This is a genomic window from Planobispora longispora (assembly GCF_016863135.1).
Lineage (GTDB): Bacteria > Actinomycetota > Actinomycetes > Streptosporangiales > Streptosporangiaceae > Planobispora > Planobispora longispora.
Window position 1 is genome coordinate 110,994 of the sequence record NZ_BOOH01000019.1, and the last position, 441,025, is coordinate 552,018.

449 protein-coding genes, 6 tRNA genes and 1 pseudogene (1 of these 456 running past the window's edge) are annotated in these 441,025 nt (G+C 70.9%); 162 read left to right on the top strand and 294 right to left on the bottom strand.

Annotated features, from left to right (window positions below; all coding sequences use genetic code 11):
• From rplO to Plo01_RS11695, 38 genes are all read right to left on the bottom strand, one after another.
• Positions 1 to 57, bottom strand: partial view of a 50S ribosomal protein L15 gene (gene rplO / locus Plo01_RS11510; RefSeq protein ID WP_203890533.1) — the start only. The gene continues 399 nt to the left of window position 1, outside the view; the window shows 57 of its 456 coding nt (coding positions 1-57); it begins with the start codon at positions 55 to 57; its stop codon lies beyond the left edge, outside the window.
• 2 nt (positions 58 to 59) lie between these two features.
• Positions 60 to 242 (bottom strand): 50S ribosomal protein L30, encoded by a 183-nt coding sequence (gene rpmD, locus Plo01_RS11515; RefSeq protein WP_068921178.1) that lies wholly within the window; start codon positions 240 to 242, stop codon positions 60 to 62.
• A gap of 3 nt (positions 243 to 245) precedes the next feature.
• A complete protein-coding gene (gene rpsE / locus Plo01_RS11520; RefSeq protein ID WP_068921177.1) occupies positions 246 to 878 on the bottom strand; it encodes a 30S ribosomal protein S5 in 633 nt (210 codons plus the stop codon).
• A 58-nt stretch (positions 879 to 936) separates the two neighbouring features.
• Positions 937 to 1,320 carry a 50S ribosomal protein L18 gene (rplR, locus tag Plo01_RS11525; RefSeq protein WP_203890534.1) on the bottom strand — a complete coding sequence of 128 codons (384 nt, stop codon included), beginning with the start codon at positions 1,318 to 1,320 and terminating at the stop codon, positions 937 to 939.
• Between the two features lie 2 nt (positions 1,321 to 1,322).
• Positions 1,323 to 1,865: a 50S ribosomal protein L6 gene (gene rplF, locus Plo01_RS11530; RefSeq protein WP_203890535.1), complete on the bottom strand. Its 543-nt coding sequence runs from the start codon at positions 1,863 to 1,865 to the stop codon at positions 1,323 to 1,325.
• A gap of 17 nt (positions 1,866 to 1,882) precedes the next feature.
• Positions 1,883 to 2,281 (bottom strand): 30S ribosomal protein S8, encoded by a 399-nt coding sequence (gene rpsH, locus Plo01_RS11535; RefSeq protein ID WP_184942297.1) that lies wholly within the window; start codon positions 2,279 to 2,281, stop codon positions 1,883 to 1,885.
• 144 nt (positions 2,282 to 2,425) lie between these two features.
• Positions 2,426 to 2,611 (bottom strand): type Z 30S ribosomal protein S14, encoded by a 186-nt coding sequence (locus tag Plo01_RS11540; RefSeq protein ID WP_012887844.1) that lies wholly within the window; start codon positions 2,609 to 2,611, stop codon positions 2,426 to 2,428.
• A gap of 2 nt (positions 2,612 to 2,613) precedes the next feature.
• The gene (rplE, locus tag Plo01_RS11545) at positions 2,614 to 3,183 is read right to left on the bottom strand and encodes a 50S ribosomal protein L5 (RefSeq protein WP_203890536.1); all 570 of its coding nucleotides are present in this window, start codon (positions 3,181 to 3,183) and stop codon (positions 2,614 to 2,616) included.
• Positions 3,183 to 3,476, bottom strand: coding sequence for a 50S ribosomal protein L24 (gene rplX, locus Plo01_RS11550; protein ID WP_203890933.1), 294 nt, complete (start codon positions 3,474 to 3,476; stop codon positions 3,183 to 3,185). The genes rplE and rplX overlap by 1 nt, the downstream gene beginning before the upstream one ends.
• Positions 3,477 to 3,485: 9 nt before the next feature.
• Entirely contained in the window at positions 3,486 to 3,854 is a 369-nt protein-coding gene (rplN, locus tag Plo01_RS11555; protein ID WP_068896541.1) for a 50S ribosomal protein L14, read from the bottom strand.
• A 207-nt stretch (positions 3,855 to 4,061) separates the two neighbouring features.
• Positions 4,062 to 4,337, bottom strand: coding sequence for a 30S ribosomal protein S17 (gene rpsQ / locus Plo01_RS11560; RefSeq protein WP_203890537.1), 276 nt, complete (start codon positions 4,335 to 4,337; stop codon positions 4,062 to 4,064).
• A complete protein-coding gene (gene rpmC / locus Plo01_RS11565; RefSeq protein ID WP_203890538.1) occupies positions 4,330 to 4,566 on the bottom strand; it encodes a 50S ribosomal protein L29 in 237 nt (78 codons plus the stop codon). The genes rpsQ and rpmC overlap by 8 nt, the downstream gene beginning before the upstream one ends.
• Positions 4,566 to 4,985, bottom strand: coding sequence for a 50S ribosomal protein L16 (gene rplP, locus Plo01_RS11570; protein WP_067130055.1), 420 nt, complete (start codon positions 4,983 to 4,985; stop codon positions 4,566 to 4,568). Before rplP ends, rpmC begins: the two co-directional genes overlap by 1 nt.
• 2 nt (positions 4,986 to 4,987) lie before the next feature.
• Complete coding sequence (gene rpsC, locus Plo01_RS11575; protein ID WP_068921170.1) at positions 4,988 to 5,836, bottom strand: 30S ribosomal protein S3; 849 nt, start codon at positions 5,834 to 5,836, stop codon at positions 4,988 to 4,990.
• Positions 5,836 to 6,189: a 50S ribosomal protein L22 gene (gene rplV / locus Plo01_RS11580; RefSeq protein WP_068921169.1), complete on the bottom strand. Its 354-nt coding sequence runs from the start codon at positions 6,187 to 6,189 to the stop codon at positions 5,836 to 5,838. The genes rpsC and rplV overlap by 1 nt, the downstream gene beginning before the upstream one ends.
• Before the next feature lie 38 nt (positions 6,190 to 6,227).
• A complete protein-coding gene (gene rpsS / locus Plo01_RS11585) occupies positions 6,228 to 6,506 on the bottom strand; it encodes a 30S ribosomal protein S19 (protein ID WP_030451498.1) in 279 nt (92 codons plus the stop codon).
• Between the two features lie 11 nt (positions 6,507 to 6,517).
• The gene (rplB, locus tag Plo01_RS11590; protein WP_203890539.1) at positions 6,518 to 7,354 is read right to left on the bottom strand and encodes a 50S ribosomal protein L2; all 837 of its coding nucleotides are present in this window, start codon (positions 7,352 to 7,354) and stop codon (positions 6,518 to 6,520) included.
• A 102-nt stretch (positions 7,355 to 7,456) separates the two neighbouring features.
• Entirely contained in the window at positions 7,457 to 7,756 is a 300-nt protein-coding gene (gene rplW, locus Plo01_RS11595; RefSeq protein WP_203890540.1) for a 50S ribosomal protein L23, read from the bottom strand.
• Positions 7,756 to 8,403: a 50S ribosomal protein L4 gene (gene rplD / locus Plo01_RS11600; protein WP_203890541.1), complete on the bottom strand. Its 648-nt coding sequence runs from the start codon at positions 8,401 to 8,403 to the stop codon at positions 7,756 to 7,758. Before rplD ends, rplW begins: the two co-directional genes overlap by 1 nt.
• The gene (gene rplC, locus Plo01_RS11605; protein ID WP_203890542.1) at positions 8,400 to 9,053 is read right to left on the bottom strand and encodes a 50S ribosomal protein L3; all 654 of its coding nucleotides are present in this window, start codon (positions 9,051 to 9,053) and stop codon (positions 8,400 to 8,402) included. The genes rplD and rplC overlap by 4 nt, the downstream gene beginning before the upstream one ends.
• A gap of 14 nt (positions 9,054 to 9,067) precedes the next feature.
• Positions 9,068 to 9,376 carry a 30S ribosomal protein S10 gene (gene rpsJ / locus Plo01_RS11610; RefSeq protein WP_012887830.1) on the bottom strand — a complete coding sequence of 103 codons (309 nt, stop codon included), beginning with the start codon at positions 9,374 to 9,376 and terminating at the stop codon, positions 9,068 to 9,070.
• 336 nt (positions 9,377 to 9,712) lie between these two features.
• On the bottom strand, positions 9,713 to 10,906 hold the full coding sequence (gene tuf / locus Plo01_RS11615; protein ID WP_203890543.1) for an elongation factor Tu: 1,194 nt from the start codon (positions 10,904 to 10,906) through the stop codon (positions 9,713 to 9,715).
• Between the two features lie 90 nt (positions 10,907 to 10,996).
• Positions 10,997 to 13,090 (bottom strand): elongation factor G, encoded by a 2,094-nt coding sequence (fusA, locus tag Plo01_RS11620; protein ID WP_203890544.1) that lies wholly within the window; start codon positions 13,088 to 13,090, stop codon positions 10,997 to 10,999.
• 36 nt (positions 13,091 to 13,126) lie between these two features.
• Positions 13,127 to 13,597, bottom strand: a complete 471-nt coding sequence (gene rpsG / locus Plo01_RS11625) for a 30S ribosomal protein S7 (RefSeq protein WP_203877424.1) — start codon at positions 13,595 to 13,597, stop codon at positions 13,127 to 13,129.
• 3 nt (positions 13,598 to 13,600) lie between these two features.
• The gene (gene rpsL, locus Plo01_RS11630; protein WP_012887826.1) at positions 13,601 to 13,972 is read right to left on the bottom strand and encodes a 30S ribosomal protein S12; all 372 of its coding nucleotides are present in this window, start codon (positions 13,970 to 13,972) and stop codon (positions 13,601 to 13,603) included.
• A gap of 605 nt (positions 13,973 to 14,577) precedes the next feature.
• Positions 14,578 to 18,462 (bottom strand): DNA-directed RNA polymerase subunit beta', encoded by a 3,885-nt coding sequence (locus Plo01_RS11635; protein ID WP_203890545.1) that lies wholly within the window; start codon positions 18,460 to 18,462, stop codon positions 14,578 to 14,580.
• Positions 18,463 to 18,488: 26 nt separating this feature from the next.
• Positions 18,489 to 21,959 carry a DNA-directed RNA polymerase subunit beta gene (gene rpoB / locus Plo01_RS11640; RefSeq protein WP_203890546.1) on the bottom strand — a complete coding sequence of 1,157 codons (3,471 nt, stop codon included), beginning with the start codon at positions 21,957 to 21,959 and terminating at the stop codon, positions 18,489 to 18,491.
• A 534-nt stretch (positions 21,960 to 22,493) separates the two neighbouring features.
• Positions 22,494 to 23,009, bottom strand: coding sequence for an Rv1363c family protein (locus Plo01_RS11645; RefSeq protein ID WP_203890547.1), 516 nt, complete (start codon positions 23,007 to 23,009; stop codon positions 22,494 to 22,496).
• Positions 23,006 to 23,488 carry an Rv1363c family protein gene (locus Plo01_RS11650; RefSeq protein WP_239316167.1) on the bottom strand — a complete coding sequence of 161 codons (483 nt, stop codon included), beginning with the start codon at positions 23,486 to 23,488 and terminating at the stop codon, positions 23,006 to 23,008. Before Plo01_RS11650 ends, Plo01_RS11645 begins: the two co-directional genes overlap by 4 nt.
• A 251-nt stretch (positions 23,489 to 23,739) precedes the next feature.
• Positions 23,740 to 24,741 carry an ABC transporter ATP-binding protein gene (locus Plo01_RS11655; RefSeq protein ID WP_203890548.1) on the bottom strand — a complete coding sequence of 334 codons (1,002 nt, stop codon included), beginning with the start codon at positions 24,739 to 24,741 and terminating at the stop codon, positions 23,740 to 23,742.
• Positions 24,742 to 24,936: 195 nt separating this feature from the next.
• Positions 24,937 to 25,332 carry a 50S ribosomal protein L7/L12 gene (gene rplL / locus Plo01_RS11660; RefSeq protein WP_203890549.1) on the bottom strand — a complete coding sequence of 132 codons (396 nt, stop codon included), beginning with the start codon at positions 25,330 to 25,332 and terminating at the stop codon, positions 24,937 to 24,939.
• An 85-nt stretch (positions 25,333 to 25,417) separates the two neighbouring features.
• Positions 25,418 to 25,942 carry a 50S ribosomal protein L10 gene (gene rplJ / locus Plo01_RS11665; RefSeq protein WP_203890550.1) on the bottom strand — a complete coding sequence of 175 codons (525 nt, stop codon included), beginning with the start codon at positions 25,940 to 25,942 and terminating at the stop codon, positions 25,418 to 25,420.
• 355 nt (positions 25,943 to 26,297) lie between these two features.
• A complete protein-coding gene (locus Plo01_RS11670) occupies positions 26,298 to 27,131 on the bottom strand; it encodes an SCO4651 family lipoprotein (RefSeq protein WP_203890551.1) in 834 nt (277 codons plus the stop codon).
• Positions 27,132 to 27,277: 146 nt separating this feature from the next.
• Positions 27,278 to 27,991 carry a 50S ribosomal protein L1 gene (gene rplA / locus Plo01_RS11675; RefSeq protein WP_203890552.1) on the bottom strand — a complete coding sequence of 238 codons (714 nt, stop codon included), beginning with the start codon at positions 27,989 to 27,991 and terminating at the stop codon, positions 27,278 to 27,280.
• A gap of 91 nt (positions 27,992 to 28,082) precedes the next feature.
• Positions 28,083 to 28,514 carry a 50S ribosomal protein L11 gene (rplK, locus tag Plo01_RS11680; protein WP_203878953.1) on the bottom strand — a complete coding sequence of 144 codons (432 nt, stop codon included), beginning with the start codon at positions 28,512 to 28,514 and terminating at the stop codon, positions 28,083 to 28,085.
• Between the two features lie 116 nt (positions 28,515 to 28,630).
• Complete coding sequence (nusG, locus tag Plo01_RS11685; protein ID WP_203890553.1) at positions 28,631 to 29,494, bottom strand: transcription termination/antitermination protein NusG; 864 nt, start codon at positions 29,492 to 29,494, stop codon at positions 28,631 to 28,633.
• A gap of 85 nt (positions 29,495 to 29,579) precedes the next feature.
• Positions 29,580 to 29,828: a preprotein translocase subunit SecE gene (gene secE, locus Plo01_RS11690; RefSeq protein WP_203890554.1), complete on the bottom strand. Its 249-nt coding sequence runs from the start codon at positions 29,826 to 29,828 to the stop codon at positions 29,580 to 29,582.
• Positions 29,829 to 29,903: 75 nt separating this feature from the next.
• Positions 29,904 to 29,976 (bottom strand) — tRNA-Trp (locus tag Plo01_RS11695).
• A gap of 347 nt (positions 29,977 to 30,323) precedes the next feature.
• On the opposite strand from Plo01_RS11695, the gene Plo01_RS11700 reads away from it, so the two are divergent.
• On the top strand, positions 30,324 to 31,532 hold the full coding sequence (locus Plo01_RS11700) for a pyridoxal phosphate-dependent aminotransferase (protein ID WP_203890555.1): 1,209 nt from the start codon (positions 30,324 to 30,326) through the stop codon (positions 31,530 to 31,532).
• Between the two features lie 73 nt (positions 31,533 to 31,605).
• Here the strand turns inward: Plo01_RS11700 and Plo01_RS11705 are convergent, their stop codons facing one another.
• From Plo01_RS11705 to Plo01_RS11715, 3 genes are all read right to left on the bottom strand, one after another.
• Entirely contained in the window at positions 31,606 to 33,612 is a 2,007-nt protein-coding gene (locus tag Plo01_RS11705) for an ATP-binding protein (RefSeq protein WP_203890556.1), read from the bottom strand.
• 172 nt (positions 33,613 to 33,784) lie between these two features.
• On the bottom strand, positions 33,785 to 34,786 hold the full coding sequence (locus Plo01_RS11710) for a Stk1 family PASTA domain-containing Ser/Thr kinase (protein WP_203890557.1): 1,002 nt from the start codon (positions 34,784 to 34,786) through the stop codon (positions 33,785 to 33,787).
• On the bottom strand, positions 34,783 to 35,283 hold the full coding sequence (locus Plo01_RS11715) for a SigE family RNA polymerase sigma factor (RefSeq protein ID WP_203890558.1): 501 nt from the start codon (positions 35,281 to 35,283) through the stop codon (positions 34,783 to 34,785). Before Plo01_RS11715 ends, Plo01_RS11710 begins: the two co-directional genes overlap by 4 nt.
• A gap of 131 nt (positions 35,284 to 35,414) precedes the next feature.
• On the opposite strand from Plo01_RS11715, the gene Plo01_RS11720 reads away from it, so the two are divergent.
• Complete coding sequence (locus tag Plo01_RS11720) at positions 35,415 to 36,440, top strand: adenosine deaminase (protein ID WP_203890559.1); 1,026 nt, start codon at positions 35,415 to 35,417, stop codon at positions 36,438 to 36,440.
• A 93-nt stretch (positions 36,441 to 36,533) separates the two neighbouring features.
• On the opposite strand, the gene Plo01_RS11725 is transcribed toward Plo01_RS11720, so the two are convergent.
• From Plo01_RS11725 to Plo01_RS11735, 3 genes are all read right to left on the bottom strand, one after another.
• Positions 36,534 to 37,109 carry a hypothetical protein gene (locus Plo01_RS11725; RefSeq protein WP_203890560.1) on the bottom strand — a complete coding sequence of 192 codons (576 nt, stop codon included), beginning with the start codon at positions 37,107 to 37,109 and terminating at the stop codon, positions 36,534 to 36,536.
• A gap of 370 nt (positions 37,110 to 37,479) precedes the next feature.
• On the bottom strand, positions 37,480 to 38,016 hold the full coding sequence (locus Plo01_RS11730; RefSeq protein ID WP_203890935.1) for an RNA polymerase sigma factor: 537 nt from the start codon (positions 38,014 to 38,016) through the stop codon (positions 37,480 to 37,482).
• A gap of 110 nt (positions 38,017 to 38,126) precedes the next feature.
• On the bottom strand, positions 38,127 to 40,280 hold the full coding sequence (locus Plo01_RS11735; protein ID WP_203890561.1) for an ATP-binding protein: 2,154 nt from the start codon (positions 40,278 to 40,280) through the stop codon (positions 38,127 to 38,129).
• A gap of 370 nt (positions 40,281 to 40,650) precedes the next feature.
• Between Plo01_RS11735 and Plo01_RS11740 the strand changes: the two genes are divergently transcribed.
• The 6 genes from Plo01_RS11740 (at position 40,651) to Plo01_RS11765 (ending at position 46,855) form a co-directional block, all read left to right on the top strand.
• Positions 40,651 to 41,361 carry a class I SAM-dependent methyltransferase gene (locus tag Plo01_RS11740; RefSeq protein WP_239316171.1) on the top strand — a complete coding sequence of 237 codons (711 nt, stop codon included), beginning with the start codon at positions 40,651 to 40,653 and terminating at the stop codon, positions 41,359 to 41,361.
• 229 nt (positions 41,362 to 41,590) lie between these two features.
• The gene (locus Plo01_RS11745; RefSeq protein WP_203890563.1) at positions 41,591 to 42,124 is read left to right on the top strand and encodes a hypothetical protein; all 534 of its coding nucleotides are present in this window, start codon (positions 41,591 to 41,593) and stop codon (positions 42,122 to 42,124) included.
• A gap of 259 nt (positions 42,125 to 42,383) precedes the next feature.
• The gene (locus Plo01_RS11750; protein ID WP_203890564.1) at positions 42,384 to 43,073 is read left to right on the top strand and encodes a response regulator transcription factor; all 690 of its coding nucleotides are present in this window, start codon (positions 42,384 to 42,386) and stop codon (positions 43,071 to 43,073) included.
• A complete protein-coding gene (locus Plo01_RS11755; RefSeq protein WP_203890565.1) occupies positions 43,073 to 44,479 on the top strand; it encodes a sensor histidine kinase in 1,407 nt (468 codons plus the stop codon). The genes Plo01_RS11750 and Plo01_RS11755 overlap by 1 nt, the downstream gene beginning before the upstream one ends.
• A 32-nt stretch (positions 44,480 to 44,511) precedes the next feature.
• Complete coding sequence (locus Plo01_RS11760) at positions 44,512 to 46,386, top strand: acyl-CoA dehydrogenase family protein (RefSeq protein ID WP_203890566.1); 1,875 nt, start codon at positions 44,512 to 44,514, stop codon at positions 46,384 to 46,386.
• A gap of 298 nt (positions 46,387 to 46,684) precedes the next feature.
• Positions 46,685 to 46,855 (top strand): hypothetical protein, encoded by a 171-nt coding sequence (locus Plo01_RS11765; RefSeq protein WP_203890567.1) that lies wholly within the window; start codon positions 46,685 to 46,687, stop codon positions 46,853 to 46,855.
• Between the two features lie 221 nt (positions 46,856 to 47,076).
• Here Plo01_RS11765 and Plo01_RS11770 read toward each other — a convergent pair whose 3' ends face one another.
• The 5 genes from Plo01_RS11770 to Plo01_RS11790 form a co-directional block, all read right to left on the bottom strand.
• Entirely contained in the window at positions 47,077 to 48,222 is a 1,146-nt protein-coding gene (locus tag Plo01_RS11770; protein WP_203890568.1) for an acetyl-CoA C-acetyltransferase, read from the bottom strand.
• A gap of 214 nt (positions 48,223 to 48,436) precedes the next feature.
• Complete coding sequence (locus tag Plo01_RS11775; RefSeq protein WP_444980759.1) at positions 48,437 to 50,680, bottom strand: rhamnogalacturonan lyase family protein; 2,244 nt, start codon at positions 50,678 to 50,680, stop codon at positions 48,437 to 48,439.
• Between the two features lie 395 nt (positions 50,681 to 51,075).
• A complete protein-coding gene (locus tag Plo01_RS11780) occupies positions 51,076 to 52,611 on the bottom strand; it encodes a DUF2079 domain-containing protein (RefSeq protein WP_203890569.1) in 1,536 nt (511 codons plus the stop codon).
• A gap of 86 nt (positions 52,612 to 52,697) precedes the next feature.
• Positions 52,698 to 53,573 (bottom strand): class F sortase, encoded by an 876-nt coding sequence (locus Plo01_RS11785; RefSeq protein WP_203890570.1) that lies wholly within the window; start codon positions 53,571 to 53,573, stop codon positions 52,698 to 52,700.
• 13 nt (positions 53,574 to 53,586) lie between these two features.
• Complete coding sequence (locus Plo01_RS11790; RefSeq protein ID WP_203890571.1) at positions 53,587 to 54,474, bottom strand: hypothetical protein; 888 nt, start codon at positions 54,472 to 54,474, stop codon at positions 53,587 to 53,589.
• A 284-nt stretch (positions 54,475 to 54,758) separates the two neighbouring features.
• On the opposite strand from Plo01_RS11790, the gene Plo01_RS11795 reads away from it, so the two are divergent.
• On the top strand, positions 54,759 to 55,178 hold the full coding sequence (locus Plo01_RS11795) for a hypothetical protein (RefSeq protein WP_203890572.1): 420 nt from the start codon (positions 54,759 to 54,761) through the stop codon (positions 55,176 to 55,178).
• A 90-nt stretch (positions 55,179 to 55,268) separates the two neighbouring features.
• Here Plo01_RS11795 and Plo01_RS11800 read toward each other — a convergent pair whose 3' ends face one another.
• The 3 genes from Plo01_RS11800 to Plo01_RS11810 all read right to left on the bottom strand — a co-directional run bounded on the left by Plo01_RS11800 (position 55,269) and on the right by Plo01_RS11810 (position 59,106).
• On the bottom strand, positions 55,269 to 56,825 hold the full coding sequence (locus Plo01_RS11800) for a phospholipase D family protein (RefSeq protein ID WP_203890573.1): 1,557 nt from the start codon (positions 56,823 to 56,825) through the stop codon (positions 55,269 to 55,271).
• A 91-nt stretch (positions 56,826 to 56,916) separates the two neighbouring features.
• On the bottom strand, positions 56,917 to 57,777 hold the full coding sequence (locus Plo01_RS11805) for a class F sortase (protein ID WP_203890574.1): 861 nt from the start codon (positions 57,775 to 57,777) through the stop codon (positions 56,917 to 56,919).
• A 15-nt stretch (positions 57,778 to 57,792) separates the two neighbouring features.
• Entirely contained in the window at positions 57,793 to 59,106 is a 1,314-nt protein-coding gene (locus Plo01_RS11810; protein ID WP_203890575.1) for a hypothetical protein, read from the bottom strand.
• A 292-nt stretch (positions 59,107 to 59,398) separates the two neighbouring features.
• Here Plo01_RS11810 and Plo01_RS11815 point away from each other — a divergent pair, with 292 nt between their 5' ends.
• From Plo01_RS11815 to Plo01_RS11830, 4 genes are all read left to right on the top strand, one after another.
• A complete protein-coding gene (locus Plo01_RS11815; protein WP_203890576.1) occupies positions 59,399 to 60,544 on the top strand; it encodes an acyl-CoA dehydrogenase family protein in 1,146 nt (381 codons plus the stop codon).
• A gap of 93 nt (positions 60,545 to 60,637) precedes the next feature.
• Entirely contained in the window at positions 60,638 to 62,686 is a 2,049-nt protein-coding gene (locus Plo01_RS11820) for a methyl-accepting chemotaxis protein (RefSeq protein WP_203890577.1), read from the top strand.
• Between the two features lie 90 nt (positions 62,687 to 62,776).
• The gene (locus tag Plo01_RS11825) at positions 62,777 to 63,274 is read left to right on the top strand and encodes a DUF2975 domain-containing protein (protein ID WP_203890578.1); all 498 of its coding nucleotides are present in this window, start codon (positions 62,777 to 62,779) and stop codon (positions 63,272 to 63,274) included.
• The gene (locus Plo01_RS11830) at positions 63,274 to 63,504 is read left to right on the top strand and encodes a helix-turn-helix domain-containing protein (RefSeq protein WP_203890579.1); all 231 of its coding nucleotides are present in this window, start codon (positions 63,274 to 63,276) and stop codon (positions 63,502 to 63,504) included. Before Plo01_RS11825 ends, Plo01_RS11830 begins: the two co-directional genes overlap by 1 nt.
• On the opposite strand, the gene Plo01_RS11835 is transcribed toward Plo01_RS11830, so the two are convergent.
• A complete protein-coding gene (locus Plo01_RS11835) occupies positions 63,494 to 64,018 on the bottom strand; it encodes a hypothetical protein (protein ID WP_203890580.1) in 525 nt (174 codons plus the stop codon). The two genes, Plo01_RS11830 and Plo01_RS11835, sit on opposite strands and share 11 nt — an antisense overlap.
• Before the next feature lie 214 nt (positions 64,019 to 64,232).
• On the opposite strand from Plo01_RS11835, the gene Plo01_RS11840 reads away from it, so the two are divergent.
• A complete protein-coding gene (locus Plo01_RS11840) occupies positions 64,233 to 64,394 on the top strand; it encodes a hypothetical protein (RefSeq protein WP_203890581.1) in 162 nt (53 codons plus the stop codon).
• 43 nt (positions 64,395 to 64,437) lie between these two features.
• Here the strand turns inward: Plo01_RS11840 and Plo01_RS11845 are convergent, their stop codons facing one another.
• The 5 genes from Plo01_RS11845 to pdxH form a co-directional block, all read right to left on the bottom strand.
• Positions 64,438 to 65,214: an alpha/beta fold hydrolase gene (locus tag Plo01_RS11845; RefSeq protein ID WP_203890582.1), complete on the bottom strand. Its 777-nt coding sequence runs from the start codon at positions 65,212 to 65,214 to the stop codon at positions 64,438 to 64,440.
• 190 nt (positions 65,215 to 65,404) lie between these two features.
• Positions 65,405 to 67,636: an ATP-binding SpoIIE family protein phosphatase gene (locus tag Plo01_RS11850; protein ID WP_203890583.1), complete on the bottom strand. Its 2,232-nt coding sequence runs from the start codon at positions 67,634 to 67,636 to the stop codon at positions 65,405 to 65,407.
• A 120-nt stretch (positions 67,637 to 67,756) separates the two neighbouring features.
• Positions 67,757 to 68,461 (bottom strand): iron-dependent transcriptional repressor DtxR, encoded by a 705-nt coding sequence (locus Plo01_RS11855; protein WP_203890584.1) that lies wholly within the window; start codon positions 68,459 to 68,461, stop codon positions 67,757 to 67,759.
• Positions 68,462 to 68,696: 235 nt separating this feature from the next.
• The gene (locus Plo01_RS11860; protein ID WP_203890585.1) at positions 68,697 to 69,944 is read right to left on the bottom strand and encodes an MFS transporter; all 1,248 of its coding nucleotides are present in this window, start codon (positions 69,942 to 69,944) and stop codon (positions 68,697 to 68,699) included.
• A 78-nt stretch (positions 69,945 to 70,022) separates the two neighbouring features.
• Positions 70,023 to 70,676, bottom strand: a complete 654-nt coding sequence (gene pdxH, locus Plo01_RS11865) for a pyridoxamine 5'-phosphate oxidase (RefSeq protein ID WP_203890586.1) — start codon at positions 70,674 to 70,676, stop codon at positions 70,023 to 70,025.
• 169 nt (positions 70,677 to 70,845) lie between these two features.
• On the opposite strand from pdxH, the gene Plo01_RS11870 reads away from it, so the two are divergent.
• Together Plo01_RS11870 and serC are read left to right on the top strand one after the other, a co-directional pair.
• Positions 70,846 to 71,952 (top strand): citrate synthase 2, encoded by a 1,107-nt coding sequence (locus Plo01_RS11870; RefSeq protein WP_203890587.1) that lies wholly within the window; start codon positions 70,846 to 70,848, stop codon positions 71,950 to 71,952.
• A gap of 176 nt (positions 71,953 to 72,128) precedes the next feature.
• Positions 72,129 to 73,238 (top strand): phosphoserine transaminase, encoded by a 1,110-nt coding sequence (gene serC, locus Plo01_RS11875; protein WP_203890588.1) that lies wholly within the window; start codon positions 72,129 to 72,131, stop codon positions 73,236 to 73,238.
• Positions 73,239 to 73,356: 118 nt separating this feature from the next.
• Here serC and Plo01_RS11880 read toward each other — a convergent pair whose 3' ends face one another.
• Complete coding sequence (locus Plo01_RS11880; RefSeq protein ID WP_239316173.1) at positions 73,357 to 73,941, bottom strand: anthrone oxygenase family protein; 585 nt, start codon at positions 73,939 to 73,941, stop codon at positions 73,357 to 73,359.
• Positions 73,942 to 74,041: 100 nt separating this feature from the next.
• On the opposite strand from Plo01_RS11880, the gene Plo01_RS11885 reads away from it, so the two are divergent.
• Positions 74,042 to 74,665 carry a TetR/AcrR family transcriptional regulator gene (locus Plo01_RS11885; protein ID WP_239316175.1) on the top strand — a complete coding sequence of 208 codons (624 nt, stop codon included), beginning with the start codon at positions 74,042 to 74,044 and terminating at the stop codon, positions 74,663 to 74,665.
• 2 nt (positions 74,666 to 74,667) lie between these two features.
• Here Plo01_RS11885 and Plo01_RS11890 read toward each other — a convergent pair whose 3' ends face one another.
• The 8 genes from Plo01_RS11890 to Plo01_RS11925 all read right to left on the bottom strand — a co-directional run bounded on the left by Plo01_RS11890 (position 74,668) and on the right by Plo01_RS11925 (position 82,689).
• Entirely contained in the window at positions 74,668 to 75,330 is a 663-nt protein-coding gene (locus tag Plo01_RS11890) for a rhomboid family intramembrane serine protease (RefSeq protein ID WP_203890590.1), read from the bottom strand.
• Between the two features lie 236 nt (positions 75,331 to 75,566).
• Positions 75,567 to 76,364 carry a crotonase/enoyl-CoA hydratase family protein gene (locus Plo01_RS11895; protein ID WP_203890591.1) on the bottom strand — a complete coding sequence of 266 codons (798 nt, stop codon included), beginning with the start codon at positions 76,362 to 76,364 and terminating at the stop codon, positions 75,567 to 75,569.
• Positions 76,365 to 76,372: 8 nt separating this feature from the next.
• The gene (locus Plo01_RS11900; protein ID WP_203890592.1) at positions 76,373 to 77,146 is read right to left on the bottom strand and encodes an SDR family NAD(P)-dependent oxidoreductase; all 774 of its coding nucleotides are present in this window, start codon (positions 77,144 to 77,146) and stop codon (positions 76,373 to 76,375) included.
• Positions 77,147 to 77,363: 217 nt separating this feature from the next.
• Positions 77,364 to 77,702 carry an STAS domain-containing protein gene (locus Plo01_RS11905; RefSeq protein WP_203890593.1) on the bottom strand — a complete coding sequence of 113 codons (339 nt, stop codon included), beginning with the start codon at positions 77,700 to 77,702 and terminating at the stop codon, positions 77,364 to 77,366.
• Between the two features lie 211 nt (positions 77,703 to 77,913).
• On the bottom strand, positions 77,914 to 78,645 hold the full coding sequence (locus Plo01_RS11910) for an energy-coupling factor ABC transporter ATP-binding protein (protein WP_203890594.1): 732 nt from the start codon (positions 78,643 to 78,645) through the stop codon (positions 77,914 to 77,916).
• Position 78,646: 1 nt separating this feature from the next.
• Positions 78,647 to 79,423 (bottom strand): cobalt ECF transporter T component CbiQ, encoded by a 777-nt coding sequence (gene cbiQ, locus Plo01_RS11915; protein ID WP_203890595.1) that lies wholly within the window; start codon positions 79,421 to 79,423, stop codon positions 78,647 to 78,649.
• An 82-nt stretch (positions 79,424 to 79,505) separates the two neighbouring features.
• The gene (locus tag Plo01_RS11920; RefSeq protein ID WP_203890596.1) at positions 79,506 to 80,549 is read right to left on the bottom strand and encodes an energy-coupling factor ABC transporter permease; all 1,044 of its coding nucleotides are present in this window, start codon (positions 80,547 to 80,549) and stop codon (positions 79,506 to 79,508) included.
• A gap of 229 nt (positions 80,550 to 80,778) precedes the next feature.
• Complete coding sequence (locus Plo01_RS11925) at positions 80,779 to 82,689, bottom strand: glycosyltransferase family 2 protein (RefSeq protein ID WP_203890597.1); 1,911 nt, start codon at positions 82,687 to 82,689, stop codon at positions 80,779 to 80,781.
• A 298-nt stretch (positions 82,690 to 82,987) separates the two neighbouring features.
• On the opposite strand from Plo01_RS11925, the gene Plo01_RS11930 reads away from it, so the two are divergent.
• The 4 genes from Plo01_RS11930 (at position 82,988) to Plo01_RS11945 (ending at position 88,064) form a co-directional block, all read left to right on the top strand.
• Positions 82,988 to 83,341: a YciI family protein gene (locus Plo01_RS11930; RefSeq protein ID WP_239316253.1), complete on the top strand. Its 354-nt coding sequence runs from the start codon at positions 82,988 to 82,990 to the stop codon at positions 83,339 to 83,341.
• Positions 83,338 to 84,600, top strand: a complete 1,263-nt coding sequence (locus tag Plo01_RS11935; protein ID WP_203890599.1) for an RNA polymerase sigma factor — start codon at positions 83,338 to 83,340, stop codon at positions 84,598 to 84,600. Before Plo01_RS11930 ends, Plo01_RS11935 begins: the two co-directional genes overlap by 4 nt.
• A 165-nt stretch (positions 84,601 to 84,765) precedes the next feature.
• Positions 84,766 to 87,171 (top strand): MASE1 domain-containing protein, encoded by a 2,406-nt coding sequence (locus Plo01_RS11940; protein ID WP_203890600.1) that lies wholly within the window; start codon positions 84,766 to 84,768, stop codon positions 87,169 to 87,171.
• 98 nt (positions 87,172 to 87,269) lie between these two features.
• Entirely contained in the window at positions 87,270 to 88,064 is a 795-nt protein-coding gene (locus tag Plo01_RS11945; protein WP_203890601.1) for a maleylpyruvate isomerase family mycothiol-dependent enzyme, read from the top strand.
• A 67-nt stretch (positions 88,065 to 88,131) separates the two neighbouring features.
• On the opposite strand, the gene sigJ (Plo01_RS11950) is transcribed toward Plo01_RS11945, so the two are convergent.
• The gene (sigJ, locus tag Plo01_RS11950) at positions 88,132 to 89,067 is read right to left on the bottom strand and encodes an RNA polymerase sigma factor SigJ (RefSeq protein ID WP_203890602.1); all 936 of its coding nucleotides are present in this window, start codon (positions 89,065 to 89,067) and stop codon (positions 88,132 to 88,134) included.
• A 227-nt stretch (positions 89,068 to 89,294) separates the two neighbouring features.
• Between sigJ (Plo01_RS11950) and Plo01_RS11955 the strand changes: the two genes are divergently transcribed.
• On the top strand, positions 89,295 to 89,678 hold the full coding sequence (locus Plo01_RS11955) for a DoxX family protein (RefSeq protein ID WP_203890603.1): 384 nt from the start codon (positions 89,295 to 89,297) through the stop codon (positions 89,676 to 89,678).
• Between the two features lie 31 nt (positions 89,679 to 89,709).
• Here the strand turns inward: Plo01_RS11955 and Plo01_RS11960 are convergent, their stop codons facing one another.
• The 4 genes from Plo01_RS11960 to cysS form a co-directional block, all read right to left on the bottom strand.
• The gene (locus Plo01_RS11960) at positions 89,710 to 90,096 is read right to left on the bottom strand and encodes a nuclear transport factor 2 family protein (protein ID WP_203890604.1); all 387 of its coding nucleotides are present in this window, start codon (positions 90,094 to 90,096) and stop codon (positions 89,710 to 89,712) included.
• 144 nt (positions 90,097 to 90,240) lie between these two features.
• Positions 90,241 to 90,313: transfer RNA gene (locus tag Plo01_RS11965), tRNA-Thr, on the bottom strand.
• A gap of 99 nt (positions 90,314 to 90,412) precedes the next feature.
• Positions 90,413 to 91,384, bottom strand: coding sequence for a 23S rRNA (guanosine(2251)-2'-O)-methyltransferase RlmB (gene rlmB / locus Plo01_RS11970; RefSeq protein ID WP_203890605.1), 972 nt, complete (start codon positions 91,382 to 91,384; stop codon positions 90,413 to 90,415).
• A 113-nt stretch (positions 91,385 to 91,497) separates the two neighbouring features.
• Complete coding sequence (gene cysS / locus Plo01_RS11975) at positions 91,498 to 92,898, bottom strand: cysteine--tRNA ligase (RefSeq protein WP_203890606.1); 1,401 nt, start codon at positions 92,896 to 92,898, stop codon at positions 91,498 to 91,500.
• A gap of 90 nt (positions 92,899 to 92,988) precedes the next feature.
• Between cysS and Plo01_RS11980 the strand changes: the two genes are divergently transcribed.
• Positions 92,989 to 94,479, top strand: a complete 1,491-nt coding sequence (locus Plo01_RS11980; RefSeq protein ID WP_203890607.1) for a DUF2637 domain-containing protein — start codon at positions 92,989 to 92,991, stop codon at positions 94,477 to 94,479.
• Positions 94,480 to 94,889: 410 nt separating this feature from the next.
• Here Plo01_RS11980 and Plo01_RS11985 read toward each other — a convergent pair whose 3' ends face one another.
• The 4 genes from Plo01_RS11985 to Plo01_RS12000 all read right to left on the bottom strand — a co-directional run bounded on the left by Plo01_RS11985 (position 94,890) and on the right by Plo01_RS12000 (position 96,769).
• Positions 94,890 to 95,156, bottom strand: coding sequence for a GlsB/YeaQ/YmgE family stress response membrane protein (locus tag Plo01_RS11985; protein ID WP_203890608.1), 267 nt, complete (start codon positions 95,154 to 95,156; stop codon positions 94,890 to 94,892).
• 93 nt (positions 95,157 to 95,249) lie between these two features.
• Positions 95,250 to 95,537 carry a GlsB/YeaQ/YmgE family stress response membrane protein gene (locus Plo01_RS11990; RefSeq protein ID WP_203890609.1) on the bottom strand — a complete coding sequence of 96 codons (288 nt, stop codon included), beginning with the start codon at positions 95,535 to 95,537 and terminating at the stop codon, positions 95,250 to 95,252.
• A gap of 165 nt (positions 95,538 to 95,702) precedes the next feature.
• Complete coding sequence (ispF, locus tag Plo01_RS11995; RefSeq protein ID WP_203890610.1) at positions 95,703 to 96,188, bottom strand: 2-C-methyl-D-erythritol 2,4-cyclodiphosphate synthase; 486 nt, start codon at positions 96,186 to 96,188, stop codon at positions 95,703 to 95,705.
• A 98-nt stretch (positions 96,189 to 96,286) separates the two neighbouring features.
• Entirely contained in the window at positions 96,287 to 96,769 is a 483-nt protein-coding gene (locus Plo01_RS12000; protein ID WP_012887713.1) for a CarD family transcriptional regulator, read from the bottom strand.
• A 259-nt stretch (positions 96,770 to 97,028) separates the two neighbouring features.
• Here Plo01_RS12000 and Plo01_RS12005 point away from each other — a divergent pair, with 259 nt between their 5' ends.
• Positions 97,029 to 97,619, top strand: coding sequence for a copper chaperone PCu(A)C domain-containing protein (locus tag Plo01_RS12005; protein WP_203890611.1), 591 nt, complete (start codon positions 97,029 to 97,031; stop codon positions 97,617 to 97,619).
• A 203-nt stretch (positions 97,620 to 97,822) separates the two neighbouring features.
• On the opposite strand, the gene Plo01_RS12010 is transcribed toward Plo01_RS12005, so the two are convergent.
• Positions 97,823 to 98,512 carry a response regulator gene (locus Plo01_RS12010; protein ID WP_203890612.1) on the bottom strand — a complete coding sequence of 230 codons (690 nt, stop codon included), beginning with the start codon at positions 98,510 to 98,512 and terminating at the stop codon, positions 97,823 to 97,825.
• Positions 98,509 to 99,690, bottom strand: coding sequence for a sensor histidine kinase (locus tag Plo01_RS12015; protein WP_239316255.1), 1,182 nt, complete (start codon positions 99,688 to 99,690; stop codon positions 98,509 to 98,511). Before Plo01_RS12015 ends, Plo01_RS12010 begins: the two co-directional genes overlap by 4 nt.
• Positions 99,691 to 99,857: 167 nt before the next feature.
• Between Plo01_RS12015 and phoU the strand changes: the two genes are divergently transcribed.
• Positions 99,858 to 100,532, top strand: a complete 675-nt coding sequence (gene phoU, locus Plo01_RS12020) for a phosphate signaling complex protein PhoU (protein WP_203890614.1) — start codon at positions 99,858 to 99,860, stop codon at positions 100,530 to 100,532.
• A gap of 133 nt (positions 100,533 to 100,665) precedes the next feature.
• Here the strand turns inward: phoU and Plo01_RS12025 are convergent, their stop codons facing one another.
• The 3 genes from Plo01_RS12025 to mshA form a co-directional block, all read right to left on the bottom strand.
• Complete coding sequence (locus Plo01_RS12025; protein WP_203890615.1) at positions 100,666 to 101,409, bottom strand: phosphoglyceromutase; 744 nt, start codon at positions 101,407 to 101,409, stop codon at positions 100,666 to 100,668.
• A gap of 27 nt (positions 101,410 to 101,436) precedes the next feature.
• Positions 101,437 to 101,925, bottom strand: coding sequence for a type III secretion system chaperone family protein (locus tag Plo01_RS12030; RefSeq protein ID WP_203890616.1), 489 nt, complete (start codon positions 101,923 to 101,925; stop codon positions 101,437 to 101,439).
• A 75-nt stretch (positions 101,926 to 102,000) separates the two neighbouring features.
• The gene (gene mshA / locus Plo01_RS12035; RefSeq protein WP_275415382.1) at positions 102,001 to 103,284 is read right to left on the bottom strand and encodes a D-inositol-3-phosphate glycosyltransferase; all 1,284 of its coding nucleotides are present in this window, start codon (positions 103,282 to 103,284) and stop codon (positions 102,001 to 102,003) included.
• A gap of 97 nt (positions 103,285 to 103,381) precedes the next feature.
• Between mshA and Plo01_RS12040 the strand changes: the two genes are divergently transcribed.
• The 12 genes from Plo01_RS12040 (at position 103,382) to Plo01_RS12095 (ending at position 112,781) form a co-directional block, all read left to right on the top strand.
• Positions 103,382 to 104,125, top strand: a complete 744-nt coding sequence (locus tag Plo01_RS12040; RefSeq protein WP_203890618.1) for an SDR family oxidoreductase — start codon at positions 103,382 to 103,384, stop codon at positions 104,123 to 104,125.
• Positions 104,126 to 104,241: 116 nt separating this feature from the next.
• Positions 104,242 to 105,042, top strand: a complete 801-nt coding sequence (locus tag Plo01_RS12045) for a class I SAM-dependent methyltransferase (RefSeq protein WP_203890619.1) — start codon at positions 104,242 to 104,244, stop codon at positions 105,040 to 105,042.
• 49 nt (positions 105,043 to 105,091) lie between these two features.
• Positions 105,092 to 105,622: a GNAT family N-acetyltransferase gene (locus tag Plo01_RS12050; protein WP_203890620.1), complete on the top strand. Its 531-nt coding sequence runs from the start codon at positions 105,092 to 105,094 to the stop codon at positions 105,620 to 105,622.
• 51 nt (positions 105,623 to 105,673) lie between these two features.
• A complete protein-coding gene (locus Plo01_RS12055; RefSeq protein WP_203890621.1) occupies positions 105,674 to 106,030 on the top strand; it encodes a BlaI/MecI/CopY family transcriptional regulator in 357 nt (118 codons plus the stop codon).
• On the top strand, positions 106,027 to 106,953 hold the full coding sequence (locus tag Plo01_RS12060; RefSeq protein WP_203890622.1) for a M56 family metallopeptidase: 927 nt from the start codon (positions 106,027 to 106,029) through the stop codon (positions 106,951 to 106,953). The genes Plo01_RS12055 and Plo01_RS12060 overlap by 4 nt, the downstream gene beginning before the upstream one ends.
• Positions 106,954 to 107,130: 177 nt before the next feature.
• Positions 107,131 to 107,658 carry a helix-turn-helix domain-containing protein gene (locus Plo01_RS40925; RefSeq protein ID WP_203890623.1) on the top strand — a complete coding sequence of 176 codons (528 nt, stop codon included), beginning with the start codon at positions 107,131 to 107,133 and terminating at the stop codon, positions 107,656 to 107,658.
• Between the two features lie 3 nt (positions 107,659 to 107,661).
• Positions 107,662 to 108,129: a hypothetical protein gene (locus tag Plo01_RS12070; protein ID WP_203890624.1), complete on the top strand. Its 468-nt coding sequence runs from the start codon at positions 107,662 to 107,664 to the stop codon at positions 108,127 to 108,129.
• 218 nt (positions 108,130 to 108,347) lie between these two features.
• Positions 108,348 to 109,172, top strand: a complete 825-nt coding sequence (locus Plo01_RS12075; RefSeq protein WP_239316178.1) for a ferric reductase-like transmembrane domain-containing protein — start codon at positions 108,348 to 108,350, stop codon at positions 109,170 to 109,172.
• A 100-nt stretch (positions 109,173 to 109,272) separates the two neighbouring features.
• The gene (locus Plo01_RS12080; RefSeq protein WP_203890625.1) at positions 109,273 to 109,614 is read left to right on the top strand and encodes a DUF2516 family protein; all 342 of its coding nucleotides are present in this window, start codon (positions 109,273 to 109,275) and stop codon (positions 109,612 to 109,614) included.
• Positions 109,615 to 109,688: 74 nt separating this feature from the next.
• Complete coding sequence (locus Plo01_RS12085; protein ID WP_203890626.1) at positions 109,689 to 110,240, top strand: GNAT family N-acetyltransferase; 552 nt, start codon at positions 109,689 to 109,691, stop codon at positions 110,238 to 110,240.
• Positions 110,241 to 110,344: 104 nt separating this feature from the next.
• Entirely contained in the window at positions 110,345 to 111,361 is a 1,017-nt protein-coding gene (locus tag Plo01_RS12090; protein WP_203890627.1) for a LacI family DNA-binding transcriptional regulator, read from the top strand.
• Between the two features lie 10 nt (positions 111,362 to 111,371).
• Positions 111,372 to 112,781 carry a serine/threonine-protein kinase gene (locus Plo01_RS12095; protein WP_203890628.1) on the top strand — a complete coding sequence of 470 codons (1,410 nt, stop codon included), beginning with the start codon at positions 111,372 to 111,374 and terminating at the stop codon, positions 112,779 to 112,781.
• Between the two features lie 88 nt (positions 112,782 to 112,869).
• On the opposite strand, the gene Plo01_RS12100 is transcribed toward Plo01_RS12095, so the two are convergent.
• A complete protein-coding gene (locus tag Plo01_RS12100) occupies positions 112,870 to 113,256 on the bottom strand; it encodes an STAS domain-containing protein (protein ID WP_203890629.1) in 387 nt (128 codons plus the stop codon).
• 348 nt (positions 113,257 to 113,604) lie between these two features.
• Here Plo01_RS12100 and Plo01_RS12105 point away from each other — a divergent pair, with 348 nt between their 5' ends.
• The 5 genes from Plo01_RS12105 to Plo01_RS12125 all read left to right on the top strand — a co-directional run bounded on the left by Plo01_RS12105 (position 113,605) and on the right by Plo01_RS12125 (position 125,279).
• A complete protein-coding gene (locus tag Plo01_RS12105; RefSeq protein WP_203890630.1) occupies positions 113,605 to 115,887 on the top strand; it encodes a glycoside hydrolase family 6 protein in 2,283 nt (760 codons plus the stop codon).
• A gap of 365 nt (positions 115,888 to 116,252) precedes the next feature.
• The gene (locus Plo01_RS12110; RefSeq protein WP_203890631.1) at positions 116,253 to 119,195 is read left to right on the top strand and encodes a glycoside hydrolase family 48 protein; all 2,943 of its coding nucleotides are present in this window, start codon (positions 116,253 to 116,255) and stop codon (positions 119,193 to 119,195) included.
• Between the two features lie 113 nt (positions 119,196 to 119,308).
• On the top strand, positions 119,309 to 121,843 hold the full coding sequence (locus Plo01_RS12115; RefSeq protein ID WP_203890632.1) for a glycoside hydrolase family 9 protein: 2,535 nt from the start codon (positions 119,309 to 119,311) through the stop codon (positions 121,841 to 121,843).
• A gap of 143 nt (positions 121,844 to 121,986) precedes the next feature.
• On the top strand, positions 121,987 to 123,552 hold the full coding sequence (locus Plo01_RS12120) for a cellulase family glycosylhydrolase (RefSeq protein WP_203890633.1): 1,566 nt from the start codon (positions 121,987 to 121,989) through the stop codon (positions 123,550 to 123,552).
• A gap of 98 nt (positions 123,553 to 123,650) precedes the next feature.
• Positions 123,651 to 125,279 (top strand): endo-1,4-beta-xylanase, encoded by a 1,629-nt coding sequence (locus tag Plo01_RS12125; RefSeq protein WP_203890634.1) that lies wholly within the window; start codon positions 123,651 to 123,653, stop codon positions 125,277 to 125,279.
• A 54-nt stretch (positions 125,280 to 125,333) separates the two neighbouring features.
• Here the strand turns inward: Plo01_RS12125 and Plo01_RS12130 are convergent, their stop codons facing one another.
• From Plo01_RS12130 to Plo01_RS12140, 3 genes are all read right to left on the bottom strand, one after another.
• Positions 125,334 to 126,494 (bottom strand): NAD(P)/FAD-dependent oxidoreductase, encoded by a 1,161-nt coding sequence (locus tag Plo01_RS12130; RefSeq protein WP_203890635.1) that lies wholly within the window; start codon positions 126,492 to 126,494, stop codon positions 125,334 to 125,336.
• Positions 126,495 to 126,539: 45 nt separating this feature from the next.
• Entirely contained in the window at positions 126,540 to 127,439 is a 900-nt protein-coding gene (gene sigJ / locus Plo01_RS12135; protein WP_203890636.1) for an RNA polymerase sigma factor SigJ, read from the bottom strand.
• A 133-nt stretch (positions 127,440 to 127,572) separates the two neighbouring features.
• Positions 127,573 to 128,256 carry an SGNH/GDSL hydrolase family protein gene (locus Plo01_RS12140; RefSeq protein ID WP_203890637.1) on the bottom strand — a complete coding sequence of 228 codons (684 nt, stop codon included), beginning with the start codon at positions 128,254 to 128,256 and terminating at the stop codon, positions 127,573 to 127,575.
• 426 nt (positions 128,257 to 128,682) lie between these two features.
• Between Plo01_RS12140 and Plo01_RS12145 the strand changes: the two genes are divergently transcribed.
• Positions 128,683 to 129,189 (top strand): hypothetical protein, encoded by a 507-nt coding sequence (locus Plo01_RS12145; RefSeq protein ID WP_203890638.1) that lies wholly within the window; start codon positions 128,683 to 128,685, stop codon positions 129,187 to 129,189.
• Here Plo01_RS12145 and Plo01_RS12150 read toward each other — a convergent pair.
• A complete protein-coding gene (locus tag Plo01_RS12150; protein WP_203890639.1) occupies positions 129,147 to 130,184 on the bottom strand; it encodes a neutral zinc metallopeptidase in 1,038 nt (345 codons plus the stop codon). The genes Plo01_RS12145 and Plo01_RS12150 overlap by 43 nt on opposite strands.
• 131 nt (positions 130,185 to 130,315) lie before the next feature.
• On the opposite strand from Plo01_RS12150, the gene Plo01_RS12155 reads away from it, so the two are divergent.
• The 3 genes from Plo01_RS12155 (at position 130,316) to Plo01_RS12165 (ending at position 135,644) form a co-directional block, all read left to right on the top strand.
• A complete protein-coding gene (locus Plo01_RS12155) occupies positions 130,316 to 131,980 on the top strand; it encodes a DUF2207 domain-containing protein (protein ID WP_239316180.1) in 1,665 nt (554 codons plus the stop codon).
• Positions 131,981 to 132,089: 109 nt separating this feature from the next.
• Complete coding sequence (locus tag Plo01_RS12160; RefSeq protein ID WP_203890640.1) at positions 132,090 to 134,747, top strand: ATP-binding protein; 2,658 nt, start codon at positions 132,090 to 132,092, stop codon at positions 134,745 to 134,747.
• A 90-nt stretch (positions 134,748 to 134,837) separates the two neighbouring features.
• Complete coding sequence (locus Plo01_RS12165) at positions 134,838 to 135,644, top strand: class I SAM-dependent methyltransferase (RefSeq protein ID WP_203890641.1); 807 nt, start codon at positions 134,838 to 134,840, stop codon at positions 135,642 to 135,644.
• A gap of 84 nt (positions 135,645 to 135,728) precedes the next feature.
• Here the strand turns inward: Plo01_RS12165 and Plo01_RS12170 are convergent, their stop codons facing one another.
• Positions 135,729 to 136,679 (bottom strand): asparaginase, encoded by a 951-nt coding sequence (locus Plo01_RS12170; RefSeq protein WP_275415376.1) that lies wholly within the window; start codon positions 136,677 to 136,679, stop codon positions 135,729 to 135,731.
• Between the two features lie 72 nt (positions 136,680 to 136,751).
• On the opposite strand from Plo01_RS12170, the gene dtd reads away from it, so the two are divergent.
• The gene (dtd, locus tag Plo01_RS12175) at positions 136,752 to 137,177 is read left to right on the top strand and encodes a D-aminoacyl-tRNA deacylase (protein ID WP_203890643.1); all 426 of its coding nucleotides are present in this window, start codon (positions 136,752 to 136,754) and stop codon (positions 137,175 to 137,177) included.
• Between the two features lie 114 nt (positions 137,178 to 137,291).
• Here the strand turns inward: dtd and ygfZ are convergent, their stop codons facing one another.
• From ygfZ to Plo01_RS12195, 4 genes are all read right to left on the bottom strand, one after another.
• Positions 137,292 to 138,275, bottom strand: coding sequence for a CAF17-like 4Fe-4S cluster assembly/insertion protein YgfZ (gene ygfZ, locus Plo01_RS12180; RefSeq protein ID WP_203890644.1), 984 nt, complete (start codon positions 138,273 to 138,275; stop codon positions 137,292 to 137,294).
• Positions 138,276 to 138,381: 106 nt separating this feature from the next.
• The gene (locus Plo01_RS12185) at positions 138,382 to 138,795 is read right to left on the bottom strand and encodes a Fur family transcriptional regulator (protein WP_203890645.1); all 414 of its coding nucleotides are present in this window, start codon (positions 138,793 to 138,795) and stop codon (positions 138,382 to 138,384) included.
• A 484-nt stretch (positions 138,796 to 139,279) separates the two neighbouring features.
• Positions 139,280 to 139,585, bottom strand: a complete 306-nt coding sequence (locus Plo01_RS12190; RefSeq protein WP_203890646.1) for a DUF2470 domain-containing protein — start codon at positions 139,583 to 139,585, stop codon at positions 139,280 to 139,282.
• A gap of 125 nt (positions 139,586 to 139,710) precedes the next feature.
• Positions 139,711 to 140,217, bottom strand: a complete 507-nt coding sequence (locus Plo01_RS12195) for a heme-binding beta-barrel domain-containing protein (protein ID WP_203890647.1) — start codon at positions 140,215 to 140,217, stop codon at positions 139,711 to 139,713.
• Between the two features lie 90 nt (positions 140,218 to 140,307).
• Between Plo01_RS12195 and Plo01_RS12200 the strand changes: the two genes are divergently transcribed.
• Positions 140,308 to 140,670 carry a DsrE family protein gene (locus tag Plo01_RS12200; protein WP_203890648.1) on the top strand — a complete coding sequence of 121 codons (363 nt, stop codon included), beginning with the start codon at positions 140,308 to 140,310 and terminating at the stop codon, positions 140,668 to 140,670.
• A gap of 85 nt (positions 140,671 to 140,755) precedes the next feature.
• On the opposite strand, the gene Plo01_RS12205 is transcribed toward Plo01_RS12200, so the two are convergent.
• From Plo01_RS12205 to Plo01_RS12220, 4 genes are all read right to left on the bottom strand, one after another.
• Positions 140,756 to 141,475, bottom strand: a complete 720-nt coding sequence (locus Plo01_RS12205; RefSeq protein WP_203890649.1) for a type 1 glutamine amidotransferase — start codon at positions 141,473 to 141,475, stop codon at positions 140,756 to 140,758.
• Positions 141,465 to 142,757 carry a MurT ligase domain-containing protein gene (locus Plo01_RS12210; protein WP_203890650.1) on the bottom strand — a complete coding sequence of 431 codons (1,293 nt, stop codon included), beginning with the start codon at positions 142,755 to 142,757 and terminating at the stop codon, positions 141,465 to 141,467. Before Plo01_RS12210 ends, Plo01_RS12205 begins: the two co-directional genes overlap by 11 nt.
• A gap of 81 nt (positions 142,758 to 142,838) precedes the next feature.
• On the bottom strand, positions 142,839 to 145,811 hold the full coding sequence (locus Plo01_RS12215; protein WP_203890651.1) for an ATP-binding protein: 2,973 nt from the start codon (positions 145,809 to 145,811) through the stop codon (positions 142,839 to 142,841).
• Between the two features lie 196 nt (positions 145,812 to 146,007).
• A complete protein-coding gene (locus Plo01_RS12220; RefSeq protein ID WP_203890652.1) occupies positions 146,008 to 147,987 on the bottom strand; it encodes a hypothetical protein in 1,980 nt (659 codons plus the stop codon).
• A 166-nt stretch (positions 147,988 to 148,153) separates the two neighbouring features.
• On the opposite strand from Plo01_RS12220, the gene Plo01_RS12225 reads away from it, so the two are divergent.
• From Plo01_RS12225 to Plo01_RS12235, 3 genes are all read left to right on the top strand, one after another.
• Positions 148,154 to 148,807 carry a hypothetical protein gene (locus Plo01_RS12225; RefSeq protein ID WP_203890653.1) on the top strand — a complete coding sequence of 218 codons (654 nt, stop codon included), beginning with the start codon at positions 148,154 to 148,156 and terminating at the stop codon, positions 148,805 to 148,807.
• 76 nt (positions 148,808 to 148,883) lie between these two features.
• Entirely contained in the window at positions 148,884 to 149,555 is a 672-nt protein-coding gene (locus tag Plo01_RS12230) for a hypothetical protein (protein ID WP_203890654.1), read from the top strand.
• Positions 149,552 to 150,877, top strand: coding sequence for a hypothetical protein (locus Plo01_RS12235; protein WP_203890655.1), 1,326 nt, complete (start codon positions 149,552 to 149,554; stop codon positions 150,875 to 150,877). Before Plo01_RS12230 ends, Plo01_RS12235 begins: the two co-directional genes overlap by 4 nt.
• 12 nt (positions 150,878 to 150,889) lie before the next feature.
• Here the strand turns inward: Plo01_RS12235 and Plo01_RS12240 are convergent, their stop codons facing one another.
• From Plo01_RS12240 to Plo01_RS12280, 10 genes are all read right to left on the bottom strand, one after another.
• Entirely contained in the window at positions 150,890 to 152,188 is a 1,299-nt protein-coding gene (locus tag Plo01_RS12240; protein ID WP_203890656.1) for a hypothetical protein, read from the bottom strand.
• Positions 152,189 to 152,421: 233 nt separating this feature from the next.
• Positions 152,422 to 152,724 (bottom strand): DUF1416 domain-containing protein, encoded by a 303-nt coding sequence (locus Plo01_RS12245; protein ID WP_203890657.1) that lies wholly within the window; start codon positions 152,722 to 152,724, stop codon positions 152,422 to 152,424.
• Complete coding sequence (locus Plo01_RS12250) at positions 152,724 to 153,563, bottom strand: sulfurtransferase (protein WP_203890658.1); 840 nt, start codon at positions 153,561 to 153,563, stop codon at positions 152,724 to 152,726. The genes Plo01_RS12245 and Plo01_RS12250 overlap by 1 nt, the downstream gene beginning before the upstream one ends.
• Positions 153,564 to 153,578: 15 nt before the next feature.
• Positions 153,579 to 153,977 carry a DUF4395 domain-containing protein gene (locus Plo01_RS12255; protein WP_203890659.1) on the bottom strand — a complete coding sequence of 133 codons (399 nt, stop codon included), beginning with the start codon at positions 153,975 to 153,977 and terminating at the stop codon, positions 153,579 to 153,581.
• A 61-nt stretch (positions 153,978 to 154,038) separates the two neighbouring features.
• Entirely contained in the window at positions 154,039 to 154,122 is an 84-nt protein-coding gene (locus Plo01_RS41290) for a putative leader peptide (protein ID WP_373871681.1), read from the bottom strand.
• A gap of 157 nt (positions 154,123 to 154,279) precedes the next feature.
• Positions 154,280 to 154,708, bottom strand: coding sequence for a TlpA family protein disulfide reductase (locus Plo01_RS12260; RefSeq protein WP_203890660.1), 429 nt, complete (start codon positions 154,706 to 154,708; stop codon positions 154,280 to 154,282).
• Positions 154,709 to 154,842: 134 nt separating this feature from the next.
• Complete coding sequence (locus tag Plo01_RS12265; RefSeq protein WP_203890661.1) at positions 154,843 to 155,694, bottom strand: zf-HC2 domain-containing protein; 852 nt, start codon at positions 155,692 to 155,694, stop codon at positions 154,843 to 154,845.
• Complete coding sequence (locus Plo01_RS12270) at positions 155,691 to 156,203, bottom strand: sigma-70 family RNA polymerase sigma factor (RefSeq protein ID WP_275415377.1); 513 nt, start codon at positions 156,201 to 156,203, stop codon at positions 155,691 to 155,693. Before Plo01_RS12270 ends, Plo01_RS12265 begins: the two co-directional genes overlap by 4 nt.
• Before the next feature lie 72 nt (positions 156,204 to 156,275).
• Complete coding sequence (locus Plo01_RS12275; protein WP_203890663.1) at positions 156,276 to 156,956, bottom strand: LmeA family phospholipid-binding protein; 681 nt, start codon at positions 156,954 to 156,956, stop codon at positions 156,276 to 156,278.
• Between the two features lie 119 nt (positions 156,957 to 157,075).
• Positions 157,076 to 157,327, bottom strand: a complete 252-nt coding sequence (locus tag Plo01_RS12280) for a MoaD/ThiS family protein (protein ID WP_203890664.1) — start codon at positions 157,325 to 157,327, stop codon at positions 157,076 to 157,078.
• 271 nt (positions 157,328 to 157,598) lie between these two features.
• Between Plo01_RS12280 and Plo01_RS12285 the strand changes: the two genes are divergently transcribed.
• Entirely contained in the window at positions 157,599 to 158,312 is a 714-nt protein-coding gene (locus Plo01_RS12285; protein ID WP_203890665.1) for a response regulator transcription factor, read from the top strand.
• A gap of 223 nt (positions 158,313 to 158,535) precedes the next feature.
• Here Plo01_RS12285 and Plo01_RS12290 read toward each other — a convergent pair whose 3' ends face one another.
• A complete protein-coding gene (locus Plo01_RS12290; protein WP_203890666.1) occupies positions 158,536 to 160,335 on the bottom strand; it encodes a bifunctional metallophosphatase/5'-nucleotidase in 1,800 nt (599 codons plus the stop codon).
• 226 nt (positions 160,336 to 160,561) lie between these two features.
• Here Plo01_RS12290 and mshD point away from each other — a divergent pair, with 226 nt between their 5' ends.
• Positions 160,562 to 161,467: a mycothiol synthase gene (gene mshD / locus Plo01_RS12295; RefSeq protein ID WP_203890667.1), complete on the top strand. Its 906-nt coding sequence runs from the start codon at positions 160,562 to 160,564 to the stop codon at positions 161,465 to 161,467.
• Between the two features lie 277 nt (positions 161,468 to 161,744).
• Complete coding sequence (locus tag Plo01_RS12300) at positions 161,745 to 161,948, top strand: hypothetical protein (RefSeq protein WP_203890668.1); 204 nt, start codon at positions 161,745 to 161,747, stop codon at positions 161,946 to 161,948.
• A gap of 176 nt (positions 161,949 to 162,124) precedes the next feature.
• On the opposite strand, the gene Plo01_RS12305 is transcribed toward Plo01_RS12300, so the two are convergent.
• The 3 genes from Plo01_RS12305 to dcd all read right to left on the bottom strand — a co-directional run bounded on the left by Plo01_RS12305 (position 162,125) and on the right by dcd (position 164,581).
• Positions 162,125 to 163,129 (bottom strand): inorganic phosphate transporter, encoded by a 1,005-nt coding sequence (locus tag Plo01_RS12305; protein ID WP_203890669.1) that lies wholly within the window; start codon positions 163,127 to 163,129, stop codon positions 162,125 to 162,127.
• Positions 163,130 to 163,747 (bottom strand): DUF47 domain-containing protein, encoded by a 618-nt coding sequence (locus Plo01_RS12310; RefSeq protein WP_068920980.1) that lies wholly within the window; start codon positions 163,745 to 163,747, stop codon positions 163,130 to 163,132. It abuts the gene before it with no gap.
• A gap of 258 nt (positions 163,748 to 164,005) precedes the next feature.
• Entirely contained in the window at positions 164,006 to 164,581 is a 576-nt protein-coding gene (gene dcd / locus Plo01_RS12315) for a dCTP deaminase (protein ID WP_203890670.1), read from the bottom strand.
• A 112-nt stretch (positions 164,582 to 164,693) separates the two neighbouring features.
• Here dcd and Plo01_RS12320 point away from each other — a divergent pair.
• From Plo01_RS12320 to Plo01_RS12330, 3 genes are all read left to right on the top strand, one after another.
• Positions 164,694 to 164,767: transfer RNA gene (locus Plo01_RS12320), tRNA-Gly, on the top strand.
• 158 nt (positions 164,768 to 164,925) lie between these two features.
• Positions 164,926 to 165,255 (top strand): DUF6247 family protein, encoded by a 330-nt coding sequence (locus Plo01_RS12325; RefSeq protein ID WP_203890671.1) that lies wholly within the window; start codon positions 164,926 to 164,928, stop codon positions 165,253 to 165,255.
• Positions 165,256 to 165,501 (top strand): hypothetical protein, encoded by a 246-nt coding sequence (locus tag Plo01_RS12330; protein ID WP_203890672.1) that lies wholly within the window; start codon positions 165,256 to 165,258, stop codon positions 165,499 to 165,501. It begins immediately after the preceding gene.
• Between the two features lie 334 nt (positions 165,502 to 165,835).
• Here the strand turns inward: Plo01_RS12330 and Plo01_RS12335 are convergent, their stop codons facing one another.
• Positions 165,836 to 166,636 carry a tyrosine-type recombinase/integrase gene (locus Plo01_RS12335; RefSeq protein WP_239316183.1) on the bottom strand — a complete coding sequence of 267 codons (801 nt, stop codon included), beginning with the start codon at positions 166,634 to 166,636 and terminating at the stop codon, positions 165,836 to 165,838.
• Between the two features lie 156 nt (positions 166,637 to 166,792).
• Here Plo01_RS12335 and Plo01_RS12340 point away from each other — a divergent pair, with 156 nt between their 5' ends.
• Positions 166,793 to 167,035 (top strand): hypothetical protein, encoded by a 243-nt coding sequence (locus Plo01_RS12340; protein ID WP_203890673.1) that lies wholly within the window; start codon positions 166,793 to 166,795, stop codon positions 167,033 to 167,035.
• A gap of 506 nt (positions 167,036 to 167,541) precedes the next feature.
• Here Plo01_RS12340 and Plo01_RS12345 read toward each other — a convergent pair.
• Positions 167,542 to 168,057 (bottom strand): hypothetical protein, encoded by a 516-nt coding sequence (locus Plo01_RS12345; protein ID WP_203890674.1) that lies wholly within the window; start codon positions 168,055 to 168,057, stop codon positions 167,542 to 167,544.
• A gap of 410 nt (positions 168,058 to 168,467) precedes the next feature.
• Here Plo01_RS12345 and Plo01_RS12350 point away from each other — a divergent pair, with 410 nt between their 5' ends.
• The 6 genes from Plo01_RS12350 (at position 168,468) to Plo01_RS12370 (ending at position 171,748) form a co-directional block, all read left to right on the top strand.
• Complete coding sequence (locus Plo01_RS12350) at positions 168,468 to 168,920, top strand: ASCH domain-containing protein (protein WP_203890675.1); 453 nt, start codon at positions 168,468 to 168,470, stop codon at positions 168,918 to 168,920.
• Positions 168,921 to 169,069: 149 nt separating this feature from the next.
• Positions 169,070 to 169,333: a hypothetical protein gene (locus Plo01_RS12355; protein ID WP_203890676.1), complete on the top strand. Its 264-nt coding sequence runs from the start codon at positions 169,070 to 169,072 to the stop codon at positions 169,331 to 169,333.
• A gap of 373 nt (positions 169,334 to 169,706) precedes the next feature.
• A complete protein-coding gene (locus tag Plo01_RS40200) occupies positions 169,707 to 169,844 on the top strand; it encodes a hypothetical protein (protein ID WP_239316185.1) in 138 nt (45 codons plus the stop codon).
• A 394-nt stretch (positions 169,845 to 170,238) separates the two neighbouring features.
• Entirely contained in the window at positions 170,239 to 170,361 is a 123-nt protein-coding gene (locus tag Plo01_RS40205; protein WP_239316261.1) for a hypothetical protein, read from the top strand.
• 444 nt (positions 170,362 to 170,805) lie between these two features.
• On the top strand, positions 170,806 to 171,171 hold the full coding sequence (locus tag Plo01_RS12365; protein WP_239316187.1) for an ACT domain-containing protein: 366 nt from the start codon (positions 170,806 to 170,808) through the stop codon (positions 171,169 to 171,171).
• Between the two features lie 115 nt (positions 171,172 to 171,286).
• Positions 171,287 to 171,748, top strand: a complete 462-nt coding sequence (locus tag Plo01_RS12370; protein ID WP_203890679.1) for an SRPBCC family protein — start codon at positions 171,287 to 171,289, stop codon at positions 171,746 to 171,748.
• A gap of 214 nt (positions 171,749 to 171,962) precedes the next feature.
• Here the strand turns inward: Plo01_RS12370 and Plo01_RS40930 are convergent, their stop codons facing one another.
• Both Plo01_RS40930 and Plo01_RS12375 read right to left on the bottom strand, forming a co-directional pair.
• Positions 171,963 to 172,094 (bottom strand): hypothetical protein, encoded by a 132-nt coding sequence (locus Plo01_RS40930; protein WP_275415378.1) that lies wholly within the window; start codon positions 172,092 to 172,094, stop codon positions 171,963 to 171,965.
• A 13-nt stretch (positions 172,095 to 172,107) separates the two neighbouring features.
• Positions 172,108 to 172,533: a DUF4259 domain-containing protein gene (locus tag Plo01_RS12375; RefSeq protein WP_203890680.1), complete on the bottom strand. Its 426-nt coding sequence runs from the start codon at positions 172,531 to 172,533 to the stop codon at positions 172,108 to 172,110.
• Between the two features lie 214 nt (positions 172,534 to 172,747).
• On the opposite strand from Plo01_RS12375, the gene Plo01_RS12380 reads away from it, so the two are divergent.
• Both Plo01_RS12380 and Plo01_RS12385 read left to right on the top strand, forming a co-directional pair.
• On the top strand, positions 172,748 to 173,347 hold the full coding sequence (locus Plo01_RS12380; protein WP_239316189.1) for an NUDIX domain-containing protein: 600 nt from the start codon (positions 172,748 to 172,750) through the stop codon (positions 173,345 to 173,347).
• Positions 173,348 to 173,515: 168 nt separating this feature from the next.
• Positions 173,516 to 174,016 carry a GyrI-like domain-containing protein gene (locus Plo01_RS12385; RefSeq protein ID WP_203890681.1) on the top strand — a complete coding sequence of 167 codons (501 nt, stop codon included), beginning with the start codon at positions 173,516 to 173,518 and terminating at the stop codon, positions 174,014 to 174,016.
• Between the two features lie 153 nt (positions 174,017 to 174,169).
• Here Plo01_RS12385 and Plo01_RS12390 read toward each other — a convergent pair whose 3' ends face one another.
• A complete protein-coding gene (locus tag Plo01_RS12390) occupies positions 174,170 to 174,955 on the bottom strand; it encodes an alpha/beta fold hydrolase (RefSeq protein WP_373871679.1) in 786 nt (261 codons plus the stop codon).
• 229 nt (positions 174,956 to 175,184) lie between these two features.
• Here Plo01_RS12390 and Plo01_RS12395 point away from each other — a divergent pair, with 229 nt between their 5' ends.
• The 7 genes from Plo01_RS12395 to Plo01_RS12425 all read left to right on the top strand — a co-directional run bounded on the left by Plo01_RS12395 (position 175,185) and on the right by Plo01_RS12425 (position 181,898).
• A complete protein-coding gene (locus Plo01_RS12395) occupies positions 175,185 to 175,982 on the top strand; it encodes a class I SAM-dependent methyltransferase (RefSeq protein ID WP_203890683.1) in 798 nt (265 codons plus the stop codon).
• 326 nt (positions 175,983 to 176,308) lie between these two features.
• The gene (locus Plo01_RS12400; protein ID WP_203890684.1) at positions 176,309 to 177,697 is read left to right on the top strand and encodes an MFS transporter; all 1,389 of its coding nucleotides are present in this window, start codon (positions 176,309 to 176,311) and stop codon (positions 177,695 to 177,697) included.
• A gap of 101 nt (positions 177,698 to 177,798) precedes the next feature.
• On the top strand, positions 177,799 to 178,533 hold the full coding sequence (locus tag Plo01_RS12405; protein WP_203890685.1) for a J domain-containing protein: 735 nt from the start codon (positions 177,799 to 177,801) through the stop codon (positions 178,531 to 178,533).
• A 217-nt stretch (positions 178,534 to 178,750) separates the two neighbouring features.
• Entirely contained in the window at positions 178,751 to 179,455 is a 705-nt protein-coding gene (locus Plo01_RS12410; RefSeq protein WP_203890686.1) for a hypothetical protein, read from the top strand.
• Positions 179,455 to 180,174 (top strand): thymidylate synthase, encoded by a 720-nt coding sequence (locus tag Plo01_RS12415; RefSeq protein ID WP_203890687.1) that lies wholly within the window; start codon positions 179,455 to 179,457, stop codon positions 180,172 to 180,174. The genes Plo01_RS12410 and Plo01_RS12415 overlap by 1 nt, the downstream gene beginning before the upstream one ends.
• Entirely contained in the window at positions 180,077 to 180,835 is a 759-nt protein-coding gene (locus Plo01_RS12420) for an HAD-IA family hydrolase (RefSeq protein WP_203890688.1), read from the top strand. Before Plo01_RS12415 ends, Plo01_RS12420 begins: the two co-directional genes overlap by 98 nt.
• 91 nt (positions 180,836 to 180,926) lie before the next feature.
• A complete protein-coding gene (locus Plo01_RS12425; RefSeq protein WP_203890689.1) occupies positions 180,927 to 181,898 on the top strand; it encodes a 2-hydroxyacid dehydrogenase in 972 nt (323 codons plus the stop codon).
• A gap of 185 nt (positions 181,899 to 182,083) precedes the next feature.
• Here the strand turns inward: Plo01_RS12425 and Plo01_RS12430 are convergent, their stop codons facing one another.
• Both Plo01_RS12430 and Plo01_RS12435 read right to left on the bottom strand, forming a co-directional pair.
• Positions 182,084 to 182,476: a type II toxin-antitoxin system VapC family toxin gene (locus Plo01_RS12430; RefSeq protein WP_203890690.1), complete on the bottom strand. Its 393-nt coding sequence runs from the start codon at positions 182,474 to 182,476 to the stop codon at positions 182,084 to 182,086.
• Positions 182,476 to 182,739: a CopG family transcriptional regulator gene (locus Plo01_RS12435; RefSeq protein ID WP_203890691.1), complete on the bottom strand. Its 264-nt coding sequence runs from the start codon at positions 182,737 to 182,739 to the stop codon at positions 182,476 to 182,478. Before Plo01_RS12435 ends, Plo01_RS12430 begins: the two co-directional genes overlap by 1 nt.
• 115 nt (positions 182,740 to 182,854) lie before the next feature.
• Here Plo01_RS12435 and Plo01_RS12440 point away from each other — a divergent pair, with 115 nt between their 5' ends.
• On the top strand, positions 182,855 to 183,508 hold the full coding sequence (locus Plo01_RS12440; protein WP_203890692.1) for a Pr6Pr family membrane protein: 654 nt from the start codon (positions 182,855 to 182,857) through the stop codon (positions 183,506 to 183,508).
• 66 nt (positions 183,509 to 183,574) lie between these two features.
• Here Plo01_RS12440 and Plo01_RS12445 read toward each other — a convergent pair whose 3' ends face one another.
• The 3 genes from Plo01_RS12445 to Plo01_RS12455 form a co-directional block, all read right to left on the bottom strand.
• Entirely contained in the window at positions 183,575 to 185,800 is a 2,226-nt protein-coding gene (locus tag Plo01_RS12445; protein WP_239316191.1) for a heavy metal translocating P-type ATPase, read from the bottom strand.
• 150 nt (positions 185,801 to 185,950) lie between these two features.
• Positions 185,951 to 186,229, bottom strand: coding sequence for a heavy-metal-associated domain-containing protein (locus Plo01_RS12450; protein ID WP_203890693.1), 279 nt, complete (start codon positions 186,227 to 186,229; stop codon positions 185,951 to 185,953).
• Between the two features lie 160 nt (positions 186,230 to 186,389).
• The gene (locus tag Plo01_RS12455) at positions 186,390 to 187,400 is read right to left on the bottom strand and encodes a DUF8832 domain-containing protein (RefSeq protein ID WP_239316193.1); all 1,011 of its coding nucleotides are present in this window, start codon (positions 187,398 to 187,400) and stop codon (positions 186,390 to 186,392) included.
• A gap of 169 nt (positions 187,401 to 187,569) precedes the next feature.
• Between Plo01_RS12455 and Plo01_RS12460 the strand changes: the two genes are divergently transcribed.
• Positions 187,570 to 188,115 carry a type 1 glutamine amidotransferase domain-containing protein gene (locus Plo01_RS12460; protein ID WP_203890694.1) on the top strand — a complete coding sequence of 182 codons (546 nt, stop codon included), beginning with the start codon at positions 187,570 to 187,572 and terminating at the stop codon, positions 188,113 to 188,115.
• Between the two features lie 105 nt (positions 188,116 to 188,220).
• On the opposite strand, the gene lipB is transcribed toward Plo01_RS12460, so the two are convergent.
• Together lipB and Plo01_RS12470 are read right to left on the bottom strand one after the other, a co-directional pair.
• Positions 188,221 to 188,856: a lipoyl(octanoyl) transferase LipB gene (gene lipB, locus Plo01_RS12465; RefSeq protein WP_203890695.1), complete on the bottom strand. Its 636-nt coding sequence runs from the start codon at positions 188,854 to 188,856 to the stop codon at positions 188,221 to 188,223.
• A gap of 124 nt (positions 188,857 to 188,980) precedes the next feature.
• On the bottom strand, positions 188,981 to 189,187 hold the full coding sequence (locus Plo01_RS12470; RefSeq protein ID WP_203890696.1) for a PspC domain-containing protein: 207 nt from the start codon (positions 189,185 to 189,187) through the stop codon (positions 188,981 to 188,983).
• Positions 189,188 to 189,487: 300 nt separating this feature from the next.
• Here Plo01_RS12470 and Plo01_RS12475 point away from each other — a divergent pair, with 300 nt between their 5' ends.
• Both Plo01_RS12475 and Plo01_RS12480 read left to right on the top strand, forming a co-directional pair.
• Entirely contained in the window at positions 189,488 to 191,044 is a 1,557-nt protein-coding gene (locus tag Plo01_RS12475) for a M28 family metallopeptidase (RefSeq protein ID WP_239316195.1), read from the top strand.
• Positions 191,045 to 191,218: 174 nt separating this feature from the next.
• The gene (locus Plo01_RS12480) at positions 191,219 to 192,721 is read left to right on the top strand and encodes a M28 family metallopeptidase (protein WP_203890697.1); all 1,503 of its coding nucleotides are present in this window, start codon (positions 191,219 to 191,221) and stop codon (positions 192,719 to 192,721) included.
• Positions 192,722 to 192,884: 163 nt separating this feature from the next.
• Here the strand turns inward: Plo01_RS12480 and Plo01_RS40935 are convergent, their stop codons facing one another.
• Complete coding sequence (locus tag Plo01_RS40935) at positions 192,885 to 193,019, bottom strand: hypothetical protein (RefSeq protein WP_275415379.1); 135 nt, start codon at positions 193,017 to 193,019, stop codon at positions 192,885 to 192,887.
• Positions 193,020 to 193,132: 113 nt separating this feature from the next.
• Here Plo01_RS40935 and Plo01_RS12485 point away from each other — a divergent pair, with 113 nt between their 5' ends.
• The 6 genes from Plo01_RS12485 (at position 193,133) to Plo01_RS12510 (ending at position 198,468) form a co-directional block, all read left to right on the top strand.
• Positions 193,133 to 193,330, top strand: a complete 198-nt coding sequence (locus tag Plo01_RS12485) for a hypothetical protein (protein ID WP_203890698.1) — start codon at positions 193,133 to 193,135, stop codon at positions 193,328 to 193,330.
• A 115-nt stretch (positions 193,331 to 193,445) separates the two neighbouring features.
• Positions 193,446 to 193,862 carry a CBS domain-containing protein gene (locus Plo01_RS12490; RefSeq protein WP_203890699.1) on the top strand — a complete coding sequence of 139 codons (417 nt, stop codon included), beginning with the start codon at positions 193,446 to 193,448 and terminating at the stop codon, positions 193,860 to 193,862.
• 199 nt (positions 193,863 to 194,061) lie between these two features.
• Positions 194,062 to 194,514 carry a DUF6098 family protein gene (locus tag Plo01_RS12495; protein WP_239316263.1) on the top strand — a complete coding sequence of 151 codons (453 nt, stop codon included), beginning with the start codon at positions 194,062 to 194,064 and terminating at the stop codon, positions 194,512 to 194,514.
• A gap of 182 nt (positions 194,515 to 194,696) precedes the next feature.
• Complete coding sequence (locus tag Plo01_RS12500; protein WP_203890701.1) at positions 194,697 to 195,545, top strand: undecaprenyl-diphosphate phosphatase; 849 nt, start codon at positions 194,697 to 194,699, stop codon at positions 195,543 to 195,545.
• Between the two features lie 203 nt (positions 195,546 to 195,748).
• Positions 195,749 to 197,428, top strand: a complete 1,680-nt coding sequence (locus Plo01_RS12505; RefSeq protein WP_203890702.1) for an ATP-binding protein — start codon at positions 195,749 to 195,751, stop codon at positions 197,426 to 197,428.
• A gap of 302 nt (positions 197,429 to 197,730) precedes the next feature.
• A complete protein-coding gene (locus Plo01_RS12510; protein ID WP_203890703.1) occupies positions 197,731 to 198,468 on the top strand; it encodes a flagellin in 738 nt (245 codons plus the stop codon).
• A gap of 98 nt (positions 198,469 to 198,566) precedes the next feature.
• Here Plo01_RS12510 and Plo01_RS12515 read toward each other — a convergent pair whose 3' ends face one another.
• The gene (locus Plo01_RS12515; protein ID WP_203890704.1) at positions 198,567 to 201,128 is read right to left on the bottom strand and encodes a glycosyl hydrolase family 18 protein; all 2,562 of its coding nucleotides are present in this window, start codon (positions 201,126 to 201,128) and stop codon (positions 198,567 to 198,569) included.
• A gap of 173 nt (positions 201,129 to 201,301) precedes the next feature.
• The gene (locus tag Plo01_RS12520) at positions 201,302 to 202,273 is read right to left on the bottom strand and encodes a hypothetical protein (RefSeq protein WP_203890705.1); all 972 of its coding nucleotides are present in this window, start codon (positions 202,271 to 202,273) and stop codon (positions 201,302 to 201,304) included.
• A gap of 73 nt (positions 202,274 to 202,346) precedes the next feature.
• Here Plo01_RS12520 and Plo01_RS12525 point away from each other — a divergent pair, with 73 nt between their 5' ends.
• Positions 202,347 to 202,961, top strand: a complete 615-nt coding sequence (locus tag Plo01_RS12525; RefSeq protein ID WP_203890706.1) for a TetR/AcrR family transcriptional regulator — start codon at positions 202,347 to 202,349, stop codon at positions 202,959 to 202,961.
• 34 nt (positions 202,962 to 202,995) lie between these two features.
• The gene (locus Plo01_RS12530; protein WP_203890707.1) at positions 202,996 to 205,680 is read left to right on the top strand and encodes an ATP-dependent RNA helicase; all 2,685 of its coding nucleotides are present in this window, start codon (positions 202,996 to 202,998) and stop codon (positions 205,678 to 205,680) included.
• A 41-nt stretch (positions 205,681 to 205,721) separates the two neighbouring features.
• Here the strand turns inward: Plo01_RS12530 and Plo01_RS12535 are convergent, their stop codons facing one another.
• Positions 205,722 to 206,426 carry a hypothetical protein gene (locus Plo01_RS12535; protein WP_203890708.1) on the bottom strand — a complete coding sequence of 235 codons (705 nt, stop codon included), beginning with the start codon at positions 206,424 to 206,426 and terminating at the stop codon, positions 205,722 to 205,724.
• A gap of 305 nt (positions 206,427 to 206,731) precedes the next feature.
• On the opposite strand from Plo01_RS12535, the gene Plo01_RS12540 reads away from it, so the two are divergent.
• Positions 206,732 to 208,096 carry an amidase gene (locus tag Plo01_RS12540; RefSeq protein ID WP_239316197.1) on the top strand — a complete coding sequence of 455 codons (1,365 nt, stop codon included), beginning with the start codon at positions 206,732 to 206,734 and terminating at the stop codon, positions 208,094 to 208,096.
• Between the two features lie 118 nt (positions 208,097 to 208,214).
• Here Plo01_RS12540 and Plo01_RS12545 read toward each other — a convergent pair whose 3' ends face one another.
• From Plo01_RS12545 to deoC, 3 genes are all read right to left on the bottom strand, one after another.
• On the bottom strand, positions 208,215 to 209,117 hold the full coding sequence (locus tag Plo01_RS12545) for an aldehyde dehydrogenase family protein (RefSeq protein ID WP_373871682.1): 903 nt from the start codon (positions 209,115 to 209,117) through the stop codon (positions 208,215 to 208,217).
• Between the two features lie 347 nt (positions 209,118 to 209,464).
• Positions 209,465 to 210,889 (bottom strand): aldehyde dehydrogenase family protein, encoded by a 1,425-nt coding sequence (locus tag Plo01_RS12550; protein WP_203890710.1) that lies wholly within the window; start codon positions 210,887 to 210,889, stop codon positions 209,465 to 209,467.
• Between the two features lie 4 nt (positions 210,890 to 210,893).
• Positions 210,894 to 211,832, bottom strand: coding sequence for a deoxyribose-phosphate aldolase (gene deoC, locus Plo01_RS12555; protein WP_203890711.1), 939 nt, complete (start codon positions 211,830 to 211,832; stop codon positions 210,894 to 210,896).
• A gap of 92 nt (positions 211,833 to 211,924) precedes the next feature.
• Between deoC and Plo01_RS12560 the strand changes: the two genes are divergently transcribed.
• The 3 genes from Plo01_RS12560 (at position 211,925) to Plo01_RS40940 (ending at position 215,496) form a co-directional block, all read left to right on the top strand.
• A complete protein-coding gene (locus Plo01_RS12560) occupies positions 211,925 to 212,134 on the top strand; it encodes a hypothetical protein (protein WP_203890712.1) in 210 nt (69 codons plus the stop codon).
• A 158-nt stretch (positions 212,135 to 212,292) separates the two neighbouring features.
• Positions 212,293 to 212,460, top strand: coding sequence for a hypothetical protein (locus tag Plo01_RS12565; RefSeq protein WP_203890713.1), 168 nt, complete (start codon positions 212,293 to 212,295; stop codon positions 212,458 to 212,460).
• Positions 212,461 to 212,604: 144 nt separating this feature from the next.
• Complete coding sequence (locus Plo01_RS40940) at positions 212,605 to 215,496, top strand: helix-turn-helix transcriptional regulator (RefSeq protein ID WP_203890714.1); 2,892 nt, start codon at positions 212,605 to 212,607, stop codon at positions 215,494 to 215,496.
• Between the two features lie 62 nt (positions 215,497 to 215,558).
• Here Plo01_RS40940 and Plo01_RS12575 read toward each other — a convergent pair whose 3' ends face one another.
• Positions 215,559 to 216,041 (bottom strand): MarR family transcriptional regulator, encoded by a 483-nt coding sequence (locus Plo01_RS12575; protein ID WP_203890715.1) that lies wholly within the window; start codon positions 216,039 to 216,041, stop codon positions 215,559 to 215,561.
• 90 nt (positions 216,042 to 216,131) lie between these two features.
• Between Plo01_RS12575 and Plo01_RS12580 the strand changes: the two genes are divergently transcribed.
• Positions 216,132 to 216,527, top strand: a complete 396-nt coding sequence (locus Plo01_RS12580; RefSeq protein WP_203890716.1) for an HGxxPAAW family protein — start codon at positions 216,132 to 216,134, stop codon at positions 216,525 to 216,527.
• Positions 216,528 to 216,552: 25 nt separating this feature from the next.
• On the opposite strand, the gene Plo01_RS12585 is transcribed toward Plo01_RS12580, so the two are convergent.
• The 8 genes from Plo01_RS12585 to Plo01_RS12620 form a co-directional block, all read right to left on the bottom strand.
• Positions 216,553 to 217,122 (bottom strand): TMEM165/GDT1 family protein, encoded by a 570-nt coding sequence (locus Plo01_RS12585; protein ID WP_203890717.1) that lies wholly within the window; start codon positions 217,120 to 217,122, stop codon positions 216,553 to 216,555.
• A 322-nt stretch (positions 217,123 to 217,444) separates the two neighbouring features.
• Positions 217,445 to 218,485 carry a UDP-N-acetylmuramate dehydrogenase gene (locus Plo01_RS12590; protein WP_203890718.1) on the bottom strand — a complete coding sequence of 347 codons (1,041 nt, stop codon included), beginning with the start codon at positions 218,483 to 218,485 and terminating at the stop codon, positions 217,445 to 217,447.
• A 181-nt stretch (positions 218,486 to 218,666) separates the two neighbouring features.
• Positions 218,667 to 219,038, bottom strand: coding sequence for a hypothetical protein (locus tag Plo01_RS12595; protein WP_203890719.1), 372 nt, complete (start codon positions 219,036 to 219,038; stop codon positions 218,667 to 218,669).
• Between the two features lie 63 nt (positions 219,039 to 219,101).
• Positions 219,102 to 219,530 carry a MaoC family dehydratase gene (locus Plo01_RS12600; RefSeq protein WP_203890720.1) on the bottom strand — a complete coding sequence of 143 codons (429 nt, stop codon included), beginning with the start codon at positions 219,528 to 219,530 and terminating at the stop codon, positions 219,102 to 219,104.
• A 1-nt stretch (position 219,531) separates the two neighbouring features.
• Entirely contained in the window at positions 219,532 to 219,978 is a 447-nt protein-coding gene (locus Plo01_RS12605; RefSeq protein ID WP_203890721.1) for a MaoC family dehydratase N-terminal domain-containing protein, read from the bottom strand.
• A gap of 426 nt (positions 219,979 to 220,404) precedes the next feature.
• Complete coding sequence (gene rpmG, locus Plo01_RS12610; RefSeq protein ID WP_030921771.1) at positions 220,405 to 220,569, bottom strand: 50S ribosomal protein L33; 165 nt, start codon at positions 220,567 to 220,569, stop codon at positions 220,405 to 220,407.
• 79 nt (positions 220,570 to 220,648) lie between these two features.
• Positions 220,649 to 220,722 (bottom strand) — tRNA-Met (locus Plo01_RS12615).
• Positions 220,723 to 220,918: 196 nt separating this feature from the next.
• Positions 220,919 to 220,994, bottom strand: a tRNA-Thr gene (locus Plo01_RS12620).
• 235 nt (positions 220,995 to 221,229) lie between these two features.
• Here Plo01_RS12620 and Plo01_RS12625 point away from each other — a divergent pair.
• Complete coding sequence (locus Plo01_RS12625; protein WP_203890722.1) at positions 221,230 to 221,865, top strand: hemerythrin domain-containing protein; 636 nt, start codon at positions 221,230 to 221,232, stop codon at positions 221,863 to 221,865.
• 93 nt (positions 221,866 to 221,958) lie between these two features.
• Here Plo01_RS12625 and Plo01_RS40220 read toward each other — a convergent pair whose 3' ends face one another.
• Complete coding sequence (locus Plo01_RS40220; protein ID WP_239316201.1) at positions 221,959 to 222,156, bottom strand: hypothetical protein; 198 nt, start codon at positions 222,154 to 222,156, stop codon at positions 221,959 to 221,961.
• Complete coding sequence (locus tag Plo01_RS12630) at positions 222,098 to 225,382, bottom strand: ATP-binding protein (RefSeq protein WP_239316203.1); 3,285 nt, start codon at positions 225,380 to 225,382, stop codon at positions 222,098 to 222,100. Before Plo01_RS12630 ends, Plo01_RS40220 begins: the two co-directional genes overlap by 59 nt.
• 225 nt (positions 225,383 to 225,607) lie before the next feature.
• On the opposite strand from Plo01_RS12630, the gene Plo01_RS12635 reads away from it, so the two are divergent.
• Positions 225,608 to 225,931 (top strand): hypothetical protein, encoded by a 324-nt coding sequence (locus Plo01_RS12635; protein ID WP_203890723.1) that lies wholly within the window; start codon positions 225,608 to 225,610, stop codon positions 225,929 to 225,931.
• Between the two features lie 145 nt (positions 225,932 to 226,076).
• Here the strand turns inward: Plo01_RS12635 and katG are convergent, their stop codons facing one another.
• Positions 226,077 to 228,308, bottom strand: a complete 2,232-nt coding sequence (katG, locus tag Plo01_RS12640) for a catalase/peroxidase HPI (RefSeq protein WP_203890724.1) — start codon at positions 228,306 to 228,308, stop codon at positions 226,077 to 226,079.
• A gap of 34 nt (positions 228,309 to 228,342) precedes the next feature.
• Positions 228,343 to 228,780: a Fur family transcriptional regulator gene (locus tag Plo01_RS12645; RefSeq protein WP_203890725.1), complete on the bottom strand. Its 438-nt coding sequence runs from the start codon at positions 228,778 to 228,780 to the stop codon at positions 228,343 to 228,345.
• Positions 228,781 to 228,987: 207 nt separating this feature from the next.
• Between Plo01_RS12645 and Plo01_RS12650 the strand changes: the two genes are divergently transcribed.
• Both Plo01_RS12650 and Plo01_RS12655 read left to right on the top strand, forming a co-directional pair.
• Complete coding sequence (locus Plo01_RS12650) at positions 228,988 to 230,661, top strand: GGDEF domain-containing protein (protein ID WP_203890726.1); 1,674 nt, start codon at positions 228,988 to 228,990, stop codon at positions 230,659 to 230,661.
• A 165-nt stretch (positions 230,662 to 230,826) separates the two neighbouring features.
• Positions 230,827 to 231,132 (top strand): hypothetical protein, encoded by a 306-nt coding sequence (locus Plo01_RS12655; RefSeq protein WP_203890727.1) that lies wholly within the window; start codon positions 230,827 to 230,829, stop codon positions 231,130 to 231,132.
• Positions 231,133 to 231,265: 133 nt separating this feature from the next.
• Here the strand turns inward: Plo01_RS12655 and Plo01_RS12660 are convergent.
• Together Plo01_RS12660 and Plo01_RS12665 are read right to left on the bottom strand one after the other, a co-directional pair.
• Positions 231,266 to 231,350: transfer RNA gene (locus Plo01_RS12660), tRNA-Tyr, on the bottom strand.
• 400 nt (positions 231,351 to 231,750) lie between these two features.
• Positions 231,751 to 232,161, bottom strand: coding sequence for a GntR family transcriptional regulator (locus Plo01_RS12665; protein WP_239316204.1), 411 nt, complete (start codon positions 232,159 to 232,161; stop codon positions 231,751 to 231,753).
• Positions 232,162 to 232,530: 369 nt separating this feature from the next.
• On the opposite strand from Plo01_RS12665, the gene Plo01_RS12670 reads away from it, so the two are divergent.
• The 10 genes from Plo01_RS12670 to Plo01_RS12715 all read left to right on the top strand — a co-directional run bounded on the left by Plo01_RS12670 (position 232,531) and on the right by Plo01_RS12715 (position 242,137).
• Complete coding sequence (locus Plo01_RS12670; protein ID WP_203890728.1) at positions 232,531 to 233,763, top strand: helix-turn-helix domain-containing protein; 1,233 nt, start codon at positions 232,531 to 232,533, stop codon at positions 233,761 to 233,763.
• Between the two features lie 61 nt (positions 233,764 to 233,824).
• On the top strand, positions 233,825 to 234,109 hold the full coding sequence (locus tag Plo01_RS12675) for a hypothetical protein (RefSeq protein WP_203890729.1): 285 nt from the start codon (positions 233,825 to 233,827) through the stop codon (positions 234,107 to 234,109).
• A gap of 474 nt (positions 234,110 to 234,583) precedes the next feature.
• Entirely contained in the window at positions 234,584 to 234,745 is a 162-nt protein-coding gene (locus Plo01_RS12680) for a hypothetical protein (protein WP_203890730.1), read from the top strand.
• A 541-nt stretch (positions 234,746 to 235,286) separates the two neighbouring features.
• Positions 235,287 to 236,720, top strand: coding sequence for a hypothetical protein (locus Plo01_RS12685; RefSeq protein ID WP_203890731.1), 1,434 nt, complete (start codon positions 235,287 to 235,289; stop codon positions 236,718 to 236,720).
• Positions 236,721 to 236,737: 17 nt separating this feature from the next.
• Positions 236,738 to 236,899 carry a hypothetical protein gene (locus tag Plo01_RS12690; RefSeq protein WP_203890732.1) on the top strand — a complete coding sequence of 54 codons (162 nt, stop codon included), beginning with the start codon at positions 236,738 to 236,740 and terminating at the stop codon, positions 236,897 to 236,899.
• Entirely contained in the window at positions 236,889 to 238,334 is a 1,446-nt protein-coding gene (locus Plo01_RS12695; RefSeq protein WP_203890733.1) for a hypothetical protein, read from the top strand. Before Plo01_RS12690 ends, Plo01_RS12695 begins: the two co-directional genes overlap by 11 nt.
• A 37-nt stretch (positions 238,335 to 238,371) precedes the next feature.
• Entirely contained in the window at positions 238,372 to 240,633 is a 2,262-nt protein-coding gene (locus Plo01_RS12700; RefSeq protein WP_203890734.1) for a hypothetical protein, read from the top strand.
• A gap of 472 nt (positions 240,634 to 241,105) precedes the next feature.
• Positions 241,106 to 241,483 (top strand): hypothetical protein, encoded by a 378-nt coding sequence (locus Plo01_RS12705; protein ID WP_203890735.1) that lies wholly within the window; start codon positions 241,106 to 241,108, stop codon positions 241,481 to 241,483.
• Positions 241,480 to 241,773 carry a hypothetical protein gene (locus Plo01_RS12710; protein WP_203890736.1) on the top strand — a complete coding sequence of 98 codons (294 nt, stop codon included), beginning with the start codon at positions 241,480 to 241,482 and terminating at the stop codon, positions 241,771 to 241,773. Before Plo01_RS12705 ends, Plo01_RS12710 begins: the two co-directional genes overlap by 4 nt.
• Positions 241,688 to 242,137: a type II toxin-antitoxin system PemK/MazF family toxin gene (locus Plo01_RS12715; RefSeq protein WP_239316206.1), complete on the top strand. Its 450-nt coding sequence runs from the start codon at positions 241,688 to 241,690 to the stop codon at positions 242,135 to 242,137. Before Plo01_RS12710 ends, Plo01_RS12715 begins: the two co-directional genes overlap by 86 nt.
• Before the next feature lie 191 nt (positions 242,138 to 242,328).
• Here Plo01_RS12715 and Plo01_RS12720 read toward each other — a convergent pair whose 3' ends face one another.
• The 26 genes from Plo01_RS12720 to Plo01_RS12845 all read right to left on the bottom strand — a co-directional run bounded on the left by Plo01_RS12720 (position 242,329) and on the right by Plo01_RS12845 (position 263,514).
• Positions 242,329 to 242,523: a hypothetical protein gene (locus tag Plo01_RS12720; RefSeq protein WP_203890738.1), complete on the bottom strand. Its 195-nt coding sequence runs from the start codon at positions 242,521 to 242,523 to the stop codon at positions 242,329 to 242,331.
• A gap of 111 nt (positions 242,524 to 242,634) precedes the next feature.
• Positions 242,635 to 243,402, bottom strand: a complete 768-nt coding sequence (locus Plo01_RS12725) for a peptidoglycan recognition protein family protein (RefSeq protein ID WP_203890739.1) — start codon at positions 243,400 to 243,402, stop codon at positions 242,635 to 242,637.
• 9 nt (positions 243,403 to 243,411) lie between these two features.
• The gene (locus Plo01_RS12730; RefSeq protein WP_203890740.1) at positions 243,412 to 243,912 is read right to left on the bottom strand and encodes a hypothetical protein; all 501 of its coding nucleotides are present in this window, start codon (positions 243,910 to 243,912) and stop codon (positions 243,412 to 243,414) included.
• 14 nt (positions 243,913 to 243,926) lie between these two features.
• Positions 243,927 to 244,250 carry a hypothetical protein gene (locus Plo01_RS12735; protein ID WP_203890741.1) on the bottom strand — a complete coding sequence of 108 codons (324 nt, stop codon included), beginning with the start codon at positions 244,248 to 244,250 and terminating at the stop codon, positions 243,927 to 243,929.
• On the bottom strand, positions 244,247 to 244,672 hold the full coding sequence (locus Plo01_RS12740; protein WP_203890742.1) for a hypothetical protein: 426 nt from the start codon (positions 244,670 to 244,672) through the stop codon (positions 244,247 to 244,249). The genes Plo01_RS12735 and Plo01_RS12740 overlap by 4 nt, the downstream gene beginning before the upstream one ends.
• Positions 244,669 to 244,995 carry a hypothetical protein gene (locus tag Plo01_RS12745; RefSeq protein WP_203890743.1) on the bottom strand — a complete coding sequence of 109 codons (327 nt, stop codon included), beginning with the start codon at positions 244,993 to 244,995 and terminating at the stop codon, positions 244,669 to 244,671. Before Plo01_RS12745 ends, Plo01_RS12740 begins: the two co-directional genes overlap by 4 nt.
• Positions 244,996 to 245,000: 5 nt before the next feature.
• Entirely contained in the window at positions 245,001 to 245,489 is a 489-nt protein-coding gene (locus Plo01_RS12750; protein WP_203890744.1) for a hypothetical protein, read from the bottom strand.
• Between the two features lie 9 nt (positions 245,490 to 245,498).
• Positions 245,499 to 247,361, bottom strand: a complete 1,863-nt coding sequence (locus Plo01_RS12755) for a hypothetical protein (RefSeq protein ID WP_203890745.1) — start codon at positions 247,359 to 247,361, stop codon at positions 245,499 to 245,501.
• Positions 247,361 to 250,648: a phage tail tape measure protein gene (locus tag Plo01_RS12760; RefSeq protein WP_203890746.1), complete on the bottom strand. Its 3,288-nt coding sequence runs from the start codon at positions 250,646 to 250,648 to the stop codon at positions 247,361 to 247,363. The genes Plo01_RS12755 and Plo01_RS12760 overlap by 1 nt, the downstream gene beginning before the upstream one ends.
• A complete protein-coding gene (locus Plo01_RS12765; protein WP_203890747.1) occupies positions 250,645 to 250,920 on the bottom strand; it encodes a hypothetical protein in 276 nt (91 codons plus the stop codon). The genes Plo01_RS12760 and Plo01_RS12765 overlap by 4 nt, the downstream gene beginning before the upstream one ends.
• A gap of 32 nt (positions 250,921 to 250,952) precedes the next feature.
• Positions 250,953 to 251,426 carry a hypothetical protein gene (locus Plo01_RS12770; protein WP_203890748.1) on the bottom strand — a complete coding sequence of 158 codons (474 nt, stop codon included), beginning with the start codon at positions 251,424 to 251,426 and terminating at the stop codon, positions 250,953 to 250,955.
• Between the two features lie 37 nt (positions 251,427 to 251,463).
• Positions 251,464 to 251,892: an HK97 gp10 family phage protein gene (locus tag Plo01_RS12775; protein ID WP_203890749.1), complete on the bottom strand. Its 429-nt coding sequence runs from the start codon at positions 251,890 to 251,892 to the stop codon at positions 251,464 to 251,466.
• 9 nt (positions 251,893 to 251,901) lie between these two features.
• Complete coding sequence (locus Plo01_RS12780; RefSeq protein WP_203890750.1) at positions 251,902 to 252,306, bottom strand: hypothetical protein; 405 nt, start codon at positions 252,304 to 252,306, stop codon at positions 251,902 to 251,904.
• 58 nt (positions 252,307 to 252,364) lie between these two features.
• Positions 252,365 to 253,093 carry a hypothetical protein gene (locus Plo01_RS12785; protein WP_203890751.1) on the bottom strand — a complete coding sequence of 243 codons (729 nt, stop codon included), beginning with the start codon at positions 253,091 to 253,093 and terminating at the stop codon, positions 252,365 to 252,367.
• Between the two features lie 3 nt (positions 253,094 to 253,096).
• Positions 253,097 to 253,318: a hypothetical protein gene (locus Plo01_RS12790; protein ID WP_203890752.1), complete on the bottom strand. Its 222-nt coding sequence runs from the start codon at positions 253,316 to 253,318 to the stop codon at positions 253,097 to 253,099.
• Between the two features lie 11 nt (positions 253,319 to 253,329).
• Positions 253,330 to 253,776 (bottom strand): hypothetical protein, encoded by a 447-nt coding sequence (locus Plo01_RS12795; RefSeq protein ID WP_203890753.1) that lies wholly within the window; start codon positions 253,774 to 253,776, stop codon positions 253,330 to 253,332.
• Entirely contained in the window at positions 253,773 to 254,771 is a 999-nt protein-coding gene (locus Plo01_RS12800; RefSeq protein WP_203890754.1) for a hypothetical protein, read from the bottom strand. The genes Plo01_RS12795 and Plo01_RS12800 overlap by 4 nt, the downstream gene beginning before the upstream one ends.
• Positions 254,768 to 255,055, bottom strand: a complete 288-nt coding sequence (locus tag Plo01_RS12805; protein WP_203890755.1) for a hypothetical protein — start codon at positions 255,053 to 255,055, stop codon at positions 254,768 to 254,770. Before Plo01_RS12805 ends, Plo01_RS12800 begins: the two co-directional genes overlap by 4 nt.
• Complete coding sequence (locus tag Plo01_RS12810) at positions 255,055 to 255,459, bottom strand: hypothetical protein (RefSeq protein ID WP_203890756.1); 405 nt, start codon at positions 255,457 to 255,459, stop codon at positions 255,055 to 255,057. Before Plo01_RS12810 ends, Plo01_RS12805 begins: the two co-directional genes overlap by 1 nt.
• A gap of 73 nt (positions 255,460 to 255,532) precedes the next feature.
• Positions 255,533 to 257,989 (bottom strand): phage major capsid protein, encoded by a 2,457-nt coding sequence (locus Plo01_RS12815; protein WP_203890757.1) that lies wholly within the window; start codon positions 257,987 to 257,989, stop codon positions 255,533 to 255,535.
• 59 nt (positions 257,990 to 258,048) lie between these two features.
• On the bottom strand, positions 258,049 to 258,612 hold the full coding sequence (locus tag Plo01_RS12820) for a hypothetical protein (protein ID WP_203890758.1): 564 nt from the start codon (positions 258,610 to 258,612) through the stop codon (positions 258,049 to 258,051).
• A gap of 10 nt (positions 258,613 to 258,622) precedes the next feature.
• The gene (locus tag Plo01_RS12825) at positions 258,623 to 260,071 is read right to left on the bottom strand and encodes a hypothetical protein (protein WP_203890759.1); all 1,449 of its coding nucleotides are present in this window, start codon (positions 260,069 to 260,071) and stop codon (positions 258,623 to 258,625) included.
• A gap of 136 nt (positions 260,072 to 260,207) precedes the next feature.
• Positions 260,208 to 260,435, bottom strand: coding sequence for a hypothetical protein (locus Plo01_RS12830; RefSeq protein WP_203890760.1), 228 nt, complete (start codon positions 260,433 to 260,435; stop codon positions 260,208 to 260,210).
• 11 nt (positions 260,436 to 260,446) lie between these two features.
• Positions 260,447 to 262,222: a terminase large subunit gene (locus Plo01_RS12835; RefSeq protein ID WP_203890761.1), complete on the bottom strand. Its 1,776-nt coding sequence runs from the start codon at positions 262,220 to 262,222 to the stop codon at positions 260,447 to 260,449.
• A gap of 6 nt (positions 262,223 to 262,228) precedes the next feature.
• Positions 262,229 to 262,708, bottom strand: a complete 480-nt coding sequence (locus tag Plo01_RS12840; protein WP_203890762.1) for a phage terminase small subunit P27 family — start codon at positions 262,706 to 262,708, stop codon at positions 262,229 to 262,231.
• A gap of 149 nt (positions 262,709 to 262,857) precedes the next feature.
• On the bottom strand, positions 262,858 to 263,514 hold the full coding sequence (locus Plo01_RS12845; protein WP_203890763.1) for an AAA family ATPase: 657 nt from the start codon (positions 263,512 to 263,514) through the stop codon (positions 262,858 to 262,860).
• Between the two features lie 404 nt (positions 263,515 to 263,918).
• Here Plo01_RS12845 and Plo01_RS12850 point away from each other — a divergent pair, with 404 nt between their 5' ends.
• Positions 263,919 to 264,209, top strand: coding sequence for a hypothetical protein (locus tag Plo01_RS12850; protein ID WP_203890764.1), 291 nt, complete (start codon positions 263,919 to 263,921; stop codon positions 264,207 to 264,209).
• Positions 264,210 to 264,393: 184 nt separating this feature from the next.
• Here the strand turns inward: Plo01_RS12850 and Plo01_RS12855 are convergent, their stop codons facing one another.
• Entirely contained in the window at positions 264,394 to 264,708 is a 315-nt protein-coding gene (locus Plo01_RS12855) for a hypothetical protein (RefSeq protein WP_203890765.1), read from the bottom strand.
• 10 nt (positions 264,709 to 264,718) lie between these two features.
• Positions 264,719 to 264,937 (bottom strand): hypothetical protein, encoded by a 219-nt coding sequence (locus Plo01_RS12860; protein ID WP_203890766.1) that lies wholly within the window; start codon positions 264,935 to 264,937, stop codon positions 264,719 to 264,721.
• A gap of 99 nt (positions 264,938 to 265,036) precedes the next feature.
• Here Plo01_RS12860 and Plo01_RS12865 point away from each other — a divergent pair, with 99 nt between their 5' ends.
• On the top strand, positions 265,037 to 265,246 hold the full coding sequence (locus tag Plo01_RS12865; RefSeq protein WP_203890767.1) for a hypothetical protein: 210 nt from the start codon (positions 265,037 to 265,039) through the stop codon (positions 265,244 to 265,246).
• A 59-nt stretch (positions 265,247 to 265,305) separates the two neighbouring features.
• Here Plo01_RS12865 and Plo01_RS12870 read toward each other — a convergent pair whose 3' ends face one another.
• The 18 genes from Plo01_RS12870 to Plo01_RS41295 all read right to left on the bottom strand — a co-directional run bounded on the left by Plo01_RS12870 (position 265,306) and on the right by Plo01_RS41295 (position 273,423).
• Positions 265,306 to 265,929, bottom strand: coding sequence for a hypothetical protein (locus Plo01_RS12870; protein WP_203890768.1), 624 nt, complete (start codon positions 265,927 to 265,929; stop codon positions 265,306 to 265,308).
• A gap of 28 nt (positions 265,930 to 265,957) precedes the next feature.
• Positions 265,958 to 266,380, bottom strand: a complete 423-nt coding sequence (locus tag Plo01_RS12875; protein ID WP_203890769.1) for a hypothetical protein — start codon at positions 266,378 to 266,380, stop codon at positions 265,958 to 265,960.
• Positions 266,377 to 266,820 (bottom strand): YkgJ family cysteine cluster protein, encoded by a 444-nt coding sequence (locus Plo01_RS12880; protein ID WP_203890770.1) that lies wholly within the window; start codon positions 266,818 to 266,820, stop codon positions 266,377 to 266,379. The genes Plo01_RS12875 and Plo01_RS12880 overlap by 4 nt, the downstream gene beginning before the upstream one ends.
• Positions 266,817 to 267,419: a winged helix-turn-helix domain-containing protein gene (locus Plo01_RS12885; RefSeq protein ID WP_203890771.1), complete on the bottom strand. Its 603-nt coding sequence runs from the start codon at positions 267,417 to 267,419 to the stop codon at positions 266,817 to 266,819. Before Plo01_RS12885 ends, Plo01_RS12880 begins: the two co-directional genes overlap by 4 nt.
• A complete protein-coding gene (locus Plo01_RS12890; protein ID WP_203890772.1) occupies positions 267,412 to 267,759 on the bottom strand; it encodes a hypothetical protein in 348 nt (115 codons plus the stop codon). The genes Plo01_RS12885 and Plo01_RS12890 overlap by 8 nt, the downstream gene beginning before the upstream one ends.
• Entirely contained in the window at positions 267,752 to 268,300 is a 549-nt protein-coding gene (locus Plo01_RS12895) for a hypothetical protein (protein WP_203890773.1), read from the bottom strand. The genes Plo01_RS12890 and Plo01_RS12895 overlap by 8 nt, the downstream gene beginning before the upstream one ends.
• A 7-nt stretch (positions 268,301 to 268,307) precedes the next feature.
• Entirely contained in the window at positions 268,308 to 268,637 is a 330-nt protein-coding gene (locus tag Plo01_RS12900) for a hypothetical protein (RefSeq protein ID WP_203890774.1), read from the bottom strand.
• Positions 268,638 to 268,806: 169 nt separating this feature from the next.
• Complete coding sequence (locus Plo01_RS12905; RefSeq protein ID WP_203890775.1) at positions 268,807 to 269,307, bottom strand: RusA family crossover junction endodeoxyribonuclease; 501 nt, start codon at positions 269,305 to 269,307, stop codon at positions 268,807 to 268,809.
• Positions 269,304 to 270,431, bottom strand: a complete 1,128-nt coding sequence (locus tag Plo01_RS12910; RefSeq protein ID WP_203890776.1) for a hypothetical protein — start codon at positions 270,429 to 270,431, stop codon at positions 269,304 to 269,306. Before Plo01_RS12910 ends, Plo01_RS12905 begins: the two co-directional genes overlap by 4 nt.
• A 116-nt stretch (positions 270,432 to 270,547) precedes the next feature.
• Positions 270,548 to 270,808, bottom strand: coding sequence for a WhiB family transcriptional regulator (locus Plo01_RS12915; RefSeq protein ID WP_203890777.1), 261 nt, complete (start codon positions 270,806 to 270,808; stop codon positions 270,548 to 270,550).
• On the bottom strand, positions 270,805 to 270,993 hold the full coding sequence (locus Plo01_RS12920; protein ID WP_203890778.1) for a hypothetical protein: 189 nt from the start codon (positions 270,991 to 270,993) through the stop codon (positions 270,805 to 270,807). Before Plo01_RS12920 ends, Plo01_RS12915 begins: the two co-directional genes overlap by 4 nt.
• 121 nt (positions 270,994 to 271,114) lie before the next feature.
• A complete protein-coding gene (locus Plo01_RS12925) occupies positions 271,115 to 271,291 on the bottom strand; it encodes a hypothetical protein (protein WP_203890779.1) in 177 nt (58 codons plus the stop codon).
• Positions 271,282 to 271,911, bottom strand: coding sequence for a hypothetical protein (locus Plo01_RS12930; RefSeq protein WP_203890780.1), 630 nt, complete (start codon positions 271,909 to 271,911; stop codon positions 271,282 to 271,284). The genes Plo01_RS12925 and Plo01_RS12930 overlap by 10 nt, the downstream gene beginning before the upstream one ends.
• On the bottom strand, positions 271,895 to 272,098 hold the full coding sequence (locus Plo01_RS12935; RefSeq protein ID WP_203890781.1) for a hypothetical protein: 204 nt from the start codon (positions 272,096 to 272,098) through the stop codon (positions 271,895 to 271,897). The genes Plo01_RS12930 and Plo01_RS12935 overlap by 17 nt, the downstream gene beginning before the upstream one ends.
• Entirely contained in the window at positions 272,095 to 272,355 is a 261-nt protein-coding gene (locus tag Plo01_RS12940) for a hypothetical protein (protein WP_203890782.1), read from the bottom strand. The genes Plo01_RS12935 and Plo01_RS12940 overlap by 4 nt, the downstream gene beginning before the upstream one ends.
• On the bottom strand, positions 272,352 to 272,942 hold the full coding sequence (locus Plo01_RS12945) for a DUF6197 family protein (RefSeq protein ID WP_203890783.1): 591 nt from the start codon (positions 272,940 to 272,942) through the stop codon (positions 272,352 to 272,354). Before Plo01_RS12945 ends, Plo01_RS12940 begins: the two co-directional genes overlap by 4 nt.
• 80 nt (positions 272,943 to 273,022) lie before the next feature.
• Entirely contained in the window at positions 273,023 to 273,247 is a 225-nt protein-coding gene (locus Plo01_RS12950) for a hypothetical protein (RefSeq protein ID WP_203890784.1), read from the bottom strand.
• Positions 273,244 to 273,423: an excisionase family DNA-binding protein gene (locus Plo01_RS41295; RefSeq protein ID WP_373871683.1), complete on the bottom strand. Its 180-nt coding sequence runs from the start codon at positions 273,421 to 273,423 to the stop codon at positions 273,244 to 273,246. The genes Plo01_RS12950 and Plo01_RS41295 overlap by 4 nt, the downstream gene beginning before the upstream one ends.
• Before the next feature lie 128 nt (positions 273,424 to 273,551).
• Between Plo01_RS41295 and Plo01_RS12960 the strand changes: the two genes are divergently transcribed.
• From Plo01_RS12960 to Plo01_RS12975, 4 genes are all read left to right on the top strand, one after another.
• Positions 273,552 to 274,025 carry a helix-turn-helix domain-containing protein gene (locus tag Plo01_RS12960; protein ID WP_275415383.1) on the top strand — a complete coding sequence of 158 codons (474 nt, stop codon included), beginning with the start codon at positions 273,552 to 273,554 and terminating at the stop codon, positions 274,023 to 274,025.
• Positions 274,026 to 274,249: 224 nt separating this feature from the next.
• Complete coding sequence (locus Plo01_RS12965; RefSeq protein WP_203890787.1) at positions 274,250 to 274,444, top strand: hypothetical protein; 195 nt, start codon at positions 274,250 to 274,252, stop codon at positions 274,442 to 274,444.
• Between the two features lie 95 nt (positions 274,445 to 274,539).
• Positions 274,540 to 276,096 (top strand): recombinase family protein, encoded by a 1,557-nt coding sequence (locus tag Plo01_RS12970; protein ID WP_203890788.1) that lies wholly within the window; start codon positions 274,540 to 274,542, stop codon positions 276,094 to 276,096.
• 30 nt (positions 276,097 to 276,126) lie between these two features.
• Entirely contained in the window at positions 276,127 to 276,621 is a 495-nt protein-coding gene (locus Plo01_RS12975) for a YajQ family cyclic di-GMP-binding protein (RefSeq protein WP_239316211.1), read from the top strand.
• Between the two features lie 279 nt (positions 276,622 to 276,900).
• Here the strand turns inward: Plo01_RS12975 and Plo01_RS12980 are convergent, their stop codons facing one another.
• On the bottom strand, positions 276,901 to 277,851 hold the full coding sequence (locus Plo01_RS12980; RefSeq protein ID WP_203890789.1) for a hypothetical protein: 951 nt from the start codon (positions 277,849 to 277,851) through the stop codon (positions 276,901 to 276,903).
• Positions 277,845 to 278,303 (bottom strand): RNA polymerase sigma factor, encoded by a 459-nt coding sequence (locus tag Plo01_RS12985; protein WP_307837378.1) that lies wholly within the window; start codon positions 278,301 to 278,303, stop codon positions 277,845 to 277,847. Before Plo01_RS12985 ends, Plo01_RS12980 begins: the two co-directional genes overlap by 7 nt.
• 393 nt (positions 278,304 to 278,696) lie before the next feature.
• On the opposite strand from Plo01_RS12985, the gene Plo01_RS12990 reads away from it, so the two are divergent.
• From Plo01_RS12990 to Plo01_RS13005, 4 genes are all read left to right on the top strand, one after another.
• The gene (locus Plo01_RS12990; RefSeq protein ID WP_203890791.1) at positions 278,697 to 279,743 is read left to right on the top strand and encodes a hypothetical protein; all 1,047 of its coding nucleotides are present in this window, start codon (positions 278,697 to 278,699) and stop codon (positions 279,741 to 279,743) included.
• 21 nt (positions 279,744 to 279,764) lie between these two features.
• Positions 279,765 to 280,340: a pyridoxamine 5'-phosphate oxidase family protein gene (locus tag Plo01_RS12995; RefSeq protein WP_203890792.1), complete on the top strand. Its 576-nt coding sequence runs from the start codon at positions 279,765 to 279,767 to the stop codon at positions 280,338 to 280,340.
• Between the two features lie 105 nt (positions 280,341 to 280,445).
• Positions 280,446 to 280,721, top strand: coding sequence for a sigma factor (locus Plo01_RS13000; protein ID WP_239316213.1), 276 nt, complete (start codon positions 280,446 to 280,448; stop codon positions 280,719 to 280,721).
• Between the two features lie 273 nt (positions 280,722 to 280,994).
• Positions 280,995 to 281,159: a hypothetical protein gene (locus Plo01_RS13005; protein ID WP_203890793.1), complete on the top strand. Its 165-nt coding sequence runs from the start codon at positions 280,995 to 280,997 to the stop codon at positions 281,157 to 281,159.
• Positions 281,160 to 281,205: 46 nt separating this feature from the next.
• Here the strand turns inward: Plo01_RS13005 and htpX are convergent, their stop codons facing one another.
• The 7 genes and pseudogenes from htpX to Plo01_RS13040 all read right to left on the bottom strand — a co-directional run bounded on the left by htpX (position 281,206) and on the right by Plo01_RS13040 (position 290,165).
• Positions 281,206 to 282,057 carry a zinc metalloprotease HtpX gene (gene htpX, locus Plo01_RS13010; RefSeq protein ID WP_203890794.1) on the bottom strand — a complete coding sequence of 284 codons (852 nt, stop codon included), beginning with the start codon at positions 282,055 to 282,057 and terminating at the stop codon, positions 281,206 to 281,208.
• A gap of 282 nt (positions 282,058 to 282,339) precedes the next feature.
• The gene (locus tag Plo01_RS13015; RefSeq protein ID WP_203890795.1) at positions 282,340 to 284,214 is read right to left on the bottom strand and encodes an NADH-quinone oxidoreductase subunit N; all 1,875 of its coding nucleotides are present in this window, start codon (positions 284,212 to 284,214) and stop codon (positions 282,340 to 282,342) included.
• Positions 284,211 to 286,019: a complex I subunit 4 family protein gene (locus Plo01_RS13020; protein ID WP_239316215.1), complete on the bottom strand. Its 1,809-nt coding sequence runs from the start codon at positions 286,017 to 286,019 to the stop codon at positions 284,211 to 284,213. Before Plo01_RS13020 ends, Plo01_RS13015 begins: the two co-directional genes overlap by 4 nt.
• A gap of 115 nt (positions 286,020 to 286,134) precedes the next feature.
• On the bottom strand, positions 286,135 to 288,072 hold the full coding sequence (locus tag Plo01_RS13025) for an NADH-quinone oxidoreductase subunit 5 family protein (RefSeq protein WP_203890796.1): 1,938 nt from the start codon (positions 288,070 to 288,072) through the stop codon (positions 286,135 to 286,137).
• 302 nt (positions 288,073 to 288,374) lie between these two features.
• Positions 288,375 to 288,656, bottom strand: a pseudogene (nuoK, locus tag Plo01_RS13030) (NADH-quinone oxidoreductase subunit NuoK); the annotation flags it as partial.
• 1 nt (position 288,657) lies between these two features.
• Positions 288,658 to 289,197: an NADH-quinone oxidoreductase subunit J family protein gene (locus Plo01_RS13035; RefSeq protein ID WP_203890797.1), complete on the bottom strand. Its 540-nt coding sequence runs from the start codon at positions 289,195 to 289,197 to the stop codon at positions 288,658 to 288,660.
• The gene (locus Plo01_RS13040) at positions 289,194 to 290,165 is read right to left on the bottom strand and encodes a 4Fe-4S binding protein (protein WP_203890798.1); all 972 of its coding nucleotides are present in this window, start codon (positions 290,163 to 290,165) and stop codon (positions 289,194 to 289,196) included. The genes Plo01_RS13035 and Plo01_RS13040 overlap by 4 nt, the downstream gene beginning before the upstream one ends.
• Positions 290,166 to 290,408: 243 nt before the next feature.
• Here Plo01_RS13040 and Plo01_RS13045 point away from each other — a divergent pair, with 243 nt between their 5' ends.
• On the top strand, positions 290,409 to 291,728 hold the full coding sequence (locus tag Plo01_RS13045) for a serine/threonine-protein kinase (RefSeq protein ID WP_203890799.1): 1,320 nt from the start codon (positions 290,409 to 290,411) through the stop codon (positions 291,726 to 291,728).
• A gap of 9 nt (positions 291,729 to 291,737) precedes the next feature.
• Here Plo01_RS13045 and nuoH (Plo01_RS13050) read toward each other — a convergent pair whose 3' ends face one another.
• The 5 genes from nuoH (Plo01_RS13050) to Plo01_RS13070 form a co-directional block, all read right to left on the bottom strand.
• Positions 291,738 to 292,691 carry an NADH-quinone oxidoreductase subunit NuoH gene (gene nuoH, locus Plo01_RS13050; RefSeq protein WP_203890800.1) on the bottom strand — a complete coding sequence of 318 codons (954 nt, stop codon included), beginning with the start codon at positions 292,689 to 292,691 and terminating at the stop codon, positions 291,738 to 291,740.
• Positions 292,684 to 293,229, bottom strand: a complete 546-nt coding sequence (locus Plo01_RS13055) for an NADH-quinone oxidoreductase subunit C (RefSeq protein ID WP_239316217.1) — start codon at positions 293,227 to 293,229, stop codon at positions 292,684 to 292,686. The genes nuoH (Plo01_RS13050) and Plo01_RS13055 overlap by 8 nt, the downstream gene beginning before the upstream one ends.
• Positions 293,226 to 293,747, bottom strand: a complete 522-nt coding sequence (locus Plo01_RS13060) for an NADH-quinone oxidoreductase subunit B (RefSeq protein WP_203890801.1) — start codon at positions 293,745 to 293,747, stop codon at positions 293,226 to 293,228. Before Plo01_RS13060 ends, Plo01_RS13055 begins: the two co-directional genes overlap by 4 nt.
• A 22-nt stretch (positions 293,748 to 293,769) precedes the next feature.
• Positions 293,770 to 294,141, bottom strand: coding sequence for an NADH-quinone oxidoreductase subunit A (locus Plo01_RS13065; RefSeq protein WP_203890802.1), 372 nt, complete (start codon positions 294,139 to 294,141; stop codon positions 293,770 to 293,772).
• A gap of 85 nt (positions 294,142 to 294,226) precedes the next feature.
• A complete protein-coding gene (locus tag Plo01_RS13070; RefSeq protein ID WP_203890803.1) occupies positions 294,227 to 295,576 on the bottom strand; it encodes a glutamate-1-semialdehyde 2,1-aminomutase in 1,350 nt (449 codons plus the stop codon).
• Between the two features lie 314 nt (positions 295,577 to 295,890).
• On the opposite strand from Plo01_RS13070, the gene Plo01_RS13075 reads away from it, so the two are divergent.
• From Plo01_RS13075 to Plo01_RS13090, 5 genes are all read left to right on the top strand, one after another.
• Positions 295,891 to 297,357, top strand: a complete 1,467-nt coding sequence (locus tag Plo01_RS13075; RefSeq protein WP_203890804.1) for a polysaccharide deacetylase family protein — start codon at positions 295,891 to 295,893, stop codon at positions 297,355 to 297,357.
• Between the two features lie 81 nt (positions 297,358 to 297,438).
• Positions 297,439 to 297,528, top strand: a complete 90-nt coding sequence (locus Plo01_RS41300; RefSeq protein WP_373871680.1) for a putative leader peptide — start codon at positions 297,439 to 297,441, stop codon at positions 297,526 to 297,528.
• 205 nt (positions 297,529 to 297,733) lie between these two features.
• Complete coding sequence (locus Plo01_RS13080) at positions 297,734 to 299,581, top strand: 2-oxoacid:acceptor oxidoreductase subunit alpha (protein ID WP_203890805.1); 1,848 nt, start codon at positions 297,734 to 297,736, stop codon at positions 299,579 to 299,581.
• Positions 299,582 to 299,636: 55 nt separating this feature from the next.
• Positions 299,637 to 300,620 (top strand): 2-oxoacid:ferredoxin oxidoreductase subunit beta, encoded by a 984-nt coding sequence (locus Plo01_RS13085; protein ID WP_373871685.1) that lies wholly within the window; start codon positions 299,637 to 299,639, stop codon positions 300,618 to 300,620.
• A gap of 516 nt (positions 300,621 to 301,136) precedes the next feature.
• Positions 301,137 to 302,099, top strand: a complete 963-nt coding sequence (locus tag Plo01_RS13090) for an NAD-dependent epimerase/dehydratase family protein (protein ID WP_203890807.1) — start codon at positions 301,137 to 301,139, stop codon at positions 302,097 to 302,099.
• A 39-nt stretch (positions 302,100 to 302,138) separates the two neighbouring features.
• Here the strand turns inward: Plo01_RS13090 and Plo01_RS13095 are convergent, their stop codons facing one another.
• Positions 302,139 to 303,365, bottom strand: a complete 1,227-nt coding sequence (locus tag Plo01_RS13095) for an acyltransferase family protein (protein WP_203890808.1) — start codon at positions 303,363 to 303,365, stop codon at positions 302,139 to 302,141.
• A gap of 10 nt (positions 303,366 to 303,375) precedes the next feature.
• The gene (locus Plo01_RS13100) at positions 303,376 to 304,182 is read right to left on the bottom strand and encodes a 2OG-Fe(II) oxygenase (RefSeq protein ID WP_203890809.1); all 807 of its coding nucleotides are present in this window, start codon (positions 304,180 to 304,182) and stop codon (positions 303,376 to 303,378) included.
• Positions 304,183 to 304,319: 137 nt separating this feature from the next.
• On the opposite strand from Plo01_RS13100, the gene Plo01_RS13105 reads away from it, so the two are divergent.
• The 7 genes from Plo01_RS13105 (at position 304,320) to Plo01_RS40945 (ending at position 312,538) form a co-directional block, all read left to right on the top strand.
• Complete coding sequence (locus tag Plo01_RS13105) at positions 304,320 to 305,267, top strand: glycosyltransferase family 2 protein (protein WP_203890810.1); 948 nt, start codon at positions 304,320 to 304,322, stop codon at positions 305,265 to 305,267.
• Between the two features lie 149 nt (positions 305,268 to 305,416).
• On the top strand, positions 305,417 to 306,733 hold the full coding sequence (locus Plo01_RS13110) for a nucleotide sugar dehydrogenase (protein ID WP_203890811.1): 1,317 nt from the start codon (positions 305,417 to 305,419) through the stop codon (positions 306,731 to 306,733).
• Positions 306,723 to 307,997, top strand: a complete 1,275-nt coding sequence (locus tag Plo01_RS13115) for a glycosyltransferase family 4 protein (RefSeq protein ID WP_239316219.1) — start codon at positions 306,723 to 306,725, stop codon at positions 307,995 to 307,997. The genes Plo01_RS13110 and Plo01_RS13115 overlap by 11 nt, the downstream gene beginning before the upstream one ends.
• Positions 307,990 to 308,940, top strand: coding sequence for a glycosyltransferase family 2 protein (locus Plo01_RS13120; RefSeq protein ID WP_203890812.1), 951 nt, complete (start codon positions 307,990 to 307,992; stop codon positions 308,938 to 308,940). Before Plo01_RS13115 ends, Plo01_RS13120 begins: the two co-directional genes overlap by 8 nt.
• Positions 308,937 to 309,479 carry a dTDP-4-dehydrorhamnose 3,5-epimerase family protein gene (locus tag Plo01_RS13125; RefSeq protein ID WP_203890813.1) on the top strand — a complete coding sequence of 181 codons (543 nt, stop codon included), beginning with the start codon at positions 308,937 to 308,939 and terminating at the stop codon, positions 309,477 to 309,479. Before Plo01_RS13120 ends, Plo01_RS13125 begins: the two co-directional genes overlap by 4 nt.
• Before the next feature lie 12 nt (positions 309,480 to 309,491).
• Positions 309,492 to 310,421: a hypothetical protein gene (locus Plo01_RS13130; protein WP_203890814.1), complete on the top strand. Its 930-nt coding sequence runs from the start codon at positions 309,492 to 309,494 to the stop codon at positions 310,419 to 310,421.
• A 329-nt stretch (positions 310,422 to 310,750) separates the two neighbouring features.
• Positions 310,751 to 312,538: a DUF4082 domain-containing protein gene (locus Plo01_RS40945; RefSeq protein ID WP_203890815.1), complete on the top strand. Its 1,788-nt coding sequence runs from the start codon at positions 310,751 to 310,753 to the stop codon at positions 312,536 to 312,538.
• Positions 312,539 to 312,619: 81 nt separating this feature from the next.
• Here Plo01_RS40945 and Plo01_RS13140 read toward each other — a convergent pair whose 3' ends face one another.
• Positions 312,620 to 313,969, bottom strand: coding sequence for an O-antigen ligase family protein (locus tag Plo01_RS13140; protein ID WP_203890816.1), 1,350 nt, complete (start codon positions 313,967 to 313,969; stop codon positions 312,620 to 312,622).
• A gap of 26 nt (positions 313,970 to 313,995) precedes the next feature.
• Complete coding sequence (locus Plo01_RS13145; protein ID WP_203890817.1) at positions 313,996 to 314,715, bottom strand: hypothetical protein; 720 nt, start codon at positions 314,713 to 314,715, stop codon at positions 313,996 to 313,998.
• Positions 314,716 to 314,876: 161 nt separating this feature from the next.
• Between Plo01_RS13145 and Plo01_RS13150 the strand changes: the two genes are divergently transcribed.
• Positions 314,877 to 315,758: a DUF6492 family protein gene (locus Plo01_RS13150; protein ID WP_203890818.1), complete on the top strand. Its 882-nt coding sequence runs from the start codon at positions 314,877 to 314,879 to the stop codon at positions 315,756 to 315,758.
• 36 nt (positions 315,759 to 315,794) lie between these two features.
• On the opposite strand, the gene Plo01_RS13155 is transcribed toward Plo01_RS13150, so the two are convergent.
• The 10 genes from Plo01_RS13155 to Plo01_RS13200 form a co-directional block, all read right to left on the bottom strand.
• Positions 315,795 to 316,910: a YveK family protein gene (locus tag Plo01_RS13155; RefSeq protein WP_203890819.1), complete on the bottom strand. Its 1,116-nt coding sequence runs from the start codon at positions 316,908 to 316,910 to the stop codon at positions 315,795 to 315,797.
• 199 nt (positions 316,911 to 317,109) lie between these two features.
• The gene (locus Plo01_RS13160; RefSeq protein ID WP_203890820.1) at positions 317,110 to 317,991 is read right to left on the bottom strand and encodes a glycosyltransferase family 2 protein; all 882 of its coding nucleotides are present in this window, start codon (positions 317,989 to 317,991) and stop codon (positions 317,110 to 317,112) included.
• Positions 317,988 to 319,589: a lipopolysaccharide biosynthesis protein gene (locus Plo01_RS13165; RefSeq protein WP_203890821.1), complete on the bottom strand. Its 1,602-nt coding sequence runs from the start codon at positions 319,587 to 319,589 to the stop codon at positions 317,988 to 317,990. Before Plo01_RS13165 ends, Plo01_RS13160 begins: the two co-directional genes overlap by 4 nt.
• A gap of 64 nt (positions 319,590 to 319,653) precedes the next feature.
• A complete protein-coding gene (locus tag Plo01_RS13170) occupies positions 319,654 to 320,658 on the bottom strand; it encodes a hypothetical protein (RefSeq protein ID WP_239316221.1) in 1,005 nt (334 codons plus the stop codon).
• 1 nt (position 320,659) lies between these two features.
• Complete coding sequence (locus Plo01_RS13175) at positions 320,660 to 321,928, bottom strand: DUF4910 domain-containing protein (RefSeq protein ID WP_203890822.1); 1,269 nt, start codon at positions 321,926 to 321,928, stop codon at positions 320,660 to 320,662.
• Positions 321,925 to 322,944, bottom strand: coding sequence for an NAD-dependent epimerase/dehydratase family protein (locus Plo01_RS13180; RefSeq protein WP_203890823.1), 1,020 nt, complete (start codon positions 322,942 to 322,944; stop codon positions 321,925 to 321,927). The genes Plo01_RS13175 and Plo01_RS13180 overlap by 4 nt, the downstream gene beginning before the upstream one ends.
• A gap of 13 nt (positions 322,945 to 322,957) precedes the next feature.
• Entirely contained in the window at positions 322,958 to 323,605 is a 648-nt protein-coding gene (locus tag Plo01_RS13185; protein ID WP_203890824.1) for a PIG-L deacetylase family protein, read from the bottom strand.
• Positions 323,605 to 324,423, bottom strand: a complete 819-nt coding sequence (locus Plo01_RS13190; protein ID WP_203890825.1) for a sugar phosphate nucleotidyltransferase — start codon at positions 324,421 to 324,423, stop codon at positions 323,605 to 323,607. The genes Plo01_RS13185 and Plo01_RS13190 overlap by 1 nt, the downstream gene beginning before the upstream one ends.
• On the bottom strand, positions 324,420 to 325,625 hold the full coding sequence (locus tag Plo01_RS13195) for a class I SAM-dependent methyltransferase (RefSeq protein ID WP_203890826.1): 1,206 nt from the start codon (positions 325,623 to 325,625) through the stop codon (positions 324,420 to 324,422). The genes Plo01_RS13190 and Plo01_RS13195 overlap by 4 nt, the downstream gene beginning before the upstream one ends.
• Before the next feature lie 98 nt (positions 325,626 to 325,723).
• Complete coding sequence (locus tag Plo01_RS13200) at positions 325,724 to 326,647, bottom strand: phytanoyl-CoA dioxygenase family protein (protein WP_239316223.1); 924 nt, start codon at positions 326,645 to 326,647, stop codon at positions 325,724 to 325,726.
• A gap of 73 nt (positions 326,648 to 326,720) precedes the next feature.
• On the opposite strand from Plo01_RS13200, the gene rfbC reads away from it, so the two are divergent.
• Positions 326,721 to 327,344 (top strand): dTDP-4-dehydrorhamnose 3,5-epimerase, encoded by a 624-nt coding sequence (rfbC, locus tag Plo01_RS13205; RefSeq protein WP_203890827.1) that lies wholly within the window; start codon positions 326,721 to 326,723, stop codon positions 327,342 to 327,344.
• On the opposite strand, the gene rfbD is transcribed toward rfbC, so the two are convergent.
• The 5 genes from rfbD to Plo01_RS13230 all read right to left on the bottom strand — a co-directional run bounded on the left by rfbD (position 327,305) and on the right by Plo01_RS13230 (position 333,723).
• The gene (gene rfbD / locus Plo01_RS13210; protein WP_203890828.1) at positions 327,305 to 328,147 is read right to left on the bottom strand and encodes a dTDP-4-dehydrorhamnose reductase; all 843 of its coding nucleotides are present in this window, start codon (positions 328,145 to 328,147) and stop codon (positions 327,305 to 327,307) included. The genes rfbC and rfbD overlap by 40 nt on opposite strands.
• A complete protein-coding gene (gene rfbB / locus Plo01_RS13215) occupies positions 328,144 to 329,103 on the bottom strand; it encodes a dTDP-glucose 4,6-dehydratase (protein ID WP_203890829.1) in 960 nt (319 codons plus the stop codon). Before rfbB ends, rfbD begins: the two co-directional genes overlap by 4 nt.
• Complete coding sequence (locus Plo01_RS13220; protein WP_203890830.1) at positions 329,100 to 330,167, bottom strand: glucose-1-phosphate thymidylyltransferase; 1,068 nt, start codon at positions 330,165 to 330,167, stop codon at positions 329,100 to 329,102. The genes rfbB and Plo01_RS13220 overlap by 4 nt, the downstream gene beginning before the upstream one ends.
• A 2-nt stretch (positions 330,168 to 330,169) precedes the next feature.
• A complete protein-coding gene (locus tag Plo01_RS13225) occupies positions 330,170 to 331,624 on the bottom strand; it encodes a sugar transferase (protein ID WP_203890831.1) in 1,455 nt (484 codons plus the stop codon).
• 443 nt (positions 331,625 to 332,067) lie between these two features.
• Positions 332,068 to 333,723 carry a polysaccharide biosynthesis tyrosine autokinase gene (locus tag Plo01_RS13230; protein WP_203890832.1) on the bottom strand — a complete coding sequence of 552 codons (1,656 nt, stop codon included), beginning with the start codon at positions 333,721 to 333,723 and terminating at the stop codon, positions 332,068 to 332,070.
• Positions 333,724 to 333,939: 216 nt separating this feature from the next.
• Between Plo01_RS13230 and Plo01_RS13235 the strand changes: the two genes are divergently transcribed.
• Together Plo01_RS13235 and Plo01_RS13240 are read left to right on the top strand one after the other, a co-directional pair.
• Positions 333,940 to 335,040: a GNAT family N-acetyltransferase gene (locus tag Plo01_RS13235; protein WP_203890833.1), complete on the top strand. Its 1,101-nt coding sequence runs from the start codon at positions 333,940 to 333,942 to the stop codon at positions 335,038 to 335,040.
• Positions 335,037 to 335,957 carry a polysaccharide deacetylase family protein gene (locus Plo01_RS13240; protein ID WP_203890834.1) on the top strand — a complete coding sequence of 307 codons (921 nt, stop codon included), beginning with the start codon at positions 335,037 to 335,039 and terminating at the stop codon, positions 335,955 to 335,957. Before Plo01_RS13235 ends, Plo01_RS13240 begins: the two co-directional genes overlap by 4 nt.
• A gap of 9 nt (positions 335,958 to 335,966) precedes the next feature.
• Here Plo01_RS13240 and Plo01_RS13245 read toward each other — a convergent pair whose 3' ends face one another.
• Positions 335,967 to 337,106, bottom strand: coding sequence for an SdiA-regulated/phytase-like domain-containing protein (locus Plo01_RS13245; RefSeq protein ID WP_203890835.1), 1,140 nt, complete (start codon positions 337,104 to 337,106; stop codon positions 335,967 to 335,969).
• 159 nt (positions 337,107 to 337,265) lie between these two features.
• Between Plo01_RS13245 and Plo01_RS13250 the strand changes: the two genes are divergently transcribed.
• The 5 genes from Plo01_RS13250 (at position 337,266) to Plo01_RS13270 (ending at position 344,925) form a co-directional block, all read left to right on the top strand.
• Complete coding sequence (locus tag Plo01_RS13250; protein WP_275415380.1) at positions 337,266 to 338,153, top strand: glycosyltransferase family 2 protein; 888 nt, start codon at positions 337,266 to 337,268, stop codon at positions 338,151 to 338,153.
• Between the two features lie 15 nt (positions 338,154 to 338,168).
• Positions 338,169 to 339,461 carry an O-antigen ligase family protein gene (locus tag Plo01_RS13255; protein ID WP_203890837.1) on the top strand — a complete coding sequence of 431 codons (1,293 nt, stop codon included), beginning with the start codon at positions 338,169 to 338,171 and terminating at the stop codon, positions 339,459 to 339,461.
• On the top strand, positions 339,458 to 340,996 hold the full coding sequence (locus Plo01_RS13260) for an oligosaccharide flippase family protein (RefSeq protein WP_203890838.1): 1,539 nt from the start codon (positions 339,458 to 339,460) through the stop codon (positions 340,994 to 340,996). The genes Plo01_RS13255 and Plo01_RS13260 overlap by 4 nt, the downstream gene beginning before the upstream one ends.
• Positions 340,997 to 341,037: 41 nt before the next feature.
• Entirely contained in the window at positions 341,038 to 341,913 is an 876-nt protein-coding gene (locus tag Plo01_RS13265) for a sulfotransferase family protein (RefSeq protein WP_203890839.1), read from the top strand.
• Between the two features lie 159 nt (positions 341,914 to 342,072).
• A complete protein-coding gene (locus Plo01_RS13270) occupies positions 342,073 to 344,925 on the top strand; it encodes a fibrinogen-like YCDxxxxGGGW domain-containing protein (RefSeq protein ID WP_203890840.1) in 2,853 nt (950 codons plus the stop codon).
• Between the two features lie 1,087 nt (positions 344,926 to 346,012).
• Here the strand turns inward: Plo01_RS13270 and Plo01_RS13275 are convergent.
• From Plo01_RS13275 to Plo01_RS13295, 5 genes are all read right to left on the bottom strand, one after another.
• Positions 346,013 to 346,432, bottom strand: a complete 420-nt coding sequence (locus Plo01_RS13275) for an SgcJ/EcaC family oxidoreductase (protein WP_203890841.1) — start codon at positions 346,430 to 346,432, stop codon at positions 346,013 to 346,015.
• Between the two features lie 581 nt (positions 346,433 to 347,013).
• On the bottom strand, positions 347,014 to 347,565 hold the full coding sequence (locus Plo01_RS13280) for a glycosyltransferase (RefSeq protein WP_203890842.1): 552 nt from the start codon (positions 347,563 to 347,565) through the stop codon (positions 347,014 to 347,016).
• A 13-nt stretch (positions 347,566 to 347,578) separates the two neighbouring features.
• The gene (pssD, locus tag Plo01_RS13285) at positions 347,579 to 348,028 is read right to left on the bottom strand and encodes a PssD/Cps14F family polysaccharide biosynthesis glycosyltransferase (protein WP_203890843.1); all 450 of its coding nucleotides are present in this window, start codon (positions 348,026 to 348,028) and stop codon (positions 347,579 to 347,581) included.
• Positions 348,025 to 349,290: a hypothetical protein gene (locus Plo01_RS13290; protein ID WP_203890844.1), complete on the bottom strand. Its 1,266-nt coding sequence runs from the start codon at positions 349,288 to 349,290 to the stop codon at positions 348,025 to 348,027. Before Plo01_RS13290 ends, pssD begins: the two co-directional genes overlap by 4 nt.
• Positions 349,291 to 349,342: 52 nt before the next feature.
• On the bottom strand, positions 349,343 to 350,734 hold the full coding sequence (locus Plo01_RS13295; RefSeq protein WP_373871686.1) for a sugar transferase: 1,392 nt from the start codon (positions 350,732 to 350,734) through the stop codon (positions 349,343 to 349,345).
• 336 nt (positions 350,735 to 351,070) lie between these two features.
• Between Plo01_RS13295 and Plo01_RS13300 the strand changes: the two genes are divergently transcribed.
• Positions 351,071 to 352,663, top strand: a complete 1,593-nt coding sequence (locus Plo01_RS13300; RefSeq protein ID WP_203890846.1) for a CBM96 family carbohydrate-binding protein — start codon at positions 351,071 to 351,073, stop codon at positions 352,661 to 352,663.
• Positions 352,664 to 352,712: 49 nt separating this feature from the next.
• On the opposite strand, the gene Plo01_RS13305 is transcribed toward Plo01_RS13300, so the two are convergent.
• From Plo01_RS13305 to Plo01_RS13315, 3 genes are all read right to left on the bottom strand, one after another.
• A complete protein-coding gene (locus tag Plo01_RS13305) occupies positions 352,713 to 353,075 on the bottom strand; it encodes a hypothetical protein (RefSeq protein ID WP_203890847.1) in 363 nt (120 codons plus the stop codon).
• 91 nt (positions 353,076 to 353,166) lie between these two features.
• A complete protein-coding gene (locus Plo01_RS13310) occupies positions 353,167 to 353,790 on the bottom strand; it encodes a GntR family transcriptional regulator (RefSeq protein WP_203890848.1) in 624 nt (207 codons plus the stop codon).
• A complete protein-coding gene (locus tag Plo01_RS13315; protein ID WP_203890951.1) occupies positions 353,787 to 354,659 on the bottom strand; it encodes a DMT family transporter in 873 nt (290 codons plus the stop codon). The genes Plo01_RS13310 and Plo01_RS13315 overlap by 4 nt, the downstream gene beginning before the upstream one ends.
• Positions 354,660 to 354,832: 173 nt before the next feature.
• Here Plo01_RS13315 and Plo01_RS13320 point away from each other — a divergent pair, with 173 nt between their 5' ends.
• Positions 354,833 to 355,180: a barstar family protein gene (locus tag Plo01_RS13320; protein ID WP_203890849.1), complete on the top strand. Its 348-nt coding sequence runs from the start codon at positions 354,833 to 354,835 to the stop codon at positions 355,178 to 355,180.
• On the opposite strand, the gene Plo01_RS13325 is transcribed toward Plo01_RS13320, so the two are convergent.
• On the bottom strand, positions 355,090 to 355,431 hold the full coding sequence (locus tag Plo01_RS13325; protein ID WP_203890850.1) for a hypothetical protein: 342 nt from the start codon (positions 355,429 to 355,431) through the stop codon (positions 355,090 to 355,092). The genes Plo01_RS13320 and Plo01_RS13325 overlap by 91 nt on opposite strands.
• 183 nt (positions 355,432 to 355,614) lie before the next feature.
• Between Plo01_RS13325 and Plo01_RS13330 the strand changes: the two genes are divergently transcribed.
• Both Plo01_RS13330 and Plo01_RS13335 read left to right on the top strand, forming a co-directional pair.
• Entirely contained in the window at positions 355,615 to 357,783 is a 2,169-nt protein-coding gene (locus tag Plo01_RS13330; protein WP_203890851.1) for a sensor histidine kinase, read from the top strand.
• On the top strand, positions 357,780 to 358,136 hold the full coding sequence (locus Plo01_RS13335) for a DUF742 domain-containing protein (protein WP_203890852.1): 357 nt from the start codon (positions 357,780 to 357,782) through the stop codon (positions 358,134 to 358,136). Before Plo01_RS13330 ends, Plo01_RS13335 begins: the two co-directional genes overlap by 4 nt.
• An 88-nt stretch (positions 358,137 to 358,224) precedes the next feature.
• Here Plo01_RS13335 and Plo01_RS13340 read toward each other — a convergent pair whose 3' ends face one another.
• Positions 358,225 to 358,716, bottom strand: a complete 492-nt coding sequence (locus Plo01_RS13340) for a GNAT family N-acetyltransferase (RefSeq protein ID WP_203890853.1) — start codon at positions 358,714 to 358,716, stop codon at positions 358,225 to 358,227.
• A gap of 145 nt (positions 358,717 to 358,861) precedes the next feature.
• Between Plo01_RS13340 and Plo01_RS13345 the strand changes: the two genes are divergently transcribed.
• The 3 genes from Plo01_RS13345 to Plo01_RS13355 all read left to right on the top strand — a co-directional run bounded on the left by Plo01_RS13345 (position 358,862) and on the right by Plo01_RS13355 (position 360,803).
• On the top strand, positions 358,862 to 359,476 hold the full coding sequence (locus Plo01_RS13345) for a GNAT family N-acetyltransferase (protein WP_203890854.1): 615 nt from the start codon (positions 358,862 to 358,864) through the stop codon (positions 359,474 to 359,476).
• A gap of 184 nt (positions 359,477 to 359,660) precedes the next feature.
• The gene (locus Plo01_RS13350; RefSeq protein WP_203890855.1) at positions 359,661 to 360,101 is read left to right on the top strand and encodes a MarR family winged helix-turn-helix transcriptional regulator; all 441 of its coding nucleotides are present in this window, start codon (positions 359,661 to 359,663) and stop codon (positions 360,099 to 360,101) included.
• A 132-nt stretch (positions 360,102 to 360,233) separates the two neighbouring features.
• Positions 360,234 to 360,803, top strand: coding sequence for a dihydrofolate reductase family protein (locus Plo01_RS13355; RefSeq protein ID WP_203890856.1), 570 nt, complete (start codon positions 360,234 to 360,236; stop codon positions 360,801 to 360,803).
• Positions 360,804 to 360,868: 65 nt separating this feature from the next.
• Here Plo01_RS13355 and Plo01_RS13360 read toward each other — a convergent pair whose 3' ends face one another.
• Entirely contained in the window at positions 360,869 to 361,321 is a 453-nt protein-coding gene (locus Plo01_RS13360) for a hypothetical protein (RefSeq protein WP_203890857.1), read from the bottom strand.
• Positions 361,318 to 361,791, bottom strand: a complete 474-nt coding sequence (locus tag Plo01_RS13365) for a hypothetical protein (protein WP_203890858.1) — start codon at positions 361,789 to 361,791, stop codon at positions 361,318 to 361,320. Before Plo01_RS13365 ends, Plo01_RS13360 begins: the two co-directional genes overlap by 4 nt.
• A gap of 45 nt (positions 361,792 to 361,836) precedes the next feature.
• Between Plo01_RS13365 and Plo01_RS13370 the strand changes: the two genes are divergently transcribed.
• Positions 361,837 to 362,853: a helix-turn-helix transcriptional regulator gene (locus Plo01_RS13370; RefSeq protein WP_203890859.1), complete on the top strand. Its 1,017-nt coding sequence runs from the start codon at positions 361,837 to 361,839 to the stop codon at positions 362,851 to 362,853.
• Here the strand turns inward: Plo01_RS13370 and Plo01_RS13375 are convergent.
• Positions 362,831 to 363,811, bottom strand: a complete 981-nt coding sequence (locus Plo01_RS13375) for an aldo/keto reductase (RefSeq protein ID WP_239316226.1) — start codon at positions 363,809 to 363,811, stop codon at positions 362,831 to 362,833. The genes Plo01_RS13370 and Plo01_RS13375 overlap by 23 nt on opposite strands.
• Before the next feature lie 61 nt (positions 363,812 to 363,872).
• Here Plo01_RS13375 and Plo01_RS13380 point away from each other — a divergent pair, with 61 nt between their 5' ends.
• On the top strand, positions 363,873 to 364,733 hold the full coding sequence (locus Plo01_RS13380; protein WP_203890860.1) for a LysR family transcriptional regulator: 861 nt from the start codon (positions 363,873 to 363,875) through the stop codon (positions 364,731 to 364,733).
• Positions 364,734 to 364,801: 68 nt separating this feature from the next.
• On the opposite strand, the gene Plo01_RS13385 is transcribed toward Plo01_RS13380, so the two are convergent.
• Positions 364,802 to 365,368, bottom strand: a complete 567-nt coding sequence (locus tag Plo01_RS13385) for a hypothetical protein (RefSeq protein ID WP_239316228.1) — start codon at positions 365,366 to 365,368, stop codon at positions 364,802 to 364,804.
• Between the two features lie 225 nt (positions 365,369 to 365,593).
• Here Plo01_RS13385 and Plo01_RS13390 point away from each other — a divergent pair, with 225 nt between their 5' ends.
• A complete protein-coding gene (locus Plo01_RS13390; protein WP_239316230.1) occupies positions 365,594 to 366,802 on the top strand; it encodes a sensor histidine kinase in 1,209 nt (402 codons plus the stop codon).
• A complete protein-coding gene (locus Plo01_RS13395; RefSeq protein WP_203890862.1) occupies positions 366,799 to 367,401 on the top strand; it encodes a response regulator transcription factor in 603 nt (200 codons plus the stop codon). Before Plo01_RS13390 ends, Plo01_RS13395 begins: the two co-directional genes overlap by 4 nt.
• Positions 367,402 to 367,407: 6 nt before the next feature.
• Here Plo01_RS13395 and Plo01_RS13400 read toward each other — a convergent pair whose 3' ends face one another.
• Positions 367,408 to 369,978, bottom strand: a complete 2,571-nt coding sequence (locus Plo01_RS13400) for an AfsR/SARP family transcriptional regulator (protein ID WP_203890863.1) — start codon at positions 369,976 to 369,978, stop codon at positions 367,408 to 367,410.
• A gap of 81 nt (positions 369,979 to 370,059) precedes the next feature.
• Here Plo01_RS13400 and Plo01_RS13405 point away from each other — a divergent pair, with 81 nt between their 5' ends.
• Positions 370,060 to 370,560: a carboxymuconolactone decarboxylase family protein gene (locus Plo01_RS13405; protein WP_203890864.1), complete on the top strand. Its 501-nt coding sequence runs from the start codon at positions 370,060 to 370,062 to the stop codon at positions 370,558 to 370,560.
• A 122-nt stretch (positions 370,561 to 370,682) separates the two neighbouring features.
• Here Plo01_RS13405 and Plo01_RS13410 read toward each other — a convergent pair whose 3' ends face one another.
• From Plo01_RS13410 to msrA, 4 genes are all read right to left on the bottom strand, one after another.
• The gene (locus tag Plo01_RS13410) at positions 370,683 to 371,351 is read right to left on the bottom strand and encodes a DNA alkylation repair protein (RefSeq protein WP_203890865.1); all 669 of its coding nucleotides are present in this window, start codon (positions 371,349 to 371,351) and stop codon (positions 370,683 to 370,685) included.
• 143 nt (positions 371,352 to 371,494) lie between these two features.
• Positions 371,495 to 371,860 (bottom strand): Clp protease N-terminal domain-containing protein, encoded by a 366-nt coding sequence (locus Plo01_RS13415; RefSeq protein WP_203890866.1) that lies wholly within the window; start codon positions 371,858 to 371,860, stop codon positions 371,495 to 371,497.
• A gap of 688 nt (positions 371,861 to 372,548) precedes the next feature.
• Positions 372,549 to 372,878 carry a hypothetical protein gene (locus tag Plo01_RS13420; RefSeq protein WP_203890867.1) on the bottom strand — a complete coding sequence of 110 codons (330 nt, stop codon included), beginning with the start codon at positions 372,876 to 372,878 and terminating at the stop codon, positions 372,549 to 372,551.
• Positions 372,875 to 373,537: a peptide-methionine (S)-S-oxide reductase MsrA gene (gene msrA, locus Plo01_RS13425; protein ID WP_203890868.1), complete on the bottom strand. Its 663-nt coding sequence runs from the start codon at positions 373,535 to 373,537 to the stop codon at positions 372,875 to 372,877. Before msrA ends, Plo01_RS13420 begins: the two co-directional genes overlap by 4 nt.
• A gap of 157 nt (positions 373,538 to 373,694) precedes the next feature.
• Here msrA and rarD point away from each other — a divergent pair, with 157 nt between their 5' ends.
• A complete protein-coding gene (gene rarD / locus Plo01_RS13430) occupies positions 373,695 to 374,609 on the top strand; it encodes an EamA family transporter RarD (protein WP_203890869.1) in 915 nt (304 codons plus the stop codon).
• An 89-nt stretch (positions 374,610 to 374,698) separates the two neighbouring features.
• On the opposite strand, the gene Plo01_RS13435 is transcribed toward rarD, so the two are convergent.
• The 19 genes from Plo01_RS13435 to Plo01_RS13525 all read right to left on the bottom strand — a co-directional run bounded on the left by Plo01_RS13435 (position 374,699) and on the right by Plo01_RS13525 (position 394,598).
• The gene (locus Plo01_RS13435; protein ID WP_203890870.1) at positions 374,699 to 375,109 is read right to left on the bottom strand and encodes a MarR family winged helix-turn-helix transcriptional regulator; all 411 of its coding nucleotides are present in this window, start codon (positions 375,107 to 375,109) and stop codon (positions 374,699 to 374,701) included.
• Between the two features lie 87 nt (positions 375,110 to 375,196).
• Positions 375,197 to 376,189: a polyprenyl synthetase family protein gene (locus tag Plo01_RS13440; RefSeq protein ID WP_203890871.1), complete on the bottom strand. Its 993-nt coding sequence runs from the start codon at positions 376,187 to 376,189 to the stop codon at positions 375,197 to 375,199.
• A gap of 14 nt (positions 376,190 to 376,203) precedes the next feature.
• Positions 376,204 to 377,760, bottom strand: a complete 1,557-nt coding sequence (nuoN, locus tag Plo01_RS13445) for an NADH-quinone oxidoreductase subunit NuoN (RefSeq protein WP_275415381.1) — start codon at positions 377,758 to 377,760, stop codon at positions 376,204 to 376,206.
• Positions 377,757 to 379,313, bottom strand: a complete 1,557-nt coding sequence (locus Plo01_RS13450) for an NADH-quinone oxidoreductase subunit M (protein ID WP_203890872.1) — start codon at positions 379,311 to 379,313, stop codon at positions 377,757 to 377,759. Before Plo01_RS13450 ends, nuoN begins: the two co-directional genes overlap by 4 nt.
• A complete protein-coding gene (nuoL, locus tag Plo01_RS13455) occupies positions 379,313 to 381,169 on the bottom strand; it encodes an NADH-quinone oxidoreductase subunit L (protein ID WP_203890955.1) in 1,857 nt (618 codons plus the stop codon). Before nuoL ends, Plo01_RS13450 begins: the two co-directional genes overlap by 1 nt.
• A 70-nt stretch (positions 381,170 to 381,239) precedes the next feature.
• Entirely contained in the window at positions 381,240 to 381,536 is a 297-nt protein-coding gene (nuoK, locus tag Plo01_RS13460; RefSeq protein ID WP_203890873.1) for an NADH-quinone oxidoreductase subunit NuoK, read from the bottom strand.
• Positions 381,533 to 382,438 carry an NADH-quinone oxidoreductase subunit J gene (locus tag Plo01_RS13465; RefSeq protein ID WP_203890874.1) on the bottom strand — a complete coding sequence of 302 codons (906 nt, stop codon included), beginning with the start codon at positions 382,436 to 382,438 and terminating at the stop codon, positions 381,533 to 381,535. Before Plo01_RS13465 ends, nuoK (Plo01_RS13460) begins: the two co-directional genes overlap by 4 nt.
• On the bottom strand, positions 382,431 to 382,946 hold the full coding sequence (nuoI, locus tag Plo01_RS13470) for an NADH-quinone oxidoreductase subunit NuoI (protein ID WP_084780859.1): 516 nt from the start codon (positions 382,944 to 382,946) through the stop codon (positions 382,431 to 382,433). Before nuoI ends, Plo01_RS13465 begins: the two co-directional genes overlap by 8 nt.
• Positions 382,933 to 384,297, bottom strand: a complete 1,365-nt coding sequence (gene nuoH, locus Plo01_RS13475; RefSeq protein WP_203890875.1) for an NADH-quinone oxidoreductase subunit NuoH — start codon at positions 384,295 to 384,297, stop codon at positions 382,933 to 382,935. The genes nuoI and nuoH (Plo01_RS13475) overlap by 14 nt, the downstream gene beginning before the upstream one ends.
• Positions 384,294 to 386,717 (bottom strand): NADH-quinone oxidoreductase subunit G, encoded by a 2,424-nt coding sequence (locus Plo01_RS13480; protein ID WP_203890876.1) that lies wholly within the window; start codon positions 386,715 to 386,717, stop codon positions 384,294 to 384,296. Before Plo01_RS13480 ends, nuoH (Plo01_RS13475) begins: the two co-directional genes overlap by 4 nt.
• Positions 386,714 to 388,000: an NADH-quinone oxidoreductase subunit NuoF gene (gene nuoF, locus Plo01_RS13485; RefSeq protein WP_203890877.1), complete on the bottom strand. Its 1,287-nt coding sequence runs from the start codon at positions 387,998 to 388,000 to the stop codon at positions 386,714 to 386,716. The genes Plo01_RS13480 and nuoF overlap by 4 nt, the downstream gene beginning before the upstream one ends.
• A complete protein-coding gene (gene nuoE / locus Plo01_RS13490; RefSeq protein ID WP_239316232.1) occupies positions 387,997 to 388,773 on the bottom strand; it encodes an NADH-quinone oxidoreductase subunit NuoE in 777 nt (258 codons plus the stop codon). Before nuoE ends, nuoF begins: the two co-directional genes overlap by 4 nt.
• Positions 388,770 to 390,095 (bottom strand): NADH-quinone oxidoreductase subunit D, encoded by a 1,326-nt coding sequence (locus Plo01_RS13495; protein WP_203890878.1) that lies wholly within the window; start codon positions 390,093 to 390,095, stop codon positions 388,770 to 388,772. The genes nuoE and Plo01_RS13495 overlap by 4 nt, the downstream gene beginning before the upstream one ends.
• Positions 390,092 to 390,781 carry an NADH-quinone oxidoreductase subunit C gene (locus tag Plo01_RS13500; RefSeq protein ID WP_203890879.1) on the bottom strand — a complete coding sequence of 230 codons (690 nt, stop codon included), beginning with the start codon at positions 390,779 to 390,781 and terminating at the stop codon, positions 390,092 to 390,094. The genes Plo01_RS13495 and Plo01_RS13500 overlap by 4 nt, the downstream gene beginning before the upstream one ends.
• Positions 390,778 to 391,329, bottom strand: a complete 552-nt coding sequence (locus Plo01_RS13505) for a NuoB/complex I 20 kDa subunit family protein (RefSeq protein WP_203890880.1) — start codon at positions 391,327 to 391,329, stop codon at positions 390,778 to 390,780. The genes Plo01_RS13500 and Plo01_RS13505 overlap by 4 nt, the downstream gene beginning before the upstream one ends.
• 4 nt (positions 391,330 to 391,333) lie before the next feature.
• Positions 391,334 to 391,693 carry an NADH-quinone oxidoreductase subunit A gene (locus tag Plo01_RS13510; RefSeq protein ID WP_068920773.1) on the bottom strand — a complete coding sequence of 120 codons (360 nt, stop codon included), beginning with the start codon at positions 391,691 to 391,693 and terminating at the stop codon, positions 391,334 to 391,336.
• A gap of 121 nt (positions 391,694 to 391,814) precedes the next feature.
• A complete protein-coding gene (locus Plo01_RS13515) occupies positions 391,815 to 393,092 on the bottom strand; it encodes a geranylgeranyl reductase family protein (protein WP_203890881.1) in 1,278 nt (425 codons plus the stop codon).
• Positions 393,093 to 393,356: 264 nt separating this feature from the next.
• On the bottom strand, positions 393,357 to 393,563 hold the full coding sequence (locus Plo01_RS40240) for a DUF397 domain-containing protein (protein WP_239316234.1): 207 nt from the start codon (positions 393,561 to 393,563) through the stop codon (positions 393,357 to 393,359).
• Positions 393,564 to 393,725: 162 nt separating this feature from the next.
• Positions 393,726 to 394,598, bottom strand: a complete 873-nt coding sequence (locus tag Plo01_RS13525; protein ID WP_203890883.1) for a helix-turn-helix domain-containing protein — start codon at positions 394,596 to 394,598, stop codon at positions 393,726 to 393,728.
• Between the two features lie 505 nt (positions 394,599 to 395,103).
• On the opposite strand from Plo01_RS13525, the gene Plo01_RS13530 reads away from it, so the two are divergent.
• Positions 395,104 to 395,616 (top strand): hypothetical protein, encoded by a 513-nt coding sequence (locus Plo01_RS13530; protein WP_203890884.1) that lies wholly within the window; start codon positions 395,104 to 395,106, stop codon positions 395,614 to 395,616.
• A 159-nt stretch (positions 395,617 to 395,775) separates the two neighbouring features.
• Here the strand turns inward: Plo01_RS13530 and Plo01_RS13535 are convergent, their stop codons facing one another.
• Complete coding sequence (locus Plo01_RS13535) at positions 395,776 to 396,504, bottom strand: demethylmenaquinone methyltransferase (protein WP_203890885.1); 729 nt, start codon at positions 396,502 to 396,504, stop codon at positions 395,776 to 395,778.
• 78 nt (positions 396,505 to 396,582) lie between these two features.
• On the opposite strand from Plo01_RS13535, the gene Plo01_RS13540 reads away from it, so the two are divergent.
• Positions 396,583 to 397,833, top strand: coding sequence for a hypothetical protein (locus Plo01_RS13540; protein ID WP_203890886.1), 1,251 nt, complete (start codon positions 396,583 to 396,585; stop codon positions 397,831 to 397,833).
• Here the strand turns inward: Plo01_RS13540 and Plo01_RS13545 are convergent, their stop codons facing one another.
• Entirely contained in the window at positions 397,834 to 398,031 is a 198-nt protein-coding gene (locus tag Plo01_RS13545; protein ID WP_203890887.1) for a DUF4229 domain-containing protein, read from the bottom strand.
• Between the two features lie 260 nt (positions 398,032 to 398,291).
• On the opposite strand from Plo01_RS13545, the gene Plo01_RS13550 reads away from it, so the two are divergent.
• Complete coding sequence (locus tag Plo01_RS13550) at positions 398,292 to 398,531, top strand: BldC family transcriptional regulator (RefSeq protein ID WP_012887349.1); 240 nt, start codon at positions 398,292 to 398,294, stop codon at positions 398,529 to 398,531.
• A 90-nt stretch (positions 398,532 to 398,621) separates the two neighbouring features.
• Here the strand turns inward: Plo01_RS13550 and Plo01_RS13555 are convergent, their stop codons facing one another.
• Positions 398,622 to 398,861, bottom strand: a complete 240-nt coding sequence (locus Plo01_RS13555) for a hypothetical protein (protein ID WP_203890888.1) — start codon at positions 398,859 to 398,861, stop codon at positions 398,622 to 398,624.
• Positions 398,862 to 398,871: 10 nt separating this feature from the next.
• A complete protein-coding gene (locus tag Plo01_RS13560; protein WP_239316236.1) occupies positions 398,872 to 399,630 on the bottom strand; it encodes a hypothetical protein in 759 nt (252 codons plus the stop codon).
• 185 nt (positions 399,631 to 399,815) lie between these two features.
• Here Plo01_RS13560 and Plo01_RS13565 point away from each other — a divergent pair, with 185 nt between their 5' ends.
• The gene (locus Plo01_RS13565) at positions 399,816 to 400,127 is read left to right on the top strand and encodes a PLD nuclease N-terminal domain-containing protein (RefSeq protein WP_239316238.1); all 312 of its coding nucleotides are present in this window, start codon (positions 399,816 to 399,818) and stop codon (positions 400,125 to 400,127) included.
• A gap of 68 nt (positions 400,128 to 400,195) precedes the next feature.
• Here the strand turns inward: Plo01_RS13565 and Plo01_RS13570 are convergent, their stop codons facing one another.
• The 7 genes from Plo01_RS13570 to Plo01_RS13600 form a co-directional block, all read right to left on the bottom strand.
• Positions 400,196 to 403,747 carry a serine/threonine-protein kinase gene (locus Plo01_RS13570; RefSeq protein ID WP_203890890.1) on the bottom strand — a complete coding sequence of 1,184 codons (3,552 nt, stop codon included), beginning with the start codon at positions 403,745 to 403,747 and terminating at the stop codon, positions 400,196 to 400,198.
• A 61-nt stretch (positions 403,748 to 403,808) separates the two neighbouring features.
• Positions 403,809 to 404,840, bottom strand: a complete 1,032-nt coding sequence (gene ccsA / locus Plo01_RS13575; protein WP_203890891.1) for a cytochrome c biogenesis protein CcsA — start codon at positions 404,838 to 404,840, stop codon at positions 403,809 to 403,811.
• On the bottom strand, positions 404,830 to 406,407 hold the full coding sequence (gene resB, locus Plo01_RS13580) for a cytochrome c biogenesis protein ResB (RefSeq protein ID WP_203890892.1): 1,578 nt from the start codon (positions 406,405 to 406,407) through the stop codon (positions 404,830 to 404,832). Before resB ends, ccsA begins: the two co-directional genes overlap by 11 nt.
• Positions 406,407 to 407,141 carry a cytochrome c biogenesis CcdA family protein gene (locus tag Plo01_RS13585; protein ID WP_203890893.1) on the bottom strand — a complete coding sequence of 245 codons (735 nt, stop codon included), beginning with the start codon at positions 407,139 to 407,141 and terminating at the stop codon, positions 406,407 to 406,409. The genes resB and Plo01_RS13585 overlap by 1 nt, the downstream gene beginning before the upstream one ends.
• Positions 407,142 to 407,179: 38 nt before the next feature.
• Positions 407,180 to 407,764: a TlpA family protein disulfide reductase gene (locus Plo01_RS13590; RefSeq protein ID WP_203890894.1), complete on the bottom strand. Its 585-nt coding sequence runs from the start codon at positions 407,762 to 407,764 to the stop codon at positions 407,180 to 407,182.
• A 56-nt stretch (positions 407,765 to 407,820) separates the two neighbouring features.
• Positions 407,821 to 408,459 carry a histidine phosphatase family protein gene (locus tag Plo01_RS13595; RefSeq protein ID WP_203890895.1) on the bottom strand — a complete coding sequence of 213 codons (639 nt, stop codon included), beginning with the start codon at positions 408,457 to 408,459 and terminating at the stop codon, positions 407,821 to 407,823.
• A gap of 12 nt (positions 408,460 to 408,471) precedes the next feature.
• Positions 408,472 to 409,548, bottom strand: coding sequence for a LysR family transcriptional regulator (locus tag Plo01_RS13600; protein WP_203890896.1), 1,077 nt, complete (start codon positions 409,546 to 409,548; stop codon positions 408,472 to 408,474).
• Positions 409,549 to 410,378: 830 nt separating this feature from the next.
• On the opposite strand from Plo01_RS13600, the gene Plo01_RS13605 reads away from it, so the two are divergent.
• The gene (locus tag Plo01_RS13605) at positions 410,379 to 410,849 is read left to right on the top strand and encodes a hypothetical protein (RefSeq protein ID WP_203890897.1); all 471 of its coding nucleotides are present in this window, start codon (positions 410,379 to 410,381) and stop codon (positions 410,847 to 410,849) included.
• 744 nt (positions 410,850 to 411,593) lie between these two features.
• Here Plo01_RS13605 and hemL read toward each other — a convergent pair.
• The 7 genes from hemL to Plo01_RS13640 all read right to left on the bottom strand — a co-directional run bounded on the left by hemL (position 411,594) and on the right by Plo01_RS13640 (position 419,460).
• A complete protein-coding gene (gene hemL, locus Plo01_RS13610) occupies positions 411,594 to 412,892 on the bottom strand; it encodes a glutamate-1-semialdehyde 2,1-aminomutase (protein WP_203890898.1) in 1,299 nt (432 codons plus the stop codon).
• A gap of 75 nt (positions 412,893 to 412,967) precedes the next feature.
• A complete protein-coding gene (locus tag Plo01_RS13615; protein ID WP_203890899.1) occupies positions 412,968 to 413,612 on the bottom strand; it encodes a bifunctional DNA primase/polymerase in 645 nt (214 codons plus the stop codon).
• Between the two features lie 209 nt (positions 413,613 to 413,821).
• Positions 413,822 to 414,808 carry a porphobilinogen synthase gene (hemB, locus tag Plo01_RS13620; RefSeq protein WP_203890900.1) on the bottom strand — a complete coding sequence of 329 codons (987 nt, stop codon included), beginning with the start codon at positions 414,806 to 414,808 and terminating at the stop codon, positions 413,822 to 413,824.
• Between the two features lie 18 nt (positions 414,809 to 414,826).
• Entirely contained in the window at positions 414,827 to 416,407 is a 1,581-nt protein-coding gene (locus Plo01_RS13625; protein WP_203890901.1) for a bifunctional uroporphyrinogen-III C-methyltransferase/uroporphyrinogen-III synthase, read from the bottom strand.
• Entirely contained in the window at positions 416,404 to 417,276 is an 873-nt protein-coding gene (gene hemC, locus Plo01_RS13630) for a hydroxymethylbilane synthase (RefSeq protein ID WP_239316240.1), read from the bottom strand. Before hemC ends, Plo01_RS13625 begins: the two co-directional genes overlap by 4 nt.
• Before the next feature lie 35 nt (positions 417,277 to 417,311).
• Positions 417,312 to 418,619 (bottom strand): glutamyl-tRNA reductase, encoded by a 1,308-nt coding sequence (locus Plo01_RS13635; protein ID WP_203890902.1) that lies wholly within the window; start codon positions 418,617 to 418,619, stop codon positions 417,312 to 417,314.
• Positions 418,620 to 418,752: 133 nt separating this feature from the next.
• Positions 418,753 to 419,460, bottom strand: coding sequence for a redox-sensing transcriptional repressor Rex (locus tag Plo01_RS13640; protein WP_203890903.1), 708 nt, complete (start codon positions 419,458 to 419,460; stop codon positions 418,753 to 418,755).
• A 207-nt stretch (positions 419,461 to 419,667) separates the two neighbouring features.
• Here Plo01_RS13640 and Plo01_RS13645 point away from each other — a divergent pair, with 207 nt between their 5' ends.
• Entirely contained in the window at positions 419,668 to 419,916 is a 249-nt protein-coding gene (locus tag Plo01_RS13645) for a glutaredoxin family protein (protein WP_203890904.1), read from the top strand.
• 62 nt (positions 419,917 to 419,978) lie between these two features.
• Here the strand turns inward: Plo01_RS13645 and Plo01_RS13650 are convergent, their stop codons facing one another.
• Positions 419,979 to 421,565 (bottom strand): antibiotic biosynthesis monooxygenase, encoded by a 1,587-nt coding sequence (locus Plo01_RS13650; RefSeq protein ID WP_203890905.1) that lies wholly within the window; start codon positions 421,563 to 421,565, stop codon positions 419,979 to 419,981.
• 226 nt (positions 421,566 to 421,791) lie between these two features.
• Between Plo01_RS13650 and Plo01_RS13655 the strand changes: the two genes are divergently transcribed.
• The 3 genes from Plo01_RS13655 (at position 421,792) to Plo01_RS13665 (ending at position 424,208) form a co-directional block, all read left to right on the top strand.
• Positions 421,792 to 422,436: a sigma-70 family RNA polymerase sigma factor gene (locus Plo01_RS13655; RefSeq protein ID WP_203890906.1), complete on the top strand. Its 645-nt coding sequence runs from the start codon at positions 421,792 to 421,794 to the stop codon at positions 422,434 to 422,436.
• Positions 422,437 to 422,534: 98 nt separating this feature from the next.
• A complete protein-coding gene (locus tag Plo01_RS13660; protein WP_203890907.1) occupies positions 422,535 to 423,227 on the top strand; it encodes a DUF5667 domain-containing protein in 693 nt (230 codons plus the stop codon).
• A gap of 114 nt (positions 423,228 to 423,341) precedes the next feature.
• Positions 423,342 to 424,208, top strand: a complete 867-nt coding sequence (locus tag Plo01_RS13665; RefSeq protein ID WP_203890908.1) for an HAD family hydrolase — start codon at positions 423,342 to 423,344, stop codon at positions 424,206 to 424,208.
• A 159-nt stretch (positions 424,209 to 424,367) separates the two neighbouring features.
• Here Plo01_RS13665 and Plo01_RS13670 read toward each other — a convergent pair whose 3' ends face one another.
• The 7 genes from Plo01_RS13670 to Plo01_RS13700 all read right to left on the bottom strand — a co-directional run bounded on the left by Plo01_RS13670 (position 424,368) and on the right by Plo01_RS13700 (position 430,493).
• Positions 424,368 to 425,408: an alpha/beta fold hydrolase gene (locus Plo01_RS13670; RefSeq protein WP_203890909.1), complete on the bottom strand. Its 1,041-nt coding sequence runs from the start codon at positions 425,406 to 425,408 to the stop codon at positions 424,368 to 424,370.
• Positions 425,409 to 425,621: 213 nt separating this feature from the next.
• Positions 425,622 to 426,542, bottom strand: coding sequence for a lysophospholipid acyltransferase family protein (locus tag Plo01_RS13675; RefSeq protein WP_239316243.1), 921 nt, complete (start codon positions 426,540 to 426,542; stop codon positions 425,622 to 425,624).
• Between the two features lie 111 nt (positions 426,543 to 426,653).
• Positions 426,654 to 427,679, bottom strand: coding sequence for an NAD-dependent epimerase/dehydratase family protein (locus Plo01_RS13680; protein ID WP_203890911.1), 1,026 nt, complete (start codon positions 427,677 to 427,679; stop codon positions 426,654 to 426,656).
• Between the two features lie 23 nt (positions 427,680 to 427,702).
• A complete protein-coding gene (locus tag Plo01_RS13685; protein WP_018654693.1) occupies positions 427,703 to 427,801 on the bottom strand; it encodes a 30S ribosomal protein bS22 in 99 nt (32 codons plus the stop codon).
• Positions 427,802 to 428,015: 214 nt separating this feature from the next.
• Positions 428,016 to 428,219, bottom strand: coding sequence for a helix-turn-helix domain-containing protein (locus Plo01_RS13690; RefSeq protein ID WP_026214222.1), 204 nt, complete (start codon positions 428,217 to 428,219; stop codon positions 428,016 to 428,018).
• A gap of 322 nt (positions 428,220 to 428,541) precedes the next feature.
• A complete protein-coding gene (locus tag Plo01_RS13695) occupies positions 428,542 to 429,333 on the bottom strand; it encodes a phosphatase (RefSeq protein WP_203890912.1) in 792 nt (263 codons plus the stop codon).
• The gene (locus Plo01_RS13700) at positions 429,330 to 430,493 is read right to left on the bottom strand and encodes an acetoin utilization protein AcuC (RefSeq protein WP_203890913.1); all 1,164 of its coding nucleotides are present in this window, start codon (positions 430,491 to 430,493) and stop codon (positions 429,330 to 429,332) included. Before Plo01_RS13700 ends, Plo01_RS13695 begins: the two co-directional genes overlap by 4 nt.
• A 157-nt stretch (positions 430,494 to 430,650) precedes the next feature.
• On the opposite strand from Plo01_RS13700, the gene Plo01_RS13705 reads away from it, so the two are divergent.
• Positions 430,651 to 431,841, top strand: a complete 1,191-nt coding sequence (locus Plo01_RS13705; protein ID WP_203890914.1) for a sensor histidine kinase — start codon at positions 430,651 to 430,653, stop codon at positions 431,839 to 431,841.
• 62 nt (positions 431,842 to 431,903) lie between these two features.
• Positions 431,904 to 432,563 carry a response regulator gene (locus Plo01_RS13710; protein WP_203890915.1) on the top strand — a complete coding sequence of 220 codons (660 nt, stop codon included), beginning with the start codon at positions 431,904 to 431,906 and terminating at the stop codon, positions 432,561 to 432,563.
• 29 nt (positions 432,564 to 432,592) lie between these two features.
• On the opposite strand, the gene Plo01_RS13715 is transcribed toward Plo01_RS13710, so the two are convergent.
• Both Plo01_RS13715 and Plo01_RS13720 read right to left on the bottom strand, forming a co-directional pair.
• A complete protein-coding gene (locus Plo01_RS13715) occupies positions 432,593 to 432,880 on the bottom strand; it encodes a hypothetical protein (RefSeq protein ID WP_239316245.1) in 288 nt (95 codons plus the stop codon).
• 137 nt (positions 432,881 to 433,017) lie between these two features.
• Positions 433,018 to 433,434, bottom strand: coding sequence for a RelB antitoxin-like protein (locus Plo01_RS13720; RefSeq protein ID WP_203890916.1), 417 nt, complete (start codon positions 433,432 to 433,434; stop codon positions 433,018 to 433,020).
• Positions 433,435 to 433,660: 226 nt separating this feature from the next.
• On the opposite strand from Plo01_RS13720, the gene Plo01_RS13725 reads away from it, so the two are divergent.
• Entirely contained in the window at positions 433,661 to 434,689 is a 1,029-nt protein-coding gene (locus tag Plo01_RS13725; RefSeq protein WP_203890917.1) for an ABC transporter ATP-binding protein, read from the top strand.
• Complete coding sequence (locus tag Plo01_RS13730; RefSeq protein WP_203890918.1) at positions 434,686 to 435,432, top strand: ABC transporter permease subunit; 747 nt, start codon at positions 434,686 to 434,688, stop codon at positions 435,430 to 435,432. Before Plo01_RS13725 ends, Plo01_RS13730 begins: the two co-directional genes overlap by 4 nt.
• Before the next feature lie 131 nt (positions 435,433 to 435,563).
• Here the strand turns inward: Plo01_RS13730 and Plo01_RS13735 are convergent, their stop codons facing one another.
• The 5 genes from Plo01_RS13735 to Plo01_RS13755 form a co-directional block, all read right to left on the bottom strand.
• Complete coding sequence (locus tag Plo01_RS13735; protein ID WP_203890919.1) at positions 435,564 to 436,748, bottom strand: ABC transporter permease; 1,185 nt, start codon at positions 436,746 to 436,748, stop codon at positions 435,564 to 435,566.
• Positions 436,745 to 437,500 (bottom strand): ABC transporter ATP-binding protein, encoded by a 756-nt coding sequence (locus Plo01_RS13740; RefSeq protein ID WP_203890920.1) that lies wholly within the window; start codon positions 437,498 to 437,500, stop codon positions 436,745 to 436,747. Before Plo01_RS13740 ends, Plo01_RS13735 begins: the two co-directional genes overlap by 4 nt.
• On the bottom strand, positions 437,497 to 438,915 hold the full coding sequence (locus tag Plo01_RS13745) for an efflux RND transporter periplasmic adaptor subunit (RefSeq protein WP_203890921.1): 1,419 nt from the start codon (positions 438,913 to 438,915) through the stop codon (positions 437,497 to 437,499). Before Plo01_RS13745 ends, Plo01_RS13740 begins: the two co-directional genes overlap by 4 nt.
• A 94-nt stretch (positions 438,916 to 439,009) precedes the next feature.
• The gene (locus Plo01_RS13750) at positions 439,010 to 440,251 is read right to left on the bottom strand and encodes an MFS transporter (protein ID WP_203890922.1); all 1,242 of its coding nucleotides are present in this window, start codon (positions 440,249 to 440,251) and stop codon (positions 439,010 to 439,012) included.
• 90 nt (positions 440,252 to 440,341) lie between these two features.
• Positions 440,342 to 441,019, bottom strand: coding sequence for a response regulator (locus Plo01_RS13755; RefSeq protein ID WP_275415385.1), 678 nt, complete (start codon positions 441,017 to 441,019; stop codon positions 440,342 to 440,344).
• Between the last annotated feature and the right edge of the window lie 6 nt (positions 441,020 to 441,025).

Sequence of the window (441,025 nt, forward strand, 5' to 3'; positions counted from 1 at the left end):
GTTGGCGCCGGGGGCCGGACGCAGGTGGTGGATGCGGAGCGGAGTGTTCTCTGCCATGTCTAGTCGACCTCTTCCACGGTGACGAGGTGCGACACCACGGAGACCATGCCGCGGATCTCCGGGCGGTCCTCCTTGACGACGACGTCACCGATTCGCTTCAGACCGAGCGAGCGCAGCGAGTCACGCTGGTTCTGCTTGCCACCGATCTTCGAGCGGACCTGAGTGATCTTCAGACGCGCCATCGACTAGCTCACCGCCTTGGCGGCCGCGGCCTCGGCGAGACCCTCGGCGCGAGCCTTGAGCATCGCCTTGGGAGCGACGTCCTCGATCGGCAGGCCGCGGCGGGCGGCGATCTCCTCGGGGCGGCTGAGGCCCTTCAGAGCGGCCACCGTGGCGTGCACGATGTTGATCGGGTTGTCCGAGCCGAGCGACTTGGACAGAACGTCGTGGATGCCGGCGCACTCCAGCACGGCGCGCACCGGGCCACCGGCGATGACGCCGGTACCGGGCGAGGCCGGACGGAGGAAGACGACGCCGGCCGCCTCTTCACCCTGCACGATGTGCGGGATGGTGCCCTGGATGCGGGGCACCTTGAAGAAGTGCTTCTTGGCCTCTTCGACGCCCTTGGCGATGGCGGCGGGGACTTCCTTGGCCTTGCCGTAGCCGACACCGACCAGGCCGTTGCCGTCACCGACGACAACCAGGGCGGTGAAGCTGAAGCGACGACCACCCTTCACGACCTTGGCCACTCGGTTGATCTTCACGACGCGCTCGATGTACGAGACGCCCTTGTCAGCGTTGCCACCGCGGCGGTCATCACGACGACCCTCACGCCGCTCGCCACCGGCGGCGCCACCGCGACGCGGAGCTCCAGCCATCAGTGGTTCCTCTTCTCATTCATAAGACGGGCCATTTGCGATCCTCGGGACGGAGTCATCAGAACTCCAGCCCGCCCTCGCGGGCGCTGTCCGCCAGGGCCGCGATGCGGCCCGCGTAGCGGTTGCCACCGCGGTCGAAGACGACGGCGGTGATCCCGGCAGCCTTGGCCCGCTGAGCGAGAAGCTCGCCGACCTGCTTCGCCTTGTCGGTCTTGACACCCTCGGCCGTGCGCAGAGCGCTCTCCATGGTGGAGGCGCTGACCAGCGTGTGGCCCTGGGAGTCGTCGACGATCTGCACGAACAGGTGCCGTGCGGAGCGGTTGACGACCATGCGCGGACGCACGGCCGTGCCGACCACCTTCTTGCGGACGCGGGTGTGGCGACGGGCCCGCGAGACGGCGCGGGCGGCCGTGTGCTTGCCGAACGCAGTCTTGCCAGCCATGCCTACTTACCAGCCTTTCCGACCTTGCGGCGGACAACCTCGCCCTGGTAACGCACGCCCTTGCCCTTGTACGGGTCGGGCTTGCGCAGCTTGCGGATGTTCGCGGCGATCTCGCCGACCTTCTGCTTGTCGATGCCGTCCACGTGGAACAGGGTCGGCTTCTCGACGCGGAAGGTGACGCCCTCGGGGGCGTCCACGATCACCGGGTGGCTGAAGCCCAGGGCGAACTCGAGCTGAGTCGGGCCCTTGGCCTGCACGCGGTAACCGACACCCACGATCTCCAGGGTCTTCGTGTAGCCCTGGGTCACACCCGTCACCATGTTGGCGATCAGGGTGCGGGACAGGCCGTGCAGCGCACGGACCTTGTTCTCGTCGCTGGGACGGGTGACGGTGACGACACCGTCCTCGCCCTTGGCGACCTCGATCGGCTCAGCGACCGAGTGAGAAAGCGTGCCCTTCGGGCCCTTGACCGTGACATTCCGGCCGTCGATGGTGACATCGACACCGCCCGGCACGGGGATGGGCAGCCGTCCGATTCGCGACATGCTGTTCTACTCCCCTCTTACCAGACGTAGGCGAGGACTTCCCCGCCCACTCCACGCTTGCCGGCCTGCTTGTCGGTCATGAGGCCGGCGGACGTCGAGATGATCGCGACGCCCAGTCCGCCCAGGACTCGGGGCAGGTTGTCCTTCTTTGCATAGACCCGCAGGCCGGGCTTGGAAACCCGGCGCAGGCCCGCGAGCGACCGCTCACGGCTCGGCCCGAACTTGAGCTCCACCACGAGGTTCTTTCCGACCTTGGCGTCCTCGACGCTCCAGGCCTGGATGTAACCCTCCTGCTGGAGGATCTCGGCGATGTGCGCCTTGATCTTCGAGTACGGCATGGCCACGGTGTCGTGGTAAGCCGAGTTCGCGTTTCGCAGACGCGTCAGCATGTCTGCGATCGGGTCGGTCATCGTCATGGCCGGTGGCCTTCCTCACCGCGGTTTCCCCAGGGGACCTTCGGTGCGGTCATGGGCGCCGTGAGGCGGCGCCCGGTGAATACAACTTCTCGTGTGCGGCTGGCACCGCGCGGGCCCGGGGAAAACGCCGGGCCCGCGCGGAGACTACCAGCTCGACTTGGTGATGCCGGGCAGCTCGCCCCGGTGCGCCATCTCGCGGAAGCAGATGCGGCACAGGCCGAACTTCCGGTAGACGGCGCGGGGACGACCACAGCGCGAGCACCGGGTGTAGGCCCGGACCTCGAACTTGGCCTTGCGAGCAGCCTTGACCTTGAGCGAAGTCTTCGCCATGATCAGGCCTCCTTGAAGGGGAAGCCGAGGTGCTTCAGCAGCGCCCGGCCCTGGTCGTCGGTCTTGGCGGTGGTCACGACCGTGATGTCCATACCACGCTGCCGGTCGACCTTGTCCTGGTCGATCTCGTGGAACATGACCTGCTCCGTGAGACCGAAGGTGTAGTTGCCGTTGCCGTCGAACTGCTTCGGCGACAGGCCGCGGAAGTCGCGGATGCGGGGAAGCGCCAGGGACAGCAGACGGTCCAGGAACTCCCACATGCGGTCGCCGCGCAGCGTGACGTGCGCGCCGATCGGCATGCCCTCACGCAGCTTGAACTGCGCGATGGACTTGCGGGCCCGGACGACCGCCGGCTTCTGGCCGGTGATGGCCGTGAGGTCACGGACGGCGCCCTCGATCAGCTTCGAGTCGCGAGCCGCCTCGCCGACGCCCATGTTCACCTTGATCTTGGTGATCGTGGGGATCAGCATGACGTTCTCGAACCCGAAGTCCTCCTGCATCTTCGCGATGATCTCTTCGCGGTAACGCTGCTTGAGGCGGGGGAGCGTGCGCTCTTCGGAAGTCGCGGTCATCAGTTGTCCTCACCCGTCTTGTCGGCCTTCTTCTCGGCCTTCTTCTCGGCGGGCTTCTCGTCATCCTTGAGCTTCTTGACGTTGCTCACGTGGATGGGGGCCTCCATCGTCTGCACGCCGCCGGTCTTGGCGCCGCGCGGACCCTGGAGGGTCTCCTTGGAGTGCTTCTTGATCATGTTGACGCCCTCGACCACCACGCGGTCCTCGCGCGGGTAGGCGGCGATCACACGGCCCTTGGCACCCTTGTCCTTGCCGGCGATGACCTGGACCAGGTCACCCTTCTTCACATGCAGCTTCGGCATTTACAACACCTCCGGCGCGAGCGAGATGATGCGCATGAACTTCTTGTCACGCAGCTCGCGGCCGACCGGACCGAAGATACGCGTGCCACGGGGGTCACCGCTGTCCTTGATGATGACCGCCGCGTTCTCGTCGAAGCGGATGTAGGAGCCGTCGGGCCGGCGACGCTCCTTGACGGTGCGCACGACGACAGCCTTGACGACGTCACCCTTCTTGACGGTGCCGCCGGGAATGGCGTCCTTCACCGTGGCGACGATGATGTCGCCGATACCCGCGTAGCGCCGACCCGAGCCGCCGAGCACGCGGATGCAAAGGACTTCCTTCGCACCCGTGTTGTCGGCGACCTTGAGTCGCGACTCCTGCTGGATCACGTCTACTCCTGTGTGTCTCGCCGGTTCTCGCCCCTCGGGGCGAGCCTTGCGGAACCTACTGTGGTCTTTTTCCCTCGACGACAGCGCCCGGATGACCCGGAACCGCCGCCGCGGGCGGTGCGAGGGCGGTCCCCGGCGGGGAACCCTCACACCCTTGGACACCGTCATGGGGGGTGGACCGAGGCCACCCCCCACGAGGCGCGTTCTTTACTTGGCCTTCTCGAGGATCTCGACGACCCGCCAGCGCTTGCTGGCCGACAGCGGCCGGGTCTCCATCAGAAGGACGCGGTCGCCGACGCCGCAGCTGTTGGCCTCGTCGTGCGCCTTGTACTTGGTCGTCCGGCGGATGACCTTGCCGTACAGCGGGTGCTTGACGCGGTCCTCGACAGCGACGACGACGGTCTTGTCCATCTTGTCACTGACGACCAGACCCTCGCGGGTCTTGCGGTAGCTCCGCGTGGTCTTCTCAGTTGCCTCAGCCATCGATCGACTCCTTCTCAACCGTCACAATGCCGAGCTCGCGCTCACGCATCACGGTGTAGATACGGGCGATCTCGCGGCGGACGGCGCGCAGCCGCCCGTGGCTCTCCAACTGGCCGGTCGCGGCCTGGAAGCGGAGGTTGAACAGCTCCTCCTTGGCTTCCTTCAGCTTCTGGACCAGGGCGTCCTGGTCCTCAGCCCGCAGCTCACCGGCGGTCAGGCCCTTAGCCATCACGCCTCACCCACTTCACGCTTAACGAACCGGCACTTCATCGGGAGCTTGTGCATCGCGCGGCGCATGGCCTCGCGGGCCACGGGCTCGGCGACACCGGACAGCTCGAACATGACGCGGCCGGGCTTGACGTTGGCGATCCACCACTCAGGCGAACCCTTACCGGAACCCATGCGGGTCTCGGCCGGCTTCTTGGTGAGCGGGCGGTCGGGGTAGATGTTGATCCACACCTTGCCGCCACGGCGGATGTGCCGGGTCATGGCGATACGAGCCGACTCGATCTGACGGTTGGTCACGTAAGAGTGCTCAAGCGCCTGAATGCCGAACTCGCCGAACACGACACGGGTGCCGCCCTTGGCGGCGCCGCTGCGGTCGGGCCGGTGCTGCTTGCGGTGCTTGACCCTGCGCGGGATCAGCATGGTCAGCTCCCTTCAGCACCCGGCTGCGCAGCCGGGCCGGTCTCGGGGGCAGCCTGCGAGGCCGCCTCGTTCCTGGGGGCGCGGTCGCCACGGCCACCGCGACGGGGACGGTCGCCACCGGCGCCGCCACCGCGACGGGGACGGTCGGCGCCGCCACGACGGTCGTCGCGCTCACGACGCTGGCCCGCACGGGCGCCGGCGGCGGCCGCCTCGCGCTCGGCGCGGCTGGTCGGAGCCTCACCCTTGTAGATCCACACCTTCACGCCGATGCGGCCGAAGGTGGTACGGGCCTCGTACAGGCCGTAGTCGATGTCCGCGCGGAGCGTGTGCAGGGGCACGCGGCCCTCGCGGTAGAACTCCGAGCGGGACATCTCGGCGCCGCCCAGACGGCCGGAGCACTGCACCCGGATGCCCTTGGCGCCGCTCTTCATGGCCGACTGCATCGCCTTGCGCATGGCACGGCGGAACGAGACACGGCTGGACAGCTGCTCGGCCACGCCCTGGGCGACGAGCTGCGCGTCGATCTCAGGGTTCTTGACCTCGAGGATGTTCAGCTGGACCTGCTTCTTGGTCAGCTTCTCGAGGTCACCGCGGATCCGGTCCGCCTCGGCGCCGCGGCGGCCGATGACGATGCCCGGACGGGCGGTGTGGATGTCGACCTGAACCCGGTCGGTGGTCCGCTCGATCTCGACCTTGGAAATGCCGGCCCGCTCCATGCCCTTCTTCAGCATGCGGCGGATCGCCACGTCCTCGGCGACGTACGACTTGTAGAGCTTGTCGGCATACCACCGGCTCTTGAAGTCGGTCGTGATGCCGAGGCGGAACCCGTGCGGGTTGACCTTCTGACCCACTAGCGGGTCCTCCCCTTCGGCTCGCGGGACTCCACGATCACGGTGATGTGGCTCGTCCGCTTGTTGATCCGATAGGCACGACCCTGGGCGCGCGGACGGAACCGCTTCAGCGTCGGGCCCTCGTCGACCCACGCACGGCTCACGAAGAGCGTGTCGCGGTCGAGATTGAAGTTGTGCTCCGCGTTGGCAATGGCGCTGGACAGCACCTTGTACACGGTCTCGCTCGCCGCCTGGGGAGCGAACTGCAGCACGGCCTGCGCCTCCGAAGCGGGCAGCCCGCGAATGAGGTCCACCACACGGCGGGCCTTCATGGGCGTGTGGCGCGCGAACCGCACCTGAGCCCTGGCTTCCATCGCTTACTCCTCTTAACCTTCTGCTTCGTTTAAGGCGCTTACCGCCGGCTGCGGCGGTCTTCCTTGACGTGGCTGCGGAACGTCCGCGTGGGGGCGAACTCGCCGAGCTTGTGACCGATCATCGACTCGGTGACGAACACCGGGACGTGCTTGCGGCCGTCGTGAACGGCGATCGTGTGACCGAGCATGTCGGGCACGATCATGGAGCGCCGCGACCACGTCTTGATGACGTTCTTGGTGCCCTTCTCGTTCTGGGCGTCCACCTTCTTCTGAAGGTGGTCGTCCACGAAGGGGCCCTTCTTAAGACTACGTGGCATTTCGGCTGCTCCTACCGCTTCTTCCGCTTGGTCCGACGACGGATGATCAGGCGGTCACTGGCCTTGTTCGCCGCACGGGTCCGGCCCTCGGGCTTGCCCTTCGGGTTGACCGGGTGGCGACCGCCGGAGGTCTTACCCTCACCACCACCGTGCGGGTGGTCGACCGGGTTCATCGCGACACCGCGGACGGTGGGGCGCTTGCCCTTCCACCGCATACGGCCGGCCTTACCCCAGTTGATGTTGCCCTGCTCGGCGTTGCCGACCTGGCCGATGGAGGCCCGGCAGCGGACGTCGACCTGGCGCATCTCGCCGGACGGCATACGCAGCGTGGCGTACTGGCCCTCCTTGGCGAGCAGCTGGATCTGCGCACCGGCGGACCGGCCCAGCTTGGCGCCACCGCCCGGACGGAGCTCCACCGCGTGGATGAAGGTACCGGTCGGGATGTTGCGCAGCGGGAGGCAGTTACCCGGCTTGATGTCGGCCGTGGGACCGTTCTCGATCTTGTCGCCCTGCTTGAGGCCGGTCGGGCAGAGGATGTAGCGCTTCTCCCCGTCGGCGTAGTGCAGCAGCGCGATCCGGGAGGTGCGGTTCGGGTCGTACTCGATGTGAGCGACCTTGGCCGGGATCCCGTCCTTGTCGTGGCGCCGGAAGTCGATGATCCGGTAGGTGCGCTTGTGGCCGCCGCCCTGGTGGCGGGTGGTGACCCGGCCGTGGACGTTACGGCCGCCCTTGCTGTGCAGGGGAGCAAGCAGCGACTTCTCGGGCGTGCTGCGGGTGATCTCGGAGAAGTCCGAGACACTCGAGCCGCGGCGACCCGGAGTCGTCGGCTTGTACTTACGGATGCCCATCTTTTTCGTTCATCCTTCGTCGGTTAATCCGGCCGGAGCCCCTCGCCGTACGGCGAGCCATGCGGCGAGGGGCCTCCGACGCGTCACTTACTGCAAGCGGTCTCAGCCCTGACCGAAGATGTCGATACGGTCACCCTCGGCCAGGCTCACGATCGCGCGCTTGGTGTTCGGGCGCTGGCCGTAGCCGAACCGGGTCCGCTTGCGCTTGCCCTGGCGGTTGATGGTGTTGACGCTGGCCACCTTGACGCCGAAGATCTGCTCAATCGCGATCTTGACCTGCGTCTTGTTGGCCGTCTTCCGCACCAGGAACGTGTACTTGTTGTGCTCGTCGATCAGGCCGTAGCTCTTCTCGGAGACAACCGGCTTGATGATGATGTCGCGCGGGTCGGCGATCTTCTCCATCAGGCGTCTTCCTTCCCGCTCTTGCTCAGGCGCGCGACGACCTTGTCGTACGCCTCCTGAGTGAAGACGACGTCGTCGTGGCAGAGCACGTCGTAGGTGTTGAGCTGCCCCGCGTCCAGCAGGTGGACCTCGGGGGCGTTGCGCAGGCTCAGCCAGGTGAGCTCGTCACCCTCGTCGACGACGACGAGGACGCTGCGAGCCTGCGTGATCTTGCGCAGCGCCTCGATGGCCACCCTGGTCTTCGGGGTCTCGCCGGTGACCAGACCGCTGACCACGTGGACGCGACCGCCGTTCGCCCGGTCCGACAGGGCGCCGCGCAGGGCGGCGGCCTTCATCTTCTTGGGGGTCCGCTGCGAGTAGTCGCGCGGGACCGGACCGTGGACGGTGCCACCGCCGGTGAACTGCGGAGCGCGGGTCGAACCCTGACGGGCGCGGCCGGTGCCCTTCTGGCGGTACGGCTTCTTGCCGCCACCGCTGACCTCGCCACGGGTCTTGGCCTTGTGGGTGCCCTGCCGGCGAGCGGCGAGCTGGGCCACGACCACCTGGTGGATCAGCGGGATGTTGACCTTGGCGCCGAAGACGTCTTCGGGAAGGTCGACCGAGCCGGCCTTGGCGCCGCTGGCGTCGAGGACGTCAATGGTGCTCACTTGGCAGCCCCCTTCTTGGCAGCGGTACGGATGAGGACCAGGCTGCCGTTGGCGCCGGGGACCGCACCCTTGATGAGGATGAGGTTCTTCTCGACGTCCACGGCGTGGACCTTCAGGCTCTGGATGGTGGTCCGGGCGTTGCCCATCCGACCGGCCATGCGCAGGCCCTTGAAGACGCGACCGGGGGTGGCGCAGCCGCCGATGGAGCCCGGCGAGCGGTGCTTGCGCTGGGTGCCGTGCGAGGCGCCCAGACCGCCGAAGCCGTGCCGCTTCATGACACCGGCGAAGCCCTTGCCCTTGCTCTTGCCCGTCACGTCGACGAACTGACCGGCCTCGAAGGCGTCGGCCAGGATCTCCTGGCCGAGGGTGTACTCGCTCGCGTCCTCGGTACGGATCTCCGTGAAGTAGCGACGCGGGGTGATGTCGTGCTTGCGCAGGTAGTCACCGAGCGGCTTGTTGACCTTCCGCGGGTCGATCTGCCCGAAGCCGAGCTGAACGGCGGAGTAGCCGTCCTTTTCCGGAGTGCGGACGCGGGTCACGACGCACGGACCAGCTTCGACGACGGTCACCGGGACCATCCGGTTGTCCGCGTCGAAGACCTGGGTCATGCCGAGCTTCTTGCCCAGGACGCCCTTGATCTGCTTAGCCATGTCTGTGCGTTCCCTCAGAGCTTGATCGAGATGTCAACGCCGGCGGGGAGGTCGAGTCGCATGAGCGAGTCGACCGTCTTCGGCGTCGGGTCGATGATGTCAATCAGCCGCTTGTGCGTGCGCATCTCGAAGTGCTCGCGGCTGTCCTTGTACTTGTGCGGCGAGCGGATGACGCAGTACACGTTCTTCTCCGTCGGCAGCGGAACCGGGCCCGCGACCTTAGCGCCAGTCCGCGTCACCGTCTCGACGATCTTCTTGGCCGAGCTGTCGATGACCTCGTGGTCATAGGCCTTGAGCCGGATGCGGATCTTCTGTCCCGCCATAATGGCCTCGGTGTCCTTCGCTGTCGTCTGAAAAAGTTACATGCGGCCGGTGGCCGCTATATGAAGGGGCGATTCAGCTCCGCCTTGCGGCCCCGCGGTCCGTCCTTCGACGTCCCGGCCGCGCCCGGCTCGGCTTCCTCTCCCTTTGCTGTCCCACGTAGCAGACGCTGATGATCTGCGCTTTCTTCCGTGATCTGGCAGTTAGTTCGGTCACTTTCACAGCCGAACCGACTGCGAGATCACGGTTCGTGGGGTCGCGCCGGGGACCCGTGCGGGTCCCCGCGTGGTGCGGCGGCCGGCCCTCCTGGGAGGGCCGGCCGCCACTCCGCGGTCGAACTACTTGAGGATCTTGGTGACGCGGCCCGCGCCGACGGTCCGGCCACCCTCACGGATCGCGAACTTGAGGCCTTCCTCCATCGCGATCGGCTGGATGAGCTGGACGGTCATCTCGGTGTTGTCACCGGGCATGACCATCTCGGTGCCCTCGGGCAGGTTCACGACACCGGTCACGTCAGTCGTACGGAAGTAGAACTGCGGACGGTAGTTGTTGAAGAACGGCGTGTGGCGGCCGCCCTCGTCCTTGGACAGGATGTAGACCTGAGCCTCGAACTCGGTGTGCGGGGTGGTCGTGCCCGGCTTGATGATGCACTGGCCGCGCTCGACGTCCTCACGCTTGATGCCGCGCAGGAGCAGACCGACGTTGTCACCGGCCTGGCCCTCGTCGAGCAGCTTGCGGAACATCTCGACGCCGGTGACCGTGGTGGTGGTCTTGGCTTCCTTGATGCCGATGATGTCGACGGTCTCGTTGACCTTGACGATGCCGCGCTCGATACGGCCGGTGACGACTGTGCCACGGCCGGTGATCGAGAAGACGTCCTCGATCGGCATCAGGAACGGCTTCTCGGTCTCACGAGTCGGCTCGGGGACGTTGTCGTCCACAGCGGTCATCAGCTCGATGATGCTGTCGCCCCACTTCTGGTCGCCCTCGAGGGCCTTCAGAGCGGAGACGCGCACGACCGGCAGGTCGTCGCCGGGGAACTCCTGAGCGGAGAGGAGCTCGCGAACCTCGAGCTCGACGAGCTCCAGGATCTCCTCGTCGTCCACCATGTCGGCCTTGTTCAGGGCGACGACGATGTAGGGGACGCCGACCTGGCGGGCCAGGAGGACGTGCTCCTTCGTCTGCGGCATCGGACCGTCGGTGGCGGCGACCACGAGGATCGCGCCGTCCATCTGCGCCGCACCGGTGATCATGTTCTTCACGTAGTCGGCGTGACCGGGGCAGTCCACGTGGGCGTAGTGGCGCTTCTCGGTCTGGTACTCGACGTGCGCGATGGAGATCGTGATGCCACGAGCCTTCTCCTCGGGCGCCTTGTCGATCTTGTCGAACGGGGTCGCCTCGTTGAGCTCAGGGTAACGCTCGTGGAGCACCTTGGTGATCGCCGCGGTCAGAGTGGTCTTGCCGTGGTCGATGTGCCCAATGGTGCCGATGTTTACGTGCGGCTTGGTCCGCTCGAACTTGGCCTTGGCCACTGGTCTGTCTCCTTAGAGATTCTGACTTGACTTTCGTCTTTTCACTCGGGTCCGGGAAGCCGGCCCCTTCCGGGGCCGGCGGGCGATGAACTACTCGCCCCGGACCTTCGCGACGATCTCCTTGGCGATGTGCTGAGGCACTTCCGCGTAGGAGTCGAACTGCATGCTGAAGCTCGCCCGTCCCTGCGTCTTGCTACGCAGATCACCCACGTAGCCGAACATCTCAGAGAGCGGCACGAGCGCCTGGACGACACGGGCGCCGGCGCGCTCGTCCATCGCGCGGATCTGTCCGCGGCGACCGTTGAGGTCACCGATGACGTCACCCATGTAGTCCTCGGGCGTGGTGACCTCGACGGCCATCACCGGCTCCAGGATTACGGCGTCCGCCTTGCGCGCGGCCTCCTTGAAGGCCATCGAGCCAGCGATCTTGAAGGCCATTTCGGACGAGTCCACCTCGTGGTAGGCGCCGTCCTGCAGGGTGACCTTCACCCCGACCATGGGGTAGCCGGCGAGAACACCGAACTCGGCGGCCTCCTGGGCGCCCGCGTCGACCGACGGGATGTACTCCCGCGGGATGCGGCCACCGGAGACCTTGTTCTCGAACTCGTACCCGTCGTTGCCCTCGCCCAGCGGCTCAATGTCAATGATGACCTTGGCGAACTGGCCGGAGCCACCGGTCTGCTTCTTGTGAACGTAGTCGACCTTCTCCACCTTGCGGCGGATGGTCTCGCGGTAGGCCACCTGCGGCCGGCCCACGTTGGCCTCGACCTTGAACTCGCGGCGCATCCGGTCGACCAGGATCTCCAGGTGCAGCTCGCCCATGCCCCAGATGACCGTCTGACCGGTCTCCTCGTCCCGGCGGACCTGGAAGGACGGGTCCTCCTCGGCCAGCCGCTGGATGGCGGTGCTGAGCTTCTCCTGGTCACCCTTGGTCTTGGGCTCGATCGCGACGTTGATGACCGGGGCCGGGAACGTCATCGACTCCAGGACGACCGGGTGAGCCGGGTCGCACAGGGTGTCACCGGTGGTGGTGTCCTTCAGACCCATGACGGCGACGATCTGACCGGCGTGCGCGGACGGGCGCTCCTCGCGCTTGTTCGCGTGCATCTGGTAGATCTTGCCGATCCGCTCCTTCTTGCCCTTCACCGAGTTGATCACGCCGGTGCCGGTCTCGAGCGTGCCCGAGTAGACGCGGATGTAGGTGAGACGGCCCAGGTGCGGGTCGCTCATGATCTTGAAGGCCAGCGCGGAGAAGGGCTCCTTCACGTCCGCGTGACGCTCGATGACCTCTTCCTCGTTGTTGACCGCGTGGCCCTTGAAGGCCGGGATGTCGGTCGGCGCGGGGAGGTAGGCGACGATCGCGTCGAGCAGCGGCTGCACGCCCTTGTTCTTGAACGCGGTGCCGGTCAGGACCGGGTTGATGGCGCTGGCCAGCGTGGCGCGGCGGATGGCCGCCACCAGCTGCTCCTCGGTGGGCTCGACGCCCTCCAGGAAGAGCTCCATCAGCTCGTCGTCGTTCTCGGCGACGGTCTCGACGAGCTTGTCACGCCACTCGCGGGCGGCCTCGGCGTGGTCCGCCGGGATGTCCACGGTCTCGTACATCTCGCCCTTGGCCGCCTCGGCGCTCCAGAGCAGACCCTTCATCTTGACCAGGTCGATGACGCCCTTGAAGCCGGCCTCGACGCCCCAGGGAAGCTGGATGACGGCGGGGGTGGCGTTCAGACGGCTGACCATCATGTCGACGCAGCGGTGGAACTCCGCGCCGACCCGGTCCATCTTGTTGACGAAGCAGATGCGGGGCACGCCGTAACGGTCGGCCTGACGCCACACCGTCTCGGACTGCGGCTCGACACCCGCCACACCGTCGAACACGGCGACGGCACCGTCGAGGACGCGCAGCGAACGCTCGACCTCAATGGTGAAGTCGACGTGACCCGGCGTGTCGATGATGTTGATCGTGTGGCCGAGCCATTCACAGGTGGTGGCAGCGGAGGTGATGGTGATACCACGCTCCTGCTCCTGCTCCATCCAGTCCATCGTGGCTGCGCCCTCGTGGACTTCACCGATCTTGTAGGTGATGCCGGTGTAGAACAGGATGCGCTCGGTCGTCGTGGTCTTGCCCGCGTCGATGTGGGCCATGATGCCGATGTTTCGGACCTTGGCCAGGTCAAGCGTGGTGGCCACTTCTCTCGCGTCCTCGTCGTCTCGTCGAACCCGCTGTTACCAGCGGTAGTGGGCGAAGGCCTTGTTGGACTCGGCCATCTTGTGGGTGTCCTCGCGCTTCTTGACCGAGGCGCCGAGGCCATTGCTGGCGTCGAGCAGCTCGTTCATCAAGCGCTCGGTCATGGTCTTCTCACGGCGGGCGCGGGAGTACTGCACCAGCCAGCGCAGGGCCAGGGTGGTGCTGCGCGCGGCGCGCACCTCGACCGGGACCTGGTAGGTCGCGCCGCCGACGCGGCGGCTGCGAACCTCAAGGGTGGGCTTGACGTTGTCCAGCGCGCGCTTCAGAGTGACGACCGGGTCGTTGCCGGTCTTGTCCCTGCAGCCCTCCAGAGCGCCGTAGACGATCGACTGCGCGATGGAGCGCTTGCCGTCCAGGAGCACCTTGTTGATGAGCGCGGTGACCAGCGGCGAGTTGTGGACCGGGTCGGCCATGAGCTGGCGACGGCCAGGAGAACCCTTGCGAGGCATTCCTTACTTCTCCTTCTTCGCGCCGTAACGGCTACGGGCCTGCTTGCGGTTGCGGACACCCTGGGTGTCGAGCGAGCCACGGATGATCTTGTAGCGAACACCCGGCAGGTCCTTAACACGACCACCGCGGACGAGCACGATGCTGTGCTCCTGGAGGTTGTGACCGACACCCGGGATGTAGGCCGTGACCTCGATGCCGTTGGTGAGCCGGACACGCGCGACCTTGCGGAGGGCGGAGTTCGGCTTCTTGGGGGTCGTGGTGTAAACGCGCATGCAGGTGCCGCGTCGCTGGGGGCTGGCCTTGAGCGCCGGGGTCTTGGTCTTTGTGACCTTGTCCTGGCGGCCCTTGCGGACCAGCTGCTGAATCGTAGGCACCGCGTCTCCGTTCGTGCTTGCCGGTAATCGAAATGTGGTGCTTTTCGCAGGTACTGCCGGTGTCATGACCTGCGCTTTTTCCATTCGCTCCGACCCACGCGGTCGGGCGTGTCGCGCTCTTGTCGCGTCACTTCCGAGCTCAGCCGGTCCAGCGAAGGAAGGCCATACGGCGTCTTCGTCGACTCCTTATCGGGAACCTGCCGACACGCACGCATGAGAGCCCATGAAGCCACGGGCACGAAGGGAAACACTACCTATTCCCGCGCAGCACGTCAAAACAGCCGCACCACCGGATGCCGTTGTCAGCGTCCGTGCTCGTGTTGTCGTGGCTCCCGCGGCCGGTTTTGCGGCCGACCGCTGTGGGCCCGGATCAAGTTTACCCGTTGCGGCCCGGTTCTCCGTCCGTTCTCGGATAACAGCTGCCTTTCATCACCTGAAACTCTCGTGACATAAAGCCGAAGCCGCAAAGTCGCGGTCACGGCGGTCAACGCGAACGGCGCCTGAATCCCCTCGGGAATCCAGGCGCCGTCGAGAGCGCGTTAAGAGGTGTCAAGCGGATCCTTGCCGTGGCGCGGATCCGCCCGCCCTCTCAGAACCGCCGGCGATCAGCGGTTGTACTGACCGAAGTCGTACTCCTCCAGCGGCACGGCCTCACCCGAGCCCGAGCCGAAGGTGTAGTCAGCGGCGGAGCCGTCGTAGCCGCCGACGGTGTACATCGCGGCCTTGGCCTCCTCGGTGGGCTCGACCCGGATGTTGCGGTACTGCGGCATGCCGGTACCGGCCGGGATGAGCTTGCCGATGATGACGTTCTCCTTGAGACCGAGCAGCGAGTCCGACTTGGCGTGGATCGCCGCGTCGGTGAGCACCCGGGTGGTCTCCTGGAAGGACGCCGCCGACAGCCAGGACTCGGTCGCCAGCGAGGCCTTGGTGATGCCCATGAGCACCGGACGGCCGGAGGCCGGCGTGCCCTGCTCGGCCACGCACTCGCGGTTCATCCGCTCGAAGCGCGGACGCTCGACCAGCTCGCCGGGGAGCATGTCGGTGTCGCCCGACTCCAGGACGTTCACCCGCTTGAGCATCTGGCGCACGATGATCTCGATGTGCTTGTCGTGGATCGACACGCCCTGCGAGCGGTAGACCTGCTGGACCTCGGCCACCAGGTGCAGCTGCACGGCCCGCGGGCCGAGGATGCGCAGCACCTCGTTGGGGTTGACCGCACCGGCGATCAGCTGCTGGCCGACCGTCACGCGCTGCCCCTCGGAGACCAGCAGGCGCGAACGCATCGACACCGGGTAGGCGATCTCGTCGGAGCCGTCGTCCGGAACGATGACGATCTTGCGGGTCTTGTCGGTCTCGTCGATGCGGACCCGGCCCTCGGCCTCGCTGATCGGGGCGACACCCTTGGGGATGCGCGCCTCGAAGAGCTCCTGGACACGGGGCAGACCGTGGGTGATGTCCGCACCCGCCACACCACCGGTGTGGAAGGTCCGCATGGTCAGCTGGGTGCCCGGCTCACCGATCGACTGGGCGGCGATGATGCCGACGGCCTCGCCGACGTCCACCAGCTTGCCGGTCGCCAGGGAGCGGCCGTAGCAGGTGGCGCAGACACCGATCTTGGCCTCGCAGACCAGGGCGCTGCGGGTCTTGACGGTCTCGATGCCGGCCTCGACCAGCGCGGTCACGTGGGTGTCGTTGATGTCGACGCCCCCGGTCGCGATGATCTTGCCGTCCACCTCGACGTCCTCGGCCAGGATGCGGCCGTGCACGTTGCTCTCGGCATTCTCCGCCTTGACCAGGTTGCCCTGGGCGTCGCGCTCGCCGACGTGCAGCGGGACCGAGCGGTCGGTGCCGCAGTCGATCTCGCGGACGATGACGTCCTGCGCGACGTCCACCAGACGACGGGTCAGGTAACCCGAGTCGGCGGTCCGCAGCGCGGTGTCCGCCAGACCCTTCCGCTGACCGTGGGTGGAGATGAAGTACTCCAGCACCGACAGGCCCTCGCGGAACGAGGCCTTGATCGGACGCGGGATCGTCTCACCCTTGGTGTTGGACACCAGACCGCGGATGCCGGAGATCTGGCGGACCTGCATGAGGTTTCCTCGGGCGCCCGACTGGACCATCATCCAGACCGGGTTGTTCTTCGGGAACGCCTTCTGCATGTCCTCGGTCACGTCACTGGTCGCGTGCGTCCAGATCTCGATGAGCTCCTGACGGCGCTCCTCGTCCGTGATGAGACCCCGCTCGTACTCGCGCTGGACCTTGTCGGCCCGGCGCTCGTACGACTCCATGATCTCGGCCTTGTTCGGCGGCGCGACGACGTCCTCGATCGAGATCGTGACACCGGCGCGGGTGGCCCAGTAGAAGCCGGCGTCCTTGAGCGCGTCCAGCGCCGTGGCGACCTCGACCTTGGGGTACTTCTCCGCCAGCTCGTTGACGATGACCGACAGCTGCTTCTTGCCGACCTGCATGTTGACGAACGGGTAGTTCCCGGGCAGCGTCTGGTTGAACAGGCACCGGCCCAGGGTGGTCTCCAGGCGGTACGGGTCGCCCTGCTCCCAGCCCTCCGGAGGCGTCCAGCCGCGCGGCGGCGGGACGTCGCCCTTCATCCTGATCTGGATCTTGGCCTGGATGTCCAGCTCGCGCCGGTCGTAGGCCATGAGGGCCTCGGCGACCGAGCCGAAGACCCGGCCCACGCCGGCGCCCTCGCCGTCGTCCTTGATCGTGGTCAGCGAGTAGAGGCCGATGATCATGTCCTGGGTGGGCATGGTCACCGGCTTGCCGTCGGCCGGCTTCAGGATGTTGTTGGTGGACAACATCAGGATGCGGGCCTCGGCCTGCGCCTCGGCCGACAGCGGCAGGTGCACGGCCATCTGGTCACCGTCGAAGTCCGCGTTGAACGCGGTGCAGACGAGCGGGTGGATCTGGATGGCCTTGCCCTCGACCAGCTGCGGCTCGAAGGCCTGGATGCCCAGGCGGTGCAGGGTGGGCGCGCGGTTGAGCAGCACCGGGTGCTCGGTGATGACCTCTTCGAGGACGTCCCACACGACCGGACGGGCACGCTCCACCATGCGCTTGGCCGACTTGATGTTCTGCGCGTGGTTCAGGTCGACCAGGCGCTTCATCACGAACGGCTTGAACAGCTCCAGCGCCATCTGCTTGGGCAGACCGCACTGGTGCAGCTTCAGCTGCGGGCCGACGACGATGACCGAACGGCCGGAGTAGTCGACACGCTTGCCCAGCAGGTTCTGGCGGAACCGGCCCTGCTTGCCCTTCAGCATGTCGCTGAGGGACTTCAGCGGGCGGTTGCCGGGGCCGGTGACCGGACGGCCGCGACGGCCGTTGTCGAACAGCGCGTCGACGGCCTCCTGGAGCATCCGCTTCTCGTTGTTCACGATGATCTCGGGGGCGCCGAGGTCGAGCAGACGCTTGAGGCGGTTGTTGCGGTTGATGACCCGGCGGTACAGGTCGTTCAGGTCCGAGGTCGCGAACCGGCCACCGTCGAGCTGCACCATCGGGCGCAGGTCCGGCGGGATGACCGGGATGCAGTCGAGGACCATGCCGTTGGGCGAGTTACGGGTGTTCAGGAACGCGGAGACGACCTTGAGACGCTTGAGCGCGCGGGCCTTCTTCTGGCCCTTGCCGCTGCGGATCGTCTCGCGCAGGTTCTCGGCCTCGGCGTCGAGGTCGAAGTTGGACAGGCGCTCCTGGATGGCCTGGGCGCCCATGCCGCCGCGGAAGTAGCGGCCGAAGCGGTCGCGCATCTCGCGGTAGAGCAGCTCGTCGCCCTCGAGGTCCTGGACCTTGAGGTTCTTGAAGCGGCTCCAGACCTCGTCCAGCCGGTCCAGCTCGCGCTGGGCCCGGTCGCGGAGCTGACGCATCTCGCGCTCGGCGCCCTCGCGGACCTTGCGGCGCTGGTCGCCCTTGGCCCCGGCGGCCTCGAGCTCCGCCAGGTCGGCCTCCAGCTTCTTCTGCCGGGCCTCGATGTCGGCGTCGCGGCGCTGCTCGACGTGCTGCCGCTCGACGGAGATCTTCGCCTCCAGCGAGGGCAGGTCACGCTCGCGCAGGTCCTTGTCGACATGCGTGATCATGTAGGCCGCGAAGTAGATGACCTTCTCCAGGTCCTTCGGGGCCAGGTCGAGCAGGTATCCCAGGCGGGACGGGACGCCCTTGAAGTACCAGATGTGCGTGACGGGCGCGGCCAGCTCGATGTGGCCCATCCGCTCACGGCGCACCTTGGCACGGGTCACCTCGACGCCGCAGCGCTCACAGATGATGCCCTTGAACCGGACGCGCTTGTACTTGCCGCAGTAGCACTCCCAGTCCCGGGTCGGACCGAAGATCTTCTCGCAGAAGAGTCCGTCCTTCTCGGGCTTGAGGGTCCGGTAGTTGATGGTCTCGGGCTTCTTCACCTCACCGTGCGACCACTGGCGGATGTCGTCAGCCGTCGCCAGGCCGATCCGAAGCTCGTCGAAGAAGTTGACGTCCAACATGTGTTTTCCCCTCCTCAGCTTCTAGATCAGACCTCTTCGACACTGCTCGGCTCACGCCGGGACAGGTCGATGCCGAGCTCTTCCGCGGCGCGGAAGACGTCCTCGTCGGTGTCCCGCATCTCGATGGACATGCCGTCGCTGGAGAGCACCTCGACGTTCAGGCACAGCGACTGCATTTCCTTGATGAGGACCTTGAACGATTCGGGGATGCCCGGCTCGGGGATGTTCTCGCCCTTGACGATGGCCTCGTAGACCTTCACGCGGCCCAGGACGTCGTCGGACTTGATCGTCAGCAGCTCCTGGAGGGCGTAGGCGGCGCCGTACGCCTCCAGCGCCCACACCTCCATCTCACCGAAGCGCTGGCCGCCGAACTGCGCCTTACCACCCAGCGGCTGCTGCGTGATCATGGAGTAGGGGCCGGTCGAGCGAGCGTGGATCTTGTCGTCGACCAGGTGGAGCAGCTTCAGGATGTAGATGTAGCCGACCGAGATCGGGTGCGGGAACGGCTCGCCGGAGCGGCCGTCGAACAGCTGGGCCTTGCCGTTCGGGCCGACCATGCGCCCGCCGTCCCGGTTGACCAGGGTGTTGTCGAGGAGACCGATGATCTCCGCCTCGTGGGCGCCGTCGAAGACCGGGGTGGCGACGTTGGTGCGCGGGGCGACCTCGCCGAAGCCCTTGTCCCGCAGACGCTCGGCCCACGCCTCCTCGATGCCGGAGATGTCCCAGCCCCGTGCGGCGATCCAGCCGAGATGCGTCTCCAGGACCTGGCCGACGTTCATTCGGCCGGGGACGCCGAGCGGGTTGAGGATGATGTCGACCGGGGTGCCGTCCTCCAGGAACGGCATGTCCTCGACCGGCAGGATCTTGGAGATGACACCCTTGTTGCCGTGGCGGCCGGCGAGCTTGTCACCGTCGGTGATCTTGCGCTTCTGGGCCACGTAGACGCGGACCAGCTCGTTGACGCCGGGGGGGAGCTCGTCGCCCTCCTCGCGGCTGAACACGCGCACACCGATGACCTTGCCCTGCTCACCGTGCGGCACCTTCAGGGAGGTGTCGCGGACCTCGCGGGCCTTCTCACCGAAGATCGCACGGAGCAGGCGCTCCTCCGGGGTCAGCTCGGTCTCGCCCTTGGGCGTGACCTTGCCGACGAGGATGTCGCCGGGGACGACCTCGGCGCCGATCCGGATGATGCCGCGCTCGTCGAGGTCGGCGAGGACCTCCTCGGAGACGTTGGGGATGTCCCGGGTGATCTCCTCGGGGCCCAGCTTGGTGTCACGGGCGTCGACCTCGTGCTCCTCGATGTGGATCGAGGACAGGACGTCGTCCTGGACCAGGCGCTGGGACAGGATGATCGCGTCTTCGTAGTTGTGGCCCTCCCACGGCATGAACGCCACCAGGAGGTTCTTGCCGAGCGCCATCTCGCCGTTGTCCGTGCAGGGGCCGTCGGCGATGACCTGGTTGACCTCGATCCGATCGCCCTCCGCGACGATCGGCTTCTGGTTGAAGCAGGTGCCCTGGTTGGAACGCTTGAACTTGGCGACACGGTAGGTCGTGCGGGTGCCGTCGTCGTTCATGACCGTGATGTAGTCGGCGGAGACCTCCTCGACCACACCGGCCTTGTCGGCGTTGATGACGTCACCGGCGTCGGTCGCGGCGCGGTACTCCATGCCGGTGCCGACCAGCGGCGACTCGCTCTTGAGCAGCGGCACCGACTGGCGCTGCATGTTGGAGCCCATGAGCGCGCGGTTGGCGTCGTCGTGCTCGAGGAAGGGGATCATGGCGGTCGCGACGGACACCATCTGGCGCGCCGAGACGTCCATGTAGTCGACCTCGCCGGCCCGCAGGGACTCGAACTCCCCGCCCTTGCGGCGGGCGAGGACGCGGTCCTCGAGGAAGGTTCCGTCGGGGCCGATCGGCGTGTTCGCCTGGGCGATGACGAAACGGTCCTCCTCGTCGGCGGTGAGGTAGTCGACCTGGTCGGTGACCCGGCCCTCGACGACCTTCCGGTACGGGGTCTCCACGAAGCCGAAGGAGTTGACCCGGCCGAAGGAGGCCAGCGAGCCGATCAGACCGATGTTCGGGCCTTCCGGCGTCTCGATCGGGCACATGCGGCCGTAGTGCGAGGGGTGCACGTCACGGACCTCGAAGCCGGCCCGCTCACGGGAGAGACCGCCGGGACCCAGCGCGGACAGACGGCGCTTGTGCGTCAGACCGGCCAGGGGGTTGGTCTGGTCCATGAACTGCGACAGCTGGGAGGTGCCGAAGAACTCCTTGATCGACGCCACGACCGGGCGGATGTTGATCAGGGTCTGCGGCGTGATCGCCTCGACGTCCTGGGTGGTCATCCGCTCGCGGACGACGCGCTCCATACGGGCCAGGCCCAGGCGGACCTGGTTCTGGATGAGCTCGCCGACGGTGCGCAGACGACGGTTGCCGAAGTGGTCGATGTCGTCGGTCTCGACGACGATCTCACGGCCGCCGGCGCCCGGCATCGAGATCTCGCCGGCGTGCAGCCGGACGATGTACTCGATGGTGGCGACGACGTCCTCTTCGGTCAGCGTGCCCTGCGTGATCTCCGAGTCGACCCCGAGCTTCTTGTTGATCTTGTAGCGGCCGACCTTGGCGAGGTCGTAGCGCTTGGGGTTGAAGTACAGGTTCTCCAGCAGGGTCTGCGCCGACTCACGGGTCGGGGGCTCGCCCGGACGCAGCTTGCGGTAGATGTCGAGCAGGGCGTCGTCCTGGCCGGCCGTGTGGTCCTTCTCCAGGGTCGCGCGCATCGATTCGTACTGCCCGAAGCGCTCGAGGATCTGCTCGTTCGTCCAGCCGAGCGCCTTGAGCAGGACCGTGACGGCCTGCTTGCGCTTGCGGTCGATGCGGACGCCCACGCTGTCGCGCTTGTCGATCTCGAACTCGAGCCAGGCGCCGCGAGAGGGGATCACCTTGCAGCCGTACAGGTCCTTGTCGGAGGTCTTGTCGATGCTGCGATCGAAGTAGACGCCCGGGGACCGGACCAGCTGGGAGACCACCACGCGCTCGGTGCCGTTGATGATGAACGTGCCCTTGCCGGTCATGAGCGGGAAGTCGCCCATGAACACGGTCTGGCTCTTGATCTCACCCGTGGTGTTATTGATGAACTCCGCCGTGACGAACATCGGGGCGGAGTAGGTCATGTCCTTGTCTTTGCACTCATCGACTGAGTACTTCGGCGGCTCAAACCGATGGTCCCGGAACGACAGGGACATGGTTCCGGAGAAGTCCTCGATGGGACTGATCTCCTCGAAGATCTCTTCGAGACCCGACTGGGCCGGAACGTCCTTGCGCCCGGCCTGGCGAGCCGCCTCGACCCGCCCCTTCCACTTCTCGTTGCCGAGCAACCAGTCGAACGACTCGGTCTGCAGAGCGAGAAGATCAGGAACTTCGAGCGGCTCCTGAATGCGTGCGAACGACACACGACGGGGACCAGCGGGTACGGCGGAGGCGTTGCGCGAGGCTGCCAACAGATGTCCTTCCGAGGGCTCGCGGCGGACTGACTACACGCACGCCAGACGACCATGCATCAGAGCACCAAAAGAAGCGGGTCGTCAAAGGGCAGCGCAAAGGGGCAGTGTAGCCGAACGGCACACGCCTGTCCACCCCGGTCTCGCTGCATGCTCCACGTTGGTCGCAGCATCGCCCGTCCGCGCCGAAACGTCAAGCCCGGAAGCCGACATTCCAGCTGAAACTCCAGCTCAAGGCTGGGAGTTTTCCCGCCGATTGACCTGCGCACGCCACCGGGTTCAGGACGTTACCCCAACCCGGGACGGTCACACCCGTCAGCCGGCGGTTCGAGCGCCAACCGGTAACCGGTCGACGATCGACGCTGCCATGGCCGATGTACCCCCGGTCAAACCTTCTTCAAACACAGCCTTTGCTAACAATTATATAACGCGCCACACCATGACTCCCTACCCGCAAGGCGGCGCCGCCTACCAGCACCCCCCGAATCGCGGCCCGTCAGCGTCGCCATCGACACAGCGTCGCCGTAAGAGCAGTCACAGGGGCGGGGCGGCTCCCAGGAGTGTGGAGAGCTCCGTGACCAGCCAGCGGGAGCCGTCCCGGACCATCACGAAACGGACCCGTCCCCGGGTCACCTGCCGCCGGGGCTGATCCTCCCCCGCCGGGGTCCTGGCGGTGTTCATGTTCACGAACAGCAGCACCTCGGCGTGGTCCGGCCCCGCCGACTCCACCGCCGCCTCCACGACCGTCGCCGACTGCACCAGCCGCTGCTGCCGGGCCGGCGGCCCCATGGTCGCGGCGAGCCGCCGGTAGTGCTCGGCGAGCCCTCCGGTGGTGTATCCCCCGGCCCGCGCGAAGTCCTGCTCGATCGTGCGGTAGTCGTAGGACAGCATGTCGGCGGCGAAGGAGCGGGCGGCGGCGAGCGCGTCCCGCCCCGCGTCCTCACCCGCGCGCAGCCGGCCGAGGTCGGCCAGCATGACTCCGACCGCCGCCGCCAGCACCAGCGCCACGAGGCTCAGCACCCCGGTGACCAGCAGGGAGGCGCGCCTCATGGGACCAGCTCGGCCTTCGACACGAGCCACGTCCCGCCGGTCCTGGTCACTTCCATGCGCCACCGGTGGAAACGCTCCTGCGGGGGGCTCTCACTCCCCTCCCACCTGATCACCGCGTCCCCGGCCACCAGCACCCGCGCCGTGTCCCCCTCCAGCGCGACCAGCCCGACGGCGCGCAGCGCGCCCGTCTGGACGACCTTCTCCTCGGCCGTGGTCTGTCTCAGGGTGGCGGCGTTCCTGGCGTACTCGGCCTTGGCCGGCCCGGTGGAGGAGGCCAGGACGCGCGCGATGTCGGCCTCGACGGTCCGGTGGCTCACCGACAGGAGGTTGACCGCGTGCGCGCCCGCCGCCCGCAGCACCGCCGCGCGGTCGTCGTCGGCCGCCTGGGCGTCGCGCAGGTCTCCGCCCACCCAGAAGGCCGCCGCCGCGAGGCAGGCGATCAGCAGGCCCGGCAGCCAGGGCAGGAGTCTCCTCAGCACGCTTCGATCTTCCAGCTCGGCTGTCACCGTCACGGTCGATCACCATCAACCATAGCGAACGGGATCGATCAGCACCGATGGAACATCGAACTCATCTCCTGGCGGAGATGCGCCGCGTCATGCGGGAACGCTCTTCGTCACACCGTGTCCTCCGCCCCGGGACACGGGGGAAGGCCGGGGACGGCGGTGGGACGAAGCAGGGAGAAGCGGGAAACGGGGGAAAGGGGTCGGGAAGGCCGGAGGCCCGGCTGTCACCGGACGCCGTTGAGATGCGCCTCGACGAGGCGGGGATACTCCTCCAGCCAGTTGCGGCCCCGGTCGTCCACGAAGGAGTTCACCGGCGGGATGACGCCGTTGGCGGCCAGCCACTCGCCCGGCGGGCGCTGCGTGCGCCGGATCCGGTTCTCGCTCGGCATGAGCTGCGGCGGGATGGGCGGCAGGCCTCCCGGGTCGTGACCCAGCTGCGCCTCGGCCTCCAGCTCGGAGACGTCCTTCTCCTCCGACATGCCGATCGGGCCGTGCCTGCGCGCGTTGAGGAACTGCCGCACCACCGGCTCGTCACTGGAGAGCAGCATCTCGCGAGGACCGAACATGATCAGCTCGCGCCGGAACAGCAGTCCGATGTTGTCCGGGACCGTACGGGCGGTGTTGATGTCGTGCGTGACGATGAGGAAGGTGGCCTCGATCTCCGCGTTGAGGTCCACGATCAGCTGGTTCAGATAGGCCGTGCGGACCGGATCGAGACCGGAGTCCGGCTCGTCGAACAGGATGATCTCGGGGTCGAGGACGAGCGCCCGGGCCAGGCCCGCCCGCTTGCGCATGCCTCCGGAGATCTCGCCGGGAAGCTTGCCCTCGGCGCCGATCAGGCCGACGAGCTCCATCTTCTCCATGACGATCTTGCGGATCTCGGTCTCGCCCTTCCTGGTGTGCTCGCGCAGCGGGAAGGCGACGTTGTCGAAGAGGTTGAGCGAGCCGAAGAGGGCGCCGTCCTGGAACAGGACGCCGAACAGTCTCCGCAGCTCGTAGAGCTTGTCCTCGCCGCAGTTGGCCAGGTCGTGGCCGTCGATCCAGATGTGGCCCCGTTCGGGCCTCAGCAGGCCGACGAGGGACTTGAGGAAGACGGACTTGCCGGTGCCCGAGGGGCCGAGCAGGACCGAGATCTCACCCGCCGGGAGCGTCAGCGTGACGTCCTCCCAGATGACCTGCCTTCCAAACGACTTGGTCAGTCCCTCGACCACGACTTCGACGCCCACGTGCAGTCCTCCAGAAGACCGGTGCACCACCGTAGTGACGATCGCCCCGAGCGGACCGGATTCCCAGGCGATCCGGCGATCGTTACAACACGGTTATGAGACTAGCCGTCCAACAAGTGGGCGAGGAAGGGCCCGGACACGCAAGAAGAGCGGGCCACCGGCACCTGGTGGACCCGCTCTTCCCGGCGTAGCGAACTACTTGACGGTGACGGTGGCGCCGGCGCCCTCGAGGGCAGCCTTGGCCTTCTCCGCCTGCTCCTTGTTGACCTTGCCGTCGAAGACCGGCTTCGGAGCGCCGTCGACCAGGTCCTTGGCCTCCTTCAGGCCCAGGCTCGTCAGGGCGCGGATCTCCTTGATGACCTGGATCTTCTTGTCGCCGGCGGCCTCGAGGATGACGTCGAACTCGTCCTGCTCCTCGGCCTCCTCAGCGGCGCCACCGGCGCCACCGGCGGCCGGGGCGGCGGCAACGGCGACCGGAGCGGCGGCCTTGACGTCGAAGGTCTCCTCGAAGAGCTTCACGAAGTCGGACAGCTCGAGGAGGGTCATCTCCTTGAACGCGTCGAGCAGCTCGTCGTTGCTGAGCTTCGCCATGATTTCCTCCGTATGGATCTAGCTGGTTAAAGAATCGGGACCGCGGTTACGTATGCGCTAATCCCCTGCGACCGCTTGCGCGGACCTACTCGCCGGCCTCGGCGCGCTTGGCGCGCAGAGCCTCGGCCAGCTGAGCCATGTTGGTGGGCAGCGCGTTGAAGACGGCGGCCGCGTGGCCCTGCTTCGCCTTCATGGCGCCGGCCAGCTTCGCGAGGAGAACCTCACGCGACTCGAGGTCGGCAAGCTTGCTGATCTCGGCCGGGGTCATCGCCTTACCGTCGACGACACCGCCCTTGATGACCAGGAGGGGATTGGCCTTGGCGAAGTCACGCAGACTCTTGGCAGCCTCGACCACGTCGCCGTCGACGAACGCGATCGCCGACGGACCCGCGAGCAGGTCGTCGAGCTGGTTGATCCCGGCCTGGTTGGCCGCGATCTTGGTCAGCGTGTTCTTCACCACGGCGAACTGCGCATTCCCACCGAGAGCAACGCGCAGCTGCTTGAGCTGAGCGACGGTGAGACCGCGGTATTCGGTCAGAACAGCAGCGCCAGAGCCTTCGAAGCTGCTCTTGAGCTCGGCAATGGACGCCGCCTTGTCCGCCTTCGCCATGGGCCTCCTTCCAGATGTACCCGCCGGGAAAGGCCCACAAATGACAACAGCCCCGGGCGCAGGCGCACGGGGCTCACACGAGGACAGTCAGAACGATCCCAATGAAAACTCACATCACACCTGCGCGGGCCGTCCACTGAGTGGATCCTTAGGCCGTCTGACATCAAGTCAGACGACGACCGGCGGTCTTCGGCGTTGACAGCTTACGCCCCGTCAGAGGATTGACCAAATCGGGGGACGGCCGTGCCCTGTCCCGGGGACCGACGGGACCGACGGGGCCGGCGAGCCGCTCTTCTCATGGGTACGGCCCGCACCCCGGCCGGACATCCCGGGGTGCGGGCCGTACCACGACCGGTCAGTTCCCGCCGGGGTTCTTCGGCAGGTCGCCCACCTGGTCGGCGGGCGGGGCCGTGATCGTCGCGGCCTCGTTGAAGTTCCTGAAGTGCGCGGCCATCGAGAACGACGTCCCCTGCTCGGACCCGCTCAGCGTCACCTTGCGCGGCAGGTACTGGGCGTCGGCCCACAGGTCGAACTTCACGTTCTTGGCGTGCGAGAACTGGTCCTGGAGCCGCTCGCGCTCCTGCGGGGCGAACGCCTGGACCGCCTCGGCGAGCGGGAAGGTGCCGCTGTAGTGGGTGGTCTCCACCCCGCCGACCGTCTCGGTGCCGACCGCCTTGACGTCCTTCGACGCGGTCAGCAGCTTGACCGTCCCGGCCAGGTCGAACTGCCGGGCCTGGTCCATGAACTGCCTGATCTCGGCCTGTCCGCCGGTGTCCAGGTCGCCGACCGACACCTTCACCCACGGCTTCGTCGCCCCGGCCAGCTGGGTGAGCAGCTCGGACTTCACGTAGACCGTCTCACCCAGCAGGATGGCCCGCGCCCCTCCGGGCACGTTCCGCCCGCCGAAGGAGATCACGTCCAACGTGATGTCGGTCGCCAGCTCCGGCTTGCTCTGGTAGACCATGCTGCCCTGGATCTTGCCGGAGTCCTCGGGTCCTCCGGTGGCCTCGACCACCACGTCGGCGGAGTAGGAGGTGACCTCCTCGGCCTTCTGGGCGCTCTCCTGGACCGCCTCGGCCGCCGCCAACTTCACATTCCCCAGGGGCACCACGTCCCCCTGGGCTCCGCATCCCGTGACCGCGACCAGCGCAGCCGCCCCCAGTGCCAGCGCGGGAGCCAATCGACGCATCCGCCTCACCCCTTCACATCCCCCGATTACTTGTCTCTTCGAGACTATGCGGGCGGGGAAGAACTCGCCTCGTCCATGGGAACGATAAAGGGCCTCAGCCGAATGGCCATTCGGCTGAGGCCCTTTGACGTCTGAGGACTGAGAGATCAGGCCTCGAGCTCCGCGGTCAGCGCCCGCGTCAGGTTCGGGTCGACCGGGATGCCGGGGCCCATGGACGTGGAGAAGGTGACCTTCTTGAGGTAACGGCCCTTGGCCGCCGACGGCTTGAGACGCAGCACCTCGTCGAGGGCGGCGGCGTAGTTCTCCACGAGCTGACGGTCGTCGAAGGAGACCTTGCCGATGATGAAGTGCAGGTTCGCGTGCCTGTCGACACGGAACTCGATCTTTCCGCCCTTGATGTCGGTGACGGCCTTGCCGACGGCCGGGGTCACGGTGCCGGTCTTGGGGTTCGGCATCAGACCACGCGGACCGAGCACGCGGCCCAGGCGGCCGACCTTGCCCATGAGGTCCGGGGTGGCGACGACGGCGTCGAAGTCGAGGCGGCCCTTGGCCACCTCGTCGATCAGCTCGTCGGCGCCGACGATGTCGGCGCCCGCGGCGCGGGCCTCCTCGGCACGGTCACCGGTCGCGAAGACCAGGACCCGGGCGGTCTTACCGGTGCCGTGCGGGAGGTTGACGGTGCCGCGGACCATCTGGTCCGCCTTGCGCGGGTCGACGCCCAGTCGCAGAGCGACCTCGACGGTGGCGTCGAACTTGGTGACGGTGGTCTCCTTGGCCAGCTTGGCCGCCTGGGCCGGGCTGTACAGGTTCTCGCGGTCCACCTTGGCCGCGGCGTCGTTATGTGCCTTGCTGCGCTTCACTTGCTCACTCCTGATCTGAGTGTCCGTGGTGCGGGCCAGCGCCTGGCCCTCCCACTCGATTCGAGGTCTGTGCCGCCGGAGGCCGGGACGGCTAGTCGGCGATGGTGATGCCCATCGACCGGGCGGTGCCGGCGATGATCTTCTCGGCGGCCTCGATGTCGTTGGCGTTGAGGTCCTGCATCTTGGTCTCGGCGATCTGGCGCAGCTGCTCACGGGTGAGCTTGCCGACCTTGTCCTTCTGCGGGACGGCCGAGCCCTTCGCCACACCGGCGGCCTTCTTGATCAGCTCCGGCGCCGGGGGCGTCTTCGTGATGAAGGTGAAGCTGCGGTCCTCGAAGATGGTGATCTCGACGGGGATGATGTTGCCGCGCTGGGCCTCGGTGGCAGCGTTGTACTGCTTCACGAAGTCCATGATGTTGACGCCGTGCGGACCGAGGGCGGTACCGACCGGCGGGGCGGGCGTGGCCTGGCCAGCGGGGAGCTGGACCTTGACCAGGGCCGCGATCTTCTTCTTAGGAGGCATGAGATTTTCTCCGGGTCCTCATCGGATTGATGCGGTTCCCCGCAGAGACGGGGAACATGTCGGAGGCCGTGCTTCGCGAAACACGGCCACCGAACGTCTTAGTTTATGCGACGACGTCAGATCTTCGAGACCTGGTTGAACGAGAGCTCGACCGGGGTCTCGCGACCGAAGATCGACACGAGCACCTTGAGCTTCTGCGACTCGGCGCTGATCTCGCTGACCGTCGCGGGCAGGGTGGCGAACGGGCCGTCCATGACGGTGACGGACTCGCCCACCTCGAAGTCGACGGTCGCGGCCGCGGCCTTGACGGTCGTCTTCTTGGCCTCCTCGGTGGGCTCCGGGGCCAGCAGCTTGGCGACCTCGTCGATGCTCAGCGGGCTCGGCTTGTTCGACAGACCGACGAAGCCGGTCACGCCGGGGGTGTTGCGCACCGCGGACCACGACTCGTCGGTGAGCTCCATGCGGACCAGCACGTAGCCCGGCAGCACCCGCTCCTTGACGAGCTGACGCTTGCCGCTCTTCACCTCGGTCACGTGGTGCGTGGGCACCTCGACCTGGAAGATGTAGTCCTCCATGTTGAGGGACTGCGTGCGGGTCTCGATGTTGGCCTTCACGCGGTTCTCGTAACCGGCGTAGGAGTGGATGACGTACCACTCGCCGTACTGACCGCGCAGATGGCGCTTGAACTCCTCGACCGGGTCGACGTCGGGGAGGACGTCACCGTCCTCGTCGACGGCGCCGACCGGGGCCTCCTCGGCCTCGGCTCCGGCCTCTTCCTCGTCGGACTCTTCGTCGCCGACCTCATCGACGTCGACCGCTTCGTCATCGGCCTCTTCATCGCCGACCTCATCGACGTCGGTCTCATCGACATCGGTCTCGCCGGACTCGTCGAGCGAGCCCTCCACGGCGTCGATGGCCTCTTCCGGCTCGCCCTCCCACTCGTCGCGGGACTCGCCGGCCGGCTGTGAAGACTCGGACACGGTGGCTCTTTCTCTTTCCGTCGATGGGCTGACTGGACTTGCGGAGGGGCTGGGTTCGCGGCGGGGCGGCCCGCCGGGCACCGGCTCAGGATCCGCCGAAGATCCTCAGCACGCCCTCGGTGAACAGCGCATCGAGCCCGGACACGATCCCGACCATGATCAGAACGAAGACCAGGACGATGATGGTGTAAGAAATGAGTTCCTTGCGCGTAGGCCAGATGACCTTACGCAGCTCAGCGACGATCTGCCGATAGAAAAGGGCGGGAGAAGTGCGCTTGGTCTTCTTCTCACCGCTCGGCTTGTCTGCGGTCTCGCCGCGCGTGTCGATCGCCACAGTCCTCACCTGATCCGTCGTATCCAACGCATAACAGCGGCGCGCTAGACGCCCTGATGCGCGGACCGCTCTTCGCAGGGCACGAGGGACTCGAACCCCCAACCGCCGGTTTTGGAGACCGGAGCGCTACCAATTGCGCCAGTGCCCTAAGACATGAACCACCATACCCCGGTTGACCCGAAGTTTGTCCGTGGCTCACCAGCCAGGCCGACGATCACGCATTCGACGGCGAGGCCACGCCGGAGTCTACGTGGGAATGAGCGCCACGTCGAACCGGGGGCGATTCCCCAGGTCAACCGCCCTTTCCGCAGTACACGCGGCGTGTCGAACATATCCCTTGAAGCACTACATGACATCAAAAAGGATCACGAAATACCTGGAGAGATCTCCGGTGGCTCCCCGGAAGGCGGGAGCGACACCCGGGCGACACCTCCGGGATGTCCGGATGACGGATAAGCCGGGGAACCCCGCGACGGTTCTGTAACCATGGAGGGCATGACCCGTCCTCGCATCTCCGCGCGCATCTCCGCGATCTCCGAGTCCGCCACGCTCGCCGTGGACGCCAAGGCGAAGGCGATGAAGGCGGCGGGCCGTCCGGTCATCGGCTTCGCCGCCGGTGAGCCGGACTTCCCGACCCCGGACTACATCGTCGAGGCCGCCGTCGAGGCGTGCCGGACTCCCCGGTTCCACAAGTACACGCCCGCCGGCGGTCTCCCCGAGCTCAAGCAGGCCGTCGCCGACAAGACCCTCCGCGATTCCGGCTACCGGGCGGAAGCGGCCCAGGTGCTGATCACCAACGGCGGCAAGCAGGCGGTCTACGAGGCCTTCGCCACGCTGCTGGACCCGGGGGACGAGGTCCTGGTCGTCGCGCCCTACTGGACGACCTACCCCGAGGCGATCAAGCTGGCCGGCGGCGTCCAGGTCGACGTCGTGACCGACGAGACCACCGGTTACCTCGCGAGCGTGGAGCAACTGGAGGCCGCCCGCACCGACCGCACCAAGGTCCTGCTGTTCGTCTCCCCCTCCAACCCGACCGGCGCGGTCTACACGCCGGAGCAGGTGGAGGCGATCGGCCGCTGGGCCGCCGAGCACGACCTGTGGGTCGTCACCGACGAGATCTACGAGCACCTCACCTACGGCGACGCGAGCTTCACCAGCATCGCCACCGCCGTCCCGGAGCTGGGCGACCGGGTCGTCATCCTGAACGGCGTCGCCAAGACCTACGCGATGACCGGCTGGCGGGTGGGCTGGCTCATCGGCCCGAAGGACGTCGTCAAGGCCGCGACCAACCTGCAGTCGCACGCCACCTCCAACGTCTCCAACGTGGCCCAGGCCGCCGCCCTGGCGGCCGTCACCGGCGACCTGTCGGCCGTGGCGCGGATGCGCGAGGCCTTCGACCGCCGCCGCCAGACCATGGTGCGCATGCTCAACGAGATCCCGGGCGTGGTCTGCCCCGAGCCGAAGGGCGCATTCTACGTCTACCCCTCGGTCAAGCAGCTGCTGGGCAGGGACCTCGGCGACGGCAGGCGGGCGCAGACCTCTTTGGAGCTCGCCGAGATCATCCTGGAGGAGACCGAGGTCGCCCTCGTCCCCGGCGAGGCGTTCGGCACCCCCGGATATTTCCGCCTGTCCTACGCGCTCGGCGACGACGACCTCGCCGAGGGCGTGAGCCGGGTCGCCAAGTTCCTGTCCGGGACGCGCTGACCCCGGAACGCTTCACGGGCACGCCGACGTACGGCCCGTGCCCTCGACGGGCCCGGGCCGGCACGGCCCGGGCTCAGCCGTCTTCCGCGGGCGTCCGGCCGCCGGTCGCGGCGACGCCCTGCAGCGCGTATTCCACGGCGGTCGGCAGATCGGTCGCGCGGCCCTGCTCGACGAGCCGTTCGTACTCCTTCTCGTCCGTACGGCCGCGCAGCCTCGCCTCGGAGCGGTCGAGCACGCCGGCGAGCATGGACGGGCACCTGAACCCCGCCGTGACGGTTCCCCGGGCCCGGGACGCCGCGCCGAGCAGGACCGTGGCGAGCGCGTCGTCACCGTCGTCCTCGGCGATCGCGGCGAACGTCTCGATCCCCTCGACGAGGGCGATCGTGTCGTCGAACAGCCGGGCCCCGCGCAGGGACTCCCGGACGGAGGCGGTGGCGGCCGTGGTGTTGCCGAGGATCCGCTCGGCCTGGGCCAGCAGCAGGTCGAGGCGGGCGAGGGTCCAGTAGTCGCCGCAGGAGCCGCAGAGCTCCCGGCCCTCGTGCAGCACGGACACGGCCTCCTCGTACCGCTCGGCGAGCATCAGGGCGGCGGCCACGACGATGTAGGTGGGCAGGAACCCGGCGACCAGGTCTCCGGCCGAGCGGTGGCCCACCCTGGCTTCCTTGATGAGCCGCATGGCCTCGGCCAGGTCGCCCCTGGCGACGGCCAGATGGGCCTGGAAGTGGCTGATGTAGGCCGTGGCGTCCCACTCTCCGGGGCCGGTCGCGCACTGGGCGAGGGTGCGTTCGGCGCTCTCCAGGTCACCGTGCTGGATGAGCATCCAGGTGTAGACCCACAGGGCTCTGCTCCGCTCGGGCCCCGGCTCGCGCTCCAGGTCCAGGCCGCGCTGGAGGAGCGCGTACCCGGTGTCGTGCCGGCCGCAGCAGTTCCACAGGAACCACAGGCAGGCGATCAGGTCGAGGCCCCGGCGCACCTCCTCGGGCCGGCTGTAGCAGTATTCGACGGCCAGGCGGATGTTGGGCAGGTCGGGCTGGAGCCTGCGGCACCAGCCGAGCTGGTCCTCGCGCCAGCCGCGGGCCGCCTGGTAGGAGAGGGCGAGGAAGTGGTCCCGGTGGCGGCGGCGGGTCTCGTCCGTCTCCCCCAGCTCGTCGAGGCGGGCGGCGCCGTACCGGCGCACGGCGTTGAGCAGGCGGTAGCGGACGCCGCGGTCGTCCTGCTCGCGGATGAGGACCGAGCTGGACGTCAGGTCGGACAGCGCGTCGAGGATCTGCCCCCGGGTGAGGTCGCCGGCGGCGCAGACGTGCTGGGCGGCCGCGGCGTCGAAGCCTCCGGAGAAGACCGACAGGCGCGCCCACACGAGGCGCTCCTCGACGCCGCACAGCTCGTGGCTGAGGCCGAGCGTGTCGCACAGGGCGCCGTGCCGGGGGGAGGCGGGGTCGGGGGTGGCCGCCGCCCGTTCGATGGCCAGCGGGAGGTTGTCGAGCCGCCGGCAGAGGTCGGCCGGGTCGGCTCCGCCCAGCTTGTCCCCGGCGAGGGTGATGAGCAGGTCGACGGCGTCGGCCGTGGACAGGGCCTCGACCGGGTAGACGTTCTCGTGGGGGAAGCCCAGCGGCTGCCTGCTGGTGGCCAGGATGCGCACCCCCCGCACCTCGCGCAGGAGGCGGTCCACCAGGATGCCCGCGGTGTGGGCGACGCGGTCGCAGCCGTCCAGGACGATCAGGCCGGGGTTGACGCGGAGACTGTCGACCACGGTCTCCAGCGCGGGCAGGCGGGACCGCCCGCGGGCGCCGTTCGCGCTCTTCCCCGCGGGCGCGCCCGGCCGCTCCCGGCCGTCGCTCCCGCCGTCGAAGGCCGCCGCGAGGGATTCGCTCAGCGCGACGATGTCGTCCGGCGTCTCGGACAGGTCCACCACGTGGACGTATCCCGGGGACTCCCGCTCCAGGGGCTCGGCCAGGCGCAGCGCCAGGCGGCTCTTGCCGGTGCCGGCGGCGCCGGTCAGGGTGACATGCCCCGCCCTTCCGAGCAGGCCGCAGATGTCAGCCAGCTCCGTCTGCCTGCCGACGAAGACGTCCGCTTCCATAGCAGCCCCGGCGTCGTCCCAACTGTTCGTGTTCCCACCGTCGCACGGATGCACGTGTCCACGAAACCCCATCGACGATTTTCCCCGTGTTTTCAGGCTTTGCGGGACTTCGCGGGCCCGGTACGGCTCCCGCCGCCCGGACGTGGGAGCCGTACCGGGATCGCCGGGGAGGTCACTTCTCGGGCGTGACCCCTTCGACGATCCTCCTCATCTCCGCCTGGGCCTCCCGCTCGCCGAGCCGGTCGAAGTAGTCGGGGCTCATCATGATCTCGACCACCAGCCCCTTGCGCTCCGTCCAGATCGCGGTCGGAGTGCCGCTCTCCTCGATCCTGCCCACGGCCTCACCGGTGCGGACGATGTAGACCCGCTTCCCGTCGATCGTGACGGGTTCGGCCCCCTGGTCGCGGTAGCCCCTCATCCGCGCGGTCGTCCGGGCTGCGGCGTCACCGTGGTAGACGACCGCCTGGACGCTGTACATCCCGGGATCGAGGCCGGGCTCCGCCCACGAGGTGCTGTAGCTCGTCGTGCCGAAGCCGTCCTTGACCGACCACTCGCCCCACTTCAGGCCCTCGGGCAGGTGGGCGAACTCGACGCCGCCGAACTTCCGGCCGTCGCCCAGATCCCCGAGGTCCTGCGGCATGGGCGCGTCCTCGCCCTCGGACGGGTCCGGGGTCGGGGTCGGGCGCTCCGCGGGAATCTCGACCACGACCAGCGTGACGGTCCGCCCCTCCCCGACCTTCTCGCCGGCGGCGGGATCCTGCCGCGCCACCTGCCCGGCGGCTCCCCCGTCGCCCTCGACCGCCGCGGCGAGCCCCGCCTGTTCCAGGACGGCGACGGCCTTGTCCGCCGACAGGCCGACGACCTCCGGGACCGTCACCTCCCGGACCGCGACGGCCAGCGAGTCGGAGCCGGTCCGGGAGGCGGGCCCGGCCACCGAGGACGGCGGGCCCGCGTTCACCGCCAGGTAGACCGGGACCGATCCGGCGATCGCGACGGTGACCAGCGCGGCGCCCGCCGTACGAAACCAGATCCTGCGCGTGCGGTGGCGGTCGCGGACCGCCCCGGCCATCCCCGGCCCGGCGTGCACGCCGCGGACGTGCGCCTCCATCGCGTCGGCCAATTCGCGGGCGACCTGCCCGTCCGGCAGGCCCGTCCGATCGTCGCCGCGGTTCATCCCAGCACCCCTTCCCGTGTTCCCATGCGTTCGCGAATCCTGGCCAGCCCCCGTGCGGCCTGGCTTTTCACGGTCCCGGCCGAGCAGCCCATGAGCGCGGCGGTCTCCGCCTCCGACAGGTCCTCCCAGTAGCGGAGCACCAGCACCGCGCGCATCCGCGCGGGCAGCCTCCGCAGCTCCGCCACGAGGGCGTCGCGGAGGTCCAGGTCCGGAGAGTCGGCCGGAGTGTCCGGCGGCCGGGCGAAGGTGATCTCCCGGATCACCTTGCGGCGGCGGGAGACGCTGATCGCCGCGTTCACCACGACCCTGCGGGCGTAGGAGTCGGGATTGTCGTGCCGGATCCTGCTCCAGTGGCGGTAGACCTTCTCCAGCGCGTTCTGCACCAGGTCCTCGGCGTCGTGCTGCGACGCGCCGCAGACCAGGATCGCGGTGCGCAGCAGCGCCGTACTCCGTGCGGCCAGGAACTCGTCGAAGGCCGCCTCGTCTTCTTCCGTCATCAGCGAGGTCCCCTTTCGCCCTCCCCAACGCGTGAGCGCCCCGCCGGGTTGAGAGGCCGGAGACGGGAATCACCGGAGAATCGCCGGGGAGTCGGCCGCGGGTGACGGGGGAGGTACGGCAGCATATGGAAATGCCACGTCCCCTCAGCGACCTTCCCAAGGCACACCTGCACCTGCACTTCACCGGTTCCATGCGGCACTCCACCCTGGTCGAGCTGGCCCGGGAGCAGGGCCTGCACCTTCCGGACGCGCTGGAACAGAACTGGCCGCCCCGGCTCCGGGCGACCGACGAGCGGGGCTGGTTCCGGTTCCAGCGGCTGTACGACATCGCGCGCTCGGTGCTGCGGCGGCCGGACGACATCTACCGGCTGGTGCGGGAGACCGCCGAGGACGAGGCGGCCGAGGGGTCGCGGTGGCTGGAGATCCAGGTCGACCCGTCCGGGTACGCCCAGCGGTTCGGCGGGCTGACGGCCACGCTGGAGTTGATGCTGGACGCGGTGGACCGCGCCGCCGGGCACGCGGGCATCGGGATCGCGGTCGTGGTGGCGGCGAACCGGACCCGGCACCCGCTGGACGCCAGGACGCTCGCCCGCCTCGCGGTGCAGTACATGGACCACGGCGTGGTCGGGTTCGGGCTCTCCAACGACGAGCGCCGGGGCCGGGCCCGCGACTTCGACCGGGCGTTCCGGATCGCCCGGGGGGCGGGGCTGCTGGCCGTCCCGCACGGCGGGGAGCTGCTGGGCGCGGCGAGCGTGGCGGAGTGCGTGGAGGAGCTGGGGGCCGACCGGGTGGGGCACGGGGTGCGGGCGGCGGAGTCGCCCCGGCTGATGGAGCTGCTCGCGGAGCGGCGGATCACCTGCGAGGTCTGCCCGATGTCGAACGTCGGGCTGGGGGTGGCCGAGCGCGCCGAGGACGTGCCGCTGCGGCGGTTGTTCGAGGCGGGGGTGCCGATCGCGCTGGGCGCCGACGACCCGCTGCTGTTCGGCTCGCGGCTGCTGGCCCAGTACGAGCTGGCCAGGGGGGTGTACGGCTTCGCCGACGCGGAGGTGGCCGAGCTGGCGCGGCAGTCGGTCCGGGGGTCGGCGGCGCCGGAGGCGGTCCGGAAGGAGCTGCTGAAGGGGATCGACGACTGGCTGGCGACGGGGTCACTGGACTGACCGCGCGTGACGCCCGAGAACCCGGGATCGGGCTCAAGTCGGGGCCGGGGTCGCGGTCGGGGTCGGGGTCGCGGTCGGGGTCGCGCTCGGGGCTCACTGGACTGACCGGGCGATCTCTCGGGCCCTTTCCCGGTCGGTGACGCCCTCCAGGCGGAGACCGACCCCGCCGCGCTGCCAGACGAGGGTGGGGCCGGACAGCCGGGTCTCGACCGGCAGCCCGCCCGCCCGGGGCAGGTAGGTCAGGCCGTGCTTGGCCGGGACCCACTCCGCCCGCGAGCCGTCCACGGTGGTCTCCTCGGGCCAGGGAGGGCCCAGCTCCTTTCGGAAGACGACCTCCAGCGTGCCGTCGTACTGGTCCAGCCTGATGCCGGGCCACACCATCGAGACCACCCTGCCGCGGTCGCTGATCCTGACCTCGTCCGGCTCCCCCAGCTCCGCGGGGACGACGATCGGGAACACCACCTGCCGGCGGGCTTCCTCCAGCGTCGTCGTGCCCTCCATGGGCAGCGGCCTCGGGCTCCCGGACGGCAGCGGCCCGGGATCACCGATCCGCAGCTCGATCCCGGCGAACTTCAGGATTTCGACCACGGCGGCCCGTCCGACGGGGGTGGCCCCGAAGAACAGGGCCACGAGGAGGGCGACCGCCGAGACCACCACGCGCCGCCGCACGCGGGCGCCGGACCGCGCCGTACGCCATGCCCGCCGTACCGGCGCGGGAAGGAAGCCCCGGGAGCGGCGGGAACGTTGCGCGGGACGCGATGGCCCGGGACCCGATGGCGCGGGATGGGACGGGTCCGCGGGACGCGATGGGGCGGGACCCGAGGACACCGGACGGGACGGGTCCGCAGGACGCGATGGCCCGGGATCGGATGGGTCGGCGGGAGGAGACGGATCCGCCGGAGCGGGGGTGGCCTCCGGGTGGGGGGAGAGGGCTTCGAGGCGTGCGCGTACGGCGCGAGCCGTGGCGGCCGGAGGCGGGACGGGGATGTCCAGGGACTCGCCGAGCGCGAGGAGCTGGACCTCGAGGTCGTCGGGTTCGTCAGTCGAGGCCACGGTCCACCTCCTCACGCAGACGGGCCAGGCCGCGGGAGGTCCGCGACTTGACGGTTCCGACGGGCAGGTCGAGCACCTGGGCGGTCTCGGCCTCCGACAGCTGCAGGAAGTACCGGCAGACGACGGCATGACGTTCCCGTTCGGGAAGCGTACGCACCGCGTCCAGGAGCCGGGCGCGGCGGTCGGTGGCGACGGCGGCGTTCTCGGGGTCCGCCGGGTCCGCGGGATCCGAGGCTCCCGGCCGGTCGAGTCCGGTGATCTTGACGGTGAGCTCGGCCCGGCGGCCGCGGGCGCGGGTCAGGTTGTGGGTCTCGTTGGCGACGATCCGCAGCAGCCACGGGCGGAAGGGCGCGTCCCGGCGGAATGTGTCCAGGTGGCGGTAGGCCTTGACGAACGCCTCCTGGACCACGTCCTCGGCCTCGTCCCCGGCACCGAGCATCGCCGCGGTCCGGTGCGCGAGCGCGCTGTAGCGGGTGACCAGCGCCTCGTAGGCGGACAGGTCACCGGCCAGGGACCGGGCGATCGCCTCGTCGTCGTCCGTCTCGGGGCTCCTTCAACTGCTCTGAACAGATTCCTCCGCCCGATGTTCTGACAGATTCCACCGCATGGGAGCCCTCCAGCGGAAGTCCCGGATCATGCCCCGGGAGGGCGGTTCCCGAGACTCGGGCTCCGGGAGGCGTCCGGCTCCGGGAAATAGCCGAGGGCGTAGGCCACCGCGGCGTCGGGGTCGTCGTCGCGCCCCTCGGCGAAGGCCGTGTCGTAGCCGTCGTCGCCGAGCAGCTGGCGGGCGGTGCGCTCGGCCACGGTCCTCGGCTCCGACATGCTCTCCGAGCCGAACCCCCGCAGCCCGAACGTCGTCCACAGCCGCATGCCCGAGCCCTGGAGCCGTGCCGTACGGTGGCCGTCGCCCCGGACCGCGGCGATGATCGCGAGCTGGTCGAGGGCGAGCGCGACCCCGGTGGTGTCCCGGAGCCGCCACTTGGCGTCGAGGCACTGCCGGGCGGCGCACTCGGCCTCCTCCACCCGCCCCAGGCCGAGCTGGGCGATGGAGAGCACGTAGTCGCCGTAGGCCCGGGCCCAGCGCTCGCCGTGGCCGTCGCACAGGCGCTGGGTCTCCTCCAGCACCGTGATGGCCTTGCCGAAGTTCCCCTGCCAGGTGGCCGCCATGGCCACGGTCACCATGGCGAGCGGCTCGCCGACAGTCATGATCTTCGCCTTCCGGAAATGCTCTCGCACCTGCTCGATGCTGGGTTCGACCTCGTCGAGCGCTCCGATGCACAGGGAGCGGGTGGCCAGCCGGAGCTGGGCGTGCCCCGCCGCCGCGTAGTCGCCCCAGTCGAGGGCGGCGGCCAGCGCCGCCTCGGCCCGGTGGCGGCCGGACTCCAGGTCTCCCTGGGCCATGGCCACGCAGCCGTCGGCCCACAGGAGCTTGGGCAGGCTGGGGTCGGTGATGGGCGCGGCGTCGATGGCCCGCTTCATGTAGTAGCGGCCCTCCTGCATGCGGCCGAGGCAGAACCAGAGGATCCAGAGGGTCCCCGCGAGCTCGATGGACAGGGGGTTGGACGGGGGGTCGGAGTCGAGGGCCAGCCGGAGGTTGGTGATGGAGAAGTTGAGGCTCCTGGCCCATTCCTCCTGGTCGGGGCCGTACCAGTTCTCGTCGGCCCGGCGGGCGAGGTTGAGGTAGTAGTGGCGGTGCCGCAGCGCGAGCCGTCGTTCGTCGCCGAGCCGGGCCAGCAGCTCCCTGCCGTACTCCCTGACCGTGTCGAGCTGCCGGTACCCGCCGGGGACGGGGATGAGCAGCGAACTCTTCACCAGGTCGGCCAGGGTGTCCGGCACGTTCGGCAGGTGCTCGTCGCCGCAGACCCAGACGGCGGCCTCGGCGTCGAAGGGCCCGGCGAAGACCGACAGGCGCGACCAGAGCAGGCGCTCCTCGCGGCTGCACAGGTCGTGGGTCCAGCTGACGGCCGTGCGCAGCGTCTGGTGGTGGGAGACGAGGGCGCGGTTGGCGGAGAGCGCGGCGAACCTGCCGTCCAGGCGCTCGGCGAGCAGGTCCGGGGGCAGGGTCCGCAGCCGCCCGGCCGCCAGCTCGACGGCGAGGGGGATGCCGCCCAGACGCCGGCAGATCCGTACGGCGGCCCGCAGCCCGGCCTCGTCCTCGGCCAGACCGGGCGCCGTGGCCGCCGCCCGGTCGAGGAAGAGGCGGAGCGCGTCGTTCCCCTCCGGTCCCCGGGCGCCCCCTGCGGAGCTCACGGGGCTCGTGGAGCTCGCGGAGCTCGCGGAGCTCGCGGAACTCGGGACTGCGAAGGGCTCGACGGGCAGGACCGCCTCCCCGGGCAGGCCGAGGGGCTGGCGGGAGGTCGCGACGATGCGCACGCCGGGGGCCCTGGCCAGGATGGCGGCCACCAGTTCGCGGCAGGCGGGCAGGAGGTGCTCGCAGGTGTCGAGCAGCAGCAGGAGCTTCTTGCCCGCGAGGAACTCCACGAGCAGCTCGTGCTGGGGGCGGGCGGACTCCTCACGGAGTCCGAGGACGGCGGCGACCGTGTGGGGAAGCAGGTCGCCGTTGCGTTCGCCGGACAGTTCCACCAGCCAGGCGCCGTCCAGGTAGGAATCGCGGCGTTCCTCCGCCACTTTGGCGGCGATCCGCGACTTTCCGACGCCTTCGGCGCCGACGATAGTGACCAGAGACGTTTCGGCCAGCAGTTTGGCCAGCTCCCTGATTTCGGCCTCACGGCCGACGAAGGTGCTCGTCTCCGCAGGGAGGTTCCCCCGCCACCATGGATTCGGCATTCGTTCGCGCTCCTTCCACGTGACAGCCATAACACCTGGCCAGAGTCACGCCCGGGGACGCCGGGGGGTCGCGGGTAGGAATTTTTACACCCACGGTATAAATCTCGTCACACAATGAGGCCGGAGTTCCTCTCTCCCCCTTTAAAAAACATGAGCCGGCCACATTTAAAAGTTCAATCAACTAGAAATAACAATAAAAGGTGATAAGTCCGATCCTGGGGCCTCGCTGCCGGGTCTTCATGATCAGAGGGAAGTTCGATGAACCGTGTCGAAGGAAGGGCCACTAGACTCTGCCTGTCCATAACCGTGGCCGACGCGCCACGGCCCTCCGCGAGCTGGACGGAAGCGCATGTCTGGGTATGACCGTGTAGTGCAACCCGCGGCCGGTGACGGGGCCCTGGAGAACCACCTCGGTGGCGACGAGGCCAAGAACTACCGGCAGTACGAGTTCGACATGGTCGCCCCGCACGTGGGCCGCTCCCTGTTGGAGATCGGCTCCGGCCTGGGCCACTTCGCCGAGCAGTTCCTGCCGCGTCTGGACCGGCTGGTGGTCAGCGACTTCGACCCCTACTGCGTGGAGCAGCTCACCAAGCGCTTCGCCGACCACGACGACGTCGACGTGCTGCAGTTCGGCCTGCCGACCGAGATCCCCATCGGGGAGAAGGTCGACACCGTCGTCATGATGAACGTCCTGGAGCACATCGAGGAGGACGTCGAGGCCCTGCGCTCGCTCGCCGCGGTCACCCTCCCCGGCGGCCGGATCGTCATCTGGGTCCCCGGCTACATGCAGCTCTACGGCGACTTCGACCGCAAGGTCGGCCACGTCACCCGCTACACCCCGGCCACGCTGCGCAGCACGGTCTCCAAGGCCGGGCTCGACATCGACGTGCTCAAGCCGATCAACTTCCTGGGCGGCATCGCCTGGTGGGCGGCGGTCCGCCGCGGAGGCGTCGGCTACCCCGACCCCCGCCTGGTGAAGATCTACGACCGCACGGTCGTGCCGACCACCCGCTTCATCGAGCGCTTCATCCGCCCGCCCTTCGGCCAGACGGTCTTCTGCGTGGCCCGCGTCCCCCACTGACGCGCCTCCGGCGCGCCCCGCCGGGCGCGCCGGACTCTTCCCGGCATCCCCTTCCCGGTGGACTCTTCCCGCCGGCTCCCTTCTCACCGGCCCCCTTTCCGCCGCGCCCTCACGCCGGCCTTCCGCCGGGCTCTCATGAAGTTCCCAGGTTTCTCCTCCGATGCTCCCAGCGCCGGACGGTTGCCTGATCGGCACCTCCCGCCGGGGAGGCACCCTCACAAGGAGCATCATGAAGAGGAAACTGGCGCTCGGCGCCGCCGCCGTCACGGCGTCGATCATGTTGACCACCTCCGGCGCCTGGGCCACGGAGAACGCCGCCCCCGTGCCGTCCGGGGTGACCGCGATCGCCGACGAGCTGCTGAAGGCCGACTCCACGCTGCGCGGGCCCGGCCTGCGCACCCACTACAACCTCTGGGTGGTCGGGATCCACGGGCAGGCCACGGTCCGCGACAAGAAGCAGGTGTTCATCAACTACACCTGGCAGCGCGGCGTCATCACCGCCAAGGCCGACGGCCGGCTGACGGTCAAGAGCAAGGACGGGCTCTACCGGAACTGGAATCTCGACCCGACCACCCGGTTCCGCAGGCTCGGCGCGCCCGCCGACCTGTCCAAGCTGGTGGTCGGGGACGGGGTCTTCGTGATCGGCGTCCCGACCGCCACCGACCCCACGGCCGCGGCGGTGTTCGTGCCGCGCAACCGCGCCGTCCTGGAGCAGCCGGCCACGCCGGGCACGCCGACCACTCCGGCCACTCCGGGCAGCTGATCGGGGGGCGGTGGGGGCCCCGTTGAATGCGCCGGGGTCCCCACCGCTTCGCGCGTCCCCGCGGCGCAGGGGAAGCCCGCGGGGACGCGAGTCCGCCCGTCGGGGCCCGCGGGGACGTGAGGATCCGCCCGGTGGAGGGGCGCGGGAGCGCGGGATCCGCCCGGTGGAACCGGGACGGGTTCCCGGCTGAACGGAGGACGCCCGGGGACGGCTCCGAGGGGAGCCGCTCCTGCGGGAATTAGGTAAGAATTGGCACCCCATGAGCGAGATATCCGTCCTTGTGGTCGAGGACGACCCCAACATCCGTGACATCGTCGAGGTCACCCTGCGGTTCCACGGGTTCCGCGTGCGGGGCGTGACCACCGGCGCAGACGCCCTGGCCGAAGTGGACCGTGATCCGCCCGCTCTGGTCGTGCTGGACGTGCTGCTGCCCGACATCGACGGGTTCGAGGTGTGCCGCCGGATCCGCGCGGCGGGCCGGCACACCCCCGTGATCTTCTTGACCGCCAGGGACACCACGTCCGACACCGTGCACGGTCTCACGCTCGGCGGCGACGACTACATCACCAAGCCTTTCTCCGTGGAAGCCCTCGTCGCCCGGGTCCGGGCGGTCCTGCGCCGGACCTCGGCCCCCGCGGGGGAGGCCGGCGGCGTGCTCCGGGTGGCGGACCTGGAACTCGACGAGTCGCGCTGGCAGGTGCGGCGGGCCGGAGTCGCGGTGGACCTGTCCCCCACCGAGTTCCGGCTGCTCGCCTTCCTGATGGAGAACCGGGGCCTGGTCCTGACCAAGCGTCAGCTGCTGGAGCACGTCTGGGGCTACGGCGGCCCCTCCCAGGTGGTCGAGACCTACATCTCCTACCTGCGCCGCAAGCTGGACCCGCTGGGTCCGCCGCTGATCCACACCCAGCGCGGAATCGGCTACACGCTGCGCGCACCCCAGGTCTCCTGATGTCCCTGCGCGCCCGCCTGCTGACGGGCCTGCTGACGGTGAGCACGGCCCTGCTGCTCACGCTCTCCGGCGTGAGCGTGCTCGTCCTGCACGAGCACCTGCTCCAGCGGGTCGACGGGCAGCTCCGCGCGGCCACCGCCACCGCCGCCAAGCGGATCGCGGCCGCTCCCGGCGGGCCGCTCTCGCAGACGCTGACCGGCTCCACCTACGCGGTGGCGGTGATCAGCCTCGCCACGGGACGCGCCCGGCTGGTCAACGGGGACGCCCCGGAGACCACGGTCGTCCCGCACCTGGTGGAGCGGCTGGGCCGCGACCGGCTGAAAGGCTACGCGGCGGCGCAGGAGCGCTTCGACCTCGATCCGACGGGCGAGTACCGCCTGATCGCGCGGGTGGCCAAGGCCCGTCAGGGCAACCGGCTGGTGGTCGTGGCGGTCTCGCTGGAGTCCGTCGAAGACCCGATCCGCCGTCTCGTCATCACCGAGCTCCTGACCGGCGGCCTGCTCATCCTGCTGCTCGCCCTCATCGGCCGCATGCTGATCACCCGCGGGCTGACCCCGCTGGCGCGGATCGCCGGCGCGGCCTACGCCATGGCCAGCCACGGCGATCTGTCCGTCCGCATGCCCGAAGGGGCCTCCGAGGTCGGGCGGCTCGGGGCCGCGGTCAATCTCCTCCTCGAACGGATCGCGGGCGCCTTCAGGGACCGCCAGGCGTCGGAGGAGCGGGTCCGCCGCTTCGCCGCCGACGCCTCGCACGAGCTGCGCACGCCCCTGTCCACCATCCGGGGGTACGCCGAGCTCTACCGGACCGGCGCGCTGGGCGCCGAGGACCTGCCGCGCGTCATGGGCAGGATCGAGGACGAGGCGACCCGGATGGGCGAGCTCGTCGGGCAGATGCTGGAGCTGGCCCGGCTGGACCGGAGCGCGGCGCTCCAACCGGCCGAGACGGATCTGGCCGACGTGGCGCGCGACGTGGCCGCGGACTGCGCGGCGGTCGACCCGGACTCGCTGGTCGTCGTCGACGCCCCCGCCGCGCTGCCGGTCGTCGCCGACGAGGCGCGGATCCGCCAGGTCCTGGTCAACCTCCTGGCCAACGTGCGGGCCCACACCCCCCGGGGGACCGTCGCCACCGTACGGCTCGCGCGGCCGTTCGAGGGCACCGTGCTCGTCGAGGTCCACGACGACGGACCGGGCATGTCGCGCGAGCAGGCGGCCAGGGCCTTCGACCGTTTCCACCGGGGCGAGGAGCGGGTGCGGGAGGGCGCCGGCCTGGGGCTGTCGATCGTCAAGGCCATCGCCGAGGCGCACGGCGGCCGCTGCTGGATCACCTCGGCTCCCGGCGCGGGCACATGCGTGCATGTGGCGCTTCCCGATCGCCCGCCCTTTCTCGGGGCCCCCGCCCGGGCGTAACGTCGGTTGCATCCGCGCCCGAGGAGGTCACGATGACCGAGTACGCCAAGGCACGCGAGGTGGCCGAGCAGGCCCGCGAGAAGGAGTGGGTCCGGCCCAGCTTCGGCAAGCAGCTCTTTCTCGGTGATTTCCGTCTCGACCTGGTCCACCCCGCCCCGGCGCTGGCGGAGGAGGAGGCCAAGCGGGGCGAGGAGTTCCTGCGCTCCCTGCGGCGCTTCCTGGACACCCGGGTGGATCCGGCGCTGATCGAGCGGACCGCGCAGATCCCGGACGAGGTGGTCAAGGGACTCGCGGCGCTGGGCGCGTTCGGGATCACCATCGAGGAGGAGTACGGCGGGCTGGGGCTCAGCCACCTCTACTACGGCCGGGCCCTGATGCTCGCGGGCTCGTACTGCGGGGCGATCAGCACCCTGATGTCGGCGCACCAGTCGATCGGGGTGCCGCAGCCGGTGAAGCTGTTCGGAACCGAGGAGCAGAAGCGCGCCTTCCTGCCCCGGTGCGCCAAGGGGGAGATCTCGGCCTTCCTGCTGACCGAGCCGGACGTCGGCTCCGATCCCGCCCGGCTGGGGACCACGGCCACGCGCGACGGCGACGACTACGTGCTCGACGGCGTCAAGCTCTGGACGACCAACGGGGTCGTGGCGGGGCTGCTGGTGGTGATGGCCCGGACCGGCTCGGGCATCTCCGCGTTCGTGGTCGAGGCGGACAGCCCCGGGATCACCGTCGAGCGGCGCAACGCGTTCATGGGGCTGCGCGGCATCGAGAACGGGGTGACGCGGTTCCATCAGGTCCGGGTGCCGGCCGCCAACCTGATCGGCCGCGAGGGGCAGGGCCTGAAGATCGCGCTGACCACGCTGAACACCGGCCGCCTGTCGCTGCCCGCCTCCTGCGCCGGGAACGCCAAGTGGGCGGCGAAGATCGCCCGCGAGTGGGCCGTGGAGCGGGTGCAGTGGGGGCGCAGGATCGGCGAGCACGAGGCGGTGGCCCGGAAGGTCGCCTTCATCGCCGCCACGGCCTACGCCCTGGAGTCGGTGATGGACCTGACCTGCCGGATGGCCGACGACGAGAGCAACGACATCAGGATCGAGGCCGCCCTGGGCAAGCTGTACGCCACGGAGATGGCCTGGCGGGTCGCCGACGAGCTGGTCCAGATCCGGGGCGGGCGCGGCTACGAGACCGCCGAGTCGCTGGCCGCGCGGGGCGAGCGCGGCGTCCCCGCCGAGCAGCTCCTCCGCGACGTGCGGATCAACCGGATCTTCGAGGGGTCCACCGAGATCATGCAGCTGCTCATCGCCCGCGAGGCGGTGGACACGCACCTGTCGGCGGCCGGGGACGTCATCGACCCGTCGGTGACGGGCCGCGACAAGGCCCGCGCCGTCGCCCGCGCCGGCGGCTTCTACGCCCGCTGGCTGCCCACCCTGGTCGCGGGCGCGGGCGCCCGGCCCGGGGCCTACGCGGAGTTCGGGCCGCTGGCCCGGCACCTGCGCTACGTGGAGCGCGCCGGCCGCAAGCTCGCCCGCTCCACCTTCTACGGCATGTCGCGCTGGCAGGGACGCCTCGAACACCGGCAGGGTTTCCTCGGCAGGATCGTGGACATCGGCGCCGAGCTGTTCGCGATCACCGCGACGTGCGTGCGCGCCCGGGAGGAGGCGGCCGATCTGGGGTGCAGGCCCACCGAGCTGGCGGACGTCTTCTGCCGCCAGGCGCGGCTGCGCGCCGACGCGTCGTTCCGGCGGCTCTGGGTCAACACCGACGCCCGTGACGTACGGCTGACGCGGTATCTCCTGGACGGGCGCTACGCCTTCCTGGAGGAGGGCATCCTCGACCCCTCGATCGAGGGGCCGTGGATCGCCGCCGCCGATCCCGGCCCGTCGGCCGTGGAGAACGTGCACCGGCCGATCCGCTGATTTCCCGGATGTGTGGGTACGGTCCGCGCCCCGCCGTACCCACACCCTCTCTCCGCCTGCCGGATGACTCGGAACGGACAGGTCCTCAAACGGCAGGACATTAAATGGCTTGCACGGTCCGGGACCCGCGGCATACCGTCGACGGCATGTGGATTAACTCCTAGGAAGCCGGCGTCGATCAGCCCACGCTGATCCGCCCGCGCTCAGCCCTCCGGCCCCGTTCGTCTGACGCGGCAGCTGAGTTCTCCGGCACGGCCCTGCGCGGCGCCGCGTCGTCACCGATCCAAAGGAGTCCCATATGCGAACCCGCTCAGGCAAGAAGCGTTCCGGGAAGAACAAGCCCGGCGCCACCGATCTCCCGCTCCCCGAGTGGGCCATGCCAGCAGCGCCCCGGCAGATGCCCAAGCCGCACCTGCCGATGAGGCCGACCCAGCAGCCGCGCCGGATCCCCGGCAAAGGCGGCCGCTAGAGCGCGTCCCGCGGACGCCCGCGACGGCGGGGATCCGCGGGGACGCGCCGAAGAGCGGACGCCGCGGTCCCGTCCACTACCGGGACCGCGGCGTCCGCCTTCCTCTCAACGGGTGACACCGGAAGCCCGCCGGTTCCGGCGCCACCCGTCGCATCGCGGCGGCGCGGGGAACGCGGCCGGCGATCCGGCCCGCGAGCCCCGACGCCGCTCGGGGGATGCGGTCAGAGCCGCTCGATGATGGTGACGTTGGCCTGGCCGCCGCCCTCGCACATGGTCTGCAGGCCGTACCGGCCGCCGGTGCGCTCCAGCTCGTGCAGGAGCTTGGTCATCAGGATCGCGCCGGTGCCGCCCAGCGGGTGGCCCAGGGCGATCGCGCCGCCGTTGGGGTTGACCTTCGCCGGGTCGGCGCCGATCTCCTTGATCCACGCCATCGGGACCGGGGCGAACGCCTCGTTGATCTCGGTGGCGTCGATGTCGTCGATCGACAGGCCGGAGCGCTTCAGCGCCTTCTGGGTCGCCGGGATCGGCGCGGTCAGCATGTAGACCGGGTCGTCGCCGGTGAGCGCCAGGGTGACGATGCGGGCGCGCGGGGTCAGGCCGTGGTCGCGGACCGCCTGCTCGGAGGCGATCAGGATCGCGCCGGAGCCGTCGGAGATCTGCGAGGAGGTGGCCGCGGTGATCTGGCCGCCCTCGCGCAGGGTCTTCAGCCCCGCCATCTTCTCCAGCGTGGTGTCCGCGCGCGGGCCCTCGTCGTCCTCGACGCCGTTGATCGGGGCGATCTGGTCCTTGAAGTAGCCGTTGGCGATGGCCTTGGCCGCCCGCTGGTGGCTCTCGTAGGCGAAGCGCTCCAGCTCCTCCCGCTTGAGGTCCCACTTCTCGCACATGAGCTCGGCGCCGCGGAACTGGGAGATCTCCTGCTTGCCGTACCGCTCGACCCATCCCTCGCCGAACGGGAAGGGCATGCCCTTCTCCAGCGCGGCGGTGATGCTCGACCCCATGGGGACGACGCTCATGGACTCCACGCCGGCCGCGACCACGAGGTCCTGGGTGCCGGACAGGACGCCCTGGGCCGCGAAGTGGATCGACTGCTGGGAGGAGCCGCACTGGCGGTCGATGGTCACGCCGGCGACGTTCTCCGGCAGGCCGGCCGAGAGCCAGGCGTTGCGCGCGATGTCCATGCTCTGCGGGCCGAACTGCATGACGCAGCCCATGATCACGTCTTCCACCGCGGAGGGGTCGACGCCCGTACGGTCGATCAGGGCCTTGAGCGTGTGCGCGGCCAGATCGGTGGGGTGGACGGTGGACAGGCCGCCCTTCTTCTTTCCGACCGGGGTACGGACCGCCCCGACGATGTACGCCTCTGCCACAGTGCCTCCTGGGTTCCGTCCCTACTCAGACCGGACGATGCAAACCGAGCATTATTCGGTCAGTAGGAGGTTACAACAGAACATACGTCTACGCCCTCCCCGGGGAGGATGATTGTGATTGCCGTAACACTCACCTCCGCGCGGGAGACGGAAGGTCCCCGCCCGGTGGCGCCGGACGGGGACCGTGACGGCCGCGGAGGTCGTCAGAGCATGGTCAGCGCAGGTAGACCTTGGGCTGCGGCGGGGCGGACATGCCGGAGCCGATGAAGAAGCTCGGGTGCGGCGGCTGGTTGTAGGCCGTGTTCTGCCAGGCGACGGCGACGCGGTACTGGGTGTCGTGCATCAGCGTGTGGACGCGCCGGTCGGTCTGGTGGGGCGTGCTGTAGATCCGCAGGGCCGTGTTGTCGCCCGTCGGCCAGACGACCTCCTCGCGCCAGTCGCCGAACAGGTCGCCGGAGAGCGACGGGGTGGACTTGGTGCCGTTGTTGGAGTGCACGCCGGAGGCGGTCAGCAGCCGGGTCTCCCCGCCGGTGCCGTACTTGTCGACGCGGGTGGCGTCCACCAGCTCGCGCACCGGGTCACCGTCCCACCAGGCCAGGAAGTTGATCGAGGAGGGCTCGCGGCCCAGGGACGCGCCGGTGGTGCTGCGCAGGGCGGTGTCCCGCGCCGACCACGACTCCGCTCCCGGGCTCCCGGCCCAGACGTCGGCCGAGACGCCGCGGCCGTTGTCGCCGCCGGAGGCGGTGGACCACAGCACCTGGCCGGTGCGGGCGCTGGCGAACCACGAGCCGGGCTTGGAGGAGTCCTCGCTGACCTTGAAGTACTCCAGGCCGGCCCGGGAGGGGTCCAGGTCGCCCAGGTGGGCCGCGTCGCCGTGGCCGTGGCGGGTGTTCCACAGCGGCGCGCCGTCGTCGTCGATCGCGGCGGCGCCGAAGACGATCTCGTCCCGGCCGTCGGCGTCCACGTCGCCGATCGTGAGGCTGTGGTTGCCCTGCCCGGCGTAGGTCGTGTCGCCGTTGGAGTCGAAGGTCCAGCGCTTGGTCAGGGCGCCGTCGCGGAAGTCCCAGGCGGCGATCACGGCGCGGGTGTAGTAACCGCGCGACATGATCAGCGAGGGGCGCTGCCCGTCCAGGTAGGCCGTCCCGGCCAGGAAGCGGTCCACCCGGTTGCCGTAGGAGTCGCCCCAGGAGGAGACGGTCCCGCGCGGCGGGTCGTAGTTCACGGTGGACACCGCGGCGCCGGTCCGGCCGTTGAACATGGTCAGGTACTCCGGCCCGGCCAGGACGTAGCCGGAGGAGTTGCGGTGGTCGGCCGAGGACGAGCCGATCACCTTGCCGGCGCCGTCCCTGGTGCCGTCGGCGGTTTTCATGGCCACCTCGGCCCGGCCGTCGCCGTCGTAGTCGTAGACCTGGAACTGGGTGTAGTGCGCCCCGGCGCGGATGTTGCGGCCCAGGTCGATCCGCCACATCCGAGCGCCGTCGAGCCGGTAGGCGTCCACGTAGACGTTGCCGGTGTAGCCGGACTGGGAGTTGTCCTTGGCGTTGGACGGGTCCCACTTCAGCACGAACTCGTACTGGCCGTCGCCGTCCAGGTCGCCGACGCTCGCGTCGTTGGCGGCGTAGGTGTAGGCGACCCCGTCCGGCGTGGTCCCGCCGGACGGCGCCTGGACGGGCACGTCCAGGTAGCCGTTGCCGAAGCGCAGCGACGGCTCGGAGGCGGCCTGCTCGGCGCCGCCGACCACGGCCCGCACGGTGTAGACCGCGTCGGCGGCGGCGCCGGCGTCCAGGTGGTTGGTGGAGCCGGTGATCGGCGAGGAGTTGACCTTCGTGCCGCCGCGGTAGAGGTTGAAGCCCGTCGAGGCGGCCTCGGTGCCCAGCAGCCGCCAGGACACGAGGTTGCCGGTGCCGGACCGCACGCTGATCAGGCCCCGGTTCAGGTCCTCCGCCTGCCTGGCGCCCGCCGGGATCGTCGTCGGGGACGCGGTCGGTGTCGCGGTGGGCGTGGCGGTGGGGGTGACGGTGGGCTTCACGGTCGGTGTCGCGGTGGGCGTGGCGGTGGGGGTCGCCGTGGGCGTCGCCGTCCCGGTGCAGGCGACCCCGTTGAGCTCGAACGCGGCCGGGACGGGGTTGGCGGAGCCGTTCCACGACGCGTTGAACCCGAACGCGACCGTGGCGCCGGTGGCGACGGCCGCGTTGTATCCCACGTTCTCGGCGCTCACCCGGGCGCCGCTCTGGGCCACCGTGGCGCTCCACGCCTGGGTGATCTGCTGGCCCGCGCCGAAGGCCCAGTCCAGGGTCCAGCCGTTCACCGCGGCGCCCAGGTTAGTGATCTTCACCTCGCCGGTGAACCCTCCTCCCCACTGGGAGGACACCGCGTAGTCCACGCGGCAGCCCGCGGCCGCGTGGGCCGCCGGACTCCAGCCGCCGAGCATCGCGCCCGCCGCCACGACGGCCGTCACGGCGCCCGCCGCCCGGCGGGGCCGGGAGGCTGAACGGTTTGAATGTCTCACTTCGAGCTCCGATCTCAGCTGTCCGGGGAGCCGGTGGCGGGAACTCGGGGTCCCCTCCGCTCCGGGTGGCCGGAACCGCGGCAGCGTCCTCTTCCGGGAGGCCGTACGGCGGGCACGCGGATCCTCGCGGACCGCAGGAGGATGGGGTGTAAGCGCTTTCCAAGCGCTCAGACCGTAGAGCATTTCCGACAAAGGCGTCAATCTAGGAAACAACCGACTCCTGTGCCCCAGGTCGCCCGGAAGGGAGGAAGCCGAGGTCAGCCAGGACTCCCTCACGGAGGAGACCGGACATTCGGGAACGGGGAGGCTGAAACTTTCAGGAGGGCCGGTTCAGCGCGGCGCTCTCAGGAGGGCCGGTTCAGCACGACGTAGCCGTCGCGCTCGTAGACCTTGCGATAGCCCTCCTGCAGGGCCTGCTCGACCCGCTGCCGCTGGGCGTCGTGGGTGGGGAAGGGGAAGGTCCACCGGTCGACGTCGGCCACGATCCACGGCGCGCCGTACGCGCTCGGCCCCCACAGCAGCACGGTCGTCCGCGAGGTGAGCGCCGGGCCGGCGTGGTTGACGGCCTCCACCAGCACCCCGTCCGGAACCTTGGCCACCGCCTCCCGGGCCGCCGCGACGTGCGGGTCGCCCTCGTAGAAGGACCACTCGACGAGATTGCCCAGCGCGAACCGCGGGATCAAGGTGATCCCGATCACGCACACGGCGATCGCCCAGGGACGGCCGAGGTCCCGGCGCGGGTTCCGGCCGCCGTCCCTCTCCCGGAGCCGCCTGCCGAGCCGGTCCACCCCGTCCACCGCGGCGCAGAACAGGATCGCCACGATGAAGGCGTTGTAGTGGTGTTCCGGCCCCCACCACTGCGGGCGGTCGGCCAGGAACCGCTCGGCGACCAGCGGGAGCGCCACCAGGACCAGCGGGGACAGCAGCGCGGTCAGCAGCACCGGCCAGAGCAGGAAGGCCAGCGTGTCGACCTTGATCTCCGGGCTGACGAACTGCCACAGCGCGCCCAGCGGATCGCGCGCGAGGCCGAGGGCCACCTCGCCCAGGCTCTGCCCCCACCTGCCGTAGGCCCAGTGGAAACCCGCCTCGCCCGATCCCGCCATCGGCATCAGCACGCTGCGGATCATCACCAGCGCACCCAGGGAGAAGACCACGAACGCGGCCCCGAGCAACCGCCTGCGCGTGAGGAAGAGGTAGACGCCGAAGCCCGCCACGAGCAGGCCCATGTCCTCCTTGACCAGCAGCAGGCCGAGCGCGGCCACCACCGCCGGCGGCATCCGCCCGGCGTCGGACCGCTCGATCATGATCGCGCTCAGCAGCGGGACGAAGGCCGCCTCGTGGACGTCGAACCCGGCGGCCTGCGCCACGGGCCACGACACCGCGTACGCCGCCGCGACCAGGTAGGCGCTCCCGGCGCCGAGGCGGCGCTCGGCGTAGCGCCAGATCGGGATCGCGGCCAGCGCGAACAGCACCGCCTGGGCGATGATCAGGGTCTCCGGCCCGTCGTGGATCCAGTACAGCGGGGCGAACAGGGCGACGATCGGCGAGAAGTGGTCGGCGAGCTGGACGAAGTCCATCCCCCGGCCGTAGAACATGCCGACCGAGGGCTCCAGCGGCGGGCCGAAGCCCGCGTAACCGCTCACGGCCTGGTCGAAGATGACCAGGTCGAAGGTGCTGGCGCGGAAGGTGGCCAGTTTGACCAGGCCGAGGACGGCGTAGGCGGTCGCGGCGAGCACGACGATCAGCAGGAGCGGCGGCGTCTGCGGCAGGTTCCACCATCCCCGCGACCGGCCCCGAGAGGTCTCCGCCGCGTCCCCGGCCTCCTCGACGGTCCCGGTCTCCCCGAGGTCCCCGGTCTCCTTGACGGTCTCCGACTTCATGGCGGTTCCGGATCCCCCGATCGCTCCGGTCTTCCCGAGCCCCTCCGCCTCCCCGGGCTCGCCGGTCCCGGAAACGGTGTCCGCGCTCATGCCCGGCGGGTGCTCGTCATCGTGGCATAGGCGATCACGTTGTCCGTGTAGTGACCGGTCGAGCGGTTGTAGGTCCCGCCGCACGTGATCAGGTGGAGCTGCGGGCTGGGCGACTCCCCGTACACCCGCTGCGTCGGGAACACCGACTTGTCCGCCTGCTCCAGCCCGCCCACGGTGAACACCGCGATCATCCCGTCCTGCCGGTGCACCTCGATGACGTCACCGTTGCGGATCTCGTGGAGGCGGCTGAACACCGCGCTCCCCGTCCGCGTGTCCTTGTGTCCCAGCATGATCGACGGCCCCGCCTCCCCCGGCGTCGGCCCCTCCCGGTACCAGCCGGCGAGGTTGGCGTTGTTCACCGGCGGCACCTCGATCGCGCCCTGCCTGTCGAGCCCCACGGATTTGATCGGCGCGTTGACTCCGAGACGCGGGATGACCAGGCGCACCGGGGTCGAGGGCTGCATCGCCGGGGCCGCCGGAAGAGTCGGCTGCGGCGGAGGCACGTTCGCGGGCGCCTGGAAGTACGGGTCGGCGGGCGCGGCGGTGTTCTGCTGCTGCGCCCGCGGCGGCAGCGCGGTCCGCTGATCCGCCAGGCCGTACTCCTCGGGCGAGGAGACCATGAAGATCAAACCGATCAGCACCGTGATCACTCCGGCGACGGCCGCCAGCACCAGCACGGAGCGCAGGACCCGCCCGCCGCCGGCCGGATCCTCGTACGGCTCGCCGTACCCGGGCGGCGAGTACCCCGGCGGAACATACCCGGGCCCTCCCGGAGCGGCCTGCCGGTAACCGGGCCGAGGGTACGGCTGACCGGGCCTCCCGTGTCCCGCGGGCGGCCCCGGCCACCGGCCGTCCGGCGTCGGTGTGGTCATCGCCGGGCTCCGGTCAGCCTCGCGCCGCCGTACGGCGCCGCAGTGCCAGCCCGCCGATCGCGGCCCCGCCCACCATCAGCGCCCCGGCAAGCATGATCACCCGCGCGTCCGGACCGGCGTCCCCGCCCCCGCCCGTGGAGGCCCCGCCGTCGGGCGTCTTGTCGATCTGGCCCGTCCTCGTCCTGGTGGCCCTCGCCGTCACGGTCTCGAAGACGGTGACCGTCGGCTTCACCGACGGGGTGGGCGTGGGTGTGGGCGTCGTCGGAGTGCTGCTCGGCGTCGTGCTGCTGCTGGACGACGTGGACGGCTTCACCGTGATCCGCAGCGCCGCCGCCGACGCTTCCGCAGTCGCGACCGTGCACTCGTACAGCTCACCATCGGTGTCGGACGCGTTCGTCGGCGCCAGGTAAAGCGAGAAGTTGTCCGGCTGCACGGCGATGACGCCGGTCGCCGTCGGGGTCATCGTGATCAGCAGATTCGGCGGCTGGAGCGTGGCGCCCTGCGATATCGAGGCGGCGGCTCCGGTGGCCGCGACCGAGCGAAGCTCAGAGGGGACGATCGTGGGGCTGGAGGTGATCAGGACATCGGCGTCGGCGACGAGCTTCTCGGTGTTGGGAATCGCCGAGGGCGCGGTGAGACCGCTCGGCGAGGCACTGGGACCGATCTTCCAGGTCGCGACGACCGTAGAGCTCGGCACCGGAGCGGTCGGTCCCGTCAACTCCATTTGGATCTTGTAGGTGGCGCTTACACCCGCTTCCGTCTCACAGGTGTAGGTGACCGGCACGGGCGCCGCCGCCATTGAGGCGAGCGCCGGAACGGCTCCGAAGATAAGTCCCGCACCCACCGCTCCGATGGCTGCCGTCTTGGCCATGACGCGCCGTCGCGTCTTGGACTTCAGCACGGTCTGTCTCCATTTCAGTGCGGTTGACCGGCCGGGGACATTACCCGCAATTCCAGCCAATGGTCACGGTCCGCCCTAGATCTTACGGAGACATCCCTAGAAGCGGGAACCCGTTAGTAAAAGGGGCATAGATTATCTTCTGCCCCAGAAGATCACCATGAGGGGGGATACGGGTGGTCCAGCAAAGCCCCTTCCCCGATTCAAGGAACGATCAGCGCCGGAGTGGTGACGGAGAGACCGGGAAGGAGCCCGACCACCGGTCCCGCCGATCACTGTGAGGAACCATGAGGCTCCTGGCCCGCCCGCACCAGATCCTGCCGCGCCTGGCCGCCGGCGCACTCATCCTGAACTCGGGCCTGACCAAGGGCTCCGTCGACAAGGAGACCGCGGCGCAGCTCCACGGGATGGCCGCGGGCGCCTACCCCTTCCTCAGGAACATGGACCCGAAGGAGTTCGTCCGGCTGCTGTCCAAGGCGGAGATCGCCCTCGGGGTGGCGCTGGCGATCCCGCTGGTGCCCTCGGCGGTGGCGGGCGCCGCGCTCACGGCCTTCGCGGGCGGGCTGTTCGGTCTCTACCTCAAGACCCCGGGCATGCGTGAGAAGGGCAGCGTGCGCCCCACCCACCAGGGCATGGCCCTGGCCAAGGACGTCTGGCTGCTCGGGATCGGCGCCGGACTGGTGGCCGAGGCGCTCCGCCGCGACTGATCCGGACCGGCCGCGACCGGCCCGGCCCCCGTCCCGTTCCGCCCGGGGCGGGGGCCGGCCGCGTCCCGACGGGAACGGCACGGGAGGAGGTCAGAAGTTCTTCGACCTCCGCAGGGCGGGTGGCCGTCCGTCGGGGTCCACCGCGAGCCGGTACATCGGCATCGCCAGCACTCTGCGCCACCGGCCCAGCTCCGGCTGCGCGTGCGGGCGCAGCCGTCCCGGCGGCCTCGCGCCCTGGCATCCTCCCCGGTGCCAGGCGTCGAGCGCGTCCGCCGAGCGGGCGAACGCCTCGAAGGCCTCCTTCGGGTCGCACAGGTCGTCCACGTCGGCGGGGTCGCGGTCCAGGTGCTCGGCGGCGAGGGCGAGGCGCAGCTCGCGGGCGTACCTGCGGGCTCCGGCGGGCGGGCGGGGATCGGGCTCCTCGTCGATCACCGCGCAGCTCAGCTCCGAGTCGTAGGTCCACGACCGCAGGTTGACGTTGTCCGAGCCGACCGCCGCCCACACGTCGTCGACCACGCACACCTTCGCGTGCACGTACACCGGCGTGCCCTCGTGGTTCTCCAGGTCGTAGACCGCGATCCGGTCGCCGCCCGCCTGCTGGAGCCTGGTGAGCGCGTCGGCCCTGCCGATCAGGCTGGCCGGCCCGGCGAGCCAGCCGTCCTGGTCGGGGTGGCGCGGGACCACGATGACCATGCGGAGCTCCGGTTCCCGCTCCAGCGCCTCGGCGAAGGGCTCGATCACCTCGGTGGACCACAGGTACTGGTCCTCCAGGTAGACCAGCGAGCGGGCCGCCCGCAGCACCTTGTGGTAGGCCCTGGCCACGCTCCGCTCCCCTTTCGGCGCGAACGGGTAGGCGCTGCGCCGGTAGGGATAGGTCCGCAGAAGCTGTACGGCGTGCGTGCCCACGGGCTCGGGAGGCGGTCCCGGCTTGGGCAGCGGCGGCACGTCGTCCATCCGCTCGAAGTGGTCGCGCAGCCGCTTGATCGGATGGCGGGTCTCGGGGGCGGGGTCCTCCCAGCGCTCGCAGAAGACCGTCTCCACCTCGGCCACGGCCGGTCCCTGGATCATCACCTGGACGTCGTGCCAGGGCGGCCGGTCGCCGTACGCCTTCGGCATGGCGACGGTCTGCGGGTCGCCCCGGTGCTCGGCGTCGTCGCGGCGGCTGTGGCACAGGTCGATGCCCCCGAGGAAGGCCACGTCCTCGGCGGAGTTCTCGTCGTGCCGCAGGATGACGAACTTCTGGTGGTGCGAGCCGCCCCGCCGTACCCGGGTGTCGAGCAGGCACTGGCCGCCGGTGGCCTCGATGTCCTCGCCGAGGTGCCGGTTCTCCTCGGAGCTGAAGCGCAGCGCGTCCAGGTGCGAACGCCAGATGAGCCCCCTGACCAGCGCCCCCCTGTCCGCCGCCTGGGCCATCACCTGCGCCACCCCGGGGCCGTCGTCGGTGAGCCGCTCGTCGGGGTCGCCGCGCCAGTCGGCGAACAGAAGGAGATCGTTCTTGGTGAGCCGGTCCACGCGGGCCTTGAGCTCGGCGAAGTAGGCGGCGCCGTGGATGAGGGGACGGACGAGGTTCCCGGTCGTCCAGGCGCCGAGCCGTGTCGCCGGGTTGTCCCGTTCCTCCTCCGTGAGGAACCAGTCGTCGAGTCTCACCCAATCTGGCTACCCGGCCATCGCTCCGGCATTCCCCCTCAGTACGGACATCCCACCGTGAAGAGATGCGCCGCCCGTCACTGCCGCCCCCTCAGGTGCGGCGAGTGGCGGAGAGGGTGGCGTAGACGATGATGTTGTCGGTGTAGTGGCGGGTCTTGGGGTTGTAGACGCCGCCGCAGGTGATCAGGCGCAGAGTCGCCTCACCCGTGTTGCCGTAGACCCGCTTGGACGGGAAGGTCGACTTGCTGACCTGCTCGACCCCGTCCACGGTGAACTCCACGACCGCCCCGTCCGTGCGGGACACCTTGATCTTGTCACCGCGCCTGAGCTCCTTGAGGCGGCTGAAGACGGCGGCCCTGCCGTGGGCGTTGACATGCCCGAGGACGACCGAGGGGCCCTGCTGCCCGGGGATGGGGCCGTGCTTGTACCAGCCCGCCAGTCCCGGCTTGCTCAGCGGGGGCGTCTGGACCCGCTGCCTGGCGTCGACCCCGAGGGACATCAGCGAGGTCATCACGCCGATCTTCGGAATGGCCAGCTTCCTGGGCATGACGCGGGTGCCGGTCTTGAGCGGCTCCGGCGGCATCACCACGGGCAACGGCGGCGGAGCCGTGGGCGCGGCGGCGGTGAGCACCTCCGTCCCGCCCGGCCCGACCTGTTCGGGCAGGGGCGCCGGGTCCTGCCCCTGCGGCTGTCCCGGGTTCACCTGCTGCCCCTGCTCCGGCGCGTTCTCCAGCGGCATGGTGGCCGCCAGCGGAGCCGGGGGCCCGTAGGGCTCCTCCTCGGCGGGCGGGGCGAGATAGGCGAGCAGCCCCGCCATGACCAGGCCCACGCCGGCGAGCGACCCGGCCACCAGGAGTCCCGGGAGCAGCATGCCCTTGCGCCTGCCGCCGGGTGGAGGGGTCGTCTGCCCCTGATAGGGGTCCGGCGCGCCGTACGAAGGCCCTTGATACATCCTCGCCGCTCCCGTCTACTCCCGGCCGCCCGCGTGGGACGCCCGGCTCCGCCTGAGCGCCACTCCGCCGAGCACGCCGCCGAAGATCATCGCTGATCCGGCCCCGACGAGAACGAATCCCGGCGTCTGCTCGGGACCCACGCCGGTGTCGGCTCCGCCGTCCGGGACCAGTGTGACCTGGGGCGTGGTGGGCGTCGCCCGGGTGGGCGTGACGGTCGCGGTCACGGTGACGGTCGGCTTGGGCGTCGTCCCCGCGGCGGACGAGGAACTGCTCGCGGAGGAACTGCTGCTGGCGGAAGAGGAACTGGAGGCCGAGGGCGACGAGCTCCTCGTGGGAGTGCTCGTGGCGGTGCTCGTGGAAGTGGGCGAGGAGCTCCCCGTGGGGGTCGAGGTGTTCGAGATGGTGACGTCCACGGACACCGGGTCGCTGATGAGCGTGCAGGTGGCCCGGTACTGCGACGGCGGGCTCGCCAGCTCGTCGGTGATCACACGGAAGGCGTCGAGCTGCGCCCACTTGTCCTGTTCGTCGTTCACGACCTGGACGCGGTGCTTGCCGTAGGGGAGGCCGCGGAGGCTCCACAGCGTCAGTCCGCCCTTGTTGGCGAAGTTCGTCGGGGTGCCGTCGTCTTCCTTCGAGGCGTCGACGTAGGCCGGCGTGGTCTCCTTGCCGTCGACGTAGAACCGGACCCTGCCCGCGCGGTAATCACGCTGGGCGACGTACTCGATCCCGGTTCCGGTGAACTCCAGGGCGGCCCTGGAATCCTTCTGCGTCGCGCGGTGGATGTCGTGGTGGTGGTTGCCGTGGTGCGCGTCCTGGTCGTTGAGGTCCTGCCAGTCGCCGGTCTCGTACTGCACCCGCGGGTCGTCGTCGTTGACCATGACCTCGCCGGCCGGGGGCGTGAAGTCCACCACCAGGGTCTTCGGCGTGACCTTGACCTTCGTCGCCCGGGTGGTGTGCGCCGCGTCGGAGATCCCCTTGGGGAGTTCCAGCGGGGTGTCGGGCCGGAGCGGGCCGGACTGCTCCAGGGCGCCGGTCGGCTTGAGCACGCCGTACCAGCCGCCGGAGAGCTCCACGTCTCCGGTGACGGTGACCTTGCCCTTGGGCGCGAAGAAGTCGGGGGAACCGAACTTGGTGCCGTCCATGTAGGCGATCGACCAGTCGACGCCGAGCGGCTGTCCGACCGTGAGCGTCGTCGGGATCGAGAGCGTGGTCCGGAGGTTCACCGGCCCGTTCTTCGCGACTCCGCCCGTGCACGTGTAATCGACCACCAGGTCGACGTTGTTCGCGGCGGCCGTGCCGGAGGACAGGACGACCAGTGCGCCGCTCAACAACCCCAGGGCCGAAACCGCGACCGCTCCGCGGAGCCCCGCTCCCCACCGCACCACTGGACACTCCGCTCGCGAGGGCCTGGCCACAAAAGTGGCCATTTGATCACAACCGGTCAGGATCGTACTGGTATGCGGAGGTTGTCGGCAGAGGTTCGGGAGACTCTCAGGACACTGTGGCGGAGTTGTGATCTCAGTCCGGCCCGAAGTCCTGCGCAGTCCCGGCGACCTCCTATACCTCTCGGTAACAGAATCGTATTCTGGTAAGCGAGACCTGACGCTCTGGAGGCAGTCAATGCAGCGAGACCTCTTCGACGAGGAGCACGATCTCTTCCGCGAGACCGTGCGCGAGTTCCTGGCCCGGGAGGTCGTGCCGAACCACGACCGGTGGGAGAAGGACGGCATCGTCCCCCGCGAGGTGTGGAAGAAGGCCGGCGAGATCGGCATGTTCGGCTTCGGGGTGCCGGAGGAGTTCGGCGGGGCGGGGATCACCGACTTCCGGTACAACGCCGTGATCGTCGAGGAGATCATCCGGATCGGAGCCTCGGGACTCGGCTTCTCCCTGCACAACGACGTCATGGCGCCGTACTTCGTCGAGATGACGAACGACGAGCAGAAGGCCCGCTGGCTGCCCGGGTTCGCCGCCGGGGAGCTGATCACGGCGGTCGCGATGACCGAGCCGGGGGCGGGCAGCGACCTGCAGGGGATCCGGACCACCGCCCGCCGGGAGGGCGACCACTACGTCGTCAACGGCCAGAAGACCTTCATCACCAACGGCATCAACGCCGACCTGGTCGTGGTCGTGGCCAAGACCGACCCGGAGCAGGGCGCCCGGGGCACCTCGCTCCTGGTCGTCGAGCGCGGCGCGGAGGGCTTCACCCGGGGCCGCAACCTCGAGAAGATCGGCATGAAGGCCCAGGACACCGCCGAGCTGTTCTTCGAGGACGTACGGGTCCCGGCCGCCAACCTGCTCGGCGATCAAGAGGGGCAGGGCTTCTTCCAGCTCATGGCCAACCTGCCGCAGGAGCGCCTGTCGATCGCGGTGGCCGCCGTGGCCGCCGCCGAGACCGTCCTGGCGATGACCGTCGAGTACTGCAAGAGCCGCAAGGCGTTCGGGCGGAACATCGGCAGCTTCCAGAACACCCGGTTCGTCCTGGCCGAGCTGGACACCGAGGTCGAGATCGCCCGGCACTACCTGGACAAGTGCATCCGCGCCCTCAACGCCAGGCAGCTCACCGTCGTGGACGCCGCCAAGGCCAAGTGGTGGACCACCGAGCTGCAGACCAAGGTCATCGACCGCTGCCTCCAGCTCCACGGCGGGTACGGCTACATGATGGAGTACCCGGTGGCCAAGGCCTGGATCGACAGCCGGGTGCAGACCATCTACGGCGGCACCACCGAGATCATGAAGGAGATCATCGGCCGCTCCTTCGGGTTCTGAGGATCTGCCCCGGAGCCTCCATCCCGCCTTCCCGCGGAGCACGGGGTGGAGGCTTTGACTAATGACCGGCCCTCGCCGCCCGATATCTGTGTCGTGAAACTCAGACGTCTACGAGCGGGCTCTCCCCTGGCGGGGGTCCTCGTCCTTGTGGTCGTCGCGCTCGGTTTCCTGGCTCACCGCCAGCTCACCGTCACCGCGTTCGACCGGGTCGAGGCCGACCGGGTGGCCCAGGAAGCGCAGCGGGTGCGTGTCGCGCTGGACTACGAGACCCGGTCGCTCAGCGACTACGGTGCCGCCAAGTCCATCTGGGACAGCTCGTTCACTGACGTGCGCACGGCCGACCCGTCCACCTTCGCGGCGGACTTCCCGCCGCGCGACATCCAGCGCATCTCCGGCGTGGACGGTGTCGTCAGCACCGGCCCGGACGGCATCGTGCGGGCCGGCGGGCTGGTCGGGACCGGGGCGGGCTTCGACCCGCTCCCCCAGGAGCTGGCCCGGCCCGCGCTGCTGAAGCAGCTCTTCGACATCGAGGGCGAGGCGGGATCGGCTCGCTGCGGCGTCGTCCGGACGTCCACCACGGCCTTGCTGTACTGCGGTTTCGCCAGCTATCCGGGGAACGGGGCCGGCGAGCCCGCGGGCGGCCTCATCTACTTCAGGGCCCTGGACCAGACCCGCCTCACCGCGCTCGGCGACCAGGTCGACCTGCCGGTGACGCTGGCCGACCGGGCGCACGCGCCCGGCGACCACTCGCTCACGCTGCCCAGCCGGCTGGGGGACCTGAAGGTCACCACGGACGTGCTCGACGAGCACCGCGTCAGCGTCGACATCGCCCTGCCCACCGTGGGAGGACCCGCGATCGTCCTGGAGACCGTACGCGACCGCCCGGTCCACAGGACGGCGACGGAGGTGTCGCGCAACGTGCTCGCGCTGATCGTGGTCGCGACGGCGGCCCTGCTCGGAGCGGTGACGACGCTGGTGCGCCGGAGGATCAGGCAGCAGGTGGGAACGGTGCGCCGTGCCGCCGAGGCCGCCATCGCCTCCGGCCACCGCGCCCTGCGCGAACGATCCGACGACCGCGGCGAGATCCGCGCCCTGGAGACGGTCATCGACACCATGCTCGACACGATGGCCAAGCAGGACGCGGCCCTGGAGCGCGCCAACGCCGCCCGGGAGGAGCAGCAGCGCGCCTCGTACGCCCAGCGCCAGCTCAACGAGCAGCAGGCCCGCCGCCGCGCCCAGGAAGTGATCAACGCCAACATCTCGACCATCATGAGCGAGCTCCGCGTGGTGGCGGACGCGACCGCCGAGCTCCTCGGTGTGGCGGGCGCCGTCGACAGGCAGGTCTCCACGACCGACGCCCTCACCAGTCGCATCATCGAGCAGGCGCGCAGGGCCAGCGACTCGACCACGCAGCTCGAGACGAGCCTGCGCAAGGTGGAGGGGGTCGCCCACATCATCTCCAGCGTGGCCGCGCAGACCCATCTGCTGGCGCTCAACGCCACCGTCGAGGCCGTCCGCTCGGGTGAGACCGGCAAGGGCTTCAACGTCGTGGCCCAGGAGGTCAAGGAGCTGGCCACGGCGACGACCCAGTCCACCGACGAGATCACCGCCATCATCCGGTCGCTGGAGCAGAACACCAGCGCCATGGCGGGCGCGCTCACCGGGATGACCGGCGGCGTCGTCGACCTCGACGAGGCGGTCGCCCAGGTCAGCACCATCGTCCAGGAGCAGCACTCCAGCGTCGGCCTGCTCAGGGAGTACCTGGAGCGGGCGATCCACCGGATCTCGACCATGGAGGACCTGACCAAGCAGCTCGAGCGCCGCGGCGACCCGCGCGTGGCGGTCAGCGGCGCGACCCAGCTCCGTCTGGGCGGTCAGAGCTACCCCGTCCAGCTGCTCGACCTGAGCGTCTCCGGGACGCAGTGCACCACCGTCCAGGACGTCCCGCTCCAGCCGGGAGACCTCGTCGCGATCGACATCCCGCTGCTGGGCGAGCGCCCCGTGAAGCTGCGCGCCGGAGTGGTCCGCTGCCGGAAGAACGACGGCGTCACCGAGATCGGCCTGTGCTTCACCGATGTCTCGCCCGCCGCGGCGAGCAGCATCAACCAGTACGTCATGGCGGCGCTCTTCGAGCAGGCCTGACCGGAGACCGGGAAACCGGCCGACCCCGCTCCTTGCTCCATCTATCGATTATCGATAGATTTAAATCGTAGTTCGATCGATGGAGGAGTGATGGGAAAGCTGACCGTGTACGCGCTGCGCGCCGTGCTCGCGCTGCTGCTCGCCGGTTCGGTGTTCGTCCAGGCGGTGATGGTGCCGCTGTTCGCCGCCGACCTGGAGATGCTCAAGCCGGAGTTCGCGTACCTGCGCCTCCCGCTCATCGCGATCCCGTTCCTGGGCATCGTGACGGCCGAGGTCATCCTGGTCTGCGTCTGGCAGCTGGTGACGATGGTCCGGCGCGGGACCGTGTTCTCCCACGCCGCCTTCCGGTACGTGCACATCGTGATCGGCGCGCTCGTGGCGGCCGCCCTCCTGGTGTTCGCGCTGGCGGTCGTCCTGGCCCCGGGCGACCCCGTCGCCCCCGGCATCGTCCTGTTGATCTGCGGGGTCTCCCTTGCGATCCTCGGGGTCGCGCTCATCGTGCTCGTGCTGCGGATGCTGCTCGCCCAGGCCGTCGCGCGCGACGCCGAGGCGACGCAGATGCAGGCCGAGCTGGACGAGGTGATCTGATGCCGATCGTCGTCGACATCGACGTGATGCTGGCCAAGCGGAAGATGTCCGTGGGCGAGCTCGCGGACCGCGTCGGGATCACACCCGCCAACCTGGCGGTGCTCAAGAACGGCCGCGCCAAGGCGGTGCGCTTCACGACGCTCGCCGCCCTCTGCGAGGTGCTCGAGTGCCAGCCGGGAGACCTGCTGCGCTGGGAGGACGGGCAGGATCCGGCCGGGGTCAGTTCCTGACGATCTCCTCGATCTCCGTGGCCAGGTCGTCCTGGATCGACACCTTGGCGTAGAGGGAGACCCCCGACTTCAGGGCCTTCTTCAGCTGGTCGACACTGCACTTGTGCGGGATCGCCCCGGTGTCGCAGATGCTCCCCTGCGCGTCGAGCACCACGGTGAACGGCGTCAGCGTGGCCTCGTACGCCGCGGCGTCGTCGCCCTCCACCTTGATCGAGTCCGCGCCCTTCAAGGTGACCAGTCCCGTCACGTCCCTGTCGGCCCCGCTGTCCCGGAGACTGCTCGGGGCCGCCTCCGAGCGCGTCGTCTCGGGCGCCGGGGACTCCGGGACGGCGGATTGCGAGGCGTCGGGCGTGGCGGCCGAGGACTCCTGGGCGGTCGGCTGCGGGGCCTGGGACGCGGCGGCCGAGGCCGAGGGGGCGGCCTCGGTCCCTCTCTGCTCCGCCGAGCAGGCCGCCAGGCCCACCGTGAGAGCGGCCGCCAGCAGGACGCGGGTTACCTTCAGAGCTCCGTTCACGGGCTCACCATCCCACGGATGCCGGTCAACACTCACATCACGCGCAACAGCGGCATCCACGGCATCCCGGGTCGCGCAGCTTCTCCCGCCCGCCATCGGGCGGGCCCGGGACTCCCGTCACCGGGCCCGTCCGGGATTCGCCCGCCGCCGCACGGCGCATGCGGCGGCCGTACCGCGCATACTGGTCAGCGAAGGCTCCCCCGAGGCGGTGACGATGGACAGCGGACTGATCCTGCTCGTCTTCCTGGCGTTCCTGTTCGCCTGGGGGCTGAACCGGGTGCGCCGGGCCTTCCGGTTCGGTCCGGTCGCCTACGCGGGCGTGATGATCGTTTTCATCATCGTGATGCTCGCCGTCTGGGGCCAGACCATGCGCTGACCCCCTCCCCGGGAGAGGCTCCACGGGGCGTTCTCCAGGGCTTCTACAGGGCGGAGGCCTCCAGCAGCACCCGGGCGATCAGCTCGGGGTCGTCGCTCATCGGCACGTGCCCGCACCCCTTCAGCAGCTTCACCCGCTGCCCCGACCACTTCGCGGCCCGTACGGCCTGCCGCCGCAGCAGCAGCCGGTCGTGCTCGCCCCAGGCGATCGTGATCGGCGTCTTCGGCGGCGCCGGAGGCATCAGCCCGGTGAACGAGTCGAGGGTCTCGTCGAACCCCACGGCACCGCGCAGGGCCTCTCCCGCGGCGAGGACGGCCTCGTCGCTCATCCTGCCCGGGTGGGCCACCATCACCCCGGTGGACAGCGCCTTGGCGATCGGGTTGCGCACCGTCAGGTCGGCCCGCTCCGGCGGGGTGGCCAGGGCCAGCCCCCTGGTCGCCCGGAGCACGCTCTGCGCGTAGACGAGCTCTCCGCGGGTCCAGAAACCCGCCGGGGAGAGCGCGCACGCCGTACGGACGACGCCGCGGGAGGCGAGCTCCAGCGCGACGTAGCCGCCCAGCGAGTTGCCCGCCACGTGCGGCTCGCGGAGTCCGAGCATCGTGCAGAAGGACTCGACCGCGTCGGCGAGCGTCTCGGCGGTGTACGGCGTGCCGGCGGGCAGCGGCGGCGAGACGCCGAAGCCCGGGAAGTCGACGGCGATCACATCACGCTCGGCGGCGAGCCGGTCGAGCACCGGCAGCCATCCCTGCCAGTGGTGCCCGATGCCGTGCAGCAGGACGAGGGGCGGTCCAGCCCCGCGCCGTTCGAAGGCCAGCTCCATCCCCCCACTCAAGCACCGATCGGGACAGCGGCCTAGTGTCTCGTCACCATTCACCGGCGTCCCGCCGCACCCGGGCGCCCGCCGCGCACGGGCGCCCGCCGCGCACGGGAGGCCGACGGAGTCCGGCCGGCCCCGGCCGGAGCCGCCGGGACCCGGTGAGGCTCAGGAACCCGGGGACGCCGGTGAGAGGTCAGCGGGACTTGGTGGGGATCTCGAACCAGACGGCCTTGCCCTCCGTGGTGGGGCGGGAGCCCCAGCGCCTGGCGAGCTGGTCGACCAGGTAGAGGCCGCGGCCGCCCTCGTCGTTCTCGCCCGCGCTGCGGATGCGGGGCAGGCGCAGGTCCTGGTCGAAGACCTCGACCCAGACGGACTCCCCGCCCCGGCGGAGCCGGAGCGTGAACTCCTTCTCGGCGATGATCTCCTCGTCGAAGCCGGGGACGTCCCAGGAGTCCTCGAACCCGCCCAGCATGCCGCCGTCCACCACCAGTTCCCGGCGCGGGACGCTGGCGCTGGCGGCGTGCAGCACGACGTTCGTGACCACCTCGGAGACGAGCAGGCAGGCCAGTTCGGCGCGTTCTTCCGGGACGTTCCAGCCGGCGAACGCCTCGGCCGCCATCCGCCGGGCCTCGCTCACCATGATCGGCTGAGCCGAGAAGGTGCGCTCTTCGACGTCGAGGTCGGTGGCCGACGACCTGACCACCAGGATGGCCATGTCGTCGTCGATCTCCCCGGGCACCGCGACCGTCGCGGCCTCGGCGATGCTCTCCACCGAGGTGTCGGAGGCCTCGACGAGCTTGTCGCACAGGAGCGAGAGCGTCTCCTCGTCGCTGAGCGGCGTCTCGCCGGAGTCGCGGGCGGGGCGGCGGTCCACCAGGCCGTCGGTGTAGAGCAGCAGGGAGGCCCCGGGCGGGAGCGTCCGGGTCTCCTCCTTGTAGACCAGGTCGGCGTGCATGCCCTTGGCCCGGACGCCGAGCGGCTGGCCGACCTCCTTGATGTCGAGCTCGACGCAGGAGCCGTCCACGAGGAGCAGCGGCGGGGCGTGCCCGGCGTTGGCGAAGGACAGCTGGCGCGACCAGGCGTCGTAGACGAGGTACTGGCAGGTGACGATCGGGGGGACGCTGATGTCGGCGCCGCTGTCGTCCTGCTCGGGTGTGGCGATGATGCGGGTCCACTCGTCGAGCCGGGCGAGGATCTCCGCGGGCGGCTTGTCGTCCTGGGCAAAGGCGCGCAGCGCGGCGCGCAGCTGTCCCATGACGGCGGCCGCCTTGGCGCCGCGGCCCTCGACGTCGCCGATGACGATGCCGACCCGGCCCGCGGACAGGGGGATCACGTCGTACCAGTCGCCGCCGACCTGGGTCTGGATGCCCTGGCCGTGCGAGGCCAGCGGAGCGGCCGGGAAGTAGCGGACGGCGATCTCCAGCCCGTCGAGCTGGGGCAGCTCGCGCGGGAGCAGGTGCTTCTGGAAGGACTCGGCGGTGTGCCGCTCCTCCTCGAACAGCAGCGCGTTGTCCACGGCCAGCGCGACCCGGGTGGCGATGGCGCCGACGAAGTCCCGGTCGAAGGTGTCGTAGTGCGGGCTGCGCCGGTCGGTCAGGTTGGACAGCCCGAGGTACATCAGCCCGAGGGTCTCGCCGCGCACGCACAGCGGCGCGACGATGGCGGAGGTCAGGCCGACCTCGGCGGCCAGGCGGGTGCTGCCCTCGCTGGGGCTGGGGTAGTTGGTCTGGGCGAAGTCCTCGACCAGGATGGTCTCCTGGCGGCGGAGCGCGGTGTCGGCGTAGTGGCCCGCCGGGTAGCGGATCTCGGCGCCGAGCGGAGCCCAGGTGTCGGGGGGCGGGCTCCAGCCCTGCACGTGGGTGGAGACCCTCCGGGTGAGCCGGTCGCCCTCCATCAGCTCGATGAAGCAGTGGTCGGCGAACTGCGGGACGAGCATCTCCGCGACGCGCTTGAGCGTCTCCTCGACGTAGAGCGAGCCGGCCAGCCGCTCGCCGATCCGCTCCAGCAGGCCGAAGCGGTCTTTCTCCCGCTCGTTGCTGCGCATGGCCTCGCGGGCCGTGATGACGATCCCCGTCACCGACCCCGAGGGGTGCCGCAGCGGCACGGCCTGGGCGCGCACGTAGAGCATCGTCCCGTCCGCGCGCTTGACGTCGAAGGTGCCCTCCCAGACACCGCCCTTGAGAACGTGCTTGGCCAGCTCGACGGCGAGCGGGTTCTCCTTTTCCAGGATTCCGAGAGTGAAGCCTTCGGAATCGCCCGGCCCCTGGGGGCCGGGACGGCCGAACAGCTTCTCGGCGAACGGGTTCCAGTAGAGAAGGTTGCTGAAGCGGTCGGTGACGACCACCGCCATCTCAGCCTGATCGAGGACGGAACCCGCCGATAGATGGTCGGCGGCATCCTCTGACAGATCCCCCCACCGCTTCATCCGTTGACCACCCCTCGGGGACGGCTGTGCGCAAAGCGAACCACGGTTGCTCCTGCTGCAGTCTCGGCATGGGAGTGGAGGGTCTCCCGTGTGGGATCCAACCAAGCAGGAGCACGCCGGTCAGCGCGTGGCGACGAAGACGTGGGCAGCGGTTTCCCGCGGCAGGACCGCAACAGAGTTGCCCGTCTCATCGTCACCCGTCACCCGCACACCGTCGTCGCTCGCCGCGAGCGTCACCTCGCGTCCGGGTTGTATCCCAACTTGCTTGAGTTTAAGCATCACAGCGGGATCGCTTTGCACTTGTTCGCTAATTCGACGGACGACGACGGGTATATCCCTGGGTCCGGCCACGTCGGCCATGGAGGGCAGGGTCTCCCCCTCGGCCCCGGCGATGCCCGGGACGCCGAGTTCTTCCAGGCCCGGAATGGGATTGCCGTGCGGGTCGCGGGTGGGATTGTTCAGCAACGTGACCAGGCGGGCCTCGACGGACTCCGACATCACGTGCTCCCAGCGGCACGCCTCGATGTGCACCTCCTCCCAGGGGAGGCCGATCACCTGGGTCAGCAGGCATTCGGCGAGGCGGTGCTTGCGCATGACGCGGGTGGCGAGCGTGCGCCCCAGCTCGGTCATGGTCAGGTGCCGGTCACCCTCGACCCGGACCAGGCCGTCTCGCTCCATCCGCGCGACCGTTTGGCTGACGGTCGGGCCGCTCTGCTGGAGCCGCTCGGCGATTCGCGCACGCAGAGGGACGATTCCCTCTTCCTCCAGCTCGAAAATCGTGCGGAGGTACATCTCCGTGGTGTCGATCAGGCCGTGTGCGGTCAAGGCTCCTCCCGTCCTATCTCGATGTTACGTCCATGTCCTGCGCCGGTCTGCCGTCCGTACGGTCATGACGGACTGGAAAGTCCCATACGGCCACGCCCGACCGGAAAGTCTCAGACCCCGGACCGGAGTCTCAAATCGAAGCTCGAACTCCGACCCTATTGGGAGAATCACCCGCGGTGACCCACGACGGCAAAGGACACCAACACCGCGACGGCGTAGATCCTTCCCTACCTGCTCAAACCGCACGTGAAGCCGAGGAGTACTTTCTGAACGCCGGTACGGCCAGCCCCGCGGCGAGCACCGCGACCGCGCACGCCAATCCTCCGCCGACCCATGACGCGGTGGCGCCGAGCCAGGTCGCCACGGCCCCGGCGCGCAGATCGCCCAGGCGGGGGCCGCCGGCGACCACCACCGTGAACACCCCCTGCATCCGCCCGCGCATCTCGTCGGGCGCGTGGGTCTGCAGGATCGTCTGCCGCCACACCGCCGAGATCATGTCCGCGGCCCCGCCGACCGCGAGCAGGGCGACCATCAGCCACAGCTCCCGGGCGAGTCCGGAGGCGGCGACGCTGAGCCCCCATACGGCGATCGTGATCGTGAGCGCCAGGCCCTGGCGCCGTACCCGGCCGACCCAGCCCGACAGCAGGCCGCCGAGGACCGAGCCGATGGCGATGCTCGCCGTCAGCCAGCCGAACGCGATCGACGAGCCGCCGAAGCGCTCGTCCGCGATCTCCGGGAAAAGCGCCCTGGGCAGCGCGAACGCCATGGCGATGATGTCCACGACGAACGACATGAGCACCACCCGGTTGCCGGCGATGTAGCGCAGGCCGTCGGCCACCGAGCGCAGGCCGGGGCGGGTCGTCTCGCCCAGGGGCGCGAGCCGCGGCAGCCGTACCGCGGCGTAGAAGCCCGCGCCGAACAGCACCGCGTCGACGAGGTAGACCAGGGCGAAATCGCCCCGGGCCAGCACGACGCCCGCGATCAGCGGGCCGATCACCGAGCCCAGGCTCCAGACCAGGAAGTTGAGCGTGTTGGCCGCCGGGACCAGTTCCACGGGGAGCAGCCGGGGGATGATCGCGACCCGGGTCGGGCTGGTGACGGCGAATCCGGTGGCGTGCACGGCCACCGTCGCCAGCAGCAGGCCGACGCTCGCCACGCCGAGGACCGTCTGGAGCAGCAGGGCGAGCGTCCCCGCCCAGGCGACCAGGGCGGCGCGGATCAGCAGCTTGCGCCGGTCGACCGCGTCGGCGACCGCCCCGCCCCAGAGCCCGAAGACGACCAGCGGGATGAGGTTGGCCGGGCCCAGCATGCCGACCCAGAAGGACGAGCCGGTCATCTCGTAGATCTGCTTGGCGACCGCCGTCGAGGTGAGCTGGAAGCCGATGAACGACACGCCCTGGCCCGCCCAGAGCCGACGGTAGGCGGGGGTGCCGAGCGGCCGGACGTCCACCAGGTGCCTGCGCAGGGAATCCGCCAGCCCCACGATCGCTCCCTCCACCGACCGGATACATCGGATATTTCGGAAAACACATGATCTCAGGGGGGAGCGAGCCGGAGGACGTCAGGGGGCCAGGCGCTCGACGGCCCAGGAGCCCCCGGAACGGCGGTAACGCAGGCGGTCGTGCATGCGGTCGAGCTGCCCCTGCCAGAACTCCACCTCCGCCGGCACGACCCGGAACCCGCCCCAGAAGTCCGGCACCGGCGGTTCCTCCGGCCAGCGGGCCGCCAGCCGGGCGTACCGCTCGTCCAGTTCCTCCCGGGAGCCCACGACCGCCGACTGGCGCGACGCCCAGGCGCCGATCCGCGAGCCGTACGGCCGCGACCGGAAGTAGGCGGCCGACTCCTCGCGCGGGATCCGCACCACCGAGCCCTCCACCCGCACCTGGCGGCGGATGGAGTGCCAGGGGAACAGCAGGCTCGCCCGGGGGTTCTCGGCCAGATCACGGCCCTTGCGCGACTCGTAGTTGGTGTAGAAGACGAATCCGTCGGCGTCATAGCCCTTCAGCAGCACGGTCCTGGCCGTCGGCCGGCCGCCCGCCGAACAGGTCGCGACGATCATCGCGTTCGGCTCGGGAAGCCCGGCGTCCACCGCCTCCGCGAACCAGGCGGCGAACTGCGAGATGGGATCGGATGCGAGATCGGCCTCCAGCAGGGGAAGACCCTCGTAGGTACGGCGAAGCCCCGCCAGCGACGGCGGGCGCGAGGTGGCGTCCACGAAACGGTATTGTCGCGTGTTTGACGGAGAGCCTGCGCACCGCCCCTCACCTGGGGCTATCGCGTTCAGGCGGGTCCGGTGACACGCCACCGCGACCCAGCGGGTTGAATATGACCCGCCGGTATCTCGACATCAAGGCTTTGACTTCAAGAAAGGGAGGCGGCCGAGAATGTCCGACTTCAAACCCGGGCTCGAAGGCGTCGTAGCTTTCGAGACGGAGATCGCGGAACCGGACAAAGAAGGGGGCGCCCTCCGCTACCGGGGCGTCGACATCGAAGAGCTGGTCGGCCGCGTCTCGTTCGGCAACGTGTGGGGCCTGCTCGTCGACAACAAGTTCCAGCCGGGCCTTCCCCCGGCCGAGCGCTACCCCATTCCTGTCCATTCCGGTGACATCCGCGTCGACGTGCAGAGTGCGCTGGCCATGCTGGCCCCTCACTACGGCTTCCGGCCGCTGCTCGACATCGACGAGGATGAGGCGCGCGACAACCTCGCGCGCGCAAGTGTGACCGCCCTCAGCTTCGTCGCCCAGTCGGCGCGCGGCCAGGGCCAGCCCGTGGTCCCGGAGAAGCGGGTCGACGAGGCCGAGAGCATCGTCGAGCGCTTCATGGTCCGCTGGCGGGGCGAGCCCGACCCCAAGCACGTCAAGGCCATCGACGCCTACTGGGTCTCCGCGGCCGAGCACGGTATGAACGCCTCCACCTTCACCGCCCGCGTCATCGCCTCCACCGGCGCCGACGTCTCCGCGGCGCTGAGCGGCGCGGTGGGCGCCATGTCGGGCCCGCTGCACGGCGGCGCCCCGGCCCGCGTGCTGCACATGATCGAGGGTGTCGAGCAGGTCGGCGACGCCAAGAAGTACGTCCAGGGCGAGCTCGACAAGGGCCAGCGCCTCATGGGCTTCGGCCACCGCGTCTACCGCGCCGAGGACCCGCGTGCCCGGGTGCTGCGCCGTACCGCCAAGGAGCTCGACGCGCCGCGTTACGAGGTCGCCGCCGCGCTGGAGAAGGCCGCCCTGGAGGAGCTGCACGCCCGCAAGCCCGACCGGGTGCTCGCCACCAACGTCGAGTACTGGGCCGCGGTCATCCTGGACTTCGCCCAGGTTCCCTCGCACATGTTCACCTCGATGTTCACCTGCGCCCGCACCGCGGGCTGGGCCGCTCACATCCTGGAGCAGAAGCGCACGGGCAGGCTCGTCCGCCCCAGCGCCGACTATGTCGGCCCGGCCCAGCGTTCGGTCCACGACGTCCCCGGCGCCGCCGAGATCCTCGGCGACGCCTGACCGTTCCCGGAACGGCCTGACCGCCGTCCGATCCCGGTCCGATCCGGCCCGGCGCATCCGGCCGGAACGGCTGCCGCGCGGTTCCCCGCGCGGCAGCCGTTCCGCATTTCAAGCACGGATGTCTCAAACCCCGGACCCAGGTCTAGTCCAATGAGCGGGCTTAGTAGGCTGGCCAGGTGGCTGACATCGTTATTCCCTCAGACCTCAAGCCCGCCGACGGCCGTTTCGGCTGCGGGCCCTCCAAGGTGCGCCCCGAGCAGCTGGCGGCGCTGGCCGCCTCCGGCTCCTCCGTCCTGGGCACCTCTCACCGCCAGAAGCCGGTGAAGTCGCTCGTCGGACGCGTCCGGGCGGGCCTGTCGGAGCTGTTCTCCCTGCCCGAGGGATACGAGGTCGTCCTCGGCAACGGCGGCACCACCGCGTTCTGGGACATCGCCGCCTTCGGGCTCATCCGGGAGCGGTCGCAGCACCTGCACTTCGGCGAGTTCTCCTCCAAGTTCGCCTCCGTGGCGGCGAAGGCCCCGTGGCTGGGCGACCCGTCCGTCATCAAGTCCGAGGTCGGCAGCCACCCCGAGGCCGTCACCGAGGCGGGCGTGGACGTCTACGCGCTCACCCACAACGAGACCTCGACCGGCGTCGCCATGCCCATCAAGCGGGTCGGCGAGGAGGGCTCGCTGGTGCTCGTCGACGCCACCTCCGGCGCCGGCGGCCTGCCCGTCGACATCAGCGAGACCGACGTCTACTACTTCGCCCCGCAGAAGAGCTTCGCCTCCGACGGCGGCCTGTGGATCGCCCTGATGTCCCCGGCCGCGCTGGCCCGGGTCGAGGAGATCGCGGGCAGCGGGCGCTACATCCCCGAGTTCTTCAGCCTGCCGATCGCGATCGACAACTCCGCCAAGGACCAGACCTACAACACCCCGGCGGTCGCCACCCTCTTCCTGCTCGCCGAGCAGATCGAGTGGATGAACGGCAACGGCGGCCTGGCCTGGACCACCGCCCGCACCGCCGACTCGGCCGGCCGGCTCTACACGTGGGCGGAGAAGACCTCCTACACCACGCCGTTCGCCGGTCCGGAGTTCCGCTCCGATGTGGTGGGCACCATCGACTTCGCCGACGGGGTGGACGCCGCCGCGGTGGCCAAGACGCTGCGCGCCAACGGCATCGTCGACACCGAGCCCTACCGCAAGCTCGGCCGCAACCAGCTGCGCATCGCGATGTTCCCGTCCGTCGACCCGGCCGACGTCGAGGCGCTGACGCACTGCATCGACTACGTGGTCGAGCGGCTCTGACAGCCCCTGTACGGCTCCTGTCAGGCCCGGGAAGGCCCGCCCTTCCCGGGCCTGACTCATTGCGGGCCGCACGCTCCACGGGCCCTACAGCGCCGCCCGCACCCCTTCCCCGCCTCTCTCAGCGCTCCGGCCGCGCGGTGTGCCGGCCGTGCAGCATCAGCGCCCGGACCAGGCAGGCGAGCGCCGCGGTCGAGGCGACCGTCCGCGTGGTGTTCCAGGCCGTCCACACCCCCTCGTAGGAGGCGCGCGCCGCCGCCGGGTCGGCGAGGGAGGCCGGGTCCCCGGCCGCGGCGAGCTGCTCGTTGAGCGGCACGTTGACGCCCATGGTGATGCCGAAGGCCGCGCCGTACAGCACGAGCGCGGCGACGACCCAGCCGAGCACCGGCCGCTGCGCCCGGCCCAGGTGCAGTGCGGCGGCGACGGCGGTCACGAGCAGCGCGCCGAAGAAAGCGGGCGCGAACCAGACATTGCGCACGGTCGCGTTGATCCACTGCATGGAGTCGATGAAGGTGCGGTCGTCGACCCGGGCCAATCCGATCATGACGGAGCAGGCGTAGGCGTAGAAGAACCCCGCGATGAGTCCCATCAGCGTCGTCGCGGAGGCCAGCGTCCAGCCGCGCACGCGCCCGGCGGTCCGGCTCGGGGAGGGGGCGGTCGTGATCGTGGCCGTGGTCGTCTCGGTGGACGACGGGGTGAGCGGCATGGGAGGCCTTCCGGTGGAGCGGCTAAAATCGAACCATCGAGTACGTTTTAAACCGTACCCGATGGTTCGATTAAGAGCGAGCGCACATCCAGGAGAGACCGTGACCGGACAGAGCCGCCGGGGCCGTCCCCGCTCGGGCGAGCAGGCCGCCAGGCGCCGGGCGGCGCTCGACGCCGCACTCGCCGAACTCGTCGAGCACGGCGTGGAGGGCATGACCATGCAGGCGGTGGCGGCCCGTGCCGGGTCGTCCAAGGAGAGCCTGTACACCTGGTTCGGCAACCGCCAGGGAATGCTCGCGGCGCTGATCCAGCGGCAGTCCGAGCAGGTCAACGCCGCGGTGACGGCGGCGCTGGAGCGTCCGTCCGAACCGCGCGCCACCCTCACCGCCATCGCGGAGAACCTGCTCGCCCTGCTCGTCGGCGACGCCTCGGTGGCGCTGAACCGGGCGGCCATGGCGTCGGGAGAGCTGTCGGAGCTGCTGCTCCGGCACGGCCGCCACAGCACCGGCCCGCTGGTCGAGGACTATCTCGGCCGGCTGGCCGCGGAAGGGCTGCTGCGGATCGACGACCCGGCGGAGGCGTTCCGGCTCCTGTACGGCCTGGCCGTACGCGACCTGCAGATCCGGGTGCTGCTGGGCGAGCGCCCCCCGTCGGCGGACAGCGTCCGCGCCGACGCCCGAACCGCCGTCGACCGTTTCCTGGCCCTCACCGGCGGAGGCCGGTGAGGTCAGTAGGGGGAGATCCGGGGGCGCCTGCGGCGCAGGACCCAGGCGGCGAGGACGCCGCCCACCAGGCCGAACAGGTGGCCCTGCCAGGAGACCCCCTCCTGGGTGGGCAGCACGCCCCAGATGATGGAGTAGTAGGCGATGGCGACGCCGACGCCGATCACGATGTCGAGGGCGCGGCGGTCGAACAGGCCGCGCGCCAGGACCAGGCCGAAGTAGCCGAAGACCAGGCCGCTGGCGCCGACCGTGATGTAACCGGGTTCGCTGGTGAGCCAGACGCCCAGGCCGCTGACCAGGATGATGATCAGACTGGCCCCGAGGAACCGGCCCAGGCCGCGCAGGGCGGCCAGGAAGCCGAGGACCAGCAGGGGCACGGAGTTGGCCATCAGGTGGGCGAAGTCGGCGTGCAGGAACGGGGCGACCGGGATGCCGCCGAGGCCGCTGACGTCCCACGGGCGCGAGGCGTCCCACGCCTCGATGCCGTAGGCGTCGAACTCGCCGGGGAGCACGTAGTCGGCCACCTCGATCGCCCACATGCCGGACACGAGCAGGATCACCAGGAGCGCCGCGCCCAGCGCGCCCGCCGCCAGGCTGCCCGCGGTACGGCGCAGGTGCGCGCCGGAGAACCGGTTGGAAGGATTCATCCCGGTCGGGTAGTCGCTCATGCACACTCCTGGCCTCATGGAGCCGCCACGTGAAGGTCACGTGCCCGTGTCGCACGCGCCCACACCTTCACCGTACGTACACCCGCCGGGAAACGCGCCGGGCGCGACCCTGAGGGATCGCGCCCGACATGCCGGAAACTTCGTAAGACCATTCCCGCCGGCGGAACACCCGCCCCGCCGGCGGCGACGGCCGGGAAGGATCGGCGGTCACGACACCCGATGGCCGGGAAGGGGCGTCACTCGCCCTTCCACTGCGGAGCGCGCTTCTCGGCGAAGGCCGCCGCGCCCTCCATGGCGTCCTTGGAGCCGAACACCGGGTTGATGATCTCTCCCTGCTTCTTGAACATCTCGTCGAGGCTCCAGTCGGCGGACTCGACGATCACCCGCTTGGTCGCCGCCACCGCCAGGGGGGCGTTCGCAGCGATCTTCTTGGCGAGCGCGACGGCCGTGGCCAGCGCCTCGCCCGCGGGCGTGACGTAGTTGACCAGGCCGACCTCGTAGAGCCGGGAGGCCGGGAAGTGATCGCCGGTCAGGGCGATCTCCATGGCGATGTGGTACGGGATCCGCTGCGGCAGCCGCATCACACCGCCCGCCCCGGCGACCAGGCCGCGCTTGGGCTCGGGCAGCCCGAACTTGGCCTCCTCGGAGGCGACGATGATGTCGCAGGACAGGGCCAGCTCGAAACCGCCGGCCAGGGCGTAGCCCTCGATCGCGGCCACCATGGGCTTCTTCGGCGGCGCCTCGGCGATGCCGCCGAAGCCCCTGCCCTCGACGACCGGGAAGTCGCCGGTCAGGAAGCCCTTGAGGTCCATGCCCGCGCAGAACGTGCCGCCCGCGCCGGTCAGGACGTAGGCGGAGACGTCCTTGCGCTCCTCCAGTTCGTCCAGCGCCGCCGCGACGGCCCGCGCCACGACGCCGTTGATGGCGTTCTTGGCCCTGGGACGGTTGATCGTGATGACGGCGACGCCGTCCTCGACCTGGACCAGGACCTCGTCACCGGCTCCGGAGGCCGGCGCGGAAGTCGACTCGGACAAGGTGACTCCTACTTGGGCTGGAAGCGGATGCCGCCGTCGAAGCGGATGGTCTCGGCGTTCATGTAGTCGTTCTCGATGAGCGCGCGGACCAGGTGGGCGAACTCCGAGGCCTGTCCCATGCGCTTGGGGAAGACGACCGGGGCGACCAGCTTGGCCTTGAACTCGTCGGAGTTGGGCGAGAAGCCGTAGATCGGGGTGTCGATGATGCCCGGGCAGATCGTGTTGACCCGGACGCCGACGGCGGCCAGGTCACGGGCGGCCGGGACGGTCATGCCGACGATGCCGCCCTTGGAGGCCGAGTACGCCACCTGGCCGGTCTGGCCCTCCAGCGCCGCCACGGAGGCGGTGTTGATGACCACACCGCGCTGGCCGTCCTCGTCGACCGGCTCGGTCTTGGAGATGGCGGCGGCGCCGATGCGCATCAGGTTGAAGGTGCCGATCAGGTTGACGTCGATGACCTTGCGGTAGGAGGCCAGGTCGTGCGGCGAGCCGTCGCGGTTGACGGTCCGGGTGGCCCAGCCGATGCCCGCGCTGTTCACCACCACGCGCAGCGGCTTGCCGGTGGCCACCGCGGCGTCCACGGCCGCCTGCACCTGCTCCTCGTCGGACACGTCGGTCTTGACGAAAACCCCGCCGAGCTCGTCGGCGAGCGCCTTGCCGCGCTCCTCGTTCAGGTCGGCGATGACCACGGTCACGCCATGCGCGGCGAGGTCACGGGCCGTGGCCTCACCGAGGCCGCTGGCACCACCCGAGATGATTGCTACTGCTCCGTTCAGGTCCATGAGCGGACTTTAACGCGGATACCGAATGAAGTTCTACTCGGGGTGGGCCAAATCTCCCCCACCCGGAGTGAGCCGGATCTCTACCGCTCAGGCCGGGAACGGGCCCGCGCACCAGGATTCCCCCGGGCCTGCTGTTGACTCCTCGGAGCGGGCGCGTCACTGCCCGGCCGGCCGGTAGAGCGGGCGTCGCCGCGGCCGGCCGGTCGCCCGGGCCGGCTCAGAGCGCTTCGACGGCCGCGCCGACGTCGGGATAGACCTTGATGCGGCGGTCGAGGCCGGTCGTGCGCAGGATCCGCGCCACCGGCGCCTGCGGCGCGGCCAGGCAGACCCCGCCGCCCTGGCCGGTCGCCAGCCGCCAGGCCTCGATCAGCACGGACAGCCCGCTGGAGTCCATGAACGACAGGGAGGTCAGGTCGAGGACCAGCCGGGATCCGTCGAGCTTGATGGCGTCACGGACCTCGTCGCGGAGGAAGGGCGCGGTGAACAGGTCGAGCTCTCCCTCGACCGCCACCACCACGGCGTCGCCGACAGCCCGGCGAGCCAGCCGTAGCTTCATCAGTCCTCCTCGCGGCCATGAGGCAGACCTAACTTTACTTCGCCCTCACCGTATGCGAGACCGGACGGCTTCGCGATCAATCCCGGATCATAAAGGAAGGATCATGTCCATAACCCCGCCCGTCACTCCCGGATGACCCGGGGAATCGCGCGGCGGCCGCCCCGCGTGCGGCGGGCCGGCGGTCCCGGGACTCAACCGGCGGTCCCGGGACTCAGCCGGCGGAGAAGCCGTACGGCAGTTCCAGCCGGTGCGCGGCGAGCAGCTCGGCGTCGGCGAGGATCTCCCGGGTCGGCCCGTCGGCCGCGATCACCCCGCCGGACAGGATGAGCGAGCGCTCGCACAGCTCCAGCGCGTAGGGCAGGTCGTGGGTGACCATCAGCACGGTCACGTCCAGGCTCCGCAGGATCTCGGCGAGCTCGCGGCGCGAGGCGGGGTCCAGGTTGGACGAGGGTTCGTCCAGGACGAGGATCTCCGGCTCCATGGCCAGCACGGTCGCCACCGCCACCCGGCGGCGCTGCCCGAACGACAGGTGGTGCGGGGGCCGGTCGATCGCCTCCAGCATGCCCACCCGCTCCAGCGCCGCCTTGACCCGCTGGTCGAGCTCCTCGCCGCGGACGCCCATGTTGGCCGGGCCGAAGGCGACGTCCTCCCGGACGGTCGGCATGAACAGCTGGTCGTCCGGGTCCTGGAAGACGAGGCCGACCCTGCGCCGGATCTCCTTGAGCGAGCCCTTCGCGACCGGGAGACCGGCCACGGTCACGGTGCCGTGCCCGGCGGTCAGGATGCCGTTGAGGTGCATGACCAGGGTGGTCTTGCCCGCGCCGTTCGGCCCGAGCAGCGCGACCCGCTCGCCGCGCTCGATGCGCAGGTCCACGCCGAACAGCGCCTGCGTGCCGTCCGGGTAGGCGTACGCCAGCCGGTCCACCTCCAGCGAGGCCGTCATGTCACCATTCCCCCGTCTTGAGCAGCACGCTCCCGAGCAGCACCGCGAGCGCCGCGCCCGGAAGCGTACCGGCCGCCAGCCACTGCCGCGCCGAGGCGGTCAGGTCGTGGATCACCGGCATCGACCCGGTGTAGCCGCGGCTCAGCATCGCCAGGTGGACCCGTTCGCCCCGCTCGTAGGAGCGGATGAACAGCGCCCCGGCCGAGCGCGCGACCACCGGGATGTGCCGCACGTCCCGCGCCGTGAACCCCCTCGACTCCCTGGCCACCCGCATGCGGCGCATCTCGTCCAGGATCACGTCCATGTAGCGGAGCATGAACATGGCGATCTGCACCATCAGCGGCGGCAGCCGCAGCCGCTGGGCGCCCAGCAGCAGCATCCGGGGCTCGGTCGTGGCCGCCAGCAGGACGCTCGCGACCACGCCGAGGGTGGCCTTGGCCAGGATGTTCCAGGCCGCCCACAGGCCGGGCAGGCTGAGTGAGAGTCCCGCCACCGAGATTCGCTCCCCCGTCCCGACGAACGGGATCGCCAGCGCGAACAGCACGAACGGGACCTCGATCGCCATCCGCCGCAGCACGAAGCCCGGCGGGATCTTCGCGAGCAGCAGCACGCCCGCCAGCAGCAGCGCGTACGCCGCGAAGGCCGCGAACCACTCGCGGGGCGTGGCCACCACGGTCACGACGAACCCGACGACCGCCGCGAGCTTGCACTGCGGCGGGAGCCGGTGGGCGGGCGTGTCGCCCGCCCGGTAGAGCTGGTGGTGATGGCCCGCGCTCACTGAACGTCCTCTCCGGCAGGTGCTTCGGCCCCGAGACCCGTCCGGATGACTCTCGCGCCGGGAACCGTCCCGTTCAGCGCCGTCAGACCGTCACGTCTTCCCGACCGCCCTCGCGGCCGGCTTCCCGGTCGCGGCGGCGGGCGGCGTAGCCGACGGCTCCGGCGACGATCAGCGTGATCCCCACGCCGACCACCCCCGTGACACCGACCGGGATCCCGCCCACGTCACCGTAGTCGGCCAGCAGCCACGAGCCGAACGCGTGGTCGGTGGCCTGGCCGAGGAAGCCCTCGTCCTCGGCCACCTTCTCCAGCCCGTCCGGGTCGCCGGAGGCGAAGAAGGAGACCACGCCCGCCAGGACGAGCGTGACGCCGACGCCCGCCAGCAGGAACGGGCGCGACCGACCGGCCGGGGCCGTGACGCGCTCCTCGCGCTCCGGGACCACGGTGACGTCTCCGTCGGGACCGCGCAGCACCAGCGGGGCGGCCAGCCCGTGCGCGCCGTACACCAGGTCGGGCCGGGCGGCGAGCACGGTGGCGACGGTGACCGCGGTGATCAGCCCTTCGCCGATGCCGATGAGCACGTGCACGCCGCCCATCGCGGCGGCGACCGTGCCGATCTCGATGGGAGCCGTCCCGCCCACCCAGAACAGCAGCGTGAACGCCAGCGCCGAGGCGGGCACCGAGACCAGCGCGGCGGCGAACGACGCGGCGGTGATCGCGGCGCGGCCGTTCAGGCTCCGGGTGATCAGGCGGAAGACGCCCCAGCCGGTCAGGACGGTGACCAGGCCCATGAGCGTGATGTTGACGCCCAGCGCCGTCAGGCCGCCGTCGGCGAAGAAGATGCTCTGCACCAAGAGGACCACGGCCATGCACAGCACCGCCGTGTACGGCCCGACGAGGATCGCGGCGAGCGCTCCGCCGAGGAGGTGGCCGCTCATCCCGGGGAGGACCGGGAAGTTGAGCATCTGGACGGCGAAGACGAAGGCGGCGACCAGGCCGGCCATCGGGGCGGTCCGGTCGTCGAGCTCGCGGCGGGCGCCGCGCAGGCAGACCGCGGTCCCGGCGGCGGCGACGGCCCCCGCTGAGATCGAGACGGCAGCGGTGAAGAAGCCATCGGGAACGTGCACAACAAGCCTCCGAGGTGCGGATATGACCCTTACTTTAGGCCATGGACTTGTTATTGCAATCGATGGGCATTAGCGAATGGATTGCCCCAAGTGAGAAAACGCAGGTCAGCGAGGGGTAAGACGGGAGTCAGCGGGAGACCAGGACAGGGGCCGCCGAAGGCCCGGACGGAAACCGCCGGAAGGTCAGGGCGAGGGCCGCAGGAAGATCAGGGTGGAAACCGCCGGGAGGTCAGGGCAGGAAGCGGCGGAGGAACGCCTTCGGGGTGACGGTCCGCACGATGACGCTGAGCCGTCCCTTCCCCGCCGTGGCGTACGGCTTGACGGTGCGCAGCACCACCCCCCGCCACCACGTGCGCGGCGGCGCGACCAGCTCCGCCTCCGCCTCGATCCGGAACCGCGCCGGCGGCCCGCCGAGGTCCAGTTCCAGGTAGGCGTCCCAGGTGCCGGGCCCCAGCCGCCCGAACGCCTGCCGCGCCGTGAACCCCCCGCCCGCCCGGGCCGCGACCGGCACCCGCCGCTCCCGCCCGGAGCTGCGCTCCCGCCACACCAGCCGGCGCACGGCCCGCGCGTCGGGGGTGATCGCCCCCATCGTGATCTCACCGTCGAGGACCAGCCGGTGCCCGGCCGCCCAGCGGGAGCGGGCCAGCCGTACGACGCCGGACGGGGTGACCACGTGACCGCCGATGTCGACGCTGAGGTTGCCGTAGGGCCGGGTGAAGTACGGCAGGGCGATCACGCCGCCGATCATCCGGGGCGCCGGGCGGGCGATCTGCCCGTCGCGGTCGGCGCCGAGCCGTGCCGTGCGGACGACCCCCTCGCACTCGACGGCCACGTGGACGTCCCAGACCCCGGGGGAGAGCACGCCCAGGTCGAGCACCCCGGCGAACGCCTCCCCCTGCCGGATCACCGGGACGGTGACGTCGTCCTGCCCCTCGGACGCCTGCCGGGGGCGCAGGACCAGCGTGACGGCCCCGGTGACGATCTCGGGGTGGCGGTCGGGCTCCAGGGCGTCCAGCGCCACCCGGCCCGTGACGGCCAGCCTCGTGTCGCCCTCGTCCCAGCGCAGGCCCGTGAGCTCGCGGCGCACCACGGCCAGCTCGATGTGCGCCAGCCGTACCAGGCGGTCGATGTCCTCCAGCGCGGCGATCCGGCTGCGGTCCACGGCGCCGAGCCGGTCGCGCACCCCGTCGGTCATCCAGCGGTCGCACATGTCGGCCACCTCGGCCGCGATCTCCTTGCGCTCGACCTCGCCGGCCTCCAGGAAGGGCCGGCCGAGGCGGGCGAAGGCGTCCATCCGGAAGTGGCGCCGGAGCAGGTGGTCGCGGAGCGGGCCGGGCCGCACGTGGCCGACCATCAGCTCGATCGGCTTCTTGATCATCCGTAGCCACGAGAGGGCGTCGCGGCTGGCCGGGCGCTGCATGATGCTGGTCCCGTCGGGCCTGTCCACCAGGTGGTAGCAGTCGTAGTCGGCGACCACGGAGATCACGCCGGCGTGGCAGTAGGCGTGGGTCGTGAAGACGATGTCCTCGCCGACCAGGAGGCTCTCGTCGAAGCGGATCCTGTGCCGCTCCAGCATCTCCCGGCGGAACAGCTTGAAGCAGCTCAGGCTGTTGTAGACGGCGCTGTCCTCCAGCGGCGCCCGGTCGACGCTCTCGTTGAACATGGAGACCGGGGCCCTGCGGCCGTGCCCGACGATCTTCCCCAGGACGATGTCGGAGCCGTTGCGCTCGGCCATCGCGAGCATGCGCTCCAGCGCCTCGGGGCCGAGATAGTCGTCCGCGTCGCAGAAGAACACGTATCTGCCCCGGGCCAGGGAGAGCCCGGTGTTGCGCGGGCCGCCCGCCCCGCCGGAGGCCTCCTGGTGCACGACGCGGATGGTCCTGGGGTGGCAGGAGGCGTACAGGTCGGCCAGCTCCGAACCGCCGTCGACGGAGCCGTCGTCCACGACCACGATCTCCATGCTGACCCGCTGGATGAGCAGCGAGGTCAGGCACCGGTCCAGATAGGCGCGGCAGTTGTGGACCGGGACGATCACGCTGACGTCGATGCCGGTCCGGGCGGCGACCTCGACCAGGGCGCCCTCGCCGGACTTCGCGCCGCCGGGTCCCGCGCCGGCCCGATGGAGGATCGCCCGCGTCATCGCCACACCCTCCGTCGACTACTTTCCGCTTCCGCTGAGCATCAGTATGTGACGAAGAGATGCCGCTGCGTGGCCGGTTCGGCTTGTTGGTTCTCCTCCGTTCACCCGGAGGTTGCCGTAGTTGGGGAAAAACAGATGGTTCGCCAGGTTTCTCCCTCGAACCGGCCGGTGCCGCCGGATCACGGAACATCTAAATTCTTCCGAGGCGGATGTCGAGGACGCGTCACCGGTTCCGACCCACCGGTGAGAGCCGCCCCGGCCCGGGGCCGGCGCTGCAAGGAGGAGAACCGTGAAGTACATGCTGCTGATCTACAACCGTCCCGGTTTCGCGGAGGAGCTGTCGGAGGCCGAGCGCGACGAGCTGTTCGGCGGGGTGGACGCGCTCATGAAGGAGCTCACCGAGTCCGGGGAGCTGATCGGCGGCGAGGCCCTCGCCGACCCCTCGCAGACGAAGACCGTCCGGGTGCGCGACGGCGTGCCGGCGGTCACGGACGGGCCGTACATCGAGGCCAAGGAACAGTTCGCCGGGTACATCATGGTCGACTGCGAGACCCCCGGGCGCGCGGTCGAGATCGCCGCGCGCTGGCCGGACGCCAAGCGCTGGGCCATGGAGGTCCGGCCCCTCATGCAGCAGTCCGGGACGGAGATGTGAGAGCCGACGACCGCGTCGAGGACCTGCTGCGCGCGCTGGCGCCGCAGGTTCTCGGCGCGCTCGTCCGCCGCCACGGGCAGTTCGACGCGTGCGAGGACGCGGTGCAGGAGGCGCTGCTGGCCGCCGCCGTGCAGTGGCCCGAGGAGGGCATGCCGGACAACCCGCGGAGCTGGCTGGTCACGGTCGCCTCCCGGCGGCTGATCGACCAGTGGCGCGGCGAGCACGCGCGCCGGGAACGCGAGGTCGCCGTCGCGACGCGGGAACCGGCCGACCTGTCGGTCGTGCCCGCGCCCGGCGAGGAGCGCTCCCCCGGCCAGGACGACACGCTGACCCTGCTGTTCCTGTGCTGCCATCCCGCGCTGTCGCCCCCCTCCCAGGTGGCGCTCACCCTGCGCGCCGTCGGCGGCCTGAGCACCGCGGAGATCGCCCGCGCGTTCCTGGTCCCCGAGGCGACCATGGCCCAGCGCATCAGCCGGGCCAAGCAGCGCGTCAAGGCCGCCGGCGCCCGCTTCGCCATGCCTCCCCAGGCCGAGCGGGAGACCCGGCTACGGGCCGTGCTGCACGTGCTCTACCTCGTCTTCAACGAGGGCTACACCACCACCTCCGGCCCCGACCTGCAACGCGCCGACCTCACCGGCGAGGCGATCCGCCTCGCCCGGGGCCTCCGCCGGATGCTGCCGGACGACGGCGAGGCCGCCGGGCTGCTGGCGCTCATGCTGCTCACCGACGCCCGGCGCCCGGCCCGCACCCGCCCCGACGGGGCGCTGGTCCCGCTCGCCGAACAGGACCGCGCCCTGTGGGACCGGGCGATCGTCGCCGAGGGGATCGAGCTGATCACCGAGACGCTGGCGCGGGCCCCGTTGGGGCCGTACCAGCTCCAGGCGGCCATCGCCGCGGTCCACGCCGAGGCCCCGCGCGCCGAGGACACCGACTGGCCGCAGATCCTCGCGCTCTACCGGCTGCTGGGCCGCATCGCGCCCAACCCCGTGACCACGCTGAACGAGGCCGTCGCGGTGGGGATGGTGCACGGGCCGCGGGCGGGGCTCGACCTGCTGGAGACCCTGACGGCCGACGACCGGATGACCGGCCACCACCGCCTCGACGCGGTCCGCGCGCACCTGCTGGAGATGGCCGGCGACCACGAGGCCGCCCGTACGGCGTACCGCTCGGCGGCCCGCCGTACCACCAGCCTGCCCGAGCAGCGCTACCTGGAGACCCGGGCCGCGCGGATGGCCGAGGCCGCCCGTACCGATTCGTAAGCGTGTCGTGCCACCCCGTAACGGCTGATTTCATGCCTCGCTTCCCGGCCCGGAGTAAGCTTGCCGTGCGGTCCGGGACGCCACGGTTCCACGACGATCCCGGCCCGGGACCGCGAAGGACCGAAGGGAAGCCCCGACCCTCGGGTCCGGCGCGAGGAGCTTTCTATGCTTCGCCACGGTGTGGCGTATCTCGGCAAGGTCGTGCCGCTGGCGATCCTCTACGCCGTGACCGCCCAGACCGTCTTCGCCCTGGCCTCCGTGCACACCAGCATCTCCCCGATCTGGCTGCCGAGCGGCCTGGCGGTGGCCGCCGCCGTCCTGTACGGCTACCGCGCGCTTCCCGCGATCCTGCTCGGGGCGTTCGCCTTCAACGCCTCCACCGACATCCCGCTCTGGGTGGCCGCGCTGATCGCCGCGGGCAACACCCTGGAGGCGGCCGCGGCCGGATGGCTGCTGCGCCTGTCCGGCTTCCGCCGGCCCGCCGACCGGATCCGCGACGTGCTGGCCCTGGTCGGGCTCGCCGGCCTGGCCGCGACGGCGGTGAGCGCCACCGTCGGCGTCACGGCGCTGTGGGCCGGCGGCGTCATCCCGGCGGCCGAGGCGGTCTCCTCGTGGATCCTGTGGTGGTTCGGCGACGCGATCGGCGTGATGACACTGACGCCGGTGCTGCTGGTGGCCTGGGCGCGCCGGCGACGGTGGCGCCGGCCGAGCCGGACCAGGACGGCCGAGGCGGGGTTGCTCTCCCTCGCGCTCCCGCTGGCCACCTGGCCCGTCCTGGGAGCCGGGCGGCTGACCCTCGTCGTGCCGGTGCTGCTGTGGGCCGCGATCCGCTTCCGGCTGGTCGGCGCGAGCCTGGCCTGCCTGTTCACCACCGCGGTGGTGATCTACGCGGCGGCGCGCGGGGTGGGGCCCTTCGTGCAGCTGTCGTCCCCGGGCACCTTGCTGACCACCCAGAACTACACCATGGTGCTGATCGCCACGAGCATGCTGGTGGCGGCGATCATCACCGAGCGCGAGAGGGCGACCGCGGCGCTCCACGCCCAGCAGGAACGCACCCGCTCGATCATCGCCACCGCCCGCGACCCCTTCTTCGGCTTCGACGCCGACGGCGTGGTCACCGACTGGAACAGCAGCGCGGAGACGACCTTCGGCTGGCCGGCGCGGGAGGCGATCGGCCGCCCGCTGACCGACCTCATGATCCCGGCGGACGTCCACCGCGAGCGCTTCCCGGAGGCGATGACCGCCGCCGAGGACCGCATGGAGATCCTCGCCAGGCACCGCGACGGCCGGCCCCTGCCGGTGGAGCTCACCGTCTGGTGCGTCGAGTCCGCCGGTCACCGGCACTTCAACGCCTTCGCCCGGGACATCGCCGAGCGCAAGCAGTTCGAGCGGGACCTGGCCACCGCCCGCGACCAGGCGCTGGAGGCCTCCCGGCTCAAGTCGCAGTTCCTGGCCACCATGAGCCACGAGATCCGCACCCCGATGAACGCGGTCATCGGCCTGGCCGCCGTCCTGCTGGCCGGCCCGCTCGGCCGCGAGCAGCGCCGGCAGCTGGAGGGCATCCTCACCGCAGGGCAGACCCTGCTGGCCATCATCAACGACATCCTCGACCTGTCCAAGATCGAAGCCGACCAGCTGGTGCTGGAGGACGGCGACGTCGACCTCGACGTCCTCGTGCACGACGTCGTCGGGCTGTTGTCGGCGACGGCCGGGGCCAAGGGCCTCGCGCTGGGCGGCTCGTGCGGCCCGGAGGTGCCCGCCGTCCTGCGCGGCGATCCCACCAGGATCCGGCAGATCCTGCTCAACCTCGTCGACAACGCGGTCAAGTTCACCCCGGAGGGAAGCGTGACCGTCCACGCCGGCCTCACCGGCGCGGCCCCGGACGGCAGGCTGGAGGTCCGGATCGAGGTCGCCGACACCGGCATCGGCATCCCCGAGGACAAGCGGGAGCAGCTGTTCGACCCGTTCGTCCAGGCCGACGCCTCCACCACCCGGCAGTACGGCGGCACCGGCCTGGGCCTGGCCATCTCCCGCCGGCTCGCCCAGGCGATGGGCGGCGACCTGCGGGTGTCCGGACGTCCCGGCCGGGGCAGCGTCTTCACCTGCACGATGTCGCTGGCCCCGGCGCCCGCGCAGGAGCCGCCCGGCGCGGAGGACCCCGTCCCCGCCGCGCCCGTCCACCGCTCCCGGCTCCTGCTCGTGGAGGACAACGAGCTCAACCAGATGGCGGCCATGGAGGTGCTCGCCATGCTCGGCTACCACGCCGATCTCGCGACCAACGGCGAGGAGGCCATCGCGATGACGGAGAAGACCGAGTACCAGGCCATCCTGATGGACTGCCAGATGCCCGTGATGGACGGCTACACCGCCACCACCGTGCTCCGCCGGCGGGAGGGGGCCGCCCGGCGCACCCCCATCATCGCGCTGACCGCCGGCGTCTTCGCCGAGGACCGCCGGCGTTGCCTGGCCGCCGGCATGGACGACTTCATCGCCAAGCCGTTCGACTACACCGAGCTCGCCGCCACCATCGCCCGCTGGACCGGCCGCCCCGACGGCCACCCCGTCCCATGACCCCGGGGGCCCCTACCTGTCCCAGAGAGCGCTGATCGGCAGGCCGCGGAGGCCACCTCATCCGTCCGGGTCCGCGGTACGGGTGACAGAGTGAGGGAATGGACCATGTCTCTCATTTCCACCGGGAGATCCGAGCGTTCCAGGCCGCGGCGCGCCGGGCGGCCGACACCGGCGAGGCGCCCCCCGTGCCGTCCTGCCCCGGCTGGTCGGTGTCCGACCTCGTCATCCACCTGGGCGGGGTGCACCGGAGCGTCGCCCGTGTCATCAGAGAACGCCTCGCGGAGCCGCCGGACTTCGCCGATCTCGCCGCCCTCGGCCTGCCCCCGGACCTCGACGGCTGGCCCGACCCGCAGAACGCCCCCAACCTCGGGCCGGTCCCGGCGAACCTGCTCACCTGGTTCGCGGAAGGGGCCGCCGGTCTCGAAGAACAGTTCAGGGACACCGACCCCGGCGAGCCGGTCTGGACCTGGTCGGCGGAGCGGACCGCCGGGTTCTGGCTGCGGATGCAGACCATCGAGGCGGCCGTGCACCGCTGGGACGCCGAAGGGGCGGTCGGGACGGCGCTCCCGGTGGACGCCGAACTCGCCGCCGACTCCGTCAGCCAGACCTTCGAGGTCATGGCCCCGGCCCGCCGGGCGTTGCGGCAGGCCCCGCCGGGACGGGGCGAGCGGTACCGGTTCCGGCGGACCGACGGCGCGGATGTCTGGACGGCGCGCTTCGAGGGCGACGACGTCCGGCTCGTGGAGGACGGCGGGCCCGCCGACGTGGAACTGGCCGGTACGGCCTCGGACCTGATGTTGTTCCTCTGGCGGCGGCTCCCGGCGGAGCACCTCGACGTGAGCGGTGACGAGGCCGTGCTCGACCGCTACTTCACCCTGGTCCCGCCCGTGTGACCGGACCGGTCCGGGTCCGGCGGGCGGGGAAGGCTGACGGGCGGGGAAGGCCGGTCTGTCGTAGGGATCAGCCCGTCGTCCAGGGCCGGAGCTTCTCGGGATTCCGTACCCCCCAGATGTGCGTGATCCGGCCGTCGGCGACCTCGAACGCCATCACCCCCTCGGTGACGCCGTTCTGCTGGATCACCAGACCGGGCCGGCCGTTGACCGTGCGCTCCAGAAGCGTCAGCCCGGGCACCCGGCCGGCGATGTTCCTGGCGTAGCGCGCGATCTGCTCGGCCCCCTCGATCGGGTGGAGCGCGGCGCTGACCAGGCCGCCGCCATCGGCGATCATCGTGGCGTCGGGGGCGAGCAGGCCGATGAGGGCGGCGATGTCCTTGGTCTCCCAGGCCTGCTTGAAATCGCGGACGACGTCGGCCTGCCGGGCCGTCGGAGCCGCGGGCGTCTGGGCCGCGCGGATGCGGCGGCGGGCCGAGGAGGCGAGCTGGCGGCAGGCCGCCGGGGTCCGGCCGACGATCTCGGCCACCTCGGCGAAGGAGTAGCGGAAGACATCGTGCAGGATGAACGCCACGCGCTCGGCCGGGGTCATCGCTTCGAGCACGACCAGGAACGCCATGGTGATCGACTCATCCAGAGTGATGCGGTCGGCCGGGTCCGCCCCCGCGCCCTCCGATCGCCCGGGGCGCCACTCCGCCGGGTCGGGCAGCGGCTCGGGGATCCAGGCGCCCACGTAGCGCTCGCGCCGCGCCCGGGCCGAGCCGAGCAGGTCCAGGCAGATGCGGCTGGCGACCGTCGTCAGCCAGGCGCCCGGGGACGCGATGGCCTCCTGCTGCTCCCGGGACATGGCATACCAGCGGGCGTAGGTCTCCTGTACGGCGTCCTCGGCCTCGGCCAGAGAGCCGAGCAGCCGGTAGGCGAGATTGATCAGTTGACGCCGCTCGCTCATGATCGCGCTCAGGCTCGGATCGAGCTGATCCGCTCCGGACTCGGACGGGGTGGTCATGACCTCACTGGCTCCCTCGATCGCATCCGCTCTCACCCGATCGACGAGACAGCGCACCGGAATGTGAGGCCGGCCGCGCCGCCTCACATTTCCGGCGATCGTTTCGTCGTACTGCCGGGGCGAGCCCATCATCCGGCTGACAGGCCCGCCCCGGCCACCCCCGCGTGGGACGCGATCACCGCTCCGGCGCCGAACCGGAGCCGCGCACCCCGACAAGGAGAAACCTGATGAACCTCGCTCTGTGGATCGTCGCCGGACTGCTGGCCACCGCCTTCCTGGCCGGCGGCGTCATCAAGCTGGTCACTCCCAAGGAGAAGCTGGCCGCCACCCCCCTCGGGGGATGGACCGAGGACTTCAGCGCCGGCGCCGTCAAAGCCATCGGGCTCCTCGAGTTCCTGGCGGCGGCGGGCCTGATCCTGCCCGCCGCGCTCGGCGTCGCGCCGGTTCTGGTGCCGCTGGCCGCCGTCGGCCTGGTGCTCCTGATGGTCGGCGCGATGATCACGCATCTCCGCCGTCACGAGACCAAGGTGATCGTGGTGAACCTGGCCTACATCGCCCTGGCCGGCTTCGTGGCGTGGGGCCGCTTCGGCCCCCACCCCTTCATCGGCTGACCGGGGACGGCACGGCCGCGTCACCCGCTCATCAGGCCGGACTGGCGTGGGCGGCCAGGATGCGCCAGCCGTACTCCTCGGTGTGGACCCAGGTCCGGGTGTAGCGCAGCCGCCCGGCGAACGGCTCACCCGCGAAGGAGCCCTCCAGCGTGCCGAGGAAGCAGGTGACCCCGGTGTTCCCCGCGACCAGGACGGTGAGCTCCTCCTGAGCCACCTTCGTCATGACCTGCGTGCGCGAGCGGTGGTTCTCCAGATCGAGCTGCTTCGCCCCCGGGTGGCACCGGCCGTCCGGGGGTCCGGTGAAGACGAGCTCGTCATGGAGCAGCCGGTCCAGCTCCTCGACGTCTCCGGCGAGCTGCGCCGCCTGCAGCCGCTTCTCGGCCTCGTGCAGTTCGTCCGTCAGAGCGCGATCAGCCATGATGCTCCTTTCCCACCGGCGTCGTGGTCGGCGTCCCAGCGATCCTCGCCTGTCAGCAGAGGTGTTAGCAAGATCGCGGTTTCGTCCGGGCACGAAGAAGGCCCCTGACGGCGTCGCGCCTGATCAGGGGCCTTTCTCATTGCGAGCCGACGAGGGGAATCGAACCCCTGACCTACGGTTTACAAGACCGTTGCTCTGCCGATTGAGCTACGTCGGCGTGGCCGCCTGACGAGTGTAGTCGGCTTACACCCCGGACGTCACCGCGTAAAGCCCGCGCGCCGTACGGAAATGTCAGAAAGAGCTTACGGCGGAGGAGTCAGCGCTTGCGGTGGCGGGCCACCTCGTACAGGGCGATGCCGGCGGCGACGCCCGCGTTGAGGGACTCGGCCGCGGCGTGCATGGGAATGCGGACGACCAGGTCGCAGGACTCGCGGACGAGGCGGGACAGGCCCTTGCCCTCCGAGCCGACGACCACGACCAGGGGGCCGTCCAGGAGGTTGGCGTCGCCGACGTCGATCCGTCCCTCGCCGTCCAGGCCGATCACGAACAGGCCCGCGTCGCGGTACTCGCGCAGGGTCGCGGTGAGGTTGCTCGCCCGGGCGACGGGCATGGTCGCCAGCGTGCCCGCCGAGGTCTTCCAGGCTCCGGCGGTCACCCCCGCGGAGCGGCGGGCCGGGACGACCAGGCCGTGGGCGCCGAAGGCGGTGGCGGAGCGGGCGATGGCGCCGAGGTTGCGCGGGTCGGTGACGCCGTCGAGGGCGACGATCAGCGGCACCTCCGCGGCGTCCTGGGCCTGCTGGACCAGGTCGTCGGGGTGGGCGTAGTCGTAGGCGGGGATCTGCAGGGCCACGCCCTGGTGCACGCCGCCCTCGGTCAGCCGGTCGAGCTTCTCCCGGGTGACCTCCAGCATCGCGATGCCCCGGTCGCCGGCGATGCGCATGGACTCCTTGACGCGGTCGTCGTTGTCGATGCGCTGCGCGACGTAGAGGGCGTTGGCTGGCACACCGGCGCGGAGCGCCTCGACGACCGGATTGCGCCCGCCGATGTACTCCGGCGCGTCCTCGCTGCGCCGGGTCCGGGCCGGAGTGCGCGGGGAGGACGACCGGCCGGTCCGCTCCTCGCGCTCGATCCGCTCGGTGCGGGCCTTGTCCTTGAACCAGTGCCGCATGTGCGCCGGCGGGGTCGCCCCCTTGCCCTCCAGGCCACGGCGGACGTTGCCGCCCGTGCCCTTGGTCGGACTCTTCTTCTTCGCGGGCCGTCCGGCCCCTTTACTACCCCCACCAGCCATGGTCACTAGGGTACGGCCTGCCCGCCGCAGCACCGGACGCCTCCCGGTGAAACCGGACGGCGGGAAGGCACGCGACGGCGCGTCCTCCCACCGCCCGGTCCCGTCCGGCGGTCCTACTTCGCCAGCTCCCAGCGGGGACCCTGCGGGGTGTCCTCCACGACGATCCCGGCCCCGGCCAGCTGGTCGCGGATGGCGTCGGCGGCGGCGAAGTCCTTGCGGCCGCGGGCCGCCTGGCGCTGCTCCAGGGCCACGGCGACCAGGGCGTCCACGGTCGCGCGCATCCCCGCGCCGTCGCCCCCCGAGGAGCGCCACTGCTCCGAGCGCGGGTCCAGGCCCAGCACGTCGAGCATGTTCTGCGTCTCGGCCAGCAGCCGGGCCACCTGCTCCTTGTCGCCCCGCGCGAGCGCCACGTTGCCCTCGCGGACCACCTCGTGCACGACGGCGAGCGCCTGGGGGGTGCCCAGGTCGTCGTCGAGCGCGTCGGTGAACGCCTGCGGCAGCGGGGCGTCGGCGTCCACGTCGTGGATCATCTCCGCGGCGCGGGTGACGAAGCCCTCGATGCGCTGGTAGGCCGCGGCGGCCTCGAACAGCGCCTCCTCGGAGTAGTCGATGGAGGAGCGGTAGTGGGGGGCGGCCAGGTAGTAGCGGAGCTCGACCGGGCGGATCTTCTTGGTCACATCGGGGATCAGCAGGGAGTTCCCGAGCGACTTGCTCATCTTCTCCGCGCCGATCTTGAGCATGCCGTTGTGCATCCAGTAGCGGGCGAAGCCGTCGCCGGCCGCCTGCGACTGGGTCAGCTCGTTCTCGTGGTGCGGGAAGATCAGGTCGACGCCGCCGCCGTGGATGTCGAAGGTCGCCCCGAGGTATTTGGTCGCCATGGCCGAGCACTCCAGGTGCCAGCCGGGACGGCCGCGGCCCCAGGGGGTCGGCCAGGTCGGCTCGCCGGGCTTCTCGCCCTTCCAGAGCGCGAAGTCACGCGGGTCGCGCTTGGCCGAGTCGGTGTCGGTGTCACCGGCCGCCCGCATGTTCTCCAGCTTCTGGTTGGACAGCGAGCCGTACCTGTCGGCGTAGGAGACGACGTCGAAGTAGACGTCACCGCCGGCGGCGTAGGCGTGGCCCGCCGCGATCAGCCGCTCCATCAGCTCGATCATCTCGGGGACGTGGCCGGTGGCGCGCGGCTCGACGGTCGGCGGCAGGCAGCCGAGCACCTGGTAGGCCCAGGTGAAGGCGCGCTGGTTGCGCTCGGCGACCACGAACCAGGGCACGCCCTCCTCGGCGGAGACCCTGATGATCTTGTCGTCGATGTCCGTGACGTTCCGGCAGAAGGTGACGTCGTAGCCGGAGCGCGTCATCCAGCGGCGCAGCACGTCGAAGTTGACGCCGGAGCGGATGTGCCCGATGTGCGGCGGCGCCTGAACGGTGGCACCACACAGGTAGATCGACGCCCGGCCGGGCTCCACCGGAACGAACTCACGGACCGTACGCGTGCTGGTGTCGTAAAGGCGCAGACTCACGGAAGCAAGGCTAATGCCTGGCGACATCTTCCCGATCGGGATTCGGAGCACAGATCATGCGGGGTGCCGATTCTGTACGCTCGAAGGGTCATGGACGTGAAATCCCCCGCGGCGGCAGGCCCGGTCTCCCGCCCGACTCCAGCCCTGCCCGCCCCCGCCGAGCCGGGCCGGGCCGCCGTCGCCCTGCGGCACGCGGGCATCGCCCTCGCCGGCATCGGCGTGGCCGCCCTCACCGGGGCGGCGTGCATGCTGTCCTTCGAGGACCTGCGCGGTCTCGCCGTCCTCGGCGAGGCCCGGCCCGACCTCGCCTACCTCTATCCCGCCGGCTTCGACGCGCTGCTCGTCGTCGCGATGATCAGCGTGCTGCTGCTGCGTGGCGGGCGCTGGCCGGTCCGCCTGCAGGCGGGGCTCGTCCTCGTCCTGCTGCTCGCCGGCGCGGTCGCCGCCGAGGTGGTCACGGCCATGCGGATCGCGGTGCAGGCCCGGCCGGCCGCCCTCACGGTGGCCGTCGCCCCCTGGGTGATGCTGGCGGTGGCGCTGTGGCTCTGGCTTCTGCTGATCAAGCACGCCCAGGCCCGGCGGACCGCTCTGGACTCCCGTCAGGCCGGTGCGGGTCACGGGCACGACATCGTCCCGTTCCCCGACGCCGCCATGCCGACCGCGGAGTACCCGCGTCCGGAGGCGCCCGCGGGCTCGGCGGTCCCCGGTCCCCGCCTCCCGGCGCAGCCCGCGCTCGACCCGCAGGCGGCCCCGCCGATGGAGTCGGCCCCGCACCACGATCTCCCGGCGGTCCCGGTGGTCGGTCCCACGCCGGCGCCGGAGACGCCCGAGGTCGACGATCTGCCCGAGCCCGCCGGAGCCCGCGATCCCGGTCCGGCCCCCGGTCCGGCGGATCCGGTGGAGACCGTGACGCCCGCCGCGGCGGCCGGGGCTCCCGAGGCCGTACGGCCCGGGCCTGCGGAGCGCCCGGAGCCGGTGGAGCCCACGGGATCCGCGTGGCCTGAGCCCGTGGAGCATGTGCGCCCCGGGTCCGCGCAGCCCGTGGAGCCCGCACCGCCTGCGGAGCCCGTACGGCTTCCGGAGTCCGCGGAGCCCGTGCGGCCCGCGGCCGCCGCGGCGAAGGAGCCGGACGCGCCGGTGCGCTGGGGCGACCTGACCCGTCCCGTCCGGGGTGACCTGCTCGTCCATCCTCCCCGCCCCGCCGCTCCCGACCCCGGCCACGAGGGCCGGATCAGCGAGCGGGTGGAGACCTGGGGAGCGGCGACGGAGCCCGTCACGACCTCGGCCGGGACCCCGCGCCACGAGGAGGCCGAGAGCTCCGGGCACGGCGCTTCCACGCAGCCGATGCGGGTGGTGACCGGCGACTCCCCCGATCCGGCGCTCGGTTCCGACTCCCCCGATCCGGCTCCCGGCTCCGACCTTCCGGATCCGGCGCACGGTTCCGAGGCCGCCGACCTGGAGGAAGCGGCCTCCGATCCGCAGGAGGGGGCTTCCGACCGGCGTCCTCCGTACAGCGGCGACGACGCGGTGGCGCCGCCCTCCAGCCGCGTGCGCAGCACCCCCGTCCCCCCGGAAGAGTGACGGCTTCCCCGGAAAAGCGAGACGCCCTGCCCGCCCGATGAGGGCCGGCAGGGCGTCGATCGTTCGGGGCTGTTCCGGTGAGAACGCTCGGAGCCGCACGGTACGGCGCCCGGCGTATCCGCGATCGGCCGTTCGACCGGTGGGTGATCGCTTCCATCGCCTGGGCGGCCTTGCCCGTGACGACGGCCGGGCGAGCGCCCGGCCGTGGTCCTGGTGCCGGAGACGGTGCTCCGGCGGCACACCCGGTGGGTCAGCTCCGGGGCCTCGGAGGAGCTGACCCGGTTCTCGGGTGCGACCTTTCACCGGTCATGGACCGGCCCGCAGTTCTCGCTCACACTTGGTGAGCGGCGCCCCACTGCGGGCCGGCGATTTGCTCACCTCAGGGTCCGTTCCGATAACCCTGTCGCAGGTCACACCCTGGAACGGCGCAGGCCGGCGACCAGGCCGACACCGACGACCGCCAGGACGACCTGCATCACGAGTTCGATCCAGTCGATGCCGTCCGTCGTGGCGACATTGAGCACCTGGGCGATGGCGGTACCGATGAGCGCCGCCACGATCCCGACGACGATGGTCAGGATCCAGCCGATCGGCTGCCTGCCGGGAAGCAGGAGACGACCGATGGCGCCGACGATCGCGCCGATGACGATGGCGCCGAGAATGGATGCGATGGTCATATCAACCTCCCCGTGAGGGTGAGACCTTCACTCTCACGGGGAGTCGGCTACCCCCTGCACCACGGATATTCCTGGAAACCGCAAATTTCCAGGTCATCCGAGATTTCTGTCGGCCCTTCCCGTCCGACCGGGGCGCATCTGAGTGACGAGCAGCACCCCCGCCACCGCGAGGGCGAGCTGGAGGATGTGCTCCCACCAGTCGATGCCGCTCGTGTTCGCGATCCCCAGGGCTCCCGCGATGAGGGTCCCGATGAGTGCTGCGGCGATGCCGACGATGAGCGTCAGCGCGATGCTGATGCTCTGCCTTCCCGGAATGACGAGGCGCGCCAGCGCTCCGACGATGGCTCCGATGACGATCGCGGAGACGATCGATCCAATCATGTCCAGCTCCCCCCATGACGAGGACATGTCATTAGGGAGCTACCCGGACATTCGCAAAGTATCCGCCCCAAAAGGGGCGACCCGTACCGCGCCAGGAGAACGGGTCGCCTCCTCGGGTGCTGCGACGGGCTTTCCGCGCCGCCCGCCGGGGTGCTCGCGCACCCCTTAGGAGACGCCCGGTTCCTGATTCGGGTTGACGCCGACCAGGATCGCCGTGGCGATGGCCGCGACGCCCTCACCGCGGCCGGTGAGGCCCAGGCCGTCGGTCGTGGTGGCGCTCACGCTCACGGGTGCGCCCACGGCCTCGCCGAGGACCTTCTCGGCCTCCGTACGGCGGGGCGCCAGCTTCGGGCGGTTCCCGATCACCTGGACGGCCACGTTGCCGATCTCGAAACCGGCCGCCCGGACCTGCCGGGCGGTCTCCTCCAGCAGTGACACGCCGGAAGCCCCGGCCCAGCGGGGATCGGCGGTGCCGAACAGGCCGCCGAGATCACCGAGGCCGGCGGCCGACAGCAGGGCGTCGCACATGGCGTGCGCGGCGGCGTCACCGTCGGAGTGACCGGCCAGCCCCGTCTCGTCCGGCCAGTGCAGACCTGCCAGGTGCAGCCGCCGACCGGATGCGAAAGGGTGGACGTCGGTTCCGACGCCCACCCGTGGAAGTGTCGTGTTCAGGAGTCGAGCACCTCTCTCGCACTCTCAGCGGCCCGGAACCTCACCCGGACGCCGGGAGTTCGGCGCTTCGCCGGATCTCAGGAGTTGAGAACCTCGTCGAGCAGCGCCTCGGCCTTGTCCTCATTGGTCTTCTCGGCGAGGGCGAGCTCACTGACCAGGATCTGCCGTGCCTTGGCGAGCATGCGCTTCTCGCCCGCGGAGAGCCCGCGCTCCTTGTCCCGTCGCCACAGGTCGCGAACGACCTCGGCCACCTTGTTGACATCACCGGACGCCAGCTTCTCAAGGTTGGCCTTGTAACGGCGTGACCAGTTCGTGGGCTCTTCGGTGTGAGGCATGCGAAGCACGTCGAAGACGCGCTCAAGACCTTCCTGCCCGACCACGTCGCGAACTCCGACGAGTTCGGCGTTGTCAGCAGGCACCTGGACGGTAAGGTCGCCCTTGTCGACCTTGAGAACCAGGTAGGTCCTTTCCTCACCCTTGATGGTTCGGGTCGTGATCGCCTCGATCCGAGCAGCCCCGTGGTGGGGGTAGACGACAGTGTCGCCGACCTGGAAAGTCATGTGACAAGTACCCCTTCCGCTGTACTCCAGAGTACCACGTATCCACAGGCTCCCGGAACAGTGAAATCACCATAACTGCAGGTCAAAGCCGCGTTTTAAGCCTTGACAAGTGCTCAACTGTGTGAATCGAGAGGTAAAAAACAGCGATGACCTGGGGGACGCGTTCGTCCCCGATCAGGCGGGTCGCCGGAAAACCCGGGAAAGTCCACGGATAGGGTTGGCCTGTCCTATCTCTTGTGTGACAAGGAGAACTCGTACCGTGACCCGCAACAACCGTCACTGGGCGGTAGCCGCCGCCGCGTTTCTCGCAGCCGCCCCGGCTCTGGCGGGCTGCGGCACCGGCTTCGACGCGATCACCGCCCAGCCGTACACGCCCACCGAGGCTCTGAGCGTCAAGGTCGAGAACAAGGACCTCAAGATCTCCCAGGCGTACTTCCTGGGCCCGGACTCCGGCGGATCCCTGCCCGCGGGCGGAAGCACCCCGCTCTACCTCTACATGGTCAACACCGGTCCGCAGGAGGACCGCCTCGTCGGCGTCGGCGTGGACCCCGCGCTGGGCACCGCCAAGGTCCCCGCGCCCGTCCCGCTGCCGGCCCTCGGCAAGCAGGCCGCCGTCGTCGGCCGGCCCACGCCCTCGATCGTGATCGAGCAGCTGAAGAAGCCGCTCAGGGGCGGCGAGTCGATCCGGGTCCAGCTGCAGTTCGAGAAGGCTGGCATCGTCTCGCTGCACGTCCCGGTGGTCACCCGCAGCCGCGAGTTCACGCAGCTGCCGGCCGTCCCGGGCGCCTCCGCCGCCCCCACGCCGACTCCCACCCCCACGGTGGACGTGGAGGGCGAGGGCGGCCACTGAGCGCGGCGGCCACCCGGCCGCCGGGAGCGGTCACCGCGCTGCGCCGGAGGCGGCCCGCCGCGAGCGCGGCTCCGGAGAACACCGAGGGGGTGTGCGGCTCACACGAGCCGCACACCCCCTCTTCGCGTCCGGAGCCTTCGTGTCCTGAGCCGTCGCGTCGTCCTGAGCCGTCGCGTCGTCCATGGCCTCCGCGTCCGGGAGGGTCACTCCTCCACGGGGTCGAACTTGTAGCCCAGGCCGCGGACGGTGAGGATGCAGCGCGGGTTGGAGGGGTCGGCCTCGACCTTGGCGCGCAGCCGCTTGACGTGGACGTCCAGGGTCTTGGTGTCACCCACGTAGTCGGCGCCCCAGACCCGGTCGATGAGCTGGCCCCGGGTGAGCACCCGGCCGGCGTTGCGCAGCAGCACCTCCAGCAGCTCGAACTCCTTCAGCGGGAGCTGCACCTGCTCGCCGCGGACGGCGACGATGTGCCGGTCCACGTCCATCCGGACCGGCCCCGCGCTCAGCACGGCCGACTCCACCTCCTCCACGTCGCCCTGGCGGCGCAGCACCGCGCGGATGCGGGCCACCAGCTCGCGGGAGGAGAACGGCTTGGTCACGTAGTCGTCGGCGCCGAGCTCCAGTCCGACGACCTTGTCGATCTCGCTGTCCTTGGCGGTCAGCATGATGACGGGCACGTTCGAACGCTGCCGGAGGGAGCGGCAGACCTCGGTGCCGGGCAGGCCGGGCAGCATCAGGTCGAGCAGCACCAGGTCGGCGCCGCTGCGGTCGAAGGTGTCGAGCGCCTCGGGCCCCGTGGCCGCCACCGCGACCTCGAACCCCTCCTTGCGCAGCATGTAGGACAGGGCGTCGGAGAACGACTCCTCATCCTCGACGACAAGAACGCGGGTCACTGCGCGGCCTCCATGGGGGTTGCGATGGTGCTGGGTGATGCGGAAACCGCCAGGCCGCCGAAGGCCGGCAGGCGGAGGGTGAACGTGGAACCGGAGCCTTCCTTGCTCCACACCGTGACGGCCCCGTTGTGGGCGGCCGCGACATGCTTGACGATGGCGAGACCGAGGCCGGTGCCGCCGGTGGCGCGCGAGCGGGCGGCGTCGACGCGGAAGAACCTCTCGAAGATCCGTTCCTGGGCGCTCTCCGGGATGCCGATCCCCTGGTCGCTCACGCTGACCTCGACGGAGTCGCCCGCAGGACGTGCGCTGATCACGACGCGGGTGTGCTCGGGGCTGTAGGCGACCGCGTTGTCGATGAGATTGCGCAACGCGGTGACCAGGAGCTCCTCGTCGCCCCAGACCTGCAGGCCCTCGGTGCCGCCCGCGACGAGCGCGATGTCCTTGGACGCCGCCGTGGTGTTGCAGCGGTCGATGGCGTCGTGCACGGCCTCGTCGACCTGGACCGGGCCGGGTGTGGGGATGGGCTCGGCCCCCTGGATCCGGGACAGGGTGATGAGGTCCTGGACCAGGTACGTCAGGCGGGCGGCCTCATGCTGCATGCGCCCGGCGAAACGGGTGACCGCCTCCGGGTCGTCGGCGGCGTCCTGGATGGTCTCGGCCAGCAGGCTCAGCGCGCCCACGGGCGTCTTGAGCTCGTGGCTCACGTTGGCCACGAAGTCGCGGCGGACCGCCTCGACGCGGTGGTACTCGGTCTGGTCCTCGGCCAGCACGAGCACCTGCCCGTAGGAGCCCAGCGGGGCCACCCGGACCGCGAAGTTGGTCGCCTCCTGGCCGAACTTGTGCCCGGGCACCTCGATCTCGCTCTCGCGGATCTCGCCGTCCCTGCGCACCTTCCTGGCCAGCGCCAGCAGCTCCGGCGCCACCAGGCGATCGCCCTTGACCAGGCCGAAGGCCCGCGCGGCCGAGCTGGCCCGCAGCACCCGGTCCTCCCGGTCGAGCACGACCGCCGAGGACGGCAGGACCGCGAGCACGGAAGCCACCCCCGGAGGCAGCGCGCCCGGCTCGATGTCGTCCACCGGGGTCACCACCCTCGGCCGGCCCACGTTCTGGCGGACGACCAGCATGGTCAGAACCCCCACCGCGAAACCGGCCAAGACGAAACCGGCCAGCGCGGCCAGGCTCGCCGTCAGCTCATTCACGTGGCCCTCCTGTCGGATTCACGTCCTCGATGGTAGGCAAGGCTTTCCCCTTTCGTGACCGCGCAGAAGGGCATGACCACCGCTTTCCCGCAAAGTTCACTTCGTGGTCGAAGTTCGTTCACTGACGCGCGCGTACGGTGAGTGCCATGCGTGACGCCTACCACGAAGAACTCGACGCCCTCACGATCAAGCTGGTCGAGATGACCCGGCTCGTGCGCTCGGCGATCTCCAGGGCCACCACCGCCCTGCTGGACGCCGATCTCGAACTGGCCGAGAGCGTCATCTCCCGCGACGCGGAGGTCGACCGGATCTTCGCCGAGGTCGAGGCGTCGATCTTCGAGCTGATGGCCCGGCAGCAGCCGGTGGCCGTGGACCTCCGAATGATCATCACGGCCCTGCGGATGGGCACCGACCTGGAGCGGATGGGCGACCTCGCCCAGCACGTGGCCAAGGTCGCCCGGCTGCGCCACCCCGACTCGGCGATCCCGCCGGAGCTCCGCGCGACCATCCTGGAGATGGGCCAGATCGCCGAACGCCTGGTCACCAAGACCGGCAGCTGCATCGCCTCACGTGACGTGGAGACGGCGCTGGAGCTGGAGCACGACGACGACGCCATGGACAAGCTGCACCGCAAGCTGTTCCGGGTCCTGATGGCGCCCGACTGGAAGCACGGCGTCGAGCCGGCCATCGACGTGACGCTGATCGGCCGCTACTACGAGCGCTACGCCGACCACGCGGTCCGCGTCGCCCGCGACGTGGTCTACCTGGTGACCGGCTCGCGTCCCCATGGCGACGCCAACGCGTCGCTGCTCGGGGGCTAGTAACCGGCGCCTTCCCTCGACGGGCCCATGGCGACGTCGACGCGTCGCTGCTCGGGGACTGATCCCGGAAAGCTGAAGAGGGCGCCCTTCCTGGGGAGGGCGCCCTCTTCCGTGTCCGTACGGCGGTGCGGGGTTACTTGCCCTGGTTGGCCACGGCCTCGATGGCCGCCTTGGCCGCCTCGGGGTCGAGGTAGAGGCCGCCCTTGGCGACCGGGCGGAAGTCGGCGTCCAGCTCGTACAGGAGCGGGATGCCGGTGGGGATGTTGAGCCCGGCGATCTCGTCGTCGCCGACCCCGTCCAGGTGCTTGACCAGGGCGCGCAGCGAGTTGCCGTGCGCGACCACCAGGACGGTCCGGCCCGCCGACAGGTCGGGGACGATGCTGTCGTACCAGTACGGCAGCATGCGCTCGACGACGTCCTTCAGGCACTCCGTCTTCGGCATCAGCTCCTTGGGCAGCAGCCCGTAGCGGGCGTCGCCGGCCTGGGAGAACTCGTCCTCGTCGTCGATCGGCGGCGGCGGGACGTTGTAGGAGCGCCGCCAGAGCATGAACTGCTCGTCGCCGAACTGCTCGCGGGTCTGCGCCTTGTTCTTGCCCTGGAGCGCGCCGTAGTGGCGCTCGTTGAGCCGCCAGGACCGGGTCACCGGCAGCCAGAGCATGTCGGCCGCCCCCAGCGCGAGGTTCGCCGTCTGGATCGCGCGGGTCAGCAGCGAGGTGTGCACGACGTCCGGCCGGATCCCGGCCTCCAGCAGCAGCTTCCCGCCGCGCCGCGCCTCCTCCTCGCCCTTTGCCGAGAGCCCCGCGTCCACCCATCCGGTGAACAGACCCTTGGCGTTCCACTCGCTCTCACCGTGCCGCAGCAGCACCAAAGTCGCCATGCGCCCAAGCCTAGCGAGCGGCGCGGATCAACCACGCTCCGCGTCGGGGTCAGCGAAGCGGGCGAACGCCTGGAGGTTGGCGAGGGACTCGCCGCGCTTGGCCCGCCACTCCCACTCCTTGCGGATGGAGGAGGCGAAGCCCAGCTCCAGCGCCCGGTCGAAGCCCTCGTCGGAGTAGGTGAGCACGCAGCCGAGCAGCCGGTCGACCTCCTCCTCCGAGACCGCCGCCAGCGGGACGCGCCCCACCAGGTAGACGTCGCCGACGGGGTCCAGGGCGAAGTGCACGCCGTACATCGTCCCGTTCTTGGTCAGCAGCCAGCGGTAGAAGGCCTCGTGGTTCTCGTCGGGCTGGCGGCAGAAGAACGCCTCCACGTTCAGGGCCTGGTCGCCGATGATCAGCCAGGTCATGGTGGCGAGCTTGTGCTGGCCGGGGAGCTTCGCCAGGAAGGCCCCCGGCCGGGGCTCCTCGTAGGAGATCTCCGCGCCCTTGAGCGCCGCCTCGATCACTTCGCGCATGGACTCACCCTACGAGGAGCCCCCCGGGCCCGGCGAGGATCACCCGACCCCGGGGGTTCATCGCGATCGGGGGCTTCAGGAGTTCACCGCGATCGGGGTCCGGTACAGGTGCGCCATGGCCTCGGCGTAGACGTCGGCGAGCCGGGCGGCGGTGACCGACCAGCCGAAGCCCGCGGCCCGGGCGACGGCCCCGGCCGCCAGCTCCTCGCGCCAGGCGGGTTCCCGGACGAACCGGCCGAGCACCTGGGCCCAGTCGTGCGGGTCGTGCCCCTCGACGAGCACCCCCGACGCGCCGTCGCACACGGCGGTGCGCAGACCGCCCACCGAGGCGGCGGCGACCGGGGTCCCGCAGGCCTGGGACTCCAGGGCGACCAGGCCGAACGACTCGTTGTGCGACGGGACGACGGTCACGTCGGCCGCGCGGTACCAGTCGGCCAGCTCGTCCTGGGGCGCAGGGGGGACGACCCTGACGATGTCGGAGATCCCCAGCTCCACGGCGAGGTCGGTCAGATAGGAGGGACGGGCCAGGCCGTTGCCGCTGGGCCCGCCCACGCAGGCGACGACCAGCTTCGAGCGGAGCGAGGGGTCGTCGACGAGCATCCGGGCGGCGGCGCGCAGCAGCACGTCCGGGGCCTTGAGCGGCTGGACCCGGCCCACGAACAGCAGCATGTGGGCGTCGCGGGGCAGTCCCAGCCGGCGCCGGGCCTCGTCCCCGGAGGAGGGCCGGAAGACCGCGAGGTTCACGCCGGGGTTGACGACCTCGATCCGGCCGGGTTCGGCGCCGTACAGCTCGGCGAGCTCCCTGGCCTCGGTCGGCGTGTTGGCCACCAGCCGGTCGGCGATCTCGACGACCTGTTCCTCGCCGAAGACGCGGGCGGCGGGCTCGGGCCTGTCGTCCTCGGCGAGCAGGAGGTTCTTCACCTTCGCCATGGTGTGCATGGTGTGCACCAGCGGGACGCCCCAGCGTTCCTTGGCCAGCCAGCCCACCTGGCCGGAGAGCCAGTAGTGGGAGTGGATGACGTCGTAGCGCCCCGGGTCGTACATCGCCTCGGTGCGCAGCACGCCGGACAGGAACGCGCACAGCTGCCCGGGGAGGTCGCCCTTGTCGAGCTCCTCGTACGGCCCGGCGGTGATGTGCCGGACCGAGACGCCCGGGGCGATCTCCGCCAGCGGAGGCAGGTCCCGCGCCGTCTGCCGGGTGAAGATCTCGACCTCGATCCCCAGCTGGGCCAGCCGTTTGGCCGACTCCACGATGTAGACGTTCATCCCACCCGCGTCCCCGGTCCCCGGTTGATCCAGGGGGGACGTGTGCATGCTGATCGTCGCGACCCGGCCGACCCGTCGCCGCTTCACCGACACCACCTCCGAGACGGGACAACTACTCACACCTTCGCGACATTCCCGACATATGGGCGGCCAGGTCCGGTAGCGCCCGAGCCTGGCAGGATGGCGAGCCATGAAGAAGACAGCTGTGGTGACGGGTGCCAGCAGCGGAATCGGCGAGGCGACCGCCCGCCGGCTGGCCGCCGAGGGCTTCGACGTGATCGCGGCCGCGCGCCGGCGGGACCGCCTGGACGAGCTGGCCGCCGAGGTCCCGGGAATCCGGCCGGTGATCCTGGACGTGACCTCCCAGGAGTCGGTGGAGGAGCTCGCCTCCGGCCTGGACCGCTGCGACGTGCTGGTCAACAACGCCGGCGGCGCGATCGGCCTGGAGCCGGTGGCCACCGGGAAGGTCGCCGACTGGCAGCGGATGTACGACGTCAACGTGCTCGGCTCGCTGCGCGTCACCCAGGCGCTGCTGCCCAGGCTCATCGCCTCCGGCGACGGGGTGCTGGTGATGCTGACCTCGGTGGCCGGCCTGGTCTCCTACGAGGGCGGGGGCGGCTACAACGCCGCCAAGCACGCGCAGACCTCGATGACCGAGGTGCTCCGGCTGGAGCTGTGCGGCGAGCCGGTCCGCATCGTCGAGATCGCGCCCGGCATGGTCCACACCGAGGAGTTCTCGCTGAACCGCTTCCGCGGCGACGCGGACCGGGCCGCGAAGATCTACCAGGGCGTTCCCGACCCGCTCTCCGCCGACGACGTGGCCGACGCCATCTCCTGGTGCGTCACCCGCCCCGCCCACGTGAACATCGACCGCCTCGTCATCCGCCCCCGCGCCCAGGCCGCCCAGCACAAGATCCACCGCGTCACCTCCTGACGGGGACGCCGCGTCGGCCCGGGAGGCGGACCCGGTTCCCGGTGACGCCCGCGGGCCGCGCCTCCCGCGAGCGCCGCCCCGGTTCCAGGAGTCCCGGAACCGTCCGACAATGGGGGATGCGCTCCAGGAGGCCGGTCGGCGAGATCACCAGGGGGACGACCGGCCACAACCGGCTGCGCCGGTCCGACCGCTGGATCACCTTCGTGCACGGCCCGCTGCTGCGCTCCGCCGACCGCCCGCTGATCGTGGACCTCGGCTACGGCGCCTCGCACATCACGACGCTGGAGCTGTTCCGCCGGATCCGCCGCGTGTCCCCGGACGCCGAGGTCGTCGGGATCGAGATCGACCCGGCCAGGGTGGCCGCCGCCAGGCCGTACGAGACCGAGGGGCTCTCGTTCCGGCTGGGCGGCTTCGAGCTGCCGGTGGACCGGCCGCCGCTGATCGTGCGGGCGTTCAACGTGCTGCGGCAGTACGGCGAGGCCGAGGCGTGGCACTACTGGGACCTGCTCAGATCCCGGCTCGCGTCCGGCGGGATGATCGTGGAGGGGACGTGCTCGGAGGTCGGCCACCGCGCCGTCTGGACCGCGCTGGACGCCTCCGGGCCGCGGACGCTGACCCTGTCGGCCCGCTTCGACGCCTTCGAGCGCCCCTCCGACCTGGCCGACCGCCTGCCCAAGACGCTCATCCACCGCAACGTGCCCGGCGAGCCGATCCACGCCTTCCTCCGTGACTTCGACCACGCCTGGGCCGTCAGCGCCCCGCTGGCCTCCTACGGCGTACGGCAGCGCTGGGTCGCGGCGGTGGAGGCGCTCGCCGCGACCTGGCCGATCCCCCGCCGCCCCCGGCTCGGCGGCCGGTCCCGCTGGCGGCTGGGCGAGGTGACCGTGTCCTGGGACGCGATCGCCCCGGCCGGGTGAGGCGGCCCCCTCCGTGCCCGCGTCACGCCCCCCGCTAAGGTCTCTGATCATGTCCCAACTGCGCTTCGTGACGGACCCCGAGCTGACGCCCGAGCTCGTCGACGAGCTCGTCGAGGTCTGGACCGACGTGAGCAACGCGGGCGGCGCCGTCGGGTTCGTGCCCCCGGTGACCACCGCCGACGTCCGCCCGACCGCCGAGGCGGCCTTCGCCCGCTGCGGCGGGCCCGACCACCTGCTCGTGGGGTTCGACGCCGACGGCCGGGTCGCCTGCTCGCTGATCCTCTCCGACACCGGCTCCGCGCTCCGCTCCCACTGGCGCTGGATCCTGCGCGTGATGGTCCACCCCAAGCACCAGGGCCGGGGCTACGGGGGACAGCTCATGCGCGCCGCCGAGGACTGCGCCCGCGACCTCGGCCTTGAGGCCCTCCAGCTGACGCTGCGGGGCGGCACCGGCGTGGATGCGTTCTACGCCCGCCACGGGTACGTCGAGGTCGGCCGCGTCCCCGGGGCGATCCGCGTGGCCCCCGGCGACGACCGCGACGAGGTCTACATGCTGCGCCGCATCGAGCGCGCGTCCTGAACTCGACAGCCCGTAGTACTACCCGTCGTGGTAGCAAGTTAGTCTGGAGATGTGAAGGGTCTCGGCGAGCTTGAACGCAGCATCATGGATATCATCTGGGCGCAGCCCTCGGCCGTGACGGCCCGCGAGGTGGGGCGCCTCATCGCGGACCGGGATCTGGCTCCCACGACCGTGATGACCGTGCTGGACCGGCTGACCCGCAAGGGCTTCCTGGAGCGCACCCGCGACGGGCGCGCCTGGCGCTACGCGCCCAAGGAGAGCCGCGACAGCTATGTCGCCGAGCTTATGCTTGAGGCGCTCGACCTGACCGGTGACCGGTCGGCCGCTCTGACTCGCTTCGCCCAGGCCGTCTCCGGCCCCGAGGCCGAGATCCTGCGGAGAGCCTTAATGGAGCTGGAGGAAGAGTGATCACCGCGGCGGCCCTGGCGCTCCTCGCCCTGGTCTGCGCGGTGGGGGCCTGGCGGCTGGTCCGGGCGCGGTGGACCTACCGCGCCCCGCACGTCGCCATCGTCCTGTGGCAGGCGCTGGGGGTGACCTGGGGGCTGGCCGGGACCGGCGCGCTGCTCGCCTACGCCCTGGAACCGTACAACCTGGGCGTGCTCCGCGGCCTGCACGCCTTCGCCGCCTCGGCGGTCGAGGGCGGGTACGGCCAGCCGGAGCCGTACGACCTGCCGCGGATCTTCGCCCTCATCGCCGGGCTGACCGCGCTCAGCGTGCTGATCGTGGTGCTGCTCGCCGCGGGCGCGCAGACCTTCCGCGCCCGGCGCCGCCACCGCACACTGCTGGCCCTCATCGCCCGCGAGGACCCCGAGGTCCCGGGCGTGCGGGTGGTCGACCACCCGGGCGCGGCCGCCTACTGCGTGCCCGGCCTCCGCTCCCAGGTGGTGGTCAGCGAGGGCACACTGCAGCTGCTGTCGGCGGCGGAGCTGACCGCGGTGCTGGCCCACGAGACCGCCCACGTCCGCGAGCGGCACGACCTGGTCCTGCTCCCGTTCGCGGCGCTGCGCAGGGCGCTGCCCTGGTCCCGCACGGTCGAGGACGCCCAGCGCGAGGTCGGCCTCCTGGTGGAGATGGCCGCCGACGACGTCGCCCGGCGCTACTGCTCGCCGCGCCGCCTGGCCACCGCCCTGCTCCGCTTCGGGACCGCCGGCGCCGTCCCCACCCCGCACGGGGCCCTGGGCGCCCTCACCCCCGCCTCGGCCGTGATGGCCAGGGTCGAGCGGCTGGTCACCCCCGGCCCCCGGCTGCCCCGCCGGATCCGCTACTCCATCGTGGCCTTCTCCCTCGCCCTGACCGCCTCCGCCCCGCTGCTGTGGCTGATGCCCCACTGACCGGACCGCCCCGCTGACCGGACCGCCCCGCTGACCGGACCGTCCCACCGGCACGGCGTCCCCCGGCCCCCATGCTCCGTCGGTCCCCGTCCGATCCTCCGGCGAACACACCTCCATTGCTTGCAGCTGTTATCCAGCGCGTTTGCAACTGCAAGCACCGTGAGGCAGAATGCCGCTATGGCACTACCCAAGGTCGGCTCGATCGGCGAGTACATCCGCGAGCAGCGCACGCAGGCGAAGATCTCCCTGCGCCAGCTGGCCGCGGCCGCCGGGGTCTCCAACCCCTACCTCAGCCAGATCGAACGCGGGCTGCGCAAGCCCAGCGCGGAGATCTTGAACCAGATCGCCAAGGGCCTGCGAATCTCCGCCCAGGCGCTCTACGTTCAGGCGGGTCTCATGGAGGACCGCGAGCCGGACAGCGACGTGCTCGCCGCGATCAGAGCCGACGGGTTCATCACCGAGCGGCAACGCCAGGTGCTGATCGACATCTACGAGTCGTTCCGCAAGGAGAACCGGGCCGAGGCTCCGGACGAGAACGCGCAGACCGCCAAGAACGCGCATTCCGCACCGGAGCCCCGTGAGCGTGACGCCGGCTCCCCGCCGAACGACGAGGCGCCGCTGCCCGAGGAGGTGTTCGCCGGGTTCGAGCCCGATCCGGCGTCCTCGGTCAACGGCCACGTCACACCGGAAACGAGGGAAGGTTAACCCATGACCCTGGCCACCGAGGTCAAGAAGCTGACAGAGTCCAAGCCGTTCTACGCCGTCGCCGGCGCCGGCGACTTCGCCGTGGAGAAGATCCGCGAGCTGCCCGAGCAGATCCAGAAGCTGCAGAGCCGCCGCGGGGACCTCCGCGAGGCCACCAAGGACCTGCCCGAGCGGGCCCGCAAGTTCGCCGACCGCGCCGAGGACTACGCCAAGCAGGTCGGCGGCCGGGCCGAGGAGTACGCCCGGGAGTTCCCCGAGAAGGCCCGGGACTACGCCGACCAGCTGACCACCAAGGCGAACGAGCTCTACGAGGACTTCGCCGCGCGCGGCCGCAAGGTCGTCTCCAAGGTGAGCGGCGAGGCCGCCAAGGAGCTGGAGGACGTCTCCCACGCCGCCGAGCCCGCGATCGCCGCCACCCCCAAGCGGAACGCCCGCGCCAAGGCCGCCCCCAGGACCACCGCGAAGGCCTGACCGGCCCGCGCGGACCGTCCCCGCGTCCCGAAGACCCGTCCCGGCGCCGCCGGGGCGGGTCTTTTCCAAGGCCGTGTTCAAGGGCCGTGTTCAAGGGCCGTGTTCAAGGGCCGTGTTCAAGGCCACGCTCAGGGATCGCGCTCAAAGATCACGCAAGTGATGCTTAACAGACCCATAAGAGACCGCTGACCGGGCAAAACATCCCATAACGTACTCCCGTGTCCAGCATCGCAGGGCCCCCGCTCGAGGGCCGGATCCCGGCCGTTCACCACCCCGCGCCCGCCCGTCCCGGGCCCTTCCGCCTCCGCGTCCCCTCACCGCCCGGCCTCGGCGCGGGCGCGCCCTCCCGCCTCCGGTTGCCCGCCCTCGCCCGTCTCCACGTGGCCGGCGTCTTCGTCGAGAGACCCGGCGTGATCTCGGTCTACATGGTCGGCGAGAACCTCGGCGCCCTGCCGTTCGAGCCCGGTCAGTCCTTCCGCTGGCACTTCCTGACCCGGCGGCTCTGGCAGACCTCGCTCGCGCTCCCGCTCTCCGCGCCGATCTGGGAGGACACCCTCCGCGTCACGGTCCGGACGCTCGGCGGCCGGGCCCGCCCGCTGCGGCGGCTGCGGCCCGGGACCCGGGTCGTGGCCGTGGGGCCCTTCGGCGGGCTGACCGGGCGGAGCCGTACCCGCAGGAAGGTCCTGCTGCTGGCCGCGGGGATGGGCGTCGCCCCGCTGCGGGCCCTGTTCGAGACCCTGCCCGGCGGCCCCGGCGACGTCACCCTCGTGTACCGCGCGCGGTCGTCCACGGACCTGCTCTTCACCCACGAGCTGGAGGCCATCGCCCAGCGCCGGCAGCGCTACCTGCACTACCTCCTCGGACCCGAGGACGGCCCCGGCGGCCCGCTCACCCCCGGCCGCCTGCTGGAGCTCGTCCCCGACCTCGCCGAGCACGACGTCTACCTGTGCGGCCCCGCCGAGATGACGGCGGCGTCCGTCACGGCGCTGCTCGCGGCCGGGGTCCCCCGGGAGCGCATCGGCGCCGAGCGGTCCGCCGGCTAGGGATCGGCGGGCCCATCCCCCGCGGGGCGGGAACCTGCCGATACGCACCCGGCATCGCCTAGGCTGATGGATACCACTGAGGCGAGCGGTTGGAGTGACGATGTTGGGCGGGATCGGCACCGCGTTGGACCTGATCTTCTGGATCCTGAGCATCATCGCGTTCGGCATGTCCGCCTGGGCGCTGTTCCACGCCCTGCGCACCCCCGCCCGCGCGTTCGCGGTCGCGGGCAAGCAGACCAAGAAGCTGTGGACGATCATCCTGAGCCTCTCGACCCTGTTCTCCTTCGCCTCGGCGGTGGGTTACTTCGGGATCGGCCTCGGCCAGCTCAACATCTTCGCCATCGCCGCCGTCATCGCCGCCGGGATCTACCTGGCCGACGTGAAGCCCGCCGTCGGCGACTCCGGCAAGGGCGGCAACTCCGGCCCCTACGGCCCCTGGTGAGACGGCGGGTCCCGCGTGCGGACATCTGGTAATGGATTTGCCCCGATCCACCGGGACCGATAGAACACCGAGTGATGTTCGCCAGCAAACCCACCCTCTCCGGTGAGCGCGTGACGCTCCGGCCCGTCGGCCCGCAGTACGTCGACGGCCTCTGGGAGCTCGTCAACGACCCGGAGATCGCCCGGCTGACCGGCTCGCACGGCGTGATCGACCACACGGCCACCAAGATCTGGTACGGCTCCCGCCACGAGCACGCCGACCGGCTGGACCTGGCGATCTGCGCCGCCGAGGACGACTCCTACGTCGGTGAGATCGTGCTCAACGACCTGGACGCCGCGAACCTCTCCTGCAACCTGCGGATCGCGCTGATCGGCCCCCGGGTGTTCGGCAGGGGGTACGGCACCGAGGCGATCCGGCTCGTGCTCGACCACGCCTTCGCCACCACCGACCTGCACCGGATCGAACTGGAGGTCTACTCCTTCAACGAGCGGGCCGCACACGTCTACCGGAAGATCGGTTTCGTCGAGGAGGGCGTGCGCCGGGACGCGCTGCGCTGGGACGGCGAGTGGCACGACGCGATCATGATGTCGATCCTCGCCCCTGACTGGAGAGTCAGAGTAATCTGACAGACATCGAGTGATTTTCTGGAAACATCTTTTGACGCCCCCGAAACAATGCTACGTTCTCTGGGAGCGCTCCCACCTGCACGACTTTTAGGTGTGGAGGAACTATGCCCGAGCTGCCTACTCTTGCCCAGGTCGCCGCTGCAGCAGGTGTCTCCCCGGCCACGGCGTCCCGGGTTCTTACCGGCTCTGTCAGAGTCACCACCTCGACGCGCCGTCAAGTGCATGACGCGATCTCCAAGCTCGGTTACGTCCGGCACCGCGCTCCGCGAGGCGGTTCAGGACGCCGCTCCGACCTGACCGTGGCCGTGGTCGTCTGCGAGCCCGCCCAGCGATTGTTCACCGAGCCGTTCTACGCCCGGGTGATCACCACCACGGAGGAGGTCCTGGCCGCCCACGGCATCCCGCTCACCGTGATGACCGCCGCCTCCACCGCGTCCACCGTCACCACCCCGCAGCTCGTCTCCGGCGCGGTCGACGGCGTCCTGCTGGTCGGCGCGCGGGAGCGGCACCCGCTCGTGGTGACGCTGGGCGCCTCCGGCATCCCGGTGCGCTGCGTGGGCCGGCCGCCGGACGGCGTCGAGCTGCCCTACGTGGACATGGACAACTACGACGGAGGCAAGCAGGCCGCCGAGCACCTGCTCCTCGGCGGGCGGCGGGCCATCGCCGCCATCGCGGGACCGCCCGGGCTGCCGGCGGCCCGGGACCGCCTGGAGGGCTTCACCAGGACCCTCACCCAGGCCGGGATGGCGGGCGTCCCGGTGGCGTACGGCGACTTCACCCACTCCTCCGGCGTGCACGCCGTGCAGTGGCTGCTGCGCAGGATGCCGCACCTGGACGCCGTCTTCGCGGCCTCCGACGTGATGGCCGCCGCGGCGGTGCAGACCCTGCGCCGCGCCGGGCGCCGGGTGCCCGACGACGTGGCCGTGATCGGCTTCGACGACGCCCCGATCGCCCGGCGCGCCTCTCCCACGCTGACCACCGTGCGCCAGCCCGTGGAGGAGCTCGCCGCACTCGCCGCCCGGCTGCTGCTGGGCTCGATGGGCGCCGATCCGGGCGCCGCCAAGCAGGCCGGGGCCAATCCCACGTTACCGACGGAGCTGGTCGTACGTGAGTCGGCCTGAGCCTCGCGGGTTGCGCGCGGGGGACGTGCTCACCCGCAGATACCGGCTGATGGAGCCGATCGGCAGGGGCGGCATGAGCGTCGTCTGGCGCGCCTTCGACCAGTCCCTGCAGCGGACGGTCGCGGTCAAGGTGCTGGACGCCGACCTCGGGGCGGATCGGGAGCCGATCCGCCGCGAGGCGCGGGCCACCGCCCGGCTCATCCACCCGGACGCGATCGAGGTGTACGACTACGGGGAGACGATCACCACCCAGGGCCGCCTGGCGGCCTACGTGGTGATGCGGCTGCTGGAGGGGCGCCCGCTGGCCGAGCGGATCGCCGAGGGGCCGCTGCCCTGGCCCGAGGCGGCGGAGGTGGCCCGCAGGGTGGCCACCGTCCTGGCCGCCGCCCACGAGCGGGGCATCGTCCACCGGGACGTCACCGCCGAGAACGTGCTGCTGACCTCGGACGGGGCCAAGCTGCTCGACTTCGGCATCGCGGCCCTCGCCGGGGAGGAGGACGACGAGCAGGCCAGCGAGTCCGGCACGCCGCCCTACGTGGCGCCCGAACGCCTGATCCGCACGGGCGCCCATCCGGCGAGCGACGTCTACTCGCTCGGCGTGCTGCTGTTCGAGATGCTCACCGGCGGCACGCCGTACCCGGAGCAGACCTGGGAGGAGATCGAGCAGGCCCAGCGCGAGGGGCCGCCGCCCGCCGTCGACGTCCCGGGTCTGCCGCGCGAGATCGCGGAGCTGTGCCGGCGCTGCCTGGCGCACGGCCCCCGGTCCCGGCCGCGGGCCCAGGAGGCGGCGGCCGTCCTGGAGAAGGCCCTGGCCCGGAACCAGGCCAAGGACCGGGCGGGCTCCCACGCCTGGGTGGCGCTGGCCGGGTCGGTGGCGGTGGCGGCCCTCATCGCGGGCGTCGTCTTCTGGCTCCCCGCGGGCGGGCTCCCGGGCGGGTGGCCCCCCTCCGCCGTCGCCTCCGGCTCGACCTCGCACCCGCAGCCCACGGCGGAGTCCGGCTCCCCCGCTCCCACCTCCCCCTCTCCCGGGCCGGGCGTCGGCAGCGCGCCGCCCACCGGCGGACCGGAACGGGAACGGTCCGACGAGCCGACGGGCCGGCGGGCCACGGAGCCCGAGGCCACGCCGGAGGCGACGCCGACGGTCCTGCTGGAGACCGTGGGGTCGTCCGAGCCCACCCTCGACCGCAGCGTCCGGCTCTTCAACGCCCTGCTGGCCAAGGGGGAGAAGACGGGTGAGATCCGCCCGGACGTGGCCCTCGACCTGCGGCAGGTGCTGGCCGAGAGCGTCTGCTGCGGCGGCGACCTGGCCCGGGTCCAGCAGAAGATCGCCACCCGCTACCGCGAGGGGGCTCTCTCCGACCGGCTCCGGGCGGCCCTGAACAGCCAGCTCCTGGAGGTCGGGCGCGCCCTGAGGCGCTGACCCCGCGCTCCGGCACGTGCCGGTACGGCAGCCGCCGGCTCCGCTCCGCGGCGGCCTGCCGTACCGGGAGCGGACAGGGCGTGCGGGGTCAGGCGACCGTGGGGGGCGGGGTGGGGCCGGCGGAGCGCCGGACGGGCGCGTGGCGCAGGGAATCGTCGAGCGTCGCGTCGATGGGGAAGGCGTCGCTGAGCCGGGTGAGCTCCAGGAGCCGCTGGAGGAAGCCCCGGACTCCCGCCAGGCGCAGCCAGCCGCCCGCCTCGTAGGTCCGGCGCAGCCCCGCCAGGAGCAGCCAGACCCCGGTGGAGTCGCAGAACTCGAGCTCCGACACGTCGGCGATGATGTGGACGTGACCGTCCGCCAGCAGGTCCGTGAACGCCTGATCCAGGAGGGGAGCCGAGACCTTGTCCAGATCTCCGGCCACCGAGACGACCACGCAGGTGCGGTAGTGAGTGACCTGGATAGACAGCTTCGTCATGGTTCGCCTGCCCTAGGAGCCTGGCCGCGGGAACGGTGTTGTGGTTCGACAGGCGCGATGGCCGGTTAAGGCCAACGTACAGGGACGATCAAGGGGAAACAGCCCCGGACTCCCGACAATACGAGAATACTTGCCGCGCGTGTCTGTCCTCACTCCCGGGAGCCTCTCCTCCATGCCCGGACCCACCGCTCACAGCCGAGGTCTTTCATGGTCATGGGCAAGATTCCCACGGAATAAACACCATATGACCATCATAAAGATGGTGGAAGCTAGATGAAGCAGAAAAAACCCTCACATATGACCATGGACTGTCCTTTATGATCCTTGTCGAGTTTCGACGGGGGGAACATGGAGGCTTTGCGGGACGGCGACCCGCGCCGGGTGGGGTCCTACGCCCTTCTCGGCAGGCTGGGCCAGGGGGGCATGGGGCTGGTCTATCTCGCCCGTGACGAGGCGGGCGCCCAGGTGGCGGTCAAGGTGCTCCACCGGCACCTGACCGAGGACCCCGACTTCCGCCGGCTCTTCCGCCGCGAGGTCGCCGCCGCCCAGCGGGTCGCCCGGTTCTGCACCGCGCCGGTGCTCGCCGCCGACGCGGACGGGGACCCGGCCTACCTGGTGACGGAATTCGTCCCCGGCCCCAGCCTGGAGCGGGCGGTCCAGACCGGCGGCCCGCTGACCGGCTCCAGTCTCGACGGGCTGGCGGTCAGCATCGCGGTCGCCCTGCGGGCCATCCACGGCGCGGGCATCGTGCACCGCGACCTCAAGCCGTCCAACGTGCTGCTCTCCCCGGTCGGCCCGCGGGTCATCGACTTCGGCGTGGCCCGGCTGGCCGACAACCGCAGCCAGGTCAGCAGCGTGCTGGTGGGCACCCCCGGATACATGTCGCCGGAGCAGGTGAAGGGGGAGCCGATCACCGCCGCCTCGGACGTCTTCGCCTGGGGCGGCGTGATGGTCTTCGCCGCCACCGGGCACGGCCCGTTCGGCACCGGGGCCGTGCCGGCGCTCCTGTACCGGGTCGCCCACGACGAGCCCGACCTGACCGGGATACGCGGCCCCCTCCTCCCGCTCGTCGCCGCCGCCCTCGCCAAGAACCCCGCCGACCGCCCGACCCCGCAGAACCTGCTCGACGCGCTCAGCGCGGGCTCCGAGGCCCTCCCCGTGGGCCCCGGCGGGCTCGGCGCGGGCCCCGCGGTTCCTCCCCCGGGTCCCGTGAACCCGGGGACGACGGGCCCGGGAGCGCCCGCCGCGGCGGGCGGGCACGTGACCCTCCCGAACGCGGCGGCCGCCGGCCAGGAGGCCCGGACCGGCGGGACCGCGGGCGCCGGAAGAGACCGCGAACCCACCCTCGGGCGCGCCCTCACGACGTTCGGCCGCCGCCGCCCCTGGGTGAGCGCGGGGGCCGTGACGGGCGCCGTGGCCGCGACGGTCGCGGTCGTCATCGCGCTGCAGTCCGGCTCCGCGGGGGACGCCGCCCCGTCCGTGTCGTCCCCCGTCCCCTCGGGTACGGCGGCGCAGGCGAGCGAGCCCGTCGCCGCCCCGCCGTCCCCCTCCGCCTCGACCCCGCCGTTGAGCGCCTCGGGCCCCAACCCCCTCGACGAGGGAGGCGTCCGCCTCTTCGCCCAACCGGACGGCGACGCCGCCCGGCAGGCGAAGCTCTGGGCCGCGGCCGGGCGGGCGAAGGACGCGGAGCTGATGACCGCCCTGGCCGAGACCCCCCAGGCCATCTGGCTGAAGGGCCCCGCCGACAAGGCCCGCCGTACCGTCTCCGCGACCGTGAAGCTCGCCGCGAAGGAGAACTCCGTCCCGGTCTTCGTCACCTACAACATGCCGTTCAAGGACTGCCGCCCGCCCGGGCCGGCCGGAGGCGCGACGGATCCCGCCTCCTACCGCTCCTGGATCGACCAGGTCGCCGAGGGGATCGGCGACGCGCGGGCCGTGGTGATCCTGGAGCCGCAGAGCCTCGTGAACGTCCCGGGGACCGCCGAGTGCGACCTGGGAGGCCCCACGGGCGCCGAGGACCGGTTCGGCAACCTCTCCTACGCCGTCGGCAAGCTCGGCGCGCTGCCCCGCACCGCGGTCTACCTCGACGGCAGCTTCGAGAAGTGGCCCAGCCTGGAGGAGATGGCGCACCGGCTCGTCAGGGCGGGGGTCACCGAGGCGGACGGTTTCTTCCTCAACGCCAGCGGCTACCAGCCCACGGCGGGACTCGTCGACTACGGCGGCCGGCTCGCCAGATGCGTCCACGTCCAGGTGACGGAGGGGACGGAGGACTGCCTCGACGCGGAGATCGCGGCGGCGCCGGACGACCCGTCCGCGCTCCCGCACTTCGTGATCGACACCAGCCGCAACGGACAGGGCGAGTGGGTGCCGGACAAGGAGTACGCCAAGCCGCAGACCTGGTGCAACCCTCCCGGGCGCGGCGTCGGCCTCCGGCCGACCACGTCGACGGACTCCGAGCTGGTGGACGCCTACCTGTGGATCTCCATGCCCGGCCACTCGAACGGGACGTGCACGCGCGGCACCGACGGCCCCGAGGACCCGGTCTACGGCACGGAGCCCCCGGGCGGCGGGGAGTGGTGGCCGGAGCTGGCCCTGGGCCGCGCCGAGCTCGCCAGCCCGCCCCTGCGCTGAGTCCCGGCGAAGCTCCGGGACGTTCGGAAGCCCCCGGGAAGCGGGCGCCCCAGCCTCTCGAAAGCCCCGGTTCCCAGAGGCTGCCGGCTCTCGTGGACCCCGTCTCCCCGGCGGTCCCCGGCCCTGGAAGCGCCGCCCCGCCTGAAAGTTTCAGATTCCGGAAAACCGCCGTGCCGGTCGCAACCGCCTGACCGGCACCGGAGGGAAACCCCCGCGTAACCGGGAACTCATGCCATTGACATCCGCCCGGCACTCTCCAGAATCCTCTTTTGGGAGCGCTCCCACAGCCCTTCATCCTTGCTTGATCTAACGCGATGCCTCTACCAGCGGAATCGCAACGGGTCACCCCTGGAGGATCTTTTCACATGCATCCGTACCCCATGAGAGCGGGAGCGCTCCCACGGACGAAGAGGCGGAGGCGCGTCGCCGCGCTGGCGCTGCTCAGCCTGACGTCCGGGATGTTCACCGCTCTCGCCGCCTCCCCCGCGCACGCGGCCGTCTCCTGTGACGTCGTCTACTCGACGAACGACTGGCAGGGCGGATTCACCGCCAACGTGACCATCAAGAACCTGGGCGACCCGCTGGACGGCTGGACCCTCGGCTTCGACTTCCCGACCACCACCCAGAAGGTGGTCCAGGGCTGGAGCGCGACCTGGGCGCAGACCGGAGCCTCCGTCACCGCCAAGAACCTCGACTGGAACCGCCGGATCCCCACCGGCGGCTCGGTCGGCATCGGCTTCAACGGCAGCTGGTCCGGGAGCAACCCCAAGCCGGCCGCCTTCACGATCAACGGACAGACCTGCGGCGGCGACCCGGGCAACCAGGCCCCCAGCGTCAAGATCACCAAGCCGGTCGCGGGGGCGTCCTTCACCGCGCCCGCCACGGTGGAGATCACCGCCGACGCGGCCGACGCCGACGGCACGGTGGCCAAGGTCGAGTTCTTCAACGGCAGCACGCCGCTGGGCACCGACACCAGCGCGCCGTACTCCTACAACTGGACCGGCGTGGCGGCGGGCGACTACTCGATCACCGCCAGGGCCACCGACGACAAGGGCCTGACGAAGACCTCCGAGCCGGTCGGGATCAGCGTGAAGACCGACACCACGCCCGCCGTGGTCGTCACCCCCGCCACGCTCGCCGTGCCCGAGGGCGGCGACGCGAACCTGTCGGTCAAGCTCTCCAAGGCCCCGGCGGCGAACGTCACCGTGACGACCGCGCGCAGCAGCGGTGACGCCGATCTGACGGTGGACACCGGCGCCTCGCTGACCTTCACCCCGGCCGACTGGAACACCGCCCAGACGGTGAAGATCAAGGCCGCCGAGGACGCCGACACGACCTCCGGCAGCGCCGAGTTCACCGCCACCGCCACCGGGCACACCGCCGCGAAGTCCACCGCCACCGAGGTCGACAACGACACCCCCGGCGGCGACAACGAGTACGTCAAGCGCTTCACCACGATGTACAACAAGATCAAGGACCCGGCCAACGGCTACTTCTCCCCCGAGGGCGTGCCGTACCACTCGGTCGAGACGTTCCTGGTCGAGGCCCCGGACCACGGGCACGAGACCACCTCCGAGGCCTACAGCTACTACCTGTGGCTGGAGGCGGCCTACGGCAAGGTGACCGGCGACTGGAGCAAGTTCAACGACGCCTGGGCGTCGATGGAGAAGTACATCATCCCGGCCACGGCCGACCAGCCGACGAACTCCTTCTACAACCCCTCCAAGCCCGCGACCTACGCCGGCGAGTGGGACGACATCAAGCAGTACCCGTCCAAGCTGGACGGCGGCGTCAGCGTCGGCGTGGACCCGATCGCCAACGAGCTGAAGACCGCCTACGGCACCAGCGACGTGTACGGCATGCACTGGCTGCTCGACGTCGACAACACCTACGGCTTCGGCCGCTGCGGCGACGGCACGACCAGGCCCGCCTACATCAACACCTACCAGCGCGGCCCCGAGGAGTCGGTCTTCGAGACCATCCCGCAGCCGTCCTGCGACACCTTCAAGCACGGCGGCAGGAACGGGTTCCTGGACCTGTTCACCGGTGACTCCTCCTACGCCAAGCAGTGGAAGTACACCAACGCCCCCGACGCCGACGCCCGAGCCGTCCAGGTCGCCTACTGGGCGCACACCTGGGCCAAGGAGCAGGGCAAGGAGTCGCAGATCTCCGCCACGGTCGGCAAGGCCGCGAAGATGGGCGACTACCTGCGCTACGCGATGTACGACAAGTACTTCAAGAAGCAGGGCTGCACCAGCACCTCCTGCCCGGCCGGCACCGGCAAGGACAGCTCCGCCTACCTGCTGAGCTGGTACTACGCCTGGGGCGGCGCGATCGACACCTCCGCGGGCTGGGCCTGGCGGATCGGCTCCAGCCACAACCACTCCGGTTACCAGAACCCGATGGCCGCCTGGGTGCTGTCCAGCGTGGACGCGCTCAAGCCCAAGGGGGCGACCGCCGTACAGGACTGGAGCACCAGCCTGAAGCGGCAGCTGGAGTTCTACCGCTGGCTGCAGTCGACCGAGGGCGCGATCGCCGGCGGCGCGACCAACAGCTGGCAGGGCCACTACGCCGCCCCGCCGTCGAACCTGCCGACCTTCTACGGCATGGCCTACGACTGGCAGCCGGTCTACCACGACCCGCCGTCCAACCAGTGGTTCGGCTTCCAGGCCTGGTCGATGGAGCGCGTGGCGGAGCTGTACTACGCCACCGGCAACGCCGACGCCAAGGTCGTGCTGGACAAGTGGGTCAAGTGGGCCACCGACAACACCACGATCAACGCCGACGGGACCTACCAGATCCCCTCGACGCTGGTGTGGACCGGCCAGCCCGACACCTGGAACCCGGCCAGCCCCGGCTCCAACGCGAACCTGCACGTCAGCATCCGCGACTACACCACCGACGTGGGCGTGGCCGGCTCCTACGCCAAGGTCCTGATGTACTACGCGGCCAAGTCCGGCGACACCAAGGCGCGCGACGTCGCCAAGGGTCTGCTCGACGGCATGTGGAAGAACAACCAGGACCCCAAGGGCGTCTCGACCACCGAGACGAAGGCCGACTACAACCGCCTCGACGACCCGGTCTACGTCCCGGCCGGCTGGACCGGCAAGATGCCCAACGGCGACGTGATCGACAGCAACTCCACCTTCCTGTCCATCCGGTCCTTCTACAAGAACGACCCGGACTGGCCGAAGGTGGACGCCTACCTGAAGGGCACCGGCCCCGCGCCGACCTTCACCTTCCACCGGTTCTGGGCCCAGGTCGACGTGGCCGTGGCCCTGGCCGAGTACGGCCGGCTCTTCCCCTGACCTGACCGGCCCGCGAGACCCCGGGGCACGGCGGTACCCCTGACCTGCCGCCGCGCCCCGGGCACCACCCTTCTCCACGAGAGGCACGTCCTACTCCCCGAGAGGCACCCCCGATGAAGAAACCCCTGGCGGTGCTCGCCCTGACGGCCCTGACGGCCGTCCCGGCGCCCGCCGTCGCCTCCGCCGCCTCCGGCCCCTCCGCCTCCGCGGCGGCGACGTTCAACTACGGCGAGGCGCTGCAGAAGTCCATCTGGTTCTACGAGGCCCAGCAGTCCGGGAAGCTGCCGAGCTGGAACCGCGTCTCCTGGCGCGGCGACTCGGCCCTCGACGACGGCAAGGACGCCGGGCTCGACCTGACCGGCGGCTGGTACGACGCGGGCGACCACGTGAAGTTCGGCCTGCCGATGGCCTTCACCACGACCGTGCTGGCCTGGGGCGCGGTGGAGTACCGCGACGCCTACGCCGACTCGGGCCAGCTCACCCACCTGCTGAACAACCTGAAGTTCGTCAACGACTACTTCATCAAGGCGCACCCCTCGCCGAACGTGCTCTACGGGCAGGTCGGCCACGGCGGCCGGGACCACGCCTGGTGGGGCCCGGCCGAGGCGATGCCGATGGACCGGCCCGCCTACAAGATCGACGCCACCTGCGGCGGGTCGGACCTGGCCGGTGAGACGGCGGCGGCGATGGCGGCCTCGTCGATCGTCTTCCGCCCGACAAATCCGACTTATGCTGACACGCTGGTGAAGCACGCGCGGGAGCTCTACACCTTCGCCGACACCGTGCGGAAGAAGTACAGCGAGTGCATCACCGACGCCCAGGGCTACTACAACTCCTGGAGCGGCTACAACGACGAGCTGGTCTGGGGCGCGATCTGGCTGCACCGGGCCACCGGCGAGGCGTCCTACCTGACCAAGGCCGAGTCGTACTACGACACCCTCGGCACCGAGCCGCAGTCCACGACCAGGTCCTACAAGTGGACGATCGCCTGGGACGACAAGTCCTACGGCGCCTACGTGCTGCTGCACAAGCTCACCGGCAAGCAGCGCTACCTCGACGACGCCAACCGGTGGCTGGACTACTGGACGGTCGGGGTCAACGGGCAGCGGGTGAACTACTCGCCGGGCGGGCAGGCCGTACTCGACCGGTGGGGGTCGCTGCGCTATGCGGCCAACACCTCGTTCGCGGCGCTCGTGCACGCCGACTCGATCACCGACACCACCCGTAAGACGAGATATCACGACTTCGCGAAGCGGCAGATCGACTACGCCCTCGGCGACAACCCCCGCAACTCCTCCTACGTGGTCGGCTTCGGCGCCAACCCGCCGAAGAACCCGCACCACCGCACCGCGCACGGCTCCTGGACCGACCAGCTCACCAACCCGGTCGAGACCCGGCACACCCTGTACGGCGCGCTCGTCGGCGGCCCGCCCTCGCCCGACGACGCCTACACCGACAAGCGCGACGACTACGTGATGAACGAGGTCGCCACCGACTACAACGCGGGCTTCACCGGCGCGCTGGCCCGCCTCTACAAGGAGTACGGCGGGACCCCGGCGGCGAACTTCCCCGTCGAGGAGACCCCCGACGGCCCCGAGATCTTCATCGAGGCCGGGGTGAACGCCGCCGGGAGCACCTTCACCGAGATCAAGGCGATCGTCCGCAACCAGTCCGCCTGGCCCGCGCGGAACCTGACCGACGGCTCCTTCCGCTACTACTTCACCCTCGACGGCGACACCGCCGCGAGCCAGATCACGGTCTCGTCCGCCTACAACCAGTGCTCGGCCCCGACCGGCCCGACCCTGCTGTCCGGCAAGACCTACTACGTCACGATCAACTGCTCCGGCACCTCGATCTCCCCCGCCGGCCAGTCGCAGCACCGGCGCGAGGTCCAGTTCCGCATCGCCAGCTCCGGGACCTGGGACCCGTCCAACGACTGGTCGTACAAGGGCGTGTCCACCACGCCGGGCTCGACCCCGGTGCGGGTGGACAACATCACGGTCTACTCCGGGAGCACCAAGATCTGGGGCAACCCGCCCGGCGACGAGCCGCCGCCCGAGGACGACGAGATCGCGCCCTCGAAGCCCGGCAAGCCCGCCGTCTCCGCGATCACCGGCAGCACCGCCCGGCTGACCTGGACGGCCTCCACCGACAACGTGGGCGTCACCGGTTACGACGTCTACCGGGGCTCCGCGAAGGTGGGAACCGCCTCCGGGACCTCCTTCGACCTGACCGGGCTGTCCCCCGCGACGCCGTACACCGTGCACGTGGTGGCCCGGGACGCCGCGGGCAACTCCTCCGAGGCGTCGGAGAGCACCTCGTTCACCACGACCGACGCCCCACCCGGCGGCTGCTCGGCCGTCTACAAGGTGACCAACTCCTGGCAGGGCGCCTTCCAGGGCGACGTCACCGTCACCAACCAGGGCAGTTCCGCCGTCAAGGGCTGGACCGTCACCTGGAAGTTCGCGAACGGCCAGGTGATCAGCCAGCTCTGGAACGGCGCGCACACCCAGACCGGCGCCGACGTCTCCGTCAGGAACGTCGCCTGGAACGGCGGTCTGGCCCCGAACGCGTCGGCGTCGTTCGGCTTCACCGCGAGCCAGAGCGGCACCAACGCCGTCCCGACGGTGACCTGCACCGCGAGCTGACGCCCCGCTGAGGAACACCCCGGGAAACACCCTCTCCCAGAAACACCCTCTCCCAGAGAACACCCCACAAGCCCCGGCCGGGCGTAGCGGACCCCTCCGCCCGGCCGGGCCCCCTCCCTGAAGGCTCCCTCCTGAGGTAGGTCATGAGAGCACGACTCACCATCGCGGCGCTCGCCGCGACCGTCGCCTCGGTCTTCGTCGCGGCATCCCCCGCCCACGCCGACACCGGCATCCACGTGAGCGACGCGAAGATCGTCGAGGCCGACGGCACACCGCTCGTCATGCGCGGCACCTCCCACGCGCACACCTGGTACCCGTCCCAGACGAGCTCCTTCGCCGGGATCAAGTCCCTGGGCGCCAACGCCGTACGCGTGGTGCTCAGCGGTGGCCGGTGGACCGCCAACAGCGCCGCCGACGTGGCGAACGTCGTCTCGCTGTGCAAGCAGAACAAGCTCATCTGCGTGCTGGAGAACCACGACACCACCGGGTACGGCGAACAGAGCGGCGCCTACACCCTCGACCAGGCCGTGAACTACTGGATCAGCGTGAAGAGCGCGCTGGAGGGCCAGGAAGACTACGTCATCGTCAACATCGGCAACGAGCCGATCGGCAACAACGCCGTCACCCCGGACTGGACCACGGCCACCGCAGGCGCGATCAAGCGCATGCGGGAGGCCGGGTTCGACCACGCGCTCATGGTCGACGCCCCCAACTGGGGCCAGGACTGGCGCTTCGCCATGCGGGACAACGCCAAGACCGTCTTCGCCGCCGACCCGGACCGCAACACGATCTTCTCGATCCACATGTACGGCGTGTTCGACACCGCGGCCGAGGTCACCGACTACCTCCAGGCGTTCCAGACCGCCGGGCTGCCCCTGGTCATCGGCGAATTCGGGTTCAACCACTCCGACGGCGACCCCGACGAGGACACGATCATGGCCCAGGCGCAGGCGCGGGGCCTGGGCTACTTCGGCTGGTCCTGGAGCGGCAACGGCGGCGGCGTCGAGTATCTCGACCAGGTCACCAACTTCAACGTGAACGCGCTGACCACCTGGGGGCAGCGCCTGTTCAACGGTCCCAACGGCATCGCGCAGACCGCCGTCGAGGCCAAGATCTACGGCGGGGGCGGCGACCCGGACACCGAGGCGCCCACCCGGCCCGGCAAGCCCGCCGCCTCCGCCGTCACCTCGACCGGGGCCACCCTGACCTGGACCGCCTCCACCGACAACCGGTCCGTCGCCGGTTACGACGTGTACCGGGGCGCCACCAAGCTCGGTTCCTCGGTCACGAACTCGCTCGCCCTGACCGGCCTGAGCCCGGAGACGGCCTACACCGTGCACGTCGTCGCCCGCGACGCCGCCGGGAACGTCTCCGCCGCCTCCGAGACCGCCTCGTTCACGACCACCTCGACCCCGCCGAGCGACTGCGCGGCCGCCTACAAGCTGGTCAACTCCTGGCCGGGCGGCTTCCAGGGCGAGGTCACGGTCACGTGCGCCGCCGCCGTGACCTCGTGGAAGACCACGCTGACCTACCCGGCGGGCGTGAAGGTCACGCAGAACTGGAGCTCGGCCCTGTCGGCCTCCGGCACCGCCTTCACCTTCTCCAACGCCGCCTGGAACGGCTCCGTCCCGGCCGGCGGCTCGACCACCTTCGGCTTCATCGCCTCCTGGACCGGCACGGGCGCCCCGCCCGCGCCCGTCGTCTCCTAGTCCCGAGGGGGTGCGGCCCGCGCCGTACCCCCTCCCCTCGGCCGGTTTCCGAAAGTTTCTGTCTACAGCCGAACATTTCTGTCTCAGGAAGGGACCCCATGTCCAGACTCCGCAGAGCGCTCCTGACCGGGGCGCTCACCGTCCTGCCGGTCGCGACGGTCCTGCTGCCCGCCGTACCGGCCCACGCCTCGGACACCCTGCGCGCGCACGCCGAGGCGCGCGGCAAGTTCATCGGCACCGCCGTGGCGACCTCACCCCTGGCCAACGAGAGCGCCTACCGCACCATCGCCGCCTCGGAGTTCAACCAGATCACCGCCGAGAACGCGATGAAGTGGGACGCCACCGAGCCCAGCCAGAACCAGTTCACCTTCAGCGGGGCCGACCAGATCATGGCCTTCGCCGAGGCGAACGACCAGCAGGTGCACGGCCACACGCTGGTCTGGCACAGCCAGACGCCGAGCTGGGTGCAGAACCTCGGCGCCGACGCCATGCGCTCGGCGATGCAGAACCACATCGCCAGGGTCGCCGGGCGCTACGCGAGCAACCCCGTCCTGAAGTCCTGGGACGTGGTGAACGAGGTCTTCGAAGAAAACGGCAGCATGCGGAACTCGTTCTGGTACCAGAAGCTGGGCGACAGCTACATCGCCGACGCCTTCCGGTACGCCCGCGCGGCCGACCCCGACGCCGAGCTCTGCATCAACGACTACAACGTCGAGGGGATCAACGCCAAGAGCACCGCCATGTACAACCTGGTCAGGACGTTGAAGGCGCAGGGCGTGCCGATCGACTGCGTGGGCCTGCAGAGCCACCTGGCCATCCAGTACGGCTTCCCCGGCCAGGTCCAGGAGAACATCCAGCGCTTCGCCGACCTCGGGGTGAACGTCCGGATCACCGAGATCGACATCCGGATGCAGATGCCCAGGGACGCGACCAAGGACGCCACCCAGGCCACCTACTACACGAACATGGTCAAAGCCTGCCTGGCGGTGACGCGGTGCACCGGCATCACGATCTGGGGCTTCACCGACAAGTACTCCTGGGTCCCCGACACCTTCTCCGGCCAGGGCGCGGCCCTGATCTACGACGAGAACTACGGCAGGAAACCCGCCTACACCGCCGTCCACGACGCCCTGGCGGGCGGGACCACGCCGGACGACACCACGCCGCCCTCCACGCCGGGCAAGCCGGCCGCCTCGGCGGTCACCGCCACCGGGGCCACCCTGACCTGGACGGCCTCCACCGACAACCGCGCCGTCACCGGCTATGACGTCTACCGGGGCGCCACCAAGCTCGGCTCCTCGGCCACGAACTCCGTCACCCTGACCGGGCTGACCCCGGAGACCGCCTACACCGTCCACGTCGTCGCCCGCGACGCCGCCGGCAACACCTCCGCGAACTCCGAGAGCACCACCTTCACCACCACCGCGGGCTCCGGCACCGGCTGCACGCCGGCCTACCGGGTGGTCAACTCCTGGCCGGGCGGCTTCCAGGGCGAAGTCAAGATCACCTGCGCCGGTCCCGTCACCTCGTGGCGGGTCACGCTGACCTACCCGGAGAGCGTGCGGATCACCCAGAACTGGAGCTCGACCCTGAGCAGCTTGGGCACCGCCTTCACCTTCTCCAACGCCGCCTGGAACGGCTCCGTCCCGGCCGGCGGCTCGACCACCTTCGGCTTCATCGCCTCCTGGACCGGCACGGGCGCCCCGCCCGCACCCGTCATCTCCTGAGGCATCTCCTGAGGCCGGTACGGCGGGCGGCCCGGTCCGGGCCGCCCGCCGGGCTCAGGTGAGGCCCGGCACACGGCCGATGGCGGCCGGGTGGCGGGCGCCGAAGCGCAACGTGCGGACGGTGGAACGCACCACCTGCTCCTTCACCCACGCCGCCGCCCGTCCCGTCAGCACGAGATCCCGCGGCTCGTCCTCGCGGCTCAGGACCTGGATCAACCCGTCCCCGCGGCCGAGGCTGACGCACTTGAGCCAGTACCGGAACCGCAGCGGTCCCGGCCGGTCGCCGCGCGCCTCGCGCAGCAGCGTCCCGGCGGCCTGGGACCCGGTCGGCATCGCGGTCGCGCACGCCATCCGCAGCCCGGCGCACGCGTCACCGGCCACGACGACCTCCGGATGGGAGACCGACCGCAGCGCCTCGTCGACACGGACGCGCCCCGATGCGTCCAGTTCCAGGCCCGCCTCCGCCGCGAGCCCGGTGTTGGCCGCCATCGCCGACGCCCACACCACGACGTCGGCGTCGATCGCGTCGGGCGACTCCACGGCCGTGCCCTCCTCGACGCGCACGCCCAGCCGCGCCAGCGCCGCCCGCACGTGCGCCCGTCCCCTCCCGGAGAGGTCGGGGCCGACTCGTCCCGCGGTCAACAGCCGTATCCGCCACTCCGGGTGCGCTTCGGCGAGTTCGGCGGCCATCTCGATCCCCGTCAGGCCGCCGCCGACCACGGCCAGCCCGCCGGGGCGGCCGGACAGCGCCGCCGCGAGCCCGGCGGCGGTCTCGGCGGTGTACACACGTGCCCCGCCCGGGCTCGCGGTGCGGCTGCCGAGGGCGTACACCAGCCGGTCGTACTCGACCTCCGTCCCGGCGGTCACGTGATCGTCCGTCCCGCCGCCGGGGCCGTCCGTCCCGCCGCCGGGGCCGTCCGTCCCCCCGCCGTGGTCGAGGCGGACCCGCCGCGCGGCCAGATCGATGCCCACGGCCCGGGCGCGTACGTGCGTGACGCCCGTCCCGGCGAGCAGGGTCTCGTACGCGTGCCCCACGGACGCCCGGCTACCGGCCGCCAGTTCGTGCAGCCGGACGCGTTCGACGAAGTGGGCGCGCGGGTCGGCGAGCGTCACGCGGTGGTGCGGCGCGAGGCGCAGCGCCGCCGCGAGCCCGGCGTAACCGCCTCCGAGGACGACGATCCTCTGCCGGGCGGGATGGGAGTTCTCCGTGGTCATGCCCTCCAGACGACGCAGCCCGCCGGACTGTGACGGTGACCCGGGTCACCCTCCCGGAGAGGTCCGCGGCCAGGGGTCCGGGACCGCCACGTGCCGCAGCTTGTCCGGATTGGCGATCATGATGACCTCCACGAGCCGGCCGCCGGTGACGGTGAACGCGAGCACGCTCTTCCACCTCCGCGCGGCGTCGGCGACGACCAGACCGGGCGCGCCGTTGACCTCCCGGACCGCGATCCGCGTGCTGTCCGGGTCGAACCCGCGCGCGAAGCGCCGGACCAGGCCGGCGACGCGCTCGGCGCCGGTGACGGGCACGCGGGCCGCGATCACCTTGCCACCGCCGTCCGACCGCCACACGACATCGGGATCGAGCACGCTCAGCAGGTTCTCGAAGTCACCGCCCGTGACGGCCCCGACGAACGCCTCGACGACCCTGCGGTGCTCGGCCAGGTCGATCGGCCGGTGCGGGGCCTCGGCGCGCACCCGCTTGCGTGCCCGTGACGCCAGCTGCCGTACGGAGTCCGGGCTTCTGCCCACCACGCCGGCGATCTCGGGGAACGGCACCGCGAAGACGTCGTGCAGGATGAACGCGGTGCGCTCGGCGGGCGTGAGCCGCTCCAGCACGGTCAGCAGCGCCATCGCCACGGACTCGTCCACGGTGACCCGGTCCTCGGGGGAGACGTCGTCGGTGACCAGCGGCTCGGGCAGCCAGGGCCCGACGTACACCTCGCGCCGCGCCCGGGCGGAGCCGAGCCGGTCGTAACAGATGCGGCTCACGACCCGGGTCAGGTATGCCTGCGGGTTGTCCGCCTCGCCCGCGGGCAGCGACTGCCAGCGCAGCCATGCCTCCTGGACGGCGTCGTCCGCGTCCATCACCGACCCGGTGATCCGGTACGCGATGCCCCAGAGCCGTCCCCGCTGCTCCTCGAAGTCCGCCAGTTCCGCCACCGCGCCGCCTCTCCCCGGTCCAGAGCATGCCTCACCCGACCAGACGACGCAGCCCCGGTGACTGTGACACGCACCGGACCGGACCCCGGTGGTGACCGTGGCCGTGACGGGTGCCGGTGGCGTGCGGGCCGGATCAGGGGGCGACGTGCACGCCGTTCTCGCGCAGGGCGGCGACCAGCCAGCGCCCGATGTGGACGTGCCCTTCGAGGGTGGGGTGCACGCCGTCGGGAAGGGTCGTGCCCGGCCCCCAGTCCCGGCCGAGCGGGTCGAGGAAGGTCACGCCCGCCTCCCCGGCGGCGTGTTCGAGGGCGTCCCGCACGTCGTAGGCCCACGGGGGCGCGGCCCCCATCCACAGGGGTCCGATCACCAGGACCCTGGTGGCCGGCCAGTGCCCGCGGGCCATGTCCAGCAGCCGCGCGGCGGCCTCGTGGACCTCGCCCGGCGGGGTGCCGCGGTCGTTGTGACCGCCGGAGACGATCAGCAGGTCGGGCGCCGGGCGCCAGGCGAGCTCGTCGGCGAAGGAGTCCTCGAAGGTCCGGTCCACCCGGCCCGGGTTGACGAAGCCGGTCCCGCCCGCCCCCGCGGTGATCAGCTGCCAGTCCAGCTCGCGGGCGGCCTGCGCGGCGTAGCTCTGCCAGCGCGTGACGGGGCCCGACCCGACGGTGAAGCTGTCCCCGATGATCATGACCACCGGAGCCCTGCCCGCGGGCGTCACCCCCGGAGCCTCGGCCCCGGGGACCGTCCTCGACGGCGCGGCCTGGTGGTCCGGCGTCGCCGGCCGTACCGCGGCCTCGCTCACCGGTACGGCCCCGCCCATTCCGCCACAACCTGAAATAAGGCACGAAATCACCAAAAGAACGACAGAGGGGGAGAAGGGACGTCGTTTTTCAGCAGGAGCGCGCATGCCACCTCGGAGCATTCTCGACCGCCGACACAAATGACGGCCCCGTGGCACGCCCGGCGTGTGCGCCGCGCGCCCGTCCCGGGCGGCCGCCCCCCTGCCGCCACCCGGAGAGACCGTCGTGAGCAGTGGTAATTCTATTCGGGCACGGGCAAGCGGCCACAGAAATCACGAGATGGAAAAACTTATCAATCGGCCGTCCAGGTATATCCCTCTATATGGGGTCAAACCCTCAAGGACGGTCCATCAAGCGCCGATTCATTCGCTGGAGAACGACAACCCTCCTGGGTATCAAGCCGTCAACAGTCTGGTACTCCACCCCCCGGACAGGAGGAGAGGCGCATGACTTTCGCGTACGGCCTGCCGTCAGGCTCCCGTCCCTATCCCGCCCGCCACGGTTGCGCGGCCCGGCGCTCCCGGCCGAAGAACATCCTCGGCCTGGCGTCGCTCGCCACGGGCGGGGTCGCCGTCCTCGCCGGGATCCTTCCCCTCGACCCGCTCGCCTCGGCCGCCCTCACGCTCGCCTCCGTCGCCCTCGGCTTCGCCGCCCTGGGCCGGGCGCACCGCGCCGGAGCGCACCGCGCCGGGCCGCGTCGCCCCGGAACCCGCCATACCGGGACTCCGCGCGCGAAGACCGGCTGGCCGGGCCTCGTCCTGGAGCTGACCGTCGGCGCCCTGGTGCTCTGGGCCTCGATCGTGCTCCTCACCGCCCTCGCCCAGGCGGGCGACCCCCGGGAGCGGGCCGGCGACCGCGAGCCCCGCGAGCTCCGCGGCGCCGCCGTGCAGTGCCTGCGGGACGGCGCCGGTCAGCTGACGTGCGAGGCGGGCGCGCTCCAGGTGTTGCAGTAACCCGGCCGGGCGTACTTCCAGCCGTGGTCCAGCCAGGCCGCGAAGTTCTGCCCGTTGCCGTGGTCGCGCTTGCCCAGCCCGTTCTGGTCGTCGCCGCGCCGGTAGTCCTGCTCCAGCACGGCCTGCCAGCGCGCCGCGGTGACGCCGAGCGGGACCCGCACGGTCCGGATGAAGGTCCCCGAGAAGCACTGGGCCTGCAGCTCCGCCCGGCGCGAGTGCGCGTCCTGGGCGGCCTTCGACCGCTCGGAGACCTCCCACCACCAGGCGCCGCCGATGCCCGCCATGGTCTGCACGTGGTGGCCGTACTCATGGGCGAGCACCGCCAGGTAGGGCACGTGGTTGCGGGCGGGGTCGGTCTGGCCGCTCTGCTGGATCACATGGGTCAGGCCGATGTACATGCCCCGGTTGGACGGGCAGTAGTAGGCGGCGGCGCCGGAGGCCGGGTAGCTCCCGCAGGGGCCGCGTCCGGGGCGTGCCCAGAAGACCCGGCGGGGCGCCAGGAAGACCGCTCCGGCCTGGGAGAACTTCGCCGACCAGGCCCGGTCCAGGCAGCCGGTCACCGCGTTGAGGTAGGCCTGCATGGCACGGGGCTGGGTCGAGGGCCGGGGGGCCCGGCAGCTGGTGGGGCGCATCACGCCGGTGCCGTACAGCGGGTTGCGCTTGAGCCGCACTCCGGTCTGGGAGCGGCTCATGGAGCGCAGGTCCACCCTCATGGTGCTGCTGGAGGCCAGCACGATCTCCGCGGCGCCGCCCGGCTCGCCCAGCGAGCCGAGTTCCAGCTTCTGCGGCGGCCGGTAGGACGGCGGGGCGATCCCGGCGCCCCCGTCGGAGGCCGGACCGGGCTGCTCCGTCGCCACCGGGCCCGCCCCGGGACCGGCCGGGGTCTCCGCATCGTCCCCGCCCGCCAGGGCGGCGACCACGACGACCACGGCGAAGGTCGTCGCGAGCACGCCGAAGGCGCCGAATGCCAGAGAGCTCGATCCGCGTGGGCGCATGGGGGGCCGCCTCTCCAAAGACTGGATCACCGGGCGGCAATCTACCGAATATCCCCATATGCCATCTCATCGACTTAAAAATCATGACTAGCCGTCATCGGGTGCGGCGGTTGTCGATAGGCTCCCGACCCATGGCGGGATCTTTCCTACACAGGGCGGCCGGTAGCCTGGCCGCGACGGCCACCCTCGTGATGGCCCTCGGCGCGTCCCCGGCCCTCGCGGCCGGCACGGCGGACACCTCCTCCGCCGCCGGCGTGGTGAAGAACGACCAGGTCGAGCTCCAGCTCCGGCAGAACGGCGTGCTTCACGTCAAGGAGACCGTCACCTTCGAAGGGACCCCGCCCACCCGGCAGCTGGTCGACCGCACCCGCTACGACGACGCCAGCGACCGGCTCTACCAGGTCAGCGGCCTCAAGGGCGACGCCACCCTGAGCGGCGGCGCGATCACCCTGAAGGGCGCCGGCACCGCCACGTTCGAGTACGACGTCACCGGCGCGGTGACCCCGCTGAACGACATCCAGGAACTGCGCTGGTACGCCGTGGGCAGCTGGTCGGTCCCGGTGGAGCAGGCCACGGTCAAGGTGACCGGCCCGGCCCAGCTGCAGAACCTGTCCTGCTTCGCAGGGGTGCTGGCCTCGGCGACCGCCTGCACCGTCGCCGCCCCGGACCACAACGGCACCGTCGCCGAGTTCGAGCAGCAGGACCTCGGCGCGGGCGAGATCCTCACCGTCGTCGTCGGCTACCCGGCGGGCGCCACCACCGGCGCCCCCGTCCTGGAACGCCGCTTCGAGCTCGCCAACTCCTTCACGCTCAACGCCCTCACCGGCGGCGCGCTGGCCGGTCTGCTGATTCTGATGCTCGGCGGCGTCGGCCTCCTCTACTGGACCCGGGGGCGCGACGCCCGCGTGGTCGGCCACGAGTCCGGCGCGCTGACCCCGATCGAGAACGGCCACTTCGCCCCGCCGGACGGCGTGCGCCCCGGCCAGATCGGCACGCTCATGGACGAGCAGGCCGACGTGATCGACGTGACCGCCACGATCGTGGACCTGGCCGTCCGGGGTTACCTGCGCATCGACGAGCAGCCCCGGCAGACCTACGACACTCCGGACTGGATGCTGGTCCGGATGCCCAGCGCGCCGGTCAACTCGCTGCTGCCGTACGAGCGGGCGCTGTACGACGCCGTCTTCGACGGCCGCGACGCCGTCCTGCTCTCCCAGCTCCGGGGCTCCTTCGCCGGCAAGCTCGGCAAGGTCCGCGACGCCCTCTACCGCGACGTGGTCACCCAGGGCTGGTTCGCCCGCCGCCCCGACGGCGTCCGCACCCGCTGGACGACGCTGGGCGTGGTGCTGATGGCCGCCGGAGTCCTCGGCACGGTGGCACTGGCCTGGTTCACCACGTACGGCCTGCTCGGCCTGGCGCTGATCATCGGCGGCGCGGCCCTGGCGGCCGGCGGCCAGTACATGCCCGCCAAGACCGCCAAGGGCTCCGCGGCCCTGGCCCACACCCTCGGCTTCCGCCGCTATCTCGCCGAGGGCTCCCTCAACGGCGAGATCCCCCAGGCCCAGCGGGTGGAGCTGTTCTCCCGCTACCTGCCCTACGCCGTGATCTTCGACAGCGTCGACCGCTGGGCCCGCGTGGTCTCCTCGGTCACCGGCAACGGCCAGCAGGCCGACAACCTGTACTGGTACCACGGCCCCGCCGAGTGGGACCTGTCCAAGTTCGCCGACTCGATGCGCACCTTCACCATGACCACCTCCGGCGCCATCTCCGCCACCCGCCAGTTCCGCTCCCTCTGACGCGGCGGCAGTCACGGAACACGAAGGCACGCGGGCTTCCGGGCCGGTGGCAGGCGCTGCACGGCGATGGGCTCTCCCGGCGGGGGGCCGCCGGGCGTAACGTCGCGGTGTGACGGAGCTGCTTGAGCGCTCGTCGCTGCTGGACGAGCTGAGCCGTGCGCTGACCGCGACGGCGGCGGGCGGGCGCGTCGTCCTGGTCGCGGGCGAGGCGGGCATCGGCAAGTCGGCGCTGGTCGGGCGGTTCGCCGAGCGGCACCGCGCGGACGCCCGGTTCCTGCTCGGGGCCTGCGACCCGCTGCTCACCCCCCGGGCCCTCGGCCCGTTGCACGACCTCGGGCGCCAGACGGGCGGCCGGCTGGCCGCCCTGCTGGCCGCCGGGAGCCCGCGCGAGCAGCTGTTCGCCGCGCTCCTCGACGAGCTGGACCGGAGGGCCCGGCCGCAGGTGGTCGTGGTCGAGGACGCCCACTGGGCCGACGAGGCCACCCTGGACCTGCTGGTCTTCCTGGGCAGGCGGCTGGAGCGCGTTCCGGCGATGCTGGTCGTCACCTACCGCGACGACGAGCTGGGCGCCGACCACCCGCTCCGCGGGGTCCTGGGCGTGCTGCCGCGGGCTCTGGTGCGTCGTGTGCGGCCCGGACCGCTGTCCGAGGCGGCCGTGGCGGAGCTGGCGCGGCGGGCCGGGCGCCCGGCCACGGGGCTGCGCGCCCTCACCGGCGGGAACCCCCTGCTGGTCACCGAGGTGCTCGCCACCGCCGACGCCGGTGTGCCCATGACCGTCCGCGACCTGGTGCTGGCGCGCCTGGCCGGCCTGCCGGCGGACGCGCGGGAGCTCGTACGGCTGGTCTCCGTGGTCCCGACCCCCGTCGAGCTCTGGCTGCTGGAGGCGGCCCTGAGGCCGGAACCGGCGACGGTGGAGCGCTGCGTCGAGGCCGGACTGCTGGTGATGGGCGAGGAAGCGGTCGGGTTCCGTCACGAGCTGCTCCGGCGGGCGGTGGAGGACTCGCTGTCGGCCCTGAGCCGCCGGGAGCTGAACCGCCGGATCCTCCGGGCGCTCTCCGCGACACGGGATCGGGAGGCGTACACCGCCCGGCCGGGCCGGGAGGTGGACATCGCCCGGCTGGTGCACCACGCCCGGCAGGCCGACGACGCCGAGGCGGTGCTGCGGCACGCGCCCGCCGCGGCCCGGCAGGCGGCGGCGGTCTCGGCCCACCGGGAGGCCGTCGAGCACTACCGGGCGGCCCTGGCGCACGCCGGCCGGCTTCCTCCGCGCGTCCGGGCCGAGCTGCTGGAGGGCTACTCGTTCCAGGCGTACGTGTCGGGGCTGGCCCAGGAGGCGCTGGAGGCCCACCGGACGGCGCTGCGCATCCGGGAGGCGGAAGGCGGCAGCCCGGAGCGGTTCGGTGAGAGCCTGCGGTGGTTGTCGCGCCTGGCCTGGTGGGCGGGGCGCCGGGCGGAGGCGGAGGCGGCCGCCGAGCGCGCGATCGCCGTACTCGAACGCCAGGAGCCCGGTCACCAGCTCGCGATGGCCTACAGCAACCAGGCGCAGCTCGACATGCTGGCCTACCGGACCGAGGCGGCGCTGGCCTGGGGGGCGAGAGCGATCGAGCTGGCCCGGAAGCTGGGCGATCAGGAGGCGCTGACCCACGCCCTGACCAACATCGGCTCGGCGAGGCGGATCGGCGGCGACCCGGGCGGGCGGGAGGACCTGGAGCGGGCGGTGGAGGCGGCGGTCGCCGCCGGGCTGGAGGACCACGCGGCCCGGGCGCTGGTCAACCAGGCCTCCTGTGACATGGAGTTCCGGGACTACCGCCACGCCCGCGAGGACCTCGACCGCGCGCTCGCCTTCACCCTGCGGCACGACCTGGCCGGCAACGCCCAGTACATGCTGGGGATGCGGGCGCGCCTGCGGCTGGAGCTGGGCGACTGGGCGGGCGCGGAGCAGGACGCCCGGACCGCCCTGGCCGGGCTGGAGCAGCGCCGGCAGGGCCCCAGGGCGGTGGACGCGCTGGTGACGCTGGGCCTGCTCCAGGCGCGCCGCGGCGATCCGGACGCCGACGGCACGCTGGAGGAGGCCGCCGCCCGCGCCATGCCCACCGACGAGCTGCAGTGGATCGGGCTGGTGACCGCGGCGCGCGCCGAGCACGCCTGGCTGAACGGCGAGCCGGACCGCGTCGCGGCCGAGGCCGCCCCGGGGTTCGCGATGGCGGTACGGGCCGGCCACCCCTGGTTCGCCGGGGAGCTGGCCTGCTGGTTGTGGCGGGCCGGCGCGCTGGAGGAGGTCCCGGCGGTGGCGGCCGAGCCGTACCGGCTGCTGACGGCCGGCCGCTGGCGGGCGGCCGCCCGTTTCTGGCACGCGCTGGGGTGCCCCTACGAGGAGGCGCAGGCGCTCGCCCTCGGGGACGACGAGGCGTGCCTGCGGGCGCTCGGGCTCCTGGACGGCCTGGGCGCCCGCAGGACGGCCCGGTCGCTCCGGCGCCGGCTCCGGCAGCGCGGCACCCCGCACGTCCCCCGCGGCCCGGCCCGGACCACGGCCGCCAACCCGGCCGGCCTCACCGGCAGGCAGGTCGAGGTGCTCGGGCTGCTGGCCGGGGGGCTGACCGACGCCGAGATCGCCGCGCGGCTGTCGTTGTCGGCCAAGACGGTCGGCCACCACGTCTCCGCGCTGCTCGCCAAGCTCGGCGTCGGATCGCGCCGCCAGGCCGCCGCGGCCGCCCGCCGGCTCGGGATCGTCCCGGGCGGAGATGGGGAACCGGGCGACCTGAATTAGGGAATCGCTCCCGATTTCACCTCCCAGAGGGCGTTTCTAGCGTTTTCCTGACCGACTTCACGGACAGGTCGTGACCAGGGAGGAACGGAAATGGACACCACCACCATCAAACAGAAGCAGCAGGCCGCCTGGGCCTCGGGGGACTACTCGGCCATCGGCACCCGCCTGCTGCCCACCGCCGAGCTCCTGTGCGAGGCCGTCGATCTGCGCGCCGGGCAGCGGGTCCTGGACGCCGCCTGCGGCAACGGCAACGCGGCCCTGGCCGCCGCCCGCCGCTTCTGCGAGGTCACCGGCGTCGACTACGTCCCCGAGCTGCTGGAACGCGCTCGCCGGCGGGCCCTCGCCGAAGGGCTGGAGGTGTCCTTCCAGGAGGCCGACGTCGAGAACCTGCCCTTCCCGGACGCCTCCTTCGACGTGGTGCTGTCCACCTGCGGGGCCATGTTCGCCCCGGACCAGGAGCGGACGGCCGCCGAGCTGCTGCGGGTCTGCCGGCCCGGCGGCCGGATCGGCATGGTCAACTGGACCCCCGACAGCTACGTCGGCGAGCTGTTCCGGGCCATCGGCCGCTACGTGCCACCGCCGCCGGGGCTGCGCCCGCCGGTGGAGTGGGGCGGCGAGGAGCGGCTGCGGGAGTTGTTCGGGCCCGGAGTGAAGATCTCGGCCCCGCGGCGGAGCTTCCGGTGGCGGTTCCCTTCGGCCGAACACCAGGCCGAGTTCTTCGCCAGCTTCTACGGTCCCACCCACAAGGCGCTCGCGGCGCTGGAAGCCGACCGCGCCGCGGGCCTCAAGGCCGAGATGGTGGAGACGGTCAAGCGCTTCAACGTCTCCGGCGACGCCACGCTGGTGCTCCGGATGGACTACCTGGAGGTCGTCGTCGACAAGCCCGCGACGCCGTAGCGGCGGCGGGCGTACTCCCTCGGGGAGGGTCTGGCGGCGTCCCCGGGGAAGCACGCCCCGCCGCGCACGGCGGGGAGGGGCCGCTCAGTCGGCGGAGCCCTGCGGTTCCCGGCGCAGGCGGATCTCTCCGACGGGGTGGCCGCCGCCGTACAGGGTGCCGGCGGCGAGATCGTCGAGTTCGGGGGCGTCGAGGCCCAGGGCGCGCAGGGCCGCCACGGTGACGGGGGTGCGGGCGCGCTGGCCGCCGTCCTCGATCTTGACCGTGCCCGCGCGGCCGTCCTCGAAGACGAAGGCGTCGAAGGCCTCGGCGCCCGCCTTGACCAGCAGGCCGGGGATCGCACGCATCAGCCGGGCCTCGGGACGGGCGGTGCCGGAGGTCCACTCGGGGTGGGCGCGGAAGGCGTCGGCGACGCGGCGCTCGGGGGTGCCTGGCTCGGCCAGGACGAGGGCGCGGAACGCGCGGGTCACGCCCAGCATGGAGACGAAGAACAGCGGGGCGCCGCAGCCGTCGACGCCGGTGGCCGCGACCCGTTCGCCGGTCAGCTCCTCGACCGTGGCGCGGATCGCCCGCTGCAGCGGGTGCGCCGGGTCGAGGTAGGTCTCCACCGGCCAGTCGTTGGCCGCGCAGGTGGCGAGCATCGCGGCGTGCTTGCCCGAGCAGTTCATGTAGATCCGAGCCTTCTCCCCGCCCGAACGCAGCACCTCCTCGCGCGCGGCGGCGTCCTCGGGCAGGTCCTCCGGGCAGCGCAGGACGCCCTCGTCCAGCCCGGCCCCGGCGAGGATCTTGCGGGCGCCGTCCACGTGGAACGCCTCCCCCGCGTGACTCGCGCACGCCAGCGCGAGCAGCTCACCCTCCAGCGCGAGCCCGCTGCGCACCATGGCGAGCGCCTGCAGCGGCTTCATCGACGAGCGGGGCGAGACCAGCGCGTCCACCGCGCCGTGCACCCGCGCCGGGGAACCGTCCGCCTCCACAGCCAGCATGCGTGCCCGGTGCGTGGACTCCACGAACCCCGATCGCACGACTTCGACAACCAACGACCCAGTAGACACCTTTGTCTCCTTTCGCCCCGAGTCTATGGAGACCTCGGAACACGGGATGATGGGGGCATGCGTGCGGTCGTTCAGCGGGTGAGTTCCGCGTCGGTGGTGGTGGACGGTGCGACGGTCGGGGCGATCGACGAGCCGGGGCTGCTCGTGCTCGTCGGGGTGACCCACACCGACACCCCGGCCGAGGCGGCGAAGCTGGCCGCCAAGCTCTGGGGCCTGCGGATCCTGCACGGCGAGAAGTCATGCTCCGACGTGGGCGCCCCGCTCCTGGTGGTCAGCCAGTTCACCCTGTACGGCGACGCCCGCAAGGGCCGGCGTCCCACCTGGCAGGCGGCGGCCCCGGGACCGGTCGCCGAACCGCTGGTCGAGGCGGTCTGCGCGGAGCTGCGCGCGCTCGGCGCGCACGTGGAGACGGGCGTCTTCGGCGCGGACATGAAGGTCGCGCTGACCAACGACGGCCCGATCACCCTGATCCTGGAGACCTGACGCCCGCGGATCCCGGAGATTCGGCGCCTGCGGATCCCGGAGACCTGGCGCCTGCGGATCCCGGAGACTTGATGTCCCCGGATCCCGGAGACCTGACGCCCGCGCCGGCGCCCTTCAGCGGATGCGGCGGCGCAGGGCGGGGTCGATCTGGACGTTGCGCCCGGCGTCCGGCGGGACGATGACCTCCTGGGCCGCCGCCACCCCGTCGGCCTGGAGCGGCGCGTCCACCGGTACGGTCCGCTTGACCACGGCCAGGGCGATCGGGCCCAGCTCGTGGTGGCGGGCGGCGCTGCCGACGAAGCCGACCTCGTTCTCGCCGTCGGTCACCGGGGCCCCGCGTCCGGGCAGCCGGTCGGCGCTGCCGTCCAGGTGCAGGAAGACCAGGCGGCGCGGCGGGTGGCCGAGGTTGTGCACCCGGGCCACCGTCTCCTGGCCCTTGTAGCAGCCCTTGGTCAGGTGGACGGCCGCGCCGATCCAGCCCACCTCGTGCGGGATCGTCTTGTGGTCGGTCTCGAAGCCCAGGCGGGGACGGTGGTCCTCGATCCGCAGCGCCTCGTAGGCCCAGAGCCCGGCCGGTCGCAGGCCGAGGTGCTCGGGGAGCAGCTCACGCGGGAGGAGCACGTCGTCGCCGACGAGGACCGCCCCGGCCGGGAGGGTGAGCCGCGCGCCGTCGATCACGCTGACCACCGCGTAGGCGTCCGTCACCTCGGCGACCTCGACCCGGAGCATGAAGCGCATCTTGTCCAGGAACGCCGCCAGCTCGCCCGCGGCGCCCGGCTCGACGTGCGCCCAGACGGCCTCGCCGTCGTCGACGAGCGTCAGGTGGTGCTCCACTCTGCCCTGGGCGTCCAGCAGCAGGGTCTGGGTGGCCTGTCCGGGCTGCAGATCGTTGAGCTTCTGCGAGCTCAGGTCGTTGAGCCAGCTCAGCCGGTCGGGCCCGGAGATCTTCACGATCTCGCGGTTGCTCCGGTCGACCACCGCCTCGCCGGCCAGCAGCGCGCGCTGCTCGGCGAACGGGTCGCCGTAGTGTCCGGCGACGTCGGCGTCGGGGGCGTCGGCGGCGACAGCGCCGGGGGTCTCCAGCAGAGGGCTTCGCATGCCCACAAGCCTATGCGGTGCCCGGCCCCGCGCCTCGGCCGCGTCGGTCTCGGCGGCCCCCCGCCCGCACGCCCTCGGCGACGCCCTCAGCGACGGGCGGTACCCCTCAGCGGCACTTGCGGCAGCGGCCGAAGACCGTCAGGTGATGCACGTCGGTGGCGAACCCCAGCTCCTGGTCGAGCCCGTCCACCAGGGTCTGCACCAGCTCCGGCCGGACCTCGCTGATCTCGCCGCACCCCCGGCAGACCAGGTGCACGTGGTCGGCGTCGGCCGCCAGGTGGTAGGTGGGGGCTCCGTGCCCGAGATGGTTGTGGGCGACCATCCCGAGCTCTTCGAGCAGTTCGAGGGTCCGGTAGACGGTCGAGATGTTCACCCCGCGAGCGGTCTCCCTGACCCGGTTGCAGATCTCCTCGGGGGTGGCGTGCTCCAGCGCCTTGACCGCCTCGAGCACCAGCTGCCGCTGCGGGGTGACCCGATAGCCGCGCGCCCGCAGCTCCTCATGCCACGACGTCTCGGTCATGTGCAGAGTCTAAATGCTGGCGCGGATCTGATCGGCGATCGGCGGGAAGCCCGTCGCGCCCGCCGTACCCCGCCGCCCGCCCAGACCCGGAATGCCCCTTCCCGCCTGCGCAAACTCACTTGTCGAATATTTACTTGCCCGGGCGGATCCGGTCGCATAACGTACGGATCACGCCGAAAGGAGGTGGTCCGAACAATGGTTGATCATAGTTGGGCTAGCGAGGTGGCTGTCCGCTAGGACGCCGCAGCTCCGGACTCTGTCCGGACGTCCTGCGACGTTCGGCGAATCCACGACAATCACCGGAACCCCGGGCTGCCGGAAGGCGGGAATCCCCCGCCTCTGGTCCATCCGGCCCTTCCGCCCCGCGCGGAAGGAAGCAGCCCGGGGTTCTCTCTTCTTCAGCGGCCGCCGCCTTTGCCGGCGGCCGCGACCTTTTTCCGGAAGCCTCGTTTCCGGAAGCCTCCCAGGATTCCGCTCCCAGGCTTCAGTGCTCCCCGCGGGCCGGGACCCCGAGCGCGGCGCAGGCCTCCCGGTAGAGGCGGACGACCTCCCAGCGGACCTGGGCGCGCTCGGTCAGCGTCGTGCTCCACGGGACGCGGACCCCGACCTCACCCCCGCCGACCACCGCGACGAACTCGATCGCCTCGGCGTCCACGCCCGACGTCCTCGCGGCGGTGGCCTCGGGCTGCCCGCCCAGGCCCCTGACGATCAGCAGCGCGTCGTCGGCGTGGTCGTCGTTCATGTGCCGCTTGATCGCCTCGACCGCGTCAGGCGTGAAAGGGGTGCTCATGCCCGGCATCGTAACCGCGACGGCGCCGGGACCGCCGCCGCACGCCCGGGGGCGGAACCGTCAGGCCTCGGGCGGGAGCCGTCAGGCCTCGGGTATGGAGCCGCCGGACACCGGGGGCGGAGCGGTCAGAGGTCGGGGACGAAGTCGCCCACGCGCTTGAGCTCGGCCGAGATGTGCGACTGGAGCGGCTTGCCCACCGCCGCCATGTCGTAGGCCCACATCAGGTTGCCGTTGACCAGGCCGTAGAGGCGCTGACCCGCGCTGTACTCCTTGGCGGTGGCGGTGCGCGCCACCACGTCCGTACGGAGCTCGATCTTGTGGAAGACCACCTCGCCGATGTAGATCTCCACGATGCCCGTCGGGTGCGACAGGCACACCTCCAGCTGGCGCTCGGGCAGCTGCCGCCAGAACCCGGTCTCGGTGCCCAGCGGCCGGACCCGGTTGCCCCCCTCGTCCAGCAGCCAGGTGCGGCTGGTGTAGGTCAGGAACGGCTTGCCGTTGTGCCCGAAGACGATCTCCTGGCCGAAGTTGAAACTCTCGATCGTCGGATATCCGCCGACCCCGGCCCCCTCCCACCGGCCCACGAGGAAGGAGATCGGCTCAAGGTCGGGATGCAGCTCAGGAACGTCCATGGCACCACAGGGTATCCAAGGGGATCCGCGGGGACGGCCCTGTCCCGCCCCGGCTCGCGCGGGCGCCCCGGACCCGAATAGTCTTCAAACATGGCACGATCATTAGTGATCAAAGTGACCGCCGGCTCGGACGCCCCGGAGCGCTGCAACCAGGCGTTCACGGTCGCCGCCGCCGCGCTGGCGAGCGGGGTCCCCGTCTCCCTCTGGCTGACCGGCGAGGCCTCCTGGTTCGCCCTGCCCGGCCGGGCCAAGGAGTTCGCCCTGCCGCACGCCGCCCCGCTGGACGACCTGCTCGAAGCGGTGCTGGCCGGAGGCCGGGTCACGGTGTGCACGCAGTGCGCGGCCCGGCGGGAGATAACCGTGGACGACGTGATCGAGGGCGTCCGCATCGCCGGGGCCCCCACGTTCGTCGAGGAGGCCCTCGGCGACGGGGTGCAGGCGCTCGTCTACTGACCCCGGTCCGGGGCCGGTCCTCCGGCCCCGGCCTGCCCTCTCGCCGCCGCACCCGCCGGCGGCGGACCGGGCGGCGGTGTGACCGTCAGGCGCGGGGCAGGGTCGCGGCGAGGCGCTCCTGGCGGAGCCGTTCGAACCAGACGTCGTCGATCGGGGCCGGCTGGGCGCCCGTCGCCCAGGTCAGCAGCAGGTCGGCCAGGCCGGGGTTGCGGGCCAGGGCCGGGCCGTGCAGATAGGTGCCGACGACCTTCCCCGCGTAGCAGCCCTCGGTGCCGTCGCCGTTGCCGGTGCCGACGACCGTGCGGGACAGCGGGCGCACGCCCGGACCGAGCCGGGTGACGCCCATGTGGTTCTCGAAGCCGGTCAGGGTCGGCACGCCGAGCGCCGGGTCGGTCTCGGCGACCAGCTCGCCGACGGCGCGCCCGGCGCCGCGCCCGCTGGCGATGTCGAGCAGCCCGATGCCGTCCACCGGCTGCCCCTCCTCGCCGCCGAACACGCTGCCCATGATCTGGTAGCCCGCGCAGACGGCCAGCATCGCGGCGCCCCGGGCGATGGCCCGGTGCAGCCCGCCGTCGCGGCGGAGCCGCTGGGCGGCGAGGATCTGCGGCCGGTCCTCACCGCCGCCGATCAGGTAGATGTCACCGCTCTCGGGCACCGGGTCGGCCGAGCGCACGTGCACGGTCTCGACCGGGATGCCCCGGCGCCGGGCACGCTGCTCCAGGACCAGGACGTTGCCCTGGTCCCCGTAGGTGCTCAGCAGGTCCGGGTAGATCCAGACGAGACGCAGGACGCTGTCAGACGGCACGACCGAACTCCGATCGAATCTGCTGGAAGGCGGTGTAGTTGGCGATCACGTCGACCTTGCCCGGCGGCTGGGCGGCCAGCGCCTGCGCGAAGGAGCCCATCAGCTGGAACGGCACGTCCGCCACCTCGAGGCGGAGCGCCAGGTCGAACTTGCGCTCCCCGGTCACGTAGACCGGCCTGCCCCGCAGCACCCGGTAGTCGACGTCCCACAACCAGGAGGTGTCGCGGCCGTCGGGGCCCTGGGCGTTCACCGAGAGGATCACCGGCAGCGTGGGGTCGAGCACGTCGAACGCCTCCAGCCAGCCCGCCGGGTTCTTGGCCAGCAGCAGGCGGGCGTGGCGGCCCTCGCGCTCCACCGTCGTGTAGCGGCCGGCGACCGACGTGACCTCGCGCAGGCGGGGCAGCGCCCGCTCGACCGGCAGGCCGAACGCCTCCGCGGTGGCCAGCGCGATCACCGCGTTGGCCCGGTTGGCCCGGCCGGGCAGCTGGATGTCGAGCGGCCAGCGCCGCCCGCGCGGGTCGATCGCCGTCTCGCCGTCGAGGATCCAGGACGGCTGCGGGCGGCGGAAGGAGCACTCGCGGCAGGCCCAGTCGTTCTCGTCCTGGGTGGCCGGGCCGACGACTCCGGAGACGTGGCCGCCGGGCGGGACGTAGTCCAGCCCCTTGCGGTCGAGCGGGCCGCCGCACTCGGGGCAGCACCAGGAGTCTTCCTTCCACGGCTGCCCGGCGGAGACCCAGGTCACCGAGGGGGCAGTGGACGCGCCCCAGGTCACCAGCGGGTCGTCCGCGTTGGCGATCACGTGGGTGTTCCGGCCCGCCAGCGCGCGGCGCCACTTCTGGGCCAGCAGCCAGATCTCGGCCGCCCGGTCCATCTGGTCGCGGCTGAGGTTCATCAGGACCACGACGCCCGCGCCGGTGGTGTCGATCACCTCGGGGAGGTACTTCTCGTCGACCTCCAGCACGCCGTACGGCGCGTCCTTGGCCGAAGAGAGCGCCGACACGTGGCCGGCGGGCATGTTGGCGCCGAAGGCGTTGGTGGCGACGTCGCCGAGCTCCTGGAGCGCGGAGGTGATCAGCCGGGTGGTGGTGGTCTTGCCGTTGGTCGCGCTCACCAGCGCGAGCCTGCGATCCTGCGCGAGCTTGCGGAGCAGGTCCGGCTCCAGGGCCAGGCCGACCCGGCCGCCGATCACCGACCCGTCGCCGCGCCCGGTCGCCCGGGACAACGTCGCGGCCGTCCGGCCCAGCGCACTGGCGAGCTGCGCCCGCAGCGGTAGCTGACTCATGCGCCGATACTACTGACTAACGCGCTGATCCCGGCCGCGCCGCCGTACGGCGTCCCCGGTCCGCCCTCGGTCCGTCCCCGGTCACTCGGTGAACGTCAGCTCCACGGTCTCCGGCGACTCGGCGTCGAACGGCAGGACGAACCGGTGCGGCCACGACAGCACGTCCTCCAGCCATCCCGCCCCCATCGTCTGGGCCACGTGCCGCAGCCGCTCGGCCGGGTCGATCCCGACCGTGACCGTCATGACGTCCCGCTCCACGCCCGCGTGCTCGTCGTCGCCCAGCAGGACCCGCCAGGCCAGGGCCCGGTTCCGGTCCACCTCCATGGACAGGGGGTGGTGGCGCAGCGCCCTGGCGCGGTGCCCGAGCAGTTCGGCGCCGGTCGCCGGGTGGTCGAACAGCGGGTAGTCCATGGCGGGCGCGGGGGCGTGCGGGTCGGGGGCGGGGTGCCCGTACGGGAAGAGCCGGTCCACCTCGTGCAACCATCGGACCTGCGGGATCACCCAGGAGGGTCCGGGCCGCTCGCCGGGCCTGCGCTCCGGGCCCAGGATCCGGGTCGCCGCCAGGGCGAGCTGCTCGGTGAGCCCGGCGGGGTCGGCCACGGTCCGCAGCGCCCAGGCGCGGCGGCCGACGGCGCGCTCCACGGCGGTGGCCAGCAGGCACTCGCGCCGCCGCGCGGGCAGCTCCGCCCACAGGTCCGTCAGCGCCCGGGGCGCGCCCGGCAGCGGGCGGTTGACGCAGAACGCCAGCGCCAGCGTGTCGGTCCAGATGCGCAGCCAGGCCCACTCGGGGGACTCGGCGAGCAGGTCGGCCTCGCGGAGCTCGACCAGCGTGCACGCCCGGCCGCTCCGGCACTCGTGGCCGCACGCCGCCGAGCGGCGCCCGCAGATCGGCGGGGTCTGCCCGGGGAGCGCGTGCTCGCGGTCCTCGCCCAGCGGCACCTGGATGCGGAGCGGGCGGTCCATCCCGTCGGCGAAGACGGCGGCCGTCCCGGGCTGGAGGGAGACGACCTGCCGGGACTGCTCCTCGCTCAGGTTCATCGCGGCGCCGACCAGATGGCGGTCGTCCTCGGCCGGGAGCCGGTGCACGACCTTCAGCGCGGTGTTCTTCACCACGTCGGAGACCAGCTTGGTGGGGATCTGCTCGGCCACCACGATGCCCTCGCCGTACGCGCGGATCTCGGCGAGCATCCCGGCCAGCAGCTCGACGGCGTGCGTGCTGGCCCGGCCCGCGCCCCGGTCGCGCAGGAGCCGGTGCGCCTCCTCGATCACGATCACGTGCCGGAGCCCGGAGGTCTTGGCGGACCTGGCCCGCATCCGCAGGTGCTCCACGATCCGGATGATCAGCGTGCCCATCAGGAACGCCTTGTCCTCGTCGTTGGCCACGTCCTCGATGGCCAGGACCACGTTGCGCTGGAGCAGGTCGCCGATGTCGGCGGGGTGGCCGCCCTCGAAGAACCGCCCGGCCGAGCCGACTCGGAGCGAGCGCAGCCGCAGCGAGATGAAGCCCTCGACGTCGGCCTGGACCTCCCGGCCGTAGCCGATCTCCTTGATCACTTCCATCGCGTGGTGCTGGAGCTGCTCCAGGGTCGGCACGGCCGGCCGCACCGCCGCCCCCGGGGCCGCGCCGCCGGTGACCACGTCCCAGCCGTTGGTCTCGTACACCCGCTGCAGCGCGAGCGACATGATCTGCGGGAACGGCTCCTCGGCGTCGAAGGCCGCCATGAACAGCGCCCGGACCATGTCGATGTGGGCCTGGACCGGGTAACCGGGCTCGGGGGCGAGCGGGTTGACGCTGAACGGCACGTTGTCGGGGGCCGAGGGATTGATCACGGTCACCGGGGCGAGGTGCTGGACCCGGCCGCCCATCGCGGCGTACTCGGACTTGGCCGGCTCGATGGCCAGCCACGGGATGCCCGCCCCGGTGAGCTGCTCCAGCAGGTGGCGCACGGTCTGCGACTTGCCGGAGCCGGTGGCGCCGGTGACGAACGCGTGCCGGTTCAGGGTCGCCAGGGGGACCGTGAACGACCCGACCGCGCGGTCCTGGCCGTCCACGATCGCGCCGAGGTCGAGCACCGGCTCCCCGAGGGGCGCGTCGGCCTCGCTGGTCACGTCGAAGAAGCCGGCGTCGAGCACCCGGACGCCGGGAACCTCGCGGCGGGGCAGCCCGGCCAGCGCGGCCAGCGCCCCCGCGGTGGCGGCGAAGGGGGTGGCGGTGCCGTCGGCGGGGTCCTGCAGGGCGGTGGCGAGCACCTCCTCGAAGGTGAGCGCCGGGGCGGACAGCGCGCTGCGCAGGCGGTAGGGGTGGTGGCTCATCTCGACGGAGCCGACCAGCACCGGGGCGATCTGCCGCAGCTCCTCCGGCCCGGCGGCCCCGGCCAGCACCCGCACGTTCCAGAGCCCGGCCTCGCGGAAGGCGTCGAGCTCCTGCATGCGCCGCTCGGCCCGCTCGGCGTCGTAGCGGGAGCGCTCGGAGGCGTCGCCGTACTGCCGCAGCACGTTGAGCTGGGTCCGCAGGTGCGCGATCTCGGCGTCCAGCAGGTCGGTCGGCTCGGCCACCACCAGCCACGCGAACGGCCGGGACATGAGCGTGACCAGCGTGGACTCGAACAGGGTGGGCCGCCGCACCTCGTCGGGGTCCGGCTCGCGGCGGCCGCTCAGCGGCGGCGCCTGCCGTCCCGGGCAGGTGGTCCAGGCGAGGTCGGACAGGTCGCTGAGCCATTCGTCGCCGATCCGCGTCCCCCGGGCGCCGCCGGGGAACAGCAGCGGCTCGGGACCGGCGGGGACCGGTTCGCCCTCGGCGGCCGCGGCCCGGCGGGGCGAGCGGGGCGGGGTGAGCGGCCCGGCGTTGGTGATCAGTTCCAGCGGGGCGCCGGATCCCCGGGAGAGCCAGCCGATCACGAAGGGACGGCCGCGCTGGGCCGCGGACAGGACGGCGGGCAGAACGGTGACGAAGTCCCACTCGGCCGACGAGCTGCGCGACGGCGCCGTGATCGACTGAATCCGGTACCAGGGGCCGGTCAGGCTGTGCGGAAGACGGGGCACGCTCTGCTGCATTCGCTCTCCACCAGGGTGACCCGGCTCCGGGCCGGAAGGTTGACGCTTCACCTACGGTCGGGCCTCACTGCCTGCGCCGCCTCCCCGTTGACCGAGTCATTACCCCGTCCACATTCTGTCCATAGGATGTCCGCCGGGCATTCTGCGGGATCTTCGTACGGCGTCCCGCGGGGCCTCCCGGCGCCCGCACCGGTCATCAGCGCTTGCGCCAGTCGAGCCGGGGCGGCGGCGGTCCGAGGTTGGGCGGGGCGAAGTTGGGCGGGGTGAGGTCGGGCGGGGCGGCTTCGAAGGGGACCGGCTCGCGCGCCTCCCCCTCCCCCGGCTCGACGGCGTTCCCCGTCGTCGCGGCCCGGATCTCGTCGAACTCCCCCAGCGTCGTGCGGGGGAAGGTGAGGATCGCGGGGTTGGCGTCGGCGAGCCGCACCCGCCGGCCGTTCGCGGTGGCGTCGGTGACGATCACCGAGGTGGTCGGGAGCTGCTGGAGCTGGTGCGGCTCGACCAGGAACTCCCTGGAACGATGCAGGACGCGCTCGGTCTCTCCCAGCGCCTTGCTCGCCCTGCGGCCCCACTCGGTGGACTCGGTGATGTCCTCGCGCAGGTCCGCGTGGCCCACGCCGCGGCCGTCCTCGTCGTCTCCCGCCCGGCCGACCGTGGAGACGTAGCCCCCGTCGAGCCCGGCCCCGGCGGCGCTGATCGTCTCGGTGAGCTGGGCGAGCTCCAGCCGGTGCTCGGTGCCCACGTGCTCGCTGGCCACCCGGGCGTCCTCGGCGTTGCCCAGCCGCATGAACGCCACCGCGGCGTGCCCCCGCCCGAGCCGCTCGCGCACGGTCGGGGTGAGCGAGCGGTAGGTCAGCACCAGCCCGGTCCTGGAGGTCTCGCAGGCGTCCATCAGCCGGTCGAGCACGTCGCCGCGGAGCTTGTCCGCCCCGGCGACGATGATCGTGTGGTACCACGGCCGCTCGGCGGCGGGCGACTGGCGCAGGATGTGGGTGAGCGCGGTGGCCACGTAGGTGCCGAGGACCCGGTTGCCGAACACGCCGGCCTGGCGGTCCATGGAGACCACCCGCAGGCGGGCGGGCGGGAGCCGTACGGCCTCCGAGCCGAGCGTCTCCAGCTTGCGCAGCTGCGACTCCAGCGCCCAGGCCCGCTCGATCACCACCCGGTCGCTGACGCCCCGGCCGAACAGCGTGCCGATCCGCTCCAGCTGGGTCGCGGTGATCAGGCCGTAGCGCAGGTCGTCGCGGGGGTCGCCGACCTGGGCCAGGGCCCGCAGCGCGGCGGTCACCTGGTTGATCGTGGCGTTCTCGCCGAGGACCTCCAGGACCCGCTCCAGGATCGCGTTGTCGAACGACAGGTCCCTGGTGGTGCGGTGCTCCTCGCTGACGCTGACCACGTGGGCGAGCACGTCGGCGAAGGCCTCCGGCGCCAGGGTCGCGCCGAGGTCGAGCCGGGGCAGGTCCACCGGGAGCACCCAGACCAGCGGCTCGTCGCCGCCCCGGCGGGCCAGCTCGATCAGGTCCTTGGCGACGGCGCCCTCGGACAGGTCGAGCACGGTCAGGTGGCCGCCGCTGTAGAGCCGGGTCGCGCCGAGCAGGGTGATCAGCGCCGACCATCCGGGCAGCGTGCCGCCGGCCACGTCGATGCGGTCGATCTCGTCCGGTACGGCCACGGCGTACCAGGTGGTCTGGCGGTCGTAGCGCTCCCTGCGCTCCGTCCACTCCCGGTAGCGGGCGGCGTGTTCCTCCTGGGCGCGGTGGAGCTCGCGGTCGCGATCCCTGCGCAGCTTCTCCCCGGCCGCCTGGTGCTCCCGGATCCGGTAGCGGACCGCGCGGTTCCCCTGGTAGATCGCGTAGCTGCAGAACCCGGCGATGCCGAGCGCGACGACCAGCCCGGCGACGGCGAACGACCAGTCCAGCGGCCCGATGACGGCCAGCCCCAGGACGAGCAGGGCCAGACCGATCATGAATCCCCGCACCACCTTCACCGGGCGGTTCAGCAGGTCCTCGTTGAGCCGCTCGCGGCGCACCCACTCGGGGTCGATCTCGGGGGCGGGGTTCTCCGCGGGGGACGGGCGCCGGGGAGCCGGCCCCGGGTCGGGAGAGAGCAGGGCATATTGCCAGCCCAGGTAAATCCGGTCCGCCTGGAGCTGCGCATGCTCGGGATGCACGTCCGTCACGGAACCTCCGCCGTCGGGCTCTCGTCCGCCTCCGTGACAGCGTAAAAGTTCTGTCCTCGGTTGGGGCGGCCTTCATGGCAATCCACTGTATTTTCCCCGCGTTTACCCTGACTTATGGGATCAATGGGTCTGGCGTGGATGGGATCAGCTACTACCATCCTTTGTCATGACGTCTCCCCCCGGTGGCGGTACCCGTCGGCGACGCCCGGTCGCGGTACCCCTCGCCATTCTGGCGATCGCCACCGGACTGGGAATCACCGCCGCCCTCGGCGGGTTCGCGGAAGCGCCGAAGGAGCCTCCGAAACAGCTCGGTCCCGGCGCCGCCGTCGACCAGAAGCTCTTCCTCACGAAGTTCGTGGCGTCGCGGACGGTGTTCCAGCCCGACGAGTACGGCGGCGAGGGAAAACGGTTCCTGGAAGTCGAGCTCGAGGTCACCAACAAGGGCGACCGGACCGAAGGGGTGGGTTCTCCGGGCCAGGGAGGCAAACAGGGTCTCCTCTACGGCAAGTCCCTGCTGAAGATGACCCCGGAGATCACGAACGAGTTCGGCCCGATCTCCATGATCATCGACGAAGGGGTCCCGAGCCAGCAGCTCCACCCGGGGATGACCTCCGCCGTCGTGTTCCGGTACGAGCTGGCGCAGGGACAGCAGGCGCCGGAGAACGTCACGTTCGACGTCGGGGTCTTCGATCCCGACCCCGACAGCGTCACGGGCGCCGACCTCGGCCTGATCCTGGAGTCCGAGAGCGACGCGAAGGGAGCACCGCCCAAGGTCGAGGCGAAGGTCACCCTGCCCGTCCAGCGAGGCGAGGCCGGTTGATGCGTTCCGTACCCCTCCCGACATCCCTTCGCGCGTTCCTCTCCGCGCCTCTCCTCCGGCGCGAGGGAGTCCGCCGATGAGCACCGTGACCCCCAGCACAGTGACCCCCGGCCGCCCCGGGACGACCGCCCCCCGCCCCGCCACCCGGCCCCCGGGCCGGCTGCGTCGGGCGGGCGCGGTGATCGCCGGAATCGCCCTGGCCGCCGCCGCGGTGGCCGTCCAGGCCGCCGCGCTGGAGCAGGAGGATCTCGTCGGCAACCTGACCTGGACCGGGCGGAGAGGGGACGAGGTCGTCGCCTCCCGGTTCAGCGCGCGGGTCACCGGGGTGCACGGCGCCAAGAGCATCCAGACCACGGACGCCGCGGACAAGGTGGAGAAGGCGACCACTCCGGGGATCTTCGTGGTCGTCGAGGTGGGGGCGACCGCCCACCGGGAGCCGCAGCGGTTCGGGCCCCCGGTGCTCCTGGCCGGGGACGGCAAGCGCTACACGGCCACCGACAAGGTGAAGTCCTCGCTGACCATCACCGAGCCCTACATCCAGCCGGGCTGGTGGTCGGAGAGCGTGGCGGTCTTCGAGGTCCCGGTCGCGGCCCTGACCGGCTCCCGGATCGTGCTGGGGCCGAAGCAGGGGCTCATCGGCGAGACGTACCTGCCGGAGGTGGAGATCGACCTCGGTCTGGACGACGCGGGTACGCAGAGCCTGATCTCCCAGGCCGAGGACGTCTACCCGCTGGGGGGCAGGAAGTGACCGGCGCCCCGCCCCCGGAGGAGACCCCCCGCGACTGGTTCGCCCCCCGCCAGGACGCCCCTCCCGCCCCGCAGGACGGCTCTCCCACCCCGCAGGACGGCCCTCCGCGGCGCGAGCAGGGCGGCTTCCCGCCCCGCGAACAGGTCGGCGCCCCTTCGCCCCTCCCCCGCCGGCGGCCCCGGCAGCAGTTCGCGCCCCAGCAGCAGTTCGCCGCGCCCCGAGAGCCTGAGGATCTCCAGGAGCCGCCCCGGGGCGCGCCCTGGCCCACCGCCGGTTCCTGGCCGCCGCCCCCGGAAGCCGCCGGGCCGCCCGCGCCCGGCCAGGCGCCGCGCGCCCCGCGGCCCCAGCGTCCCGTGAGCCCCGGCCACCGGCCCGGGGGTTCGTGGCCGCCCCGCCGGCAGGCCTTCTCCGATCAGCAGGTCTGGCCGCCTCCCCAGGAGCCCTCCGATGATTCGCCGGGAACCGCCACCCAGCCCTTCCCCGCCATCCCGGCCTCTCCGCTCCCCCGGCACGCCTTCGCCGCCGCGCAGGGCAGGCAGGACGGTCTCGGCGCGGGACCGGCGCGAGAAGACGACCTCGGCGCCGGACGAGTACGAGCCGACGACCTCGGCGCCGGACGAGTACGGGCCGACGACCTCGGCGCCCGAGGGCCGCAGGAGGACGAGCCCGGCACCCGGCGGGAGCCGGAGGACACCTCCGGAGCCGGGCGGGAGCCGGTCTCCGAGGCCGACGGCTCCCCTCGGCCCCCGCGCCGCCGCCGTACCGTGTTGCGGGCGATCGGGGCGGTCCTGGCCGTGGCGCTGGCCGTCGGAATCCCCACCTGGGACGACTACCGCCTCTACCGGACCGGCAACCCCGACTACCGGTTCCACCCCGTCGCCGCCGGAGGCACCGGCACACTCATGAACGTGGCCTGGCAGGTCGAGGTCGAGCAGGCCGACAGCCTGCCGGGTGCGGGACCCGCCAAGCCCGGGCGGCAGTGGCTGAAGATCAGGGTGATCAGGACCTCCCTGAACATGGAGGGCGTGGTCCGCAGCGCCCAGCCCGAGGTCGAGGTCAGGCACCCCGACGGCCGCTCCTGGCAGGCGCTGTTCGACAGCAACGACCTCCCCTTGGACCTCAAGGAGCACAAGGTCGGCACCCCCTACCGTTACGACCTGATCAGCGTGGTCCCCGAGGACGTCGCCGACCGGGTCCAGGTCCACGTCATCCCCAACCCTGCCCGGCTGTCGCTGGAGGAGCAGAGCGTCGAGGAGCTGTTCAAGAGCGCCGCCACGGAGAAGCCCGAACCGCAGGACCAGGTGCTGGTGTTCAGGCGCTGAGCGCCCGCCGCCTCACGCGCCGAGGGCTCGGCCCGCCTCCCGGCTCCGGGTGGCGGCGATGTCGAAGGTGGCCGCCAGCAGGCACACCGTCAGCATCCCCGCGAGCAGTTCCCGCACGAAGTCCAGGGGGCTGCCGAACACGAGCCAGAAGAAGGGGGAGTCGTTTCCGACCAGCGCCCGCGCCGCCCGGTCGGCGTACTCCGTCCCGACGTGGATCACCACGTAGCACAGGCAGAACATGCCGAACAGCGCCGCTCCGCCGCGGGTGACGAGCCGGAAGGCGTTCGCGGGCGGAATCCAGCGCTCCTGGAAACCGGTCGTCGACCTGGTCACGGTCGTCCGGGTGAGCGCGTGCGTACGGTCCATCCGGTCGGCCACGGTGTCCAGCCGGGTTCCCCGTACGACCGCGCGCGTGTCCTGGGCGAAGGCCCCGTAGACGAGCGCGGCGACCGTCAGCCAGGTCAACGGCTCGACCAGCGCGTCCACGATGAACGGCCACACGTCCGCGACGGTCTCCCAGAACGCCTTCCAACCGGGGATCGTCTTGTCGGCATGCTCCAGCCAGCCCTTGACCGTGGCCGTCGCGACCCGTCCGTCCAGCCACTCCGACCGCGCCGAGACGAGCTCGAATATCGCGTTGATGCCGTAGAAGGCGAAGGCCAGCTCGAAGAAGGCGGTGAGGATGCCGCTCGCCTTCCCCTTGCCGTTGGTGTGCCACCACGCGAACAACATCTTGAGCAGGTACGCGATCACGGCGACCACCGCCGAGAGCCACACCTCCAGCCCGATGAGCAGGTCGCCGCCCTCTCCCTTGATCCCGGCGAAGGATCCCGCGAAGTCCTGGTCGATCCGTTTCATGGCGTCGAGGGCGATCAGTTCCCTGGCGTCCTCGGCGTAGAAGCTCCAGGCGATGTAGATCGTGGCGAAGACCAGGGTGGACCGGTCGAGCGCGCCGAACAGGCTCTCGTCCGCCTCGTCCCCGGCCCGGCGCGCCCGGATCTCCCGCAGCGAGCCGCGCACCGAGTGGAGCATGCCCACCGTGACCACGAGCTTGGTCAGCACGATCAGGGTGAACAGGAACATCACGACGCCGAAGCGCACCTGCCGGTGATCGCCGTGGGCGACCTCCGTGGCCGCCCACATCAGCGCCGAGCGGACCGCCTGCCCGGCCGCGAACCAGAGCACCAGCGAGAGCAGGCAGGAACCGAGGATCCTGAGCGTGTGCCCGGGCAGCGACCACGCCGAGAGGGGCCGGGCGGCGGGAGCCGGGGACGGAGGCGCGGGTGGGGGCACAACAGACGTTCCGGACACCCGACGAATCGTAGCGATCGAGGCGGCGGCCGTACACGAGAAGCGCCCATGAGGGGCGGGCGGGCGCACACAGACGGGCGGGCGACCGCACACGACGGACACGGCTGCCGCACACGGGGAAAGGCGGGCGGACGCAGGGAAAGGCTGCCGCACACAGAAAAAGGCGGGCGGACGCGGAAACCGGCACCCCTCCGGAAGGAGGGATGCCGGTTTCCGTCAGCCGGGAGACCCGGTCAGAGGGTCACGGACAGCTCGGTGACCTCACCCAGGCGGGCCTGGGCCGGGATGTCCTTGGTGACGCCGCCGCCCGCGATGATGCGGACGGTCCAGTCACCGGGGGCGGCGAAGAAGCGGAAGACGCCCTCGTCGGAGACGACGACCTCGCCGGTGAACTCACCGGAGTGGTCCAGCAGGCGGGCGTAGGCCCGGCCCGCGCCGGACACGACGCCCTGGATGACGGCCTGGGTCGACAGGTCGATCCCGGCGGGCAGGGCAACGGTCTGCTCAGGTGCTGCGCACCCCTGGGCAACAGTCATCAGCGGGCCTCCCCCAGCTCGATCGGCACGCCCACGAGCGAGCCGTACTCGGTCCACGAACCGTCGTAGTTCTTGACGTTGGGCTGCTCGAGCAGCTCGTGCAGCACGAACCAGCTGTGCGCCGAGCGCTCGCCGATGCGGCAGTAGGCGATGGTGTCCTTGCCGAAGTCGACGCCCTCGCCGGCGTAGAGCGCCTGCAGCTCGTCGTTGGACTTGAAGGTGCCGTCGTCGTTGGCAGCCTTGGACCACGGGATGTTGCGGGCGGTGGGCACGTGGCCGCCGCGCTGGGCCTGCTCCTGCGGGAGGTGGGCCGGGGCGAGCAGCTTGCCGGTGAACTCGTCGGGCGAGCGCACGTCGACCAGGTTGAGCTTGCCGATCGCGGACACGACGTCGTCGCGGAAGGCGCGGATGGACAGGTCCTGGTCCGCGGCGGTGTAGGTGGTGGCCGGGCGCTCGGCGACCTCGGTGACCAGCTCGCGGGAGTCGAGCTCCCACTTCTTGCGGCCGCCGTCGAGGAGCTTGACGTTGTCGTGGCCGTAGAGCTTGAAGTACCAGTAGGCGTAGGCGGCGAACCAGTTGTTGTTGCCCCCGTAGAGCACCACGGTGTCGTCGTTGGAGATGCCCCGGGCCGACAGCAGGGCCGAGAAGCCCTCGCGGTCCACGAAGTCGCGGCGGACCGGGTCCTGGAGGTCCTTCCTCCAGTCGATCTTCACGGCGCCACGGATGTGGCCCTTGTCGTAGGCGCTGGTGTCCTCGTCGACCTCGACGAGAACGACACCAGGGGTGTCGAGGTTGGCCTCGACCCAGTCGGCGTCCACCAGGGCGGCGGAGCGGCTCATGGGATTCCTCCGGGGTTATCTTGCGGCGGGCAGTATCCGGCGAATGATCAGGTACATCTCGCAGCCGAGGCACAAGCCGAACGCGGCGTTGAGAAAGGCGGCGAACAGGGCCGCCGCAGTGGCGCCAAGGGCCAGTGGCGTTGTCTGTGTTGCGTATCCGACCGTACCCACCAGGGCGAAGATGAGACCGACCAGCTGCGCGAAGCGCGGCGGCCGGGCGTCCTCCGACTCCCGGGGAGGGCTTTTCACTATCCCTTTGAAGATCATCCCGTACGGCGAGGCGCCGAGGGCTCCCAGTGCGAACACCGCGGCCTGAGCCGCCAGCAGCCACCCGCTGCCCGTGACGAGGACGAGCGCGAGGACTGCCGTGGTGACGGCCGCGGCGAAGCGTAGGGCCCGGGGATCGGCTTGCATCGCTCGATGCTCCTGAAGGGTTGTGCAGATCGGTGCGGCTCGGGGCCGCTTGAGATCGCCCTTAGGAGACGCGACAGAGCGCGGTGGCGACGCGGCAGAAGTCGACCGCGCGCCGCTTGGTGAGCAGCTCTGTCGTGGGGTGCATGCCGATGACATTACCCCGGCGTTCCGGTATCTGTCACATCCATGTCCAGTTCGTGAGACGAAAATGCCCGGGAGGCGGTAAAGTGCCCGCCCGGCACGCGAGGATCCGCTGCTCAGCCCTCAGCTGGTCAGCCCCCGGCCGCCCAGCCCTCGACTGCTCAGCCCTCGACGGCCTGCCCGAGAGCGGCGATGACATCGGCCTTGCGGGGCTGGCCCGAGGCGCGCTTCACGACGCGGCCGGACGGGCCGAGGACGAGCACGGTCGGGGTGCGCAGGATGTTCAGGGAGCGGACCAGCTCCAGCCGGGACTCCGCGTCGATCTCCACGTGCGCGACGCCGGGCACCAGCTCCGCCACCTCGGCGAGGATCCGGCGGGTCGCCCGGCAGGGCTGGCAGAACGCCGTGGAGAACTGCACCAGCGTGGCCCGCTCGCCCAGCTCCGCGCCCAGGTCGTCCGCCGTCAGCCGCTCCACGCCGCCGTCCTTCACCTCGCGGGGCACGCCGTCGCGGCGCCGTACGACCACGCCCACGAGCGTGGCCACGGCGAGCGTCGCGGCCAGCACGGCCAGCCCTGTCACTCCAGCCATCGAGCACCACAACGCCCGGCGCCGCCGGCCCATTCCCGCCGCTCCGGCCCAGGAGCGATCGGCCGGCCCGGCGGACCCGGACCGGGGGCGCCGTCCTCTCCGGCGGATGACCGGCCCGCCCCCTCCCGCTCCGGTCAGCCGCCGTGGGCGGGGACCGTGAGCAGCAGACGCCCGCCGGAGGTGAGGACCTCGAACCGGTCGATGCCGCCCGGCGGGATCGTGGTGGAGCCGGAGAAGCCGCCCGACTCGTCGTAGGCCGCCTCGTCGACGATCCAGTTCCCGGCCGTCTGACGGCTCCCGTCGGCGGCGACCACGTCCAGCCGGAAACGGGTGCCCGTGGCGACCCCGGAAATCATGATCTTGACCGTGGTCGCCTTCTCGTCCGGCCGCGCGGTCACCGTGGCGCGGACCCTCCCCTTGGCCCCCTTCGCCGCCAGCGTGTCGCCCTGGTCGCCCATCACGACGTCGGGAGTCGGCGTGCCCTCCGGCGCGAGCCTGCTGTCGCGTGCCGCGTCCTGGGGAGACCGGCTGGGGGCGGCCTTCGCCTCCGCGCTGCCCGCGCCGCTGCCCGCGTCCTCGGAGAAGGGCGCGGCCGCGCGGCTGTCGGTCGCCGCCTCCGGGGCGGACTGCGCCGTCGTCACCGCATCGTCCCCGATCCCGGCGGTCGTCGCCCAGTAGGCGCCGCCGAGCCCGATCACCACGGCCGAGGCCGCCAGCGAGAGCATCACCCGGGCCAGCTTGCGCCGCCGCGCCCGGGCGTTCAGCAGCCGATCGAGAACCGCCCGCGGCGGACTGGCCGCCTGGGCGATGTCGTCCTCCGAGACCCGGCCCAGGAAGCCGGCCACCCCGCCCAGCTCCGCCAGCTCCGCGCGGCAGTCCGCACACCCTTCGAGGTGCGCCTCCACCGGCGCCCGCTCCTCCGGATCCAGCGCCCCGAGGACGTACACCCCGAGTGAGATCCGGGCTTCGTCACAGGTCATGTTCATGGCGCCAGCCCCCGCTCCTCCAGCGCCAGCTTCAGCGCCCGGAGCGCGTAGTACGTACGTGATTTCACCGTTCCCGGAGGGATGCCGAGCGTCTCCGCCGCCTCCTTCACCGACTTCCCCTGGTAGTAGACCTCGACGAGCACCTCGCGGTGCTCCGGCCTGAGCGCGGCGAGCGCCTCGGCGACCGCCCACGACTCCACGGCCCGTTCCAGCTCGTCGTCGGCGGGCACGACGGCGAGCGCCTCGTCTCCCGTCTCCTGGGGCCGCGACTTGCGCGCCCGGTGCTGGTCGAAGACGAGGTTGCGGGCCACGGTGAACAGCCACGCGCGGATCGAGCCGCCGCCGAGCGCGTCGGGATGCCGCCAGGCCCGCAGCAGCGTCTCCTGCACGACGTCCTCCGCTCTCCCCGAATCGCCCGTCAGTCTCAGGGCGTAGCCGTACAGTGGCCCGCCGTGTTCGTCGAAGAGAGCCCTGACGAGCTGCTCATCGGCGGTTCCGGCGTGACTCACATCCTCACGACGTACGGCGGGGCGGTTCGGTTCAGGCGTGACCGGATCGGCTTCGGGCATGACCGGACCCGCTCACCCCCGCAGCGGGACGTCCGCCGCCTCGGCCGTGATGCGCAGCCCCTCGGCGCCGGGCTCCACCCCGGTCACCTTGAGATTGAACGGCAGCTTCCCGAGCGGGATGCGGTAGGTGATGAACCGCTCGGGGTCCGGCACCGTGATGCCGCCGCCGAGCGTGACCTTCTCGGGCGTGAACCGGACGCCGTTCTCGGTCAGGTCGATCTTCATCCTGGCCTTCACCGGCACCTTCTGCCCCAGGAAGGTGATCTCCCCGTTGACGTCGAGACCCGCGTCGCTGACCTGGATCTCGATTCCCTGGGGCGCCCTCTGGTTCAGCACCTCCTCGGGGACCACCACCGAGCCCACGACCCGCTCGGCGCGGATGTCCACCTGGTCGGCGCGGAGCACCAGATCCGACAGGGGCGCGGTCACCCCGTACAGCGTGGCGTTCACGTCGGACATGCGGATGCCGGCGAGGGTCATCGCGCCCATGTCGACCTTGACCTCGTCATAGCGCCCGGCGACCGCCTGGGTCAGGAACGGGATCCCCTCGATGGTCACCTTGGGCGGGGCGGCCAGGTCGTAGCGGGCGGTGGCCTGGGTGGCGATCTCCTTCTCCACCCCGGCGACCGCGACCCGGTCCAGGACGGCGACGAGGACGAGCAGCAGGATCAGAAAGGCGAGCAGCTTGCGCATCCGACTCCTCGTCGTTCGTTCTCAGCCCTGTTCCCGCCCGGGTGGGGCCGGAGATCCCGGGTTCAGGACAGGGTGCCACCGGAGCACGTCCCCCGGCAATCTTGTCCGAAACGCAGGCGTCATCCTCCCGCGAACGGCGGGAGGACCTCCACCGTCGCCCCCTCCGGGAGCACGACCGCGTCATGCGCCCTCCTGCCCACCGGATCGCCGTCCACCAGGAAGGACGAACGGGCGGCCACCCGCCCCAGCTCGTCGCGGCCCGCGGTGACCTTGGTCACCAATTCCGCCAGGGTCGCGGCCTCGAAAGGCTCCTCCGCCGTCCCCGCCGCGTCCTTCGCCGCCGCCCAGTAGCGGATCGTTCCCGTCGCCATGTGGCATCCAACTCCTAGAAAGCATCCATTGTGAGGTTACGGTTACGTGGAATTAACCGCATATCAACTGTTCACCAGGTGGACGATCAGTGGACGTCCCTTCTTCGTCGGATATCCTCGCCTAGGGACCTGGGCGACGTAGCCCCCGGGTCCTTACGTGTTTTTTGTACGGCTGCCGCCGGCATGACGCGCAAAGGAGGTCCGTGACGCACCGAGGGAAACGGGCCGCCGCACGCGACGGTCTGGGGGAGAGCCCGGCGAAGGAGTGCCCGTGAGCAACCTCCTGCTTCTCACCAATGCCCTGGAGCCCTCGGCCGAGGTGCTCCCGGCTCTGGGGCTGCTGCTCCACTCGGTCCGCGTCGCCCCGGCCGAGGCGTCGGCGCTGATCGACGCTCCACCCGCCGACGCCGTCCTCGTCGACGCGCGCCGCGAGCTCGTCCAGGCCAAGGGGCTGTGCCGCCTGCTGCGGACGACCGGCCTCGACTGCCCCCTCCTGGTGATCGTCACCGAGGGCGGCCTGGCCGCGATGACCGCCGAGTGGGGCGCGGACGACGTCATCCTCGACAGCGCGGGCCCGGCCGAGGTCGAGGCCCGGCTCCGGCTGGCCGTGGGCCGGCTGAACCTGACGACCGCCGACGAGACCCCCGACGAGATCCGCAGCGGCGACCTCTCCATCGACGAGGCGACCTACACCGCGCGGCTCCGCGGCCGCGCGCTCGACCTGACCTTCAAGGAGTTCGAGCTCCTCAAATACCTGGCGCAGCACCCCGGACGGGTGTTCACCCGGGCGCAGCTCCTCCAGGAGGTCTGGGGCTACGACTACTTCGGCGGCACCCGGACCGTGGACGTCCACGTCCGGCGGCTCCGCGCCAAGCTCGGCGCCGAGTACGAATCGCTGATCGGAACGGTCCGCAACGTCGGTTACCGCTTCGTGCCCGAGCGCGGGAACGAGCCCTCCGACGACCGCGAGCCCGCCCGCCGCTGACCCTCCCGACCCCGCCGGGCGTCCGACCGCGAGCCCGCCCGCCGCTGACCCTCCCGACCCCGCCGGGCGTCTGCCCGCCGCCGCCTCTTCCCGGCCCGCCGGGCGTTCCGCCGTGGAACGCCGAGAGGGCCCGCCGGACGAATTCGGCGGGCCCTCCCGTCATTCCCGCGCGGTCACGGCTCGTTCCCGCACTGCCGTGCCCGCGTGACCGCGGTCACCACCGCTACGGCTTGACCGTGATGTGGTCGGGAACCGGCGGCGCGATCAGCGGGTTGGCCGCGAAGTAGGCGGCGAAGGCGTCGATGTCGAGCGGGCCGCTCCACAGCTCCGTGCTCAGCTCGAAGGTGTCGAAGGCGTCGCCGCCGCCGACGAGGAAGTTGTTGGCGGCGACCCGGATGGTCTGGGTGTCCGTCACGGGAACGCCGTCGATCTTCATGTCGGAGATCTTCGAGCCCCACGCCGCGCCGGCGCTGTAGGCGTAGGTGAAGTTCGACGACGGCTGCAGGATCTTGGTGAAGGCCTGCTTGTTGGGCCCGCCGGGGAACTGCTCCTCCAGGATGGTCTTGAGCTGCGCGCCGGTGACCGTGACGACCTGCACGAGGTTGTTGAACGGCTGGACCGTGAAGGCCTCGCCGTACGTCACCACGCCGTCGCCCTCGCCCGCGGGCGAGCCGGCGTAGTTGAGGCTGGCCCGCACGCCGCCCGGGTTCATCAGCGCGATCTGGGCGTTGCCGCCGGTCTTGGTCGCGGCGAGCTGGCCGTCGGCGATGAGGTTGCCGAGCGGGGACTCGCCGGAGGCGACGGCCGTGTTGACGATGTCGGCCGTGATCTTGCCGATCGGCTTGTTGGCGACCGAGGAGACGCGGTCCTTCCAGGTCTGGACGAACGTGGAGATCTCCGGGTCGGGGGTGACGGTCCGGGTCACGACGTGGTTGTCGGCGACCACCGAGGAGCGCACGACGTCGCGGGTCCGGGCGTCCACCTGGAAGTCGACCTGGGTGATCACCCGGCCGAACGAGCCGCCCTGGCTGTAGAGGCGCTGGTTGCCCTTGGGGTCGGTCACGGTGCACAGGTAGGCCTGGTGCGAGTGGCCGCTGAGGATCATGTCGATCTCGGCGTCCACCTGGGTGGCGATGCGGTTGCCCGCGCCGGGCACGGCGCTGCAGGCGTCGGGCGACTGGTTCGGGGTGACCTGGTCGCCCTCGTGCACCAGCACGACCTGGGCCTTGACGCCGACCAGCTTGAGCAGCCTGGAGGCGACGTTGGCGGCCTTGACCTCGTCGATGAACTCCAGGTCCTTGATGCCCTCGGCGGTGACGATGTTCGGGGTGGTCTGGGTGACCAGGCCGATGAAGCCGACCGGAACGCCGTTCATCCAGCGGATGGAGACCGGGGGCAGGGCGGGGATGCCGTAGTCCTTCAGCAGCGCGCGCAGCGAGTTCGGGTTCGCCTTCCCGCCGAGGGCGGCCAGGGCCTCCTTCTCGGCGGTGGCGCTCTTCCGCTTGAGGAGCACGTTGGCGCCGATGTAGTCGTACTTGGCGCCCTTCCACTCACCGGCGGGCGAGCAGCCGTCCACCGGGTGGCAGCCGCCGTACATGATGCGCTTGAGCTCGGCGTAGCCCTCGTCGAACTCGTGGTTGCCCACGGCGGAGGTGGTGACGCCGATCTTGCCGAGGAACTCGACCGACGGCTCGTCGTGGAAGGCCGCCGAGACCAGCGGGGTGCCGCCGATCAGGTCGCCCTGGGCGACCTTCAGGGTGTTCTTGTCGGACAGCTGCTTGAGGTGGGTGGCGACGTAGGCCGCGCCGCCGGCCTCGACCGTGGCGCCGTGCTCGTCGACCATGCGGCCCGAGGAGCCGGTCGGCGGCTCCAGGTGGCCGTGGAAGTCGTTGAGGGAGAGCAGGCGGACCGGGACCGTCTTGGCGGGCTTGTTCCCCGCCTCGGCCGGCCCGGTCGCGATCACGAGCCCGGCCGAGGCGAGGACGCCGGCCAGGGCCAACCGCTGGAAGGAACGGGACATCATGAATCACGACATTAGAGCCGTTATCTATGCAAAGAATGTCTGCAAGGTAACGATTCGCCCTGCTCTGAGATGGCGTTTCTTGCCAACACCCGGACGATCAAGATCGTTTCGATCCGTCCGGCGGCGCTCACGACACTCACAACGATCACCGGTCCGCGCCGGCGCCCCCGGCGACTCCGGCGTCCCGGCGATCTCCCCGGACCGCCGCCCGCCTAGAGTCCAGAGCATGAACGTGCGTGTGGAACACCGGGGACGCCTCGACCAGGCGGAGGTCGCCGCCGTCCTCGGGGTGGTCGAGGCCGCGACGGAGGCCGACGGGGTCCGCCCCCTCAACGAACATGTGATGCTGCACCTGCGGTACGGGGGCGACGAGCGCGCGGGCGCCGTACTCCTCTACGCCGGCGACGAGCTCGCCGGGTACGCGCACGTGGACCCCACGGACCCGGCCGAGGGACCGAGCGGGGAGCTGGTCGTCCACCCCGCCCACCGGCGGCGGGGGTACGGGCGCCGCCTGCTGGAGGCCGTACTGGAGCGGACCGGGGGCAGGCTGCGGCTCTGGGCCCACGGCGGGCACCCCGGCGCCGAGGCGCTCGCGGCGTCGGCGGGGCTGGCGAAGGTGCGGTCGCTGTGGCAGATGCGGCGCCCGCTGGAAGTGCCGCTCGACGAGTACGGGCTCCCCGACGGGGTACGGCTGCGCACCTTCGTCCCGGAGACCGACGGGGAGGCGTGGGTGGCGCTGAACGCCCGCGCCTTCGCCACCCATCCCGAGCAGGGCGCCTGGACGCTGGAGGACCTGAAGCGGCGCGAGCAGGAGTCCTGGTTCGACCCGGACGGCTTCTTCCTGGCGGTGCGCGGGGACCGGCTGGTCGGCTTCCACTGGACCAAGGTGCACGGCGCGGGCGACCACGCGCACGGGCCGATCGGCGAGGTGTACGTGGTCGGCGTGGACCCCGCCGAGCAGGGTGGCGGGCTGGGCCGGTCGCTGACCCTGGCGGGCCTGTCCCACCTGCGCTCACGCGGCCTGGCGCAGGTGATGCTGTACGTGGACGAGAGCAACGCCGCGGCGGTCCGCCTCTACGAGAGGCTGGGGTTCACCCGGTGGAACACCGACGTGATGTTCCAGAAGGGCTGATCACCGGGCTTCTCCCTCCCCGGCACCCGCCGAGCGCACATCGTCCGGGCGTGTCCCTCCGGAGACGGGGCACGGTCTGTCCGTGCCCCTCCGGGCAAGGGACGCGATCCGGGCGTGTCCCTCCGGAGAGGGGGCGCGACCGGAACAGTCTCCCGGCCGTCATGCGAAGACCCTGCCGCCCTCCGGATCGGCGCAGGCTTCCCGATCACGGGACTCGACCTGCGGCACGTGAGCCGACGCCTCCCGGGCGCCCCCCTCGTTCCGCCTGGACGGCCGGATGCCCCTCTCGGGGCGCGCCCTCCACGCGGCCAGCGCCCTCTGCATCCTGGCGGTCTCCTCCGCCCGCTTCCTCGCCGCCTCCGCCCGCTTCCCCGCGGTCTCCGCCCGCTTCCCCGCGGTCTCCGCCCGCGCTCTCGCGGCCTCGCTCCGTGCTCTCGCGGCCTCGGTTCGATCGCGATATCCGTCGCCGTCCATCGTCTGATGGTGCCACGAGGAGGAGTCACGATAAAGGTGGCTTCTCGATTACGGAACGTGATGGGAACCAGTTCCGGGCCGTACGGCGAAGAGCCCCGGCCGGGACGGACGGCCCGCGAGATCAGGAGATCCCGGGAGCCGCCCGCCGGCCGGGGCTCTCCCCGTCGGCGACCGTTCGGCCGTCTACTCGACCATCCAGTGCAGCGCGTAGTAGGACAGCGCGGCGACGAGCGCGGCAGCCGGGATCGTGAGGATCCAGGCGGTCACGATGTTGCCCGCGACGCCCCAGCGCACGGCCGACAGGCGCTTGGTGGCGCCCACGCCCATGATCGCGCTGGTGATGGTGTGGGTGGTGGAGATGGGGGCTCCGAACCCGATGGCCGCGCCGTACAGGACGGTCGAGGCCGCGGTCTCCGCCGCGAAGCCCTGCGGCGGGTCCAGCGCGATGATGCGCCGGCCGAGCGTCCGCATGATGCGCCAGCCGCCCGCGTAGGTGCCCAGCGAGATCGCCGCGGCGGCGGCCAGGATGACCCACTGGGGGATGGGGTCCTTCTCCTGGACGTGACCGCCGACCACGAGCGCCAGGAAGATGACGCCCATGGTCTTCTGCGCGTCCTGCAGGCCGTGACCGAGGGCCATGGCCGCCGCCGAGACCGTCTGGGCGAAGCGGAAGCCGCGGTTGGCCTTGCCCGGGTTGGACCGGCGGAAGATCCACAGAATCGCGATCATCACGGATCCGGCCAGGGTGAAGCCGACCAGCGGAGAGATGATCATCGGGATGACGACCTTCTCCAGCACGCCGCCCCAGTGGATGACGCTGGCCGAGGCGAGCGCGGATCCGATCAGTCCGCCGATCAGCGCGTGGCTGCTGGAGGAGGGAAGCCCGAAGTACCAGGTGATGAGGTTCCACGTGATCGCGCCGATCAGACCGGCGCACACGATCACGAGCCCGTGGGAGCCCTTGGGGGCGTCGATGATGCCCTTGCCGACGGTCTGGGCCACCTGGGTGCCCAAGTGGGCGCCCAGGAAGTTCATCGCCGCGGCCATGAACAGGGCGGCCCTCGGGGTCAGCGCGCGGGTCGAGACCGAGGTCGCGATCGCGTTCGCGGCGTCGTGGAAGCCGTTGGTGTAGTCGAACACCAACGCCACGACCACCACGCCGATGACGAGGGCGAGCGAGAGATCCACTTAGCTTTCCTTGACCGCGATCGACTCGATCGTGTTGGCCACGTGCTCGAACGCGTCCGCGGCCTCCTCCAGCTGGTCGATGACTTCCTTCATCTTCAGCACGGTGAGCGCGTCGTACTCACCGCCGAAGAGCCGGGCCAGCAACCGCCGGTAGACCTGGTCGGCCTGGTTCTCCAGGCGGTTGACCTCGATCCAGTACTCGTTGAGGTTCTTCATGGAACGCAGCCGCGGCATGGCCTCGGCGGTCAGCTCGGCGGCGCGCTCCAGGACCTCGACCTGCCGGACGACCTCCTTGGGGAGGTGCTCGATCTGGTAGAGGACGATGAGGTCGGCGGCGGCCTCCATGCAGTCCATCACGTCGTCGAGGTTGGCCGCGAGGCGGTAGATGTCCTCGCGGTCGAAGGGTGTGATGAAGCTCTCGTTGAGGCGGTTCATGATCGCGTGGGTGCGCTCGTCACCCGCGTGCTCACACGCTCGCATCTTTTCGGCCAGGGCTTCCCTGTCCGAACCTTCACTAATGATCTCGACCAGCAGACGGGACGCTGTGACGAGGTTGTTCGCCGAGTCGGCGAACAAGTCGTAGTAGCTGTCCTCACTTGGTGTGAGACGCAGGCGCACGTCGTTCTCCAGATGTGCGGGGATGGTCCGCAGAGAAGAGTAAGGGTTACCAGCGGAAATGCGAACTTCACCCGGTAGACGCCTACTCTTCGACTTCTGGCTACCCTGCGTATGCCTGGTAACACCCTCGGCGGGAGGGCTTGACAACATCTTTCCGCCGCCCGCTTTATCCGAATTTATCCGCTTTGTGACCACAAATGATCACATGCGGAGGCGCGGCACCCCCGAGGCAGGCATCCGCCTCCGGCGCGAGCCCCCTCAGATGCGGGTGCGGTGGAAGTTCAGGTACGAGCGGCTCGGCGTCGGACCCCGCTGCCCCTGGTAGCGGGAGCCGTACACCTTCGACCCGTAAGGATGCTCAGCCGGCGAACTGAGCCGGAACATGCACAGCTGGCCGATCTTCATCCCGGGCCAGAGCTTGATCGGCAACGTCGCGACGTTGGAGAGCTCCAGCGTCACATGCCCGCTGAACCCCGGGTCGATGAAGCCGGCCGTGGAGTGCGTGAGCAGGCCGAGCCTGCCGAGGGAGCTCTTGCCCTCGAGCCGCGAGGCGATGTCGTCGGGCAGACCGATGACCTCGTATGTGCTGGCGAGCACGAACTCACCGGGATGCAGGATGAACGGCTCGTCCCCCTCGGGCTCGACCAGCCGCGTGAGATCCGACTGCTCGATCGCCGGATCGATGTGCGGGTAACGGTGGTTCTCGAAGACCCTGAAGTAACGGTCGAGGCGCACATCGACACTGGACGGTTGGATCATCTCCGGGTCAAACGGGTCGATCTTGACCCGTCCGGACTCGATCTCGGCTCGAATGTCACGATCGGAAAGCAGCACGTGAGGCAACCTACCAACGCGCGCCGCACCGGAGAGCGCCGGGAAACTCAGTGCCCCGGAGGGTCCAGCGCCGTGTGATTTTCCGCTACAGTGGGGGACGCGGTTCACCGCTGCGGGTGTAGTTCAATGGCAGAACATCAGCTTCCCAAGCTGACAGCGCGGGTTCGATTCCCGTCACCCGCTCCAATCGTTAAGGCCCAGGTCAGGGAGACATCCCCAACCTGGGCCTTGTTCATTTGAGGAGCTGCCGACCGCTTTCCCAAGGCCCGCCGTCGGTACGCTGAAGTCGGGAGCCCTTCCACCGTTCCTCTGTAAGCTCAGAGACAGCGAGAGGAGCCGCCCGTATGACCGCGCAGCCACAGGACTTCCCCGCCATCCCATCCACTCCAGAGAAGAACCTGCGCGCAATCCGTACCGCGCTGGTCACACCGCAAGACCGTGAAGCCTTCGACTCCGGCCTCAAAGCCGTGCTCGACGAGGTCCGGGTCAGCCTGGATCTCAGCGTGCTGAACGCCTTCGTCCATCGCTGGTGGATCTCCGCCTGCGACTCGGCGAAAGATCCCGAAGGACGCCGCCAGATGCACGCCAAGGCCGAGCAGATCACCGCAGGCAAGCAGGCCCTCCGAGGGAAGCCATGGCGTAAGGTCCTGACGGAGCGCGGGGTCGAGCTGTAGGTGTACCACGTCCTGCTCGACCCGATCGCCGAGGAGCAGATCGCCGCGCTTCCCGACGGAGCCCTGCATCCGCTCGCGGAATTGTTCGCCCTGTTGGAGGTCGCGCCGTGGAGCGGGCAACCGTACAACCCGGCCAATCCGAAGGCGAACATGCTCACCCATACCTTCGGCGAGCGCGGCCTCGCCACCTACATCGTGCTCGACGAACAACGTGAGGTGTACGTCATCCGCATCGAATGGCCTTGATCCCGATCTCCCGTGTTCGGTACATCCGCAGTGATCGGCCTTGGGGTAGTTCTTTACGGGCGCTCGAACCCCACCCGATTCTGACCGCGTGCCAGATCCGTGCCAGAACAGACGGGAAACCGCGGTCACTCACGGGGACTCACGGTCAACCGACCCGCCCTGACCTGCACCCCCGTTTTCCCAGCTCAACCCAGCGTGATCAGTAGCCGGTTCCCAAGCTGACAGCGCGGGTTCGATTCCCGTCACCCGCTCCACACTTGAAGGCCCAGGTCAGGGAGACATCCCCCACCCGGGCCTTGATCGTTTCTGAGCCTGTTCTCACCCGCGTGCCAGATCAGTTGATCTTGGCTCCGGCAAGGGGCGGATCGTCACCGTCCTCGCCGTCATCCTTCTGCGGCTTGAGCCCTTCCTTGACGATCTCCCCCAACGCGTCGGCGATCGCCCGGTCTCGGTCCTTGGCGGCGTGCAGATAGATCATCGCGGCCTTGGTGCTGGAGTGGCCCATGCGCGCCATCAGCTCCTTGAGAGAGGCAACGGTCATCGCGGCCAAGGTGTTGCCCGTGTGACGAAGATCATGGATATGGATTGCCGGAAGATCGGCGTCCTTGATCGCCTTGGCCCAGATCTTCGTGAAGTTGCTCCGCCGGAGCTGTGCACCCTTCTCCCCCACGAAGACCAGGCCATCGGGCTCCGCTTCGCTGAACCTCTGAAGGTGCCAGGTCAGGTCACCGATGACGATCTCTGGCAGGACGACCGCCCGAGCGCCCGCATCCGACTTCGGTCGGCCGGTGACCAATTTCCCGGTCTTCATCTCCGAGACCGACGCCTCGATCCTGACCGTCCGCGCCTTGAGGTCGAGGTTATGGCGCCGCAGAGCGGCCAACTCGCCCCATCGCATACTGCCGAAAGTCGCGAGGAGGACCAGGGCGCGGAACCGGGGAGGTACGGCGGCGGCCAAGGTGAAGACCTCGGACACCGTGAGCACGGGCCGTTCTTCCGGACGCTCCACACCGGCGTTCTTGATCCGGCACGGGTTCTTCTTGATCAGATCATCCTCTACCGCCGTGTTGAGGATGCCCCGCAGCAGCCGATACGCCTTGGCAACAGTGGACGCCCCGGGGCCGTCGTCGCTCAAGCGGCGGCGCGCCGCACCCAGCGCCCGCCGCTCCCTTACAACCCGCCGCACCGAGGCCGCGCCACCGCCCAGCCCCGCGTCAACCGGACAGGTCGGCCATGCGATTCCTCATCGCACTCTGTCGCCACCAACGCAGCACCCCATACGATCACCCGCATGAGTGATCCAGAGAACGTGTCCTACGGCTTCCTGGCGCTCTTGAGCCTGGGACTTCTCACCTTGGTCACATCGGGCTTCATCGCGTTCGCCACGGGTCAGCTAGCGGCTTTGGCCATCGTCGGTGTCGGCTTCGTCATCGCCGCCGCGGCCCTGGCCATCTATCAACAACGGAAAACCCCAGCCTCCGGCGGGGGCACTCGGCTCCGGGATGATCACCCGAACGAGCCCGTAGAGCCGTAAGCGGCTGAGGTGGGGCCTGATCTTCCCGTCTGCCTCATCCCAGGCGGAGCCCAGCAGACCGGCTCCTCCGACTCAAGCCCGTCTGTGACCGTTGGCATCCGATGATCGAGGAACGGCCATTGGCTGAGGGACACACGAAAACGGGCTTGCCTCTCCGTCGCCGGCCCGCTGCCCTTCGGGTGGGACGAGGCAGACGGGAAGATCAGTCCGGGCGGGAACGTGCGGGTAGAAGGGTGGTCCCCGGTGCTATCCAGCGTCCCGACGTCGTGCCCGATCGCCTACGACTCAGCTCGCCGAGCCGTACCCCTGCGGGGAGGGGCGGCGCAATGCCGGAGACCATCCGTGACGAGGTTACCTCCGTGCCCGTTGTGTGCCCGTCAGAAGAGTGATCAAAGGGGGCTCACGGGGAACCAAGGGGAACCGAAGCGCTCCCCCGCAGGTCAGTGCTTCCCCAGCTCAGAGACCATGATCGTTCGAGACTTCCCAAGCTGACAATGCAGATCGCTCTATTCCACGCCAGCTTTCCTGGATCGTTCAGAGTTCAGCCAGTACTGAAAGGATGAACTCGTAGATTTGAGCACGGTGGGATCACGTGGCGGCTCAGGCCAGATCTGCAGGAAGTAGTGATCACCTATTTCGATCGCGACCTCTTCGTCCATACCTCTGACGTGGTATCGCAAACGATATGTTCCGGGGCCGGCGGGCAGCGGAGGAAGAGTGTGTGTTGTTCCCCCTCCCCACTCCTCCAGAGAGATCCGCCCTGATGGGGACTCATAGCTGATCTCGACGATGTCTTCATAGCCATCGAGATCAGCACCCGGATCCCGATCGGCGACAGCCACCGTGAACTCCACCGTTCCCCACTGAGGACCCACAACCAGGGAGGCCCTGCCTTTTTCGACTTGGATGATCCCTACAGGGTGGTCCGGCACGCCATCAAACTGGCCGTACGCGTCACACCCTTCATCCACGAGATAGACCTGGCTGTAATCCACCCCCACATCCAGCTGCTTGATCTGCACGACAGGAGTCTCATCTCTGGTCATGGGCGGGAAGCATAGACTTCGCCACCGACAAGATCACCTATTAGCGGCAACGCAACCAGGCCGCCGTCAAGTGATAGACGAAGAGCGAGCTTCCCGTGCCAGATGCGTGCCAGAACAGGCGGGGAACCGCGGTCACTCAGGGGGACTCACGGGGACTCGACCCGCCCTGACCTGCACCCCTGTTTTCCCAGCTCAGCACAGCAAGATCAGTAGCCGGTTCCCAAGCTGACAGCGCGGGTTCGATTCCCGTCACCCGCTCCACACTTGAAGGCCCAGGTCAGGGAGACATCCCCAACCCGGGCCTTGATCGTTTCTAGAGCCTTTCCACGGTGCCGACGCGGATGTCCCAGTCCCGCCGCCGATAGCCGTCGTTAGAGTGATGCGCTGTGACGTCTGACTCCGGCGGGCCGGTCGATCTCGCTTCCTTGCCCAAGGCCGAGTTCGCCTTCCCCGGCCCGTTGCGCGATGCGCTTGTGGCAGCGATCCTCGACGGCCGCAAGACTGCTACGACTGGTCTGATCGCCGAGTACGAACATGAGGGCGAGCCGCTGCCCAAGGTCGGCGAGCGGTCGGTGGTGGTGGACTCCGCCGATCGCCCGGCGGCTGTCATCGAGGTGACGGGCGTGCGTGTCGTGGCGCTGGGGGAGGTGGATACCGCCCATGCGGTGGACGAGGGCGAAGGCTGCACAACGGTCGCGCAGTGGCGTGCGGCCCATGAGAAGTTCTGGCGCAGCCAGGAGATGCGCTCGGCGCTGGGCGATGCCACCTTCACCGTGGACGACACCACCCCGGTGGTCCTGGAACGCTTCCGCGTCATCACCGATCTCCGTACCGCATGACGGCCACGCGCCAGACGGGATGGGATCCGCGGAGGGGGTGTCCCCCTGCAACAGGGGACATTGCTCGATGCGCCACCAGCGATTGAGCCTGTGACAGCCGTGACGGCTCACACCGATTGCCACTCTGATACGCCGCCTACCATGACGCCATGGCCGAGAACCCCATCGATGCAGACAGCCGCTACACCGAACTCCGCAAACTCGGCGAAGAAGAGCGCTACCTGGCCCGAGGACTCCAAGAAGTCCGCGCTGAGATCGCGAGCCTCGTCCATCGGCTCCTGCCGCACCACTCCCGCGCAGAAAAGATCGACGAAGTCGTCAAAGCCAGCGGATACAGCCGCCATCTGATCGACGTTCTCCGCTACAAGGACCACCCCTGGCACCGCCATAGCTCCAAGCGGCAGGACCAGTAAAAACCACCTACGGTCGGTGCCTCCGGCTCCGGGGTGATCGCTCAAGCTGATCATGCACAACGAGATCACCGAGGACGGCGACCGGTCGAACGCCCAGCTCAACCGCCCGGCGAGGCGTCATCCACGCACTTCCCGAGCTGACAGCGCGGGTCCGATCCCGTCCCCCGCTCTAACTACGGGGGTCCACATCAGGAGTCGAATCCTCATCCGAGGCTCAATCGTTTTGGCGAGTCAGTCGATCCTCTGTAGCGCGCATTCCCTCGGGCAGCACATACTTGAGGGGATGAAGCCAGCCAGCGGCGCACCCCGTCGTCACCTGCCCACAAGTCCCTTCAAACCTCCGTCTCCCGCTCCGCCCGCCAGGCGGTTCAGCGTGAACGACCAGGTGACCCATGATCGATATGGTCTTGGCGTCGTCATGAGTGTAGAAGACGAGGTCGCCGTGTTCGTCGATTTCGGATCGCGGCAGGAGCGAATCACCACACCATTCAACAAGCTGTACAAGCTATGAGCCGCGCTGCGGAGAAGCACACAGTGTGAGTACATGCACGCCGCAGGTGAGGATCCTTTCTCCCTCGACCCGGCTGAACGAACACAGGCATGCCGTGGGTAGCGGAAAGCCATACTCTCCCGTGCCCGTTCATACAGCGATCAGTGAGCAGTCACAGGCCCCACGGTCACTCGACCGGCATACGCCCAGTCCAGGGAGAGATTCTTAACCGGGGCCTCTTCCTTTGGGGAGGTGTCGATCACCTTCCCGAGGCCCGCCGTCGGTCCGCTGAAGCCGGAAGCCCTCCCACCGTTCCTCTGGAAGCTCATGGACAGACGAGAGGAGTCACCCGTATGACCGCGCAGTCACAGGACTTCTCCACCATCCCATCCACTCCGGAGAAAACCTGCGCGCAATCCGTACCGCGCCGGTCACACCGCAAGACCGTGAAGCCTTCGGCTCCGGCCTGAAAGCCGTGCTCGACGAGGTCCGGGGCAGCCTGGACCTCAGCGCGCTGAACGCCTTCGTCCACCGCTGACGGATCTCCGCGTGCGACTCGGCGAAAGATCTCGAAGGACGCCGAGGAACAGATCGCCGCGCTTCCCGAGGGAGCCCTACATCCGCAGTGACCGACCTTGGGGCAGTTCTCTGCGGGTCCTCGAACCCCACCCGATGCTGACCGCGTGCCAGATCCGTGTCAGAACAGGCGGGGAACCGCGGTCACTCACGGGGACTCGAGTCAGGAAGAGATTCCCGACTCGAGCCTTGACGGCATGCTGACAGCTCATCGAGGCCACCACGATCACGCCCGTGGACGCGTGCCGCGCTCCGAGCGTCCGCCGTCCGGAGCTGCTGGACTGATCCCGTGACCGGAAGCGTTCGCCCGGTTCCACCGGCCGGACAAGCGTGGAGTCGCGAGATCTCTGGTAGACACGCATTCATGAGCCTCCCTACGACTCAGCACCTGCGCATCGTTTCCCCAGTGTTCGTCGTCGAGCAACTGCCGCACGGAGCGTCGCCCGGGGACGACTGGGTCGTGCTCGTCCGCGGGCCGGAAGGGGTGACCGTTGTCCGTGCGGCCCGGCCCGTGGACTCAGGGGAACGGTGGATCGGTTTCTACAGTGGCGCCACGGCTCATGGCCTGGACGTTCCCGGAATGCTGGCGGCGATCGTCAAGCCGCTGGCAGAGGCGGCGATATCGGTCTTCGTGGCCTCGACCTCCCACGCCGACCTGGTTCTGGTTCCCGAGCGGAAAGAGCAGCAGGCCGTCATCGTCCTGAAGGAGGCGGGACACCAGGTGGAAGGCGGGGACGACGAGACCCGCGAACCTCTCTGGTCGCAGCGCTAGCGATCGCCCCCAGAGCGGATCGCTGCCGAATCGTCCTCACAGGAATCGACGGCGCATCGCGCCACCGCCCCAGGCACCCGCCATGGGCGCTCACAGCACGAACTACGCTCCCCTCATGAAGCCGATGAGTTTTGAGCGGACCATCGCCGCTCCCGTCGAGAGCGTGTGGGCCGCCCTGACCGACATCCCCCGACGCGCGGAGCTCTTCAGCAAGATCGACGTTGTCGAACCGCTCACGGACGGTCCGTTCGGGCTCGGAACGCGCTGGCGTGAGACCCGTACGGTCTACGGTCAGTCATCGAGCGCGAACGTCGAAGTGGTCGAACTCGACGCTCCTCACCGCTTCCTCACCGAGTCCGTCGTCGGACCGCGTTCCACGATGGAGTACGTTCTTCTTCCCGCCCGAGACGGCGCCTCGACAACGGTGCGCGTCACTTCAGAGACAACGGGCGGCAGCCTGATCTACAAGATCGGGGAGGCGCTGGGCCGTTCCCGGATCACCCAGTGCATCGTCGAGAACAACACTCAGGATCTGATCGACCTCGCACATGATTGCGAGTCCCGGCGGGCTTCTTGACCTGAGGAAAGGCCATAACCCGTGCGTCCCTCGCGATCGCCTGGGGGTGGCCGATCTCCGTACGGGGTGGGGGCGGAGCAGGTCATCAGGCCTCACGCCCACGTCTTCCGAACCGGCTCCGCATCGGGAGCACTCAGCGGGCCTCTGGCGAGCGTCGCCGTGGACTCGATGTCCACCTGGACGTCGCCGTCGAGAAGCAACGTCAGCTGATGGCTCACCCGTACGCGGACCAGTGGAAGTGCGGGTCGGGCAGGTCCGACTCCTTGACCGTCTCCACCCGGCGGGCGCGGGGCTTGAAGCCGTTGCGCCCGAGCGGGCCGGCCCAGCCGACTTCCGCGAGCGACATGCATGAGAGCCCCTCAACCAGCGGCCCCTCGCAGGAGGGCAGCACGCAAGGGTTCAGCCTCTGCCAGCAGCGATCGACCGCCATCGGCCTCCTCCCACAGCTGCCGGAGTTCGGAACCCTCCCCGAGGACCCGATCCAGCGCACGCAGTGCGAGCGGCACAAGGTCGTCGGAAAGCCCGACCCTGCCGCCCTCGACCAGGAAATCCGGCGCGTACACCGAGGTGACCGGCGGGCCGCCGCAGCACTCAGCCGCGACGATGGCCGTCGCCGCCATCGCTTCGCACCCCTCGCTCGCATCCAGGTAATCCGCGGACTCCGCTGCACTTTGCAATGCCTGCCGGACCATGCCCGCCCGCGCTTCCGGGGCGGCGTCATGCAAGTCCCCGCACCAGTCGGCGGCCGTGTCGTTGTCGAAAGGACCGCTGTCCCAAGTACCCATGACCTTCACTCCCCACCCACGGGCTTGTCTTCCAACGCGGGCGTCAACGTACAGGTCAGGACTGACACCTCCGGTGGGGGCGCTCCGGTTCCGGGGGTCCTTCCGGCTTTCTCACTCGGGTCGACTCTGAGCTGCGCCCTCGTTTTCCCAGATCGGACCGGGGGAAGCACACTGCCTGCGCATCGCCGGCACCCGTCTCGGTAGCGTTCTGATCATGGCTGCCGACGAGTCGATGAGCACCGGCCAGCGTTCGGATCCGCTCCGCGCCTGTCTGCTGCACCAGATTCGAGACATCACCCCATGGGATGCGCAGGAGTCCGCGCACGCAGCCTGGGCGATGAACTGGATCTCAAGCGAAGCCCCTCTCCATCGGACCCGTAAACCCGACGTGCCCGAGCCCCACCTGGTGAGCTACTTCGTGGCTCTCAACAGTCGTGAGGAAGTGCTCCTCGTGGCACATCGCAAGGCGGGATTGTGGTTGCCGAGCGGAGGACATGTCGAGCCGGGGGAGACCCCATGGGCCGCCGTCGTCCGCGAATGCCAGGAAGAGCTGCATATCCCCGCAGTGCCCTCCCCCCTTGCCGGTGACCGTCCCTTCTTCATCACCGTCACTCGCACCCGCGGCGAAGGCTCCCATACCGACGTGTCGCTCTGGTACGTCCTGGACATCGAGACGATCAGTTCCTATGACCGTGAGGAGTTCGCCGGGATCAAATGGCTGACGTTGCCTCAGGTGCTCGACGAACCCATCGAGATCCTCGACCCGCATATGCACCGGTTCACTCGCAAATTGATCGCCGCTCTCGCCCCCTGAGCCTCCAGCAACGCCGGACGGCTCACGGCCGGGCTCGCCCGCGTGCCGGCCGAGCCCGCCTCATTGGAAGATCGACCTCATTGGAAGATCGACTCGGCACCGCCCGATGCGGCATAGTGATGCCGCCCAGGCGCATCAGGCGCGCGGGCGACATCGCGGAGGGTGCGGATGGAGCTCATCGAGGGCCCCTCGGTCGTCGTCAAGCCGGACCGGCACTGTGCCGGCATCCGAGTGGTCACCCCGTTCCGCGGCATGTTCGCCGTCCGGGACAGGCTCATGGACGAGCTGTACGGCCGGCTCGATGAGCGGGGCGTCGATTTCGGCCCCACCTTCTTCCGTCTCCACGTGATCGACATGGCCGGCTCGATGGATGTGGAGGTCGGTGTGGTCACCGACGGGCCCGTCGAGGGTGACGGCCGGGTGCTGCCCGGCGTGCTGCCCTCGGGCCGGTACGCGACGCTGACCTACGTCAACCACGGCCGCCGGGCGAACCGTACCCTGATCGAGTGGGCACGAGAGCGGGACCTCGCCTTCGACTGCGTGGAGAACCCGGCCGGCGACCGGTTCGGCTGCCGGTACGAGGCCTATCTCACCGATCCGCGGTCCGAGCGGATGAAGACCCGATGGCGCGTCGAACTCGCCATCCGCCTGGCCGATGAGACCTCCTGACCAGGGGCGCCTCTCGCGTGACCGCTTCCAGCTGACGCCGCGTCCAGAGGCGGTAGGCGTTCCAGGCGGGGACGAGACGGTCGGGGAACACGCCGGCGAAGGCGGCGGGCCGGACGACCCGGGCGATCTTCCGGGACCGGGCGCCGAGCCCTGTCAGGCGGCTCCGCCGCCGAAGAAGTCGGCCAGCGCCGGGACCAGCACGTCGTCGGGCACGCCGTGCCAGTCGCCCTTGAGCGCCAGGTGGCGGCCCCGGGGCAGGGCCGCCGCCACGCCCTCGGCCCAGCCGCGCAGGCGGTCGTCGCTGGACTCGCTGTTGACGACCAGGGCCGGGACGGTGACGGACCGGAGCGTGTCGCGGGAGACGGCCGGGGTTATCCGGCTGTCGTAGGCGAGCGTGTGCGCGATGCCCTCCAGCATCGGGAAGAAGGGGGCCTGCCGCATGCCCGCGGTGATCTCCTCGGGGACGCCGATGCTCCGGTGGAAGTGCTCGACCGCGTCGGCCCGGCGACCGGCGGCCACGAGCTCGTCGATCTCGGCTGCGAGGTCGCCCTCGTCGTCCTGCGGCGGCTGGTCGAGGATGATCGGCGGTTCGAGGAGCGAGAGCATCGAGATCGGCAGCCCGGCCGCCGCTCCGAGCAGGCCCAGGACCGCGCCGGAGGAGAACCCGTGCACGAACGCCCGCCCTCCGCTCGCCTCGATCACGGCCGCGAGATCCTCTATCTCCCGCTCCACCGCGTACGGCGGGGTGTCGCCGCTCTCGCCCCGGCCGCGCCGGTCGTAGGTCACCGCCGTGAACCTGTCGGCGAGGCGCTCGGCGAGCGAGCCCATCGGCCCGAACCCCCGGAACCCTCCCGCCGCGTCGACCAGGACGAGCACCGGGCCCGCCCCCGCCTTCTCGAATGCGATCCGCGTGCCATCGCGTGACGTCACCGTGGCCATGGTGATCCCTCCGTCCGATGGCCTCCGACGGTACAGAGCGGCACCGACAAATCCGCGGGCCCGGCGCCCGTGCCCTGACGACGCCTGTCGCGCTCATAGGGGTGGACGTGCTCTGCCCGGCGCCTTCACGCGCGGCCCGAGTCCGGCGCGTTCACATGTGCGGTCCGTACGGGGAATCCGCCAGCCGCGCCGGGTTCCCCGCACGACGCGGCCCCGTATCGTCACGTTCATGGCACATGACATGTGGGCCGTCGGCGACGCGTACGAGCGCTACATGGGGCGCTGGAGCCGCCCGGCGGCCGCGGCCTTCGTGGCGTGGCTCGGCGTTCCGGCCCGCCGGAGCTGGCTGGACGTGGGCTGCGGCACCGGTGCGCTCGGCGGCGCCGTACTGGCCGCCGCGGAGCCCGCCACACTGGTCGGCGTCGATCCTTCGGCGGGTTTCGTCGCGCACGCCCGGGCGCGGACCGGCGACCGGCGGGCCCGGTTCGTGGTCGGCGACGCCCGCTCCCTGCCGTTTCCCGGCGGCCGCTTCGACGCGGCCGTCAGCGGCCTGATGCTCAATTTCGTGCCCGAGCCGGCCGATGCCGTGGCGGAGCTGGCCCGGGTCGTGACGCCCGGCGGCACGGTCGCGGCCTACGTGTGGGACTACATCGGCGGCATGACGATGCTCCGGCGGTTCTGGGACGCGGCGACCGCTCTCGACCCCGCCGCGGGCGATCTGGAGGAAGCGGTGCGTTTCTCCATGTGCCGTCCGGAGCCGATCCGCCGCCTGTGGACCGGCGCGGGACTGGCCGGCGTGGTGGTCGAGGCGATCGACGTGCCGACCGTCTTCCGCGACTTCGACGACTTCTGGACGCCGTTCCTCGGGGCGCAGGGTCCGGCTCCCGCGTACGCCGTGTCGCTCACCGAGGATCACAGGTCCGCCCTGCGCGAGCTGCTGCGCGAGCGTCTTCCCGCCGAGCCCGACGGGTCGATCGCGCTCTCCGCCCGCGCGTGGGCCGTACGCGGAGAACCCGGAGACGCTTGAGACGACCGCGTCGGCGCCACGCGGCGGGCCGCAGCGGGATCCACCGCCAGGTGCTCCAGGACGATGAGCGATTCCGTGTGCGTCAGCGGGCTCTCGGCACGCTGGACGATGTTCGCCGTTTCGCCATGGCGTGGCCGAGGACACCCGCCGGGGACGGCGGAGGCCGCCGGGATAACCACTGCCCTTTCCGGGCGGGGTCTCCTAGACTCGGCAGCATGAGACGACGACATTGATGAACTTCTAGAGGTCGACACGGGACGCGCTGCCGCGGACCGCCGGACGTGCGCAACGTCCGGAGTCCGAGTCCGTCCCCGTGGAAAGACCTCATGATCATTAATTCTTCGCGCCCGCGCGGCACGCGCGCGAGGCGGCTCGCCGCCGCGCTCTACGTCTACACGTTCCTCGACGATCTCATCCTGCTCTACCCGGTGTACGCGCTGTTGTTCGCCGACACCGGCCTGTCCGTCTCCGAGATCTCCTCTCTCTTCGTCATCTGGGCGCTCACCGGCATCCTGCTGGAGGTCCCCTCCGGCGTGTGGGCCGACGCCGTCTCGCGACGGCTGCTGCTGTGCCTGGCCCCGCTCCCGGCCGCCGTCGGTTACACCCTCTGGGTCGCCGCCCCTTCCTACTGGGCCTTCGCCCTCGGGTTCGTTCTGTGGGGGGTGCGCGGGGCGATGACCTCGGGAGCCTTCGAGGCGCTCGCCTACGAGGAGCTCGACCGCCTGGGCGAGGCCGGGCGGTACGCCCAGATCATGGGCCGCGCCGAGGTCGTCGGCATCTGCGCGGTGGCGCTGGCCACGGCCGTCGCGAGCCCGGTGTTCGCCGTCGGCGGCTACCCGGCGCTGGGAGCGGCGAGCGTGCTCGCCTGTCTGCTGTGCGCGCTCTCCGGGATGCTCCTCCCCGAGCATCGGTCATCGGATGCCCGGGCTGCGCAGGTCACGGTGGCCTCGGCGGCCGCGGTGGTCGCTCCGGGGGCGCTCTCCCCGGGCGCTCCGAGCGGCGCAGGCGAGGACGGCGAGGACGGCGAGGACGGCGCTCCGGATGACGACGGGTCCGGCGGCCCCGATGAAGCCGACGAGGACGACGAGGACGACGGCCCGCGCGGGTACCGCGCGATTCTGCGGTCCGGTCTCACCGAGGTGCGCGGCAACCGTTCCGTACGGCGGGCGCTACTGCTCGTTCCCGCGACGGCGGCCGTCTGGGGCGCGCTGGAAGAGTACGTCGCCCTGCTCGTGGAGGAGACCGGCGTCCCGACGTCCTCCGTGCCCCTGTGGGTGCTGCTGGTCTGGGCGGGCGTGACGGCCGGCAGCCTGCTCGCGGGGGCCGGACGGCGGATGACCGCCCGGTCGTTCGCCGCGCTCCTCGCCTTGGCCGCGCTCGCCCTGGGCGGTGGAGCCGCAGCCGCCCACCCTGGCGGGCTCGTCCTGGTCACCGCGGCCTTCTGCGTCTTCCAGATGGCGACCCTGGTGGCCGACGCACGGCTGCAGGAGAGGATCACGGGACCGAGCCGGGCGACGGTGACCTCCCTGGCCAACCTCGGCACGGATCTGGCGACGGTCCTCGTCTACGGCGTCTACGCCGCCCTTTCCGCGTTCGCCGGACACGGCATGATCTTCGCGCTGCTCGCGGTGCCGTACCTCGGCCTGGCGCTCGCGGTGGCGTATGACGCGCGGGTGTGTGAAAAGGCGCGGATGCGGAGGAGAGTCACCCCCTGAACATGCTCACAACCGTATAAAACATCACACCGGAGCAGGTCGTACGTTTGCTCCCATGCCAGACTGGATCTTCCCGAGATTTCCGTGCGGACGGGGATTACATGGGCGCTGACCATCTCCAGGGGAAAGATCCGTATCACGTGCTCGGCGTCCCGTTCACCGCCACGCCCGAGGATCTGCGGCAGGCCTACCGGCGGCTGGCCCGCCGGTACCACCCCGACAAGAACCCCCAGGGCCATGCGATGTTCGCCGAGATCGCGAGCGCGTACGGCCTGCTCTCGGACCCGGAGCGGCGTCTCCGCTACGACCTCGAACGGCGATCCGCCCCGTCTCCCCAGGAGGCGGAGGACGATCGCTGGACGGCACCCGCTCCGGAGCGCACGCCTCCCGCGCCGGAACACGCGGCCGCGGGCTCCGCGGGCTCCGCGGGCTCCGCGAGCTCGGCGAACTCGGCAGGCTCCGCCGCTTCCGCGAGCTCCGCGGGCCGTACGGCCACCGCTCCCCCGGGCCGGCCGTACGGCGAGCGGCCGAGCGGGCGGCGGGCCCGGCCGGAGCAGGGGGAACGCCCCGAGGACCCGCTGGCCCGGCTGGAGCGCCTGCACGGCCCGCGGCCGACCGCCGGGACGGTCGTCAAGCTGCTGTTCTACCTCCCGGCGGGAGGCTTCCTGGCCGTTCTGACCAGCGCGTTCATCACCGTCTCGCTGGGCGACGCGGCCCGCGACACCGGCCGGGCGGCGGCCATCGTGATCTGGCTGGCACTGTGGAGCTTCCTGGTCGTCGTCAAGGTCAGGCTGTGGCTGCTCTACCGCCGCGTCTCCGGCGCGGGCGGGCGGTGAGCGGGCCGCCCGCAGGCCTCTCCCGCGAGACGTGAAAGACCCGCACACTTTTCCCTCTTCATGAAAGATCCGCGTTCTTAGCGGAACCTCCCTATAGAAGCCGCTGAGCTTGGCAAAGTCATCAAAGATAAGTCGGTAAAACCCGCGCGTCGCGCTGACAAGTGCGTCAAAATTTTCTTACTGGGAAAGTTCACCAACCCGCGAGGCTGGGGCCCCGATGAAGAAGATGTTGCCGCGGATGTCCGCGGAGTCGCTGCCCGAGAGACTCGACAACCTGCCCGTGGACTCAAAGGAATTCCTCCAACTCGTGGCCGTGGACTTCTCCGGGACCTATCACGTCTACCTGGCCTCGAAAGACGAACGGATCAAGATGACCCGGCTCTCCATGAGCCTGCTGGCCGCCCCGTTCGCCGCCGCGGTCGCGCTCGCCAGCGCGAAGGTGATCCCGCCGTCGGCCCTGATCACCTGGGAGCAGGCGCCGGGTTACCTGTTCGCGATGGTCGCCGCCTTCGGGCTGCTGAGCTTCCTGCCGTTCCTGCGCCTGATCGAGGCGGTCAACGCGCACATGCGCACCGCCCGGGCGCTCAACAACTTCCGGCTGCTCTACGTGGTCCAGCTCAAGGACCACTTCTCCGCCCTGGGCTGGTCCCCGAACCTGCCGGTGGACCCGCGCTACCCGGAGACCTACGCGCCCCTCGCCTGGCCGGGGGTCAACGTGATGATGCTGGCCCTGGTCAACAGCTCCTACATCGCGGTCGGCACCCTCGGGCTGTTCCGCGCGGAGCTCCACCCGCCCGTGGTCATGGTGATCATCAGCCTGCTCGCGCTGGTCCACTACTTCGTCTACTACGTGCGCGCCAACGTCTCGCGTCAGCGCCGACTTCCCCAGAATCCCTTCCATTTTCCCAATGTGGAGACTTGATGGCAGAACTCCTCCGATTCGCGTCCTGTGGGGAGACCTGGATTTGGCTGATGCACCACGTGAGAGACAACGGCGGGCCCGCCGAGGACGACCGGGGTCCGATCATCGAGGCTCCGCCGGTGCTGTTCGAGATCGCCGACCTCGACTGGGACGATCCCGTCCTGGAGTCGTACGGCGACGCCGGCAAGATATCGCTCTACAGCAGCAAGTTCAGCGAGCTGACGGTCGTACCGCCGTTCAAGTACAGCTACGGCGGCCGGATCCGCCGGTTCCTCGGGGTGAACCAGTTACGCTGGGTCGCCGACGTGCTGCGCGCGAAGCCGTACAGCAAGAGCGGCTGGATCTCGCTGACCGGGCCCGGCGAGCGGCAGGACGCGGTGCCCTGCCTGACCGCGCTGGCCTTCCGCCTGCGGGAGGGGCGCCTGGCGATGACCGCGACATTCCGATCGCAGAATGCGTTCACTTCCTACCTGAACTACGTGCCCCTGCGTAGTATCCAGTGCGAGGTCGCGGACGATCTCAAGGTGAGCTGTGGATCAATGAGGATTTTCGTCGACGTTCCGCACATCTACGCCGTGGATGTGCCGGCGGTCGACGAGATCCTCCGGCTGTCGGAGCGCGATGAGACCGGCGAGGGAGAGTCGCTACCGGGTCCTGCTGGTCGATCTGGACGGGACCGTGATCGACTACGCCCGGACCGAGAACAGCGCGCTTCGTGAGGTGCACCGCCGGTTCTTCCGCAGCGGCCTGAGGGCGTTCCTGCGTGACTTCCACGCGGTCAACGAGCCGCTCTGGGCCGCCTACCGCGAGCGCCGGATCGGCCTGGAGGAGCTGCGGCTGGAACGCTGGGCCCGGCTGGGCGCCGGGCCCGGGGTCGCCGCCGCGTTCGAGGACGCCCTCGGCCGCCACGCGGTCCTCTTCCCCGAGGCGCGCGAGGCGTTGCGGCTGCTGTCCCGGCGCTTCCAGCTGGCCCTGGTGACCGACGGCCTGCCCGCCGTGCAGCGGGTCAAGCTCCGCCGTACGCGCATCGAGAGGTTCTTCCGGCAGGTGGTGATCGCCCCCGAGGCGGGCCTGCGCAAACCCGACGGCGCGCTGCTCCACCACACCATGTCGCTGATGGACGCCAAGCCCGACGACTCCCTGATGGTCGGCGACTCCCTCGTGAGCGACGGCGGGTGCGCGCGGGAGGCCGGGGTGGACTTCTGCCTGGTCGACCGCACCGGCGGCGCCCGCCTCCCGGACGCCTCCGACATCCCCGTCCACTGGACGGTCACGGACCTCGGCGTCATGTGGTGGTCCATCTCCATGAGCGTCTCCATAGACGTCTCCGCCGATCTCCCCGCCGACGTCCCGGCCGACATGCCCACGACGTCGCCGTAGACGTCCCCGCGGCATCGCTGCGATGATCCGGGTTCGGGCTGCCCCGCACCCCGAGCCCCGTACGACCGAGCCGCCGCCCCCGGGAGACCGCATGCCGCTGAAGAACGTCCTGGTCGCCATCGCGCCCCACGTCGGCGGCCGCCAGGCCGGATCCGCGCTCGGCTCACTCTTCTCCGGGCGCGCGCAGGTCACCGTGGTGGAGTCGCTCGACGAGGATCCGGAGGCGCTGCGCGGGGCGCATGTCGTCCTCACCGCGCTGGCCCCCGTCACCGCCGCGCACCTGGCCGCCGCTCCCGCCCTGGAGCTGGTCCAGTGCACCAGCCACGGCTACGAGCACGTGGACGTGTCCGCGGCCCGACTGCACGACGTGCCCGTGTTCACCATCGGCTCCAGCGACGCCGAGAGCCACAGCGTCGCCGAGCAGACCTTCGCGCTCATGCTGGCCCTGGCCAAGCAGCTCGTCCCGGCGCACAACGCCCTGACGGAGGGAGAGTGGCCGCTGCCCCGCGTGCGCGGGTCGCTGACCGAGCTGTCGGGCAAGACCCTCGGCATCGTCGGCCTGGGGGCGATCGGCCGGGAGGTCGCCCGCCGGGCCGCCGCGTTCGGCATGACCGTGGTGTACGCCTCCCGCACCCCGGCCGCCCCGGAGGTCGAGGAGCGCCTGGGGGCGCGCCGCCTGCCGCTGGAGGAGCTGCTGAGCACCTCCGACTACATCAGCCTGCACGCTCCGCTCACCGCCGGGACCCGACATCTGCTCGACGCCGGTCGCCTGGCCCTGCTCAAGCCCACCGCGTTCGTGGTGAACACCGCCCGCGGCGCGCTGATCGACCAGGACGCCCTCGCCGACGCCCTGGAGCGCGGCTCCGTCGCCGGGGCCGGCCTCGACGTCTACGACCCCGAACCCCCCGGCACCGGCCTGCGGCTGCTGCGGGCCCCCAACGTCGTGCTCTCCCCGCACGCCGGAGGGGTGACGCGGGAGGCCGTGGTCCGCATCGCCCTCGCCGCGGTGCAGAACGTGACCGACCACCTGGACGGCAAGCCGCCCCGGGACATCGTCTCCTGAGTCTCCTGACGGATGCCAGGCGGGGCGGCATCGGCAGCACCACCGCCGCCTGCGCCCGGGCCTACCTCCCCCGGACAGCCCGCTCGCCGCCGACGCCGTCATGATCAGCCCCTACCCGGGGTTCGGATCGCTCCAGCCGGTGGTCGGCCTGGCCCGCGGGCACCTGTCTCGGTGACCGGGGAACATCAGATCTTCACCACCCGCAAGCGCCGCTGCCCGATCGCCGTGATGTCCTCTATGTCAGAGGTCAGCACGGTGGCGGGTCCGGGCACGTGGAGAGCGGTGGCGCATACCATCGCATCGATGGCGTATTTGTGCCCGTGGAGCCCGGCAGCGGCGAGGAGACGGGACGCCTCACGAGCGATCTCCCGGGTGACGGGTTCGACGATCAGCCGGGACAGGGTCCAGTCATAGCGGGCGCGGTTCAGCCGTGGATGTGACACCTCGACGAGGCTCGCGGCGCTGACGACAACGCGGACGTCCTCTTCCTCCGCCGCCGTCAGCCACTCGGTCAGCTCGACGTCCTGAAGGATCGCCTTGGAGAGGCCCTCACAGTCGAGAACGAGCGATCCCGGCATCACGCGGCCGAAGTGCGATCGTCATCCCGCGCCCCGAGATCCGCACGCAGAAGCGCACGTTTGGCCTCGACCTCCGAACGGTCCACGGGGCCGTGCTGGGATTCGGCCGATGCGATGAGCTCGCGCAAGTTGTCCCGCTCGACTTGTCGCATAAGCGCTTCGGAGACGTAGGCCGAGAAACTGCCCTTGCCGATCCGTGCTTGCACGGTCGCGGCGAGGTCTTCGGGGATCGTGACACTGAACTTCCTGGTCGCACCGCTCATACTACCAATGGTAGCACTAGTCCTACCAATAGAGCGAGAGATCGCTCCAATGGTCTGCGACAGGCCACTGCCTCCGTTGTCCGATCAGCGCATTACCTACCAGTAAGGTGTGCGCGTGGACGGGACGAAGGTGTATCGCATCCTGCTGGTCATCGCGGGTCTGGCGGGGCTCGTCTGCACGTGGTGGCCGGCGGCCAGTCCCCTCAACCCGCCGATCTACTTCACCGTGCAGAGCAACATCATGCTGGTGGCCTACTACGTCTGGCTGCTGTGGCGGGGGGCGCCCTCCGCGCTCCTCAAGGGCGCGGTGACGCTCTTCATCTCGATCACCGGGCTGGTCTACCACTTCGTCCTGATGCACGGCGCCAACCCGCTCGGCATGCTCCCCGACGGCCGGGGCGACGACGTGCTCGACCTGGGCAACCTGCTGCTGCACTACGTGACGCCGATCATGGCGATCGTCGACTGGCTGGTCTTCGACCGCGCTCTCCGCCCGGCCTGGAGCGTCCCCCTCGCCTGGCTGGCCTACCCCGCCTTCTATCTCGTGTTCGCCCTCACCCGCGGCGCGCTGCTCGACCCCGGCGCCGAGCGCCGCTACCCCTATCCCTTCCTCGATGTCGACAAGCTCGGCTACGACGGGGTCGCCCTCCAGGCCGTCTTCCTGACGGCCTTCTTCGCCGCCCTCGGCTACGGCCTGGTCGCGCTGCACCGCCTGGTCTCCCGTACGGCCAGGCCCGCCGAACCCATCGTCCCCGCCGAATCCGCCTGACGCCGAAAGGCGACGGCCCCGGTTCCCTGGGAACCGGGGCCGTCCGCCGTCGTCGTCGCGGGTTTCCTACCGGAAGCGGCGCAGGCGCAGGCTGTTGGTGACCACGAAGACCGAGGAGAACGCCATCGCGGCTCCGGCGATCATCGGGGTGAGCAGGCCCAGCGCCGCCAGCGGCAGGGCGGCCACGTTGTAGGCGAAGGCCCAGAACAGGTTGCCCTTGATGGTGCCGAGCGTGCGGCGGGACAGGCGGATCGCGTCGGCGGCCACCCGCAGGTCGCCGCGGACCAGCGTGAGGTCGGAGGCCTCGATCGCCACGTCCGTGCCGGTGCCCATCGCCATGCCGAGGTCGGCCTGGGCGAGCGCGGCGGCGTCGTTGACGCCGTCGCCGACCATCGCGACCGTACGGCCCTCGGCCTGCAGCCGCTTGACCACGTCCACCTTGTCGGCGGGCAGGACCTCGGCGACGACCTCCTCGATGCCGACCGCGTCGGCGACCCGGCGGGCGACCGTCTCGTTGTCGCCGGTCAGCAGGACCGGGCGCAGGCCCAGCTTCCGCAGGGCGGCGACGGCCTCGGCCGAGGTGGGCTTGACCGCGTCGGCGACGGTGAGCACCGCGCGGGCCCTGCCGTCCCAGCCGACCGCGACCGCGGTCTCGCCCCGGGCCTGGGCCTCGGCGAGCTCGCGCTCCAGGTCGGCGGGCAGGTGCTGGGACCACTCGGCCAGCAGCTGCGGGCGGCCGACGAGCACGGCGTGGCCCTCCACCACGCCCTGCACGCCCAGGCCCTCGACGTTGGCGAAGTCCTCGACCGCGGCGGTGGATCCGGCCGCGCGGGCGATCGCCTGGGCGATCGGGTGCTCGGAGGCCGACTCCAGCGCCCCGGCGAGCCGCAGGACCTCCTCGCGGTCCTCTCCCTCGGCGGTGTAGACGTCCTTGAGGGTCATCGTGCCGGAGGTCACGGTGCCGGTCTTGTCCAGGACGACGGTGTCGATCCTGCGGGTGGACTCCAGCACCTCGGGGCCCTTGATCAGAATGCCGAGCTGGGCGCCGCGGCCGGTGCCGACCATGAGCGCGGTCGGCGTGGCCAGGCCCAGCGCGCAGGGGCAGGCGATGATGAGGACCGCGACCGCGGCGGTGAAGGCGGCGGCCGTGCCGGTCCCGGTGCCGAGCCAGAAGCCCAGGGTCGCCAGGGACAGGGCGATCACGATCGGGACGAAGATCCCGGAGATCCGGTCGGCCAGCCGCTGGACCTGCGCCTTGCCGTTCTGCGCCTCCTCCACCAGCCTGGCCATCTGGGCGAGCTGGGTGTCGGCGCCGACCCGGGTGGCCCGGACCACGAGCCGCCCGCCGGCGTTCACCGTCGCGCCGACCACGGCGTCGCCGGGGCGGACCTCCACCGGCACCGACTCACCGGTCAGCATCGAGGCGTCCACCGCCGAGGAGCCCTCCTCGACCACGCCGTCGGTAGCGATCTTCTCGCCGGGCCGGACCAGGAAGCGGTCGCCGGCCTTGAGCTTCTCGACCGGGACGAGCTCCCCGGAGGCCAGCGTGACCTCCTTGGCCCCCATCGACAGCAGCGCGCGCAGCGCAGCGCCCGCCCGCCGCTTGGAGCGGGCCTCGAAGTAGCGGCCGGCCAGGATGAAGGCGATCACTCCGGCGGCGGCCTCGAAGTAGATGTTGCCCGCCCCGTCGCCCCTGGCCAGGGTGAACTCGAAGCCGTGCTTCATGCCGGGCGTTCCCGCCGTGCCGAAGAACAGCGCCCAGAGCGACCAGCCGAACGCGGCGAGCGTGCCCAGCGAGACCAGGGTGTCCATGGTCGCGGCGCCGTGTCGCAGGTTGGTCCAGGCCGCCCGGTGGAACGGCCAGCCGCCGTAGGCCACGACCGGCCCGGCCAGCGCCAGCGAGAGCCACTGCCAGTTGTCGAACTGCAGCGCCGGGATCATCGCCATCGCGATGACCGGCACCGACAGCACGATGGAGGTGATCAGGCGCTGGCGGAGCGGGGCCAGCTCGTCGGGCCCGCCCTCCGCCTCGTCCCGGCCCTCCTCCCGTACGGCGGGCAGCTCGGCGGTGTAGCCCGCCTTCTCCACCTCGGCGACCAGGTCCTCGGGGCTGATGCTCGCGCCGTAGGAGACCTTCGCCTTCTCGGTGGCGTAGTTGACCGTCGCGGTCACCCCGTCGAGCTTGTTGAGCTTGCGCTCGATCCGGTTCGCGCAGGAGGCGCACGTCATGCCGCCGATGGCGAGCTCGATCTCGCCGCCGCCGGCGGGCGGCCTGGTGGTGGTCATGGACATCGCTACTCCCGTTACGTGTCTTTCAATGGTGCGCGGCCCGGAGCCGCAGGGGGTAATCGGGGCCCGGTCCGCCTCTCGCGGGAGCGCGTGGCTCCCAGGGGAGGCGGGATCAGGGCCGGTGGACGGGACGACGGGCTGGAGGGGCGGGGATCAGGAGCAGCAGCCCGAGCCGCAGCAGGAACCCGCCGCCTCGGCCTCGGCCGTGTCGTCCTGGGTCCCGACGCGGCCGGCGAGCTCGTAGCCCGCCTCGTCCACCGCGGCGCCCACGGCGCTGTCGTCGAGGGCGGCGCCGCTGGTCACGGTGACCAGCTTGGCGGTCAGGTCGACGTTCACCGCGGTCACGCCCTCGATCCTGCCCACCTCGGCGGTGACCGAGCTGACGCAGTGGCCGCAGGTCATGCCCTCGACGCGGTAGGTGGTGACGGTCATGGCTCTCGCCCTTTCTCTGAACTGTCCCGGGCCCTGGCGACGGGCCCTGCCGGACGGGTTGTGCTGGATGGGTCGTGCTGGATGATCGTTCTCTCGGTGGACGCGACCCGGTCCGCGGGTCCTCCGCCGCGAGAACATAACCCCCGTAGGGTATTTTCCCTCAGTGACTGTGGTCGTCGGGGTTGTGCGAAGCCTCCGGAGCGTCCTTCTCCGCCGGAGCCTTCTCACGGGAAGGGCTCTCCTTCACGCCGGGAGTGCTCTCGGGGGCCGGGACGGCCGCCCCTCCCGCGGTCACGGTGAACTCCGCGGTCCGTACGGCGCCGCCGTGCTTGAAGTCGAGGAACAGCCGGTAGGCCCCCGGGCTGGGCGCCTCGGCGAAGAAGGTGATCGCGGGGCCCGGGGCGGTCCGCCCGTCACCGGGCTCGCCGTCGGGGTGCACGTGCAGGTAGGCGAGGTCCCCGTCGCGCAGCGCGACCAGGTGGCCGTACGCGCCGAGGTAGGGCTCCAGGTCGGTGACCGGCTTGCCGTCCCTGCTCACCGAGAGCGTGAGCTTGCTCGTCCGGCCGGGAGCGAGGTCTCCGGCCAGCGTGACCGTGTAGCCGTCCACGGCGGCGGTGCGGACGGGGGCGGCCGGCGGCTCGGGACGGTAGTCGCCGGGGGCCGACAGGTCCATGCCGAGCGTCATCCCGCTCGCCCCCTCGGGGGCGAAGTCGGCGAAGGCGCGGTATTCACCCGCCGCGGGCAGGGTCAGCGGGACCGACCAGACCCCGCCGTCCTTCAGCTCCGGATGCAGGTGCTGGAACCCGGACATGTCCCGGCGGACCACGATGAAGTGCAGCTTCTTCTCGTGCTCCACACTGAAGCGGGTCACCGGGCGGCCGTCGGGGCCGGTCACCGTGAAGCGGAAGTCCACGGTCTCGCCCGGTTCGACGACGTCGGTCCGGGGCGTCAGGGTGTATCCGCCCGCCGAGATCTGGAGCCCGCCGGGAACCGCGGCGCTCTGCCCGGACTCTCCGGCCTTCGCCGGCCCGGCGGACACGTGGCCCGTGTCATGAGAGGTCTCGGCCACGGCGTCTCCGATCGGCCCGACGAGCCTGCCGACCCCCAGGGCCCCGCCGAACACCACCGCGAGTCCGAGCACGTACGCACCCGCCTTGGTCGCGCCGTTCATCTTCCCTCCTCCCGTCAGATACCCCTATGGGGTATCTCCACGCCCATAAGATGCCACATCGGCGCGCGCATTGCAACCCCCGGGGGGTATAGCCGCATAGATCGCCCGCCCTCGGGCAGACCGGCATCCGGACGACAGGAGCACAGACAGCAACGCCGCAGGAGGAAACATGCTTCAAGGCAAGCCGATCGCCTTCCTCGTCGCACCGGAGGGCGCCGAGCAGGTCGAGCTCACCGAACCCTGGAAGGCCGTCGAGGAGGCGGGCGGCACACCCCGCCTGATCTCCACCGCGCCGGGAAGGGTCCAGGCCTTCCACCACCTGGACAGGGGCGACACCTTCGAGGTGGACGCCACAGTCGATCAGGTCGCGGTCGCGGACTTCGAGGGGCTGGTACTGCCCGGCGGCGTCGCCAGCCCTGACTTCCTGCGCACGCAGGAGCAGGCCGTACGGTTCGTCAAGGACTTCTTCGATGCGGGCAAGCCGGTCGCCGTCATCTGCCACGGCCCGTGGACCCTGATCGAGGCCGACGTCGTGCGCGGCCGCACGATGACGTCCTGGCCGAGCGTGGCCACGGACCTGCGCAACGCCGGCGCACTCTGGGTGGACGAGGAGGTCAGGGTCTGCACCGGCGGCCCGAACACCCTGGTCAGCAGCCGCAAACCGGACGACCTCAAGGCCTTCTGCCAGGCCGCCGTCACGGCGTTCGGCGGCTGACCGCCGTCATGACCGTCATCGTCGTGACGGTCATGTCGGTGGCGGCGCGTCGTGGCGGTCATGTCGGTGGCGGCGCGTCGTGGCGGTCGTGGCGGAACGGAGCGCTCAGCCGGCTTCGAAGGACTCCGCCACCACGGCCCGGACCTGATCCATCGGGACGGCGACGCCCTCGCGGGTGAGCGAGGTCATGTCCACCTCGGGCATGCCGCAGGGCACCGCCCAGTCCCACGGGGCCAGATCACCGTCGACGTTGAGGGCGAACCCGTGACTGGTGACGCCCCGGCTCTGGCGCATGCCGATAGAGACGATCTTCCGGCCGGTCTCGCTCGTCCACACGCCGGTGAGCAGTTCCGAGCCGGGCGGGGTGTCCCGGCGCTCGGCCGCGAGGCCGAGGGCGGACAGGGCGCGGACCAGCCGGAGCTCGACCTCGCGCACGTAGTCGACGATCCCCTCGTTCTCGCCGAGCTTGACGATGAGGTATCCGACCAGCTGGCCGGGGCCGTGGTAGGTGAGCTGGCCGCCGCGCCCGGTGGTCACGACGGGGATGCCGTGGGACGGGTCGGGCAGGTGCTGCTCCAGGGTGCGCCTGCCGACCGTGTAGACCTGGGGATGGCCGAGCAGCCAGAGCGTGTCCGGCCGCTCGTCGCGCTGCCGCTCTCCGACGAGCTCGGTCATGCGCTCCATGGCCTTGTCGTAGTCGACCAGATCGTCCTGGACCAGGGACAGGGGGCGTTGCCTCATGCCCCCAGCTTATGGCGGCGTCGTCGGCTCGGAGCGCGGCCCCGAGCGGCGTCGTCGGCCCGGAGCGCCGCCCCGGCCGGGGCGGCGCCGCCCGCGGTGGGCGGCGCCCTGCCCGCCGGGGACCTTACTTCACGTAGCGGTTTCCGACGTAGCGGCTCTCGGACGCCTTCGGAATCATGATCCACATCAGGACGTAGGCCACCCAGAGGGGGCCGGGGATCAGCGACAGCAGCAGCCACAGGACCCGGACCACCGTGGGCGACATGCCGAAGCTCTCCGCGATGCCACCGCAGACGCCGGCGATTATCTTGTGGTTTCTCGAACGGTGCATGTCTTCTCTCCCGGATTGTCGTCTCTCACCCGGTAGAACGAGGGGCGAAGAAACTTACGTTCCCCTCAGATCCCTGAGAAAACCCTGTCAGGGTCGGCCGGGACGGCCGCCGATTCTCCCGGCCCCTCTTCCGGCCCGCCGGGCTCCCTTGCCTCTCCGGTTCGTACGGTCTCCGCCATGACGGGCGTTCCATAACTATTCGCACACCTCGCGGTGAACACCCTAGGCGAGGGTGATTGATGACGGTACGTTCCGCCCTAGTACGGAATGGGGGACCCCCCAAAACTCCCGAGGAGCGTTATGCGCCTGAGATTCCGACGCGGCATGGTCCGAGGCATCACCCTCGCCACGGCCCTCGCCCTCCCCCTCGCCTTCGCCCCGACGGCGAGCGCCTCAACGGTCGACATCCCGGACGTTCTGGCCAACGCCGTCGCCCACCAGGTCAAGGGCAAGAACGTCCAGAAGCACCTGGTGAAGTTCCAGGAGATCGCCACCGCCAACGGCGGCAACCGCGCCGCGGGCACCCCCGGCTACGACGCCTCACTCGCCTACGTGCAGGACAAGCTGCGCAAGGCCGGGTACCGGACCTCCACCACGGACGTGGAGTTCCCGATCAGCTGGGAGGAGCTCAGCCCTCCGGTCCTGGAGCAGACCGCTCCGGACGCCAAGACCTACGTCACCCCCACCGACTACGTGACCGTGCAGTCCTCCGGCTCCGGTGACGTCACCGCGCAGATCCAGGTGGTCGACCCGGTCCTCCCGCCGACGCCGACCCCCAGTTCCACCGCGGGCTGCGAGCCCGAGGACTTCACCGGGTTCGTCGCCGGCCGGATCGCGCTGATCCAGCGCGGCACCTGCCCGTTCGTCCAGAAGGCCACCAACGCCAAGGCGGCGGGCGCGTCCGGTGTGATCTTCTTCAACGAGGGTCAGCCGGGCCGGACCGACCCGTTCGTCTTCGACATCGGCGAGTGGCGCTTCGGCATCCCGATCGTGTTCGCCAGCTTCGCCGTCGGCACGGACCTGGCCGAGCCCGCGGGCACGACGGTGCGCCTGAAGGTGGACGCCAAGACCACGGTCGGCCAGACCAAGAACCTCATCGCCGACTCCCGCTGGGGCAAGAGCGGTGAGATCGTGATGGTCGGCGCCCACCTGGACAGCGTCCCCGAGGGTCCCGGCATCAACGACAACGGCTCCGGCACCGCGGCCGTCCTGGAGACCGCGCTGAAGATGGCCTACGTCCCGACCAAGTACAAGCTGCGCTTCGCCTTCTGGGGCGCGGAGGAGCTGGGCCTGCTCGGGTCCGACCAGTACGTGGCCGAGCTCTCCCAGGCGGAGAAGGACAAGATCCGGCTCTACCTGAACTTCGACATGGTCGCCTCGCCCAACGACGCCACCTTCCTCTACGACGGCGACGACTCCGACGGCGAGGGCGCGGGCCCCGGCCCGGCTGGCTCCGCCGAGATCGAGAAGCGCCTGCAGGCGTTCTACGACAAGCGCAGCCTGCCGTACGAGGGCACCGACTTCGACGGCCGCTCGGACTACGGCGCGTTCATCGCCAACGGCATCCCGTCCGGCGGCATCTTCACCGGCGCCGAGGGCATCAAGACGCCCGAGCAGGCCGCCAAGTTCGGCGGCACCGCGGGCATCGCCTTCGACCCCTGCTACCACGCCGCGTGCGACACGATCACCAACATCAACGCCGCCGCGCTGGAGCGCAACTCCAAGGCGGTCGCCTACACCTCGGCGTTCTTCGCCTACGACCTGTCCACCATCCCCGACCGCGACGCCGCCGCACTGGCGAAGAAGTCCGCCGCCTCCTCCTCCGTGGGACACCACCACGGAGAGCCGGCCAAGTAAGACCGTGAAGGTCCCGCGCGCGATCCGGGCGTGGGCCGCGCACACGGTCTGACCCCCGCGCGGCGACCCGAGGAGGTCGCCGCGCACGCACCACCGCGTTGTACGGCGCGCGCCCCGACCGGGGCGCGCGCCGCTCTCGGGACCCACCCCCCGTATCCCACCCGAGGAGCGTCCATGCGCATTCTCCGATCCATCGCGATGTCAGCGATCCTGACAATCCCCCTGACTCTCACATCGGCCGCGGTGTCGGCCGCGGCCCCGCCGGACATCCCCCTGGCGAACGTCAAAGCCCACCTGACGCAGTTCCAGTCGATCGCGACGGCCAACGGCGGCAACCGCGCCCACGGCCGGCCCGGCTACCTGGCCTCGGCCAACTACGTCAAGGGCCTGCTGGACGGCGCGGGGTTCACCACCACCCTGCAGTCGTTCACCTACAACGGCGCGACCGGCTACAACGTCATCGCGGACTGGCCCGGCGGCGACCCGAACGACGTCCTGATGGTCGGCGCGCACCTCGACAGCGTGTCCGCCGGTCCGGGCATCAACGACAACGGCTCCGGCAGCGCGGCCATCCTGGAGACCGCCCTGGAGGTCGCCCGGCAGAACCTCACGCCGAACAAGCACCTGCGTTTCGCCTGGTGGGGCGCCGAGGAGCTGGGCCTGCGCGGCTCGCAGTACTACGTCAACAACCTCCCGGCCGCCGAACGCGCGAGGATCAAGGGTTACCTGAACTTCGACATGGTCGGCTCCCCCAACGCCGGATACTTCGTCTACGACGGCGACAACTCCGACGGCACCGGTTCGGGCCCCGGCCCGGCGGGCTCCGCCCAGCTGGAGAAGACGCTGCAGGACTACTTCACCTCGATCGGCGTGCCGACGCGGGGCACCGACTTCGACGGCCGCTCCGACTACGGCCCGTTCATCGCCGTCGGCATCCCGGCCGGCGGCACCTTCACGGGCGCGGAGGGCATCAAGTCCAGTTCGCAGGCCAGTCTGTGGGGCGGTACGGCGGGGCAGGCGTTCGACCCCTGCTACCACCGGTCCTGCGACACCTCGGCCAACATCAACGACACCGCGCTGGACCGCAACGCCGACGCCATCGCCTACGCGGTGTGGACGATCGCGACCGCGACCCCGCCGACGGTCGTCTGGCAGGACACCTTCGAGACCGCGACCGGCTGGACGGCCAACCCGAACGGCACCGACACCGCGACGACCGGCCAGTGGGAGCGCGGCGACCCGGCGGCCACCACCTCCAGCGGCGCCAAGCAGCTCGGCACCACGGTCAGCGGCGTCAACGACCTGGTCACCGGGCGCCTGGCGGGAGCTTCTGCGGGCGAACACGACATCGACGGCGGCGTCACCAGCATCCAGTCGCCGCCGGTCACCCTGCCGAGCTCCGGCACGCTCAAGCTCGGCTTCTCCTGGTACCTGGCGCACGGCTCCAACGCCTCCAGCGCCGACTTCCTGCGCGTGAAGGTCGTCGGCTCGACCACGACCCAGGTGTTCCAGCAGCTCGGCGCGGCCACCGACCGGGACGGCGCCTGGGGCGCGGCCGAGGTGGACGTCTCCTCCTTCGCCGGGCAGAGCGTCCGGATCCTCGTCGAGGCGGCCGACGCCTCCGGCGCCTCCCTGGTCGAGGCCGGGGTGGACGACGTGAGGGTCACCCGGCAGTAGGGCGACGGCCGGAGGATCAGCGAGTACGGCCGCGCCCGCGGAGGCGCGGCCGTACCCCTCGTCCGTCCACGCCTGTGAAGGCGTGACTCCGTACCCCTCGTCCGTCCACGCCCGCGGAGGCGGACCCCGGATCTCTCATCCTTCGATCGGGGCCGCCGCGGGACTACTGCAGGTCTTCGAGGTCGTCCTCCTCCGGGGACTCCCCCTCCCGGTCCCCCTCCTGCCCCTGCTCGGCGACGGAGCCCAGGAGCGGGTCGTTGTCATCGGTTTTCGGGCTGCTCTCCTCTGGCATCGTCATAGGTCACTTCCTGCCCCTGATGACTGTTTTCATACGGTAAACACCTTAAGTTCCGGTTCGTTTGCGCACCTCCGGGGAACTGTCCTGAACTCATCGCAGAACAGGAGGGCGCCATGCCTGAACCACAGCAGCCCGAGCTCCGGCGGTCCGAGCGGGGAGGAAGCTCCGACAAGGACAACAACGTCATCCCGCAGTCGGCCTCCAGCAGGCGCAAGAGCGCGGGCCGCCCGCACGGCACGGACAAGGGCAACAGGGGAGGCGGCAAGGGGGGCGGCGTCCCACCCGACCAGCAGTCACCACACCCGGACTGACCCATCTATCACCATTTGAGATGTTTTGGGAAAACAGACGGGAAAACATGGAAGTAGTTCCGTTTGTCCTTTTCGGGTGGGGTACGAGTGCCCGACACGAGCAGAGGAGGACTCCATGACCAAGACGGTGGCCGACGTGATGACGGCCAACCCGGCGACCATCGATGCGAGCCAGCCCGTATCGGTGGCCGCGAAGATCATGAGTGACCAGGACACCGGAGCGGTGATCATCACCAACGACGGCGTGATCAGCGGGATCGTGACCGACCGCGACATCGCCGTCCGCGTCGTGGCCGAGGACAAGGGCCCCGACACCCCGGTCCAGGACGCGTGCAGCGACGACCTCGTGACGGTCGGGCCCGACACCAGCCTCGAACAGGTCGTGCAGCTGATGCGCTCCCGGGCCGTACGCCGGATGCCGGTGGTCGAGAACGACCACGCCGTCGGCATCGTCAGCCTGGGCGACCTGGCGATCGAACGCGACTCCCAGTCGGCCCTGGCCGACATCTCGGCGGCGGAGGGGAACCGGTAAGCCCACCGGGACGGCGCCGGCCACCGCGGCGGCGCGGCTCGCGAGCCGTACCAGCTCGTGAGCCGCGCCGTCGCGTGCGAGCCGGTCGCCGTCGCACGTGAGCCGCCCGCCGTCGCGCGCGAACCGGTCACCGTCGGGTGTGAGCTGGTCATACGCGGGAACCGGGAATCGTACGCCGACAGGAAGCGAGGTGGACACCATGGTCTCGGAGCCGTCCGTCATCACCAGCCTGCGGGAGCTGGCGACGCTGCTGGGCGAGCGGCGCGGACTGTTCATCCGGTGGTCCCGGGACCTGGACGGCGACCGTGCCAACGGCGGCAGCCGGGACTCCCTCACCGGCGCCGAGCTGCCCGGGCTGTCCGCCAACCCGCTGGACGTCGAGGAGTGGTGGGAAGAGCGCCCGATCCGGTTGTGGGCCGCCCGGCGCCTGCACGACTACTCCCACCTCCGCCGCGAGCGCGGACCCGGCGTCAAGGCGTGGGTCCTGTCCGGCGAGGAGGTCGGCCGGGGCCCCGACAACGAGCCCCTCATCCGGTGCGACGACGTGGTGGCCATCGTCGACGAGGCGGTCATGAAGGAGGCCGGTGAACTCGTCGAGGACCAGGGATGCCAGGAGTGGGGACCGCTCGACCGGGGCCAGGCGGGCGGGTGACGCCTCCCGCCGGGTGACGGTCCCGACCCGACGACGCCTCTCCCGGACGACGGGCCGGCCCGGTGACGACCTCGGCCGCACGACGCTCCCGATCCGGCGGCGCCTCCGGCCGAACGGCCGAGTCACGGGCGTCCCATCACTCCGCTAGCCTCGCGTAGGTCACGCAAGCGCTGGGACGGAAGGTGTCCACGTTGATCGGCTGGTTCGAAGCGGTTGTCCTCGGGGTCCTGCAGGGGCTGACGGAGTTCCTGCCGATCTCCTCCAGCGCCCACATCCGGGTGGTGGCGGCGCTCTTCGGCTGGGACGACCCCGGCGCCGCGTTCACCGCGGTGATCCAGCTCGGCACCGAGGCGGCGGTGCTGATCTATTTCCGCAAGGAGATCTGGGAGATCATCTCCACCTGGACCCGGGCCCTGTGGAAGCCCGAGCTCCGCGGCCACCACGCCGCCCGGATGGGCTGGTACGTGATCGTCGGCACGCTCCCGATCCTCATCCTCGGCCTGCTCTTCCAGGACAGCATCGAGACGGTCTTCCGCGACCTGCGCCTGATCGGCGTCACGCTCATCGTCTTCGCCCTGATCCTGTGGTTCGCCGACCGCACCGCCCGCACCAAGCTCACGCTGGACAAGCACCTCAGCTTCCCGCACTCGGTCGTGTACGGCCTGGCCCAGTCCCTCGCCCTGATCCCCGGCGTCTCCCGCTCCGGCGGCACGATCACCGCGGGCCTGCTGCTGGACTACCGTCGCGAGGAGGCCGCGAAGTACTCCTTCCTGCTGGCCATCCCCGCCGTGCTGGGCGCGGGCGTCCTGCAGCTGTTCGACATCGGCGAGGAGGGGGCCCCGGCGTGGGGGCCGACCATCCTGGCCACCGTGATCTCCTTCGCCGTCGGCTACGCGGCGGTCGCCTGGTTCCTGAAGTACATCAGCAGCCACCGCTTCACCGGCTTCGTGATCTACCGGATCATCCTCGGCGTCGTCATCATCGCTTTGGTGAGCTTCGGCGTCCTCGAACCCACCGCCGGAAACCCCTAATCTCCCTCCCCCTCCTCCCGATGGCCATGACAGGATCGCTACCGCCGTCTCCGGCCAGGTGACGGAGCAGCGCAGCACTTGCATACCGAGGCCGCACCAGGGAACGATCCTGTGACGAATCGTTCACACACGGTTAGTGCTACCCTGGCCGATGCCGCCAGGGGGCGTCGCCGGGGCGGGGCTTCAGGCGAGGGAGGCGGTCTGTGCACGAGACGGATCGTGAGCGTGCCTTGGTCGCGCTGCTGGACAACGTCACAGCGGTGGCGAACACGGCGCGCGAGCTTGAGCCTGCGGCACGGGCGACGATGGAAGCGGTGTGCGAGCTGACCGGCTGGCCGCTGGGACACCTGTGCGTGCCGTCGGGTCCCGGCGGGGGGGAGTTCGTCTCCTCGGGCGTATGGGTGGGCGCGATCGAGGACTTCGACGCCCTGCGCGAGGTGACCGCCCGCACCGTCTTCACGCCCGACGCGGGCATCGTGGGCCGGGCCATGGCCACCGGCGAGCCGGTCTGGTCCGTCGACGTCACCCGTGACCCGACCTTCGTCCGGGTCCGGCAGGGGCTCGACCTCGGGGTCGGGGCCGCCTTCGCGTTCCCGATCGTGGCCGGTGACGGGATGGCGGCGGTGCTGGAGTTCTTCTCCCGCCGGGTCATGCAGCCGAACGTCCCGCTGCTGCGGGTGATGGCCAGCCTCGGACACCAGCTCGGGCGGGTGGTCGACCGGCAGCGCGCCCGGGAGGCGGTGGAGGCCGGCCGGCGCCGGCTGGAGCAGATGATCGAGACCTCGGTCGAGGCGTTCGTGGCGATGGACGCCTCCGGGCGCATCGTCGGCTGGAATGCCGCGGCCGAGCGCATGTTCCGCCTCCCGCGCGAGCAGGCGCTCGGCCGGGAGCTGGCCGAGACGATCGTGCCGCCCCGTTATCGGGAGGCCCACCGGGAGGGGCTGGTCCGGTTCCTCTCCACGGGGGTGCCGAGGGTGCTCAACCAGCGCTTCGAGATCACCGCCTGGCGGTCCGACCACAGCGAGTTCCCGGTGGAGCTGGCGAGCTGGGCCATCAACGACGGCGGGCAGTGGGTGTTCAACGCGTTCCTGCACGACATCACCGACCGCCGCCGCGCGGAGGAGGCCCTGCGCGCCGCCTACGAGCAGGAGCAGGCCAACGTCGCCCGGCTCAAGGAGCTCGACCAGGCCAAGAACGACTTCATCGACACCGTCTCCCACGAGCTGCGCACCCCGCTGACCACCGTCATCGGCTATCTGGAGGTCCTCACCAACGGCGACGCCGGCCCCGTCCCCGCCCACCAGGACCGCATGCTGCGCACCATGTCCCGCAGCACCACGCGGTTGCAGGACCTGGTGGAGGACCTGCTCACGGTCAACACCATGGGAGCCAGCCAGCTGGTCGTCAAGCCCGCCCCGGTCCCGGTCGCCGACCTCGTCGGCCAGACCGTCCAGGCCGTCGAGGAGATCATCCGGAACCGCGGCCATCGCCTCGACGTCAACGTGGAGGCCGGCTTCGTCAACGTGGACCTCGAACACGCCTCCCGCGCCCTGCGCGCCCTGCTCTCCAACGCGATCAAGTTCTCCGCTCCCGGCACGCCGATCACGGTGCGCACCTCCGAGAGCGGCGGGTGGGTGTCGATCGCGGTCACCGACGTCGGCACCGGCATCACCGACGAGGAGCTGCCCCGGATCTTCGACCGGTTCTACCGCACCCGCCTGGCCACCGACCACGCCGTCCAGGGCATCGGCCTCGGCCTGACCATCGCCAGGAGCATCGTCGAGGCCCACGGCGGCGTCCTCACCGCCACCAGCGCCCTCGGTCACGGCTCCACGTTCACCATCACCCTGCCCGCCGTACCGCGGCCGGAGGCGGGCACCTGAGGACATTCGCTCAGAAGAAACCAGAAAAAACCCCAAAAGAAACCTCAGCACACCCATCTCTCCTCCGATAGGGGGGCAGAGCGGACCATGGATGGAACCGCACGGCCCTCCCAAGGAGGAAGATCATGGGCCTGCGCATCGAGCAGAGCACCGGCATGACGAACGCCCACCGGCGTCCGCCCGCCGAGAACGACCGCCATGCGACCCCGCCGGAGGCCCCGCCCGGCGACCCCCGTCCCGGCCGACCGGTGAACTCTGCGAACTCAGTGCATTCTGTGAACTCAGTGCATTCTGCGAACTCGGTGCACTCTGCGGACCCGGTGGACGGGGTCGCGGAGCCGTCCTCGGGCGAGAACCCGCGCGCCGAGGCCGACCAGCTCAGATCCGTCGTGCGCAGCGCCCAGGACGGCATCTCCGCCATCCAGGCCGTGGAGGCGGCGCTCGCCCAGGCGCATTCCGTCCTGAACCACATGCGCGGTCTGGCCACCCAGGCCGCGGGCGGCGCTTTCCAGAACCCCCGGGCCCAGCAGGCGGCGGACAAGAAGTTCGTCCAGCTCAAAAGGGAACTCGACCGGATCTACGCCGTCGCCTCCAGCCCCGGCACGTCGCTGGACGGCGTCCCGTCCGGCTCGCTCGACGTCGGCGGCGCCGCCGGCCGGCGGATCGGCGGCGGGGAGGGTGTCGGCGCCCCCTCACTGAGCATGGGCCCGGCCTCCCTGGTGGACGCCACCGACCCGGAGGACCAGGCCCTGAACGCCGCCGCCGCCCAGGCCGCGATCACCTTCGTCGACACCGCCATCCAGACGGTGTCGGACACCCGGGCGAGGCTCGGCGCCGTCCGGAACCGCTTCGAGCACATGATCACCAGTCTGCACGCGGTGATCGAGGGCCTGTCCGCGCCGGAGTCCCGTATCCGCGACACCGGCGCGGCCCGGCAGGTGGCCACCTCCGTCCGCGACCGGATCGTCCCCCAGGCCGGCGCCTCGATCCCGGCCCAGGCCAACCAGGCGCCGCAGTCCGTGCTGAGGTTTCTGGGCTGATCGTCCCTGCCCCGCCGGAAGGACCCGGCGGGGAGGGGGACCGTGTCCGCCCGCGGACGCCCCCGGACGTCTCCGGGCGCGGGCGGACACGGAACCGGTCACTTCAGGCCGGTGTCGACGGCGGTGGTCAGGGTGCCGGTGTCGCCGGACATCTCCCAGATCATCACGCCGAGCAGGCCCTTCTCGCGCACCCACGCGGTCTTGCGGGCGATCGACCAGGTGTCGTCGAAGGTCCACCACTGGCCGCCGTTGCCGGTGAAGCAGTAGGTGGCCACCGCCTGCTCGTCATGCCGTACGGTGCAGCCCGGCACGCTCGCCACGAGGTTGCCGTACCCGCGGGTGCCCGCCTCCTCCTGGAACTGGCCGGGGGCGGCGCCGGTGGCCGACTGCCACTCGCCGTGCTTGCCGCCGTCGGCGACCCCCTGCCAGCCCCGCCCGTAGTAGGCGAGGCCGATGGTGATCTTCCTCGGGTTCACCCCGGCGTCCAGATACTCCTTGACCGCGTTCTCGACGCTGAAGTGGAAGGAGTACGGATCGTCGGCGTCGGCGTACAGGTTGCCCTGGTGGCCGGTCCGGTTCGGCTCCCAGGAGTTGTCGCTGCCCGAGCCGTGGAAGTCGTAGCCCTGGACGTTGAAGATGTCCAGGTGCCTGGCGACCTCGGCCAGCTCCCAGCCCGCCTCGATCTTGGCCGGGTCCGCCGGGGTGAAGGCGGTGAGCTGGTAGCGCTTGCCGGTCTGCTCGGTCAGCGCGTCGAGCTGCCTGCGGAACTCGGCGATCAACAGCGTGTTGTTCCGCTTGTCGGCGGTGCTGACGTGGTTGCCCGGATGCCCCTCGGCCCCCGGCCACTCCCAGTCCAGGTCGATGCCGTCGAAGATCCCGGCGGCGGTGCCCGGTCCGCCCGCGCCGTTGTACACCGGCAGGTTGCCCTTGATGTAGATGTCGATGCAGGAGCTGACGAACTTGCGCCGGGCGGCGTCGGTGGCGGCGACGTCGGAGAAGTACTTCGAGTAGGTCCAGCCGCCCAGGGAGATCAGCACCTTCAGGTGGGGGTGCTTGGCCTTGAGCTTGCGGAGCTGGTTGTAGTTGCCGCGCAGCTTCTCCCAGCCGGTGTCGCCGACCCCGTCCACGGACTGCGCCGCGCTCATCGGCCTGCCGTAGTCGGCGTCCGCGTCACCCGCGCCGTCCCCCTGGTCGGGGTCCTGCGGGTTGGACGAGGTGCCCTTGGTGACCCCGTGCAGGCAGGTCAGATTGACCGGGTCGACGTTGCCGAAGGCGTAGTTGATGTGGGTCAGTTTCGCCGCGGCCCCGGTGGTGTCGAGATTGCGCACGAAGTACTGGCGGCCGTAGATGCCCCACTGCACGAAGTAGCCGACCCGGGCGTAGCCGTCGCCGACGATGTCGGCGGTGCTCGCCTTCAGCTCGTTGCTCGGCGGTGAGACGTTGTCGTACAGATCGCGGGCCCGCACGGTGAAGGTGTACTCGGTGGACGGCGAGAGCCCGTTGACCGTGGCCGTGGTGCCGGGCACGGTGGTCTTCAGGGTCTCGCCGATGTAGACGTCGTATCCGGCGACGCCCGTGTTGTCGGTGGAGGCCCCCCAGGCGAGCGAGACGCTCGACGGGCCCTTGCCCGTGCTGCGCAGCCCGGTCGGCGCGGTGGGCGGCTGGGGGTCCTGGCCGGGGTCGTTGGTCCTGACCTTCAGCGCGGAGCTGGCCGGGGAGGTGTTCCCCTTGCGGTCCTTGGCCTTCACGGTGAAGGTGTACTCGGTGTCCGGGGTGAGGCCGGTGAGGGTCGTGCTCGTCCCGGTGACCGTGGCGGCGGGCGCGGTGCCGTTGTAGACCTCGTACCCGGTGACGGGCAGGCTGCCCGGGGTCGAGGCGTCCCAGGCCAGCGAGACGGTTTTCGTGGTCTTGACCGGCGAGCGCAGGTTCCCCGGCGCGGCGGGCGGTGTGTCCGCCGACCCGTCGCACCTGACGTCGTTGATCCGGCAGTTCTCCGGCTCGGCGGACGCGCTGAGGGTGAAGGCCGGGCTGTACGGCTCGGTCGATCCGCCCGCGGGCACGGTGGTGTTGTAGTGCGCGGGGGTGAGCGTGACCTGGCGGCCGCTCTGGCTCAGCGTCGCGTGCTGGGCCCCGCTCGCGGTGACCCCCGCGGGCAGGTCGAACGTGATCGACCAGCCGCTGAGCGCGGTGGTGGTGTTGTTGGCTACCACGAACCCGCCCCGCGTCCCGCTGCCCGTGTAGGTGGCGGTGACCGGCGCGGGCGGGGGCGGCGGGTCGCCGCTCCCGTCGCAGGCGGCGTTGTTGATCGTGCAGCTCGTCGGCTGGACCGGCGAGCTGAGGGTGACGGTGGGGCTGTACGGTTCGGTGTTCCCGTTCGCCCGCACGGTGTTGATGTAGAACGCGGGGGTCAGCTTGACCCGCGTCCCGGTCTGGGTGGTGGTGGCGTGCTGGGGGTTGCCGACGGTGACCCCGGGCGGCAGATCGAAGGTGATCGACCAGCCGGTGACCGCGGTGCTGCCGGGATTGCTCACCACGAACTTGCCCTGGCTGCCGGTCAGCGTGAACGCGGCGGTCAGGCGGGCGGCGGCCTCGGCGGGGACGGCGGTGATCAGCGCCGCCAGGAGAGTGAGGGCGAACAGGATGGGGGGTGTTCGGCTCATGCGGAAACTCTTTCTTATAGGAAAGTTTCCTAACAATTACGCGGATGGTAACCCCGTCCCCCCATGTCAACAAGGCCCAATCACGACACCGGACGACCGCCGGCAGTCTGGGCGGCCACCGGATCCGGTGGCCGCCCAGACCGCGGCTTCCACGTCACCCGCGATCTCCAAGGTCAGACCGCCGAGGTCTCCCGGGCGGGCACGGCCGCCACCGGCCGCACCGGGCGCCGCGCCGGGAGCGCCAGCAGGACCAGCCCCAGCAGGGCCCACCCGCCCAGTACGGCCAGCGGCCAGGCCAGCGCCGCCCCATCGAAGTGCACGACGTTGGTGACGGCGGTGGCGCCGGGGCCGACGGGCAGGAACTGGCCGATCGCGGCGTACCACTCGGGGATGAACCGGGCGCCGAGCGGACCACCGCTGGCCGGCAGGCCGATCGGGATGAACAGCAGGGCGGCCAGCCCGACCCCGCCGGGGCCCACGACCTTCATCAGACCGGCGGCGACCAGGGCGACGGTCAGGACGATCCCGGAGGAGACGGCCACCAGCCCGCCGAAGGCGCCGGGGAGCGCGCCGAGGACGACGTCGGCCAGCCAGGCGTTCGCCGTACCGGCCGCCAGGGCGCCCGCCGCCAGCACGCCGAGGCGGGCGGCGAGGCCGAGCCCGGGAGCGAGCCGGAAGAGCAGGACCGCCAGCGCGATGCCCGGGATGACCAGGCTGAGCACGTAGAACAGACCCGAGATGCCGCCCGCGTCACCGGCCGGGAGCGGCACGGCGTCCTCCACGGCCAGCGACCGGCCCTGCGCCTGTGCCGCGGACTGGAAAGCCTGCGTGACGACCGTCGCGGCGGTGCGCCCGCCCGCACTGGCGACCACCAGCCTGCCCTCCTGCGGCAGGAGGACCGCCTCGACGTCCCGGTCGAGAAGCGCCTGGCGCGCGGCCTGCTCGGACGGGTACCCGGCCAGCTCGAAGGCGCCGGGCCTGCGCCGGTCCAGCGCCGTCCGGAGCTGCTGCGTCACCGGCTCCGGCGCGACGACCGCGATGGGCACCCCATGCGGCTCGGGCTGGTGCAGGGCGCCGAGGAACGACCCGACGAAGAGCATGCCCACGGCGGTCACCGCCACGAGCATCGCGATGATCTTTCGCATTTTTCTCACCATCCGTTGACTTCAACTGCGTTGAATTCAACGTAGACGAATTCAACATGGTTGAATAGGGGGTGTGACGGAACAGACAAAGCGCTCCGGACGGCGACGCGGGAACGGCGAGTCCCCCCAGACGCGGGAGGCGATCCTGGAGGCCGCGCTCGGTGCGTTCGAGGAGAAGGGATACGGCGGGACGACGATCCGGGGTGTCGCCGCGGCGGCCGGGGTGGACCCGGCGCTGGTCATGCACTTCTTCGGCACCAAGGACGGCCTGTTCGACGCGGCGATCCGGGGGCCGGGCATGCCCCTGCGGCGGCTGCGCGAGGTGATCGACGCCGGTCCCCCCGGCGAGCTGGGCGAGCGCCTGATCCGGCGTTACCTGTCCCTGTGGGACGACCCGGCGACCGCCCCCCGCCTCCGCGCCGTCGTGCAGGCCGCGACGTCCACCCCCGCCGCCGGGCAGATCCTCAAGGACTTCATGGTCGCCGAGGTCCTCCGCCCGCTCGCCGAGCACCTGGGCAGCGACGACGGCGAGACCCGGGCCGCCCTGGTGGCGTCCCAGATGATCGGCGTGGCGCTCACCCGGTACCTGCTCCACGTGGAGCCGATGGTCGCCCTCAGCGCGGAGCAGGTAGCCGCCGCCCTCGCCCCTGCCGTCCAGCACTACCTCACCGGCGACCTCAGCCTCTGACCACTCCGCTCACGCCTTCGGAGAGACTGGTCGGGTGCGTTCCGAGTGGTCCGGGCTGCCCGTCCGACATGTTCTCCCCCAGTTGCTCTCCGCCCTGGACGAGCACGGCGTCGCCGTGCTCACCGCCCCTCCGGGCACCGGTAAGACCACGCTGGTCCCCCTCGCCCTGGCCGGGCTCCTCGACGGCTCGCCGGCCCGGAAGGTGATCGTGGCCGAGCCGCGCCGGATGGCGGTGCGGGCGGCGGCCCGGCGGATGGCCTGGCTGCTGGAGTCGCGGGTCGGCGCGGAGGCCGGCTTCTCGATCCGGGGCGAGCGCAGGGCGGGCCCGGACACGATCGTCGAGGTCGTCACCACCGGAGTCCTCCTCCAGCGGCTCCAGCGCGACCCCGAGCTCGGCGGCGTGGACGCGGTCCTGCTGGACGAGTGCCACGAGCGCCACCTGGACGCCGACACCGCCCTGGCCTTCCTCCTCGACGTCCGCGCCACGCTCCGCCCCGACCTGCGGCTGCTCGCCACATCCGCCACCGCCGACGCGGTCCCGTGGGCCCGCCTGCTCGGCGCCGGCGCGAGCCCGGCCCCGATCATCCACGCCTCCGGCACCCTGCACCCCGTCACCGAGATCTGGGCGCCCCCGTCCCGGCCCACGGCGCCGCCGCACGGCCTCCGGGTCGATCCCGCGTTCCTGTCCCACGTCGCCGACGTCGTACGGCGGGCGCTGGCCGAGCGGGAAGGGGACGTGCTGTGCTTCCTGCCCGGCGTCGGCGAGATCGGCCGGGTCGCCGGAATGCTCGGCGGACTCGACCTGAGCGCGGGCCCGGACCATCCAGGCGGTCCGGGGGACGCGAGTGGTCCGGGCGTTCCCCACGGCGCGGACGTCCCGGGCGGAATCCAGGTCCTCCAGGTGCACGGGCAGGCCCCCGCCCACGTCCAGGACGCGGTCCTGGCCCCCGGCCGGACGCGGCGGGTGATCCTGTCGACCTCGGTCGCCGAGTCGAGCCTGACCGTGCCCGGCGTCCGGGTCGTGGTCGACTCCGGCCTGGCCCGCGAGCCGCGCACCGACCACGCGCGCGGCCTCGGCTCGCTCACCACCGTCCGCGCGTCCCGGGCCTCCGCCGAGCAGCGGGCCGGGCGCGCGGGCCGCGAGGCTCCCGGCGTCGTCTACCGGTGCTGGTCCCGGGCCGAGCACGACCGGCTCCCCGAGCATTCCCGGCCTGAGATCGCCCTCGCCGACCTGACCGGCTTCGCGCTGCAGGCCGCCTGCTGGGGTGATCCCGCCGCCGCCGGCCTGGCCCTGCTCGATCCGCCGCCGCCCGCCGCGATGGCCGCCGCGCGCCGTACCCTGCACGCCCTGGGCGCCCTTCGCCCCCGTGCCGCCGCCGACGCGCCGGACGTCTCGGCGGGCCCCCCGGACACGCCGGACGCGGTCGTCACCGACCGGGGCCGGCGGATGGCGACGGCCGGAGTCCACCCCCGGCTGGCCCGGGCCCTGCTCGACATCGGCCCGCGCGCCGCCGAGGTCGTCGCGCTCCTGTCCGAGCAGCTCCCCCGGGACGCGGATGACGACCTCGTGGCGGTCTGGCGTTCCGCCCGCCGGGGCCGCGACGGTTTCTCCGCCCGCTGGCGGCAGGAGGCCGAACGCCTGGCCAGGGCCGTGCCCCGGGAGGGCGGCGAGTCGAGCGGCCCTCGGAGCGGCGCCGGCGGCTCCCGGAACAGCGGCCCAGCCGGCACCCGGAACAGCGGCCCAGCCGGCGCCTGGAGCGACGATCACCTGGCCGGGATGGTGGTCGCCCTGGCCTACCCCGAGCGCGTGGCCCGCAGGCGCGGCGGCGCCTACCTGATGGCCTCCGGAACGGCCGCCGAGCTGCCCGCGGGCTCGCGGCTCGGCGCGGCCGAGTGGCTGGCCGTCGCGGTCGCGGACCGGCCCGCCGGGTCGGCGACGGCCCGGATCGCGCAGGCCGTCGTGATCGACGAGGAGATCGCCGAGGTCGCCGCCGCGCCGCTGCGCGGATCCGGCGACGAGATCGCCTGGCGGGTCCCGCCGGGGCAGCGGCAGGGCGACGTCTCGGCCCGCCGGGTCGAGCGCCTGGGCGCGATCGAGCTCTCCTCCGCCCCGCTCCGCGACGCCGGCGTCAGGCCCGCCGTCCTGGACGGCCTGCGCAGCGAGGGCCTGTCGGTCCTGCGCTGGCCGCCCGAGGCCGCGGCCATGCGCGAACGCCTGGCGTTCTGCCACCGCGCGCTCGGCGAGCCCTGGCGTCCGGTGGACGACGCCTCCCTCGTCGAGGCCGCCGACCTGTGGCTGGAGCCCGAGCTGTCCCGCGTCCGCCGCCGCTCCGACCTGGAGCGCATCGACGTGGCCGCGGCCCTGCTCCGGCTGGTCCCGTGGAGCGCCCGCCTGGAGGAGGTCGCCCCGGAGCGGATCGAGGTGCCGAGCGGGTCGCGGATCAGGGTCGACTACTCCGGCGAGCGGCCGGTCCTCGCCGCCAAGCTGCAGGAGCTGTTCGGCTGGGACGAGGCTCCGAGCGTCGCCGGGGTGCCGCTGGTGGTCCACCTGCTCTCCCCCGCGGGCCGTCCGGCCGCCGTCACCGGCGATCTGGCCTCCTTCTGGCGCGAGGGGTACCGCGCGGTCCGGGCGGAGCTGCGCGGCCGCTACCCCAAGCACCCCTGGCCCGAGGACCCGCTCTCCGCCACGGCGACCCGCCGTACCAACCCGCGCCGCTGACCCTGCGGCGCCCACGCCCGCCGAGTCCCGGGGAGAGGAGGTCAGGCGGGCAGGCGGTCCTGGGTGGGGAGGATGTCCTCCAGGCGGGTGACGGGCATGTCGTAGGAGGTGACGGTGGCGTTGAGGGCGGCGGCGAGGGAGACCGCGGTGCGGTAGAGGAGCTCCAGGCCGGGGTGGTCCGCCAGGTCCTTGGCATCGAGCTCCAGATCGATCACGTGGTCCTCGGCGTCCGTCAGGTCGGAGGTCGGCCAGCTGTAGGAGGCCTTGACGACGCTGCCCGGCCCGCCCTCGAAGAAGCACATGCCCAGGTCGTGGTCGTGCCGGACGGTCCGCTCGCCGAGGACGGAGCGCACCAGCCCGGCCACCTCCTCGCAGTCGAGCACGCCGCGCTTGGCGCCCAGGTTCACCTGGACGTCGACGTAGTCGTCCTGGATCTCCGGCGGGTACAGGGCCCCGCCGATCCGGCTGGCCAGGGCGTTGAGCACGAAGCGGGAGGCGTTCTTGTCGCCGGTGGCGACGATCGCCCCTCTCCGGTCGGCCGGGATGCCCGCCTTGGCGGCGGCGCTCTCGGTGATCTCCATCCAGCGCACCCGGGTGTCCCTCACGACGAACCAGTCACCCGAGACCTTGAACTCGGGGTCGTACTGGCGGAGCAGACTCTCCAGCCGTCCCGGCTCCGGGGGCCGGAAGGTGAGCAGGGAGGGGTTGGAACGGAGCTGACGAGCCGTCTTGTCGAGGAACCACATGGTTTCAGTATCAGGCCTCCCACTTGCGCCTCACTTGAAAGTCCCAGGTCACAGCCGTACGGCCGGCCCGGAAGCCCTGCCCCACCGGCGATATCGCGAAAAATCGTCTCTTCCCCGGTCGTACGGCGCGCGCCCGGCGACACCTCGCCGGACCCCGCCGACCGGGCCTCACCGCAGGGCGCATCGGACGCGTCACCCGATTGAGACCCGATTGCGGCATAGTGCACTTCCCCCGGCCGTGCCCGCGGGACCACACTCGGTGCATGTCGTGGGTGGGAAGATCCGCAGTCGAGATCGCCGAAGCCGTGCGACGGGGAAAGGTCACCGCCCCGGCTGTCGTCGAGGAGCATCTGCGCACGATCGCCGGGCGTGACGGGAGCGTGGGGGCGTTCCGCAGGGTCCGGGCGGAGGAGGCGCTCGCCGAGGCGGCCGCCGTACAGGAGCGGGAGGATCTCGCGGAGCTGCCGCTCGCCGGAGTGCCGATCGCGGTCAAGGACAACGTGCCGGTGCGGGGCGAGGCGATGCGCTGCGGATCGGCCGCCACGCCGGACACGCCCGCGGCCGAGGACCATCCCGTGGTGGCCCGGCTGCGGGAGGCGGGCGCGGTGGTCGTCGGGATCACCAACGTGCCGGAGCTGTGCCTGGCGGGTTTCTCCGACAGCGTGTACGGCGTGACCCGCAACCCGTGGGATCTCGAGCGCACCTCCGGCGGCTCGTCGGGCGGGAGCGCGGCGGCCGTGGCGTCGGGGATGGTCCCGCTGGCCCACGGCGCCGACGGGCTCGGCTCGCTGCGCATCCCGGCCGCCTGCTGCGGGATCGTCTCGATCAAGCCCGGCCTCGGGGTGGTCCCCCCGCCGGAACCCGACTGGCACGGCATGTCGGAGAACGGCCCGCTCGCCACGACGGTGGCCGACCTCGCCCTCGCCCTGGCCGTGATGGCCGGCGACATGTCCCTGACCACGCCCGGCGAGACCGAGTCCCTCCGGGTGGGCGACTCGATCGACGACTACCCGGGCGGGCTGACCACCTCCGAGCCGGTGAAGCTCAAGATCGCCGTCGCGCCCCGGCCGCTGCCGTCCGGGTTCGCCGTGGACCGGGAGTTCCAGGAGGCGGTGCACGGCGCCGCGCGCATTCTCGGCGAGGCCGGGCACACGGTCGTGGAGCACGACGTCCGGATGCCCCTGTGGACCGGCACCGCCGGGGTGTTCACCTGGTTCACGTTCGCACGCGAGGACGCGGCCGGACTCGACCGGCGCAGACTTGAGCGGCGGACGAGGGCCCTGGCCCGCACCGGGCGGGTCCTGGGCGCCCTCGGACTGGACGGCGCGCGGGGCCGCGACCGCTGGCGCGCCCACGAGGCCGACCAGTGGTTCGGCGACGCCGACGTGCTCGTCAGCCCGACGCTGGCGATGGTCCCGCCGCGCGCGGAACGCTGGGGCCGTCGCGGCCTGTTCGGCAACGCCCGCGCGAACCTGACCTACGCCCCCGCGACCGCCGCCTGGAACATGGCGGGCTGGCCCGCCATGACCGTTCCGTACGGCAGGCACTCCACCGGCCTGCCGATCGGCGTGCAGCTCGTCGCGGCCCCCGGCGGCGAGGCCCAGCTCCTGACCCTGGCGGCCCACCTGGAGGCGGCCGCCCCCTGGCCCCGCCACGCCCCGCCCGCCTGAACGCCCCGCTCAAGCGCCTGAGCGCCGGCACGCCCCGCTTGAACGCCGGCACGGCCCGCCTGAGCGCCCGCACGGCGAGGCGCCGTCGGATGGCCGACGGCGCCTCGGGTGCGGCGGGTCAGACGCCGGTGGGGTGCCAGACGGTCTTGGTCTCCAGGAAGGCCGTCATCCTCCTGGTGCCGGGGTCGGCGGACCAGTCGGGGGCGGACGGGCGCAGGACGCGCTTGAGGTTCTCCGCCGCGGCCTGCTCGCAGGCGACGGCCACGTCCTCGTCGGCGACGCCGGTGAGGTCGATCGCGTTGACGTCCATGTGCGCGGCCAGCCAGGGCGCGACCTCCTTCACCGAGCCGGTGAGGATGTTCACCACGCCCCCGGGCAGGTCCGAGGTGGCGAGCACCTCGGCCAGGGTGATCGACGGCAGCGGGGCGCGCTCGCTGGCGATCACGACGCACGTGTTGCCCGTCACGATCACCGGGGCGACCACCGAGACCAGCCCGAGCAGCGGGTCGTCCGGCGCGACCACCGCGACGACACCGGTCGGCTCGGGGGCGGAGATGTTGAAGTACGGCCCGGCGACGGGATTGGCCGACCCGGCCACCGCGGCGATCTTGTCCGACCACCCGGCGTACCAGACCAGCCGGTCGATCGCCGCGTCCACGGCCTCCCCGGCCCGCCCGGTCCCGGCCTCGGCCAGCTCGGCGGCGAACTGGGCCCGGCGGCTCTCCAGCATCTCGGCGATCCGGTAGAGGATCTGCCCCCGGTTGTACGGCGTCGCGCCCGACCAGCCGGCGAACGCCTTGCGCGCGGCGGACACCGCGTCGCGGGCGTCCTTGCGGGACGCCTTGGACGCGTTGGCCAGGAAACCGCCGGTGGAGGAGGTCACGACGTAGGACCTTCCGCTCTCCGAACGCGGGAACGCCCCGCCGATGTACAGCTTGTAGGTCTTGCGCACGGCCAGCCGCCCGCCCTGCGGCCCGTCCGCTTCCTCCCGGACGGCCGGAACGCCCGGCCCCTGCGCCAGCGGGCTCTCCGCGACCAGGGCCGCGGCCACCGGGCCGCCGGCGACCGGCGTCTCCTCGGCCGGGATCTCCACGACCGGCTCCTTCGCGGCCTGAGCCTTCCCGGTCCGGGCCTTCCGCGCCTTGGCGGCCGGCGCCCCGGCCGCGTCCCGCTCGGTCTTACTCATCTCCGCGCCCTCTCCACATGCTCTGCTGCTGTGCCAGCCGTACCGGCACGAAGATCTGACCGCAGCGGCTCACCCCGCACCGGTGGGCGAACCACCCGCGCCGCGCCGGCCGGCCGGCGCGGGCGAAGCCGTGGCCCCGGGTGCCCTGGGCCCGGCGGGCCCGGCGCCGGGACTCGCGATGCTCACACATCGAGGTACGCCTCCAGCCCGTGACGACCGCCTTCCCTGCCGTACCCGGACTCCTTGAAACCGCCGAACGGCGAGGCCGGGTCGAACTTGTTGAAGGTGTTGGCCCACACCACGCCCGCGCGGAGCCGGTCCGCCGTCCACAGGATGCGCGAGCCCTTCTCCGTCCACACGCCGGCGGACAGGCCGTAGGCCGTGTTGTTGGCCTTCTCCACGGCCTCGGCCGGAGTACGGAAGGTCAGCACGGCCAGGACCGGCCCGAAGACCTCGTCCCGGGCGATCCGGTGCGACTGGGCGACGCCGCTGAAGATCGTCGGCGGGAACCAGAAGCCCCGCTCCGGCAGCGCGCACGCCGGGGACCAGCGCTCGGCGCCCTCGGCCTCGCCGATGTCGGACAGCTCGCGGACCCGGGCGAGCTGCTCGGCGGAGTTGATCGCGCCGATGTCGGTGTTCTTGTCCATCGGGTCGCCGAGGCGGAGCATGCTCAGGCGGCGCTTGAGCGACTCCATCAGGTCCCCGGCGATCGACTCCTGGACCAGCAGCCGGGAGCCCGCGCAGCAGACGTGGCCCTGGTTGAAGAAGATGCCGTTGACGATGCCCTCGACGGCCTGGTCGATCGCGGCGTCCTCGAAGATGATGTTGGCGGCCTTGCCGCCCAGCTCCAGCGTCACCTTCTTGGCGGAGCCCGCGACGCTGCGCGCGATGATCCGGCCGACCTCGGTCGAGCCGGTGAAGGCGACCTTGTTCACGTCGGGGTGGTTCACCACGGCCGCGCCGGTCTCCCCGGCGCCGGTCACGATGTTCACCACGCCCGGCGGGAGCTCGGCCTGGCGGCAGATCTCGGCGAACAGCAGCGCGGTCAGCGGCGTCGTCTCGGCGGGCTTGAGCACCACCGTGTTGCCGCAGGCCAGCGCGGGGGCGATCTTCCAGGCGAGCATGAGCAGCGGGAAGTTCCACGGGATGACCTGGCCGGCCACGCCCAGCGGCCGCGGGGCGGGGCCGTACCCGGCGTAGCCGAGCTTGTCGGCCCAGCCCGCGTAGTAGAAGAAGTGCGCGGCGACCAGCGGCAGGTCCACGTCGCGCGACTCGCGGATCGGCTTGCCGTTGTCCAGCGTCTCCAGCACCGCCAGCTCGCGCGAGCGCTCCTGGATGATGCGGGCGATCCGGAACAGGTACTTGGCGCGCTCGGAGCCGGGCAGCGCCGACCAGGCGCCGAACGCCTTGCGGGCGGCCCGCACGGCGCGGTCCACGTCCGCCTGGGACGCGGTGGCGACCTCGGCCAGCACCTCCTCGGTGGCGGGGTTGACCGTCTTGAAGGGCGTGCCCGTGCCGTCGGCGAACTCGCCGTCGATGAACAGGCCGTAGGACGGCTTGATGTCGACGACGTCGCGGGACTCGGGTGCCGGTGCGTATTCGAACATCGCCTCAGTCCAGAGTGAAGTAGTCGGAGCCCGCGTACCGGCCGGTGGACAGCTTCTGGCGCTGCATCAGCAGGTCGTTGAGCAGGGTGGACGCCCCCAGGCGGAACCAGTCGGGGTCCAGCCAGCCCTCGCCGGCGGTCTCGTTGACCAGGACGAGCATCTTGATCGCGTCCTTGGTGGTCCGGATGCCGCCGGCGGGCTTCACGCCGACCTTGCGGCCGGTCGTCGCGAGGAAGTCGCGGACCGCCTCCAGCATGATCAGCGTCACGGAGGGGGTCGCGGCGGGCTGGACCTTGCCCGTGGAGGTCTTGATGAAGTCGCCCCCGGCCATCATGGCCAGCCAGGACGCTCGCCGTACGTTGTCGTAGGTCGCCAGCTCGCCCGTCTCCAGGATCACCTTCAGGTGCGCCGGGCCGCAGGCCGCCTTGATCGCGGCGATCTCCTCGAAGACCTTCACGTAGTCGCCCGAGAGGAAGGCGCCCCGGTCGATCACCATGTCGATCTCGTCGGCGCCGGCGGCCACCGCGAGCTCGGTGTCGGCGACCTTGATCTCCAGGGACGAGCGCCCGCTCGGGAAGGCGGTCGCGACGCTGGCGACCTTGACCCCCGAGTTCCCGAGCGCCTCCACCGCCTGGGCCACCAGGTCGGGATAGACGCAGACCGCGGCCACCTTCGGCACGGACGGGTCGCTCGGATCGGGGTGGACGGCCTTGGCGCACATCGCGCGGACCTTGCCGGGCGTGTCCGCACCTTCGAGAGTCGTCAGGTCCACCATGCGGATGGCCAGGTCGATGGCGCCGGCCTTGGCGGTGGTCTTGATCGATCGGGTGCCGAGCATCGCGGCCCGCTGGTCGGCGCCCACCCGGTCGACACCGGGCAGGCCGTGCAGGAAGGCCCGCAGCGTGGCGTTGGACGCGGCCACGTCAGCGAGCGAAGTAGTCACAGTTGACACCACTCCAGCATGCCGACTGGTGTGTTTAGTTCCAAACTGGACGTGGCCGAGTCCTCTCACAGCTTTTCGTCAACATTCGCCGAGTGCCCGGCCTGAAGGTCGAAGCCGGCGCCGGTGAGGGCGTCGCCGGCGGCGTGATCGGCCGCGACCTGCCGTACCAGGAACGCGGAGAAGGCGAAGAAGGCCGTCGCCGGGTGACGGTGCCGGTGCTGACGCCGGCGCGGCGGGCGATCTCGCGGATCGGGACCGCGGCGACCGCGCGGCCGGTCCGGCCGGATTCACCGGCCCCCTAAGGCGGTCACCGGGTCTAAGGCGGCGGCCGGGGATGTCCTAGGCATCCCCCGGACGGCGCCGGGGCCGGAGATAAGGCATCCGCCCGATGTGGGGGCAGGGGCCTTAGAGCGAACCTTGAGTGTGTAAGGAAATCGCAGCACTCAAGGAGAAATCGGAAATGACTCCGGACCTTCACTTCCAGACCATGATCGACCGCGCCGCCGAGCTCCGCGCCGAGGCCGCCGAGTACCGGCGCGTCCGCGAGGCCGTAGCCGCCAGGAAGTCGCGCTCCGGCGGCGAGCGCCGGCGGGGCCTCGGCCTCCTCCGCAAGATCAGCGCGGCATGACCCCCTCACGAGCGCCCGGCCGTCGCCTCCCACCCGGCCGGGCCTCCGAGCCTCCCTGAGGCGTCTCCGGACCTCCCGGGGTCCCCGCCGCCCGGTCATTCAGCTACCGGATAAAAGGGAAGCAAGCACGACATAAGGCATGCCATGCTGGACGACATGATGGGTCGGGCGGTGAGCCCCGTCTTCGTGGGGCGGGAGGCGGAGCTCGCGGGCCTGGCCGAGGCCTTCGAGCAGGCGCGCAAGAAGGCCGCGACGGCCGTGCTTCTCGGGGGCGAAGCAGGGGTCGGCAAAACCCGGCTGGTCACGTGCTTCGCCGAACGCGCCGAGAGCGACGGCGCGCACGTGCTGGTCGGCGGCTGCGTGGAGCTCTCCACCGAGGGCCTGGCCTACGCGCCGTTCACCGCGGTGATCCGCCAGCTCGTCCGCGAGAAGGGCGCCGAGGAGGTGGCGGCGCTCCTGCCCGACGGCGGGGCCCGCGACCTGGCCCGGCTGCTGCCCGAGTTCGGCGAGCCCGGCGACGCCGCGGAGAGCGAGACCGCCCGCGCGCGGCTCTTCGAGCAGATCCTCAACCTCCTGGAGCGCCTGGCCGAGTACCGTCCCGTCCTGTTGGTCATCGAGGACATCCACTGGGCCGACCGCTCCAGCCGCGACCTGATCGCCTTCCTCAGCCGCAACCTGCGCACCGCGCCGGTCCTGATGGTCCTCACCTACCGCTCCGACGACCTGCACCGCCAGCACCCGCTCCGGCCCGTCCTCGCCGAGCTGGGCCGGGTCGAGGGGGTGCTCCGGCGGGAGCTGCCCCGGCTCACCCGCGACGAGGTGGCCGAGCAGATGGCCGGGATCCTCGGCGCCACCCCGGCGTTCGCCAAGGTCGGCACGATCTACCAGCGCAGCGAGGGCATCCCGCTGTTCGTCGAGGCCCTGCTGGAGTGCGGGAGCGAGGCCGCCCTCCCCACCTCCCTGCACGACCTGATCATCGGCTCCGTCGAGCGGCTCCCCGAGGAGACCCAGCGCGCGCTGCGCATCGCCGCCGCGGGCGGCATCCGGGTCAGCCACGCCCTGCTCTCCGCCGTCACCGGCCTGTCCGACGTGGAACTGGAGGACGCGCTCCGGCCCGCCGTGGCGGCCAACGTGATCCAGGTCGCCGACGGCCGCGCCTACGTCTTCCGGCACGCGCTGATCCGCGAGGCCGTGCACGACGAGCTCCTGCCGGGCGAGCACGTGCGCATGCACGCCCGCTTCGCCGAGGAGATCGAGAAGAACCGCAGGCTGGTCCCGCCCGGCCGGGCCGCCATCGAGATCGCGCACCACTGGTACTCCGCCCGTGACGACCTGTGGGCCCTCGTCTCCGCCTGGGACGCCGCCCGCAAGGCCGCCAAGACCTTCGCCTACAACGAGCAGATGCAGCTGCTGGAGCGGGTGCTCTCGCTCTGGGGCAAGGTGCCCGACGCCGCCGAGCGGATCGGCGCGGACCACACCACGGTCCTGGAGCGCGCCTCGGAGGCGGCCTACGCCTGCGGCGAGATCGAGCGGGGCATCAAGTTCGTCAAGGCCGCGCTGGGCGAGCTGGACGAGAAGGCCGAGCCCGAGCGGGTGGCCGAGCTGGTCGTACGGCTCTCGCAGCTCAAGATCTCCAAGCGCCGCCCGGGGGCGCTCGACGACCTCCGCTACGCCGAGCGGCTGGTGCCCGAGCCGAGCCTGGCCCGCGCCCAGGTGCTGACCAAACTCGGCTCCTATCTGATGTTCCAGAGCGAGGTGGCCGAGGGGACGGCTCTCACCGAGGAGGCGCTGGCGATCGTCCGCGCCCACGGCGAGGAGTGCCTGGAGGCCGACCTGCTGCTCAACCTCGCCGTGGGCCACTCCATCGCCGGGGACATGGAGCGGACCATCGCCGTCAACCAGACCGCCCTGGCGATCGGCGAACGTCTCCGCTCCGGCCGGATCTTCCTGCGCGCCGTGGCCAACACCGTGGACGCGCTGAACAGCATGGGCCGCTCGGCCGAGGCCGTCGAGCTCGCGCTCAAGGGCGAGCGGCTGGCCAAGCAGTACGGCCTCTACCGGGTCAACGGCACCTTCATCGCCAACAACCGCGCCGAGGCGCTGGAGGCCATGGGCCGCTTCGCGGAGGCCGCCGAGGTCGCCGAGCACGCCCTCACCATGGACCCCACTCTGCGCACCCGGCACCACCTGCGCCGGATCCGGGCCGACGCGGCGGTCGCCCTCGGTGAGACCGAGGTGATCGAATCCGTGCTGGCGGAGGTGGACGCCTTCACCGTCGAGGAGGAGTTCACCCAGGAGCTGATCGCCAACACCCGGCTCAGGCTGGGCCTCCACCTGCTGGAGGGCGAGCCGCTCACCGCCCTGGAGGTGGCCGAGCGAGTCCGCATCGATCTGCGGCTCGTCAGCAAGCCCTCGCTCGGCCTGCGGCTGCTCGCGCTGATCGCCGACGTCTGCGACGCCGCCGCGGCCGTCGCCCCCGAGCGGGCGGCGTCGCTCCGCGCCCGCGCCGAGAAGGCCGCGGCCGCGATGACGGTGGACAATCCGGTCACCGAGGCGTACCTGCTCGATCTCGCCCGCGACCACGACGCCGCGGCCGCCGTCTGGGAACGGCTGGAGCGGCCGTTCATGCGGGCCTCGTCACTGCTGCGCGCGGGCCGGATCGCCGCGGCGGAGGGTGACCGGGAGGGCGCGGCCGTACGGCTGCGCACGGCCCACCCGATCGCGGTCTCGCTGTCGGTCCGGCCGCTGGTCACCGAGATCGAGGCCCTGGCCCGCAGGATCGGCGTCGCGGTCTCGGCGGAGGCCGGACAGGAGCCCGGCCAGGCCCCCGCGGGCGCCGCCCCGCTGCTCACCCCGCGCGAGCAGGAAGTGCTCCGGCTCGTCGCCCAGGGGCGTTCGAACCGGGACATCGCCACCGAGCTGTTCATCTCCGTGAAGACGGTGAGCGTGCACGTCTCGAACATCCTGGCCAAGCTCGGCGTCTCCACCCGCGGCGAGGCCGCCGCGGCGGCCCACCGCCTCTCCCTGATCGACTGAACCCTGATCGGCCGAGCCCTGATCGGCTCAACTCCGATCGACGGGGCGGGAGCCGGGGGTGATCAGGGGGTCCCGCCCCGCCGGATCTCCTCGAGGGTGGCCCGCATCGCGGCGGCGGCCTGGGCGAACCAGTCGGCCAGCGCGCCGATCTCCTCGGCCGAATAGCCGGCGGACAGCTCGGCGAGCCGCCGGTAGAACGGGTCGTACATCTCCACGATCCGGGCGGCGGCCCCCTCGTCGGGAACGATCCGCACCCGCCTGCGGTCCGCCGGATCGGCCTGCCGGCGCGCGTATCCGGCCCGCTCCAGGCGGTTGAGGACCCCGGTGACGGCCCCGGTGGTGAGGTTCGCCCGCTCGGCGAGCTCTCCCGCGGTGAGGTGGTCGTCCCCGGCCCCCAGGATGTGGCCGAAGCAGGTGAGGTCGGTGACGTTCAGCCCGAGCCGCTGGGCGATCTCGTGCTGCCCGACGAGGCTCAGCGAGACGAGACGGTCCATGGCCGCCACCACCTGCTCGACCGTGGCCGGGGGGCGGGAGTTGCCCTCCACGGAAATTCTCCTTAGCATCTAAGATGTTTAGTAAGTGAGATAAGTCTTCATCTACTCTACCGGGCCCGTACGGCCATCCCGAGGAGAGACATGAGCGGCATACACGGCGACTACGACATGGGCCACACCGTCGCCGGATGGACCGGCGTCGGCATCGCCCTCACCGGTTTCGCCGGAGCCGGGGCCGCCCTGTGCGCGGCGTGGCTCCCCGGCGTCTGGATCGGGCTGGGCGTCACGGCTCTCGGCGGGCTGGTCTCCTGGGCGCTGCACCTGGCGGGCTGGGGCAAGCCCAGCGGCGTCCGGCCGCGCGAGCAGTGGGACTGGAGGGTGAAGGACCCCATGACGGGCCACGGCGACTGCCTCGGCTGCCGCCTGGCGGGCAGGCGGGCGGGGTCGGCGGCACGCGGTCCTGCCGCCCGCCGCCCCGCCCTCGTCCCGGCCCACCGGACTGCCGCCCTCGCCCAGGCCGACCGGACTCCCGCCTGACGGAGACGCCGGGCATCGGCCGGGATCAGGCGAGCACCGGCTCCAGCAGCAGGATCACGCCGAAGACGGCGAACGCGGCGGCGGCGCCGTACCGGATGACCTTCTCGGGCAGGTTCCGGCCCAGCAGGATGCCGGCCGCGATGGCCAGGGCGTCGGCGGCGACCATGCCGACCGTCGAACCGATCCACGTACCGACCCAGTCGTGCTGGGTGGCCAGGGTGATGGTGGCGAGCATGGTCTTGTCACCGAGCTCGGCGAGGAAGAAGGCGACCGTCACCGCGATGATCGCCGAACGGGTGGTGCGCCGGGCCTTCTGCGCTTCCTCCTCGGTCAGCTCGTCCCCGCGCAACGTCCAGAGCGCGAAACCGAGGAACGCGACACCGGCGGCGATCGAGATGGCGGTGGTGGGGAGGAAGTCCCCCATCAGGCCGCCGAGGCCGACGCTGACGAGGTGGACCACCGTGGTGGCCAGAGTGATGCCGGCCAGAACCGGCCACGGCTTGAATCGGGTGGCGAAGGTCATCGCCATGAGCTGGCTCTTGTCGCCGAGCTCGGCAACGAAGATCACAGCAAGACTGAGCCAGAACGCTTCCAACGGGGTCGCCCTTCACGGTGCACGCGACCGGGCCGGAAGAGGGCACCCAGGGAGTTTCGGGCACGGCTTCGGCCCGGCAGCATTTTCGGTATGCCTGCCAGGCCGAAGGTCTCGTCCGCCCGCTCCCGGGAAGATCGCTGAAATCCGCGTCTCCGCCGAGGCAAGGCCCGCGTGACCGGGCGCCGGAGCGCCAGTGTGTCGATCACGCGATTGGGACTACTCCCCTTCGGGTGTTTCCACCTGACCCTAACACCCGCCGCCGCGTGCCCATTCCCGGCGAACGCCTCACTTCTTCACATCCGGCCGGGTGGACGCCGGGGCGTCACAGCCGGGCGCCCACCATCACCGGCTCGTTGACGAGCGTCACCCCGAACTTCTCGCGCACGCCGTCGCGAACCTCGCGGGCCAGGTCCAGGAGGTCCTCGGTGGTCGCCTCGAGCTCGGGGTTGGTCATGGCGAGGGTGTGCTTGGTGGAGATCCGGGCCGGGCCGCGCCGGTAGCCCTTGGGGAACCCGGCGTTCTCGATCAGCCAGGCGGCGGGGACCTTCAGACCGTCCCCGCCGGGCATCTCCCACCGGGGGAAGCCGGGGGCGCGCAGCTCCAGTTCGGCCGCCTGCGCCGCGGTGAGAACGGGGTTGGTGAAGAACGAGCCCGCGCTGCGGGTGTCCGGGTCGGCGGGGTCCAGGACCATGCCCTTGCCCGCGCGCAGCTCCAGGACCGCCCGCCGGGCCTCGGCGAGCGGCACCCGGGCACCGAGCTCGACGCCGAGCCGTACGGCCAGCTCCTGGTAGGCGATCGGCCCCGACAGCCCGTCGGCGGGCAGGGCGTAGGTGACCGCGAGGACGACGTGCCGCTCGGGGTCCTCCTTAAAGGCGCTGTGCCGGTAGGCGAACCCGCACTCCACGGCGTCCAGGTCGCGCACCTGGGCGGTCACCCTGTCGTAGACGCGCACCCCCGTGATCGTCTGGGACACGTCCTGCCCGTAGGCCCCGACGTTCTGGATCGGCGTGGAGCCGACCAGCCCGGGGATCCCCGACAGGCACTCGATCCCCGACCGGCCCTCGGCCACCGCCCAGGCGACCAGCGCGTCCCAGTCCTCGCCGGCCTGAACGGTGACCAGATCGTCCCCGGCCTCGATCCCCCGCGAGGCGACCCGCACGACCAGCCCGGCGAACCCGTCGTCCGCGACGACCAGGTTGCTCCCGCCACCGAGCACGAGCACCGGCTCCCCCGCGCGGTCGGCCCCGGCGACCAGTTCGACGATCTCCTCGGCCGACCCGGCCTCCACGAAGGCCCGCGCGGGCCCGCCCAGCCCCAACGTCGTGTACGGCGCAAGCCGCACTCCTGCCACCCGCTCAGCCATGCCACATTCCCTCGGGGGTCGATCCGAAATCCGCCGACCACCCTATGCGCCGCGAGCCACCCCCGGCACCGGCCGCCCAGCCTTCTCCCACCCCGGCACCGGCCGGCCCGAGCCGGAGGCGAGGACGGGAACGCCCGGCGGCGCGATCCGCCGGTGGCCGGGCCGATGGACCGTCGCGACGTCAGGTCGCCGTGCCGCCCCGTCCGTCCGCGTCCCGCGCTCCCGCCGGGTCCTCGTCCTGTCCCCGGGGCATGACCTCGTCGATCCGCGACGTCGCGGTGGACCCGTCCCAGAGCCGTTGCGAGGCGGCCGCCCGCTGGGGGTTGCCCTCCAGCTCGTTGTCGCCGCCACGGCCGACCAGCTCGGACCCCTCGGGCTCCTGCTCCGGCGCGGCCTCCTCGTCGGCGAGCTCCTTGGCGTCGGGCTGGTCGATCCGCCGCGCGGAGCCGCCCGGACGCGCGGCCTCGACGGCCTCCTCCGCAGGTCCGCCGGTGACCTGCCCTCCGGTCCGCTCGTCGGCCCGTTCACTCACGTAACGTGGTGTTTCGCTCATTTCCTGACGCTACCCACGGGCCGGGGGAAGATTCTCCACACCCGGCCCGCGAGCCGGGGGAAGTCAGGAGAGCTGGACCAGCGCGCGGGCCTTGGAGAGAACCCGGGAGTCGGCGCACTTGGCGGTCAGGGCGACCACCACGCGCTTGTCCTCCAGCTTCTCCTCCACCACGCCGCTCACCGTGATGACGGTGCCCTCGTCGTCGTCCGGGACGACCACCATGGACGAGAAGCGCACGCCGTAGTCGACCACCGCGCCCGGGTCGCCGGCCCAGTCGGTGACGAAGCGGCCCGCCTGGGCCATGGTGAACATGCCGTGGGCGATGACGTCGGGCAGACCGACGGTCTTGGCGAAGCGTTCGTTCCAGTGGATCTGGTTGAAGTCCCCCGACGCCCCGGCGTACATGACCAGGTTGATGCGGCGCACCGGGTAGTCCGCGGCCGGGATCTCCTGGCCGACCTCCACCTCGTCGTACTTGACAGTCGCGGCCATGTCAGCCCGCCCCTCCACGCTCGACGATGGTGTTGTAGGTCGTGCAGACGAGCTCGCCGTCGACGGTCGTGACGTCGCTCTTGACGGTGATGAACTCGTTGCGGCCGACGCTGCGGATGTCGGTCACCGTCGAGACGGTGACCAGCTCGTCCCCGGCGTGGATCGGCCGGCGGTACTCGAAGCGCTGCTCACCGTGGACCACCATCGCGAAGTTCAGGCCGAGCTCGGGGTCGGCCAGGAGGGCCCCTCCGCCGAGGCTGAACACGATCGGGAAGGTCGGCGGGGCGATGACGTCCGGGTGGCCCGCGGCCAGCGCGGCCTCCCGGTCCCGGTAGATCGGGTTGTTGTCGCCGATCGCCGACGCGAACTCTTTGATCTTCACGCGGCTGACCTCGTAGGGCGCCGACGGCGCAGACGCCCGCCCGATGAAGTCACGGTTCAGAGCCATCGTGCTCCTTTACGGAATCCGAGCTGGTGCAGCCGACAGTAACAGAACAAGGTTCGGGAGGCGACCTTCCGGCCGGTCGCGGGCCCCCTGTGATCGGCCACCAGGAAACCGTAGCCCGGCGCGCCCGGGGGCCGGATGTCGAGCGCGGTCAACGCCCGCGGCGGAAAGCTGTCCGGATGCGACAAACCTGAATTCGGCGAGCCCGAAAAGCGGTGAGCCCAGATGCGGCGGGCTCAGATGCGGCGGGCCTGGAACCCGATAGACCCGGAACCCGATAGACCCGGAGCTCGACAAGCCCGGAACCCGATAAGCCCGGAACGCGACGAACCGGCGCCTCCATCGGAGGACGCCGGTTCGTGTCGCGTGTGCGAGCGTTACAGAAGTCGCCGTCTCCCGCCGGAGGGCGGGAGAGGCACCGCGGAAGACTCAGCGGGTCTCGCGGTGCGCCTGGTGCGTCTTGCAGTTCGGGCAGTACTTCTTGAGCTCAAGCCGGTCCGGGTCGTTGCGCCGGTTCTTCCGCGTGATGTAGTTGCGGTGCTTGCACTCCTGGCAGGCCAGCGTGATCTTCGGCCTAACGTCGGTGGCAGCCACTTGGGAGTGCCTTTCTACGTTTGGGACTGGGACAACCCATGCCAGGGCCCCGCTTGTCATGTGGGGCCCGGGAGGGTAGTAGCGGAGGCCGGACTTGAACCGGCGACACAACGATTATGAGCCGTTTGCTCTGCCTGACTGAGCTACTCCGCCTTGAGGCCGACGAAATCGGCCGACCTCGCAAGGATACCCGACCCGCGGAGCGACCGCGCACTTGCGTACGTCAGGGGGCTGTTCCGGATTTTCCGGAATGCCCATCCGCGCGCCGGGAACCTTGAGCCTTTCGCGGGTGGTCGTTGAACCCACCCAAGCCGAATGCCCCGACCTCAGGGCCAGGGCATTCAGGCTGTGGAGCCCCCAAACGGAATCGAACCGTTGACCTTCTCCTTACCATGGAGACGCTCTGCCGACTGAGCTATAGGGGCCTGCCCGCTGTCGCTTTCGTTCCCGCGGACAGGTGTAACCATACACGCCTCCCGGGCGCGATGCGAAATCAAGCGCCCTCCCGCCCACGAAGATCTGGAACCGCGGGGAACCCCCTCCGCGGAGGCGCCCCCGAGCGGCCCGGAGCAGTTCACAAGTGCGTGCCAAGTGGGCCATAAGCGGGCCGCCGCATCGTGGTGGGCGACGACTCGCCCACCTCCGGAGAAGAGACCCGAGATGACCCCTGACCTGCTGGGACTCACCATCGCCCACCGCGCCATGCGCGGCGACGCCCGGCGCATGGCCGTACTCGCCACCGAGCTGGCCGCTTCCGGCCGGCGCGTGGGTCCGGCCCGCGCCACCGCGATCTCCGAGGACGTCGCGAAGCTCTGCAAGAGCATCCACCACCATCACACGACGGAGGACCAGGTGCTCTGGCCGGTCATCGAGCGGTCCGCCGGGGCCGAGGTGGACCTGCGCGACCTGAGTGACGACCACTCGGCTCTGGACCCGCTCCTGGCCGAGATCAGCGGGCACGCGGCCCGCTTCGCCGCCACCCGGGACGCCGCGGACCTCGCTGCCGCCCTCACCCGCCTGGCCGACCTGCTCGACGAGCACATCGCCGAGGAGGAGCGGCTGATCTTCCCGGTCATCACGCGGTACGTGTCGGCGGCCGACTGGAAGACGGTGGAGGACGCGGCCCGCAGGGGCAGCGACATCAGGTTCGACCTGCCACGGGTCGAGCGCTACGCCAGGCCTGAGGAGCTGGCCCGGCTGCACAAGGCGGCGGGGCCGGTGCTGACCCTGCTCCTGGCACTGGTGCGCCCCGGCTACCGGCGCCGCCAGCGGCTCATCTTCGGCTCCGCCGCCTGAACCGGCCGCCCCGCCGGCGGCTCATCCCCGACCCTGCCCGGCCGCCCCGCCGGCGGCTCATCCCCGACCCTGCCCGGCCGCTCCGCCGGCGGCTCATCCCCGATCCCGCCCGAGCGCCCCGGCGTGAGCCTCGGCGGCCTCGCGCGCCCAGTGCGCGGACCCGACCCGCTCGGCGATCCGGACCGCCCGCGCGTAGTGGGCCGAGCCGTCCCGGCCGAGGAACTCGGCGAGATCACCCAGAACGCAGGCGACCGGCCGGTAGACGACGGACCCCGTCTGGAGCCCGGCCACGTCGTCCTCCCACGGCACGAGCTCCCGGTAGCACCGCTCGGCCACCGCCGCGTCCCCCAGGGCGATCGCGTTCTCGGCCCGCAGCACCAGCCGTACCGTCCAGAAGGAGTCCCCGGGACCGTCCAGCTCGGGCCGCCAGGCGGCGCGCGCCTCCCGCGGCCGCCCCGCCGCGATCAGCGCCCGGACGTGCATCTCCGAGATCTGCTCCGGCGGCACGTGCGCGGCGAAGGCCGCCAGGTCCGGCAGGGACTTCTCCGCCTGGCCCGAGGCCAGGCGGACGAAGAGCAGGCCGACGGGGACCAGCCCGTGCGCGTTCATGATCCCGCCCTGGCTCATCCGCTCGACGGCCGTGGCGTAGGACCGCTCCGCCTGGTCGAACTCCCCCCCTCAGCACCAGCAGCAACGTGTCGAGCAGGGACAGCACGCCCAGCGCCGAACCGAGCTGCCCGTCGGTGGCGCGCTCGATCGCCAGGTCGGCGTGGCGCCGCGCGGCGACGAGGTCGTTGCGGCCCAGGCTCGCCAGGAGGAGGGCGTGGTGGCCCTGCATCTCGTACCCGGCCAGCCCCGCGGCGCCGCCCAGCTCGACCAGCTCCCGGCCCACCGCCTCCAGCTCGTCGCGCCGGTGCGGGCCCAGCACGGTGAAGTAGCGCGCGTTGAGCGCCAGGCAGATCAGTTCGGTACGGCCCAGCGTCCGGGCGAGTTCGAGCGCCTCGGCCGCGGCGGCGCCGACCCGCGCGTCGTCGATGCCCTCGATCTCGAAGACCAGCATGGCCAGCAGCCGGCAGCGCTCCTCGCCCTCCGCCGACTCCAGCTCCTGCCCGATCGTCTCGACGAGAGCCTCGTCCATCTGGCCGTTGGGCTGGATGCTCCAGGTCACCGGCGCCTCGAACGAGGTGATCGCCCGCACGACCCCGGCGCCGAGCCGCCGTGCCACCGCGATGGCCCGCTCCCGGTTCTGCCGGGCGGCCATGGCGTCGCCCTCCTGCGCCTGTACGCGCACCAGCCCGCACAGCAGGTCGAGCCGGGTGCGGTCGTCGCCGGCGAGGCCGAGCGCCCCCCGGTAGAGGGCTCCCGCCTCCCGGTAGGCGGACAGGCCCGCCGCCGCCGAGGCCGCCGCCATCACGTACGGCAGCGCGCGCCCGGCCGTCCCCGGCGTCGCCGCCGCGAGCGCGTGGTGCCCGAGCGCGGAGACGTCTCCCGGCCGGACCCGCTCCAGCGCGTCGAGCACCCTGCCGTGCAGGCGGGTGCGGCGGATGACCGGCGTGTCCTCGTAGAGCGTCTCGCGGACGAGCACGTGGGCGAAGCGCACCCGGCCCGGCGCCGGCTCGGTGAGCAGGCCCGTCAGGACCCCCGCCTCCAGCCCTTCCAGCACGGTGTCCTCGTCCGTCCCCTCCATGGCGAGCACCACGTCCACGTCCACGTCCCGGCCGATGATCGCCGCGTCCCGCAGCGTGGTCCTGGCCGTGGCGGGCAGCCGGGCGATCCTGCGCCTGATCAGGTCGCGCACGCCGGGCGGCAGCGCCCTGGCCGCGGACGCCCCCTCGGCGCCGATCAGCCGCGCGGTCTCGGACACGAAGAGCGGGTTCCCCCCGGTCCGTTCCGCCACCGCCCGCGCGGTCGCGGCGTCCACCTCGACCCCGGAGCGTTCCCTCAGCAGCCGGGCCACGTCCTCGTCGCCGAGCCCGCCGAGGTCGATCCGGCGGGTGTCCTTCCCGGCCAGGGCCGCCCACGTCGCGCCGAGGTGGTCACCGGCCTCGGCGGGGCGGTAGGTCGCCACGATCGTGATGCCCGGCGCCGCGAGCCGCAGCACCAGGTGGCGCAGGAGCTGGAGCGTCTCGGCGTCGGCGCGGTGCACGTCCTCCAGTACGGCCAGCAGCCGGGTGCCGTCCCGCACGACCGCCGCCAGATAGTCCTCCACCGCTCTGGCCTGCAGGAACTGACTGACGGGCGGGGCGTCGTCGGTCAGCAGCGGCGCCAGCCGCACCGCCAGGCCGGCGTCCGGCGGGCGCGCGGCGGCCAGGCCACGCACCACCTCGCTCCACGCCCACGCGGGCGGCGCCCCGCCGTCGGTCTCCGGGCACTGTCCCATGACGGTCAGCCACCCGCGGGCCGCCAGGTCCCCGGCGAACGCCTCGGCCAGCGTGCTCTTGCCCGCTCCGGCCTCCCCGCCCAGCCAGACGATGTGCGGGCCCGGGGAGCCGGCGACCGCGCGCAGGGCGTCCAGCTCCGCCGTACGGCCGACGAAGCCGGCGGGGACCCGGGCCGCGGGGTTGCCGCCCCCTCCTGTACGGCCGTCCCCTCCGGTATCGCCGCCCCCTCCGACACCGCCGCCCTCCGCGGTACCGCCGTCCTCTGCGATCTCGCGGACCGGCCCGGCGGCCTGCCCGTCCCCGGGTGCAGCCGGAGCGGAGGGCGGCTGCGCCGCCGGGGCCGGGGCCGGGGCCCGCCCGCCCGCGCGGACCGGCGGTTCCCGGCGCAACGAGTCGGCGTGCGCGAGGATGTCGCCCTCCAGCGCGCGCAGTTCGGGACCGGGATCCACCCCCAGCTCCTCGGCGAGCAGCCCGCGGGCCCGCCTGATCGCGGCCAGCGCGTCCGCCTGCCGTCCCGCGCGGTAGTGGGCCAGGGCGAGCAGCCGGACGGCGTTCTCCCTGAGGGGGTGCGCGCGCACGTGCCGTTCGAGCTCGATCTCGGCGTTGCGCCCGAGGGCCAGCAGCGCCTCCGCCCGGTGCTCCACGGCGACGAGCCGGAGCTCCTCCAGCCGCGTCGCCTCCGGCTCGGCCCACTCCTCGTCGGCGAACTCGGCGTAGGCGGGCCCCTGCCAGAGCGCGAGCGCCCGGTCGAGGAGGCCGAGCGCCCGGCCCGGGTCGTCCGCGGCGAGCGCGTCCGCGGCGGAGCCCGCCAGGCGGGGGAACTCCCAGGCGTCCACCCGCTCGGGCTCCAGCCGCAGGCGGTATCCGGGGGCCGCGCTGACCAGGATGGTCGCGGGCGTGCGCGGGGCCCGGCCGGGTTCGAGCACCCGGCGCAGGTTCGACACGTAGACCTGGAGGGCGGCCAGCGCCTTGGGCGGCGGCTGTCCCCGCCACAGATCGTCGATGAAACGGTCGGTGGAGACCACGTGCCCGCCCGCGGCGACCAGCCGGGCGACCACGGCCCGCTGCCGCGACGTGCCCAGCTCGGCCGGGCGGCCGTCGATCTCCGCCTGCAGCGGACCGAGTACACGCAACACGGAGCCAGATTAGGGACTGATTGTTGCTGTTCGATTGAGGGCCGCGGGCGACGCCTCCGCACGCCGTCCCGGCTGGGAGACTTGGGGATCGCGGGAGACTTGGGGATCGCGGGAGACACGGGAGACACGGGAGCCGTACGGGATGCACGAGGCGCGGGCGGCCTCGGCAGGCGGCCCTCCCGGTCGGCGGCGCCGGCGGACGGAGTGGAAGGGGTTGGGCGGAGGATGCTGCAGGACCAGCGCAAGCACATGATCCGTGCGCTCGACGAGAGCGGACGGCCGCACCTTTACTGGCACGGCACGGACGGCGACGGCCGCGTGTGGCTGTTCGAGACGGTGGCCGACGACGGCGGCGAGTACTGGCCGGTCCGCCACGCCGAACTCGGGCCGGACGGCATTCCCCGGACCTACTCCTGGCGCCGTCTCGAGGACGAGTACGGCTTCCTTGCCGAGGGCCCGCTCTACCCCGACGACTTCGGCCTGTCGTCCCTGACCGCCGAGGAATTCGCCACCCTGTGGGCCGCGCTCGACCGTCGAACCGCCACCTGAACCGCGCCTGAACCGTCACCGGCCTGCGACGGGCCGAGGAAGGCGGAAAACGGGACAGCGCCGCCGCGGATGATCCGCGGCGGCGCTGTCCGGGTGTGATCCGGAGGTCCGGGCCGGCCCGCACGGGCCGGCCCGGACGTCATGATCAGACGAGGTCGAAGCGGTCGAGGTTCATGACCTTGTACCACGCCGCGACGAAGTCGTTCACGAACTTCTCCTTCGCGTCGTCGCTCGCGTAGACCTCCGCGAGCGCGCGCAGCTCGGAGTTCGCGCCGAAGACGAGGTCGACACGGCTGCCGTTCCACTTGACCTGGCCCGTGGCGGCGTCGCGACCCTCGTAGGCGTACCCGCCCTCGGACGTCGCCTTCCACTCCGTTCCCAGGTCGAGCAGATTGACGAAGAAGTCGTTGGTCAGGACCCCGGGGGTCTCGGTGAGGACGCCGAGCGGAGAGTTCTGGTAGTTCGCGCCCAGGACGCGGAGACCGCCGACGAGGACCGTCATCTCGGGGGCGCTGAGGTTGAGCAGGTTCGCCTTGTCGATCAGCAGGTACTCGGCCGGCAGGCGGTTGCCCTTGCCGAGGTAGTTGCGGAAGCCGTCGGCCGTCGGCTCGAGCGCGGCGAACGACTCCACGTCGGTCTGGTCCTGGGAGGCGTCCACGCGGCCCGGCGCGAAGGGCACCTGGACGTCGTGACCGGCCTCCTTGGCGGCCTGCTCGACGGCCGCACCACCGGCGAGGACGATGAGGTCGGCCAGCGAGATCTGCTTGCCGCCGGTCTGGGCGGCGTTGAAGGACTGCTGGATCCCCTCGAGGGTGCGCAGCACCGTCGCGAGCTGGTCGGGCTCGTTGACCTCCCATCCGCTCTGCGGCTCCAGGCGGATGCGGGCGCCGTTGGCGCCGCCGCGCTTGTCGCTGCCGCGGAAGGACGAGGCCGAGGCCCACGCGGTGGACACCAGCTGGGACACCGACAGGCCCGAGGCGAGGATCTGAGCCTTGAGGGCGGCGACGTCCTCGGCGTCGACGAGCTGGTGCGTCACCGGGGGAAGGGGGTCCTGCCAGATCAGCGTCTCGCTCGGGACCTCCGGGCCGAGGTAGCGCACGACCGGGCCCATGTCGCGGTGGGTCAGCTTGAACCACGCCCGGGCGAAGGCGTCGGCGAACTCGTCGGGGTTCTCCAGGAAGCGGCGCGAGATCTGCTCGTAGATCGGGTCGATCCGGAGCGCGAGGTCGGCCGTCGTCATGCCGGGGGCGTGACGCTTCGACGGGTCGTGGGCGCCGGGGACGGCGTCGGCGCCGGCGCCGTCCTTCGGCATCCACTGGTGCGCGCCGGCCGGGCTCTTGACCAGCTCCCACTCGTAGGCGAAGAGGGTCTCGAAGAAGCTGTTGTCCCACTGCGTCGGGGTGGGGGTCCAGGTGACCTCGATACCGCTGGTGATCGTGTCACCGCCCTTGCCGGTGCCGTGGGTGCTCTTCCAGCCGAGACCCTGGTCCTCGATCGAGGCGGCCTCGGGGTCGGGGCCGACGTGCTCCGACGGGCCCGCGCCGTGGGTCTTGCCGAAGGTGTGACCACCCGCGATCAGGGCGACCGTCTCCTCGTCGTTCATCGCCATCCGGCGGAACGTCTCACGGATGTCGCGGGCCGAGGCGAGCGGGTCCGGGTTGCCGTTCGGGCCCTCCGGGTTGACGTAGATGAGACCCATCTGGACCGCGGCGAGGGGGTTCTCCAGCTCCCGGTCGCCGCTGTAGCGCTCGTCGGCGAGCCAGGCGGTCTCGGGGCCCCAGTAGACGTCCTCGTCGGCCTCCCAGACGTCCGCGCGGCCGCCGGCGAAGCCGAAGGTCTTGAAGCCCATGGTCTCCAGGGCGACGTTGCCGGTGAGGATCATGAGGTCGGCCCAGGAGATCTTCTGGCCGTACTTCTTCTTGACCGGCCACAGCAGGCGGCGGGCCTTGTCGAGGTTGGCGTTGTCCGGCCAGCTGTTGAGCGGGGCGAAGCGCTGCTGACCGGCGCCGGCGCCGCCGCGGCCGTCGCTGATCCGGTAGGTGCCCGCGCTGTGCCACGCCATCCGGATCATGAGCGGGCCGTAGTTGCCGTAGTCGGCCGGCCACCAGTCCTGGGAGGTCGTCAGCACCTCCGCGATGTCCCGCTTCACGGCCGCGAGGTCGAGGCTCTTGAACGCCTCGGCGTAGTCGAACTCCTCACCGAGGGGGTTGGCCACGGCGGGGTTCTTGGCGAGGATCTTCAGGTTGAGCCGCTCCGGCCACCACTGGCGGTTTCCGCCGCCCTGGGTCGGGTGCGCGGCGCGCCCGTGCGCGACCGGGCAGCCGCCCGCCTCCTCCGGCTTCGGGTCGGTGACGATTGCATCATGGTTCTCGGACATGGGGAGATCCTTCTGGACTAGGGGATCACGGTGCTCAGGAACTGCCGGCGGTGGAACAAGCGGGGCACAGGCCCCAATAGATGACCTCGGCCTCGTCGATCGAGAAGCCGTGGCTGTCGGACGCGGTCAGGCAGGGCGCCTCGCCGACCGCGCAGTCGACGTCGGCGACGACGCCGCACGAGCGGCACACGACGTGGTGGTGGTTGTCTCCGACGCGTCCCTCGAACCGGGCCGGGCTGCCGGCCGGTTCGATGCGCCGTACGAGTCCCGCCGCGGTGAGCGCGTAGAGGGCCTCGTACACGGCTTGAAGGGAGACATGGCCCACACGATCACGCACCCCGGAGGCGATCGACTCGACGTCGAGGTGGTCGCCCTCCCTGACGGTCTCGAGGAGCGCGACACGGGCGGCCGTCACCCGCAGGCCGGCACCGCGAAGCTCCTCGGCGGTGGTCGGGGTCTGGGATGCGGTCATGGCGCCAAACCTATCTTCATAAACACGAATAGTTCAAGATAGCGAACGATCCCAGTCTAGCGTCACACTGTGCGAGCTTTGTCCATTTATGGGTGACGTCGGGCAGGCAGCGGGGTCCTCGCCGGCGTCCTCATCGGTGGAGGGAGGCGTGGCGATCCGTCTCACGGGCAGCCTCAGGAAACACCGCCGGAGGCCGATGAGGACACCGTGACCGAGTACGTTCATTCCGCGGAGGCCCGGGACAAGATCTTCGCCGGACTGCTGGAGCACCCGCACACACGCGTCGCCGCGCTGACGGCCGACGGACGCCGGATACCGGCGCCCGACGCGCTCGCGCGCGACGCCGACCGGCTGCTCCCCGTACCGGGGGACAACTCCAACCTCCTGGAGATGCTGCGCCCGGCGGACGTGGTGGACGCCCTGGCCGCCTGGGAGCGCACCGCCAGGACGGGCGTGGGAAGAATCAGCGCCCAGCTGAGTGACGAGCCGGGCCGCCGCTACGAGCTGACCGCCATCGACATGCGGCACCGCTACGGCGTGTTCGTCTGCGTTCTCATGGATCTCGGCATGCACCCGGCCCTCTCCGACGGCGACCGGAGCGAGCAGTCACTGGCGGCCCTGCGCCCCCGCTCGGCGCGGATGCTCAAGAAGTTCGACGGGGTCATCGCCGACATCGACGACCGGGTGACCGGGATGTTCGGCTGGACCAGGGAGCAGATGATCGGCTCCCGGTCGACGCAGTTCTTCCACGAGGAGGACGTGCAGCGGTCCATCGCCGCCTGGCTCGACATGCTGAGCACCAAGCAGAGCTCGCGGGTGCGCGTGCGCCACAGCCGCGCGGACGGCAGCTGGCTGTGGATCGAGGTGGAGAACATCTACCAGGAGGCGGCGGAACTCGCGGAAGCCGTCATGGTCAGCCACATCAGCGACATCTCCGAGGAGATGGCCGCCTACGAGGCGCTGCGCCACCGCGAGCAGCTGTTCCGCAGGCTGGCCGACTCGCTGCCCATCGGCCTGCTCCAGCTGGAGCAGGACGGCTCCGTCGTCTACGCCAACTCCCTGCTCACCTCGATGCTGGGAACCGGTGCGGCGGGAACCGTCCACGAGCAGCTCGCGAGCGTCGCCGACCAGGATCGCGCGACGCTGGACACGGCGTTCCAGGACGTCCTCGCCGGAGGCCCCGACCGGGAGCTCGAAGTCACCCTCCAGCCCCTGCCGGCCTCCGGGGAACAGCGCCGTTGCACGTTCACGCTGATCGGCCTGTCGGACGAGGAGGGCGCACCCGGAGCCCTCGCCTGCGTGAGGGACATCACCGAGAGCGTGCGCTCGCGGGAGGAGCTGCGGGTCAAAGCGACCTTCGACCACCTCACGGGGTGCTACAACCGCGCCTCCAGCCTGGCGATCCTCGACCGGGAACTCTCCGTGGAGGGCCACCACCTCACCGGAGTGATCTTCGCTGATCTCAACGAGTTCAAGGGCGTCAACGACTCCCTCGGGCACGCCGCGGGCGACGAACTGCTCGTGACCGCCGCGAACCGGATCAGGAGCGTGCTCCGCAGCGACGACGTCGTCGGACGGATCGGCGGAGACGAGTTCCTGCTGATCTGCCCGCGTCTCGAACAGGCCGCCGAGGTGATCAACATCGCCGAGCGCGTCGGCAAGGCCCTGGAGGGCGACGTCGTCCTGTCAGCCGGCACGGCACGCCTCAGCGCCGCCATCGGCGTGGCATGCTCCACGGACGGCTCCACCGGCGACGTCCTCATCGCACAGGCGGACGCGGCCATGTACGAATCCAAGCGCCTCAAGCCCCGCCGTCCGGTCCTCTTCGAGCAGCCCCTCCCAGCCCCGGAGAGCGAGAAACCAGCCCCCACCAGGCCGTAGCGACTCAGCTTCCGTCCGTGGTCCGTAAGGTCACCGTACGGCCGGCAGTCGGACGGCCACGCCTCGGCCAGAGCTCCTATCACCTCTCCGCTGATCAGGATCTCTTTTCCCATCAGAGGGGCGCTGCTGTTCCTGCTCTGGGCGGCGGCCACGGGTCACATCGCCATGGTGGAGCGCCCGGTCCCGCACGAGGCGGCGCTGCACGCGTCCGGTGCGGCGGAGAGTGCGAGCGCGGCCGCCGCGGCCCTGGTCTGGATCAGCGTTGCCCTGTTCGCGACGGGTGTGATCATGAGCCTCGGGGAGGACCGTCGCCGGGGACACCTCGGCTGGGTGGAGTCCTCGGGGACGGAGTACGTGGCGGTGTGCGAATGCGGATGGCGCGACACGGCGCGGGAGGAGGCCACGGCAGCCTTCGTCGAGGCCGGAAATCACGCGGGGCGTGTCGACCTCCAGGTGCGACCACTGTCATAGAAGCGGCATGAGCTGAAAACGCGACCAAAATCATTGCCTGACCGCCGACATGCGGCCGCTCGGAACGGCCTACGACTGCATGCCCGGAGAAAGCAAAAGAGGCCCCGGAGGGCCTCTCAGCTGTCGATCTGGCTGGTGGCAGGTGATGGGTTCGAACCATCGTAGGCTGAGCCGACGGTTTTACAGACCGTTCCCTTTGGCCGCTCGGGCAACCTGCCGTGCCATCCGCTCGTCGCGGCGACATGAAGAAGAATAGCGGACTTCCGGACGTGATGTGACATCGGCGGCGGGAGCCCGGCGGCTCGCCGTACCAGGGGGTGGGAGGACGGCCCCGGAGCAGGGAAATGATCACTGTTCCGCCGGATGTGTCCCGGAACGACGACCCGGCACGGGCGATCATCTTCACCATGCGCCGACAGGCGAAGCGCTATGGTCGATGAGAGAGTCAGAGAGGATAGGCGAGGCATGGCCGACAGCAGTTTCGACATCCTTGTTAAAGCACAATTCTGCTGACAACCGGTTCCCCGCCTGGTCAACCGGTTCCCCCGGTACGGCGTCGTATCAGTGGCCGCACGGCCGGGCTGCCCGTCCCGCCCTCGTAGGGAGTCGGCGGGGCGGTCACGCCCCAGGGATCACCAGGACAGCCCGATCCCCCGCCAGCAGCATCGGCTCCTGGCCCTCGCGCTCGACACGCAGCACCGCGACGCCCTGGCCGACGCCGAGCCGGCGCCTCTCCTCCGGACTCGGAATGTGGGCGGTCACCCGTGCCGGGCCGACGACATCCACGGGAACGAGCTGACGCGGCTCGCGCACCCAGGAGCCAACTCGCCGCTCAGTGACGATCCGGCCCTCGGCCCGCAGGACGGCGATCGCGTCCCGGATCGTGTCGCGGCCAACCTCGAACTCCTGCGCCAGCCGCCCCTCAGAGGCGAGTTTCTCTCCAGGCGCCAGCTCTCCCTGATCGATCCGAGCACGCAGGATGTCCGCGACCTGCTGATGCACAGGGGTATAGCTCTCGCGATCAATCATGATCAGGAGGCTAGATAGGGGTCATGCCGGTAGGCGTAGAGGCTTAGCCCCGGATAAGCCTTGTGGCCATAAGGCAACAAGAGTTATTTTGCCTCTGGCATTCATAGGGAACATAGAGCGCATTCTGTGTCTTACTTCCCACCCGGCTAAATCTCGTCCGATGTGCGTGAGGGGACACCCTCGTAGGGGCGTACATCTGGACGGGCCGATGGCCCCGCGGTTTCCGTCGCGGGGCCATCACCATGCCGAAGTCATCCGCAGAGCGCAGACGCGAGAAGGCCCGCAACCGAATGGTCGCGGGCCTTCGCACGGTTCAGGCCCTGCGCTTAGCCTGGGAGTGCGACGTCACCAGGAAGAGACAGGGCGCTTATGGACCACATTACCCCCGACTCCCCCGAGCCGACACTGACCGTAGGACAGCGGATTCAGCGCATACGTGAGCGGCGAGGTATGAGCCGCGAGGTCCTCGCCGGGATGGTCGGCAAGAGCGCGAGCTGGCTGAAGGCCGTCGAGAAGGGCCGCCTGCTGCCACCCCGGCTGCCGATGCTCCTGCTCCTGGCCGAGGCCCTGCAGATCCGCGACCTGATCGAGCTGACCGGAGAGCAGTCGGTGCCCGTACGGATGTTCTCCGGACCTGGGCACCCGGCTCTGGACTCCGTGCGAGACGCGATCAACAACATGCCGCTGCTGCCGATTGGCACCGTGCAGCCGCTCACCACGTTGCGGGCGCGGCTGGATGCCGCCTGGCGCACCCGGCACTCCTCCCCCGATCACCGCACGGCCCTCGGCGCGCTGCTGCCGGATCTGATCCGGGACGTGCAGCTCGCCGTGGCGATGTACAGCGGCGCCGACCGACGTCGCGCGGCCGGCATGCTCGCTGAGACCTACGGCCTGGCTCAGATGTTCATCGCGTACCAGCCCGCACAGGATCTCCTCTGGAGAGTGGCGGACCGGGCATTGCTCGCAGCCCAGGAGTCCGAGGACCCGATGGCCATCGCCGGCGCGGTGTGGTTCCTGGCCCAGGCTCACCGAGACTCGGGTGATTTCACGGCGGCCCGGGCCATCAATGAGCAGGGCCTGGCGGTGGTACGGCCGCACATGGACTCCGCCGGCGCCGACCTGCGCGCGATGTGGGGCGCCCTGGAGTTCGAGCTGGCCTATACCGCGGCCCGACTCGGCGAGAGCGGCGAGGCGTGGCACCACTGGGAGGAAGCGGAGCGGGTCGCCGAGCGCCTGCCTGCGGACTACTACCAGCCGTGGACGTCGTTCAGCAGGGTCATCATGAAGCCGCACGCCGTCACCGTCGCGGTCGAGCTTCATGCCAGCGGCGAGTCCGTGAGACAGGCCGACGCCGCGGTCTCCGCCCCGATCCCGTCACGGCCACGCCGAGGCCGGCACCTGATCGAGGTGGCCCGCGCCCACCAGCTGGCCCGTGATCCCTCGGCCGTGCTCGGCACGCTGCAGCTGGCGCAGCAGACCGCCCCGGAGACGATCAAGTACAACGGGTTCGCACGGCGGATGACGCTGGAGCTGGTTGAGGGCCCGCCGGCGCTGCGCCCTCAGGCCCGTGAGCTTGCCGACAGAATCGAACTTCTGGTCTAGCCGAAACGAGGGGGCACAGACTGTACCCCTTGTCTGGCCAGCGGGTCCTTACGGTCTGTACATGACCCCTGACACGGCACTCACCGAGCTCCGCACGGCGCTCGCGCAGCGGGGCATCACTACCGTCGACTCCGACGTCGTCGAGACCCGTGCCGGGTACGCGACGCTCAGCCTCACCCGCGGCCTGCTCATCTGGTGCGGCCCGGAGATGTTCCGCTGGCCCGACGTTACGGGTTCCCGCTGGGAGTTCCATCCCGTTGAGGACCCGGCCGGCGCGGCCTTGCGCCTCGCGGACATGCCGCCGCCCTGCGCCGACCAGCCGTATGTGCCCGCGGTGGCGCCATGAGCGACTACACCACATGCCTGCACTGCGGTGATGAGCTCGACGTCGTGCCCCGGCTGGACTACATGATCTATAGGTCCCGCCGGCGTGGCCTTTCGCCTGACGAGCGGACGCGATGCGCCGGAGTCACGGCGATCGGCCACACCCACCAGCCGCGTCCCCGCCAGCCGCGGACGCTGGCGGAGATCCGAGCATCCTTCCCCCGGGTGCGCCGGACTCAATGAGCTGGCGTGGCGGCCTCCCCCCGACGCCGTCACGCCTGAAAGCGGCTCGCCTGTCGCCCGCGTAGGGACCGTGCGGCAGGCGGGCTGATCGTGGTCCCGCTCACAGCTGGAGGGCTCCGGCGGGACCACCGGGCGGCCTCCGGACCCGCGCTCGGGGCCGCCCACCCGACTCCCGGCCCACACCCACCGGCCGGGCCGGCCCCGCCCCCAGCTCCCCGCGGGGGCGGGGCCGCTACTTCCCGAGGAGGACATCGTGTTCGGCGGACCACCCCAGATGACGCCCGAGGAGCTGGATGAGCTCCTGGCCGCGACTCGGGCGCGCCTGCGTGAGCAGACCGGGCGGATCGGCCGGCACACGGATGAGCTCCTAGAGGAGTTGGCCGAGCGCTACCCCGAGGACTGGGGCGAACAGTGACCCGATCTACACGACGAAGCCCCCGCCCAGCTGGGCGGGGGCTCTCGTATGTTCTCGGTCAGTCCTCTGCGGGCGGTCGCTCTGGGAGTTCGACTCCCTCTTCGCGGTTGTACCAGGCCATGAAGGCGTTGAGGAGCTTGGTGCGATCGGTGCCCTGTCGCTGAGCGTTCGCGCCGAAGGCTTTCCATCGCTCATCAGGCGTTCTTACACCGTGCTTCGGCGTCGCTGGCTGGTTGGGCACGAGATCACCGTACGTGGTGCGGGATGGGGTGAGCAATCTAACCTCCTGTTGCGGGTGTGGCCACACCTAACGTAACTTGGGTGTGGCCACACCTCAAGGGAATGGCTTCAGCTTCCGAAAGGACGATCCCGTGATCAACAGCTTCTTCTTCGTCATCGAGGTCCTGGCCGTCGTCGTCCTGGCCGCTGGTCTCCACTACCGCGCCAGCCGGAAGCACTGACCCTCTGGACCGGGCGGAGGCCGGCGATCCGAGCGCTGGCCTCCGCCCCTCGATCCTGCCCCTGACAGAGAGATGGATCTATGCCGAACGTACTCGACATCCTCGCGGTCGTCCCGCCATTCGCCTGGTGGGTGACGGGCGGAGTCGTCGCGGCCGTCCTCATCCTCACCGGCCTGCGCCGGATCATCCGCTACGTCACGACCCGCCCCCTGGAAGACACCCTCACAATCGCCGCCGCGGCCATCGCGACCGGCGTGTCCGCCCAGGGCATGTGGCAGTTCGCCGGCGACGTGCTCGGGTTCGACGGGCCGCTCCGGGTGCTGCTGTTCGGGTTCATCGAGATCGCCGTCGTCATCAGCGCAGTGCGGGCCCGACGCAACGTGCAGGAGTCAGCGAAGCGCTCGACGAGCAACATCCTCATCACCCCGTCCGCCGGCGTCGACGGCATCGCGGTGTGGGTGCTGACCTGCCTGACCGCGGTCTTGTCGAGTCTGGATGCCAGCAGTCCCGCCGAGGCCGTGTTCCGCCTGGCCGCGCCGCTGGTGGCCGCCTGGCTGTGGGAGCGCGGCATGGCCATCGAGCGCACCCGGATCACCGGGCTCGGCGGGATCCACTGGCGCCTCACCCCCGAGCGGATCCTGGTCCGGCTCGGCCTGGCCGAGCCCACCGGTCGCACCGCGTCCGAGGTGGACGTCCACCGGCGCCTCACCCGCGTGGCCCAGGCCACCGTCCGCGTCATGGAGTTGACCGAGGCCGACGCCTGGTCCTGGCGAGTGAACCGGGCCCAGGCCGCGGGCCGCCGCGCGTTGACGCAGGCTGAGGAACATACCGACCTAGCCACCAACCCGCAGACGCAGACACTTCTCCTCAACAAGATCACCACTCTGCGGGGCAGCGCCCACCTGACCAGCCTGCCCGCCCGGCCCCCGTGGCTGGACCTCGACCACCCGGCCGTCACCCTGCGCCCCCGCTACAGCGACGCCCTGGAGCTCGCCGCGGAGCTGCGGGCCAACACCGCCGCCCGGCTGCGCGGTACCGCAGCGGACGCGACCACAACCAGCCCCGAAGTTGTGCCTGAGGTTGCGTCGCAGGTTGTCCCCCGGGGTGCACCCGCGATCGCGCTGGTCCCCCCGATCGGCTCACAGCCGGCCGACAGCGCAACCCCGACCACAACCACCGGCGCAACCCCGACCGCAACCCACCGCGAGGTTGCGGTTGAGGTTTCGGACGACGATGACGCCGCGGTCCTGGCCGCCCTGCAGGACGACGACCCGGACGACGCCAGCGCAACCTCGGACACAACCGAGACCGCAACCGAACGCGGCACCGAGGCCATGCGCGCCTACTGGGCCCGGGTGATCAAGACCGAGCGGCGCGTGCCCAAGGGTGCCGAGCTCGCCGAGGTCGGCGGCACGAGCCCGCAGTACGGCCAGAAGATGCGCCGCCGCTGGCTGGCGGAACTCGACGGGCGCACCCGCCGCGCCCTGCTCAACACGAAGAAGGCCAGCGCCTGACACCGAAGGAGATCGTCATGTCCCGTACCCGTCTGGCCGCCATCACGGCCGCCCTGTTCGTCGCGACCGCGTGCGGCAGCTCGGCCGCCGCCCCCGACCCGGAGCCGCTGCCCGACATGAGCCGCGACTGCAACGGCGACGACATCATCACCGCCAAGGAGCGGCGGCGTGACTGCTGAGCAGATCGAGGACGAAGAGGACGAGGCCACTCCACCTCCCCCGCCACCCGAAGAGGTCGAAGAGCACCACGACGACGTCCCCCCGGCACCCGACGATGACATGGACGACGCCCCCGACGATGAGCGCGGCATCCCCGCCGGTCAGATCGTCCTGGGTGCCATCTCCGCCGTGGTGCTGGGCCTGTGGGGGCTGTGGCAGTGGGTCGGCCCCCTGGGCCTGGCCCTCGGCGCCGGCACCGTGGCGGCCGGCGGAGCCGGATACGGCTACTGGCGCTGGCGCCGGGCCCACCCGCGGCGCGGATGGCCGCGCACCCGCCCCTACGGTGGCGGCGGCCGCGGGCCGAGCGGCGCCGGGCGCAAGCTGACGTTCGGCCGCGGGCGGATGCCCGCGGCGCTGCGCTCCCCAGCTGGTGGGCGCCGTGCCCCGTCCGGCCGCGGCATCCTGGCCGCGCTTCGGCCGGGCGGTCGCGGCCGGGCCCCGGGCCACGCCGGCGGCCGCTGGCCGTTCGGTGGTCGTGACCGCACGAGCGCGGGCCGTTCCCGAGCTGATCGCGGCGGCCACGGCCCGAAAGCCAATGCGACCCGGGCGAGCCGCCTGGCCCGGGCCGCCAGCCTGCCCCTGCGCGCCGCCCGTCGGCTGCGGGCCGCGGGCCGGGCCTTGGATGCGGCGGTCAAGCGCCGCACCGACCGGACCGCCGAGGCCATCGGCCACGGCATCCTGGCCGCGGGGCGCCGGGCTCGGGCCGGACTGCGCCGGGCGCGGGAAGCGGCGCGCTGGGTCGACCGGCGCACCGGTGGCCGCCTGAGCCGCCGAGCACGCGAGGTGCGTGCGCATATCCGGGAGCGTGTCGGTGCCCGTCTGGGCCGCATCGCCGCGCGGCTGCGGGCCCTGGACGCGTGGGCCGCCGAGGGCCTGGCCCACAAAGCCTGGCGCTGGTGGCGGGCCCGCCGTACCAGCCGACGCGATCCCGATCCGAGCGCCCGATCCCCTGAGACCGAGGCCGAGGACTCCTCTCATGAGATCCCCGAGCCCGAAGCGGAGTCCATCCCGGACGCCGCACCTAACAGCGACACCCCGAAAGGAAACAACACTGTGAGCAGCGGAAACACCTTCCTGGTCGCCGCCTACGAGATGACCGACGCCGCGGCGGCCTGGGAGACCGACGACATGATGGAGATGGCCGTCATGATCGACCAGCTCCATGAAGTGCCCGCCGCCTGGGCCACCGCCTTCCGAATCTGGGCCGACAAGCTCATGGCCGAATACCCCTGCCACGAAGACGTCGTGGAGACCATCCGCAGCCAATACGAGGCCATCGCCCAGCTCGGTGACGGCATGCAGGAGATCTCTGAGGTCTTCCGATCCCGCCACCAGGACGACATCCACCGCCGCCGGGAGCCGCGCGCCGGCGAGGAGAAGTGGAACTTCCGCTGACCTGCCGCTGTGTCACGTTGAGGGAGGAGCGATTTCGGTGAATACCCGCACCCGTACCCGCCCATCCGCTGACCGTCGACGGCCCGCGGACTGGTCGCTGGCCCCCCGCGGGCCCGCCAGCGCCGCCGGCCTGTCGGGTCTGGCGCTGGCCGCCGCCGCGGTGGCTGGCGGGCCGGCGCTGGAGCTGAGCGCCTGGTGGCCGGTGGGTGCGACCGTGCTGGGCGCCGCCCTGACGGTGCTGACCGGCGTGGAGCTGCCCGGCCGCACCCTGGGCTGGCGACTGGTCTCCTGGGTGATGGGCGGCAGCTGGCTGACCTGGAGCCTGCTGACCGACCTGTCGGCGCCTACGCCGTGGCTGGTGCTGGGCGGCATCACCCTGGCCAGCGGCATGACCTACAGCTGGGCCGATGCGCCGCGCCGGCGCCTGGCCCGCGGCGGCCACCGGCCCGGCCTGCTGGGCAACGTCGCGCTGCCGGTGATCGACATCCCGCGCCGGGACGTGCCCCTGGCCCAGGAGTGGGTCGCGCGCATCGCCCGCGTGTGCAAGATCCGCGTGCAGGCCACGCAGCTGGAGCACTGGCCCTCCGGCGGCGGGTTCTCCCTGCTGCTGCGCCTGCCCCAGGGCGGCACCACCACCGAGCAACTGGCCGGCTACGCCCCCCGGCTGGCTGCCGATGCCGACCTGGACGACGGGTGCGGGGTGGAGGTCCGCAGCGCGGGCACGCGCCGATCGGTGTGGCTGGATGTGGCCACCGTCAACCAGCTGGCCACCGACCTCGACCACCACGGCGACTACAGCCCGCGCGACGTCAACCACGGGATCACCTTGGGCCGTTTTCGCAACGGGCAGGCGATGACCGTGCAGGTGCGCCAGCCGCGCACCATCGTGGTCGGCACCACCGGATCGGCGAAGACCGGCACGTTGCACACCGCCACCGCCGAGCTCGGCCGCTGCTTCAACAATGTGACCTGGCACATGGACCTCAACGGCGGCAACGTCTCCATTCCGTGGCTGCGCCCGTGGCTCGATGGCCAGGTCGACCGGCCGGCCGTCGACTGGGCGGCGCCGTGCCGCGAGGAGGCGCTGCTGATGGCGCACGCCAACGTGCAGATCGCGTTGGAGCGCAAAGTGGCCTACGCCGCCCTGCGTCTGGAGGCCGACGACGACAAATTGCCCGTCTCCGCCGAGGTCCCGCAGGTGACGACCATCCTGGACGAAGGCCATGAAGTCCTGGCCGACTCCATCCGGGATCCGATCGAGCGCGCCATCCGCGCCAAGATCGAGAAATGTGCGCGGATCGGACGCGCCGAGGCCATGCAGTATCTGCTCTCGGCGCTGCGCAGCGTCTCCGGCACCCTGTCCCCCGCCCTGCTCAATCTCATGCACAACCGCCTGTTCATGGCGGGCGGAGAGCAGAAGGAGTGCAACTACCTGTACAGCTACCCCAAGGGGGTGCGCATCGAGGACCTGGCCGGCCCTGGATCAGGGTTCGTACGCCGCTTCCAGGAGACCGAGGTACGCGCGTGGAAGGCCTACCGCATGAAGCCGCGCCGCGACATCCGCCCCGCCAGCGTGGCCATCAGCGCCACCCGGCCCGACCTGGACGCCCCCAGCGTCCGCGCCGCCGGCGACGCCTACGCCACCCGGCTGGAGCGGATGCGCTGGCTGTTCGCTACCCCCGAAGAGCGCGAGCACCTCACGCCGCCGGAGCCGATCGAGCTGCCCGACATCACCGACGACCGCGGTAAGCCGGTCATCTGGGATCCGAAGGTGACGCACCCGCCGGCCAGCCACGCCGAGATGGAGGTCCGCCCCACCGCGCCGGCGCCGATGCGCACCGCCGACGCTCAGCCCAACTTGCGCCTGCTGCAGGGCGGCATAACCCGCACCTGGGAGGACCCGGCCGCCATCGCCGCCAAGGCCCGCGCCCGGCGCATCGCCCAGGGCCGGGCGCCCCTGCCGCGCCAGATGCCCATGGCGGCCGGCACGACGGTGACCCGGGTCGAGCAGCTACCCCCGGGCCCGCCCCTGCCGGAGCTCATTGCCCGTCTGCTGGCGCTGCCGTGGGATGAGGGCCGCCTGCACAGCGAGGTCATGGCCACGGCGCTGGAGATGACCGAGCACGAGCTGGCCGCTCTGCTCAAGCCGCTCGGCATTGCGCCGCTGCGCAACGCCTTCAACCGCGGCGGCGAGCGCGGCCGCGGTTACGCCCTGGAGGACGTCCAGGACGCCGCCGAGGCGATCCGCCGCGGCGAGCTGGAAGTACCGCCGGAGGTCGCCGACTGGTCGGCCGCCTGACCCCCACGACCCCCGCGTGGGAGTGCCACGTGGCACTCCCACACCCCCACACCCCCCACGTGGCACCCCCACACCCAACTGACCTGCGAAAACGGCCGAATGTGGGGGCGTGGGAGTCCCACACGCACCCCCCTCTATCGGGCCCAGGCGCCCGTCAACTCCCATGCCAACACCCCCACACAGCCCTGGTGCTGTTCCGGTATTGGGGCCGCGAACTGTACCGATGGCTCCGATGATCGGTACATCACAAAGATCTTGGGGGATGCGGCGAGATCCGCACCTACAACGGTGCTCTCACCTCTTGGGTGGGGCGCCGCCGCGCTGGAGCTCCAACAGAACGCTGCTCGCCTGGCAACCGCAAGCAGTTCCTCTTCGTCGGATCTACAGAGCCTTTGCCCGGCATGGGAGGCCAAGACCGAGCCGTAGGACACCGGGTCTCCCCGCCAAGGGCATCAGATGACACACTGAGGGCGTGGAAGAGCGGGAGAGCCAAGACGTGGCAGAGGTGACCATCACGGTCGACTGGAGCGATGCGGCGACGATACCTGTGACTCATGTCAACCAGTTCGTCGCGCAGCCAGGTCCGCCTACTATGGAAGGATCCCCAGACGGCGTCTACCTCTTGGTTGGCAGCATCGCACCGCCGATCATCCCGTCGGACCCCGAAGGGCAGCGACGAGTATTCGCCGCACTGAAGGACGGTTTGAAGGTCACAGGGCACGCACGTTTCCATCTCAGCAGGGAACGTCTAGAAGAACTCATCGCGATCCTCCAACAAACTGCCGATAACTACGACGAGTTGCACGCAAGAACGCAGGCCAAGAGAACTACCGAAGGAGACACACCGTGAGCATGGCTGCTCCTTCTCCGTTCGCTTCTGCAGGAACAGCGCAGAAGATCCTTTATACGGTCAAGCGTCCATCCTTGCGGATCGAGCCCAAGCTCAAGCGCCGTCGAGCCGAGCGACCTACCCCGACCGTGCAAGTGGTAGTCAAAGGGCCTTGGGTGAAGGTCGCCAGCAACTCCCCCATCACGAAGCCTCCGTCCATCGAAGATGAGTTCAGCATGTTCTACGACGAGTCGTTGGACCTGGCAGACTCATCGTTTGACTTCGCTCACGAGACCATGCTGGACGACTAGGAGCCCAGTGCCCTACCCCGAGCAGCCTCCCAAGCGGGGAGAGATCTACTGGGTTGACTGGAGCCCTTCGCGAGGTTCCGAGCAGCGCGGCCATCGGCCAGCCGTTGTGATCTCCATGGACTCGTTCAACCGCATAATGCCCACCGTCGTCGTGGCCGCAATGACCACGAAGATCAAGCCAGCTTACAAAGTCACAGTGACATGCCCAGCTGGTAGCCCTTTGCGGGAGGCGGGTCAGATCCTCGCGTTTCAGCTGATGACCATCGACAAGACGCGCCTGGATGACTACATGGGCGTCTTGGATGCGAGTCAGATTGAAGAGCTGAACGCCGCTCTACGTATGGCGTGGGGCCTTTCAGATTGAAGAGCTGAAAGCCCCTCTACGTATGGTGTGAGGCCTTAGGTATCTACCCTGTGCACACACAGAAAGCGCCCGCTCCTCCCCGTAGGGAGGAGCGGGCGCTTCACGTAGATGGAGCCCACGGACTTGTACGGCCGCATGTCCGAGGGCCCCTCAACCGCCAGAGTATCGCCCGCCGGGCGTCCGGGTAGTGCTCAGTAAGGACGATCGATGTCCGATCTCGCAGCGTTCGGCACGGCGTAGGTGATGCCCAGCGCGCCGATGACGGCCAGGGCCATCGTCACCCACTCGCCGTGCACGATCACGCCGTCATCCGTCGCAGCGGCCAGCGCGGTGACTCCGGCGGCGGCCGCCGAGACGATCGCCTTGGCGTAGGAACCGATTCGCATCTTTCTCTCCCTCATTTGAGGCGGGAAAACAGGAAGCGCCAGCCACGGAGAGGCCTTCGCGGCCATGGAAGGGCTGGTCAAAATGAGCGCGGCATGAGATGCCGCGGAAGGTCACTTCTCGGGGAACGTGGCGGCCCAGGTGTCGCGCCCCACGATCCCGTCGTCGTCCAGGCCAGCACGGCGCTGGATGTGCCGGCAGACGGTCCGGGACTCCTCCCCGTACCAGCCGTCCACCTGCAGGGCGTAGCCAAGGGCCTTCGCCCCGGTCTGCCACTGGCGAACATCCGCGCCTGTCACCCGCGGCCGACCAAGCCGGTAGATGAACAGCCGCCCGGGCCAGGCCGGACGGCCGGTCGACGTCGCCGGCGGTTCACCTCCTGGCCGCGGGGCGCCGCGCCGGATCCACGCGTACAGCGGTTCCCCAGGGCAGCTGGTGTTGTAGCCGTCCCGGTGGCCCTTGACCTCGCGACCCGCGCCGCCCTCCTCCCGGAGGTACTCGACGCCGTCGAGGATCGCGTGCAACAGGGCGTCGGTGGGCTGGGTCAGGCCCTTGCTGCCGATCAGCGCGATGATGGCGTAGTGGCCGGCGTTGAGTCCACCGCCGTTGGCGGCGACCAGGCGCTTCGGGCCGCGGCCCATGAGGAGGTCGCCGTGCGGGCAGGCGCCGAGGCTGTAGGCGAAGTCCATCCAGCCGTTGCCGTCCATGTGGTGGTTCTGGATGTCCCGCATGAGGCGTAGGCAGCGATCATGGTCGTCCAGGATCGCAGGGTTGACCGCTCCCCCGGTGTAGTGGATCTTCACACCCTTCGTGGAGCGGATCGTGGTGTAGGAGCCGCGGGGTGACCGGGCGTTCCAGTCCTTGCGGCTGATCATGACCATGGGACCTCCTTAGACGGGTGGAACAGGCGCGGGGTCGAGGTGGTAGGCCACCTTGAACTCGGCGAACGCCAGCCGTACGGGGACGTCGGCGTTGTGGCGGACCATCAGCCCGAGCGGCTGCCCGACGCGGACCCACATCCCCCAGGACTTGGCCCGGTACTGGCCGCCCACGGTGTCTGGATGGTCCTCGGTGCAGGTGCTGTCCGGCTCCTGGGTGAGCCCGAGCGGATCCCGGACGAACCGCGAGCGCACCTCGGTGTACGGCCCTGCGTCCCAGTACATGAGCGCGTACAGCTGCCCCCACGCGGTGTGGCACGGCCAGATCAGACCCGAGCGCGGGCTGATGTAGGTGACGGTCTCGCCGGTGTCCGGCTGGACCTCGGGGTGCATGCCGTGGTCGTCGGAGGACTCGACGTCGAACGGGAAACGCACCAGCGTGTAGCCGTCGCTAGGCGGGATGGTCTGCTTGATCCCCTGCTGAGTGATGAGGCTGCAGACGAAATCGGGCATGAGTCCTCCAGGGATTAGCTGTCCTTGAGCCGCGAGATCTCAGCGCGGGCAATGGCGAGTTCGGCGCGCAGCATGGAGACCTGTTCGGCGAGCGCGGCGATCTGCCGCTGCTGATCGGTCAGCTCCGCCTTCAGCTCCTTGTTCTCCGCCTTCGCTGCGTCCAGCTCGGTGCGCAGCATGCCGACGACGGAGGAGGCCGTCTCGACCGCGACCGAGTCAGAACTGCGGTCGAGCTGGCGGAGCTCGGAGCGGCGGCGGGTGAAGGCGAGGATGCCCTGGATGATGCCGCCGCCGATGGCCACCTGGGCGATGGCGACCAGGATCTCGCCCCAGTTCACGAGTGGTCCCGGTGGTCGCGCAGGCGCGCAGCCATCCGGGCGGTGCGCATGATGCCGCGGGCCTTGAGCGTGCACCCGATGGCCAGCGCCGCGGAGATGATGCCGGCGGCCATGCCGTGCAGGGCGAGGCCGGTCACGACGGTGATCGAGTAGGCGGCGTAGCCGCCGGCGAGCATCCACAGGCCCGGGATCTCGGCCGTCGACCGGTGCGCGTACAGCCCGTAGAGCTTGAGTGCTCCGCCGGTGGCGAGGGTCGCCCCCCACAGGTGGGCGACGATGTCGGCGCTGTCCCGCAGGCTGTTGGTCATGCCCTGGGAGACGTCGGCGCCGATGGCCAGGCCGAGGCCGCCGAGGATGACGCCGGCGGCCGCGGCGACCGTTCCGAACGGGTTGTGTCGCAGGTTCTCCCGCGTGCCCCTCACGGCTTGATCACCTTGACCGTCTGCGGTGGGTCCGGTTCAGCTGGCACAGGCACATGGACGATCAGCACCGGCCGGGCGCCTGTCCCCTCCCACCCGTCCGGGACGAACCCGTGATCATCGTGCCACCAGCACCGCCGGACCTGCCGCGGCAGATCCATCTCGGCGATCTCCCACGGGTCGAAGCCCTGCTGTACCAGCCACGCCTCGGCCTCGGCCACCGCCGCCAGGTAGCGGCCCTTTGTCTCGGTGAGCTTGCCCGCCTGATCCTTCTTGCCGAGGGGGGCCTGGTCGATGACCAGCCCCTGGCAGGGCAGCACTTTCATGATCGTCATGATGCTTCGTACACCCCCGTGAGAACGAGCTGGTCACCGTTCGCCCAGGCCATCGGCGAGGAATTGCTGACACCGGACGTCCCGGGGGACGCGGCGATCCGGAACACGCCGCTACCGGCTGTCAGGTAGGCGCCCAGCGGGTAGCGGGCGGTGCCCGCGGAGTTGGAGGCGAAGCCGGCCAGGGATTGGATCTGCGCCGGCGCCAGGCCGGACGGCAGGCTGAAGCCCCACAGGCCGGATCCGAGGGTCGTGGTGGAGCCGATCACCAGCCTCAGGCGGACGGCGACGGTCTTGCCGTCGCCGGCGCGCTGGTAAGCGCCGTCCAGGCTGCCGTTGCCGATCGTGGGGTTGGTCGTCGCCCCGGTCCAGGTGATCGCGTAGCTGGTCCAGGACGCGTACAGCGCGACGAACCGGTTGTAGACCTCGGTGGTCCAGAACGCGGGGTTGATGAACTGGCCCGCGGTGACGTTCACAGGTGCAGCCACGATCTCCTCCTACAGGCCGATGCGAGTGGTCACGCCGATCTCGGAGTGGCCGGGCACGCCGATCTGCCACACCTGGTAGGGCTCGGCCGGGCTCGTGTTGAACGTGATGCTGTGCAGGCCCTCCGTGATGTCCTCCTGGTAGCCCTCGACGAACAGCTCGACCGAGGTCTCCGGCGAGGTGGCGGGCAGGCCGGTCAGGGTGATGACGTCGGACAGGTCCAGTGCCAGCACGCTCGTGTGGATGGCCAGGGTGCTGGCCGGACAGCGAACCTGGGTGACGCGCGGCGGCGGGTCGGCGCCCAGGTAGACCTCCCACTGGGCGGCGGCCAGGGCGTCGGCGTCGGTGGCCCATGCCTGGCTGCTGCCGCCGGTGTAGACGCCGTAGGCGTCGATGCTCGCTTGGTCCTTGACCCGCTGGTCGGCGCCGCCCTCGCGCTGGTTCGTGACGTCGTTGACGAGCGGCTGGTCGTCGTCGGACCAGGTGAGGTCGCCGCCGATGTCGGTGGTCGTCAGCGTCAGCGAGCTGGCTTTGTTGTAGCGGTGGGCGCGGGTCTCGAACACGACGTCGGCCGAGGCTCTGCTGGCGTACACCAGCCCGGCCTCGACGGCGGCGACGTCGCGCAGCGCCGCGGCGGGCGTCTTGCCGCCGGCGGCCTGGGAGGAGATCTGGGTGGTGGAGCTGCCCAGGATGGTCCCGCTCAGGCCCAGCAGGGCGCACAGCCGGGTGAATCTGGCGGTGGTGGTTTCGGTGTTGCCGTTTCCGGCGGACCAGACGTGGGACCAGTCCGGCATCACCGCGGTCCGCTTGAACCAGATGTGCGACAGCACACCGTCGAACATGTTCGACCCGGTGGTGGCGGGCTCTTTGAAACCGCCGGCGACCAGGCGGTCGTAGACGTCGGTGCGGATGATGGAGCCGTAGGCCAGGCCGCTCGCGCCGTCCACGCCGTCGACGGAGATGAATACGTCGCCGTTGGACTTGATCTGTACGGCGATCAGATGGTTGGCGCCGTTGTCCAGGTCGACGGGCCGGATGCCGCCGAAGGTCGTGCCGGAGCCCATGGCGTCGTCGCCGTTGAAGACGTTGACTCGCAGGCGGCCGTCGGTGGGGTGGATGTTGAGGATTGTGGCCGCCCCACCGAGGCCCGTGACGCGGTTGCAGATCTGCATGATGTCGCGGTCGCGGACCGTCGTGGACACCCAGCACGCGATGACGCAGGAGCCGGCCGCCGAGTCCAGGTTTCCGCGCAGGCCCTTGCCCTGGGTGGCGCTGAAGGGCGTGAACCGTACCGCGGGCAGGTCGTCAGTGCCTGGGCCCTCCGCGTCGCCGAACTCCACGCTGCCGCCGGCGCCGGCGATCTGGTAGATCGACATGGAGGACTGGCCCTTGCCTGAGGTGTCGCCCGCGCTGGTCGACCCGGACGCCTCGCCGAGGGTGTAGTAGGCATCTGGCTGGAGGAAGAGCATCTCCTCCTCCAGGAGGCTGCGCATCGGGGCGTCGGCGCCGAGCCGCTTGAACAGGTCCGTGCAGACAATCGACACCAGGCACAGGACGCTGTCCTCCCACTCGACCGGCCACTCGTTGACGTGGCCCTGGAAGCGCTGGTAGGTCGTGGCGCCGACCACCACCGACAGGCGGATCCCGACGCCCTTGCGCACGTTCGGGTAGTACGGCGAGGTGGCCAGGCTCGGCGTGAACCGGCCATCGCTGTTGACGAGCGTGAGCGTCATCGTGCCGGGCTGAATCTCGGACTGCTCATCCCCGCGGCCGCGCCGGATGCTGATGCCGGCGGCCACGCGCACGTAGGCGCTGATGTTGGTCCACACGCCGGCGGTGAACTCGACCTCGGCCTTGATGCTGAAGGTCGCCATCAGATCGCCAAGGGGGTGCCGCCGGTGTGACGCACCAGGTTGCGCAGCGTCTTCTCGATCGTCCGCGCGGTGCCGATCGGGTCGATCGCCCCCTGCACGGTGACGTTGAAGACGTTCGTCACCTGCGCGCCGCCGCGCAGCATGCCGAGATCACTGGCTACCTGATTGACCAGGCCCATCGCGCGGGCCCGATAGCGGCGCTCGTAGGGGATGAAGGCCTCCGGCGCTCTCCCCTCGCCGAAGAGCACGGTGGGCCGGGTCGCGATGCCCGGGCCCGGTCGACGGCCGCCGGCGGCGTAGCGCTCGATGCCGCCGGCGGCCTTCGGTGAGGCCTTGCCCATCGCGGCGAAGGCGGCCGCCAGGTCCTCCTCACTCAGGCCGGTGTGGCGCATATAGTCCGCCACGCTCTTGGCGCCGCCCTTCTGCGCGGAGCGGACCAGGAGCACGTTGGGCAGGGCCTCCAGCCGGGCCTGGTTGCGGGAAGCCGTGACGACCTTCGTGTTCAGGCTCTTGAGCTTGCTGGTGGACAGCTTCGCCGCGGCGGCCGCCATCTTCTCGGCATCCGGGCCGCCCATCGCCAGCAGCTGCTGGGCGAGGTCGACGAACCCGCGGTCGGCGATGCGCGTGATGTTCGCGATGAACGCGCCGGTGTTCTTGATGCCGAGCACCAGGCCGGCGTTGAGCCGCTGCAGCGGAGTGAGCTTGCCCTTCTTGTAGCGGGCCTGGGCGATCGTCAGGCGTTCGGTCGCGGTGGCCAGGTCACGGCGTTCCTTTGCGACGCGTGCCTCATCGTCGGCGATCGTCCGTGCGCTGCGCCCCTTCTTGCGGTCCTCGGCCAGCTTGCGCTCCGCGCGACGCAGCTGGTCGACAGCATCTCTCCGGGCGCGGTAGACCCGCAGGTACTCCGATCGGGACAAGGGCTTACCGTCCATGAACCGGGAGACGAACTCGCTGATCGGCACGTTCGCAGCCTGAACGGCGCCACCGGAGGCGTAGCCGACCAGACCACCGGCGGCGAACTTGCCGGCGTTGATCGCCTCCAGCAGTTCCCGATGCCGGGCCGTGGAGCGAGCGTTGATGACGTACTCACCGTTGGACAGCAGAGCGGGCACATCGTCACTCGTGCCCGTCCCAGGACCATGGACCGGACCGCCGGCCGCATAGCGAGGAACGATCCGGCCCTCGGTGACCAGCCCGCCGGTCGCCCCCGGGGCGCGGATCCCGACCGGAATGCTCACCGGCACCGTGAACTGTGACAGCAGGCTGCGGAACGCTCCGGCCGCCGGGCCGGTGTTCGCTCGGACGGTCACCGTGGAGGTTTTGCCGTGCATGTTGGCGTGCTTGCGCTTGGTCGTCTCCAGATCGGCGTTGGCCTTCTTCGTAGCGGCGTCGATTTTCACGACCTTGCCGTTCGGCAACACCTTGATCGCGTTACCGAACCGGTCCGTGATCGTCGTCGCGCCTTTGGCGCGGGTGATCGTGCCGCCCATGGAGGCGATCAGGCCGTCCAGGGCGGCCTTGCCGACGGCGCTGCCCTGCGACAGCTTGATCAGCGACGGGAACTGATCACGCAGCGCCTTGTCGGTCAGTGAGACGCTCTTCTTCGCGGCCAGCTGTGCCTCGACCCATCGGCCGATCGGCGCCAGCTGTGCCTCCAGCGCCTGTGAGCGCTCCAGCATGGTCGCGTTGCCGTCTCGCAGGACCTTGTTGGAGGCGGCCAGCGCCTCCTTCATCGCGTTGGAGGCCGACAGCACTCCCAGCGCTGCGTTGAAGCCGCCCAGCGCGGTGGTCAGGGCCTCGATGCGGGTCTTCATGTCGAGCCCGGCATCGGAAGCGATCTTCCACGCCTCGGCGACCACCAGCGTCGGGTTGCTCGCTGTGGCGACGGCGTCCCGATACCGGTTGATCTTCGCGGTGGTGGCCGCGGTGACCGTGCCGTTCTCCAGGACTCCCTTGGACAGGTCGACGCCGACCGCGATGGCCAGGCGTTCCGCCTGCTCCGTGGTGATGCCGTACTGCTTGGCCAGCGCGGCCGCGCCCTGCTGAATGTTCTTGATCGACTGGTTGTTGGCGGCCTTCTCCTGCTCCACGAAGGAGCGCGTCATGTCCTGGGCGGCCAAGGCGCCCTTGTACATCTCCACCTTCAGGAACGACGCGTCGCTGGCGAGCTTCTTCTCAGCCGCGGCCAGGCGCTGCGTGGCCTGCACCAGTTGCGCGTCCAGAGCCGCGTTCATGGACCGGTAGCCCGCGATGTTGTTGCCGACCGCCTGGTGCTCCTTGCGCATGGCCTCGGCGAGCTCCTGGCTGGCGCTCTTCGCCGTGGCCGCCTTCACGGCGAAAAATCCGATCGCCGTGGCCGCGGCCAGGTAGAGATTCGGACCCGCGGCGCTGACCGCGTTGAGGAGTTTCGTCGCCTTGGAGGCCTTCTCGTTCTCCGCGGCGAACTCCTTGTACCGGCCACTGCTCTTGCCGATCAGGCCGCCCAGGCCGCTGATCGGGGAGCGGAGCGCGAGCATCAGCACGGCCGCCTGGGCGAGCTCGGGGTTGAGGTCCGACAGGCCAGCGACCAGGTCGGCGACCATCGAGATGGCGCCCAGGCCTGCGGTCGCCAGCGGCATCAGTGACTCGGTCAGGCTCGCGGCCAGGTGCGCGCCGGAGCCGAGCGCGTCGCCCAGGGCGTCGATCGCCTGCGGGGCCTCGCGCTCGATGGTGGCGAAGAACTGGTCGGCCCGCTCGGAGTTGAGGGCGTCTTCCATCTCGTGGGCGAACGCCGTCAGCTCGCGCGCGACCGACTTGGTGATGGGCGCCAGCCGCGGCAGGAGCGAGCTCGCCACTCCCAGGCCCGCGTTGAAGGTCTGCAGGACCTCCGGCTCAACGCTCTTGGCCAACGCCTTGTACTGGGCGATCAACTGCCGTAGTCCAGCGGCAGCGATCTTCTCGTCAGTGCTGAGGGAGGCCCACCGCTCCCCCATCTCGGTCTGGGCCTGGACCACGCGCATGATGGCCGGCGCCGCCAGCGCGCCGAACGCCACGGCGCCGGTGCCCGCGGCCGCGAAGGTCGGCGCGAGCGCGGCGCCGGCGGCCACCAGGGAAGCCAGTTCCCCGCGCATCAGGCTCGCGCTCTTGGTGGAGCGAGCCATCTGCAGGTTCATCCGCTTCAGGCGCTCTTCCAGCCGGCCGTTGGCCCGCTCCAGCTTGCGCGCGTGCTCGGTTGCTGACCTCGCGGCGGTGTTGAAGCCCTTCGGGTCGCCGTTGATATTGGTCTCAAGATCGACCTGGCGTTTCACTTCACCACCTCCGGGTTGAGCTTGAGCCGGGCGTAACTGCCCGGGGGCAGGTCCTTGCCTGCGTCGGCGAGCTGGTAACAGCCCTCACAGCGGTGCACGTCGGGCACGTAGGCACCCGGGTGGCCACCGCAGCGGGGATCCCACTCCTCCGCCCGGGTACCGCAGTTCGGGCACGTCTGCCGGGCCCGGATGTGCTGCCAGATGGCCTTGTCGCGATCGGAGTCCGACCAGCGCAGGAACTCCGAGTGCGGGATGCGGTAGTCCGCGCACACCTCCAGCTCCAGTTCCAGCCGAGGGTCGGCATCTAGTCTTTTGGGACGTTCGGATCCGGGACGCGGATGTTGGCGCGGATCGCGGTTTGGTAGAGCAGCGTCCGCTCGCCGTCGTTGACCTGGGTGCGCAGGAACTCCTCCCACTCCTGGCGGGTCATCTCGCCGGGCGCGCACTCCAGGAAGCACGCTCGCGGAAACGTCTCGTTGTTCCAGGCCTCGTCGTCGGTGTCCTTGCGCGGCTTGTGGGCGTCGACCAGGGCCTCGAACTCATCCGGCGGCATCGCCGCACAGACGACCGTCTCGAAGCAGGCGGCGAGCGCGGCCCGGGCCGCGCTCAGGCGGTCCTTCGCGGCGGGGAGCTCTTCGCCACCGCCGGCAAAGACGAGCACCTGCAGCGCGGCGCCGGCCTCGGTGAGCTCCTGTTCAGCCTCGCGGGTGTCGACGACGGCGATCCTGCAGCTCGCGGTCGGCCGGGGCCGGCCCTGCAGGCGATCACGCAATCCCATAAGTGCTCTTCCTCCTAATGTGCTGCGGTTGCTGCGGTTAGTAGTGCCAGCCGTTCTTGAGGCCGACGCGCACGACGATCTGTCGGAAGGCGTCGGCGACTCCGTCCTGAGCGGCGATCACGCCGGGGGTGAAGAACGGGCGCGCGGCCCGGTCGACCCACGGCGTGCGCCGGCCCTTCTGGCGGAAGACCGGCACCCGGAAGGTGCCGCGCTCGCCGCCATGCTCGTACGGCCTCGCGTGCGGTGCCTTCTTGGCGGAGGTGCGGACGGTGACACCGGAGGTCCGGGCGCCGAAGCGCACGCTGATGCGGGTCGCCGCCGGGATCCGGCTCGACCAGGACGCGCGCCGCCGTACCTCCTGCAGCACCGGGTCGCCGATCTCCTTGGCGCTGGCGCGGATCTCGGCTCGCATCGACTTCGGCAGCTTGCCGAAGTCGGCGATCAGCTTCTTCAGCTCGGCGGACACGGCGGGCCCTTACGAGGTGGCGCGGGCGACGGCGCCGGACAGCGGGAAGCTGAGCGACTTGCCGGCGAGCTCGCCGAGGCTGCCACCGACGTTGTGCTGGGCGATCAGCACGTTGCCGGAGTACTGCGGGTTGCTGGTGGATACCGCGCCGGCGTCGGGGCGGAGCTTGAAGGGGACGACGGTGCCGAACAGCGGCCACAGCGTGGCGTCGAGCTGGCTGGCGGCGAAGTCGTCGAGGAACTCGATCGTCAGCGTTCCGGACTTCAGGCCAGCGGTGTTCTTCGTCCAGCCGTCACCGAACACCGAGGCGTCCAGGGCGGCCGCCTCCATCGCCAGGGCGCCGCTTTTCGCCCAGCCGGAGCTGTTGACCGCGTTGAGCTCGACGAACTCGTTGAGCAGGACCAGGGTTGCCACGAGGACCTCCAGAGAGCATGGCAAAGGACCCGCGCGCGGCGGGCCTGCAGGAGTGGGGTTACTTGCCGATGGCGATCGCGCCGGCGACGACGTGCGCGCCGGTGATCGCGCTCACGTTGAGCCGGTAGTGCGTCTCGGTCAGCGGGCCGGCGACCCGGGTCGCCCAGGTGCCGCCGCGGGTGGTGATGGGGCCGATCGTGGCCCGGGTCGTCGGTGAGGCGAACCCGGCCGAGTCGTCCGACTGGAGCTGGACGGTGATGGTCGTGCCCGCGGAGATGACGTGCAGGGACGCATACAGGTACTGGCCGGCCGGGACGTTGCCGAGCTCGACGACGCTGCCCAGCACGCCCGTGGCGGCCGCCGCTCCCTTCGCCTTGGCGAGCTTGCCGCGGACGATACCGACTCCGTCGGTGCCCTGGCTGGTGAGGCTGAAGGGCGCGAGCTCGCCGTGAGCGCCGAGCAACGAATAGTTGAAGTGGCCGAGCTGGCCGAGGTAGGCCACCTCTCCCTCGGTCTCGATGGGGCCGAAGGTGAAGACGCGGCCGCCGCCGCCGAGGTCGGTGAAGGCCTCGGGGTCGACGGCGTCGGCGGCCGCCGAGTCCCAGAAGCCAGCCATGTCGAACGTGTGGCTCTTGAGGCCGCCGGTGAGCTCGGTCCAGCCGCCTGAGCCGAACGTCGTCCGGTCCAGCGCGGCCGCCTCGCCCGACCAGGACAGCCGGTTGGTCTCGGTGGTGAAGTCATGCCCCGCCACGTAGGCGTAGGCGTCCAGCAGGACGGTGGGCGCCACGACTTACTTCGCCTTCGGGCCGCTCGCCGACGTCGCTGTGCCGCCGGCGTCAGGCGTCGGGTCGGGCAGCTTGTCGAGGTCGACCGACTTGGGCACCTCGATGTGGCCGGCGTAGACCAGGGCGCCGATGTTGACGACGTCGGGATCGAGCTCAACCGTGCCCGGGGCGGCGACGCCGTCGACCTCGGCCGGGCCGATCACCTTGCATTTGATCTTCTCAGCCATGCGGGTTCCTCTCAGGTCAGGTGGGACTTGATGTCGAATCGCAGGAGCAGCCAGGCGGTGGAGGCGGTGTCGTCGGCGCCGGACTCCAGTTCGACGCCACCGGAGACGATGGCCAGCAGACCGGGCAGGTCGCCGAGCTTGGGGTCGGCCGCCACCGCGCGGATAATCTGGCCGCCGAGCTCGGCGGCCTGGCCCTCGGCCTCGGCCACGGCGTCACCACCGGTGAGGGTGACGACGATGTGCAGTTGCAGGGTGAGGTCCTCGATGCGAGGCAGGATGCCGCCGCCCCGCATCGTGGCCGGCTCCTGGGGGCCGCGGACCGCGCCGGGGTAGATGAAGGTTCTCTCCGGGTTGGCGGGCGGGCCGTAGCCGACCTGGACGTCGCCGAGCGGCAGGGTCTTGATGAGGTCGACCAGGGCCCGCTTGATGGCCACCGCGTTGGTCGCCGGCGCCGTCATCGCCACCCGCCGTGGAACAGGCTCCCGCGCTGGGGGTTGTAGTCCAGGGTGCGGGAGGCCGGTGCCGGGCCGCCGTTCTGGCCGCCGCCGGCGCCGCGGGAGTAGCGGTCATAGGCGGCGTCGACGTCCGGGATCCCGGTACGGCTCGCGTTGGGCGTGCTGAGCCGGTAGGTGCCGCCCTCGGCCACCGTGAAGGAGATCGCGCGGTCCGGGATGCCGGACCGGGCCATGGTCGCCCTGCTGCGCAGGCGCAGGAGGGCGGCCGCCTTCAGGTCCGCCGGTGGGTAGTCGTTGCCGTACTCGTACTCGAGTACGACGTTCCCGGAGCCCTCGGTCCAGATGCCGTAGTCGGTACGGCGCAGCAGGCCGTCGCGGGTGACGGTCAGCGCGCCGAGCTGGTCGACGGTGAGTGGCACCGCGGCCTGGCCGACGCGCGGCGCGATGCTCGCCGAGCGGATCGGCAGCCGCACCCCGCGCAGCAGGATGCCGGCCACCAGGTCGTCGCCGCCGTCGGGCAGCACCAGGTCGCGGCCGCCGCTGCCGTCCAGGACCAGGCGCCGATAGCGGGGCACGAACGCGCGCCCGGTGATGGTCTCGCACTCCTCCTCCACCTCCTGGCGCAGCCGGACCAGGTCGGCCAGCGGGTACTTCGCCACGTCAGCGAAGATCGGGTCAGATGCCCGGGCCTCGGCCAGGCTGAACAGGAACCCGCCGACGACCTCGACGATGTCGCGCTCGACGACGGCCTGGCCGCCGATGGTGGCGCTCCAGGCGACGGTGAGGGCGGCGAGGGTGGCCTGGGCGGGCAGGGTGACGGTGTATCGGCCGGTGCCGGCGCCGCTGTGGGAGGCGTTCAGGGGACCGGCGACCGCCTGTCCGCTGGCGTCGACCACGGACGCCGAGACGGCGACAGATGAGTCTGTCGCCGTCTCCCCCACGTAGAAGGTGTGGGACAGCGTCGCCGCGGCGCCCCGGGTGAGGCGGGTGACGTTCATCCGACGTAGATCGCCCCCTCGACCGCTCCGGAGACGACGTCGACGTAGATGCCATCGATCGCCCAGAGTCCAGCGGGGTGCACGACGGTGAGGGACTCGCCGTTGCCCAGGGCCACGGTCTGCAGCAGGGTTCCGCTGGCCGCGCTGGCGTGGTCGAACACGCGCAGCACGGCGCCGGCGCCGCCGGTGGTCTCCCGTACGGTCAGGCCGCGGTAGATGCTGGAGGTTGTGCGCACTACCTGATCGGCTCCGGTCAGCGCGACCGGCCGGGGCAGCCCGCCCATCAGCGGATCCGGGCGGTCACCACGACCAGGCCGTCGGGCATGGCCAGGCCGGACGCGGTCACGACCTTCTCGACGGTCAGGACGTCGCCGGCCGCGACCAGGAGGTTGGCCGGCGTGCCGGACAGGGTCATGGTCTCGGGGACGAACGCCGTGGAGTCGGTCGCGGCGTAGGAGCGCGAGGCGGCCAGGGCCGACCCGGCGCCGGCGATGCGGTTGCGCAGGTTGAGGGTGAAGTAGTTCGTGCCGTTGGCGGTCACCGCGGCGTGCGGGATCCACTTGGCGCTGGTGATCTGCAGGGCGAACGGGGCGATGATGCCGGCCCACTCGTCCGCGGTGCCGGCCGTAGCCTGTCCCGGCACGAAGATCGGGAAGAGGAGGTCTCCCGACATCTCCTTGAGCTGCATGGTGGTGTGCTCCTATCGGGGTGCCGCGGCCGCGGCACCCCCACGTCGATGGACTACGGGATGCGGGGACCGGTCAAGCCTGGGTGCCGCGGTACATGCCGCGGTGCTCCAGGACGGTGCCGTCGTAGATGTGACGGATCTTGAAGGTCACCTTGTCGGCGTTGAACATGCTGCCGACGTTCGGGTCGGACTGGGTGAACAGCTCCGGGTCCTCACGGCCCTGGTAGAACCCGATCTCAATGGTCGGGCACATCGCCGGGTCGGCGATCGCGAACCAGTCGTTGGCGTCGGTCCAGTAGTCGACGACGATCGGCTCCAGGCCCTTGTGCAGGTTCGGCCGGTCGGCCGGGTCATTGCTGGTGCCCGGGATCGCCATCGGCGAGACGCTCAGCTGCCAGGCGAGCTCTTCCAGCTCGCTCGGCACGACCAGGAAGCGCGGCACCGTGGACAGGACGTTGATGGCGTTGCCGTAGGCCGCCTGCTTGCGCATCTTGCGCCGGGCCACGCCGAGCGCCGACTGCGACAGCGCCGCGCTGTCGGTGTTGGCGTGGTTGGTGTGGAACAGGGCGGTCGCGTCGTAGGTGGTCGCGGCGTTGGTCTGCAGGATGTCCCACACGAACCGGTAGAGGGTGATCGCGGCGGCCAGGCCCAGCAGGCGCGGGATCTGCCGGACGGCCTGCAGGTCGTCGTTGGCGATCATCTCCATGGTGAGGTCCTCGGTCCCACCACGCTTGATCACCGCGAAGGTCGCCTCTTCGTCCGTCGGCGACTGCAGCGGCTGGTAGGGGGCGCCCTGGGGGACGGTGGGCAGCAGTCCGTAGCCGCCGATTCGCTCGCGCTTCTGCTGGCGGAAGTCGCTCACGGGGGTGATGTCGGAGACGATCTGCCGCCAGGTCTGCAGGCTCGGCTGAGCGTAGAGCCGGATCATGCGGCGGTGGATGGAGTCGCCGAGCACCTGGTCCCAGCTGGTGCTGTCCATGGACTCCGGGGCCCGCATGGCCGAGTCGTAGTAGCCGCCGATGGACTCGCGCAGGATGAGCCGGTTGTAGTCCTCGTCCCACGCCTTGGGGTGGTTGCCGGTGAAGTCGGCGTAGGCCTGCCGGAAGCTCCTGTAGCCCTCGCGGTAGTTGCCATCGAACATCGCGTCCAGGGCGGCGACCTTCTTGTCGCGGGCCTCCTGGGTGACCTTCGTGGTCACCGTCGGGGTCAGGCCGGCGCGCTCGACCATGGCCAGGCCGGCCTTCATCGCGGCGATCTGCGCGGCGACGTCGGCCTCGGTGAACTTCTCCGGCAGGGCGCCGGTGACGGCCTCGACGACGGACTCGGGCAGGCCCGCGTCGGTGACGAGCTGGCGCACCATGAGGCCCGCGAGGAACGTGCCCTTGGTCTGCGGAACGGCCTCGACGACCTTGCCCTCGACGGGCTTGTCGTCGGTCTCCTTCGTCTCCGTGGCCGGGGCGACCTTCGCCAGGCCGGCGGCGGCCAGCTGCTCCGGCTTCGCCTGGCTCAGCGCGGCCAGGATCTCCTCCAGTGTCGGGGGCACGGTGGTCTCCTTCGTACGGTCGGGCTCCGCGCCCGGGTCGGATGGGTCGATGCCGCCCGCGAGCACGCGGGAGGCCTTGCCGCCGGCGGCCGGGTCGGAGACCAGGTCGGCGGAGTTGACGCGGGTGATGGCGGTCGCCTCCTGCAGGCGGCGGCCGCCCTCGGTGATGGGCTTGAACAGCGCCATCACGTCGTGGGACAGGCCGATGAGGGGGTCCAGGCCGTCCTCCTGGCCCGCGAGCGAGGCGTCGAGAGCCTCGGCCGCGTGCGTGGCCGACGGCAGCAGATGGAGGTCGGCGTACAGACCGTCGGCCTCGGCCTCGACGTTGCGAAAGGCGCCGACCAGACCGGCGATGGTGCCGGTGGACAGCTCCTCTTCGGTGCGGTGGTGGTCGAAGGCCTTGGCACCCTCGTACAGCGCCGCGGCCTTGCGCATGACCGCCTCGGGGTACCGCCTCCCGTTGAGGCTGTCGCCGTAGGCGATGATCCGCACCCGGAAGATGCGGCCGCCATCGGCCGCGGTGCCCTTGGCCTCGATCACCCGGGACTGGGCGGTGATCTGGTCGCGGGTCTCGGCGACGTCGCCGACCGGTACGGCGGCCGCGGGGTCCGGGGCGTAGGTCCGAACGACCTTGACCGGCTCGCCGAGGGCGACCGCGCCGGCGGCGTCGATCGCGTAGTCGCACTGGTAGAGGTCGTCATCGCCGGCGGCGTACACCACGGCGGTCGTGGTCAGGTCGGAGATGTAGACCCACACGTAGGAGACGCCAGCCGCCGCCTGGATGCGCTCGGCGAGGGCCTTGCGGACCAGCTGCCGCACGTCGTCGAAGGACCGCTGACCACTGATCATCGCCTCGGACGTGGCCGCGGTCTCGGTGACCCGCCGCGGCGCCGGCGGGCTGGTCTCGAAGCTGATCCCGCAGTTCGGGCAGGTGACCGTTACGCCGTGCTGCAGCGGCTCCTCACCGCGGCAATCCGCCGTACACACCTCCTGCGCGCACACCGGGCAGCCAGGAAGGCCGCCGCAGTGAGCTGGGTCGTGGACGCTCACTCCGGCCGCTCCAGCTTCTCCAGCCGGGCGATCAGGCCCTGGCGGGGGTTGTCCTTCTTCCGCTCGGCCTCCAGCGCCTGGCGGGCCCGCGCGGGGTCGTCGCCGACCCACTGCAGCACCCGCTCGGCGCTGCCGGCGGGCACCTCCTGCTGGCCGTCCTTCTCGCCCTCGGCGCCGCCGAGGTGCTCCAGCGTCTCGAGAATTTCGGCCTGGACACCACCACGCTGCTTCAGCGTCTCGATCGCCAGCGCAGCGCGGTCCCGGTCGGTACCGACCCAGGCCAGGACCTCCTCCGGCGATCCGGTCGGCACGTCCCGGGCCGTCATCTCCGGCCGGATCGGCTGGCCGGAGGCCTCCGCGGCGCCGACGTTGGCGTTGATCTCACGCTCCCAGGCGCCCAGGTCCTGGTCGGCGTCGTACGGCCGGACCTCGCCGTCCTTCGTCACCTCGACGCGCTGTCCGTCGTGGGTGGTGATGAGGTGGTTGCCGTCTTTGCTCTGGACGTCGAGGATCTCGCTGGGCTTCATGCCGAGCCGCTCGGCGGCCTGCTCACGGGTCATCGTTCGCTCCTTACGGGTCGCCCACGGCGCGCAATGTCGCCTTGGCCTTGGTGGTGGCGTCGTCGACAGCCGTCGCGACGTCGTCGGGGTCGGGATCAGCTCCCGGTTTGCCCAGGTCAGCGCTGTACGGGATGCCCATGTAGTCCTCCCACGCCTTGCGGGCCGCGACGGCGGCCGCCTCGGCGGTCAGAACTCGGGACTGCACCAGGTGCTCCAGACCGGTGGAGAGGTTGAGCAGGACCTGGGCGGTGATCTGGGCATCGGCGGCCGCGACCTCCGGGCCGGTGACGACCACGCTGTCGCTGGCCTTGATGTCGTAGGTCTGGCCGGTCTTCGGGTCGGTCGCCTCGACCATCCGCGGCAGGCGCCGGGCGGCGACGGCCCGGTCGACGGCGAAGCGGATCATCTCGGTCTGGTAGCCGAGCCAGACGGCCTGGACGCCGGCAACGCGGCGCCGTACCGGTTCGGCCATCGTCAGCGAGGTGGCGCGGTTGGCGTCCTCGGGTTCGGCGAGCCAGGTCTTCGCCAGGCCGGCGCCACCGGCGATCATCGTGAGGACCGACCGGTTGGCGTTGGTGTCCTCGTAGCTGCCGGTCTGGGCGTTCTTCGCTTCCCACTTGACCGCGTTGTTGTGGACCTCGACCGAGCCGGAGGGCGGTATGTGCGTGCCGCCTCGGGCCGCGATGAAGTTGTCGACGTCGGTCTGTTCGCCCTCGACGGTGACGTCCCAGACCATGTAACGGGCGAGCGCCGTCCGGTCGATGAGGTTCGACAGCACGGTGTCGTAGGAGTCGAGCCAGTCGAGGATCGGCGCCATGAACGGCATGGACCGGACGTCGGTCTCCAGGGCCCGGAACGGCGCCCAGAACAGCATCTGGCCGTCACGCAGGCCGGTGGTGTCGTCGACCGCGGCCACCGTCCGCGTCCGGTTGACCGCCTCGATGCGGAACTCGATCTCGTGTGGCCACAGCGGGTTGCCGTGGAGGCAGCGCACCTCGACCACGGCGGACGGGTCGATCGGCGAGTAGCGCACGACGCCTGACAGCGGGCCGGTCATGAGCTCGCGGAAGGTCTCCCCCATCAACAGGCAGCTGCGCAGCGCGAGCTCCTGGCCCTGGCCGACCTGGTTGCGCGGGTCGTTCCAGAACTCCTCGACGACCTGGCGCACGTCGGTGTTGGTGGCCTGGAAGGTCACACCGGAGTCGCCGACGCAGAAGCTCGTGTAGGTGTCGATGATGGCCCGGGCCATGGGGTTGGTCCGGTAGGAGGCGAGCGAGTACATCCTGCTCTTCTCCAGCGTCCAGTCCGGGACCGGGCGGCCGCGGGAGCCGACAGGCTTCCAGCCGGCGTCGCCGTCCATCGGGTCGTGGTTCCAGCTGCTGGCGGCCGCGCCGGAGACCATGATCTGCTGGGGGGTCGCCTCGACCGCGCGCCGGGCCGGCCACAGCCATGAGCTCATGCGCTGCTCCCTGAGGTTGGAGGAGTCGCGGACATGGGGAGCGGACCGAAGTCTTCGGGCAGCTCGGCAGGCTCGATGACCTCGATGCCGGTCAGGGGGACGTGCGGGGCAAGCCGGTCCCGGCGTCCATCCGTCCTCACGCCGCGTCCTTCACGGCGCGCACCGGGCCACCGTGCGCGACGACGGCGGTGGGCACCTGGGCGTGGGTGTGGACGCTGTAGGACAGGCCGACCAGGACCAGGCCGGCCGCGCCGAGGGACCACCACCAAGTGCCGGTCAGGCCGCCGATGGCCACCACCACGCACACCAGGCCGAGCACGCCCAGGACGTTGGCCACCAGGTCCGGCGTGAGCCGTACGCGCATCACAGGCTCCTTCAGATGTTGAGTCGAGACGACGGGCGCCACAGGTCCCGGGTGCCGCCGGCGGCCGCGGCCGGGGCGGTGGCTGGCGGTGCGGCGGCCGCCTCGGCGTCCATGACTTCCTTCATGGCGTTGACCAGCGCGGACACGCCGTCGATCTTGTCGCCGCTGTTCTTCTTGTCCGGCTTGACCAGGCCGTCGGCGGTCGCGACGGTCGCGAGGTTGTCGACCATCCAGCGCATGACCGGGTGCCCGCCCTGCTGGAACAGCCCGGCCTTGATGACCCGCAGCAGGTTCTTGAGCGGGTCGTTCAGGCTCGCGGCGCCCTGGCTGATCGGCACACACGTCAGGCCGCCGTCGCCGAGCCGCCGAACCACGTCGGTGGCGCCCCACCGGTCGTAGCCGATGGTCTGCACGCGGAAGCGCCGGGCGTCCTTGTCGATCTGGTGCAAGATCGCGTCGTTGTCGATGACGTTGCCTGGGGTGAGCTTCAGCCAGCCCTCCCGGACCCAGACCTCAGCGGCGCCGGCGGTGCGCTTGGACAGGTCGCGTAGCCGGTCCTCCGGCAGCCAGAACCGCCAGATCGCTTCGATCAGGCCGCTGTCGCGGGCGGGAAACAGCCAGCACAGGGCGGTGATGTCCTCGACGTTGGACAGGTCCAGGCCGCCATGGCAGGCCCGGCCCTCCAGGTCCTGCTCCTCGATGAGCGCGGCCGCGCCGTCCCAGTCGCTCAGCGAGATGTAGCGGGTCGTCTGCTTGGTCCTCAGGCCCAGGTGCAGGCGCAGGAAGCTGCCGAGGGCGACGGGGTCCTGGCGGGCCTCGGCGGCCTTCTTCTCCAGGTACTCGTGGGTGGGGCTGATGCCGAATCCGGGGTTGGCCTTCTTCCAGGTGGCCATCACGAACGGGTCGTCGCTCTCCTCGGCGCCCCAGATCACGCCGTAGGTCGCCGGGTGCCGGATCACCCGGCGCGCGAGCTCCTCGATCCGCTGCCGCTTGCGGGCGTAGATCGTGTTCGGCCGGCCGTCGTCGGCCGTCGTGATGATGACGATCAGCGGTTGCTCGCGCGAGCCGGTGCCTGTCTCGATCGCCTCGACCAGGTCGCCGGTCTTGTGGATGTGGAGTTCGTCAATGATGCCGCCGTGGATGTTGCCGCCGTGCAGGCTCTCGGCGACCGAGCTGACCACGGAGAACGTGCTCTTGCTCGCCTTATGAATGATCTTCTGGGCGAGGGACTTGGCGTGTGGCTTGAGCGCCGGCGAGTGCTCGCACAGCTGTTTGATCGGGCCGAAGACGTAGCCCGCCTGCTCTTTCGTCGTCGCCGCGGCGATGACCTCGGCGCCGCCCTCGCCGTCGGCGGCGGTCAGGTAGATGCCCAGGCCGCCGCACAGCGTGCTCTTGCCGTTCTTGCGCGGGACGTCGACGTACAGGTCGGTGATGACCCGCACCCACCGGCCGGCCCGGTTGCGCTTGATCCATCCGAAGACGGGCGCGATGACGTAGGCGACCTGCCAGGGGTCCGGGGTCAGCGGCCGGCCCGCCCACTGGCCCTTGGTGTGGCGCAGCAGGCCGAAGGCCTTCAGGACGCGGTCGACGCGCTCGGGGTCGAACCGCGCGCTCTTGAGGAGCTCGCCGGGCTCGGGGGTCTTCCACTTGGGCGGGCAGTCCGGCAGCGGGATCCCGCGGTCGACCAGGTACCAGGCGACCTCGGGGGACAGCTTGAGGCGCTTGAGCTCGGCGGGGCTCGGCAGGTAGCCCCGGCGCGTACGGCGGGGCGCGGCTTTCGTGGCCACGGCGTGCTACCCGGTGCCGGCGAAGGGGTTCCCTTCGTCGCCGTCGTCGCCGGCGCCTGTTGCCAGCTTGCCCTCGGCCGCGGGGGTCAGGCCGAACTCCGCGCACCAGGCCCGGAACTCCGCGCTCGCGCGCTCGACCACGCCGACCAGCGGGTTGACCTTGACCAGGCCGGTGTGCGCGACGTAGGTCATGCCCTCGATCGCCAGGATCCGCCGGGCCTCCTTCCATCGCGCGAACGCCTCGCACGCCATCTGCAGGGCGGGCCCGTCGACCGGCTTGAGCAGCTGCAGGCGCTGCAGCTCGTCAACGAACTCCTCCCACAGCGCCGCGGCCTCCTCCGTGAGGTCCTCCGGGCGCTCCGGTGGCAGGCGCCGGAAGGCCGGCGGCGGGGTGACCTCGCGGCCGCCGGAGTCGCGTCCCTTGCCGCGGCCCTCCAGCAGCTTGAGCCCGGCGGGTGCGGCCTTGCGACCGGCGTTCGCAGCCATCGGATCTCCCCTCCGGAAAAAGTTCGGCATTCTGAGACGACAAAAATTGAGGGGGACGGCGGTCTCGGATACCCCCTCTGACCTGGGAAAACACACCCCGGGGGGTGATACGCGATCAAGCTCTGACCTGCGGAAACGTCAGCCCATGATCACGCCTGTGATCGCGCTCGAATGCGTCTCGCATCCTTGATCACGGTGTCAAGTGGGCTCTCGGTGTAGCGCGCGAGCCAGTCATTGATCGATCGGATCGTGCCTACCGGGTCGGGGCGCGCCTGTGCTCGCCTCACCAGCGTGCGGCCAGGAGGCAGGAGCACCACGACCTCATCGGCCCGCACCATGCGGGCCAGGCCGGTACGTGTCCGCCCGTTGGGTACACACCGGATGATCCACGCTCGGCCGCGTCGCGTGGCCGCCAGCCTCAGCACCTCGCGCCTCATCACCGCGTTGGCCCGGGCCATGGTGGCTGCGTCGTGGTGCCAGTACCTCGTGCTGCCCAGGTCGCGGGCGATGGCGTCGAGGTCCAGCACCAGGTCGCCGTCTATCGCCTGGTGCTGGACGTATGTGGTCTTGCCAGCGCACGGTGGCCCAGCCACCAGCACGATCCGGGATCCGAGCGCCTTCTTCCGGCTGTTGCAGCTCAGGTGCTCAGGCTGGTAGTTCGCCAGCTCGTTGCCGCCGCCGATCTGACGGTCGTCGATGTGGCCGGCGGTCAGCGGGTCACCGGGGGCTGGCGGCAGGTGGCAGATCGCGCACTCGGTCGCTTCGGCCAGGATCAGGGTCGCGGCCTGCTGGTGGTCGTAGCCCAAGCCGCGGCGGGCGGCGCTCGGCCGGGCGCGCTGACGTGCGCGCTCGCACTCAGGGCACAAACGCCGCCCAGTGGCGTGGAGCTGACGACATCGTGCGCAGCGTGCAGGTGGGGCAGTAGGCACTAGCTCTGGTGAAAGACGGAGTCGAAGTGCGCAGAGAAACCCGCGACTCTCATGACGCGCGATTGGTTTACAGAGTCGCTAGAGGCATGTGGCATGGCTCGTTCCATTGACGGTCAGCATCGGGAAAATTACGTTCCGTTTATCCCATAGGTGGCGAGGGAGTGAGGAGCTTCATGAATCGATCACCTTTACGTCTGGGAGCGGCCGCGGCCGTAGCCGCGTTGACCGCATCCCTCTTCACCGCAACCCCTACCGCGGCTGCCGCGGCGGGGACCCGAATCGTGGGTATCGAGGTCGGGTCGTGGCGATGCCCGCGCGGTGTCCACAGCATCGTTCGCGTCGATGTGTTTGGAACAGGCGTGTCGACGTCAAGCATCAACGGCGTGTGGACAGGCTCAGCCCTGAAGGCGTACGTCGAAGTGAAGGGCGTACCTGCGAGCGGCGGCCAGGCCCGCTTTGTGGCGGCTTACCGCTGCAAGACTCAGTGGTTCGGGCTGCCGAGCGGTGCTTACCCTGCCGAAGGGCTGCGCTGGGTGTACGGATCGGGATACCAGCCGAGCTACATCCTCTAGGGGATCACCCAGCGCGATGATGTCGTAGGAGATGGAGTCGGCGCCCAGCCGTGGTGCGGCGCCGACTCCTGGTTGTGGGGGGACAGGGAGCCACTTGCGGTTGTGGCGACCGGCCAGCACGTGCCGCCACGGGCGGGAGCTGGTCTACCCGTCCCTGAGCGTCCCCCTTAGTGGGAGTTCTTCGTCAGCGCGGGACACCGAGCAGGGGCACCTCGCGGGTCTGGCGGGCGCGCTCGGCCTGGATGGCGGTGACGGCGGTGCGGACGCTGGTGGCCACCAGCTCAGCGTCCGGGGCGGGTGTCGGGATGACGATCGGCGTGGCGCTGATGACCTCGCCCAGGGCGATGCCGCGGCCGACGATGAGAATGACGATGCTCGGCACCGGGCCGTTCGGGCCGACCTGGTAGACCAGGCTCACCTCGTGATCGAGGCTCTCGCCGAGCGCGGCCGCGGCGAGGGCCTCGACAACCTGGTCCTCAACGCGTTGGGTCAGGCGCATGCGTCTCCGATCATGTTCGGGGCACCTGGCTGTAGTTCTCGCCCACGATCCGCTCGACGTCGCCGGCCGGGTGCCAGGTCTGGGTGACCTGGATGGGGCGCGGTCCGGGGATAAGGGCGAGGTGCTGCAGTTCGGCCCACCAGGTGCCGTCGCGGTGGTGCCACCGCAGGAGGTAGCGCCGCCCCTGGCACCGCAGCCAGACCAGGGGCGGACGGTTGTGCGCGGGCATCTGCCCGGGGATGTGAGGAGAGTCCAGGATGCGTAGGGCTTGGACCATTTCGGCCGTGCCCTCACATGCGAAAACCCGGCTCGCGGCCGGGTTTCGGACATGGTTCGTCAGCGCCAATTAGGCCACATCAATTCGCTGAAGGTCAACACGTGTCCTGATCACAGCGGCGTGCGCGACCTGCAGGGCAGTGGTGTTGTAGGTGACCGGGGCGCGACCGGCACGGCCGGGCTCACGCCGGGTGCCGATGGGGTTGATCCCGAAAAGCACGATCATCGCCCGTATTTCGGTCTGGGTCATTGCGGGGTGTAGCAGATCTTCCGCGTCATACACGGTCCATCCGTCGTGATCGGGGGCGATCGGGATCACTCCTATCCGTAGTAGGTCTGGCGGCCGTCGCGCCACGCGATCAGCGCCGAGCCGTTGAGCTGGTTGCGGTCGAGGCGACCGCGCGGGGGGTTGCCCTCGATGTCACGGCATCGGCCGTTGGCGCAGCGGACGCGGCCGGACTCCTGGGCAAGGCGGATGCTGTAGGTGCTGCAGTAGGGGCAGGCCGGCGGGAGTTCGCCGGCGGGCACGTGGATGGGGATCCAGCGCTCGGCCCGGCCGATGTCGCGTACCTGACAGGCCGCGTGGATCCAGCCGCTCAGCGTGGCCTGGACCTGGCGGGTGCGGGTCTCGGGGGCGCCGTGGACCAGCCGGGTGATGGCGGCCAGCGCTGCGAGGGTGTTGCCGTCGGATCCGCCGCGGCGATCTCGTAGCTGACCCGATACAACGTAGATCAGGTCCTGCTCCAGGTCTCGCACGCCCGCGTGGATGGTGAACAGCACGCCGGCCGCCTCGGCGTGCCAGGGCGCGGGCGAGCCGGTGACCTTGTGGTGCTGACTGCTGCCGGTGGTGGCGTCGGCGACGGGCTCGGGCAGCAGGGCGACCAGCTCGGGCAGTAGCTGCCCGAGCTCGGCGGCCAGATCGGCGACGGTCTCGGCCGGGGTCATTCGTGGTCCGTGACCGGCGTGGGGGTGGTCATGGCAGGGCCGGTGGCATCGTATCGACGGGCACCAGGTACGGCGGCCTGCGCGCGATGTCACCGGTCGCCGGGTCGAGGAAGAAGTCGCCGCCGCTGGTCCGGTACTGGAAGACGCAGGCGTGCAGCCCGCGTACCTGCCAGATCTCCAGGCGGTAGGTCACATGCTCGTCGATGTCGTAACGGGCCAGCCACGCGAAGAGCTCGTCGAAGAACCCGGGGCGTTGCCACGGCCGCCAGGTGCTGACGTCGTGGACCAGGAGCGGCTCGCGCGGCGGCCGCCGTACGTCCTCGACCAGGCGCCGGGTGGCCCGCATCCGCTCCAGCGGGGTGGCCGCGGCGCGCGCCTCGGCCTCGGCCCGCTTCAGTGCCTTGAGCTGCTTGCTGTAGCCCTTGTGGTGAGGGCCGTGGTATCGGCTCATGGGTGCTTCCTGCAGTGGTCGAGGGTGGGCGGAGTCGGGTGGGGTGGCTCACGCCCGGGGCCGGCCCGGTCGGTGGAGGCGTTGACCAGGTGGCGGGTCTTCGCCTCCGTGAGGCGGCCGCCGGCGGGCTGGCATCCGTGCTCGCAGGGCAGGGCCTCCGACGCGCCCCAGACCCGGCAGATCATCGGCCGGATCTCGTACACCGAACAGCGGCCGTCGACCAGGGCCGGGCAGGTGTAGTCACCGATGGTGGCCATCTGCTTCAGCGCAGCGGCCGGGGAGGGGATCTGGACTCCGGCGCGGCGGATGCGGGCCCGCTCGTAGGGGTGCATGTCGATGGGCCCGCAGGAGTCGGAGCACAGGCCCTTGCAGCCGACGTCGGGGACCTGGGCGTACAGCTCGGCGTAGTGGGCGTCCATGAGGTCGGACCAGCGGCTCACGGTCGGCCTCCCTCGATGCGTCGGATCAGCTCGGCGACGTCCGGGGGCGGGTCGTCGGCGGGCGGGACCAGGACCTCGTGGATGAGGCGGATGGCCCGGGTCCGCTCTGCGCGGATGGATCGGGCGGTGAGCGCTGGGAGAGCGGCCGCCAGGGCGGTGTGGGCCTCGCAGTGGAAGCACCCCCCGTGTGCCTCGACGGTGAAACGGAGGTCGTCGCGGTCGTCCTTGCAGAGGCAGGAGGCGTTGAGGATCGCAACAGCGGCGGCCTGCACGGCGTCGTGGGAGACCTCAGGGCTGGGCGCGACCATGGAAGCCTCGAATCGCCAGCCAACGCCGCTCACCGTGGTGATGTAGGTCGGCTGCCTGGCGTCGTCACCGAGGGCGCGACGTAGCCAGACCAGATGCATGTGGAGCGTCTTGCTGAGGGTGCCCCAGTCATGGCCCCAGACCGCGAGGTAGAGCTGGCGGCGGGAGACGACGCAGCCGGCGTTGGCTATCAGGGTGGCCAGGAGGTGGAACCGGGTCAGGGAGAGGCGGATCTCCTGGTCGCCTTTCCACACCTGGTATGCCTCAGTGTCGATGCGGATCAGCTCAGCCACGTGCCCACCTCTGCTGGTAGGCGCTGCGGTAGCCGAGCTTCTCGCCGATCTCGTCTTCCAGCATGCGGCGCTCGGCCGCGGCCGCGGTCAGACCGCGGCGGGCCCGCAGGCCCAGCGTGCCCTCGCACTGCCACAGCCCCCACCAGGAGCCGTCACGGGCGCTGTGGTACATCAGGCGCAGGGTGTACCGGGCGTAGCCCCAGTTCCGTTGCTTGATGCGCAGCCACAGCCGGTCGAGATCGTGACCGAGACCGATCCGGTACGGCGCGGACACGGTGAGGCCGAGGGCCTCCGCAGTGGTGCGGAGGGTCTCAGCGGTGAGCGAGGGCTGATCAGCCACGGTTGAACGCCTCCTTGGCGGTCTCGGCCTCCACGATCCGGTAGAACTCCGAGAGCGGGACGCGCTCCCAGACCTCGGGGTTGATCTGGTCGCGCTGCTCGATCGCCTCGGGGTCGCAGCGCCAGCGCACGTACAGGGCGCCGGCCATCAGGCGGACGCCGGGCCAGTAATGGGCGTTGGTCTCGATGTCCCAGGCCATGCTGGGCATGCCGCCGGTCAGCGCTGTCCTGGGGTCGGGCATGTTCAGCTCGCTCAGCTGCCGGTGGATCTCCCTTCCGACGCGGCGCCGGCGGTCTGGGACGATCGCGTTCTCGGTGACGCGGTCGAGCTTCCAGCCCTCGGGGATGGGGCCGTGCTCGGGGAGGTGCTCGACGCCGAGGATCCGCTGATCGGTGACCAGCGACGGGCGCCCCTCGAACCCCCACGAGTCCAGCAGAGCCCGACGCTTCTGGGAGATCTCCTCGGACCGCTTGCGCACTCCGTGCCAGGCGGACAGGACGTGGGGGTGAGTGCTGCGGTAGACGATCAGGTCACGTGTCATGGCTCTCCTACGGGTGAGGTGTGCGGGTCTGAGCTCGGCGCCGGTCGTCGAGCCGGGTCACGGTGGCCAGGCCGGGGATCGCCATCTGGGCCTGGCGGGCGGGGCAGGTCGCAAAGTGGGGCTTGAAGCGGTCCTCCCACTCGCGCAGTTCGGGGGCGCCGCGGCCGTCCAGGGAGCGGGCCCGCCAGATCCGCGGGCCGTCGCGCCAGACCGCCTGGTTGCCCTCTGGGTCCGGCTCTGGGTCGACGGGCATCCGCTTGTTCAGGTCGGTGATCGTCCACAGGATCAGCCGGCGGCAGTCCCGGCAGTGGCCGAGCTCGCGTCGGGTGGGGATCATGAGCAACCTCCGCAGTAGCAGCGAAAGGGCGCGCAGTAGGCGCCCACGCCGGGCTCTGGGCGCCCAGCGAGGGCGGCCGGGGTATGGGAGGCGCAGCGCCGCCCGCAGGCGTACAGGCGCATTCTGGGCGCGTTGCAGCGGCGGCCGCCGACGGCGTGGGCGCATGACATCAGCTCGCCTTCCAGATCCGGATGAGGGCGCCGGGGCGCTCCAGGGCGTCGGGGTGGCCGACGTAGCGCTTGCGCAGGCGGCCGTCGACGACCTGGGAGTCGTCGCGCCAGATCGAGGCCTCGCCGAGGGCGTCGCCGACGGCTCGGGCGTGGTGGTCCCAGTCGTGGGAGGACCGGGTGGTCGGCTCGGCGCGGTCGGGGTCGCTCTTGAGGATGGGCAGGGCGATGTCGACCGCCAGGGCGAGAGGGCCGTCCAGGAGGCCGTGTTCGGCCCGGCGGATCCCGCATCGCAGGCACGGGCCGGAGCGCGGGGCGATGCCGAGCGGCGGCTGGTGGGCGTGGGTGCCGGCGGTCCGCATCGCCGCGGCCGCGACGGCGGCCCGCCAGGGCAGCAGGGTGGCCGCGTTGGAGTGGTAGCCGCGGCCGTGGCGGCCGTGGGAGATGGCGCCCTGGCCGACGGGGGTGCCGTAGGCGGTGATGGTCAGCAGCGGCTCACTCACGCCGAGGCCCCTTCGCCGAGGTGCGCCCGGGCGGCCGCCAGGTCGGCCAGGTCCTGCTCGGTCAGCTCGGTGCGGTCGGGACGGCAGCGCTCGCAGATGGGGCCGTAGGAGTCGCTCGGGTCGTGCCCGCACCCGGAGCAGGTGTCGCCGGCCTTGATGTCAGCCCGCAGCCGGGTGAGCGTCTGGTCGAGGTGGTGCACATGCCGGGTCGCCGGCAGCGTCTCGTCGGCGGCGAAGCGTCGGACGTAGACGATGACCGCGGCCGGGCCGATGCCGCCCGCCAGGGCGCGCTCGATGGTGAGCACCATGGCGCGGCAGATCGAGGGCGGGGCGCCGCGGTAGCGGTCGGAGATCTTCGAGAAGGTCGCCCGGGCCAGCTGCTCGGAGTCGAGATCTTCCTTCCTCGCCGAAGGCGCCGTAGCGGCGTCGCGCGCGGTACGGCGCGTTACGGCGCCTTCGGCGAGAACCTGTTCTGCTTTTGACTTTTCTCGAAATTGATCTTCTCTAGTACTTCCTATTAACCCCTCTAGATACTGTCCGCAATTTGCGGAGTGGACGGTTCCGCAATCTGCGGAGTGGTCCACCCCGCAAATTGCGGAATGGGTGGCCGATTCGTCGGCCTTGTCATCTTCTGTCGTTTCCGCATTTTGCGGAGTGGTCTCTGCCTGCGCAGATGATGACGTTGCACCGGTTTGCGTGGCGGTCTTCGCCTGCTCCAGCGCCTGCTCCAGCTCGATAATTCGAGCGCGGGCCCGAGCGCCGGCGGTGTCCCTCAGGATGTAGCTGGAGGTGCGCCAGCGGCCCTGGGAGTCGCGGGTGCGGAGCACCTCGACGATCCCGAGCCGGACCAACCCCTTGATGCCGCGGTCGAAGGTGTCGGGTGAGATCGACATGACCGCGGCGAGCTTCTCGCGGGTGGCCTTCGTGCGCCTGGTCGTCCAGCTGGTGTAGCGGACCAGGCAGATATAGGCGTCCTTCTCCAGCCGGCCGCACTCGGGATGGTCCAGCACGTAGTTCTGCACGCGCGCGAAGTGGTCGGCGTCCGCGGCGTCGCGGTAGCCGATCTCAATCTCGTCCTGGCCGTCCGCGTCGTTGCGGTCCGGCCAGTCCTCCGGCAGGGTCACGCGTCCCCCTTGAGTTCGTGCATCCGGGTGTGTGAGCGGGCCTGCCGTGCCCTGCAGCCGCGGCAGGCCCGTACGGGCCCGGGCGGCGGCTCCCTCTCCGCCGTCCCAGGCCCGGGTCATGCGGTGCCGTTCCGGTGCCGGTACAGGGCGTCGCGCTCGGCGGGGCTCAGGCCGCCCCACAGGCCATGGCGGGGACCGGCGCCCTCAATCCGCATCGCGTAGTTCAGGCACTGCTTGCGGACCTCGCAGATACGGCACCAGCGCTTGTCGAATGAGCCGGCCGCCTTGGACGGGAAGAACAGGTCGGTCGGCAGGCCATCGCAGGCCGCCCCATCCCGCCAGTCGCGTACGTACTCGGGTACGGATGAGTGGCTCATGCGCCGCCCCTGGCCCGCCTGCGGGGACCGGTACGGCCGCGGCCGCGGGACGGCGTGATCGGCTCCGAGGTGACCAGTACCGGCCGAGGGACGTTGACCGCGCGAAGCTCACCGGTGAGCCAGCGGTCCAGCCAGCGCAGGAAGGTCTCCGCCGGCCGGTCGGGCATCTCCCATGTCACGGTCACCCGCATTCGGCCGCTCACGGCTGACCGCCGATGACCACGGCGATGACGGACAGGCACACGACCAGGGCCAGGACCCGGACGCGATGCACGCAGCCAGTGAAGGTGACGTCCGTGGTCCAGCTCACTGCTCCCCCTGCCGGTCGCGCAGCCACCGCTCGGTCGCCCGGCGCATGCGGCGCTCGGCCCAGCGCTGGCGGACCCGGCGGATCGGTGAGCCGCGTGTGATCGCGTCCATCGCCAGGAACCCGATCAGGCAGATGGACAGCATCACGACGACGTCGGTCTCGGTCAGTGGCATCCGACGCCGCTCCCCTCGGCGTCGCGGTCTGCGATCTCGCTGACGGGCGGGCAGATCTGGCCGTCGCTGATGTGCCGCCAGCCATCGCCGCGGGCCGCGATCGCCTCGTCATGCTCCGCGCAGACGTCGGTGTCCACGGGCATCAGGTGCGCGGTGAACGCCGGCTCAGCCTGCGGGGTGCAGTTCCGGCACTCCACCCGGGCGTCGGGCAGCTCCAGCCCTTCCGCGGCCCGGGCCTGCTCAACCGGGGTCGCCCTCCCCACCGGGCCCCCGCAGCCGTTGCAGTAACGGAGGTCGTCGACGACCAGTGGCTGGCTGGTCGGGCCCTTGGTAGCCCGCGCCGCGGCCGCCAGGACCTCGGCCGCGCGCTCGCGCTCGCGCCTCTCCAGCTCCGCGCGGATCTCCGAGCCGTACCGCTCCAGTGCCTGGCCCATCCGCCACGCGCTGTCGAGGGCGGCATGCAGGCGAGTGTCGTCGGCAGTCCTGGGGACGCCGATCATCAGGCCGGTGAGCCAGACGATGATGGCGTCTTCGGTGGACTCGACTCTGATCGTGTCCGGGGTGGTGTGCTGGCTGGCGGAGTAGAGCGCGGGCGGGTAGGCGTCAGCGGGGAAGTTCACAGGACTGGACTCCTTCGGAAGGCCGGCCGCGGCCGGTGGATGAGTCGGCCGGAGCGGCGGTGCGGCGGGTCCGCCGTTGCTGCAGCCGGTCGAGGCCGAGCTGGGCGAGCTCGGCGAGGAGGTAGAGCAGCGCGGCCGCCGCCACGATGGGCGTGGCGACGGCCAAGGCGATCTCGGAATCGGTCACTGCTCCCCCGCCGCGCGGGCCCGCTCGATGAGGGAGGCGATGGTGATGACCGCGGCCGGGTCGATGGTCTGTGCAAGCCAGCCGACGATCATCTGGTCGTAGACGCCGAACGGCAGGCCACGCAGCGACTCATGGAAGACCTGGCGCGCGTCCTCGCGGTCGTCCTCGGTGTACGGCCGGACCGCGGGGGCGTTGGCGAACGGTCCCAAGGGGACCTCGACTCCGCTCAGGCGGGGGAAGGGGACATCCGCGCTCATGAGACCCGCCCGGCCTGCGCGAGAGCGGAGATGACGAGCTCGGCGGTCTGGCCGGGGGCATCGTTCCAGACCTCGCTGATGAGGTCGTGGGCGTGGACGGTGGCGGGGGTCTGCTGGTTGATCAGGCCGAGGTGGAGCGCGAGGTTGTTGGTGGCCGCGGCGGCCAGGACCACGCGCGCTTCGTCCAGCTCGTCGAGCTCGGCGTCGCCGTCCCACAGGTGCGGCGGCAGGCCGGCCGCGACGGCGATCGCGCCGAGCGTGCACAGGGGGCACAGGTGTGCGGGCGTGTCGGGGTAGGCGTCGTAATCGACGCAGTCACCGGCCATCCAGCCGTTGCGCGCGATGAGGCCGGCGGCGCCCAGCAGCACTTGGCGGGTGGTCCGGCCGATCGCGAACTGCAGGCGCTCGGCCCGCATCCAGTGGTCCTGGCCGTTGTCGAAATGCATCAGCACCAGCGCGGACCGCTCGTGGTCGCGGGCGTGCCCGACCACGGTGCCGGTCAGGCCGAGGTAGGGGTGCCGGGCTCGGGAGCCGACAGGCCAGTGATTCTGGACCTGGGCGAGCCGCTCGGCAGAGGTGTGGGTCACTGCGATCCTCCTTGCTACGGTGAGGTGTCGGTCCTCCGACACCCGCCCGGTCTGGTGGCTCAGGCCGGGCACTTTTCTTTTCAGGCCGAGGTGGCGAGCTGGCGGGCCTCGGCGGCCAGGCGCTCGGCCCGGGCCTCGGCGCGCTGAGCGCGGATCAGTTCGGTGAGTTCCTCGACGGAGCGACCACCGGGGACGTACGCCTCGGCGGCGGCCTGCTCCGGGGTGAGGGAGTCCCGCCGGCGGCGGGCATCGGCGAAGATCTGCGCTGCTTCGGTGAGCGCCTGATCGAAGGGGACGGCGCTCATCGGGCGCCCTGCGCCGGTACCGTCTGAAGCGAGATGTAGCGCTGAAGCGACTCTTCCGAGATTCGGTAGTGGCCGTTCGGCGCCTCGGAGGACTTGATGGCCTGCAGCGATCCGTCCTGGATCAGCCTGGTGACAGTCCATCGGGAGAGACGAAGCCGTTGACAGGCCTGTCGCATTGAGAGATACACGGGGGCGACTCCTGAAGTGAGTTGGAGCGTCTTGAGAAGGACGCTACAACTTACTTCAACTTACTGCAACCACCTTCAACTCCTGGATGCCCATGAGGATCCTTATGGCCGATTCCATGCAACGTGCTACAACTGACTTCGTGAGCCGAGACGTGCAGGGGAACGTACAAGGACCCGCCCACCCCCTCTTCGAGGCGGTACAGCGCGCCCTGGCCACGAAGGGGTGGACCGTCTCCGAGCTATGGCGACGGTCCGGCGTGGCACGCAGCACCATCACCCAGTGGGCGACACAGCCGCGCCCCCCGCAGTCAGCCACGGTCATTGCGGTCGCCGACGCGCTCGGGATCGCCCACGAGGAGGCACTGCGCCTGGCGGGCATCCTCGAATCCGAGCCTCAGCCCTCCTCGGCGGGCCGGCCGGACGTTGAGGATGAGCGCCTCGCCGCCCTTCAGGCCGAACTCGAAGCCACGCTGTCGAAAATGAGCCCGCGCGACAGGGCGCGCTGGGAGGCAGAGATGCGCCGCGAAGAAGTGGAGCGCCTGGAGCGATGGCGCCGACTCCTGGACGGCCAGCCACCCATTTCGGACTAGTCCTAATATATCCATACAGTAATCGTTACAAAACGCAGCGTAATGACTACTGCGCGAATTTCATAGGTAAAAGCTGAAACACCAGGTAAACCAGTGACTCCCCTTAGAGCGTCGTTCTGTGAGCACGGCTCAATTCCAGGGGGAGGTACCCGATATTGCGACTGACCCGATATTCCGCAGGGATCTTGTGGGTCTCCGCTCACGCATACGCCATCATCGGCCCGGTGCTGCCGGTCATCGGTGAGTGCGACATCCCAGCGAAATTGATCAGCAGCGGCGTCTCCACCGGTCTGGTCTACATGGCCTACCGGAGCGAGCGTCGCAGGCAGAAACTGTTCGACCGCGCGACCCACCTGCACGGGCAGATCACCGAGCGGCTCAGCGCCCTGGGCGGCATGGGCCCGCGCACGGACCCGTAAGCCCGTAAGAACGCACCACGAGGACGACGGCTTGTTGTCCCTACCAGCAAGCCGCCGCCGTCCTTTCCCTACCTCCGGACGCAGCAGGAATCGTCATGCCGAGAAACGCCCAGCCCGCCGATCCGGAGGAGCCCATCCCCGTGATCGGATACATCCGGGTCAGCATGGCCCGTGAGGAGATGATCTCTCCCGACATCCAGCGTTCGGCCATCACGGACTGGGCCCGCCGTACCGGCCGGCGCATCGTCCGGTGGGTCGAGGACCTGGATGAGACCGGCCGGAATTTCAAGCGCCGGGTCCAGGAGGCCATCCAGGCCATCGAGGCCGGCGAGGCTCGCGAGATCGGGGTCTACCGCTACGACCGCTGGGGGCGCAACGCCGTCGGATCCCTGGCCAACGTGCACCTGGTCGAGAAGGTCGGCGGTCAGGTCCAGTCCGCGACCGAGCCGTACGACGCCGAGACGGCCGTCGGCAAGTACTCGAGGACCAACGCCTTCGCCATCGCCGAGATGCAGTCCGACATCATCGGCGAGAACTGGTCCGCCGCGATCGCCAACCGGGTGGAGAGACAGCTCCCGGGGACCGGCGGCAAAAGGTTCGGGTATGTCCGGAAGGGCCGCATTCCTGATCTGGACCGACCAGGACGTTACCGGCGCGACCCGGACGACCCGCTCGGCGAGCGGTACGAGATCGACCCGGAGACCGGCCCGGTGCTCGCCGAGCTCTACCAGCGCTACGTTGCCGGCGAGGGCAGCCACCAGCTGGTGATCTGGCTCAACAGCCGCGGCTACCGGACGGTCCGCGGTGGTCAGTGGCACATGGCCACCGTCCTGCAGATCCTCGACTCCGGGTTCGGCGCCGGCTGGCTGCGCCAGCATGACCGCGCGTGCCGGTGCGGCCAGCCGATGCGCTGCAAGAAGGCCACCTACCTGCCCGGCTCCCAGCCGCCCGTCATCTCCCAGGAGGTGTGGGAGCAGTATCTGCGCCGGCGCGACCGGACCCGGGAGATGGGCCCGCGCACCAAGCAGGCCATCTACCCGCTGGCCGGTCTGATCAAGTGCGGGCACTGCGGGTACGCCCTGTCGGCCGCCAACGGCATGGGGGTCAGGGGGTTCGGCTACCGCTGTACGATCTTCCGGCAGCGCCCGGAGGTCTGTCCGGGCGTGTGGTGCAAGCGCGTCGACGCCGAGGAGGCGGTGCTGGAGAGGCTCGGCGAGCACATCGCTGACCTGGACTCCCGGGCCCGGGTCGCGGCCGCGCGCGAAGCGCTGAGGATCTCGGCGGCGGCCGACCGCGAGCGCGTCACTCGGGAGCTGGTGCGCGTCGACGGCGAGCTCAAGCAGCTGCTCAAGCGACAGCTGGGCGACCACGCCGTACCCGAGAGCATCTACAACGAGCTGCGTGACGAGCTCCTGGTCGCCCGGGCCGCGCTGGAGGTCGAGCTGGCCAAGGCGAAGGAGGAGGAACGGGCCGCCGGCATCGACCACGAGCCGGTGGTGCGCGGACTCCTGGCGGAGTGGGAGACCCTGCCTCCGCAGCGGCGACGCGAGATGCTGGCTAGGCTGATTCGTTACGTGAAGGTCTACCGCACCGGGAACCGGACGCCGCCTCGGTTCGAGGTCCGAGGCACCTGGGAACCGGATGTGGGATAGGTGTTTTTGCAGGTCAGAGAGGATTGTGTTTTGGCGGACTCATCGTTCGACATCGTCAGCAAGATCGACCACCAAGAGGCCGACAACGCGCTGAACCAGACGGTCAAGGAGATCGGGCACCGGTTCGACTTCAAAGGCACCGGCGCGAGCATCGCCTGGTCCGGCGGCCAGAAGGCCGTCGAGATCAAGGCCAACAGCGAGGAGCGCGCCAACGCCGTCCTCGACGTGTTCAAGGAGAAGCTGATCAAGCGGGGCCTCTCACTCAAGATCCTTGACGCCGACGAGCCCAAGCTCTCCGGCAAGGAGTACCGCCTCGTGGTCACCCTCAAGGAGGGCATCGACCAGGAGCACGCCAAGAAGATCTCGAAGATCATCCGGGACGAGGGGCCGAAGGGCGTCAAGGCCCAGATCCAGGGCGACGAACTGCGGGTGAGCTCCAAGAAGAAGGACGAGCTCCAGGACGTCATCACCCTGCTCAAGGGCAAGGACCTGGACGTCGCCCTCCAGTTCACCAACTACCGCTGAGATCGGGGTCTTCTGAGGCTCTGAGCTGGGCCTCAGTGATTAGATCTCGTCTGGAGGACGCATCCACGGCACACGGCCGACCGCTCCCACCTGCGGAGCGTCGGCCTTTCGTGTGCCCTGGGCGCATTGCCGGCCACTGAGCAGTTGGCAACTGTACGGCGTGCGGAAGTTTGAGAACCGTACACAGGAGTCGGACACGATTCACGCTTGGGGTACTTCGGTTACTGGGACACGGCTCGTGGCGCAGTCTCGCGAGGCCGCCAAGTGCGAGCTGGCTCATCAGGGATCTACGACCTCGATGTCGAGATTGTAGGCGAGGTCGGCCACCTGCACACTGCGCACCTGCGGGTCTTTGAGCAGGGTGCGCAGTTCCTTGACTGTCTGAGCTTCATCTATGTAGGCGTACGCGAGCCCCTGCGAGGCTGCCTGTTTCAGCCGTGGCAGATCCAGGTTGAACACGGCCAGAGTCGACGCGTCGTCATCACCCAGCGTGCCCACCCACCGGCGCAGCTCCGCCAATCCCTCGGCCAGGTAGATGGGGCCGGTCACCACCCTTTCAACGGTGGTGCCCGGCTCCCCCGTGTTGGTGAGCACCGCTTTCAGGTCGGGGAACATCTCGGGCCCCGAGACGATCGGGGTGGAGCCCCGCTGTACGCCATACACCACCCGGGCCGGGAAGGCGTTGTGCTCTTCCACAAACGCGCGAGCCTGGTCTGCTGTGAGCGGCTGGGCGAATTCGACCACGGCCAGCGCTGTCATGTCCTCCGGGAGGATGCTCAGCGCGGCCTCCGCTGAGTCCTTCGTCGGTTTGCCGGTGCCGAGCTTCCCCAGGACGTCGGCGAGGCGGGAGCGGATGTACGGCAGGCGTGGCGGGGACTCGATGTCACCGAAGAGACCGACGTCTACCTCAACCTGGTCCGCCGCTTCTTCCACAAAGGTTCCAGCGGCCCGAAGCGGCCGACGGTCGTAGAGGTAGGTGGTGGTCAACGATCCGCGGCGAGAGTCGCGGTAGCCCACCTCGAAAGCAGGGTCGCTCATCCGCAGCGATCCTTCGATGACAGTCAGCAGCGGATCGGTGAGTGGGTGGCGTCGCTGCAGCAAGTCGGTAGCCAAATGACTCGACACGATGACGGAGCTGGCCACCAGCAGAAAGACCAAAGCGGCCCGGAAGTAACCACGCCGGATCGCGCTGCGCATCTTCTTGGGATCGAAGTCGGGGATTTCTAGCACTGGAGGGCTCCATAACTGTCAGCGAAGGCGCTGCGGGCACGCCACACAGCGGTTTTGACCGCGGCGGGCGAGCGCCCTGTCATGGCAGCCACCTCAGCCAGTGAGAAACCTTCGTAGTAAACGGCGACGAGCAGTTTGCGGTGCTGTTCGGGCAGCCCCTTGAGTACTTGGCGTACGGTGAGGGCGTCCGCGGGAAATTCGGGCGCGCCGATCTCGTCCGCATTGGGCAGGGGGATTTCGAGCCGCTTACGCCGGGCATGATCAATGAGCACGTGCCGGGCGATGGTGAGCAGCCATGCGGCAGCGTTGTCACCTCGCCAGCCGAGCAGGGCCCGAGTCGCTTTGACGAAGGTCTCTTGGGCCAGGTCCTCCGCCAGATGCGGGTCGCGGGTACGCCGTAGGAGGAACCCGCACACGAGCGGCCAATGCTCGCGATAGAGCTCCTCGATGATGACGGCCTCCGTGGTCGCTGAATGGTCACGTCACCCCAGACGAGCGATCAGACGGAATGGTCACATGGCCATTCGCTGCGAAATGGTAACAGCGCCAGGCTTACTCCGATTGAACTCGTAGGGTCCGCAGGGTCGTGACGCCTGGCGGTTTCGGCTGTACGACCGAGGCATGCGATGCCGCTGATTCGGAGTCCCGCCTGCCCGGGAGGGCACATCCGGGGCACACGGCCGAGGGCGCCGTCCACCAGGACACGCGTCCTCCCCTGTGCCCCGGGCCTCGTCCGGCGGATCCGGGCCGGCCCCGGACGCCTCCGCGAACCCCATCGTGGCTGATCCGTGACCCAACCTTTCGTCTCCGCCCGACATCTACCAGGTGACGAAAGGAATCGCCCGATGACCCCGAGCAACCCTCCACGCGGCCTCGCCGTACTCGCCCTGGCCGCCGCCGCAGCGGTCCCCGCACTGATCTCCGCTCCGGCGCAGGCGTATACGGGAGCCGCCTCCGCCACCTCGTCCTCGTCCTCGTCCTCGTCCTCGTCCGACAGCGTCCGTTACGCCTGGATCAAGAGCTGTCCCAAGAAGGACTACACCGTCCCCTGCGGCGACTGGACGCTGACCATGCGCAGCGGGAAGACCGTCAAGCTGACCGACGCGCGCGTCAACCCCAAGAACGCCAAGGGCGCGGTGGACAAGAGCGCCGCCGCTCTGTTCGCGGTCAGCGGCGACGGCCGCGTCGTGAACTACTTCAAGGGCGGCAAGCTCGTCGTCCGCGACGTGAACAGCGGGAAGGTCCGCCCGCTGCCGGGCAAGGCCGCCACCCTGCCCAAGGGACTGGGCATGTCCGAGGTCGACACGACGCTCTCCCATGACGGCTCGATCGTCGTGGTGGACTACTCCGACGAGGCCGGTACGCTCCCGAGCCTCGTCGCCGACCTGAGGACCGGGAAGGTCGTCAAGCTTCCCGCCGCCAACAGCGTGCTGAGCTTCAGCTCCGATGGCGCCCACCTGCTCACCAGCCGCTTCACCGATGACAACACCACCGAGTTCGCGGTCTTCGACGCCCAAGGGCGCAAGACCGCCGGCCAGGTCGTCCCGCAGCTCGTGTCCAACAACGCCCCGGTCGCGCTGTCCGACGACGGCAACACGGTGACGGTGATCGTCACCGGGGCGTCGCGGAAGCATCGCCTGCACACCTACGACCTGGCCGCCGACACCGTCTCCGACGCGGTCGCGCTCGGCCTCCCCAAGAACGAGAACGGGCAGCGCCTCTTCTGGGACTCCGCCGGCAAGCTCACGCTCTGGACCTCCCGGGAAGGCGAGGACGGAGACTCCGCCTCCGCCGTGAAGCGCACGGTGAACCCCGAGACCGGAGCCACCCGCACGCTGGACTCCTACAAGGTCAAGGGCGGAACGTGGACCTGGTGGCTGCCCGGCGAGTGACCGCCAACTATCTTCCCCTATATGGGGAAAATTCATGACAGGATCAACGACCGGCTGCGCGAGTTCATCGGAGCGCAGCCGGTCTACTTCGTGGCCACCGCCCCCGAGCAGGGCGGGCACGTCAACGTCTCCCCCAAGGGATACGCCGACACCTTCAGCGTCATCGACGACACCACGGTCGCCTATCTCGACCTGGACGGCAGCGGCGTGGAGACCATCGCGCACCTGCGCCAGAACGGCCGCATAACGATCATGTTCTGCGCGTTCTCCGGGCCGCCCAACATCGTGCGGCTGTACGGCACCGGCCGGGTGGTCGTCCCGGAGGACCCCGGCTTCCCCGAGCTGCTCAAGCGGTTCGGCCCGCACCCGGGCGTCCGGTCGATCATCGTCGTCACCTGTGACCGCATCGCCGACTCCTGCGGTTTCTCCGTACCCTTCATGTCCTTCGAACAGGACCGCACGCTGCTGGACGAGTGGGCGCAGCGCAAGGACACCCATGCCAAGCGCGCCTACCGGGCCAAGAACAACCGCGAGAGCATCGACGGCATCCCCGGCCTCTCCCCGGGGGAGACCGACCCGGTCGTTCACCACTCCTGAGCCACCACTCCCGAGCCGTAGCCCCGAGAACACGAAGATTCCCGGGAAGGGGTTACAACCTCTGCGGCCCTCACCCGCGTTGGTAACGGGCGAGAGGAGGCCGTATTGGGCCGTCATGACGGCTTCCGTGAGCTCGTACGGGCCCGCCAGCAGTCGCCGATCCGGACCGCGTACCTGCTCACGGGGGACGCCCACCTCGCCGAAGACCTGCTGCAGAGCGTTCTGATCAAGGTTGCCGGGCAGTGGTCCAAGCTCCTGCGCAGCGGCAGTCCCGAGGCGTACACCCGCAAGGCGCTGATCAACCAGCACATCTCCCGGCGGCGCCGGATACGGAGAGAACTTCCCAGTGCCGACCCGCCCGAGTACGGCCGCTCCAACTGACCCGGCTGCGCGACACCCTGAACGAGATCGCGGAAGAGGCTCCGGTGGTGGACCTCGCCGACCGAGCGGTCCGGGGAAGTCGGCGCAGACGGAGGCTACGGGCGGGCGCGGTGCCGGCGTCCACGGCCGCGGCCGTCGCCACGGCCGTGGTGGTCGCGAGCCTGAACCGCCGCGGGGGGAGAGATCCAGGGCAGGGTCCGGGTCCGGGGCCTGCCCGAGGACACCGCCGTCATCCGCCTGAGGAGTTGGCTCAACGACACCGAGGTCATGGCCATGGCCGCCGTGACGTCGGCCGATCGTTCTCCGCAGTCGGCCGATCGTTCTCCGCAGGAGGATGAGAAGACCGTCTACGCGGTGGACGTCACGACCGGCGAGACCCGGATGCTGGACAGCTACCCGCCGTTCCCCCACATTCTGATCCCCGGCATCGTCATGTGATGGATGCGGCCCGCGTCCCGGCGCGGGCAGCACGGCCGGACATGCCTTAACGGCGGTAGCCGGCCATCCGCTCCAGGCGGGCGACCCGCTCGGCGGTGGGCGGGTGGGTGGAGAACATCCGGCCGACGCCCGTCCCCCGGAAAGGGTTGGCGATCATGAGGTGGGAGGTCGAGGCGAGACGCCCGTTCTCCGGCAGGGGCAGCTGCCGCGCCCCCATCTCGATCTTCCTCAGCGCCGAGGCGAGGGCCAGCGGGTCACCGGTCAGTCTGGCGCCCGACTCGTCCGCCTGGAACTCGCGGGAGCGGGAGATCGCCATCTGGATCATCCCGGCGGCGACCGGGCCGAGAAGCATCATGAGGAGCGCGCCGAGGAAGCCCGGTCCCTCGTCATCGTCGCCGCCTCCGAAGAACAGCCCGACATAGCCGAGATAGGTGATCATCGAGGCGAGGGCTCCGGCCACCGAGGAGATCAGGATGTCCCGGTTGTAGACGTGGGACAGCTCGTGCCCGATGACGCCGCGCAGCTCAGGCTCGTCGAGGAGCTGGGTGATGCCGTAGGTCACGCAGACCGCGGCGTTACGGGGGTTGCGGCCGGTCGCGAAGGCGTTGGGCTGCATGGTCGGCGAGACGTAGAGCCGGGGCATGGGCTGGCGGGCCTCGGTGGAGAGCTCGCGCACGATCCGGTAGAGCACCGGCTGCTCGACCTCCCCGACCGGGCGGGCCCGCATCGCGGACAGGGCGATCCGGTCGGAGAAGAAGTAGGCGGCGCCGTTGGCCAGCAAGGCGATCAGAACCGCGATCTGTACGCCGGCACCGCCTCCCAGCCATGCCCCCACCGCGATGATCACCGCGGACAGGACTCCCAGAAGGAAGGCGGTACGCAGACCGTTGTGGTGCACTGCATACCCCTCTCGGTTGCTACCGCTCCACAGTGCCAACGTCTCCAGCCTGGCCGAACGTTCCCGGAGGAGCCGGACCGCGTCGGGGAAGCCGGGCGCCGGAGGGCCGGGAGTGCGGGGCGGCCCTCTCCTTGCGTACATGAGCCGCTACCGACCGACGTGCCGCCGGACGGCGGCGGCTCCCCCGTTCCGGCTTGATCCCGGCTCCGTTCCGGTCGGCGGGCGACATCGCTCGATCGTCGCCCTGTCGTACGGCGGGCGGCGCCGCTGCCGCCTCCCGGCCTACCGGGAGGCGGTGAAGAGGGCGGGCACCAGATCGAGCACCAGCTGCGGCGCCACCGAGAACGCCACCGCGACGATTCCGGCCAGCGCGATCGCCACGCCGACGGGAAGCCACCCGCCGCGCGCACCGCCCGTTCCGGCGGACGTTCCCGCACCGCCGGAACCCGTCCCCGCGCCGGCCTCTCTCATGACCGGGTCGCCGGAGCTCTTCTCCGCCCCCGCTTCCGTGACCGCGCCGCCGTGCCCCGTCCCCGCGCCGGTCTCTCCCGTGACCGCGATCTCCGTCTCACGTGTCACGGGGACGTCAGCCGATGCCACGCGGGCGGGAGTGAAGACCCGCACGGCCCAGGCGACGTAGTAGTAGAGGCCGACGACGGTGTTGATCGCCATCACGATGGCCAGCCACGGCCCGCCACCGTCGACGATCTCCCGGAACACCACGATCTTGGCGAACAGCCCGGCGAGCCCCGGGGGGAGACCGGCCAGGCAGATCAGGAAGAACGCCAGGGCCAGCCCGGCCGCCGGACTCCGGGACGCCAGCCCCCGGTAGTCGTCGAGCTCTCCTCGCTCGCTCCACCGCGACACCAGCATGACCACGGTGAACGCCCCGAGGTTCATCGCCGCGTAGAAGACCAGGTAGGCGATCGAGGCTCCCACCGCCTCGGGGGCCTCGACGCCGAGCGGGGCGAGGATGTAACCGGACTGGGCGACCGAGGACCACGCGAGCAGGCGTACGGCGTTGCGCTGCCGGAGCGCCAGCAGGTTGCCGGCGGTCATGGTCAACGCGGCGATGATCGCGATGATCGGGGCCCAGGTGGCGATCTGGCTGTGCAGAGCGGCGACCAGGACGAGGATGAGCCCGGCGAACCCCGCCGCCTTGGAGATCACCGAGAGAAGCGCCGCGACCGGGAGCGGAGCCCCCTGGTAGACGTCGGCCGCCCAGGCGTGGAACGGCACCGCCGCGACCTTGAAGGCGAACCCGGCGATGACCAGCACCACGGCCACGGAGACCACGGGCGGCAGGTCGTAGGCGATCTGGAGCGACGAGGTGTGCGCGGGAAGGGAGGAGGTCTGCCCGGCGGCCTGCGCAAGGGCCTGGCCGGGGTCGCCGACGCCGAAGATCGCCTGGTTCCGGCCGAGGCCCTCGACGGACCAGGGGACGGACGCCTGGAGCGTCCTGGCCAGCCGGTCGAGGTAGACGGTCCCCGTCATGCCGTACAGCAGGGAGACCCCGAAGAGCATCACCGCGGTGGAAACCACCGAGACCAGGAAGAGCTTGACCGCGGCCTCGGAGCCCCGGCCGTCGTAACGTCTGAGCGCGGTCAGCGCGAACACCGGCAGCGAGACCAGCTCCAGCGCGACCACCAGCATGATCAGGTCCCGGGCGGCGGGCAGGGTGACCGCGCCGACGAGGACGCAGAGCAGCAGGAAGTACCACTCCCCGACGGGGATGTCCCTGGAGGAGAGCTCCGCCATGGACATCAACATCACGATCACTCCGGCCACCAGCGCGAGACCGGCGAAGACCAGCGTGAAGCCGTCCACCACGAACGAGCACGGGGGACCGGCCGCCGCGCCGAAGGGCCCGCCCGCCGTGTTCTCCCCGCCCGCGGGGGCGAGCGTGCCGAGCCCGGCCCGTGCGGGGCCCGTGAGACCCTCGGGAACGCAGAAGGTCCGCATCGCGGGCCCGTCCCGCAGAGCCTGTGACACGACGAAGCCCAGCGCCCCGAGCACACCGGCCAGCGTGACCCCGTCCAGCACGGCTCGCGCGTGGGGCTTGCGGGGCAGGAAGGCGTCCAGGAGCAGGACGAGCCCGGCGGTCAGCGCGAGGATCAGCGGTGGTGCTATCGCGTAGTAGTCGATCTGCTGGATCATGGCGCTCCCACCAGGGTCCGGACCACCGGATCGGTGACGAGGAGAAGTGCCTTCGGCCAGAGGCCGAACAGCAGGATCAGCCCGATCAGCGGCGTCCAGGCGGCCAGCTCGTGTCTCATGACGTCACGGAACCCGTCACCGCTGCCGACCGCGCGGAGTCTGGACCGCCCGTCTTTCCCGCCGGAGTCGCTCTCGTCTGCAGGACCGGTGGCCCCGCCTCCGGAGCCCGTGGCACCGGCTCCGGAGCTCCCGGCGTCGACGGAGTTCACGGTGTCGACGGAGTTCACGGTGTCGATCCCGGCTCCGATGGAACGGGCCCCGGACGTCCCGGCGGGGAGCGGCGCGCCGTACTCGGACGGGGTGGCCTCCTCCGCCGGGCCCGACCCGGCGAGCGCGGGCGCGTGGACGGTCTCGACGGGCCGGCCGTGGGTGACCCGGGAGAGCATGACCAGGAAGTAGGCGGCGGTCAGCACGGCGCCGATGCCGCCCACGGCCATGAAGGCCAGGAAGAGCGGGCGGGACAGGCCGGGCGCCGGTTCGTAGGCGCCCAGGAGAGCGAGCATCTCCCCCCAGAAGCCCGCCAGGCCCGGCAGGCCGAGGGAGGCGATGCAGGTGAAGGTCAGCAGGGAGCCCAGGTGCGGGAGTCGGGCCAGCATGCCTCCGCCCAGCGCGGGCATGTCGGCGGTGCCGTAGCGCTCCTTGATCGCCCCCGCGATGAAGAACAGCAGGCCGGTGATCAGTCCGTGGGCGATGTTCCCGAACAGCGCGGCGTTGACGCCGACCGGAGTGAGCGTGGCGAAACCGAGCAGCACGAAGCCCATGTGCCCGATCGAGGAGTAGGCGATCATCCGTTTGAGATCGCGCTGGGCCAGGCAGGCGAGGGCGCCGTAGATGATGCCGACCACCGCGAACGCGCCGAGCCAGGGCGCCACGGCGGCGGCGCCGTCGGGCAGGACGGGGATCGCGATGCGGGCGAAACCGTAGGTGCCCATCTTGAGCAGCACGCCCGCCAGCAGGACGGAGCCGACGGTGGGCGCCTCGGTGTGGGCGTCGGGCAGCCAGGTGTGCAGCGGCCACATGGGGGTCTTGACCGCCAGGCCGATGCCGACGGCCACGAAGGCGACGATCTGCACCGAGCGCGACATGCCGGTGCCGTGGGCCCGGGCGAGGGCGGTGACGTCCAGGGTGCCGGTCTGCGCCCAGATGAGCAGGAGTCCGAGCAGGAGAACGACCGAGCCGAGCAGGGTGTAGAGGATGAACTTGATCGCCGCCGCCCGCCGGGCGCGACCTCCCCAGATGGAGATCACGAAGTACATCGGGATGAGGACGACCTCGAAGAACACGAAGAACAGCAGCAGATCGAGGGCGAGAAACGTGCCGATCATGCCGACTTCGAGGACGAGCAGCGTGAACACGAGGGCGCGCGGCCTGTCGCCTCCCGGCGCGGGCCGGAGCAGTTGCCCGGGACCGCCCGCGTCTCCCCAGCCCAGGTAGACGAAGCAGAGGAAGGTCAGCAGCGCGGTCAGCACGACCAGCGGAAGCGAGATCCCGTCGACGCCGAGGTGGAACCTGAGATCCAGCCCGGGGATCCACGCCATGTCGGTCTCGAACTGCATCCGGGCCGCGTCACCGTAGTCGAAGGCGACCGCGAGCACCACGGACAGCGCGAACGTGATCCCGGAGACGGCCAGCCCGTGGACACGGAGCAGCCGCCCCCTGGCGACGCCGTCCAGCCGGGACGGCACGATGAGCGCGGCGGCCCCGGCCAAGGGCACCCCGAGCAGCACGATCGGCAGCCAGTTCACGAGACGACCACCTCATTCAAGGGCTTCCCCGACGCCGCACGCGCGCCGCGCGCCGGCCTCGGCGCCACAGAGGTCATCCGGGACGTGCGGGAAGTCGCCCGGGACGCCAGGGGGGTCATCCGAACATCACCGCCCCGACCGAGATGAGCAGCACGCCCGCGAGCAGGCCGGTCACGTAGAGCTGGGCGTTGCCGTTCTGAACGAGACGCACCACGCCTGACAGTCCCAGTGTCATCCGGCCGGAACCGCGCACCGCGCCGTCCACCACCCGATCGTCCGTACGGATGACCAGGCGGGCGAGGACGAGGACCGGGACGACGAACACCAGCCGGTAGACGGAGTCGATGAAGAAGGCCCGCTCGCAGGGAAGGCGGAGGGGGCCGAGCATCCGCGCGGGATCGCTCAGGGGGGCGCTCCGCCATACCGCGTAAACCGTTCCCGCACCCAGGAGTGCCAGGGCGACGCTCAGCCCCGCCGTGCCCACGTGGACGTCGGCGACCCGGACGAACCCGAGGAGCAGGGCCGGCACGGCGAGGATCACGATCGGCCACTTCATGGTGGCCGGAGCCTCCTGGGTCTCGATCACGTGGGCGGTGCCCGGGGCGGGCTCGGGGAGCGCGACGACCGGTCGCATGCCGAAGAAGGTCCGCAACCACGCGCGGGTGGAGTAGGCGCCGGTCACGGCGACGGTGACGAGGGCGCTGCCGTACAGCAGCAGGGCGGCCGCGTCGGTGAGCGTCCCCTGCGAGATCGCCCCTTCGACGGCCACCAGCACCTCGTCCTTGCTGAAGAAACCGCTCGCCGGAGGGAGCCCCATCAGGGCGGCGAAGCCGATCGTCATCGTGACGAAAGTGACGGGGAGCTCTCTGCGGAGGCCGCCCATCGTGCTCATCAGGTTGGAGCCGACCGCATGGATGACCGCCCCGGCGCACAGGAAGAGCAGAGCCTTGAATGCGCCGTGCGTGACCAGGTGGAAGATCGCCGCGCTGTCCGAGCCCGCGGCCAGCGCCGCCGCCATGTACGCGAGCTGGCTGATCGTGGAGTAGGCGAGAACACGCTTGAGGTCGTCCTGGGCGAGCGCGGCGAGGGCGGCGCCGAGCATGCCGAGCGCGGCCAGGACGGCGAGCACGTCCAGCGTGGGCCCGGCGGCGAGGAAGGCCGGGTAGAGACGGGCGACGATGAAGATGCCCGCGGCGACCATCGTGGCGGCGTGGATGAGGGCGCTGATCGGGGTCGGGCCTGCCATCGCGTCCGGGAGCCAGGTGTGCAGCGGGACCTGGGCGCTCTTTCCGGCCACTCCGGCCAGGAGGAGCATGGTCGCGGCGATGAGCGTTCCCGAGGACATCTCCGGGACCGCGGCCAGGACATCGGCGATCTTGAAACTGTCCGCCGCCGCGCCGAGGACGAAGATCCCGAACAGGAAGCCCACGTCACCGAGCCGGGTGACCAGGAACGCCTTGACCGCCGCGCGGGAGTTGTCGCGATCTTCCCACCAGTGCCCGATGAGGAGATAGGAGCACAGGCCCATGACCTCCCAGCCCACGTAGAGGACGAGGAGGTCGGCCGCGTAGACGACCAGGAGCATGGCACTGGTGAACAGGCTGATGAACGCGCTGTAGGAGGGGTAACGGCGATCACCGTGCAGGTAGCCGACGGAGTAGATCTGCACGGCGAGCGCGACCATCGTGACCAGCACGCCGATTGTCGCCGCGAGCCCGTCGACGAGCAGCCCGAGGGAGATGGGGATCGAACCCGTGTCGACGACGGTGAGCGTGCCCGTGACGCCGTCGATCCCGCCCGCGCCGCCCGGTCCGGCCGCAGCCGCGGTCAGGCTCTCCCCGTCTCGGCCGAGCCCCGCCCAGTCGGCATAGGCCAGCCAGCCCGCGAGAGCAGCGGAGATCGCGGTCGGCACGACGGCGATCCAGGCGGCCCGGCGATCCGCCCTCCTGTCGCCCTGCTCATCCCGCGCGCGTCTCGGCCACCGAGAACCGAGCAGGCCGGCGACCGCGGCCAGAAACGGCAGCAGGACGGCCAGTGCGGCAAAAGTGATCACGACTCCTCCCTCCGCCGGGTCGTCCGTTCTCCCCCGGCCGCCGACGGAGCCGCCGCGTCGTCGGCCATCCCGCCCTCGCCTCCGGCTCGGGTGCGTTGGTCATCCGGCTCGGGAGCGGCAGCGGGGCCCGGGCCAGGAGCGGAGCCTGCGTCAGGAGCGGAGGCCGCGCCGGGAGTGGGAGCGGGGCCCTCGTAGCCCGCGGAGGCGATGCCGGGGGCGGAGGGGCTCACGCCGGGGGCGGCGGGGCCGGGAGCGGGCGTTGCGGGGGTGACGGATGAGGGCTCGGCCAGGGCTCGGAGACGGTCGAGATCTACGGTCTGGCGGTTGCGGTAAAGGGCGAGGACGATGGCCAGGCCGAGACCGACCTCGGCGGCGGCGATCACGATGACGAAGAGCGTGAGGACCTGCCCGCCGTGGAGGCGGTCGCGCAACCACACGTCGAATGCGACCAGGTTGAGGTTGACCGCGTTGAGCATCAGCTCGACGGACATGAGGACGAGGATGGTGTTGCGGCGGGCGAGCACGCCGTACACCCCGATGGAGAACAGCAGCGCCGAGACGATCGCCGGGTAGACGACGTGCACGTCAGTTCCTCCCCCGGATGTCGGTGCGGGAGATGACGATGGCTCCGATCAGAGCGGCGAGCAGCAGGACCGAGAGAGCCTCGAAGGGGAGGACCCAGTTCCGGAAGATGGTGGAGCCGAGCTCCTTGGCCGCGCCCGTACCGGGATCGAGGGGGGTGTATGCCGTGCGGAAGCCGTCGATGACCACGGTCACCAGCACGGCGGCGGTCGCGACCGCCACGATGGCGGCGACCGTCTTGTTGCCGCTGTCGAGGTCGGCGGACCTGCCGATGGGAGCGCGGGTGAGCATGATGCCGAACAGGAGCAGGACGACGACGGCTCCGACATAGATCAGCACCTGGACCCACGCGACGAACTCGGCCGTCAGCACCAGATAGCACCCGGCCATGGCTCCGAAGCAGACGACCAGCCAGAGCGCGGCGTGAACGAGCTGTCTGGTGGTGACGACGAGCAAGCCCGCCCCGACCGCCACCGCGCCCAGAAGGAGGAAGACGATCTCCTGCCCGGTCGGTGACAGATAGGACGGCACTGCCTCCGTCACGACTCCTCCTCGGTTGCTCCATCGGGGTCCGTGGCAGAAGTCTGCTCCGTTGGGCCGTCGGCGGGGGGTGCGCCGCTCTCAGCTGTGGACGATTTCGTGAGATCCGGCCGGTCTGTGGACGGCCGGTCTGCAGCCGGCCGCTCCGTGGTCGGTTCCGTGGAAAGGGACCGCGCCGTGGGAGAGTCGTCCTTCTTCGGGAGCGAGCCCGGCGGCCTTATCGCCCGGACGTTGGCGTGCCCGGCCGATGTCCGCCGTACCGGCCGATCCGGACGGTCCGTGCCGGCCTGGCGCGCGGACGGCTCGTCGGAGGAGGAGCCGGGCTGCTCATCCTCGCCTCCGGCTCGGGCTCCCCCTGCCGCCTCGCCGGAGTCCCGGCCGGGAGCGGGGCCCTCGTCATCGGCACCCCGGGCGGAAGGGAGTTCTTCCTTGCCGGGGCTCCGGACGGAAGGGGGCTCCTCCTTGCCGGGGCTCCGGCCGGGAGCGGGGCGGGCGGGACGGGAGCCGGCGGGGCCGGGAGTGGGGCGGGCGGGGCGGGAGGCCGCCGCGAGTTCCTTGGGAGGATCGGCGTTGAGCTCGTGGGCGGGGGGCGGGGGCACCGTCTGGGCCCAGGCCGCCAGCCGGTCCTTCTCGTGGACGAGGTTGCGGATGTCGCCCTCGGCGTACTCGAACTCCGGCGACCAGAACAGGGCGTCGAAGGGGCAGACCTCGATGCAGATCCCGCAGTACATGCACAGGGAGAAGTCGATCGCGAAGCGGTCGAGCACGTTGCGGGCGCGCGGGCGGCCGCCTTCCGGGGCGGGGAGGGTCTCCTTGTGCGAGTCGATGTAGATGCACCAGTCGGGACACTCACGGGCGCAGAGCATGCACACCGTGCAGTTCTCCTCGACCAGCGCGATCACCCCCCGGCTCCGGGCAGGCAGGTCAGGCCGCACCTCGGGGTATTGCTGGGTCACCGACCTGCGCAACATGTGGCGAAGGGTGACGGACAGTCCCTTCGCCAGTCCTACTCCTGGTATCCGCGCCACTTCAACATCATGGCGCACGGCACGGCGCTCGGGAATGCGGCGGTCCGAACGAAGACGTCATCCCCAGAATCCACACGTTATCCACAGCCGTTATCCACAGTCTGTGTGTTCGAGTCTTCGGCCTGTCGTGGAAATCCATCGGGAAGGGGACTGCAAGAGTCTCCAGATATACGTATTGTTCGCGCCATGTCCCAGCAGTACGGCTCCGCCTGGAACCCTCACCACCCGCAGCAGCCACACGGGCCGCAGCCCACGCCCTCCAACACGGGCCTGACCGTGTTGTGGGCGTTCATCCCCATGCTCACCTGCGGTTTCGGAACGCCGTTCGTCATGGGATTCGCCGCATCGCGCCTCCGGAGCGTGCCGCTCGTCATCGCGACCGCTCTCTACACCCTCGGAATGGGCGTTTTCGTCATCGGAGCGGGCACCTACGGAGATTCCGACCTGATCCCGACCTGGCTGGACATCTCACTCACGATCGGGCTGGTCGGCAGCTGGCTGGGCGGGACGGGCCACGCTCTGATCATCCGGAACCGGGTCTTCCAGGAGCCGTCCCGCCACGCCCCGGTCACACCGCCCGCCGGTCTGTACCTGCCCCCGCCCTCGACCGTGCCCACCCAGCCCACGTCCGGGAACACGCCCGTCCCCGGCCCCCAGCACCACTTCCAGAGTCATCCCACCCAGGAGCGCTACCCCCGGCACGGGCATGGCCGGCCACCGGAGCCGGCCCTGACCACGCAGGGCTGGATCGGGCCGTACCGGCTGATCCGCACCATCGGCCAGGGCGGCCAGGGAACGGTCCACCTGGCCCTCACCCCGCAGGGGCAGAAGGTGGCGATCAAGGTCCTGCACGAACGCTTCGTCGGCAACCAGACGGCCCGCGAACGGTTCATGCGGGAGGTGGAGTCGACCCGCAAGGTCGCCACCTTCTCCACCGCCCGGGTGCTGGACGTCAACATCAACGACGACCAGGCGTACGTCGTCAGCGAATATGTGGACGGCGTCTCACTGGAGGAGCTCGTCCGCGACAAGGGGCCCCGCGACGAGGACGGGCTGACCCGGCTGGCCCTGGCCACGGCGGGCGCGCTGGCCGCCATCCACCGGGCGGGGGTCGTCCACCGCGACTTCAAGCCGGCCAACGTGCTGATCGGCTCCGACGGGCCCCGGGTGATCGACTTCGGTATCGCCCGCGCCCTCGACCAGGTCACCGTGACCTCCAGCGTGATGGGCACGCCCGCCTACATGTCCCCCGAGCAGCTCGGCGGGGGACACGTCGGCCCGGAGTCCGACGTGTTCAGCTGGGCGTCCACCATGATCTTCGCCGCCTCGGGCCGCGTCGCCTTCGGCTCGGACACCATCCCCGCCATCCTCAACCGGGTGCTCAACCAGCAGCCGGACCTGTCGCCGCTGCCGCCGTCGCTGCGCCCGCTGGCCGCCGTCTGCCTGGAGAAGGACCCCGCCAAGCGGCCCACCGCCGCCGACATCATGCTGCGGATCGTCCACTGAGAGGGACCGTCAGACGGTGAGGACCTTGACGATCCCCGTGAGCGCGAGCTGGGCCAGGGCCAGCGGGACCAGCCCGGCCCAGGCGAGCTTCTGCAGCTGGTCCTCGCGGAGCCGGGGGTAGCTCACCCGGACCCAGATCACCACGAACACCAGGGCGAACACCTTGATGAGCATCCACACGGGCCCGGGCAGCAGCGGCCCGTGCCAGCCGCCCAGGAAGAGCACGCTGGTGAGCGCGGAGAGCACGATGATCCCGGCGTACTCGGCCAGCATGAACAGGGCGAACCGGATCCCGGTGTACTCCGTCATCGGGCCCATGATGATCTCGGACTCGGCGATCGGCATGTCGAACGGCGGGCGGCGGAGCTCGGCGAGCCCCGCCATGAAGAACACCACGCCGCCGACCGCCTGCCAGGGCAGCCACCACCACTGCCAGGCCTCCACGATGCCCGGCAGCGAGAGCGTGCCCGCCGCCATCGCGACGCTGGAGGCCGCCAGCACCAGCGGCAGCTCGTAGGACATGAGCTGGGCGGCCGAGCGCATCCCGCCCATCAGGGAGTACTTGTTCCCGGAGGACCAGCCGGCCATGATCGAGCCGAGCACGCCGATGCCCATCACCGCGAGCACGAAGAACAGGCCGGCGTCCAGGTCCACCCCGACCAGGCCGGGGCCGATCGGGATGACGACCATCACCACCAGGTACGGCACCAGCGCGACGGCGGGGGCCAGGCCGAAGACCCGGCGGTCGGCCGCGGCCGGGATCACGTCCTCCTTCTGGATGAACTTGACCCCGTCGGCGATCAGCTGGGCCCAGCCGTGGAATCCCCCGGCGTACATCGGGCCGAGACGGGACTGCATGTGCGCCATGACCTTGTGCTCCGTCTGCCCGGCGACCAGCGGCAGCACGAGGAAGACCGCGACGATCGCGATGAGCCGTACGGCGGCGTCGAGCACCTCAGCCATCACGCCCCCAGTCGGCCGGGACTCCGGGGGGAAGCGTCTTGCGCCGGCTCGGCGAGCCGTGATCGGACTCACCGGGCTCCTTCGCCCCCGGCCAGGCCTTGGCGACCCGGGAGGCCAGCACGAAGTCCTTGCGGAGCGGGAAGCCCTCGAACCTGTCGGGCAGCAGCAGCGGGACCAGGTTCGGATGGCCCTCGAAGACCACCCCGAACATCTCGAAGGTCTCGCGCTCGTGCCAGTTCGCGCCCCGGAACACGCCGACCGCGCTGGGCAGCCGGGGGTCCTCGCGGGGCACCCGGGTGCGCAGCAGCAGGCGGGCCCGCTCCACCGGGTCGTAGAGGTGCGCGACGACCTGGAACCCCTCCGGGGGGTCGTCGACGCCGGTCAGCCAGTCGAAGAAGACGTATCCCGCGTCGCGGGCGGCCTCGAGCAGCCCGAGCCAGTCTCCGGCCGGCACGTCCGCGGTGGTCTCGCCGAACGTCTGCGACACCTGCACGCGGGAGCCGTACCGCTCCTCGATGAGAGTCTCGATGGAGGTCACGCGCCCGGCCCCTTCTCCCCGGCGGCGTAGCGGTCGCCCAGGGTCTCGGCGGCGATCTTCTCCTGGAGCTTCATGATTCCGTAGAGCAGGGCCTCGGGCCGGGGCGGGCAGCCGGGGACGTAGACGTCCACCGGGATGATCTGGTCGACGCCCTTGGTGACGCAGTAGGAGTCCCAGTACGGTCCTCCGGTGTTGGAGCAGGCGCCGAAGGAGATCACGTACTTCGGGTCGGGCATCTGCTCGTAGAGCCGCTTGACGGCCGGGGCCATCTTGTCGGTCACCGTGCCCGAGACGATCATCAGGTCGGCCTGCCTGGGGCCGTTCGCGAACGGGATCACCCCGAACCTGATGAAGTCGTGCCTGCTCATCGTGGTCGCGATGAACTCGATCGCGCAGCAGGCCAGGCCGAAGTTGAACGCCCAGAGCGAGTAGCGCCGTCCCCAGTTGAGGATGAAGCGCATGGGCTTGGGAGCCAGCCGTGCGACCGGCCCCAGGGTGGGCATCGGGAGATCCGCCATAACCCGCATTCTCCTCCGCCGCTCAGGTCCAGGCGAGTACGCGCTTGCGCCAGGCGTAGAGGATTCCCAGCGCGATGAAGCCCAGGAAGACGAACATCTCGACCAGGGTGGTCATCCCGAACCCGGGCGCGGCGAAGACCGTCGCCCAGGGGAAGAGGAAGACCGCGTCGACCGCGAACACCACGTAGAGGTAGGTGAACACGTAGTAGCGGACCTGGGACTGGGCCCAGCCGTCGCCGACCGGGTCGATGCCGCACTCGTAGGTCGTCAGCTTCTCGGGGGTCGGCCGGTTCGGGCGGAGCATCCGGTTGCCGAACAGCGCTCCCGCGAAGATGACGACGCCGATCGCGAAGAGCGCGACGACCACGGCATACGAGCCGAAATACTCGTCCACGGAACGATCGTAACCGCCGGCCGCCTCCCGTCACAGGGCGGGAGGCGGCGGGTCAGAGATCCGGTGGTCCCGGAGCCGCGGCGGGTCAGGGGATGCGGCGCGGGTCCGCGTGGCGGCGGAGGGCCGGGGCGACCGGCCGTCCCGTCAGGAAGCCGTCCACGGAGCCCTTCTCCAGCGCCTTGCGGTACACCAGCATCGCCTCGCGCGCGGTGTCGACGGTGTGCGCGACCTCTTGTTCCGTGTGCGCCGCCGAGATCACGAAGGACTGGCCGAGCACTCCGCGCCGCAGCAGTTCCTGAAGGAACAGCGTCCGGTAGGGCTGGGAGGGCCGTCCCTCGCCGTCCTTCGTGGTGAACACCAGGCAGGACGGCCTGCCGACGGCCGCCACGTGATCCTGCACGCCCAGCTCCGCGGCGGCCTCGTTGACGCCCTCGGCCAGCAGGCGCCCGAGCCGCTCCATGGCGCCCACCGGGTCGGTCTCCGCGTAGGCGCCGATGACGGCGCGCAACGCCGCCAGGGACATCGTCTCCGGCCCGTTCGTGGTGGACATCAGGAACACCCGCGGCGCGTCCGTCCGCAGGCCGCCCAGTTCCATGAGCTCCCTCCGCCCGGCCAGCGCGGCGATCGGGAAGCCGTTGCCCATCGCCTTGCCCCAGCACGACAGGTCGGGCCGGACCCCGTAGACCGCCTGCGCCCCTCCGGTGGCCCAGCGGAACCCGGTGATCATCTCGTCGAAGACGAGCACGGCGCCGTGCCGGTCGCACAGCTCGCGCACGCCCTCCAGGAACCCGGGGGCGGGCTCGGCGAGCGCGGTCGCCTGCTCCATGACCACGCACGCGATCCGCCCGTCGTGCGCGTCGAACAGCTCCCGCAGGGAGTCCAGGTCGTTGAAGCGGAAGCGCACGGTCTGCCGCCGCGTCGCGGCGGGCACGCCGGCGTTCATCTCCAGCGCGCCGACGAACCAGTCGTCGGTCGAGAAGAAGGGCTGGTCGCAGACGGCCACCATGTCCCGGCCGGTCGCCGCGCGGGCCAGCCGGACGGCGGCCGTGGTGGCGTCCGAGCCGTTCTTGCCGAACTTCACCATGTCGGCTCCGGGCAGGAGTGCCAGGAAGTCCTCGGCCGCGGCCAGCTCCAGCTCGGTCGGCCTGCTGAAGCTCACGCCGTCGCCGAGGACCGCGCGCACGGCGTCCAGGACCGGCGGGTAGGCGTGGCCGAGCGTGACCGCGCGCAGGCCCATGCCGTACTCGACGAAGCAGTTGCCGTCCGCGTCCCAGACCCGCGCCCCCCGGCCTCGCACCAGGACGGGGGCCATTCCTTCGGGGTACTGGTCCGCGCCCCTGGCGTAGGTGTGCGCCCCGCCGGGGATGACCTCGTGAAGCCGTCGTTGGAGTTGCTCTGATCGGGTGAATCCCGCTCGAGATCCCGGAAGGTCCATCTGCCGAGAATATGGATTTCTATCCCATAGGGGATAGAACTTGCCCGCATCCGAAATCAGGTCGTCCGCTCACCGGAGACGCGACTTCGCCCGGCGGAGGGAAGGGGCTTCCCGGTGGGGCCGCCCCGGAGCCCTCGGCGGCCTCCCGGACATCGGAACGCCGGGGTGACCGGTCAGTGGATCGAGCCCTTTTGATAACTGTGCACACAGGACCCGTCACCCTCCGAATCCGTTAAACCTGGATACGACAAAGCCTGCGCCCAGGTAATCCCAAGGGAGGGTAAATAGGATAACTCTCCGTCTACCGTTCATTTATGCCCAAAACGCGCCTCGCCGGAGGGATCGCCCTCGTCGCCGCGACCGTCATCGGTTGCGGCGCGGCCACGACCACCTCGCTGTCCGCGAAGGAACTCATGGCCTCGGAGCCCACGCTGATCGACTACGTGGACCCCTCCACGGTGCCGGGCCTGGGTACGGAGACGATTACGGAGAGTGACTCCGGCGACCGTCGCGTCCACGCCGCCTACCCCGTCGTGGACGGCGCCCCCCTCCTGGCCGAGAAGCTCCGCGCGGTGGTGACCGGGCACGTGGGCCGGTTCGGGAAGGACCCCTCGGCGACGTCCCCCGAGCTCAACGTCGACTGGCAGCTCGCCGCCGTCTCGGACCAGGTCATCGGGGTACGGCTGAGCGTCGGCGAGTCCACCGGGACCGGCTGGACCACCTCCAGGACCACGGTCTGGTACGACCGCGTGGAGAAGCGGGCCATGGACTCCACCGGCCTGCTCAAGGACCGCTCGGCGCTGAACGCGCTGGCCGCCCTGGCCCGGGTGGAGCTGGCGGGCCGCAGCCAGGTCGTGGACGTGGACGCCGTCAAGGCGGGCGAGGAGCTCTTCGACTCCCTCTCCTTCAACCGCGACGGCGATCTCGTCGTGGAGTTCGACGACTACCAGGTGGCGGCCGGATCGCTGGGCCGGGTGGCGGTGGCCGTACCCGAGGAGAAGGTGGCGGGCCTGCTGTCCCCCACCGGGGTGCGGGCGCGCTCGGCGGCGGTGACCGCGCGGAAGAACCGGGCGCAGGTCCCCTCCGCCGCGGACATCGAGGCCGCGGCCGCCGACCGGCCCCCGGCGCGGAGCACCCGGGCGGACGCCGTGGACTGCGCGCGCGCCAAGTGCGTGGCACTGACCTACGACGACGGCCCCGGCCCCGGAACCGGCGCGCTGCTGGACGTCCTGGCCGAGCACGGGGCGCGGGCCACCTTCTTCGCCGTCGGCACGAACGCCGCCGCCCAGCCCGATCTGCTGCGGCGGATGAGCCGGGAGGGGCACCTGGTGGCCAACCACACCTGGTCCCACCGCGACCTCACCTCCCTGCCGACCAGCAAGATCGCCTACCAGCTCGGCCGGGCGCAGGAGGCGATCACCCGGGCGACCGGGCAGGCCCCCACGCTGATGCGCCCGCCGTACGGCGCGACCGACGAGAAGGTGGCGGAGGTCGCGGCGGAGATGGGCCTGTCGGTGATCCGCTGGAGCGTCGACCCGGCGGACCTGCGGGACCCCGACCCCGGGAGCGTCGCCCGCCGGGCCGTCGCCGAGGCGGAGCCGGGAGCGATCATCCTCATGCACGACGTCCGGCGCACGGCCGCCGACGCGACCCCCGAGATCCTGCGGACTCTCACCGCGCAGGGCTACGTCTTCGTCACGGTGCCCGAACTGTACGGCTCCGCCGGAACGCGGCCGGGCGAGACCCGCGACTCCGGCCCGTCCCCGGCGGCGGCACCGTGATCAATGTCATAGCCAGCGACTATGACCCCATAGCTGGATGGGATAAGGCTTACGGCCCGGCGGGACATATAGTTGGGCACCGTGACCCCCACTGTCCTCTTCGGCCGCCTGCACGTGGATCTGTGCCGGCTCGCTTCCGGGCTGTGTCGGGCCGACCGCCCGCGTCCGTGACCCACCCCCGGCGTCCCCGCGCCCGGGCGGACGCCCCAGCGCCCCACGTCCACACCGCTGCGGCCCGCCGAGGATATGCGACATACGTCACACTCCTCCGCCGAGTGGAACGCGAAGACCGCCGCGTGACCCTGAGGGATCTAGCATGGAAATGAAGAACTTGCCATCAGCAACGGCGCCCTGGCGCGTCGAGGAGGACTGAGCTGTGACGAAGCAGGTTCAGCAACTCGACCGCGTGATCATCCGTTTCGCCGGCGACTCCGGCGACGGCATGCAGCTCACGGGTGATCGCTTCACTGCCGGAACGGCGGAGTTCGGCAACGACCTCTCCACCCTCCCCAACTTCCCCGCGGAGATCCGCGCCCCCGCAGGCACCCTGCCGGGCGTGTCGAGCTTCCAGCTCCACTTCGCCGACCACGACATCCTCACCCCCGGTGACGCTCCCAACGTCCTGGTCGCGATGAACCCCGCCGCGCTCAAGGCCAACCTCGGCGACCTGCCGCGCGGCGCCGACATCATCGCCAACACCGACGAGTTCACCAAGCGCAACCTGCAGAAGGTCGGCTACGACGCCAACCCGCTGGAGGACGGCTCGCTGGCCGAGTGGCGGGTCCACCCGGTGCCGCTGACCTCTCTGACGGTCAAGGCGCTGGAGGACTTCGACCTCTCCAAGAAGGACGCCGAGCGCTCCAAGAACATGTTCGCCCTCGGTCTGCTGAGCTGGCTCTACCACCGGCCCACCGAGGCGACGATCTCGTTCCTGGAGACCAAGTTCGCCAAGAAGCCCGACATCGCCAAGGCCAACATCGCGGCCTTCACCGCGGGCTGGAACTACGGCGAGACCACCGAGTCCTTCTCGGTCTCCTACGAGGTCAAGCCCGCGCAGCTGCCCCCGGGCGTCTACCGCAACATCTCCGGCAACCAGGCTCTGGCCTACGGTCTGATCGCCGCGAGCGTGCAGTCGAAGCTCCCGCTGTTCCTCGGGTCCTACCCGATCACCCCGGCCTCGGACATCCTGCACGAGCTCTCCAGGCACAAGCGGTTCGGCATCCGCACCTTCCAGGCCGAGGACGAGATCGCGGGCGTCGGCGCGGCCCTCGGCGCGTCCTTCGGCGGGGCGCTGGGCGTCACCACGACCTCCGGCCCCGGCGTGGCGCTGAAGGCCGAGACCGTCGGCCTGGCCGTCACCACCGAGCTGCCGCTGATCGTGGTGGACGTGCAGCGCGCGGGCCCGTCGACCGGCATGCCGACCAAGACCGAGCAGACCGACCTGCTCATGGCCATGTTCGGCCGCAACGGCGAGTCGCCGCTCCCGGTCGTCGCCGCCATGTCGCCGAGCGACTGCTTCGACGCGGCCGTCGAGGCGGCCCGGCTCGCGGTGAAGTACCGCACGCCGGTCATGCTGCTGTCCGACGGCTACCTGGCCAACGGCTCCGAGCCGTGGAAGGTGCCCAGCGCCGCCGAGCTGCCGGACATCTCCGTCCCGTTCGCCACCGAGCCGAACGACGGCGAGGCGTTCCTGCCGTTCAAGCGCGACCCCGAGACGCTGGCCCGCCCCTGGGCCGTCCCGGGCACCGCGGGCCTGGAGCACCGCATCGGCGGCATCGAGAAGGCCGACGGCACCGGCAACATCTCCTACGATCCCGACAACCACGACCGCATGGTCCGGCTCCGTCAGGCCAAGATCGACGGGATCGCCAAGGACATCCCGGCGCTGGAGGTCGACGACCCCGACGGCGACGCCCGCGTGCTCGTGCTGGGCTGGGGCTCGACCTACGGCCCGATCGCGGCGGCCGTGCGGCGCATCCGCAAGTCCGGCGGGAAGGTCGCCCAGGCGCACCTGCGGCACCTCAACCCGCTGCCGGCCAACACCGGCGAGGTGCTGAAGTCCTACGACAAGGTGCTGCTCCCGGAGATCAACCTCGGCCAGCTCGCGCTGCTGCTGCGCGCCCGCTTCCTGGTCGACATCATCAGCTACAACCGCGTGCGCGGGCTTCCGTTCAAGGCCGAGGAACTGGCCGGCGTGATCCAGGACGTGATCGACAGTGAGTGAGCTCGTCAACGGCAGGGGCCTGTCCCTGGTCCCCAAGTCCGACGCCAAGCAGACCATGAAGGACTACAAGTCCGACCAGGAGGTGCGCTGGTGCCCGGGCTGCGGTGACTACGCGATCCTGGCCGCGGTGCAGTCGTTCGTCCCGGAGCTCGGCCTCAAGCGCGAGAACATGGTGTTCGTCTCGGGCATCGGCTGCTCCTCCCGGTTCCCGTACTACATGAACACCTACGGGTTCCACTCCATCCACGGCCGCGCCCCGGCGATCGCCACCGGCCTGGCCGCCTCGCGCCCCGACCTGAGCGTGTGGGTGATCACCGGTGACGGCGACTCGCTGTCCATCGGCGGCAACCACCTGATCCACGCGCTGCGCCGCAACGTCAACCTGAACATCCTGCTGTTCAACAACAGGATCTACGGTCTGACCAAGGGCCAGTACTCCCCCACCTCCGAGGTCGGCAAGATCACGAAGTCCACCCCGATGGGCTCGCTGGACAAGCCGTTCAACCCGATCTCGCTGGCGCTCGGCGCCGAGGCCTCCTTCGTGGCCCGGACCATCGACTCCGACCGCAAGCACCTGCAGTCGGTGCTGCGCGAGGCCGCCGAGCACAACGGCACCTCGCTGGTGGAGATCTACCAGAACTGCAACATCTTCAACGACGGCGCCTTCGACCAGCTCAAGGACCCCGAGCAGCGTGACGACATCACGCTGCGCCTGGAGCACGGGCAGCCCATCGTCTCGGCCTCCAAGGCGGTACGGCGGGCGGCCGACGGCGGCATCGAGGTCGTCGAGCGGGCGTCGGTGCGCGAGGAGGAGATCCTCGTCCACGACGCGCACCGCGCCGACCCGTCGCTGGCCTTCGCGCTGTCCCGGCTGGACGAGCCCGCCTTCGAGCACGTCCCGATCGGGATCTTCCGGAGCGTCGACCGCCCGTCCTACGACGAGCTGATGGCGACGCAGCTGGAGGAGGCCGTCGCGCAGAGCGGCCCCGGCGATCTGGACAACCTGCTCCTCGCCGGAGACACTTGGCGGATCGGCTAACTCCGGGGTCTGCACGATGCCTCCGTAGCGGCCGGCAGCAGTCGACCCCTACGGAGACATCGCGTGCTCTCCCGCGCCTTGCTCCACCACCTCGCCGTGGCCCTCCTGGTCGTCATGGCGTTTTCAGGGCTGCCGTCGAGCGCCTTCCCCGCCCTGCCGTCCGCGCCGGGCGGGCCGGTCTCCACCGAGCAGGCGCCGGTGGAGACCGACGAGGCGGCCGGCTGCAACGGCCGTCAGCGCCGTCTCGCGCACGGGGCCCGCAACCGCCCGCCCCGTCCCCCCGCGCCCCGGAGCGTCTGCGTCCTCTCCCACCGGCCGCGGGCGCCGTGGATCCGCCGGAGCCCGACGCCCGGCCGGGAGTCGCGGCGCCGCAGGGCGGTCCGCCGAAGACCGCGTTCAGCCGGACGGGACCGCCCGCGAAGACGCGCCGCCCGTCACCGGCCGTCCCCCTCTTCCCGAGCTCCTCCACGACCTCCTTCCCCACATATCCCATCTGAATTGAGTGGAAGGAAGTCCATGGAAGACACGGTTCCGAGCGCTGCCGGGTTCGAGGAGCAGCGGCGCTCCCGTTGGGCGGGCAGCCGGGCGCTGGTGACCGGCGCCGCCGGATTCATCGGGTCCCATCTGGCCAGGCGGCTGAGCGAGCTGGGCGCCGAGGTGCACGCGGTCAGCCGCCGCCCCAGAGCCGCCGGGCACGGCGAGACCTGGCACCGCGCCGACCTGCGCGACACGGACGCCACCGCCAAGCTCTTCGGCTCCGTCCGCCCCGACGTCGTGATCCACCTCGCCAGCGAGGTGAACGGCGCCAGGCACCGCGACGTCGTCCTGCCCACGCTGGAGAGCAACCTCGCCAGCACGGTCAACGTGCTGTCGGCGGCCGCGGACCGGCCGGACACCACGGTGCTGCTCACCGGGTCCGCGGAGGAGCCCCGGCCGGGCAACGGCCAGGCTTTCCCTCCCTCGCCGTACGCGATGGCCAAATGGGCCGCGAGCGGATACGCCCAGCTCTTCCACAGGCTGTGGAACGTGCCGTGCACGATCCTGCGGCCCACGATGGTGTACGGCCCCGGCCAGCGGGACACCGCCAAGCTGGTGCCGTACGTGACGCTCTCGCTGCTCCGCGGTGAGGAGCCCTCGCTCACCAGCGGCGCCAAGCTCGCCGACTGGATCTACGTCGACGACGTCGTCGACGCGTTCGTCGCCGCCTACGACAGGGGCGAGGCCGTCGGGGAGGGCTTCGACGTCGGCACGGGCACGAGCGTCTCGGTCCGGGAGGTCGTCGAGCTGCTGTCCCGCATCATCGGCGGCCCGGCACGGCCCCGGTTCGGGGAGGTCTCCGACCGGCCGCTGGACATCCCGCAGACCGCCGATCCCGGCCCGGCCGCCGCCGTGCTCGGCTGGCGCTCCACCGTCGAGCTGGAGGAGGGCCTGAAGCGGACCGTGGCCTGGTACGCGGACGGGCACACGGACGACGGCTGACGCTTCCCGACAGGTTCCCCGGGGACGACGCTCCCGAGATCAGCGCTCCTCGGGGACCAGCGACGCCTCGGGATCGGCGACCCCGGTCCCGGGCGCCCGGTGCGGGACACGCCCGGACACGGCGAGCCTGGCCGCGGCGACCCTGGCCGCGGCCGCCTCGCGGAGCCCCTGCCAGCTGCGGTGGCGCAGGAAGGGCTCCTCGAACAGGCGCGAGAACAGCCAGGAGCCGAAGATCACAGCGGGCATGCCGAGAGCCAGCATGACCAGGAAGCGGGGCACCGGGTCCAGCCGCATGGGCAGCACGGCGAAGTGCCACAGGGTCAGCAGGATGGGCGAGTGCACCAGGTAGATGCTGTAGGAGAAACGACCGGTCCAGCGGAGGAAGCGGGTCTGGAAGAAGGAGCGCAGGCGGCTTCTGCGCGCGTGGACCAGACCGGTCAGGAGCAGCGCCGTGCAGACTCCCGCGGCCAGGTCCACCCAGAAGAAGTTCTCCACCACCGTGACCGAGCCGGCGATCCAGGCGTAGGCGATCAGGAGCGCCGCGCCGGCCCCCGCGCCGATCATCGCCCACCGCCGGGGCCGGGGCGGGCCGTTCAGGACGTTGGCCGCGACCATGCCGAACACGAACAGGGCGAGGAACTGCGGGGTGAGGCCCTGGATCGGGGACAGGACGTCGAACTGCAGCGAGACGTACTGACTGAAGATCACGGCGGCGAGGGTGGCGAGCACCAGCCAGCGGGCCGTGAACCGGCGCTGCCACCACAGCAGCAGCGGGAACAGGAAGTAGATCTGCCACTCGATGGCGATGGACCAGAACGCGCCGTTGGGCGACGGGCTGCCGATGACGTCCTGGAGCAGCAGTCCGTGGACGACCACGGACTTGACCGTGACGGGCTGGTGTCCGACCACCGTCCCGTCGGGGCCGAGCAGCTCGTGGTTCCTGACCGCGATCATGATGATCGAGAAGGCCAGCGCCGCCCAGTAGGCGGGCAGGATGCGCCAGGCCCGGCGGCGGAAGAACCGCCGCGCCCCGCCGCGCATCCGCCCTTCGTGCCTGACCGGTTCGATCGCCAGCGAGAAGCCCGACAGCACGATGAAGACGGCCACGGCGATGTGGCCGTAGAGCAGCCAGCCGGTCCACCAGGGGCCGCTGTTGGCGGGGAAGTCCTCCCAGACGCCCAGCCAGATGTGGTGGACCGCGACGAACATCGCGGCGATCGCCCGGATGCCGTCGAGATAGGTCAGTCTCAGCCGGGGCTCCCCCACCGCCGGTTGCCTAGTCCTTGCGCCGGGAGGCCAGGTCCACCAGGGCGGGCGGGGTCCATCGCTTGGCGACCTGCCGGAGATTGCTCTTCCAGGACTCGCCCGGGCGCTGCTTGAAGACGGTGGTGTGGTCGTCGGTGACCTCCTCGGCCGGGCGGCCGTTGGAGTAGTAGTACAGCGCCATCGACCGGCGGGCCCGGTCCTCCGGGCAGGTCAGCGGGTCGGGGTGACCATGGTTGGCGTCATCCGTGGTGGCGAACAGGACGAACCTGTTGAACACCGGCAGGATGGCGTGCTCGCACTTGGTCATCTCCTTGTCCCACAGCTGCAGGTGGCCGCCGTAGCTCTCCTCCCAGTCCTTGTTCAGGTAGAGCAGGCCGTTGAGCCGACGGTCGAGGTTGAGCCGGCGGTGCCGGTTGAAGTCCACGTGCACCTTGAGGAAGCCGCCGGGACGGATCTGGTGCAGCCCGCCGCCCTCGTAGTGGGGGTCGGGGACGAGCTGCTCGATGCCGGTCAAACGTTCCAAGAAGTCGACGAAGACCTGGCTGTTGAACTCGGCGAGCAGGTGGCGGGTGGCGGGGCCCATGCGCTCGGTGTCGGCCAGCGCCAGCTTCACCTCCCTGGCGCTGTCGAACTGCTGCCATTCGACGTCCCGGGGCTCGGGGAACTCCGCGAGCACGGGTTCGAGGACGGCGGGCGGGAGGAAGTCGTCGATCACGATGTGCCGGAACGGTGACGCGTCCAGGAACTGCGGGCGCAAACGGTCCGCCATCGGGAGCAGATCCTCCCGGCGGAAAGTGAACTGCTCGACGTCCTGCACGGTGATTCTCCATCCGTCCTCGTCACGGCCTGCGAACGCGCGGCCGAATGCCCGGCCCCCTGCGGCGGCCCTACGAATGCTCATCGTGCGCGCGAAATACTTTCGTTACAGCCCTTTCCCGGTGAATACTCCGCGTCATGCTGATATCCCGACCCGCACGGATCGCGATCGTGGTCGTCACGTACAACAGCGCGAAAGTGCTGCCGGGCTGCCTCGCCTCCCTCGCAGAGGGAGCGCGCGGCACCCACCTGACCGAGGTCGTGGTGGCCGACAACGCCTCGAAGGACGACTCGGTCGCGATCGCCGAGGCCGCGGGCCGGACCGGCGCGGAGGACGCCCTCCTGCCGGTCAGGGTCGTGCAGACCGGCAGGAACGCCGGCTACGCCGCCGCGATCAACGCCGGGACGCGGACCTTGGACCTGGACGGGCTCGACGCGGTGCTGGTGCTCAACCCCGACTGCCGCCTCCGGCCCGGGATGCTCGCCCCGCTCTCCGACGCCCTGCGCGAGCCCGGCCGCGGCATCGCCGCGCCCCGCATCGTCGATCCCGGCGGCCACGTGCACCCGTCCCTGCGCAGGACGCCGACCGTGCGGGGGGCGATCGCGGAGGCGCTGATCGGCGGACGGCTGGCGGGCCGCGTCGGGACCCTGGGCGAGGTGATCACGGACCCGCTCCGGTACGAGCGGCCGGGACCGGCGGACTGGTCGACCGGCGCGGCCATGCTCATCTCCGCGCGGGCGCTGCGCGAGATCGGCCCGTGGGACGAGTCGTTCCTGCTCTACAGCGAGGAGACCGAGTTCGCGCTGCGCGCCGCGGACCGGGGGTGGGCGCTCTGGTACGAGCCGTCGGCGGTGGTGGAGCACATCGGCGGCGACGCCAAGGTCAGTCCCATGCTCGCCTCCCTGCTCGCGGTCAACAAGGTGCTGCTGTTCCGCCGCCGCCGGGGCCCGGTGGCCTCGTTCGCCTACCACGCCGCGGTGACCCTCGGTGAGATGCTGCGCGCGCTGGCCGGCCGGCGCACGTCGCGCGCCGCGGTGGCCGCGCTGTTCCGGCCGTCGCGCCGGATGCAGAGCCTGCCAGGCTGAACGGGAGGAGCCCGTCGATCCGGGTCTTCGGCGTGTAACGCTCCCTCAGTGATCGCCGACATATAGGGGCGAGGTGGGGCCCGGACGGCACGACAGCCCCATGACTTCGCGTGATCAACGGGTGGGTGACACGACGAAGGGCAGTGCGCATGAAGATCAGTGTCTTCGGGCTGGGGTACGTCGGCTGCGTCTCCGCCGCCTGCCTGGCCGCACGAGGACATGAGGTCATCGGGGTCGACGTCAACCAGACGAAGATCGACCTCATCAACGGGGGCCGCACGCCGGTGGTCGAGGAGCGGATCGGCGAGCTGGTCGCCGAGACGGTGGACTCCGGCGCGCTGCGCGCCACCGCCGACGTCGCCGAGGCGGTCGCCTCCACCGAGATCTCACTGGTCTGCGTCGGCACGCCGTCGGCCCCCAACGGCAGCCTCTCCACCGTCTACCTGGAGCGGGTGTCCGAGGAGATCGGCCGGGCCCTGGCCGGCCGCGGCGACCGGCACACGGTCGTCTTCCGGAGCACGATGCTCCCCGGGACCTGCGAGGGCCTGCTCATCCCGATCCTGGAACGCTCCTCGGGGATGACCGCGGGGGCGGACTTCGGCGTGGCCGTCAACCCCGAGTTCCTCCGCGAGGGAACGAGCGTCCGCGACTTCTTCGACCCGCCCAAGACGGTCATCGGCGAGTCCGATCCGGCCGCCGGAGACATGGTGGCCGCGCTCTACGAGGGCCTGCCCGGCGACGTCTTCCGGGTGCCGATCCCGGTGGCCGAGATGACCAAGTACGCCGACAACTCCTTCCACGGACTGAAGATCGCCTTCGCCAACGAGCTGGGGGCGATCTGCCAGGCCCTGGGGCTCGACTCGCACCGCGTGATGGACGTCTTCCTGGCCGACCGCAAGCTGAACATCAGCCCCGCCTACCTGCGGCCCGGCTTCGCCTTCGGCGGCTCGTGCCTGCCCAAGGACCTGCGCGGCCTGGTCTACGCGGCCCGGCGCGCCGACGTCTCGGTGCCGCTGCTCTCCCACATCCTGCCCTCCAACGACGACCATCTGCGGCGGGCGTTCGAGCTCGTCACCGCCAGCGGGCGGCGCAAGGTCGGGATGTTCGGGCTGTCGTTCAAGCCCGGCACCGACGACCTGCGGGAGAGCCCGCTGGTGGAGCTCGCCGAACGGCTCATCGGCAAGGGCTACGACCTGCGCGTCTACGACGCCAACGTCTCGTTGTCGCGCCTGATGGGCGCCAACCGGGAGTACATCGAGGAGCGGTTACCCCACCTGGGCGACCTGCTGACCGACTCCGCCGAGGACGTGCTCGCGCACGCCGAGGTCTGCGTCGTCGGGAGCAAGGAGCCCGAGGTGCAGGCGGCGCTCGCCGCCGCCGGGGACCGCCCCATCGTCGACCTCGTCCGTCTCCCCGACGCCGAAGCGCGCCGGGCACACCCTGGATACGTGGGCCTTGGCTGGTAACACGGTCGGCAACGCGCCTGACAGCACGGCGGGCAGAGCGCTCATCCTCGTCGAGAACCTCTCGGTGCCCATGGACCGGCGGGTGTGGCAGGAGAGCACGGCGCTGCGCGACGCCGGCTGGGAGGTGCACGTCATCTGCCCGCAGGGCGCCAAGCAGGACACCGAGCCCGAGGCCGTGATCGACGGCATCGCCGTCCACCGCTACCCGCTGCGTGCGGCCACCGGCGGCCCGCTCGGCTATCTGCGGGAGTACGGCGCGGCGCTCTGGCACACCTTCCGCCTGGCCAGGAAGGTCGGCAAGGTCGACGTGGTGCACGCCTGCAACCCGCCCGACCTGCTCTACCTCGTGGCCAAGGGGCTCAAGCGGCGCGGCGCCGCGTTCGTCTTCGACCAGCACGACCTCGTGCCCGAGCTCTACCTGTCCCGGTTCGGCCGCGGCCAGGACTTCCTCTACCGGGCGGTGTGCGATCTGGAGCGGCGCACCTACCGGGCGGCCGACGTGGTCATCGCGACCAACGAGAGCTACCGGCAGGTCGCGATCTCCCGGGGCCGCAAGCGCCCGAAGGACGTGTTCGTGGTGCGCAGCGCCCCCCAGGTCGAGCGTTTCCACCAGGTTCCCCCGGACGAGTCGGCCAAGCGGGGCAAGCCGCATCTGCTGTGCTACCTGGGCGTGATGGGACCGCAGGACGGCGTCGACTACGCGCTGCGGGCGCTGGCGAGCCTCCGCGACGAGGTGGGCCGTACGGACTGGCACGCGGTGTTCGTCGGCGGCGGCGACACCTTCGACGCCATGGTCGCCCTCACGCGGGAGCTGGGCCTGTCCGACTGCGTCGAGTTCACCGGCCGCATCCCGGACGCCGACCTGCTGCGCTACCTGTCCACCGCCGACGTCTGCCTCTCGCCCGACCCGCTCAACCCGCTCAACGACGTCTCCACGATGAACAAGATCATGGAGTACATGGCGATGGCCCGGCCGATCGTCTCCTTCGAGCTGCGCGAGGCGCGGGTCTCGGCCGGGGAGGCGGCGCTGTACGCGCCGGCCGACGACGTCTCGGAGTTCGCCAAGCTGATCGCCCGGCTGCTCGACGACCCCGCCGAGCGGCGCCGGATGGGCGAGATCGGCCTGGAGCGGGTCAGCGGCGCGCTCTCCTGGGAGCACTCGAAGAAGGCGCTGCTGGCCGCGTACGGGGCGGCGGCCGGGAAGGCCGCCGGGGCGCGGCCCCGCACGGCGTCCGGAGCCGAGTCCGAGGCGGCGCGTGGCTGAGCCGGTCTCCGCGGCGATCCCGGCGCACAGCGCCTCCGTGGTGATCCCGGCGCACAACGAGGAGGGCGTGCTCCGCCGCTGCCTGGACGGGCTGCTGGCCGGGACGGAGCCCGGCGAGCTGGACGTCGTCGTCGTCGCCAACGCCTGCACCGACCGCACCGCGGACGTGGCCCGCGCCGCGGGCGTGCGGGTGGTCGAGACGCCCGTGCCCGGCAAGGTGAACGCCCTGGCCCTGGGCGACGCGGAGTGCCGCGTCTTCCCCCGGATCTACCTCGACGCGGACGTCGAACTGCCGTCGGACTCGGCCCGCGCGCTGATCGCGGAGCTCGGCCGGCCCGGGGTCCTGGCCTGCGCGCCGGTCCCCGAGTGGGACCTGCGCGGCGCGAGCCGTACGGCCAGGCGGGTCCACCGGGTGCACGACCTGATGGTCGCCCCGCACCGGGCCCTGGCCGGGGCGGGCGTCTACGCGCTCTCCGAGGCCGGCCACGCCAGGGCCTTCCCGCTGCCCGACGTGGTCTGCGACGACGAGTGGGTGCACCGGAGCTTCACACCCGCCGAACGGCGGGCGGTGCCCGGTGCCCGTTCGGTGGTCCGCCCGGCGCGCACCGTCCGCGCGCACCTGCGCCGCCGGGTCCGGGTACGGCTCGGCAACCGGCAGCTGGAGGCCCTCGGCCGTCCCGCGCAGGGCCGGCTGGGCCTGCGCTCGCTGGGCGCGCTGCTGGCCGCGCGGTCGGTGAGCCCGTTGGACGCGGTCTGCTACCTGGCCGTCCAGCTCGCCGACCGGGTGCTGGCGCGCCGCCGGGGTTCTCCGGACGCGCCGGTCGCCTGGGCCACGGATACGAGCAGCCGGGCGGATTCGGATGCGGCCGGCGGGCCGGGCGGGGACACTGGCAGCGGAGCGATCACCGGGACGAGCCGCCGGGCGGACGGAGGGACACCATGAGAGTCGAACGAGCCGCGCTCGACGGGGTGCTGCTGTTCGTGCCCGCCCCGCACCGGGACGACCGCGGCCTGTTCACCCGGACCTTCGACGCGGCGGTCGCGGCGGAGCACGGGCTGGACGCCGCCCGTTTCATCCAGGACAGCCAGTCGCGCTCGCGGCAGGGCACGGTCCGGGGCATGCACGGCCGGTCGGGGCGGGGCGAGGCCAAGCTCGTCCGGTGCGCCCGCGGGGCGGTGCACGACGTGCTCGTCGACGCGCGGCCGCACTCGCCGACCTTCGGCGAGCAGATGTCCGTGGTCCTGGACGACACGAGCTTCATCACGCTCTACGTCCCTCCCGGGCTGCTGCACGGCTTCCAGGCCCTGACCGGGCAGACCGACGTCTGCTACCGCATCGACCGGGAGCACGACCCCGCCGAGGACCTGTCGGTCCGCTACGACGACCCCGAATTGAAGATCCACTGGCCGCTGCCGGTCTCCGCGATCAGCGAGCGCGACCTGGCCGCCGGGTCATGGGCGCGGCTGCGCGAGCGGCTCTGAAAGGAACCACCCATGCGCCGCCTGTTCCCGTCCGTGATCGTCCTCGTGCTGTTCCTGGCGGCCTGCACCGAGTCACGGCCCTCCGGCGGCTCGACCCCGCGGCCGGGCACGCCGACGTCCACGCCCGGGACGACGCCGTCGGCCACGCCGCCGGCCACGCCGAGCGCGGGGCCGGAGGGCTGCCCGAACCACCCGACCCCGGCCTGCACGGGCGTGCCGCCCGGCACCGAGCTGCGCAGGCTGAAGCCGAACTACGCCGGCGGCACCTACCGGGTCACCAAGGACGGCACCGTCCTGGACGGCGTGCACGTCTCCGGCGATCTGCTGATCACCGCGCACGACGTGGTGATCAAGAACAGCCGGATCGACGGCGGCGTGCAGGACTGGTACGAGAACAAGGGCTACTCGTTCACCATCACCGACTCCACCGTCGGCCCGGAGAAGGGCTGCCTGACCGCGCCCGGCATCCAGACCGCGGACTTCACCGCCAAGCGGGTGCACATCCGCGGCCACGGCGACGGCTTCAGCGTCTCCGGCGACAACGTCCGCATCGAGGACTCCTACGTCATCCTCTGTTCCAACCCCGGCGACCACGGCGACGGCATCCAGACCATCGGGGCCGGCAAGGGACTGGTGGTCCACCACACCACGTTCGACCAGCGCTACGCCAAGGACGTGACCTCGCCGATCTTCCTCGTCGATCCGGGCACGGTGGACGTGGAGGTCACCTCGAACCTGGTGATGGGCGGGACGTACAGCATGCGCCTGCTGCACGCCCGCGGGAAGCAGGTCATGAAGGACAACAGCGTGGTCGACAAGTCGTGGGAGTACGGCCCGCTCGTCGTCGACTGCGCCAAGGTGGACTTCTCCGGGAACAAGCTCGTCACGATCGACGACGACTACCGGATCACCTCGGTCGTGAGCCCGCTGAAGTGCGAGTGACGACCCGTCCACGCGGTCATCAATAAAGGACAAATGCAGATTTTAGACCAGTAATACGGCTAATCGCTCTTACGCATCTTTATGGGTATCTATCCACGATAATAATGACGACTGGCTGTCACAACCGTAACAATGACCCTCGGCACTTGGATCTACTGAACATGTTGTCGAGCCGAATGTGATTCGGCGCGGAGGTCAGGATCATGCCTGGTGCGCATTCCTCCGGCCGGGGCAGGGGCGGCATCCGCGGGCCGCACCGTCGCCGGTCGTCACGATTAGGCCTCGGCGTCGCTCTGGCCTGCGTCCTTCTCGGCGGAGTCCCCGCGATCATGATCGCGACGAGCGACGACGATCCCCCGGCGCCGCCCCCGTCCAGCCCGGCCGTCCTCGCCGCCGTCGAGGAGGACGCCGAGACGTCCCTGTGGCCGGACGCCCCGCGGCTGAAGAAGGCGGCCTCCTACTCAGGGGCCCCGGTCGAGCTGGGCACGCGCTTCACCGCCGGAGAGGACGGCTGGGTCGCGGGAGTCCGGTTCTACAAGCCCAAGGGGGCCAAGGGCTCCTACACCGGCAGCCTCTGGAGCGAGTCCGGGAGCCGGCTCGCGCGCGTCTCCTTCGGCAGGACCAGCCCCTCCGGCTGGCAGGAGGCCCGCTTCACCACGCCCGTGCGGGTACAGGCCGGGCAGACGTACACCGTGTCCTACCACACCCGGGGCGGGATGTTCGTCGGCAGCAAGAGCACGGAGAAAACCGTCTCGGGGCCGCTGAGCACCGCTCCGCGCGGAGCCGGGGTCTACACGTACCGCAAGGGCGCCTTCCCCGACCGGTGGAATCCCAAGAACTACAACTACTGGGTGGACGTCATCTTCCGCTGGCGCCGCGTCACGCCCAAGCCGCTCCCCACGCTGAAGCCCGGGGGCCCGACGGCGAGCGCGACCCCCACCGCGGGGACGAATCCCCCGGTGGAGCCGGGGCCCGACCCGACAGACACGGCGCTTCCGACGCTCACGCCGGACCCCACGGCCACCGTGAGCCCCACGGTCACCACCACCGCCACCACGGATCCGACCGCGACCGCCACCTCGTCCCAGACGGCCGCTCCGGACCCGACCCTCAGCGTGACCCCGACCCCCACGGCGACGGAGACGAGCACCCCGACCCCGACTCCCACACCGACACCGACTCCCACGCCGACGCCGACGCCGACGGTCACCCCGTCCCGGACGGCCGCTCCGGACCCGACCCTCAGCGTGACCCCGACCCCCACGATCACGGTGACGGCCACGCCCAAGCCGACGCCCACCGTGACCTTCACCCCCACCCAGACCCCGACGATCGACCCGCCCCCGGGCAACGGCGGCTGCCCGAACCACCCGACCCCCGACTGCACGGGCGTGCCGCCCGGCACCAAGCTGACGACGCTGAAGCCGAACTACTACGACGCCTACCGGGTCACCAAGGACGGCACCGTCCTGGACGGCGTGCACATCCCCGGTGACCTGCTGGTCACCGCGCACGACGTGGTGATCAAGAACAGCCGGATCGACGGGGGCGTGCAGGACGAGTACTCGCGCAAGACGTACTCGTTCACCATCACCGACTCCACCGTCGGCCCGGAGAAGGGCTGCCTGACCGCGCCCGGCATCCAGACCGCGGACTTCACCGCCAAGCGGGTGCACATCCGCGGCCACGGCGACGGCTTCAGCGTCTCCGGCGACAACGTCCGCATCGAGGACTCCTACATCCTGCTGTGCTCCAACCCCGGCGACCACGGCGACGGCATCCAGACCATCGGCGCCGGCAAGGGACTGGTGGTCCACCACAACACCTTCGACCAGCGCTACGCCAAGGACGTGACCTCGCCGATCTTCCTCGTCGACACCGGAACGGTGGACGTGGAGGTCACCTCGAACCTGGTGATGGGCGGGACGTACAGCATGCGCCTGCTGCACGCCAGCGGGAAGCAGGTCATGAAGAACAACAGCGTCGTCCACGATTCCTGGGAGTACGGCCCGCTCGTCGTCGACTGCGGCAAGGTGGACTTCTCCGGGAACAAGCTGGTCAAGATCGACAGCAAGTACCGGATCACCTCGGTCGTCGGCCCGCTGAACTGCACCTAGCGGAACCGCCCGGCCAGCCGGGGTGACCCTCGGCTCCGCCCGCTCCCGCCAGCCCCCCGGCGGGAGCGGGCGGACCCCGGACTAGGACGTGACGGGAACGGGGTTCTCCTTCGTGGCGCGGTGGAGGGCACCGGTCGCGCCGACGAGGAGGAACATCAGCGCGGTCACCGCGGGATACGACAGCAGGTCGAAGGTCGCCGCGCAGACCAGCGGGACCAGCAGGCAGGCGGCGAGCGTGAGGGCCAGGTTGCGGTCGCGGGGGTCCGCGCTGCGGGCGCGGATCCTGAGCGCCACGGTCATGCCGCACAGGGCGACGCCGACGAACAGCGCCAGCCCGACGGCCCCGGCCTCCACCAGCGTGAGCAGGTACTGGTTGTCGAAGACCTGGTGTTTGGGGGCGTACCAGGTGCCGACCCCCCGGCCGAGCCACGGGCGCTTCTCGATCTCGGCGAGCGCCCAGGAGTAGTCGTGCGTGCGGAAGCGCACGCTGTCGTCGGACCCGAGGTTCGCGAACAGGTTGAACAACGTGCCGAGCAGGCCGGGGACCAGGAATTTGATCACGACGAGGAAGGCCGCGACGGCCCCCAGCGCCTGCAGGCGCCGCCGTCCGGGCCAGCCGAGGAGCAGCACCAGGGCCACGCTCCCCAGGCCCAGCACCGCGGAGCGGGAGACCGAGAACATCAGGCCGGCGGCGATCAGCCCGGTGCACACCCACCACCGCACCGCGGGCTGTCCCCGGTCACGGGCGTGGAATCCGTAGTGCGCGGCGATCGGGAGGAGCATGGAGCACACGACGCCGAACTCGATGGGGTGCCCCAGGGTGGAGGCCACCCGGTTGAAGTCGGACCTGCCGATCAGGGTCTCGATGCCCTCGACCCCGTTGTGGCGCAGGCCGGGCAGGACCATGTACTGGGTCAGGTCGAGGGCGAACATGAACTGCAGGCCCCCGATGACCGAGATGAGGGCCCCGGAGACCGCCACGGTCTTGAGCACGAGGTCCAGACGCTCGCGGCCGCGGACGCCGTCGCACACCGCCAGCGCCATCCCCAGGTTGGCGGCGATCAGCACCGCGGAGTGGTCGGCCAGGTTCAGCTCGTCCTGGGGCAGGTAGTACAGCGTCGTGTAGCCGTAGATGATCAGGTGCCCGACGCCGTACACGAACAGCGCCGTCCGGATCGGGATGCGTCCCTTGGCCGCCCCCAGCGTGGTGGTGAACTGGGCGCAGAGCCAGCACAGGAAGAGGAACAGTCCCAGGACGTCGGCCAGCGTCAGCGAGATCGGCAGGCCGCGCAGGACCAGGCGGGCCGGGATCATCAGCTGGGCGAGGACGAACAGCGCCACCAGGGTGGCCGCGTCGGCGCGCTGGCGCAGCAGCGGCTCGGCGAGGCGGGACCGGAGCGAAGGGGTCTCCCGCACCTCGGCGGGCGTCATCGGCGGCGCCGGGACCGGTGGCGGCGTCAACGCTGCCCGGCCAGTTCACGCGCGGCCGGCTCCTCCGGCACGGTCCCTCCGGCCCGCGCGCGCCTGCGCTCCCTGCGCGCGTTCGCGAAGCTCTCGGCGCCGAAGGCGGCGCACAGGCTGAGGATGCCGGAGACGCCCAGCGCGGCCCCGGCGGCGCGCAGCTTGCCGCCCCGCTTGGCCTCGGGCGTCGTCGGCGTCACCACGTCGGTCATGGTGAGGTAGGTCCGCTTCGGCGCGCCCACCACGTTCTGCCGTTCGACCAGCTCGGTCCGCGCCCGTTCCATCACCCGCCGTACGGCGTCCTGCGCGGCCTCCGCCGAGGTGCTCTCCCCCTCGATGAACACGAAGGGACCGCTGATCAGCAGCTCGGGGTTGCTGGCGCCGTTGCTGACCTTGTAGCCCGTGGCGCCCCCCGGCGGCAGCCCGAGCTCGGCGGCCATCTCCGGCGACCCCATCGCCTGGATCAGCAGGCTCGCGGTCATGCTGAGCCCGTGGTCGAAGTTGGCCAGCGGGTTGGTGTACAGCAGCGGCTGCTTGGGGTCGCCGGAGACGCTGCCGCCGGTGGTCGGGATGGTCACGACCATGACCGCGTAGGAGGTGTAGGTGGTCGGGACCGTCTGGTAGGCGCCGTAGGCCACGGCGATGCCGAGCAGGAAAGCGGGGAAGGTGACGTACCACCGCCGGAAGACGACCATGGTCGTCCGCCAGAAATCCATGCGTTCCCCTCCCCGAAGCTCCTCTTGGCAATCGCTCCGACCCCGTGGTTGTGTTACGCCGGAGTCGGAAGCCGGATTTCTCCCCATCGTCAGAGAACGTCGGATACGGTGTTCACCGCGTTTTCCGCCGCCAGACGTCACAGGACTGGAGACCCGCGGGAATGACCGAACTGGCCGTCATCACACCGAGCTGGAAGCCCGACGCGGAGCTCTTCGCGGAGCTGCACCGGTCGGTCCTCGACAACACCTCGGACGACACGGTGCACCACGTGATCGTTCCGGCGGCGCACAAATCCACCTTCGCCAAGTACGCGGGCAGGCGCTGCCGGATCTGGACGCACCCGGAGCTGATCCCGCGCCGCTACTGGCGCATGCCGGGCGGGGTGTGGGTCAACGCCGCCCGTCCCTGGCCGCCCGTCCGCGGCTGGATCATGCAGCAGGCCGCCAAGATCGCCGCCGCGGGGGCGATCGAGGCCGACGTCGTGCTGCTGGCCGACTCCGACGCGGTGCTGGTACGGCCCACCAGCGGCAAGCGGTTCATCGTGGACGGCACGCTCTCGCTGCTGCGCGAGGAAGGGGCCGTGACCGCCGGGATGGAGCGGCACGTCCTGTGGCACCAGGTCGCCCGGGACCTGCTCGGCCTGCCGGCCGCACCGCCGCCGCCGCTGCCGGACTACGTGGGCCCGCTGGTGTTCTGGGACCCTGTCGTCGTCCGGGCGATGCAGCGGCGGATCAGCGAGACGACCGGCCGCCACTGGCTGGAGGCGTTCACCTCCCAGCTGCACATCTCGGAGTTCATCGTCTACGGGGTCTTCGTGGACGAGGTCCTGGACACGCGTCCGGCCTCCAGCCCGCTGGTCTGCCACAACTGGTACGAACGCACGCCGCTCGACCACGAGTCGGCCGCGGCCTTCGCCGAGCGGCTGGGTCCCGACTCGGTCGGTGTGATGATCTCGTCCCACTCCGGCACTCCCCGCGACGTGCGGCTGGCCGCGATCGAGCACTCCCTCCGGGCCGCGAGGCGCGAGACGCCGGACCGGTAGGAACGGATCAGGGGTGGACACGGCGCCCGCCGGTGCTCACCCCTGCCAGTTCTTGCCCTCCTTGCCCGCGTGGGCGGGCTCGTCGCCGTTGCCGGGCGGGCGGTTCCGCGGGATCTCGTAGGACTTCACCGCCATGAAGACCTGCGTGTCGTCGTCGTCCAGCACGACCACGACCGGGGACTCCTCCTTGGGGTCTTCCTTCTTGGGGTCTTCCTTGGGGCTTTCCCGCGGCTGCTGCGGCTTCTCCTGCCGGGCGGCCTCATGCCGGACGGGCTCCGGACGGGCGGTCGTCTTCTGCTCGGCGGTTTCCCGCGGCTGCTCCTCCCCCACGGGGACCTTCCGCGCGGGCTCCCGCGGAGCGGGCCGGCTCTCCGGCTGCTCCTGCTTGCCGGGGCTGCCCGGCTCCCGGCCGATCCGCAGCAGCTCCCGCCGTTCGGGCTCGCCCGCCGCCGCCTCCCCCGCGGCCTCCGGCTCCCAGAGCACGGGCTCGGGGAGCGGCCGCCGGGCGGCGAGGGCGCGCCTGCGCGTCCTGGCGTAGACGATGGAGAACGTGCCGACGAAGCTCAGCACCGTGGCCACGCCCGCCAGCTGCACCTTGTCGCTGTAGCTCGCCTCGGGCGCGCTGGGCGGGACGACGTCGGCGACCGTGATGTAGGTGACGGGCGGGGCGCCGAGCTCCTTCTGCCATTTCATCAGCTCGTCGTTGACCCGCTTCTGCACCTTGCCCACGATCGTCCGCGCCTCGGCCGCCGAGGGGCTCGTCACGTGCACGTAGATGTAGGGCCCGCTGATGTCCAGGATGTCGGGGTTGGTACGGCCGTCGTCGACCGTGACCTCGGCCGCGCCGTCCTCCTTGACGCCCAGCTCCGCGAGCACGTCCGGGGCGCCCACGGACTGGATGAGGATGGTCGCGGTGGTCTTCAGGCCGTCGTTGAACTGCAGGAGCGGATTGCTCAGGCCGTTCGGCTTGGTCGGGTCCTGGGAGAGCGTCCACCCCTTGGCGGAAGTGGTCAGCACCATGAAGGCGCTGGAGCTGTACGTCGCGGGAACGAGGAAGAAAACGAGCGTTCCCACCGCCACCGAGAGCGCCACCAGCGGTGGCCCCACCGCTCGCCGGAGCAGGAGGCCAAATATGATCTTCCAAAAAGCCATGCGATCTGTTGCCCCTCGTCCTGTGCGCACCAGAACGCCCGGGCGCCCCGAATTCCCCTACCTTCTGGCCATCGGAGTGCGAAGGGCATCCGTTACATTCAGGCTATATCCGGTGTAGTCTCATGTCCCAAAATCCGGTGAAACAGTGGCCCGACGATCCGGCCGAAACCCGCGGGACGGCCTGTCGGGACCCGGTGGATCAGCGGCGGCCGATGGCCAGGCGCAGCACCTTTCGGCCGCGCCGCGCCACGATCCGCCGCTGGCGGAGCATGTACATGCCGAGCACGACCGCGCGGGCCCGCCGGTGCTCCTGCGGGGTGAGACCTGCCTGGGGCAGCCAGTTCAGGATCTCGCGGTACTGGAGCGTGGTGGCGAAACGCGCCGTCCAGCGGGGCACCCCGAGGTGCGGGACCAGGGCGGGCAGCCGCCGGTGGTGGACGTTCCGGTGCGACAGGATCTCCGGCACGTGCCCCCACGGCCCGGCCAGCGCAAGCTTGATCGCAAGCACCTCGTCCTCGCGGAGCATGTTGCGGCGCGGGATGCGCGTCAGGGCCTCGCGCCTGATCACGCCGTACAGCGGGTCGAGCAGGAGATAGGTCTCGGTGTGCAGCCGCAGCATCTCCGCCATCCGCGTCACCGGGTCGTCGGAGCCCAGATCGGTGCCGGTGTACGGCATCGTCCGGGTGACGCCCTCGGGGTCGGTGTAGGAGGTCTGCGAGGTGACCAGGATCAGCCGCTCGTCCTCGGCGAACATGCGCATCGACCGCGAGACGCACGAGGGTTCCAGCCGGTCGTCGTCACCGGCCCAGCGCAGGAAGGCGCCGTTGGCGACCTCGCCCACGTAGATGAAGTTGTTCGTCGCGCCGATGTTCTCGCGCTGGCGGTGGTAGACGATCCGGCTGTCCTGCCTCGCCAGCTCCCGGCAGAGCTCCTCGGTGTGGTCCGTGGAGGCGTTGTCGGAGATCACCAGTTCCAGGTTCTCGTGGTCCTGGGCCAGGATCGACCTGACCACCCCCTCCATCCGGTCCGCGCCGTTGTAGACCGGGAGCCCGACCGAGACCAGTGCGTCGGTGTGTCTCATCTGTCTTCCTTGTCATTCCTTGGTTTCCGCCGCGCCCGGGGCCGCACGCCGTAGCGCCGGAGCCGGTCCCTGGGCACGACGATCAGGATGTAGGCGACGAGCCCGCTCCCCCCCGCCACGACGAGTTCGAGGAGGAAGTCGTCGCCGAGGGCGGTGGCCACCCCCCAGGAGACCGCCCCGGCCGCCAGGCCGCCGAGCGAGGGCCGTACCAGCTCGGGGACGATCGGGCGGAAGCCGACCCCGACCCTGCTCAGCGCCAGCAGCGCGAGCGGGAGCGCCACCGCCGCCCCGGCGAGGGCGTGCCCGACCGCCGCGCCGCGGATGCCGTCGAGGTGGGCGCCGGCGAAGGTCGCGGGCACGAGCGCCGCCCCCCAGCCCAGGTTCAGCCACACGGTGCTCTTGGTCGCGCCCACCGAGGTCAGGATGTCGAAGGCGAGGGCGGTCAGCATCCGCACGACCATCAGGACGACGAGGAAGCGCAGCACGCCCGCGGACTGGTCCCACTTCACGCCGTACAGCAGCCCGATCAGCGGGTGGGCGAGCGTCCACATCAGCACCGCGATCGGCACGACGAAGGAGAAGAGCAGCGGGACCGCCCGCCGCACCCCCTCCTGCAGCGCCTCCGCGTCGTGCTCGGCCAGCCGGGAGAAACTCGGCAGCGACACGTACCGGACCGCGCTGGTGATCAGCAGGGGGACCCAGCTCGACACGTTGAAGGCCAGCAGGAAGTAACCGAGCGGCCCCTTGCCGAGGACGTTGCCGACGATGACGTAGCCCACGTTCATCAGCACCGCCTCCAGGCCGAGCCCGGCCGCGGAGGGCAGGCCGAAGCGCCAGAGCCGGCCGGCCACCTCCCGGTCGAAGCCGAGCCGGTACGGCAGCCGCGCGAAGATCATCACCAGCGCCCCGGTGACCAGCGCGGAGGCGACCTGCCCCCAGGCGAAGCTGTAGGGGCCCGCGCCGGCGATGGCCAGCGTGATGGAGACCGCCGCCTGGGCGACGAACCCCGCCATGATGGCCACGGTGAGCTGGTCCTGCCGGAACCTGCGGACCAGGGTGGCGCTGCGCACCGCGGTCACGGCCTCGACGAGGATGACCGCGGTGAGCAGCCGGACCACCCCGGTGGCCTCGTCGATCCCGGCCGCCCGCGCGAAGCCCGGCGCCGCCACCCAGAAGATCGCGTACAGCCCGGCCGCCGACACCAGGGAGAGCGTCGTCGCGGTGGGCGTCATCTCCTCGAACCTGCCCCGCCACTGGATGACCGCCGCCTGCACGCCCAGGTCCTTGACGACCATCACGAACTGGGTCGCGGCCAGCGCCACCGCGAAGATCCCGAAGTCCTCCACCCCCAGGAGCCGGGCGAGCACCATGCTCATGACGAACGACCCGGCCTTCATCACCAGGTTGCCGGCCAGGCTCCAGCGCAGTCCCCGGCCGGCCTTGTCGCCGATCTCCTCGATCTTGGAGTCGGGATTCGGGGGCGCCGGCACCTCGGGAACCGGGGGCACGCCGCCGTGCTCCACGGCGGGTTCCGGGGCCGGCTCCCCGTCGGGACCGCCGGCGGCCCGCCTCGCGGGCTCCGTGGCGGGTTCGGTCATGCGCCCTCCTCCGTCGGCCGCCTGACCAAGGTGCCGTGTCTACCGATGACCTCGACAAGCTCGGTCATAGAGGTTCCTCCACGCGTTCCAACCAGATCTCCCGCCAGAACGGGACGAACTCCCGGGGGCAGTTCTGCTTGTGGCCGCCGTCGCAGAAGATGCCCTCCAGGGAGATGCACGGGCTCTTCATCGTCAGCAGCCTGCCGGTCTTCTCATCCAGCGCCCGTTCCACCCGGGCCTGCACCCGGGCGACCTTGCCGCAGTGACGCGCCATCTCCTCCTCGAAGCCCAGGCCCCGGTTGAGCCGGTCGGCGTTGAGGGTGGCGACGATCTCCTCCTTGGACCTGATCCGGACCAGTTCGCCGGGGCGCAGGCCGAGGGAGCCGGTCGGGGTCTTGCGGTGCGGGCCGCCGGGGACGAAGCCCCACTCCATGCCGCGCCTGATCCACAACCGCCGCGGCAGGACGCGCCTGCTCAGCTTCTGGTAGCGGTTGAACAGCCCGACGAAGAGCGTGGACAGCGTCGCGAGCACGCCCGCGTTGCCGCTCCTGACGTCCACGGCGTACTGCCCGAGACTCCGGAAGGGCAGGCAGACGGGCGCGGCCCGGAGCAGCTCGGTGGCCTGGCAGGAGAAGAGCTCCTCACCGTCGGCTCCCGGCTCCTTGCGGGCGGCGGCCTCCACCAGCTTCAGCAGCCGGTCCTCCGAGACCGGTCCCGGCACGGAGGCCTCGGGAGCCGGGACGTCCGAGGCGCCCGGCTCCACCCGCCTGAGCCAGGCCTCCTTCCAGTACATCGAGCAGGCCGTCTGGCAGCCGCCGTGCGCCGACCCGTCGCAGCGCGCCCCGGTCAGGTGCACCGCCCGGTCCATGCGGCGCATGCCGGTGCCGCTGATCGTGTCGCACAGCTTGTGCGCCACCTTGTGCACGGTGAGCCGCTGCCCGCAGAACCTCACCATCTCCGGCATGAAAGGCAGGTTCTCCAGCTCCCCCTTCCCGTCGAGAGTCGCCAGGATCTCGGCCTCGCTCCGGACCTCGACCACCTCTCCGACCCGGAGATCCAGCTGGCTCATGTCACTTCTCCTTCAGAAGCCCTGCGCTAACGAGCGCGCGTGCCGCGTCCGCCACCGTGGCGAACGGGAGTGCCGATCGTTGTGCGATATCGAGCAGGCAGTGCTCTCCGTCGGAGAGGTTCAGCACCCACAGCATGGCCATCTGGGCCTGCTTGGTGTCGCTGCGCCCGCCCAGCGAGCCGTACAGTCCCCGCCGGCCGAGCTGCGGCTCGCCGTACGGGCTGAGGTTGAGGTAGTGACGGTCGGTGTCGAGGATCCGGACGATCTCATCGAGGGTGTCGAGGGTGTCGGCCATCGCCTCCGGGAGTACGAAGTCCGGATTGTCCCCCGAGGTGTGATATTCCGGGTATCCGGCGTAGGTGGTGCGGGTCAGGCCGCCGACGGGCAGGTTGAACCCGGGGGAGCCGAACTGCCGTTCGTCGTAGCCGTACGGCGAGAAGTCGAGGATCGTGTGCGGCCGGTCCCGGAGCACGTGGGCCGCCACCCGGTCGATCTTCGCGTCGCCGCGCCTGCTCCGCTTGTAGGTCAGGGTGCCGCCGTCTCCGGCGCACGCCAGCACGAGCCCGTGCTTGATCCGGTCGACCCGCTCCCGGTTCCGCGCCAACCAGGTGATCGCGCCGATGGTCCCGGGCATGAACAGGAACCGGTAGGTGTGGCGCGGCCCGCGTTCGGCGAGCCTCCGCGCCAGGGCGACCGCCACCGCGATCCCCGCCAGGTTGTCGTTGGCCAGCGAGGGATGGCAGGTGTGACAGGAGACGATCACCTCGTCGGCCGTCTCCCCCGGCACCACGTACTCGCCGTAGGTCAGGTGCCCGTCGGCCAGCGTCGAGTCGATCACGACCTCGTACGGCCCGGGGCCCATCCGGTCCAGCGTCTCCTGGCTCAGGCAGAAGCCCCACGTGGGCACGTAGTAGCTGGTCCGGTAGGGGACCAGGCCGGGCTGCCCGGGCAGCGTGTGCAGGTGCCCGCGCAGCTCGTCGAGGGTCATCGTGGCCGACACCGGGACGCTGTAGCCGACGACGTGCAGGTTCGAGGCGTTGAAGTCGATCACCCTGCGGCCCTCGGCGTCCTTGACGTAGGCGTCGCGGATGTTCCACTCCTGCGGCACCGTCCAGTCGAGGACCTGGGTGCCGGTGGGCACCTCGCTGACCTCCAGCGGGATCGACTCAGCGATGATCTCCAGCGTGCGGCGCACGCCGTCGCCGGTGATGCTCCGGCAGATCGGGTAGAGCCTGCGCACCAGCGCGTGCATCTCCTCCCCGACGGTCATGGGCGCAGCTCCGGGGAGATCCCCCCGCTCTCCCGCCGTTCCGACAGCCACGCGAGCCGGGTGAAGCGCCGCTCGAAACTCTCCCGGGTCAGCCCGTGCCGCTCGTAGGCGTCGGCCAGCTCGACCGCCCCGGCCTTGACCGTCCAGCGGGGCTGGTGCTCCGGGAGCGCCGCGCGGATCCGGGCGAAGTCCACCCGGTAGGAGCGCGGGTCGGCCCCGGCCTCCCCGGTGATCACCAGCTCGGATCCGGGCACGGTCTCGGCGACCGTCTCGGCGATCTCCGCGACGGTCACGTTGTTCTGCTCGCTGCCCACGTTGAACGCCCGCGCGTGCACGGCCTCCCGGGGGGCCGCCAGCGCCGCGGCGAAGGCGTCGGCGATGTCCCCGGCGTGCACCAGGGGCCGCCACGGCGTGCCGTCGGACAGGACCTTCACCTGGCCGGAGAGCACGGCGTGGCCCACCAGGTTGTTCAGCACGATGTCGGCGCGGAGCCGGGGAGAGAACCCGAAGGCCGTGGCGTTGCGCATGAACACCGGGGAGAAGTCGTCGTCGGCCAGCTCGGCCAGGTCGTCCTCCACCCGGACCTTGGACTCGGCGTAGGGCGTCACCGGGCGGAGCGGGGCGTCCTCGCCGACGAGCTCGTCGCCGCCGGAGGCTCCGTAGACGGAGCAGGTGGAGGCGTACAGGAAGCGCCGCACCCCCGCCTCGCGGGCCAGCCGGGCCAGCCGTACCGAGGCGTGGTGGTTGATGTCGTAGGTCAGCTCGGGGGCCAGCGTGCCGAGCGGATCGTTGGAGAGCGCGGCGAGATGGATCACCGCGTCGAAACCGGCGACGTGCTCGGGACCGGCGTCCCGCAGGTCCACGGCGAACCCCGGGGGGTCGGCCGGCTCCGGCCCGAGCACGCACGCGGCGAACAGGCCCGAGTCGAGGCCGACCACGTCGTGGCCGGCCGCGGTGAGGACCGACGCCATCACCGTGCCCAGATATCCCTGATGGCCGGTCAGTAGAACGCGCACCCGTGTCTCCCGGTTACCTCGTGGGGCCGATGGTCAGTTTCGCCGCGTGGAACGCCTCGGCGTAGCGGCTCTGGCACTGCACTCCGCGCACCCTGGCCAGGCCGCGGAAGGTCTCCTCGTCGAACCATGTCCGCCCGTGCTGCGAGGGGTAGTGCTCGTGCAGCAGGGCGCTCTTGTCCCGCAGCGCGTCCTGCGACAACGGCATGAACACGTTGGGCTGGACCAGGTCGGACTCCCACTTGAGGATCTCGTAGCCGAGGATCAGGTGGTCGCGGAAGGCCGTGGGCACCAGCCGGGCCAGCCCCCGGTGGTCCTGGTGCGCGTCGTGCGGCGAGGGCGCGAAGACCACGTCCGGCTCGCACCGGCGCCGCACCTCCTCCAGTGCCTGTTTGGCGCGTTCCCAGTGCGTGGGCAGCCGCCCGTCCGGGATGTCGAGGACGGTCACGTCGAGCTCCGCCTTGGGGCAGAACGCGGCCAGCGCGGCCCGCTCCTCGTCCTCCCTGGCGGTGCCCCCGCCGGACAGCACGAGCGCCGTGACCCGTGTCTCCGGGCTGGCCCGGCACAGCTCCAGGAGCGTGCCGCCCGCGCCGATCGGGACGTCGTCGCAGTGGGCGCCGAGCACCAGGATCTCCGCGCAGCGCTCGGGGAGCAGCCGGAGCATCACGAAACCTGCTCGACCAGTCGGCGCGGGCTCTTCTTCGGCCCGTCGTTCTCCCAGACCATCCACGGGCGCTCGCCGCGCGCGTAGGCCTCGTTCAGCGCGACGCGCTCCCTGACGGTGTCGGTCGGCTTCCAGAACCCCCGGTGCGGGTAGGCCAGCAGCCGCCCCGCCTTGGCCAGCTCCGCGCAGCCGTCGGCGACCAGGTCGCCGCCGGGCGGGATGTGGTCGAAGATCTCCTGGCGGAGCACGAAGTAACCGCCGTTGATCCACAGCGGCATCTCGCTGACCGGGGTGATCCCGCCCACCGAGCCGTTCTCGCCGACCTCGATGCAGTGGAAGGTGTCCGTCGGCGGGACGACCACCATGGACGCGCCCGCGTCGGAGGCGGCGAACCGCTCGATCATCTCGGGCAGCGGCGCGTCGGTGAGCACGTCGGCGTAGTTGGCCAGGAACAGCTCGTCGTCGCCGAGGTGCTCGCGGACCCGGCGGAGCCGCTCCCCGATCGGCGACTCGATCCCCGTCTGCACGAACGAGATCGACCAGTCGGCGATGTCGGTGGAGAGCAGCTCGACGGTGCCGCCGCGCAGGATGAAGTCGTTGGACGTCGTCTCCCGGTAGTTCAGGAAGAAGTCCTTGATGTGCTCGGCGCCGTACCCCAGGCAGAGGATGAACTCCGTGTGGCCGTAGTGCGCGTAGTAGCGCATCACGTGCCAGATCAGCGGCCGGGGACCGACGAGCTGCATCGGCTTGGGCGGGTCCCCGGGGAGGCCGCTGCGCATGCGCGTGCCGTACCCGCCGCAGAAGAGGACCACCTTCACGAGACGACCTCCAGGGTCGGGATCGGAAAGACCAACCGGCCGCCCCACCGGCGGACGTAGGACAGCTGCTCGACGAGTTCCTCACGCAGGTTCCACGGCAGGACCAGCACGTAGTCGGGCCGGTCCTCGGCGATCCGCTCCGGCGGCAGGATCGGGATCCTGGTGCCGGGGGTGAACCTGCCGTGCTTGTAGGGGTTGCGGTCCACGGTGTAGGCCAGCAGGTCGGGCCGGATGCCGCAGTGGTTGAGCAGCGTGTTGCCCTTGCCGGGCGCGCCGTACCCGACCACGGTCTTGCCCTGGTCGGCGGCGTCGATGAGGAACCTGAGCAGGTCCCGCCGGACCTTGGCCACCCGGGCGGCGAAGTCGGCGTAGCCGGACAGCTCGTGCAGCCCCGCGGCCTTCTCCCGGGCCAGGACCTCGGTCACCCGGGGGCCGGGCTCGCCGCCGGGCCGCGCCCACAGCCGGATCGAGCCGCCGTGCGTGGGGAGCAGCTCCACGTCCACCAGCGTCAGCCCGCCGCTCGCCAGGGCGCGCTGCGCGGAGGCGACCGTGTAGTACTGGAAGTGCTCGTGGTAGATCGTGTCGTACTGGTTGAGCTCCATCAGCGTCAGCAGGTGCTGGACCTCCACGGAGACCAGGCCGTCGTCGGCCACCAGTGCCCGCAGCCCCTCGGTGAAGCCGATGACGTCCGGGATGTGCGCGTAGACGTTGTTGGCGACGACGAGGTCGGCGGGGCCGTGCTCGGCGCGCACCGCCGCGCCGGTCTCCGGGGTCAGGAACGCCGTGAGGGTCGGGACCCCCCTGTCCCGGGCCGCCTGGCCGACGTTCGCCGACGGCTCGATGCCCAGGCACCGCACGCCCCGCTCGACGACGTGCTGGAGCAGGTAGCCGTCGTTGCTGGCGACCTCCACCACGAAGGCGTCCGGCGCCAGGTCCCGCTCCCGGACGAACCTGCGGGCGTGCTCCACCCACGAGGTGGAGTAGGAGGAGAAGTAGGCGTACTCGGTGAAGGTGTCCTCGGGCGTGATCAGCGGCGGGATCTGCGCCAGCCAGCAGTCGGCGCACACCCTCAGGTGCAGCGGGTAGGCCGGTTCGGGCAGGTCCAGCCGGTCCTCGGTGAGGAACAGCTCACAGGGCGGCGTCGCGCCGAGATCGACGACGCTCTCCAGATTCGCGGAACCGCACAGCCGACACGTTGTCATCGGCACTCCCCCCAACCGCCGGACGTGACACGTCCTAATTCGCGTAGATCGCCGCAGGCGTTACAGCCCCGCGGGCCGCACGTGTGCCCTCCCGCCACTCAGCTCGCCCCCGCCGGGGTCCTGGCCTCCGCGACGGCGGCCGCCTCGGCCTCGTACTCCAGCGCGAGCTCCTCGGGCATCGCCGCCAGGTCGGAGGCGCGCAGGAAGTCGCGCAGGGTGGTGCCGGTGCAGGCCGCGTCGACGTTGGGGGCGCCCCGGCGGGCGCGCACGTCGCCGATGTCGACCGTACGGAAGTCGATGCTGAAGCGGGTCCGGCCCGAGGTGTTGGGCACCGTCGAGTGGAGCTGGGCGCCGGAGAAGAGCATCGCCCCGCCCGGCTCCGGGACCACCCGGACCTGCGGTTCGAGCTCGACCGGCTCCTCCGGGCGGGGCTGTTCCCGGGTGTCGGAGCGCACGTGCCGGGCGGCGCTGACCCTGCTGGTGCGGTTCCACTCGCCGTAGTCGTAGCGGGCGCTGCCGTTGCGCACCGGGCTGTCGAAGTAGCGGGGGTGGAAGGCCATCACGTTCTCCGGGACCACCGCGTAGACCGGGATCCACCAGTTGACCTGGTTGAACGGCGCGGAGTACCAGCAGTCGCGGTGCGGGTGGAAGGCGTAGGAGATGCCGGAGCTGAGGTAGTCGTCGGAGGTGGAGGTGCGCAGTCTGGGCACGTCGAAGTAGGTGCTCTCCAGGTCGCACCCGCGCTCCTCCATGACCGCGGGCAGCAACTCCTTGCAGCGCGGGTGGTGGATGAAACGCGGCTTGAGGTCGGCGAGCAGCGCGGCGAAGTCCTCCACGGCCATGTGGTACTGGGCGGTCTCGGGGTCGCGCCCGTCGAACGCGTCGTCGATCAGCTCACGCGTGAAGTCGATCAGCTCGCGGGTGGCGGGCGTCGCCGAGTACACGAACACCTCGCCCCGGTAGAGCAGATCCCGGCGTCCTGCGTCGTCCATACCGCTGTTGGAGAGAACGGCGGTCATCATGGAGATCTCCTTCTGGACAATTCACGATCATTCGTGCTGAAGATCCACACTGGGTCATGGCATGCTTCGGCTCATGGAGCCTCTGAGCATCGGCGGAGCCTGGCAGTACACCCCCCGCGTCCACGCCGACTCCCGCGGCGCCTTCCTGGAGGCGTTCCGCGCCGCCGACCTGCGGCGGGCCGCCGGGCACCGGTTCGACCTCGCGCAGATCAACTGCTCGGTGTCGAAGCGCGGCGTGCTGCGCGGCGTGCACTTCGCGGACGTGCCGCCCGGTCAGGCCAAGTACGTCATGTGCGTCTCCGGCGCGATCCTCGACGTGGTCGTGGACCTCCGGACCGGGTCGCCGACCTTCGGCCGGTGGGAGGCCGTGCGCCTGGACGACACCGACCGCCGGGCCGTCTACCTCGCCGAGGGGCTCGGCCACGCGTTCCTCGCGCTGAGCGACCAGGCGGCCGTCATGTACGCGTGCTCGCAGCCGTACGCGCCGGGGCGCGAACACGGGATCCACCCGCTCGACCCGGACCTCGGCATCGATTGGCCGCTGGAGGGCGAGCCGCTGCTGTCGGACAAGGACGCCGCCGCCCCCAGCCTGGCGGAGGCGCTGGCGGTCGGGCTGCTCCCGGACTACGCCGCCTGCCTGGACTACGAGCGGACGCATCACGGGTCACCGTCGATCAGCGACGGCCAGGCCGTCTGAAGCGCCTGCCGCCAGTCCCGCATGGCGGGCCGGCCGTGGTGCCCGAGCACGCTGTAGGCCGGGCGCCGGGCCGGGCGCGGGAACGCGGCGGTCGTGACCGGCCGGACGCGCTCCGGGTCGGCGCCCAGCAGGGTGAAGATCTCGCGGGCGAAGCCGTACCAGGTCGTCCGGCCGGAGTTGGTGGCGTGGTAGATCCCGCCGGGGACGTCGGCGTGGACCAGCCGGACCAGCTCGGCCGCCAGGTCGGCGGCCCAGGTCGGCTGCCCGTGCTGGTCGTCCACCACGGAGACGGTCTCCCGCTCGGCCTCCAGCCGGATCATGGTCCGCACGAAGTTCGCCCCGCGGGCGCCGTACAGCCAGGCGGTGCGCACCACGATGTGGCCGTGCTCCAGCGCCGCGCGCTCGCCGGCCAGCTTGCTCCTGCCGTAGGCGCCGACCGGGCCGGTCGGGTCGTCCTCGCGGTAGGGCCGCGAGGAGGCGCCGTCGAAGACGTAGTCGGTGGAGATCTGCACCAGCCGGGCGTCCGCCTCCGCGCACGCCTCCGCCAGGGCCCGCACGGCGTGGCCGTTGACCGCGAGCGCCTCGGCCTCGTGCGCCTCCGCGTCGTCCACGGCCGTCCACGCCGCGCAGTTGACCACCGCGTCGGGCTTGTGCAGCCGTACGGCCTCGGCCACCGCCCGCGGGTCCCGCACGTCGAGCTCGGCGCGGCCCAGCGCTGCGACCTGCTCCCCCTCCCGGTGCAGGACGCCGACGAGGTCGGAGCCGAGCATGCCCCGGGCCCCGGTGACCAGCCATCGCGTCATATGAGCGCCTTCCACCAGTCGGGGTTGTCGGTGTACCAGCGGATGGTCTCCCGCAGCCCCGTCTCGAAGTCGATCTTCGGGGCGTATCCCATCCCGCGCAGCTTGGTGTCGTCCAGGGAGTAGCGGCGGTCGTGCCCCTTGCGGTCCTCGACGCGCTCGACCATGTCCCAGTCGGCCCCGCAGAGCTCCAGGATCCACTCGGTGAGCCGGAGGTTGGTCATCTCCGCCGTGCCGGCGATGTGGTAGATCTCGCCGGGCTCGCCCTCCTCGGCCACCAGCCGGATTCCCGCGCAGTGGTCCTCGACGTGGATCCAGTCGCGGACGTTGCCGCCGTCGCCGTAGAGCGGCACCTTCCGGCCCCGCAGGAGATTGGTGATGAACAGCGGGATCACCTTCTCCGGATACTGGCGGGGGCCGTAGTTGTTGCCGCAGCGCGTGATGGAGACCGGCAGGCCGTGGGTGATCGCGTACGCGCGGGCGATCATGTCCCCGCCCGCCTTGGAGGCCGAGTACGGCGAGCGCGGCCGCAGCGGCGCGAACTCGTTCCACGAACCGGACTCGATGGACCCGTAGACCTCGTCGGTGGAGACCTGCACCACGCGCGGGGTCCCGGCCTCCAGGCACGCCTGCATGAGCGCCTGCACGCCCAGGACGTTGGACCGCACGAACTCGGCCGCGCCGTCGATCGACCGGTCCACGTGGGACTCGGCCGCGAAGTTGACGACGACGTCGTGGCCGGGGACCACCTCGGCGAGCAGCCCGGGGTCGCAGACGTCGCCGCGCACGAACGTGTGGGCGACCCCCTCCAGATTCGCCGGGTTGCCCGCGTAGGTGAGCTTGTCGAGGACCGTCACGGAGATCCCGTCCGCCGCGAGCATGCGGACGTAGGCGGAGCCGATGAACCCGGCGCCGCCGGTGACCAGGACGCGCGAGGGCTCCCGGGTGGACGCTGTCATGAGCTGATCTGGACCTTGCTGTGATCGCCCAGCACGAGGCGGTGGGCTCGGGGTGTGTTGGGCGCGGGGGTGACCTCGACGTCGTGGCCGATGAGCGACGACTCGATCCGGGAGACCCCGGCGATCGAGGACCTGGGCAGCACGATGGAGTATTCGATCTCGCTTCCGCTGATCGTGCAGCCGGCCGCGATCGAGGTGAAGGGGCCGACGTAGCTGTCCAGGACCCGCGCCCCGGCGCCGATGATCGCCGGGCCGACGATGCGGGAGCGCTCGACCACGGCGCCGGGCTCCACGACCACCCGGCCGATCAGCTCGCTGACGCCGTCCACCGCGCCGTCCGTCCGGGCCTCCATGGACTCCAGGACCAGGCGGTTGACCTCCAGCATGTCGGTGACGTTGCCGGTGTCCTTCCAGTAGCCCGAGATGACGGACGACTCGACCGGCCGCCCCTGCTCGATCAGCCACTGGATCGCGTCGGTGATCTCCAGCTCACCCCGCCACGACGGCTTGAGCTCGGCCACCGCCTCGTGGACCTCGGGGGTGAACAGGTAGACGCCCACGAGCGCCAGATCGCTCTTGGGCTCGCGCGGCTTCTCCTCCAGCCCGATCACGCGGCCGGCGGCGTCGAGCTCGGCGACGCCGAACTGCCGGGGGTCGCCCACCCGGGTCAGCATGATCTGGGCGGAGGGCCGGTCCCGGGTGAACCGTTCGACGATGCCGTTGATGCCGCCGACGATGAAGTTGTCGCCGAGATACATGACGAAGTCGTCGGCGCCGAGGTAGTCACGGGCGATCAGCACCGCGTGGGCCAGGCCGAGCGGCGCCTCCTGGCGCAGGTAGGTCACCTGCAGGCCGAACGCCGAGCCGTCGCCCACCGCCGCCTCGATCTCGGCGTGGGTGTCGCCCACGACCATCCCGATCTCCCGGATCCCGGCGGCGGCGATGGCCTCCAGCCCGTAGAAGAGCACGGGCTTGTTCGCCACCGGGACGAGCTGCTTGGCGGAGGTGTGGGTGATCGGCCGTAACCGGGTGCCCGACCCCCCGGCGAGCACGAGTGCTTTCACGTTCAATAGGCCCCTTCTGCGTGGACGACGGCACTCCAGGTCTTCCAGAGGATCTGCAGGTCCAGGAAGAGGGACCAGTTCTCCACGTAGCGCAGGTCCAGGCGGACCGACTCCTCCCAGGACAGGTCGGAGCGGCCGCTGACCTGCCACAGGCCCGTCATCCCTGGCTTGACCACCAGGCGGCGGCGGACGTCCACGCCGTACTGCCGGACCTCGTCGGGCAGCGGCGGGCGCGGTCCGACCAGCGACATCTCGCCGCGGAGCACGTTGAGCAGCTGGGGCAGCTCGTCGAGGGAGTAGCGGCGCAGGAACGCTCCCACCCGGGTGATCCGCGGATCGTTGCGCATCTTGAAGAGCACGCCGTCGAACTCGTTCTCCGGCATGAGCTGCTTCTTGAGCCGCTCGGCGTCGTTGACCATGGTCCGGAACTTGACGACGTCGAACTCCTTGCCGTCCTTGCCGACTCTGACCTGCCGGAACAGGGCCGGTCCCGGGCTGGTCGCCCGGATCAGCCCGGCGATCAGCAGCATGGGCAGGGACAACATCAGGAGGGCGAGACCCGCGCCGCACCGGTCGAACAGGTTCTTCACCCAGTAGCGGGTCCCGGTGAACTCGGGGTGCTCGACGTGGAGCAGGGGCATCCCGGCCACCGGGCGGATGCTGACGCGCGGGCCCGCGACGTCCATGAGCGCGGGCGCCACGAACAGGTCGATGCGGTCGCTCTCCAGCCCCCAGGCGAGGCGGCGCAGCGCGGCGCCGTCCAGCTCGGGGCAGGCCAGGATGGCGACCGCGTCGGCCTTCACCTTGGCCACCACCTCGGGGACGTCGCTGAAGTCCCCGAGCGCGGGAACGCCGTCGATGTCGGACTTCCCGGCCCCGGGCGGCAGGCACGCGGCGACCACGGCCATCCCGTGGTACGGCTGCCGCCGCAGCTGCATCACCAGGTCGAGCACCGACTCCCGGTGACCGACGGCGACCACGTGGCGCATGTACTCGCCGCTGGCGCGCCGCCGGTGCAGCCGCTTGCGCATGCGATGCCGGAAGACGAGCGTGAGCACCAGCGCGCCCGGGAGCATCGCCATGACGAAGCTCCGGGCGATGCTGGTCTGCGTCGCGTACGCGCCGATCGCGACGGCGGCCGTGAGACCGGCGCCGCCCTCGAAGACCGCGCGGAACTCCTCCGTCCCCTCGCCGTGCGTGCGCCGGCGGTAGGCGCCCCCCAGCGCCAGGGCCAGCGGCCAGGCCAGGGCGAGCCCCAGCCCGAAGATCACTTCCGTCACCGGAATGAAGGCACCCCGCCACAGGCGGATGCCCAGCACCACCTCGCACGCGAGCACCGCGCACGCGAGATCGCCCGCTACGAGAATCCGGGCATAGGAACGCGTCCAGATGCTCGAAGCGGAGCGTGACACACCGTCGAAGAGCACGACGGCGTGCTCCTCCGTCCCCACCCGCATACCACCCCACCCAACTGCCTCGGCAGTAACAGCTACCAGACGTGCTACGGGCGTTATTGGTTTACAGATTTCTCATACGCATCAGAAGCGGCTGTATCAGTGGAAATCATATTGATCAAGATAGGGGAACGGAATAGTAACTCACTGTCCGCTATTGGCCGATTAAAGGCGCTATGACACCTTGACGGAACGGTCCAAACATGTACGTCCGCCCCTCGCACCCACCGAGCGGCCAGGCGTCCGCCGCACCCCGGGCGGCCTCAGCGGCCCGGAGAATGCCCAGGTGCCCCCGGAAGGACCGCGGCCTTTTCGAAGGTCCCGGCGGTCCTCATTGTCCAGACACAAGCGGGGACACAGAAGATGCCCGCTTTGTCCATTATGTGTCTTGCCGTCCCGGGAGTGCAGAGCATTCCGGAGAACGCCTCAGCGTCCCGGGGAAACGATCACTTGAGAAAGCCGAGCGGCTCGTCCTTGATCACGGGGAGCATCGCGGTGCCGAGCCCGTCCTCGTCCGCGCCCACCAGACCCTTCATGTCCTCGTCCGAAGCCCCGGCCACGCGCACGTCCTCCTGACGCCGCGACGACACGGTCTCGGCCGCGGGGGCGGCGGCCGCAGCGGGGACGGCGGCGGGGGCGGCGGGGGCCTGCCAGGGGATCACCACGGCGCCGAGGACCTCGGCACCCACCTGCTCGAGCTGGCGGATGCCATCGCTGATCTCCGCGTAGCGGGTCTTCGGCACCTCGACCACCATCAGCGCGAGGTCGGCGTGCTGGGCGAGGGCCTGGGCGTCGGCGCCCGACGTCGTGGCGGGCGCCTCGATCACGATGTAGCGGCACCGGTCGCGCAGAGAGTCGATCACCCGGGCCATGCGCTCACCCTGGATCATGTCGATGACCTGGTCGGTCTCCTTGCCACGCGGGATGACCCGGAGCGAGGGGGGCACCGCCGCCCGGGCCTCCGCCTCCGCCAGCGTCGAGGTGCCGAGCAGCACCTCCGCGAGCCCGGACGCGGCGGGCACGCCCAGCAGGTCGCCGCTCACCGACGACCCGAGATCCGCGTTGACCAGCATGACGTCGGAGCCGGTCCGGGCGAGCGCGGCGGCGATGTTGGCGGCCACGACGGCGGTCCCCCGTCCCTCGGCCGCACCCGTGACCAGCACCACCTGGTTGGCGGGTCCCCCGCCGAGGCGGGCGGTGATCCCGTGGGAGAGCTCGTGGAAACGCTGGCCGACGCGGCCGCGCGCCGACTCCAGGCCGAGCGTGACGGTCTTGGGGTTGCTGGGCAGGTCGAGCAGCGTCTCGACGCCCAGCACCCGGCGCAGGTCGGTCGCGGCACGCACCTGCTTGTCGGAGCGGTCGGCCAGGACCGCCGCCATGATCCCCAGGATCAGGCCGACGAGAAGCCCGGCGGGCAGGAACATGATCGGACGGGGGAAGGTCGGCGCCTCGGGAGACGTCGCCTTGTCGATCACCTCTCCGACCGACACCCCGACGGCCTCGATCTGGATGTCGGCGAGCTTGGCGCTGAACGACTGCAACTGCCCGTTGAGGTACTGCCGCTGCCCGCTGTTGCTCGTCGGCACCGCCTTGAGCTGCTCGGACAGGGATTTGATCTGTCCCTGGAGGGCGAGGATCTGCTGCTTGTAGCGCTGCTCCACCCGCGCGCGCCGGGTGTTCAGGTACACGGTGGCGAAGGCGTTCGCGCCCTCGCTCGCCCGGGCGGGGGTGGAGTCCTGGAAGCTGATCTCCAGCAGGCCGGAGTCCTGGGGTGCGGTGACGCTGAGCCGCTCGACGAGGTCCACCGGGTCCTCACCGCTCTTGAGCGTCTGCCGTACCTTCCCGACCACTTCCGCACTGCGCACCCGGCCCGCCTCGGTCTCGAGGTTGACCTGGTCGTCACGGGTGTTGCTGTCGGTGGCCGTGACCAGTACGGTGGCCTCCGCGGTGTACACCTCAGGCAGGTAAACCACCGCCAGGGCAGACATGGCCACGCCGAGCATGGCGCTCACCGCGATGATCCACCAGCGCCGTCCCAGCAGCGCCGCGTAGTCGGCGACCTCTGTGACATCCGCGCGGGGCATCGAGCTCACTTGGTCCACCCCTTAACTCCCCTGACGCAACGTGGGCACAGAATACCCGCAGCAATTCCGATTCCTGCCCAACTATGACTTTAAATGTCGTATGACCAGAATCTTGGTCCCCAGGGCGGGCGGCCGGAGGACGTTCCAGCCTCCCCTACCCCCTGCGGGACCCGTCGGGGTCACCCACCGGGGCCTCCGCCGGCCCCATGAAGCGACAGGTGAGACTACGTGCGTGTGACCATCACGCGACCGGACGGGCTCGGCGCGGCCGAGCTCGCCCTGTGGCGCTCGTGGCAGGCCCCGGGGAGCGGGCTGGACAGCCCGTTCCTGGCGCCGGACTTCGCCCTGGCGATCGACCGCGCCAGGAAGGACGTCCGCGTCGAGATCGCCGTGTTCGAGGACGGCTCCGGCCTCGCCGGTTTCCTCCCCTACGAGCGGCACGGCCGCGCGGTGGGCAGGGCCGTCGGCATGGGGGTCTCCGACTGCCAGGGCGTGGTCCACCGGCCCGGCGCCCGGACCCCCCTGCCGGCCGCCCTGGCGGCCGCCTCGCTCTCGGTCTGGGAGTTCGACCACCTCCTCGCCGCCCAGCTGCCCCGCCACGCGCCCGACGCCGCGCGCGTGGGCTCCCCCGTCATGGACCTGAGCGAGGGATACGACCCCTACCGCGACGCCCGCCGGGCCCTGACCCGGTCGGCGATCGGCGGGGTCGAGCGCAAGGACCGGAAGCTGGGCAGGGAGCACGGCGAGCTCCGGCTGGAGTACGGCTGCCGCGACCCGGAGATGCTCCGGCTCATGATGCGCTGGAAGTCCGCGCACTACCGGCGCACCGGGGCCGCCGACCGGTTCGGCTGGCCCTGGGTGCGGCAGCTGGTCGAGGAGAGCTTCGCGACCGCCACCGAGGAGTACGGCGGCCTGCTCAGCACGCTCCACGCCGGCGACACCCCGGTGGCGGTGGAGTTCGGCCTGCGCTCTGGAACGGTCTACGAGCGCTGGTTCGGCGCCTACGACGCGGACGCGTTCGGGGCCTACTCCCCGGGCCTGGTCATGATGCTGCGGTTCGCCCGGGCCGCGGCCGACCACGGGATCCGCACCATCGACCTGGGCAAGGGCAGCGAGCCGTACAAGGAGTTCTTCGCCGGCTCCCACATCCCGCTCGCGGAGGGGTGGATCTCCCGGCCCTCGGCGCGGGCGACGCTGTACCGCGCCCGGCACGTGCCGCCCCGGATCATCAGGGACTACATCAAGAGCCACCCGGACCTGCGCCGGCGGGCCAGGGAAACCCGCGACGCCGTCAACCGCGTCCGCCGATACGGCTTCGGAGCACACCGATCATGACATCCCGACTGACGATCTTCGGCTGGCACAACGTCGAGTCCACCTGGTGCTTCCCCGTCTCCGGCTCCGGCGTCGCCGGGCTGGAGGGGCAGCTGCGGCGGCTGCGGCGGATGGCCAACGTCGTCCCGCTGGAGTGGGCGCTCGACGCCCTGCGAGCCGGGGAACCGCTGCCCCCGCGGGCCGTCGCGCTCTGCTGGGACGACGGTTACCGCGACAACCTGGAGCTGGCCGTGCCCGTGCTGGAGAAGCTGGAGCTGCCCGGCACCTTCTTCCTCGTGCCGGGCCTGCTGTCCGGGGACGACCGCGCCTGGTGGGAGATCGCCGGGTGGGCCTTCGCCCGCAGCGGCCGGGAGACGGTCGAGTGGCGCGGCGAGACCTACCCGACGCGGGGAGCGGCGGGCAGGGCGGCCTACGGCAGGGCCTCCGACCGCCTGCGGGTGATGACGGCGGCCGAGCGGGCCGCGGCGCTGGAGGAGCTGGTGGACCGGCTCGCGCCGGAGGGGGCGCCCGAGGACGGGCGGCTCTTCCTCGACTGGGAGGGCGCGCGGGAGATGGTCCGGCGCGGTTTCTCGGTCGGCTCCCACACCATGCGGCACGTGACGCTCGCCCAGGAGACGCCCGAGGACCAGACCGAGGACCTGCGCCGCTCGCGCGAGATCCTCCAGCGGGAGCTGGACGTGCCGATCCGGACGGTGGCCTATCCGTTCGGCCAGGCCGACGCGGTGAGCCGGGACACCGAGGACGCCGCCGTGAAGGCGGGGTACGCCCACGGCCTGACCACCGAGTTCGGCTGGAACGGCGGGACCACGCCCGGCACCCACGGCCGCCGGATCATGCTGGACCCGGACCGGGGCTTCGTCGCGACCGGCCTGTCCCGGGTCACCGGCCGGCTCAGGCGTCTGCGGACGGCGGGCTGACCGCCGCCTTCACAGCGGCCGGCCCTCTCCGGCCGCTGCGGGCGGCGGGCTGACCGCCTTCACGCCGGCCGGTCCCCGCCGGCCGCGCACCACGGCGAGCGCCAGCACCCCGGCCGCCGCCACCCCGGCGAGCCCCGCGACGGCGAACATCAGCCCGTCGCCGCCCGCGGGCGGCGCGGCGAGCTGGGCCGGGTCCTGGCCGGGGAGCTCCGGCTCCGCGCCGCCGGTGGCGGCATCGGCCGGGAGAGGGACCCGCCACATCGGCTGGTTGAGCCCTTCGGAGTTCACCAGCAGGGATCGTCCGTCGGGGGTGAAGGCGACGCCCTCCCCCTGCCGCTGCACGGGCAGGTCGATCTCGATGGGCTTGGCCCGCATCGACTTCGCGACGTCCTCGTCCTCGATCCACCACAGGTACGCGGTGGTGGCGTTGCGGATCACCACCCGGTCGCCGTCCGGAGAGAAGGCCGCCCCGGACACACCGACGATCTTCAGGTCGGCCAGCGCCTGACGCAGGACGTTGCTCCCGCTCGCCTTGAGCGCGCCGGGAACGCTCCACAGACCGGACTTCCGGCCCGCCTTCTCGGCCTTCTCCACCAGGAACACCTTGCCGGTGACGGGGTGCACGAGCAGGGCCTCGCTGTTGTGCGGCGCCCCGTCGGCGTAGACGAGCGTGAAGACCTCGACCTGGTTCCCGGCGAGCGCGACGCGGCCGCTGGCCGAGGCCGCGGGCTCGGTGACGCGGAGCAGGCGGTAGGAGGTCCGCTCCGGCAGGCTGCCGGCCGTCCGGGCGACGAAGGCGTCCCCGGTGTCGGCGATGTACAGCTGACCGGTCCCGTCCGCGGCGCGGGCCACGGCGACGTCCTCCCAGTCCTCGTTCAGCTCGGGCTGGGGCAGTGCCAAAATGACCTTGGTCTTTCCCTTGCCGTCGACCGCGTACACCTCGGCGGGCCTGCCGGCGTCGGGAACGGTGTAGTAACGCTTCCCGTCGGCGCTCACCGCGAGCCCGCTGGACTCGTTGATGTGCTCGCCGACGACCTGGAAGAGCGGCTCGGGCGGCTGCGGGATCCGGGCGAGGGCGTGAGCCGTCGAGGGCAGGAGGCCCGCGCACACCAGCGTCAGGAAGGGGAGGAGAGCCGTACGCCTGGCCACTGACGCACCACCTATCACTTAGATCACAAAGGTAAAAAACGGTCGCTTGCCGCAGAACAGGCATACACCATTCCGGAACGACCCTAGCCTAGGGTGCAATGCTGCACAGAAGGGACAAAAGCCCTGAATACCCCCTCGCCTTCCGCGCCCTCCGTAACGGTGGTCGTGGCTACGCGCGACCGGCTGGAGCTTCTGCGCCGGGCGGTGACGGCGATTCTCAGCCAGGAATACGCCGGTGAGATCGACGTGATCGTCGTCTTCGACCAGTCGGACCCGGTCGCGCTCGACGTCGATTGTCCCCCGGGCCGGAGCCTGCGCGTCACGACCAACGGCCGCACCCCCGGACTCGCGGGATCCCGGAACACCGGGATCACCGCCGCCCGGACCGACTACGTCGCCTTCTGCGACGACGACGACGAGTGGCTGCCCGGCAAGCTCCGCGCGCAGGTGGAGCTCCTGGCCGCCGAGGGGGGCGTCGCCGCCGGGACCGGGATCGAGATCCGCAGCCGCGGAACGTCCAACCCCCGCCCGGGGCCCGAGCGTCCGGTCACCTTCCGCGACCTGCTCCGGGACCGCGTCTTCACGCTGAACGGCTCAAACCTGATCATCGACCGCACGGTGCTGACCGAGACCGTCGGCCTCGTCGACGAGAACCTGCCCGGCAGCTACGCCGAGGACTACGACCTGCTGCTGCGCATCGCGAAGCTGGGACCGATCCACTGCGTACGGCAGCCGCTGGTGGCCATCAACTGGCAGGGCTCCTTCTTCGCCCGCCGGTTCCCGATGATCGCCGACGCGCTCGCCCACCTGCTGGCCAAGCACCCCGAGTTCGCCACCGACCCCGTCGGCATCGCCAGGATCGAGGGGCAGATCGCCTTCTACCGCGCGGCGGCCGGCCAGTACGGCGAGGCGTGGCACTGGGCCCGGCGGTCGCTCCGGCACAACTGGCGCGAGCGCCGCACCTACCTGGCCCTGCTCGTGGCGAGCCGGCTGACCAGCGGACAGCGCGTCCTGGCCCTGCTCAACGCGCGCGGCCGGGGGATCTGACCAACCGTGGCGAGCATGGTCCAGCATCGTTCCCGGCACCGTTCCCGGATCGCGGACACCACGGCACGCGAGCTGCCGATCTGGCCGCTCCGCGCCATGTTCCTGTTCTACCCCCTGTGGTGGGTTCTCGGCCTCGCCCCGTTCGCCGGCCTGATCTTCGGGCTCCCCATGGTGGCGAACCTGGTCCGGCGGGGGCGCGTGGCCGTGCCCAGGGGCTTCGGAATCTGGCTGCTCTTCCTGCTGGCCATGATCGTGGCGGGCACCCAGCTCGACAGCGTGCCCCGGGTGGTCGGCCTGGTGTTCAGGCTGGCCTCGTACGCCAGCGCCACGGTGATCTTCGTCTACGTCTACAACTGCTCGTCCCGGAGGCTGCCCGTCGGCACCGCGGTCGGGTTCCTCGTCGCCTTCTGGATCTGGGTCGTCATCGGCGGATACCTGGGCGTGCTGTTCCCCGAGGGCTCGATCACCACGCCCATGGAGAAGGTGATGCCGGCCTCGATCGCCTCCAACGAACTGGTGGGCGAGCTCATCCACCCCAAGTTCGCCGAGGTGCAGCACCCCTGGGGGGCCGCGGAGCCGTTCGTGCGCCCCAGCGCCCCCTTCCCCTACACCAACGCCTGGGGCAGCCACTACGCGCTCCTGCTCCCACTCGTCCTGCTGTTCATGCGGATCCAGGGAACGATCCGCCAGGGCGTGCTGCTGGGCCTGCTCGCGACGGCCTCCCTGGTCCCGGCCTTCGCCACCCTCAACCGCGGCATGCTGCTGGCGGTGGCCTTCGCCCTCGCCTACGCCGCGCTGCGCTACGCGGCCAAGGGCCACCTGGCGGGCCTGGTCGCCATGGTCGCGGCCGGGGTGGTCGGCGTGACGGTGGCCTACCTGACCGGCGTCGCCGACGGCATCACCTCGCGGACCTCGGTGAGCGGCTCCAACGACGACCGGGTGGGCATCTACCTGGAGGCGTTCCAGCGCACCCTGGAGTCGCCGATCCTGGGCTACGGCGCCCCGCGCCCCTCCGCCACCATCGGCGTCTCGGTCGGCACCCAGGGCCAGTTCTGGAACATCATGTTCTCGTTCGGCTTCCCCGCGCTGCTGCTGTTCACGCTGTTCCTGGCCGGCCTCGCCTGGCGGACCAGGAAGCTCCCGCTGGAGCTGGTCTGGCTGCACGTCGTGCCCGTCATGGCGGTCTTCATGATGTTCTACTACGGCCTCGACAGCACCCAGCTCGTCGTCATCTTCATGGCCGCCGCGCTCGGCCTGCGCCAGCTGCGGGATCTCCGGAACCCGGCCCCGCCGGAGGTGAAGGCATGAGCGGTCAGGGAACGAACGGCGACGGCGTGGGCGCCCAGGACACCGACGACCGCAAGGAGCTGCGGAGCTTCGCCAAGGGCGGCGTGGTCACCCTGCTGGGCTCCGTCGGCTCGGCGGCGGCCGGCTTCCTGATGACCGTCGTCGTCGCCCGGCTCCTCGGCCCCGCCGAGGCGGGCGTCTTCTTCATCGTGATGGCCCTGTTCATGATCCTCAGCGAGGTCACGGAACTGGGCGCGGACACCGGACTCGTACGGTCGGCCGCCCGGCTGCGGGCGCTGGGACGCATGTCGGACCTGCGCCGGGTGACCGTCGCGGCGCTGGTCCCCGTGCTGGCCGTGAGCACGGTCACGGCGGTGGCCCTGTACGCCTGCGCGCCGTGGGTCGCCTCCTTCTTCGCCGACGCCGCCCACCTCGACGAGGCCACCCTCTTCCTCCGGGTCGCCGCCCCCTTCCTGGCCGTGTCCGCCGCCCGCATGGTCGCCCTGTCCGGCATGCGGGGGCTCGGCGACCTCACCGCGTACACGCTCGTCAACGTGGCCATGCCGGTCGCCCGCCCGCTGCTCGCCGTGGCGGCGGTGGGGCTCGGCCTCGGCTCCGGGGGCGTGATGCTCGCGTGGTCGCTCCCGGTCGGGCTGACCTTCGCCGCGGCGGCCGTACTGCTGTGGCGGATGGTACGGCGGGCCGGCAGCGGCGGCGAGCGGGACCCCGGCGCGGTCCGGGAGTTCTGGCTGTTCTCCGGCGCGCGGGGCGTCGCCGCGATGATCGAGATCCTGATCGTCTGGCTCGACGTGCTCATCGTCGGCGCGCTGGTCTCCAACCACGACGCCGGGATCTACGCCACCGCCAGCCGGTTCATCACGACCGGGACGCTCGTGCTGGCCGCCACCCGGATCGCGGTCGCGCCGCAGATCGCGGCCCTGCTGGCCAAGGGCGAGAACCGCACCGCCGAACAACTGAACACCATGGCGACCGGCTGGGTGATGATCGCCTCCTGGCCGCTGTACCTCGCGCTGGCCTGCTTCGGCCCGTTCGTGCTCACCCTCTTCGGGGAAGGGTTCGCCGAGGGGGCGACGGCCCTGGCGATCCTCGCCACGTCGATGCTCGTGGTGATGGCGGCGGGCAACGTGCAGACCGTGCTGCTCATGGGCGGCAAGAGCTCGTGGGCCCTGGGCAACAAGGTCGCCGCGCTCACCGTCAACGTGGTGCTCAACCTGCTCCTGGTGCCGCGCCTGGGCATCGTCGGGGCCGCGCTCGCCTGGGCCGCCGCCGAGCTGGTCGACACCGTGGCCGCCGCGCTCCAGGTCCGTTACGGGCTCGGCCTCCGGCTGGGCCTGCGCGCCCTGGTCCTCCCCGCGTTCTGGGCCCTGTTCTGGTTCGGCGGCGGCGGCGTGGTGGCACGCCTGGTCGCCGAGCCCACCGCCCTGTCCTTCGCCGCGTATCTGGCCGTCGCCTGCGCCGGATACGGCCTCGCCCTGTGGCGGGGACGCGCGGCCCTGCACATGGATCTGCTCGTCGAGACCGTTCGACGGCGCTGAAAGAAGAGAGAACCGCAATGGCCCGGAGCCTGCTCGCCCGGATGAAAGACCGTTCGCCCCGGTGGATGAAGGACGCGGTGAACGCCGCGACGCGCGCGTACGCCGTGAGCACCGCGGACCAGCGGCACCTGCCCGACTTCCTGATCGTCGGCTCCAAGCGCGGGGGCACCACGTCCCTGTGGAACTACCTGGTCCAGCACCCGCTGGTCATGCCGATGTTCCCGGAGTCCCGGGAGATCAAGAGCCCGTGGTACTTCTACGTGAACTACGCCAAGGGCGACGCGTGGTACCGGTCCCACTTCGCCACCGAGCGGCGGCTGGACCAGATGGAGCGCAAGTACGGCACCCGCCCGCTGACCGGCGAGGCCTGCCCCTACTACATGTACTACCCACCGGTCGCCGAGCGGGTCCGGGAGCGCATGCCCGACGCGAAGATCATCATCTCGCTGCGCGACCCGGTCCGGCGCGCCTACTCCCACTACTGGGAGCGGGTGGACGCGGGGACCGAGAAGCTGAGCTTCGAGGAGGCGCTGGCCGCCGAGCCGGAGCGGCTGCGCGGCGAGGCCGAGCGCATGGCGGCCGACCCGTACTACTACAGCGAGGCGCACGACTTCCACTCCTACCGGGATCGCGGCATTTACCTGCCGCAGGTTCAGCGCTGGCTGGAGCTGTTTCCGCGCGAGAACATCCTGATTATCGCGGCCGAAGATCTCTACCGTAATGAGAAGGAGACATTCGCCGAGGTCATCCGATTCCTCGGCCTCCCCGAGTGGGAGCTCCCGATCGCCCGGCGGCACAACTACCTGCCCGCACCCCCGATGAACCCGGAGACGGCGGCGGAGCTCGCGGACTTCTACCGGCCGCACAACGAGGCGCTTTTCCGGTTTCTTGACCGGAAGTTCCCGTGGACTCCTTGATCGCCTTGTCAGGAGTTTAATAAACCTTGTTTCCGGTTTGACCGTTCCATCCTAAACCGGATATTTTGGTGTCCAGATCTGGCTCTGAGGGGCCTCACGCCCGTCACCAGCTTCTGTCCGGGCGACCACTGCAACACCCGCGTCCCCCGGGAGGAGCGCATGTCATCTCCACGCCGCGCCACGACGGCCCTGGCGCTCGCCGCCCTGCTCGGCAGCGCCGCCGTCGTCACCGCGCCATCGGCATCCGCGCGCATCACGACGTCAGCAGCCCCTGACGGAACCACCTCGGCCAAGGCCGCGCCGTCCTGCTGGGCGATCAAGCAGGCCCACCCGAGCAGCGCCGACGGCGTCTACTGGCTGCAGACGCCCAAGCTCGTCGCCCCGCAGCAGTTCTACTGCGACATGACGACCGACGGCGGCGGCTGGGTGCTCATCGGCCGGGGCCGCGAGGGCTGGACGTTCCACCACCCCGGCCAGCGCACCGCCGGCAACGTCCGCAACACCCCCACCGGAACCGCCGCGTTCGCGCCCGCCGCCCTCCCCGGCGACACCGTCAACGCGCTGCTGAACGGCGGCCGGGTGGACGCCCTCGCCGACGGCGTGCGACTGCGCCGCGCCGCCAACGCGACCGGCACCTCCTGGCAGGAGATGCGCTGGAAGTTCAAGGACCGCGACGACTGGTCCTGGACCTTCGACGCCGGCCCCACCTTCTCCCACCCCCTCTCCTCCGTGATCGTGGACGGCACCGCCTACGCCGGCGGCAACACCCGCGACTGGAACAACAACAGCGGGTCGCGCCGCGTCTTCACCTACGAGTGGCAGAGCCACGGCTGGCAGAAGGGCTTCAGCTACGGAGCCGGCCAGAGCGGCGGCTCCACCGGCTCCACCAGCTACCTGTGGCAGAACGGCACCGAGGGCAGCCCGATCCCGTTCACCCAGGTCTTCATCCGCCCGAAGATCACCAGCGTCTCGTACGGCGACATCCCCGACGCCGGCACCCCCGCCTCCACGGTGACCCCGCTGGTCTCCAACCAGACCACCCCCCTGCCCTGGGGCGTGACCGGCGTGATGGGCACCGGCACCGGCGAGGAGTTCCTCGAGGTCCAGGCCCTCAGCGTGCTGAACGGCACCCTCTACGTGGGCGGCAGGTTCCGGTACGTCCAGCAGGGCGCCTCCGGCACGAAGACCGAGCAGCCGTACCTGGCCGCCTTCGACGCCAAGAGCGGCGAGTGGCGCTCCACGTTCCTGCCCAAGCTCGACGGCCAGGTGTGGGACATCGAGCCGCTGGGCAACAAGATCATCATCGCGGGCGAGTTCACGAACGTCGACGGTGAGCCGAACACCGCCGGCATGGCCGCCCTCGACCCCGCGACCGGCAAGGTCGTCCCCGGCTGGCGGACCACGTTCACCCGCGCGAGCGGCCTCCCCGTCAAGGTCAAGGCCCTCGACACGCAGGACGGCTGGCTGTACGTCGGCGGCGCCTTCAACCACGTCAGCGGCGGCAACCCGCTCTCCGCCAAGGTCTGGTCCGTCATGGGAGCCCGCGTGCGGGTGACCGACGGACGTCCCGACGAGACCTGGACCCCCCGCTTCGACCTGCCCGTGGTCGACGTCGACGCCAGCGAGAAGGGCGACCGCGTCTACTTCGGCGGCTTCTTCGAGAACGTCAACGACAAGCCCGCCAACAGCTTCGCCGTGCTCACCACCGCCGCCCCGGCCGCGCTGGTCCCCGGCCTGGGCGAGTGGAAGCCGAGCACCCCCACCGCCAACCGCGACTACCGCCAGTCGGTCGCCGAGTACGGCAACGGCGTCTGGATGGGCGGCTCCCAGCACGACTTCCAGCTCTACACCCGCGACGACCTGACCAAGGTCGCCGGCCACATCACCAAGAAGGGCGGCGACATCCAGGCGTCCGTCATCAAGGACGGCATCATCTACGGCTCCTGCCACTGCCCGGAGTTCGTCTACAACGGCGCCTCCAGCTGGGAGAGCCCGACCGGCTGGTCGAACGTGCACCAGATCGTCTGGATCGGCGCCTGGGACGCCAAGACCGGCAAGTACCTGCCGAACTTCGCCCCGTCGATCGACTCGCGCCGCGGTGACGGCCCCTGGGCCATGACCACCGACGACAACGGCTGCCTGTGGTTCGGCGGCGACATGAACCGCGGCTCCTGGAACAGCGCCACCTCCTCCTACCAGTGGCTGGGCGGCTTCGGCCGGCTGTGCTCCACGGACTCCAAGGCCCCGTCCGCCCCGTCCGGCCTGCGCCTGGCCGGGACCGCCGGCGGCAACCAGCTCGCCTGGTCCGCCGCGTCCGACAACTCCGGCTCGGTCAAGTACGAGGTGCTGCGCGACGACCGGGTGATCGCCACCACGACCACCGCGTCCTACACAGACACGACCGCCTCGGGCGCCGCCAAGTACTGGGTCCGGGCCGTGGACGACGCCGGCAACCGCTCGGCGAGCACCGCCGCGCTCCCCGTGGACGGCCCCGTCAACACCGCGAACCTGCTGGCCAAGGGCGCGACCTGGAAGTGGCGCTACGACGGGACGAACCCGGGCGCGACCTGGACCGCCCCGGCCTTCGACGACTCCGCCTGGTCCGCCGGCCCCGGCGAGCTCGGCTACGGCGACGGCGACGAGGCGACCCTGCTGCCCGCGGGCACCACGCCCCGGCACGTGACCGCCTACTTCCGCACCACGCTGAAGGTCACCGACCCGGCCGCCTACAAGAACCTGCTGATCGACCTCGTCCGCGACGACGGCGCCGTGGTCTACATCAACGGGACCGAGGTCGGCCGGGCCAACCTCCCCGAGGGCGCGATCACCCCGGACACGACCGCCCTGGTCGGCTACTCCACCAACGCCGAGGAGCGGACCCCCGTCCGCTTCACCGTCCCCGCCGACGTCCTGGTCGCCGGGACCAACACGATCGCGGTGGAGATGCACCAGTACGACAAGTGGAGCGCCGACCTCAGCTTCGCGCTGACCGTCGACGCGACCGTGAAGTAACCGACTCCCCCACGAAGACGCCCGGCCGGGTCCCCGGCCGGGCGTCTTCGCGTATGGCGGTTGTGCCGGTACGGCGGGTTGGTGCCGGTACGGCGGGTTGGCCGGTGCCGGTACGGCACGCACCCGGGCCGAAAGCCCGGCGCCGGTACGGCGAGAGGTGGCGCGGTGGTGTCCGGCGCCGCTGTACGGCGTGTCACCCGGGCTTCGGGGAGGCGGGTCCGGGGTGGTCGGGGCGGGTCCGGGGTGGGGTCTGCTGTTGTGGGTCATGGTCGCGCTGTGCGGGCGGATGTTCCAGCCGGCCGTCGGGGTTCTGTCTGGTTGTTCAGGCCTCCGGCCTGGCGGGCGCGCGGGGTTGCCGGCCCGTTTCTACGCCGGCTGGAACATCCGCCCGCGCCGCACTCCTCATGCTTCGCCGTAGCGGGTGCGGGCCGTATGGATGCGGCCCTGTCCCGGACGACCGTGGTCCTCGCCGTCGCTGAAGCGCACACGCGGCGCCGTTCAGGGCTGGTCGCCGTTGCCTGCGGCCATCCTGACGGGAAGGAGCTCAGGGCTGCTCGCCGTAGCGACCCGCGTAATGATCGAAACCTGTGGATCACCGGACGGGGTGTACTTTTCCGGATCACCCGATGAAGGTTTCGAGATAAGGCCGACGTTGCCACGTCGGTCAGGAAGGCACGCCCGTGCCGCTTACCGTAGTTCCTGATCTCCCTGCCGACGACAGTCATCCGACAATCGACTCGGCCGCGCTGATCGATCAGATCGTCCGTGAGGGCGCCCGTCGCATGCCGGCCGCTGCCCTGCCGGTCGAGGTGGGCGCCTACCTCGCCGCTTTTGCCGATGGGCGTGACGCAGGCGGTCGCCGCCTGGTGGTGCGCAACGGCTCCCACGCCCTGTGCGAGATCCTGACCGCGGCCGGCGTGATCGAGGTCCACGCGCCTCGGGTCAACGACGAACGCGCCGATCCAGTCACCGGCGAGCGTCAGCGATCCTCCGATTGCGCCCGATCCTGGGACGGGCAAGGTGCCGAGCTGGGAGCCCCGTCCCGGGCGCGTCTCCACGGGCGGGGCACCGTCCCGGCGTCTGATGGTCAGCTGTCGAGCACCTCGGTGTTCTGGCAGGCGACCAAGCGCCAGCGGCCGTCCTCCTTGGACATGACGTACAGCGGGCTCCCCACGCTCTCGACCGACTGATCGCTGAGCGTCGTGTACCGCTGACGCACCTTGACGGCGGCGACATCGGAACGGATGAACAGCACGTGTTCGACCTCATAGGTGGCCGTCGAGTCCTTCATCGCACCAGGAAGCACTCTGTGGGTGAACGCCGAGATCTCATCTCGGCCGAAGAGGCGCTTGCCGTGGCCCGTGGTCCAGATCGCATCGGACCGGAACAGGCCGACGAACTCGTCGGGGAGCTCATTCTGCTGGGAGTGCTCAACTGAAGCGACCACCTGCTTGATGGCCTCGATCTCAGCTTCGCGCGTCTGCTCATCGATCAGTGTCGTATTCATGAGGCCAGCCTGATACCTCAAGCTTCCTTGAGGTCAAGCCCGATGAGAGATGCGGCTGGACCATCAGTGTCCTGGAACGTCCGTGTGCGCTTCTCCATTCGGCGCAACTACGGCGAGCAGCCCTGAGCTCCTTCCCGCGGGCATGGCCGCAGGCAACGGCGACCAGCCCTGAACGGTCCTGAACGTACGCGTCAGCGACGGCGAGGACCACGGTCGTCCGGGGCGGGACCGCATCCATACGGCCCGCACCCCCTACGGCGGGCAACCAGGAGCGCGGCGCGGGCGGATGTTCCAGCCGGCGTAAAAACCGGCCAGGACCCCACGCGCCCGCCAGGCCGGAGGCCTGAACAACCAGACAGAACCCCGACGGCCGGCTGGAACATCCGCCCGCACAGCGCGACCATGACCCACAACAGCAGACCCCACCCCGGACCCGCCCCGACCACCCCGGACCCGCCTCCCCGAAACCCGGGTGACACGCCGTACAGCGGCGCCGGACACCACCGCACCACCTCCCGCCGTACCGGCGCCGGGCCTTCAGCCCGGGTGCGTGCCGTACCGGCACCGGTGCCGGGTGGTTCTCAGCCGCGCCTGAGGCGGTCCATCCCGCGGGGGCGGGAGACCAGGTCGCCGACGAGTTTGCCGAACAGGAGGGTCGTCGCCACCGGGCTGGTGCCGCTGTCCGGGACCACGCGGTACCGGGAGGGGTCGGCGAGCGCGGTGTCGAGGTGGGCGGTGAGTTCCTCGGCCGAGCCGGCCAGGGCGATACGGCCGCTGGCCGCCATGACCTGGGTGAAGCGGATCTGGTGGTCGTCGACGTGCTCGCCCAGGCGGGAGGTGCGGGGCACCACGATGGGCAGCCGGCCGGCCGACCTGCTCTCCGTGATCCCGCCGGGGCCGCCCTGGCAGACGACGGCGGCGGCCTGCTCCATCAGGCTCCGCAGCTCGCCGTGGGGCAGCATGGTGTGGCACTCCGCGCCCCGCACGGCGTGGGAGGTGCCGTTCTGCACCACGCAGCGGACCGTGTCGCCCCTGCTCGCCAGCCAGCGCTCGATCCAGTCGCTGAGCCGGTTGAAGGGGTGGTGGTCGGTGCCGACCGTGACCAGCACCAGGGGACGGTCGTCCGTTCTCATCCGCTCGCTCATCTCACAGCACCTGTCCGACCACGACGCCCCGGGGGTAGACCTTCTGCTGCTCGGGCCACTGGAGCAGGAACAGGTCGGACAGCGGGTAGCAGAGCCGGCCGGTCAACGTGCCCGAGTCGATGCGGTCGTAGACCTCCAGGTACACCGTGCGGCACCGGAAGAGCTTGGCGAGCAGGAAGAACGGGAACGCCACGCCCGCGCCGGTGCTGACGACGACGTCCGGCCGGAAGCGGGGCAGCAGCCGGATCGCGAGGCCGAGGTTGCGGATCAGGTTGGGGATGTTGCGGGTCGTCGGGTGGTAGGCCCAGCTGACGTTCTCGCCGTCGAGCAGAGAGAGCGCGTCGGGCTGCTTGAAAGTCACCCAGTGCCGCTCGTGCCCGCCCCACCAGCCGCGGAGCCGGTGCAGCTGGGTCAGGTGCCCTCCGCCCGAGCACACGAAGAGCACTTTCATCCCATTGTCTCCATCTCACGCAGAATCGGGAGCATCGCCTCGGGGAACACCCGGGAGTGCCAGCCCCCGCCCCCCTGTTCGAGGCGGCACGTCCGCACGAACATCTCCAGCAGGTAGAGGGCCGCGAGCAGCCCCCGGTCACCGGCCGGCACACCGGCCTCGCCCAGCTCGGCCCGGGCCGCGGCGCGGACGGCCTCGACGCCGTCGTCCAGCGGGAGGTCCCGCATGGCGACGGCGACCTGGAAGCGCCAGTGGAGCAGGTCGAACCCGACGGGCACCTCGGCGGTGCTGTGCTCCCAGTCCCAGATCCACAGGTCCTGGCCGTCCCAGCCGAGGTTCCACGGGGTCCAGTCGCCGTGCCAGCGCCCGAAGCGCACCCGGGTCCGGCCGTGGACGGCCTCGATCCGGCGCATCGCGGCGACGATCGCGGCGGGCGTCTCACCCGCCATCCCCCCGGCCTCGGCCGCGAGCCTGCGCCAGTAGCCGGACTCGGCCAGCGGCATGGTGCTGATCCCGGTGCTCTCGGCGATGCTCAGCGGGATGCGGGGGTCGAGCGGCCGGTCGGGGTCGGGGTGCCGCCGGACGCCGGGCGGCAGCGGGGCGGTGACCACGACCTCCCGGCCCCGCCACGATCCGTGGTGCACGAGTTCGGGCAGGCGTGCCGGCACGGCGTGCCGCACCGCCGCCGTGGCCCGGGCCTCCCGGGTGACGAGTCGCCGGGTCGCCTCGTTCCAGCCGATCTTGGCGAAGCCGGCGGGCTGCCCGTCCGGGCGGAAGAGCTGCAGGATCGGCTTGAGGTTGGGGTCGGGCTCGCGCACGCTGATGCCCGCGGCCAGCGGCCCGCCCAGGATCCCGGAGAGGTGGGCGGTCAGCAGGTGGTCGGCGAGCGAGGCGTCGGGCAGGTCCCCGGGGGCCGAGATCACCAGGGTGCGCCGCATGAGGAGCGGCGCGAGGCCGCTGCGGAAGCCGAGGCCGAGCAGGGTCCGGGCCGCCCGGGTCCGGAGCGGGCGCAGGCCGTTGTACCGGCCGACCGAGGCCGCCGCGGACGCGCGGGTGGTCAGGGGGACGAGGAACCGGGCGCGGGCCGGATCGGGAACGATCGCGTAGCGTTCGACGACCCTGTGGCCGGCGGGAGCGCGGTCGAGGGTCGCGCGGATCGTGGGCGTGCCGTCCGCCGGCTGCCACAGCTGGGTGACCAGCGTGTGCAGGGCCTCGGACGACTCGACGGCCGGGTGTGGACCGTCGTCGAGCGTCGTGCGCAAAAGGAATCCATTCGGGTGATGTGCGATGGTGTGCGGTGACCGCCCGGTCGGCTCAGTAGGCGCCTGTCCCCCGGATCACCGCCGACCAGGTCTTCCAGAGGATCTGCAGGTCCAGGGCGAGGGACCAGTTCTCGACGTAGCGCAGGTCGAGCCGGACCGACTCCTCCCAGGACAGGTCGGAGCGGCCGCTGACCTGCCAGAGCCCGGTCATCCCCGGCTTGACGACCAGGCGGCGGTGCACGTCGGTGCCGTACTGCGCGACCTCGGCCGGGAGCGGGGGACGCGGCCCCACCAGGGACATCTCTCCGGTGAGGACGTTCATGAGCTGGGGCAGCTCGTCCAGGGAGTAGCGGCGCAGCCAGGAGCCGACCGGCGTGACACGCGGGTCCTTCCTGAGCTTGAACAGGACGCCGTTGCCGTCGTCGGTGCCCAGGTCCGCCTGGATGTGCTCGGCGCCGACCACCATGGTCCTGAACTTCAGGACGCGGAACTGCCGGCCGTTCTTGCCGACCCGGGTCTGGGTGAAGATCGCCGGCCCGCTGCTCGTCGTGCGGATGGCCAGGTAGATCCCGATCAGCAGGGGGGACAGGACGAGCAGGACCGCGAGGGCGGCGACCTTGTCGAAGGCGCTCTTGACCAACTGCCGGGGGCCGGTCAGGTCCGGGTGCTCCACGTGCAGCAGGGGGAGGCCGGCCACCGGGCGCACGCTCGTGCGGGGCCCCGCCACCTCCATCAGCGCGGAGGCGACGTAGAGGTCCGTGTCGCTCTCGGCGAGCTGCCAGCTCATCCTGCGCAGCGCCGCGCCGTCGAGCTCGGGGCAGGCGAGCACCGCGACGGCGTCTCCGGAGACCCGGGCCACCACCTCGGCGACGCCGGTGAAGTCGCCCAGCACCGGGACGCCTCCCACGTCCGCGGGGAGCCCCTCGGGAGACGGCGGCAGGCAGGCGGCCACGACCCTCATCCCGTGGTACCGCTCGCGGCGCAGCTGGGAGATCAGCTCCGCCACCGTCTCCGAGTGGCCGACGACGACCACCCGGCGCAGCCCTTCGCCCTGCGCCCGGCGCCGGTGCAGCCGCTTGCGCCAGCCGTACCGGAAGCAGAAGGTGACGAAGGCCAGCAGCGGGAAGCCGGCCATCACGTAGCTGCGGGCGATCGGCGTCTGGGTGGCGTAGGCGATGATGGCGACCAGGGAGGCCAGCGCGGCCGCGGCCTGGAGCACCGCGCGGTACTCGTCGGGCCCGTCGCCGACGCGGTGCGCCTGGTAGCCGCCCGCGATCGAGACGGCGACCGGCCACAGCACGGTCAGCATCACTCCGAGCGCCAGCTCGGGCAGGTAGAAGCCGCCGAGCGCCGTCCGCGTGGCGATGAGCCCGGCGAACACCAGCAGACCGCAGGCGGTGTCGCCCAGGACGCTCCCGCGGACGTAGCCCTTTTCCCAGTTCATGTCGCCGACCAGGGGGAACGTTCCAGTCACCGGCAGGGAACGGTCGTCGGCCGTGGCAACCATCGCCGTCCTCATGACTCCCTGCTCATTTCGTAGCGCACAGCCGTCCCACCCGCCGTAGAGATCACGCCAGGCGCGATTGCCCGGTCCGACTCACATGACCTAATAGATCACAATGATTACGTAAATAAATGTTAACCTCTATACTGGACATGACATGACAATAACCCCATAGTTCGCATAAAGGATCTACTATTACTTTGCGAACGATGGGGGCGGGCATGGTCGGCGCTTCCCGGCCGGCCGGCTTTCCCGCCGCCTCCCGATGAGAGTGAGATGCGCGTAGTTTCCCGCCCCGTCCTCGCCGCCTTCGCCATCGTCATCGCCCTGGCCACGGCAGTCGTCCTCGTTCTCGTACGGACATCGCCCGAGCCCGGCGGCACGGCCGCGCCGGTGACGACGGGAACCCTGGTGACCAGGACCGTCGAGGACACCTACGTCACCGCGCTCGACGAGGCCGCCTCCCGGGGCGGGGAATCGCGGCTCCGGGCGGGCGCGCCCGGTCAAGAACGTCAAGCCCTGGTCAAGTTCGCCATCACCGGTGTGCCGTCCGGCGCCTGCCCGGTCACGGCCCGCCTGCGGCTGTGGTCGCACACGGCCACCGGCGCGGACACCGCGACCACCGTCCACACCGTGGACGCCGCGCGGTGGCGGGAGAACACGGTCTGGCGGGACAGGCCGTCCCTGGGAGAGGCGCTCTCGGCCGCCGATTCCCTGCCCGCCGGGGGCTGGGCCGTCTTCGACGTGTCCCGGGCGGTGACCGGCAACGGCACGTTCTCCTTCGCCGTCGCCCACGCGGCGTCCGAACCCGTGGACTTCGCGGCGAGGGAGGACCGCGACACGGGCCACCCCGCCGAGCTGGAGGTGCGTTACGCGACCGCGGGGCCGGACGACCGGCTGGCCCCCGCCTGCGGCGGCGCGTGGTGGGGCCTGTACCGCTCGGGCAACGCCGACGTCGGCGCCTACGAGGGCGACGAGCTGGGCGACCGTACGGTGCCCCGCCGCTTCGACGCCTTCCGGCGTTACTACAGCCTCTCGCAGATCACCGGGACGGCCCCGGAGCAGACCCTCATCTGGCCCACCGCCAGGGACGTCGAACTGGCCCGCGACCGGATCCTGTTCCTCCAGATCGACGGGCGCTGCTTCGGCTCGTGCCCGTCGAGCTTCAACGGGCACGCGCTGCCGGAACCCGCCACCTTCGACGACTCCGAGACCCCGCCGGACTTCACCGGCGAGTGGATCCGGCCCGACGACGTCGCCGAGGGGCGTTTCGACCCGCTGCTGAACGCCGCGGCGGACCGGCTGAAGGCCTTCCCCGGGGAGATCGTCCTGGACCTCTCCAGCGAGATCGACACGCAGGTCGACTGGATGACCGACCGCGAGCTGCGCACCTCGTGGACGGCCGGCTACAAGCGCATGTGGCAGCACGTGCACGACCTCTTCGCCGCCAGGGGCGTCACCAACGTGCGGTGGAACTACGTGGTCGGCGGGTTCTCCGGCGACGACTCCATCTACACCGCCTCCTACCCGGGTGACGCGTACGTGGACTGGATCTCCTGGGACCCCTATGACAACGGGTGCTCGTACGGCTCCGCCCACGCGGTCCTCAACCGGTTCTACGCCCGCCTGGAGGCCGGGCTCCTGGGGCCGGGCGCCCGGAACAAGGCCTACGGCATCATGGAGCTCGGTTTCGGCAAGGCGTGCCAGGAGACCTACTTCCGGAACCTGGCGGGCGACCTCAAACGTCTGCCCAAGATTCGCGCGATTCTCTATTTCGACCGTCCTTCAGCGGAGTACGCGCTGACCCCGGAGGGCTGGCGCGGATACGCGAACGCCGCCCGGGATCCTTACCTGAACCGGCATCCCTAGCCGGGTCCCGGCCGCCGGCGGCGGGAGAGCCGGGTCCTCGGCCCGGCTCTCAGTCGTATTCCAGATCCGGCAGGGCCGAGGGCGGCTCCGGACTGCGCCACACGACCACGTAGGAGTCGCGGACGACGTCCACCGCCGCCATCAGCCGATCGAGGTCGAAGTCCGGGAGATAACGGAGCCGGGTGAGGAACGCCCCATCGGTCGCCGACTTGGGCACGACGCACCCCTGGCCGTCGCGGTCGAGCAGGACGTACAGAATCTCTGTGTCCTTCTCACCCGCGACGTCCCCCACCACCCGGACCTCGACGACGTCCTCCCAAGCGAGGGCGTCGACACTGCCGTCCGCGTAGTGGCGGGTCACGCCTTCCTCAGTGACGTACACGTAGGTATCCGGCATGGAATTGCCGTGCATGGCCGCGATTGTGACGACTTAAGGGCTTCCCGTGCAATAGAGCCACGCAAGGAGGTCGGCGAACGTGCATCCCGGCCACCGGTCCGGACGTTCAGCGGTCGCCCCAGCCGTGGTCGAGATGGGCGGCCACCGCGCGGCGGGCGGCCTCGGCCGGGCCCCGGGCGATCGCGTCGAGCAGATCGCGGTGCTCGGCCACCAGGACGTCCCGGTCGGGGTAGACGGTGCGCAGCCGGACCAGGCCGAGCTGGGTCTCGGCGGCCAGGCTGGCGTAGAGGCGCTCCAGCCGGGGGCTGCCAACCGCGACGATCAGCGCCTGGTGCAGCGCCATGTGCTCGGCGACGGCCTCGGACCAGGGAGCGTCGGCGGGCAGCGCGCCCATCCGCGCCAGCGCCCCGTCGGCCCCGGCGACCCGCCGCCCGGCCAGGGCGGTCGCCATCAGGTCCTCCAGCGGGCGGCGGACGAACATCAGGTCGTCCAGGTCCGCCACGGTGACCTCGGCCACCTGGGCGCTGCGGTGCCGCTCCCTGCGGAGCAGCCCCTCGTGGACCAGGACCGCCAGGGCCTCGCGGACGGTCGGGCGGGCCACGCCGTAGGCCGCGGAGAGCTCCTGCTCCGGCAGCGGCGTGCCGGGCTCGATCTCGCCGGAGAGGATCCGGCTGCGGAGCGCGTCGGCGAGGGCGGCGACCGCGGAGACGGGATGGAGCGGGATGGTCACGAGGGGAGCTTATTGAGGGGAGCGGTCGCCGTGTTGACGGCGGCGCGTTCGGGCAGGGCGACCGCGGCCAGGCTCCCGCCGATCAGCAGCAGCCCGGCGGCCGACAGGGGGGTCAGGTCCTCCCCGAGGATGACGACGCCGAGCAGGGTGGCGACGGCGGGCTCGGCGAGGGCGAGGGTGGCGGCGGTCGCCACCGGGGTGGCGCGCAGGCCCCTGCCGTACAGGAAGTAGGCCAGCGCGGTGGTGGCGCAGCCGAGGTAGAGGGCGGCGAGCAGGCCGCGCGGGTCGGCGAGCCAGCCGGCGCCGGTGTGGATCAGAACCGGGAGCATCAGCAGCGCGGCTCCGCCGAACATGGCGCCCATGACCGCGTCGGAGGAGGCTCCCGCACCGATCACCCTGGCCGCGGCCACCGCGTAGCCGGCGTAGATCAGCCCGCCGAGGAGCGCCAGCAGGATCCCGTCCGCGCGGGCCTCGCCGCCCCCTCCGGTCAGTACGGCGCAGCCGGCGACCGCGGCGGCGGTCGCCCCGGCCCAGCGGCGGGTGGGCGCCACCCGGTCGGCCAGCCAGGACAGGAGCCCGGTGAAGATCGGGCCGCTGCCGATGGCGACCACGGTGCCGATGGCCACACCGGTCCGGCTGACCGCGGCGAAGTAGCAGAGCTGGTAGGCGGCCACGCCCGCGGCGGCCGCCACGAGCAGCCCCCGCCGGGGCAGCGCCCGGATGGCCGCGCCCGCCGCGACGGCCAGCACCAGACCGCCGATCACCAGCCGGGCCGCGGCGATCGAGATCGGGTCGACGCCGGTGACGAGCAGTCCGGCGGTTCCCGCGGTGCCCCAGAGCACGGCGGCTCCGACGATGGCGAGCTTCATGGAAGACACGGAAGGATTGTCTGACAACCAGACAGCGACTGTCCACCCATTATCGGGGCAAGTGTCTTTTTCTTCCGTTTTTACTGAGTGCCACCTTTTCCCTGATCCGCACGCGGATAGCCTGCGGACATCGACGGGAAACCACGCGGGGGTGGCCTATGTTGTCCAGGGGAATGTTCGAGCGGGGCTCGATGGAGGTCTTCGAGAAGACGCTCCGCACCGGAACACCCCACCGGTTCGACGGCTCGACGGTCACCACGTCGGCCGAGGCCATGACCGCGATCGCCAAGGCCCTGTCGTTCCCCGACTGTTTCGGGCACAACCTCGACGCGCTCTACGACTACCTGACCGACCTGTCGTGGCTGCCGCCGGGCGAGCACGTCCTGGTCTGGTCGGATCCGTCGGTGCTGCGCGGCGCCGACCGTCCGGCCTACGAGGCGATCCGGACCGTGCTCTCCGAGGCCGTCACCGACGACACACCGGAGGAGGCCTTCTTGTCCGTCCTCCTCCTGACCGACTGAGCGGCCGCCACGCAGTGGGCGCAGAACGCGCCCTCCCTGCCCTCCGGGCAGGCGCAGTACCACTCCAGGCGGTCATCGGCCACCCGGAACTCCACGCGCGCGGAGGCGTCGCCCACCTCGGCGATCACCAGCAGCGGGCCGAACCTGACGAGTTGCACCGCTCCCGAGCGTTCCAGCTCGTCGCCCGTCGCCAGGGCGGTCTCCGCCGCGCGACCGAGCTCCGCGTCTACCAGTTCCGCGACCTTCGCCATGGACGCCTCCCCCTTTTGTCATCTACAGACGTGCCCGAGGGGCCGGCGGTTCCGCATCACCGTGAGGACACAAAGCCTTTCTCGGTCTTTCGCGAATTAAGTGTGCACCTCTCTGGTCTGATTCGTTGGGCGTTGCTAGGGTTTCGCCACTGTTAACCGCGCATATCCGCAATGCGAGGTACTATGGCTGGCCGCAAGCATTCGATCAAGGTGAAGATATTCACCCTGCTCCTGGTACCTCTCGTCTCGCTTGTGGCGATCTGGGGCTACGCGGCGACCCTCACCCTGCAGAACGGTCTGGACCTGCTGAGGATCAGCAACCTCTACGACAGCCTCATCGTCCCGACCCGCGCGGTGACCAGCGCGCTCCAGCACGAACGGCTGCTCTCCCTGAAGCTGCTGGGCGATCCCGCCTTCTCCCGGACGACCCTGGACGTGCAGCGGGTCAAGACCAACGCCGCGCGGAACGAGCTGGCGCGGCTGTCGGCGGATGTCCTCGCCGGCACCTCGGGCCCCTTCCAGGACACCGTGACCCGGTTGCTGACCGCGACGGACCGGCTCACCGGGATCCGCAGCGAGGTGGACGGCCACTCCGCCGGCCGCAGGCAGACCCTCGACGCCTACTCCTCGATCATCGACGCTGCCTTCGACGTCTACGACAGGATCCGCCTGGCCCAGGACGACGAGCTCCTCACCCAGACCAAGGCCGCCGTCGTCATGGGGCGCAGCCGCGAGCTGCTGAGCCAGCAGGCCGCCCTGATCGCCGGAGTGACGGCCGCCAAGTCCATCGAGAACGCCGACCGGGCCGTGTTCGCCGAGCTGGCCGGGGCCCGCAAGCTCCTGTACTCCATCGGGGTCAAGCAGCTCGACCAGGAGCTCCGCGCCGCCTACGTCAAGCTCGCGACCACCCCCTACTACCGGGGGTTCGAGCAGATCGAGGCCGCCTTCGCCACGGCCTCCCGCCCCGACGCCTCCTGGGCGTCGTCCGCCACGGCGCTGGCGGACTCCCTCGACCGGATCGCCGGTGACGTCAGCCGCCGCATCTCCGACCGCTCCAAGCCCCTGGCCACCGGCATCCTGGTCCAGATCGGCATCGCGGGCGGGCTCGGCCTGGTGGCGGTCGCCGCCTCGATCTTCATCTCGGTACGGTTCGGCCGCCGGATCGGCACCGAGCTGGTGAGCCTGCAGGAGACGGCCCTCGACCTCGCCGACAGGCGCCTGCCGAGTGTGGTCGCCCGCCTCAGCAAGGGAGAGGACGTCTGCCCCCAGGGCGAGACCCCCGACCTGAACCACGGCAGCACAGCCGAGATCGTGAAGGTCGGCGAGGCGTTCTCCTCGGTCCAGCGCACCGCCATCCAGGCGGCCGTGGGCCAGGCGGAGATGCGCAAGGGGGTCAACAAGGTCTTCGTGAACCTGGCCAGGCGCAGCCAGACCCTCCTGCACCGGCAGCTCAGCATGCTGGAGGCGATGGAGTCCCGCGCCAGCGACCCGGAGACCCTCGACGAGCTGTTCGCCCTGGACCACCTGACCACCCGCATGCGCCGCCACGCCGAGGGCCTGATCATCCTGTCGGGATCGGCGCCGGGCCGCGGCTGGCGGGTCCCGGTCGCGGTCTACGACGTCGTCCGCGCCGCCATCGAGGAGGTCGAGGACTACCTCCGCGTCACGGTCGCCGTCCCGCAGGGGCCCGCGCTCGTCGGCCCCGCCGCCACCGACGTCATCCACCTCCTCGCCGAGCTGGTGGAGAACGCCGTGATCTTCTCCCCGCCCACCACGACGGTCCGCGTGTTCGGCGAGACGGTGGCCCGGGGTTACGCGATCGAGGTGGAGGACCGCGGTCTCGGCATGAGCGCGGCCGAGCTGGACCACCACAACGCCCGGCTGGCCGACCCGCCGGAGTTCGACCTGGCCGACAGCGACCGGCTGGGCCTGTTCGTGGTCGGCAGGCTCGCCGCCCGCCACGGCATCCGCGTCTCCCTGCGGCCCTCGCCGTACGGCGGGACCACGGCGATCGTGTTCATCCCCGCCGAGCTGATGTCCCAGCCGCCGGAGCTGACGGTTCCCTCCTCTCCCGCCTCGGTCGAGGTCACGCAGACCATCACGGGCAGCGGCCTTCCCAAGCGCACCCGGCAGGCCGTACCGCAGCGGATCTCCGCGACGCAGGTCGCCCCGGGCGAACGCCCTCCGGCCCAGATCACGTCCGGTGAGGCCGTCCCGCCCCCGGCCGCGCCCGGCGGCCTGCCCCGGCGGACCCGGAACGCCGCCGGCGTGGAGGCCGTCGTCCCGGGCAGCGTGCTGACGTCGTTCCGGGCGGGATGGCGCCGTGGTGAGGAGGAGGGCGGTGAGCGATGACGGAGCGCTGGCTCGACCAGGACGCCGGACCGATCGTCCGCCCCTACACCGTCACCCGGGGCCGGACCCGTCCCACGAGTGACCGGTTCGACCTGATCGCCACGGTGGTGGCGACCGGGCCCGCGCCACCGGACCTGCCCCCCGAACACCTGCGTGTCCTGAGCGTGTGCCGCCGGCCGATCTCGGTGGCCGAGGCGGCCTCGGGGGCGGGCATGGCCGTCGGCGTGGTCCGGGTGCTCCTGGGCGACCTGTTCGAGGCCGGGCTGCTGACCGTCCGCACTCCCCCCGCCGCCGTCACCGCCCCTCGCGAGGATCTTCTCCGCGACGTCCTCGCCGGCCTCAAGACTCTCTGATCCAAGACTCCCCCGCCCAAGACTCCCCGATCCAAGACTCCCCGGCCCAAGACTCCCCGGCGACCTCTCCGGCTTGACGGCAGCGCCCTCAGTCGGTGGCCAGGCGGGCGTGGCGCTCCACGTCGTGACGGACGTCCCCGTACTTGAGCTTGGCCCGCTCGACGCCCTCCACCGTGAACCCGGCCCTGGTCGCCACCGCGCAGGAGGCCGGATTGTCCAGGCGATGCCCGAGCTCCAGCCGGAACAGTCCCCGCTCCCTGAAGGCCCACTCGGCCAGTCTGATCGCGGCGGCCGCCGCGACGCCCCTTCCCCGCGCGTGCGACGAGGTCCAGTAGGACACCCAGCCGGTGTCATGTGCGTCGATGTTGCTCACCGCGACGTTCCCGACGACCTCGCCGCCGACCACCACCGCGAAGGCCCGCGCGTCGTCGCGGAACCCCCAGAAGGCCATCCACTCCAGTGCCGCCGCGGGTGTGTCGATCGGGCGGGCCGCCTGCCGGGCCATGTCGGGCGCGCGGAAGGCCGCGAGCACGACGGGCACGTCGTCGGGGCGCCAGCCGCGCAGCTCCACCTCGATCATGCGGAGCAAGGGTAACAGCGGCAATCAGCGCAGATAACCCCTCTCCGCCCCCGATCCGCGGGCGGCCGTCCCTCCGGCCGAGAACCGCCGGGCGGACGCCATAAAAATCTTGTGAGAGCGCTCTCAGGTAAAGCATGATGACTCCATGACGACCGTCCGCCCCTATCGCCCCGACGACCGCGCCGCGCTCTACGATATCTGCGTGCGCACCGCCCACGAGGGCGGCGACTCCCGGCACATCTATCCCGACCACGACCTGATGCCGAGCATCTTCGCCGCCCCCTACGCCGAACTGGAGCCGGACCTGGCCTTCGTCGTCGACGACGGGGAGCGCGCGGTCGGCTACGTCCTCGGCACCGCCGACACCCCCGCCTTCGTCGAGGCCTGGCGCGAGTCGTGGCTCCCCCGGATGAGAGAGCGTTTCCCCGAACTGAGCGGCCCGCCGGCCACTCCCAGCGAGTCGATGATCGACCTGATGTACCGCCCGGAGCGCATGATCGTCCCCGAGGTCGCCGGGTACCCGGCCCACCTCCACATCGACCTGCTCCCGGAGTACCAGCGCAAGGGTCTCGGGCGGGAGCTGATGCACGCCTTCCTGGACGCGCTCCACCGCAAGGGGGTCCCGGCCGTCCACCTCGCCATGGTCACCGCCAACACCCCCGCCCGCGCCTTCTACGGCCGTCTCGGCTTCCACGAGATCCCGGTGCCCGACCCCGGCCCGCTAACCTACCTCGGCCGGAGTACGGACCGGGCGGAGTGACCCACCGCGGCGACATGACGGCGCCCTCCGCGCAGCGGGCCGGCCGGCCTTCCCGAACCCGCCGGAAGACGAGGAGCGGCTCGATCGGCTCGATCGATTCCATGAGCACCTTCGCCGGTTATCAGTAGTGCTGACTATCAGTAATAGAGATTATTCCGTCCCGCGAAGGGCCTACAGTGGGATCATGCGAACAGGGGCCGGCGACCGGATCGACACCCACACCGGTTACATGCTCGTCAGGCTGGGCGTCGCCGCGGCGGCGCTGTTCGACGACGCCCTGATCCCCCTGAACCTGCGCGGCAGGCACGTCAAGGTGATGGGCCACATCCACGACGGGACCCCATCCCAGCAGGATCTCTGCCGGCTCACCGGCATGGACCGCACGACCATGGTCGCCGTGGTGGACGACCTGGAGCGGCTCGGGCACGCCCGCCGCGAGCGCAGCGCCACCGACCGCCGCAAGCACGTCGTCATCCTCACCGCCGAGGGCGCCGCCGCCCTCACGGAGGCGCTGCGACTCCTGGCCGAAGCCCAGGAAGAGCTTCTCTCGCCGCTCCCGGCCGCCGAGCGGGACCAGTTCCACGACCTGGTGAGCCGCCTGTTCGCCGCCCGCGCCGGGGAGTGACCTCGCGGGGCGCGGCGGGCGCCCCGTTCCTGCGGAGCCGTACACGATCACAGGCGATCCTTTGACACCACTCTACTTGTAGTACTACATTCCTAATCACTACAAACGAAGCACTTTGAGCGGAGTGGTTTTATGCGAAAGCTCGTCTACTACGTGGGCGTCAGCATCGACGGCTACATCGCCGGCCCCGGCGGCGAGATCGACTTCTACCCTCTGGGCGACGACATGGCGGCCTGGTTCACCGCCGACTATCCGGAGACCGTCCCCACCCACATCCGCGCCCGCCTGGGCATCGACGCGCCGAACAAGCACTTCGACACCCTGGTGATGGGCCGCGGCACCTACCAGCCGGCGCTCGACATCGACGTCACCAGCCCCTACGCGCATCTGAAGCAGTACGTCGTCTCCACCTCGATCCCCGAGATCACCGATCCCGGGGTCGAGCTGGTCCCGGGCGACCCCGTCGCGCTGGTGCGGCGGCTGAAGGAGGAGGACGGCATGGACATCTGGCTGTGCGGGGGCGGGAAGCTCGCCGGCTCCCTGCTCCCCGAGATCGACGAGCTGATCGTCAAGAGCTACCCCGTGGTCGCGGGCACCGGCGTCCCCGCCTTCTCCGGGGAGTTCCGTCCCACCCTCTTCACCCCGGTCCGGGCACGCTCCTTCGGCAACGGCGCCACCGTCACCTGGTACGGCAGGGCGTGACCCCGGCCCGCGCTCCCCGCGGGACCGCCGGGGCGCGCCGCCCGGCCGCCGGACGCGGCCGGGCGTCAGGAGACCCTGGTGAAGTCCATGATCCAGTTCGTCTCCCAGGTCCGCTCGCCGTCGTAGGAGAACGCCTGCTCCCAGCGGCACGACTCCGGCGTGGCGACCGTCCAGACGAACCGGACCCGGACGGGACGGCCGTCGTCGGTGTCGTCGGCGTAGAACGTGCCCACCCCGTCGGTGAACCGGCCCACCATCGGGACCGGGTCGAGACCCCGCGTGCTGTTGATCCAGTGGATGGACCACTCGTCGCGCCCGGAGTCGTAGACGCGGACCGTCGCGCCGTCGAACTCCTTGGTCGGGAAGGTGATCTCGTCGAAGCTCCCCGCTCCGCCGAAGAAGCCGCGCGCGACGCTCCGGCCGGGGAACTCCTCCCAGTCGTCGCTCCCGGCGTCGCGCTTGCGCAGCCTGCGGTTGACGACGTCCCAGGTCCCGATGAAGAAGTCGAAGTCGTTCACAGTCCCACCAGGCCTTCGGGGCGCGTGTCGGCGAGGTAGCCGTCGAGGTCCGGGCTGTCCTTGACGAACATGTGCCGGACCCAGGCGGACCGCTCGTACTCCAGGGCCGGCAGTTCCCACACGCACCCCGCCCAGCGCCGCGTCTCGGGGACGAAGTGCGCGGGATCCTCGTCGGGGCAGCCGACGGCGGGCTGGCCGGCCGCGGCGGTGCGCACCTCCACCACGTTGTCCCACGCCCAGGTGTAGACGAGCAGGTAGGCGCCGGTGTCCCCGCCCCGGTGGAGGACGATCCAGCCGGCCGGGGAGTCGTCGGCGGGCGCGGGCACGAGCTCCGGCAGATACTCGTAGGCCGCCTTCTCGACCTCCGGCTCGATCGGCCGCTCGGGCCGGTCGACGTGATAACGCTTGTACGGCCGGCCGCCCACGACGATCGGGGCGAGTGGCCGCATGTTCTTCTCGATGAACGCCATGACCGGACCGTACGGCCCCTCCCCTGACACGTATCGTCAGCAGATATGCGAGCATCCCGGCTTCTCTCGATCCTCCTGCTGCTGCAGTCCCGCGGCCGGCTGACCGCCCGGCAGCTCGCCGACGAGCTGGAGGTCAGCGTCCGCACGATCTACCGCGACGTCGAGTCCCTGCACACCGCCGGCATCCCGATGTACGGCGAGGCCGGCCACCGGGGCGGCTACCAGCTCCTCGACGGGTTCCGCACCCGCCTCACCGGCCTGACCGCCCAGGAGGCCCAGGCGGTGTTCCTCACCGGGATGCCCGGCCCCGCCGCCGAACTCGGCCTGGGCGCGCTGGCCGCCGCGGCCGAGCTCAAGATCGAGGCAGCGCTCCCGCCCGACCTGCGCGAGGGGTCCCGGTGCGTCCGGGAGCACTTCCACCTGGACGCGCCCGGCTGGTACCACGACGGCGACCGCGTCCCGCTCCTCCCGCAGGTGGCGGACGCCGTCTGGAACAAGCGCGTCATCACCGTGCTCTACCGCCGGTGGGCCGAGCCGTGCGAGGTCACCAGGGTGCTGGAGCCGTACGGGCTGGTGCTCAAGGCCGGGAAGTGGTACCTCGTGGCCCGCTGCGACGGCACGCTGCGGACCTACCGGGTCAACCAGATCCTCGACCTGCTGGTGACGGACGAGACGTTCGAGCGCCCGGCCGGCTTCGACCTGGCCGGGCACTGGAGCGCGCACCTGACGGACTTCCGGTCCCGGCTGTTCCGGGGCCACGCGGTGATCCGGATCTCGCCGGCCGGACGGGAACGCCTCCCCGACCTGATGAGCTCGGCCGTGGTCGACGCCGTGGCCGAGACGGCCGGCCCGCCCGACGCCCTCGGCTGGGTCACCGCCACCGTGCCCATCGAGTCGCCGATCCACGCGCGGACCGAGTTCCTCAAGTTCGGCGCCGAGGTCGAGGTCCTGGAGCCCGCCGAGCTGCGCGAGGCGATGGCGGAGAGCGCCCACCGCCTCGCCGCCCTCTATCCGAGCCGGGACCGCGCCGGGCGCGCCCTCACAGCAGCGTCCCGCCGGTGACCTCGAACTTGGCGAGGGCCCGGCCGATCCGGGCGAGGGTGTCCGGGTGCAGAGTGAGGTCCGCGGCCGCCGCGTTCTCCTCGATGTGGGCGGGCGTACGGCTGCCGGGGATCGCCACGACGTGCTCGTCCCGGTGGAGCAGCCAGGCCAGCGCGAGCTGGGCCGGGGTGATCCCCAGCTCGACCGCCAGGTCGCGGATCGGGGCGTACCGGTCGTTGTTGGCGGTGAGGTTCTCCGCGGAGAAGCGCGGCGCGTTGTGCCGGAAGTCGCCCTCGTCCAGGCTTGCCACGGTCCCGGTGAGGAACCCGCTGCCCAGCGGGCTCCAGGCGACGACGCCCACCCCCAGCTCGCGGGCGGCGGCGAGCAGGTCCGCGTCGATGGGCCGCCACATCGACCACTCGTTCTGCACCGCCGCGATCGGGTGCACCGCGTGCGCCCTCCTGAGCTGCCCGGCGGTCACGTTGGACAGCCCGAGATGCCTGACCAGGCCGTCGCCGGCCAGCTCGGCCATCGCCCCGACGGTCTCCTCGATCGGCACCGCGGGGTCCGGGTAGTGCAGGTAGTACAGGTCGATCACGTCGAGGCCCAGGTTCGCCAGGCTCCGCTCCGCGTAACGCCGCACCAGCCGGGGCTCGCCGTTCACCCTCAGCTCGCCGAAGGAGAACCCGACCGGGAAGGGCCTGCTGTCCTCCCCGTCCGGTACGGCCAGGCCGAACTTCGTGGCGACGACCACCTCCTCGCGCCGCCCCTTGACGGCCCGGCCGACCAGGCGCTCGTTGTGCCCGTCCGCGCCGTAGGCGTCGCTGGTGTCCACATGGGCCGCGCCCGCGTCGAGCGCCGCGTCGATCGCCCGTTCCGCGCGGTCGTCGTCGATGTCGCCGTACATGCCCGGGGAGAGCACCATGGCGCCGAATCCGATCGCCGGGACCTTCAGGTTTCCGAGTTCACGTGTCTTCATACGTCGATCATGTGATCCGTCCCTCCTTGCCGTCCAAGACCTTCTGCGATAACCACTGGCTATGGACGTGCACCTGCGTGAGCTCCGCTACTTCGTCGCCGTGGCCGAGGACCTCAACGTCACCCGCGCCGCCCAGCGGCTGTTCGTCTCGCAGCCCGCGCTGTCCAAGCAGCTCAGGGTCCTGGAGCGGCAGCTCGGCTTCCCGCTGTTCGAACGGGTGCGCAGCGGGGTGGTCCTCACCCGGCAGGGGCGGGCGCTGCTGCCGTTCGCCCGCGAACTGCTGGGACGGTGGAACGAGGGGGTCGAGGCCGCGCGGGCGGCGGCGCCCAGCGGCACCCTGGTCGTCGGCATGCAGACCGCCGTGGGCCGGGGACTCCAGCAGGAGGCCCTGCGGAGGTTCCGGGAGGCGATGCCGGGCTGGGAGATCTCGCTGCGGCTGGTCGCCTGGACCGACCCGAGCGGAGGGCTCGCCGACGGCACCTCCGACGTGGCCTTCGTCTGGCTGCCCGCGGCGCCGGGCCTGGAGACCCGCGTGCTGTCCGTCGAACGCAGGTTCGTCGCCCTGCCGGACTCCCACCCGCTGGCCGCCGGGGCGGAGATCCCCTTCGCCGAGCTGCGGGACGAGCCGTTCATCGCGCTGCCCGCCGAGGCGGGCCCGCTGCGGGACTTCTGGCTGGGGCGCGACGCCAGGGACGACGACCCGGCCGTCGCGGTGACGGCGAGCACCGCCGACGAGACCTTCGAGGCGATCACCAGCGGTCTGGGGATCGCGCTGCTGGCGGAGGGAAACGCCTCGCTCTACAAGCGGCCGGGCGTGGTGTACCGGCCGGTGGGCGGGCTCGCCCCGGCCGAGCTGGCCGTCGCCTGGCGCGCGGGCGATCACCGCCCCCACGTCCGGGCCTTCCTCGACGCCCTCCCCTGACCCGCCCGGATCCGGATCCCCCCGACGGCCTCCGGCGCCGGAAGGCGTCCGCCGGGCGAGCCCGCGGGTCACAGCATGAACACCAGCTGTACGGCGATCAGGATGTCGAGGACGCCGCACCACTCGGCGTAGGAGCGGGACACGACCTTGTCGAGCTTGAGGTGGACGAAGTCCCAGACGCCGTGGAAGAACCAGCCGGCCGCCACCAGGTAGCGGCCCAGCTCCGGATCGACGATCAGCCCCGCCAGCGCGACCGCGCCGAAGCCCAGCATCCCGAGCGCCTGGACCCTGAACTGCCCCGACCGGTACAGCTGCCCGTCCACGGCGCCCCAGACCAGCACCACCATCGCCACGCCGCCGAAGACGGCGGCCGGGGCGATGACGTCCAGGACGCGCAGCGCGATCAGCAGGGCGACGCAGATCAGGAGCACCGGCCACGACGCCTCGCGCCGCCGCAGCTTGGCGACCACCAGGTACAGCAGCGGGAGCAGCAGGAGGACCTCGGAGAGGGAGAGGACCCCCTGGTCGGTGGCTCCTCCGCCGAAGGTCAGAATCTCCAGCCCGACGGCCAGCGCGGTGGGCCAGCGCCGCAGCACGGCCGTCCACAGCCGCCGGGGGGATGTGGTTTCGGACATGGACCGGACCTTCCTCTCGATCATGGGATCGGCGCCGGACGAGCGCGGAGCCGATGTCCTCCAGACTCGCGGCGCGGGCGGCCCGGCAGCAGTGCCGTACCTCACGGAAGATCGTGGATCCGTCACCGGATCAGGTGACATCTGTCATCCGCCGCCTGCCGTCCGCTGCCGGGTCCCGGCGCCGGGCGGCGTGTCACGGCGTGGCCGCCCTGCGACAATGACCGCGTGCCGGACGTGCCGATCGAGCGCGAGACAGGGCTGGGGAACCTCCGCCGCTACACGTGGTGGAGCCTCGCCGTCACCTTCGCGTCCCTCCTGGTCTTCATCGCCGGGCGGTGGGTCCTGGATCCGCACCTCGCGCTCCGGACCAGACTCCTCGGCGTCGCCGCGCTGGGCGTCGCGGTGGTGGCCGGCGCGGCGCTGCTCAGCCGGCGCCTGCCGCACGTGCCCGCCGGGACCGTCCGCGTCGTCCCGCCCGGCGGTCTCCCCGTCGCCTGGCTGGTCGCCGGGGGCGCGGCCGCGGCCGTGCTCGGCGCGGTGCCGCTGTCCGCGCACCGGCCCGAGTGGCCGACGGCGCCGGCCGTGATCGTGTCGATCGCCGCGACGTTCCTGCCGCCGCGGCGACGGCGGATGCTGATCACCGTCGCGGTGGCCGCCGCCGCGGCGGCCGGGGCGGCGGTCAGCGCGGCCTCCGGCGAGCGGTGGCTGTTCGCGGCGGCGTTCCCGGCCGGGATGGTGGCCATGACCGCCTGGGTGACGCTGGGAACGCTGTGGGCCTGGGACATCGCGGAGCGGCTGAACCGGGCGCGCCGGCTGGCCGCGGAGCTGGCGGTCAAGGACGAGCGGCTGCGGTTCGCCGCCGAGCTGCACGACATCCAGGGCCACCACCTGCAGGTGATCTCACTCAAGAGCGAGCTCGCCGCGCGGCTCGTCGAGGCCGACCCCGCACGGGCCGCCGCGGAGATGAGGGAGGTGCGGCGGCTGTCCGCCGACGCGCTCCGCGACACCCGCGCCGTGGTCCAAGGCTACCGCCGTACGACCGTGGAGGAGGAGATCTCCAACGCGGTCAAGGTGCTGACCGCGGCGGACATCACCACCCGCATGGAGCTGGACCCCGGCGCCGCCGCGCGGCCGCTGCCGCAGACCGGCCGGCACCTGATGGGACTGGTGGTGCGGGAGGCGACCACCAACGTGCTGCGCCACAGCCGGGCGCGGCACGCCGAGGCCGACTACCGGGTCACGGCCGGCATGGTCCGCCTGCGGGTGAGCAACGACGGCGCGGTCCCGCCCCGCGAGGGCACGGGCACCGGGCTGCGCTCCCTGGCCGAACGCCTGGAGGGGGCCGGCGGCACACTGACCTGGAAACGTGACGGGGACCGGTTCGAGCTCGTCGCCTCGCTGCCGGTCGACACAGCGGAAGGAGGCGCGGGATGATCCGGCTCCTGATCGCCGACGACGAGGACATGCTGAGAAGCGCCCTGGCGGCGCTGCTGGAGCTGGAGGACGACCTGACCGTCGTCGCGGAGGCGTCCACCTCGACCGACGCCGTCCGGCTGGCGCGCGAGCACCGGCCGGACCTCGCCGTACTCGACCTGGAGATGCCTCCCGCCGACGGGCTGCACGCCGCCGCGGAGATCCTCGCGGCGCTGCCCACCCGGATCATCCTGGTCACCCGGCACGCCCGGCCGGGCGTGCTGCGGCGCGCCCTGGCCGCCGGGGTGCGCGGCTTCGTGCCCAAGACGACGCCCGCGGCCAGGCTCGCCGAGATCATCCGCGATGTCGCCGGGGGGAGGCGCTACGTGGATCCCGACATCGCCGCCTCCGCGCTGACCGAAGACGACTGCCCGCTCACCGAACGGGAGCTGGAGGTGCTGCGCGCCTGCCGGACCGGCGCATCGATCAGCGAGATCTCCGCGCAGGTCCACCTCGCCCCGGGAACGGTGCGCAACTACCTGTCCGCGGCCATGGCGAAGCTGGGCGTCGGCTCGCGGCACGCCGCCGCGCACCGCGCCTGGGAGGAGGGCTGGATCTGACGCCGTCTAGGCCGTGGACCGTCCGCGCGACTCGAGGCGACTGATCGACGCGAGCATCTCGGCCTCCCCGGGGCGGTAGCCGAGGTCCCGGAACAGGGCCAGGGCCCGGGTGAAGTGGTCCGCGGCCCGGGTGTGGTCTCCCTCCCGCTCGTACGCCGTGCCCAGGTTGCCCAGGACGGTGGCCTCGCCGGCGCGCGTCCCGAGGTCGCGGAAGAGGGCCAGAGCCTGGTGGAGGACCCGGTGGGCCTGATCATGACGATCCTGACGGCTGTGGACCAGGCCCAGGTTGCCCAGGACGATGGCCTCGCCCCGCCGTTCCCCCGTCTCGCGGTAGAGGGACAGCGCTCGATCGTAATGCGCGCGGGCCTGGTCGACGTCCCCCGAGTCCCAGGCGACGTCGCCCAGGCTGCAGAGGGCGCGGGCCTCGGCATGGCGGTCGCCCGCCTGGCGGGCGAGGACCAGGGCCCGCGGGGTGTGGAGATGGGCCTGGTCGTGACGGCCCAGCCTCGCGTGCATGACGCCCCGGTTGAGGAGCGCCTGGGCCTGGGCGGCCGGGTCGCGGGCGGCGTGGACGGCGGCGTCGTAGAGCGGCAGGGCCTCGGCGTGGTGGATGTGGCCGTCCAGGTACGCGTAGAGGGTCGTCGCCAGGTCGGTGGTGTGGCACGGCCGGTCGGCGGCGGCGTGGACGCCGGAGGCGATCAGGTTGGCGCGTTCGGCGTCCAGCCAGGCGACCGCGGCGGCGGGGTCCTCCAGGAGGGGGCCGTCCGCACCCGGCGCGGACGGCCGCAGGTGCCGGGAGTACGGGAAGAGCCGGTCCGTCGCCGTGATCGCGGTGCGGAGGTAGTGGTCGGACAGGCGACCGAGGGCGCCGGGGACTTCGTCCGGCGCGGCGAGGGCGCGGGCGTGGTCGCGGAGCAGGTCGTGGAAGGTGTATCTGCCGGGCTCGTGCTGCAGGAGCATGTGGGCGTCGAAGAGTTCCTCGAGCAGTCCCTCCGCCTCGTAGACGTCCGTCCCCATGAGGGCCGCCGCGGCGTACGGGTCGAAGTCACGGCCGGGGTGGACGCCCAGCAGGCGGAACATGCGCTGCCCGTCCGGGGCGAGCTGCCGGTAGGAGAGGGTGAAGGCCGCGGCGACCCCCCGCTCACCGGTGGAGAGCTCCGCGAGCCTGCGGCGCTCGCCCCGCAGACGGCCCGCCAGATACTCGACCGTCCACTGCGAGCGGTGGTGGAGGCGGGCCGCGGCGATGCGGACGGCCAGCGGCAGGAATCCGCAGAGCTGGAGCACGTCCAGGACGGCGAGGGGCTCCTTGTCGGCGCGTTCGCCGACGATGCCGCCGAACATGGCGATGGCGTCCGCCGCGGGGAAGACGTCCATGGACAGGGCGCGGGCGCCGTCCAGATCGGTGAGCCGGCGCCTGCTGGTGATCAAGGTGAGGCTCCCGGGCGCGCCGGGGAGCAGGTGCCGCACGTGCTCGGCGTCGGCCGCGTTGTCGAGGATCAGCAGCACCCTGCGGCCGGCGAGTTCCGCGCGCCAGAGCGCGGACCGCCCGGCCAGGTCGGCGGGGATGCGGTCGGCGGCGACGCCGATCTGGCGCAGCAGGATCTCCAGCGCCGCGACCGGGTCGAGCGGCCGCTGGCCCACCGTGTGGGCGCGGAGATCGACGAACAGCCGGCCGTCGGGATAGCGGCCGGCGAGCCGGTGAGCGGTGTGGACCGCCAGCGTCGTCTTGCCGACGCCGGCCATCCCGTCGATCGCGTAGATCATTCCCTCGCGGGTCCCGCGGGTCAGATGGTCGAGCTCGCTGTCGCGGCCGGCGAAGTCGGGGAGGTCGTAGGGGAGGAACGACACCTGTCTCACCGGTGCCCGGGTCGCGTCGCCGGCCAGGATCTCCCGTTCCAGGGCGGTGAAGGCACGGCTCGGGTCGAGGCCCTGCTCGTCGGCGAGCCTCGCGCGGAAGGCGCGGGCGACGGCGAGCGCGTCGGGCTGCCGCCCGGCGAGGTGGAGGGCGCGCATGAGGTGGCAGGTGAGCTTCTCGCGCAGCGGATGCGCCGCGGTCTGCGCGATCAGCTCGTCGATGAGGTGCTCGTGGCGGCCGAGGGCGAGTTCGAGCTCGGCGAGCCGCTCGAACGCCGCCAGGCGGCGCTCGGTCAGCCTCGTCCGGGCGTCGGCGGCGTAGTCGGCGGTGACGTCGGCGAGCGCCTCACCGCGCCACAGGGCCAGAGCGGCGCGGATCCGCTGCGGGTCCTCGGCGGCCGACAGCGCCGCGGTGAACTCGTCCAGGTCCAGCTGCCCGGCCTCCGGGACGATCACGTATCCGGCGTCGCGGGTCTGCAGCACGTCCGCGGCCCCGGCCCGGCGGAGCACCCGCCGGATCGCGGTGACGGCCGCGTGGATCTGGGAACGGGCCGTCTCCGGGGGCGTCGGCCCCCACATGGCGTCGCTCAGGCGGTCGTGGCCGAGCACGGTCCTGGCGTGGAGCAGCAGATAGGCCAGCACCGCACGGTGCCGGGGCGCCAGCCCGTCCAGCCGGGTTCCGTCGACGGTGACCTCGACCGGGCCGAGAACCGTGAACCGCACCCCCATGCTCCCCGCCCCCGATTCCATGCGCATCGCCAACGCATCGCGAACTTATCAGTACCTTTCCGCAGCATTGTGGGCATGCAAGGACTACCGCTGATCGATCCGGACACCGCCACCGGCGCGGCGAGGGCCCAGCTCACCGCCGCCCGGCGGGTCCTCGGCGTCACCCCGAACCTCGCCAGGGCGATGGCCCACAACCCGCCGGTCCTCGCCGGTTACCTGGCCGCCGTGGACGGGCTGCGGAACGGCCGCCTGACCCCGGGCGACCAGGCGGGTCTCGCGCTGCTCGCCGCCCAGCACCACCGCAGCGAGTACGCGCTCTCGATGCACGCGTTCCTCGCCGAGAAGGTCGTCGGCCTGACCGCGCCCGAGCTCACCGCCGCCCGGCGCGGTGAAGGCTCACCCGCCCTGGCGTACGCCGCCACGCTGCTGCGCGGCGGAGCCGCCCCCCAGGCTCACGGCCTCTCCCCCGCCCAGGTCGCGGAGGTCGTCGCCCACCTGGCGGTCAACCACTTCACGTCCTGTTTCACCACCGCGGCGCACGTCCCTCTCGACTGGCCGCGCGTCGCCCTCCCGTAGCCGTCCCGCGAGGCCGGTCGACACCCCCGGCCGGAGACGGCGACCAGGTCCATGACCACGTACCGCTCGCGGGCGCCGTTCCCCCAGAACGGCAGCGGTCCACCGGAGTCCGTGCCGCCGGCTCATCCGTCTCGCCGGCGCACCATCTCGGAGATCCAGACGGGCGCGAACGGAGACGTGCAGCCCGGAGAGGTCGGGTAGTCCTTGAGCACCTGCAGGCGCTCACCGATGCCGATCGCACGGGCGCGGTGCTCGGCGTGCTCGATCCCGATCTGAGCCAGGCAGTGGTTCATCGCCCACTGCAGGCGATCCGGAGCGTCTTTCATCTCCGCCTCGATGACGTCGAGCAGCCCCGCGAGATCGAGGCCCTCGGGTTTCTTCGCCACGCGTTCGACGGTCAACGCCCAGCCGGCACTCGCGACCACCGGATCCGGATCCGCGGACCAGGCCAGACGCAGCTCTTCGACGTGCGGATTCTTCTTCACCACGTAGTTCACGAGCCAGTCATGCACCTTGGGCGCGCGTGCCTCGCGCACCATGGCGTCCAGCCGGTCACGCTCGAACGCCTTCGGGCGGCAGATCAGGATCGCCAGCAGTCTCGCCGCGGTGTCATCCGTCTCCCAGAGCCGGCACGCGAGTTCCTGCTGCGTCTTCAGCCGCTTCGCGAGCGCACGCAGCTTGCCGAGGTTCACACCGTGATCGTCGCCGTGCTTCTCGTTCACCTCGCGTGCCCTCGGGTCCTCCAGCTCGGCCAGCTCGGCCATCACCTCGGCCACCGTCGTCCCGGCCATCTCAGCCTCCTGCGCGTCACGTGGGGGACTCAGGCTACGACGGAAACCGGCTCCCCGCCGTACCCGCCGGTGCGGCGGCGGCCGATGACGCGAGATCCCCCGCCTTCACGAATTCGCGGCAGTTCACAATGACGGGTGACTCTTCACACGACGCGGCCGTGGAGCACCTTGACGACCTGGTCGCGGGCCCGGTGGAGGCTGACGCCCAGAGCCTCGGCTCCCTCCTCCCGAATGACGCCGAGCAGGAGATGCTCGGTCCCTATGTACCGGTGACCGAGCTCGGCAGCCTCACAGCGGGCCCGCTCGATGACGCGGCCCAGCTCTCCCCCCGCCTCCCGGGTGCGCGCACCGCCGATCTCGACACCGAGGCTGCCGAGCGTCCTGACGGCCACGCACTCGTCCAATCGAGCCAGCCCTGCCAGGAGGTGCTCCGCGGTGACGCGGTCGTCGCCCCGGGCACCGGCTTCCCGCTCGGCCAGATCCAGCGCCCGCCGCGCAAGAGCCGTCAAGAGAGGCTCCAGGGGGCCGCGAAGGACCGCTCTCTTCCTCCGCTCCCGCAATAGCTTCCGCAGCATGGCGCCTCCTCACGGGGACAGCGCCTCGATCCTCCCACCGCGACCGCGTCATGACCCCGCACTCATCGCCACCGCCGGTCTCGGCTGATCAGCAGGCGGAAGGAATGCCCACCTCGGCCGCGAGTCCGGCGGTGAAGACGACCATGACGTCGTCGGCGCCCAGGTAGTAGTCCCCGGAGGGCGGCCATGACGCCCGCCGCCGACCCCCACGGCTCTCCGGTCCTCACCGGGTGACTGGTCATCGGGCCGGGAAAAACTTCGAGCCCGTAGTGGTCGAAGCTGCTGCCCCACACTGCGGGGTGACAAGCGTCATCGTCGGTGAACAGCTCCACACCCATGGTGGGCTCGTGCCATGCTCCGTAATCCCACTCATCGACATCGAGGCCGTCCTCTCCGCCCGTCAAGGGGTGGTGGACAACCCTCCGGATACGTCTGCCTCGCAAAGCGGCGGCCGTACGTTCGTACTCAGCAGCGGTCAGCGACGACATCCGTACAGCATCGCCCACCGCAGACAGCCCGAGCCATCAAGGCCGCACGCCCGGACGACGGGCGAGCGCGGGACGGTGCGCGGCGCGGAGCGCCGTCGCCTTGACCCTGTAGAGAAAATCCTCGCCGCCACTACCTAGAGTGAGGACTCTTGGTCGGTGGCATCGCCGATGATCAGGTCGGCTATCCGGAGCAGGCGTGCCACATACGCACGGTTCTCACGGCGGTGGACGCGGGGCAGGAGCGCCCGCAGATCACGGGCGCACTCGCGTACGGTCTGGAGCTGATCAGGGTCCAGCACCCCTCGCCGGCTCCCCACATAGCTGGTCAGCGGACCTGCCATGCAGAAGTCCAGGTACGCCACCGGCTCACCGTGGATCTCCACCCCGCGTAGGCCGTCGGGGAAGGTCAGCCCCATATGCTCGGCCCAGAGGACCGACACCTCGTCGAAGACCGCTTTGTTCACTCCCCGGCAGGCGCGATGCCGACCGGGCAGGAGAGGCCGGTGCCGCCGATCCCGCAGTAGCCGCCGGGGTTCTTGAACAAGTACTGCTGGTGATACTCCTCCGCGAAGAAGTAGTTCCCGGCGGGGGCGATCTCGGTGGTGATCTGGCCGTAGCCGGCCTCGGTGAGCACCTTCTGGTAGGCGTCGCGTGAGGCGAGGGCGGACTTCTCCTGCTCGGGTGAGTGGGTGTAGACGGCCGAGCGGTACTGGGTGCCGACGTCGTTGCCCTGGCGCATGCCCTGGGTCGGGTCGTGGGCCTCCCAGAAGACGCGGAGCAGTTCCTCATAGGAGACCTCGGCCGGGTCGAAGACGACGCGGACGACCTCGGTGTGCCCGGTCAGGCCGGTGCAGACCTCCTCGTAGGTGGGGTTGGGGGTGTGGCCGCCGGCGTAGCCGACTGAGGTGGAGACCACGCCGGGGGTCTGCCAGAACTTGCGCTCGGCGCCCCAGAAGCAGCCCAGGCCGAAGTCCGCGGTCTCGGTTCCGTCGGGGTACGGCGGGGCGAGGGGGGCGTCGAGGACCGCGTGGCGGTCGGGCACGGGCATGGTGGCGTCGCGGCCCGGGAGCGCGTTCTCCCGGGACACCATGGAAGTCTTGTCCTTGCCGAACAGCCAGCCCATCGCGGACCTCCTCCTGTTGCCTTCTCCGGCATGCGCAAGCATGCCTCAGCCGTGCACAACCACGCGCGGGCTTCCCGGATTCCCGTAAGCGATCCTTAACAATACGACAAGCATTGCTAATTTGTATTAAATCGGGTAAGCAGCAAAAATAGATGACATGCCTGAATCGCGCCGTGGAGTCCTGTACGGTATCGCCGCCTATGCCATGTGGGGTCTCTTCCCCCTGTACTGGCCGCTCCTGAAGCCCTCCGGGGCCCTGGAGATCCTGGCCCACCGCATGGCGTGGTCGCTCGTCGCCGTCCTGGTCATCCTCGCCGCGATGCGGCACTGGTCATGGATCCGCGAGCTGCTGCGCACGCCCGGGAAGCTCGGCCTGCTGACCCTGGCCGCACTGATCATCACGGTCAACTGGGGCGTCTACATCTACGCCGTCAACACCGGCCACGTCGTCGAGAGCGCCCTGGGATACTTCATCAACCCGCTGGTCAGCGTGGTGTTCGGGGTGGTCCTGCTCAAGGAGCGCCTGCGGCCCCTGCAGTGGGCGGCGGTGGGGCTGGGCACCCTGGCCGTGATCGTGCTGACCCTCGACTACGGGCGGCTGCCGTGGATCGCGCTGGTCCTGGCCATGAGCTTCGGCACCTACGGCCTGGTCAAGAAGACGGCGCAGGTCGGCGCCGCGGAGAGCATGGCCGTCGAGACGCTCGTGCTGCTCCTGCCCGCGCTGGGCTACCTGCTGTATCTGGGCGGGCAGGGCCAGAGCACCTTCGGCACGGCGGGCGCGGGCCACGCGCTGCTGCTGGCCGGGGCCGGTGCGATCACCGCGGTCCCGCTGATCTGCTTCAGCGCCGCCGCGATCCGGGTGCCGCTCACCACGATCGGCCTGCTGCAGTACATCGCCCCGGTGCTGCAGTTCCTGTGCGGCGTGTTCATCGTCCACGAGACCATGCCCGCCAGCCGCTGGGCCGGGTTCGCCATCGTCTGGCTGGCCCTGTCGGTCTTCACCTGGGACAGCCTCCGTACGGCCCACCGGGCCCGCCGCGCCGAGAGGGAGCCGGAGCCCGTCCCCGCCTGACGGGGACGCCCGAACCCACCCGGCCTCACCGCCGTACGGCCCTCCGGATAGGCCCGCCCGGCCTCACCCCCGCACGGCTCCCGGCGGGCTCATCTGGTCCCGGCGGTCCGCACGGCCTCGGCCAGCGGTCTGAGGACCGGGTCGGCGCAGGCCCGGTCCAGGGCGGTCGCCAGGCAGCCCTCGTAGGCGGGGGTGGCCTCGGACAGGCGGGTCCGGCCCGCGGCGGTGATCACCGAGTAGACGCCGCGCCGGTCGTCGGAGCACAGGGTCCGCCGCGTCAGGCCCGCCTCCTCCAGGCGGGTGATGAGGCGGGTGACCGAGCTCTGGTTCAGGCCCACGGCCTCGGCCAGTTCCTGCATCCGCAGCTCGCCGCCGGGGGCGGCGGCCAGCTGCCTGAGCGCCCGGTATTCCGACAGCCCGAGGCCGTGCCCGCGCTGCAGCGCCTTGCCCAAGTCGGCTTCGACCCGTGCGTAGAGGAGTGCGAACAGATCCCACGTCATTGTGAGTCTCCTAGCGACGGCTACTGCCGCGAAGTATACCTGCGCGTACAAAAATTGCACACGCAAGCAACGATCATCCGGAGAATGTCATCCGGAGCGCTCGACCACGTAGTCGCACATGGCCAGGTAGGCGGCGCGGGCGGGGATGTCCGGCAGGCCCGACAGCTCGGCGCGGGCCCGGTCGGCCCAGGCGATCAGCTCGGCGCGGGCGCGCTCCATGGCGGGGTTGGCGCGCAGCAGCCGGAGGGTCTCCTCGACGTCCTCCTCGGCCACCGGACCGGCCAGCAGCTCGCGCAGGCGGGCGTCGGCCGGGTCGTCGCCGGACAGGACGTACAGCGCCGGGAGCGTCCGGATGCCCTCGCGCAGGTCCGTCCCGGGCGTCTTGCCGGACTCGGCCGACTCGGAGGCGACGTCCAGCAGGTCGTCGCTGAGCTGCCAGGCGACGCCGATGGCCTCGCAGGCGCTGGTCAGCCGCTCGACGACGTCGGGCGAGGCGCCGCTCAGCAGCGCGCCGAACCGGCCGGAGGTGGCGATCAGGGAGCCGGTCTTGTCGGCCAGCACCTCGATGTAGTGCCGCACCGCGTCCTGGTCGCCGGGGCCGGCGGTCTCGCGGATCTGGCCGCGGACCAGGCGGGAGAACGTCTGGGCCTGGATCCGGATGATGTCGGGTCCGAGGTCGGCCAGGATCAGCGAGGCCTGGGCGAACAGGTAGTCGCCGGTCAGGATGGCCACGGTGTTGTTCCACCGGGCGTTGGCCGAGGAGGAGCCCCGGCGGACCGGGGCCTCGTCCATGACGTCGTCGTGGTAGAGCGTGGCCAGGTGGGTCAGCTCGATGACCACGGCCCCGGGCACCACGCCCGGGGCGTCCGCCCGGCCGAACTGGGCGGCGAGCAGGACCAGCATGGCCCGGAAGCGCTTGCCGCCGGCCTCGATGAGGTGCTTGGACGTCTCCGTGACGAAGGCGTCCTCGCTCTCCACCGAGGACCGCAGCAGCTTCTCGACCTCGGCCAGACCGGCGGCGAGGTCCTGCGCCAGCCGCTCATCGACGAGCGGTAAATCGACAACCGGTGGCGCAGCCATGCGTTTCCTACTCCCTAGCGGATGAACAGTGCGGAGGCGGCCTGGTCGGCCAGGTTCAGCACCGGCTCCGGGAACACGCCCAGCACTACGGTAGCCGCTGCCGCGAGGGCCACCACAGCCGAGGTCCCGACGGTCGGCATCGCGATGCTCGGGCCGTCGGCCGCGGGCTCGCTGAAGAACATCAGCACGATGACGCGGACGTAGAAGAACGCGGCGATGGCCGAGGCGACCACGCCCACGACGACCAGCGGGAGCGCGTCGGCGGCGACCGCGGCCGAGAACACCGCGTACTTCCCGAAGAAACCGCTGGTCAGCGGGATGCCCGCGAAGGCCAGCAGGAAGAACGCGAAGATTCCGGCCAGGAGCGGGGCCCGCTTGCCGAGACCGGCCCACCGGGACAGGTGCCCGGCCTCGCCGCCCGCGTCGCGGACCATGGTGACCACCGCGAAGCCGCCGACCGTGGCGAAGCCGTACGCCACGAGGTAGAACAGGATCGCCGACAGGGCCTCCTGGTTCTGCTCGGGGCCGCCGGTGGCGATCACGCCGGTGAGCAGGAAGCCCGCGTGCGCGATCGACGAGTAGGCCAGCATGCGCTTGATCTCGGTCTGGGTGATGGCCACGATCGCGCCGACGACCATCGTGAGAATCGCCACACCCCACATGACCGGCCGCCAGTCCCAGTCCAGGTTGCCCAGGGCGACCCAGAAGACCCGCAGCACGGCGCCGAAGGCCGCCACCAGGACGGTGGAGGCCATCAGGGCGGTGATCGCGGTGGGCGCGCCCTGGTAGACGTCGGGCTTCCACGCCTGGAACGGCGCGGCGCCGATCTTGAACAGCAGGCCGACGCCGAGCAGCGCCACACCGACGTACAGCAGGATGTCCTGGCCCGCGACGGTGCCGAGCGCGGAGCTGATGGCCCTCAGGTCGATCGAGCCGGCGTAGCCGTACACCAGGGCCATGCCGTACAGGAAGAAGGCCGAGGAGAAGGAGCCGAGCAGGAAGTACTTGACCGAGGCCTCCTGCGACAGCAGGCGGCGCCGGCGGGCCAGGCCGCACAGCAGGTACAGCGGCAGGGACATGACCTCCAGGGCCACGAACATGACCAGCAGGTCGTTGGCCGCCGGGAAGAGCAGCATGCCGCCGACCGAGAACAGCAGCAGCGGGTAGACCTCGGTCTGCGCGTAGCCGTGCCGGACCGCCGCCTCCTCGTCGCTGCTCCCCGGTACGGCGGCCGCCTGCGCGACGAACTGCTCGTCGTCGTTGATCAGCAGCGTGCTGACGAAGGCCAGCACGAGGATGATGCCCCAGATGAACAGGGCGGGGCCGTCCACCGCGACGGCGCCCATGGCCGCCGGAGTGGTCGGGACGCCCTCCCGGACGGCCTGGAGGATCGTCAGCAGGAAACCGCCGGCCAGCGCCAGCAGCGTCAGCGGCACGTGGATCGACTTGCGCAGGTAGCGGGGCGCGAACGCCTCGACCAGCACGCCGACGACCGCCGCGCCGAAGATCAGAAGCATCGGCGCGAGCAGGGCGTATTCGATCGTTGGCGCCTCGATGGTGCCGCCGTTCACTGGCCGGCCCCCTTCTTCTCAGCGACGGTGGAGACGGGCTGCTTGTCCGTCACCTGGGCGTTGGTCAGCGTCTGGTCCACCGCCGGGTTGATCACGTCGAGCACCGGCTTGGGGAAGAAGCCGAGCGCGATGATCACCGCGATGAGCGGGGCCACCACCCACTTCTCCCGGCCGTCGAGGTCGGTGAAGCCCTTGACCGCCTCGGCCGTGGGGCCGTTCATCGTGCGCTTGTACATCCACAGGATGTAGACGGCCGCCAGGATCACACCGGTCGCGCCGATGATCGCCGGGACCGCGTAGCGCTCGTAGGTGCCGATCAGGACCATGAACTCGCTGACGAACGAGGACAGGCCGGGCAGCGAGAGGCCGGACAGGCCGGCGATCAGGAAGGCGCCCGCCAGCAGCGGGGCGACACTCTGCACGCCGCCGTAGTCGGCGATCCGGGCGGAACCGCGGCGGTAGATCAGGAACCCGGCGAGCAGGAACAGCGCGCCGGTCGAGAAGCCGTGGTTGACCATGTAGAGCGTGGCGCCCGACTGGGCGTTCTGGGTCATCGCGAAGACGCCCATGGCGATGAAGCCGAAGTGCGAGATCGAGGTGTAGGCGATCAGGCGCTTCATGTCGGTCTGGCCGATGGCCACGATCGCGCCGTAGACGATGCCGACCACCGAGAGCACGATCACCAGCGGGGTGAAGAACTTCGACGCCTCGGGGAAGAGCTCCAGGCAGAAGCGGAGCATGCCGTACGTCCCGACCTTGTCCAGCACGCCTACCAGCAGGACCGCGGCGCCGGCCGGGGCCTGCGCGGCGGCGTCGGGCAGCCAGGTGTGGAACGGCCAGAGCGGGGCCTTGATCGCGAAGGCGATGAAGAAGCCCGCGAACAGCCACTTCTGCGTGGTCGGGTCCTGGATGGCCCCGATCAGCTCGGGGAACATGAAGGTGTCCTTCTCGGCGACCACGTAGAGCGCGATCACCGCGACCAGCATGAGCAGGCCGCCGAAGAGCGAGTAGAGCAGGAACTTGACGGCCGCGTAGGACCGCTGCACGCCGCCGTACGACCCGATCATGAAGTACATCGGGATCAGCATGGCCTCGAAGAAGACGTAGAAGAGGAAGATGTCGGTCGCCGCGAAGACGCCGATCATCATCGCCTCCAGCACCAGCAGCAGCGCGAAGTAGGTCTTCGCGGAGCGCTTGGGCGGCACGACCTCGCTCTTGAGGTCGAGCCGCGTCGCCCCCTCGGCGTCGTGCCAGGAGGCCAGGATGACGATCGGCACGAGGACCGCCGAGAGGGCGATCAGCACGAGCGCGATGCCGTCCACCGCGACGCCGTAGTGGACCCCGAAGCTGGGGATCCACGCGTACTTCTCCTCGAACTGGAAGCGGTTCCCGTCGGGGCTGAACTGGACCGCCATCGCGACGGTCAGCGCCAGCACCACGAGCGAGACCGCCAGGGCCAGTTGCTTGGCGAGCTTGTCACTGCCCTTGGGCAGCAGCGCCACCCCGACCGCGCCCAGCACGGGCACGGCCATCAGTATCGAGAGCCAGGGCATCAGATGTTCCCTACGTAGAGCAGCGCGCCAACGACGGCGGCGGCACCGAAGAGGATGGACAGCGCGTACGACCGGACGAAACCGGTCTGCACGCGGCGCAGCCGCCCGGAGGTTCCGCCGATGCCCGCGGCCAGCCCGTTGACGAGGCCGTCGACGCCGCGGTTGTCGAAGAACACCGCGATCCGGGTGAGCCACTGGCCGGGGCGCATGAGCAGCGCCTCGTTCAGGGCGTCGCCGTACAGGTCGCGGCGGGCGAAGGTGGTGAGGAAGGAGGCGCGCGGGGCCACGGCGGGCACCTCGGCGGCGCCGTACCGGAACCAGGCGAACGCGGCGCCGGCGGCGACCAGGGCGAGCGTGGCCAGGGCCGCGGTGCCCACGCCGAAGACGTGGGGCTCGGGCATGTCCGCCGGCTGGGGCAGGCCGACCGCCGGGCTCAGGAAGTTCATGAACCGGTTGCCCAGGACCAGGAAGGCGCCCAGGCCGATCGAGCCGATCGCCAGAATGATCAGCGGCCAGGTCATCACCGCGGGCGACTCGTGCGGGTGCGCGTCGTCGGCCCAGCGCTTCTTGCCGAAGAAGGTCATGAAGACCATCCGCGACATGTAGAAGCCGGTCAGGCCCGCGCCCAGAACGGCCAGCCAGCCGAGGATCTGGTTGTGGTGCATCGCCGTCTCGATGATGCCCTCCTTGGTGTAGTAACCGGAGAGCAGCGGGAAGCCGATGATCGCGAGGTAGCCGACGATGAAGGTGACCGCGGTGATCTTCATGACCGGGAACAGCGCGCCGTAGCGGCGCATGTCCACCTCGTCGTTCATGGCGTGCATGACCGAGCCGGCCCCGAGGAACATGTTGGCCTTGAAGAAGCCGTGCGTGATCAGGTGGCCGATGGCGAAGGCGTAGCCCGCCGGGCCGAGGCCCGCGCCGAGCATCATGTAGCCGATCTGCGACATCGTCGAGCCGGCCAGGCCCTTCTTGATGTCGTCCTTGGCGCAACCGATGATCGCACCGGCGAGCAGCGTGGCGACGCCGACGATGGTGACGACCAGCTGCGCGGTCGGGGCGGCCTCGAAGAAGGCGCCGGACCGCACGACCAGGTAGACGCCGGCGGTGACCATGGTCGCGGCGTGGATGAGGGCCGAGACCGGGGTCGGGCCCTCCATCGCGTCCAGGAGCCAGGACTGCAGCGGGAGCTGGGCGGACTTGCCGCACGCGCCGAGCAGGAGCAGCAGGCCGATCGCGGTCAGCGTGCCCTCCGACGCCTGGCCGGCCACCTCGTGGGTGAGGTCGGCGAAGGCCAGCGAGCCGAAGGTCGTCCAGATCGTGAAGATCCCGATCAGGAGGCCGAAGTCGCCGACGCGGTTGACGATGAACGCCTTCTGGGCGGCGGTGGCCGCGCTCGGCTTGTGCTGCCAGAACCCGATCAGCAGGTAGGACGCGAGGCCCACGCCCTCCCAGCCGATGAACAGGCCGATGTAGTTGTCCGACAGGACCAGCAGGAGCATGGCCGCGACGAACAGGTTCAGGTAGGCGAAGAACCGGCGGCGGTCGCGGTCGTGCGACATGTAGCCGACCGAGTAGATGTGGATCAGGGATCCGACACCCGTGATCAGCAGGGCGAAGCTGATCGACAGCGGGTCGATCAGCATTCCCAGGTCGACCATGCCGGGGATGAACTCGAAGAGCCCGATGTCCCGGCGCCGCTGCTCCGGCTGCAGGCCGAGCAGTTCCACGAAGGTGACCACGGCCACCGCGAAGGCGCCCAGCGACATCGCGACGCCGAAGAAGTGGCCCCAGGCGTTGGTACGGCGGCCGCCCAGCAGAAGGACCGCGGCGCCGAACAACGGCAGCGCGATCATCAGCCAGGAGACCCCCGTCACCCCGCCGGCGTGCGAGACGATCTCAGCAGGAGATTGCACCGGCCACCTCTTAGTACTTCAGCAGGTTGGCGTTGTCCACGGACGCCGACCTGCGGGTTCGGAAGATCATCACGATGATGGCAAGGCCGATCACGACCTCCGCCGCGGCCACCACCATCACGAAGAACGCGATGAGCTGGCCGTCCAGGTTGCCGTGCTGCCGGGCGAAGGTGACGAATGCCAGGTTGCAGGCGTTGAGCATGAGCTCCACGCACATGAAGACCACGATCGCGTTGCGCCGCAGCAGGACGCCGACGCCGCCGATCGCGAACAGCAGCGCGGAGAGCACCAGGTAGTGGGTGGTCACTTGCCGTCCTCCTCCTGAGGCGCGTTCTCCTTGCGGGACGTGGTCCCGGCCTGCGGCTCGCCCTCATCCCGGAGCTCGCCCTCGTCCTGGAGCGCGTCCTTGACCTGGATGGGCTTGTCGCCCTCGACCGGCGCGGCGTCCCGGGCCGCGTCCTTCTCCAGGACCTGCTTGATGAGCGCGGCCTTCTCCGGGTCGGTCGGCGCGTAGCCCTCCTCCATCTCGTGCCGGGCGAGCACCCGGTTGATGGAGGTGACGGCGACGGTGCCGTCCGGCAGCAGGGCCGGCATGTCGATGGCGTTGTGCAGGGCGTAGGTGCCCGGACCGGGCAGCGGCGAGGGCTGCGGGCCGGCGAAGCGGGTGCGGGCCAGGTCCCGCTGGGTGGCCTTGGGCCGGACCCGCTCGCGGTGGGCCAGCACCATCGCGCCCAGCGCCGCGGTGATCAGCAGCGCCGAGGTGACCTCGAAGGCGAAGACGTGCCGGGTGAAGATCTCCTCGGCCAGCGCCGGGACGTTCCCGTCGCGGCCGCTCACCGCCCGGCCCATGCCCGCCGCCGGGCTGAAGGCCACGTTGCCGACGGCCAGGGCCAGCAGGAGCCCGAAGCCGAGGCCCGCCACGATCGCCCAGAAGCGCTGGCCCCTGATCGTCTCGACCAGGGAGTCCGCGGAGTCCACGCCGACGAGCATGAGCACGAACAGGAAGAGCATCATGACGGCGCCGGTGTAGACGATGATCTGCACCGCGGCGAGGAAGGGCGCGTCCTGGACCGCGTAGAGCACGGCCAGCGAGAGCATGACGACGCCCAGCATGAGCGCCGAGTAGACCGCCTTGCGGCTGAAGACGAGTCCGAGCGCCGCGGCCACGGAAACGACCGCCAGCACCCAGAACGTGATGGTCTCACCCATTGTTTCGTCCCAGCCGGTAGTAGTCCTCTTCGGTCTCACCGAGACGCATGGCGTGGGGCGGGGCCTCCATGCCGGGGCCGAGCGGCGCGAGGAGCATCTCCTTGGTGTAGATGAGGCTCTCACGAGTCGAGTCGGCGAGCTCGTATTCGTTGGTCATCGTCAGCGCGCGCGTCGGGCACGCCTCGATGCACAGCCCGCACAGGATGCACCGCAGATAGTTGATCTGGTAGGTGCGCCCGTAACGCTCACCGGGCGAGTAGCGCTCCGTCTCGGTGTTGTCCGCGCCCTCCACGTAGATCGCGTCGGCCGGGCACGCCCAGGCGCACAGCTCGCAGCCGACGCACTTCTCCAGGCCGTCGGGCCAGCGGTTGAGCTGGTGCCGGCCGTGGAAGCGCGGGGCCGTGGGCCGCTTCTCCTCCGGGTAGTTGACCGTCTCGACCTTCTTGAACATCGTGTGGAAGGTCACGCCGAACCCCTTGACGGGGTTGAGCCAATCAGTTAGTCCCACTGGGAACCTCCTTGCGCCCCACCCCGTGGTAGTGCGGCAGGTCGAGTGGCGGCACCGGGAAGCCGCCGGCGGTGGGTTCGGCCTGGAGCTGCTCGAACTCGGCCTCGACCTGCGCGGCCTTGGCCTCTCTGCGCCGCTGCAGAGTGGTGTCGAAGCGCAGCCAGATCGCCAGGGCCCCGGCGAGGACGACCGCCCCCAGGATCAGGACGACGGTCTGGTTCACCCCGTCCAGCCGCATGGCGCGCATGGTGGCGACCAGCAGGATCCAGGCCAGGTTGGCCGGGATCAGGATCTTCCAGCCGAGGGACATGAGCTGGTCGTAGCGGACGCGCGGCAGCGAGGCGCGGGCCCAGATGAAGAAGGAGAAGACCAGCACCATCTTCAGGAAGAACCACAGCAGCGGCCAGTAGCCGGTGTTCGCCCCGTCCCACATGGAGATCGGCCACGGGGCCCGCCAGCCGCCCATGAACAGGGTGATCGACACGGCCGAGACGACGAAGACGTTGACGTACTCGGCGAGCATGATGACCGCGAACTTCAGCGAGTTGGAATACTCGGTCTGGAAGCCGCCGACCAGCTCGCCCTCGCCCTCGGGCAGGTCGAAGGGGACCCGGTTGGTCTCGCCCAGCATCGTGATGACGTAGATCGCGAAGGACGGGATCAGCAGGATCATGTACCAGGAGGGCAGCGGGATGTCCACGTCGCCCAGCGCGAACGAGCCGCCGTTCGCCTGCGCGGCGACGATGCCCGAGGTGGACAGCGTGCCGGCGAACAGGAACACGCCCACGAACGACAGACCCATCGCGATCTCGTAGGAGACCACCTGCGCGCTGGCGCGCAGCCCGCCCAGCATCGCGTACGGCGAGCGGGAGCCCCACCCGGCCAGCACGATGCCGTACACGCCGATGGAGGCCATGGCCAGCACCAGCAGCACCGCGACCGGCAGGTCGGTCAGCTGCAGCGGCGTCTCGACGCCGAACATGTTGACCTTCGGGCCCATCGGGATGACCGAGAAGGCCAGGAAGGCGGGGACCGCGAGCACGACCGGGGCGATGAAGTAGATCACCTTGTCGACGGTCCGCGGCATCAGGTCTTCCTTCAGACCCATCTTCAGACCGTCGGCCACCGACTGGAGCAGACCGAACTTGCCCGCCCGGTTGGGGCCGTACCGGTTCTGCATGCGGGAGATGAGCTTGCGCTCGAACCACACGCCGAACAGGACGCCCAGCATCAGCACGACGAAGATGACGACGGACTTGAGGATCACGATCCCGATCGGATCGTGCCCGAAGTCGTCCAGGGTCGGATCCGCGGCCGGGGCCGCGAGCAGGGTCATGCTCATGAGGCTCATGAGGCGCTCCCGATCTTGACGAGGTCACCGGCGACGGCACGCAGGTCGCGGGTCACCGAGGAGCCGCCGGAGTTGGCCGGCAGCCACACCACCCGGTCGGGCAGGTCGGCGATCCGCACCGGCAGGCTCAGCGAACCCCGCGCGGCGGTGATGGTGATCTTGTCGCCGTCGGCGACCCCCGCCTCGGCCGCGGTGACCGGGGACAGCAGCGCCTCGGCCGCGCGGGCGGTTCCGGCGAGGTACGGCTCGCCCGCCTGCAGGCGGCCGTCGTCGAGCAGCTGGTGCCAGGTGGCGAGGAGGGCCTCACCGGCCTGCGGAGCGGTGCCCGACCGGAAGGTCACGCGGGGCGCCTCGACCCTGGCGCCCCGCCACGCGCCGATCGAGCCGAGCTCGCGGCGGGCGGCGGCCGGGTCCGGCAGGCCGAGGTGCACGTCCATGTGGTCGGCGATCGAGGAGATCACCCGCAGGTCGCTCATCACGCCGGGGACGTTCAGGGCCGCCTCGAAGGTACGGCCGCGCCCTTCCCAGTTGACGAACGTGCCCGCCTTCTCCGACGCCGCGGCGACCGGGAGCACCACGTCGGCGCGGTCGGTGACCGCGCTGGGACGCTGCTCCAGGCTGACGATGAACGGCGTGTTCTCCAGGGCCTCCAGGGCGGCCTGCGGGTCGGGCAGGTCGTAGGGGTCGACGCCGGCGATCAGGAGGGCGTCGAGGTCCTCGTGCAGCGCCGCCGCCAGGATGGCGGAGGTGTCGCGGCCCGGGGTCTCCGGGAGCGAGGCGACGTCCCACGCCCGGGCCACCTCGGCGCGGGCGGCCTCGTCGGCGACCGGGCGGCCGATCGGCAGGAGGTTCGGCATCGCCCCGGCCTCGACGGCGCCGCGCTCGCCGGCGCGGCGCGGGATCCAGGCGAGGCGGGCGCCGCTGGCCTCGGCCAGCCGGACCAGCGCGGACAGCGCACCCGGGGAGGTGGCGAGCCGCTCACCGGCGAGGATGATCGCACCGGGCTGCTTGACCGCCTCGGCGGCGGGGGAATCGCCGGAGAGCAGGTTCTCCAGGGCCTCGGCCTCGGCCCCGGGCGCCGACGGGATGAGCGTGGCGCCCATCTTGGCCAGGGAGGAGGTGGCGAACGGCGCGACCGAGAAGACCGCCAGGCCCTTCTTCCGCCACGCCTTGCGCAGGCGCAGGAAGACGATCGGCGACTCCTCCTCGGGCTCGAAGCCCACCAGGAACACGGCCGGGGCCGCCTCCAGGTCGCGGTAGCGGACCTCGATGCTCTTGCCCGCGACGGCGTGCGCGAGGAACTGCGTCTCCTCCGCCGAGTGGGGCCGGGAGCGGAAGTCGACGTCGTTGGTCGCCAGGGCGATCCGGGCGAACTTGGCGTAGCCGTACGCCTCCTCGACCGTGACCCGGCCGCCGACCAGCACGCCCGCGCGCCCGCGGGCCGCGGCCAGGCCCTTGGCCGCGACGGCGAGCGCCTCGGGCCAGGAGGCCGGGACCAGGCGCCCCTCCTCGTCACGGATGAGCGGGGTCTTCAGCCGGTTGGGCTGGGTGGCGTAGGTGAAGGCCCAGCGGCCCTTGTCGCAGTTCCACTCCTCGTTGACCTCGGGGTCGTCCCCGGCCAGGCGGCGGGTGACCCGGCCGCGGCGGTGGTCGGTGCGCAGGGAGCAGCCGCTGGCGCAGTGCTCGCAGGCGCTCGGCGTGGAGACCAGGTCGAACGGGCGGGCCTGGAACCGGTAGGCGGCGCCGGTCAGCGCGCCCACCGGGCAGATCTGGACGGTGTTGCCCGAGTAGTAGGACTCGAACGGCGCGCCGTCGGCGGTGCCGACCTGCTCCTTGGCCCCGCGCTCGAAGAACTCGATGAGCGGGTCGCCGGCGATCTCGTCGGCGAAGCGCAGGCAGCGCGCGCACTGCACGCAGCGCTCGCGGTCCAGCAGCACCTGGGTGGAGAGCGGGACCGGCTTGGCGAAGACGCGCTTCTTCTCCTGGAAGCGGCTCTCGCCCTGGCCGTTGGACATCGCCTGGTTCTGCAGCGGGCACTCGCCGCCCTTGTCGCAGACCGGGCAGTCGAGCGGGTGGTTCATGAGCAGCAGCTCCATGACACCGCGCTGCGCCTTCTCCGCGACCGGGGAGGTGAGCTGGGTCTGGACCACCATGCCGGGGGCGACCTCGATGGCGCAGGAGGGCTGCGGCTTCGGGAAGCCGCGGCCGTTGCCCGCGTCCGGGATCTCCACCAGACACTGGCGGCAGTTGGCCGCCGGGTCCAGCAGCGGGTGGTCGCAGAAGCGCGGGATCTGGATGCCGAGCAGCTCCGCCGCCCGGATGATCAGCGTCCCCTTCGGGACGCTCACCTGGAACCCGTCGATGGTGAGGGTCACCAGGTCCACCGGCGCCTGCGCCGGGGTGGTCGCTTCAACCGTCATGCGTTCCCCCACACCGTGGACGGAGCGTGATCGAACGGGCAGCCGCCGATCTCGAAGTGCTTGAGGTACTCGTCGCGGAAGTACTTCACCGACGAGTGGATGGGGCTGGTGGCGCCGTCGCCGAGGGCGCAGAAGGAGCGGCCCAGGATGTTGTCGGCGATGTCGGTGATCGTGGTCAGGTCCTCCTCGGTGCCCTGACCCTTCTCCAGCCTCTTGAGCACCTGCTTGAGCCAGTAGGTGCCCTCCCGGCAGGGAGTGCACTTGCCGCAGGACTCGTGCGCGTAGAACTCGGTCCAGCGCATCACCGCGCGCACCACGCAGGTCGTCTCGTCGAAGATCTGCAGGGCCCGGGTGCCGAGCATGGACCCCTTCGCGCCGACCGACTCGAAGTCGAGCGGCACGTCCAGGTGCTCGTCGGTGAAGATCGGCGTGCTCGACCCGCCGGGGGTCCAGAACTTCAGCCGGTGACCCTCGCGGATGCCGCCCGCCATGTCGAGGAGCTCGCGCAGCGTGATGCCCAGCGGCGCCTCGTACTGGCCGGGACGGGTGACGTGGCCGGAGAGCGAGAAGATGCCGAACCCGGTCGACTTCTCCGTGCCCATGCCGGCGAACCAGTCGGCGCCGTTGGCGATGATCGAGGGAACACTGGCGATCGACTCGACGTTGTTGATCACAGTGGGGCAGGCGTAGAGGCCCGCCACCGCCGGGAACGGAGGCTTGAGACGGGGTTGGCCGCGATATCCCTCGAGCGAGTCGAGCAGGGCCGTCTCCTCGCCGCAGATGTAGGCGCCCGCGCCCGCGTGCACGACCAGTTCCAGGTCGTAGCCGCTGCCGAAGATGTTCTCGCCGAGGTAACCGGCCTCGTAGGCCTCGCGGACGGCCGCGTGCAGGCGGCGGATGACGTGCAGGACCTCGCCGCGCACGTAGATGAAGGCCTGGTTCGCCCGGATGGCGTAGGACGTGATGATCACGCCCTCCACCAGCGAGTGCGGGTTGGCCATCATCAGCGGGATGTCCTTGCACGTGCCCGGCTCGGACTCGTCGGCGTTGACCACCAGGTAGTGCGGCTTGCCGTCGCCCTGCGGGATGAAGCCCCACTTCATGCCGGTGGGGAAGCCCGCGCCGCCGCGACCGCGCAGACCGGAGTCCTTGACCGCCTGGATGACGGCGTCCTGGTCCATGCCCAGCGCCTTCTTGGCGGCCTTGTACTCCCCGTAGCCGGAGAGCTTGAAGGAGTCGGGCCGGTCCCAGTTCTCGGTGAGGACGGGAGTGAGAGTCGTCATGCCTCAGGGGCCTTCCATCCGTTGGCCTTGGCGACCTTCAGGCCCTCCAGGGAGGCTCCGGCCGCCGAGGGGCCGTCGCCGGCCAGCTCGTCGGGGAGGCCGGCCAGCACCCGGGAGGCCTCCTTGAAGGTGCAGAGCTTCTTCGGGCCGCGGGTCGGCGACACGTCCTTGCCGTCGCGCAGGTCGTCGACGAGCTGCTTGGCCGAGGCGGGCGTCTGGTTGTCGAAGAACTCCCAGTTGACCATCATCACCGGGGCGAAGTCGCAGGCGGCGTTGCACTCGAGCCGCTCCAGCGAGACCTTGCCGTCCGGGGTCGCCTCGTCGTGGCCGACGCCGACGTGCTCGGAGAGCTCGTCCCAGATCTGGTCGCCGCCCATGATCGCGCACAGCGTGTTGATGCACACGCCGACGTGGTAGTCGCCCATCGGGCGGCGCTTGTACATCGTGTAGAAGGTGGCCACGCCCACCACCTCGGCCTTGGTCAGGCCGAGCATCTCGGCGCAGAACTCCTGGCCGGCGTCGGACACGTAGCCGTCCTCCGACTGCACCAGGTGCAGCAGCGGCAGCAGGGCCGAGCGCGTCCTCGGGTAACGGGAGATGATCTCCTTGGCGTCCTGCTCCAGACGGGCGCGGACCTCCGGCGAGTAACCCCCCGCCACGGCCGCGCGCCCCTCCTCGCCCGGGCTCACGGCCGCGACCCCCTCCTCGGCGGGGTTCAGGGTCACGCTCCCCTCGTGGCTCGCGAAGTTCGCGGCGTTCTTCTCCGCACTCATCGGTCGACACCTCCCATGACCGGGTCGATCGAGGCCACGGCGGAGATGACGTCGGCGACCATGCCGCCCTCACACGTCGCCGGTACGGCCTGCAGGTTCGTGAAGGACGGGTCGCGGAAGTGCACGCGGTACGGCTTGGTGCCGCCGTCGCTGACCACGTGGGCGCCGAGCTCGCCGCGGGGGCCCTCGACGCTCGCGTACGCCTGGCCGGCCGGGACCCGGAAGCCCTCGGTCACCAGCTTGAAGTGGTGGATCAGCGCTTCCATCGAGCTGCCCATGATGTGCGCGATGTGGTCGGGCGAGTTGCCGAAGCCGTCGGGGCCGAGCGCGAGCTGCGAGGGCCAGCCGATCTTCTTGTCGTCCACCATCACGCGGCCGCCCTTGAGCGGGCCGGACAGCCGGTCGAGGGCCTGCTCAATGATCTTGAGCGACTCCTCCATCTCGGCGACCCGGACCAGGTAGCGGCCGTAGACGTCGCCGGTCTTCTCGGTCGGGACGTCGAAGTCGTAGGTCTCGTATCCGCAGTACGGCTGCGACTTGCGCAGGTCCCACGGCAGACCCGCGGCCCGCAGCATCGGGCCGGTGATGCCCAGCGCCATGCAGCCGGTCAGGTCGAGGTAGGCGACGTCCTTGGTGCGGGCCAGGTAGACCGGGTTCGCGTCGAGCATCTTGCGCATGTCCTTGATGCGCTTCGGCATGATCTTCAGCAGCTCGGCGACCTTGTCCACGGCGCCGGCCGGCAGGTCGACGGAGACGCCGCCGGGCCGGACGTAGGCCATGTTCATCCGCAGGCCGGTGATGTACTCCATCACGTCGAGCACCATCTCGCGCTCGCGGGACCCGAAGAGGAACGGCGTGGTCGCGCCCAGCTCCATGCCGAAGGTGCCGATGGCCACCATGTGCGAGGAGATGCGGGTGAGCTCCATCGTCAGCACGCGGATCGCCTGGGCCCGCTCGGGGATCTGCTCGGTGATGCCCAGCAGCTTCTCCACGGCCATGCAGTAGGCGGTCTCGTTGAAGATCGGCGAGAGGTAGTCCATCCGGGTGACCAGCGTGGTCCCCTGGGTCCACGTGCGGTACTCGCAGGTCTTCTCGATGCCGGTGTGCAGGTAGCCGATGACCGTCCGGGCCTCGGTGACCGTCTCGCCGTCGAGGTTGAGGATCAGGCGGAGCACGCCGTGCGTGGACGGGTGCTGCGGGCCCATGTTGACGACGAGCTGCTCGTCCTGCTGGCCGCTGAGCGTGGCGACCAGCTCGGTCCAGTCGTTGCCCGAGACGGTGTAGACCTTGCCCTCGGTGGCCTCCTCATAAGGCGCACTCACTTGTAGGACCTCCTCTGGTCCGGCGGGGGAATCTCGGCTCCGCGGTACTCGACCGGGATGCCACCGAGCGGGTAGTCCTTGCGCTGCGGGTGGCCGTCCCAGTCGTCGGGCATCATGATGCGGGTCAGCGCCGGGTGCCCGTCGAAGACGATCCCGAAGAAGTCCCAGGTCTCCCGCTCGTGCCAGTCGTGCGTCGGGTAGAGCGACACGCTCGACGGGATGTGCGGGTCGGCGTCGGGGCAGGACGCCTCGACGCGCAGCCGCCGGTTGTGCGTGATCGAGCACAGGTGGTAGACCGCGTGCAGCTCCTCGCCCTCCAGATGGGGGTAGTGCACGCCGGAGACGCCCAGGGAGAGCTCGAAGCGGAGCGCGGGGTCGTCGCGCAGGTGCCGGAGGACCTCCAGCAGGCGCTCGCGCTTGACGTGGAAGGTCAGCTCCCCGCGGTCCACGACCACGCGCTCGACCGCGTCGGCGAGGTCGCCGCCGAGCGCGCGCTCCAGCTCGTCCGCGACGGCGTCGAAGTAGCCGCCGTAGGGGCGGGGGGTCGACAGCCGGGGCGCCCGCCGTACGACCAGGCGGCCGTAACCGGAGGTGTCACCGGAGTCCTGGGCGCCGAACATGCCCATGCGGGCGATCGGCTCCTGTGGCACTTCGGGCAGGTTGTCGGGTTCGTTCGGGTTGCTCATTTGGCCGTTCCCTGGTCGATCAGCGGCAGGGTCCGAAGCGCCTGCAGTTCGAGCTCGTCGATCTGCTTGGCGCGGTGCGCGCCGAACTTCATGTTCTGGATCTTGTCGTGCAGCTTGACGATCGAGTCGATGAGCATCTCGGGCCGCGGCGGGCAGCCCGGCAGGTAGATGTCGACGGGAACGACGTGGTCCACGCCCTGCACGATCGCGTAGTTGTTGAACATGCCCCCGCTGGAGGCGCAGACCCCCATGGCGATGACCCACTTGGGCTCGGCCATCTGGTCGTAGATCTGACGCAGGACCGGGGCCATCTTCTGGGACAGCCGGCCCGCGACGATCATCAGGTCGGCCTGGCGCGGAGACGCCGAGGCACGCTCCATGCCGAAGCGCGCCAGGTCGTGCTTGGGACCGCCGGTCGACATCAGCTCGATCGCGCAGCAGGCCAGACCGAAGGTCGCCGGCCAGACCGAGTTCTTACGCGCCCAGCCGGCCACCTGCTCGACCGTGCTCAGCAGGAAACCGCTCGGGAGTTTCTCTTCAAGTCCCATAGTCCTAATCCCAGTCCAGACCCTTGCGGCGCCACACGTACGCGTAGGCCACGAGCACGGTGACGATGAACAGCACCATCTCGACCAGCCCGAACAGCCCGAGCTGGTCGAAGGCGACCGCCCACGGGTAGAGGAAGATGATCTCGATGTCGAACACGATGAAGAGCATCGCGGTGATCATGTACTTCAGCGGGAAGCGGCCACCGCCGACCGGCTGGGGGGTGGGCTCGATGCCGCATTCATAGGCGTCGAGCTTGGCGCGGTTCCAGCGCTTGGGACCGGTGAAGGGTGCGATCGTCACCGAGAAGATCGCGAATCCCGCCGCGAGAACGGCGAGCACCAGGATGGGTGCGTACAGCTCCATCGCTACGCCTCCTCTCCCATCTCCACGCGCGCCGGCGCGTAGCTCGTCACAGTGGTGTGTTTCACAAGTCTAGGCAGGGCGATCATCTCGGCTCGCTCCGGGTTCCACGTGTTTTGTGAGGTCATGCCGGTGGCGCGACCTTGGACAGAGCGTTGATGATCCTGTCCGACACGTCGCCTCGTCGGTCGGTGAGATTAGCAAGGAGCTTCAACGCGAACCGCATTAGACCGGGATGCGGCAGCGCGTGCCGGGTGGCGAAGTTCATGACGCCGCGGCGTCCGATGAGCTCCACGAACCCCCTGCCGAGCGTGAAGTATCCGCCGTAGGCGTCCTTCAGGATCTGCGGATAGGCCCGCAGAACCCGCTCCCGCTGGGCCGCGGTGGTCCTGCCCAGCGCCTGCACGATGGTCTCGGCCGCGATGTGGCCGGTCTCCATCGCATACGCGATGCCTTCCCCGTTGAAGGGGTTGATCATTCCTCCCGCGTCGCCGACCAGCACCAGTCCGCGCGTGTAGTGCGGCTGGCGGTTGAAGGCCATCGGCAGCGCGGCGCCCCGGATCGGGGCGGTCATGTTCTCCTCGGTGTAGCCCCACTCGGCGGGCATGTTCTTGACCCAACGTTTGAGCAGGTCACGGTAGTCCATGCCCTTGAAGGACTCGCTGGTGTTCAGCAGGCCCAGGCCCACGTTGGAGGTGCCGTCGCCGACGCCGAAGATCCAGCCGTAGCCGGGCATCAGCTGGTCGCCGTCCCACAGCTCCAGCCAGGTCTCCAGATAGTCGTCGTCGTGCCGGGGACTGGTGAAGTAGGTCCGCACGGCGACGCCCATCGGGCGGTCCTCGCGCTTGTGCAGTCCCATCGCCAGCGACATCCGGGTGGAGTTGCCGTCGGCCGCCACCACCAGCCGGGACCGGTAGGCGACCTCCTCGCCGTCCTTCCTCGCCGTCACGCCCACGACGTGGCCGCTGCGCTCGTCGAGGATCGGGCCGGTGACGTTGACGCCCTGCAGCAGGCGGACCCCGGCGCGCACCGCGTTGGCGGCCAGGATCTCGTCGAAGTCCTGGCGGGTGCGGACCAGGCCGAAGTCGGGGTAGCTGGCCAGCTCCGGCCAGTCCAACTCGAACCGGAGGCCTCCGCCGACGACGCGCAGGCCCTTGTTCCTGACCCAGCCGGGAGCGTCGATGTCGACGCCCATGGCGATGAGCTGCTTGACCGCGCGGGGGGTCAGCCCGTCGCCGCAGACCTTCTCGCGGGGGAATGTGGTCTTCTCGAGCAGCAGGACGGTGAGCCCGGCCTGTGCGAGGTGAAAAGCGGTTGTCGAACCGGCGGGCCCGGCGCCGACGACGATGACGTCGGCGTCAGCCTCAGCGACACTCCGCTGTGGGGCGGCTGGCACGGTCACGGGACCTGTCCTGTCCTACATGCTTCGACGGCCTCGGGGTAAGGGGCCTCTCGTTCCTTTGTGAAGGACTTCACAAACTTGTCGGCCCGCAGTCTAACGCTTCCTGGGGGCCCGATGTCAGGCGGGTTCGACGATCACGTGGATCCTCGCCCCGTGACGTCGCCTGACCCCCGTCCTCCCGGCCGCTGCCCCGGCCGCGTACGGGAAAACCCCCGGGGCCGCACCGGCGGCCCGCCGCGGGGCATCGCCCGGTTTCCGGGCCCCTCAGGCGCCGAACCCACCGTTCCGCACGCCGGCCAGGAAGTCCTGCCACTCACCCGGCGTGAAGGTCAGCATCGGCCCGGAACGGTCCTTGGAGTCGCGGACGAACACCGGCCCGCCCGGGGGGCGGGCGACCTCCACACACTCGGTGGAGACAGTGCTGAGGCTGCTCTTCGTCCAGGAGAGGTCATCCGGGTTGTACAGAGTCACGTGGTGTCCATGAGCGCTCGGAGCCTCTCGGCAAGATCCGGTACGGGAAACCCTTCCGTTGTACCGGAGCCGGCACTCAGGAGTGATCCGATCAAGGACAGGCACAGTAACGAATGCGCAACGTGTCGGCCGCTTCATGCGCGCGCGCCGCCATTCCCCGATTCACCGCGCTTCCCGGGCGATCAGCTCCGACGACTCCTCGGGGGAGAGCGCCTTCTCCAGCATCTGCTGGAACAGCCAGCCGAAGGCGAAGGTGGACTCCTCGTCCTCCACGAACGTGCTGTCCATCGCATTCTCCAGGTACACGATGTCGCCGTGCAGCCTGCCCAGCCCCTCCCTTTCCGGGAACCGCAGCAGGACGAAGCTGTGGGGCATCGCCCCGTGGTCGACGTCGAGCGGGAGCACCCGGATCTCGACGTTGGGGCGGGCCGCGACCGCCGTGAGGTGCCGCAGTTGCTCCCGCATCACCTCTTCGGCGCCGAACCGCCGGAAGAACGCCGATTCATCGATCACCGCGGTGACGTTCAGATGAGGCTCCTCGTCCAGTAGACGCTGCCTCCGCATACGGACCTGGGCGAGCTTCGCGACCTTCCCCGGAAGCAGGTTCTTGAAAGGCGTGGGCGCGGGCGGCCCTATCGTCGCCTTCGCATACGCGGGGGTCTGCAGAAGGCCCGGAATCACGAGGCTCTGCCAGGTGAACACCGACTGCGCCCCGGCCTCCAGGCCGATGTAGGCGGCATACGACCCCAACAGCACGTCCGCGTGGTCCTCCCACCAGCCGCGCTGCTCGGATTCGAGGGAGAGCGTCAACAGGGTGTCTCGCCATTCGGAGGACGTCCCGTAATGTTCCGCCAGCGCCACGACGTCGTCTTTCTGCGCCCCGACCTGAGCGTTCTCCATCCGGGAGAGCTTCGAGGTGGACCAGCCCAGGGCCTTGGCCACCTGGCCGCCGGTGAGACGGGCATCCTCGCGGAGTCGGCGCAACTCCGCGGCGAGTCGGCGCCGGCTGACGGTGGGGCTGACTTCGCGCGCCACTCAGCTCTCCTCACGAACGTCATCAAGTGGTACCCGAACCGCAAAGTTCACAACCCTCACTTACCAGGTTGAAACAACTTCCATCGGGCATCTCTCAAGTAATCCCCCCGGGAATTGCATCGCACATCCCGCCGGGACATCCTCACAGTAATGCCCCGGACAGATGCGAGAGGTGCGCATGGCTGAGAAGGGCCAAGAATCTTCCGCCTCGGAAACGGCGCGCCCGCCGCGCGGCCGGGGGCCGCCCGCACCGGGCCCACCCGAAGACGATCATCCACGCGAACGGGCGGATGGCTGCGACCCATCCGCCCGGAAGTCCCGCAGTCCCCTCAACCTCATCAGCGACGGGAACAGGAGCCGTGGAACATGTCCAACGCTACTCCCTCGCCACGCCCCCGCAAGGGGCCGGGCGAACGCATCATCGAAAGAGCAGACTCGAAGGTCCGGGACAGGGACGGCAGACCCGCCGTGGCCACGGCCGGATCGCCCGGCCCGGGAGGACTCCGTGGTTAGCGAGCTGCCCGGGTGGCCGGGGCGCACCCGGCACCACTTCCGCATCCCCCGGGCGTCGGGCCCGCCGGCCTGGCTCGGGCGGATCATCCGGTGGCGCGTGGAGCTCGCCGCCGGCTCGGCCGTCACCGCCGTGGTGCCGACGCTGGCCGAGCGGCCCGCCTGGCTCGCCGCCTACCTGCTGCCCCTCGTGGCGGGGGTCGGTTACCCGCCGGCCCGCCGGGCGGTCGCGGACCAGCTCCACGCCCTGGTCGTCAGGCACCGTTTCCAGGGATTGTGCCTGAAGACCCCGCTGCGGACGCCGCAGGGCCGCCTGCCGCTGGTGGCGGGGACGATCCCGTACGGCGACGGCCGGCTGGAGATGTACATCTGGTGCAGGTCCGGGATGAGCACCGAGCTCTTCGACGACTATCTCCCGGAGATCAAGGTCGCCTGCTTCGCCACCGAGGCGGCCGTCCGCCCCCACCATCGCTGGGGGCACATCGTCGTCCTGGAACTGCGGCGGTAGCCGCGCCCGGGGCGAGGATCGGGAGGGCGGCCCGGAGCAACGGCGCTCCGGGTCGTGACGCGGGCGTACCGCGGGGGCACGCCCGCACCCCCGCCCGGCGGGTCAGGCCCCGGCTTTCAGGCGCGGCGCGTCAGGACACGGGCTCGTAGACGCGGCGCGTCAGGACGCGGGCTTGTAGGCGCGGTGCAGGGCGACGATGCCGAGCGAGAGGTTGCGCCAGGCGACTTTCTTCCACCCGGACCGCTGGATGACGCGCGCGAACTCGGCCTGCCCCGGCCACGCCTTGATCGACTCGGCGAGGTACTCGTAGGAGTCGGGGTTGGAGCTGACGAGCCTGGCCATGACGGGGATCATGCTGACCAGGTACCGGCTGTAGACGAAGTCGAAGGACCCGATCACCGGCCGGGAGAACTCGCAGACCACCAGGCGGCCCCCGGGCTTGGTCACCCGGAGCATCTCCCGCAGCGCCTGCTCGGTGTCGTTGACGTTGCGGATGGCGAAGGAGATCGTCACCGCGTCGAAGCTGTCGTCGGCGAACGGCAGCCGCAACGCGTCTCCCGCGACGAAGGTGAGCCCGTTCACGCCCCCGCCGGACAGACCCGAGCCGCCGAGCCGCTCGACACCGGTCCGGAGCATGCCCAGGGAGAAGTCCGAGGCGATCGCCCGGGCGCCGAGCGCGGTGAACGCCTCCGTCGAGGTGCCGGTGCCCGCGCCCAGGTCGAGCACGAGCTCGCCGGGGCCCGCGTCGACCGCGGCGGCGGTGGCCTTGCGCCAGAACCGGTCCTGCCCCAGGGACATCAGGTCGTTCATCAGGTCGTAGCGCCGGGCCGTGCGATCGAACATCGAGGCGACCTCGTGCGGTTGCTTGTCCAGCGAAGCGCGCGTCATGGGGACAAGCCTATGGCCGCCCGGACAATCCACGGAAAGTAGCGGCGTGGTGACGAAGAGTCTGCTAGGACTTGGTGAATGCTTGCCCGAACCGTTCCGGTCCTGACCTCGATCGTGCTTCTGGCCCCCGCCGGGACCGCCGCCGCCGGGACCGTCGCACACAGCAGGGTCGTCTCGGCCGACCCGGTGAACACCACCCCGCACGTGCTCGACGGGATCGTCAACGCCATCGCCCTGGTGGACGGGACGGTGGTGGTCGGCGGCTCGTTCAGCGAGGTGCGCGACGCCGGCGGCTCGGAGGTCCTGGAACGCGACAACCTCTTCGCCTACGACCTGGCCACCGGACGGATCCTGCCGGATTTCTCGCCCTATCTCGACGGGCCGGTCAACGCCCTGGCCGCCGGGACCGGCGGCACGGTCTACGCGGGGGGCGCGTTCACCGAGACCGACGGCGTCGCGACCCGGAAGCTGGTCCGGCTCCGGCTGTCCGACGGCTCGCCGGTGACCGGCTTCCGCGCCCACGCCCACGGCGGTTCGGTCACCAGCCTGGCCCGCCGCGGATCACACCTCTATCTGGGGGGCGACTTCACCCACATCGGCCGCCTCACCCGTACGGCCCTCGCCCGGGTGGACGCCGCCACCGGCGCCGTCGACCCCGGCTTCACGATCAGGCCGGGGAGTCCCAGAGGGTCCCGGGTCAGGGTGTACGCGCTGGCGCTCGGCCGGGACCGGCTGGCGGTCGACGGCAACTTCACCACCCTCGACGGGCACTCGCGCCCCCAGCTCGGCCTGGTCGACATCGGCGCCTCACGCGCGAAGGTCTCCTCCTGGCGGACCGACGCCTACGCCGCGGCCTGCATGCCCGCCTTCCCCAGTTACGTCAGGGGGCTCGACTTCGCCCCCGACGGGAGCTATTTCGTGGTCGTCACCAGCGGCGGGCCCGGCGGGCCGCGGAGGCTGTGCGACAGCGCCGCGCGCTTCGAGACCTACGCCCGCGGCGAGACCGGGCCCACCTGGGTGAATTTCACCGGCGGCGACTCGCTCTACTCGGTCGCGGTGACGGGGGCGGCCGTCTATGTGGGCGGTCATCAGCGCTGGCTGGACAATCCCGGCGGATCCGACTCCGCGGGGCCGGGAGCGGTCGAGCGGCCGGGCATCGGCGCGATCCACCCGGTCACCGGCAAGGCCCTGTCGTGGAATCCCACGAGGGAGCGCGGAATCGGCGTCAAAGCCTTTCTCGCCCATCGAGGGGGGCTACTGGTTGGTAGTGACACAATCCGGCTCGGCCGCGAGTACCATGCCCGGATCGGCATGTTCCCGCTGCCGTGATCACTTCCGATTCTTGGCGATTCGCGCGCTCATCGCGTCACGCTGCTTGGACAGCAGGACATAGCTGGCCACCCCGCTGACGAGGAACGCGGCGACCATCAGGTAGAAGGGGTCGCGCAGGCCGAGCAGGTAAAGGACTCCGCCGCTCACGAGCAGCAGGAGGATCCGGCACAGGGTGTAGACGATGGCGGGATGCACACGTCGAGGCTACGCCACCGCGTGGCGAGGACGTGCGGACGGCACGGACGTGAGCGCTCTTCGCATCTGGCGCGAGCACTGCTAGTGTGCCCAACACATCAGTTACGTAAAGAAACACCCACGAGAGTCCCAAAGAGGCTCTATCATATAACAATCGGGCAGTCAGTCGATAACAACCCGTGATCTTTGATGAAAAGCACGGATAAATCAGGCTTCGCTCGGCACACTGGTTACCTGTCCGCCCGCTGGCAGGAAGCGGGATGCGAGGGGGAGAGATTGTGGAGAGTAGCAGCGAGCGTCTGCTGACACCTGGAGAGGTTGCCGCCCTCTTCCGGGTCGACCCAAAGACGGTGACGCGCTGGGCCGCGGCAGGCCGCATCAGCAGCATCCGTACCCCCGGAGGGCACCGTCGCTTCCGTGAATCGGAAGTGCACGCCCTTCTGCGCGGCGAGGACGTCCTGACGGCCGAACGGCCGGCTGGCGAGTCTCCCCGCGTCTGACGACTTACGGCGTCACACCATCGGTGATCCTGCGCGCCCTACCCGGAAGCCGCAGGGTCACCGTGGAGTCACTCTGCGCTGCCCGGGAGCCTAGCCGTCCTGCTCCGCCTTGAACGCCAGGAACTCCCGCTCCAGCTCGTCGTTCTCCTCACGCCACCGGCGCCGCCGCTCGGCCATCTCCTCCTCGGTGAGCGCCTCGGGCAGCCAGCGGTCGTAGTCCGGATCACCCGGGGAGAGCTCCATGTAGGCGTTGCCGATCAGACGCCCGTCATCGCTGGACAGGCTCTGCGGCACGCGCAGGGTCCCGTCAGCGAGCCGGATGACGTACATCCCAGATCACCTAGATTCCGTAACGCCGGTTGAAGAACAGCATGACATCGAGCGCCATCCGCGTGTCCCCGCCCAGCATGTCCACGAGGGCGGGACGCTGCCTGGAGGCGATGGCGGCGAAGGCGTCGGCGAAGAACTCCTTGCGGCCCAGGCCGCCGGACTGCCGGTGGAAGGTCGAGACCAGCAGGGGGACGCAGCGCTCGTAGAGGGCGGCGAACTCCGGGGAGTCCGAGACCCATCCCTCGTGGGGCGCGTCCACGTCGTCCAGGGCGTGGCCGATCTCGTGCATCATCACGTCGGGGGTGGGCGAGGGCCGGTCCCCCACCACGACCTTGCGATCGCCGTACGCCCCGGCGCAGACGTCCCACGTCGCCCGGCCGGACGGCAGCGGCGCGCCGCGCAGGTAGCCCATGTCGTCCAGGTCGGGCACGCCGCCCGCGCCGACGTAGATGCCGTCGAGGCTGGTGGCCAGCAGGAGCTTCAGCCGGTCGGGCAGCCGCGCCAGGCTCTCCACCGCCCGCACGATCTCCGGGGGCGGCGGGCCCTTGCGGGCGTCCCACTGCCGGTGCAGGACGCGCTCCAGAGGTCCGCAGTGCCGCAGGCCGTCGCCCGTGTCCGGGGTGTCCGGGCTGTTGGGCTGGGCCCGGGGACGCTCGTCGGCCAGTTCGAAGTCCTGCCAGGTGTACTGCGGCCGGTCGACCGAGGGGGCCGCCACCGTTCTCATCCGCCGCTCGGGATCGCGGGGAACCTCGCGTGGGGCCTCCCGCACGGCGCCGTCCGCACGGTGGGATCCCCCCCGCTGCCACCAGCGCCGCCGATGACGTCCTTTGTCGGTGTTCAATGCGCCCCCCGGGAAAGCGGCAACGGGTTACACCGTACGACGCGGATCTCCGCGCGTCATCCCGAACGCCCGTCCCGGCCGCACCTGCCGCCGTGATGGCTTACAGTTCGGGCATGTCCGTGCTTCTCGGCCTGGCGCTGCTGGCCTTCTGGCTGTACTGCCTGTTCGACGTGATCACCACGCCGGACGAGCAGGCCAGGAATCTCCCCAAGATCCTCTGGGTGCTCATCGTGGTGCTGCTGTTCTCGGTCGGCGCCCTGTTCTGGCTGCTGCTCGGCCGCCCCCTCGGTCCCCGGGCACCAAGGACGATCTTCCGCGACGACAGCGGCCCCCAACCCCGGCCCCGGCCGCAGGCCCCGAAGGGCCCCGACGACGACCCCGACTTCCTCAAGGACCTCGACCGGCGCCTGCGCGACGAAGACTGACCCGCCGGCCCGTCCGCCCGCCGGGTCCCGCCGCGCCGTACCGCGCCGGGACCCCGATTCACGCGGCCTCAACGCCGGGCCGCGCACACGTCCCGGTAGGCCGTCCCGGGAAGGTGCTCCCGCCACTCGGCCGGGGTCAGCGTCCGCCCGGCCCGCGCGCAGACCGCGACGGCCGTCGCCTCCGGATCGACCGGATGCTCGACCCGCTTTCCATCGCCGTCCAGGGTGACGAGCCGGGAGCCGTCCGCCGAGAACGCCATGCCGAGCAGCGGCCCGCTCCCCGCGGGCAGGGGGCCGCCCAGCCGCCTGCCGGTGCCGACGTCCCACATCCCCGCCGTCCGGGTGCCGGTCTTCACCGCGAGCACGTCCCCCTCCGGGGAGAAGGCCAGCGCGTCCCACTCCAGCTCGGCGCCGATCCGCAGCACCGGCCCCACCCGGCGCCTGCTCGCGGTCTCCCACACCGAGACGCGCCCCACGGAGTCGGCGACGGCGAAGCGGGAACCGTCCCGGTCGAAGACGAGGACGATCCTGCCCTGACCGTTCGGCGGGCCGTACGGCGCGCCGAACGGCCCGCCGGTCGCCGCGTCCAGCAGCCGCTGCTCGCCGGTGGTGACGGCCACGGCCCGGCCGTCCGGCGTGAACGCCAGTTCGCTGGAGGCGGGCTCCCGGCGGGTCCAGCGCTGGCGGCCCGTGGGCACGTCCCACAACCGGACCTCGTCGTGAGCCGTCTCTCCCTCGAAGACGCTGACGTAGGCCGCCACCGCGGCCCCGGTGACGTCGATCGCCACGCCGCCCCCCACGGTGGCGTCCTCTCCGGCGGACAGGACGGCGACCCGCCGGAAGGTCACGGTGTCCCAGACGCTGATCTTTCCCGTGGTGCCGGCGCTGACCACCAGGTACCCGCCGTCGGCGCTGAAGGCCATCTCGGCGAACTCGTCCGCCGTGCCCGCCTCCAGCTCCAGGGTGGCGAGGGTGGTGTTCCCGCGCGTGTCCACCAGCCGGACCCGGCTCTCCTCGTACTCCTTGACGGCGGCCAGGCGCAGATCGGGACTGAGCACCGCCAGCTGGTCGTCGGAGAACGCCGGCTCGCGGACGACGGCGCCGGCCACGGGGGACAGGTCGAGGGCCGTGACGCCGTCCTCGGCGAGGTAGCGGAGCGTGCGCCCGTCCGGATCGAACGCCACCGCGGGCCCGAGGTCCACGCCGAGCCCGTACGACAGCAGCAGCCGCCGGTCCGCCAGCCGCCGGACCTCGATCTCGTCCGGGCCCACCACGGCCAGGAGCCGCCCGTCGTGGCTGAACACCGGGCGCCCCTGGTCGACGCCGGGCAGCCGGCCCGTCAGCGAACCGGTGACCGCGTCGTACAGCTCCACCCGCTTGCCCTTGCCGAGCGCGACGGTCCGGCCGTCCGGGCTGTAGGCGACCTGCGCCGAGCACTTGCATGCGGCGCCCAGGGGGGTGACCCGCATCGAGCCGAGCTCGACGATCACCGGCTGGTTGTCGAAACCGCCGCTGACGAGGCGGCGTCCGTCCGGGGAGATGTCGGCCCACGTCCCGTAGACGGACGGCGGCATCCCCCGCTCCTCGCCGGTCCCGGTGTGCAGGACGCCCGCCAGTCCCTGTCCGCCGTAGACGGCCACCCAGTCCTCGGACAGGCCGAAGGAGACCTTGAGGTCGTACTCCCCCTGGCCGGGGTAGGTGCGTCCCGGACCGCGGGGTTCGCCGGTCGCCACGTCCCAGCTCCGGATCCGCTCCCCGCCGACCGTGACCAGCAGCCTGCCGCTCGGGCTGAACTCGATCTGGCGCAGGTCGTCCTCCACGCCCGAGAAGCTCGTGATCTGCCGGCCGGTCCGCACGTCCCACAGGCGCACCCGGCCCTCGCCCGCGCTGGCGAGGACGCGCCCGTCACGGCTCAGCGCCCGCACCGTCCGCGCCGAGACGGCCCGATCCCGGAAGGTCGCGGTCTCCCACTGGGTCAGCGAGCCGGTCAGGGCCGCCCGGGCCTCGGTCACCGGGGACAGCCGCCAGGCGGCCACGCTCAGCAGCATCGCCCGTACCGGGTCGGAGACCCGCAGCGACTCGGCCGTGGCGGCCAGCTGCCGCGCCTGAGCCTCGTCGCGCTGGGCGGCGATGGTAGCGGCGCGTTCATCGGCCATCCTGCTCTGCTGTACGGCGACCGCCCCCGCCACCAGGGCCACCACCAGAAGGACCACCAGCGCCGAGAAGACCAGCCGGTTGCGGCGGGCGCGGCGCCGGGTGAGGGCGGTGCCCGCCTCCAGGAAGTCCCGCTCCACCGTGCTGAGCGTGATGTCGCGCCGCCCGGTGGCGGCCCAGGTCATCGCGCTCTGCAGGCTGCCGCCCTGGAACAGGTCCCCGTCCCGGCGGCCCTGGGCGTGCCAGCGCCAGGCCGCGGAGAGGATCTCCCGGTGCGCCTTCAGCCCGTCCCAGTTGGCCCGCACCCACTGGCGCAGCCGGGGCCAGGCCAGCGGGAGCGCCGGGCGTGACAGCCACACCTCCCGGTCGTCCCGGCCGACCAGGTAGGCGAAGACGTCCAGCAGCCGCCGGACGGCGGCGGCCTCCTCCTCGTCCCGGCCGCCGACGAGCTCGGCCCACTGCGCCCGCCGCGGGATCTGCCGGCCGTCGTCGGTCACCGTCACCAGCCGCAGGAACACCTGGGGGGCCAGTTCCCGCTCGGCCGGTCCCAGGGCGGCGTAGCAGTCCTCGGCGAGACCGCCCAGCGCGGGATCGCTCGAGTCGCTGCGGATCCGGGCCCCGGCGTCACTGCCCGCCGCGAGCAGGCGCGCGGTGTCGAGCCCGTCGCCGCCGCTGACCAGGGCGAGCAGCAGGTCCCTGGCCGACGGCCTGGTCCGGGGGTCCTTGGCGAGCGCGGCGGCCACCAGTGACCGCAGCGCCTCGGGCAGGTCGTCCAGCCGCGGCTCGTGCGAGAGCACCCGGTGCATCACCGCGCCGAGTGTCTCCGCCTGGAACGGGTCCGTGCCCGTCGCCGCGAACACCATGATCCCGCCCCAGGCGAACACGTCGGCCGCGGTCCCGGCCCGCTCCCCCGAGAACACCTCGGGCGCCATGTAGGTGGGCGTTCCGGTGACCCTCCCGGTCGCGGTCAGCGACATGTCCGCCGTGCGGGCGATCCCGAAGTCGATCACGCGGGGGCCGTCCGGGCCCAGCAGCACGTTGTCCGGCTTCAGGTCCCGGTGGACCACCCCCGCGTCGTGGATCGCGGTCAGCGCCGTGGCCACCGCCGTCGCCAGCCGGTGCAGGTCGCCGCCGCCGAAGCGGCGCCCCCCGCTGACGGCCCCGCGCAGGCTGGGGCCCTCCACGTACTCGGAGACGATGTACGGCCGGGGGCCGTCCAGATCGGCGTCGATCACAGCCGCGGTGCAGAAAGAGGCGACCTTCCGCGCGGCGGTCGCCTCACGGCCGAACCGCTGGCGCAGTTCGGCGTCGGTGCCGGCGTCCCCGTGCAGCACCTTGACCGCGACCCGCCGGCCCTCGGCGTCGTACGCCTCGTAGACCACTCCCTGGCCGCCGGCGCCCAGCCGTCCGGCCAGCCAGTAACCGCCCAGCCGCTGCGGATCCCCGTCGATCAGCCCAGAACTCATCCGCCCCTCCTGTCCCCCGGGTTGTGACGCGCCGGGCGGCGGCGGAGTTCGCGGAGATCTACTAGCCGGGGATCTCCGCGTAGGAGTGCAGGCCGGGGATGAAGATGTTCACGCCGATGAGGTTGAACAGCAGGCAGGCGAAGGCGACGAGCTGCACGACGGTCGCCGACCTGCCCTTCCAGCCGGCGGTGGCGCGGGCGTGCAGGTAGCCGGCGTAGACGATCCAGGTGATGAACGCCCAGATCTCCTTGGGGTCCCAGCCCCAGTAGCGGCCCCACGCCTTGTCGGCCCAGAGCGCGCCGGCGATCACGGCGAAGGTCCAGATCGGGAAGCCGATCACGATGGCCCGGTGCGCGACCCGCTCCAGCTCCTCCCGGGTCGGCAGGTGGACCGCCGCGTCGTTCCTGATCAGGTAGATGACGCCGCAGGCTCCCGCGACGATGAACAGGCCGCTGGCGGCGATGGCCGCCGAGACGTGGATGGCGATCCAGTAGGAGTTCAGCGCGACCATCGCGGGTCCCGCCTCCACCTGCAGGGCGTGGACGGCGGCGCCCAGCCCGAGCGCCGCCGCGCCCACGACGAACGCGCCCAGGAAGCGGACCGGGTAGCGCAGCTGCATCAGCAGGAACGCGGCCACGGCCGCCAGGCAGATCGCGATCACGAACTCGTACATGTTGCCCCACGGCCAGCGGCCCGCCGCCAGGCCGCGGGTGGCCAGGGCGGCCAGGTTCACGACGAGGCCGAGCCAGCTCAGTGCCAGCGCGGCCGTTCCCGCCTTCGTCACCCACACGGGCAGCGGCTTCGGCGCCGGTTGGGTCCCCCCGGCGCCCTCGCCCGCCTCCGAGGTCTCCTCCGCCTCGGAGAGCGCCGTGTCGCCGTTCTCCTCCCGCTGCGAGGCGGAGGCCGCCGGGGCCGCCGCGCCGCCGACCGCGGCGAGCACGGGCTCGGCCGGGGCCGCGGAGGCCTCGGCCGGGGCGCGGCCGAAGGCGAGGTCCAGGGCGTAGGCGAGCATCGCGATGACGTAGAGCAGCACCGTCGCCAGGATCAGCTGGTCACTCAGCGCTGCGAGGACGGGATCGGCCTCAGCGGGCATCCTTGACTCCAGGGTTCGAACCGTGATTCAGGGCGGCGACGACGCTCGCGAACTCCTCGCCGAAATCGCCGCCGGTGCGGGTGAGACCGCCGGCCTCGGCGCGCGCCTGAGGACCCTCCCCGACCCGCACCCACACGCGGCGGCGGCGGACCGTCAGGGAGAACACCAGGGCCACGGTGGCCAGGACGGAGGCCAGCAGCGCGGGCATGCGGCCGGGGTCGTAGGTGATCTGGAGGGCGATCCACTCCTTGACGCCGGTGAACTCGATCGAGCCCGCCCCGCCCGGCAGGTCGAGCTTCTGGCCCACGGCCAGCGGATCGGCCTTCATGACCAGCGGCTTCAGTTTCTTCTGGATCTCCGGGGGGATCTCGTAGACCGACTGCGGGACGCCGTCCCGCATGCCGAGGTCGCCGGCGAAGGCGCCGTACACCTGCGCGGTCGGGTTGGCCGCGCCGGGGAAGATCGAGACCCACTCGCCGCCCTCGGCCGGGACGGTGCTGGGCAGGAACGCCACCAGGATGCCCAGCTGCTCGGGCTGGGCGTCCGCGACCTTGATGACGCACTCGGAGGTGAAGGTGGCCGGGTCGATGACCAGGCAGGGCACCGACCCCTCGAAGGCCACCTGGCCCTTGCCGTCGGTGATCTTGAAGGTGGGCGCGTACCCGTGGTCGAGGAGGTAGGTCATGGTGCCGTTCACGTCGAGCGGCTCGTTGACCTTCAGCTCGTACGTCCGCTCGGGGGCCCCCGGCAGGTCGCTCACCGCGAGCTTCGCCGAGTAGTCGAGCGCCTGGCCGCGCTTGTCGCCCTTGGCGATGTAGGTCGCCTGGAAGTCCTCCAGCGTGAAGGAGAACGGCTCGAGCGACTCGGCGTTCACCTGCTGTCCGGGCATGTAGCGGTCGTAGGCGGCGACGGTGTTGGCGAACCCGTCGCCCTCCACCACGAGCACGTTGCCGCGGTAGCCGTACAGCGCGCCGACGCCGATCGCCACCAGCAGCCCGAGCAGCGCGACGTGGAACAGCAGGTTGCCGGTCTCCTTCAGGTAGCCCTTCTCCGCCGAGACCCAGCCGGGCCCGGTGGTGACCCGGAAACGCAGCCGCCGCAGCCGCCTGGCCGCCTCCTCGACGGTCAGGTCGCCGTCGAGCACGGCGTGCTGGGGCAGCCGCGACAGGTTGCGCGGCGCCGCGGGCGGCTTCTTGCGGAGTTCGCGCAGGTGGGCCATGGTGCGCGGGAGCACGCAGCCGATCAGCGAGAGGAACAGCAGCAGGTAGATCGCGGCGAACCACGGCGCCTTGAAGACGTCGAACAGCCAGAACCGGTCCAGCCACTCGGCGAGCTCGGGGTCGTCGGCGTAGTACTGACCGACCATGGCGTCGGAGACGCCGCGCTGCGGCCAGATCGACCCGGGGATCGAGGCCAGGGCGAACAGGAACAGCAGGATCAGGGCCGTCCGCATCGAGGTGAGCGTGCGCCAGAACCAGCGCGCCCAGCCCACGGCGCCCAGCTTCGCGGGCCGCGCCTCGGCCGCCTTCTCCGAATCGTCCCTCTCCGGGGTGTCGGTCACAGTCATCAGATCACCGGCTGGAATCCGCCGATCCACACCTGCATCGCCGCGATGAGCTCTCCCCAGAGCCCGGTGACGAGCAGCAGGCCGACGGCGACCAGCATGGCCCCGCCCACCCGTGTGATCAGCTGAGAGTGGCGGCGGACCGCCTTGAACGTGTGCAGGGCCTTACGGTAGGCCATGCCGGCCGCCACGAACGGCAGACCGAGGCCGAGCGCGTACGCGAAGGCGAGGAGCGCGCCGCGACCGGCGCTGCCCTCGTTCATGCCCAGGGTGAGCACCACCGCGAGCGTGGGGCCGATGCAGGGGGTCCAGCCCAGGCCGAACACCACGCCGAGCAGGGGCGCCCCGGCCAGCCCGGCGGCCGGGAGCCGGTGGATGCGGAAGTCGCGCTGGAGACCCGGGATCACGCCCATGAAGGCGAGGCCGAGCACGATGGTGAGCCCGCCGAGCACCCGGGTGATGATCTCGGCGTTGCCGAACAGCGCCGCGCCGACGCCGCCGGCGAGCGCCCCGCCGGCCACGAACACCGCGGCGAAGCCGAGGACGAACAGCGCGATCCCCGCGACCATCCGTCCGCGCCTGGGGTCGGCGCTCATCCCGGTCACGTACGACAGGTAGCCGGGGACCAGCGGCAGCACGCACGGCGACAGGAACGACACCAGCCCCGCGGCGACCGCGATCGGCAGCGCCAGGGCGAGCGAGCCGCTCGCCACCGTGCTCGCCAGGTCGGTGCTCATCGCGAGGACTCCGGGGGCAGGCGCTTGCTTCTCATCGTCTACTTCTCATCGCTGACCTTGGTGACCGCGTCGAGCAGGTCGTTGTACTTGACCGCGCCGAGGGCGCGCGCGGCGATGCGGCCCTGACGATCGATGATCAGAGTTGCGGGGATGGAGGCCGGAGGCACGCTGCCCTGAAAAGCGAGTGCGACCTTGCCGGGCTGGTCGAAAATGCTGGGATAGCCAGGACTCTGGCTGTTCTCGAAAGCGATCGCTGCGGCCTTGCGGTCCTTGATGCTGATTCCGAGGAACTCCACGCCGTCCGCCTTGGTCTTGGCGGCGATGTCTTTCAGTACCGGAGCCTCGGCCCGGCAGGGCACGCACCATGAAGCCCAGAAGTTGAGCACCACGACCTTGCCTCGGTACGCGGCGAGCGAGACGGTGTCCTCGGTGAGCGTCGGCCCTTCGATCGCGGGGGCAATCCTACGGTCGGCGACCGCGAAGAAGGTGACCTCCCCATCACCTGCCACGAAGCGCGTGTCCCCCGCCTGCGGCTGCGACTGCGGGCTCCCGGCGCATCCGGCCGCTCCCGCGACGAGGACGACGGCGGCCAGGACGGCGGCAGCGGACGATGTGGCGCGCATCGGCGGAAGGATCTCCCTGTACTACAGGCGGTAGAGCAGTCACTCTACCCGCGGGGTCAGGCGCCCGGCACAGTGGGGCGTCGGACGAGCGCGGCCGCCGGCTCGCCGTAGCCCACGCTCACCAGCCGATCTTCCTCGAAGGTGAGACTGGTGAGGCTGGCGAGTCCGCACTGCCGGCGGCGCGGGTCGTGCACGAGCCGCCGCCCCTCGGCCGCCAGCCGGATGATCCAGATGGGGAGCTGGTGGCTGACCAGCACCGCCTCGTGCCCGCGCGCCGCGGCGCGGGCGGACAGGATCGCCCCCCGCATCCGCGCGACCACCTCGCTGTACGGCTCCCCCCAGGAGGGGCGGAGCGGGTTCCACAGGTGGCGGTAGTAACGCGGGTTGCGGAACACCCCGTCGCCGTTGCCCACCCGGACGCCCTCGAAGACGTTGCCGGCCTCGATGAGGCGCTCGTCGACCGTGACGTCCAGGCCGAAGGTCTTCGCGATCGGGGCGGCGGTCTCCTGCGCCCGCTCCAGCGGGGAGGAGAACAGGGCGACGACGTCGCGTCCGGCGATCGAGGCGGCGACGGTCTCGGCCATCCGCCTGCCGTTCTCCGACAGGTGGTAGTCCGGCAGCCTGCCGTACAGAACGTTGGCGGGGTTGTGGACCTCGCCGTGGCGCAGGAGATGAACGACGGTGATCTCAGCCATGGTCCGGTCAGCCTACCGACTGGTAGCGGCAGGGAAGACCGACTCACGTGCGGGGGAACCCGCGGCGTGGCGCGGCGGGAGCACCTCGTCGCCGGCCCGCTCCGGGGAGAGCGCGCCGTCGGGAACGTCCGGCGGGAACATGCCGCCGTGGCCGTCCAGCGGGAACGCGCCGTCGGCGGCGTAACGCGCCTGGAAGCCCTCCGAGACCGCCTTGAGGGCGTCGACGGCGGCGCGGATCGCCGGGCGGCGGGCGGCGTCGGCGCGCCAGAGCACGTAGATCCTCCGGATCGGGCGGGGCCGGACCGCCACGATCCGCACCCCCTCCGGGAAGAAGTCGCGCCCGAGCCGGGGGATGATCGCGCAGCCCTGCCCCGCCGCCACGAGCGCGAGCTGGGTCGGATATTCGTCCGCCATGCAGGTGATGTCCGGCTCCACCTCGGCCGCGCGGAGGGTGTAGACCAGCCAGTCATGGCAGACCGTGCCGGGCGAGCCGCTGATCCAGCGCTCCCCGGCCAGCTCGGACAGCTCGATCTCCGCCCGTTCCGCCAGGGGATGGCCGGCGGGCAGGATCACGTCGGCGACGTCGTCGAAGAGGGTCACCCGCGACAGCCCTTCGGGGATGGCCATCGGCCGGTTCATCCAGTCCTGGATCACCGCCAGGTCCAGTTCGCCCCGCGTGACCTCGCGGACCTGCCGTTCCGGCTCCCGCTCGTGCAGCTGGATCCTCAGGTCGGGGTGGCGCTCGCGCAGGCGGACCAGGGCCCCCGGCAGCAGCCCCCGGGCGGCGGTGGGGAAGGCCGCGATGCTCAACCGGCCCACCACCTCGCCGCGCAGCGCCTCGAAGTCGGCCTCGGCGGTCTCCACCAGGGCGAGGATGCGCCCGGCGTGGTCGGCCAGCAGCCCCGCCGCGTCCGTCAGGCGCACCCCGCGCCCGTTGCGCTCCAGCAGGGTGGCGCCGGTCTCCCGCTCCAGCTTCGCGAGCTGCTGCGAGACCGCCGACGGCGTCACCATCAGCGCGTCGGCCGCCGCGCCCACCGATCCGTAGGTGGCCACGGCGTGCAGGGCCTTCAGCCGGTTGAGGTCCAACATGTAGCGATTCTAAATGAGAAAATGAAAAAACTCTTCGCACACTGAATCACCAGAGGGCTGTCGACGTCTGGGTCGCGGTGTCGAATTCGGTAACCGACGCCTCTCGGAGGTCGCGTTCGCTGCCCGTGTGGTCAGGGTCGCCTCTCCACTCCCTTCGGCGATCACGCTGAGTCCAACTACCGGGAACGCTACGACCCACATGGCGCTCCTGCATCGCCTCAGCGCATCTTGATCACCCTCTGGCCCCTCCGGTCGTGCGCCCCGCACAACGAGCCATGCCGGCCCTGCCGCCCATCTGCTCATACCCGCAGCCGCGTCCACACCTTCGAGCGAACGGCAACCAGAGAATCATAAACAACCATCCCGTCAGGAGATTTAGCCTTTCCGACTCAGGTCACGGCGCACCGTTCCCATTTACGTAGCCACGCATTGCGATAACCCGCCGCCAGAACCGGCAGATCATGACCGCAACGCCGACTCAATAGCCAATGATCGCATGTTGACCCATCTGCAATCCGACTGCAATTCGGCGCCGGCGGCCGGAGTTCACCGATTCGACCTGCAAGAACACCCCTAATCCAGACTCAAGAACGAGCGGACTATTAAGAATTCAACTTTTCCATAGCTGACGAATCATGGCTGCGCAAGATCTTGACAGGAATTATCTAAAAGAATAACTTCGCCCAAACGGAGCACCTTCCAATCAAAGAAAGGGGATTGACGAGAAGAACCACATGGGGCCGGCAGCCCACAACCAAGGGAAGCCGCGAGAAGAAACGATAGAACGCTCCGCTCCCGGATTCCCTTAATACACAAGGAGCATAATTATCATGTCTCGCAAGGTTAAGCTCGCCACAACTGCGATTATCGCCCTAGCAGCCACAATCACTCCGGTCTCCGCGAGTGCGGCCGACGCAAAGATCATTCCGAGGGCAGAAGTGGTCGTCTACGACAAGAGCCACGTCTGCGGCATGGACGAGATGGATTACGTCTCCGGTGGTCCTGGCCCGAAGAGCATCACCCTCACTCGCTCGGCCACGGCTGAGTCGTCGTGGAGCGCCGAAGTCAGCGTCTCAAAGTCGGTCGTGGACGCCGGAGTCGGATACAACACGAAGAGGGCGTGGACGATCACACAGAGCGCCACCTACAACGTCCCCAAGCGCAAGTACGGGTCCATCACGTCCTTCCCCTACTACGAGGTCAGTTACTTCAATGTCAGGCTGTGGCCGTCGGGACACCACCTCGGCAAGGGTTACGCAATGAAACCCATCGGCGCCTGCTTCGTCAGGAGATCATGGTGAGTCTCAGGCGGGCTCCCCTCTCGGAAGGATCATCCACCAAGCCGGGAAACGATTCATCCCTGGACCGCCTAACCGGAGGAATCTAATGGCAGGATCCAACACCATAAGGGCGATAGCGCTTTCCGCAACCGCGCTAGTCGGCTCTTCCTTCATGGCGATCCCCGCTCAGGCACAGACGGAGTCAGCCAGCTGCACCTGGACCTTCTCTAAGCCTTCCATCCGCTCCTTAGGAGTTGTCTACGGAGCCGTCAACACGAGTGGATGCTCCAACGGCTGGAAGTTCAAGGTGACGCTTATGGAGTGGGACAGTGGGTACGAGACTCCGGTCGGCCGCTCCTGGCGCGGAAACGGACGTTTCGGAACGACCGCGGGTTGCATCAACGGAGAGACCTGGGTAACGGCGATCGAGGCGCGTAGCCCCAACGGAACCACATATTTCGACTACAGCGGCAAAAGCAAGTTCAGGTCCGGCTGCGAAGATCCCTCATAAGGGCCAGAAGGGCGCTCTGTCCCGAGAGCACGAAGCGCCGAGGCCCTTGCCGTAGTAGCCACTGATCACGATATCTTCCGGTCAGGGCGACGGTGACATACTCCACCGTCGCCCCGACCGCTGACCGCATTCGCCTCCGTCACCGCCGAGTGCGACTGGCGGCGCGTCCCGTTCTATCGGCAGACGTAACTCACGTCCTCGATCAGCCAAGCGGGCGGTCGCAAGGATCATCTAGCGGTGACCAACGGACGGGTCTACACGAAAGCTTGGGCGGCGGCCTTGGCGGCGGCCGGGAGGGCCTCGGCGACGCGGGACAGGGCCTCGTCGTCGTGGGCCGCCGACAGGAACCACGCCTCGTAGGCCGACGGGGGCAGGTAGACGCCCTGGTCGAGCATGGCGTGGAAGAAGGCCCGGTAGGCGGCGGTGTTCTGCTTCTGCGCCGTGGCGAAGTCGGTCACCCGCTCGTCGGTGAAGAAGATGGAGAACAGGCTGCCCGCGCGCTGCAGGCGGTGCGGCACCCCGGCGGCGGCCAGGGCGTCGGCGGCGGCCCGGCCGATGACCAGCGCAGAGGCGTCCACCCGGTCGTAGACCTCGTCGTCGCAGGCGCGCAGCGTGGCCAGTCCGGCGGCGCAGGCCAGCGGATTGCCGGAGAGGGTGCCGGCCTGGTAGACCGGGCCCTCCGGGGCCAGGTGGGCCATCACCTCGGCCCGGCCGCCGAACGCGGCGGCGGGCAGGCCGCCGCCCATGACCTTGCCGAAGGTCATCAGGTCGGCGTCCACCGGGTCGAGGCCGTACCACCCGGACCTCGACACGCGGAAACCGGTCAGCACCTCATCGATGATCAGCAGCGCGCCGTGCGCGGTGCACAGCTCGCGGAGCGTGGCGTTGAAACCGTCCGCCGGCGGGACGACGCCCATGTTGGCCGGGCACGCCTCGGTGATCACGCAGGCGATCTCGTCGCCGAACGTGCGGAAGGCCTCCGTCACGGCCTCGACCGAGTTGTACGGCAGGACGACGGTGTCGGCGGCCGAGGCGCCGGTCACCCCGGGGGTGTCGGGGAGGCCGAAGGTGACCAGGCCCGATCCGGCCGAGGCGAGCAGGGCGTCCACGTGGCCGTGGTAGCAGCCGGCGAACTTGACGACCTTGGACCGGCCGGTGAAGCCGCGCGCCAGCCGCACGGCGGACATGGTGGCCTCGGTGCCCGAGCTGACCAGGCGGACCTTCTCCACGGGGGCCATCCGGTCGACGAGCTCCTCGGCGAGCTCGACCTCGCCGGCCGTGGCCGTGCCGAACGAGGTGCCGCGCGCCAGCGCCTCCTGCAGGGCCTCGATCACGGCCGGGTGCCGGTGCCCCAGGATCATCGGGCCCCAGGAGCAGACCAGGTCGACGTAGCGGTTGCCGTCCGCGTCGGTGATGTACGGTCCCTGGCCGGATGCCATGAAACGGGGCGTGCCGCCGACGGCGCCGAAGGCGCGGACCGGGGAGTTCACACCCCCGGGGACGACCTGGCGGGCGCGGGCGAACAGGTCCTCGGAGTTCTCAGTACGGCTCACCGTCCCAGATTACGGGGCAGGGGGGCCGGGCTGTGTTCATGGCCGTGCTGCGCACGGTGATGGCGCGCGGGGGGGTCACTCGCAGACGTCGGCGAGGATGTCCAGGACGCGGAGCGGGTCGGGCAGCGGGCGGCCGTCCGGGGGGCGCAGCCACGCGGCGGGCTGACCGGTCGCCAGGAGGGAGGGCGGGGCGAGGACGAAGCTGTCCCGGCAGTGCCAGCGCAGGCCGGGCATCTCCTCGATGGTCGAGGGGCCGTAGTCGAGGGGGCACGACCACCACTCGTCCTCGTCGGCGGAGGTGTTGCGGGTGGCCACATAGAAAAGGACCCGGTCGCCGTTCACGGCGACCGGGCCCGATGCGGTTCCGGCGGCGTCCGTCGTCGCGAGGGCGGCGAGCCCCGCCGCCGCCGGTACGTCGAAGACGTCGAAGACGCGTCCGGTGGGCAGCACGATGTTCGCCTCGGGCTCGTTGCGCCACCAGTGGGCGAGCAGGGCGGTGTCGGTGGTGGCCTGCATCTGCCAGGCGCGCGAGATCGGGTGGTTGCCCACGTCGGGGCAGCCGACGCGATCACAGGAGCAGGCCCGCGCGCCGTTCGCGAGCGGCCGCGCGCCGGGACAGCTCGCCCAGCCGAGCGAGGCGTACTCCATCACGGACGTGACGATCTGCTGTTTCGGATGAGCCCGTCGCCTGGTACGACGAGCCAGCGGTACCCCCACCATGCGTGTCCTCCGTTGTCCGCGTGCCCCGCGTCATACCCGAATACGACATATCCATCTCTGGCAGACAAAGGGAGACACTCAGAGGTCTACGCCACCTGGGACACATCCGCACCGGTCATCGAACTCTAACGCACCCATTCCACCTCCTGGTGGCAAACCCCCAGTTCTGGGCATGTGCGAAGAGTCTCACCGCATCGCGGAACAGAAACTCACGTCAGTCGGCGGGCCGCCTCGGTCGCCCAGTAGGTGAGGATCAGGTCGGCCCCGGCGCGGCGGATCGCGACCAGCGACTCCGTGATGGCCCGCTCCCGGTCGATCCAGCCGTTGGCCGCCGCGGCCTCGACCATGGCGTACTCCCCGCTGACCTGGTAGGCCGCCACCGGCACGTCCACCAGGTCGCGAACCTGCCGCAGGATGTCGAGGTAGGCCAGCGCGGGCTTGACCATCACCGCGTCGGCGCCCTCGGCCAGGTCGAGCCGGACCTCGCGCAGCGCCTCGCCGATCGGCCCGGCCGGGTCCTGCTGGTAGGCGCTGCGGTCGCCGAACTGCGGCGCGCACTCGGCGGCGTCGCGGAACGGGCCGTAGAACGCCGAGGCGTACTTGGCGGAGTAGGCCAGGATCGGGATCTGCTCGAAGCCCTCGCCGTCCAGCGCCGCGCGGATGGCGGCGACCTGCCCGTCCATCATCCCGCTCGGCGCGATCACCTGCGACCCCGCCCGCGCCTGGGCCACCGCGGCGGCCGCGTAGCGCTCCAGGGTGGCGTCGTTGTCGACCTCGCCCGCGGGGGTGAGGATGCCGCAGTGCCCGTGGTCGGTGAACTCGTCCAGGCACGTGTCGGTCATCACGACCATCGTGTCGCCGACGTCGGCGGCCAGGTCCGCGACCGCCTGCTGGACGATCCCGGCCGGGTCGTCGGCGGCCGAGCCGCGGGCGTCCTTCACCGCCGGGACGCCGAACAGGATCAGCCCGCCGACCCCCGCCTCGGCCGCCTCGTGGGCGGCCTTGCGCAGCGAGTCGCGGGTGTGCTGGAACACGCCCGGCATCGACCCGATGGGCTGCGGCTCGGCGAGGCCCTCCTTGACGAACATCGGCAGCACCAGCTCGGCGGGGTGCAGCCTCGTGCCGGCCGTCATGCGGCGCATCGGCGCCGTACGGCGGAGCCTGCGCGGGCGCGCGGCGGGGAACTGGGCGGTCATGGTGGTCTTCCCCTCAGATCACTTGGCGCGACGGCGGGCCCCGCGGCGGGTCTGGGAGGGCCGGCGCGGCACCTCTCCAGCCGCCAGGGCGGCCTGACGCTGCTTCGCACCATACTCGGCGAGCGCGGCGGCGAGGGCGGAAGCCGATGCTTTGTCCGCCATCACGTCGACGCGGAGGTTGAGCTCCTCGGCCGTCTTGGCGGTCTGCGGGCCGATCGCGGCGATCACCGTGACGTTGTGCGGCTTGCCGGCGATGCCGACGAGGTTGCGCACCGTGCTGGAGGAGGTGAACAGCACCGCGTCGAAGCCGCCCCCCTTGATCGCGTTGCGGATCTCCTCGGGCGGCGGCGCCGCGCGCACGGTCCGGTAGGCCGTGACGTCGTCGCACTCCCATCCCAGCTCGGTCAGGCCCGCGACCAGGGCCTCGGTGGCGATGTCGGCGCGCGGCAGCAGGACCCGGTTGATCGGGTCGAGCATCGAGTCGTACGGCGGCCACTCGGCCAGCAGGCCCTCCGACGACTGCTCCCCGGTCGGGACCAGGTCCGGCTTCACGCCGAACTCCACCAGGGCCCGCGCGGTGGCCTCGCCCACGGCGGCGACCTTCAGCCCGGCGAAGGCGCGGGCGTCCAGGCCGTACTCCTCGAACTTCTCGCGCACGGCCTTGACCGCGTTCGCGCTGGTGAAGGCGACCCACTCGTAGCGGCCCGTGACCAGGCCCTTGATCGCCCGATCCATCTGCTGCGGGGTGCGCGGCGGCTCGACGGAGATCGTCGGGACCTCCTCGGGCACCGCGCCGTAGGAGCGCAGCTGCTCGACCAGGCCGGCGGACTGCTCCTTGGTGCGGGGCACGAGCACCCGCCAGCCGAACAGCGGCTTGGTCTCGAACCACGACAGCCGCTCGCGCATGCCGACGGCCTCGCCGACCACGATCAGCGCGGGCTCGGTCATCCCGGCGTGCTTGAGGTCGGGCGCCATCCGGCCGAGCGTGGTCACCACGGTGTACTGCTCCGTCGTGGTGCCCGAGCTGCTGATCGCGACGGGCGTGGAGTCCGGCCGGCCGGCGGCGACCAGCGCCTTGCCGATCGCCACGGCGTCGGCGATCCCGTTGTAGATCACCAGGGTTCCCGCCGAGGCCGCGTGCGTGCCCCAGTCGCCGACCATGGACGCGTCCACGACCCGGAACTCGGGCACGGAGACCGCCGCGGGGATGCCCGCGTAGGCGAGCACCGCCGTCGCCGGGGGGACCCCCGGCACGATCTCGAAGTCCACCTCCGCCGCGGTGCAGGCCGCGACCTCCTCGGTGATCGAGGAGAAGAACATCGGGTCGCCCGCGCACAGGCGTACGACGCCGCGACCCGCCTTGGCCGCCGTCACGGCCTCGATCGAGACCGCTCCCGCCCCGGAGTCGTCGACGATCTCGACGTCCTGGCGGCAGTGGCGCAGCAGCGAACCGTACGCCTCCCGGTCGAGCACGACGAGGTCGGCCTTCGCCAGCAGGTCGGCCCCGCGCAGCGTGAGCAGGCCCTCGTCACCCGGTCCCGCGCCGACGAAGGCGACGAGTCCCGCGGGATGCTCGAAGGTGGTACTTCCGGAGCTCAATGTGTCTGCTCCCCCATCAACGTGCCGGCCCCTTCTGCGATCATCTGGGCCGCGAGGTCGCGGCCCAGATCCACGGCCGCCGAAGAGGTCCCGGCGGTGGACTTGCGCACCGCGGTCCCGCCGTCGATGGCGACGACGGCCGCGGTCAGGTTCAGATCTTGCCCGTCGACGGCCGCGAACGCACCAACCGGAGCGGCGCAGCCCGCCTCCAGGGCGTTGAGCACGGTGCGCTCGGCCGTCACGGCGGCGCGGGTGACGGGGTCGTCGAGCACGCCCAGCAGCTCGATCAGATCGGCCCGGTCGGAGCGGACCTCCACGGCCAGCGCTCCCTGGCCGGGGGCCGGGAGCATCTCCTCGACCTCGAAGATCTGGGCGATCTCGGCCTCCCGGCCGAGCCTGACGAGCCCGGCCGCGGCCAGGACGACGCCGTGCAGCTCGCCGGAGGTGACCTTGCCGATCCTGGTCTCGCCGTTGCCGCGGATCGGAACGCATTCGATATCAGGACGGAGCATACGAAGCTGGGCGATTCTCCGCGGCGAGCCCGTGCCGATCCTCGCTCCCGGCGGCAGGTCGGCCAGCTTCCCCCCGGCGACCAGGGCGTCCCGGCAGTCGTCACGGGGCGGGATCGCGGCGATGACGACGCGCGGGTCGGGAGTGGTGGGCAGGTCCTTCAGCGAGTGCACCGCGAAGTCGATCTCGCCCTCGATCAGCTTGTCGCGCAGCGCGCTGACGAAGACGCCGGTCCCGCCCAGCTGCGTCAGGTTCGCCCTGGTCACGTCACCGTAGGTGGTGACGCCGACCGTCTCGACGGCCCGGCCGGTCAGCTCGGTGAACCGGGCGGCGACCAGCCCCGACTGCGTCGTGGCCATGAGGCTCCGACGCGTTCCCATCCTCAGGGGGCCCGTCACCGGTCCACCTCCATGTCGATCGTCTCGACGCGCCTGACCGCGTCGGGAACCCTCGGGTTCAGATTGAACAGCTCACGCAGCGCTTCCGCATAATGATCGCCCGCCGGAGACTCCGCGAGCTGCTTGACACGCACGGTGGGCTCGTGGAGCAGCTTGTCCACCACGCGCCTGACGGTCTGGGTGACCTCGTCGCGGACCCGGCCCTCGACCTCCGGGACCCGCGCCACGAGCCGCGCGAGCTCGGCCTCCACCACCTCGGCCGCCTTGCTCCGCAGCGCGACCACGGTCGGCGTGACGCGCGCGGCGCGCTCGGCCGTCAGGTAGGCCGCGACCTCCTCGGCGACGATCCCGCGCACCGCGGCGACCGCCTCGACCCGGCCGCCGTCGTCGGCGCCGGTCTCGGCCCCGCCCTCCTGCATGGACTCCAGGTCGACGAGGGTGACGCCGGGCAGCAGCCGGACGGCGGGATCCACGTCGTGCGGCAGGGCGAGGTCGAGCAGGAACATCTCCCGCGGGGTCACCATGTCCGCCGTGATGACCACGTCGGTGGCGCCGGTGCAGGAGATGACCAGGTCGGCCTCCGCCAGCTCCGCGGCCAGGTCGGAGAAGGGGGCGGCCCGGCCGCCGACCGTCTGCGCCAGCCGTACGGCGCGCTCGTGGGTCCGGTTGACCACCACGATGTCGCTCACCCCGGCCCGCTGCAGGGTCGCGGCGGACAGGGCGCTCATCGAACCGGCGCCGACCACCAGGGCCCTGCGGCCCCGTACCTGGCCGAGGGTCCGCTCGGCGAGGGTGAGGCCCACCCCCACCAGGGACGCGCCCGCCCGGTCGATGCCGGTCTCGGCGTGGGCCCGCTTGCCGACGCGCAGCGCCTGCTGGACGAGCTCGTTGAGGGTCGCGCCGAGGGTGCCCCGCTCCTGGCCGAGGCGGAGCGCCTGCCGTACCTGGCCGAGGATCTGCCCCTCGCCGACGACCATGGAGTCCAGGCCGGCGCCGACCGAGAACAGGTGCTCGACGGCCTGGTCCTCGTAGTGCACGTACAGGTGGGACGAGAGCTGCTCCTTCGGGACGCCCGAATGGACGCTGAGCAGCTCGGAGATCTCGTTCACCGCCGCGTGGAAGCGGTCCACGACGGCGTAGACCTCGACCCGGTTGCAGGTCGAGACGACCATGACCTCCGCGACGCACGCGGCGCCGTGGACGTCGTGCAGCAGCTTGGCCAGCCGGTCGCCCGAGACGGAGACGCGTTCCAGCAGGGCGACGGGAGCCGTCCGGTGACTCAGGCCGACGACGAGGACGCTCATCGGACGACGCCCCTCTCGCCCGACGGCCCGGAGCCCGCGAACGCGTCGCGCCGGCGGACCCGCTCGCCGCGCCCGCCCGTCCGGCGGTCGCCTCGCGTCCGCTCGCGGCGGCTCTCCGCCGTTCTCTGTGCAGTCACAGGTCCACCGCCTCGGGCCATTCCTCGGCCATCGCGGCCCCCCCAGTCATCCGATCCGTCTTGCGTTGCTCGTGGAACGCGAGGATCTGCAGCTCGATCGATAGGTCGACCTTACGGATATCGACGCCTTCGGGCACGGAAAGCACGACGGGGGCGAAGTTCAAGATGCTGGTGATCCCCGCGGCGATGACCCGGTCGGCCACCTGCTGGGCCGCCGCCGCCGGTGTCGCGAGCACCACGATCGACACTCCCCGCCGTCTGATAACGGCCTCCAGCTCGTCGATGTGCTCCACATTCAATCCCGCGATACGGTCGCCCACCACGGCGGGGTCGGCGTCGAGGAGCGCGGCGACCCGGAACCCCCGGGAGACGAACCCTCCGTAGTTGGCCAGTGCCCGTCCGAGGTTACCCACTCCGACGATCGCGATGGCCCAATCCTGGGTGAGACCCAGCTCACGGGAGATCTGGTAGATCAGATATTCGACGTCGTAGCCGACCCCGCGCGTGCCGTAGGACCCCAGGTGGGAGAGGTCCTTGCGGAGCTTGGCGGAGTTCACGCCCGCGGCGACCGCCAGGTCCTCCGAGCTCACCGTCGCCAGTCCCCGCTCGGACATGCCGTTCAGCGCTCGCAAATAGAGCGGCAGCCGGGCGACGGTCGCCTCGGGGATGCCACGTTCACGAGCTTGGGACAGACGGCGAATCACGTGCCGGAGCTCCAGGGGGACAGGCGACCGGCGCGGCCCGGACGCAACGGATGACGAGGTGAGGCCACTGTCATCCAGGTTAGTCCCTTTGTGAACCGGTGCACAAAGTGATCCCCCACTCAGCGCATTCCAGAAGTTCCGCCTGCGACCGGCCCGGCGCCGGGGACGGGTGCGCGGGACCGCCGGGACACCCGTAACGTGGCGGGCATGTCACCGCAGGAACACCGCATCACACTGCTCGGCAAGCCCGGCTGCCACCTGTGCGACGACGCGCGGGCCGTGATCGAACGGGTCGCCGCCGAACTGGGCGTTCCCTGGGAGGAGCGCGACATCACCGCCTCCGAGGAGGACCAGGCGAAATACTGGGACATGATTCCGGTCACTCTCATCGACGGCGTGCAGCACGACTTCTGGCGCGTCGACGAGAAGCGCCTGCGGGCCGCGCTCGGCTCCTGAGCGCCGCCGGCTCCCGGAGGCCGTCGCGCCCCTCCTGAGAGGCCGTCGCGCCCCTCCTGGAATCAGAGCCTGAACGCCGTCGGCAGGGGCAGCACCTTGGCGGCGTTCACGTTGAGCTCGATGACGTTCGTGGCGAGCACCATGTTCTGCCGCTCCGCGACGAACCGCTCGGCGTGCGGCTGCCGCTGGTGCTCGGCGTAGGCGACCTCGTCCCGGTAGATCTCGTAGATGATGCGCTGGAGCGGGGCCGACTTCACCGAGTGGCAGGTGTAGATCAGGGTGTCGGGCTCGTTCTGGCGGACGGCCTCGACCGTGTCCTCCGCCAGCCGGTCGAACCCCTCGCCGGTCCCGTCGATCAGGGTGAAAACCGTCAGGAGCCCGTAGATGCTCGGCGACGGCCGCGTCGAGGCGTCCCCGCCCAGCCGCTCGGCGGGCAGGCCGTACGCCGGGCCCGGCGGGGCGCCGAACGCCTGTTCCGCGGGCATCGGGCGGAGGCTGTCGGCCTGCCGGGCGCCGTGGGAGGGGTCCGGCAGGCCGTACTCGTCGAGGGGGATGTTGTACTCGCCGGTCATCGGGCCGCCGGGAGCCGGATCGGCGGCGGGCATGCCGAACTGCCCGGTCCTCGGGAAGTTCCCGGCGCGGTCGTCGCCGCCGGGCCGGTCGGAAGCGGGCATGCCGTACTCGCCGGCCATGAAGGTGCCGGTGGCGGGACCGTCGAACGGGTCGTCCTGGGTGGGGGATCCCTGCCCCATGCGCGCCGCGTAGTCGACGTTCCGCTCGCCCGCGCGGTACTCGGCGACGAGGTCGCCGAGGCCCGAGCGGCGGGAGGACTGCTCCGGCACCATCGGGGAGGCCTGGTCGGCCGGCATGCGCCGTCCCGCGACCTGGACGTCGTTGTGCTGGTCGGGCGCCGGACGGCGGCTGGGGCGCCGCTCCTCCCAGTCGTCCTCGTCCTCGAAGTCGTCGTCATCGTCCTCGTAGGGCGCGAGGGGCCGCAGGACGGCGTACCAGACGGCGGCGGTGACGACCAGGAGCAGCACGGCCACGACCATGCCCGGGACCGTGAAGGTGAAGGCCCCGATCATCGCCAGGCCCGTGGGGCCGACGACCAGGAGCGCGTGCATGTTGTCGGTGTCGTAGTCGTCGCCGTCGCGCCAGCGCAGCACGGAGAGCGCGATCCCGCCGAGCAGGACCAGCGCGGCGATCACGTGGACGGCCGTCAGGAGGTAGGACGGGGGCAGGTCCCAGTGCTCACCGGCGACCGGGAGGGCCTTGCCGAACGACTCCTCCTCGGCGAGGGGGTCCAACGTCATGATCACTGATGCCACGACGGTGAGGCCGCCCCCCAGCAGCCACGCGCCGAACTTGGCGGCGGACTTGCGGGCCAGCAGCTGGACGACTCCGACGGCCAGCCAGAGGGGGGCCAGCATCGATCCGGTCAGCTGGTACACCCGGAATGTGACCGCCCCGAATCCGATCAGATGACCGGCGGCGACTACGCCCAGTGACACGAAAAGCGCTGCGGTCGTGACACTCCAGGCGATCAGCCAGCCCTTGGGCTCGCTGCGGAGCCGGCTGATGAGGGCGACCGTGGCGATGGCGGCGAGCACGGCTCCGACGGACGCGATGACGGCGACAAGGACTTCCATGGTGCCTCCAATGCTGCCGGACATTGCCCTCCGACCGGTAGCCGGGCGTACGGCCCGGCCCTGACGTGCGGCGGCCGGGCCGGAGGAGCCCGCCCCGCGGACACCCGGCCCCACACCGTATACGCCGACTACCCCCAGTCACGACAGTGCGAGGTGGATTGTGGAATTTCCTGATGATTTCTAGAGTGGGCGAGCACGCCGCACCCTTTCTCCCCAGGGATACCGGATGCCAGACACGTGGCCGTTCGCCGGAGCGCTCCCCGCCGCCACCGGGGTCGCCCGACCTACCCACAGCAACGATCTCCTCGTGCACGAGGACACGGCGGAGGAACTGCGCACGCTCGTCCTCCGCGCCAAGACCGGCGACACGGAGGCGTTCGGCGCACTCTACGACCGCTACCTCGACCTGGTGTACCGCTACATCTACCTGCGGGTCGGATCCCACCCGCTCGCCGAGGATCTCACGAGCGAGACCTTCCTCAGGGCGCTTCGCCGAATCACGGACTTCACTTGGCAGGGGCGTGACTTCGGCGCCTGGCTCGTGACCATCGCCAGGAATCTGGTCACCGACCATTTCAAGTCCGGCCGTTACCGGCTTGAAGTCTCCACGGCCGAGGTGTTCGAGACGCCGCTCGACGGTCCCCACATCCCGGAGAACGCCGTCGTCAGCGCGATGATCAGCCAGCGGGTGCTCACCGCCGTCCGCGCCCTCCGGCCCGAACAGCAGGAGTGCGTGGTCCTGCGGTTCCTGCACGGCATGTCCCTGGCCGAGACCGCGCTCATCATGGGCAAGAAGAGCGGCGCCATCAAGGCCCTGCAGTTCCGCGCGATCCGGGCGCTCGCCCGCGCGCTCCCCTCGGATCTCGGCTGACCATGACGACAGGGGCACATCGCGTAACCTCACGCGGCAAGCCATCGTTAGGCAGATAGCACCGATGGATCATCTTCCGGGGGCGGCAGGGAGCGTTCATGGGTAAGTGGCTGCCCGGAATCTCACGGAGCTCGCAACAGCGCATCCAGCGTCGGCTGTCGCGGCTCGGTACCCGCATGGGCGCCGCCCCCCGCCCGGAGTTCCGCGCCGATCTGCGGGAACGCCTGATGAACACGCCCCGGGAGAACTCCCTCCCCGCGGAGGAGGTTCCGGCCCCCCGCAGACCGCCGACCCATCGCAGACCTCCGGCCCGACGAAGGCCGCGCCTCCCCCTGTTCCCCCAGATCCTGAGCATGGGCCTGGTGACGGTCATGGTGGCCGCCGGCATGGCCACCTACGAGTCGGTGCCGGGCGACACGCTCTACCCCCTCAAACGCGCCGCCGAGAACACCCTCCTCGAGATGAGCGCCGACGACGCGGAGCGGGCCGACCGCGAGCTCAGATCCGCCTCCGTCCGGGCCCGAGAGGTCGAGCAACTGCTCGGATCCGCCGCGCGGGGCGGCAGCCTGGTCGGCGAGACCCTCAAGGAGATGGAGGACACCACCCGGTCCGCGATCACCTCCCTCACCCGGGTGCAGCGTCGCGACGCGGCGACCAGGGGCACCATCCGGCGCTTCGTCCAGGAACAGCGCAACCAGATCGAGGGGATGCTCCCCAAGATGGACGAGGAGGACCAGCGCAGGGCCAGCGGCTACCTCAACTACATCGAGGGATTGACGGCCCCCGGCTGACGGGGGGGTGACGCCCGATTGGCACCCTCATGTGACGTTATTCGCGAAACGTCACACTCCGCTAACGCGATGTATACCGATTTCATCTACCTCCGCCAGTTAAGCTGAGGTGCTATGAAGCGGCTGATACGACGGCGGAGCGAGGCGCAGGCAGCCGGAGAGGTGGCGGCCGCGGCGGCCATCGCGATGCCGATGGCCGACCCGGACCCGACCGCGGCGGCCTTCTTCGACGTCGACAACACGATGATGCGCGGCGCCTCGATCTACCACTTCGCCCGCGGCCTGGCCTCCCGCGGCCTGTTCACCAGCAAGGACCTGCTCAGGTTCGCGCTCGGCCAGGCGGTCTTCCGGGTCCGCGGGGACGAGAACCCCGAGCACATCGCCAAGGCGAGGGAGACCGCGCTGGCGTTCGTGGCGGGCAGCAAGGTCGACGACATCATCCGCCTCGGCGAGGAGATCTACGACGAGGCCATGGCCGACCGCATCTGGGCCGGCACCCGCGCCCTCGCCCAGAGCCACCTGGACGCCGGGCAGCGCGTCTGGCTCGTCACGGCCACCCCGGTCGAGCTCGCCCGCGTGATCGCCCAGCGCCTCGGCCTGACCGGCGCCCTCGGCACCGTCTCCGAGACCGTGGACGGCGTCTACACCGGGCGCCTGGTGGGCGACCTCCTCCACGGCCCGGCCAAGGCGGAGGCGATCCGGGCCCTGGCCCGGCGGGAGGGTCTCGACCTGACCCGCTGCTCGGCCTACAGCGACTCGGCCAACGACCTGCCGCTGCTCTCCATCGTCGGCCACCCCACCGCGATCAACCCGGACTCCGAGCTGCGCGAGTACGCCAGGACCAACAAGTGGGAGATCAAGGACTTCCGCACCGGCCGCAAGGCCACGATGATCGGCCTCCCGATCGCCGCCGGGGCGGGCGCCGTGGCCGGCGGCGTGGCCGCCGCCATCGCCCTGCGCCGCCACTACCGCGCCACCTGACCCCGCCGGGAACCCCACGCCCCGGCCTCGCGCCGTATGCCGCGCGCCCCGGCCCCTGCCGGAAACCACACGGTCCCACCCCGGGCTGTACGCCGCGCGCCCCGGTCCCACCGCCGCCCCGCCTCCGCTCCTGCCCGGCGCCGGTGCGGCGAGGGGTGGTCAGGCGGTTTCCGGCGCCGCCGTACGGCGCACGGCGCGGTCGAACAGGTCCTCCAGGGCCGCGTTGACGATCTCGGGGCGTTCGAGGCCGATCATGTGGCCGGCCCCGGGGACGACCTGGAGGCGGGCCCCGGGCAGGGCGTCGGCGATGCGGCGGCTGTGCGCCTGCGGCGTCATCCGGTCGCGTGAGCCCACCATGACCAGGGTCTCCACCGAGGAGAGCCCGGCCAGCGCCTTCAGCTTGTCGTGGACGAGGAAGTCCCGGTAGAAGCCGACCATGACCTCGGTCGGCGTGGCCACGGCCATGTCGTTGACGAACCGCACGTGGTCGCGGCGCGCGCCGGGCCCGAAGGCCACGTAGCGGGTCACCGGAAGGTTGGTGCGCGTCTTGATCGCGACCCTGCGGTCGATGAACGCGGCCCGGGCGAGCAGGCGGTCGAACATGATCGGGGTGACGACGGGCGCGAGCCGCCCGATGGGTCCCGGCAGCCCGAAGGTGCTGTCCCGCAGCCGCCCCGGCGACGTGCTCAGCAGCGCCACGCCCGCGACCCGCCGGGCCAGCGTCCCGGAATGCCGCCCGGCGAAGGCCATGATCGTCATTCCGCCCATGGAGTGCCCGACCAGCACCACGGGCAGCCCCTCGGGCACCGCCTGCTCGATCACCGCGGCCAGGTCGTCGCCGAGCCGGTCGATCGTGCACTCGTCGAACGCCCCGCACGCCGAGCCGCCGTGCCCGCGCTGGTCGTAGAAGACCAGGGTCGCCCGGCCCTTGAGCGCCTCCCGCTGGAAGTGCCAGCAGTGCCGGTTCATCAGCCAGCCGTGCGCGAACACCACGGCGAACTCCGGCGCCTCGGCCTCCTCCACGTCCACCGCGAGCTGGACGCCGTCGCCGGTGGTGACCGTGACCGGCCGCCCCCGGTGCCCGCCGAGGCTCTGGCGGACCTCCCGGACGCGCCCCTCCCGCCGCCGGGCGACTCCCACTGCCGCCCCGACCGCCAGTCCGGCGATCGCGGCTCTCATCGCGGTACGGCGTGCGCCCATGGCCACTCCCACGGCTCGGAAGCTCGATGCTGACCACACCATACCGGCCGAAAGCACGCGTTGTTAGACGCGGAGACTAATAAAAATCCGTCACGTGGCACTCATCGAAAGACCAGAAGGCGGCGGCGCCCACCGGGCACCCGGATGACGACGCTCACCGGGCACCCGGAGGGCGGCGCTCGGCGAACGGCCGGGGGGACGGCGGGGAACGATTCAGAGGAACGGCGGGAAGGCGTGCCCCCGGCGCAGCCGCAGCTCGTTCAGCTGCTGCTGGATGACCTCGCGGACCTGGTCGGTGAGGTTGAAGACCAGCATCGGGTCGTCGGCGTCGGACGGGTCGTACTCGTCGGTGCGGATCGGCTCGCCGAAGCCGATCAGCCACTTCGACGGGAGCGGGACCAGCCCGAGGAGGCCGAACCAGGGGAAGAGCGGGGTGATCGGCAGGTACGGCAGGCCCAGCGCCCGGGCGAGGAAACGGAGATCACCGATCTTGGGGTAGATCTCCTCCGCCCCCACGATCGCGCAGGGGACGATCGGGACCCCGGCCCGGATGGCCGAGGCGACGAACCCCCCGCGGCCGAACCGCTGGAGCTTGTACCGCTCCGAGAACGGCTTGCCGACCCCCTTGAACCCCTCGGGGAAGACCCCCACCAGCTCGCCCTTGCGCAGCAGCCGGTCGGCGTCCTCCCGGCAGGCCAGGGTGTGACCGGTCTTACGGGCGAGGTGGCCGAGGAGGGGCAGCTGGTAGACCAGGTCGGCGCCCAGGAGACGGAGAGCGCGCCGGTCGGGGTGGTCGTCGTGCAGGGCCACCTGGAGCATCAGCGCGTCCAGCGGGATGGTGCCCGAGTGGTTGGCCACGACGAGGGCGCCGGACTCGCCCGGGACGTTCTCGACGTCGACGGTCTCCGCGCGGAACCAGTGCCGGTAGAGCGGGCGCATGATCTCCAGCAGCACCTTGTCGGTGAGCTCGGCGTCGAATCCGAACTCGTCGACCTCGTACTCTCCCGCGATGCGGCGCCGGACGAACGCCAGCAGCTCGGCCAGGCGGCGGTCGTCCTCCGGGTCCAGCGCCCCGTCGAAGTCGGCGAACCCGCCCGCGCCGCGGGAGGAGCGGCCCCGATCGATGGGGATCACCTGGGCATCGTGGGATCCGCCGTGGAACCCGTTCCGGGACTCCTCGTGCGCACTGGCCATCTCGCTCACCCCGTCACCGTTCGGGTGCTCATCCCGCCGCCGTGCAGGCGCTTATCTCGTCACCATATGGGACAGCGCGTCCACCATCGCCGCGGGGAGCCCGCCGTCCATCCCGCGGGAGTGCAGGAAGTCCTCGAAGGCGGCGCTCGTGGAGAACTTGGGCTTCCAGCCCAGGGCCTGGACCAGGCGGGCGGTGTCCACCACCCTGCCGTGGCACATCAGGCGGAGCTGCTCGGGCGAGAAGTCCATCATCCCCGCCCCGCGCGCCAGGTCGCCGATGAGGCGGAAGGCCGGCGAGGGGATCGGGAGCGAGAGCAGCCCGGCCCGCCGGACGCACTGCGACAGCAGCAGCACGCCGTCCCCGGCCACGTTGAACGTGCCGGGGTGGTCTTCCATCGCCGTCCGGCGCAGCACCTCGACCGCGTCGTCCTCGTGGACGAACTGCAGCCGCGGGTCGAAGCCGAACACGGTGGGCAGCAACGGCTGGGAGAAGTAGCGCGTCAGCGGCGAGTCGACGCCCGGCCCCATGAAGTTGGCGAACCTGAGGGTGGTCACGCTCACGTCCCTGCGCCGCCTGGCGAAGCCGCGGACGTAGCCCTCCACCTCGGAGGCGTCCTTGGCGTAGCCGTGGGTGGGCGGCTCGCCGGGCTCGGCGTCCTCGGTGAAGACGGCCGGGTCTCGCGGCGAGGAGCCGTACACCGCCGTGGTGGAGCGCACGACGACGCGGCGGACCGTCGCGGACCGCTGGCAGGCGCCCAGCAGTTGCATGGTGCCGATGACGTTGTGTTCCTTCATGAGCGCGCGGCCACCGCTCCTCGGGGGAGCGCTGACCAGGCTCATGTGCACGACGGTGTCGATGTCGGCGGCCGCGATCACCTGGGCGATGTCGGGGCTGCGCAGATCGACGCGGACGAACTCCGTCCGTCCGAGAGGTACGCCGCCATCACGTGAGAGCGAGGGCGGCGGCACCGTGTCCACTCCGATGACCCGGCCGATGTCCGGGTCAGCCGCGAGAACGCTCGCCACTCGGGCGCCGATGTGGCGTGAGACCCCGGTGACGAGCACGGTGTGGGTCATCGACGCCTCGCAGATCCGCGTTGTTACTTCTTGTTACGCCGCTGGATGCGGGTCTTCTTGAGAAGCTTGCGGTGCTTCTTCTTCGCCATGCGCTTACGGCGCTTCTTGATCACAGAGCCCACGGGACCCCCAGGTAACTGGTAGCGGGTGTTGCCGAACCGGTGCGCGGAGCACACCGGTTCAACAGACTACCGGCGATCCGCGGTGGATCGCCCCCGGGGGACCCGAGTGCTCCGTCTCGCGGCACGCCTCGCGCACCGCTGCCTCGGTCACTACCTCGGTGGAGCAAGGGCCCTCCGGACTCCGGCCGGGCCGGAGAACCGGTCAGGGCTCGCTTCAACCTGCCTCGATGTAGGCCTCCCTGAGGTAGTCGTGCACCGCCTGCTCAGGCACTCTGAAGGATCGGCCGACCCGGATGGCCGGCAGCTCACCCGAGTGCACGAGCCGGTACACCGTCATCTTGGACACCCTCATGACCGTGGCCACTTCTGCCACCGTCAGGAACTTCACCTCGCTGAGAGGTCTTTCGCCTGCACCCATCGGACGCCTCTTCCGCACGTGTTTCCGGGTTATCCCCACTGGTGCCATCGCTCACGCACGTCTACTGCCGTCAGCGTAAGGCGGGACTCCGAGAGAGCAAACCCCCTAGTTTCTCAGTCTTCGCAGTCCCATGTCATCGAAATACCGAAACTCGCTGGCCAGCGGCCGGCCCGACCCCCTCACCTCGATCTTGGAACGGACCAACCATTTCCCATTAGAGTCGCCCGCAATCACCAAAAAGTTGGCAAGCGGTGCACGAGATCCGTGGAATGCAGGCGCGAAAAGCCCGTATAGGGACGGCCGGATTGGCGTCCCCCCTGCCTCAGAGGCCGCTCACGACCCTCGCGAGCAGATGCCGGGTCAGCGGAGCGTAGTCACGCGGAAGCACGTTGTCATCGAGGGGTACGGTGACCGCGATCTTGCCCTCGGCCTCCCCGACGAACAGGGCCGGGTCGTTGCTGTCGGCGAATCCCACGGTGAGGATCCCGGCCTCCCCGGCCGCCCCCGCCCAGCCGTGATCGGCGATCACCAGGTCGGGGCGGTCGTCGCCCATCTCCGCGATCATGGCCTCCATCGGGGCCGCGTCGTGGGTGTGGACGAAGGCCCCCCGGTCGTCCAGCATGGCCACGTCGTCGAGGTAGCGGATCTTGCGCCTGCGGCCGAACCCGGAGCCCCAGTAGGACCAGTCCTCGGCCGGGCCCATCAGCGTCGCCCCCCGCTCGCGCGCCAGCCTGGCCAGCGCCATGTGGATGGTGAGCAGGCCCGTGGGGTGCCCGGTGGCCAGGAGGATCTTCGCGTTCCCGGCGCGGAGCACCCCGGCGATCACGTCGCCCATCGCCTCGGTCGCGTCGATCGTGCGCTCCGGGTCGATGGTGTCCTGGCCGTCGCGGTGCTTCGGATCGGCCACCACGCCGGCGGACTTGGCCATGAGCTCCAGGATGTCCCGGTAGGACCAGCCCTCTCCCATGGAGAGCCCGAACATGTGGCGGGGGTCGCGGTTGGCCAGCGACCGGTAGTGGTCGAGGTTGTTCTCCCGGCTGGTCGCCACGTCACCGGCGATCCGGGTCCGGATCAGATGCTCTACAAGATCTTCACGGGCGAGTAACGGCGTCACGGCAGTGGATCCAGTCCGTGGAAGGGGAACACGGCCTTCCTGGTCGCCAGGATGGCCCGATCGATGGGGTCCGCTGGATCATAACCACCGGCGAAGTCCTGAAATTCCGGGTTTCTGCCGTCGGTCATCCTCAGCGGCGGCGTCTGACCGGTCCGTTCCCTGACGAGCCCGCGCCACTCCGGCGGGGTGGCGGTGGCCGGGTCGAGCGGGCGCCCGGCGACCTCGGCGAGCAGGTGCGTCCAGGCCCGCGGCACGACCTGCACCAGCTCGTATCCGCCGCCCCCGGTCACGATCCACCGGCCGCCCGCGGTCTCGTGGGCGAGCTCGTGCAGCGCGGCGTAGGCGGCTCGCTGGCCGTCCAGGCTGAGCATCAGATGGGCCAGCGGGTCGAGCGCGTGGCTGTCGCAGCCGTGCTGGGTGACCAGAACCTCCGGGGCGAACTCCCGCAGCAGCGGCGGCACCACCGCGTGGAAGGCCCTCAGCCAGCCGCTGTCGCCGCATCCGGCGGGCAGGGCCACATTGACCGCGGTGCCCTCCGCGCCGCGCTCCTCGGGGAAACCGGTGCCCGGGAAGAGGGTCCGGGGACTCTCGTGGAGGCTGACGGTCAGCACCCGGGGGTCGTCGTAGAACAGCGCCTGCACGCCGTCCCCGTGGTGCACGTCCACGTCCACGTAGGCGACCCGGGTGGCGCCCTGCGACAGCAGCCAGGCGATGGCCACCGCCGGATCGTTGTAGACGCAGAAGCCGCTGGCGGTGCTCGCCATGGCGTGGTGCAGCCCGCCCGCGACGTTCGCCGCGTGCTCGGCCTCGCCCGTCCACACGGCGCGGGCGGCGGCCAGCGTGGCCCCGGCGATGAGCGCCGACGCCTCGTGCACCCCGGCGAAGGCCGGGTTGTCCTCGGTGCCGAGCCCGGCGGCCCGGTCGGGCCGCCCGGTCGCGGAGACCCGCTTGACCGCCTCGATGTAGTCGCGCTTGTGGACCAGCGCCAGCTCGTCGTCGGTCGCGGACGCGCAGCCGGTCATCTCGACCGCGTCGAGCACGCCCAGCTCCCGGGCGAGCGCCATGGTCAGCTCGACCCGGACGGGCGCGAGCGGATGCCCCGGGCCGAAATCGTAGGAGGTGAGCGCGTCATCCCAGAGGACCCGTACTGACCGGCTCATCCGCACTCTCCTCGCTCGCTCTTTTCCGGCGACGTTACAGTACGGCTTCCGCCTCGTCGCTCCCGGAGTGATCACGCGCCTGAAGTTCATATCCGACACATGATGGCGATATTCACGACACATCTACTCCGATCGCGACATGCCGTACTGTCGAGCCATGCGCTTCCCGGGCGTCGGCAGATCCTGGCGCAGAGCCTGGCAGACCCTCAGACGCCCCGCGGTGCTCGACGGCGCGCTGGCCGTCCTGGTGGGCGTGGCCGAGGTGACGGCGGTCAGGGCGCTGCTCCCCGCGGGCCACCCCGACCGGGGCCTCTCTGTCGCGATCGCCGCCGCCGGCGCCGTCCCGCTGATCGTGCGGCGGAACCACCCGGTCGCGGTCGCCCTCGCCACCCTGGCCCTCGATCTGCTGCACACCCTCCTCGGCCTGGGAGACCCGGCGACCCTGCCCAGCGTGATCGGGCTCTACAGCCTGGGTCGTCACGCGGCGGGCCGGACGGTATGGATCATCGCCGCGGCCGCCTCGCTCAGCTACCTGGCCGTCTACCAGCTGCAGTCCGGGGAGATCCCGGGCAACGTCTCCGTCCCGGTCCTCTCCCCCTTCCTGGTCGTCGGCCTGGGGCAGTTCCTCCGGCTCAGGGGCGAGCTGCGAAAACGCGGGCAGGAGCAGGCGGCCGAGGCCGCGGTCCGCGCCGAGCGCCGCCGCATCGCCCGCGAGCTGCACGACGTCGTGGCCCACCACATCAGCGTGATCAACGTGATGGTCGGCGCCGGCCGCACGACCATGACGACCGATCCCCGGCGCGCCCAGGAGGCCCTCGTCACCGCCGAGCGCACGGCCCGCGAGGCGATGGCGGAGATGCGGCAGCTCCTGCACGTGCTCCGCGCGGAGGACGGGGACGAGCCGGACAACCACGCGGGAGTCGGGGCGGAGGCCCTGCCGGACCTGGTCGCGCGGGTGGACGGCGCGGGGCCGCCGGTCGGGCTGGAGGTGACGGGAGAGGCCGTCCCGCTGCCCGCGGCGGTGGACCACGCCGTCTACCGGATCGTCCAGGAGGCCCTCACCAACACGCGCAAGCACGCCGACGGCGCCCGCGTCAGCGTCCGTCTCGCCTACCTGTCCGGCGCCGTCGAGGTGGAGGTCCTCGACGACGGGCTCGGCCGCCGGGGCGGCACGGCGCAGACCGGGTCCGGCTTCGGGCTGGGCGGCATGGCCGAGCGGGTCGCGCTGTGCGGGGGGCGGCTGCAGACGGGGCCGCGGCCGGAGGGGGGTTTCCGGGTCCATGCCTGGATCCCGGTCCCCGCGGTTCAAGATCCGGCGCCCTCGAAGGATCCGGCGTCCCCGAAGTAGAGTGCGTGATCGTCGAGGGAGGGCGCGTGACCGGAGAGCGGGTAATCGCCGGGGAAGAGTCAGTGATCAAGGTTCTGCTCGTCGACGACCACGCCGTGGTGCGCACCGGGTTCCGCATGATCCTCGATGCCCAGCCCGACATGTCCGTCGCCGGCGAGGCCGCGGAGGGGGCGGAGGCCGTACGGCTCAGCCGCGACCTGCGGCCCGACGTGGTGCTGATGGACGTGCACATGCCCGGCGTGGACGGCGTCGCCGCCACCCAGGAGATCACGGACGCCCTCCCCGGGGTGCGGGTGCTGGGATTGAGCACGTTCGACCTGGACGAGTACGTGGTGGCGATGCTCCGCGCCGGAGCCTCGGGGTTCCTGCCCAAGGACATCTCGCCCGAGGAACTCGTGGAGGGCGTCAGAACCGTGCACAGAGGCGAATCCGCCGTGGCGCCCCGGCTGCTCACCCGCCTGATCGGCACGTTCGTCCGCGCCTCCCGCCCCCGGCGGGAGCCCGTGCCCGACGAGCTCGACTCCCTCACCGACCGCGAGCGGGAGGTGCTCACGCTCATCGCCCGGGGGCACTCCAACGGCGAGATCGCCGAGCGGATCGACGTCTCCCCGTCCACCGTGAAGAACCACGTCACCAACCTGTTCGCCAAGATCGGCGCCCGCGACCGCGCCCAGGCCGTGATCGTCGCCTACGAGGCGGGCCTGGTCCGCCCCGGGTCGTGAGGGATCCTGTCCCCCGCATCCGGTCAGGGTTATCCGCCACCGGTCCAGAAGCGCTGCAGCCGGGCGATGGCGACTTCCCTGGTCATTTGAGCGACCTCCGCCTCCGGGAGTCCGACTTTGGCGATGAGCAGGTGGACGAGGTCGGCGGGGAGCGATTCGGCCGGGACGGGGGGAACTCCCCGATCAGGCTTCTCACCCTCCTTCACGCACTTCCAGAACTCATCCTCCGTGACGTCGAGCTGGTCACGGAGGATGTGAGCCCAGATGCCGCGGCCGTAGGAGGTCCGGTCCGGCGGATGGGAGATCCCGGTCCGCAAGATGCGACCGTCCGGAAGCCGGAGTTCGTACGTGATGTGGTGGGTCCCTGACCGTCCGCACGCGTCACGGACCCGGCTCCACCCCTCCATCAGGCAGAACCGTTCGTGTTCCTCTCTCGTCGCTTGAGGCCACGACGTCATGGCGCCTGCCCGGTCAGCCAGCGGCGGAGTTCCTCATCGTCGCTCAGCTCGATCAACTGGACCAGGCCCCAGTTCTCCCGGTGGTTGGGGGCATCGAGGAGGTGGTCCTGCCAGTCCTCCGCGTATTCACGGAGGGCTCCCACCATCTCGTCGATCGCCTCCTCGAAGGTGGCGCCGTCGGCCGCCACGGGCAGACCGGGAATGAACACCGACCACCCGCCGCCCTCGGCCACCACTTCGGCGCGGGACGGCGTCACGGCTGCCAGGAAGGCCCGCAGCCGCTCCGCGTCGACCACAGCCGCTCGAGTCTTGTCCCGCCGGACGGTGGCGGTCCAGCCGCGTGCCGCCGCGTCCAGAAGGCGCTTCAGATGCGTCCGCGCCTCCGTGTAGCTCTCATAGTGCAGAGACGCCACGGCTCCTCCTGAGGTCTCCCCGATCGTTTAAACGATAAGTACGTCAAGTACTTAGAGTACGTGAGCGGCCGAGAGTCGTCTGTCAACAGCGTCCCAGGCTCCGAGCGCGGGAATGCGGGCATAGGAGCGAGGTCCCAAGCGGAGGCGGGTGCCGTACTCCGCTCCCAGGTCGCAGACCGTTCCCCGGGCCGATGATTCGCGGCGGGGCGGCGGCGAGGCTGGAAGCATGATCGATGCAAGGGAACTCACCAAGCGGTACGGCTCGACCGTCGCCGTGGACGGGCTCTCCTTCGAGGTGCGCGGCGGTCATGTGACCGGCTTCCTCGGGCCCAACGGCGCGGGCAAGTCGACCACCATGCGCATGATGCTCGGCCTCGACCACCCGACCGAGGGCTCGGTCCTCATCGACGGCACGCCGTACGGGCAGCTCAAGCACCCGCTGCGCAAGGTCGGCGCGCTGCTGGACGCCAAGGCGGTGCACGGCGGGCGCACGGCCCGCGACCACCTGCTCTGCCTCGCGCAGAGCAACGGCATCCCGGCCTCGCGGGTGACCGAGGTCCTCGCCGTCACCGGCCTGACCGAGGTCGCGCGCCGCCGTGTCGGCGGCTTCTCGCTCGGCATGTCGCAGCGGCTGGGCATCGCCGCCGCGCTGCTCGGCGACCCGGAGATCCTGCTGTTCGACGAGCCGGTCAACGGGCTGGACCCGGAGGGCATCCTGTGGATCCGCACCCTGATGCGGAACCTCGCCGCCGAGGGCCGCACGGTCTTCGTCTCCAGCCACCTGATGAGCGAGATGGCCCAGACGGCCGACCACCTGATCGTCATCGGGAAGGGCAGGCTCATCGCCGACACGAGCACGGCGGAGTTCATCAGCCGCAGCTCCCAGGGCTACGTGCGGGTGCGCTCGCCGCGGCTGCCGGACCTCGCCCGGCTGCTCGACGGGGCGACGGGTGACGGGACGGCAGGCGGCAGGGCGGGAGACGGGACGGCCGGCGACCGGGCGGCGGGGGTGACCCTGCACGGCGACCACCTGCGGGTGACCGGCATGACCGCCGCGGCCGTCGGCGAGGCCGCGGCGGGAGCCGGGCTCGCGCTGCACGAGCTGGCCGAGGTCGCGCCGTCCCTGGAGGCGGCCTACATGGAACTGACCCGGGAGAGCACCGAGTACGCGGGCGCCGGGGAGGGCGCCGAGCGCGGAAGGACCCGGGAGGACGGCGAGTACGAGGACGGCGAGTACATGGAGGTGACGTCATGACCGGCGTGCTGCGCTCCGAATGGACCAAGATCCGATCGGTGCGGTCCACCGTGTGGACCCTGCTCGTCGCCGTGGTGCTGATGGTCGGCTTCGGTCTGCTGATCGCCGCCTCCACCGCGAACCTGGGCGAACGGTCCGCGCTCACCGACTCCACCATGATCAGCCTGTCCGGTTCCGCGTTCGCCTCGCTGGCCATGGCCACGCTCGGCGTCCTGGCCGTCGGCGGCGAGTACCGCACCGGCATGATCCGCACCACTCTGCTCGCGGTCCCCGGCCGCCTGCGGATGCTCGCCGCCAAGACGGCGGTCGTGGCGGCGGTGGCGTTCAGCGTGTCGCTGGCGGCGTCGTTCGCCTCGTTCTTCGCCGGGCAGGCCGTGCTCGGGGACAAGGCGGCGCGACTGGGCGATCCCGGGGTGCTGCGGGCGGTCGTCGGGGCCGCGCTGCTCATCACCGCGACCGGCGTCTTCGGCCTGGCGCTCGGCGCCCTGATCCGGCACATTCCCGGCGCCATCGTCGCGGTGATCGGACTGGTCTTCGTCCTGCCGCAGATGACCAACCTGCTGCCGGGCGAGTGGGGCGACACCCTGCAGCGGTACTTCACCACCAACGCCGGCAACCAGATCACCTACACCCGGGTCGCCGAGGGGCAGCTCGCCCCGTGGACCGGCTTCGCGGTCTACTGCGCCTGGATCGCGGTCACCCTGGCCGCGGCCGCCGTACTGCTCCGGCGCCGGGACGCCTGAGAGCCGGGAGAGCCGCCTGCGTGACCGCCGCGGCGCCGCAACCACTGCGCGCGCCGCGTGCGGCTGCGCGGAGGCTGTACGGCTGCGCGGAAGCTGTGTGGTTGTACGGCGTGCGCCGTACGATCGGGCGGCTACTCGGCGCGCAGGGCGATCACCGGGTCGAGCCGGCCCGCCCGGCGCGCCGGGGCCACGCCGAAGAACACCCCGACCGCGGCCGAGACGCCGAAGGCCAGCGCGACCGACCACCAGGTGACGGCCGCCGGGACCGGGGAGAGCGCCGCGATGAGCAGCGACCCGCCGACGCCGAGCAGGATGCCGATCACCCCGCCGATCGTGGTCAGCAGCACCGCCTCGATCAGGAACTGCGCCAGCACGTCACGTTGCCGGGCGCCCAGGGCCTTGCGCAGGCCGATCTCCCGGGTCCGCTCCCGGACGCTGACCAGCATGATGTTGGAGACCCCGACCCCGCCGACGAGCAGCGAGATGCCCGCGATGGCGGCGAGCACCCCGGTGAGCATGCCGAGCACGGTGCCGATCGTGCCGAGCAGCTGGGTCTGGGTGACGGCGGAGAAACGCTCCCCCGGATACCGCTCGGTGAGCGCGTCCACCACCCGCCGCTGGAGCGGCTCGATCTGGTCGGGCCCGGACGCGCCGACCGCGATCCCGTTGATCCGGGTGACGCCGAGCAGGCGCTGGGCCGTGGTGACCGGGACGTGGATCTCCTGGTCGCGGGCCACCCCGAAGGTCGCCCCGACCGTCTCGTAGACGCCCACGACCCGGAACCTGGCCCCGGAGACCGTCAGCTGCCTGCCGACCGGATCGACGTCCCCGAACAGCGTCTGGGCCACCTCCGAGCCGAGGACCGCCACTCTGCGGCGGGTGTCCACGTCGGTCTCGCCCAGGTGCCGTCCGCGGCGCAGCGGCCGGTCGAAGATGTTGGGCAGGTTCTCGTCGGTGCCGACGACCGTGACGAACGCCTCTCTCCTGCCGACCCGGACCGTCTCCCCCGAGTTGACGGAGACCGTGACCTTCGAGGGGTCGCCGACCACCCGGCGCACGTAGGCCACGTCGGCGAGGTCCAGGCGGCTCTGGGTGGGCAGCGCGCCGACGCCGAGCCGGCCGGGGACGACCAGGATGATGTTGCTTCCGAGTCCGGCGATCTCGCTCTCCACCGCGTTCTTGGCACCGGTGCCCACCGCGACGAGGACCACCACGGCCGAGACCCCGATGATCACTCCGAGCATGGTGAGGGCGCTGCGCAGGCGGTTGGCCCGCAGCGCCTCCAGCGCCATCCGGAACGCCTCCGCCGTCCTCACCCGGCCTCCACCGGCCCGGTACGGCCCTCGTCCCGCCCAGTGGCGCCGTCCGCCGTACCGGAGTCGTACTCGATCAACCCGTCCCGGACGTGGATCTGACGGCGGGCGTGGGCCGCCACCTCGGAGTCGTGGGTGACCAGGACGATCCCGACCCCGCGTTCGGCGTTGAGCCGGTCGAGGATGGCCATCACCTCGGCGCCGTTGCGGGTGTCCAGGTTCCCGGTCGGCTCGTCGGCCAGGACGACCCGGGGGTCGCCGACCAGGGCCCGCGCGATGGCCACCCGCTGCTGCTCGCCGCCGGACATCTGCGAGGGGCGGTGGCCGAGCCGGTTGCCGAGCCCCACCGACTCCAGCGCCTGGTGCGCCCGCCTGCGACGCTCGGCCCTGGGCATCCCCCGGTAGACCAGCGGGAGCGCCACGTTGTCCAGGGCGGAGGTCCGGGCGAGCAGGTGGAACGACTGGAAGACGAACCCGATGGCCTGGTTGCGCAGCTCGGCCAGGCGGGTGTCGGAGAGCGTCGAGACGTCCACGCCGTTGACCCGGAGGCTTCCCGAGGTCGGCCGGTCCAGGCAGCCGAGCAGGTGCATCAGCGTGGACTTCCCCGATCCCGAGGGTCCCACGATCGCCACGAACTCCCCCGGCTCGATCCGCAGGTCCACGCCGCGCAGCGCGTCCACCGAGACGCCTTCTAGCCGGTAGGACCGGGCCAGCCCCACCGCCTCGAACGCCGAGGAGGTCGCCGAGGAGGTCATGGGAGGGGCTGGCCCTGCTGTACGGTGTCGGCGCCGCGGACGACGATCCGCTCGCCGAGGGTCAGGCCGGACCGGATCTCGACGGTGGACTCGCCCTGCGCGCCGAGCCTGACCACCCGTCGCTCGGCCCTGCCGCCGCGGACCGCCCAGACGACGCTGTCCCGGCCGCTGGTGACGATCGCGGAGGACGGCACGGCGAGCGCGTGCGGCGATTCGCGGACCGTCAGGCGGACGACCGCGCTCATCCCCGGTTTGGGCGTCGGGGCCCTGCTCCCGTCGTCGAAGGCCCCCCGCCCCAGGGAGAGCTGGACCGGGTAACTGGCGCCGCCGGTCGTGCCCTCCATGGGCGTGACCCCGACCCCGGTGACCACGGCCGCGTAGACGCCGCCGGGCACGGCGTCGAACTCCGCCTCGGCCTTGATCTCCCGCCTGACCAGCAGCACGTCGGTCTCGTCCACGTCCGCCGAGAGGGTGAGCTCCGAGACGTCGGTGACGGTGACGATCGCGTCCCCGGCCGAGACGGGCACGCCGGTGGCGACCGGGGTCCCGGAGCCGGAGGGGCCGGACGCGCCGGACGCGGGCGCCTGCACGGCGCCGGTCAGTCCCTGCGGGAGCAGGGCGCTCAGGTCGGGGGCGCCGCCGGCGGACGTGCGGCCGAGGGTGACCACCCCGTCGAACGGGGCCTTGACCGTCAGCCCGTCCACGGTCCTGCGGGCGACCGCCACCGCGGCCTTCGCCTGGGACCGGGACGCCTCCTGGAGGGAGGCCATGGAGGTGCTCAGACCGCCGAGTCCCGAGCTCACCTGGCTGGTGATCTGGCCGAGCACCGTGCTGAGGGAACGGTTGAGCGATTCGGTGAGCCCGCGGGCGGCCTTGGCCAGCGCCTCCTGGTGGGCGCGGTGCTGGGCCTCGGCGGCGTCCAGGGTGGCGAGCAGCTGCCTGCGGACCTTGGGATCCTCGACCTCGCGGGCCGCCCGGCGGGCCTTGGCGAAGCCGCGCCGTACGCGCGGGTCGGTCTTCACGCTGAACCCGGAGGCGAGGCGGAGGGCGGGAGAGCCGCCGCCCAGGCGCGGAAGCGCCCCGGCGCGCGAGCTCCGCGAGCCTCGCGAGGCCGCCCGCTCGGCCGCGCGCGCCTGCCGCAGCTGCTCCTCCGCCTGCGGGGAGCTGATCTTCGCGAGGATCTGCCCCTTCTCGACCCGCTGGCCGTCCCGGACGTACAGCTTCCGGACCGTGCCCTGGGCCGGGGAGCGCAGCACGGCCGTGGCGCGGGCGGACACCGTGGCGGGGGCCTCGACGACCTCGGTGACCGGGGCGCGCTTCACCGTGTCGAGCCGGACCGGGGAGGGTTCCTCTCCGGTGCAGGCCGTGAGCAGGAGGATGAGGACCAGCGGGGGGATTCCGCGGCGGATGGTCACATGGCCCATCGTATGAGGGCAGTGATCCTCCTGCCGGGATTCGTGCCGATACGGAAGGGGGCCCGGGGACAGGTGCGAGATCCGCCGCGCGGGCTCACCCGGGGGTGATCCTGCGCAGTCTCCGGACCGCGGGGATCAGCAGCAGGCAGACGCACCCGCACACCGCCACGACCGAGGAGGAGACGAGCACCTCCCGGGCGCCCAGCCACCCGGCCAGCGGGCCGGCGAGGGCCTGGCCGACCGGGACGGCGATGGTCGAGCCGCCGACCTCGTAGGCGGTGACCCGGTTGAGCGCCTCCTGCGGCACGTGGGTCTGGATGCTGGTGGCCCACATGACCGACCAGAACGCCCAGCCCGCGCCGCCGATCACGTGGGCGGCCATGATGACCTCCAGCGGCGTCGCGGCGGCGATCGAGAGCGGCTCCAGGGTGAACCCGAACAGGCCGATCGCCCCGGCCGTCAGCGGCCGGGCGGGCCGGAGCCGCATCGCGACCAGGCCGCCGACGATGGTGCCGGCTCCGGAGGCGGACAGGATCAGGCCGTACGCCGCCTCGCCGAGGTCCTCGCTGACGAGCACCGAGCCGAGCGGGATCATCGGCCCGAACAGGGTGATCCCGAAGACCACCCAGATGAGGATCACGCTCCACATCCAGGTGCGGGAGCGGAACTCGTACCAGCCGTCCCGCAGGTTGCGCCACATCGACTCCTCTGCGGTCCCCGCCCCGGCGGGCGGCGGCGGCAGGCGGAGGACGAGCAGGCAGACGGCGCTGATCGCGAAGCCCACGGCCTCGATCGCGAACACCGCCCCGACCCCGGAGAGGGCGACGATGCCGCCGGCGACCGCCGGGCCGGTCAGCATCATGATCGCCTCGGAGACGCGCAGGGTCGCGTTGCCCCTCTGCACGTCCCGGGCGACGCGGGGAACGGTGCTGGAGACGCCCGGCTGGTACATCGCCGCCGCCACGCCCGCGACGGCCGACAGGGCCAGGATCTGCCAGAGCGGCGGGTGGGTGAAGGCGTACAGCGCCGCGAGGCCGCCCTGGGTGACGGTCCGGACCAGATCGGCCCCGATCATCATGCGGCGCGGCGTGAACTTGTCGGCGAACACCCCGCCGAAGAGGATGAGCACCGCGAACGGCCCCATCCACGCGGCCAGCGCGAGCCCGACGCCGGTCGCGCCGTACCCCAGGGCGTTCACTCCGAGCGCGGTCGCCAGCGGGATCATCGCGGCGCCGAGCATCGAGACGGAGCGGGCGGTGAAGAAGAGGGCGAAGTTCCGCGACCAGACCGCGGGCCCCGCCTGCTCCTCTTTCCCGGCGTGTACGGCCTGCGCCACCTTGCCCCCGTTCCCCTCGCGGTCCCGGCGGAAATGATGCCTTAGATCAGGAAAGTTTCCTAATAATTATCTCCCGCCCCCACCTGGAGATCAGGGGTTCCCGGGCGCCCGCGGGACGAGCAGCCGCCGGTTGAAGGCCTCGGCGACGGCGGCGGCGCGGTCGTTCACACCGAGCTTGGCGTAGATGTTCAGCAGGTGGCTTTTGACCGTGGCCTCGGTGATGAACAGCCGGGCGGCCGTCTCACGGTTGGTGTTCCCGGCCGCCATGAGTTCGAGGACCTCCAGTTCCCGCTGGCTGAGCAGTTGCGGCGCGGGCGTCTTGAGCCGGTTCATCAGCCGCGCCGCCACCGCGGGCGACAGCACGCTCTCGCCCTTGGCGGCGGCGCGCGCGCCGCGCAGCAGCTCTTCCCTGGGGGAGTCCTTGAGCAGGTAGCCGGTCGCGCCCGCCTCGATCGCCGGCAGGACGTGGGTGTCGGTGTCGTAGGTCGTCAGCACCAGCACGCGCGCGGCGAGGCCGAGCCGGGTCAGCTCGGTGATCGCGCTCAGCCCGTCCATGCCGGGCATGCGCAGGTCCATCAGGATCACGTCGGGCCGGAGCTCCCGGGCGAGCCGCACGGCCGCGGCGCCGTCCGCGGCCTGGCCCACCACCTGGAACCCGGGGGCGGAGGCGAACATGTTGCTCAGCCCGTCCCTGACGATGGGATGGTCGTCGGCGATCAGCAGCCGGATCACCGGCTCGTCGGCCGGCTCGGTCGTGTGGTCGGTCATGCGTCG

Coding starts and splice junctions, on each gene's coding strand:
- hemB (WP_203890900.1), bottom strand. CDS start 414,808: ATGACCGCCCAGTTCCCCGCCGCGCGCCCGCGCAGGCTCCGCCGTACG.
- Plo01_RS13680 (WP_203890911.1), bottom strand. CDS start 427,679: ATGACCCACACCGTGCTCGTCACCGGGGTCTCACGCCACATCGGCGCC.
- Plo01_RS13540 (WP_203890886.1), top strand. CDS start 396,583: ATGCTTGCCCGAACCGTTCCGGTCCTGACCTCGATCGTGCTTCTGGCC.
- Plo01_RS12635 (WP_203890723.1), top strand. CDS start 225,608: ATGCTGCAGGACCAGCGCAAGCACATGATCCGTGCGCTCGACGAGAGC.
- Plo01_RS12300 (WP_203890668.1), top strand. CDS start 161,745: ATGCCCCTCTCGGGGCGCGCCCTCCACGCGGCCAGCGCCCTCTGCATC.
- Plo01_RS12840 (WP_203890762.1), bottom strand. CDS start 262,708: ATGGCTGCGAACGCCGGTCGCAAGGCCGCACCCGCCGGGCTCAAGCTG.
- Plo01_RS12900 (WP_203890774.1), bottom strand. CDS start 268,637: ATGATCCCCACCCGACGCGAGCTCGGCCACTGCCGGGACTGCCGCCGG.
- Plo01_RS11760 (WP_203890566.1), top strand. CDS start 44,512: ATGACCGAGTACGCCAAGGCACGCGAGGTGGCCGAGCAGGCCCGCGAG.
- Plo01_RS13315 (WP_203890951.1), bottom strand. CDS start 354,659: ATGAAGCTCGCCATCGTCGGAGCCGCCGTGCTCTGGGGCACCGCGGGA.
- Plo01_RS12045 (WP_203890619.1), top strand. CDS start 104,242: ATGCGCTCCAGGAGGCCGGTCGGCGAGATCACCAGGGGGACGACCGGC.
- Plo01_RS12970 (WP_203890788.1), top strand. CDS start 274,540: ATGCCGAGAAACGCCCAGCCCGCCGATCCGGAGGAGCCCATCCCCGTG.
- Plo01_RS13165 (WP_203890821.1), bottom strand. CDS start 319,589: ATGACCGAACCCGCCACGGAGCCCGCGAGGCGGGCCGCCGGCGGTCCC.
- Plo01_RS12080 (WP_203890625.1), top strand. CDS start 109,273: ATGTTGGGCGGGATCGGCACCGCGTTGGACCTGATCTTCTGGATCCTG.
- Plo01_RS12855 (WP_203890765.1), bottom strand. CDS start 264,708: ATGCGCCTGACCCAACGCGTTGAGGACCAGGTTGTCGAGGCCCTCGCC.
- Plo01_RS13015 (WP_203890795.1), bottom strand. CDS start 284,214: ATGATCCAGCAGATCGACTACTACGCGATAGCACCACCGCTGATCCTC.
- phoU (WP_203890614.1), top strand. CDS start 99,858: ATGCGTGACGCCTACCACGAAGAACTCGACGCCCTCACGATCAAGCTG.
- Plo01_RS12100 (WP_203890629.1), bottom strand. CDS start 113,256: ATGACGAAGCTGTCTATCCAGGTCACTCACTACCGCACCTGCGTGGTC.
- Plo01_RS12145 (WP_203890638.1), top strand. CDS start 128,683: ATGACTTTCGCGTACGGCCTGCCGTCAGGCTCCCGTCCCTATCCCGCC.
- Plo01_RS12550 (WP_203890710.1), bottom strand. CDS start 210,889: ATGTTCGAATACGCACCGGCACCCGAGTCCCGCGACGTCGTCGACATC.
- Plo01_RS12150 (WP_203890639.1), bottom strand. CDS start 130,184: ATGCGCCCACGCGGATCGAGCTCTCTGGCATTCGGCGCCTTCGGCGTG.
- Plo01_RS12200 (WP_203890648.1), top strand. CDS start 140,308: ATGGCACGATCATTAGTGATCAAAGTGACCGCCGGCTCGGACGCCCCG.
- Plo01_RS13175 (WP_203890822.1), bottom strand. CDS start 321,928: ATGACCGTCGGGGAGGAGATGCACGCGCTGGTGCGCAGGCTCTACCCG.
- Plo01_RS12265 (WP_203890661.1), bottom strand. CDS start 155,694: ATGAACATGACCTGTGACGAAGCCCGGATCTCACTCGGGGTGTACGTC.
- Plo01_RS13225 (WP_203890831.1), bottom strand. CDS start 331,624: ATGCGGGTGGGGACGGAGGAGCACGCCGTCGTGCTCTTCGACGGTGTG.
- rplC (WP_203890542.1), bottom strand. CDS start 9,053: ATGGCTAAGCAGATCAAGGGCGTCCTGGGCAAGAAGCTCGGCATGACC.
- Plo01_RS11715 (WP_203890558.1), bottom strand. CDS start 35,283: ATGACGGAAGAAGACGAGGCGGCCTTCGACGAGTTCCTGGCCGCACGG.
- Plo01_RS13040 (WP_203890798.1), bottom strand. CDS start 290,165: ATGTTGCGCAGGTCGGTGACCCAGCAATACCCCGAGGTGCGGCCTGAC.
- katG (WP_203890724.1), bottom strand. CDS start 228,308: ATGTCCGAGAACCATGATGCAATCGTCACCGACCCGAAGCCGGAGGAG.
- Plo01_RS13375 (WP_239316226.1), bottom strand. CDS start 363,811: ATGAAGACACGTGAACTCGGAAACCTGAAGGTCCCGGCGATCGGATTC.
- Plo01_RS13320 (WP_203890849.1), top strand. CDS start 354,833: ATGTTCGAGCGGGGCTCGATGGAGGTCTTCGAGAAGACGCTCCGCACC.
- Plo01_RS12090 (WP_203890627.1), top strand. CDS start 110,345: ATGCCCGAGCTGCCTACTCTTGCCCAGGTCGCCGCTGCAGCAGGTGTC.
- Plo01_RS12670 (WP_203890728.1), top strand. CDS start 232,531: ATGGACCACATTACCCCCGACTCCCCCGAGCCGACACTGACCGTAGGA.
- Plo01_RS12520 (WP_203890705.1), bottom strand. CDS start 202,273: ATGCGAAAGATCATCGCGATGCTCGTGGCGGTGACCGCCGTGGGCATG.
- rpsG (WP_203877424.1), bottom strand. CDS start 13,597: ATGCCTCGCAAGGGTTCTCCTGGCCGTCGCCAGCTCATGGCCGACCCG.
- Plo01_RS12870 (WP_203890768.1), bottom strand. CDS start 265,929: ATGACCCCGGCCGAGACCGTCGCCGATCTGGCCGCCGAGCTCGGGCAG.
- Plo01_RS12730 (WP_203890740.1), bottom strand. CDS start 243,912: ATGCCCGATTTCGTCTGCAGCCTCATCACTCAGCAGGGGATCAAGCAG.
- Plo01_RS12460 (WP_203890694.1), top strand. CDS start 187,570: ATGCTTCAAGGCAAGCCGATCGCCTTCCTCGTCGCACCGGAGGGCGCC.
- Plo01_RS13300 (WP_203890846.1), top strand. CDS start 351,071: ATGCGCGTAGTTTCCCGCCCCGTCCTCGCCGCCTTCGCCATCGTCATC.
- Plo01_RS40940 (WP_203890714.1), top strand. CDS start 212,605: ATGCTGGACGACATGATGGGTCGGGCGGTGAGCCCCGTCTTCGTGGGG.
- rpsQ (WP_203890537.1), bottom strand. CDS start 4,337: ATGGCTGAGGCAACTGAGAAGACCACGCGGAGCTACCGCAAGACCCGC.
- Plo01_RS13740 (WP_203890920.1), bottom strand. CDS start 437,500: ATGACCTCCTCGGCGACCTCCTCGGCGTTCGAGGCGGTGGGGCTGGCC.
- Plo01_RS12255 (WP_203890659.1), bottom strand. CDS start 153,977: ATGCAAGCCGATCCCCGGGCCCTACGCTTCGCCGCGGCCGTCACCACG.
- rpsJ (WP_012887830.1), bottom strand. CDS start 9,376: ATGGCGGGACAGAAGATCCGCATCCGGCTCAAGGCCTATGACCACGAG.
- Plo01_RS12645 (WP_203890725.1), bottom strand. CDS start 228,780: ATGACCGCATCCCAGACCCCGACCACCGCCGAGGAGCTTCGCGGTGCC.
- Plo01_RS12470 (WP_203890696.1), bottom strand. CDS start 189,187: ATGCACCGTTCGAGAAACCACAAGATAATCGCCGGCGTCTGCGGTGGC.
- nuoL (WP_203890955.1), bottom strand. CDS start 381,169: ATGATCGCGCTGCCGTTGTTCGGCGCCGCGGTCCTTCTGCTGGGCGGC.
- rplK (WP_203878953.1), bottom strand. CDS start 28,514: ATGCCTCCTAAGAAGAAGATCGCGGCCCTGGTCAAGGTCCAGCTCCCC.
- Plo01_RS13275 (WP_203890841.1), bottom strand. CDS start 346,432: ATGAATACGACACTGATCGATGAGCAGACGCGCGAAGCTGAGATCGAG.
- Plo01_RS13365 (WP_203890858.1), bottom strand. CDS start 361,791: ATGGCGTTCATCGAGAAGAACATGCGGCCACTCGCCCCGATCGTCGTG.
- rplB (WP_203890539.1), bottom strand. CDS start 7,354: ATGGGCATCCGTAAGTACAAGCCGACGACTCCGGGTCGCCGCGGCTCG.
- Plo01_RS12825 (WP_203890759.1), bottom strand. CDS start 260,071: ATGAGCTCATGGCTGTGGCCGGCCCGGCGCGCGGTCGAGGCGACCCCC.
- rplJ (WP_203890550.1), bottom strand. CDS start 25,942: ATGGCGAAGGCGGACAAGGCGGCGTCCATTGCCGAGCTCAAGAGCAGC.
- Plo01_RS12280 (WP_203890664.1), bottom strand. CDS start 157,327: ATGGCGACGGGAACGATCCGCTACTGGGCGGCGGCGAAGGACGCGGCG.
- Plo01_RS12115 (WP_203890632.1), top strand. CDS start 119,309: ATGAAGAAACCCCTGGCGGTGCTCGCCCTGACGGCCCTGACGGCCGTC.
- Plo01_RS12875 (WP_203890769.1), bottom strand. CDS start 266,380: ATGAGCCGATACCACGGCCCTCACCACAAGGGCTACAGCAAGCAGCTC.
- Plo01_RS13555 (WP_203890888.1), bottom strand. CDS start 398,861: ATGTACGTCATCCGGCTCGCTGACGGGACCCTGCGCGTGCCGCAGAGC.
- rfbB (WP_203890829.1), bottom strand. CDS start 329,103: ATGACAGCGTCCACCCGGGAGCCCTCGCGCGTCCTGGTCACCGGCGGC.
- Plo01_RS12445 (WP_239316191.1), bottom strand. CDS start 185,800: ATGTCCATGACCACCACCAGGCCGCCCGCCGGCGGCGGCGAGATCGAG.
- Plo01_RS11765 (WP_203890567.1), top strand. CDS start 46,685: ATGCGAACCCGCTCAGGCAAGAAGCGTTCCGGGAAGAACAAGCCCGGC.
- Plo01_RS11870 (WP_203890587.1), top strand. CDS start 70,846: ATGTCCGACTTCAAACCCGGGCTCGAAGGCGTCGTAGCTTTCGAGACG.
- Plo01_RS13595 (WP_203890895.1), bottom strand. CDS start 408,459: ATGGCTGAGATCACCGTCGTTCATCTCCTGCGCCACGGCGAGGTCCAC.
- Plo01_RS12515 (WP_203890704.1), bottom strand. CDS start 201,128: ATGAGCCGAACACCCCCCATCCTGTTCGCCCTCACTCTCCTGGCGGCG.
- rpmC (WP_203890538.1), bottom strand. CDS start 4,566: ATGGCTAAGGGCCTGACCGCCGGTGAGCTGCGGGCTGAGGACCAGGAC.
- Plo01_RS12000 (WP_012887713.1), bottom strand. CDS start 96,769: ATGACTTTCCAGGTCGGCGACACTGTCGTCTACCCCCACCACGGGGCT.
- Plo01_RS12950 (WP_203890784.1), bottom strand. CDS start 273,247: ATGAGCGCCGTCCCCTTCGATCAGGCGCTCACCGAAGCAGCGCAGATC.
- Plo01_RS12895 (WP_203890773.1), bottom strand. CDS start 268,300: ATGACACGTGACCTGATCGTCTACCGCAGCACTCACCCCCACGTCCTG.
- Plo01_RS13655 (WP_203890906.1), top strand. CDS start 421,792: ATGCCAGACACGTGGCCGTTCGCCGGAGCGCTCCCCGCCGCCACCGGG.
- Plo01_RS13500 (WP_203890879.1), bottom strand. CDS start 390,781: ATGAGCAACCCGAACGAACCCGACAACCTGCCCGAAGTGCCACAGGAG.
- Plo01_RS12995 (WP_203890792.1), top strand. CDS start 279,765: ATGGGGAAAATTCATGACAGGATCAACGACCGGCTGCGCGAGTTCATC.
- Plo01_RS13660 (WP_203890907.1), top strand. CDS start 422,535: ATGGGTAAGTGGCTGCCCGGAATCTCACGGAGCTCGCAACAGCGCATC.
- Plo01_RS13335 (WP_203890852.1), top strand. CDS start 357,780: ATGACGGAGCGCTGGCTCGACCAGGACGCCGGACCGATCGTCCGCCCC.
- Plo01_RS12600 (WP_203890720.1), bottom strand. CDS start 219,530: ATGGCCGCGACTGTCAAGTACGACGAGGTGGAGGTCGGCCAGGAGATC.
- lipB (WP_203890695.1), bottom strand. CDS start 188,856: ATGAGGCAACGCCCCCTGTCCCTGGTCCAGGACGATCTGGTCGACTAC.
- Plo01_RS11845 (WP_203890582.1), bottom strand. CDS start 65,214: ATGGAGCTGGCCTTCGAACGGCGCGGGGCTGGACCGCCCCTCGTCCTG.
- Plo01_RS12370 (WP_203890679.1), top strand. CDS start 171,287: ATGAAGCCGATGAGTTTTGAGCGGACCATCGCCGCTCCCGTCGAGAGC.
- Plo01_RS11830 (WP_203890579.1), top strand. CDS start 63,274: ATGCCGATCGTCGTCGACATCGACGTGATGCTGGCCAAGCGGAAGATG.
- rpmD (WP_068921178.1), bottom strand. CDS start 242: ATGGCGCGTCTGAAGATCACTCAGGTCCGCTCGAAGATCGGTGGCAAG.
- msrA (WP_203890868.1), bottom strand. CDS start 373,537: ATGGGCTGGCTGTTCGGCAAGGACAAGACTTCCATGGTGTCCCGGGAG.
- Plo01_RS13045 (WP_203890799.1), top strand. CDS start 290,409: ATGTCCCAGCAGTACGGCTCCGCCTGGAACCCTCACCACCCGCAGCAG.
- Plo01_RS13755 (WP_275415385.1), bottom strand. CDS start 441,019: ATGACCGACCACACGACCGAGCCGGCCGACGAGCCGGTGATCCGGCTG.
- rpsE (WP_068921177.1), bottom strand. CDS start 878: ATGGCTGGAGCTCCGCGTCGCGGTGGCGCCGCCGGTGGCGAGCGGCGT.
- Plo01_RS11635 (WP_203890545.1), bottom strand. CDS start 18,462: ATGTTGGACGTCAACTTCTTCGACGAGCTTCGGATCGGCCTGGCGACG.
- Plo01_RS13090 (WP_203890807.1), top strand. CDS start 301,137: ATGGAAGACACGGTTCCGAGCGCTGCCGGGTTCGAGGAGCAGCGGCGC.
- rplF (WP_203890535.1), bottom strand. CDS start 1,865: ATGTCGCGAATCGGACGGCTGCCCATCCCCGTGCCGGGCGGTGTCGAT.
- Plo01_RS12040 (WP_203890618.1), top strand. CDS start 103,382: ATGAAGAAGACAGCTGTGGTGACGGGTGCCAGCAGCGGAATCGGCGAG.
- Plo01_RS13340 (WP_203890853.1), bottom strand. CDS start 358,716: ATGATCGAGGTGGAGCTGCGCGGCTGGCGCCCCGACGACGTGCCCGTC.
- Plo01_RS11540 (WP_012887844.1), bottom strand. CDS start 2,611: ATGGCGAAGACTTCGCTCAAGGTCAAGGCTGCTCGCAAGGCCAAGTTC.
- Plo01_RS12155 (WP_239316180.1), top strand. CDS start 130,316: ATGGCGGGATCTTTCCTACACAGGGCGGCCGGTAGCCTGGCCGCGACG.
- Plo01_RS12185 (WP_203890645.1), bottom strand. CDS start 138,795: ATGACCGAGACGTCGTGGCATGAGGAGCTGCGGGCGCGCGGCTATCGG.
- Plo01_RS12210 (WP_203890650.1), bottom strand. CDS start 142,757: ATGAGTCAGCTACCGCTGCGGGCGCAGCTCGCCAGTGCGCTGGGCCGG.
- Plo01_RS13185 (WP_203890824.1), bottom strand. CDS start 323,605: ATGCTCCGGCTGCTCCCCGAGCGCTGCGCGGAGATCCTGGTGCTCGGC.
- Plo01_RS13705 (WP_203890914.1), top strand. CDS start 430,651: ATGCGCTTCCCGGGCGTCGGCAGATCCTGGCGCAGAGCCTGGCAGACC.
- Plo01_RS12590 (WP_203890718.1), bottom strand. CDS start 218,485: ATGGCTGAGCGGGTGGCAGGAGTGCGGCTTGCGCCGTACACGACGTTG.
- Plo01_RS12405 (WP_203890685.1), top strand. CDS start 177,799: ATGGGCGCTGACCATCTCCAGGGGAAAGATCCGTATCACGTGCTCGGC.
- Plo01_RS12425 (WP_203890689.1), top strand. CDS start 180,927: ATGCCGCTGAAGAACGTCCTGGTCGCCATCGCGCCCCACGTCGGCGGC.
- ygfZ (WP_203890644.1), bottom strand. CDS start 138,275: ATGCGAAGCCCTCTGCTGGAGACCCCCGGCGCTGTCGCCGCCGACGCC.
- Plo01_RS40925 (WP_203890623.1), top strand. CDS start 107,131: ATGGCACTACCCAAGGTCGGCTCGATCGGCGAGTACATCCGCGAGCAG.
- Plo01_RS12770 (WP_203890748.1), bottom strand. CDS start 251,426: ATGGGATTGCGTGATCGCCTGCAGGGCCGGCCCCGGCCGACCGCGAGC.
- Plo01_RS13305 (WP_203890847.1), bottom strand. CDS start 353,075: ATGCACGGCAATTCCATGCCGGATACCTACGTGTACGTCACTGAGGAA.
- Plo01_RS12025 (WP_203890615.1), bottom strand. CDS start 101,409: ATGGCGACTTTGGTGCTGCTGCGGCACGGTGAGAGCGAGTGGAACGCC.
- Plo01_RS13505 (WP_203890880.1), bottom strand. CDS start 391,329: ATGGGACTTGAAGAGAAACTCCCGAGCGGTTTCCTGCTGAGCACGGTC.
- Plo01_RS12655 (WP_203890727.1), top strand. CDS start 230,827: ATGGTGGAGCGCCCGGTCCCGCACGAGGCGGCGCTGCACGCGTCCGGT.
- Plo01_RS12495 (WP_239316263.1), top strand. CDS start 194,062: ATGGTCTCGGAGCCGTCCGTCATCACCAGCCTGCGGGAGCTGGCGACG.
- Plo01_RS13410 (WP_203890865.1), bottom strand. CDS start 371,351: ATGGCCGGGACGACGGTGGCCGAGGTGATGGCCGAGCTGGCCGAGCTG.
- Plo01_RS13395 (WP_203890862.1), top strand. CDS start 366,799: ATGATCCGGCTCCTGATCGCCGACGACGAGGACATGCTGAGAAGCGCC.
- Plo01_RS13570 (WP_203890890.1), bottom strand. CDS start 403,747: ATGAGTTCTGGGCTGATCGACGGGGATCCGCAGCGGCTGGGCGGTTAC.
- Plo01_RS12450 (WP_203890693.1), bottom strand. CDS start 186,229: ATGACCGTCACCACCTACCGCGTCGAGGGCATGACCTGCGGCCACTGC.
- Plo01_RS13725 (WP_203890917.1), top strand. CDS start 433,661: ATGATCGATGCAAGGGAACTCACCAAGCGGTACGGCTCGACCGTCGCC.
- Plo01_RS12745 (WP_203890743.1), bottom strand. CDS start 244,995: ATGAAAGTGCTGCCCTGCCAGGGGCTGGTCATCGACCAGGCCCCCCTC.
- Plo01_RS12225 (WP_203890653.1), top strand. CDS start 148,154: ATGACGTCTCCCCCCGGTGGCGGTACCCGTCGGCGACGCCCGGTCGCG.
- Plo01_RS13160 (WP_203890820.1), bottom strand. CDS start 317,991: ATGAGACACACCGACGCACTGGTCTCGGTCGGGCTCCCGGTCTACAAC.
- Plo01_RS12625 (WP_203890722.1), top strand. CDS start 221,230: ATGACCCCTGACCTGCTGGGACTCACCATCGCCCACCGCGCCATGCGC.
- Plo01_RS11890 (WP_203890590.1), bottom strand. CDS start 75,330: ATGAGCGACTACCCGACCGGGATGAATCCTTCCAACCGGTTCTCCGGC.
- Plo01_RS12665 (WP_239316204.1), bottom strand. CDS start 232,161: ATGATTGATCGCGAGAGCTATACCCCTGTGCATCAGCAGGTCGCGGAC.
- Plo01_RS12485 (WP_203890698.1), top strand. CDS start 193,133: ATGCCTGAACCACAGCAGCCCGAGCTCCGGCGGTCCGAGCGGGGAGGA.
- Plo01_RS13535 (WP_203890885.1), bottom strand. CDS start 396,504: ATGACGCGCGCTTCGCTGGACAAGCAACCGCACGAGGTCGCCTCGATG.
- Plo01_RS40945 (WP_203890815.1), top strand. CDS start 310,751: ATGATCGCGACGAGCGACGACGATCCCCCGGCGCCGCCCCCGTCCAGC.
- Plo01_RS41290 (WP_373871681.1), bottom strand. CDS start 154,122: ATGCACCCCACGACAGAGCTGCTCACCAAGCGGCGCGCGGTCGACTTC.
- Plo01_RS12415 (WP_203890687.1), top strand. CDS start 179,455: ATGGCAGAACTCCTCCGATTCGCGTCCTGTGGGGAGACCTGGATTTGG.
- rplE (WP_203890536.1), bottom strand. CDS start 3,183: ATGACCGCGACTTCCGAAGAGCGCACGCTCCCCCGCCTCAAGCAGCGT.
- Plo01_RS12475 (WP_239316195.1), top strand. CDS start 189,488: ATGCGCCTGAGATTCCGACGCGGCATGGTCCGAGGCATCACCCTCGCC.
- Plo01_RS13405 (WP_203890864.1), top strand. CDS start 370,060: ATGCAAGGACTACCGCTGATCGATCCGGACACCGCCACCGGCGCGGCG.
- mshD (WP_203890667.1), top strand. CDS start 160,562: ATGAACGTGCGTGTGGAACACCGGGGACGCCTCGACCAGGCGGAGGTC.
- Plo01_RS13295 (WP_373871686.1), bottom strand. CDS start 350,734: ATGAACTGGGAAAAGGGCTACGTCCGCGGGAGCGTCCTGGGCGACACC.
- rlmB (WP_203890605.1), bottom strand. CDS start 91,384: ATGGCTGGTGGGGGTAGTAAAGGGGCCGGACGGCCCGCGAAGAAGAAG.
- Plo01_RS12355 (WP_203890676.1), top strand. CDS start 169,070: ATGGCCGAGAACCCCATCGATGCAGACAGCCGCTACACCGAACTCCGC.
- Plo01_RS12250 (WP_203890658.1), bottom strand. CDS start 153,563: ATGAGCCGCTCCGCCGCCCTGGTGGACGCCGACTGGGTCGAGGCCAAC.
- Plo01_RS11720 (WP_203890559.1), top strand. CDS start 35,415: ATGCCACGTCCCCTCAGCGACCTTCCCAAGGCACACCTGCACCTGCAC.
- Plo01_RS11905 (WP_203890593.1), bottom strand. CDS start 77,702: ATGAAGCTACGGCTGGCTCGCCGGGCTGTCGGCGACGCCGTGGTGGTG.
- Plo01_RS11805 (WP_203890574.1), bottom strand. CDS start 57,777: ATGTATCAAGGGCCTTCGTACGGCGCGCCGGACCCCTATCAGGGGCAG.
- Plo01_RS12325 (WP_203890671.1), top strand. CDS start 164,926: ATGACCGCGCAGCCACAGGACTTCCCCGCCATCCCATCCACTCCAGAG.
- Plo01_RS13590 (WP_203890894.1), bottom strand. CDS start 407,764: ATGCGCGCCACATCGTCCGCTGCCGCCGTCCTGGCCGCCGTCGTCCTC.
- Plo01_RS40930 (WP_275415378.1), bottom strand. CDS start 172,094: ATGTCGCTCGCGGAAGTCGGCTGGGCCGGCCCGCTCGGGCGCAACGGC.
- Plo01_RS13330 (WP_203890851.1), top strand. CDS start 355,615: ATGGCTGGCCGCAAGCATTCGATCAAGGTGAAGATATTCACCCTGCTC.
- Plo01_RS12535 (WP_203890708.1), bottom strand. CDS start 206,426: ATGTGGTTCCTCGACAAGACGGCTCGTCAGCTCCGTTCCAACCCCTCC.
- Plo01_RS12410 (WP_203890686.1), top strand. CDS start 178,751: ATGAAGAAGATGTTGCCGCGGATGTCCGCGGAGTCGCTGCCCGAGAGA.
- Plo01_RS13605 (WP_203890897.1), top strand. CDS start 410,379: ATGTCTCGCAAGGTTAAGCTCGCCACAACTGCGATTATCGCCCTAGCA.
- Plo01_RS13105 (WP_203890810.1), top strand. CDS start 304,320: ATGCTGATATCCCGACCCGCACGGATCGCGATCGTGGTCGTCACGTAC.
- Plo01_RS12940 (WP_203890782.1), bottom strand. CDS start 272,355: ATGAGCGCGGATGTCCCCTTCCCCCGCCTGAGCGGAGTCGAGGTCCCC.
- rfbD (WP_203890828.1), bottom strand. CDS start 328,147: ATGACGCGATGGCTGGTCACCGGGGCCCGGGGCATGCTCGGCTCCGAC.
- Plo01_RS11990 (WP_203890609.1), bottom strand. CDS start 95,537: ATGATTGGATCGATCGTCTCCGCGATCGTCATCGGAGCCATCGTCGGA.
- Plo01_RS12120 (WP_203890633.1), top strand. CDS start 121,987: ATGAGAGCACGACTCACCATCGCGGCGCTCGCCGCGACCGTCGCCTCG.
- Plo01_RS13380 (WP_203890860.1), top strand. CDS start 363,873: ATGGACGTGCACCTGCGTGAGCTCCGCTACTTCGTCGCCGTGGCCGAG.
- Plo01_RS12195 (WP_203890647.1), bottom strand. CDS start 140,217: ATGGACGTTCCTGAGCTGCATCCCGACCTTGAGCCGATCTCCTTCCTC.
- rpsS (WP_030451498.1), bottom strand. CDS start 6,506: ATGCCACGTAGTCTTAAGAAGGGCCCCTTCGTGGACGACCACCTTCAG.
- Plo01_RS11825 (WP_203890578.1), top strand. CDS start 62,777: ATGGGAAAGCTGACCGTGTACGCGCTGCGCGCCGTGCTCGCGCTGCTG.
- Plo01_RS12435 (WP_203890691.1), bottom strand. CDS start 182,739: ATGAGCGGTGCGACCAGGAAGTTCAGTGTCACGATCCCCGAAGACCTC.
- Plo01_RS13690 (WP_026214222.1), bottom strand. CDS start 428,219: ATGGGTGCAGGCGAAAGACCTCTCAGCGAGGTGAAGTTCCTGACGGTG.
- Plo01_RS11670 (WP_203890551.1), bottom strand. CDS start 27,131: ATGCGTCGATTGGCTCCCGCGCTGGCACTGGGGGCGGCTGCGCTGGTC.
- Plo01_RS13110 (WP_203890811.1), top strand. CDS start 305,417: ATGAAGATCAGTGTCTTCGGGCTGGGGTACGTCGGCTGCGTCTCCGCC.
- Plo01_RS13150 (WP_203890818.1), top strand. CDS start 314,877: ATGACCGAACTGGCCGTCATCACACCGAGCTGGAAGCCCGACGCGGAG.
- resB (WP_203890892.1), bottom strand. CDS start 406,407: ATGACTGTGACCGACACCCCGGAGAGGGACGATTCGGAGAAGGCGGCC.
- Plo01_RS13270 (WP_203890840.1), top strand. CDS start 342,073: ATGTCATCTCCACGCCGCGCCACGACGGCCCTGGCGCTCGCCGCCCTG.
- Plo01_RS11925 (WP_203890597.1), bottom strand. CDS start 82,689: ATGACGCGGGCGATCCTCCATCGGGCCGGCGCGGGACCCGGCGGCGCG.
- Plo01_RS13075 (WP_203890804.1), top strand. CDS start 295,891: ATGCCCAAAACGCGCCTCGCCGGAGGGATCGCCCTCGTCGCCGCGACC.
- Plo01_RS40935 (WP_275415379.1), bottom strand. CDS start 193,019: ATGACGATGCCAGAGGAGAGCAGCCCGAAAACCGATGACAACGACCCG.
- Plo01_RS13240 (WP_203890834.1), top strand. CDS start 335,037: ATGACATCCCGACTGACGATCTTCGGCTGGCACAACGTCGAGTCCACC.
- rplW (WP_203890540.1), bottom strand. CDS start 7,756: ATGGAGAAGATCGCCGACCCGCGCGACATCATCATCAAGCCGGTTGTC.
- Plo01_RS12960 (WP_275415383.1), top strand. CDS start 273,552: ATGCAACGTGCTACAACTGACTTCGTGAGCCGAGACGTGCAGGGGAAC.
- Plo01_RS12685 (WP_203890731.1), top strand. CDS start 235,287: ATGCCGAACGTACTCGACATCCTCGCGGTCGTCCCGCCATTCGCCTGG.
- Plo01_RS12490 (WP_203890699.1), top strand. CDS start 193,446: ATGACCAAGACGGTGGCCGACGTGATGACGGCCAACCCGGCGACCATC.
- Plo01_RS12190 (WP_203890646.1), bottom strand. CDS start 139,585: ATGAGCACCCCTTTCACGCCTGACGCGGTCGAGGCGATCAAGCGGCAC.
- Plo01_RS13070 (WP_203890803.1), bottom strand. CDS start 295,576: ATGGACCTTCCGGGATCTCGAGCGGGATTCACCCGATCAGAGCAACTC.
- Plo01_RS13585 (WP_203890893.1), bottom strand. CDS start 407,141: ATGAGCACCGACCTGGCGAGCACGGTGGCGAGCGGCTCGCTCGCCCTG.
- Plo01_RS12085 (WP_203890626.1), top strand. CDS start 109,689: ATGTTCGCCAGCAAACCCACCCTCTCCGGTGAGCGCGTGACGCTCCGG.
- Plo01_RS12755 (WP_203890745.1), bottom strand. CDS start 247,361: ATGGCGACCTTCAGCATCAAGGCCGAGGTCGAGTTCACCGCCGGCGTG.
- Plo01_RS12800 (WP_203890754.1), bottom strand. CDS start 254,771: ATGAACGTCACCCGCCTCACCCGGGGCGCCGCGGCGACGCTGTCCCAC.
- Plo01_RS12915 (WP_203890777.1), bottom strand. CDS start 270,808: ATGAGCCACTCATCCGTACCCGAGTACGTACGCGACTGGCGGGATGGG.
- Plo01_RS13325 (WP_203890850.1), bottom strand. CDS start 355,431: ATGGCGAAGGTCGCGGAACTGGTAGACGCGGAGCTCGGTCGCGCGGCG.
- Plo01_RS13260 (WP_203890838.1), top strand. CDS start 339,458: ATGAGCGGTCAGGGAACGAACGGCGACGGCGTGGGCGCCCAGGACACC.
- Plo01_RS12230 (WP_203890654.1), top strand. CDS start 148,884: ATGAGCACCGTGACCCCCAGCACAGTGACCCCCGGCCGCCCCGGGACG.
- Plo01_RS13450 (WP_203890872.1), bottom strand. CDS start 379,313: ATGCCCTGGCTCTCGATACTGATGGCCGTGCCCGTGCTGGGCGCGGTC.
- rplR (WP_203890534.1), bottom strand. CDS start 1,320: ATGGCTGGCAAGACTGCGTTCGGCAAGCACACGGCCGCCCGCGCCGTC.
- Plo01_RS11745 (WP_203890563.1), top strand. CDS start 41,591: ATGAAGAGGAAACTGGCGCTCGGCGCCGCCGCCGTCACGGCGTCGATC.
- Plo01_RS13385 (WP_239316228.1), bottom strand. CDS start 365,368: ATGTCCGAAACCACATCCCCCCGGCGGCTGTGGACGGCCGTGCTGCGG.
- Plo01_RS12420 (WP_203890688.1), top strand. CDS start 180,077: ATGAGACCGGCGAGGGAGAGTCGCTACCGGGTCCTGCTGGTCGATCTG.
- Plo01_RS41295 (WP_373871683.1), bottom strand. CDS start 273,423: ATGCGACAGGCCTGTCAACGGCTTCGTCTCTCCCGATGGACTGTCACC.
- rplL (WP_203890549.1), bottom strand. CDS start 25,332: ATGGCGAAGCTCAGCAACGACGAGCTGCTCGACGCGTTCAAGGAGATG.
- Plo01_RS12990 (WP_203890791.1), top strand. CDS start 278,697: ATGACCCCGAGCAACCCTCCACGCGGCCTCGCCGTACTCGCCCTGGCC.
- Plo01_RS13265 (WP_203890839.1), top strand. CDS start 341,038: ATGAAAGACCGTTCGCCCCGGTGGATGAAGGACGCGGTGAACGCCGCG.
- Plo01_RS12380 (WP_239316189.1), top strand. CDS start 172,748: ATGGCTGCCGACGAGTCGATGAGCACCGGCCAGCGTTCGGATCCGCTC.
- Plo01_RS12400 (WP_203890684.1), top strand. CDS start 176,309: ATGATCATTAATTCTTCGCGCCCGCGCGGCACGCGCGCGAGGCGGCTC.
- Plo01_RS11735 (WP_203890561.1), bottom strand. CDS start 40,280: ATGCCGAATCCATGGTGGCGGGGGAACCTCCCTGCGGAGACGAGCACC.
- Plo01_RS11705 (WP_203890556.1), bottom strand. CDS start 33,612: ATGGAAGCGGACGTCTTCGTCGGCAGGCAGACGGAGCTGGCTGACATC.
- Plo01_RS13635 (WP_203890902.1), bottom strand. CDS start 418,619: ATGAGCGTCCTCGTCGTCGGCCTGAGTCACCGGACGGCTCCCGTCGCC.
- Plo01_RS13140 (WP_203890816.1), bottom strand. CDS start 313,969: ATGACGCCCGCCGAGGTGCGGGAGACCCCTTCGCTCCGGTCCCGCCTC.
- Plo01_RS12395 (WP_203890683.1), top strand. CDS start 175,185: ATGGCACATGACATGTGGGCCGTCGGCGACGCGTACGAGCGCTACATG.
- Plo01_RS13170 (WP_239316221.1), bottom strand. CDS start 320,658: ATGAGCCAGCTGGATCTCCGGGTCGGAGAGGTGGTCGAGGTCCGGAGC.
- Plo01_RS11755 (WP_203890565.1), top strand. CDS start 43,073: ATGTCCCTGCGCGCCCGCCTGCTGACGGGCCTGCTGACGGTGAGCACG.
- Plo01_RS12580 (WP_203890716.1), top strand. CDS start 216,132: ATGAGCGGCATACACGGCGACTACGACATGGGCCACACCGTCGCCGGA.
- Plo01_RS11780 (WP_203890569.1), bottom strand. CDS start 52,611: ATGAAGTCGGAGACCGTCAAGGAGACCGGGGACCTCGGGGAGACCGGG.
- Plo01_RS12105 (WP_203890630.1), top strand. CDS start 113,605: ATGGAGGCTTTGCGGGACGGCGACCCGCGCCGGGTGGGGTCCTACGCC.
- Plo01_RS13345 (WP_203890854.1), top strand. CDS start 358,862: ATGACGACCGTCCGCCCCTATCGCCCCGACGACCGCGCCGCGCTCTAC.
- Plo01_RS12070 (WP_203890624.1), top strand. CDS start 107,662: ATGACCCTGGCCACCGAGGTCAAGAAGCTGACAGAGTCCAAGCCGTTC.
- Plo01_RS12830 (WP_203890760.1), bottom strand. CDS start 260,435: ATGCGCGTACGGCTCACGCCGGACCTGGTGGCCAACGTCCTGGGCGTG.
- Plo01_RS12820 (WP_203890758.1), bottom strand. CDS start 258,612: ATGACCCGTGAGCAGGCCGCCGAGCGGCTCGGCATGAAGCCCAGCGAG.
- Plo01_RS12725 (WP_203890739.1), bottom strand. CDS start 243,402: ATGGTCATGATCAGCCGCAAGGACTGGAACGCCCGGTCACCCCGCGGC.
- Plo01_RS13195 (WP_203890826.1), bottom strand. CDS start 325,625: ATGACAACGTGTCGGCTGTGCGGTTCCGCGAATCTGGAGAGCGTCGTC.
- Plo01_RS13435 (WP_203890870.1), bottom strand. CDS start 375,109: ATGACGTGGGATCTGTTCGCACTCCTCTACGCACGGGTCGAAGCCGAC.
- Plo01_RS12165 (WP_203890641.1), top strand. CDS start 134,838: ATGGACACCACCACCATCAAACAGAAGCAGCAGGCCGCCTGGGCCTCG.
- Plo01_RS13565 (WP_239316238.1), top strand. CDS start 399,816: ATGTCCGTGCTTCTCGGCCTGGCGCTGCTGGCCTTCTGGCTGTACTGC.
- Plo01_RS12030 (WP_203890616.1), bottom strand. CDS start 101,925: ATGCGCGAAGTGATCGAGGCGGCGCTCAAGGGCGCGGAGATCTCCTAC.
- Plo01_RS12260 (WP_203890660.1), bottom strand. CDS start 154,708: ATGGCTGGAGTGACAGGGCTGGCCGTGCTGGCCGCGACGCTCGCCGTG.
- Plo01_RS13615 (WP_203890899.1), bottom strand. CDS start 413,612: ATGGTGGGGGTACCGCTGGCTCGTCGTACCAGGCGACGGGCTCATCCG.
- Plo01_RS13600 (WP_203890896.1), bottom strand. CDS start 409,548: ATGTTGGACCTCAACCGGCTGAAGGCCCTGCACGCCGTGGCCACCTAC.
- Plo01_RS12810 (WP_203890756.1), bottom strand. CDS start 255,459: ATGCAGCTCAAGGAGATGTCGGGAGACCTCCTCTTCCCGATCTTCGTG.
- Plo01_RS12795 (WP_203890753.1), bottom strand. CDS start 253,776: ATGACGGCGCCGGCGACCAACGCGGTGGCCATCAAGCGGGCCCTGGTC.
- Plo01_RS13700 (WP_203890913.1), bottom strand. CDS start 430,493: ATGAGCCGGTCAGTACGGGTCCTCTGGGATGACGCGCTCACCTCCTAC.
- rpsH (WP_184942297.1), bottom strand. CDS start 2,281: ATGACGATGACCGACCCGATCGCAGACATGCTGACGCGTCTGCGAAAC.
- Plo01_RS13155 (WP_203890819.1), bottom strand. CDS start 316,910: ATGGCTTTTTGGAAGATCATATTTGGCCTCCTGCTCCGGCGAGCGGTG.
- Plo01_RS11880 (WP_239316173.1), bottom strand. CDS start 73,941: ATGCCGCTCACCCCGTCGTCCACCGAGACGACCACGGCCACGATCACG.
- pssD (WP_203890843.1), bottom strand. CDS start 348,028: ATGAAAGTGCTCTTCGTGTGCTCGGGCGGAGGGCACCTGACCCAGCTG.
- rfbC (WP_203890827.1), top strand. CDS start 326,721: ATGGAGCCTCTGAGCATCGGCGGAGCCTGGCAGTACACCCCCCGCGTC.
- Plo01_RS13350 (WP_203890855.1), top strand. CDS start 359,661: ATGCGAACAGGGGCCGGCGACCGGATCGACACCCACACCGGTTACATG.
- Plo01_RS12290 (WP_203890666.1), bottom strand. CDS start 160,335: ATGATGTCCCGTTCCTTCCAGCGGTTGGCCCTGGCCGGCGTCCTCGCC.
- Plo01_RS12865 (WP_203890767.1), top strand. CDS start 265,037: ATGGTTCGTCAGCGCCAATTAGGCCACATCAATTCGCTGAAGGTCAAC.
- Plo01_RS12390 (WP_373871679.1), bottom strand. CDS start 174,955: ATGGCCACGGTGACGTCACGCGATGGCACGCGGATCGCATTCGAGAAG.
- hemC (WP_239316240.1), bottom strand. CDS start 417,276: ATGGCCACGACGCAGTCGGGGCTGGTCGCCGCCCGGTTCACCGAGCTG.
- Plo01_RS12715 (WP_239316206.1), top strand. CDS start 241,688: ATGAGTTCAGCATGTTCTACGACGAGTCGTTGGACCTGGCAGACTCAT.
- rarD (WP_203890869.1), top strand. CDS start 373,695: ATGCCTGAATCGCGCCGTGGAGTCCTGTACGGTATCGCCGCCTATGCC.
- Plo01_RS11700 (WP_203890555.1), top strand. CDS start 30,324: ATGACCCGTCCTCGCATCTCCGCGCGCATCTCCGCGATCTCCGAGTCC.
- Plo01_RS12275 (WP_203890663.1), bottom strand. CDS start 156,956: ATGCGCAAGCTGCTCGCCTTTCTGATCCTGCTGCTCGTCCTCGTCGCC.
- Plo01_RS11900 (WP_203890592.1), bottom strand. CDS start 77,146: ATGGACCTGAACGGAGCAGTAGCAATCATCTCGGGTGGTGCCAGCGGC.
- nuoF (WP_203890877.1), bottom strand. CDS start 388,000: ATGACGACTCTCACTCCCGTCCTCACCGAGAACTGGGACCGGCCCGAC.
- Plo01_RS13510 (WP_068920773.1), bottom strand. CDS start 391,693: ATGGAGCTGTACGCACCCATCCTGGTGCTCGCCGTTCTCGCGGCGGGA.
- Plo01_RS13480 (WP_203890876.1), bottom strand. CDS start 386,717: ATGACGGTTGAAGCGACCACCCCGGCGCAGGCGCCGGTGGACCTGGTG.
- Plo01_RS13670 (WP_203890909.1), bottom strand. CDS start 425,408: ATGGGCGCACGCCGTACCGCGATGAGAGCCGCGATCGCCGGACTGGCG.
- Plo01_RS13060 (WP_203890801.1), bottom strand. CDS start 293,747: ATGGCGGATCTCCCGATGCCCACCCTGGGGCCGGTCGCACGGCTGGCT.
- Plo01_RS12565 (WP_203890713.1), top strand. CDS start 212,293: ATGACTCCGGACCTTCACTTCCAGACCATGATCGACCGCGCCGCCGAG.
- Plo01_RS12430 (WP_203890690.1), bottom strand. CDS start 182,476: ATGCCGGGATCGCTCGTTCTCGACTGTGAGGGCCTCTCCAAGGCGATC.
- Plo01_RS12215 (WP_203890651.1), bottom strand. CDS start 145,811: ATGCAGCAGAGCGTGCCCCGTCTTCCGCACAGCCTGACCGGCCCCTGG.
- Plo01_RS11785 (WP_203890570.1), bottom strand. CDS start 53,573: ATGACCACACCGACGCCGGACGGCCGGTGGCCGGGGCCGCCCGCGGGA.
- Plo01_RS12605 (WP_203890721.1), bottom strand. CDS start 219,978: ATGGCTCTGAACCGTGACTTCATCGGGCGGGCGTCTGCGCCGTCGGCG.
- Plo01_RS13550 (WP_012887349.1), top strand. CDS start 398,292: ATGCGAGGGGGAGAGATTGTGGAGAGTAGCAGCGAGCGTCTGCTGACA.
- Plo01_RS11985 (WP_203890608.1), bottom strand. CDS start 95,156: ATGACCATCGCATCCATTCTCGGCGCCATCGTCATCGGCGCGATCGTC.
- Plo01_RS11955 (WP_203890603.1), top strand. CDS start 89,295: ATGAACCTCGCTCTGTGGATCGTCGCCGGACTGCTGGCCACCGCCTTC.
- Plo01_RS12480 (WP_203890697.1), top strand. CDS start 191,219: ATGCGCATTCTCCGATCCATCGCGATGTCAGCGATCCTGACAATCCCC.
- Plo01_RS13665 (WP_203890908.1), top strand. CDS start 423,342: ATGAAGCGGCTGATACGACGGCGGAGCGAGGCGCAGGCAGCCGGAGAG.
- Plo01_RS13200 (WP_239316223.1), bottom strand. CDS start 326,647: ATGATGACCGCCGTTCTCTCCAACAGCGGTATGGACGACGCAGGACGC.
- rplP (WP_067130055.1), bottom strand. CDS start 4,985: ATGCTGATCCCGCGCAGGGTCAAGCACCGCAAGCAGCACCGGCCCGAC.
- Plo01_RS13005 (WP_203890793.1), top strand. CDS start 280,995: ATGGCCGCCGTGACGTCGGCCGATCGTTCTCCGCAGTCGGCCGATCGT.
- Plo01_RS11960 (WP_203890604.1), bottom strand. CDS start 90,096: ATGGCTGATCGCGCTCTGACGGACGAACTGCACGAGGCCGAGAAGCGG.
- Plo01_RS12385 (WP_203890681.1), top strand. CDS start 173,516: ATGGAGCTCATCGAGGGCCCCTCGGTCGTCGTCAAGCCGGACCGGCAC.
- Plo01_RS12125 (WP_203890634.1), top strand. CDS start 123,651: ATGTCCAGACTCCGCAGAGCGCTCCTGACCGGGGCGCTCACCGTCCTG.
- Plo01_RS12245 (WP_203890657.1), bottom strand. CDS start 152,724: ATGACTGTTGCCCAGGGGTGCGCAGCACCTGAGCAGACCGTTGCCCTG.
- nuoH (WP_203890875.1), bottom strand. CDS start 384,297: ATGAGCCTCATGAGCATGACCCTGCTCGCGGCCCCGGCCGCGGATCCG.
- Plo01_RS11710 (WP_203890557.1), bottom strand. CDS start 34,786: ATGAACCGCGGCGACGATCGGACGGGCCTGCCGGACGGGCAGGTCGCC.
- dtd (WP_203890643.1), top strand. CDS start 136,752: ATGCGTGCGGTCGTTCAGCGGGTGAGTTCCGCGTCGGTGGTGGTGGAC.
- Plo01_RS12925 (WP_203890779.1), bottom strand. CDS start 271,291: ATGCCACTGACCGAGACCGACGTCGTCGTGATGCTGTCCATCTGCCTG.
- Plo01_RS12690 (WP_203890732.1), top strand. CDS start 236,738: ATGTCCCGTACCCGTCTGGCCGCCATCACGGCCGCCCTGTTCGTCGCG.
- sigJ (WP_203890602.1), bottom strand. CDS start 89,067: ATGACCACCCCGTCCGAGTCCGGAGCGGATCAGCTCGATCCGAGCCTG.
- Plo01_RS13440 (WP_203890871.1), bottom strand. CDS start 376,189: ATGGCTGCGCCACCGGTTGTCGATTTACCGCTCGTCGATGAGCGGCTG.
- Plo01_RS12140 (WP_203890637.1), bottom strand. CDS start 128,256: ATGGGCGGGGCCGTACCGGTGAGCGAGGCCGCGGTACGGCCGGCGACG.
- Plo01_RS13125 (WP_203890813.1), top strand. CDS start 308,937: ATGAGAGTCGAACGAGCCGCGCTCGACGGGGTGCTGCTGTTCGTGCCC.
- Plo01_RS11930 (WP_239316253.1), top strand. CDS start 82,988: ATGCTGCTGATCTACAACCGTCCCGGTTTCGCGGAGGAGCTGTCGGAG.
- Plo01_RS13085 (WP_373871685.1), top strand. CDS start 299,637: ATGAAGGACTACAAGTCCGACCAGGAGGTGCGCTGGTGCCCGGGCTGC.
- nuoH (WP_203890800.1), bottom strand. CDS start 292,691: ATGGCTGAGGTGCTCGACGCCGCCGTACGGCTCATCGCGATCGTCGCG.
- Plo01_RS11750 (WP_203890564.1), top strand. CDS start 42,384: ATGAGCGAGATATCCGTCCTTGTGGTCGAGGACGACCCCAACATCCGT.
- Plo01_RS13145 (WP_203890817.1), bottom strand. CDS start 314,715: ATGGATTTCTGGCGGACGACCATGGTCGTCTTCCGGCGGTGGTACGTC.
- Plo01_RS12050 (WP_203890620.1), top strand. CDS start 105,092: ATGTCCCAACTGCGCTTCGTGACGGACCCCGAGCTGACGCCCGAGCTC.
- Plo01_RS13255 (WP_203890837.1), top strand. CDS start 338,169: ATGGTCCAGCATCGTTCCCGGCACCGTTCCCGGATCGCGGACACCACG.
- Plo01_RS12340 (WP_203890673.1), top strand. CDS start 166,793: ATGAGTGATCCAGAGAACGTGTCCTACGGCTTCCTGGCGCTCTTGAGC.
- Plo01_RS13280 (WP_203890842.1), bottom strand. CDS start 347,565: ATGAGAACGGACGACCGTCCCCTGGTGCTGGTCACGGTCGGCACCGAC.
- Plo01_RS12805 (WP_203890755.1), bottom strand. CDS start 255,055: ATGGGCGGGCTGCCCCGGCCGGTCGCGCTGACCGGAGCCGATCAGGTA.
- Plo01_RS11945 (WP_203890601.1), top strand. CDS start 87,270: ATGGACCATGTCTCTCATTTCCACCGGGAGATCCGAGCGTTCCAGGCC.
- Plo01_RS13645 (WP_203890904.1), top strand. CDS start 419,668: ATGTCACCGCAGGAACACCGCATCACACTGCTCGGCAAGCCCGGCTGC.
- Plo01_RS12720 (WP_203890738.1), bottom strand. CDS start 242,523: ATGCGAATCGGTTCCTACGCCAAGGCGATCGTCTCGGCGGCCGCCGCC.
- Plo01_RS12790 (WP_203890752.1), bottom strand. CDS start 253,318: ATGGCTGAGAAGATCAAATGCAAGGTGATCGGCCCGGCCGAGGTCGAC.
- Plo01_RS12860 (WP_203890766.1), bottom strand. CDS start 264,937: ATGCCCGCGCACAACCGTCCGCCCCTGGTCTGGCTGCGGTGCCAGGGG.
- rplV (WP_068921169.1), bottom strand. CDS start 6,189: ATGGAAGCCAGGGCTCAGGTGCGGTTCGCGCGCCACACGCCCATGAAG.
- Plo01_RS12375 (WP_203890680.1), bottom strand. CDS start 172,533: ATGGGTACTTGGGACAGCGGTCCTTTCGACAACGACACGGCCGCCGAC.
- Plo01_RS11980 (WP_203890607.1), top strand. CDS start 92,989: ATGGACGTGAAATCCCCCGCGGCGGCAGGCCCGGTCTCCCGCCCGACT.
- Plo01_RS11840 (WP_203890581.1), top strand. CDS start 64,233: ATGGACAGCGGACTGATCCTGCTCGTCTTCCTGGCGTTCCTGTTCGCC.
- nuoE (WP_239316232.1), bottom strand. CDS start 388,773: ATGAGTGCGGAGAAGAACGCCGCGAACTTCGCGAGCCACGAGGGGAGC.
- Plo01_RS13465 (WP_203890874.1), bottom strand. CDS start 382,438: ATGGGTGAGACCATCACGTTCTGGGTGCTGGCGGTCGTTTCCGTGGCC.
- Plo01_RS12595 (WP_203890719.1), bottom strand. CDS start 219,038: ATGAGCGAAACACCACGTTACGTGAGTGAACGGGCCGACGAGCGGACC.
- Plo01_RS11815 (WP_203890576.1), top strand. CDS start 59,399: ATGCAGCGAGACCTCTTCGACGAGGAGCACGATCTCTTCCGCGAGACC.
- Plo01_RS12455 (WP_239316193.1), bottom strand. CDS start 187,400: ATGAACGGCGCGACCAAGGCGGGTGCGTACGTGCTCGGACTCGCGGTG.
- Plo01_RS13370 (WP_203890859.1), top strand. CDS start 361,837: ATGCGAGCATCCCGGCTTCTCTCGATCCTCCTGCTGCTGCAGTCCCGC.
- Plo01_RS12675 (WP_203890729.1), top strand. CDS start 233,825: ATGACCCCTGACACGGCACTCACCGAGCTCCGCACGGCGCTCGCGCAG.
- Plo01_RS11910 (WP_203890594.1), bottom strand. CDS start 78,645: ATGACGGCCTCGCTGGAGGTGGACCGGCTGGCGTACGCCTACCCGGAC.
- Plo01_RS11940 (WP_203890600.1), top strand. CDS start 84,766: ATGCTTCGCCACGGTGTGGCGTATCTCGGCAAGGTCGTGCCGCTGGCG.
- Plo01_RS13355 (WP_203890856.1), top strand. CDS start 360,234: ATGCGAAAGCTCGTCTACTACGTGGGCGTCAGCATCGACGGCTACATC.
- ccsA (WP_203890891.1), bottom strand. CDS start 404,840: ATGCCCGCTGAGGCCGATCCCGTCCTCGCAGCGCTGAGTGACCAGCTG.
- Plo01_RS13730 (WP_203890918.1), top strand. CDS start 434,686: ATGACCGGCGTGCTGCGCTCCGAATGGACCAAGATCCGATCGGTGCGG.
- Plo01_RS13650 (WP_203890905.1), bottom strand. CDS start 421,565: ATGGAAGTCCTTGTCGCCGTCATCGCGTCCGTCGGAGCCGTGCTCGCC.
- Plo01_RS12130 (WP_203890635.1), bottom strand. CDS start 126,494: ATGACCACGGAGAACTCCCATCCCGCCCGGCAGAGGATCGTCGTCCTC.
- Plo01_RS11645 (WP_203890547.1), bottom strand. CDS start 23,009: ATGAGGCGCGCCTCCCTGCTGGTCACCGGGGTGCTGAGCCTCGTGGCG.
- Plo01_RS12110 (WP_203890631.1), top strand. CDS start 116,253: ATGCATCCGTACCCCATGAGAGCGGGAGCGCTCCCACGGACGAAGAGG.
- Plo01_RS13130 (WP_203890814.1), top strand. CDS start 309,492: ATGCGCCGCCTGTTCCCGTCCGTGATCGTCCTCGTGCTGTTCCTGGCG.
- Plo01_RS11795 (WP_203890572.1), top strand. CDS start 54,759: ATGAGGCTCCTGGCCCGCCCGCACCAGATCCTGCCGCGCCTGGCCGCC.
- Plo01_RS11850 (WP_203890583.1), bottom strand. CDS start 67,636: ATGAAGCGGTGGGGGGATCTGTCAGAGGATGCCGCCGACCATCTATCG.